Here is a 349,730-nt window from a genome sequence, read left to right as displayed (position 1 = left end):
GGAGGGGACGTGGCTGAGGATCGACCGCCGGGAGGCAGGGACGACACCCGCGTCGAGCGGCGTGCGGGCCTCCCGGGAGAGGAAGCGATCAGCATGGTCATATCACGTCGTGGCCGCGACACGAGACAGGAGAGACGCGGGGCGCAACAACGTGTCGGCCGCCGCCGGGCGAGGTGTCGGGGTCGAATCTGCGGGGCATGAGGTGCCTTACTGGGGCGATCGGCCGCGACGGATCGGGGCGGGGGTGTCCTCGGGTTCGGGAGGGGCGGCGCGGGTGAGCTGGTCGAGGTCGACGAGGAGGATGCGGGGGAGCAGTTGGCGGCGCTCGTCGGGGGTGAGCCGGCTGGTCGGATGGCCACCGGTTTCGACGGCGAGGGTGGGGGCGCGGCGGGCGGCGCCGAGGTTCGTGACGTGGGTGAGCGGCCGGCCGGTCTCGGGGTCGGGGGCCCACCAGGGTCCCTCGATCGTGTCGCCGTCGATCTTGAGGCACATGGCGCGGGATTCCTGGCCAACCGCGGCCTTCATGCAGACATAGGTGCCGGAACCGGCCACGTACTGGATCCCGGGTTCGTTCAGGATGGCATTGACCCGATGGCGGGCCAGGATGGATCGGGCTCCGAGGTCGATGAGGAACAGTTGGTCGTCACGATTCATCAGGAGGGCACGGTCGTCGGCCAGCATGGCCACGAAGTAGGCCTGGTTGGGCGGGATCTCCGCGGGATCGTACGAGAAGGCGGCTCGCTGCTGGCCCGAGAAACTCCAGAGGATCAGGCCTTCCTGGTAATGGGCCAGCAAGGACTGATCGTCGAGGCTCGGGGAGAGCCGGCCCGCCGAGTTGGAGAACCGGCTCGGGACCTTGTTGATGAAGTCCAGCCGGACCGATTCCGGCCCGCGACCGGACAGGTTGACCAGGCGAAGGTTCGAGTCGATGAAGGACGCGCCGTTGCCGAGGACGATCCGGTCGAGGGGGCTGGTCCAGCGGTCCAGGGGAGATCGGATCGAGAGCGATTGCCTGGGGGCCTTGGGGGCTCGCAGGTCGATGTCGCCGATCCGGTGGCCGGAACGCTCGGCCGCGACCAGCCGGAGCGTGTGGGGGGCCCCGAAGAAGGAGGTGGTGAGTTCGGGGATGGTCCCGCGGACCTCGGCCGGGAATCGGACGACGACCCCGGGCGGGGCGTCGTAGAGGATCGATTCGAAGGCCGGCAGCTCCTTGTTGAAGGGGCTCTCATCCTGGCGAGTGCTCTGCAACTGGCTCACGACCGCCACGATCGAGCCGTCGCGGGTCTGCTGGACCACCTGCATCGTCGCCGCGGGCCAGGTGGTGCCGGAAATCCCGTCGCCTTCGAACGGTTGCCCGTCGAGCTGGATCTCGGCCTGGCTGTTCCGGATCACTTGCCTGGCCGTGTGACTGATATAGAGCCCATCCTCGGAGATCTCCCGGAGGATGGGGATGTTCCGGTTGAAGACGGACGCACGATAGAGTTCACGCGAGGGGCCGTCTTGCGCCACCGCCGCCAGCGACGACGCAACGAACCAGGAACATACCACCAGGCACGCACATCTCATCGTCGAGAATCCTCCGCATCGAAGGGGGGGAACGCGGCAGCCCATCGCCCGAAGCGATCGGAATACGAGCGAATCATCATCGGATCAGACAGGTGATCGGGATGAGTGGGACGTGGTCGCTCTTCGCGGCGCCTTCAGGGGGCCGGGACGGATGGATCGTATCGCGGTGCATGAATGCCTGTCAACAACGTGGCGATCCGACCGTTGTTTCACGCGAACACATCAATGCCGAGACGATTGAAATGCGTGTCGTGCCCGGAGATCGCCTCCTGAAGGCCGATGTCGTCAAGGGAGTCCCGCGCGCTTGCGGAGGAGCCATTCGGCGGTGAGGAGGGAGAAGAAGGCGAGGAGGCCGAGGGGGGTGTCCCAGAGGGGGGTCTCGGCAGTGAGGGTGCGGGAGAGGGTCTGGGAGCGGAGGAGGGAGGGGAGCTGGCCGGCGGAGGAGTCGGGGAGGAGCCGGCCGCCGGTGCGGGAGGCGAGGGTGGAGAGGAGGGAGGGGTCGGAGGCGAGGTCGATCAGCTCGGTGGTGGGCTCGGGGGAGACGGTGAAGGTGGACTCGGGGGCGGGGAGGCCGGAGGAGGCGAAGAACAGGGAGAGGGAGGGGGCGTCGAGCAGGGCGCGGTAGCGGCCGGGGGGCAAGGAGGGGGTGAGGGCCTCGAAGGTGCCGGGGCGGTCGGGTGAGGGATGGAGCGGGATGAGGGCGAGGGGGTCGGTCGGGGGGGAGGAGTCGGGGTCGGGAGGGGTGGCGTCGGGGTCGGGGTCGGCGTTGTAGAGGCGGACGGCGGCGAGGAGGTCGGGGCCGACGCCGGGGACGTCGCTGGAGAAGCGGGCGATGAGGGGGACCGGGGCGCCGGAGGGGACGGCGGGGCGGTCGGGGCCGAAGCGGACGAGGCGGTTGCCGCTGGGGGGGCTGGCCTCGGCGGCCCAGCGGATCAATTGGCCCCAGAAGCGGTGGTGGTAGGCGTCGCCGACCCGGAGCCGCCAGCGCCAGGTGCCGTCGGTGCCGATCCAGACAACCTTGCCCAGGCCGTACGGATGCGCAGCGGCCACGGCACGCGTCGATGGGTTCGCTTCGGGTTGATTGGGCACGAGCAAGGGGGTGGCCCCCGGCTTGGGCTGGCCGGCGAGGACCCAGGGCAAGGGGGCGAGCCCTTCCCAGGCGGCGCGGTTCGCGGGCGGGTCGGCGGCGAACTGGAGCATCGGCCAGGCGCCCGGCTGGGCGGCGGCCTCGTCGGCGGGGACGACGGGGATGCCGGGGGGCAGGGTGGCGCGCCCGGGGTCGACGGCGGCGGGGTCGATGGGCAGGAGGGTCGGATCGAGCACGGGCAGGAGCGCCCTGGCCAGGTCGTCCCCTTGCCAGGAGGACGGCCAGGAGCGGGGGCCGGAGGTGAGGATGAGGGTGCCGCCGTGATCGGAGACATAGGCATGTAGGCGATTCCAGAGATCCTCGGATGCGAGCGCGGGGGGGAGGTCGCCGAGGAGGATCACGTCGAAATCGGTGAGCGGGTCGGGATCGTCGGAGCCCTCGGCGGGGGCGGGGGGAAGGGCGTCGGCGAAGGTCGGGGCCGATGCGCCGGAAGGGGGCGGCGGGGCGAGGAGGACGGGGGAGAGTTCGACCCGGCGGTCGCGATCGAGGGCGGCGCGGAGGTAGCGGAACTCCCAGCGGGCCTCGGCATCGACGAGCAGGACGCGAGCGGGTTCGTCGCTGACGACGAGGGGAGCGGTGCGGCGGTCGTTCTCGGGGCGTTCGTCGGGGCCGTCGGGGGGTTCGACGGTGGCGACGAGTTCGAGCGCGCCGGGGTCTTCGAGCGTCAGGCGGAACGAGGCCACGGCGCGGGAGCCGTCGGGGCCGGCGGGGATGACCTCGCGGAGGGGCTCGAGGCCGGGGACGTCGAGGGTGACGGGGATCTCGGTGCCGGGGTCGAATCCATCGGCCTTGACCTCGACGTCGATGGAGAGGGAGTCGCCGGAGAAGGTGGATTCGGGGGCCCGGACGGCGGTGATCGCGGCGTCTCGGGGGGGAATCGTCGAGCCGATCAGGACGGGGAAGACGGGGATGCCGGCGCGGGCGAGTGCGTCGGCGGGGTCGGCGGATCGAGAATCATCGGGGGGGAAATTGCGGAGGCCATCGGTCAGGAGGACGACGCCGAGGACGGGTGCGGATTCATCACCGGCGAGGGCGCGTTCGAGGACGGTCCCCCAGTCGGTCGCGAGGGGGTCGGTCGGGTCGTCGGTGAGGGGTTCGCGATGATCGAGGGCGCGGGCCAGGGTGTCGAGGTCGGCGGGGGTGGTGGGGCGGGCGAAGCCGAACGCTTCGAGGGCGAACAGGCGATCCAGCTCGGCCAGGGCGTCGCCGCGGAGGATGCGGGAGGCGGTGGCGAGGCGGGTGGGGGGAGTTGAGGCGTCGTCGGCCGGGGGGGCGAGGCCGGGGGCATTGCGGAGGCGGGCGGCCTCGTCGGGGGGTCGTCGGGCGTCGGCCGTTTCCATACTTGCAGAGAGATCGACACCGATGAGCAGGCGTCCTTCGACCCGTTCGGTCCAGGAGCGCGCGGCGATCGGTTCGAGGAGGGCGACGACCAGGGCGAGGGCGGCCGCGATCCGCAGGGCCAGCAGGAGCCGGCCTGTTTTCCGGGGGATGAGGCGGCGCTCGTACCGCGAGAGGAGCAGCAGCATCGCGATCGCGACCGCCCCGGCCGCGATCCAGAGGCCGCCGTCCCTGCCGACGGCCAGGACCAGCCGCCACCCATTGCCGAGGTCGAGCGTCACGCCCGTGTCCCTCCCGTTCGAATGCGTTCGATCGTGTTCGAGATGAGGGACCGGGGCACGCGCCGCGATCCCGGGGTGACGATCAGCCGTCGCCGCCGCCGTCGCCGCCCCCATCGCCGCCGTCGCCTTCGCCTTCGGAATCGCCGTCGTCGTCGTCGCGGTGGTGGAAATCGTAGGCGGGAGAGTCGGTGTCGTTGGGGTCGGGCAGGGTGAGCGGGTCGCGGCCGAACCGGGCACGGAGGGCCTCGGCGAGATCGATGAATTCGGCGACGTTCATGGCCTCGGCGCGGACGTCGCCGGTCAGGTCGATCGATTCGAGCAGGGCGTCGACCTCGGGCTTGCCGGTCCAGTTCGGTTTCCAGAGGCTGTAGAGGACGCCCCGGAGGTTCTTGCGTCGGAGGGTGAAGACGCGGCGGACGACCTCGTGGAACCAGGGGAGGTCGGGGATGGCCGCGCGTTTCTCGGCGTCGGGCACGATCTTGATGATGGCCGACTCGACCCTCGGCTGCGGCCAGAAGACCTTGGGCGAGAGGATGCGGACGATCTCGACGTCGGCCAGGGCCTGGACCATGACCGAGAGCGAGCCGTACATCTCGGTGTTCGGCCCGGCGAGCATGCGGTCGGCCAGCTCGCGCTGGATGGTGACGACCATCAAGGCCGGGCAGAGATCGGGATGGACGAGCAGGTTGCTGATGATGGGCGTGGCCACGTTGTAGGGCAGGTTGGCCACGAGCTTCAGGCGGCGATCGGGGGCGACGGCCAGGCCGGCCTGGACGTTGTCGAGGACCTCGGGGTTGATCTCGGATTTCTTCGCGAGGGCGTCGAGTTGCAGGACCCGGACATTCGGCAGGCCGGAGACGGCCTCGCGCGTGAGCAGGGCCATGGCGGGGTCGATCTCGACCGTGACGACGGCCGAGACCTTCGGGGCCATGAGGGTGGTCAGGGCACCGGCGCCGGGTCCGACCTCGAGGATCACGTCCTCGGGGGCAAGCTCGGCAGTGCGGGCGATCAGGTCATGCGTGTTCAGGTCGATGAGGAAATTCTGGCCATACCGCCGGTTGGGGGCGATGCCGCGGTGGCCGAAGAGGTGGCGGAGGTAGGTGAGGGTTTGGCGGGGGGTGGACATGGGGAGGGGACCTCGCGCAGAGACGCAGAGACGGGGAGAAGAGGGGGAAAGAGGAGGAAGAGTAAGAGGTTAGTGGAGACCGTAGACGACGCGGGTGATGCCGTCCTTGATCAAGGCGACGTTGAAATTGAGAAGGAGACCGAGGCGAAGTCCGGTGAGGCGGAGGTAGGTGAGCAGTTGCATGCGATGGACAGGAGCAACCTGATCGATCGATTTCAGTTCGACGAGCACCAATCGATCGACGATCAGATCGGCACGGGAGCCGAGATCAAGTTTCACGTCTTCATACACTACCGGAATCCCTTGCTGGGTCTCGACTGCCAACCCTCTTCGTTTCAGTTCGTACACCATCGTCGCCTCATACACCGACTCCAGCAACCCCGTATGAATCTTGTATGCTGCATCCACAATCATCCCCGAAATCTCGTTCTCTCTCATTGTACTTCCCCCTTCATTTCTCTCCTCTTTGGCCTCTCTCCCCTCTCCTCTGACCTCTCATCTTCTCTGCGTCTCCGCGACTCTGCGTCCGATCTTCTGCTCCCCGCTTCATTCCTTCCCCAGCAATTTCCTCACATGCTTGGCCAGCATATCCGCCTCGATGTTGACGCGATCGCCGGGGGTGAGGGTGCCGAGGGTGGTGACGGCCAGGGTGTGGGGGATGAGCATGACGGAGAAGTCGTCGTCGCCGACGGTGACGAGGGTCAGGCTGACGCCGTCGACGGCGATCGAGCCTTTCTCGACCAGGAGCGGGGTCCAGCGGGGGTCGAGGCGGAAGCGGAGGAAGTCCCACTCGCCTTCGGGCCGGCGTTCGACGAGTTCGGCGGTGGTATCGACGTGCCCCTGCACGAAGTGCCCGCCCAGGCGGTCGCCGACGCGGAGCGAACGCTCCAGGTTGACCGGGTCGCCCTCGCGACGGCGGCCCAGGGTGGTCCGCGCGAGGGTCTCCGGCCCGGCCTGGACCTCGAAGACCTCGCCGTCGTGCGAGACGACCGTCAGGCAGCAGCCGTTGACGGCGATGCTCTCGCCGAGGCTGAAGGGGGAATCGGGGCTGAGGTCGGGCCAGCGGATCAGGAGGCGGCGGCCGTTGGCTTCCTCGACCACGCGATCGATGCGACCGAGGACTTCGACCAATCCTGTGAACATCGCGTCACTCTCACTCACTCGGGCGCACCGCGGCGGGAAGGGAGGGATTCGGGGGCTGCTCGGCGATCGGGCCGGGGCGTGCTGTCCACTGTATCCGGAGGAGAGGCCCATCGGCCACGGCCCGACGGGCCGATGGGCCGCCCATCGACTCTGGCGAACCGGCCGATCGGGTCGATAGAATACACGATCGACGCGCCGGCTGGCGAAACGGGATCCGCCCGACCGCGGGCGGATCCCGCAGCCGGGCGTGTTCGGGCCGGTCGGGCCGGGAGTCGTGCCTGCCGACCGGGGAGGAATGGGGCCGGGGAGGTGACGCCGTTCCCAGCTCATTCACATCGTCTCGTCTCGTTTTGCTCGTTTGATACCGGAGGCCAGGGCCATGATGTCGCCGATCCACCGCCGAGGGTTTCTCGCCGGGACCGCCGCAGCCGGGGCCGCCGTCGCCCTGGCGAACACCAGCCACGCCTCGGGAATGGCCCGACCCTTGAACCGGGTGCCCGACGGCCCGACCGACACCGTCACCCTGGGCAACACCGGCATCGAGGTGTCGCTGATCGGCATGGGGACCGGCAGCAACGGCGTGAACCAGTCGAGCAACCAGACGAAGCTCGGCGTGAAGGAATGCTCGCGGGTGATCCGCCACGCCTTCGACTCCGGCATCCGATTCTTCGACGTGGCCGACCAGTACGGCAGCCACCATTATCTGCGCGAGGCCCTCAAGGGGATCCCCCGCAACCAGTACGTCATCCAGACGAAGACCCACGCGAACGACTACCGGGAGGCCAAGAGCCACCTGGAACGCTTCCGCATGGAACTGGATGTCGAGTATGTCGATACGCTCCTGCTCCACTGCATGCAGACGGCCGACTGGACCGACAAGAAGGCCGGCGCGATGGAATACATCAGCGAGGCCAAGGAGGCCGGCCTCGTCCGGGCCCACGGCGTGAGCTGCCACGGCATGGACCCGCTGCGGGTCGCGGCGCAGCACCCGTGGGTCGAGGTCGACCTGGCCCGCGTCAACCCCGAAGCGGTGGCGATGGACAGCGCCGACCCGAGCGAGGTGACCGATCAGCTCCGGATCATGCACAATGCCGGCAAGGGGGTGATCGGCATGAAGATCTGCGGCAACGGCCAGTTCAAGGAGCCGGAGCGGCGCGACGCCTCGCTGCGGTTCGTCTTCGGGCTGGGCGTCGTGGACATGATCGTCGTCGGCCTGGAATCGACCGAGCAGGTGGACGACCTGATGAGCCGGGCGCAGCGCGCCCTCGACTTCGTCCGCAGCGAACGGGCCTGAGCGTCCTGATCCGATTGGCGTTTCTGCGAGCGGTCCCGCCCCGAAAAGAGGGCGGGATTGCTCGCGGAGTCGCGGAGAGAGAGGGCCACGGGACACCAATCGCGAACCAATGATCGGCGGTACTCCTTCGGGACCTCCTCGGCGACTTTGCTCCTCTGCGAGCGGTTTCGCCTCCCCCGCCCTCGTCCACCCGTGCGCAGCCTTCCCCTTGCCGAGTCCGTCTCATGAATGAGCGTATTTTCCGATGGTTCCGCAAGGCCGAGGCCGAGACGGGGGTCGCCCCCCCGGCCGAGCCGATCGTGCCCGAGGTCTACGTCGGCAACGACCAGGAGAAGAACGAGCAGTACGTCCGCGACGGGTTCGCGGCCAAGGCCCGCACGTTCCTGACGAAGCTGCCGATGGCCGAGGACGTGGCCGCCGCCTACTTCTGCATGCTCGACCCGAGCACGCCGAAGTGGGTCAAGGGGGTGGCCGCCGCGGCATTGGCCTACTTCGTGCTGCCGATCGACGCCATCGTCGACGCCATCCCGGTTGTCGGCCTGATGGACGACGTGACCGTGCTGACCGGGGCGTTGACGGCGATTTCCGCCTTCGTCACCGCCGAGCACCGCGACAAGGCCCGCCGCTGGATGTCGAACGAGCAGATCGTGCCGCCGACCGAGGCGAACGTGACGCCCCCCCCGGCCTGAGTGCGGGGCGATCGAGGCCCCCGGCGATGCGTTGCCTTGCGACCCGGATCGATCGGCCGTAACATGAGAACGCATTGAATCGGGACGAGGCCTCCCGGGCCCGCCCTTGCCCTGCACTGCCCTTCGCCCCGACCCTCAATCCAACGGAGGGGACGATGCTTCGGCTCACTTCCCGGCCCCGTCGCCCGGGCCTCGGACCGACCCGTCGAGACGTGCTGCGGATCGGCGCGGGGACGCTCGGGGGCCTGACCTTGCCGAATCTGATCCGGGCGGCCGACCCGGCGGGGGGGAAGGCGAAGTCCTTGATCTTCTTCTTCCTCGAAGGCGGCCCGGCGCATCAGGACCTCTGGGACATGAAGCCCGAGGCGCCGGAGAACGTCCGGGGCGATTTCCGGCCGATCGACACCTCGCTGCCGGGCTTGCAGGTCTGCGAGCACCTGCCGATGACGAGCAGGATTGCCCATCATCTGACGCTCGTGCGCTCGGTCCATCACGCGATCGTCGACCACAACGCCGGGGCCTATTTCGCCCTGACGGGCAAACCGCCGGTCTCGGGAGGGAGCCTGATCGTCGGCCCGAGGCCCGAGAACTTCCCCCCCTTCGGCGCGGTGCTGGCGAAGCTCCGGCCGACGGGCCGCCCCCTGCCCGACTTCGTGCACGTGCCCGACTGGATGAGCAACCTCGGCCAGTTCTTGCCGGGTCAGGATGCCGGATTCCTGGGGGCCGAGTGCCAGCCGTTCGTCTCGGGAGACCCGAGCCTGCCCGAGTATCAGGTGCCGGGCCTGACCCTGCCGGCCGAGGTGCCGCTCGACCGGCTGGAGGCGAGGCGGTCGCTGCTCGACGCCGTCGATCGCTCGATCGACCATGCCTGGCCGGTGATCGATGGGATGGACGCCCATTATCGGAAGGCGTATGAACTGGTCTCCAGCCGTCAGGCACGCCGGGCGTTCGACCTGTCGGAGGAGCCGGAATCGGTCCGCGAGCGTTACGGCCTCGACCCCGACAACCCCCGCGAGAAGGAGGCGAGGCAGTTCGGCGGCCTGCCGCACCTGGGCCAGTGTGCCCTGCTCGCTCGCCGCCTGATCGAGTCGGGGGTCCGCACCGTCACCCTCTGCACCGGGGCGCGGTACGACCAGACCTGGGACACGCACCGCCAGCATTTCCCCCTGTTGAGGCGGTCGATCCTGCCGATGTTCGATCGCGCCTTCTCGGCCTTGATTGAAGATTTGCACGATCGTCGCTTGCTCGATGAGACGCTGGTGGTCGCCCTGGGGGAGTTCGGCCGGACCCCTCGCGTGGGGCAGATCACCTCCGACGCCGGGGCCGACGCCAACGGCCGCGACCACTGGCCGCACTGCTACACCGCCCTGTTCGCCGGCGGCGGCCTGCCCGCCGGGGCCATCTTCGGCGCCAGCGACCAGTTCGCCGCCTACCCCGCCCTCGATCCGGTCACCCCGCAGGACATCACCGCCACGATCTATGAATTGATGGGCATCCCCCACCAGACGATCGTGCGCGACCCGCTCGACCGCCCCCACCTCCTGACCGACGGCCGACCGATCCGGGCCTTGCTGGGCTGATCGGCCGGCGATCGTCGGCCGGGGCGCCGATCCGAGGATGACTGACACTCCGGCCGAAGCGCCCCGGTTGCTCGACGCCATCGGCCGCGGTGATCCCCGCGCCGCGAGCGAATTGCTGCCGATCGTTCACGACGAGCCGCGGCGGCCCTGTCCCCTCCGGCATCCGAGCCAGGACGGGATCCCGATGACGAACGCTCCCCGAAAAAAAATACGCGATATCCGCTTTTTTAATTCTCTCGTCTTGTTTATAATGGCGCGGCCGCGAGATGCCCATCCCAGGGACGGGGGGCCGGGCACTCGGGCAGTCACCCGGACGCAGGGTTGCGTCGACACACGATTGCGAGTCCATTTCCAGAGGCACCGGCGCCTCCCCCGGGGACGTTGAGCCCCTCTGCGACGCCCCCATCGACGATGAGGCGACGCGCCGATCGGGGACGCTCCCACGGTCCGCCGTCCGTCATCCCTCACCCACTCCCCACCCCCGGCGGCCCCGCCGAAGGCCGCCGTGCGAGCCACTCCCGACCCCGGAGACCCGACCCATGCGCCGATCGAAGTGCGGATTGGCCGATCTCGCCCGCGCCCTCGTCCCGCTCGCCGTCGCGGTGCTGCTGACGAACACGTATCTCCCCCCGGCCGGGGCCCAGTCCACCTCCAGGGTCAGGGCGCTCGTCCCGGCCTACTTCTACCCCACCTGGTGGCAAGGGTCCCCCTGGGATGACCTCAATCAGGCGGCCTCGCAGATCCCGATCGAGGCCATCATGAACCCGGCCAGCGGCCCCGGCCACGTGCAGAACCCCGACTACGTGCGGGCCGTCACCGACCTCCGGGCGGCGGGGGGCAAGGTCATCGGCTACGTCTCCACGGGCTTCGGCTCCCGACCGATGCGGGACGTGGTCGCCGAGATCCGGGCCTATCTCTCCTGGTATGACGTCGACGGCATCTTCCTCGACGAGATGGGCAACCAGGCCGGGCCCCTGGACTACGAGTCCCTGTATTGCTACATCAAGCTCAGCCAGTTCGTCGTCGGCCGAGAGCTCCGCGTCGTCGGCAATGTCGGGATCCCGTTCGCCCCGGCCCAGGGCTATCTCCGATCGGCCGACACGCTGGTCATCTTCGAGGGGCCGCAGGCCAGCCCGGGGCTCGTGATCGACTTCGAGGAGATCCTGGTCCCGCCGGGCGGCGCCTTCTACCCGGGCATCTATCAGGATCCGAGCCAGGAGTTCCAGCTGACCGCGATCGCCCCCCCGGACGGCTTCCTCTCCTCCTTCTACGCCCCCGGGACGGATGCGTTCGGGTTCTACGCGGGGTCGAATGCCATCGGAGCGAGCACGGAGGCGACGATCACGCTCACCCGCCGCGACCTGCAGCCCTTCACGATGCGGTCAATCGACGTGGCCCGCTACTTCCTCTTCAACGCGGCCAACGACCCGGTCACGCTGACCTTCACCGGGCAGCAGGTCGGCGGCGGGACGGTCCAGCAGTCCTTCACCGTCCAGTCTCCCGTCGGCGTGCCGGAGTTCGACACGTTCACCTTCTCCGGCTTCTCGAACCTCGTCTCGGTCTCCTGGCAGCAGGAATTCGGCCCGGCCGGGGTCAAGCATCAGTTCGACAACATCAGCCTCGAGCCCGAGCCGTTGGGCGCCAACTTCGACGCCTACCCCGCCGAGCGGCCCTACGACGGCCTGATCCCCTGGTTCCTGCAGTATCGGCCCAGGCGCATCGCGAACCTCGTCTACGACGTGCCGACCGCCGACGCCATGGAAGCCGCGCTCGAGAAGGCCATCCGGAACAACGCCGGCTACGTCTACCTGACCGATGACGTCCTCTCCAACCCCTGGGACACCCTGCCGGCCTACTGGGAGGAGCAGGTCGAGGCGATCCGGGCGTTCAACGCGTCGCCGTGACGGGCCCTCGCCCCCGCCGAGCGTCGAGGGCCCGTCGCCTCCGGGCCCCGACCGGCTCCCGGCCCCGGTCGTCCCGTCCGCCCTCCCCCTCGACATGCCCCGGGGCGTCGGTCGTCATCCCGGGCCACGCGCGGCGTCGCGGGGCAGCCGGCCCCGGCCCGTTCGATCCGTGGGACGCGTCCGGTTCTATCTGATAAACTGTGACATCGGGCGGCGGGATGGGCACCCACCGGCCGGCAGGACTTTGGGGGGACGATCGCGATGATTTCGATGACCTGTACCTGCAAGAGCGAGTTCTGGGTGCGGGACCGGCTCTCGGGGACGGCGACCCCCTGCCCGTCGTGCGGCGTGGCCCTGGAGGTCCCCTCGATCGAGGCGGTCCGCACGAGCATGTCCCCCGCGGCCTGCAGCTGCGGGGAGGTCTTCTGGTCCTCGGCCTGGCAGCCCGGGAAGCTGTCCAGGTGCCCGGTCTGCGGAGACGTCGTCGGCCCCGGGAGGACCGAGGAGGAGACCACCGTGATCATCCCGCCCGGCCCGGCCGACGTGCCCGGCCCGGCCCTCAGGACGCAGGGCGAGCCGGGTCAGCCGGCCTACCCGCCGACGCCGACCGCCCCCCGGGCCGACGCGGCGAGGAGGTCGCCCGCGACGACGGAGGTGGAGCCGACCGTCGACAGGCCGTCGGCCCGGCGCCGAGCGATCGCCGTGGCGGCCGGCGCGGCCCTCTTGCTGGCGGCCGGCCTCTTCCTCGGGTCCCGTTTGCCCGGCTCCCCCGGCGGGGACCCGGACCCGCCCTCTGCTCCCCCCGCCTCCTCGGGCGGGGGGGGTGACACGTCCCCCGGGGGCGACGTCGTGACGCCCCGGCCCCCGACCGATCGGGGGCCGTCGGCCCTGAAAATCCTGGTCCCCGCCTACTTCTACCCGGGCGGATCGGGGCTGGACGACTGGAAACGCCTGATCGCCTCGGCGGCTCGGGCCCCGATCGTGGCGGTCGTCAACCCCGCGAGCGGCCCCGGGGATGCCCCCAACCAGGACTACGCGAACGTCATCCGCGGGGGCGCCGCCATTCCCGGGCTCACGATGATCGGCTATGTGAACACCGAGTTCGGGGCCCGCCCCCGCCCGGCGATCGAGGCCGATATCGACCGATGGGCCCGCTTCTATCCCGAGATCCGGGGCATCTTCCTGGATGCCCAATCCGTCGACGCCGAGGACGTGGGGCTCTATGTCGAACTGCACGACTCCGCGAGGAATGCGATCGGCGACGCGCTGGTCGTCACCAACCCGGGCATCATCTGCGCCGAGGATTATTTCGAGCGGGGGGCCACCGACCTCGCCGTCGTGTTCGAGAACTCCCGAGGGTTCGATGAGTTCGACATGCCCCTCTGGAGGCTCCGCTATCGCCCCGAGCGATTCGCCGCGCTGCCGCATGGCGTCGCGTCGGCGGACGCGATGGAGGCGGCCGTCCGACAGGCCGGCGCGAAGGGGATCGGCTCCATCTTCGTCACCGACGGCACCATGCCCAACCCGTGGGGCGGCTTGCCCCCCTACTGGGATGAGATGGTGCGGGTCGTCGGGGAGATGAATTCGGCCCTCCCGACGGAGGGCCTGTGATCGAGCGGGATTTCCGCCATAATTGGGGACCGGCCTCAGATCTGCAGCGGATTCCCCGCCGCGTCGCCGTCGGTGACCGGTCGGGACCGCTCCCCGACGGATGACCCCGGATCGGGCGACATCCCCACTCGAATCCCGTTTCGGTCAGGACGCGTCCCCATGGTGGTCAATCCGGAGCTCTCGAAGTTCTGGCAGACGGCGATCCGGAGCGGGTTGATCGACCCCGAGGCGCTCACCTCCTGCCTCGAGGGGATTGACCCGGAACGGCTCACCCCCAGGGCCCTGGATCGTCGCCTCGCCCGCCAGGCGGTCGCGCGTGGGAAGCTCACGGCCTGGCAGGCCCAGCAACTGCTGCTCGGCCGGCTGAAGATCCTGAGGATCGGCAAGTACGAGCTGCTCAGGCCGATCGGACGCGGGGGGATGGGGAAGGTCTACCTGGCCCGCGACACGACGCTGGGCCGCCAGGTCGCGATGAAGCTGCTCTCCGGCGAGCAGGGGAAGAACCCCCGGGCGGTGGCCCGCTTCGGCCGAGAGGCGAGGATCGCCGGGCAGCTCCAGGACGAGCACCTGATCCGGGTCTTCGACTTCGGGGAGACCTCCTCGGCCCGCTACCTCGTCATGGAGTACATCGGGGGCAAGAGCGCCGCCCGGCTGATCGAGGAGCACGGGGCGCTCCCCCCGGCGATCGCGGCCGAGGTGGGCCGGCAGGTCGCCCTCGGCCTGGAGTACCTGCACCTCAAGGGCCTGCTGCACCGGGACGTGACCCCCTCGAACATGCTCGTCGACCGGGTCGGCGTCGTCAAGCTCGCGGACCTCGGCCTGGCGATCGACCTGGAGGACGCCGAACGCCTCACCCGGGAGGGCTCGACCGTCGGCACCTTCGACTACCTCTCGCCGGAGCAGGCCAGCAACTCGCGGGCGATCGGCATCCAGAGCGACATTTACTCGCTCGGCTGCAGCCTCTATCACATGATCGCCGGCCGGGTGCCGTTCCCCGCCCCCACGCTGCCCGAGAAGCTGGTCGCCCACCGCATCGCCGAGGCCGAGTCCCTCGAGGCCCTGGCGTTGTCCTGCCCGCCGGGGCTCGACGCGGTCATCCGCCGGATGATGATGAAGGACCCCGGGGGGCGGTATGCCGTGCCCACGGAGGTCGCCGCGGCCCTCGAGCCGTTCGCCTCCGGGACGGTCCCCCTGGGCCGGGTGGTGTCGATGGGAGGGGCCTCGGAGTCCTCACACGAGGCCGGCGAGGCCTTCATCATCCAGTGGCTCGAGTCCGACCCGGAGGCCGACCTCGTCGAGGACTCCGACGTCGGCTTCCCACCCCTGCCGAGCTCGCAGGACGTCTTCCCGGTGGTCTACGTGGACGAGAGGCCGCCGACCCCGGCCGGGGCGCCGACGGACCGGGCCCCCCTCGCGAGGCTCCCGGCGTCCGTGTCGCAGGCCGCCCGGCGGGTCATCGTGGGGTCGGCCTGGCTCCTCCGGAGGGGACGCTAGCTAGGGCGGCCCTGCGTTGATCGGCGGGCCGTCCGGAAGGGGACTGGCCCCACGGCGAGGCGGCGGGCTCGCCCCCGCGGCCGGGGGCCGCCCGACGGGTCGAGCCTCCTCACGGCCCGGCCCCCCCCCGCCCGCGGACGTGCCGAGCCGCCGGCCCGGCAGTCCGGGCGACCCGCCGGACCGCCTCCTCCAGCGTCCGGAGGTCCAGGGGCTTGGTCAGGTGCTCGGCGAAGCCCGCCGCGAGGCTCTGCCTCACGTCGTCGTCCGAGCCGTAGCCGCTCATGGCGAGCCCCGCCGTGGTGCCGGCCGCGATCGCCTCGCGCATCAGCTCCAGCCCCGTGCCGTCGGCCAGCTCGATGTCGCTCAGCAGCAGGTCGAACCGCGACCGCCCCATCGCCTCCCTCGCCTCCGCCACGCTGCCCGCCTCGACCACGTCGATCTCCCTCCGCCTCAGGGCCATCGCCAGGAAGCGGCGGGTATCCCGGTTGTCCTCCACGACGAGGATCCTCAACTTCGCCCCCCCGGGGTCCGGCCGGGGGGCCTCCGACGGCCCCCCCCCGGCCTCGGCGGGCGAGGGGGTCGTGGAGAGCCCCAGCCGGAAGGTCGTGCCGGATCCGCGGCCTTCGCTCCGGGCCGCGAGGGAACCCCCGTGGGCATCGACGATCGCCCGGCTGATGGCCAGCCCGAGCCCCATCCCGGCGGCCCGCCCGCGCAGGCCCGGGTTCCCCTGCTCGAAGGGCTCGAAGATCCGCTCCAGCGAGGCCGGCTCGATCCCGGGGCCCGTGTCCCGGAACTCGACGACGAGCTCGCCGGCGGGCCGGCCCGCCCCGCCCGGCGGCCCGTCGCTCGTGCGGATCGTCAGCGTCCCCCCGGGGGGCGTGAACTTGGTCGCGTTGCAGATCAGGTTCCAGGCGACCTGGAGCAGCCTCGTGGGGTCGGCCCGGACGTGGTGCGAGGCGGCACCCAGGTCCAGCTCGACGGCTATCCCCGCCGCCTTGACCTCCTCACGGCAGATCTCCACGGCCCTCCCCAGCACGTCGTGCACGTCGACCACCTGCATCTTGAGATCCAGCTCGCCCCGGCCGATGCGGACGACGTCCAGCAGGTCGTCGATGAGCCGCACCTCCAGCTCCACGTTCCGCCGGATCATCTCCAGCGTCGACCGGGTCGGGACCTCGTCCCCCTCCAGCATCGCCGAGGCCGCCAGCAGGATGGGCGTCAGCGGCGTGCGGAGCTCGTGCGAGAGGACCGCCAGGAAGCGGTCCTTCGCCCGGCTGGCCGCCTCGGCCTCCTGGTACAGCCGTGCGTTGTCGACCGCCAGCGCCACCCGCCTTGCCATCACCTCGGCGGCCAGCCGGTCGTCCGCCCCGAGGGGCCGGCGGCCTTCCGAGCAGGCGAGCGAGATGACGCCCAGGGTCCGGCCGCCGGCGACCAGCGGCACGGACAGCCAGGAGCCGACCCCCAGCCGCCGCAGCAGCGCCAGGTGCTCGGCGTCCCTCGCCATCGCCCCGAGCCCCCCGGCCTCGGCCTCGCCCCCGGCCACCCCCCGGCCGGTCTGCAGGGCGAGGGCCGCGGGGTCGGCGCCGGCAGGGTCGGGCGGGTAGCGCCGCAGCAGCTCCTCCGCCAGTTGCTGCTTGTCCCGATCGGCGTGCACCGCCGTCACCCCGCGGATCTCCCCCCCTCGCCCGACCAGGCCCACCAGGCAGAGGTCGGCCAGCCGGGGCACCGCCAGCTCGGCCACATCCGGGAGGATCTCCCCGACGTCGAGCGAGGCCCCCAGGCAGTCCGCCACCTCGGCCAGGAATGCCAACCGCCGGCGCTCCTCGTGCGATCGCTCCAGCAACCGGGCGTTGTTCACCGCCAGGGCGACCTGGCCGGCCACCGCCACCAGCAGGTCGAGGTCGTCGCCGGCGAAGCACGCGTTCCCCGAGCTGGTGTCGAGCTGCAGGATGCCGAACGGGCGCCGATCGGGGTCACGCAGGGGGGCGCACATCACCGTCCGGATGTGTGCCTCCTCCGCGCTCTTGCTCTCGGCGAATCGGTCGTCGGTCGCCACGTCCACGCTGAGGATCGCGCGCCCCTTGGACAGCACGTACTCCATGATCGTCCGGCTCACCGCCGGCGCGACCTGCGGGCCGCCCCGGGTCTTGAACGCCGTCGGGGAGAGCCCCCCGCTCGCCTCCCCCTTGAGCACGACCAGGCCGCGCTCCGCGCCGGGGAACACGGAGAAGAGGGCGTCCAGGGCCTTCTCGAGCACGCCCGCCAGGTCGAGCGCACCGGCGATCCCCCGCGAGATCTCCAGGATCGCCGCCAGCTTCTGCTCGGGCCGCACGCCGATGAGGGCCATCTCGCCGGTCTCGGAGGTCTCCCGCTCGCTCAGGATGGCCGGGGTGCCCGGGGGCCAGGCGTCCGGAACGACCCGCGGGCCGGAGAACCCGAGGAGGCAGCTGCCGATGCCGATCCGGTCGCCGTCGCTCAGCAGGACCACGCCGCGAACGGGCCGGCCGTTGAGGAGGGTGCCGCCGCTGCTCCGCAGATCCTCCAGCGTGTACCCGCCGCCCCGGAGCTCGATCCGGGCATGCCGCCGCGAGACGGAGGTGACGGGCAGGACGAGGTCGCAACTCGGCCCCCGCCCCACGACGGCCGAGGGCCGCTCGAGCCCGAACCGGAGGCCGACCATCGGCCCCTCCAGGATCGTCAACGAAGGTCCGGTCCGGAGGAGTTGGGACATGGGAACAAGCCCTCACTCGCGGAGGCGAGGTCGGCGATGGTCGGGGGACTTCGGTGGGGCCGGGGGCGCCGGGACACACGCCGGGCGGACAGTCGGGCCGTTCAGCCGGTGACCAATGGTCAGGAGAGATCCGAGCTCAAGCTCGTCACGCCAGCCCATTCCGGTATCAATAATGCATCTCCAACATGGTTTTGTCTCGATCAAAGTTTCTATTAAAGAGGTTTCGGCCTGAAGCCTCGGAGAACCATGGGCGTTCGCGCATCCGAAAAGGGGCATAGCGGCCTGCTCGGTCTCCGAGGGACCGATTGCAGGCCCCGGAAAGGGTGCCCCGCCTCGGCCATCCTACGCCCGCTGCAGCACCTCGATCGGTGAGGGAGTCCTCGTCACCCCGAATCCCCGGCCGGACCTGCGAGCCGCCGCGGGTCGGCGGGCCGCCTCGCCGGCCTGGCCTCTCGTTCGGATGGCGGCCCGAGTCAATTATAGTCGAATGGCCCCCGCGAGTGAGCGCACGATCAGGGCCCTGGCGGCCGCCGGACGGCCCGAATGCGTGGGGATCGACCTGGCGGGCGTGGATCGCAGGGAGACCGGGGTGGCGACGGACCTTGCTCCGTCGCATGCCCGTCCCGTCTCCCCGGCCGCCACGCGGGCGGGTCGGGGCGCTCGGGGACGGTTCTCGGTCCGCCCCCTTCCGCGTTCTCGATCCGGTCACCCCGCAGGACATCACCGCCACGATCGATGACGAAAGGGCCTTCCTCACCCAACGTCCGTGCACAGCCCGCTCGGCCGTCCTCACCCCCCGACCGAAGGCGCACCGATCCGAGCCCTGCTCGGGTGGGGCGCCGGGCCGTCGTGAGCACATCGGCATCGGCCCGACGGAAACGGCATCGAGACCGGCCCGACGGCCCGATCGTCACGCCCCCCCGCGCGAGGCGGTCGCCGGCTACGGGACCGATCAGTAGGTCCGGCCCAGGACATCGACGATCGCCCGCTTGACCTCCAGCGGGTCGATGGCGCCGGTGTGGCGATACAGGACCTCGCCGCCGGGGGCGATGAGCAGGGTGTACGGCACGGGGCCGGGCCACTCGGGGTCGAGTGCCTCGGCGAAGGCGTCGCGGTCGGCGGCGTCGAGCAGGTAGTTGGTCGCCGAGACGTGGTGCTCGGTCAGGACTTCGAGCGCCTTGGATTGCGCGTCGGAGTCGTCGAGGCTGATGGTGATCAGCTTGAAGTCGCGGCCGCGATACATCCGGTTCATCTCGACGAACTCGGGCAGCTCGGCCACGCAGGGGCCGCACCAGGTGGCCCAGAGGTTGACGAGCAGGAGGTCGTCGGAGTCGTTCTTCGCCAGCTCGGCCACGCCGTCGAGGTCGATCGTCTCGAGGGAGACCGGCTCGGCGTCCCAGCGTTCGAGGGACTTGCGGGCGTCGTCGCGCTTGTCGGCCCACTTGGTCGAGCAGCCGAAGACGCGGGTCATGGGGACGGGGACCTCCTCGCCCGCGAGCAGGGCCTCGACGGCGTTGATCGCATCGTGCGAGGTGACTTCCTTCACCTCGGCGTCGTCGAATCGGCCCTGATAGCGCAGCCTGCGATCGCGGTCGAAGACGTAGACATGGGGGGTCGCCAGCACGCCGAAGGCGCGCGAGACCTCCTGGGTGTCGCCGTCGTAGAGGTAGGGGTAATTGAAGTTGTGATCCTTTGCCCGGAGTTTCATCTCCTCGAACGAGTCGTTCAGGTCGCTGTAGCCCAGCTCGTCGAGTCGGACGGCCTTCGGGTCGTTCGGCGAGATGGCGACGAGGGCAACCCCCTTGTCCTCGTAGGTCTCGACGAATCGGGCGACGCGGTCCTCGTACGCCTGGGCGGTGGGGCAGTGGTTGCAGGTGAAGTAGACCACCAGGATGTCGGCATCGCCGAAGTCGAAGAGCGTGTAGGTCTTCCCATCGACGCCCGGCAGGCGGAATTCGGGAGCGGGCTCGCCAAGTGCCAGGGGAGTCGCCGGCTGCGCGCACGCAGGATCGGGATCGAGTGGGACGACCAAGGCGGTGGCGGCCACGACGAGCAAGATTCGCAAGGGCATGGGCAGATGACTCCCTGAGCGTACGGACCGAGGCACGGCAAGGTCGGTGTGTCCTGGCGTCACACGTCGAACGAATCGGGCACCCCGGGGCCGGCGGCCCCGGGGCCGATGCCACGAACGTCTCGGCATCAGATCACGTACGGCTGCCGCTCGGGACGCGAGCGGAGGCCGTTGGCCTCGGCGTCGTCGACGAACTCCTCGCGATCGGGATCGAGCGTGAGGGTGCGGCCGAGGACCCAGGCCAGGGCGGCGGCGTGGCAGGCGATGTGCGAGTGTCGCATGATCCGGGAGTTGGCGTTGGTGGTGCCTCGGGACCGGATCGCGTCGAAGAAGTCTTGCGCGTGGGCGCCGACATCGAGCCCGACCTGGGGCGCGGCGGAGACGTCGGGAAGCTCGGCGCGGAGGGATTCGGGCTCGACGACGATGCCGCCGTTGTCGCCGGTCTCGACCCAGCCGTCCTCGCCGACGAACCGCACGGGGCAGGTGCCCAGCTCGGTGATCCAGCCCTCGCGCTCGCCGAAGGGGGTCTCGAGGAAGTCGAGGATGATGGGGACGCCGTCGGCGTAGCGGGCGATGATCGCCTTCTCAGCCGGCTCGTACGAGACGGGCATCGTGTCGTCGGCCCCCTTGGCCTGCTGGCAGAGGTCGAGCGTGTGGGCGGCCCAGTCGAGCAGGCGGGCGCCGGAGTCGAAGTCCCACTGGCCTCGCCATCGGCCCTGCACGTAGTTCTCGTTGTAAGGCCGCCAGGGGGCGGGGCCGAGCCAGCGGTCCCAGTCGACCACGTCGACCGGCGGGGTCGGCTGGCCGGGGAGCCAGGTGTTGTCGAGCGTCGGGGTGTAGACCGACGCATGAAGCTCCTTGAGTTTGCCGAGCTTCCCGCCCCGGGCCAGGGCGACGGCGGCCTGGAAGTTGGCGACGCTCCGGCGCTGGGTGCCGGCCTGGAAGACGCGGCCGGTCTCGCGGATGGTGTCGTCGAGCTTCTGGGCGACCTCGATGGTCAGGGCGCAGGGCTTCTCGCTGTAGACGTCCTTGCCGGCCTTCGCGGCGAGGATCGAGGCCGGGCCGTGCCAGCGGTCGCCGGTGGCGATGAGCATCGCGTCGATGTCGTCGCGGGCGAGCAGTTCCTCGAATTCCCGGGTCGTGGTGCAATCGGTGTTGCCGTAATGTTCATCCACGAGCGCCTTGCCGGCCTCGCGTCGGTTTTTCTGCACGTCGCAGATGGCCACGAAGTGCGGGTCGGCCATCGGCAGCATGGCCTTCATCACATACGTGCAGCGCGGGCCGAAGCCGATCACGCCGAGGGTGATCCGCTCCGACGCCGCCTTCGTGCCCTCCTGCCGCCCCAGGGCCGAGGCGGGGACGATCCAGGGCATCGCCACCGCGCCCCCGGCAACGGCCACGGACGTCTTGATCCAATCACGGCGGGTCGGGTTGCCTGGTCGAGGTCCCATGAGATTCGATGCTCCGCAAGCAAAGGTCGGGACGGCCCGGCCCGCCCGGGATCGCTCCCGGCGGGCCGACTCCCGATTGACTCGATGATCGGGCGGAAGCCCGGCGCCTCGTGACCGCCCCGGGGCCCGGCCCTGGATTCGCGACCGAGATCCCCGGATGGATCGGCGGATTCGGGCGCTTCGGGCCCGTGCCGCCGACCGACCTCCCCCTCATCTTGGCCCCGGACGGGTCGGGATCGCAACGACCCTCCCTCGAAAATCGTCGTTAAGGGAGGGGGGAGGAGCGTCACATATCCGAATGACCGGACTCGGCTGTGCCTGTAGGAACCCGCGGACTATGATGGTGTACGCCGCAGAAAGACGCATCCCATTGGCCGCGCGCATCGATTGAGGATTGCCGCATGAGTACCGTCGAGGAGATCGAACGGGCGGTCGCCAATCTCCCGCCCGAGCAACTCGCAGCGTTTCGATCGTGGTTCGTCGCATTTGATGCCGAGGCGTGGGACCGCGAGTTTGAAGAAGATGTGCACGCCGGCCGCCTGGATGAACTGGCGGACGAAGCGCTTCGCGACCTGGATGAGGGGCGTTGCACGGATCTGTGAATCACCGCGCCTCGCCCCGCTTCTGGTCCCTCTACCACCGGTTGCCTGAACCGATCCAGCAACTGCCGAACTCGTCATTTGCCCTGCTTCTGGCCGACCCGAGGCATCCGTCGTTGCACTTTCGGCGGGTCGGTCGCTTCTGGTCGGCCCGTGTCGGATTGCACTATTGAGCGTTGGCGGTCCAGCGAGATCACGATTTCGTCTGGTTCTGGATCGGCTCGCACGCCGAGTATGATCAACTCGTCGGCCGTTGAACCGATCCCATCGGTGCTGTCGACCTCATCAGGCGATGTCGCCCCCCCCTCCCGGTGTCCCGGCAATGAGCGTCGTCGTGCCGGCCTGTTTCACCCGCCGTCCGGCGATGACCAGGGCCAGCTGAGCCGCCACAATCGCGACCACAAAGACCACGACATCCGCCACGATCACCCACGCCTCGGACCCTTGCCGGCCGTCGAGCGAGACCGTCAGGAACAGGTGCAGGGACACGGCGAACAGGAACGCCAGCAGGATGTAGCCGAGCAAGGAGTCGGTCAGCTTCAGGGGGCGGAACGGGTCGTCGTTCGGGTAGAGGTGCAGCGAATTGTGGCCGATGGCCAGCCGCACCCGCACGTAGACGAGCAGGCCGATCAGGCAGGTCAGCAGCAGGAGCGCCGTGAATAAGGCCGGCCCGAAGGCCCCGGCCAGCTCGGGGGGGATGTCCACGGCCGCGTCCTCGGCGATCTGGCCGAACGAGGAGAGGACCTCGAAGGTCGAGAACATCATCAGGCCGACGAATGAGACGGTGCCGATGAGATCCTGATTGCACCCCTTGAGCGTCGCGTGGACGTGGGCCTCCCACTGGTCGCGGCCGACTTCCTCGAAGGAGTCCTCGGCGATCCGGGCGCGGGCGTAGGCGACGGCCTGGCGGTGGAACCGGCCGTCGATCAGGAGCCAGGCGCCCAGGGTCGTGAACCCGACGACCGCCGCGACGACCGGCGGTGCATGCAGGGCCAGGGCGAGCACCGCGGCCGAGAAGCCGGCGATCACGTCGGCGAGGAGGAATTGCAAATATGAGACGCCGAAGAAGTTGCGACGGCCCGCCGCCTCGGGGTCGCTCGGGCCCGCGAAGCCGCGCCCCTGCATCAACCGGGCATAGAGCATGCCGTTGAGCGTCAGCCCGCCGTGCAGCCGCCCCATCCGGAGCGAGAGCACGAGCGACGGCACCAGCACCAGGATGGCATAGAATGCGAACAGATGATCCTGCACCCGCGAGAGGCTCCCGGGCAGTCCCCCCTGGAGCGCGTTCTGGAGGAAGATCCCGAGCGCGGCGAAGACCGAGCCGAGGAACGTGTACAGCTCCCGCCGGCGGTCGATGATACCGTGAATCTCGCGGGAGACGGTTTCGAAGTCGGTCATCATCCTCTCCTCGCCGGTCCCCCGAGCGGTTCGGCCCTGGGATCTGCCGCTGGTTGACTTCGATCGAACAGGCCGAGCGGCCGGGAAACCCGGGTGGCACGAATCCGACCCCGGATTCGTGCCACTCCAGGGCATCATACATCAACGATCATCATTCCGAGACGCGAGGGTCGGGCGGCAGGACCAGGTCCTCTTCCGTCACGTCGACCGGGGCTCCGGTGTCGGGGACCTCGAGGCCGGCGGTCCAGAGGATGCCGTTGACGACCGACCGGCGGAAGGCGGGGATGCGGAAGCAGTCGTGGAAGTGCCCGCAGACGTAGCCGAACGACCGGCCGCCCTCGGGGCGCTCGTAGATCCAGCCGACCGGGTAATCGGTGCCGTTGACCTCGGTCATGACGACGGGCGTCGCGGCATCGAGGTACTTAAGCTTGATGTAGTATTCATCCTTCATGGGCGTCTCTTCCCAGCCGCGGGCGATGGGGTGGTCGGGGGCGACGGGGCGGATCGACGACTCGACGACCGGGATCTCGGAGAAGGACGGGTTGAACCAGCCGCCCATGATCTCCATCCAGCGCGGGCCGTTCTCCACGTTCGCGGCGGTCGACCAGTGCAGGGCCACCAGGCCGACGCCGTCGGCCAGCAGTCGCTCGGCCTGCTCGCGGCGGGCCGGGTCGAGGAAGATGTCGCCGGCGTTGGCGGTGCAGAAGACGATCGACTCGACGCCCTCGAAGGCGTCGGCGTCGGTCGGCCAGCCGTCGGAGACGGCGGTCGTCACGCCGGGGGTCTGCTCCAGGCACTTGGCGAGCAAGGCACATTCGGCCATGTATTCATGGGTTTCCGGGGCGTGGTCGCGGTCCTTGCCGATCAGGAGGATCCGGGTCGTCTCGTCCTGCGCGGCGGCGGCGGCGGTCGAGGTGATCGCGGCGGCGAGGGCCAGGGCGATCATCGAGGCGCGTCGGGTCATCGGTCGTCACTCCGTGGCGGTCGATCGTGGTGGCTGGGCGTCTGAGGGGCCGAGGGTCGGATCGGCTCGGCTCGCATCGCGGCAATCCGGATCGGGGCCCCTCCCCCGGTCCGGATTGTGACCCGTCGCCGGGGACGACGCAATCCGCTTCGGGGGCAATCGCAGCTCAATCGAGGCCGGCGACGGCCGCCGGGCCTCGGCGACGGGCCAGGCGACGGGTGAGCCAGACTTCCAGGCAGAGCCCCGCCAGGGCGGCCAGCACGAGCGCCCGCCAGAGGGGCCGCGGCGATCGGCCCGGGCCGCCCGCGGGGCGCGATCCGAGCCGGTCGTCGGCGGCGAAGGCGAGGGGCCAGCCCTCGGCGATCGCCTCCGCATCGCCGGCCGAGAGGGGTTCGCGGGGCGGCTCGGCCTGCTCGGCGGCGACCAGGCGGTAGAGGCTGCCGCCGGGCAGGTCGAAGCGATACAGGCCGGCCTCGTCGGTGTCGGTCAGGCGGGCGATCACCCCGTCGTCGGTGCGGTCGAGCTCGGCCTCGGCCGAGCGGCCGGAGGGGGTCCGCACCGCAATCGCCTCCCGGCCCGCGAGGGAGGAAGGGCCGACCGGGACGACCAGCGGGGCGCCGGGTCGGGTGGCGGGGGCGTCGGCCTCGGGATCGGCCAGCCGGAACATGACTTCATGAACAAAGGGGACGAAGTCGGGGTTGGCGGGCAACGTGCCCCCTTCCGCGTCGAGCGACCCGGCGAGGATGGCGGCGCGGCCCGACCCGACGGGGCGATCGACGAGCCAGGGGCCCCCCGAGTCGAGCCGGGCCAGGACCTCGGCGGCCGGCTCTCGTTCCGCCGGGATCAGCTCATATGCGGCGAAGAGCGCGGCCGATCCCAGGGCAGACGGCGCGCCGTCCCGGTCGATCGCGCCGAAGACGGGGGCGGCGAAGCTCGTCGGCAACGGGCGGGCGATCGGCGATCGGTCGTCGAACCGGCCCCGGAGCGATCCGATCCGAGCCGGGAGCCAGCCGTCCCCCTCGCGGAAGGCGGCCTGATTCCAGGCGTCCGCGTCGGTCCGGTCGCCGGGGACGACCAGCACGCCCCCCCCCTGCCCGGCCCACGACGCCACGGCGGCCGCGGCCTCCGGGCCGAGGGATGGGACGTTCGCGAGCACGAGCAACCGTTGACCCTCAAGGGCCTCCGCGTTCAGGGCCTCCGGCGGCAGGGCCGAGACGCGGAACTGAGGGGCCTCGTCCCCGAGGGGCATGAGGGCGACCCGGAGGAAATCGGCCGCGCCGGTCATCGGCCGATCGCCCGGCTCGCCGTCGACGAGCAGCACGGGCATGGCCTCGGCCACCTCGACGACGAGGGCCGAGGCGTCATTGACCGGCAAGGGGTCGTCGGTCCCCCCGGGGGCGAGGCGGACGCCGACGGCATGCGAGCCGATCGCGTCGAGGGCCGTCCGGAATTCGACCACCACCTCCCCCCCCGCCGCCAGCGGCCCGACGGCCCGCGACGACCCCGGCACCGAGGCCCCATCGACCACCAGCTCGGCCGACCGTTCCAGGGTGCCCGGCCCGAGGTTCCGCACGGTCGCGCCGACCCGGATCGTCCCCCCCGGTACGATGAAACGACGCGAGGCGAGCGCATCGATCACCGCCCCGTCGGCGGCCTCGGGATCGACCGACACGTCGAACGATTCGACGGCGATCGCCGGGGGGACCGGCAGGCGATCGTGCAGGGCGCGGAGCAATCGCCAGCGCCCCGGCTCGTCGAGCCGCCAGGGGTTGCGGTCGCCGTCGGTCAGGACCACGACCTCGGCGGCCGGGTGGCGGCCCGATTGTTCGAGGACGCGGAAGGCCTCGCCGAGCGCCGCGGGCAGGTCGGCCGAACCTCCCGGGGGCGGCAGGGCATCGAGGGCGCCCCGGATGCGCGACCGATCGACGCCCGGCGGGTCGAGCACCGCCCTGGCCCGATCGCCGGCTCGGACGACGGCCGCCGCGTCGCCCGGCCCCAGTTGCTCGACGATCGCATCGGCCCGCGCCCTCGCCTCGGACCAGGGGGACGAGCCGCCCCCCCGGCGGGCCATGCCGCCCGACGCATCAATGACAATCACCACGTCCTTCGGCGCCTCGCCGCCGAGGGCCGGGCCGAGGCCGCTCGACCAGATCGGCCGCGCCGCGGCCAGGGCGACGAGGGCCAGGATGAGCATCCGGGCGGCGAGCAGGAGCCACTCGGCCAGGCGCATCCGGGTCCGCGACCGGGGGCCGAGGTCGAGGAACTGCATCGCCCCCCAGGCGATCGTCGGCACCCGGCGACGGTTCCACAGGTGGATGAGCACCGGGATCGCCACCCCGAGCATCCCCAGCAGCATCGCGGCGTTGGCGAAGCTCACGCGGAGGCCCTCGCGCGGGGATCGCCGGGAATCGGGGCGGGGGATCGTGCGGAGACGTTGGCGAGCATGGGGCGGGGCGTTCGGCTCGGCTGTCGGGAGGACTCGAATCTGCTACGATGGTCCTCGATATCCTACGGGGGGCGCTCCCCGCCCCGCAAGCAAAGGGCGGCCGGCACTCGACGCGCCGGCCCAGCCAGGCCATCGGCGTTCCCGAGGGAGGATCGATCGTGTCCGACGCCCCACGCGGCCGAACCGCCAGGAGTCCCCGGCCGGGCGGAATCGCCCTGGCGGCGGTGCTCGCCCTGAGCCTGCCGATCACGCTCGCCTCGGCCCAGGAGGAACTCGTCGCGCCGATCGTCGGGCAGGACGCGGGGGAGGCTCCCGTGGCCCCCGATGCCGGCGACGGGACCGTGGCCGAGGCCGAGGGGCCGATCGCGATCGAGCAGGCGGTGACCGACGAGCAGATCGAGGAGAAGCTCCGGGGGCTCTTGCCGCGGTATCCGGGGGTCCGGGGCATCGGGGTCGAGGTCGACCGGGGGGTGGTCACGCTCACCGGGCACGTGGAAGACGCCGAGGTGCAGGACCGCGTCCGCGATTTCGTCCGGCGGGTCGAGGGGGTGACGCTCGTGCTCAACCGGACCCGGACCGATGCCCAGGTCCTGACGGCCGGTCAACTCCTGGCCAAGCGGCTCGGCCGGTTCTGGAACTTGGTGGCCCAGACCTGGCTGGCGTTCCTGGCGGCCGTGGCGGTCCTGATCGGCTCGATCCTGGCGGCGAAGCTGTTCTCGGGGTCGGCCGATCGCGTGCTCGCGCCCTTGTTCGAGAGCGTCTTGCTGCGATCGGTCGTCGCGTCGGTCCTCGCCCTCGGGATCGTCCTGATCGGGTTCTACGCGGCGCTCGAGGTCATGGGGGTGGCCCGGGCGGTGCTCTCGGTCGTCGGCCTGGCGGGGGCGGTGGCCCTGGCCATCAGCTTCGCCTTCCGCGACTTCGCCGAGAACTTCATCGCGTCGCTCCTGCTCGGCGTCCGGCAGCCGTTCCGGGTGGGAGACTTCGTCGAGGTGACCGGCCATGCGGGGGTCGTCCGGGCCTTGACGACCCGGGCCACGATCCTCGTGACCCTCGACGGCCATCAGGTCCGCATCCCGAACTCGATGGTCTTCAAGAATGTGATCATCAACCGGACCGCCTCCGACGCCGTGCGGCAGAGCTTCGACGTGGTGGTCGGCTACGACGCCTCGGCGGTCGAGGCGCAGCGGGCCATCGCCTCCAGCCTGCGCGAGCACGGCGGAATCCTCGACGACCCGCGCCCGAGGACCCTCGTCGAGGCCCTCGAGCCCGGCGGGGTCCGCCTGCGATCGACCTTCTGGCTGCCCGTCCGGGGGGTCGATGGCGACAAGATCCTGAGCGATGCCCGCCTGAAGGCCAAGGTCGCCTTGCTGCAGGCCGGGATCACGCCGACGCCGCCGCCGACGGCCGTCAGCCTCAGCCTCAGCCTGGCCGACCGGATCGACGTCGCCCCGGCCCCGGCCGACGGCCCGACCGAGTCGGACGCCCTCCCCCACCCCCGGGCGGCCACCGTGCCCCCCGACCGCGCCCGATCGAACCTGCAGCTCGATTCCGAGGTGGCCCGGTCCTCCAGCTCGCTCGAAGACGCCCAGCCCGACGCCATCGACCAGGCGCTGCACGTCGCGCAGGATGTCGTCGGCGACGAGCAGGACAACATCCTGTCCCGGGACCGCCGCCCGCAGAAGGCCGCCGACCAGGCCGGGGCGCCGGGCCGCCCGCCTCAAGGCGACCGGGCCTCCTGAGCCCCTCGCGTCCCCTTCGCGGGGATACACCAGCATTTTCTCGCACCCAGATGGAATGAGGTCCTCGATGCCCGGCTGCTGCCTCCTCCTGATCGTGCTGGCCGTCCCCGAGCAAGACGCGATGGACCTGGCGGCCCGGATCGTCGCCCGGGCCGAGGCCAAGCTGGGGGAGCGCGTCGGCGACGGGTCTTGCTCCGGGTTGGTGTCCGAGGCGCTCCGGGAGGCCGGGGCGCGGCTGGGAGCCGGGGACTCGGATCAACCGTGGGGGCGGGCGGTGGACCCCTCGGAGCAGCTCCGACCGGGAGACGTCCTGGTCTTCCGCGATGCGGCCTTCGTGCATCGCGAACGCCAGCGCAACGGGGCCGTGCGGACGACGACGGCCCGGATGGAACGTCACGTGGCCCTCGTTTCAGCCGTCGATCGCCAGGCCGGCGCCATGCGGATCACGCTCCTGCATCAGAACGCCGGCCGGCCCGGGGCGAACGATGATCGGCGCCAGGTCGTCCAGCGCTGGGTCATCGACCCGAGCGAGATGACCGAGGGGACCGTCACCGCCTATCGCCCTTTGCCGGGGGACAGCACGCAGTAGGAAGGCGGCGGGAATCGGCAGGCCGCCGGAAGATGGCGGGAAGCCCTTCGTTCGCGCGGACGGGGGTTGAACCTCCCCCCTCTCCCCGCGGGCGGGGAGAGGGCCGGGGTGGGGGGTCACCGGCCGGCTCGCAAGCCGTGGCGTCCGGGCAGAGTGCCCGCTCACCCGGCCTTCGGCCACCCTCTCCCCTGCGATCAGGGGGCGCGGGTCCAGATGGCTCGCGGGAATCGGGTCGGCGTGTGCTCAACCGGCCGGGGGCGCAGGGGCCGGCGGCGTCGTCGCCTGGGTGGCGATCCGGATCACCCAGATCGAAAACGCGATGGCCAGGACGTTGAGCACGGTGCCCAGGATCGCCGAGGCGACCGAGAGGGTCGGGTCGGGGGCGGCCGGCTGGCGGCTCCAGGACGAGGGGAGCGTGGGGTCGGGGGCCTCGGGCACGCCGGTCGCGGCGGCCAGGGCCTGCACCTCGTCGGGATCGAGCGGCAACCCGGCGACGGTCAACGCGGCGGCCGGGCCGCTGTTGGCGGTCAGGGAGACGGCCCGTCGGCTGGGGCCGGCCAGCACGACCTGGACCCCGAGCGTCTCGACCGGCTCGGGCTGGCCCACATAACTGCCGGCCGCGATCCGGGCCGGGCGGAGGAACGGGGCCCGCAAGGCCCGTGACGGCGAGAGCCACCCGCCGAGCGATCGCAGCTCCAGCGCCTCGGCAGCCCCCTCGGGGAACTCCAGGTCGCCGACCGGGAGCACCAAAATCGCCGCGTCGAGCCGGCCGTTGCGCACCGCGTCGAGCAAGGTGGCCGGGTCGCCCGAGGCGTCGGGCCGGCGGTCGTCGCCGAGCAGGCTTTGCGCGATGAGGGCCGCCCCGCTGCCGAGGGGCGGCACCCCGACGCGGCCCGAGAGGGGATCGGAGGCCGCGTCATCTCCGGCCCCCTCGTCGCCGTCCGACCGGCGGCGGACGACGTGGACCATCCGCGTCCCGACCACGGCGGCGGCCTCGATCCGCGTGTCGCGATCGGGCGGCGCGTCGCCGTCGCCGTCGCCCCGGGCCGAGAAGAAGCGCTCGGCCCCCAGCAGGGCCAGCCGGGCCTCCCCCCGGGCGACGGCCTCGGCCGGATTCCCGACCCGATCCTCGATCACGGCGCGGTCGGGGAAGGTCTCCCGGATGGCGACCACCGCCCGGGCCTGGAGCTCGTAGAAGTCGTCGTCCTCGGCCACGGCCAGCGCCAACTGGGCTCGGGTCGGGAGCTGCCCGATGCGGGGCGACTCGGCGATGAGCCGCCGTTCGAGCAGGAACTCGCGGGCGACGCCGGCCGGGCGACGCCCCTTGATCTCGACCTCGGCGTTCAGGCGCCGCATGGTCGGCTCGTCGAGCAGGCCCGCCAGGCCGTCGAGGGCCTCGCGGAGCCCCGGCCAGCGTTCGGTCGCCTCGTGGCGGACGACGAAGGCGGCCTCGTACGACGGGAAGAAGCCCCGCGAGTCGTCGAGCATGCGGAGGCCGAGCGACGGGATCACGCCGTCGGTCGAGAAGCCGATCGCCACGTCCACCTGGCGCGTCTCCAACGCCCGCATCCGATCGAGCACGTCCTCCAGAACCAGGGGGGGGGCGGCCAGCGAGAAGCCGTAGGCCTCGCTCAGCGCGCCGAGGCCGTCGCCGGGCCTGCGCAGGTACTCCGGGGGGCAGGCGATCCGCACGCCTTCGGGGAACCGGGCGGGGTCGGCCAGGTCGTCGATGCTCCGCAATCCCATCGCGGCGGCCCGGACCGAGGGGACAAGTAAGGCATAGCCGTTGTCGAAGCCGAGCGGGTCGAGCCAGTCGAGGCCGATCGGCGCGTATCGCCTGCGGGCCTGGGCGATCGACGAGTCCCCCGAGACGTCCAGCTCTCCCAGGAAGTTCAGGGCCGTGCCGGAGTAGTCGACCATCAGGTCCACCGTCCCCTCGCGCAGGAACGCCTGCGCCTGGTAGCTGTCGGGCACCGCCTGCACCCGGGAGACGGGCACGTCGGCCTCGCGGAGCAGCTCGGCGGCCATCTCGGCCAGGATCGCCTGCTCGGCGAAGTCCTTGCAGAGGATCGTCACCGAGTCGTCGGATCGGGAGCAGCCGAGGCCCAGCGCCGCCGCCAGGCCGAGAACGCCGCCGAGGGTCGTCCGGGAACGGCTCATCCGTTCGCCTCCTTCGTCGAGGTCAACGCGGCAGGGGCAGGAATCGCGGCCGCCGGCGGATTCGACCGGATCATCCGGATCAGAGCGGCGGCCTGGAGCAGCAGGATCAGGGTCAACGGCAGGGCGAAGCTGATCGCCCCGGCCCGGACCACCTCGATGTTCCGGGTCATCACCAGGGCCGCCCCGAGCGTCGCCAGCGTGATCCCCCAGGCGAACTTGCGGAACCGAGGCGGGTCCATCGCCCCCTGGCTGCTGAGCATCCCGAGCACATACGTCGCGCTGTCCACGCTCGTCACGATGAAGACGAAGAGCAGCAGCAGGGCCACCGCCGTCAGCAGGACCGAGCCCGGCAGGCGGTCGAGCAGGGCGAACAAGGCGGTCGTCACGTCCTCCTTGACGATCGACCCGATGCCGCCGGCCCCCTGCAACTCCTCGAACATCCCCATGCCGCCGAAGACCGAGAACCAGATGAGCGAGAAGGCCGTCGGCGCCAGCAGGACCCCGGCGACGAACTCCTGGATCGTCCGCCCCTTGCTGATCCTCGCGATGAAGATCCCGACGAACGGCGCCCAGGCGATCCACCAGATGAAGTAGGTCAGCGTCCACGAGCCGACCCACGCGCTCAGGTCCTGATGCGGGTAGAGCCGGAACGACAGCGCGGGCAGGGCCGACAGGTAATCGCCGAGTCCCGTGAACATGATCCGCAGGAGGAACGGCGTCGGCCCGGCCAGCAGGACGAAGAGCATCAAAAGAATCGCCAGCACCATGTTCGTGTTGCTGAGGATCTTGATCCCCTTGTCGAGCGAGGTCGCCGCCGAGGTCATGAAGGCCGCGAACAGCAAGCCCAGCAGGAGCAGGGCGAACCAGAGCGCCTTCGGCGGCGTCCCCAGCACGATGTTCAGGCCCGTCTGGAGCTGGAAGACCCCCATCGCCAGCGACCCGGCCACCCCGAGCGCGACGGCCAAGACGGCGAACAGGTCGGCCAAGGTGGCCACCGGCTCGACCCAACGTCCCCGGAAGGCCGCGCGGATCGGCGCCCCGGCCAGGAAGTTCGTCCCGACCCGGTAGTGGAAGTAGGCCAGCACCAACGCCCCGACGCTGTACACGGCCCAGGCGTGGAAGCCCCAGTGCAGCATCGTCAGGATCATCGCCTGCCGCGCCGACTCGGCCGAATACGCCTCGCCGATCGGCGGCGAGGCGAAGTGCGTCATCGGCTCGGCCACCCCCCAGAAGAGGAGCCCGACCCCCATCCCGGCCGCGAACAGCATCGCCAGCCACGACCCGGTCGAGAACTCCGGCTCGTCGCCCGGCGCCCCCAGCTTGATCGACCCGTAACGCCCCAGGGCCAGCCAGGCGGCCAGGACCAGGAACCCCGTCACCGACCCCATGAAGAACCAGTCCACGCTGTCGAAGAAGGCCTGCGTCACGTCCGACACCGTGCCCGCGAACGTCGCCGGCCAGACGATGCCGATCAGGGACACCGCAATGCAAAGCGGCAAGGCCACGTGAAACAGCCCCAGACGCCCCCGGTTCGTCCGCATCGGTTCGCTCATCGACACCCACAATTCGAATAAAGAATCACCACAAATCACTCACAGAAAACGACTTGAGCCGAATTCGCCGCCGCCCCGGATTCCCGGGCATGCTGCCGACCCTAACACGTTTGATTCCCCGATCAACCCTCGACCCCCGGCGCGTTCCCGAGTCAAACCGCGGCAAACGCTGCCGATCCCGGGGGCCGCACGGGACTCCCCGCGAGGCGATCGTTCGACCTCGGCCCTGGATTTGCACTCTTGAACCGCGACTGCCCGATCGATTACAACAGAACGTGACGGAATCCCCCCGCGTCCGCGGCCTTCGTGCCCGCCCGATGGACGGAGGGGGAGTCGAGCAGCGCAGCGAGACGATGGCGATTGCTCGCGTCCCGTCACTTGCTATTGCATTGAGAGTCCCCCCCCTACCCCCGCTTGAATCAAGCCCGCCGCCTGGCCTTCGATTTCGAACCGTTGACCGCCTCGCCGCGTCGCTCGGCGGGGCGCCCAACCTGCCGGGAGGCCGTTCCCGCCCCGTTTCCCCGCTCGGTGCGCGTCGCCCCGCGATCGACACCGAAGCCCCCCGCCCCGGAGGGTCCGTTTCCGATGAAGACGTTGTTCGAGAACCGACCAGACGCCGGCCGGTCCCTCGCCCTCGGGGTGCTGGTGGCGGTCGGAGTGTTGGCCTTGCCGATCGGATCGGCCGCCGCCGCCCAGGACGACCCGGCCCAGGCCCTCGGCCTGAAGGTCTACCAGCAGTCGTGCGCCGAGTGCCACGGCGACGACGGCGAAGGCAGCGAGATCGACTACCCCCACCCCCTGCACGGCGACAAGACCCTCGACGGCCTGACGACCTACATCGACGAAAAAATGCCCCCCGGCTTCGAGCACGAGGTGACGGGCGAGGACGCCGAGGCCGTCGCCCGCTACGTCTACGACGCCTTCTATTCCGAGATCGCCCGGGCCCGCAACGCACCGGCCCGGATCGAGCTGGCCCGCCTGACCGTCGACCAGTACCGCAACAGCGTCTCCGACCTGATCGCCGGCTTCCGCGGCCGAGGCCAGTGGGGCGACGAGCGCGGCCTGAAGGGGGAATACTACACCGACCGCGGGTTCCGGCGCGACCGGAAGAAGATCGAGCGGATCGACCCGGAACTGAATTTCGACTTCGGCATCGGCGTGCCCGACGGCGACACCGAGAACTTCGACAAGCGCAACCAGTTCTCCGCCCGCTGGGAAGGCTCGCTCATGCCCCCCGAGTCGGGCACCTACGAGTTCGTCGTCTGGACCGAGCACGCCGTCCGGCTCTACGTCAACGACGATCGGAACCCCCTCATCGACGGCTGGGTGCAGTCGGGCGACGACCTGGAGCGCCGGGCGTCGATCCCCCTGCTCGCCGGCCGCCCCTACCGGATCCGCCTGGAGTTCTCGAAGGCGTACCAGGGGGTCCGCAAGGACGACGACGAGCCGGAGATCCCGGCCTCGATCCGCCTCTCCTGGGTCCCCCCGCGCCGGGCCGAGGAGGTGATCCCGAGCCGCCACCTCTCGCCCGAGTGGGCACCCCCGGTCTTCGTCGTCACCACCCCCTTCCCGCCCGACGACCGCAGCGTCGGCTACGAGCGCGGCACCACCATCTCCGCCGCCTGGGCCCAGGCCTCGACCGACGCGGCCATCGAGACGGCCGCCTACGTCGTCGACCACCTGGACGACCTGGCGAAGGTCAAGGACGACGACCCCGAGCGCGAGATCAAGCTGCGCGACTTCGCCGCCTCCTTCGTCGAACGCGCCTTCCGCCGCCCGCTCGACCCCGAGCAGCGCGACCTCTACGTCGATCGCCAGTTCGACACCTCCCCCGACGCCGAGACGGCCATCAAGCGCGTCGTCTTACTGGCCCTCAAGTCCCCGAGGTTCCTCTACCACGAGATCGACCCGGAGCTCGACCCATACGCCGTCGCCTCCCGCGTCTCGTACGCCCTCTGGGACAGCCTGCCCGACGAGCCGTTGCTGAAGGCCGCCGCCGAGGCCCGCCTCGAAACCCGGGAGCAGGTCGCCGAGCAGGCCCGGCGGATGCTCGACGACCCCCGGGCCCGCGCCAAGGTGCTCGACTTCTTCCGCAAGTGGCTCAAGGTCGACGCCATCCCCGACCTGGCCAAGGACCCCGAGCATTACGACGACTTCACCCCCGAGGTCGTCTCCGACCTGCGGACCTCGCTCGAACTGTTCCTCGAAGGCGTGATCTGGGACAGCGATTCGGCCGACTTCCGCCGCCTCCTGCTCGACGAGCCGCTCCTGCTCAACGGCCGCCTCGCCGCCTTCTACGGCGCCGACCTGCCCGAGGATTCGCCGTTCGCCCCGGTCGTCGAAGGCGTCGGCGAGCGTGCCGGCCTGCTCTCGCACCCCTACCTGATGGCGAACTTCGCCTACACGAACGACTCGTCGCCGATCTTCCGGGGGGTCTTCCTCGCCCGGAACGTCCTGGGCACCCGCCTCCGGCCGCCCCAGGAGGCCTTCACCCCCCTCGCGCCCGACCTGCACCCGGACCTGACCACCCGCGAGCGCACGGCCCTGCAGACCAGCCCCGAGTCGTGCATGGCGTGCCACTCGCTCATCAACCCGCTCGGCTTCGCCCTGGAGCATTACGACGCCGTCGGCCGCTTCCGGGCCGAGGACAACGGCAAGCCGATCGACGCCTCGGGCCTCTACAAGACCCGCGACGGCGAGACCGCCACCTTCGAGGGGGTCCGCGAGCTGGCCGAATTCCTCGCCGAGAGCGACGAGGTGGCCGACGCCTTCGTCGAACGCCTCTTCCAGCACCAGATCAAGCAGCCGATCCGCGCCTTCGGCGTCGAGACGCTCCCCGAACTGCGGGACGCCTTCGTGTCGAACGACTACAACATCCAGACCCTGCTCGTCGAGATCGTCGCCGAGTCGGCCCTGACCCCCCGCCAGAGCGCCGACCTGGCCTCGACCGGCGAGTGACGCCGGCCTCCATCACCGGTGGCTCAATTGGAGTTTTGTTGAACATTCCCTTGACCTTCGTGCCCCGGTCCGTTCCAATAGAAGGGTTCGGCCGGGGCGACGATTGACCCAGCGTCCCGGGGTGCCGAACGGCCCCCGAGACCGTCTTCCCGAACCACGATCACCGAGCCCGGCGACCGGCGTCGTTCATCCCAGCCGCCCCGCCCGGCGAATCCGAAGAGAGGGAGCGTGCCACCATGGCCCGGACCACCACCCGACGCGACTTCGTCCGCAAGCTTGGCATCGGCGGGGCGGCCTTGCCGTTCATCCTGAACCTGCCGAGCCTCGGCTTCGCGAACCAGGGGGGGCGCAAGCAGCGCCTGGTCGTCGTCTTCAGCCCCAACGGCGTCGTCCAGAAGAACTTCTGGGCCGACGAGCCCGGCCCGCTCTCCTCCTTCAAGCCGAGCCTCGAACCGCTCGAACCGTTCCGCGACCGCACCCTGTTGCTCAAGGGGGTCTGCAACAAGATCAAGGGGGACGGCGACGGCCACATGCGCGGCATCGGCTGCCTGCTCACGGGCGTCGAGCTGTTCCCGGGCAACATCCAGGGCGGCTCCGACACCCCCGCCGGCTGGGCCAGCGGCCTGTCGATCGACCAGGAGATCGCCAACTTCCTCCAGGCGGACGAGGCCACCCGCACCCGCTTCGGCTCGCTCGAATTCGGCGTGATGGTCCCGAACCACGCCGACACCTGGACCCGCATGTCGTACGCCGGCCCGAACAAGCCGCTCGCGCCGATCGACGACCCCTACCAGATGTTCAACAAGCTCTACGGCCGCCTGAAGGACCAGGAGAGCCTCAAGAGCATCCTCGACGACCTGCAGAACGACCTGAAGAAGGTCCGCTCGCACGTCAGCGCCGACGACCGCCGCCTGCTCGACGAGCACGCCCAGTTCGTCCGCGAGATGGAGCTCCAGCTCTCCCAGAGCAAGGGCATCGAGGAGGTCGGCCACGCCGTCCCCGAGCTCGACCCCGGCCTCGACGAGTCGCAGAACGACCAGATGCCGGAGATCTCGAAGGCCCAGATCGACCTGATGGTCAACAGCTTCGCCGCCGACTTCAACCGCGTGGCCACCCTGCAGTACACCAACTCGGTCGGCCAGGCCAAGATGCGCTGGATCGGCGTCGGCGAGGGGCACCACGAGCTCTCCCACGAGCCGAACAGTAACGACGAGGCCCAGGAGAAGCTCACCAAGATCAACCACTGGTTCGCCGAGCAGATCGCCTACATGGCCAAGCGGCTCGACGAGACCCCCGAGCCGGGCGGCGACGGCACCCTGCTCGACAACACCACGATCGTCTGGACCAACGAGCTCGGCGCCGGCAACTCCCACACCCGCAACGACATCCCCTTCGTCCTCGTCGGCGGCGGCCTCGACTACCGCATGGGCCGCGCCGTCCACTACGACCGCGTCAACCACAACCGCCTCCTCATGTCCCTCGCCCACGGCTTCGGCCACCGCATCGACCGCTTCGGCAACCCCGACTACTGCGGCGAAGGCACCCTGCCGGACCTGACCTGAGCATGAACCTCAGTTGATCCGGCCTCTCGCCGATCTTCCCTTCCGGCCGCCGCGTCCCCCTCGGACCCGGCGGCCGGTTCGCGTTTCGGGCCTTCGATTCTCCAGGATTTCGCTTGCAACTCGATAGCAAAGCCGAGAGGATGAATTCACTCAATGCGCTTGCACGGACGAACAGAAATGTTCGAACACGGAATTTCGTCCGACAACTTTAGGTGAGGTTTTAGAGGAAAAGCCGATGGTAATAGTACCGCACTTTGATGCCGTAAAGTGGATCGAAGTCAACATGCAAGGTGGGCAAGACTTGACACCTGAGGCCATCGAGGCAGTCACCAATTTTACCCTTATGTGGAATCTGTTCGAGGGCCTAGTTTGTGACAATCGAGCGAATGTAGGGACATTTGAAGCATTTGCTGGTCGAGTTGACTTCACAAGACCTCCATTGAATCGCTTCGAACAATTTGATAAATGTTTATCTTTCTGGAAATCTCGTTACTGTACACCCGCTGGGTTCAATGATCGGTTTCAGGGATTGAACCTCCGAGATAATGATCGCCCAAAGCTTGTCAAAGAAGTTCTTGAGGATAAAAATGTGGACGAAAAATCAAAATTACTAGCATGCATGATTATTGTCTATCGGCTTAGAAATAACCTCTTTCACGGCATCAAGACGCTGATGATGCTGAACGACCAAGTCTCGAATTTAAACACTGCAAGCCAATGCATTGGTTCTATTCTCAAACTAACGAGGTCTGACTTGGTCCGGCGGGCTGGCTAGTTTCGTAGGGTCCGCTGTGCAAACCTCCGGTCAGGCGATGCATCCGCAGATCCGCATAACTCTACTGCTTCACCTCTCGCAAACTGTCCCAAAATCAGCGAAAAAGCCCGAAAATCCTGCAGAATCAACGGGACATTCACTGAGAGGGGGAGCACTATGGGACTTGTTCAGGACAACGTTTGAGGGCTAAGAAAATGAAGCGATAAATTCTTGAAGTCTATCTCCCAGACAATCCTGGGTGCGATGTAGCGTGCACAATCGAATCAAACGAACCGTTCCTACCAATCCAACGGGGCGACATCATCAATCCACGAACCTGGTCTTCAAACTATTCAGGTAACCTTCAGGCTTATGTACCAGATCGAGAGTATGGTGTTGTCCTACGCGTGACAGGGATTGAGCATTTTGTGACACAAACAAAAGACGGTTTTAGTCACCATAAGATTGGAGTCTTTACTCAAGCAATCGATGATATTTCAAATTCTCGGCCATAATGTCATGGATGCAATTCTCGAAGCAGCAGTTTAGGAGAATTTCAGTGAAGATTGACATAAGAACAAGAATCATTAGTCTCCGAAAGAAAGCTGCCAAGACAAGACAGGAGTTTAGCGGCTATCACGCATCTGACTTCTGGTCTAATAGTGAAGAGGAAGAAATTTGGGACTTGCATGAAAGATTGGTCAACGGGCTTGAGGATCTGGCTAATTTTCCCGACCCGCCGGATATCATTGGCGTCTTGCCTGTTAGATATGCTCAGAAGTACTGGCTATCTGGAATCCGCGGAATCGATCGATCTGTAACTGCTATAGACTTATCTGAAGATATCGCCCGAGAGGTGAGAGTCATTCGCAAGGCGATTAAACGTGCAGACATGCAAGATGACCCATGGTCACTGTTACTTAAACGACTCTCGAAAAAATTCAATATATTACGATTGTAATTCTACAGGCGGGCGGGTGGCGGGGTGGCATGGCCACGTCTTCGTGGCCATGTTCGAGCGGGGGGCAACCCCGTTCATGCCCACGCGGCGGGTGGCCGGGGCAAAGCCGAAGGCGTGCCCCGGGATCAGTCGCTTTGCCACCGGGGCATGCCTTCGGCTTTGCCCCGGCCACCCGTCGTAATCCGGGCGGAGTTCATCGTCCGACGGTGCCCTGTCCTGATCCTTCCGCATCAAGCCTCCCCTCCCGATGCAGAGCCAACCGGGCACTTGATGATGCTCGTGCTCACTTCGTGATCAACATGTGCGAGCACGAGCAGTCACTTCGATCAAACGCCCCAAGGTCAGCACCCATCCCGCCCGGTCAAATCCCGTGGAGCAGGCGAGCGGTCGAGCCCAGGAGCTGGCGGAACGCGGTGAGCGAACCCTGGGGCAATTGCGTCGCCTCCAGGACGTGCGTCGTCCGCATCAGGTGTCGCAACTGCATCCGGGCGCCGGGGAGGTTCCCCTCGGCGATGGCGGTGTTGAGGACCTGGACCTCCCCCAGCAGCGACGAGGCGACGGGGACCGGGAATCCGGCGAAGGCGAGGACCTGGAGCTCGCTCTCGAACCCGGTCCCGGGCAGGAAGCCGCCCCCTTGCGGCGGGTCGGCCGAGGGGGAGGCAATCAAGGGCGGTTGCAATTGATCGAGCGGCAGGCCCGTGCCGAGCGTCGGCGCGACCACGGTCTGATAGAACCGGGTGATCCCGGTGTGCGAGGGGACCACCGGCGTCAGGTCGTAGTAGGCCACGTCGCCGACCGCCGAACCGGCCGGGATGGTGACCGGCACCTCCCCCCAACTGTGGACGAACCGCTCGTCTCCCGCCACCAGCGGGCTGGGATCGGCCACGGTGGCCGCCTGGTGGAAGACCTCCAACTGGTCGACGCCCGGGGCCAGCACCACCGGCCGATCGTTCGCGGCCTCCTGGAAGGCCAGGAAGTTCAGCCGGGCAAGCTGCCCGATCGGCCCCGCCGAGGCGCTGTAAAGGGGCACCTCGGACGCGTTCCGGGCCGGATGGGGGTCGAGCATCGTCAGCTTGACCAGCCCCCCGGCCAGCGGCCCGCGGCCATTTGGCAGGGCGGCCGCGGCCAGGTTGATCACCCCCCCGCCCCGACTGTGGCCGATCAGGTGGAGATCCACGACGTCCTGACGCTGGAATCCATGCGCCACCAGGCGATGACTCATCGCGGCCACCTGATGGGCCAACCTCCGGGCGACCAGCTCGGGGATCCCGGGGCGTGGCAGGTTGCTCAGGCGGGCCCAGTCGAACGGCAAGACGGCGTCATAACCCTGCTGGCGGAGGGTCGCGGCCGTCGAGGTCACCCAGCTGGGCATCCGCCCGCTCGGTTCGAACCCGTGCGTCACCGCGCCGATGGTCCACTTCCGGAACGAGGCGACATTATCGGCGTCGTCCGCGTCGCCACCGGCGACCACCAGCACATAAGGGGCCTCGGGCACAATCCCGAGCGGTTCGCTCAGCACGATCCGGGCCGATTGATTCCGACCGGGCATCACATCCAGCACCGTCGAGACCAGTGCCCGATCCCCCGCGTCCACCCCGGGATCGGCCGACCGGTAGACGGTCAGGTTGATCTCGGCCGGGGAGGCCTCGGCCAGGTCATCCTGATGAAAGCGAATCTCAATCGTCCGGGGATCGAGCGCAGTGGCCCCCAGCAAGGCGAAGTTCCCGGTCGTGCTCAGCACGGTGCGCTCCTCAAGCGCCTCCAGGGCCGGCGTCCGTGAATGCCTCCTCCGTGCGCGGAGCGTCTGCGACGATCGAGCACCCGAGCACGACGATGCGACAACGCGACGGTTTCGGAACATGGGCGCACACCTCTCCCCTCAGGATGCAGGAAACCGAGAGCCGGGCAGACGGAATCTTCACAACGAGCTTCACGACCAGGAGGACAACCCCTCGGCCTCAACTGTACCCCATCCGTCTCGACGCACAAGGCAGTGCCGATCCGGGCCCCGGGCGCCCGCCTCTCGATCCCGGGTCGGCACGCATCATCCCATCACAATCGCGCACAAACGCATCAATGACTTCGTAACGCCGACGACCCCGCCCCCTCGCCGGCCCCAGGCCCGGCCCGCCGGTGTCGCCCCACTCGACCCGGGCCGAAATCCACGATGCCGCGTGGCGTGATCCCCTGTGCACTGGCCGGGGTCATCCTCACCCCGATCAGATGGCGACAGGTTCACTCGGCCAACGGAGTCCGATTCGGCTCCAACGCCGTCTCGTTCCAAGAGCCCTGGCAACCGGGGCCGAGACGACACCGGCCAATCCATCGACTTCAACCGATCATTCCTCGGCGTCGATCCCGATCGCCCGGGGCAGATCGTCGTCCTCCGCCGGCGCGGTGAGCGAGAGCAGGAAGGCGCCGAGCTGCTCCTTCCGCGGGCCGGAGAGCTGGGCGAAGCGTCGGGCGGCGGCCTCCCCCTGGCCGTCGTGCAGGAGGATCGCCTCGGAGATCGTCGCGGCCCGACCGTCGTGGAGATACGGGCCCGAGTCGGCCAGGCCCCAGAGCGGCGGCGTGCGCCACTCGTGGTCGCCCGCGGGCGAGGCGGCATCAATGACCGGGGCCGGGGCGGCGGACGGCCGGGCGCCGAAGGCGATGTACGAGCCGGTGTCGACCAGCCGGGGCCCCATGTCATGCAAGAGCAAGTCGCTGTAGATTCCTTCGATCGGCCCCAGGTCGGGGACGTGGCACGAGGTGCAGCCGATCGACCGGAAGGTGCTCGCACCCGCCTCGACCCGGCCGGCAAGGCCCTCGTCCACCCGCGTGGCCGGCCTCGGCAGGGCTCGGACGAAGGCGACCAGGGCGTCGAGGTCACCCTGATCCAGGTCGGGCCCCGGGGCGCCGATGCCCGGCAATCGCGGATCCAACGCCTGGCGATGCCCGGGGACGTCCAGGCCCAGCTCCCCCGCGGCGGCCGACCGGACGAACTCATCGAGCGTCGCGATCTGCCCCTTCCAGCCGAACCGGCCGATCCGGCCGTCGGGCGCCTGGGCCAGCCGGCCCCGGGTCGCCTTCGACCGCCGGGAGCGTCGGGCGGCGTCCTCCAGCACCGCGTCGGGCAGGTCGTCGATCAGCCCGACGCCGAACAGGGCCGTCGGGTTGCGCTGGGTGACGCGGACCGCGATCGGGCCGTGTTGGCCGGGGACCTCGGCCCGCCAGTCGCCATACTCGGGGTCGGTCCCGAAGCGGTGCAGGACCACGCTCGGCGACTCCCGGAATCCGGGGTGGATCGCCTCCAGCGCCGCCAGGTTCGCCGGCGGGGCGGCGGCGGCCCCTCGCCGGTTCGCGTCCGCCACGGCGGCGGGAGGCGTCCCGATCCGGTACTCGAACCGATTCGGGCCCATGTTCATGCTGAACGCGTAGAAGAATCCCGTTCCCGCCCCGCGTCCTTGCCCCGAGACCGAGGCGATGTCGATGTTCCTCGCCGAGTGCCCCGCGCCCCCCGTCCCGCCCCGGTCGTGGCAGTCGAGGCACGACTGGGCGTTGAAGACCGGCCCCAGCCCGTCGCCCGCCCGGCTCCTCGGGTCGCCCGGCATCCAGCGGTGGGTGAACAGGTCTCGGCCGAGTTCGAGCACCTCGGGGGCGGGGGTCGATTCGCCCCCCCTCGCCTGGAGGTGGACCGGGACCGCCAGCATCATCAGCACCCGACCGACGATGCCCGAAACGCTCGTTGCGCAGGCCTGGCTCATGCGACCGTTCCTCCCTGGCGATTGGCCCCATCCCCTTCGACGGCTCGCGACCGAGCCCGGACGCGGAGAACCCGCGAAACCATGAGCACCCATTACACCCCGAACCCGCCGCGGAAGTCCAACCGATTCGAACGATTCTTCCCTGCCGATCCGATCCGAGCCCCGGGGCTTGCCGATGGCCTAAAACCTGCATAAGGATCGAGGTCAAAGTCCCGATCCATCCTCGCATCATCCCCCTTTTCCCCCGAACGGAACCGCCACCGATGAGCAGCCCCCACCACATCACCATCGAGCCGATCGCCGGACGGGTCCTGGTCACCAAGGGGGAGAAGACCCTCGCCGAATCCCGCCGGGCGCTCGCCCTGAAGGAGGGGAGCATGGCGCCGATCATCTACATCCCCCGAGACGACATCGTGATGACGGCCTTCCAGCGCACCGAACGCTCCAGCCACTGCCCCTTCAAGGGTGACGCCAGCTACTTCCGCCTGACGATCGGCGACCAGGTCACCGACGACGTCGCCTGGAGCTACGAAGACCCCAAGACCGACGTCGCCGCCATCAAGGACCACCTCGCCTTCTATCCCGGCAAGGTCGACGCGATCGTCGTGCAGTGAGCCGCATCGGGCCATCACGCCGCCGCGCCCGGCCCGTCGTCGAAATCGGTCAGGTGGCGGGGCGGAAACGCCACCCGCAACGCATTGACGACCGCAAACACGTCGATCACTTCCTGGAAGATCGCCCCGGCCACGGGGGGCAGGTAGCCGAAGGCGGCGATGACCATGCCGACGACGCTCAAGGCCATCCCGCCGACGGCGCTCTGGAGCACGATCCGACGCAGTCGCTTGCTGATGTGAAAGAACTCGTCGACCTTCGACAGGGACGTGTCGAGGATCACCGCGCCGGCCGCCTCGGCCGTGATGTCGCTGTTCTGGCCGAAGGCGATCCCCACGGTCGCCTCGGCCAGGGCGGGGGCGTCGTTGATGCCGTCGCCCAGGAAGACGGTCGGCGCCTTCGAGGCCTCGTCGCGGACGATCGCCACCTTCTGCTCGGGGGTCTGCGAGGCGAACACCTCGCCGATGCCGACCCGATCGGCCAGGTAGCGCACCTCCGACTCCCGGTCGCCCGAGACGATCAAGACGCGGTCGAACCGGTGTTTCGGCCCCAGGTGCCCGATGAACGAGGCCCCCTCGCGCCTCGGCTCGTCCCGGAATCGGAAGACGGCGGCGAAGCGGTCGTCGATCGCGGCCACGCACTCCATGCCGCCGGCCACCGGGGGGAGGTGGGGCCCGGCCCCGGGATCACGGGCCAGCAATTGCTTGCGGCTGCAAATCCGCACCGAATGACCGTCGACCGACCCGAGCAACCCCTGCCCCGGCCGCTCCTCCACCTGCGACGCATCCGCGAGATCGAGCCGCCGACGCCTCGCCTCGTTCAGGATCGCGCCCGAGAGCGGGTGCTTCGAGTAGCGCTCCAGGCTGGCGACGAGGCGGAGGATCGCGTCCTCACTCAGATCAGCAACCGAGGAAACGTCGATCGCCGTCAACCGGGGCGAACCGTACGTCAGGGTCCCCGTCTTGTCGAAAATGGCCGTGCGGCACGTATCGATCGTCTCCAGCACGGCCGGATCCTTGATGATGATCCCGCGCCTCGCCGACAGCGAGATCGCCCCGATGATCCCCACCGGGATCCCGATCAACAGCGGGCACGGCGTCGCCACCACCAGGACCGCCAGGAACCGCACCGCCTCGCCGCTCGCCATCCAGGCCACCAGCGCGATCGCCACGGCCAAAGGCGTGTACAGCCCCCCCAAGGTGTCCCCCAGGCGCCGGATGCGCGGCCGTCGCTGCTCGGAGGCCCGCATCACCTCCATGATCTTCGCATATCGTGAATCGATCGCCAGTTTCCCGGCCCGGATCGTCAGGGCCGACTCGCCATTGATCGCCCCGGAGATGACCGTCGAGCCGGGGGCCTTCGACATCAGGTACGGCTCGCCGGTCAGGAACGACTCGTCCATCGTCCCGTGGCCGGCGATCACCTCGCCGTCGACCGGGCAAATCTCGTGCGGGAAGACGACCAGCTCGTCGCCGATCCCCACCCCATCGAGCGGCACGTCGGCCACGGTTCCGCCCTCGGTCTTCCGGTGGGCCACCGACGGCATCCGCCTCGCCAGCGCCTCCAAGACCGACGAGGCGCTCCGCACCGCGTACGCCTCGATCGCCTCCCCCCCCGAGAGCATCAACACCACCAACGCCCCGGCGAGGTACTCCCCCAGCAAGACCGCCGTCACGATCGAGATGCCCGCCAGCAAATCCGCACCGAACTCGCGCCGGAGCATCTTCGCCAGCAGCTCCAGCACCAGGGGGACGCCGCCGAACAGCAAGGCCGCCAGCAACGGCCAGCGCTCGACCGGGATCCCTCGAACGGTTGCACTCGCGTCGATCCCGAACCGCAAGGCCAGATGCACCGCGATCATCGCCACGGTGAACACGGCGATCACCGCCGAGGAGCGGCTCACGCGATCGGCGACAGGCTCAATCGACTCGGGGTCTGACATGGGCGTGGCTCAGGCGATGCCATGTTTGCTGATGTGCTCAATTGCAGGGATCACCGACGTCACCCGCCCGACGGGAAGCCGAGCAGGGCCCGCCCCGCCGCGATCGACCGGGCCTCCGGCGCCCTCGGGTCATCATCGACACTCAGTTCCCAGCAACAATGAAGCGCGTAGATGTCTTCCGGGCTCATGCTCGGCGTCGTCTCGCCGAACAGGGAGAAGGTGATCGACCCGACCATCCCCACCCCCTCCGTTTCCGCCTGATCGGGCCCGGCCGAGGCATACCGATAGCGGAAGAGCCAGAGGCGCCTCATGTCGTTCGCCGGAGGCCAGAGCAGCTCCCTCGTGTCGAGCAGCGCAATCTCATCCGGAGCCCGGCCGAACTCCATCGGGTGCCCGAGCCAGTCGACCATCTTGGCCATCGCCTCGAAGTTCGGCTCGTGGGCCCTCGGCGGCACCGCCTCGTGCCGGTCCAGTTCCTGCAGGTAAAGCCTCGCCTGGAGGCTGTGGTTCACGTCCAGGCAGAGCCGCCCCAGGAAGCGGATCCCCGCCTCGCTGCCCAGCTTCGCCGCCGCCCAGGCCCCCTCCATCTGCACACTCGTCGCAGGGTGATCCATCGCCAGGGCCATCAAGGGCTGTCGAGCGCTCGGATCGAGAAACGGCAAGGCCGCCGCGGCGCTCTGGGCCTTCGAGAACGACCCGGGGTCCGAATCCCTCAGCAACCCGACCAGCCGCTCGACCCCCTCGGTGTTGTCAAACGGATGGTCATCGATGAACCCTTCCCGGGCCAGCGTGTTGGCGAAGTCGAGGTAGGTGATCCCGGCGAACCCCTTCGGCAACGGGTCGCGCAGGCGGTCGCAGAGCGGCAACCGCAGCGGGTGCTGCGCATCGAAGGTCCGGAAGATCACCTCCCAGAGGTACGCCTCATCCACGCCCGGACACCGGGCCGCCTCGGCAATCGGCCCGATCGCCTCGGGCACGCGATACAGGCCGAGTACCTTCAGGGCGAAGGCGATCACCTCCCGCCTCGACGGCGTCGCCGCCTCGGGCGACCGCAAGTGCTCCGTCACCACCGCCGCCAGCCGGGGGATCCCCCGCTCGGCGACCACCTCATACGCCTCCCGCGTCTCGATCGCCTGCAAGATCCCCAGGACCGCGTGCAAGGGCGACCGGGTCGCCTGGTCGTCCGGCTCGGGCTCGGCCGGCAGGCGTTCGAGCGCCTCGCAGACGGCCTCCGCGTCCTCGGCGGTGCGCAGGGGATAATCCCCCAGCTCGTGGATGGCGGCGGCGAGGTCGGCCCCGGGCTCAAGCCCCCGGGCGATGGCGTCGCGGAGCGGTGAAGACATCGGTCGAATCGATTCGTCAAAAAAAGCCAAGGAAATGAACACCCATCAAAGCGCGAACGACAGCTTCCGGCGATACTCGGTCGCGATCGGGTCGTCCGGCGGCAGCAGGTTGAAGACCGCGAGCATCGTCTGCCTCGCCTGCTCGCCGACCCCGCGGCGGTCGCGCTCCACCAGGTCCAGGCACACGCCCAGCGCCTCCTCATGCTGGCCCGACGCGGCCAGCGCCTCGGCCAGGCGGAAGCGGGCGTGCAGGTCGTCCGGGTTCGCCTCGGCCTCGGCCCGGGCCGAGGCCAGGTCGCCCGCGTCGGCCGCGGCGGCATCCAGCGCCAGTCGGGCCTTCACGGCCTCGGCCTCCGGCTCCAGGTAGCCCCGCCCTTCCAGCTCGGCGATCAAGCTCGCGGCCTCGTCGGTCTTTCCCTGCGCCTCCAGCACGCGGGCCAGGCCGATCTTCGCCTTCACCTCGCGCGGGTCCAGCCCCAGCGCCTCCCGATACTTCGCCTCGGCCGAGGCCGGCTCCGATCCCTCCAGCGCCGCGGCCTCGGCGGCGATCGCCTGCGCCGGCGTCGGCAGCAATCGGCCGATGAAGTCCCGGATCACGCCCTCCGACTGCAGCCCGACGAACCCGTCGACGATCTGCCCGTCCCTCAGGCCGAAGACCGCCGGGATCCCCTGCACGCCGAAGGCCGAGGCGATGTCCCCCAGCTGCTCCGTATCCGCCTTCACCAGGATGAACTTCCCCTCATATTCGTGCGCCAGCTTCTCCAGCAACGGGCCGAGCCTCCGGCACGGCCCGCACCACTCGGCCCAGAAGTCGACCACCACCGGCACCGACTTCGACCGCTCGATCACCTCCTGCTCGAAGCCCTCCCGGGTGGCGTCGATCACGAACTCAAGGCCCGGGGTGTCGCTCTGCTGCTGCGGAGTGCTCATGGTCGTAGGACCCGATGCGAAAGGTTCGTCCGGTCACCGTCAATTCCCCTCGCAATCCCGAAGGCTCGGGGCCTGGCTTGCCTTCCCCTTTCCCCTCGCGATCCGAAGCCGTCGAGCCTCCCATTGTACCACCTCCCCGCCCATTCCGGATCACCCGAGGCTCCCACTTCGAGGTCCCCCCCGGGACCCCGGCCAGGTCAGACCACGACCCATCCTCGGCGTGCTCACGACGCCAGCGGCCGGGACAGCCATCAGGCATCGCCTTCCGGCAACGCATAGGAAACCTTCTCCTCGTGGATGCCGATGACGCCACGCCGCTGCAACTCGCCGATCAATCCGGCAAGCTCCTGTTCCTCCAGTTGCTTCCGGAAGACGGCGGCCGCGGTGCTCGTCAGCGTCTTGACCGTTTTCGGCCTGGCCGCGCCTCGCTTCTTCAGGTCGGCGACCAGGACCGCGACCCGATCGGGAAGGGTCTTCGAGTTCGCCACCTTCACCAGCGTGATGTCCTCAATCGCGTCCGAACGAACGACGAACACCTTGTTGCCCTTGAGATGCCGGACCAGCGGATCGAATCCCGTGTCCTTCGAGATGATGTGGAAGAACGCCGTGGGATCATTGGCCGCAAGATACCCGATGTAGAACGCGATGTGGAAATCCAGCGCGTTCGACCCATTGCCCGCCATCTTGACGTACTGGGCGCGTGACCCGAGCCGCTGCATCCCCTCGGCGATCTCGTACGACACCTTCGTCTGAGCGGCCCCCACGAACAGGAGCACCCTGAAGTGTTCGGCGTCGAGCCCGTTCAACGACTCGGGCTGAACATTCTCGTAGTCAATCAGCACGTAGTTTCTGCGCACAGCGATGCCCCAGGCCGACGCTTGCGATCCCTCAAGACCTCAAGGCCGCCGTGGGCCCGCCCCAAGGCAGCACTCGAACTCCCCTGGCACCGCCCTCGACCGCCCCTATGACGACTCTAGTCCACGGCCGATCGGGGCGCACCGGCGACCTCCCCCGTGCTCGGCGGCGGGTGGCCGGTGCAAAGTCTTCGTGCCCCGGTCCGCGACCGCTGCCCACACCGCGGCACGCTCGAAGCCTCGCTCTGCCCCGGCCACCCGCCGCAGACTACCCGAGAAGTTCTGCGTGCGCCCCACCGAGATCGGGCCCATTGAGCGACGTGACGACGACGCTGTGGCCCCAGAACATCCCCTCGTCATCGTAGAAGAAGTCCAACACCCTTCCGCCGGTGACATTGACGGCGTTCAGCGACAACTTCGCCTCGAATTCGGCTTCGGAGAGCTGCGGATTCGAGACTGCCCCCAGGGAGCCGTCTTCCCGCACCTCATCGTACTCGTTCCAGCCATTGTTGTAGGTCTCGCGAAGGTCGGCGACAGCGATCCCCTTGGCGATCTTGTCGAGTTCCGGGAGGCGGCGGACGACTTCCGCGGCGAGTTCGAGAGTCACCTCGAACGGCTGATCGTCGCGATCCATCCGAATGCTGATGGCGCGTCGGCCGTGCCGGATGGTTGCCGCGCCGTCGAAGCCATCGCCGCCGGGTCGTCGGATCTCGCCGAGGATGTCGTGCGTCATCGGTGCGTCAACCTGCCGCCTCACCCGGAGTCGACGAACCATTCGTCGTACTCGTGAACGAAACGCCGCGCCGGGTGGCCATGCTACCCCGCCGCGGCCCGTCAACGGTCAGCAGAGGCCATGAGAGCCGTCAGGCCGACGAATCCTTCGCCCCGGGTCGTCGATGGGCGGCGATCCTCATGGCAATCGAAGAGACGGCCATCTCGGCGACCGCGCCGGCGATGAAGGACGCGGGGTAGAAGAGCCAGGCCCGCACGATGAGTTCCATCCCGCCGGGTGCCCCAGGGCTCGGGCCTTGACCACGTCCCAGGGGATGCCCGCATCGGGATTGCGGTCCAGTTCCTCGACCCGTCGATCAAGCTCGGCCTTCATCTCCTCGGTCAGTTCCAGCTCGTGGCCTTGATCGCCGAGCCGCTCCCAGACGTCCTGAACCAGCCGGATGCGATCATCGATCGGCAATGACTCGACCGCCCTGAGCACGGATTGATAGTCCATCAGTCGCCCGCCTCGCCGGGGATTACGTCACGTCCACGCGGGCTGCTCCCGCTTCCATCCATCGTACCCCGCCCGCCCGACCAGGCCCAGAGCACCGGGCGGGTGGCCGGGGCAAAGTCTTCGTGCCCCGGTCCGCAACCGCTGCGCTCACCGGGGCACGCTCGAAGACTCGCTCTGCCCCGGCCACCCGCCGCGACAGACAGGCTATCAGAGGAGCCAAACATCGTGAGAACCCGAACCGTTGAATAGCCAAGCTCAGCGGACCGGCTCGCCGAGAGAACGCCTGATGTTACCCGAAACCGCCGCGGTCGTGTGGCACTGATAACCGTACAAGTGCGTTGCCTGGTACCATGCCCACGGGGAGGTGGGCATAGCCCGGCTCGCCTGGCCGCCCGGCCATGGCGACGAAGCCGTGGCCATGCCACCCCGCCTCTCCGCCGCTCAGCGGTGCGCCGCTTGCAGCGCCGGGTGCCCCGGGTTCCGCGCAGCGGACCCCGGGCGCGGGATCGGCAGACCCATGCGGCTCTGCCCGGGGTCCGCTGCGCGGAACCCGGGGCACCCGGCGGTTAGGCGGAGTCGTCGGACGCCTCGCGGAGCAGGTCCATCGCCACAGCGAATTGCAAGCGCTCCGACCGCGAGCCCCTGGCGACCGCCTCGCTGTAGTCGGCGAGGGGAATCGCATCGACCTCGGTTGGCTCGCTGGAATCGCCCCTAGCCAACTCGATGGTGAGCACCTGCCGGGTGCCGTCGAGGACAGTGTAGATGTCCTCGGCCTGCTCGGGGATCCAGTGGAGCACGAAGGCGGTTCTGAGGTCGACGCCGCAGGAGAGCAGCGCCGCCCGAAGTAATGGGTTGTTCCCGGCACGGAGAGCGGCATTGGAGGCGGACAGCCGCCGCCGGATGTCGTCTTCGGTGAGGCTGCCGAGGAGACGCATGGGGAACACCGCCTAACCTGAGGTCGGTCGGGTGGCCGGGGCAACGTCTTCGTGCCCCGGTCCGCGACCGCTGCCCACACCGGGGCACGCTCGAAGACTCGCTCTGCCCCGGCCACCCGCCGAGCGGGTGCCCGCGAGGTGCGTTCTTGGCAACAGAGGCCATGAGAGCAGTTAGGCGTCGACCGAGTTCAGATCGGGATCGGGCGGTTTCCCTTCGACCACAAGGCTTCCTCTCTTGAGAGACAATCCCACGAAGATCGCAATGATCGGCGGCAAAAATGTGAAAATTAAAGTCATAACGATGTCGTAGTCTTGAAAGTCGTACCGTATGGCCTCCGATAGGCCGCCCAACAGCGATAGCATGCCCACGGCGATCAGAAACCATCCAGCAAGTCGCTTTTTAAGAGTTGCTCGCTCGAATCGGACCTTCGTGGGATCGAATTGCCGCTCGCAACCATCGCACGTCGCAGGAGCCGTTTGCGACTCAACTGTCAACATGCGACTGCAATATGGACATACCACCTTCGCCACCGAACTCACTCCGTATCTACGACTCGACCAGACCCCTCACCAGAATCGACGAATCTATTCCCCATCATCGTCCTCGAACCCGATCGAAACGTCTTGGAACATCACGACGGAACACCCACCTCACCCCATCGGCCTGATTTTCCCGCATTCGTTGCGTTGATGCAAGCACAATCGAGACTTCGGCGAACGGGCGCGGCCGAAGTCGCCTCCTTCCCCGTCGCACCGCCCCGCGAGAACTCCTCGAAGAACGAGGATCGCACCCCCTCAATTCACCCCCATCACACAATCGCCCCAGAAAAACGCAATTAAGCCTCCCCGATTTCCTGATCTTATCAGACAGGAAGGGTCCGGCCCCGCTCGGGGGATCGGACCGAACGGAGGCGCCGGCGACCGGGCGACAGGGCTCGAAGGCCGGAGGGACGCGAAGGGAGTCGGAGCCATCCCACCACCTCGATCGAACGCACCACGAGCAACACGAAGGCATCTTCACATGACACGCCCCCTGAGCCTGAAGCAGACCCTGGCCAACCGCCTCAACGCCCTGCGATCGACCGGCCCGAGGTCGAGCGGGGGGAAACAACGATCCAGCCAGAACGCCCGGACGCACGGCTTGTCGAAGGTCGGCACGCACCCGACCGCCGAGATGGCCGAGGCGATCGAGCGGCGCACGACCACCTGGAAGGCGGACTACCGCCCCGAGGGGGAGGCGCAGATCTGGGCCTTTGCGCAGCTCGTGGCCGAGTCGGTGCGGCTCGATGCCTGCAACGCCCGCATCCTCGCCGCGAGGGAGGAGCACGCCCTCCGCGCCTCGGAACTCTGGGACGACGACCGCGCCGCCGAGGCCGCCCAAGTCGCCGCGACGCTGGCCCGGCAGCCGGACCGGATCCAGCCGATCCTGCTCCAAACCAAGCACGGCGTGCGATGGCTCCTCGACCGCTGGGCCGAGGTGGCCGATTCGCTGACGACCCGCCAGGGGTGGACGCCCGCCGCCTGGTCGACCATGCTCGACCTGCTCGGCCTGCCGATCGACGCCCGAGACGGCCTCGGACCCTGGGATCTCGCCCCCGACGACTCCGGCCCCGGGCCCGGCCTGGCCCTGGTCGCCGAGGCGGTCGCCGCCCTCCGCGATCGCCTGGAAACCGTCCTCGACACCCGAGACGACCGCGCCCGGCTCGACGCCGAGCTCGGCCTCAACGCCGAGGACCCCGCCCCCATCCGCCTCCTCGAACGCTACGCCGCCGACGCCCGCCGACGCTTCTCCTCGTTCCTCAACGAGTTGCGCCGCCTGCAGTCCCTCCCCGCCGCCGCACCCGCCCCCTCCTCCCCTCCCGGCCCCCGACCCTGCCGCCCCCCCTTGCGAAACGAACCCATCGCCCCCGAACCGGCCGCGCGAAACGAACCCATCGGGGGCGGGGGCAACGCGCAGCGTCCCCCGGAGGGCAAGGCCCACTCGCCCGGGGCACGCTACGCTTTTGCCCCGGCCACCCACGCGCACCCCGATTCAGAGGAACCCATCGGCCCCGAATCGGCCGCGCGAAACGAACCCATCGGCCCCGAATCGGCCCCGCGATCGCCTCACATCACACCGGCCGCCCCGCCCGTGCGCAACATCCCGGCCGCGGCTGCTCCCGTCCCGATCACCAACCGCCGCGCACGTCGGGCCCGGGCCGCGGCGGCACGGAGGAAGTGAGCGGATGTGAGCCACGGATGAAATACGGATGAAACACGGATCAAAGAGGAGGTGAGCAACCTTCCGAGCCCGCAAATGCCTCCCGGCCGAGCGATTCCGTCCCCCCCTCCCCGCCCGCGGGGAGAGGGCCGGGGTGAGGGGTCTCCGGCCGGCTCGCAAGCCGTGGCGTCCGGGCAGGGTGCCCCCTCACCCGGCCTTCGGCCACCCTCTCCCCCGCGAGCGGGGGCGAGGGTCGGAGTCGTTCCGTCGCTCGCCTGTCGTCGTGTTCCAACGACCCTGACCCTCGTCATCCGACCCAGGCGCGAACCGACCTCTCATCCGTGTTTCATCCGTGTTCCATCCGTGGCTCCAAACCTCACCCGCCCCTGCCCCTCCGTGGCCCGAATCCGCGTTCCGGTTTCTGGCGGCGGGCCGCGGGATCAGTCTCCTTCGGGCAGGCCCACCGCCCCGGTCGATTCGAAGCGCTTGACCAGCGTCACCTCGTTCCCCTTGTCGTTGTAGCGGAACTCGTCGACGAGCCCCCGGGCGAGCATGATGCCGAAGCCCCCCTCGCGGATGCCCAGCTCGTTGCGCACGTCGAGGTGGGCGATCGGGTCGTCGGCCTGGGCGGCGTGGGGGACGTCGCGGGGGTCGAACCCGGGCCCTTGGTCGAGGATGATCAGCGTCACGTGATCGGGCTCGATCCGGTAGGTGATCCGGAGCATCAGCTCGGCGTCTTTCCTGTGGCCCCACTCGATCGCGTTGGAGCCCATCTCCATGACGGCCTGCTTCAGGTCCTTGATCTGCCGCTCGGTCAATGGGGTATGCTCGTACAGGTCGGTGAGCATATCATTCAGCTCGGCCAGGTAATCCGTCTCGCTCCGGATGTCGAAGTGGATCTCTCCGGCAGTGCCGAGGGTCTTGTGCCGCTCCCGCCAGGCGAGGGCGCGGTCCATCGTCTCGAACAACTGCGTGGGGGTGAAGGGCTTCGTCAGGTACTCATTCGCACCCACCCGCACCCCCCTGACGCGGTTATTCTCGGTCTGGAGCGCCGTGACCATGATGATCGGGATCAGGTTCGTCGCCCGCCGGCGTTTGAGCCGGGCACAGATCTCGTACCCGTCGACGTCGGGCAGCATCACGTCGAGCAGGATCAGGTCCGGGTCGTGCTCGTCGACGGCGTCGAGCACCGAGGCCCCGTCGAGGACCTGGACCGGCCGATCGTTGCGGGCGCGCACGAGCTCGGCCATCAGGTCGTTGGCGTCCCGCTCGTCTTCGACAATCAATACGGTGCGCGGCGACATGGGCACGCGGTCCCCGACGTCCTTCGGGTGTGGATGACGGTCTGGCAGCAGATGGGAAGTCATTGTGGCGCGCATCTCGGCTCGAAGCAAGGCGTCGTCCGCCGGGGTCTTGCGACTCTGCACGCTCGGATGAACAATACATCGCCGGCTCGACCGCGCGAGCCCCCCCGAATCGACCGACGAATTCCCGTCCGGCACGTTCCAATCCGGACCGCCCCCCGATCCGACCCGACCCCATCGTCCCGCGCCGAGCCGTCCGACCACCCGAGGCTGTGCATGCTCGACATCTCGCTGCTCTTGAAGCTCATCGGTTACTCGATCTACGTGGCCCAGGCCCTGCTCGCGGTCTGGGGCACGTACAACGCGGTCATGGTCTACCGGGGCATCGGCAAGCGGACCTTGCCCGATGATCGGGCCAACCAGCTGCTCGAACAGGTCGGCACCCTCGTCGCCAGGACCGGCGAGACGAAGGAGGCCATCGACGTCTGCAACCGCCCCCCGTTCTGGCACACGACCCTGGCCCAATTGGTCGCCGTCGGCCTCCAGAATCTCCACAAGGGGCTGGCGAAGATCAAGTTGCTCCTGGTCATGGAATTCCACACCCAGATCATCTCGTCGATGGAGAACCGCCTGGCCTCGGTCGTCACGGCTGCAAAGCTCGCGCCGCTGCTCGGCCTGCTGGGCACGGTCATCGGCATGATCGGCGCCTTCGGCAACGTCGGGACGGGCGAGCGCGCCACCGACCCCGGCAGCCAGCTGGCCGCCTCGATCGCCCTCGGCCTCTGGACCACCGCCGTCGGCCTGATCATCGCCTCGCCGCTGATGCTCCTGGCCAACGACCTCCAGGGCCGCCTGCGGAAGCTCCGCGACCGGACCGAGCGGCAGCTCCAGGGCTTCCTCGAATTCGCCGAGGCCGAGGACGCCCGGCGTGCCGCCGACCGCCGTCCCGCCGCCCCCGGCTCCGCCTCGTCCTCGGCCGGCCAGCGCCCCGGTTCCGGCTCCGTCCGGGCCACCACCCCGCGTTGAGTCCGCGTTGATCTGAAGCAACACCGACTCCTCGAACGACCCCCGACGCTCGCCCGAAGGGCCGCCAACCGCCATGCTCTTGCAACGCCAGGTCCGTTCCCCGCTCGAAAGCGCCGTCGACCTGACCCCGATGGTCGACGTCGTCTTCCAGCTCCTCATCTTCCTGATGCTCACCTACCGGGCCTCGGCCCAGGCCGAGATCGAGCTGCCGCCGGCCGTCTACGGCACGGGGGTCGAGGAGACCGAGGCCACCACCCTGACCCTGCTCCCCCTGGCCGACGGGGCCGTCGCCGTCTTCGACGGCATGTCCACCGACCCAAACGACCGGCTCGACTCCCCCGACGCCATCCGCGAGGCCGTCGCCGAGGGGGTCCGCCAGGGCCGCCGCCGCGTCGTCCTCCAGGCCGACGGCGCCGTCCCCCACGGCGAGGTCCTCCGCGTCGGCTCCACCGTCGCCGAGGTCGAGGGCATCGTCCTCCACCTCGGCGTCGAGGACGCGGAGCGGTAGGCAGTCGGGAGTCGGAGGCCGGAAGACATACCCCTGTCCACTCCCGGTTCCGCCGCCCGACTGCCGCTGCCCGACTGCCCGCTGTCTCCCGTCTTCATCCTGACTGCCTACCGTCTCCTGCCGACTCGAATCCAATGGCCAACTGGGACATCTTCCACACCGATCGCCTCGAAGCCGAGCGGAGCCTCAGCACCGAGGCCGTGCGCGCGGCGGTCGCCTCGGGGGCGATCCGGGCCGATGACCTGGTCCGGCCGGCCGGGTCGAGCGTCTCGTGGGCCCGGATCGGCGACACGCCCGAGCTGCTGCCCTCGTACGGCCAGGAGGGACAGCCCTCAACCCGCCCCGAGCCCCCGAAGACGAACACGAAGACGACCGCCCGGCCCGCCCCCGCCGGGCCGGCCAAGCCTCCCGCGACCCCGCCCCGGCCGCCGTCGTCGGCTCCGCCGCGCCCCGAACGGCCCTCCCGGCCCGAATCGCCCCTTCCACCGCCGCCGCCGCCAGGCGACTCCGAGCCGATCCTCGACGCCTCCGTGGTCGAGGACGACGAGGACGACGAGGTCGTGGAACTGGCCGAGGTCGCCGACGACCCCGGACCCTCCCCGATCGACATTGACCACGGAGACGCGGACCCGGACGCCGGCCCCGACTCCGACTTCGACGACTCGATCCCCGCCCCCCCGCTCGGCAAGGCCCCCGAGGAGGATCGGACCGTCGAACTCCCCCCCCGATCCGCGAAGCCTCCCCGCCCCTCGGCCCCGGCCCCTCCCCCGGCCCCCGTCCCCTCCCCCGGCCCCCCGGCTCCCCCCCCGGACGCCGATGCCGTCGCCCATGCCGGGGACGAGGACGATACCGACGCCGAGGTCGAGCTTGAGCTCGAGGTCGATTCCGCGTTCGACGTCGAGGCGATCCCCTCGCCCGGCCTCTCCGACCGCCATTCCGCCCCGATCGTCGAGACCTCGTCCGAGGCCCTCACCGGCGCCGAGCTGTTCGGCCTGTTCGACCCTGCCGACGAGGACGAGGAGGCCGCCGCCTTCACCCTCGCCGCCGAGCCCCGCGACGAGCCCGAGGAGATCGACCTGACGGCCATGGTCGACGTCGCCTTCCAGCTCGTCCTGTTCTTCCTCGTCACCGCCACCACGCTCTACTTCAAGACCCTCGAGATCCCGACCCCCGACCCCGAAGACCCCGACGCCGTCGCCCAGCAGATGCGGACGCTCGACGACTTGCTCGACGAGTACATCCTCGTCGAGATCGACCCCCAGGGCCGCATCTCCGTCGACCGCGAGCCGATCGACCTGGCCGACCTGACCGGCCGCCTCCGCCAGGCCCGCGCCGACACCCTCCGCTCCGGCATGCTCCTGATGGCCGACTTCACCACCCCCCACCGCAACGCCGTCAGTGCCATCGACTCCGCCAACGCGCTCGGCCTCCAGATCGCCATCGCCAAGCCCACCGCCCCCCCCGATTGACCCTCGACACCTCCTGCGAGAGATCGCGCTTCTTCGATGGGAGACCCCGTGCCGTCCGACCGCTGGGAAGACATCGACGCCTTCTACGAGGAGCTGATCGAGGACCACGGCTGGCGCCAGGAGCCGATGCGGGCCTTCGCCTCCCGGCTCGCGTCCGGCCCTCACGGCGAGGTCCTCGTGCCGAGCACCTCGCACGAGGCCCTCGGCCTGTCCACCGCCTCCGGCTTCGACGACCGGCTCGATCGGCCGATGGTCTTCGTCCTCTACGACGGCCACCGCCGGCGCTTCCTCGTCCGCTACCTCGGCCCCGACCTCCGGGAACTCCGCCGCGAATCGGCCGACGCCCCCGACGCCCCCGAGGTCCTCGCCCGCATCCTCGACTGGCTCGGCCTGCCCCGGTGAGGCGCCGGTCGATCCCGAAGGAGGCCCCCGTGCCGCTCCGAGAACTCTGGCTGGTCCACCCGGACGACGCGACGTGCGAGGCGTTCCGATCGCGCTTCGAGGGCTTGCCCGGCGTCCGGGTCATCGCGGGACGGTTCGAGGATCTGGGGCCGCACGACGCCTTCGTCACCGCGGGCAACGCCTTCGGCATCATGACCGCGGGGATCGACGCGGCGGTCGTCCGCCGGCTCGGCGAAGGATTGATGATCCGGGTCCAGCAGCGGATCCTGGACGAATACCACGGCGAGCAGCCGGTCGGCACCGCCTTCGTCGAGCCGACCGGCTCGCCCGAGATCCCGTTCCTCGTCCACGCCCCGACCATGCGGGTGCCGGGCAGCATCGAGGGGACCGACAAGGTCTACTGCGCCTCCTGGGCGGCCTTGCTGGCGATCCAGGCCCACAACCGATCGGGATCTCCGCCGATCGAGGTCGCCGCCTTCCCGGCCCTGGGGACCGGCTTCGGCGGCGTCCCGGCCTCCGAGGCCGCCCGGCAGATGGCCGCGGCCTATCGCCACCTCCTCGAACCGCCGCACCGGCTCGACTGGGAGTTCGTGGCCGATCGCCAGCGTGCGATCTGTTACGACGGCCGCCGCCAGGTCGCGCGGTAATCCCCCCGGGCCGCCTTCAGACCCGGAGCGTCACCACCGCGTCCGGCCCCGGCAATCCGTCCTGGTTGCCGTCGAGCGCATTGCCGGCCAGGTCGGTAATCGCGTTCGGGCCGAGGCCGGGGACGACCAATCGCCAGCCGGGGGCCGGCACGACGCCCGAGCGGAGCCGCAGGCGGAGCCGGAGTCGGCTCACGTCGAAGGTGGCCGAGGTGAACGGCGAGGCGACCGGCACGAAGTCGGCCCCCTGGGGCCGGAGCAGGGCGTATCGCGAGGCGTCGCGCGCCCCGACCAGGTCGATCCCCTCGTCGAACTCGACCGAGAGCACCAGGTTGCCGCCCCCGAGCGAGGCGATCCGGGCGTCTCGAATCCGGGGCGGCCTCGCGTCGGGGGGCAAGGGCGGCACGAACACCCGGTAGCCGTAGGCGTCGGCCAGCAGTTGCAGGTTCAAGGCCGTCGGATAGGCCCGGGTGCCGAGGAAGGCGTCGGCCGTCAGCAGGTCGTAGGCGTGCTCGACCGGGTCGAGGTGGTCGGCCGCGTCGTTGAAGACGGCGCGGACGCCGGTCGGCCCCCGGTAGATGAGGCCGCCGCCGGGCCGGGGGGCCAGCCCGGCCGCCAGGCGGTTGTCGAAGTCGATGCCGAAGCCGAGCGCATGGCCGATCTCGTGGACGACCGTCGAGAGCAGGTCGAACTGCTCCGGAGGCCCGCCGACGTGGAACGTCGGCGTGGCGGCGGCTGCGAATTCGAGGTCGTCGGCCGGGCTCGGGTCGACGTACCAGCCCCGGCCGCCGCCGTCGGCGTCGAGCTGGATCGTCGCCTCGAACGGCCCGCGGGCGTCGTAGCGGACGGTCGCCAGGCCGAGGGTGCCTCCCATGTCGAGCCCGGAGAAGGCCCCCCCCTGGAACCGGACCCGGATCGTGTTGTCGGGCCGCCCGATGTCGAGGATCAGGCCTTCCCAGATCTCGATCGCGCGGTCGATCACCCGACGCTCGGCGGCCGAGAACTGGTCGCTCGCCGTCCCCCGGTCGACCCAGTCAATCCGGAAGGTCGGCCGGCCTGGTGCCGGCCCCGTCCCCGGGCCCGGGCTCGGTGCGACGGCCGGGGGGGGCATCGGGATGCTCGCCGCCGTGCCGATCGGCACCGCGAACGCCCCCGAGCCGCCCGACGGCAGGACCGCGAACCGGCTGACCCCCTCGGCCGGGCTGAACCCGTAGACGGCCAGGTCGGTCACGCCGTCGCCGTCGCCGTCCAGCGGCACCGGCCGGTCGCCGAGGCCGCCGAACGGGATCGAACGGCCCGGCGAACCCTCGGACGGCGCGATCGCGAACCGGCGGAACCCCTCGACCGGGCTGAACCCGGCGACGGCCAGGTCGGCCCGGCCGTCGCCCGTGTAGTCGCCGATCGCCGGCAGGTCGCCGAGGCCGCCGAACGGCTGCACGATCAGGCCGGTCGGATGCTCGGCGCTCGGGCCGCCCGACAGGACGACCCGGAACCGGCTGAACCCGTCGTTGCCGCTCGGCCCGTACACGCCGAGGTCGTCCCGGCCGTCGCCGTCGAAGTCGCCCACGACCGGCACGTCGGCCGCTTCTCCGATCGGCAGCATGATCACGCCGTTCGGGTGCTGCGTGCTCGGGCCGGCCGATAGCAGGACGGCGAAGCGATGGGCACCGTCGGCGGGGCTGAAGCCATACACGGCGAAATCGGCCTGGCCGTCGCCGTCGAAATCCCCGGTTACCGGCCGGTCGTCGAGCCCGCCGAACCCCTGGAGGAACGCCGACCCGCCCCCCGACGGCACGATCGCGAAGCGGCTGAACCCGTCGACCGGGCTGAATCCGAAGACCCCCAGGTCGGCACGGCCGTCGCCGTCGTAATCCCCCACGACCGGCCGATCCGCCGCCCCCCCGAACGGGATCTGCACCCGCCCGCCGCCCGATCGCTCGACCGTGAACGTCCCGAACGGCCGCCCCGGGTCGACGCCGTAGACGGCGTAATCCGACCGCCCGTCGCCGTCCAGATCGACCGGCACCATGGCCGACATCGCCACCCGATCTTCCAGGCCCTCGACGCCCAGCCGCAACCGGGCACCCCCCGTCCGTCTCCGGGGTGCCCGAGCCCGTCGCGCAGGGGGAATCAACATCAGTACCAATCTCCCGGAAATGCTCCTTCAAAGTCTCGACCATTCTTCCCCCCCGTCAACCTTCCCCGCAACCCCTGTTGCCGAATCGCCTCGCCCGATCGGCACAACCGACCCAATCCTCGAAACTTAGCTCGCCTTGAGGCCGGTTAAGTTCTTTGGTATCATCGGGTTCTTCGGAATCCCTCCCTTTCCGTTGGGGAATGGCGTCGCGCCGATGCGGGTCGCATCCCCAGATGGGGGTTTGAGGGGTCGCTCGAAGCCGAGCCGCGCGGAAGCGGCCGGGACATCGGACCCGAGGTCCAGGGCGGGGCGTCTCCATGAAATTGCTGTGCGACCGCGAGCAGTTGCTCGCCGCGTTCGGGGCCGTCGGCGGCGTGGTGCCGGCCCGGAGCCCCAAGCCGATCCTCCAGAACCTGAAGCTCGACGCCTCGCCGAACCAGGGGTCGACCCTGATGGCGACCGACCTGGAAGTCGGCATCCGCTTGAAGGTCCTGGGCGTGAAGGTCGATCAGCCCGGCTCGGTCATCCTCCCCCTGCAGAAGATGGGGCAGATCCTCCGCGCCAGCACGGGAGACGACGAGCTGGCCCTCGAAGTCGAGGGGGAGACCCTCGTCGTCCGCGGCCACCGCTCCGAGTTCAAGCTGCCGGCCGAGGACCCGAGCCTCTTCCCCGACCCGCCCGACTTCCACGCCGAGACCGGCTTCCGGATCTCCCCGACCGACCTCCGCCGCGCCGTCCGACGCACGAGCTTCGCCACCGACCCCGACAGCACCCGATACGCCCTGGCCGGCGTCCTGATGGAGCCGGGGCCCGAGTCGATCACCATGGTCGGCACCGACGGCCGCCGGATGGCCCGCCAGATCATCCCCTGCGAGCCGGAGGGCGAGGCCGAGGCCCCGAGCCAGGCCCCGGTCGTGCCGGTCAAGGCCCTCCGCCTGATCGAGCGCAACCTCGACGACGACGAGCCGGCCCGGATCGCCGTGCAGGACGGCACCGCCGTGCTCGTCCGCACCGGCCGCGCGGTCATTTATAGCCGACTCGTCGAAGGGCGATTCCCGAACTACAAGGCCGTGATGCCCAGCAGCTACGAGTGCCGGATCCCCTTCACCGAGGTCGACCCCCTGCTCTCGGCCGTCGAGCAGGCGGCCATCGTCACCAGCAAGGAGAGCCGGGGGGTCGACTTCCAGTTCGGCGACGGCCTCTTGAAACTCGCCAGCCAGACGGCCGACATCGGCGAGTCGCACGTCGAGCTGCCGATCACCTACGACGGCAAGGACGTGGCCATCACCTTCGACGCCACCTACCTGATCGAGGCCCTCAAGACCCTCGACCCGGCGCAGCCGATCGCCGCCGAGCTGATCGACCACAAGAGCGCCGCCGTGTTCAAGACCGAAGACCAGTATACCTATGTCGTCATGCCCCTGAACCGAGACCGCTGACGATCGGCATTCCGGGGCCGGGACGAGGCGGGCGGCGCGTGCCCCATCCGCTTGCCAAATGGGGGGTTGAGGCGTTATAATGAAGAAGCGTACACATCGGGGCAACCCTCGGGGGGGCGGAGGTCCGACCCCCCTGGCCGAGACGCTCGGCTCCCTCTTCGCCGCCCGGGGGTATGCCCGGACCCGGGCCCTGGGCGAGCTGGAAGCCGCCTGGGAATCGGCCGTCGGGCCCGACCTCGTCGCCCGGACCCGCCTCGGAGGCGTCCGCCACGGGGTTTTGAGCGTCACGGTCGCCCACCCGACGCTCCTGGAGGAACTGTCCGCGTTCCGCAAGCCCTCGATCCTCGCCACCTTGCGGCGCGAGGCGCCCGGCACCCCGGTCCTCGACATCCGCTTCCGGGTCGGTCCCGTCGAATCGTGACCGCTCGCCCGCGTGACCGTCGATCCGCTTCGACCGGCGCCGCTCTCGACCCGAATCGAATCGACCCGAACCCGCCTTGCCTGTTGCTTGCTCGCTCGCTCTTCAGCCTTTTTGAGGTTTGGTGATGGCCCTCAACTCCGACGGCTCGATCGAGACTCCCGAGGCCCCGACCACCCCCCCGGGGCCCGGCGGCGACGGCTCCCAGGCGCTCGGCTATACCGAGGAGAACATCCGGGTCCTCGAGGGGATCGAGGCCATCCGCAAGCGTCCCGGCATGTACATCGGCGACACGACCACCCGGGGGCTGCACCACCTGATCTACGAGGTCGTCGACAACTCGATCGACGAGGCGATGGCCGGCCACTGCCGCGCCATCGACGTGACGATCCACGCCGACGGCTCGGCCTCGATCGCCGACGACGGCCGCGGCATCCCGGTCAAGGAGCACCCGAACTACCCCGGCGTCAGCACGCTCGAAATCGTGTTGACCAAGCCCCACGCCGGCGGCAAGTTCGACCACCAGACCTACAAGGTCTCCGGCGGTTTGCACGGCGTCGGCATCACCGTCGTCAACGCCCTGAGCGAGCACCTCGAGGCCGAGGTCCACCGCGACGGCAAGATCTGGCGGCACGAGTACAACCGGGGAGAGGCCCAGGGGCCCATCCGGCCCACCGGCGCCACCAAGCGCACCGGGACCCGCATCCAGTTCCTGCCCGACGCCGAGATCTTCCCCGACATCGAGTTCGACTACGACACGCTCGAGAAACGCTTCCGGGAGCTCTCGTTCCTCAACCCCGGCGTCCGCATCCGCCTGCGAGACGAGCGGGGCGACGAGCCGAAGCAGGACGAGTTCTACAGCGAGGGGGGCCTGGCCGAGTTCGTCGCCCACCTCAACCGCGCCCAGAACCCCCTGCACGAGCCGGCCGTCCTGACCGGCCGCGACGACGAGCGCGCCGTCGAGGTCGAGGTCGCGCTCCAGTACAACGACAGCTTCTCCGAGACCGTCGTCACCTACTGCAACAACATCCACACGATCGAGGGCGGCACCCACCTGACCGGCTTCCGCGCCGCCTTGACCCGGACGATGAACTCGTACCTGAAGGCCAACGCTCCCGCCAGCCAGAAGGGCCGGAAGGACCTGAGCATCTCCGGCGACGACTTCCGCGAGGGGCTGACCGCCGTCGTCTCCGTCCGCGTGCCCGACCCGCAGTTCGAGGGGCAGACCAAGACGAAGCTCGGCAACGGCGAGGTCGAGGGGATCGTCGCCAAGGCCGTCAACGACTCGCTGGCCGCCTACCTCGAACAGAACCCGGGGGCCGCCAAGAAGCTCGTCGCCAAGGCCGTCCTCGCCGCCGAGGCCCGGGAGGCCACCCGCAAGGCCCGCGAGCTGGTCCGCAACCGCAAGGGGGTGCTCACCGGCGGCGGCCTGCCCGGCAAGCTGATGGACTGCACCAGCCACGACCGCGACCACTCCGAGCTGTTCCTCGTCGAGGGCGACAGTGCCGGCGGCACCGCCGAGGGGGGGCGCGACCGCCAGTTCCAGGCCATCCTCCCCCTGCGCGGCAAGATCCTCAACGTCGAACGCGCCCGGCTCGACAAGGTCCTCGGCAACGAGGAGGTCCGCAACATCATCACCGCCGTCGGCGGCGGGATCGGCGAGGAAGAGGCGACCGACAAGCGACGCTACGGCAAGATCGTCATGATGTCCGACGCCGACGTCGACGGCTCGCACATCCGGACCCTCCTGATGACCTTCTTCTACCGCCAGATGCCCCGCCTGGTGGCCGAGGGGCACCTGTACGTCGCGCAGCCGCCGCTTTACTTGATCACCTCCCGGAAGGAGCGGCGCTACGTGCAGACCGAGGCCGAGATGCACGCCATCCTCATGGGCAACGGCCTGCACGACGCCACCCTCCGCCGGGTCGGCCCCGGCTCCGACGCCGCCCCGCTGGCCGCCGACGGCGAGAAGCTGCGCACCCTGGTCGAGATCGCCGCCGGGCTGGATAACGCCCTCCGCGCCTTCGGCCGCCGCAACCTCCCGATCGGCGAATTCCTGGGCCGCGCCCACCCCGAGACCGGCCTGCTCCCCCTCTTCCTCGTCCGGCAGCTCGAGGCCGACGACGTCTACCTCTCCTCGGCCGAGGAGCTGGAACGCTTCACCCGGGAGCACGCCCCCGAGTCGCTCGACGCCGCACCCGTCGTCGACACCGATATCCCCTCCGCCGACGCCGACGCCGACGCGGCCGAAGCGTCCCCTGAGACTGAGTCTGACGCCGAGGCCAGTGCCGAGACCCCCTCCTCCGCCGATCAGGTCCCCTTCCGGATCATCGAGCTGAGCGAGGTCCGCTCGTTGAACAAGTGGATCGCCCGGCTCCGCGACGAGTTCGCGCTGGGGACCGACGTCCTCCTGCCCGTCGAGGTCACCGGCGACGAGCCCCCACCGCGCTTCATCCTCGACCGCGAGGGGGACGAGCACCCCTTGCTCGACCTCCGCGAGCTGGTCCCGACCGTCCGCAAGCTGGGCGAGCGCGGCCTGAAGATCACCCGCTTCAAGGGGCTCGGCGAGATGGACGCCGAGCAGCTCTGGGAGACCACCATGGACCCGAGCCGCCGCACCCTGCTCCAGGTCCGCCTCGACGACGCCGCCGCCGCCAACGACCTGTTCACCACCCTCATGGGCGACGACGTCGAACCCCGCCGCGACTTCATCGAGAAGCACGCGCTCGAGGTCAAGAACCTCGACGTCTGACGCGACCCGGCCCCCAATCGCCTCCGCCCCGCGCCCCTGTCCGGTGCCCTGGCCACGCGCAATTGGCCAGGGAGCGGTGGTCGTTGGCCCCGCCCGCAGGAACCGGGCGGCGCGGGAGCGTGAACGGCCCGCCCGCGAAGGCGTGGGCGGGCCACCCGGCACCCGACCATCGTTCAAGTGGTTGTCGATCCGATGCCGTGGGCCGATCGGAGCCACACCAGGCCGATCAGGCCGATCAGGCCCAGGCCACTCAGGACCAGCGACGAGGGCTCGGGCACGATGACGAGGGAGGCCGAGGCCGAGCTCCCCAGTCGGAAGTCGACGTCGGTGCCCTCCAGGGAACTGTCCACCGGCGCCGCGAAGGAGACCCCGATGTTGCTCACGTCCAGACCCGTGAGGATCGCGCGACGGATGAAAGACGGTTCAACTGTCGAGTAGACGAATGTCCAAAGGCTCGTGTCGGCGAAGTCGCCGGTCCCGGTGAAGACGCCGTCCGTCAGCGAGGCCGTCCCCTCGAGCGACGAGGAGGCCCAATCGACCAATGTCCTCGCGAAGAAGTTCGCACTCGCCGGCTCGAATGGGTCGTCGAAGAGTTCGAGCACCAAGGAGTCCGAGGCGTCCATCGTGACATTGGCCCCGGGGGAAAAATCGAAACCGAACTCGAAGAAATCCGTCTCGGGGAGGATCACCGTGCCGGCTTCGTCGGCGATGCTGAGCGATAAGGGGTCCAGGTAGACCCCCTTCTTCTTCAGCGCACCGATCGCGGGGCCGATGCGATTCCGCACGACCGCTTGGCCATCAACGGTTAAGCCCGTGACCGTCTGTTTTCCATTGAGATTGATCCTCCCCCTGCCCTGTGCGCTGCCCCCTTTCCCCTCCGCGGGCGCCTCCAGATCGATCTGGATTTTCCCGTCGACGGAGATATCGCCGTTGGGCTGGACCGTCGCCGGTCCGACCCCGATTTCGACCTCAGCCTTGGCCGCCCCGGCCGTGGCCGTGGCCCTCTTCGTCGGCGCAAGCGATGGGCCGGTGAGGCTGAGGGCAAACGCCTGGCTCTCCTCAGGCTTGGTATCGAGCGCGGGGAGGTTGTTGTCCCGGGCCGTATTCTGGCCCCATGTCGCGGAGCCCAGGCCCGGGACGGCCTGATCCGACGGAGTCCAGGTGAACCGGACGTCCTTGACGACCGACAACGACTCTGCCGTCGCCGACGTCGCCGCCATGAGAGCAAGAGTGATGGACAACAACGCGTTTTTCACAAGTCTAGACTCCTGAAACGACTCACACCTTGAGACCCCTTCCCTTGGAATCGCCCGGAGCGAATCAGCCACCAGAGAACTGAGTCCCGATGGGTGCCGGCCTGCCCCGTCGAGTCTTAGCACCGCAGAAAGGGAAAAGTCAACCAAATAATCACAGATTCTTTTGAATCGGCCCGCGGGGGCCGGGCACGGCCCGCATCGACTCGCCCTGGCGCATCCGACAGCGGCCCCCCCCTTGCAGACGTGACGACCCCGGCGTGTCCCCGATCGTGGCCGATGGCTCGGCCTCCCTCGGGAGTCTCGCCCGGGCCGGCTCTCCTCGCCGGGAGCCGTCGAGCGGGGGCCCCGAGCCGCGTCTCACCGGGCCCGGGGAACGTCGCCAGGCCCCTCCAGCCGGTCGAGCAACCGCTCCAGGAGCGGCCCGTACAGCTCCTTCCCCCGGAGCGCCTGCCGCCACCGGTCGGGGATCGCCCCGATCCCGTCCCGCAAGCCCGCCAGCCCTCCGGCCACGCACGCGGTCGTATCGGTGTCGTGCCCGAGGGCGATGGCGGATTTGACCACGCCTTCATACGTGGGTTCTTCCATCGCCAGGCGGCCCGACCGCAGGCAATCGACCACGTACCCGGTCCCCTTGCCCGAGGGGGGCTCGTCGGGCCGGATCGCCCCTTCGAGCTCGATCATCAGGATCGACTGGTAATCGCAGAGCGTCCGCATGGTCCGCACGGCCTCGCGCCAGGGGTCGGCCGCGCCGTCGAGGATCCGCCGCGCCCAGAGGCAATACAAGGCGCAGCACGCCTGCGACCGCGCGTGGCCGTGCGTCAGCTTCGACTGCAAGCATGCCAGGTCGATCAAATCCACATCCGTCCCCCGGTGCCAGAGCGCCAGCGGCAGGACGCGCATCAGGGCCCCGTTGCCGTTATCCCGCTCGTCATGGGGCCCGGCCATCATCGCCGGGATCCCCTCCCGCAGGTTCCGCAGGGCCCGGGTCGTGGTGATCCCGACGTCGAACACTTTGCCATCGACGGCCATGAAGCCCCGATCATACCAATCGATCAGCCTGCGTCCCAGGTCCTCCAGGTCCAACCGGCCGCAGTCGAGCAGCGACGCCAGCAGGCACAGCGCCTGCGCCCCGTCGTCCGACCACGTCCCCGCCGGCACCCCCGCGTGCGCCCTCCCGAACCCCTCCGGCGGCTCCATCTCGATCCGCTCGATCGGCGGCAATTCGCCCGGCTCGTGGAACTCATACGGCACGCCCAGCGCATCCCCCACCAGGAGGCCGACCAGCCCCCCTTCGATCCGATCGCGCCGGCTCGCGGGCGTTCCGGTTCCCATGGCAGTCCCCATCCGATCGAACTCAAGGTTTCCCGATGACACTCCCCCGGGGAGCTTACCCGATTCGCTCCGCGCGGAAAATGACGACGCCCCGCCGCCGGCACGCCGGAGACGGGGCATCGAGCCGCATCGGTTTGCGCCTGGGGCAGAATCGGTCGATCAGGCCGCGGTGTTCAACGACCTGCGACGCCGCCGGATCACCCGAGCCACGCCGATCGTCGCCACGCAGCCCAGGGCCATCACCAGGGTCGATGGCTCGGGGACCGGGTTGACCCCCTCGGAGCCCTCGTCGTCATTGCCCGGTGGCGTCTGGAGGGTTCCGAAGAAGCTCGGCTCCGAGAGCGAGGTCCCGTACTGGAATTTCACGCTCTGGATGTGGTCCAGGCGGAACTCGCTGCCCACCGTGATCGTGAACGACAGGGTATCCCGGACCAGCGGAGTACTGTTCACGGGCTTGTTCCCATCGCCTGGATTGTACCCGGCGTTGATGAGACCGAAGTTATAACCTCCCTTGCCCTCTCCCGTGTTGACGATGTTGCCGTTAAAAATCCCGAACCCCGCGGTCCCGAGGCCGTCGGACGGCTTGAGCTGCCAGCCCCCGAGCGTCCCCACCGGGTCCTTCTTCGAGCCGCTCACCGCCAGGTTCGGGTTCGCCGGCCCCGAGTAATTCACCAGCCCCGAGGCATACGCCGTCAGTAGGTTGAAGGAGGTCGGCACCGGATTGATGTCAACCAGCAGTGCTGTCAGGACACTACTCGGCACTGTCTGATTCGTCCCATAAGTCTGGGGCGACGTGTTCTTCAGAATAATTGAGAGCATTGAACCGTTCAGCGAGAACTCGGCCGAGGCGGCCAGTTGATGATTCGCCGATGTATTCATGCCCGAGCCCAGATACAGGCCCGCCTGACACGGCTCGGAAGCCACTGCCACTGCCAGCACCACCAGGACACCCCACAGGGCACCTTGTCCGCGCACACTCATCAAAGAGACCCCTCAAAATGGAGCCGTCACCGTGCATTATCGCAATGGCCGCCGTCGTGGCGACCTCGCGCGTGTTCCTGTCAGCCCGAAGCGAATCTCCGGCCAACCATCGGACGACGCAAGCCCTTACGTCCGTCCGATTACGTACCGCAACAGAGCCTCGACGCTCTGCTCAGCCTCCCGCGACCTCACCCAGTCCCCCAACACCTCCGAGCCCGTCGAGCACGAGTCCGAGCACGAATGCATTTCCCGCCCCCGTCATTCTGGTTGTTCCCCCCTCGGAGATGCAAGAGCACCGCCCCCGGAGTTCTCGGGACGTTGTCGGGACGCAACACTCCTGTCTCGTTCTCGCATCATCCCGCGCACGGAAGCGGCCCGGCCCAATCCTCCGTTGATGAGGTCGGGCCGGGCCGGGATGGTTGACGAGGGCTGGCACGCGCTCGGTTGAGATCGCCATCATGCCGGCGATCGGGCGTGGTTGTTTGTCGTGTGTGCAACTGCACCGTTCAGGGCCGTCGTCGGCTCCTGATGCTCACGCCGCGGCCTTCCGCTCCCTCAGGCGCTTCCTCCCCAACATCCCCAGGCCAATCAGCCCACCAAACGCGGCCATCGCCAGGGTCGAGGGCTCGGGAATGGCCTGGAGGCTCCCATCGGGGAGCACGAAGATCTGGTCCTGGTTGATCGGCGTCTGAGCCCCGTTGAGGATCGGGGGATAATTCACAAAGCCGATCACGGCCGTCTTGACGCCGCGAGCGACGAGGATTGCATTGGCAACAGTGGCCACGTCCGCGTTGATACTCGTGAATTCGAGATCGCCGGTAGATACATCGGTCGAGTTGCTATCGTAAGCCGCCTTCCAGATCGCGACCTGGATCGCAGCCTCGGCCCGCGCATCGGACCAGTTATTGCCGTCGTTCAGACTCGCTGATGTTAAATTGAGGTCGTTTAGCAAACCGCTGGCAGTCGCCCCTACAGTCTCTCCATAGACCCCATAGTTCGACAGCACCCAGCCCGCCGCGCCGATGTTGCGGGCGACACTATTCGCGTCATTCAGGCTGGCGACATTGGTCTGCGAGACCTCGGCAGGAGTCACTGTCCCCGAACTGAGGTTGATGGAAAGATCAACGCAGTAGGTCTCGAGCGCTGTCCCCGCAGGGAGCCAGGCGACAGACGACGTCTGAATCGTCGTCGTGAAGGCCCCCGCATAGACGGTTCTTGGCGCGGCCCCATTCAAGCTGTAGGTCACCGTGGGCGCGTTGTTACCGAGCGTCAACACGGACGACGCAGTCACCTGCCCCGCCTGGGCCGGCTGGGCCGCGAGCGACGCCGCGACCAGGGCCGCCAGGCCGACGAAGCCGAGCCATCGGGACGAACCCCGGGTCTCGGGCATGGTGGATCGAGTGTGGATCATAAGAAAAAGAAGTCTCCGTAGATCCAACCGCGTCGGGGGGGCAACCCGGCAAAGCCCAACCGAAGGTCAGTTCCCCTCGGTCGGCCGCCACCAGGTGCCTCCTCGGGCGGGGGATCAAGGCGTAGCCGACCGCCGCCGGGCAGCCATCAGATCAGATACCGGCCCTCGATGGAGGGTCGAGCCATCGAGGGCGTCCGCGAGCCCCGCCCCATGACCAGAACGAGATGGGCCACGTCCTGTCATGATGTCGGCGGCCTGTCTCCCAACACTTCCGCGTGCGAGGTGACCGCCCGCCTTCCTTCGGAGCCGCAAACCACGGCCATCACGGCCGATCATCCGGATTCTGGGCACGCCGACCCGCCCGATTCAAGACATGATCCACCCTCCGATGAGATTCAGGCCGCACGCGTGCATACCCTGGCTGAGATCATCCTTCAGCCCGGCTTGAAATAGCTGAAGCTCGCACCCGAGCGTTTCATCAAATCAGCGCGAACGGCCCGGGCAGATGCACCCTGGCAACGGGCTCGGATCAATACGCGCGCCCTCGGGCGGCCTGCCAGGTGGCGAACAGGGCGAGACAGTCGTCGCGGAGGGGGCCGGGCTCGACGAGGAGAGGGCTGCCGCCCTGGCGGGCGAGCGAGGCGGCGGGGATGCTCAGCTCGGAGAAGCCGGCGGCGTCGGCATCGGCGATCGAGGCGCCGAAGATCACCCGGTCGACCCGGGCCCAGTGCGAGGCGGCCAGGCACATCGGGCAGGGCTCGCAGGTCGTGTACAGGGTCGATCCGCTCAGGTCGATGCGATCGAGGCCCCGGCAGGCGACCCGGATCGCGTTGACCTCGGCGTGGGCCGTCGGGTCGGTGTCCTGCCAGACGGTGTTGTGCGCCTCGGCCACGACCCGGCCGTCCCGGACGATCACCGATCCGAAGGGTGACTGCCCGGCGGCGATCCCCTTGCGGCAGATCTCCACCGCCCGGCGCATGAAGGCCTCGTGGTCCATCGTCCTCCATCCCTCCTGGCGTCCCTCAGACGCCCCAGTTCCTCACCGCACGGGGCAACCCCGCCGATCTCCCGACCCCGGTCGAGGATCACCATACCGGAAGCCTCCCGCATCGGTCCAGGACGCCATCCCCGCCGCCGCCCGGCACTCCCGGCGACGGGACGGCCTGCGATCCCTTTCCCTCGATGCCCCGCTCCTGTCCCTTCCCCCCCTGGCCCATTTACGCAAAGCAGAAGGTGTTTCCGCTTGCTTCCGTTTCCTTCCGTTCTGAGAACGTAAATGAGGGTGAAGAAATCATCGTCTTCTCCGGAGAGCAGCCCACCGCGTGTTCACCGTCCCGCCTGACCGATACGAACCCCTTTTATCGGAACGGGTTACGACTCCGATTCCGGCACCCTGGCCGGGGGAAAACCCGTCAGCCGATCTGTCGCGCCATCCGGCATGGCCCGGGGTCCTCGCGTACCGGGCCGAACAGGGCGAATCCTCCGGTGTTCACCCCCCGGGCGCCATCTTCGAGGGCGCGACGCGCCATCGACGGGTTTTCCCCCGGCATGTGTTGACGGTTTCCAGGGGACGTTTGACCACGCTCGCCGAGGAATCCCGGCCGCGATCACCAGGGCCTGGCATTGGCTTTGCGTGATGACCCTGGAGAAGTCGATGTCCCGGCCGAGGCCGTGCGTGTCGCTCCTGAAGCTGCGACCGAGCCCCGCGCGGTCCCCACGCGCGCGTCGAGGCCGCCGCCGCCGGAAACGGTCTGACCGGGACAGACACCCGTTGCATCCGATCAACACGAGGGACGAATCATGAGTTTGCTCTGGTGGGCCTTGATTGCCGCCGTGGTCGCGATTATTTCCGGTGGCCTCGGTTTCACGGGGGTGGCCTCGGGCGCGGCGACCATCGCCCGGGTCCTGTTCGGGATCTTCCTGATCCTGGCCCTGATCCTGCTCGTCATGGCACTGCTCACCGGGGCAGCGGTGGCCGCGGTCTAGGGAGTTGCGTGCGTGCATGTGTTTTCGTATGCAAGAACGGGGGACGGACTCCGCAAAGGCGTCCGCCCCCTGTTCCGTTCGCGTGCGAGGTCGCGCCAGGCCCAGGCTCCCGGGTCCGAATCGCCTCGACGCCGATGCGGCTGCCCCCTCTCCCCCCGGGGTGGCCTTCCCGGGTCCGAGGCACTCGGGACCATGCATATCGCTTCCGCCTGTTACGCCCGTTTCGGGGCGTAAGCCGCGTAGAGCAGGATGATTCCCCTCGCCTTCCCGAGATCGCCCGGCTGGCGTATGATCCCGGCCGCAATGGGGCTCGGGCCTCGAAGTCGAATCGAATCGGCTCGGATCGCGGGAGGCGACTGGCGATGGCACCCTCGAACCCATCGGGCCGGACAGACCGGACGGTCGGCTGGCTCGGGCTCCTCCTGGCCGTGCTCGTGCTGGGGGTGGCGCTCGGCGATGCGCGGCGCCTGACCTACCACGAGGCGATCGTCGCGCAGGGGGCCCGCGAGCTGCTCGCGTCCGACGCGGCGGCCGGCTGGCTCGTGCCGACCCTCGGCGGCCTGCCCTGGCTGGAGAAGCCCCCCCTGGCCCACTGGCTGGTGGCGCTGGCCTCCTGGGCCTCGGGAGGAGTGGGCGAGGCGTCGAGCCGCATCCCCTCGGCCCTGGCCGCCGCGAGCCTCGCCGGATTGGTCGCCCGGCTGGCGGCCCGCCACTTCGGCGTAACCGTCGGCCTCCTCGCCGGGTGCGTCCAGCTCACCGCCGCCTGGTCCATCCAGCGCGGGCGGCTGGCCGATGCCGACATGCTCCTGGCCCTGCTCGTCGCCGCCACCCTCGCCGCGGCCGACCGCCTGAGGACCGCTCCCGATCCCGCCGACCCCGACCCATCACCCTCCCGCGCCTGGCAATGGGCCTTCTTCGCCCTGCTGGGCGGCACGAGCCTGGTCAAGGGGATCGGCTTCGGCGCGGTCCTGGCGATGGGATCCCTCGGAGTCGTGCTCCTCTGGGATCGCGACCGCCGCGCCCTGCTCCGCCTCTGCCGGCCGACCGGCTGGTGCCTGGCCGCTTTGATCGCCCTGGCCTGGCCCCTGGCGGTCGCGGGCCGGCACCCGGAGGCCGTCTCCCTCTGGCTCGGGCACGTCACCGACCGCCTCGCCGCCGAGCCCCGCCGGTTCGCCGGGCAGCCGATCGGCGAGTTCTTGCTGACGCCGATCCTCCAGACCTTACCGTGGACCCCCTTCGCGATCGTCGGCGCCTGGCACTCCTTCGGCCGCGCCCGACGAGAACCAGGAGGCCCCGACCGCCTGCTCTGGGCCTGGGCCGTTTTGCCGACGCTCCTGCTCTCGATGGCCTCGGTCCGCAACGGGCATTATCTCATCCACGCCCTGCCCCCGTGGTCGATCTGGGGGGCGCTCGGCCTGGTCCGCCTCGGCGATCGCCTCCAGGCTCGCCGCGGCTGGTCGCCCGATCGCCTCCGACGCGCCTCGATCGCCCTGTTCGGCACCATCGGCGTGATCGTGGCCGTCATCCACGCCGTCGTCCTCCCGCGCGTCGATCACCGGGGGCGCGAGTGGTCCTGGTACGCCGAGGCCGCCCGACGGGCCGGGCCTGACGACCCGATCGTCCTGCTCTACGACTGGGACGGCCCCGACCCCTGGGACCGGCTCCCCTACCCGACCCCGTTCGGGCCGATCCCCCACGACCTGGCCGTCCGGCTCTTCTATCTCGATCGCCCCGCGCAATGGCTCTCCGGCCCCGATCGCCTCGCGGCCGACCCCCCTTGCACCGGCCCCTTCACCGTCATCGCCCGGGATCGCGACCTGCCCGCGCTCGCCCCCCTCGGCCCCATTGCCGAACTCGACCGCAGCCCCGACCACCGTTGGGACCGCTCCTACGCCCTCTTCAGGGTTGATCCTTCGCGATCCGCCCTCGAAAATCGATCGAAAGATGGAACGATCGGCCGCGCTCGGGGGATTCTCTCTCGGTAAACGTCGGGGAGTTTCCGGGGGAAGGGTGGTTTCGATCAGGCGAAGCAGCGATACGTCGAGGAGCCAGGGAGTGCTCGGCTCTCCCGACGAGTCCGATGAGCCGACCGACGCTCAATTACTTGAGCGGTTCTCGACCGGCCGGGACGAGCAGGCCGATCGGGCGTTCGCCCGCGTCGTCGACCGTCACGGGCCGATGGTCCTCCGGACGTGCCGGGCCGTCCTTCGGAACGAGCACGACACGCACGACGCCTATCAGGCGACCTTCCTCGTCCTGGCGGAGAAGGCCCGATCGCTCCGGGTCCGGGATTCGGTCGGTCCTTGGCTGCACTCGGTGGCCTTCCGAGTGAGCTGCCGGGTCAGGTCGGCCAATGCCCGGCGCGCCAGGCATGAACGGGCCGCCGCCGGTACCGAAGTGGCGCGGGGCCCCGCAGATGGTACCGACGCCGAGGAGCGTTCGGCGATCCTCCACGGAGAAATCGAAGGGCTGCCGGATCGATTCCGCACCCCGATCGTCCTGTGTGACCTCGAAGGCCGCTCGCACGAGGAGGCCGCCCGCCGGATCGGATGCCCGGTCGGAACGGTCAAGAGCCGGCTCTCGCGGGGGCGCGCCCGGCTCCGCGCCCGGCTCGAACGGCTCGGCCTTCCGGGATTGCCCGCGTCGGCAGCCGCGATCGGGGCGGAATCACCCCTGATCATGGCCGATCCCGATGCTCCGGGGCCGATCCCGACGCCTACGCTGGGCACGCCGATCGCCGAGTCCGTCCATCACCTCTCGCAGGAGACGATCCGCATGATGATGCTCACAAAACTGAAGATCACCGGGGCGATCGCGGTGTCGGCGGCGGCCCTCGTTCTCGGCTCGGCCGGCCTGGCCATCCAGATCCCCGGGGAACGGGGAGCGGCGGCCGAGGACGAACAACTCAGGAAGGATCGGGTCGCCCACAGCCGGCTCGAGCAAGCCGAGTTGAACACGCTCCTCGGGACGTGGACGCGGGTCTCCCTGGAGGTCGACGGCAGGCGCCCGGCCGTCTCCGACGCGCCAGTCACGAAGACCTTCCTCGATGGATATCGACTCGAAATCCGTCCCCCGCGCGAGGGCTCCGATGGGCCGGCGGAGAACGGACCGGTCCAGCCTCTGCGCTTCTCGATCAATCCCGCGAAGGCCCCCGCCGAGCTGACCTATTTCGGCGACCGAGGAGGATTATACCAATGTGTCTATCGAATCGACGGGGACAGGCTTGTCATCGCCTTCTACGGCCGTTCGGAGGTGGACCGCCCGCAAGGCTTCTCGAAAGAGAACGCCGGGCCCGCCCCCTGGCCCCTCGTCGTGGAGACGCTCGAACGCGCCGACGAAGACGAATCCATCGATCCTTGACCAGGGCGGCATGAGGAGACGCGACCGGCCGGGATCGCTCGGGACGGCCGTGCGAAGGATCGGCCGGCCGGGCACCGACCCCCGAGAGACGAAGCCTCACGCCGGCTTGACCTCAAAAAAACCGAACACTTTCCGCATGCTCGTTCGCATCATGGCGCCCGAGCAGTTCGGCGAGGCGCTCGTGCAGCGCCGTGTCGCCCGGCGCGGCGGCGGGCGCGGGAGTGCAAGCAGCCGGGATCGGCGAGGGGGAGGCCGCACGCCTGGGGTTCGGGTACGGGAGAGAGGCAGGCGGCTTGGTTCTCGACCTTCGCATACGGGTTCAGGTTGGCCCCGGTGTCCACGACTTCAACGGTCGAGAAGCGGGCGTCGAGGAGCATCTCCCGGCATGTTTCGGTGGGAAGAGCCCCCGCGATGCCGCCGACGTAGGCCATCAGGTCCCCGGCGAGCTGCTTCTTCATGGCGATGCTGCTGACAGCCCAGGCACTGATGGCCCTCAGTGGCCGGACAGTGCCCCCGCCCACCGACTGCTCGACGGCCGCCCCGACGGTGGGGTGGCCCGGGATCACGCGTGCCCGGCTCACCCCCGGAACCTCGGCGGCATGGCCCTGGGGAGCAGGCCGGCGGCCCGGAACTGATTGAGGACGATCTGGGTCCGGGCCGGGAAGTAGCCCCGCAGGACCCGGTCGGTGGCGTTCCGCCAGTCCCAGTAGGTCAGCGGGGCCCGGGGACGCTGGGCGTCTCCCCATCGGGCCGACTCGCCGAGGATCGCCCGGTCGATCTCGTCCATCCGGGCCCGGAACCGGGCGACGGAGGCGCGGGGGGTGAACACGCCGTCGCCGGAGAACTGCTGAGTGATCCGGTCGGCGAACCGCTGGCGATACTCGGGGTTCGCCAAGAGCTGGTCGTGCAGGAAGTGCGGGTTGAAGGTGGCGAAGTCCGAGCCGATCGGGAACGGCCCGACGGCGTTCTCATTGCGGTTGAGCAGCGAGAACTCGGCGTCCCTCATGATAAATCGGAAGCCCTCGTCGCCGGTCCGGTCGCGGATCACGTAGAAGTTGTTCACCGCATACTGGCCGTTGAACCGGCTGACCGGCCCGTCGAGGTTGCCGATATAAATGGTCGTCAGCATGTAGTCGATCAGGCTGTCGACGTCGAGCAGGTTCTCATAGGCGGGGTTCCGGGAGCCGTCGGGGTTCCTCCCCTGCACCCGCTGATAGGCCTCGGCCGAGGCGAAGCCGCCGGGGGCAACCGCCGCCTGCCAGAGGCGTTGCCAGGCGTCGAGGTCGCCGTCGGTCGCGCCGACGAGGAAGCCGTGCTCGGGCCGGATGACGTCGAAGTCGTCCGGGTCGCCGCCGAAGTAGGTCGCGCCGAAGTTCGCGTCGGGCCGCTCCTCCGACTGGTAGAGCCCCCAGTACTGGCCGTTCAGGTAGAGGTGGTAAAAGCGGCTCCGGGTGTACGGCTGGCCGAGCGCCCGCATCGTGTCGCGGGCGAAGACCTCGGTGACGAAAGTCGAGCCGCGTTCCCCCTTGAAGGCCCACGACCGGCTCTGGTCGGTCCGGAGGTCGACCCGGGCGAACGAAGCGGGCCCCTCCTCCCCGAACAGGGGGTACTCGAGCCGATCGGCCCCGTACTCGGACCGGAAGTAGAGCCGGAGCGAGTGCTTCGGGTTCGTCAGGGCGGCGCTGGAGGACCCCCGGATCCGGATCCCGGCATTGATCTGGAAGCCGGGGGTGCCGTCGGGGTTGATCAGCTCGACCGAGGCCGGGCGCTCCCACTCCCGCCCCTCTTGCGGGGAGTTGGCATAGATCCCGGTGCTCGGGTCGAACAGGTGGGTCAGGTCGGTCGTCACGGAGATCGTCGGGATCGCCCGGAGCGCCGCCTTGAGCCGCTCGCCGCCGAATCGGCGGTGGTTGACGAGCCTCGGGTCCATCCCGTAATCGACGACGTGGGCGCCCCAGGTCGCCGGCCAGCCGATCGGCGTCTCCCCCCTCGGCGATTGGCGGATGACGTCGTCGAGGTAGAGGTACGTCCAGGCCCCCGGCGGCTGCGCGAGGTCCCCCTCCTTGAAGGCGGCCGCGCGGAGGATCGTCGAGTGCGTCACCGCCAGCGGGGCGACGTAGACGAAGCCGTGGTCGGCCGTCGGCTCGCTGCCGTCGAGGGTGAAGCGGATCTCCGCCCCCTCGGTCGCCGTCGAGAGGGCGACCCACATCGGCGTGTCGTAGAACCCGCGAGGGACGCTCGCGACGACCGGGGCGACGACCCTCGGCGCCTGCCGGTCGACGTTCGCGGCACCCGGGGTCGGCGAGGCGAACGCGACCCGCGAGCCGAGGACCGGCGTCCCGTCCGCCGGGTCGAAGGCGACCCCGAACGAGCGGTCCGACTCCTGGCCCGGGTAGCTCGGCGCGAATGCGTCGGCCGCCGTCCCGTCGGGCCGGATCAAGGCCAGGTACTCCCCGTCGGCCCCGAGCCGGAAGTTCGTGTGCAGCTCGGCCCCCGGATCCGTCCGGTTTTTGTCGGAGGCGAAGACGACGAGGAATTCGCCGGGCGCCAGCGAGACCGCCGGGAACTGCCACGTGTCCGGGCTCCCGGCGTCGTCGGTCAGGGACCAGCCCGCCAGGTCCACCGCCGTCCCGGTCGGGTTGTGCAGCTCGATCCAGTCGGAACGGTCGCCGTCGGCGTCCCGCAGGCCGTTCGCATTCGAGGCGAGGAATTCGCTGATGATCGGGCCGGGCAGGCCGCTCATCAGCGACCGCGCCTCCAGCGCCTCGGGCCTCGACAGCAGCAGCCGGCCGCGATTGCGATTGCGATTGCGGGGGGCGTGTCGCCGCCGGGCGGATCGGCCTCGGTCGAAGAACCAGGATGCTCGCATCGGGATGATCCCCGGGGCCGGGAGGGCCTGCGCCCCCGAGCCCGTTGGGGATCGAGAGCATGACATCAATTGAGAATGGGCCAGTAAGAACCCAGATTCCCCAAGCATGCCACGCTCACACCGAAACGGCAACTCCCTCAGATCTCCTCATCCGAGCAATTCGGCATCCCTGCCCGGCTTCAGGGCGAAGACGCGGACGCTCGCCGCGTAGTCGTTCACGTCGTACCGGCGCAGAAGCTCGGCCAGCCGATCGTGGAAGGCCGCGTCGTCCGGGGCCTCGGCGGGGGCCGGCGAGCAGCAGCCGGCCTCGGATGGGGCCGGGGTGCAGCAGCCGGCCTCGGCGATCGGCAAGGCCCCTGCAGTCGTCGAGGCGGCCGGCACCGAGGCCGGCGGCGGGCAGCAGGCGGCCTGGTTCTCGACCTTGGCGTAGGCGTTCAGGTCGGCCCCGGTATCCACCACCTCGACGGTCGAGAAGCCGGCGTCGAGCAACATTTGCCGATATTCGGGGATGAGCACCGCCCCGGCGATGCAGCCGACGTAGGCCATCAGGTCGGTGGCGAGCGCCTCGGGGAGCCCTTGCTTCAGGGCGATGTCGCTGACGGCCAGCCGGCCGCCGGGCTTCAAGACGCGGGCGATCTCGCGGAAGACGGCCGACTTATCGGGGGCGAGGTTGATCACGCAATTGCTGATGACGCAATCGACCGATGCGTCGGGCAGGGGCAGGTTGTCGATCGAGGCCAGGTGGAACTCGGTATTGGTCGCACCGGCCTTCGCCGCGTTCCGCCCGGCCAGGGCGATCATCTCGGGGGTCATGTCGATCCCGATCGCCCTGCCCGACGGCCCCACCTTCTTCGCCGCCAGCAGCACGTCGAGCCCCCCCCCGGAGCCGAGGTCGACCACCACCTCCCCGTCTCGCAGGTTGGCCGTCGCCGTCGGGTTGCCGCACGAGAGGCCCATGTTCGCCTCGCCCGGGATCGAGGCCAGCTCCTCCGCCGAGTAGCCGAACGCCTCGGCCACCGCTCGCACCCCCTGCTGGTCGCTCGACAGGCCGAAGCCCGCCACCGACCCGTACTTCGCCTTCACGGCCTGGGTGATGGATTCAGACATGATCAGTCCTTTCACGAGAAAAGGGTCGTGGACGTGTGGGACATCGTCACCGGGCTCGGCTCAAGGCATGGAGCATCCATCGGCCGAGGTCGTCGCGCCGCCCGGCGTAGCGGGCCGACTCCTCGGGGGTGCCGTCGGCCTCCTTCGGGTCGGCGAACGGAATCGCCAGCCGGATCGAGGCGCCGGGCACCACCGGGCAACCGGCGTCCGCCTCGTCGCAGACCAACAGGGCCGCGAAGCCCGATCGGGGGTTGCTCGCGTCATCATAACGCTTCGAGAACTCGATCGCCTCCGTCTCCGGATCGCCGGGCACGGCCCCCCACCGGACCCGGTAGACCGGGTTCGGCTCGGCGGAAGGGCCCGGCGGGGCCAGGTCGCCGGTCGGCGTGACGACCACGCCGATCGCCTCCAAGGCGGCGACGGTCCGGGGGTTGAAGGCACTCGGCTCGGTCCCCCCGCTGAAGAACCGGACCTCGGGCCGCCCCAGGTACGCGGCGACGACGTTCCCCATCGTCGCGCCGAGGATGCTCCGCCGGCTGTTCCCGGTGCAGACCACGATCACCGACAACCCCTTATCCGGTTCGCGATGCGTTGCAATCCAGGAGCCCAGCGCCTCGGCCATCTCCGGGTGGGCGATCCGATCGACCCCTGGCCCCTCGCCCAATCGTTCAAGGTGCCGGACAATCCGCGCATCAAGCCTCCGTCGGCTGTCGGGAACGTCGCTCATCGGCCTGATTCCTCTGGAGGGACGAGGTTCGATGCGTTGACGAGACGCTCGGTGTCGGCATCGGCATCGGCATCGGCACTGGATTCGAGGTCGTGATCCGCCTCGGCCGGGAACAGCCGGCGCCGGAAGAACAGCGAGACGTTGACCAGCGCGATCAGCGCAGGGACCTCCACCAGCGGCCCGACCACCGCCGCGAAGGCCGCCCCGCTGCCGATCCCGAAGACCGCGATCGCCACGGCGATGGCCAGCTCGAAGTTGTTCCCCGAGGCCGTGAACGAGAGGGTCGCCGTCTTCGGGTAGTCTGCCCCCAACGCCCTGGCGATCGCAAACGAGGCGAGGAACATGACCACGAAATAGATCAGGAGCGGGACGGCGATCCTCGCCACGTCGAGCGGGATCCGGACGATCGTCTCCCCCTGGAAGGAGAACATCACCACGATCGTAAACAAGAGGGCGACGAGCGTCACCGGGCTGATCGCGGGGATGAACCGCCCCTCGTACCACTCCCTCCCCTTCGCCCGGACCAGGGTGAACCGCGTGATCATGCCCGCGAAGAAGGGGATGCCCAGGTAGATCAGGACGCTCTCGGCAATCGCGGCGATCGAGATCTTCGACAGATCCACGTCGCCGAATTCATGACCGAACAGCGGCGGGATCACCTTGATGAACACGTAGGCGTACGCCGAGTAGAAGAACACCTGGAAGACGCTGTTGAACGCCACCAGGCCGGCGGCGTACTGGGTATCCCCCCTCGCCAGGTCGTTCCAGACGATCACCATGGCGATGCAGCGCGCCAGGCCGATCAGGATCAGGCCGATCGCATATTCCGGCCGATCGCTCAGGAACGCCAGCGCCAGGCCGAACATCAGAATCGGGCCGACAATCCAGTTGAGGAGCAGCGAAATCCCGAGGATCTTCACATCCCGGAACACCCTCGGCAACTCTTCGTAGCGAACTTTCGCCAGGGGCGGATACATCATCAGGATCAGTCCAATGGCAATCGGGATCGAGGTCGACCCGACCGACCACGCCGTGATCCCCTTGACCAACCCCGGCATCAGGTTACCCAGCAGCACCCCAAGGCCCATCGCCAGCGCGATCCAGAGCGTCAGGTACCGGTCCAGCAACGCCAGGCGCCCCCTCGGACGGGTTTTGCAGTTCGCCGACGAAGACGACGCGTTCATGACCAGCGGCCTTTCCCAACCATGGTAAATGCGTATTTCCGAATATACTCGGAGAAAAAAAGTCGAGGAACTCGTCCCGCCCCTCACGTCCCGCAACAGCCGATGAGCCGATCGAGCCTCCTGCGGTCCTCGCGCAGCAGCTCGATCGGGCCGAGGCACGGGCCGAGGCTCTCGATCAACGTCCGGTGCAGGCCCGACCTCGGCTTCGCCAGGCGGTAATGCACCCAGAGCCCGTCCTTGCGGCCGACCACCAGGCCGAGCGTGCGCAGGGCGGCCAGGTGCCGCGAGACCGTCGGTTGCGGCAGGGCGAGCGCCTCGTGCAGGTGGCAGACGCAGACCTCCCGATCGCCGACGAGCAGGTTCAACAGCCGCAGGCGCACCGGGTCGGCGAACGCCTTGAACAGCGCCGTCGATTCCGCCAGGGTCGGCGCGGTGTCGGCCGTCGTCGGGTTCATCGGTCCGTCACGTCCCAGGAGATCGGATTGCACTCAATTCGTCTTTCCGAATATAGGCGCGCGGTCCATGAATGGTCAAGGGGGATCGGCTTCGGTCCGCGTCGACCGACCCGATCCCCCTTGCATGGTCTCCGTCGTCGGGGTCATTGCCCGCCGAGGCCGCCCGCCCGAACGCGGGTCAGGCCGACGCCGTCGGTGCCTTGCTGGCGAGCAGCGCCGTCTGGAAGCCCCGGACGACCGCGGCGATGCGGACGGCGTCGTGCACCTTCTCCTCGCCGGCCCCTTCCTTGATCAACGCCTCTTCATGTGCCTTGATGCACGCCTCGCAGCCCGCCAGGGCCGCGCAGGCGATCGAGGCCAGCTCGAACGTCTCCTTGTCGGTCGCCGGCCGGGCCATGCGGCCCATCCGGAGCCCGGCCGGGCGCTGCTGATAAGCCTCCTTGCCGACCATGTGGCGGAACCGGTAATACGTCGTGTTCATCGCCATCAGGGCGGCCGCGGCCTTCGCGTCGGCGATCGCGGCGTCGTCGAGCGCCTCGCGGCCGTCGTCGGCGATCGCCCCGGCCAGCTCGGCATCATTGAGGAACAGGGCCGAGGTCAGCGCCACCGTGTATCGCTGCCTCGGGTCGAGGCTCCCGCCCCCGAGCACCGAGCCCAGATTCAGGCGCAGATCCTTCGTATCATCACCAAGCGATTCTTTCAAGGGATCAAGCAACGACATGGGCAAGCGTCTCCCGAGGTGAGCGGTAGGCGGTAGGCGGCAAAGTGTCGGAGGTCGGCGGGAGGCAGTGCTCCCCTTGACCGGGGGGCGTGTTCGAGTCTGCCCGCCTTTCCCCGAGTCGGGTGAGAGGGGCGGTTCCGGGACGCAGGGCCTTGCGCGCCCAACGCGGGCCCCCTCACCCGGCCTTGCGGCCACCCTCTCCCCCGGCGGGGGCGAGGGTTGAATCTGTCTCCCTCTCCCCGCGGGCGGGGAGAGGGCCGGGGTGAGGGGTCCCCGGCCAGATCGCCGCGCCCGGCGTGCCGTCCCCGCCCCTCCTCCGTCTTCCGAGCGTTCGCGTTCCGGCGAGTGGTCCGGCAAATTGGGCCGCGCCGATCACCCGAATCAGACCTTGAGCGTCTCCTCGCCCTTCTTCCAGTTGCACGGGCAGAGCTCGCCCGACTGCAGGGCGTCGAGCACCCGGATGACCTCGTCCACGTTCCGGCCGACCGACAGGCCGTTGGCCGTGGCGAACTGGATCGTCCCCTCGGGGTCGACGATGAAGGTCGCCCGCAGGCAGACCCCTTCCTCGGGGTGCAAAATGCCCAGGTCGCCCGCCAGCTTCTGGGCGGCGATCAGCGGGTACTTCAGCCCCTTCAGGTCCTCGTGCGACTGGCACCAGGCCAGGTGGCTGAACTCGTTGTCGGTGCTGCCGCCCACCACCATCGCGTCGCGGTCCTTGAACTCGCCGAGCCGCTTGTTGAACTCGGCGATCTCCGTCGGGCAGACGAACGTGAAGTCCTTCGGATAGAAGAAATAGACGACCCACTGCCCCGAGAACGACCGGTTATCGAAGCTCGTCAGGCTGTCCTTCGAGGCCCCCACGCAACCATGGGCCTGAAACTTCGGGAAGCTCTGTCCAACGGTCAGCACGGCGCTCTTCCTCCGCAATTGGCAAAATTCTCCCGTCGGCCGGCTTGGTCCCCCGGCCCCGACGCCCCTCATGGCGCGTCGCTCTTGAAGGAGTTATAGAGGATTCAGTTCAATAAGTCGAATGGATTTTCCCGATCAGTTTGATAAACTTTGCTTATGGACATCGTGCAACTCCGCTCGTTCCTGAAGATCGCCGACCTGGGCAGCTTCACCAGGGCTGCCGAGGAGCTGGGGGTGTCTCAGCCGGCGCTCAGCCAGCAGATGGCCCGGCTCGAGGCCGAGCTGGGCCGGCCGGTTTTGGAGCGGGCCGGCCGGTCGGTCCGCGTCACCGAGGCCGGCCGCCTGCTCCTGCCCCGGGCCGAGCGCATCCTCGCCCTGGCCGACGACACCCGCCGCGAGCTGATCGACGACGGCCGGGCCGGCCGGGTGGTCGTGGCGGCGATCCCGACGATCGCCCCGTTTTTGCTCCCCCCCGTCCTCCGCGAGTACCGCCGGGCGCACCCGGGGGCCTCGGTCCAGGTCGATGAGGAGGTGACCGAAACCCTGCTCCGCCGCTGCCAGCGCGGCGAGATCGACGTCGGCGTCTTCGCCCTCCCGGCCGAGGCCCCGGCTTCCCTCGAAGTCGAGCCGCTCTTCGAGGAGGAGCTGGTCCTCGCCCTGCCGGCCGACCACCCCCTCGCCCGGCTCGACGCCGTGCCGATCGACGCCGTCCGGGGCGAGCCGTTCGTCCTGCTCGGCGAGGGGCATTGCCTCTCCGACCACATCCGCAGCTTCTGCCAGCAACGCGCCGTCCAGCCGATCAGCACGGGCAAGACCGGCCAACTCGCGACCGTCCAGGAACTCGTCGCCCTCGGCCACGGCGTCTCGTTCGTCCCCGAGATGGCCCGCCGCGTCGACGCCAGCCCCCACCGCGCGTACCGCTCGATGCTCGGCGACCGCCCCCGCCGCACCGTCGCCGCCTGCTGGAACCCCGACCGCTACCAGACCCGGCTCGCCCGCGCCTTCCTCGAACGCCTCCTCGCCTACCGCCCGGGATAATCCCTTCGAGGGATGATCAATGGTGTAGGGTGTGTCGAGTCCGCGAGAATCTCGGAGCGGTCGGTCAGGCATTCAGCCCGGGAAGCCATCGAAGCGCGTTCTCGCGGAAAATCTTCCGGAGGACCGACTCGGGGAGCCCGAGGCCCAGGGTCGGGCGTCCTTCGTACTCCATCGGCCCCTCGCTCGCGAAGAATGCCCAGTCGAGTTCGTGACGGGCGTTCATGGAGCGGGCGGCGGCCTGCTCGTCCCCCCCCCGGAACGTGAAATCGGTGCCGTAGAGGATCCGATCCTGGTGGCGCGTCACGAACGCGATCACCCGGTCACGATCCCCCCGGGCGAAGTACCGCACGCGCGCCGCGGTATCGACCGCGAGCCGGGGGAAGGCGTCGAGCCGCTCCGAGAGCGCATCGAGGTCGTCCTCATTGCTGCCGAGATGACAGCCGACGACGCGAAGATCCGGGAATCGCGACAGGACGCGGTCCCTCGCGGCCAGGATCTCCTCCTTCGACGGGGCCCCGGCCTTCCCGAGCATGTGCCACTGCGGATTCCTGGAATAGTAAGAGTACTCCGGGTTGTCCTCATCCAGGGGGAGCCAGGCCCCATCGGGCTCGGCCAGGTGGGCGAGGAGGGTCCGGTCGGCGTCCCGGATCGCCTCGTAGACCGGCATCAGCCTGGGATCGTCGGGCAGCAGGTAGGCCCCGGATTCCGACCGGATCGCCATGCCGATCGTCTTCCAGATCTTGACCCCGATCGCGCCTTCGTCGAACGTCCGCCGGAGGTGGGCGACGGTCCGCTCGACGAACCCCGGGTCCTCGAAGCCGCGGGCGTCGAAGGTCGAGGCCCAGGCGAGCGTCCCTCCACCCTGCCGCGCAACCTCCCGAGTCGCGGCCAGCTTCGCGTCGAGGTCGAACGCCTCGTCACCCACCGCCGGGCAGACGACGATGTCGAGCCCCCGCCACCCCGTCGCCTCCAGGGCCCCGAGCAGCGCCGGCGCCTCCTGATGGATGTGAATGTGCGTGTCGATTCGGGTGAACTCCGACGCCGTCGCCCCCCGGCCGGTCGCCTGGAGCAGCACCGAGGCCGGCAGGAGTCGGAGCAGATCTCTGCGATTGAGCATGGGAAACTCATCCTTCAGATATTTCGAATCTTCGATTCCCGCCTACGGGTTTCGAAGGTCGGAGGGATGTCGACATCGCGGGGGAACATCGTTTCGGCGACCTGCACACGATGGAGATCGGGCCCATCACCCATCTCCTGCCGGGTGTTCATCCAGAGATTCGACCTTTTGATCATGTATTTCGAATCATTCGTCGCCGCATTTTCCGCGGACGATCGGCGGAGGCGTCGCGGACGATCGATCCCGGATGAGCCTCCACTATCCCGGCGATCGGCCCGTCCCGCAACCGGGTGGGGATCGTCGCCGGGCACCGCGCCCCCCCGGTCCGCCCGGCCTTGACGATTGACCGGCCCCTTGCGAGCCGTTCCAATCGTGAAACGGGCCTCTCGTCGCCCGAACCCCATCATCACGCCGCCCGGCCACCCCGGGCCCGGCCGGAGGGTCTGCCATGCTCACCTTCTTCGATCGCGACCCGGCGGGAAGCCGGCGCGAATTCTTGCGAGTCGGGGGTTCGGTCGCGATCGGGGCGGCGGGATTGACCCTCGGGCAGCTCGCGGCGCTCCGGTCGCACGCCGCGGCCGAGACGCTGCCCGGCCTGCTCACGGGGAAGTCCGTCATCTTCCTGTTCCTGCACGGCGGGCCGAGCCAGTTCGAGACCTTCGACCCGAAGATGGACCGACCCGAGGGCATCCGGAGCGCGACGGGGGAACTCAGCACGAGCCTCCCGGGCGTGACCTTCGGCGGCTCGTTCCCGAAGCTCGCCGAACGCGCGCATCGCATGAACATCATCCGTTCATTCGTCCCCGGCGACGCCAACCACAACCTCAAGCCCCTCGTGGGTCGAGACACGTTCGAGACCAACCTCGGATGCGTCTACGCCCGGGTCGCCGGCGCGAACCACCCGGAGTCGGGGCTCCCGACCAACGTCGTGCTCTTCCCCCGGGCGGTCGACGATTCCACGCGCCCGGGCACGTCGTCCTTCGGGCGGTTCCACGCGACCGGCCCCCTCTCGTCGGCCGATGCCCCGTTCGACCCAGCCGAGGCGGCCCCCGGGACCGGCGAGTTCGCCATGGCCATCCCTCGTGAGCGGCTGGGCGATCGCCGCCGGTTGCTCGGCCAGCTCGACGGGCTCGCCAGGGGGCTCGACCGGGCCCCGGCGACCGAAGGCGTGGACCGGATGCGCGAGCAGGCCTACCGCTTGATCGACGGCGGCCTGGCCGAGGCGTTCGACCTGGACGGCGAAGACCCCCGCGTCGTCGAGCGATACGACACCGCCCCCCTGGTCCGCGCCGAGTCGATCCGCACCGTCTGGAACAACCACGAGAATTACCTCGACAATGCGAAATCGCTGGGCAAGCTCCTCCTGCTGGCCCGCCGACTCTGCGAACGCGGGGCCGGCTTCGTCACGGTGACCACCAATTTCGTCTGGGACATGCACGCCGACGTCAACAACGCGACGATGGTCGAGGGGATGGACTACATGGGCCCGCCGCTCGATCACGCCCTCTCCGCCTTCGTCGACGACCTGTACGCGCGGGGGCTCGACGAGAAGATCCTCCTCGTCGCCTGCGGCGAGATGGGGCGGACCCCCCGGATCAATGCCAAGGGTGGCCGCGACCACTGGGGATCGCTCGGCCCCCTCCTGCTGGTCGGCGGCGGGCTCCCCGCAGGCCGGGTGATCGGCCAATCGAGCCGCGACGGCGCCGAGCCCCAGACCGAGCCGATCACCGGCCAACACCTCTCATCCACCATTCTGCACACGCTTTTCGACGTCGGCCAACTCCGACTGATCCCCGAACTTCCCCGGGAGTTCTCCCAAACCATGGCAAGCTGGCCGCCCATCCCCGGACTCTGAGCCGGAATCCCGACCGGCCCCGATGGGTGGCCGGGGCGGAGCTCTCCCCCCTCATCCTGAGCGACCCTCTCGCCGCACACGATTCAACCACCTATGGCCGGGGCGAGCTTGATCGACCCCGTGGCCGCGCGAGAATCAACCACGTGTGGCCGGGGCAACGCGCAGCGTGCCCCGGCGGGGTCCGCCTCGCTCACCTACGACGATTTTCGACTTCGGACTCGCCCCCCGCGAGCCAGTGGTCGGGAAGTCAGGAAGATACCAACCCGACGAGGTTCTGTCAGAGCGAATTACGATTCCGCCTCGGGTTCCGCCCCCGCGTCCGGCTCGACGATCGGCCCCGGGGGGCGGGCATCGACGGCGATCCCGGTGCTCGTCCCGCCCGGCTCGACGGTGACGATCGCGGCCCCCTGCCAGGGCTCGGCCGGCTTATTCCAGAGCGTCGGGTCGGGGTTCTCGCGGTCGATGACGGGGACGTGAGGATCCCTCGACCCGTCGTGCCCGGCCTTCAGGCCATAACGGCCGGGGGGCAGGCGATCGAACCGGAACGAGCCATCGAGGTTCGCCAGGACCTCCCTGCGCACCACCCCGTCATCGAAGAGGACGACCCAGATCTGGCCGGCCATCGCCTCGGGGACGTGCTCGACGGTCCCAGCGATCGACCCTTGCTCAAACACGGGGATCTCGACCTCGATTTCCCGATCGTCCCGGCCGATCTCCAGCGGCCCGACGGTCGCCGAGGCCCCGCCCGGCTCGTCGAACACGAAGAACCAGGGGCGGTCTCTCGATCTCGGGTGGATCGCCAGATCCTCGATGACGAACGACCCGTCGGACTCGACCGGCACCCACCTCCATTCGAAGCCGGACGAGGGCACCGTCCGGCCTCGTCGGAGATTCGCGTTGACCCGGTCATTCTCGGCCCGGCGCTTCTGCCAGGCGCCGACGCGGCCTCCGTCGGCGATCGGCGTGCCGTCTCGGGTGACGACGCCGACGACCCGGGTCGTCTGCTCCTTCGCCGCCTCGCTCTCGGCGCGGGTCATCTCGATGACGATGCCGGAGCGATTCTGATTCGCCTCAATCGCGCCGAGGAAGATCTCCCCGTCCAGGTATCCTTCGGCCGTGACGCCGATGTGGTATTCGTCCGCCTTGCCTTCGTAGGTGATGCCGAACCGCCCGGGCTCGGACTGCGAGAACTCGCTCAGTCACCCGTAGAGGGAATACGTCCCGTCCGGGTGCCGCTCGACCGTGCAGAGCGTCGCCGTGTCGATCTCGACCGGCTCTCCCGTCTCGGCATCGACGACGTTCCCTTCGATCAAAAACGCCCGCGTCACGACGATCCGCAGATCCTCGCGCGCCGGGCCGAGTTCCACCGGCTCGGGGGCGAAGTAGTCGTTCGCGAAGAGCTGCAATTGCTTCGCGTCCTCGCCCGCGCCAGTGACGACGAACCGGCCGTCGTCATCGCTGATCGCCGCATTGTCATAGTCATAATCGAGGATGACCTGGACGCCCGGGGCCGGCTCGCCGTCCTGATCGACCACGACCCCCCGGATGGGGACCTCGTCGGCCATCGTCACGTCGCCGAGGTCAAGCTCGGGGAGCCCCGGTTCCGCCGACTCGTAGGCGAAGGTCCGCGCCTTTCCCGGCGCGGCCAGCGCGAAGTTCGCCCGGCCGGCCGGCAAAGGCGGGGTGACGAACCGCCCTTCGGCGTCGGCCTCGATCGTCCATTCGGTCTGATGCGAGCTGATCGTGTGGCCGAGGACGTGGCGGTAGAGCTTCAGGTCGATGCTCGCCCCGGCGATCGGCCGCCCCTCCGCGTCGACCGCCCGGCCGGTCATCGTCGTGCCGGGGAGCAGGGGGAACGGCTCGATCTCGTGATCGACCCCGGCGAAGACGAGGACCCCCTGGCGCTGCTCCCGGGCCAGTCCGGGGCCCTCGGCCCAGAGTTCCAGCGGCTCTCCCGCTTCGATCGGCCCGAGCCGGAACCGCCCCTGGTCGTCGGCCAGGGTCTCGCCGACCTCCTCCCGGAGCCGGATCGCCCAGGCCCAGACCCTCGCCCCGGCCACCGGGTCGCCCAGATGGTCGACCACCCGGCCCGAGATTGTCCCCGGCGCCGAGGCCCCCCCCTCCCCGTCACCCCCGCCGATCGGCGCGGCGACGAGCAGCATCAACGCGATTCCCAGATGTCCCGACATGGCAATCCGTCCTCCCCCTGGTGGGAACGAAGGGACCGGCGACCCCTCTACCTCGCGGACCATCATCGACACCTGTCAGACCACACGTCAAGAACCCGCCGCGGGGTGGCCCGGACGACGGCACGTCGTCCGGGTCGCGAAGCGACGGGTGGCCGGGGCGAGATCCACCCCCAGGCCTGAGCGACCTCGTGGCTGTGCAAGCATCAATCACGTGTGGCCGGGGCAACGCGCAGCGTGCCCCGGGTCGCAAGCCCCTGACCTCGGGGCACGCTGCGCGTTGCCCCGGCCACACGGTCGAGTCTTCGAAGACGCACCGATCCGCGGGGTGGTCCGGACGACGTACCATCGTCCGGGTCGCGAAGCGATACGAGGTGTTCAGATCAAGCGTGGCTTGAATGACCGTCGAGGCATCCGCTTCGACCTCGTGCGGCCCCGCCGCACGGCGAGCAGGCAGAGGAGTCGGCTTGAGGGCCACCGGCCTTTCGAAGGGCCTCCCCCCGGGAATGTTGGGGGAGGCCCTTCGGGGGGAGGGGGCGGGAGGGGAACTGGCACGATCAGTAGGAATCGGCGCTGATGATCTCGCCGCCTCGGGTCGTCCCGAGGGAATTCCAGGTGATCAGGTTGACCGTATTCTTCATGAACCGGACGCTCCCGTCGCACATCAGGACGTTGACCCCGCCGGGGTGCCGGCTGCGGACGGCGTTCGTGATCAGCGTCAGGTCGCCGCCGGGGACGCCGATGCAGGGGGGATTCGAGGGGTCGGTGAGGTTGCAGTAGGAGGGGGACTCCATCTGATCGGGCAGGGTGCTGTTGGGGGCGAGCAGGGTCTCGAAGCCCGCGCCCCCGTACCACCAGCCGAAGCCCCGGAGGTCGTACGGGCCGGGTTGCTGGCCTTGCCCCTGGACTACCTCGCCGGCCATCAGGGTGTTGCTCAGCCCGTCGCGGATGCCGGCGAAATTCACGGCATTGAACCGGCTGGTGTCGCCGTCGAGGTAGTAGTAGGCCGGGATCGACGTGTGGGGGGAGCCGATGTCGCCGAACGGGGCGCCCCCGAAGCGGATCCCCTGGAACTCCCGCTCCTGGAAGCGGTGCAGGTTCCCGAAATTCACCGCATAGTTGTGCGAGGTCACCCCGGAGGTGAACGGCACGCTGGGGCTGTCGGAGGGGCAGGTGTAGGCGCTGATCCGGCTGGTCGTCACCGTGCGGTTGAAGACGCTCCCGTAGGAGATCCCGCTGGTGACCCCCATCATGGCCGTGGAATTGTTCCCGAACGTGTTCCAGGAATTGTACAGATTCTGCTGCTCGACATAGGGGAGGATGAAGACCTGCCAGGTCCCCCAGATGCTCCCCTTCATCCCCGGCGGCAGGGCGCCGTAGGTCGACTCGTAATTATGCATGCCCAGGCCGATCTGCTTCAGGTTGTTCGTGCACTGGGCGCGGCGGGCCGCCTCGCGGGCCGACTGCACCGCCGGCAGCAGCAGGGCGATCAGCACGCCGATGATGGCGATGACCACGAGGAGCTCGATGAGCGTGAATCCGGGTCGTCGACGAGCCATGAGGGCCTCCTTCGATCGGAGAACGGGGAAGGAAACGCGAAGGGAAGGCGGCGGGCCGACGGGCCGCTCGCCAGGGCGGGGACGGGCGAGACGCCGCCCGCGCCCGGTGGGAAGGGAGAGGAGGTCGGGATCGGGGTGGGTCACGGTTCGAGGTCGAACGTGTAGGTGTTGGCCTCGTCGGCCTTCACCTGGGCGAGCAGCTCCGTCTTGGCGTTATAACGGGCGGGGATCCCCCGCCGGGGCATCGACCTCGGGTCCGGGACGCGCAGTTCGCCCGGCATCGCGTCGTCCGCCGGGTCCGGGGCGTCGTCTCCGGCCTCGTCGGCCGACGGATCCTCGCCGGGGGCGGGCGGGAAGACGGGGCCCTCGTCGTCGAGCGAATAGATCAGGACCTTGTAGGACCCGGGCACCGGCCCCTCGTGGCGAGGGACGTTGAAGCGCCCGTCGACGATCATGCCCCCGGCCGCCATGCCCTCGGCCTGCGAGACGGGGTGGAACTGGATCGTCCCCGACCTGATCGGCTCGCCGTCGAAGGTGACCGATCCGGAGATCGCCTCCCTCGGCAAGTCGTCCCCGCCCGGCCCGCATCCGACGGGCGCGAGCACGATCAACGCGAGCAGGGCCGGCAAACCGCCTTTGCACAACGATGAACCCATCATCAATCATGACCTCTCGGATTGGACGGGAGAATCCCGATCGAGCAACCCAGGCGCATCACAGCCGGAGCCTGCGTGAGAGAGGTCCTGTTGTCTTGACGGTCAACGGCCGATTCTCGTCGGGTCGCCATGCATAAAAAGACCACGACCCGCAACCGAAGGCAAGTTAATAAATTAGGACTGTTAAAATTTTCTTGATCGCGATCGGCCGGATCTCCCCGCACCGCCTCCCCGATCCAATGCGTTGTTCCCGTCCGGGTGGCCGGGGCGAGATCACCCCCCAGTTTGAGCGCCCCTGTCGCCGCGCAAGAATCAACCACGTGTGGCCGGGGCAACGCGAAGCGTGCCCCGGAGTCGGACGCCCCCCTCTGGAGCCCGGGGCACGCTACGCTTCGCCCCGACCACCCTGTCGGTTGTGTTTCTCGCAAAGTTCAAGGTGTCGTCGTAGGCCTCTATTCTTCGGGCTGAAATCTCTCAAGCAACTCGGCCAAATTGGCGAACAAGATTTGAATCTCAGTACTTGCTTCACCTGACGTCCAGTTTTTTCCTTGCTCTACGTCTTTCGCAACAGTTTGGAAAGCTCGTCGTAGTCGTATCGCAAGTTCTGAATCTTCTTCGTACAAGACGTCCAATGAAACTCCATTCATAGCTTTGGCCAGTTCCACTTGGGAAATAACTTCTTCATCATCTGAGAACCGAGTGGTGACGAGCCTGGCAAACGCGCTGAAAACGGCATTCTGAGCCATCCATACGTCTTCCGGTGAACCTGATAGGCTTATCGTTACTGCCATCGCTAAAATCCGGTTGGAATAACCCCGTCAAAGAAATTTCAGAATGTATAAAATGCATATTATTGCATATGTATCGGGAAGTCGCTCAAGCCAATTACCGTGAAATCGGCGGGGTGGCTGGGGCCATCCTGGCCCCAGCGGACGGTTGGAAGGGTGTTCGAATGACCGACTGGCCTCAGGATGCCCCCAGCCACCCCGAAGGCCGGACCTGATACCCTTTGCGGAAATGCACGACGCTCGCGGTCAGTCGGCCGCGTCTCCCGACGGGTCGCGCGGGGCATACCGGGCGCGGTCGGCGTCGGTGGCGGGGACGAACTCGAAGATGCCGATGCACATCTCGTCGTTCGTCTGGTCGCCCCAGCGGACAAGCACGGGGGGGTGGCTCGGGTTGTTCGGGTTCTCGGCCGAGTTGTCGAAGTGCGCCACCATCTCGAACCAGGTCCCCTCGGGCAGGAAGACCGGCTCGGCCAGGGCGTAGGTCCCCTGCCAGTTGAAGTCCCAGCGGTCGATCCGGATGATCGGCACGCGGGTCTCGTCGGGCAGGACGGCGGTCATGGTGAAGTCCTTGCCCAGCCAGTGCATGTGCGGCATGACGGCCGTCAAGAGGATGTCGCGGCCGAGCGGACGACCCATCACCCCCCCCTGGCGCGTCGATCCGTTCACCCGATAGTTCGCCTCGCCGGGAGGGATCGAGATCACCTCGCGCATGAACTCGTTCAGGCCAGGACGGCCCCCTTTCTCCTGCATCGCCGCGCGGGCCTTCATCGCCTGGAACATCGAGACGTCCGGGAAGACGAACCCCGTCCGCACCTCCCGGCCGAGCGGCTCGTCCGAGAAATAGAGGCCGATCGCCGTCGCGTCCTCCTCCTCCTTGCCGCTCTTGTGGTAGTGCACCTGGATCAACACGTCGGCCCCCTTCGGCAAGAGGTAGCCGGAATCCTCGGGCGCCTCGCGAGGGGTGCTGCCCGGCACCCAGATCGGCAGGAACGACCGGATCGGCACCCCGTCGCCGAACCCGCCGACGGCCGAGTAGCCGGGCGTCTCGTCCTGCGCGTCCAGCTCCCGGGCGCGGCCCGAGGCGTCCGTCCCGGCGATCACGTGATGCACCACCCGGCGGTTGCCCGGCTTGAAGTCGACGCCCTGGATCCAGCGGTCCTCGGGCAGGTCGGTCGGCAGGACGAAGACGCGGAACTCGTCCTCCCCCTCGGCCCCGAGCGTGTACGGCTCGGCCATCGTCAGGATCAGGTCCGGCTCCCCCATCGGCCAGTCGCCGGCGAAGGTCAGGGGCTCGGGGGCGTCGCTCGGGTCCCCCTCGGGGGTGTCGGCGTCGAGCCAGCGCCGGAGGGTGTCGATCTCCTCGTCCGACAAAATCCGCGCGTCCCGGAACGGCCCGCCGAACTCCGGAGAGGCCGGCCAGGGGGGCATCCGCCGCTCCTCGACCACCAGCAACAGGTCCGACGCCCGCCTCCTGGCGTGGTCGTACTCCAGCAGCGCGAACGGCGCGACCTGGCCCGGCCGATGGCAGTCCTGGCAGTGCCGCTGCAAGATCGGCGCGATATCCCGATGATAGGTCGGCACCTCGTCCGCCCCGAAGGCCGACGCCCGTCCCGACCCCAGGCCGACCAGCAGCCCGGCCGCCAGCGTCCCCGCGATTGCGATCCGAATCATCCTGCGTGATCCCCCGTCGAGGCCCGTTCGGAATCAACCCGATCCGAAGGAACGATCGATCGATCGAATGAAGAATGAGGGTGTCCAATGGCCCAATCGCCAATCCTCAGACATACTCCATCCTGCCCCCTCCGGTTTCATCGGCAAGGGCCGAATCACCCCGATTTCGAGAGAATCCCCCGAAATCCCAAAAGGCCCCCCGCCTCGACTGGTCAAGCTTGAGGGAATCCAGTACCATCCGCCTCGATTTCGGGCCCAATGCCGCCCGAAGGCCGGACTGCGCCGCTTTTTGTTTCTCAAAACAATGGGCGACGCCCCGGCCGAACCCGATCGACCCGATCCCGGAGGGACGCGGAATGCGATGGATCGCCCCCCTGATCGTCGGCCTCCTCGCCGCGCTCGGCCCGACGGCCGCGGCCAAGGGCCAGGCGACCCCCCCGACCTCGAACCCCGGCCAGGCCCCCGGCCCCCGAGCCGGAGCCGCCGCGGGACAGACGCCCCCCGCCCCGGCCATCCCCGGCCCGGCCCGCGACGCCACCTATGACCCCTCGGTCCAGCGCGCCTCGGCCCCGGGCCCGGCACCCGCCCCGGCCCAGGACCAGGATCCCGCCGCCGAGCAATCGCCGAGCGACCCCGAGCTCGACGCCGTCCTCGGCCGCTGGGAGCAGACGAGCGGCAAGATCGAGACCCTCTACGCCACCTTCGAGCAGGTCGACGAGATGACCATCGTCGGCGACCGCAAGGTCTACAAGGGGGCCGCCTACCTCCGCCGGCCGAACCTCGTCGTCCTGCAGCTGGAGAAGCAGACCGGCGACGAGGGCGAGGAGAAATTCGTCTTCGACCGCCGCATCCTCGCCAACGGCGGCGAGGTCGTCGAGTTCGACGGCGCGCTCCGCCAGATCACCATCTTCCCCCTGCCCAAGGACGCCCAGCAGCGCGCCCTCGAAGAAGGCCCCCTGCCCTTCCTCTTCCGCATGAACATCGAGGACTTCAAGCGCCGCTACCGCGCCAACCTCATGCCGCCGAACCAGGAAGGCACCCACCGGATCGCCATCTACCCGAAGATCGCCGCCGACCGCGACGCCTTCTCCGTCGCCGTCCTGATCCTCGACGCCAAGACCCTCCAGCCGAAGAGCATCCACACCCTCGCCCCCAACGGCAAGGACAAGCAGAACTACTACATCAAGGAGCTCAAGGCCAACGTCGCCATCAAGCCCGAGCTCTTCGTCTGGGACTCCGCCAAGGCCCAGCAGGCCCAGAACGACGGCTGGCGGATCGTCCGCAACCCCGACCAGCCCGGCGTCCAGCCCCCCCCCGACGCGATCGGCCGCCCCGACGCCCTCGAACCCATCCCCCGCTGAGCCAATCCCCCACCCCCCTCTCCCCGCCCTCGGGGAGAGGGCCGGGGTGAGGGGTCCTCGCCTTCGCCACCCAGCCCCGCGCCCCGCTCACCCCACCTCCCGCACCGCCCCCTCCCGCCTCAAATCCGCCCGGCCCATCAGCGACCCGTCGGCCCCGACCATCACCAGCTTCACCCCGCCGAAATACATGTCCGGGTGATCAAACGAGCGCACCTCGAAGAACGGTTCCAGCGACGACGTGTCGAACCCCGGCTCGCTCCGGGCGATCGGCCGGCCCCCCTCGGCCGGCGGCTCGACGTGCAACCGGGGCGCCGCCACCGCGTCCCCCGGGTCCAAGCCTTCGAACGCCAGCCACGCCCACGTCTGCGCCATCGCCGTCGTGATCCGAGCCGCCCCCGGCGTGCCGAACGCCAGCCTTCTGCCGTCGTCGGCCAACGCCACCGTCGGCGCCATGTTCGAGATGATCCGGGCCCCGGGCGGCAGCGTCATGAACCCCCCCGGGTTCAGCTCCGGCTCCCCCAGCGCGTTGTTGCAGAGGATCCCGGTCCCCGGGATGACGACCCCCGCGTCGTAGCCGTTGCTCATGGCCATCGACACCAAACTCCCGTCCCCCGTCGCCACGCTCAGTTGCGTCGTCCCGGGGCTGGAGAGCCTCGGGAGCCACGGCAAGAGCCCCGTCTCCTCCAGCAGCGACCGCGCCATCGCGTCATCGAAATCCCCCGATTCGATCACATCCGCACGCAACTCCAGCAAGGTCCGCTGCGCCCTGGCGATCACCAAGGCCCGCTCCCCCGGCGACGGCTCCCCCGGCCAGGCCCGATCGAGCCAGCCGATCAACACCCCGAGCGCCGCCCCCCCCACGCTCGGCGGCGGATTCAAATCGAGCGTCCACCCGCGCGACCGCAGCCGCAACGGCCTCCGCACCTCCGCCCGGTACGCTTGCAGGTCCCGCCGCGAGATCAACCCCCCGTGCTCCCTCATCTCGTTCGCGATCGCCCCGGCCAGCTCCCCCTCATACACCGACCGCGCCCCCTCCCGGGCGATCGCCTCCATCGTCCGATCCATCCCCGGCAGCCGGAACGGGGCCCCCGGGGCCGCCGGGTTCCGGCCGTCCGGGAAGTAGGCCCGCAGGCATTCCTCCTGCCTCGCGTACGACCCCGGCCCGACCCTCGCCAGATAGTCGCTCATCGTCTTGCTCGCCGGCCAGCCCGACCGCGCCAGCTCGACGCTCGGCGCCACCACCTCGGCCCACGGCAAGCGCCCGTGCCGCTCCCACAGCGTCTCCAGCATCGCCGGCGCCCCCGGCACCGCCACCGTCCCCCGGCCGATCCTGACCCGGACCCCGCTCCCATACGGCAGCAGGTGCTCGACCACGTCCAGCCCCCCGGCCCCTCGATCCCGCCCCCGATCCCGATCCAGCCCCGGCACCGTGTGCGCCCCGTCGATCAGCTCCGCGTCCTCGCCCCCCATGGCGACCATCGCGAAGCCCGACCCGCAGAGCGAACACATCAACGCCTCGGTCATCGTCGCCACCAACCCCGCCGCCACGGCGATGTCGGCGGCGTTCCCCCCCTCCTCCGCGATCCTCGCCCCCGCCTCCGCCGTCGTGGGCGAATCCGTCGCAATCACCGCTCGCGTCTTGACTGGCATGTCCGCCTGCCCGGGCCTTTTATGTCCTCACATCCCCCGCCGACCCCCTCCCCTCCGGGCCCGGGCCGACCCCCTCGCCCCCCATTCTATCCCAATCCCCTCCCCCCGACCGCTCCTCGTCCCGCGTTCGCCGGCCGCTCTGGACTCGCACGGTTCGACAGGCGATGCTGGAGAGAGACGGGTTGGCACACGTCCGAAGCAATCCGAACCCCGTTCCATGCAGCAGGTCGCCCATGGACTTCCAAACGATCCTCACCACGCTCGACACCTGGCCCCCGGAAGACCGCCTGCGCCTGATCGAGGCCGTCTGGGATCGCCTCGCCCACGTCCCCGACGCCGACCGGCTGACCGAGGCCCAGCGCCTCGACCTCCGCCGCCGCCTCGACGCCTACCGCGACGATCCCCGCGCGGGTTCCCCGTGGCAGGAGGTCAAGGCCCGGCTCCAGAGCCGCTCCTGATGTCCTGGCCCCTGATCATCAATCCCGAGGCCGAAGCGGACCTGGCCGACACCCGAGCCTGGTACGAAGCCCAGCGCCCGGGCCTGGGAGACGAATTCCTGGAATGCGTCGAGGAGGTCTTCAACCACCTCGAACGGACCCCCACCTTGTTCGGCAAGGTCCATGAGGAGTTACGCCTGGTCCGGGTCCGTCGCTTCCCCTACCTGGTCGTCTACCGCTTCGATGAGGACCAGGAGACGGTCCTCGCCGTTTACCACAGTCATCGTGACCCCCGCGGTTGGCAGAACCGGGCCTGAATCCCGCGTCGACCCAGGCTCCCGCCCTCCCCAGCCTCGTAGAGTCCGCCTGCCCGAGTGCCATACCCACGTCCGCGTGGGGATGGGCGGGTTCGCCTGCCGCTCGGCCATGGTCACGAATGTGTCCATACTGCCCTTCGATCAATTTTGTGTGAACATCAAATCTTGGGTATTGACCTTGATGAATCAGGTCATTACAACTCGACCCGCGTGCAATCCATCAAGCATTCAGGAGGACCCGCGATGCGTGATTTCGCCGCAATGCGAACTGCTGCGAGGATCCGGTTGCCTGACTCGAAATGGGCGGCTCTTCTCTTGTCGGTCATGGTCCTGGGATGCGGTTCTAGAACAACGCCAGAAGCTGTGACGAATTCTCCTCTGACCATCGAACTGGTCACGCCAGTCCCCGACAGCGAATTCGAGCCGAAAGGCGAGGTGCGGTGCCTTCTTCGAGTTGTCGGGCCACCGGACGAACCACTCAACGTCCTGGTCACGACGGGCATCTGGAAAAGCGACACGCAAAGCATCACGACATTCGGACAGGTCATCGATGCGGTCGACCCGGATGGCGTTCACGAAGCGGAAGCGATCCTGGTCGCACCCCAGGAGCCGGGGCGTTACACGGTGAAGGCCACGGTCGCCTCCCGGAATGAGGCCGGGGAAATCACGAACGTCGAATCGGAGCCCGTCTCGGTCTCCGTGACGAGAGGGGGCTAGCGATGCCGGCGCGATTCGCCTCCAATCGACGTGCGAGACGAGCATTGACCATCATCGAACTCCTCGTCGTCGTCCTGGTGATCGGCCTGCTCGCCGCGCTCTTGCTCCCGGCAGTCCAGGGTGCCCGGGAAGCCGCGAGGAGGGCTCACTGCGCCAATAATCTCAAGCAGATCGGCGTCGCGATCCATTCGTACGCGGCGGCCCACGACGTCTTGCCTCCGGGAAATTCGGGGCGGGGCTACTCGCTGCACGCGTCGCTCCTGCCGCATCTGGGGCAGCGTCCCCTCTACGACTCGATCAACTTCGAAGGCCCGGCGACCGACACCTCTCCTGATTCTCCGATCGCAACGGCCTCGGCGGCAATGCTCGACGTGTTCCTCTGCCCCTCCGATCTGCCGGGCGCCGGCGCCTTCGGGTGGACGAACTATGCCGGGAATCGTGGGACCGGGCGGCGTCCCTTCGACTATGACGGTCCCTTCGCCATCGACCCGATCGGGCTCCACGGGATTACGGATGGGACGTCGAGCACTCTTGCCATCTCCGAATGGATTCGCAGCACTCCCGACTTGAAATCGGTCGGACGGCTCCGTTCGATTTTCCGGACGAGCCGTGCTTACTTCGACCCCGGGGCATTCGAACAGTTCGCCGAGGTTTGCCGAGCGTTGCGCGATGTGGATTCGGGCATCATGAATGAGAAGGGCAGAGGATGGATCCGAGGCGAATACATCAACACGCTCTATAACCACACCTTGAATCTCAACATGCCGAGTTGCACGAACGCCGGCTCGGTCCAGAACGGAGCCTACTCGGCCGGGAGTCGCCACCCCCGCGGGGCGCATGCGTTATTCTGCGACGGCCACGCGGCGTTCCTTCGAGAGTCCGTCAGCCTTGATGTCTGGCGTGCCCTGGGCACGCGTCACGGAAATGAAGTCCTCGACCAGGATGCGTATTGACGAAGCTTGGCGCTCCTCACACATCATGAATTGAGTAGGGTCCGTTGAATTCGCGAAAACGCCGGGTGGCCCAGACACCGACCGCGGTGTCTGGGCGGCGCAGCCGCACGAGGCGTCGGATCACGCCCGGCCCCCCTGCGGGCTCGCACCCCGTCAGAAGCCCTCCGATCGCCTCAGGTCCCCAGGCTCCAAGGGCTCGTCAGAGTCGTCGCACATCACTTCGCAGCACTGGCGGCAAAAAAACTCCGATCCCCCGCCGAATTATTCCCGGATTTCCACAATTAAGCCTCCCGATTTTCCTGATGTTATCAATGAGCCGCGCGGCCCTCGCCTGCGCACCAGGCCGCCCGCCCCGCCTTGGGCGCACCACCTTGTGTTTACCCCCATCGAGAAAGCATCCCCCCATGTCCCGCACCACCACCCTGAAGCAGACGATCGCCAACCGCCTGAACGCCCTGCTCTCGACCGGCCCGAAGACGAGCGAGGGAAAACAGCGATCGAGCCGCAACGCCCGGACGCACGGATTGTCGACGATCGGCGCCCACCCGACGACCGAGATGCTCGAAACAATCGAAACGCGCAAATCCGAGTGGCGCAACGACTACCGGCCCGAAGGCTCGGCCCAGGAGTGGATCTTCGGCCGCCTCGTGGCCGAGTCCGTCCGCCTCGATTGCTGCGAGGCCCGCATCTCCGCCGCCCGGGCCGAGCACGCCGACCGCGCCCTCGAAAGCTGGGACGACGACCGCGCCGCCGAGGTCGCCGCCCTCGCCGCCCGCCTCGCGTCGCACCCCGATCGCATCCAGGCCCAGTTGCTCCAGAGCAAGCACGGCGTCCTCTGGCTCCTGGAGCGCTGGGACGAGGTCGCGGCGTCGCTCACCCACCACGCGGGCTGGACCTTCGAGGCCTGGACCCTGGCCCTCGACCTGCTCGGCGTGCCGCCCTCGGCCCGCGACGGCTCCGGCCCCTGGGACCTCGACCCCGACGACAAAACCGAGGCCCCCGGCCTTTCCCTCGTCGCCCAGTCGACCGCCGCCCTCCGCTCTCGCCTCGACGCCTATTTGAACGCCCGCGACGCCCGCGCCCAGGCCGACACCGCGCTCGGCCTCGACGCCTCCGACCCGCCCACGCTGCGCCTCCTGGAACGCTACGCCTCCGACGCCCGCCGCCAGTTCTCCCGCAACCTCAACGAGTTGCGTCGGTTGCAATCCCTCGCTCCCCGCGCCGCCGCGACCCCCGCCCCTTCCCTCTCCGCCACCCCTCCCGGCCCCCGGCCCGACCGCACCGCCTCCCGCACCCACCCTTCCGCCGCCTCCGCTCCTCTCCCCTCCGAGCCGCCTCCCACTGCCGCACCGACCGCCTCACCCACCCCCTTGCGAAACGAACCCATCGCCCCGGCCACCCCCTTGCGAAACGAACCCATCACTCTGTCCTCGACCGCTCGCCCCTCGCTTCGCCCGACCCTCTCCGCCCCCTCCGCCCCCTTGAACCGCCGCGCCCGCCGCGCCCAGGCCGCCGCCGCCCGCCGCTCCTGACCCCCGTTCCCACCCCTCGCCGACGGCCCTCCTCCCCGATCGAGTGCCCCCCCCGCGCCTCGCACGCCAACCACAGAGGTCTTGAGCCACGGATGAAACACGGATCAGAGAATGGGTCAGAAGGCGTCGGAGCCCACCGTCCCCCGTTGCGTCCGCCTCGATCGAATCCCCCGACCCGTTCGATCCGTCGCCTCGCATGCGTCCCCTGACCTCCCTCTCCATCCCCTTTCCCCTTCCCATCCGTGTTCCATCCGTGTTCCATCCGTGGCTCCAAACCTCCCCCGTTCCCGATACCAACCGTCTCGCGTGACCCTCATGCCCCTTCCATCCTTCTCCAACACTCGGGCGATTCATCGGTTGATTCTTGCAACCACGTTCATGGCTGTGTATAGGTCTGAGGCGGTCCACATTCTGCTCAATCTGGCACACGTTGGGAGGGTCCGGGGATGGTGACGGACGACGAGTACGACGACCTGGAGAACCCCTATCGCGCCCCGGTGGGGCGGCACGACGAGATCGTCACCAAGCGCGAGGTGCCGGGGCTGGGGCCGGACCCGAACCCGTGGAAGACCATCTGGAGGCGGCCACGGGCGACGATCCGCTACCTGGTCGCGACCGACCCGACCCGCTCCGTCATGCTCCTGGCCGGGCTCAACGGCATCAACAGCTCGCTGAGCCGGGCCGTCGAGCGGAACGCCGGCGACGTCTTGCCCCTGGCCGCGATCCTCGGCATCGCCCTCCTGCTCGGGCCGATCGGCGGCATCATCTGGCTCTACCTCGGCGGCGCCCTGCTCCGCTGGGTGTCCGGCTGGTTCGGCGGCCGGCGTCAGGCCGAGCCGATCCGCACGGTCCTGGCCTGGTCGCTCGTGCCGCTCCTCACGACCATGGTCTTCTGGATCCCCCAGTTGCTCCTCTTCGGCCAGGAGATGTTCCAGTCCGAGATGCCCCGGGTCGAGTCCGACCCCGCCCTGCTCAACACCATGGTCGCCCTCGGCGGCGTGGAGGTCGTCGCCATCCTCGTCCTGGGCATCTGGTCGCTCGTGATCTACCTGCACGGGCTGGGAGAGGTCGAGGGCTACTCCGCCTGGAAGGCGCTCGGGGTTACGATCCTCTCGGGGTTCGTGTTCGTCCTGATCGCCCTGGGCATCGTCCTCATCATCGTCTTGCTGATCGGCGGGGCGATCGCCGGATTTCGAGGATAATAAGTTATATGAAATTGATGACATGAAAAAATTTCGATGAGACAGTCGGGGGTCGCGCCGCAACCCGGACCGGCTCCCTACCGTTGACGGGGCGGATCAGGAGGGGCGTCCGGGGCCGTTCGCGTTGTGCCCGGCCTCGGCCTCGGCGGGGTCCTGGGGCCGGCGCGGCGGGGGAGCGGGAGCAGGAGCGGCGTTGGCCTCACCCTCGGCCTGATTCTCAAGGTTCGTCACGCGGACATTGGTATACACGACCGGGTCGAGGTTGTAGCGCGGCTCCCACTCATCGGCCCGGACCTTGACGGTGTTGTCGAGGAACTCGATCAAGGGGGTCGTGGCCCCCGGCGCGAAGCGGAGGAGGTTGGTGGCGGGCAAGCGGGTCTCGGTCAGGGTCACCCGGCTCAGGCGCTGGCGTTCGACGGTCGGCCGCAGGGTATCGAGCAGGGCCGAGCCCTCGGCGTCGCCGGCGCCGGCCTGCAGCAGGATCGGCAACCGGGGGGCGAGGGCGGTGACGGCCGGCTCGATCGGCCGGTCGTTCAGGGTCGGCCTCGGCGAGACGAGCACCAGCGCGGCCAGGTCGCTGGTCCGCCCCTCGATCGACACCCCTCCCCCCGGGGCCGAGGCCCACTGGGCCGCCAGGTTGCCCCCGTGCCCCAGGGCGACGACGGCGAACTTCGCCAGGTTCAGCTCGCGGCGGTTGTGCCGGTCGAGCAGGAACCGGTAGGCCGCCTGCAGGTCGCCGACCCACCTCGGCAAGGGGTTCTCGGCCGCCCCCCGCGACCGGACCGGGCTCTGCCCGTGGCCCCTCAGGTCGACGGCGAGCACGGCGTAGTCGAGCTTCTGCAGGTGGGAGGCGATCCCCTGGTCCTCCAGGTCGGCGACGGCGGCGTCGAAGTCCTGGATCGACCGGCCGGGTCCCAGGTCGTGCACGAGCAGGACCACCGGGGCCGCCGCCCCGAGCTGCGACGGGTAGTAGCGCACGGCCAGCGGGGCCCCGTCGAAGCTGGCGATCGTCAGCTCATAGCGGAAGGGCCACTCGGGGACGATCGGCATGTTCGGGTCGGCCGGCCGGGCCGCGGGCGGGCGGGCGGCGTCGGCCGGCATGGCGGCGGGCCCGAGCGGGTCGGCCGCCGGCCCCTCGGCGATCTCCCCCGGCGGGTCCTCGGGGGGCAGCCGAAGCCCCCCCGGCCGGTCATCCGCCGCCTCCCCCCTCGGCTCCCCCTCGGCCCCCCTGAGCCGGGGCACGCCCCGGGGCCTCCCGGCGGGGGCGGGAGGCGTCTCCTGCTGCTGAACCTGTTCCTGTTCCTGTTCCTGTTCCTGTTCCTGTTCCTGGGGTGGATTCGCGTCCTGCGCCATCGGGACGCCGGCGAGGGTCAGATGCGCGACGCCGAGCAGCATGGCGATGCGGGCCATCGGCTCGATCGGGGATCGTCGATCGATTCTCATCGCGTGGTCCTCTCCTCTGTCGGGGCCTGGGCGGCGGGGCATCACCTCATCGAAGTCTATCGTATCCCCGGCCCGAAGGCGCAATCCAGGCAGAAGCCCCGGGCCCTCCCATCGGCCTCATCGAGTCGAGCCGAGAAGGCCGGCCCGGCCGGTCGGGTCGTGCCCGACGGCGACCGGGCCGAGGCGATGCCCGGGGTCGATCAATGCCGACGATCAGGGGCGGTGGGCGTCGTGGCAGGCCTTGCAATTGGCCGCCCCTTTGAGCAGGCCGGGGGCCTCGGCCTCGCCCTTCACCGCACCCTCGGCGGCGAGGACGAGCGCGGCGGTCTTGGCCTTCCAGCTTTCCAGGTCACCCTGCGGGGGCTCGTTGGCGGCCAGCCCCTTGTAGAGGACGAGCAGCCGATCCTTCTCGTCGGCCGACGCCGAGCCCTCGGCGACCTTCTTGTTCAGGCCCCCCTTCATGGCCTCTTTCATGACCTCGGAGATGGTGATCGGCTCGTCTTCGGCGACGAACCGGGCCGATCCGGTCAGGAAGGCCGTCGTGAACAGGAAGGCACTGGCCAGCATGATCCATTTCTTCGTCATGGAGAACCGACTCCCGAGACTTGGGACCAATCAGTCGAGACACCGCGGTCTCACGCTCCGGGCCCGCATGGCAAGGCGTCGCCCGGCGAGGCATACGATAATCCGATCGTGGTGTCCCTGCCATCGGTTACCGGGCCGATTCCGGGCGAAGGGGCGGCGGTCCTGAGCTCGGTCTTGGCCTCGGCCTCAACGGTCCGGCAGCGAGGGGCCGGGCCGCTCGAGGCGATGGGTCGGGTCGTCCCGGGTGAACCGGAGCGAGACGCGGTCGCTCGCCCGGCCGAAGACCATGGTGTTGACCTGGTCCTTCTCGATCTCGAAGAGCAGGGTGTTGGTGACGCTGGCCCCCTCGGGTCCGCCGGGCAGCTCGGCCTCGACGTAGAGCCAGGTCGTCTTGACGCTCACCTCCTTGCCGACCCACCGCAAGGGGGCCGGCTTCCCCCCGGCGGGGGTGATGACGAGGCGGTCGCGGAGGTAGTCGAGGATCATCTCATCGACGTCCTCGGTCCGCTCCAGGTCGACCCGCTCCCCCTCGCGGAGGCCGAGGGCCTGCTCCAGGTCGCCGGGGTTGTAGATGCGGATGGCCATCTCCAGCGTGCCGGCCTCGGCGTTGAACTCCGCCTCGGCGATCGTCACGTGGAACGGGTGGGCCGCGCCCGCCGTCGAGGCCGGGGCCAGCGCCGTCATCAAGGCCATCGCAAGTGCCGGGGTCTTCATGGGGCATGCTCCGCGGGGGACGTGTCCAGACGAATACGGGTCGGGCGGCAAGCGACCAGGACTACTGTACGACGCGGGGGGCGGAATCGCCAACCGATCCGGGCGCTGGAGGTTTGCGACGAGGCAGCCGGCGTGATAGTGTCGGTCCCGCGTCGTCGCCCCGCCCGACCGATCGGTGGCGGGTCGAGGCGTGATCTCGGGGTCATCGAAGGCGAATCACGATCGGGCCGACGGGGGCAGTCGGTGGGCCGATCCGGCGGGGAGCGGGACGCTCCCCGGCCGGTCGCGGCCACCACCTCGGGCGGCCCGACACGGACCGAACCGGCGGAGGCACAGGGCGTCGATGTCGATGGAGATTCACCCGTTGATCATCCTGGCCGTCGGCATCGCGACGGTCGTGGGGATGATCCTCGTCTTGCGGCTCAATGCCTTCCTGGCCCTCATCACCGCGGCGATCCTGGTGAGCCTGATGGCCCCGGGGCCGATCGCCGAGAAGATCAGCCGGGTCGCCCTGGCCTTCGGCGCGTCGGCCGGGACGATCGGCATCGTCATCGCCCTGGCGGCCATCATCGGCACCTGCCTGATGGAGAGCGGCGCGGCCGACCGGATCGTCCGCTTCTTCCTCCGCGTCCTGGGGGAGAAGCGGGCCTCGACCGCCCTGATGGGCAGCGGCTTCGTCCTGGCCGTGCCGGTCTTCTTCGACACGGTCTTCTACCTGCTCGTGCCCCTGGGCCGGTCGCTCTTCCGGCGGACGGGGACGCACTATCTCAAATATGTTCTTGCGATTGCTTGCGGCGGGGCGATCACGCACACCCTCGTGCCGCCGACGCCGGGGCCGCTCCTGATGGCGGCGAACCTGGGGATCGACCTGGGGGTGATGATCCTGATCGGCATCGCCGTGGCCCTGCCGGCGGCGGTGGCCGGCCTGGCGTTCGCGGGCTGGGCCGACCGGCGGATGCCCGTGCCGATGCGGGCGATCGGCGGGATCACCGAGCCGAAGCCGCCCCGGGACGACATGCTGCCGCCGCTCGGCCTGGCGATCCTGCCGGTCGCCCTGCCGGTCTTGCTGATCACGGCCAACACCATCCTGAAGACGATGGCCGACAGCGAGCACGCCGCCCGGGTCGTGGCCGAGGACGTGGTGGACGCCGGCGGATTCCTCGGGCCGATCGGCGCCGACGACCTCCCGCCCGACTCCCCGCTGGCCCTGCTCAACGCCCTGCTGACCGACGCCGGGCTGGACCGCGACGCCCCCTCGGCCGAGGCGATTGCCGTCGCAATGAATGAACATGTTTTGGGAAATCGAGGTGCGGATCGGGCGCTGAGCGCCTCGAACCTCTCCCGGATGTCGGATGCCGAGGTGGAGCGGGCCAACCGGCTCGTCCTGGAGGAGCTTTACCCCGAGACGGTCCTGCGGCGGCACGAGTGGGAGACGCCGCTCCGGCGGACCTCGAACCTGGCGGCGCTCGTGGGGGACGCGAACTTCGCGCTCTTGCTCTCGGCCGCGGTGAGCATGCTGCTGCTGGTCCGCCAGCGGAGGCACGGGCGCGAGGAGATCGCGAAGCTGGTGGAACAGTCGCTCATGAGTGCGGGCGTGATCATCCTGATCACCGCGGCGGGCGGGGCCTTCGGGGCGATGCTCCAGCAGGCCCAGATCGGCGAGGTGCTGGAAGACGCGTTCGGCTCGGGGGACGCCCCCGGGGCGGCGGGGCGACCGGGCCTGATCCTGCTGTTCGTCGGGTTCGGCGTCTCGGCGGTCCTGAAGGTCGCGCAGGGGTCGAGCACCGTGGCGATGATCACGGCGTCGGGGATCATCACGGCCCTGATCCCGACGGCGGGGGTCGAGGCGCTCGGCTATCACCCGGCGTACCTGGCCACGGCGATCGGCAGCGGCTCCTTGATCGGCTCGTGGATGAACGACAGCGGCTTCTGGGTCTTCGCCAAGATGAGCGGCCTGACCGAGGCCGAGGCGCTCAAGAGCTGGACCCCCCTGCTGCTGGTGCTCGGCACGGTCGGCCTGATCGTCAGCCTGATCCTGGCCGTCGCCCTGCCGCTGACGGGCCTGGCCTGATGTGATCGCCTTGCCGCGTCGGAGCGGAGCGTCGGGAGCGTCCCCGGGAGTGTCGTCTCATGCACCCTGTCGCGACCCTGGGCCTGGCCATCGCCCTGGTCCTGTTCGGCATCCTGGCCCTGCGCCTGCACGCGTTCCTGGCCCTGCTGCTGGCGGCCTTCGTCGTGGCGAGCTTGACGCCGGCCGAGACGCTCCGCTCGATCGCCGACGCGAGGCTCGCCGCCGGGGACTGGACGGCCAAACGGGCCGACGCCTTCGCCGCGTCGACCCCGGCGGCCCGGGTGGCCGAGGGGTTCGGCGACACGGCCGCGAGCATCGGCATCCTGATCGCGATGGCGGCGATCATCGGCAAGTGCCTGCTCGACAGCGGCGCGGCCGACCGGGTGGTGCGGTCGGCCGTCAACCTCGTGGGGCAGTCCCGGGCCTCGCTCGCCTTCCTGGGCAGCGGCTTCGTGCTGGGGATCCCGGTCTTTTTCGACACGGTCTTTTATTTGATCATGCCTTTGGGTAAGGCGATGTGGTTGCGGAGCCGCCGCGATTACCTGCTGTATGTGCTCTCGATCGTGGCCGGGGCGACGATGGCGCACTCGCTGGTGCCGCCGACGCCGGGGCCGTTGCTGGTGGCCGGGGAACTCGGCGTGGACCTTGTGACGATGGGGGTGGCGGGGATGATCATCGGGTCGATCGCGGCCCTGGGGGGCTATGGGTTCGCCCGGATCTTGAATCGCCGGATGGACATCCCCTTGCGCGAATCGGCCGACCTGTCGATCGAGGACCTGGAGGCGGTGATCCGCAAGCCCGACGCCGAGTTGCCGCCGCTCTGGCTGGCCCTGACGCCGATCGTCCTGCCGTTCCTCTTGATCGCCTCGGACGTGACATTGAGCACGTACCTGGAGCGGCTCGACGGGGCCGGGCCGGCCGCTTGGGTGGAGGCGGTGACCCCGTTGGTGCGGACGATCGGGGACAAGAACGTGGCGCTGACGATCGCCGCGGGGGTGGCCATGAGCATGCTGATCGCCCGGCCGGGGGTCGATCGGAAGTCCCTGGCCGAGGCGGTGCGGGCGTCGCTGGCCGGGGGGGGAGTCATCATCCTGATCACCTCGTCGGGCGGTGCCTTCGGCGCGGCGATCCGGCAAGGAGGGGTCGCGCAGTCGATCGAGGCGATGGCGGGGGGCGGCTCGGCCGCGCTCGTCTTGCCGGTCGCGTTCCTGGTGACGGCCCTGGTGCGCACGGCCCAGGGCTCGGCCACGGTGGCGATGATCACGGCCGTCGGCGTGCTCGCCCCCCTGGCCGAGTCGGGGGCGCTCGGCTGCCACCCCGTCTACCTCGCCATGGCGATCGGCTGCGGCTCGAAGCCCGTCGCCTGGATGGCCGACAGCGGCTTCTGGGTCATCTTGCAGATGTCCGGCCTGACCGAGGCCGAAGGCCTGAAGACCGTCACCCCGATGACCGGCATCATGGGCCTCATCGGCCTGGGGGCCACCATGCTCGGCGCCTGGCTCTGGCCGATGGTTTGAGCGGGACGATCCGGGGCGGGGCCGCGGGGCTTTGGCATCCTGGCGGTGTCGGCCCCGCCCTTCCGATTCCCAGGTCCTTGCCGATGTGAGCCGGCCGAGGTCACGGGGCCTCGTCCGTCTCGGGGCCGGTCGGCGGCTCCTCTCCCAAGGGGCCAGGCATCGCCAGGGCGACGCGGACGATGGCACGGTCACGGAGTTCGGGGTCGTCGATGCTCTGGATCACGCCGCGGGCCGCGTCGAGTTTCCCGTCCTCGGCCAGAAGGCCCGCCAGGTCGGGGAGGAACTCGGCCCTGGCTTCCTCCGGCAGTTGCGCGGCCGTCTCAATCGCGGCCCGAGGCCCGTCGAGCTTCAGGCGAATCCGGGCGAGGTTTGTGGCAGCCTGGACGACCGGGGTGGTTGTGAAGAGCAACGGGTCCCAACCGTCCGGGCGATCAGGCTTGGAAGACTCTCGGATGATGATCGTCCTGAGCTCGGCCTCAGCACGTTCGAGCCCGTTTTGCAAGGCGGCCCGTCCCCCCTGATCATCGCCTGACGCTCGCCTGGCCTTATGGAGTCTGAGCCAATCGTTGCTTTCGGCGTCTCCTCGCTCGACGAGTTCCGCCGCGAGCGCTTCTGCTGCCTCGATCTCGCCGAGCCTGAGGTACTCTTCGGCGGCCACCCGGATCGGGAAGCTCCTCAACTCATGCCCCTCGATCGACTCGATGGCCTCCCTGGCCTCCTCCAACGTTTCGCGGGCTCCCTCCCGATCACCACGATCAAGTTGGGCCTGCGCAATCAACTCAATCAAGAATGCACTCATATTTTTGTAATTCTCGGTCATGTTCGATGGTCCGCTCATCTCGATCCGCCGAATGGTCTCAAAGGCGTCGTCGAACCGGCCATGGCGGGCAAGGACCTGCGCAAGGGAGCTCAAATCTCCATTGCGACGCCAGGTTTCTTGCTCAACCCGTTCCTGCCGCAGTTCGCCCTCGGCTCTGATCATGGTCTCGATGGCGTCGTCGAACCGGCCATGGCGGGCAAGGACCTGCGCAAGAGTGTGGAAATCAATATTATTGATGTAAGCCTCTTGCTCGGTGCGTTCCTGCCGCAGTTCGCCCTCGGCCCTGATCGTCGTGTCGATTTCGGCCAGGATCTCGGTGAGGAATTCATCGTCCTCAGGCAACAGACTCTCGGCGATCGCCAGGAGGGCTCGGCGCCGATCAGGAGCACCCTCGGGGAATTGAAGGTGTGCTGCGGCCTTCACGTCTCGGATCGCCCGCGCAACCTCGCCGGAACGGGTCAGGATTCCCACTCGGATCAAGGTCGCCTCGGGCTCACCGAGTCCCGAACGTTCGACGAATGCGAGATACGGGTCGGCGACGGCCCGAATTCCTTCCCGGCCCATCCATTTCCCCCACATGGCAATGAGGATCTGCCACTCTCTTCGCTGCCGATCATCGTCCATTGCCTCGATGATCGGGATCGCCGCGCGGAAGGACTTCAGCGCCGCCTCGCGATCCCCTGCCTTGGCCTGGGCACTGGCGATCCGGGTCATCGGGTATGTGAACCCGCGCAGGGCCTCCGCAGGGATTCTCTCCGCCGAGGCACGGGCCAGGCTCAAGGCTTCGAGGGCCTCGGCGGACTGCCCGCGTTGGCTCCGCGCCTGGCCGAGGCGCAGGAGGACCTCCGCCCGTCGCTCGGGGTCATCCAGCGATGCGGCAATCGCCTCGGCCCGTTGGTCGATCGCCTCGGCAGAGAGGGCGGGTGCCTGGCGATTCGGGACGGGTGAGGGCTCCCGGGAAGTCGATCCCGGAGGGTTCCCCGGATTTGACCCTTGAGCCACGACCACCGCTGCGGCACCGGCCGCGCAGAGGCCGGTGCCGAGGACGAGGGCGGCGGCGGTGGTCTTCAGCTTGGCAAGGAACATGGCGTGGATGACTCCTCGGGCGAGGGCCGCGACGGTGGGGGAGAGGGAGGCGACGCCGGCCCCGGTGGCGGCGCGGCCGAGCAAGAGGGAGACGGCGGAGCGGACGGTCCGCTCCGCCAGGGCGTTCGGGACGATGCCCGCGAGGGCCGCAGGCGCGGGGAGGGTGGGGGAAGCACCCCGGGCCGCAAGGCGGGAGCGGAGCAAGGCGCGGCCGCGGTTCAGGCGCGCCTTGATCGTGCCGACGGGGCAGCCGAGCCGGGCGGCGACCTCCTCGTAGGAGCAGCCGCCGAGGTCGTGCAGGGCGATCGGCCCGCGGTAGTGGGCGGGCAGGCGGTCGACTTCGCGGAGCAGGGCCTCCAGGTCGCCGGGGGCGTCGGCGAGGGGGGGGACGGCGACGGCCTCGGGGCGGGCGGCGCGGTACTCGGAGTCGCGGCGGTGTCGGGCGTCGGCGAGGGAGCGGAGGGAGATCCGCCGGGCGACGCCGTAGAGCCAGCTCGCGACCGACTCGCGGCGGCGGATCGAGGCGGCCCGCTCGGCCAGGACGAGGAAGGTGGCCTGGTAGGCGTCCTCGGCCGCGTGCCGGTCGGAGAGCACCCCCCGGCAGACGCGCCAGACCATCGGCCCGTGGCGGCGGACGAGGGTCTCAAACGCCGCGTCGCCGCCGTCGTCCGGCTGGTGGAGGAACCGGTCGAGCAGCCGGCCGTCGGGCCAGTCGCCCATCGTCCCCAGGAGGAACAGGGTCCGCCAGTCGCCGCCCGCCATCTTCGACCGATTCCCCGCCATGGGCCAGGGTCCTCCTCACCCTTTTTGTGTGCGCCGATTGCCGGTGTCCTCTCCATAGTGCATCGGGGAGGGGAGATTGTTGCACGAATTTGCCGGGGGGCGATCCCCCTTGCGGGCGATCGCCGCGCCCGGGAGGCCGAACAATTCGAGCTTGTCTGATGCGTTGAACGTTCCGAAGCGTCCGGACGGTTCGCAAGGGGCGCACAGTTCGGAGGGGACAGAATACGCTCAGATATGGAAATCTCGGCGGACGACGCTATGATCCCAGGGGACGGGGGAGGCTCGCCGACGGTATCAGGAGGCGGTCCTCGCCCGGCCCGCGTCACCGGCGGATTGGTGTGATCGCCGCCCGCCACGAGTCCTTCCTCGACGGAGCCGAGTTGCCGTGGATGTCTTGCTGCTGTCTCGGTTGCAGTTCGCGTTCACCATCATGTTTCATTACCTGTTCCCGCCGTTGACGATCGGGATCAGCATCGTGCTGGTGCATCTGGGGTTCATGAGGCTGATCCGGCCGAAGGATCGGATTTACGAGCAGGCGGCGAAGTTCTGGACGAAGATTTTCGGCCTGAACTTCGCGCTGGGGGTGGTGACGGGGATCGTGATGGAGTTCGAGTTCGGCACGAACTGGGCGGCGTATTCGAGGTATGTGGGGGACGTGTTCGGGTCGGCCTTGGCGGCGGAGGGGATCTTCGCGTTCTTTTTGGAGTCGGGGTTCCTGGCGGTCTTGCTGTTCGGCTGGGAGCGGGTGGGGGTGAAGACGCACTTCTTCGCGACGGTGATGGTGGCGATCGGGGGGATCTTCTCGTCGGTCTGGATCGTGATCGCCAATAGCTGGCAGCAGACGCCGACCGGCTTCGAGATCAGGGAATACGAGATCCACGGGCAGACCTTCACCCGGGCCGAGATCACGGACTTCTGGGGGATGGTGTTCAACCCGTCGACCGTCGACAGCCTGGTGCACGTCTGGCTCGGGGCCTTCATCCTGGGGGCCTTCTTCGTGATGAGTATTTCGGCGTGGTACCTGTTAAAGAATCGGCATGTGGAATTCGCGAAGCGGTCGTTCACGGGGGCGTTGATCCTGGCGACGGTGTCGTCGCTGTTGCAACTGGTCTCGGGGCACTCGCAGGCGACATTGGTGGCGGAGCATCAGCCGGCGAAGCTGGCGGCGATGGAGGGCTTGTACGAGACGCAAGCCCGGGCGCCGCTGTCGCTGTTCGGCTGGCCCGACGGCGAGGAACGGCGGACGAAGTTCGCGGTCGAGGTGCCGGGGATGCTCAGCGTCCTCCTGCACGGCGACCCCGAGGCCGAGGTGCGCGGGCTGGATGAGCTGGAAGCGGACTATGGAAAACCGCCGGTCTGGATGACGTTCCAGGCGTATCACCTGATGGTCGGCATCGGGATGCTGTTCATCGCCTCGACGGTGCTGGCGTCGTATTATCGGATGCGGGGGACCTTGTATGAGAAGCGCTGGCTGTTGTGGTTTTTCGTGTTCGCGGTGTTCCCGGCGTTCGTGGCGAACGAGGCGGGCTGGGTGACGGCCGAGGTGGGCCGGCAGCCGTGGGTCGTCTATCCGACGATGGTGGACGGCGCGTTGCAAGGGGGTCTGCGGACGAGCGACGGCTTGTCGGAGGTGGTGACGGCCGAGCAGGTGCTGGGGTCGATCGTCATGTTTGCTTTGATTTACGCGTTGCTGTTCGTGCTCTGGATCGTGATCCTGAACGGCAAGATCCAGCACGGGCCGGAGCCGATCGCGGGGGCGCCGCCCGATCCGGGCGATCATCTGCTCGAGGCGGCGTCGGCGCGGGTCGATCATGCCGGGTCGCTGACCGAGGCCAAGGTCGGCGACGAGGCCGACCGATGATCCCGGCGTCTCCCTCCGGGTGCGGCTCAGGCCGCGGCGATCGCCAGGGCCAGCCCGCCGACGCCCAGCAGGGCGAGGACCGCCCCCCTCGCCCTCCTCGGCACGCCCACCGGCGACGCCAGCATGAAGACCATCGCCACCGACCCGGCGAGGACCGTCAGCAGCATCGGCCCGGACATGCGGTCGGAGACCCCGTCCCTCATCCGATCCGGGCTGAATCCCAGGACCCCGGCGAAGGCCCAGAGCGTGGCCGAGGCGACGAACAGGTCCGGGACGGGGGAGCCCCGCCGGCTCCCGCCAACCGGGCCGAGGCGGCCGAGGACGTAATCCGGCACGGCCAGGATCAGGCCGACGACCAACGCCACCACGCCGACCACCTTGCCCCAGGAGCGGGCGGGCAGCTCGTCGGGGATCCCCACCTCGATGAGCCGGTCCCCGGCCTCGACGGCCACCGGGCCCGCGTACACCAGCACCAGCAGCGCCAGGGCGGCCCCGCCCACCCACTTCGCCAGCGCTCCCGGCCCGGCACCGGCCCCGGGCAGCTCGTCGGCCTTCTCCCCCTCGTCCGCGCTCGCCTTCTCGGGCGCCGGGGGGCGGCCCATGAGGTGCAGGCCGAACAGGTAGACCGCGACCACGACCGCCCCGCCGATCGCCCTCGGGACAACCGTGTCTTCCCGGCCGACGGCGATCATCACCGCGACCGAGACGACCGCCATCAGCAGCAGGAAGGCCGCCGCCGTCAGCTCCCGGTTCGGCACCGAGGGGGATCGGCCCTCCTCCCCCGGATCGGGCCGCCGCACCAGCTCCAGCAGCCCGGCGGCCAGGATGTTCGACGCGGCCGACCCCCAGATGACCGCTGTTGCCAGGATCGAGAGCCTCAGCGACATGGCCCCGGCCCCGAGGACCATTTCCGGCAGGACCCAGGAGACCGCCAGCAGGGCGCGGCCGTCGAGCCGATGGCCCAGCCCCGACGTCGCCAGGCTCCGTTCCAGGCAGCGCACGAGGGCCACGCCCGCCGCCCCCATCACCGCCAACCACCCGACCATCGCCAGCACGCCGACCACGGACATCGTACCCTCCTCACCCTTGCCTCGGGATTGCCCCGGGATCGAGCCATGATAGCATGGGCTCGCCCCGGGCGCGAATGCGGAGATCAACGCTCATGGATCTCAACCTGCTCTGGTTCATCCTGCTCGGCGTCTTCCTGGCCGGGTACGCGATCCTGGACGGCTTCGACCTGGGGGTCGGCATTTTGCACCTGACGGCGAGGGGGGACACCGAGCGCCGGGTGATGATCAACGCAATCGGGCCGATCTGGGACGGCAACGAGGTCTGGCTGGTGACCTTCGGCGGGGCGATGTTCGCGGCCTTCCCGGAGGCGTATGCGACGGTGTTCTCGGGGTTCTACGTCGCGTTCATGATGGTCCTGTTCGCGTTGATCTTCCGCGCGGTGTCGATCGAGTTCCGGGGCAAGAGCCATTCGAAGACCTGGCGGCGGGTGTTCGACGTCGCCTTCTTCGGGTCGAGCCTGCTGGCGACCTTGCTGTTCGGGGTGGCGGTGGGGGCGGCGATGGCGGGGGTGCCGCTGGATGGGCGGGGCCTGTACGCGGGAGGGTTCCTCGATCTGATTTCGGTGTATACGTTGATAGTCGGCCTGCTGGCGGTGGCCCTGTTCGCGATGCACGGGGCGATTTATCTGTTGTTGAAGACCGAGGGGGACCTGCGCGAGCGGGTCTACCGGCACGCCTGGACCGGGTTCGGGTTCTTCCTGGTGACGTACTTGATGGTGACGATCCTGACCCTGGTGACGATCCCCCGGGCGACGAGCAATTTCGAGGAGCACCCGTGGGCCTGGCTGGTGGTCTTCGCCAACGTCCTGGCGATCGCGAACATCCCGCGCGGCCTGTTCCTGCACCGGCCGGCGCAGGCGTTCGCCTCCAGTTGCGGGTCGATCGCGGCGTTCGTCTTGCTGCTGGGGATCGCGCTGTTCCCGAACGTCGTGACCAGCTCGATCGCCCCCGACGAGCGGAGCCTGACGATCTACAACGCGGCCAGCTCGCCGCAGACGCTCTGGAACATGGCGATCGTCGCGGCGATCGGCTCTCCGCTGGTTGTGACCTATACTGGGATCGTCTACTGGACCTTCCGGGGGGCGGTCCGGCTGGATTCGCACAGTTATTGAGCGCGAAAAGGCCCGAGGGAATCGGGCCGCGCCGGGATCCCGGAAATCGACCGGGTGGCGCATTGCAGAGGGATTTGCGCGGGGGTAAAGTGTCGGTCAGATCGCGAAGTTTCGATCAAGCCAGGGCAGTCGCCTCTCATGCTCACACCCGTCCTGATCTTCTATCTCGTGATCAAGGGGGCCTTCCTGGCCGGGATCATCAAGGCGTTCTCGTCGAATGATTCCCTGATGGCCAGGCCGATCATGATGGCGGCGCTCTACACGCTGGGCGTGGCGGGGCTGAGCTATGTGTATCTGAACCCGTCGATGCTCCGCGAGATGGGGATCGTCTGGGAAGACCGCAGGGTCTGGCTGGGATCGACGTTCGTGCTGGCGGTCGTCTACTTCTGGTTGCTTGCGAAGTTTGAGGAGGCCGGGGCGCTCTGGTGGGCGATCTTGCTCCTGGGCCTGGGGCTGGTGATCTACTGAAATCCCCCGGGTGAACGACCGAGCCGACCGGGACGATGCGGTGCCGACGGCGGGAGCCCCGGGCGTCGGGCGGGTGCGGGTGCGGGCGGCGGCCTGATCGAGATTCCGACGATCGACGAGATCGAAGCGGGGGCGAAGCGATGACCATCGAGTTCGCGTGTCCGAGGTGCGGCGCGCAGTTCACCGTCGCCGCCACATTGGCGGGCAAGAGCGGCCGGTGCAAGAAGTGCCGGCACGAGATGACCATCCCCTCCCCCGGGCCCAGGCCGGCGGCGGCGGCGCAGGTGGCCGCCAGCGGTCTGTTCCGGTTGTCGGCCGCGGGCACGGCCGGGGTCGGCGGCACGCGGCGAGCCGCCGCGAGCAACGGCGACGGGGGGGGGGTGGGCCTGAACTCCGACGTCGGGCTCGCGCCGTTGACCGAAGAGGTGCGGCCGGTCTTCGGCAAGGGGGCGCCCCGGTTGCAGAAGCAGTACAGCTTCAACCCGGATTTGCTGCTGGAGAACTCGGCCCCGGGCTCGTCGTACAAGCTGGTGGCCTCGCACAAGGTCTTGCCGACGGTCGGGGGCAAGGCGGGTGCTCGCACGCCGGGGGCGCTGGAGCGGTTCTGGCGCAGTCAGGCGAGGGGCGTCCTCCGCCTGGTCCGGCAACTGAGCGACCTGGTCTACCTGCTGACGGTCCCCTGCGTGATCCTGATCCTGGTGGCGATCGTGCTCGACCGGCGCGACCTGGCCGTGCTCGGGGCGGCGGGGGTGATCGCGCTGAGCCTGCTCAGGCTGGCGCTGGAGGGGTTCGCCCTGGTGGCCGGGCCGTTCAAGGAGAACCCGATCCAGGGGATCCTGTTCCTGATCCCGCCGTTCACGTTCATCTATCTGTCGAAGTACCCGAAGCGGACGAAGAAGGCGCTGGGCCGGGTGCTGGCGCCGATGGGCTGGATCCTCGGGGTGATCGCGGCGTTCGCGTTCGTGCCGCAACTCTCGAGCGGCGAGGGGGGCGAGGGCGGGTCGACCCTCGACCGGGCCCGGGGCGAGGTGAAGGCCCTGAAGGGGGACATGGCCGGCGAGCTGGAGGGCCAGGGTGTCCCGCTCGACGCGGTGCGGGACTCCGAGACCGGCCGGCGCGCCGGCGAGGCGATCGGCGAGCTGAAGTCGCGCGCCCGGGACGGTTTCGACCGGGCCAAGCAGGCGATCCCCGGGCAGGACGCCCCGGCCCCCGGGCCGAACCCCTGACCTATTGTCCGGACGGCCGAAGGCTGCCGTATCCCACCGACCCGAACCGAACCGACCCGAATCGATCCGACCCGAGGCGTTGCGATGTCTGCGAAACCCAAGGCCGATGGCGATGAGATCATCGAGCTGACCCCGACCGTCGAGATCGCCTTCCACCGGGGCACCGCCGGCGGCGACGACCCGACGTTCGACTTCGCCCTCGGCGGCGCCCCGGAGGGGGGAGGCCACGTCGAGCTGGTGGCCGGGGCGGCCCGGACGATCGGGACCGAGACGACCTCGCTGCTCCACTCGCGCCTGAGGACGGTCAGCTTCGTGATGCTGGTGATCTTCTCGATGACCTTGGTGTGGTCGATCGTCAACGAGGCGGCGTTCGACACCGGGGCCCTTCGGCTGATCACGGGGGTCAACATCGCGCGGATCGCCCTGCTCGGGGGGATCCTGGGGGTGCTCTGGAGCCGCCCGCACTTCTCGAATCGCTTCCTGAGGGGGCTTGAGTATGCGCTCTTCGGCGGCCTGATCGTCTCGTGGATGGCGGTGCGTTACCAGTCGATCCTGAGCAACGCCCGGGACGGGGTGATGGTCGACCTGGTCCTCGAGGCGCAGCTCCAGATGTTCGCCCTGTTCGTGTACATGATCCTGCACGGCCTGTTCATCCCCCACCGCTGGACCGGCACGGCCCGGGTGGTCGGCACGATGGCGCTGGCGCCGGTCGTGACCCTGGCGGCCCTGAAGCTGGTGCACCCGGAGCTGGTCGAGCGGATCGCCCCGATCACCAGCGAGCGGACCCTGAGCACGGACCTCCTGATCGTGGCCGTCGGCGTCTTCCTGGCGACCTACGGCGCGGCGATGTTCGACCGGATGCGGGCCCAGGTGCACGAGGCGAAGAAGTTCGGCCAGTACCAACTGGTGCGGAAGATCGGCGCCGGGGGGATGGGGGAGGTCCACCTGGCCGAGCACGCCCTCCTGAAACGCCCGTGCGCCCTGAAGCTGATCCGGACCGACGCGGCGGGCGACCCGACCGCCCTGGCCCGATTCGAACGGGAGGTGCAGACGACCGCGCGGCTGACCCACCCGAACACGATCGAGATCTTCGACTACGGCCACACCGACGACGGGACGTTCTACTACGTGATGGAATTCCTGCCGGGCATGAGCTCGGCCGAGCTGGTCGAGCAGCACGGCCCCCTGCCCCCCGGCCGGGTCGTCTACCTGCTCCGGCAGGCCTGCAGCGCCCTGGCCGAGGCGCACGCCGAGGGGCTGATCCACCGCGACCTGAAGCCGGCGAACGTGTACATTTCCGAGCGCGGCGGGCTGTGCGACTTCGTCAAGATCCTCGACTTCGGCCTGGTCAAGCTGACCCACGAGCCCGATGCCGCCCAGTTGACGGCCGACATGACCGTCAGCGGGACCCCGCTCTACATGTCTCCCGAGCAGGCGACCGGCGAGCGCGGGCTCGACCCCCGGAGCGACCTCTACGCCCTGGGGGCGATCGCCTACACCTGGCTCACCGGGCGCCCGCCGTTCGAGGGGAGCACCCCGGTGCAGGTGATGATCGCCCACGCGAGGGACCCGGTCACCCCCCCCTCGACGCACCGCCCCGAGGTCCCGCAGGACCTGGAGCAGGTGATCCTCCGCTGCCTGGCCAAGGCCCCGGCGGATCGCTTCGCCGACGCCTCGGAGATGGAACAGGCGCTGGCCTCGTGCGCGGTCGCCGCCGACTGGGACCACCGCCAGGCCGCCCTCTGGTGGCACGAGGTGATGCTCGGCCAGCCCGCGCCCGCCGACGCCTGATCGCCCCGCTCGGCCCGGGAGTCGGCGAGGTCGCCGGGCCGCCGGCGGATGCGGCCCGCATCAGGTCCACTCCGGCTCAGGCTCGACGTCGCCTTCCTGCTGCTGCGCGAGGAGATGAGTGGCCAGGTCCAACCGGGCCCATCGCTCGAACCGTGCAGAGGGGATGTCGGGGTCGGGGAGCATCATCATGCCGATGACGTTGCGGAGCATCTGGACGGGAGTCCCGAGCATCCCCCAGGGCACCCCCCACCATCCGAGCAGGCCCGAGCCGAACACCGCCCGCACCCTGGCCTTCATGCCGCACGATCGGCAACAGATGTGTATGCGGTTCTGGCACGACGAGATGAACACCAGCGACCAGATGTGGTGCGTGACATGGACGTCGACCGGCCCCGGCCCCCCGCACACCGGGCAGTCACTCCGGTGGGCCTGCTCGACATGCTTCCGCACCTCCTCCTCGGGGAACAGCCCCGCCATCCGGTACAGGACGGCGTCCTCCCGACACTTGTCGTTGCAAAACGTCAGGCCATCCTCCTCGATCGCCCCGAAGAGGATGATCGTGTTGCACAAGTCGCATCGAGGCATGAGTCGTTGCCCCTGAAGACCTTGGCGACGGGATGGGGACGGCGCGAGCATCGCTCGACCTCATGATCCGGCCCTCTGCCTCCCCCTGTCCACAACCAAATTCCTCCTCGGAAACGAATTCAACCAAAAACAGGATATGTGTGTCTTGAAGTCCGCTCTATGGTCCGATACAGTGATCCGGAGTGGTCATGATCGCTCGTCCTGAGGGCCGGGACGGGCAAGAGGCCAGGAGGTTGGTGAGACGGCGTTGGTGTGCGGGGCGCGTGGTCGGCGTCCCGGCGTCTCTCTCCTGGGATCGATCGAAGGATTGCCACGACGATGTTCTGCAACCAGTGCGAGCAGACGGCCCACGGGATCGGTTGCACGACGAGCCTCGGGGTCTGCGGCAAGGATGCCGACGTGCAGGCGGTGCAGGAGCTGATCCTCTACGGCCTGAAGGGGATGGCGGCCTACGCCAATCATGCCCGGCGGCTGGGCAAGAGCGACGAGTCGGTCAGCGCCTTCATCGAAGAGGCGCTGTTCTCGACGATGACCAACGTGAATTTCGACCTGGAGGGCCTGTTCGGGATCGCGATGGAGCTGGGCCGGAAGAACCTCCGCGTCATGGAGCTGCTCGATGCCGGCCACGTCGAGACGTTCGGCAGGCCGTCCCCGGCGATCGTGCAGGCGGGGACTCGGCCGGCGCCGGGCATCCTGGTGACCGGGCACGACCTGGTCGATCTCTGGAACCTGCTCCAGCAGGTCGAGGGGACCGAGGTCAAGGTCTACACGCATGGCGAGATGCTGCCCGCGCACATGTATCCGAGGCTCCGGGAGCACCCGAACCTGGCCGGGCATTACGGCGGCCCCTGGCAGAAGCAGAAGCAGGAGTTCCCGAGGTTCGGCGGGCCGGTCGTGGCCACGACCAATTGCATCCTGATCCCGAAGGACGACTACGCCGACCGCATCTTCACCACCCGGTTCACGGCCGTGCCGGGCGGCACCCGGCTGGTCGGCGACGATTACGGCCCGGTGATCGCCAAGGCGAGGGAGTGCGGGCCTTTGCAGGAGGTCCGGCAGGGGACCTTCCAGGTCGGCTATCACCGGACGGTCCTGCTCGACGCCGCGCCGACGATCGTCGAGGCGGTGAAGGCGGGGCAGATCAGCCGGTTCTTCGTGATCGGCGGCTGCGACGGGGCCGAGCCGGGGCGGAACTACTTCTCCGACTACGCGGCGAACACCCCCCCGGACTCGTTCATCCTGACGCTCGGCTGCGGCAAGTACCGGATCCTCGACCGCGACCACGGCACGCACCTCGGCCTGCCGAGATTGATGGACATGGGCCAGTGCAACGACGCCTACGGGGCGATCCAGGTGGCGCTGGCGCTGGCCGATGCGTTCGGCTGCGGGGTGAACGACCTGCCGTTGACCCTGGTCGTGAGCTGGTTCGAGCAGAAGGCGGTGGCCGTCTTGCTGACCCTGCTGTCGCTGGACGTGAAGGGGATCACGATCGGCCCGAATGCCCCGGCGTTCATCACGCCGAAGGTCTTCCGGAGCCTCCAGGAGCGGTTCGACCTGCGGCTGACCGGGCCAGATGCCCTGGTCGACCTCAAGCTGGCCATCTCCTGAGGCTCGCGGGGGCCCGCGGATCGGTCCGCCCCGATCTCCCCGCGCCGCCCCGGCTTGGGCTGGACGGTGCCGGGGGGATCGGCTAGGGTCCGGAGTCCGGCTCGTTCAGGGACGAAGGAGCGAGGATTCATGGATGTCATCTGTTGCGGGATGTATCGGGCCTGCTCGACCTGGCAGTACGAGGTCATCGGGCACCTGATCGAATGGCGGCGCAAGGGGGTCCGGCTCGGCTACGTCGAGGGGTCGGCCTACGACCCGGCGCCGGGCCGGGGGCGGTTCCGGGTTTTGAAGTGCCACGACCAGCACCCGAACTTCGCCGAGGCCGTGGCCGAGGGGGACGCCCTGGCCGTCTACTCGTACCGCGACCTGCGCGACGTGGTCGATTCGATGCGGCACAAGATGGGCCAATCGTTCGATGCCTTGATGCGAGAGGGCCTGGTGCATCGGATCCTGAGCAATGATCGGTTCTGGATGAGCCGGCCGGGAGTGCTCGTGCAGCGGTATGAGGATCTGGTGGCCGACCCGGCCGCCGGGGTGCTGGAGATCGCCCGGTTCCTCGGGATCGCGCTGACGATCGACGAGGCGGAGGAGATCGCCGAGGCCCACTCGCCCGAGGCGACCCGCCGCCGGGTCGAGGTCGTCCGCCGCGAGGCCGAGGCCCTGGGGATCGACCCCGACGACCCGTCTCAGACCGTCCGCCACGACGCGAAGACGCTCTTTCACGGCAATCATCTGCGGCTGAGTCGGGTCGGCGACTGGCGAGAGGCGCTTGCAGCCGAGGAGAAGGCCGTGCTGGCGATGCTGGCCGGGTCCTGGCTGATCGCCCGGGGGTACGAGGCCGACCTGTCGTGGGCGCCCCAGGAGCTGGGGGCGGGGATCGCCGGCCGGATTGCCCGATCGCGCTGGCATTGCTGGGTCTACTTCACGGCGAGGCGCTACCCGAAGGCCGCGGCGATCGCGCGCCGCTGGCTCGGGTGGCGACGGCCCGGGGGGGCGGGCCCGTCGGGCGCCCCCGGCCGTCGCGATCGGGTCCGGCACGATTGAACGGAGAATCAGCGTTTTTGTACGTGCTGACTTCTGGTTGCGATCTTCCGCGCGGGGTCGAGGCCGGGCGATCGCGGGCGGGCGGGCCGATCGGGCCGCCCGCCCGCCGCGTCGGATCCCGGGCATCTGCCGAGGGGGACGACCCGGCCGGCCGACGATCGAACACCCGGCGAGGCGAGATCGTACCTGGAGGGGACGCGCGGGCGGGAGGCACGCGGACAACATCCCGGGCGAGAGGATTGTCGGCGGGGACTTGATCTTTTCCCCGAGGCGTGCCAGAGTAAGAGATGAGCACGGTGAGGCCACCGGGCTCGAACCGCGTGTGAGACGTGAGACGGGCGCCGGATGGGATTGCCGCCGATCGGCAATGGCCGGCCTCGCCGAGGCGGGAAAAAAAGAAAAAAAAGAGACCTGAGGATTGCATTCCGGCCAGGCGGCCTCGTTTCGCGATGCCAACGCCAGAGGCGCTCCCCCCGCTTGCACGGGACCCCGGGATGACGCCTTGAGGATCGAAACGGGGTTGCCTGCGAATCTCGACCTCGCCGGTCGTAACGCGACCGATCGGCGTCGGGAACTGGCCTTGTCAGAAGGCCCGAGATGAGCACAATCCGCCGCGTGAGCGTTCCGGGTGGACCGGCGATTTCGTTCGCCGGTCCACAACGCGGGATGCCTGGTCGGTGGATCAATCGTCGTGGTCGTGGTCCTTCAACGACGACGGCGGGCATTTCGGGTCGGGTCGCACTGCCAGGTGCGGCGCCCGTGCGAGCGACCGCAGTTCTTTGCCGTCGCGACGGTCTTGCGCCTGCGGATTCGCGCGACGGGTGACGTGTCGGCCTGCCCCGCAAGGCCTGCGCCGCGCGGGATCAGTGGTCCGAGGTGGGATCGGGATTCAGGTCGCCTGGAGCCTCGGCTCCCGGCGGTTCGGGTCCCCGGGGACGAGGCCGGGCCAGGCGTGGCGCCGGTCGTTGAGCTTCGATTGCATCGAGGTTTCGGAACGCGAGTTGCACTACGAACTTCTTCCAACGACGCTGGAGAACGCCCCCCTCCTCCGAGGCCTCGGAGCGGCGGTCGCCGCCCGCCGGTCGGTTCCAGCGGGCGTCCGTCGGCCGGCACGGGCGGGATCAGGCCAACACTCTTCCGGGGCGATCGCGAGTGCGAGCGTCGGGGCGTCCGGATCGGTTTTCCGCCACGATCAGAATTCCGCTGTCGTCGCGGTTTCGATGGGACCGATTCCCATGTCGGCGGGTCTCGCCGAATTCGGCCCCGGGCGAAGCCTGGCGATGCTCGACCGCCATCGCCCTTCCCGAGGGGGCGAGCACGGGGCCGGACCCCCCTGCATGCCTGCGGGCCGGGCCCGGTCGGGCGACGAGGCGGGCGTGTTTGTCGCCGAGAGGGCCGGCGCGGCCCTGGTCCCGGGCCTCGCGGCGCGTCGGACGGCCACTCCCGACGCGGAGACGATGACGATTGCCGGGTGGCCGGACGCCGGCCCTTCCGCCGGGCAGGAGGGCCGCGTCGGGCTGTCGCCCTGAGGGCCCTGGCCGGCTGCTCGATCGACGCCCCCGACTGCTTCGACGGTGTTGGCCGACGGCTGCTCCCCTCCCCCCCACTTTGATCTTACTTTATTGCCTCTTCGGCCCCGCCCATCGCCTGAAATCACCACGACCTGACGACCGACCCCGACGCGACCAACCGACATCGACCCCGAGACGAACGACGGCGAGTCTGACTGAATCGAACCGGATTGAAGCGATCGATCGTCGAACGCTGACCGAACCGAAGTCGAGAACCGAGACCCCGAGGGGGAAGCTCCTCGGGAGCGACCAGGCCCAGAGCGAACGAATTCGAAGCGGGCCGGATCGACGTTTTTGAGGACGAATGAACGACCAGACCAAGGACATGCGCCCCGGCGCCGAGGTCCTCCCGCTTGGGCCGATCGCCGATCGGCCCGGGAGCCTTCCCCGGCCGTCCGAGGCGCAGGCGTCCCGAGGGCCGATCGGCCCGGACCGTGACCTCCTGCCGCATCAGCATGCGCCCGGGAGGAACGGCCCCGGATCGATCCCCGATTTCCGACGCCAGGAGAGCAGCGTGGAACCGAGACGAAAGGCGCCGACGGGGATCGCCCAGAAAGTCGCCCGCGACTTCGCCGAGGGGGTCCGGGCCCGGGGCCGGGCCTACTTCGCCAAGGGGCGGGTGCTGGTCCGCGTGGATGGACCGGGCGAGATCGCCGCGAAGGTACGCGGCACGACGAGCTACCGCGTGCGGCTCTGGCTGCGCGGCGATCGCCTGCTCGCCTCGTGTACTTGCCCGTACTTCGGCCCGGAAGGAGCCGGGGCGCCGTGCAAGCACATCTGGGCCACGGTGCTGGCGACCGACGCGCGCGGCCTGCTCGAAAGCGCCGAAGGCCGGCCGCTCCGCCTGCTCCCGGTCGGACCCCCGCGACGCCAGCCGCCGACCGGGTCGGCCCCGCCGGCGTTCGAGCCGCCGCCGAACGGCCGGGTCAACGGGCATGGTCATGGGCCGGGCTCGGGTCATGGGCCGGGGTCGGGGTCGGGATCGGGCCATGGTCATGGGCCTGGACCCGGCTCGGGACTTGGGCCGGGGCCGAAGCAAGGCTACGCGCCGCATGGTCCGTCGGGGCATCGCCCGGGACCCGGAGGGGGAAACCAGGGACGCCCGCAGCAACATCCGAAGGGGCCTCACCGGAAATCGGGCCAGGGGCCGCTGCCGGCGGGCCCGGGGCCGGGGCCCGGCTCGGGCGGCGGGCCCGGGGCGAAGGGGTACGTGCCCCGGGCGGGCGTGCCGTTCGCCAAGGGGGGCAAGCCCCTGCCGAAGGGGCAGCACGGCCCGGGCGGCAAGGGCCAGGCCCCCGCGGTCCAGAACAAGCCGAAGAAGACCAAGCGGCGGCTCTACTACATCGTCGACGTGCCGGCGACCCAGGCGCAGGGGCGCCTGGTGATCGACCTCGCCCGCCGCGAGCGCAAGCCCGACGGCACCCGGGGGCCGCTGCGCCCCTGGTGGCACACGCCGGCCACGGCGGCGCAAAAGGTCGATGTCGAGGACCTTCAGATCCTCGAACTGCTCCAGCAGGCGAGGGACCTGGGGGCCTCGGCCGGTGGGGGGTCGGGAGCCGGCGGTGCTCCGGGAGGAGGATCGAGCGGGGGCGTCTCTCGCGGGCCGGTGAAGCTGCCGGGGGCGATCCGGCGCTTCGTGCTGGCCCCGGGCCGACAGGTCGAGATCATCGAGAAACTCTGCCGGACGGGCCGCTGCCGCCTGCGACGGACCGACGGCGAGGACGATCCCCCGGGGCTGCGTTGGGACGACGGCCCCCCCTGGCAGTTCTGGCTCGACGTGAAGCAGGACTCGGCCGGCAAGCGCTGGACCTGGCGAGGGGCCCTGCACCGCAAGCACGGCCGGATCGACCTGGCCGAGCCGCTGGCGATCTTGCCCGGCCTGCTGGTCCTCGGCACCGGGCGGGCCGCCCGGTTCGACGACGCGGGGGTGCCGCAGTGGGTCTCCCGGCTCCGCGAGGAGAAAGAGCTGATCTTCCTCGACATCGAGAAGCAGGACACCATGCTCGCCTCGATCCTGGAAGAGGCGAAGCTGGGGCCCGGCGACCTGATCGAGGACCTGCCGCTGGAGACGATCCGGTCGGCCCCCCGGCCCCGCCTGGTCGCCCGGAGTCCGAGGCGGAACTACGGCGTCGAGGCCGACCGGGTGCTCGGCCAGCTCGAATACGTGTACAACGGCGTCGCCGTGCCGGCGCAGACGACCGGCAACCTGTTCGTCAGCACGACCCAGGGCGTCGTCATCCACCGCGACGTCCCGGCCGAGCAGGCGGCGGCGATCCGCCTGTTCGAGGTCGGCTTCCGGGAGTCGAAGGACCACCTGGTCGACCCCGGCACCCTCGAATTGCCGGCCAAGCGGCTCGGCCTGGTCGTCCGCGAGCTGGTGGCCGAGGGCTGGCAGGTCGAGGCCGAGGGGGAGGTCATCCAGCCGGTCGGCGAGTTCAAGCTCTCGGTCACGAGCGGCATCGACTGGTTCGAGTTGGACGGCGCGGTCGATTTCGGCGGGCAGTCGGTCCCCTTGCCCGAGGTCCTGGCCGCCGCCCGCCGGGGCGAGGACCGGATCACCCTGGCCGACGGCTCGGTCGGCGTCCTGCCCGAAGACTGGATGAAGAAGTACGGGATGCTCGTCGACCTCGGCACCGAGAAGGACGGCATCCTCCGCTTCGGCTTCGCGCAGGCGAGCCTGCTCGACGCCCTGCTGGCCAGCCAGCCGAACGTGAAGGTGGACGAGGGCTTCCGCCGCGCCCGCAAGCAGCTGCACGAGTTCGAGGGGGTGCGCGCGCTCGACGCCCCCGAGGGGTTCGAAGGGGAGCTTCGGCCGTATCAGCGCGAGGGGCTCGGGTGGCTCGACTACCTGGAGCGCTTCGGCTTCGGCGGCATCCTGGCCGACGACATGGGCCTGGGCAAGACGATCCAGGTGCTGGCCCTCTTGCAGCACCGGAAGGTCTCGGAGAAGGCCGAGGGGCCGGCCCTGGCGGTCGTCCCCCGGTCGCTCGTCTTCAACTGGCTGGAGGAGGCGGCGAAGTTCACCCCCGAGCTCCGCGTGCTCGACTACACCGGCCGCGGCCGCCCGCAGATGCGGGAGACGTTCGACGACTACGACCTGATCGTCACCACCTACGGCACGGTTCGCACCGACGCGGCCGAGCTGTCGAAGATCGAGTTCGACTTCGTCATCCTCGACGAGGCCCAGTCGATCAAGAACGCGACGAGCCAGGCCGCCAAGGCGTGCCGATTGCTCAAGGGGAAGCACAAGCTCGCCATGAGCGGCACGCCGATCGAGAACCACCTGGGAGAACTCTGGTCGATCATCGAGTTCCTCAACCCGGGGATGCTCGGCAGCGCCACCGCCTTCAAGGGGCTCACCGGGGCCTCGGCCGGGCAAGACGAAGGGGCGCGGGCCGGCCTGGCCAAGGCGCTCAAGCCGTTCATCCTGCGGCGGACGAAGGCCCAGGTCGTCAAGGACTTGCCCGAGAAGACCGAGCAGACCCTCTACTGCACGATGGAGCCCGCCCAGCGCCGGATCTACGAGGAGCTGAAGGCCCACTACCGGCACGCCCTCTTGCGCAAGGGATCGACCGACCTGAACAAGTCGAAGATCGAGGTGCTCGAGGCCCTCTTGCGGCTCCGCCAGGCGGCCTGCCACCCGGCCCTGATCAATGCCGAGCAGTACGCCGAGGAGCCGTCGGCGAAGCTCGACATGCTCTTGCCGCAACTGGCCGAGGTGGTGGACGAGGGGCACAAGGCGCTCGTCTTCTCGCAGTTCACCACCTTCCTGGGGCTGGTCAAGGACATGCTCGATCAGGAAGGGCTCAACTACGAATACCTCGACGGCCGGACCCGCAACCGGGCCCAGCGCGTCGAGCGGTTCCAGAATGACCCCGACTGCCCGATCTTCCTGATCAGCCTGAAGGCCGGCGGCCTGGGCCTGAACCTGACGGCGGCCGAGTACGTCTACCTGCTCGACCCCTGGTGGAACCCCGCCGTCGAGGCCCAGGCGATCGACCGCTCGCACCGGATCGGCCAGACGCAAAATGTCTTCGCCTACCGCCTGATCTGCCGCGACACGGTTGAGCAGAAAATCGTCGACCTCCAGCAGCAGAAACGCGAGCTGGCCGACGCGATCCTCAACGCCGACAACCGCTCGATCATCAAGAGCCTCTCGCGCGACGACCTGGAGTTCCTGCTCTCCTGAGGCCCGGGGGCCTATTCCCGTTTCCCAAGGCCCCTTTGCCCTCCCCTCGCTCCGGACACCTCGCCATGTTCCTCCGCGAGATCACCCTGCGCAACCTCCTCTCCTTCGGCCCCGAGACGCCGCCCTTCGCCCTGCGCAATTTGAACGTCCTGATCGGCCCGAACGGCTCGGGGAAGTCGAACTTCATCGAGGCGATCGGGTTACTCCGGTCGGCGCCTCGCGACCTCACCGCCCCGATCCGCGAGGGCGGCGGAATCAATGAATGGCTCTGGAAAGGATTGCCGGATCAGACCGCCACGATTGCGGCCGTCTTCGAAGCCGATGAGATGACCGGAGGCCTTCGCCACGCCATCGGCATACAGAGGGCCGAGGATCGATTACATGCCCTCGTGACCGACCTGATCGGCGAGGCCGGTGCGGGGCTCGTCGATGGGACGAGGTGGTTCGCCTCGTCGAAGTGGGGCTCCGCATTCGTCTATGACAAGGATAATACTCCAAGGGCGCTCCCCAACGATCCGGATGCGTTCGATCGGTCGGTCCTCGAACGCTACAACGAGCCGTTGGGTTACCCCGAACTCGACACGCTCTCGAACTATTACAAAAAAGTAAAGTTGTATCAAAATTGGGTGTTCGGAAAGGATTCCCCGCTCCGAGAACCGCAGACTTCCGACGGGCGGGGCGATTTCCTTTCGGAGCGACTGGACAACCTCGGGCTGGTCCTAAAGCGATTGAAGCGGCAGCCCGGCGTCAAGAACGCGATCCTCGGCAGTCTTGAGGGCCTCTATCCCTCAATTACAGATTTCGATGTCGATATTTTCGGAACTCGGGTCATTCCCTACCTGGAGGAGGGGACTTACTCGATTCCGGCGATCCGTCTCTCCGATGGCACGCTCCGCTACCTCTGCCTGCTGGCAATTCTCTGTCATCCGGATCCACCACCGTTGATCTGCATTGAAGAACCGGAATTTGGGATGCACCCGGATGCCCTGCTGACGATCTGCAAGCTCATCGAGGAGGCATCCGAACGAACACAACTCATCATCACGACGCACTCTACGTTTTTGCTGGACTACTTCACGCATGATCCTGAGGCGATCGTGGTCTGCGAGAAGGGGGAGCAAGGGACGACGATGACTCGTCTCGATCAGAAAGAACTGGAGATCTGGCTCAAGGAGTATTCGCTTGGGAACCTCTGGACCAGCGGGCAGATTGGGGGGAATCGCTGGTGAAGGTCACGATCTACGTCGAAGGGGGCGGCGATCACGAGAATCTGAGGACAAGTTGCCGGAAGGGATTCCGATTGTTCTTGGAGAAGGCTGGTTTCCGCGGAAAGATGCCCGCAATCATGGCCTGCGGCAGTCGGCATGAGGCACTCAGCAAATTCAGTCTTGCTTTGCTGAGTGCTGATTCCAATCAATTCCCGATCCTCCTCGTCGATAGCGAAGGGCCCGTCCGGGCGGAGCATCGGGAGTCGCCCTGGGATCACCTGGGAGCGATCGTAGGGCCCGATCGCCTGGCAAGGCCCGACGGCGCCCTCAACGATCAGGCCTACCTGATGGTTCAGTGCATGGAGAGTTGGTTCCTGGCCGATCGAGACAGTCTGGGTGAGTTCTTCGGCCGGCAACAGTTCCGGGCCGAATCGCTCCCGCATGGAGATGATGTCGAGGCCATCGCTCGGCAGCGGGTCATCGACGGCCTTGTCCATGCAACGCGAACATGTAAGAAGGGCAAGTACGACAAGGGCAAGCACTCCTTCGAAATTCTCGCCGGATTGAGGGCCGATCGGGTCGAAGCGGCATCGGTTCAAGTAAAGAGACTGTTCGATGAACTCAGGGCGAGACTCGGGCTGCGAACAGAAGGCCCGAATCGATGAGTCGTCGCGGGCTGGACCGGGCCATGCTCTCGGTCGTCGTGCCGGTGTACGACGAGGAGGAGGCGCTGCCGGAGCTGGAGAAGAGGCTGGCGGGGGCGGTGGAAGGGCTTGGGTTTGAGCGGCTGGAGTTTCTTCTGGTGTCGGACGGGAGCGGGGACGGCTCGGAGGAGATCATCCGAGCGATGGTGGCGCGGGACCCGAGGTACAGGGGGGTCTTCCTGTCGAGGAATTTCGGGCATCAGGCGGCGATCGCGACGGGGCTGGGCATGGCGAAGGGCTCGGTCGTCGCGATCATCGACGGGGATTTGCAGGACCCCCCCGAGGCGATCGCGGCCCTGGTCGAGACGCTCGATCGGGGGGCCGACGTGGCGTACGGTGTCCGGACGAGGCGCAAGGAATCGCTCCCGGCCCGCATGGCGTATGCAACCTTTTATCGATTGCTCCGCGCCGTCTCGGCGATCGAGATCCCCCTGGACTCGGGCGACTTCTGCTGCTTGAGGAGGCCGGTCGTCGACGCCATGCTCGCCCTGCCCGAGCAGCGGCGGTTCCTGAGGGGCTTGCGGGCCTGGGTCGGCTTCCGTCAGGTGGGCGTCCCCTACGAGCGGGCGGCGCGGCACGCCGGGGCGCCGAAGTACACCCTGCGGAAATTGATCGCGCTGGCGTATGACGGCCTGTTCTCGTTCTCAAGCCTGCCGATCCGGGTGATGCAGCTCGCCGGGTTCGTGCTGTCGGCCCTGGCGATCGGCATTGCAATCTTCTACATCATCTGGTCGTTCCTGGCCCCCGAGCGGTTCCCGAGCGGGTTCGCCAGCCTGATCGTCTCGATCTGGTTCTTCGCCGGCGTGCAGTTGCTCTGCCTCGGGATCGTCGGCGAGTATGTCGTGCGCACCTGCGACGAGGCGAGGGGGCGGCCGCAGGCGATCGTCCGCGAGGTGGTGGCCCGATCGGCGGGAGAAGGCGAGCGGGACGATCCGGAGTCCATCACCTCGGCTCGGACGGATCATCATGCGTGAATCGTATGGCGCGGTCTACGCCCGGCTCTACCGCGAGCACTGGTGGTGGCGGGCCCGGGAGGCGATCGTCTTGCGGACGATCCGGCGGATGGGGATGGAACCGGGCGGCGATCGCGCGATCCTCGATGTCGGCTGTGGCGACGGGTTGTCGTTCCCGGCGCTCTCGGCGTTCGGCCGCGTGCGGGGGATCGAGGTGGACGAGCGGTTGCTCGACCCGGTCGGACCCTACCGCGATCGCATTTTCACCGAACCCCTGGGCGATCCCCGCTACGACGATCCGTCGTGGCGGTTCGACCTGATCACGGCGCTCGACGTCCTGGAACACATCGACGACGATCGCGCCGCGGCCGAGGCCATGGTCCGGATGCTCCGGCCCGGCGGCCTGCTGGTCGTGACTGTCCCTGCGTTCGAAATGCTCTGGGACGAGCACGACGAGATCAATCATCATTATCGCCGCTATACGATCGCTCGGCTCCGCGGCGTGCTCCGGGGAATCGGCCTGGAACGGGTCCGGCTGCGTTACGTCTTCCGGGGGCTCTTCGCGCCCAAGCTGGCCGTCCGCCTGGCCAACCTGGCTCGACGGCGGAAGGTGGCGCAGCACGAGATTCCCTCGCCTCGCGTCAATGCGATGATGCGGCGGCTCTGCGAGGCGGAAGACCGGGTCCTCGCTCCCTTGCCGGTCCCGTTCGGCACGTCGGTGCTGGCGGTGGCGCGCCGGGAACTCGTGAGGGGCGATGAGGCCTCGATCGCACACGATCCCGGATGCCCTTGAAGGAAGGGGAAGGGGTGTCCTAGACTTGATCGGGCCGAGCGGCCCATGCAGATCTGCACGCGGGTCGGCGTCGGAGGAGTTTGGTGTCAGGATTCCGAATGGTGATGCAGCCTCAATCCGCCGACGCCCCGGTGCGTCCCCATCCCGGCGCGGGGCCCGACCGCTCGACGGCGCGGGTCGGTTGCCCGGTCCTGGTGGTGATCGTCAACTACAAGTCGGCACCGCTCGCGGTCGATTGCCTGGCCTCGCTCGAGGAGGAACTCGCCGGCATCCCCGGGGCCCGCGTGGCCCTGGTCGAGAACGCCTCGGGGGAGGCCGGCGAGCTGGCCCGGGCGCTCGACGACCGGGGCTGGCACGGCTGGGTCGACCTGATCGAGGCCGATCGGAACGGCGGCTTCGCCTACGGGAACAACCGGGCGATCGGCCCGGCCCTGGCCGGCGACGACCCGCCGCGATACCTCCTGCTCCTGAATCCGGATACCTACATCCATCCCGGAGCGGTGCGCGAGCTGGTCGCGTTCATGGACACGCACCCCCGGGCCGGGATCGCCGGGAGCCGCCTGGAGAACCCGGACGGCTCGGCGCGGCGGTCGGCCTTCCGGTTCCCGTCGCTCGCCAGCGAGCTGGAATCGACGATCGCGATGGGGCCGGTCTCGAAGGTGCTGAAGCCCTGGGTCGTCGCCCCCCCGGTGCCCGAAGGGGCGGAGCCGACGCCGACCGACTGGCTCTCCGGCGCGAGCATGATCGTCCGCCGCGAGGTGTTCGCCGACATCGGCCTGATGGATGAAACCTATTTCATGTACTTCGAGGAAGTGGATTTCTGCCGGAGGGCGGCCCGATCGGGCTGGGGACGCTGGTACGTGCCGAGGTCTCGGGTGGTGCACCTGGTCGGGCAGAGTTCCGGGGTGACCGACCCCAAGAAACGCAGGAATCGGCGGCCGCGGTACTGGTTCGCCTCGCGTCGGCATTATTTCAAGACGCACCTGGGTCCGGCGGGGGTGGTGGTGGCCGACCTGCTCTGGGCCTCGGGCTACGGCCTGAAACGCCTGCGAGACCTGGCGACCGGCCGCGGCAACGAGGACCCCGAGCACTTCCTGGGAGACTTCCTCCGCTACAACTTCTCGTTCCGACGGGGCCGAGGAGCATGAGCATCGACGCCCCGACCCCGACGACTCCCGAGGCCCCCCCCGAGGTCAACCGGGGGGACCGGAACCTGAACCCGCCGGGCCTCTCGCTCTGGGAGCTGCTGCGCGAGGACCTGCGGACGCACGACGGCGACTGGACCGAGCCGGGGTTCCTGGCCGTGGCGGTCCATCGGTTCGGCAACTGGCGGATGGGGCTGCGGCCGAAGCCGCTCCGCGCCCCGATGACCTTGCTCTACAAGATCCTGGCCCGTCGGGTCCGGATCGGTTACGGGATCAAGCTCGACTACACGGTGAGGCTCGGGCGCCGGGTCCGGATCTGGCACCACGGGGGCATGGTGCTCGGGGCGCGATCGATCGGCGATGATGTGCACATCCGTCAGAATACGACCTTCGGCGTCGCGCGGCGGGGGGATTCCCCGGCGCTCAAGCCGGTGATCGGCGATCGGGTCGACATCGGCTGCGGGGTCTGCATCCTGGGGCACGTGACGATCGGCGACGGCAGCGCGATCGGCGCCAACGCGGTCGTGCTGGCCGACGTGCCGCCGAGGTCCTTGGCCGTGGGCATCCCGGCCCGGGTCGTCAAGCAGCTCGATGCCGCCATCAAGGGCGAGGCCGAGGCCGAGGGCCGATCCTGACGGCAGGGCCGGCGCCCGCTCCCGGTGCGGCCTTTGACGACCCGGGTCGGCTCGGCAACAATTGGAGGGAGACGGCCGGGACAACCCGGCCCGAATCCCCTCCCCTGCCCTTTGCCCGTTCGAGCCGGCCGGGTCGCCCGCCGACCGGCCGTCGAGGACGCAACCGGAGCGACCCGAACCGATGGCCGAGTCCGAGTTCCGGCATGACGTCTGTGTGGTGGGGGGCTGCGGCCACGTGGGCCTGCCGCTGGCGATCACCTTCGCCTCGCACGGGTTGAGGGTCAGCGTCTCGGACATCAACGCCCGGGCGGTCGAGACCGTGCGATCGGGGCGGATGCCGTTCCTCGAAGCCGGGGCCGAGGAGGCGCTCCGCGCCGTCATCGGCCGGACGCTGGAGGTGGGCACCGAGCCGGGACTCGTCTCGGAGGCGAGGCACGTGGTGGTGGTCATCGGCACCCCGGTCGATGAACATCTCAATCCCACTTTTCACACGATGAGGCGCTTCTTCCAGGGGCTGATCCCGCACCTGAGGGACGGGCAGACGGTGATCCTCCGCAGCACGGTCTTCCCCGGCACGACGGAGAAGATCCGGGCTTTGCTCGACCGGTCGGGCCTCCGGGTCCGCGTGGCGTTCTGCCCCGAGCGCGTGGCCGAGGGGAAGGCGATGGAGGAACTGGTCGTCCTGCCGCAAATCGTGTCGGGGTGCGACGAGCGGGCGGTCGAGGCGGCCTCGGAGCTGTTCGGGACGATCGCGAAGTCGTTGATCGTGCTCTCCCCCTTGGAGGCGGAGCTGACGAAGATCTTCGCCAACGTCTGGCGCTACATCCAGTTCGCCACCGCCAATCAGTTCTTCATGATTGCCGCCGATCATGGGCTCGATTTCTACAAGCTGCACGACGCCCTGACGCACGACTATCCCCGCATGGCCGGCCTGCCCCGGGGCGGGTTCGCGGCGGGGCCGTGCCTGTTCAAGGACACGATGCAGCTCTCGGCCGCCTATGACAACAACTTCGCCCTCGGCCATGCGGCGATGCTCGTGAATGAAGGGTTGCCGAATTTCCTGGTCAAGCACGCGAAAGGGCGTTTCGATCTGGCGACGATGACCGTCGGCCTGCTCGGCATGGCCTTCAAGGCCGAGAGCGACGACCCCCGGGAATCGCTCTCGTACAAGCTCCGCAAGCTGCTCGAGGCGGAGGCCGAGACGGTGCTCTGCACCGACGAGTACATCCGCGACCCCAACTTCCTGCCGGTCGAGGAAGTGCTGGCGCGGTCGGATCTCCTGTTCATCGGCGCGCCGCACCGGAGGTATCGCGAACTGTCGCTTCCCAGCGATCTGCCGGTGGTCGACGTCTGGAACCTCTACGGCCGGGGGACGTTCCCGGGATGACCCGGAGGGCGCCGGGAGGGTGCCTTGAACGATCGGGCCATTCCTGGGACGATACTGCACCAGGGGCTTGCGATCCCATCCCCCTTTCTGCCCCGCGTTGCACCCCGCCGCCGCACCGGCCCGAGTTGATCGAACGAAGGATGCCGCATCGATGAAGATCCTGGTCACCGGAGCCGCCGGGTTCATTGCCGGATACCTGGTCGAGGAGTTGCTGGAGGCCGGGCACGAGGTCGTCGGCCTCGACAATTACTCGAAGTACGGGCCGATCGAGCACGCCTACGACCACCACCCGCGCTTCCGGTTGGTGCGGGGGGACGCCAAGGACGTGCCCTTGCTGACCGACTTGCTCCGGGGGTGCGATCACTTCGTGGCCGGGGCGGCCATCATCGGCGGCATCTCACTCTTTCATGAGAAGGCGTACGACCTGATCGCCGAGAACGAGCGGATCACGGCGGCGGCCTTCGACGCGGCGATCGCCAACTTCGATGGCGGCAAGGGGACGCTGCGGAAGATCACGGTGGTCAGCTCGTCGATGGTCTTCGAGAGCTGCGACGAGTTCCCGACCCCCGAAGGGGCCGAGCGCCGATGCCCGCCGCCGGCCTCGACCTACGGCTTCCAGAAGCTGGCGACCGAGTACTTCGCCAAGGGGGCCTGGGAGCAGTACACGCTGCCGTACACGATCGTCCGGCCGTTCAACTGCGTCGGGATCGGCGAGAAGCGGGCGCTGGGCGATCACGAGGTCATGTCGGGCAATGTCAAGCTCGCCATGAGTCACGTCGTGCCCGACCTCGTGCAGAAGGTCCTCAAGGGGCAGGACCCGCTGCACCTGCTGGGAGACGGGCGGCAGGTCCGGCATTACACCTACGGCGGCGACCTGGCCCGGGGGATTCGCCTGGCGGTCGAGCATCCCGACGCGACCAATGAAGACTTCAACCTGTCCACCGACGTCTCGACGAGCGTGCTGGAGCTGGCCGAGCTGATCTGGACCAAGGTCCGCGGGAAGGATGTCGCGTTTCGCTATGTCAGCGACCCCCCCTTCCCCCATGACGTGCAACGCCGCGTGCCGGACGTGAGCAAGGCCAGGCGCGTGCTTGGCTTCGAAGCGACGACGTCGTTGTCGGAATCCCTCGACGAGATCATTCCGTGGATCGACCAGCAGATCAAGGCGGGGGGCATCTGACCGCCCCGGCCGCACCGGCGGGGGCGCTCGACGCCGAGCTTGATCGGCTCTACGCCCACCGCTTCAGCGACCGGGATCGTCAGGAAAAGGCGAGGCTCTGGCAGGTCCTCTGCCGGTCGTTCTTCGACCGTCACGTGCCCGGCGACGGGGCCGTGCTCGACGTCGGGGCCGGTTACTGCGACTTCATCAATCGGGTGAGGGCGCGTCGTCGGATCGCGGTCGACCTGAACCCCGACACCGCGACCGCCGCCGACCCGGGGGTCGAGGTCTTCACCCATCCCCTGGAACGGCTCGACGAGGTGATCGAGGCCGGGTCGATCGACCTGGCCTTCGCCAGCAACGTGTTCGAACATCTGAGGGGCCCCGATGCCCTGCTCCGGGTGCTCGGCGCCCTGCGCAGGGTGCTCCGGCCGGGCGGTCGGTTGATCATCATGCAGCCGAACGCCCGGGTGGTGGGCGGTGCCTTCTGGGACTTCTTCGACCACACCTTGCCCCTGAGCGAGAAGGGGATGGCCGAGGCGCTCGGGATCGCCGGGTATGAGGTGATCGAGGCCCGGGCGAAGTTCCTGCCTTATACGACCAAGAGCCGCTTGCCGCGCTGGCCGATCCTGGTCCGCCTCTACCTGGCCTTCCCCCCGGCCCACTGGCTGTTCGGCGGGCAAATGCTGGTGATCGCGCGCAAGCCGGGCGGAGGGGCGTCATGAAGCCCGAGGCCCCCGGCGACGGCAACGCCGCCGCGATCGACTTCGTCATGCCCGTCTACAACGAGGGGGCGAACATCGCCCGGGCGTTGGCCGAACTCGATGAACAGGTGCGGATCCCCAAACGCGTCCTCGTCGTCTACGATTTCGACGAGGACGACACCCTGCCCGAGCTTCGCCGGCTGGCCCCGGCCTATCCCTGGGTCGAGACGGTCAAGAACACCCTGGGCAAGGGGGTCCTGAACGCGATCCGGGCGGGGATCGCCGCGACTTCGGCCGAGGTGGTCATCATCACCATGGCCGACCTGTCCGACGACCTGACGGTCGTGCCGGCGATGGTCCGGATGATCGAGCGAGACGGCTTCGACATCGTCGCCGCCTCGCGCTACATGAAGGGCGGGCGGCAGATCGGCGGCCCCTTGCTCAAGAAGACGATGTCGCGGGTCGCCGGCGTCAGCCTCTACTGGCTCGGCGCCCTGCCGATCCACGACGCCACCAACGCCTTCCGCGCCTATCGCCGGCAGGTCCTGCTCGACTTCCCGATCGAGAGCCGGGGGGGGTTCGCCTATTCCCTGGAGATCACGGCGAAGGCCCACGCCGCCGGACGCACGATCGGCGAGGTCCCCTCGACCTGGCGCGACCGCTCGGCCGGCGACTCCCGCTTCAATCTCCGCGCCTGGCTGCCCCACTATTTGAAGTGGTACGGCTACGCGATCACCCATCGGCCGAAGTGAGCGAGCGGATCGGCCCTCGGGGAGCGGCAGTGACGCGACGCCCAGCCGGTCCCCGTTGACCGAATTCCATTCGACCGCTCAGCGGACGATCCGGGCCTCGGGCTTGGCTTCCTGGAGCTTGGCGACGGCCTCGTCCGAGACCTCGGTGCCGATCAGGTAGAGCGTGCGCAGCTCGGGCAACTCGGCGAGGGTGGCCAGGCCGGCGTCGGTGACCTTGGTCTTGCTCAGGGAGAGCTCCTTCAGCTCGGGAAGGTCCTTGAGGTGTGACAAACCCTCGTCGCCGATCTCGGTGCCGGTCAGGAAGAGCATGCCGAGCGACGGCAGTTCCTTCAGGTGTTCCAGGGCCGCGCCGGTCAGGGCCGGGGACATGATGGTCAAGGCGGTGATCCCCTTGATCTCCTTCAGCTTGGCCGCGGCCTCGTCGTTGAATTCGGGGTTGTCCACGTAGACGACGGTGACCGAGGGCAGTCCCTTCAGGGCGTCGAGGGCGGCGGCGTCGCCCCGCCAGAGCTTCGGCAGGGTGACCCGGGTGGTCTTCGGCCCGTCGTCGGGGCCTTCGACGGCGACCCCCGCGCCCAGGGCTTCCAGATCCTTGATCGCGAGCGTCAGCTCCAGCTCGGCGACCTTCTTCTCCAGCTCGGCGACCCGGGCCTTGAGGACTTCGGGATCGTTCGGGTCGGCCTCCTCGGCGGGCTTCTCCTCGGCCGGCTTCTCCTCGGCGGGCTTCTCCTCGTCCTGGGCGAAGGCGGCCGACGCGCCGATCGGGGACAGGATCAGGGCGAAGCTCAAGGGCACGAGGGCCAGCCACCAGGGGGCGGATGAGGAGGCGGAAGCGGATCGGGTCGAGGTGCGGCGAATCATGGGCGTCGGGCTCCCTTTCAGGGGTTCGGGCGTGGGAATCGCATCGAGTCGAATCGGGTCGGCCCCGAATCAGAACGCGGGGGCGGGATTCGTCGGGGTTCCTGGGTGGGATCGTGCGGTTCCCGAGGTCCGGGCAATCCGCGTCGACGTTCAGGCTACTGGCCCGACGGCTCCTCCGCAACGGCCGGCCCGGTGCCGGGCGGCCCCGAAAGGTCGACGATCCAGGCCCCCGGCACGGCGCGTTCGACGACCAGGCGGGCCATCGGGGACCAATCGGCACAGCGGTCGAGCACCACCGAATCGGCCGACGCCACGACGGCCTCGGCCGGCCCGGCGATCAGCTCGGCGTCGGGGTTGAAGGGCAAGGCCACCTCCCAGGCCCAGCCGCGACCCGAGGCCATCTCGCGCAGGATCGCCGCCAGCCGCCCGCTGTTCGAGACCGGCCGGTCGAGCAGCCAGAGGCACGGCCCGACCTTCCAATCGGCCAGCGCCTCGCCGATCAGGGCGATCGCCGGCCGGGTCTCCTCGACCCGCCGATACGTGCCGTGGACCCCCGCCAGGTCTCGGAGCGCCCCGTCCCTGCCGAGCAGCAAGGGCGCCCCGCCCAGCGCCGCCTCGATCGTTGTCAGGACGTTGAAGCCGTCGATCCGCACGGCCCGGCCGGCGAGGGCGTCGGGATCGAGCCGCCGGGCCAGGCGGTCGGCCCGCTGGGCGTCGGTGCAGGTCGATCGCAAGACGGCCTGGCGCGGGCGATCGGGCAGGCGGTAGCGATCGCCGACGAGCTTCAGGCTCGACGCCTCGGCGTACCCTCGGCCGAGCAACCACGCCAGATCCGCCACCGCCTCCCGGAGCGCCGGGATCGCCTCGGGGGCGAACAGCGAGGCGTCGCGCGGGTCGGCCCCTCGGTGCGATCGGCGGTCGGGCATCGCGGCGATCCTCCCTCACCAGGGTGGCCGGTTCTTTGGGTTCGTAAGGATAAAGCCCCCCGAAAAAAAGGATCCCCCTTCGGCTTGAAGCCGGTCAAGCCCCTTCGGGCCGCCCGGTGCGGGCAACCTCCAACCGAAATAGACCGACGGCACCGGACTTGCCTTTCGCCCACCATCGCAACCAAGAGGCAACCGAGCCATCCGCCCTGGATCAAAGGCCCCTTCGGGAGCGGGGAGCATCTTGAATCGAATGGACGACGAGACCGATGAGCCGATTCCCGAATACCAGGACGCGCTTGCCGCGTTTCATCAGGCGTTCGGCGACGAGTTGCGGGAACTGATCCGGGCCCTGCCGATCGCCCAGGGAAACCGGGTGATCGACCTGGCCTGCGGCGACGGCCGCTACGCCGCCTGGCTGGCCGACCGGGTCGGGCCGAGGGGCGAGGCGGTGGCGGTGGATCTGAGCGGTTCGTACCTGGACCTGGCCCGCCGGGTCGTCCGCGATCACGGTGCAGGAGGGCGGGTCAGCTTCGTCGAGGCCGACGCCCTCCGGGTCCCGTTCCCCGACGGGGCGTTCGACCTGGCCTGGTGTGCCCGGAGCCTGCGGAGCCTGCCCGATGCGGCCGAGGTCCTGCGCGAGATGGCCCGCCTGGTCCGGCCGGGGGGGGCGGTCGCCGTGCTCGAAGAAGACGCCCTGCACCACCTGATCCTCCCCTGGCCGGAAGACCTGGAGCTGGCCCTGCGTCAGGCCGAGCTGGAGACGCTTGCCGAGCAGCTCGGCCAACCGAGGAGCTACTACGCTGGCCGCCGATTGCCGCAACTGGCCCGAGAGGCCGGCCTGGATCGCGTCACCGTCTCGACCCGGGCCATCGACCGCTGGGCCCCGCTCGCGAAGCCCGAGCGGGCCTTCATCGACCTGGAGCTGGCCGCCCTGCGCGACCGGGTCGTCAGCCACATCGATCCCGAGATGCGCGCGATCTTCGATCGCCTCGTCGACCCCGGGTCCGACGCCTACCTGCCGGCCCGACCCGACTTCACCATGACCTGCATCGAGCGGGTGGTCGTGGGGCATCGGCCCGGTTCGTGAGCGGACGTCGCCCGGCGTCATCACCGGCAAGGGGAATCGAGACGCTCGGGCGGAGGCGCGGCCGGCGGGACCGGGTAGAATCGACCGCACGCAGCGGTTGATTCCAGAGCATTCGATGCATGGGATCACCCGCGATGCACGTCTCGCAGCCGCGCAATTCTTCCCGCGTGGCTGCCTCGATTCCGTCGATTGTGTTCGCGAGCCGTCCGATCCGCTCCCCGACGCCGAGGTGTCGGGCCCCCAAATGGAGTTTCGATGATGCGCGGTCGCTTTCCGTGCGGTGGGATGCAACGTCGTCAGTTCTTGGCGGGGGCGGCCGCGGCCGCCTCGGCATTCGGGGCGTTGCCGACCTTCGCCTCGGCGCAGCAGGGTCCAGGGAGGCGCAATGGGGGCGGCGGCGAGGCGGTCGCCGAGCCGGGCGGGACGCTCGGCGTGCCGGGGCCGTATCCGGGGCGGGTGATCGAGGCCCGCAACCCGGCGATGATCCGCGGCGGCGCCAAGGACCGCGAGGCGATCCGCGCGACCCTCGGCCGCGCCCTGACCGAGCTGACCGGCGCCGATCACCCGGTCGAGGCCTGGCGGACCTTCGTCGAGCCGGGCGACGTGGTCGGCATCAAGGTCGTGCCCAACGGCCACCCGCAGCACCCGACCTCTCCCGAGCTGATCCTGGAAGTGATCGACGGCCTGCGATCGGCCGGGGTGAAGCTGACCGACGTGGTCGTCTTCGACCGCTACGAGTCCGAATTCCTCGCCGCCGGCTACCAGAACATCCTGCCCGACGGCGTCACCTTCGGCGGCCTGACCCCGAAGGAAGGGGACGGCACCCAGTTGAAGCTCGACTTCGAGGGTGCCAGGGGCTTCTCCGGCTACGACCGCGACGAGTTCGTCGAGATGAACCTCGTCAGCTCCGGCCACGACCCGAAGGACGACCGCGCCTATCGCTCGCACCTCGGCCTCTTGGTCACGAAGCGCCTGAACAAGATCATCAGCCTGCCTTGCCTGAAGGACCACGGCGCCTCGGGCGTGACCGGCTGCCTGAAGAACATGAGCCACGGCCTGGTGAACAACGTCGAGCGGTCGCACTCGACCCCGGCGGCCAACGCCACGAACACGTTCATCCCGTCGATCGTCCAGCACCCGATCATCCGGGCCAAGTGCGTCCTGCAGATCATGGACGGCATCCGCGGCATCTGGCAAGGGGGGCCGTTCGGCAACAACCCCGAGTGGGCCTGGGACTACAACGCCCTGCTCGTCGGCACCGACCCGGTGGCGATCGACCACGTCGAGTGGGACATCATCGACGCCAAGCGCAAGGAGATGGGCGTGCCCGGCGTCGGCGCCGTCGGCAAGCTCGCGGCCGACCCCTTCAACCGCGAAGGCTTCGACATCCGCCAGCCACAGCACATCGCCCTGGCCGGCAACCTCGGGCTCGGCTACTTCGACTACCGATCGCCGCTCGGGCGGCGGAAGTCGATCAACCACCGGGTGATCCAGGTTGGCTAGCGAGACGTCCGCTTCCTCGTCGCGGAGCGCTCTGGCCGCAGCTCTCTCACTCGGCCTTCGGCCACCCTCGCCCCCGTTCGCGGGGGTGAGGGTTGAATCCTGGCTCCCTCCGCCTCGATGCGGCAAGATGATTGCTCGACGCCGCAACGTGTTGAGGGAGCATGATGCGATTACGCTTGCTCATTGCCGCTCAACTGGCCTGGGTGTGCCTCGCCGGGGCCCTCTGCCGAGGGCTCTTCCCCGAGGCGATCGCCGAATGGGTTGCATGGATCGTGGCCCCGCCGTACCCGTTCGTCCTGTTCGGGTTCCCGGTCCTGGTCCTCCTCGCGGTGCGTCGGGAGCGTTGGCCGGCATGGCGGTTCTGGCTGGTCGGCGCAATGCAGGCGGCGCTGACGTTCGCCACCATGCTCGCCGTCTTGCCGGCCTTCCAGTGACGACGAATCGGGGCAGGACACAACGGATGGCTCCTCCCGGGGTCCCTCACCCTTCGAGCCGGGGCTTCCATCGTCTCGGGAAGACGTCGAAGGCCGCCTGGTACGTCTCTTCGAGGGGGACTTCGACGCACCCCCGGGGCAGGAGGAACAGGGGCATGTCGGTCAGGCGGTCCCCCACGGCGGCCGGCACGACGAAGGCCCGGATCGTCTCGTCGGTCTCATAGCTGGCGAGCGTCAGCGGGCGTTCCTGCTTCGGGAGCGGGCGACCGTCGATCGCCTCCCAGATCAAGGCATGCAGGCCGTTCGGGTCGCGGGGGCCGGGCGGCAGCAGGTCGAGGATCATCAGGTGGATCTTCTGGTCGAGCAGGAAGGCGGCCTTGCGGACGAACTGCTCGATCGCCATCTGGCTGTGCTTGTTGCCGGGCGAGACGACCTCGACGATCGCCACCACCCGGTCATCGCTCACGTGCCGGACCGTGACGCTCGCCGCCTTGCGCCGGTAGAACTCCATGTCGGTCTCGCCCGACGGGGCCAGCTTCGGCTCGGCCAGGGCGAGGCCCCCCGCCCCCGGATTCGGCCCGAGGGCCGACCAGGAGCCGTTCGGGCCGCCGTGCTCGTCGCCCGGCGCGGCACCCTGGAGCGTCAAGACATCGGGGCCGAATCCGCCGGTCACCTGCTCGGCCATCGCGTAGTAATCCGGCGGCAGGACTCTGGCGTTCAAGGCGCGCTGGAGTTCCTCGATCCACGAGTGATGGAAGTGATGGAACAGCCCAGGCTCGACGCGGGTCCAGTCGTGAATCGGCATGAGATACCTCCGTTCCACTCAAATCATACCAACACCAGGCAGAGGGGCGGCAAGGGACGCCGTCGGGTGCCCCTGATCATGTCGCCGGAACCTGGAGTGGAATCGGCAACGGCAGGCTCGCTCGCATCGCGAACCCTCGTCACGCCGGGCTGCGCGGGCCGTACCCATCCAAGGGCCCTCAACCTCCCGGAAGCTCCGGAGAGAAACCGAGATGCGGGGCGTTGCCACGTTGCCTCGATCATGCATGATGTCGTAAAATGAACCGAACCCGCACATCGGCGCGATCGAATCACCATCAGGCGACGTGAGAGAATAAGGGTCTCCAACGCATCCGACGCGAGGACGGAGGGAGGAGCCTTGATGACAGGTCTGGCGGGCAGGATGCGGCAGTGGGCGGCCGAGCAATGGGCCGCCCTGCGCGAGGCCCGGTCGTCGATCGTGGCCACGGCGTACGGCGTCAGCCTCCTGGTCCACCTGGCGATCCTCGGCATGCTGACGGTCGCCGGGGTCCTGATGGGCCGCGAGGTCGCCCGGACGATCGAGGCGTCGATCGTCGACACCGCCCTGCCCGACCTCGAGCGGCTCGACGCCACCGAGCTGCTCGAGACCGACCTGGAGGCGACCCTCGACCCGGTCCTCTCGAAGACCGCCCCCCGCTTCTCCCCCCGGATCGTCGAGGACATCGCCGAGCCCGACCCCGAGCTCCAGATCGACCCGCTCTCGGTCGCCCCGTCGATGCTCCTGCCCTCGGCCACCACCCTGAGCACCCGCGTGCAACTCCGCGGCGACGGGGCCGAGCACGTCGACGGCGTCGAGGGGGCCGTCGATCGCCTCGCCCTGGAGATCCTCCGCCAGCTCGACAAGGGGCGCGTCCTGGTCGTCTGGATGTTCGACGCCTCGGGCAGCCTCCACGCCGAGCGCGAGCGGCTGGCCGAGCACATCGGCAAGGTCTATGAGAACGTCCTGGCCCGGCCCGAAGGCTCCCTGGCACACGAGGGGGGGCTGTTGACCATGGTCGTCGCCTTCGGCTCGGGCCGCAAGGTGATGACCGACGAGCCGACCGACGACACGGCCGCGATCATTGAGGCCATCCAGGCCGTGCCGCTCGACGAGACGGGCGAGGAGACGACCTTCCAGACCGTCCTCGACGTCGCCCGACGCTGGGGGTCGTTCAAGCTGGACAGGCAGCCGTACCGGACCATGGCGATCCTCGTGACCGACGAGGTCGGCGACGACGAGGAGAAGCTCGAACCGGCCATCGCCGCGGCGCAGAAGGCCGACATGCCGGTCTTCGTGCTCGGCAACTCGGCCCTGTTCGGCCGCGCCGAAGGCTACACGGACTACACCGACCCGAAGACCGGCCAGTTCTACCGCCGCCTGCCGGTCCGCCAGGGGCCCGAGAGCGTCGCCCTCGAGCAGATCCGCCTGCCCTTCTGGTACGACGGCCCGCAGCACGCCGAGCTCGACGCCGGCTTCGGCCCGCACGCCCTGAGCCGCCTGGCCGCGACCACCGGGGGCATCTACTTCGTCACCCGGATGGGCAGCAGCCGGCCCAGCTTCGACCCCGGCGGCATGCGCGAATACCGGCCCGACTGGGTTTCCGCCGGCCAGTACCGCGCCGCCGCCTCCCGCAGCCCCCTGCGGTCGGCCGTGCTGGCCGCGGCCCAGATCACCCAGCAGAGCCTGCCGGGCCAGCCCTCCCTCGTCTTCCCGACCGCCGGCACCCCGCAGTTCAAGGAGGCGATGGAACGCAACCAGACCCTCGCCGCCCGGGTCATGTACACGGTCGAGGAGGCCCTCGAGCCGATCCAGGCGGCCTCGCCCTATCGCGACCGAGAGACCTCCCGACGCTGGCAGGCGCACTATGATCTGATCAAGGCCCGGCTCCTGGCCGTCAAGATCCGCTGCTTCGAGTACGACTGGGCCTGCGCCCAGATGAAGGTCAACCCCCGCACCTTCACCGACGAGAAGTCCAACGCCTGGCGACTGGAACCGGATACCGAGATCCACTACAGCCCCACGGCCCAGCGCGCCGGGGAGGAGGCACGAGCGCTGCTCGAACGGGTCATCACCGAGCATCGCGGCACCCCCTGGGCCGTCCTCGCCCAGCGCGAGCTGCGCGACCCGCTCGGCTTCAAGTGGGTCGAGACCTACGTGCCCCCCCCTCCTCCCCCCTCGGACGACGGCGGAGCGGCCCGCAAGAAGAACCGGCCGAACGCCAACGCCCCCGCCGCCCCCGTGCCCAAGTTGTAAGGAGCCCCCCGGTCCGGTAAACTCTTGCTCGCGAATGAGTGCGTGTGCCCCCTTCGCCGTCAGTCCGGCGGGCCCGGCCGATGCGACTCGATCCTGCTCATCCAGCCTCGAAGGTTCGCTCCCGTTCGTTGCCGTCCGATCATTGACGTGTCTTGTCGTCGATCCCCGTTTGCCAATCCCCCGGCTCTCGTCGTGGCCGGGGGATGATCGAGCCAGGAAAGACCCCCCGCGATTGAGATTCTGCCTTGGGCTCCGGGCCCCGAAGCGGCCCGGAGCGGGCCCGCAATCGGGTCGCACCGGTCGCCTGGCCGCGATCGCCGACGCCGATCCGAATCGCCCCCAAGGTCACCGCCCCGGGAGGACCGCATGAGCACCCAGATCTCCCGCCCCGACGCCGACCTGCTTGGCACCGCCGGTCCTCCGGCATCCACGCCCCCCGGCGCGGTCGAGGCCATCGCCACCACCGAGTCCCCCTCGAGATCGGCCGGCGCCGCCCCCCCGGGCGACGACGCCCCGGACCCCGCTGCCGAACCGGCCGAGGCCACCGAGGCCACCGAGGCCACGCCCGCCAGGCCGCCGAAGAAGCCGCGCAGGAGGCGGAGGGCCCCGGTCTGGAAGTGGGACGCGCCGAGCTGGGGCGTCTCGCTCATGGTCCACGTCGCCGTGCTCATGGCCCTGGCCCTGATGGCCGTCGGCGGCCAGATCGAGCAGCTCGCCGGCCCGATCGACGCCGGGACCTCGGACACCAGCCTGGCCGAGGAGGACCTGACCGTCATCGACGCCAATGATTCGGCCGAAGAGGCCGAGCTGGCCGTGGGAGACCCGACCAGCATCCTCGAGCCCGGCGCCCCGTCGGCCACCCCGACCATCCGGGCCGCCATGGCCGAGGTGAGCGAAACGAAGACCCTCGCCGGCACGATCGATGTGGTCGTGCCGCCGGTCAGCACATCGATCACTCCTGCGACCGGCACCCTGACCAGCGACCTGAGCGGCGGCTCGCTGGTCAGCGGCGAGACGGCCCGGCCGACCAACGGCTACGACGAGGCCCTCGACCAGCTCGCCCGCGAGATCCTCGCCCACCTGGCCACCAGCCGCGTCACCGTCCTCTGGATGTTCGACGAGTCGGGCAGCATGAAGGACGACCAGCGGACGATCCGAGACAAGTTCGACCGGGTCATCAACGAGCTGCGCATCCAGGTCCCCGGCGATCGCCGGGCGACCGGCGACCTGGAGCACGCCATCATCGGCTTCGGCGAGAAGCCGCATTACGAGGGCGTCCGCCCCCGGGCCGACCTGGAGGACATCCGCCGGGCCATCGACGGCCTCCGGGTCGACGAGTCGGGCCTCGAGCACACGATGCGGGCCGTCTTCGAGGCCCTGGCCAACTACAGCCGGGTCATCGAGAAGGACCGCAAGATCCTGATGGTCCTGATCACCGACGAGTCGGGAGACGACGGCGACCTCGTCGAGCAGGCCCGCCTGGCCCTGGTCAACCGGGGGGTGACCGCCTACGTCCTCGGCCGCCAGTCGATGTTCGGCTACGACACGGTCCGGCTCCGCTACCAGGACCCGGTGACCGGCGACACCTACTGGCCACCCATCAAGCGAGGGCCCGAGACCGCCGGCCTGGAGACCCTCCAGTGGGACGGCCTCTGGAAGGACCGCCGCGACGAGCAGCCCTCGGGCTTCGCCCCGTACGAGCTGGCCCGCCTGGTCAAGGATACCGGCGGCATCTTCTTCATCCTGCCCAACGAGGAAGAGCTCCGCGACCGGCCGAGCGGCGAGAAGGCGTACCCCTTCGAGACCCTCCGCGAATACTCGCCCGACTACGACCCCCGGGCCGACTATCTCTCTCGGGTCGCCCAGAGCGACCTGCGAAAGACGATGAACGAGATCATCCAGCTCACCCGGAAGGACTTCGGCTTCGAGCGGCACTTCCCGGTCAACCCGCCCGAGCTGGGCCAGAAGATCGCCCAGGAGCTGCCCAAGGTCGAGATCCAGCTCCGCGCCCTCCGGGAGATCGAGACCCGGCTCCGCGCCATGGAACCGGCCCGAGACAAGGAGGTCAACCGCCGCTGGCAGGCCAATTACGACCTGATGCTCGCCCAGGTCGTCGCCTTCCAGATCAAGGCGTATGAATACCGGGCCTGCCTGGCTGAGATGGTCAGCCTGGCCAATCAGGGGAAGCTCAAGCCCCAGAACCCGCCGATCCCCAACCAGCGCCGGACCGACTGGGTCATCAACCACTCGGCCAAGAAGAAGGCCCCGGCCGCGGAGACCGAGAAGCGCTACGCCGAGGCCACCCAACTGCTCAACGAGGTGATCGAACTCCACCCCGACACCCCCTGGGCCGACCTGGCGCAACTGACCCTCTCCCGCGGCCTCGGCTGCGACTGGGACGAGTGGAACGTCCACGCCGACTTTGACAAGCGGGCCGCCCTGGTGCCGAAGTACTGACTCGATCGGGCCTCGGCCCCGACCCCCGCCCGATCGTCAGCGGCCCGGTCCCCCGTCCGCACCAGGCGTCGGGGGGCGGGGCCCTCTCCTGCAAGAATCCGCGCAGGAGGGGGCCCCGCCCCCCGATCGGGACTCCTCCATCGAACGCCGAAGGGGCACGCCGGCCCGTCGCGCCGGCGTGCCCCTGCCGTTCGGGTCGGGTTCGGCCCGCGGGCCGAGACTCAGAGCTTGTCGGCCGAGATGATCTCGCCGCCGGCACGGGTCATCAGCGCGGCGAAGGTGGCCGCGTCGATCGTCTCCTTGACGAAGCGGACCGAGCCGTCGGCCATGCCCAGGTGGGCGCCGCCCGGGTGGAAGCCGTAGACGGCGAAGCGGTTCGAGCAGTTGACCATGCACGAGCCCTTGGCCGACCCGTTGCCGTCGTAGCCCCAGGCGACGAAGACGTTCCCCTCGGCCCAGCCGCAGATCAAGACGCTGGTCGACGTCGTCGTGCCGGCGTTCGGCACCGGCAGGCGCCCGCGGTACATCAAGGGCCGGCCCGCGCTCTCGAGGAACATGGCCGTGTTCGAGGTGCCGTCGCGGATCTCCTGGATCTTGCGGCGCCCGCTGTTGGCATTGCCCTGGAAGACGCCGTCGGTGTTCGGCCTCGGCCCGGGCAGGACCGCCGGGGCCGTCCAGAGGTTCGAGTTGATCCCGGCCCCGGCGGCATAGTCGGCCGCCGCGGCCGGCCAGGGGTCGAGGGTGCCCCGCAATTCGGCCGGGATGGTCGCCGGGAAGAACGGATTCATCAACGGAGACTCGGGAGTGCTCGGGCAGAGGAAGACCGACAGCGGGGTCTGCACCGCCGTGCTGTTGGCCATCACCCGGAAGTGGTCCTCGTGGTTGTAGACGTCGAACAGGTTCCCCTGCTCGAAGTAGGGCAGGAGCTGGGCCCCCCAGTAGCGGATCGGGCTGTTCTCGTTCGTCGGGAACGAGTCGAAGGCGGTGTAGAAGTTGTGGGCCGCCAGGCCGAGCTGCCGGAGGTTGTTGGCGCACTGGGCGCGGCGGGCGGCCTCCCGGGCCGCCTGCACGGCCGGCAGCAAGAGCGCGATCAACACGCCGATGATGGCGATGACAACAAGCAGCTCGATCAGCGTGAAACCTCGGCGATGGGCCGCGGGCATGGATTGGGTCTCCGGCGGGATGGGATGAAGGATCAAGGGAGGGCGATCGGGCAACGCTCGCGAGGGACCGTCGCGGGGGCGTCGCGCGTGGGCGGTCGGGTCAGGGGCCGGCCGATCGGTCGTGCAGGCCGGGCAAGGTCGGCGGCCGGACGCGGGTCTTCGGCTCGGTCAGGGATTCGAGGAAGGCCCGCAGGTCGTCGCGGTCCTGGGCGTTCAGGCCGAGCGGCCTGAGCAAGGGGGATTTCGTCGGGAAGAGCGGGTCGTCCTGCTGATCCTCCCGAGGCCGCAGGGTGGCCATGCCGGCGTCGTACATGCGGAGGACGCCGTCCAGCTCGAACAGGCCGTTGTGCATGTAAGGGGCGGTCGACGCGATGTTCCGCAGGCTCGGCGTGCGGAAGCGGCCGACGTCCTCGGGGGCCTCGGTGACCCGGTAGCGGCCGAGATCCTCGAACAACCGGCCGTAGTAGCTCAGGCCGAGGTCGTGGAACCGGCCGTCGCTGAGGTTCGGCCCGTGGTGGCAGTTGAGGCAGCGGGCCTCGCGGCGGAACAGGTCGAGCCCGGAGATCGCGGCGTCGGACAGGGCCTCGCGGTTCCCCTTGAGGAAGGCGTCGAACCGGCTCCGGCCGCCGACGAGCGTCCGCTCATACGTGGCGATCGCCTGCGAGGCCCGTTCCAGCGTGATCCCCTCGGACTCGAACGCCTCGGCGAAGGCCCCTTGATACGCGGGGATCTCGACCAGGCGGGCGATGATCGCCTCGTCGGAGTGCATCTCCTGCGGGTTCCGCAGGACGGCCTCGGCCTGCTCCTCCAGCGACCCGGCGCGGCCGTCCCAGAAGAGGGCCGGGAAGAAGGCGGTGTTCTGGACCGTCGGGGCGTTACGCTTCAGCAGCTCCCGGTCGTGGCCGAACGAGGTCGTCCGGCCGTCGGCCCAGCCAAGGTCCGGGTCGTGGCACGAGGCGCAGGCGATCTGACCCGAGCCGGAGAGCCTCGGGTCGAAGAAGAGCATCTTGCCCAGCTCGGCCTTGGCTTCGGAGTACGGGTTCTCGGGCGGGTGGGGCGGCTCGGGCAGGAAGCCGAGTTCGACCCACTCGACCCCCTCGTCCACGTGGGGCGCCGGCCAATCGGCCGGGGGCCCCGCGTAGATGTCCCGGAGCATGGCGATCCGGGCCCGACGGGCATCGGGGTCCTCCATCGGCCGGGGGGGCGGCCGGTCGGGCCTCTCCTGCGCGTGGGACCGGCCGGGGCCGATCGCCACCAGGGCCAGGGTCGCCAGCATGAGGAACAAAGGCCGCGATCTCCCGGGGGAGGCGGGCCGGTCGGGTGCGACTGCGACGGCGGGCACGGCAGGAGTCTCGATCGGGCGGCGGGGCGGTCGAAGGGGGGTGGGAGTGAGACTCAGTCTCAGAGCGTTCGATGGTACTGCGGTCCGATCGGGGGTGTCAAGCACATCGGTTCGGTGTTTGAGGCGATTGCGGGACGCGGTCAGAGGACCCTGGCCAGGGCTCGGAGCAGTTGCAGGCCGAGCAGGACGGCGGCGGCCAGGACCGCGGCGGCGACGCTGAGGGTGAGGATCGTGGCCGCGATCTCGCCGCTCGCGCGTTCGAGGGGCGAGGGCTCCTCGTCCCCCCGGCCGACCCGGCGTACCCGGGCGATCAGGTAGCCGAGCGACGGCCCGACGATCAGGGCCAAGCCGACGGCCATCCCCGCCCTGCCCTGCCCGACCGCCAGGAAGACCGCGACCACGGCGACGCCGATCATGGTCGTCCCCAGGGTGATCCGGGGCCGGAGCCACGTCCCCCGGGGCGGCTGCGGGGCGATCGGCTCCGGTGGCTCGGCCTTCGGTCCGGCCGGGGGGGCGGCGGCGGCGGTTGCCGTCGCCGTCGCCGTCGCGGGCAGGTCGGCCCCGCAGAGCCAGCAGTTCGAGGCGCCGAGCAGGTTGGCCGACTTGCAGTTCGGGCAGCTGGGCGGCTCGGGCCAGGAGTCGGGGGCGGTCGGGCGGTCGGTGGTCATGAGGGAGTCGGGGTTTGATCGGGGGGCTCGATCGCGGGATCCAGGGCCGCAGGCCCGTCGATGATGACCGATGGGGGCCGGGGAGTGCCACGGTCGGGCGGCCGGGGCGGGTTCGGGCGATTGACGGCGGGCCTCGGCGGCCGGTACGATCCAACGCCTTGGAACGGGGCGAAGGGATGCAACGGGTTCGGGACCGGATTCCGGACGCCGGGCGAGGGATCGGCCCCCTGCCCCTCGTGATTCGAAGGTCTCCCGACCCGGGTGGTTTGACCGTGCGCATCTTGCTGACGAACGACGACGGGGTCTACGCCGCCGGCCTGCGGGCCCTGCACAAGGAACTGGCCAAGCTCGGCGAGGTGACGGTGATCGCCCCGGCGTTGGAGCAGAGCGGCGTCGGCCACGCGATCACCCTGCTCGACCCCTTGATCGTCTCGTCGATCGACGACGTGGACGGCTCTCAGTTGGGGCTGGCCGTCGAGGGGAGCCCGGCCGACTGCGTGAAGCTGGCGATCTATGAGCTGATGGATCGCCCGCCGGATCTGATCGTCTCGGGGATCAACCACGGGGCGAACGCGGGGATCAACGTGCTTTACTCGGGCACGGTGGCGGCGGCGATCGAGGGGGCCTTCTTCGAGATCACGAGCATCGCCGTCTCGCTCGAATACAGCGAGCACTTCGACTTCCCCTATGCCGCCCGCCACGCGAGGCGGGTGATCGAGACGATCCTGGCCAACGACCCGCCGGCCGGGTCGTTGTTCAACGTGAACATCCCGTCGCACAACCGGGGGGAGCCGAAGGGGATCAAGGTGGTGCCGATGGGCGTCGGCCGCCACGGCGAGGGGTTCGAGCGGCGCCGCGACCCGAGGGGCCGCACCTACTACTGGATGACCTACGCTCCGCCCTTCCGCCTCGAAGGGGAGGAGAGCGACGTCATCGCCCTGGCCGGCGGGAACATCACCGTCACCCCCTTGCAGTTCGACATGACCCGCCAGGCCCAGCTTGAGCAGGTCCGCGGCTGGACCTGGCCGGGGCCGGAATCCGCCTGAGCCGATCCGCCCCCCTCGCCCCTTCGACCGCCCTTTGATTCACGCCCGGTGCGCCCCCCGAGACGAGGCGGTGCGCCCCGGGCGTTTGTCGTAAGTTGGGGCGAAACAGCCAGAACGGGCGAATTCGAGCGTTCGTTTCGGGACGTCGGCCGGGGAAATGGGTTCGTTTCGTCATGCTCGGCCGCGACGTTCGGACGCAGGGCCCGGCGGGGGAATGGGTTCGTTTCGTCAGGGGCGGTGGATCGGGTCGACGGACCGCGATGGGAGGCTCGGTGGGCCGGGTCAAGGGAGCTTGGTGCACTGAGAGATCGTGATGGAACTGATTATTCTGTCGGGAGATCTGGCGAAACGCTCGGTTCGTTTCGGGAATTCGCCCACCACGATCGCCCCGCGGTTTGACCTCACGCGCGATCGGCGACCTTATGGTCGAGGGTCGGGGGCAGGGTGGTAACGGTCTCGCCTCGAGGGACGCGGGCAAGCGAAGCACGAGTCGGCCAAGCAATCGTGAGATCATGGGTGTGTGATGGTGTTCCGCAAGTGATTGGCCGGAGCCTTCCGGGAACGAGAGGGGAGCCTCCCCTAGATATGATCGAGATGGGAGGGGGCTTCAGTCACTATTGGGGGCGGATTTTTCGGCAAGGGTCGGCCATCGCTCCGGTCCGCGTGCGCGTCGTGTGTATGGGGAGTGGGAGCGCACGGGATCACGACTCCGATGAGGCGTCGGAAAGACGGGATCACGAGTCCTCGGTTCAGCGTCTGTTCGGTGAGTGTGCAGGGTAGGTCCCAGCTCGACCTCACCTTGCCATGCGAGCGAGGGTTCGGTCTGCTCCCTATCGTGACGATCATCCTCCTGAATTCGGAATCACACCCATGAAGCGTCTCCTCGTCACCGTTGCCGTAGTGATGGGTCTGGGAAGTCAGCCGGCGCTGGCACAACAGTCGAAAGAACCGTCGTTCGGTGATCGGTTTATGGCGTATGCTGCGGACCTCGTTTACGAAGGTAGTCTCGGGATCGCTCAGGGCGTGGGGAGTGTTGCAGGGGAAGCACTCGGAACTGGGATCAAAAACTACTTAATCCCTTCGAACTCGGATGGTACGGTTGATACACGGGTCTTGCAGGATGTTTTGAAGCGAGTGGAAGCAAGCGATGCGGAACGGCGCGAGGAGATCGCAGCTCTGCGAGAGCAGCTCCGCGACACGATGACGCATGCCGAAGTGCATACGATGCTGATGAACTATCTCTCCAGCGTGAATGAGGAGCTGGCGGAGATTACACGACAGGTGCAGGAACAGCGGCGGGTCCAGGAGGTTCATGCCTCGATCCTGGCAAATCAGAGTAAGGACATGCTCGGGCTCTTGCAAGGACAGGAGGGGCTGTCCCGGGAATTGCTCGATCTCCGGGGCGCTGTGGAGGAGGACTTTGAGCGTCAGAGCCAGCGTTTGAACAGTGTCGAGGAGGAGATGAAAAGCCTGAGGCGCGATTATCCTCGCTACCGGGCGAACGAACAGGGAGAAGTTCTGGCCGTGGGGGCCGTCCGGTTGCTGGAGAAGGGAGATTATCGTGAGGCACTCCGGTCGTTCCGGTATGCCCATGCGTACGACCTCACCGAACCCTGCTACCTCTACGGCATGGCCCTGGCGTATCGGGGGCTTGGCGAGCAGGGAGAGGCGGAGGTTTATGCGGCCCGAGGCATCGCGGCCGATCGGAAGCGCTCGCTGGTCTACAGTCGGGTCTGGCAGAACATGTCGTACCGGATCCAGGGGCCTGGCCGACGTTGGCTGGAAGGCCTCCGGGAGGATCCGGTCTATGGGGTCAAGGTGCCGGGGATGGTTAGCCTACCCGCGACACTACTTGATTGATTGAGCTTCGTCGGGCATACGACGTGGACCGATCGCCTGATCGCTCGGCGCGACTGGTCCACGCCTTGGACATCACGGAGCGTGGTCGAGGGCCTGGTGGGCGAGGTGGCGGATCAGCTCGTTGAGGCTGAGGGACTGGGACTCGGCGAGCAGGGCGAGTTGGCGGTGGAGGTCGGGGCCGAGGCGGACCTGGAAGTTGCCGGAGTAAGGGCGCTCGGGGCGCTCGCCGCGCGATTGGCAGAATTCGAGGTAGTCGTCGATCGAGTCGCGGAAGGCCTGCTCGGCGTCGTCGACGGTGGAGCCTTCGAAGGTGATCACGTCGCGGAGGCCGACGACCCGGCCGTGGATGCGCCGGGCCTCGGTATCGACCTCCATCCGACCCAGATCGCCCTAGTCGGTAATCATGGGGATTCCTCGGCACGAATCAGGAATTCGCGAACGGATTTGGCGGCTTGGGGCCAGTCTTGATGGTTCCGGACCCGCGATGTGCAGGCGGGTCGGTCGGGCCGAGGCCCTCCTCACCCGGCCTTCGGCCACCCTCGCCCCCAAAAGGGGGCGAGGGTTGGGAGTCCGGTAGGGTGCCGTCGAGTCTTCGAAGACGCACCGATCCGGGACGGGATCGGAAGCCGGAGGTGCGTCTTCGAAGACTCGACGGCACCCTACACAAAACGCCGCAGCACCGGAAACAGAAAGCCCCCCTCGCCCGGCCTGGCGGCCACCCTCTTCGCCGAGGGGGGGCGAGGGTTGGGATTGAGCGATCGCGGCCGACATGTGGGCCAGGCGCTCGAGGACTGATACCGAATCGCCTGGATCAGTCTTCGCTCGTAGGGTCCGCTGTGCGGACCGATCCCTCGAAACTGTCAGGAGATCGGTCCGCACAGCGGACCCTACAAAGGCTCAATCGGGCCATGGGTCCCTCACGCCTGCCAAGCAATGGTACCACCGTGTGATACCATTCTCCATCCTACGAGAGGGACGTGTGAAGGACAAGGGTTTCGAACCGTTGCCGGGGCCGAGGCCCACCCGTCTGGGGGTGGCGTGATTCCGGCCACCCAGGGGGCCCCACACGATTCGATTCCGTGCGGTGAAACTAGCCCATGTTCCCGGTGAAGCTGGCGCGGCCGACGATGAGGGGGTCGGGCGGGCCGACCTTGCTGGGGTCCTTGCCGGTGTAATCGAGCGAGCGGAGGACGTGGCGCATGGCGTTGAGCCGGGCGCGCTTCTTGCAGTCGGACTTGACGACGATCCAGGGGCATTCGGAATGGTCGGTGTGGAAGAACATGGCTTCCTTGGCGGTGGTGTAGTCGTCCCACTTGTCGAGCGAGGCCTGGTCGATGGGGCTGAGCTTCCACTGCTTGAGGGGGTGGATCTCGCGCTCGCGGAAGCGGCGGCGCTGCTCCTTGCGGCTGACCGAGAACCAGAACTTGATCAGGTGGATGCCGCTGTTGACCAGGTGGCGCTCGATCTCGGGGGCCTGGTGCATGAAGGCGGCGTAGTCCTCGTTCGAGCAGAAGCCCATCACCCGCTCGACCCCGGCGCGGTTGTACCAGGAGCGGTCGAAGAGGACGATCTCGCCGTGGGTGGGCATGTGCTTGAGGTAGCGCTGGAAGTACCACTGCCCCTGTTCTTCGGAGGTCGGCTTCTCGAGGGCGACCACGCGGGCGCCGCGGGGGTTCAGGTGCTCCATGAACCGCTTGATGGTGCCCCCCTTGCCGGCGGCGTCGCGGCCCTCGAAGAAGATGACGATGCGCTGGCCGGTCTCCTTGACCCAGGCCTGGAGCTTGAGCAGCTCGACCTGGAGCTGGTATTTCTGGCGCTCGTAGCTCTTGCGCGAGAGGCGGTGCTTGTACGGGTAGACGGCGCTGCGCCAGTCGTCGACCAGCTCGTCGTCGGGGCTGGTCGGCACCCGGGCCTCGAAGGTCTGCCAGCGGGCGAGGGCCGCCTTGAGGGCCTCGGCGTCGTCGGGGGAGGCCCCTTCCAGGATGGCTTCCAGGGTCTTCAGGGCCGCCTGGTAGTTTTCCGGCCTGGGGGTGGTGCGGTCGAGCACGTCCTCGGCGGCGCTGGCCTGCGCGTCCTGGGCCTCCAGGTGCTGCTGGAGGGCGGTGAAGGCCTCGACGCTGCTCCTGGCCAGCGCGTCGCCGTTCTCCGGGGGGAGGTCCCTGTCCTGGGGGTGCTGGGTCATGTTCTTGTTCCCCTCCGCCGCTTGTGATCCAACGGGTGAGACACGCTCGGGGAGGCCCTCGATCCTGCGGGATCCGGGCGCCGGTTGCCGCAGAATGGGAACCAATCACGGCCGCTCTCCGGCCGAGCGAGACATGAACGAAGTCGGCGGACGTTCGACGGCCGTCCGCGGAGCACGCCCGATGAACCAAACGGCTCCACGCATCTCTTCCATGTTAATCCGGCGGCGCGAGGAATTCCAGGACCGGATTCCCGGGCATCCTCGCCCCCGCGAGCGCCGGGTTCGGCTCTCCGCGCCGCTGCCGGGCCGGTCTCCGGACCGCGGGCCGTTCGGGGGTGGCCGGGGGCCGGTCCGATGGCCTGAGGAAATCGAATTGGCATCTGTCAATGCGTCGAGGCGGCCGCCTTCGCGTGCCAGACCCGGAGCCGGGCGTTGCCCTCGGCGGACGGGCTGGAGGCGGCGAGGGCGGAGCCGTCGGCCGAGAAGCAGAGCCGCGAGATGGGCGGCCCGCCGGGCTCGACCAGGCGGAGCAGCTCTCGCCGGGAGGCAACGTCCCAGAGCAGGACGGCGCCGCCCAGTCCGCCGGTCGCCAGGGTGCGGCCGTCGGGGCTGAAGGCGGCCGAGAGGACGGCGCCGCGGTGTCCGGAGAGGGTTGCCAGCAGGCGGAGCGACCGGGCGTCCCAGAGCGTCACCGTCGGCGACCTGCCCAGGGCGACGAGATGCCGGCCGTCGGCCGAGGCGACCAGGGCGTCGATCCAGGCCGTGTGCGTCCCTCCGGCCGGTGCGGTCCGCCCCGGCCCCGGGACCTCCAGCCGGTGCGGCTCGTAGCCGGTCGAGGCCAGCAGCGAGGACCCATCGGCTGCTGCCCAGAGGCCCGAGATGTCCGGGCCGCGGGCGGCGGGATCGACCCGGCCCAGTTCGGCCCCGGTCGCGACCTCGATGATCCGGGCGGCCGACTCCCCTCCGGACCAGGCGACCAGCGATCGGCCGTCCCGGGAGAACCCGAGCCTCCAGGCCGGCCCGGGGGCCAGGGGGATCGATCGGCCCGGGAGGCCGTTCGTCGGGGTGATGGTCAGCGTCCCATCGGTCGAGAGGGTGGTTGAAGTCCGGCCGTCGGGAGCAAGGGCGGCCAACCCGCCGGCCCCGGCGGGGGGGGATTCCGGGCGTGGCAGGGAGGCCCCCGAGTGCGGGTCGATCGCCCCGATCCGGCCGTCCGGGCCCAGCACCAGCAGCGACTCCCCATCCGGCCCGAAGGCGATCGCCCGGGGGGAATCGACCGCCAGGCGACCCTCGACGGGGCCGATCCGGCTCGGGTCCCAGAGCCGGACGGCACCGTCTCGGCCGGCGCTGGCGAGGATCCGGCCGTCGGGGCTGAAGGCGACGCACCAGACCCGGTCGGTATGCCCGGCCAGGGCCGCGATCGAGCGGCGTCGGTCCACGTCCCAGAGCCAGACCGCGTGGTCGTCGGTCGCCCCGGCCAGGGTGCGGCCGTCGGGGCTGAAGGCGACCGACTGGATCGAGCCGCCGACGGCGACGAGCCTCCCGACCGCCCGGGGGGCCTCGGGGTCGAACAGGTCGACGATGCCCCCCCGGCCGGCGGCCGCCAGGGTGCGGCCGTCCGGGGCGAAGGCGGCCCCGAAATAGCTCTGCGAGCGGCGGTCGGCCGGGACGAAGTCCGCGGGCCCGGGCCGCCTCGTCAGCGAGACTTCCCGGCCGCTCCCCGGCTTCAGGTCGAACAGGTTGAGCATCGAACCGTAGCCGACGACGGCCATCCCCCGGCCGTCTGGCGAGACGGCGAACCCCTCGCACTGGTCGAGCCCGATCGGCCAGCGTCCCAGGGGCTGGCCGTCGCGCGAGTCGAAGGCCAGGACCGCACCGGCCCGGTCGAGGGTCAGGAGGGATCGGCCATCCGGAGAGAATTCGGCGCCGAAGACCCAGTCGTCGTGCCCGTCGAGGACCAGGCGGGGGGCGTGTCCCCTGGCGTCGAGGTCGAAGACGCGGGCGGTGCCGTCGTCGCTGGTGGTGACGATCGAGCGGGCGTCGGGGCTGAACCGGACGCCGTTGACCTCGTCGTCGTGGGCCTGGATCGTTCGAAGCAAGGCCCCCGACCTCGGGTCCCAGAGGCGGGCGGTCCCGTCCTTGCCCGCGGAGGCGAGGATCCGGCCGTCGGGGCTGAAGCGGACGTGGTAGACGTCTTCCCGGTGCCCCAGCAGCGGGGGGCGATGCCCCCCGGCCTGGGCGTCGAGCAGCCGCCAGGCGAAGTCGGGGCCGGGGGACGCCCCGGGCTCGGGCCGGTGGCGATCGAGCGCCCTGCGGGCCTCCCGGGCGTTGCCCCGGTGGAGGGCCCTCCTGGCGGCGACCAGATCGCCGGGGTACGCCCACCGGTCCGGCTCGGTCGGCGGGGCGGCCTCGTGCGGGGCGGGTTTGGGCACGGGCGCGGGCGCGGGCCTCGCGGCGACCTCCGAGACGGATCGGGCCCCGTCCGGCGGCGGTCGATCATCCGGTTGATTCTGAGCGGCCAGCAGGGCGATGGTGCCGGCAGTGATCGCCGAGAACGCCGAGGCGATCGTCGCCGGCCTCCTCGCCAGGTTCCGGGCCTTTCGGAGGAGCGAGCCGTTGCGGACAGCCAAGGGCGAGGAGCCGTCGAGCCATCGGCGGAGGTCGTCGGCCAGGGCGTCGGCGTCGGGGTAGCGGTCGGCGGATCGGGGGGCGAGGGCCCTCAGGCAGATGGCCTGCAGCGCCGACGGGACGTCGGGCCGGAGCCGCCCCGGCGGCGTCGGCCGCGATCGGGCGGCGTTGGCCAGGGTTTCCAGGGTGTTCCCGCCCGGATGCGGGGCGCGTCCGCAGAGGATCGCATAGAGGATCGCACCGAGCCCATAGACGTCGGCCTGTGTGCCGATGCGGCCGAGTGACGGGTCGGCCTGCTCGGGGGCCATGTAGGGGGCCGAGCCGAGGGGGGCGAGGCTGTTGCTGCCGCCGCCCGGCTCGTCGAGGAGCTTGGCCAGCCCGAAGTCCAGGACGCGAGGGACGAACGGCAGGGTGTCGGCCTCGGGGCGGTCGAGCCGGTGGAGCAGCACGTTGCTCGGCTTCAGGTCGCGGTGCAGCACCCCCCGGCGGTGAGCATGGGCCACGCCCGTGGCCAGCATCAACGCGATCCGGGCGGCCTCGGCGGGGTCGACCGGCCCGGGGCGATCGGCGAGCCATTCGGCCAGCGTCGGCCCGTCGCAGAAGGGAGAGACGAGGTAGACGATCGACGACTCCTCGCCGACCTCCAGCAACGGGACGACGTTGGGGTGGTCGAGCATCGCCGCGGCCTGGGCCTCGCGGAGGAAGCGACGGCGGACCTCGTCGTCGGGCAGGAACTGCGGCCTGGGGAGCTTCAGGGCCACCCGGCGCCCGGCGTGAGGGTCGACGGCCCGGTAGACGACGCCGAAGCTTCCCCGGCCCAGCTCGCCCTCGATCGCGAACCGGCCGAACCGCCCTGGATGCCCGTCGAGCCCCGGCCATCCCCGGCCCCTCGGCCAGACGCGCTCCATCAGGCGGAGCACATCCATCTCTCCGAGGAGGGGCGGGGATGCGTCGTTGCCCGGCTCCGGTTCCGACTCGGCGGGCATTCTCCCCGAGGCGAGCCGCTCGTCGAACCGGGCGAGCCGATCGGCCAGCCGACCGTCGTCGGTGCCGGCCGGGCCGTCGGGGCCGTCGTCCCTCGGCTCGGGATCGGGGATCATCCCTCGAGCCCCTCCCCGGCCAGTTCGCCGCGGAGTCGGCGGATCGCGCGGAGCCAGCGATTCCGCGCCGCGACGTTGGAGCAGCCGAGCCGACGCCCGAGTTCCTCGAAGGAGCACTCCTCGATGTGCCTCCAGAGGACCAGGCGCGCGTCCTGATCGTCGAGCCGGCCGATCGCCTCGCGAAGCGCCCGCTCCTCGTCCCGGTGTACGGCCTTCGTGCCGGGAGACGGCGAGTCGATCGCCAGCGCCCGCAGCCTATCCGGCTCGGTGTGGATCGGCACCTCCCGATCCACGGAGCGCTTCTCGGTCCCCCGGAACTTGCGGACGGCGTGGGCGATCTGGTGTTCCAGGATCCTCCGGAGCCAGGCGAGCAGGTCTTCCGGCGACCTGCCTTCGAAATGGTCGAACCGCTGGACGGCGACCATCATCGCCTCCTGCACCACGTCCGAGGCCCCTTCCTTGGCTCGGACGGCCCTGCCCATGGTCCTCCTCGCCTCGGCCAGCAGGGCCGGCCGATGGTCCTCGATCGCCATGACCCCGGCCCTGCCCTTCGGGGCGCCCCGGCGGGCCTCTCCGTCTCGTCCCGGCGTGTTGGCAAGGCTCATGGGTCGTCCCGGATCGTCGATGCCATCGGAACTCGTTTCGCCACCGGACATTTTGGCGGCCGGACGCCGGACGATCCACCGGAATCTCGCGCCGATCGGGCCGCGATGTCGAGAATTCTCGACGCGAAGGTTCAGGAATGCCGGCCGACGGGACTCTCTCCAACGTGGGCACTCCGACGCCGGAGATCGGGCGGACGGGGACCGTGCCCACGCGGCTCGATGCTCGGTCTCTGGAGGCCTCCGGTTCGAGGCCTCGGCGTCTCCCCCCAGGAAGCCTTTCCAACCCACGGAGATACACCATGATCCGCCGCGTCCTTTGGGTCGTTTCCCTGGCCGGGTTCGTCCTGTCCGACGCTCCAAGCGTGCTGGCCCAGTCGGAGGACACCTTCGAGGTGATGCTGGTCAAGGGGGTCGCCGTCGACCTGGAGGAGGACAGCGACGAGATCTTCTTCAAGGTCGACGGAGAACATCGCCGCGGCCAGCCGGACGGGGACGGCGACTACATCCGGTTCGGGGGCAGCCACCCGACGACCCGAGCGATCAATCAGACGCTCTTCACGGACAAGGCGGCGGGCTACAGCACGACGTTCGAACTCTGGGAGCAGGATCGCGAGCCCGTCGATCCGCATGAACACCTCGGCACGTGCAAGATCACGATCAACGCCGCCGGCCGGATGGTGATCGAGCCGATCAAGGGAGTCGTGGTCAAGCCCGAACCGGAGGACAACATGCTCGTCGTGACCTTCAACAACACGGACGGGTGCATTTATCAATTGTATTTCAGGAAAATCCGGATCGAGGCGCCGTGACGACGCCTCATCGCCCTCGAGGCGTCCTCCGTCGAGGGAGGAAGGGGCCGAGGCAATGCGCCCCGCCGTGCTTCACTTCGGCCGCGAAACGCAGGATGCCGTTCCCTGCGGCACAGCTTCCAGGTCACCAAGAACAGATCGAGAAATATGATGAGCAATCTTCTGATTCGATTCCGAGTCCTCGGCTTTGCCTCGGTCCTGTGGATCCTGGGCGGATCTGTCGCCGAGGCCGGGCTGCTGATGGCGGGGGGAATCCTGACGAACGAATTCGACGGGACGGACCGGTTCCTCCGCCGCTACTCGTTCGACGGCCAGATGACCGATGAACTTCAATTGACGTTCGACGATGTCTACGGCCCCGGATTCTCGATGGCGGTCGTGGGCTCTCGCGTGTTCGTGGCCACGGGCGGGTTCGGCGGACTCAACGGCGGGCGGAACATCCTGGAGGTCGACACCAATTCGGGGCTCGCGTCCTTCGCATTCGCCCACGGCGGGGCGCTGGACCCGACCCCGAGACTCACGGCGATCGGGTCGAACCTGCTGATCTCCACGAAGCAATCCGGCACCGCCAACCTGCAGGAGTACACCGCGGCGGGAGCCTTCGTCGGATTCTACGCCGTCCCGGACGTGTTCCCCTACAGGAACGCGGAGGACGTCGCGTACGCCAACGGCGAGATCTCGCTCTGGGGCAACGCCAACACGGGCGCCGACCCCATCGGGTTCTTCGAAGCGAAGCAGGATCTGGAACTCGATCGTTCCTTCACCCCACCGATCTCCGCCTCGCTCTTCGATATCGACGAAATGAGCGGGGATCTCTGGATCATGCAAGGTCGGCGGAACTTCCTTCGAGGTCGCGAAGGAGAAGGGTTCGAGGGACGGTTTCTTTCCAGGAGCAACGTGCAGGGGTTCGCCGTCCTGACGACGGCCGTCCCGGAACCGGGCACGTTCACCCTGCTGCTCTCCGGGCTGCCGTTCGTCGCGGTCGTCCTCTGGCGGCGGTCGGCTCGAAGGGCCTGACGCCCGGTTGCCCCGGCCGGGACTCGAGCGTGGGGGGCCCCGATTTCCTTGCTGGGCGATCGGGGCCGACCGGCCCGAGCTCGCGGTCGATCGGGCACCCGATGGAGGAGGACGGGCGGAAGGCGGGGCGAGCGCCCCTTCAGTCGGCCCGGCCGGTGAGGCGCTTGATGTAGGAGACTTCCTCGGGGCGGTAGGGGGTGCCGTCGGGGCGGAAGATGTCGTGGAACCAGACGGGGGGCTCGGACTCGTAGGGGTCTTGCCAGGAGTCCCAGGGGTAGATGGTGTTCGACTTGCCGGCGACGAAGCCCCAGCAGTAGGCGCCGACGTCCTGGTCCTTGAAGTAGCCGAGGACGGGGTCGAAGGTGCTGCCCTGGGGGCGGGCCATGAACTCGGTGCAGAGGAGGGGCCGGCCGTAGCGGCGGAGGTTCTCGACGCACTGGGCGGCGCGGTCGACCGGGTCGTAGGTGTGGAAGGTGATGACGTCGGACTGCTCGATCTGGACGCGCTCGGTGGGGGAGAGGCGGTCGGGGTCGGACCACTGGCCGATCCAGACGCCGGAGGTGAGCGGCTGGCTCGGGTTGGCCGAGCGGGCCCAGGTGAAGCAGCGTTCGAGCAGTTCGAGCGTGCGCTCGCGCTTGCCCTCGGGCTCGCGGTCGAGGTTGTTGCGGCCGTAGCTGTTGTCGTTGGTGTTGTCCGGCTCGTTCCAGAGGTCCCAGGCGTGGACGCGGGGGTCGTCCTTGAAGCGGGAGATGACGCCGACGGTGTAGTGGACGAGCAGGGGTTCGCGCTCGGGCGACATCAGGTCGTCGGCGCCGGGGGACTGGACCCAGCCGGAGTTGTGCAGGCCGGGGGCCGGGTCGCGCTGGGGGCCGAGCCTCGGGTGGGGATCCCAGACGCTGTCAAACAGGACGAACATGACGCCGATGCCGTGGCGGTCGGCGATGTCGAGGAACTGGTCGAGGCGTTCGAGGAACCCCTCGGCGTCCTGCTCCCAGAGCAGGTGATGCAGATAGACGCGGACGCTGGTGAAGCCGAGATCCTCGGCCCAGCCGAGCTCTCGGTCGATGGTCTCGGGGTCGAAGGTGTCGGCCTGCCACATCTCGAGCTGGTTGATGGCGGTGCTCGGGTTGAAGTTGCAGCCGACGAGCCAGGGGAGGCCGTCGTACCAGGCGTTCGCCTGCTCGGGGGTCCAGCGTTCGCGGCCCGGGGCCCGGTCCTGGTCCTGGTCCTGGGCCCATGCCTGCGGGGTGGGCGAGCCGGCCAGGGGGATGGCGAGCGAAATCAGGATCAGGACCAGGACGCTGAGGGGGCGGGAGCAGCGGGTGCTCATGGGACCTCCGATCGGTCGCCGGCCGGTGGCGGGCCGGGGCGGGGCGGGCTCCGGGGAGCCGTTGGGGGGCGTTCGATCCCCTCGGGCGAGGGCGGCCCGGGGGCGAGCACGCCCGGGAATCGGCCAATGCTCGGCTCAGGGTATCAGCATCCGGTCAGCCGATCAACGCGCGAGCGGCGCCCGCCCGGGACCGGGAGGGGCGCCCCGCTCCCGGTCGCCGGCCGTTGCCCGATCGAGGGGCACCCCCCGGGGCGATGGGCCTGAGGCCGGGGGCGGCGGAGCGGGGAGTCGTCGGGCGGGACGGACGGGGGGGAGTGCGAGATTGGTGTGAACGGGTGTACATAGAATTTGCTGAATAAATATTTTACTTCCTTCTTGACGGCAATTGCCCGGATTCTTTATTTAGAAGGGGGCGACGATCGTCGTGAGGTCGTCCCCGATTTTTTTCCGAGTCGACTCTTCTGAAAATCAAAAAGGTTTCGAGAACACCCTCGTGACGAGACTGATGTTCGGGCGCGTTACGCGTGGATTGGTGACGGTCGGATCTCTTGCGGTCGGTTCGGTGTTGGCGGGATGCGGGACCTCGGAGCCTGCTCGCGAATACACGGTGCCCGAGGGAGCGACGGCCGAGGAGACCAGCCCCGGCGAGCCGATCACCCCCCCCAGCTACCAGGAGTCTTCCGGGCTTCCTGGCCCCCCTCCCGGCCCTCCGGTCGTCGAGTAATCGGCGGCGGGGACGGGCCAACGTGGTTCTTCCTCTCCCAACGTCCTGCGGTTGCGGCCGCCGATCCCGGGCCTCGGGGCCGATCGGGCGGGGGCCGCCGCGCCACTCCATCTCCCTTCTCATGGACTCGCGGAGGAATCCTCAAAATGACGACGAGACGTCGCGCCTTCACCTTGATCGAATTGCTGGTGGTCATCGCCATCATCGGTGTCCTGATCGCGTTGCTCCTGCCCGCGGTGCAATCGGCCCGAGAGGCGGCCAGGCGGGCCCAGTGCACGAACAACCTGAAGCAGATTGCGCTGGCCACGCATAATTATCATGACGTGAACAACACGGTGCCGTCCGGGAGCCTCTGGCCCTGCCCCGGGGCGGACGGGTGCTGGGGCTGGGGGGCCGCGCCGCTGCTCGGCGTGCTGCAATACATCGAGCAGGGGACGCTCTTCAACGCGTATAACGCGTCGCTCGGGGTGATGGGCAACACGACGGCGGCGCCGAACCTGTGGCTGGGCAACTCGACGGTGTTCAACACGTCGATCGCGTCGTTCATGTGCCCTTCGGACACCCCGGAGGTGACCTCGCCGGTGACGAACTACCTGGGGAACCTGGGCGGCCCCTTCTCGCTCGGCGGCTACAGCGGGACGATCATCCCGAGCCGCCATTCGCCCTGGGACTATCCGGCCGAGGAGTCGGACCTGCTGAGCACGGCGCGGCCCGTCGGGTTCGCGGCGATGCGAGACGGGACCAGCAACACGGCCCTCTGGAGCGAGGGGATTACCGGGACGACCGGCAGCGTGACGACCGGGATGGGCCAGGGAGAGCTTCGGGGGGTCTTCACCTCGAACTTCAACAACCGGACCCGGTCGCCGGCGACGGTGATCGCGCTGCTCGGGGCCTGCGACGCCCTCCCGCCCGGCACCGCCTCGATCCGGAACGACCGCGGCGTGGGATGGCAGTACACCTATCCCGGATACGTGAACAACCTTTACAACCACGTCGGCCCGCCCAACAGCCGGCGGTGCACGAACGCCCCGCCGAACACCTGGTCGCTCGACCTCTGGGGCACCGAGCCGCCGTCGAGCTTCCATCCGGGGGGCGTGAACCTGGCGATGGCCGACGGCTCGGTCCGCTTCGTCAAGGAGACGGTGGGCCTGGAAGCCTGGTGGGCGCTCGGCACGAAGGCGGGCGGCGAGGTGATCAGCGCCGATGCGCTCTGATCGCGGGTCGTCTTGCCGGGCGGCATGGCCGTGACCAGGGGCGTAGACGCCCCGCGAGATCACGTGGACGTGGCCATTCCATCCGGCCGGGACGTGATTGACGGAGGTCGTGGATCGGAGTCGAGGGGCTGGAGGAGACTCGCTCAACGGTGGGCGGCTCCCGGCCCCTCCTCACCTCCTCGGCGGTCGTCGCCGGGAGGGACGGGGCCGGGTTGACCATCCGGGGCTCAATCCTCGAACACGTTCGCCCCGGTGGGGGCGGTGTTCCCGAGGATCAGGCTCAGCGAGAGCAGCAGGTTGCCGCGGTTGAAGACGCCCCCTCCGCGCTCGCCCGCACGGTTGCGGAGCACCTGGCTCTGGGTCAGGGTCGTCGTGCCGGCGTTGTAGATGCCGCCGCCGTCGGCCGTCGCGACGTTGAAGCGGAACCGGCTCCGCGAGGCGTTCAGGACGCTGTCGCTGGCGTTGTAGATGCCGCCCCCTTCGAGGGCGCGATTCTCCTCGATCGCGCTGTCGATGACCGTCAAGCGGCCGGGCATGCCGGCCGATTCGCGTTGGTTGTGGATCCCTCCGCCAGATTGGGCGGTGTTGTCCCGGATCTGGCTGCCCCTGATCGTCGCGGTGCCGCGGTTGGAGAGGCCTCCCCCCTCTGGGGCATCGTTGCCGCGGATCTCGACGCCGGTGATCGTGGCCGTGCCGCTGTTGAAGAGGCCGCCGCCGGTGCCATCCCACGCCGAGTTGAAGATGAAGTGGGAGCCGGAGATGGTCGCGGTGCCGTCGTTATAAAGGCCGCCGCCGTCGTGGCCCGCCGAGTTGAAGATGAAGTGGGAGCCGGAGATGGTGACGGTGCCATAATTATACAGGCCACCGCCCCGGCCCTCATACCGCCAGTCGTTGATGGCCGAGTTTCCGCGGAAGGTGGAGCCGGAGATGGTGGCGGTGCCATCGTTATCGAGGCCGCCGCCCATGCCCCCCTCCGCCAGGTTGTCGGTGAAGGTGGAGTTGGAGATGATCACCGTGCCGTCGTTATGCAGGCCGCCGCCCCGGCCCTCAAACCGCCACTCGCTTCTGGACCAGTTTCCGCTGAAGGTGGAGTCGGAGATGGTCGCGGTGCCGGAGTTTGAAAGGCCGCCACCGCTGCCATCCCGCGCCAAGTTGTCGCGGAAGGTGGAGCCGGAGATGGTCGCGGTGCCGCTGTTGTCGAGTCCGCCGCCCCTCGCCGCCTCGTTGTCGCGGAAGTGGGAGTCGGAGATGGTGACGGTGCCGAAGTTTGAAAGGCCGCCGCCCCCCCCCGCTGAGTTTCCGCTGAAGGTGGAGTCGGAGATGGTGGCGGTGCCGCCGTTGTCGAGCCCGCCGCCCGACCCCGCCGAGTTGTCGCTGAAGGTGGAGCCGGAGATGGTGGCGGTGCCACTACTAGAAAGACCGCCGCCCTCCCACGCATCGTTGTCGCTGAAGGTGGAGCCGGCGATGGTGGCGGTGCCGCCGTTATACAGGCCGCCGCCGCGGTATCCCGTCGAGTTGAAGGTGAAGGTGGAGCCGGCGATGGTGGCGGTGCCATCGTTATACAGGCCGCCACCGTCGCCATCGCCCGCCTCCACCGAGTTGTCGCTGAAGGTGGATCCGGAGATGGTCGCGGTGCCGTCGTTATACAGTCCGCCACCGCTGCCATCCCACGCTGTGTTGTCGCTGAAGGTGGAGTCGGAGATGGTCGCGGTGCCGTCGTTGGCGAGTCCGCCCCCGGACGCGGCCGAGTTGAAGGTGAAGTGGGAGTCGGAGATGGTCGCGGTGCCGCGGCTAAAAAGCCCGCCGCCCATCGCCGCCGAGTTCCCGCTGAAGGTGGATCCGGAGATGGTCGCGGTGCCGCTGGTATAAAGGCCGCCGCCTTTGCCCTCCCACGCGGTGTTGTTGCTGAAGTGGGAGTCGGAGATGGTCGCGGTGCCGTGGTTAGAAAGCCCGCCGCCGCTGCCCCGATCCGTCCGGAAGTCGCTGTCGCCTCCCCTGCCCTCCCACGCTGTGTTGTCGCTAAAGGTGGAGTTGGAGATCGCTGCCGTACCGCTGTTAAACAGGCCGCCGCCGCCGGTTGAGGTGGCCGTGTTGCCGGAGACGATGACGTCGGTGAGGGCCAGTGATCCCTCATTGAAGATTCCGCCGCCGCTTGCGGACTGACCGCCGGTGATCGTCAGGCCGGAGAGGGTGATCTTGGCGCCGGCCGAGACGACGAAGACGGAGAAGTCGGGCGTGCCCTCGGCGGTGCTGCGGGCGACGGTCAAGATCTCGGCGCCGGGGCCGGTGATCGTCAGTTCGCCCGTCAAGGCGGGGAGGGCCGTGGTCAGCTCGATGGTGCCGGCCAGGTCGTCGGCGAAGACGATGTCGTCGGCGCGGTCGGGGGCGGCGTTGGCCTGCACGATCGCCCAGCGGAGCGAGCCCTCGCCGTCGGGGTCGAGGTTCATCACCTCGAAGGTCGACAGCAGCGTCCGGTCCTCCAGGATCTCCAGCCGGATGCCGGATCGGCGGCGTCGTGCCCCGGTCCCGCGATGCAGGGATCGGGGTCGGAGATCGCCGGGGCGTGGTGAGTCTGAGGTGTTGCCAATGCGTCGATGAATGGCGTCGGTCGCTTCCCTGAAGAGTCTCATCGGTGCTCCCTCGCGATTGATGCGCGGACGTTCCCCGTCGGCCTCGCGTCACGCGACGCGAGTCCGTGTCGTCTGCACTGCCTTCGGCGTCCGTGTTCAAACCGTTCCACTGTCGCGTCCGCCCGGAGCGACCCCGGGCCGCACGGGATCCGGAGGGTCGGCTCCGGGGGCCGGGCTCAGGAGGTCATTGCCCGGCGGCGACGACGTTTCCAGAGCAGACCCAGGCCCGCCACGGCACCCGTTGCCGTCAGCGCCAGGCTGGATGGCTCGGGGATGGGGTACAGGCGGATCTGGAACGAATCGCCGGAAGCGAGGCCATTGAGGGCGATCCTCCAGTCCAGGATCGGATCGATCGGCCCGCCCGCGTCGCCGAGGACCAGGGCGTCGAAGGGTTCGATCGTCGGATTGAAGGACACGAGCGCCCTTGTGGGCGAGAACGACCTCAGCGAAAGGCCGCCGGTGGCGCCCGGGATGATCTGCCAGTTGTCTGGGTCGCCCAGCTCCCAGGTCGCGGCGCCTTCGAGTGCGACGATGAAGCCGGACCAGGGGAGCCCGGTCAGGTTGAGGTGGAAGCCGCTGAAGGAGAGCGTCGGGTCCGTATCATCCGGCCCCAGCAGGACATCCAGGAGGACCGGCTGCATGGCGTACCAGTCAACATCGATGTCGAGCTTGTTGGGGCTGGAGAAGTCGTAGACGACGTTGCCGTTGTCCTCGAGGACGGTGATCGTGGCCGCTTCCAGAGCTCGGCCGTCAAAACCAGCCGTCAGCCAGATCAATGCCGCAATGACGACAGCGACACCGCTCCTCTGCATCGCAAATTTACTCTTGGCGCTTCGATATTCCATCGGATGTCCCTCACGCTTCACTCTTCAAAAGACCCTACCGCACTGCCGGGAGGCCCCAGCCAGAGATGGGGGCAAAAAGAAAAAGGCCTCGCGAAGCGCATCAAGCAGCTCCGTGAGGCCTTCATGACCGTCCCCGCCGACCAACTTGGTTCGTGAGGAGTGAGTATCGGTATAATCCAGATGGTTGGCCCAGGTCAACAGGACTGCGCATGCTGTTGTCGAGAACCGTGTTGTGTTGTGCAATGTCAACATGTTTAATAAGGGAAGTTTTTGGTTTCTTTGACGGGATTGCGTGTCTGCTCGACCTCGGCGATGTGGCAAGGGCACTGCCCCCCTTGTCCGCAAGACCCTTCGGTTGCCATACTTAATCCGCAGGGGACAGGACGTGCCGTCCTCGGGAAGGGATGTGGGCTACCCTTTGGCTCCGCGACATTGAGGAACTCCCCGTGATGCGCGATTTCTGGTTTTCCGGTTCCCGTCTGGTGCTTGGCGCGGCCCTGATGGCGATGGCCGGGTGCAACGGGGGGGGCTCGGACGGCTCGTCGACGGCCTCGGGGGTGGGGGCGGGAGGCAGTGCGCCGCCGCCGCCGCCGATCATCGACCCGAATGCGCCGCCGCCCCCCCCGGCGGCGGGGGACGCTCCGGGCGGGCAGCCGGTGCAGCTCCGCAGGACGATCGGCCAGACGACCGACGACGTGCGCGACTTCGACGCCGAGATGCAGAGCGGTCAGAATATCCAGGTCTCGACCGGCAAGATCACGGCGAAGGACCCGATCACGCTGCAGGGCAACGCCTATGTGTCGATCATCGGCCAGGCGGCCGTCCTGCAGATCCAGCACGCCGTGAATCTGTACCAGGCGCTGAACGACCGCTATCCGGCCGACTTCGAGGAGTTCAAGCGCGAGATCCTCGACGCCAACGGCATCCGGCTGCCCCAGCTCCCGGCCTATCAGGAGTATGCCTACAAGGCCGACACGCACGAGCTCGTGGTCCTGGAATATCCGGATCGGATGGAGACGCTCCGCGAGCAGGTCCGCGGGGGGGCCCCTTGAGCGCGAGCCCCCGGCCGTGATCCCGAGCGTGTCGGCCCCCCTCCGCCCGTCCCCGGTTCCGGGCCCCCCTGCCCCCCCGGGATCGCGGGCGAGGGCCGGGGGCGCGAGGGGCTCGCCGATCCGATGCTCGGGCGCTATCGGGCCCGGGAGAAGCGGGCCATGTAGCCGGCGACGTTCTCGGGGGAGCCGCCGGCGGGGACGCTGGTGACGTCGATCCGGGTGACCTTCCAGGTCTGGGGGTCGACCTCTCGGAAGCCGATGGAGAAGCCGATGCCGGGCAAAGGGGTGGCGTTGTAGTCGGTGCCGAGGCCGGAGGAGCGCTCCTCCCACTGGGCCTGGGCGAGGAAGTCGGCCTTGCCCATGCGGGTGGCCCGGCCGGCCTGGACCTCGAGCTGGGCGATCCGGACGAACTCGAACTCGACGTTGGCGAGCGTGCCGCGCAGGAGGGCCTTGGAGAGCATGCCGATCTGCTTCTCGAACTCTGGGGCCAGGTGCGACTCGAAGCGCTCGAAGTCGCTCGCCTTGACGGCGTCGGCCATGTCGTAGATGGCCAGCTCGATGCGCTCGCGGTCGGTCACCCAGAGCTGCTCGATCACCAGCACCGTCCCCGCCAGCCCGAGCATGGCCGCCGCCCAGGCGAGATGCCTGCCCTGCTGCGAGAACCGCACGCGGATCAGGAAGCCGACGGCCAGCAGGGCAAACAGACCGGCCAGGGGCCACGGGTCTTCGGCGAGCCAGGTCCAGGTCATGGGTCGGGTCCTCTGTCGGGGCGTTTCGGCTGCGATGGCGGCCGCAACTGCGGTCGCGATGGCGAGGGCGGTCGCCTTGCATTCCGTCGCGGAGCGGTTGGACTCGGCCGGGGGAAACCGAGGCGAACCCCGCGGACTCAAGGCGGTTTCGGCACCGGGGAGACATGGCCGGGGGGAATCGCCTCCCGACACTTGTACGATAGGCGCGCGCGGTCGCCAAGGCCAGCCCTCGGCGTCCGAGAAACGGTCGAGGCGGGGCGGTCTCTCCCGGGACGGGCGAAGGGGGGGCGGGGCCGCCGGTCGCTCGCCGGCCGGGCGGACCGCCCCGAGGTCGGCGCGCGCGAAACCGGCGCGGTGCCGGGCGGTGGGCCGGGCAACGCGCCGGAATGTTCGGATCGAATGGGATCGGTCGATGAGCCGGTCGATCCGACGGTCGGCCCGTCGGTCCGGCCGGCTCGGGCTCGCTCAGCGCTGGCGGACGAGCAGGCCGAGGGTCACGCCGACGAGGACGCCGATGCCGAAGGCCGTGCCGACGGACTGCATGGGGTTGCTTCGGACGAGGTCTTCGGCCTCGCCGTACTGGTCGTAGAACGAGGACCGGGCGTTCTCGTAGCCGCTGCGGAGGTGCTCGCCGGCGTAGTGGGTGGCGTGCTGGAAGCGCTCGGCGGCGGCGGAGAGGCCGGCGGCCCCCTGGTTGATCAGGGTGTCGAGGTGCTTCTCGATCGACTCGCGCGACTCGCCGGTCTTGCGCTGGATGTTGCCGATCAGTTGATCGACGTTCCCCTCGGCGAATTCGAGGTCCTGGTCGCTGAGCTGACCCCACTTCTGCTTGAGCTGTCCTTTGATCTCGTTCCAGTGGCCCTGAAGCGTCTGGGCATTCATGGTCGTGTCTCCTTCTCTGACAATCACGGGTGCGACGGGTTGGCGGGCGCCGTTGGTTGAGGTGCCCGGTCGGATCGGGGCCCGGGATGATCGATCCCTGGGATCGAACCGCCCGGGCGGGGCGATCCGGGGGCACGCGCTCGGCCTTCGGATCGGACCATCAATCCCGGGCGGCAGACCCGACCGGGCATGGCCGCCGGGCTTACCTGCGGGGATCATGCAGCAACTGGAATGCCGAACCTCCGGCGATGCGATGATTGCGGAGTCGGCATCCGAGTTGCAAGAAGGGTACTCATGTTTCGCTTCGACCCGGCTGTCGGCGATGTCCAGGGGTCAAGGGGGCCGATCGGGCCCTCGGCCGCGAGCGAGCCGCCGGATCGGGAGTTGCGAGGGGAATATGACGCATCCGATCCTGCCTTGCTTGCAACACGGCAACCGGGAGAGAGGAAGACCATCATGGCGACCCGCAAGAAAGGCTCGTCGAGCAATGGGCGGAACGTCCAGCAGCGAGCCCGGAACGAGAAGGAACAACTGGCCGAGCGGCTCTCGGAGCGGTCCGCCGAGTTGGCCGAACACGCCGAGTCCCTCGCCCAGCACGCCCAGGAGATGGCCATGCACGCCGATCAACGCTTCCGCCGAGTGGTCGACCGCCGACCGATGACTTCCGTCTGGACGAGCTTCGGCCTGGGAGTGGGCCTCGGCCTGGCGCTGGTGGCGTTGGTGCCGGCCCGATCGCGACACGGCGGGGCCGGTGGCTGGTCGCTGGATGACCTGTCTGGTTCACTGGAGGGCCTGGGCCGGCGCGCCGAGCGGTTGGGCCGGTCGGCCGCGCATCAGGCGTCGGACTATGCCCACGACCTGGGGCACTCGGTGTCTCGGCGGGCCCGGAAGGCGGCCGATTCGCTGGGCTTCTAATGACGCGTCGGACCGACCGAGCGAGCGAGAGAGAGAGGAAGGCCGACCGTGGCATCATCCCACCCCACACGACCGGACCAGGCCGAGGTCGAGCAACTGCGTCGCGAGATGGCGCGGATCCGCCGCGAGATCCACGCCGACGTCAACGTCGCGGCCGAGCACCTGGAAGCCACCTTGAACTGGCGAGGCTACGTGCGCAACGCCCCCTGGCCGGCCGCCGGGGCGGCCTTCGGCGTCGGGTTCCTGGCCGCCTGGCTGCTGGTCCCTCGCCGCCGGATCCGGGTGGTCGAGCGCGATCGAGGCCGGTCGTCGCGCCGCCCGCCGCGTTATGAAGAGCAGAAGGAGCAGGAGAAGGAGGTCCAGCGCAAGGGGGTGGTCTCCATGGCGCTGGGGTTCCTGGCGCCGATCGCCCTGCGGGCCGCCCAGAATTACGCGATCCAATTCGTCGAAGACCGGCTGCTGGCCCCGTCCGCGGGGATGGGGTCGACGCCGGAGGAGGAAGCGCGCCGTGTTCAACCGGATCACCCAGCACCTGGGCGTCCCTTCTGACGCCCCGACCGCCGAGCAGGCCCGAGAGGCCGCCGCGGAACTGTCGGCCAGGGCCCAGGAGGGCTACAGCCAGGCCCGCGAGGGCCTGGAATCGGCCCTGGCCACGACCCGAGAACAGATCGTCCGCCACCCGGCCCGGTCGCTGGCCGCGGCCATGGCCATGGGAGTCCTGATCGGATGGTTCATCAAAAGACGTTGACATTCTTCGGCGTTGAGGTCCCGGACAGCCTGCAGGGCAGCCTGACCGAGCTGGGGCACGACATGCTCACGCTGGCCGACCTGCAGGTCCGGCTGGCGAAGACCGACCTCAACGCCACGGTCCGGGAGGCCCGGGGGCCGGCCATCGGCCTGGTCGTCGGCCTGGTCGTGCTGCTGGCCTGCGTGCCGATCGGCCTGGTCGGCCTGGCCGAGCTGATCGTCTGGGCCGAATGGCTCCCCCGGTTCGGCGCCTATCTGGCCGTCGCCGGCGGGGCCGCCCTGCTCGCCGCCCTGCTCTCCTGGCTCTGCGTCCGATCCCTCTCCCGGAGCGGCAGCTCCTTCGAACGCTCGAGGCAGGAGCTTCGGCGCAACGCCAACTGGATCGTCCGGGTCGTCAGCGAAGGCGGCAGCTTCCGCCTCCGCCAGCCGTCGTACTGGAGCCGGTATCGCTGAGAGCGCGAGGCGGAGGTCCGCACGGCGAATCCCACGGAAATGATGAAGGGGAGGTCCGCACAGCGGACCCTACGAAGCGTGTAGGGTCCGCTGTGCGGACCTCCGCGAACTCGCCATGGAGGCCATTGACGCAAGGGGTGTTGACAATCAAGATCCTGGTGCTTCAATCGGTCGCGTATGCCGATCTGCAAGATTCTTGCCTTCGAATTTGAGAGCACGAGGGTTGCCCCATTACAGGCGATTCTTCGTCCCCGGTGGGACCTATTTCTTCACCGTCGTCACCGAGCGTCGCATCCCATTGCTTTGCATCGAGGCCGCGCGTCGGCACCTCCGCCAGGCCATGAGCGACTGCCGACGACGGTGGCCGTTCCGGATCGAAGCGATCGTGCTGCTACCGGATCACCTCCATACCGTCTGGTCGTTGCCTCCGAACGATGCGGATTACTCAACCCGCTGGGCCTGGATCAAGAAAGAGTTCACCATCGCCTGGCTCGACGAGGGTGGCTCGGAATGCGAGGTGAGCGACTCGAAGCGACGCCATCGCCGTCGAGGTGTCTGGCAGCGCCGATTCTGGGAACATTGCATCGACGACGAGGATGATCTGGCCAGGCACGTCGATTACATTCATTTCAATCCGGTCAAGCACGGTCTGGTTCGCTGTGCTCGCGATTGGCCCTATTCGACCTTCCACCGTTTTGCCCAACGCGGTGCCTATCCCTTGGACTGGGGTTGTGCGACTGAGCCTCCCCCCACCGTGAAATCTCTCGACAGTACGGCGATGGAGTAACCTGGGGTTTCCATCACTATGTGCCTAATCCCCATGAAAAAAGCGTTGATGAAATGGGGAGGTCCGCACAGCGGACCCTACGGGACTGGGGGAGGCGGAGGGCACACCGGGCACTTTCGAGGGTTTATGGAGCGATCGAACGGGGAGAGCCGGGGGACGACGGATCGAGGTGGACGTGGGTCGAGCCGTTGCTGCCGAGGGGGGAGCGGAGCTCGATGACGCGGTCGGCGCGGCCCTGGGTGAGGAAGGCGGTCAGGTCGACGCCGAGGTCGCGGAGCGAGGCGAGGTGGTCGCGGCGGTGGGCGTCGTCGAGGGCGAGGGCGGAGCGATTTTGTTCGGCGTCGAGCCGGGCGGCCTCTCGGTGGGCGGCGCGGCGGGCGTCGTCGGCCTTGAGCGCGGCGTCGAGGCGCCGGGCGTCGAGTTCGAGCTCGTGGGAGACCTCGGCGGCCTGCTCGACGCGGCGCTTGCCGGCTCGGGCGAGCTGGCTGTCGAGCTTGAAGTTCTCGAGGTCCTGTTCCTGCTGCTCGGTGGCCCGGTCGAGCTGCAATCGGGTGCGGGCCTCGATGGCCTGGTCGTGCATCTGCTGGAGCCGGTCGGCGGCGCCATAGCCCCGGTAGACGACCTTGTTGATCCGGTAGCCGCACTGCGCGGCCCGGCCGGTGAGCTGCCGGTAGGCGTCCAGCTCGTTGAGGCGTTCGGTGTTGCGCTTGAAGGATTCGAAGTCGTGGCGGCCGGTGAAGTCGACGACGTCGCTGGAGGCGGCGTTGACGAAGTCGCCGATCGGGTCGTGGGTGGCGTCGAGCATCCGGTCGATGTCGATGAGCTCGAAGAAGATCATCAGGCGGATGCGCAGGACGGCGTCGTCGGACGTGCGGACGTCGGAGACGTCGTGGTACATCTGGTCGGGCATCAGCCAGAGCTTCTGGAAGACGAGGCCGTTGGGGATCTTGACGACCCCCTCGGAGCCGCCTTTCGAGGCGTGCCAGGAGAAGGTGTGCAGCCACTCGCCGGGTCGGGGCATGAACAGGGCCGGGCCGTACTCGATCCGGCGCTGGACGTTGCCGGTGCCTTCCTTCTGGCTGTAGACGACGACGGCCTCCTTGGCGGCGATCTGGAGGGCCTCGCGGACCTCGACCGATTCGTGCGACCGGGGGTCGAACCAGACCTCGGCGGGGCCGGGCAGGTGCTCCTGGCGGCCGTCCCGGAAGCGGACGATGAGGTAGTCGCCGGGGTGGGCGACGTGGTGGATCATGGCCCGGAACTGGTTGCGCCCCCGCCAGACGCGCCTCGGGCCGACGACGACGTCCATCGTGCCGTTCGGCCGTCGCATCAAGACACGCTGGCCTTCTTCAACGACGAAGGTGAACATGCCGGTCGATCCTCCCGAATTGCCGTTCGAATCCGCCGAGCCGGGGTCGGAGAACGAGGTGAAGTAGGGGCTGGGGGCGTGGCGGGCCATCATCGGGGGTGCGGGGCGCTCTCGCACCGTCACCGGGTGGATCGCCGTGTCGCCCGGGAACTCCTGGAGCATGGAATCGACGAAGTCGTCGTCGAAGTCGCCCGCGGACGCCGGGGCGGCGGCGACGGCAGCGGAGGATTTGCGAGCCCTGATGGAACCGGACGAATAAACGATTGACTGGAGCCGGGCGAGGGATTGGCGGTCGAGTTGCTTCAGCCGGACCGGCCGGGCGAGGATGGACGAGAGCCGATCGGCCTTGGCGATGTTCTCCGGGTCGAGGGCGCCGAGGACGATCGTCTCCCCGTCCTGGGTGAGGGGGACCACCTCGTGTCGGAAGGCGACCTCCGAGGGGACGAGCACGGCCAGGGTGTTCGGGTCGTTGCGGGCGAGGTGCGAGACGGTCTGCGCGCCCGAGGCATTCCGCTTCGGGGGGGGCGAGGCCGACCGGGAAGGGGACGGGGCCGGCCGGGGCGGTGGCGGTGGGGCCGGCCCCCGCCCTCGGCCCGGCGATTCGCCGAGGGAGCCCCGGGTGGCGAGGTACTCATACTGCATCGCGCGGGTCCCCCGTCGGGCCGCCCTTCGAACGACCAAGGGCGAGAAGGTGGTCGCGACCCCGTCTCGGCGGGGTGTCGTCGACGGCACCATGATCCTACGCCAACGATCCGCGCATGCCACCATCAAACGGCCCGGCGCGTGTTGACCTGGACACATCTTCCGCGCCGGAGGTTCGGGGATCAACCCTCTGCCGGGGGAGGCTCGGCGGGGTTGTCAGATCGGATCAGGGCATCGGCCCATGCCTGGTCGTCGCTTGAGAGAGGAGGGACGCAGGGGCGATCGTAGGGGATGCGATCGCGGTAGGACCCGGCGTCGTAGGTGTGTTCCAGGACCGGCTGGAGCGGGACGCGGAGGTCGTCATCGCCCCTGGCGAGCGGGACGGAGATGGTCGGCAAGGGGCGGCGGAGCGACCGGGGGTAGAGCTCGTATTCGTCTCGGGGGCGTTTGGCGCGGTTGACGCAGATGAGGTAGTCGTAAGGGCCCCGAGGCTCCGCGAGGCCCCTCGGCACGGCGACCGTGTGCCGGCCGGTGCGGAGCAGGTCGATCTCGACGAGGTGAACGTCGCTGCGGAGCAGGTCGCGCTGCTTGCTCCGATAGAGTTTCCGGCCGGGGCCCCCCTGCTTGTTCGAAGGGCTGAGCAGCTCGATCACGGTCACGACCTTCTGCCCGGAGGAACGATCGAGGATCGTCAGATACGATTCGGAGACCTCGGCCGGGGACGCCTGGACGATGACCGGGGCGTCCTCCTCGGCGACGGCGAAGCCGGGGCGTTGTACCGGTGCCGATGTTGAAGACGGGGTTCGGTGGACGAGGACATCGGGGATCGACTCCCGATCGGCTCCTTCAATGTAGAGGCGAGCCTCGACCGCCGCGACGTAGCGGGGGCGGAGCCGGGGCTGCATCGCCTCGGCCAGGGCGATGATGAACCAATTGTGGAAGCCCGGCCAGAGGCCCGGGTGCTCCAGGTAGGGGTCCATGCCGGGGAAGATCATGGCCATGATGGGGGGCTCGTCGATCGGGTGATCGGTCGCTCGGCGATTCCTGAGCAGTCATTGTAACGGCCGAAAGCGGGCCGGGTCATCTCTACCGGCGTTGTGCAACGGATGTTAAGCTGACGGCAGCGAGTCCCCGATTGGCCTGGTCCCGAAGGGGCGGGGGTCGAGGCGGGGGGTCGACCGAACCTGACACTCCGACCGGCCCGAGGGAGCCTCCCGATGCGCAAAGGCAAGACGTCCAACCGCAGAATCTTCCTGATGAACTCGGCCGCCGCGGGGGCGGCATCGACGGTCAGCCTGACCAACGTGGCCCACGCCGCGGGGAGCGACACGATCCGGGTGGGCGTCGTCGGCTGCGGCGGCCGGGGCACGGGGGCAGCCGAGCAGACCCTGACGGCCGACGAGGGGTGCCGCCTGGTCGCCATGGCCGAGCTGTTCGACGATCGCCTGGAATCGAGCCTGCAGACCTTGAAGGTCTCTCGCGTGGGAGACCGCGTGGACGTGACCGACGACTCGAAGTTCGTCGGCTTCGACGCCTACAAGCAGGTGATCGACTCCTCGGACGTCGTGTTGCTGACCACCACGCCGCACTTCCGGCCGATCCACGCGGCCTACGCCGTCGAGAAGAACAAGCACGTCTTCGTCGAGAAGCCGATGGCCGTCGACGGCCCGGGCCTGCGGATGTATCTGCAGGCCGTGCGCGACGCCGCCGAGAAGGGCCTGTCGATGGTCCACGGCTTCTGCTGGCGCTACCACTACCCCCGACGCGCCACCATGGAGCAGGTCTTCAACGGCGCGATCGGCGACATCCGGACCATCGAGACGACCTACAACAGCCAGGGGGTCTGGGACCCGCGCAAGACCCGCGAGGAATGCGGCAGCGACATGGAGTACCAGCAGCGCAACTGGTACTACTACACCTGGCTCTCGGGCGACCACATCGTCGAGCAGGCCGTGCACGGCATCGACACGATGAACTGGGCCATGCGCAACATGCCCCCCGAGCGCGCCTGGGCCGTCGGCGGGCGGCAGGTCCGCACCGCCGAGCGCTATGGGAATATCTACGACCACTTCTCGGTCGTCTACGAGTACCCCGAGAACGTCCGCGGCTACCACCACTGCCGCCACTGGCCGAACACGGCGAACCAGGTGAAGGACTACATCCTCGGCTCGGCCGGCACCTGCGACGTCTTCGCCAACCGGATCGAAGGCGCGACCCGCTGGCGATACCGCGGGGAAAGCAACAACATGTACCAGACCGAGCACGACGAGATGTACGAGGCCCTTCGCGCCGGCCGGCCGATCAACAACGGCGAGGAGGCCGCCACCTCGACCCTGCTGGCGATCATGGGCCGCATGGCCGCCTACACGGGCAAGGTCATCACCCCGGACGAGGTGCTGAACAGCAAGGAACGCCTCGGCCCCGAGTCGTACGAGTGGGGCGAGGCCCCGAACTACCCGATCCCGATCCCGGGCGTGACCGACATCGCCTGATTCGGTCGGGGTGGCCCACCGTCCGGGAGCGGAAGGAACCGCTCCCGGTTGCCTTCGACGGATGCAAGCGCAGGCTGTGCGCGATGCGAATGGTTCTCAGAAGGATTGCGACGAGGCGATCGTGAGCACACAACTCGCGCGCCGGGCCGGCCGGGTGACGGGGCGATGGCGCCGGGCCGTGTCGCGGAGGCCGTTGTTGCTGGTCCCCCTGGCGCTGGCAATCATGCTGGCGGGGATGCTGGGGCCGGACCTGTTCTTGATGATCCCGTGGGCGATCCGGCACGCGGCGGGGATGGTCGTGTTCGTCGGGGTGGTGGGGCTGGGGATCGCCCGGCTGCTGTGGGTCGGGCCGGGAGATCGCTGGGTGTCGGCCCGGGTGGCGGACGCCTCGGCCGGAGGGTTGGAGCCGATCTTGCCCTGGGCATTGGCGGCGGCGACGGCGAGCCTGGCCTGGCCGATGCTCGACCGGGAGGGGCTCGGATACGGCGACTGGGACTTTTATTTGCAGACGTATGAGGCGGTCCGCAAGACCGTGCTCGATTACGGACAGTTCCCCTGGTGGAACCCCTGGAACCGGGGAGGGTTCCCGCTGGCGGCCGATCCGCAGTGCAGCCTCGTGCCCCTGGCGACGCCATTGGTCCTGCTGCTGGGGACCGGGGCGGGGTTGCGGCTGGCGGCGGTCGTCTGCCTGATGATCGCGGTGGAGGGGGCGAGGCGGCTGGCGCGGCTCTGGATCGGCGACCCCTGGGCGTCCTGCGCGGCGGGCCTGGTGTTCGGGTTGCACGGCGGGATGATCGTGTACACGGTTGCCGGCCTGTACATCCCGATGACCTTTTGCGCGATGCCCTGGATGATCCTCCACACCTGCCGACTGGCCGAGCGGCCGAGCGAGGGGCTGGCGCTGGGGGCCTGGTCGGCGTTCAACGTGCTGAGCGGGATCTCGTATCCGACGATCTATGCGTTCCTGATCGTGGGGGCGTTCGCATTGCGGGGGCTTCGGGTGGAATCGGGGGAGCGTCGGGTGCGATTCCTCCGGCATGGGCTGATGGCCGTCGGCCTGATGTTGCTGCTGGCCGGCTGGCGGCTGGGGCCGATGGTCGCGGTGCTCGGTGATTTCCCGAGGACCGGCGGCATGATGATCGACCTCCGGCTCCTGGCGTACCTGGAGGAGATGCTCCGGCGGCCGTCGGTCGAGGCTCTGAGCACGGTGTCGTTCCCGATCTTCTGGGAGTCGAACTGTTATGTCGGCATCCTCGGCGTCTTCCTGCTCGGCGCGAGCCTGGTCGGCAACTGGCGATGGTGGCACTGGCTGGCGCTGGTCGCGTTCGCCCTGGGCCTGGGGTCCGTCCAGATCCTTCAGCCGAGCTACTGGCTGGCCGACTGGCCGATCTTCAAGACGATGCACGTGGTCACGCGATGGCGCATCGCCGCGATGCTCGGGGTGGGCCTGGCGGTGGCCGACGGAGTGGCCCGGTTGCGCGCCGACAGACGGCGGTGGCCGGAACTGGTGGCGGCGGCGATGGTCGTGCTGATGGGGGCCGACCTGATCGCGTACGGCCATCGGGCGCTGCCCGTCGGCCTGGGGCCGGTGCCCGAGGAATCGCGGTTCCCCGGCCCGCCGATCGCGCGGCCGATCAATGTGCAGGACAGGCCGGCCTTCCCGAACACGCTGCGGGGGTATGGGACCATCCGGGGGATTCAGCCCATCATGGGGTACGACACCAACGGATCGACCGCCCGCCGCTGGCGGGGGCACCCCGAGTATGAAGGCGAGTTCACGTCGGCAGGTAACTCGATCGAGCCGACGTTCTGGAGTCCGAACCGGATCGGGTTTCGGGTCGAGCCGCATCAGGAAATCGAGATCAATCAGAATCCCGGGTCGTGGTGGTGGGTCAACGGGCGACAGGCGTTTCCCGACTGGCGATGCGCCGAGTGGGAACGTCCGTTCGTGGTCCGGGCCGATGCTGAGGGAACGCTTGAGCTTCAGATCGTCCCGGTCGGCCTGGACCGCGGTTTCATGATGCAAGGCGTGGGTGCCGTGCTGCTGGGGTCGGCATGGGGCCTTCGGCGACGTTCCAACCAGGGGTTACGAGACGGTCAGCCCGAAGCGTTTGATCGGCAAACGCGCGGACGGGGATCGAGTGAAGGATTGCCGTAATGAGTGATTCGCAACGGACGATCGTGATTGTCGGCGGCGTGGCGGGAGGCGCCTCGGCGGCGGCCAGGGCCAGGCGGATCGACGAGCATGCCCGGATCATCCTGTTCGAGAAGGATGAGCATGTTTCGTTCGCCAACTGCGGCTTGCCCTACTACATCGGCGGCGAGATCGCCGAGCGGAAGAAGCTGCTGGTCGCCCCCCGCGAGATGCTCGCCGCGCGGTTCAATCTCGACGTGAGGACCCGGCAGGAAGTCATCCGGATCGACCGCGAGGCGAAGACGGTCTCGGTGCGCGACCTGAATGCGGGGAGCGAGTACGAGCAATCGTATGATGCCCTGATCCTCGCCCCGGGCGCCGCCCCGCTGGTGCCGCCGATCGACGGGGCGACCGCGCCGGGCGTCTTCACCCTGCGGAACCTGGATGATACCGACCGGATCAAGGCGGCGGTCGACGCGTCGGGCCAGGAGCGGGCGGTGGTGGTCGGGGCCGGGTACATCGGCCTGGAGATGGTCGAGCAACTGGTGCATCGGGGGTTCCAGGTCGCCCTGGCCGAGCTGCAGCCGCAGATCCTGCCGCTGTTCGACCCGGAGATGGTCCAGCCGATCGAACAGGACCTGCGCAAGCGAGGGGTGGCCCTGCACCTGGGAGACGGGATCGAGGCGATCCTGACCGGCCCGGACGGCCAGGCCCGCGGCATCCGGCTCAAGAGCGGCACGGAGCTGGAGGCCGGGGTGGTGATCCTCGGCATCGGCGTAAGGCCCTTGCTCGACCTGGCCCGGGGGGCGGGGATCGAGGTCGGGCCGGGCGGCGGGATCGGCACGGATGAATTCATGAGGACGAATGACCCGTCGATCTATGCCGTCGGCGACGCGGCCGAGTACCGCTACGGCCCGACCGGCGCTCCCATGCGGATCGCCCTGGCCGGGCCGGCGAATCGCTCGGGGCGGATCGCGGGGGAGCATGCCGCCTCGGGCAGGAGCCGGCCGATGGCCGACGTCCTCGGCACGGCGATCGTCCGGGTCTTCGACCGGGTCGCCGCCATGACCGGCCTGACGATGACGCTCGCCCGGCGGCTTGGCCGACCGGCCCGGAGCGTCGTCGTCGTGGCCAACAACCACGCCGGATACTATCCCGGGGCCGAGCCGATCACCCTGAAGCTCGTGTACGAGCCGGAGACGGGGCGGGTCCTCGGGGCGCAGGCGATGGGGGGCGAGGGGGTGGACAAGCGGATCGACGTGATCGCCACGGCCATGCACTTCGGCGGCTCGGTGGCCGACCTGGCCGGGCTCGACCTGGCCTACGCCCCCCCCTTCGGCGCGGCCAAGGACCCGGTGCACATGGCCGCGTTTGCCGCCTGCAACCAGCTCGACGGCCTGACCGACTTCGTCGAGCCGGACGCCGACCTGTCGGGCACGCCCCAGTTCGTCGATGTCCGGACGGCGCGGGAGGTGGCCGACCTGCCGTTCCCGGGGGTGAAGAACGCGATCAACATCCCGCTCGACGAGCTGCGTCAGCGGGCCGGGGAGCTGGACCCGACGGCCGAGACGGTCGTCTCGTGCCGCACCGGGGTGCGGTCGCACGTGGCGCTGCGGATGCTCCGGCAGCTCGGGTTCGAGCGGGTCAAGGCCACCTCGGGAGGCGTCTTGATCCGACAGCGGGCCTGGCGCGAGCAACCTTGAGCTGGTCGCCGATTGGTCCGCCTGTGATCGCCCCCTTGGGTTTCGGTCGACCCGGCCGGGCGATCGGGGCGGGACCGGTTCAGGAGCCGGCCTCGGACGGTTGGCGGCCGGGGGCGAAGCGTTCCAGGCGATCGCAGAGCGCGTTGAAGTCGATGGGCTTGGGCAGGTGCTCGTCGAAACCGGCCTGGAGGGCCCGGTCGCGGTCGTCGGGGCGGGCGTAGCCGGTCATGGCGATCAGGATGGCCGATGAGGTCGCCGGGTCGGCCCGCAAGGCCCTGGCCAGGTCGTAGCCGTCGACCGAGCCGGGCAGGCCGATGTCGGAGAGGATGACCTGCGGCCGTTCCTGCCGGGCGATCTCCAGGGCCTGCGCGGCGTCGGTGGCCACCGAGACGTGATGCCCCTGGTTGCTCAGCAGCCGGCGGAGCATGTGGGCCATGTCCCTGCGGTCATCGACCACCAGGAGGCGGAGCCTCGACGGCGAGGGTGGTTCGGGCGCGGTGCCGACCATCTCTGAGGACTCCTCGGTTCCCTGCCCTTGAATCTCCCGAAGCGGCAAGGAGAGGCGGAAGGTGCTCCCCTGCCCCTCGCCCGCGCTGGCCGCCTCGACCCGCCCGCCTTGCAGCTCGATCAGGTTCTTGACCAGGGCCAGGCCCAGGCCGAGCCCCCCGTGGCCCTGTTTCCGGCCGGTGTCGGCCTGCCAGTAGGCGTGAAAGAGCGTGGGGAGCACGTCGGGAGCGATGCCGATGCCGGTGTCGGCCACCTCGACGAACGCCGAGGTGTCGTCGCGGCCGACGCGGACCGTCACCAGGCCGCCCGGCTCGGTGAATTTCGAGGCGTTGTGCAGCAGGTTGCTGACGCACTGGGCCATCCGGGTCGGGTCGGCCTCGATCGGCAGGGCCGCCCCGGGCAGATCGACGCGAAGATCCAGGCGCCGATCGCGGAACGAATCGGCGACGGTCTCGACCGTGTGCGCGACCAGCTCGGCCAGGTCCAGCGGCTCGGGCCGCACGAGCACCTTGCCGTGACTGATCCGGGAAATGTCGAGCAGGTCCTCGATCAGGCGGGTCATGTGTCGGGCCTGCCGCTCGATGATCGCCGACAGGTTCTTGTCGGGGCCGTCGGCGCCGGCGTTCAGGGCCTGGGCCGCGGCGAGGATCGGCGAGAGCGGGTTGCGCAGCTCGTGGGCGAGGACCGCGAGGAACTCGGTCTTCATCCGGTCGGCCTCGCGCAGCGCCTGCTCGGAACGCCGGCGGTCGGACATGTCGACCGTCGAGCCGACGACCCGGACCAGGCGTCCGCGATCGTCCCGGAGGCAGATGCCCTTGTCCCAGATGTCGAGGTCGTGGCCGTCCCGGTGGCGGACGCGGTACTCGAGGCTGTAATGCCGCCGGTCTGGATCGGCCCTCAGCCGCTCCATTTCGGAAATGGCCCGATCGCGGTCGTCGGGATGGATGCGATCGCGCCACCAGTGGTTGGTCGGTTCGGCCTCTTCGGGGGCGAAGCCGAGCAGGGTGAATAAACCCGGCGAGCGTTGCACCCGGCCGGTTTCCACCCGCCAGTCGTAGATCAGGCCGTCCACGGCCTCGGAGGTGAGCCGGTACAGCTCCTCGGCCTCCATCAGGACGAGGTGGCGGGCCCGCTCCTCGGTCACGTCCCGGACGAGCAGGCCGAGGCCCCGATCGACGGGGGCGGCCCGCACTTCCAGCCGGCGATCGGCCGCCTTAGGGGAGGCGACCTCGAACCGGACGGCCTGGCCCTCGTCCCGGGCGCGGCGGAGCGCGGCCTCGGCCGGGGCGTCGGCCAATTCGGGGATCAAGGCGGTGATCGGCTGGCCGAGCACCGAGGCGTGGGGACGGCCCAGCAGCGGCTCGCTCGGGGCATTGAGCCACGAGCAACGGCCCCGCGGGTCGACGAGGAGGCAGAGATCGCCCAGGCCGTCGAGGAGCTTGACCGGCGCGGGAGGCTCGGGGGTCGACGGGGTCGGTGTGGAATCGACCATCGGCGCTCCTCGACGAGGTGGCTCGGCCGGGCCGCCGGCCTCGGTGTGGTCCGATTCCACGGCCTCGAGCACCCCGAAGATCCGGTCCGGGTCGCCCATGGATTCGGTCAAGGCGGTCAGCACGCGGTCCCGGACGAGGAGGCTCGAGCCGTCGGGACGGAGCAATCGGTAGACGAGGCTCTCGGGAATCCCCCGGGCTCGTCGCTCGTAGCCGTCGGCCACGGCGGTGCGGTCGTCGGCGTGGGCCAGGTCGGGCCAGGAGCAGGGGCGGCCGGTCAGCTCGGCGACCGATCGGCCGAGCAGGCGGTCGCTCGACGGGCTGACCGAGGTGAGCCGGCGTTCCGTGACCGACGCGATCCAGAAGATCGCGAAGTCCTCGTCTCGGCCATCCCCTTCGGGCGGCTCGGGGCGAGCGGGGCTCGGCGACGCGCCCGAGACGTCCCCCCCGGGCGCGGCGGGGTCGGGCAGGGCCAGGCCGTGCCAGGCGATCGGGCGGCCGGTGTCGTCCGGGGCCGGCTCGGCGCGGGCGATGACCGGGCGGACCCGGCCGTCGAGCCCCGGTCCGACCCGGAATCGCGCCGAGAAGGGGCGGCCCGACGCGATGGCCGTTTGCCAGTCCGATCGGACCCGGGCGGCATCGTCCGGATGCAGGACGTCGAGCCAGCCGAGGCCCGGCGCCTCGGCCGGGCTTTGACCGGTCCAGGCGAGCCATCGGCCGCCGACCGTCTCCACCAGCCCGTCGGGGCGGGCGGTCCAGCAGAGCCCCGGGAGATGGTCCGCGGGCTCGCTCCGTTCGGGACCGTGTGTCCGGGCCGAGGGCCGGGACTGCTGCTCCAGGGGGAATGTCATGGTCAGGTCGCAATTTCGTGATCGTGCGAGTCGACAACCGCGCGACGAGCCGTCGCGGGCCATCACCAGAGCATGATGAACTGGTTGGTCGTCCTGATTGAGACTCGGAGCGGAACGACGCACCAACGGGGGCCGTGTCGTGTGGCAGGCCCGGCACTCAAGCATCAAGGCGAAGGGAAGATCGTTCTCGAGGAAACCATCCTGAATCGAGACGCTCACACGACGATCCTATAGAACTCCGCCATCACCTCGCAAGGGAAACTCGCGTGAATTCAAAAGGAATCCGGGGATCGGTGGTCCAAAGACCGGTCAGAATGTCATGCGCTGAGTCCACTTCCGGGTCGAGACGGACGATCTCAGGCGGGTCGGACCATGTCCAGGTGCACGATGCCGTCGAACAGGTACGGTGGGGACACCACCCGGAAGCCGAAGCTCTCATAAAAGCGGCGCAGATAGGATTGGGCGTGGATGCGAATGGGGCTCCCGGGGGCGAGCCGGCGGCAGCGCCCGATGGCCTCGGCCATCAACAGGCGGCCGACCCCCCTGCCCCGCACCGGACGATCGACCGCGACCCGGCCGATCGAGGCGTCGGCGTCGGACCCGGGATGGCGCTCAAAGACGCGGGCCGTGGCCACGAGCCGACCCCCGGCCGGCCCGGCCTGCCGGCCCAGCAGGTGCCAGGCGGCCGGGTCGAGCCCATCGGCGTCGACGTACGGGCAGGACTGTTCCAGGACGAACACGCGCTGACGCAGCGCCATGACCTCGTACAGATCCGCGACCGAGAGCCCGGCAAAGGGGGACCACTGCCAGTCGATCGCCGCGTCGTTCATGATCGGGGACTCCGCGGGGGGAAAGGGCGGCCGGGGCCGGGGCGTGTCGTTGCTCCGGCCGGTTGAGGCCCGTAAGATGGCCACCGTGCGAGGTCTATTGAACAGGCAATTCGGAACCGATGCCGGCCGATTGCCGCGCGACGCCCGTTTTTTTCTTCCGACCGACGGGGAGCCCCCGACCCGATGGCGACCACCAGCTATTATCTGGCCCTCGACCTCGGCGCCGAGAGCGGCCGAGGATTGCTCGGACGCTTCGATGGCCGACACCTGACCCTGGAGGAGATCCACCGCTTCCCGAACGGCCCGGTCCGGATGCTCAACACCCTGCACTGGGATTTGCCCCGTCAGTTCGACGAGATCAAGGTCGCCCTGCGCAAGGCGGCCTCGGGCGGCGCGAAGCCCGAGGGGATCGGCCTCGACACCTGGGGCGTCGACTTCGGCCTGATCGGCCGCGGGGACACGATCCTCGGCAACCCGGTCCACTACCGGGACCCCCGGACCGAAGGGATGATCGACCTGGCCTGCTCGCTGATCCCCCGCGAGCGGATTTATGAGATCACCGGCCTGCAATTCCTGCCGATCAACACGGCCTACCAACTGCTGGCGATGAAGCAGGCGAATTCCCCCCTGCTCGACGCGGCCGAGACGATGCTGATGATGCCCGACCTGCTCGGCTGGCTCTTGACCGGCCGCCGCGCGGGGGAGTTCACCGACGCCTCGACCACCCAGCTGCTCGACGCGAAGGCCGGGGCCTGGTCGGACGAGCTGTGCAACGCGCTGGGCCTGCCGCGGTCGATCTTGCCCGAGCTGATCGCGCCGGGCAGCGTGCTGGGGACCGTCCGCCGCGACGTGGCCGACGAGACCGGCCTGGCCCCCGACACCTCGGTCATCGTCCCCGCGACGCACGACACCGGCAGCGCCGTCGTGGCCGTGCCCGCCGCCGGCAAGGGGCCGGGGTCGCCGCCCGACTGGTGCTACCTCAGCTCGGGGACCTGGTCGTTGATGGGGGTCGAGGTCGCCCGGCCGATCATCACCGAGGAGACGTATCGGTACAATTTCACCAACGAGGGGGGCGTCGACGGCACCTCTCGCTTGCTGAAGAACATCATGGGCCTCTGGCTCGTGCAGGAATGCCGGCGGACCTGGGCGCGATCGGGCCGCGAATACTCGTATGAGGACCTGATCCCTCAGGCCGAGGCCGCGCCGGCGTTCCGGTCCCTGGTGAACCCGGACCACCCGTCGTTCCTGCCTCCGGGGGACATGCCGGCGCGGATCGCCGCCTTCTGCCGGGACACGGGCCAGCCGGTCCCCGAGGACGAGGGGGCGTTCGTCCGATGCGCCCTGGAGAGCCTGGCGTTGACGTATCGCTGGGTGGTCGAGCGGCTGGAGGAGATCACCGGCACGCCGATCAGGACGATCCACATCGTCGGCGGCGGCGCCCGCAACGCCCTGCTCAACCAGTTCACGGCCGACGCCACCGGGAGGCCCGTGCTGGCCGGCCCGGTCGAGGCGACGGCCATCGGCAACCTGCTCATGCAGGCCCGGGCCCGGGGGCGGATCGGCTCGCTGGCCGAGCTGCGCGAGGTCGTCGCCGGGTCGTTCCCCGTGACCACCTACGAGCCGAGCGACTCGGCCGCCTGGGCCGACGCCATCGGCCGGTTCGGCGAGTTGCGGGCCCGGTCCTGAGCCGATATCCCGCGTGATCGCCGATCGTTCAGATGTGTTCAATTATTTGAAAGGGTGTTCATGCTCAGGGCATGGACGCCCAGCGGTCGGCGGTCAGGCGGTAGAGGACGTGGGGCAGGTCGGCGTACTCGGTGTCGCATTCGAAGGCGAACCCGGCCTTCTCCATCACCCGGCGCGAGGCGAGGTTCGTCGGCTGGGTGAAGCAGACGAGCGACGGCAGGCCGAGCGTCTCGAAGCCGAGGCGGACGCAGCGTCGGGCCAGCTCGGTGGCCAGGCCGCGGCCCCAGCAAGGGTGGAGGAAGGCGTAGCCGATCTCGACCTCGTCGAGCCCGGCGATGACGACGTGCCTCAGCCCCCCCCGGCCGACGAATCGGCCCGAGCCCCGATCGCGGACCGTGTACCAGCCGAAGCCGAAGCGGGCCCAGTGGTCCATCAGGCGCCCGAAGATGTCCTCGGTTTCCTCGCGCGATCGTATGCCCTTGAGGGTGGCCATGACCACCGGGTCGGCATTCATACGCGCATAATCATTCAAGTCGGCCCAGGAGGGGCGGTCGAGGCGGAGCCGGGGGGTGAGGGTCGGGGCGATGGCCGGATCCGTCATGGCGGGCCTCGCTCGGGGTTGGGGCGTGGGACGCGAGCGGAGCCTCCTTGACGACGGTGACCGCGTCAAGGAGGCTCCGAACGGATCAGACAACCCAAATGGGAGGGCGGGTCACGGGTTCGCGTCGGCCGCCACGCGGTCGAAGGTCAGGCCGGGGTCGTCGGGCGGGGCGCCGATCGGCCGGAAGGAGAAGCGGTCGGGGCCCCCGGAGACGGCCCGGCCGACGAGGTCGCCTTGCTCCTCGCTGCGGAGGATCAGGGTGTCCCCCTCGATGCCGTACGGGCCGGTCAGGGTGGTGGCCTCCCCTTCCTTCGGCGTCACGACCCAGGTGAAATTCCCCTCCTCGTCGATGGTCAGCTCGAAGCGGACCTGATCGTTCGGCTCGGCCCGCCAGCGGCCGACGAGGTCGGTGGTCGGGGCGTCGGCGTCGGCGTCGGCCTCGGCCTCGTTTTCGGCGTCGTCCTCGGCCTCCGGGGCTTCGGCAACCTGGGCCTGGTCGGCCGGTTCGGCCGGGGCGGGCTCGGTCGCCGGTGTGGGAGCGGCGGCCGAGGCCGCTGCGGGCGTGGTCGGGCTGCCCGCCGGAGGCTCGGGGGGGCCGGTCAGGGCCTGGAGCATCCGGGAGGCGACCACGTCGTCCGGCTGCTGGGTGGTCACGACCTCGAGGGCCCGGGCCGCCGACTCGTCGTGCCCGAGGATGAGGTAGTGATAGGCCAGGACGAAGTGCGCGGCCGGGTCGTCGGGGTTCTGGCGGCAGGCCGACTCCAGGTTGCGGAGCTGGTCGGTGTAGTGCGACACGTTGCCGTAGAGGCTGCTCATGGTCGTCCAGTCCCAGCCGGGGGCGACGGCGAGCAAGGCGTTCAGGACGGCGGCGGCGTTGCGGTAGTCGCCCAGGGCGAACAGGCAGAGGGCGCGGAACTCGTGCATGATCGGGTCGCCGGGGGTCAGCCGGAGGGCCTCTTCGATCAGGCCCAGGGCTCGGCCGTTGTCGTTGTTGGCGAAGGCGGCGCGGGCCTGGTCGAAGAGCTGAAAGGCCTGCTGCTGCTCGGGAGTGAGGGCCGGTTCGGCCGGGGCGGCGGCGGCAGCGTCGGCCGGGGCCTGGGCCGCGTCGGCCGTGACGTAGGTCTGCACGACGATCGGCTGGGAGTAGTCGTAGACCGGGACCGTGGCGACCGGGGTGACGTAATACGGGTTCAGGTACGAGGCGCTGTAGTAGCCGGAGGTCCACAGGGCCAGGCTGTTCAGGCCCCAGCTCGTCGAGCCGAAGAGCAGCGGCACCGACCAGGCATTCGCCCACGAGTTGTTCCAGCAGCCGTTGTACCAGCCGTGGTAGACCGGCGGCACGTAGCGGTCGTACCAGACGCCGGCCCACTGGTTCCCCCCCCATCCCCAACCGGGGCTCCCCCAGCCGCCGTTGTTCCAACCCCAGCCGGGGCTCCCCCAGCCGCCGCCTCCCCACCCCCAACCGGGGCGGTTGATGTTGATGGAGTTGTTATTCCAGTTGATGTTGTTCTGGGTGAGCCAGTTCTGGTTGTTGTTGATGATGTTGGTGATATTGCCCGAGTCGAAGATCGGCCGGCCGCCTCCGCCGCCGCCTCCGATGATGGGCCGGTCGCCCCCGCCCGGTCGCCAGGGGCGATTGCCGCCGAGGATCGGCCGGTCGCCCTCTCCGGGCCGTCCGGGTCGCCCCGGTCGGCCGCCGTCGCCGATGAACTCGGGCAAGGTGGTGATCCCGCCTCCCGGTCGTCCCGGTCGGTTTCCTCCGCCGATGATGGGCCGGTCGCCGCCGCCCGGACGCCCGGGGCGCCCGGGGCGATCACCGCCGATGATGGGCCGGTCGCCGCCTCCCGGTCGTCCCGGGCGTCCGGGACGATCGCCATTACCGATGAATTCCGGCAGGGTGGTGATGCCGCCCGGCAGCCCCGGGCGATCGCCGCCACCGGGGCGGCCGGGGATCGAGGGGCGGTTGCCCCCTTCGCCGCCGCCGCCGGGGCGACCGGGCAAGGTGGTGATCCCCCCGCCGGGCCGCCCGGGAACGCTGGGACGCTCCCCCCCGCCGAGGATCGGGCGGTCGCCGCCTCCCGGTCGGCCGGGCAGGGTCGTGGGCCGATCGCCGCCCCCGGGCCGGCCCGGCAAGGTGATGGGCCGGTCGCCGCCCCCGGGCCGGCCCGGCAGGGTGGTGATGCCGCCACCAGGGCGTTCCGGCCGCCCCGGGAGGGGCCGGGTGATGCCGATGCCCGAGCCGGGGCGGTCGCCGCCGCCGCCGGGACGCCCGGGGAGGGTCGTGATCCCCCCGGGACGGCCGGGGATCGAGGGCCGGTCCCCCCCCTCGGCGCCGGGGCGACCGGGCAAGGTGGTGATCCCCCCTCCCGGACGGCCGGGCAGCGTGACGGGCCGGTCGCCGCCGCCGGGACGCCCGGGGAGGGAAGGCCGGTTGATGGCCCCGCCGCCGCCGAGGTTCGGGCGATCGCCGCCGGTCAGGCCGGGGATCGACGGGCGAGCGGGGCCGCCGGGGCGTCCCGGTAAGGTGGACGGCGGGGTCGACCCCCCGAGGCCGGGCCGATTACCGAAACTGGGCCGATCGCCTCCCCCCGGAACATTCGGGAGCGAGGGCCGAGGGGTTGCTCCCCCCGCTCCGGGATTGCCGGGCCGGATCTGGTTCGGCAGCGAAGGGCGGCCGGTGATGCTTCCCGCTCCCGGGGTCCCGGGGCGGCCCTGATTCGGCAGCGACGGCCGGGTGAAGTTCGGCGCCGAGGGACGCGACGCTCCCATCCCGCTACCGGGCCGGTTCAGGTTCGGCGCCGACGGTCGGGACTGAGTCAGGCCGGGCCGCATGGCGGACATGTCCGGGCGGTTCATCGGCCGCGCGGCGGAGAAGTTCGGCCGCTCGCCGCCGCCGAAGTTGGGCCGGGCGCCGCCGCCGCCGAAGTTGGGCCGGGCGCCGCCGCCGCCACCGAAATTCGGCCGGGCGCCGCCGGAAGGCCGACCGGCGCCCATCGAGGGGCGTCCGCCACCGCGGTCGCGCTGGGCGAAGGCGACGGAGTCGGGCCAGGAGGCCGAGAACGTGGCGAGGATGGCGAGGGCCACGGCCGCCGGGAACCGTCGTGGTTGGGTCGTCATGGGGGTGTCATCCGGAGAACCTGGGGCCGTGGGGGAGGTCAAGGTTGGCTGCGCTGCGGGGGCGTCGGTCAGTCCTTCGGGGCGGGAGGCTTGCGGACAATGGTCACCTCGACCGCCGGCTGCACGACCCCGCCGATCACGCGGTCGATCGAATTCCAGAGGAAGCGGTCCTGATCGACGGGGGTGAGGTAGAAGGTGGCCGAGCCGGTCACGCCTTCGGGCAAGACGATCTCGCTCTTGACGAGCCAGGCCGAGCCGTCGGTCGACCAGCACGCCTCGGAGAAGCCGCCGTCGGAGTCGAAGTTCCAGGAGCGGATGATCCCGTGCGCGGCGTCCCAGCCGATCCGCTGATCGGTCTTGATCAGGATCTCGTCGTCTTGCTCGATGGTGTAGCCGCCGATCAGGAAGTTGCCGTCGTCGGACCACCGGAACGAGACCGAGACCCGCCGGTCGTCCCCCTCGCTGACCCAGTCGCCGACGAGCCAGGCGATCGGCTCCAGGAAGTCGCGGGCCGTCGGCGGGGGTTCCTCGGCCGCGTGCCTCATGCAGGCGATCTGCCAGCCGTCGCCGGACTTGACCAGCACGGCCAGGTAGCGATTGCGGGCGCTGGCCCGGTCGTCGGCGGTGGTGGTGGTCGTGATGCCGTCCTCGATCGCCAGCGACGGGCCGACGAGGCGCGATTCCTCGATCTCGCGGACCAGCTCGGCCTCGGGGAACTGCTCGAAGAAGCGGCCGAGGACCTCGGCGATGGCCTCACGGCCTCGGTACAGGTTGCCGGCCTCGTCGACCAGCTCGGCGTCGGGCGCGAACAGGGCGGTGATGGCCTGGACGTCCGCCTCGTTGAAGGCCGCGTCGAACCGCGCCGCGACCCCCCTCGGATCGTCGCCATCGACCTCGACCGAGGCGGAGGCCGAGGCCGCCGCGGCGGCCGCCCTCGTCCCCTCGGCGTCCTCCTGGGGGGCACCGGACGGGGCAAGGATCAGGCCCAGCAAAGCCATCGTCGCGACGTGGGTCATCATGGTTGGCTGCCTCGTGAAGCAAGATTCGAAGGGAAACGCGGGAAAGGGCCCCGGCGAGGGATGCCCGGCGACCGGGGGCCTGAAGGGTCGCAAGGCTCGGCCATGCGCCCCCGGTCGAATTCGCACTCCCTTGAATCTAAGTCACAAGGGTTTGGGTCGGGAAGAAGGGATGTCTGCGATTTTCTCGTGAAGATCTCTGCCGATCACCGCCGGGCGGCGGGCGATCGGCTCGATTCACCCAGGATGCAGAAATCGCAGTTCGTGTGCCATTGCTCACCGCGGTCGCAGTGATTTTGTCCGAGGAACCGCCGCCTGCTCGGCACGCCCCCATGACGGCGAAGCCCGCAATCGACCGCGGCCGGCCGGCGCTCGACGCCGACCGCCGGAACCGCTTCCTCGCGGCAAACCCCAGTGAGGCAAGGGATTGCGAGGCGCCGTTCGATTGCGTTCCGACGAGCGATCGGCAGTTGAAGGCGGAGTGCAACCGTGGCCAAACGACCTCGGCGCCGCCGGGGCAGCCGCCTCGGCCTCAACTCAATCCGGCATGCGCGATCAGACCCGAGGGAACCAGAAACCTCACCATACTTCGATCAAAAAGACGGGAGAGGGGCCAGACTTCTCCCCTCTCCCGTTCGATGCTGTGCAAGTCCGCAAGTGCCCCTCGGCATCCTCAACGAGCCGGCCGAGGCGGAGACCGCGCGAGGAAACGAACTCAGGCCGTGTCGGCGCGGAAGGTCAGGGTCATCTGGCCGCTGGTTCCCATGGTCCGCAACTGGGGCCGGAGGTTCATGTCCATGACGCCCGACCCCTGGGCCCCGGCCAGGGCGCCGGTGGCGTCGACGACCTGGTAGCGGAGCCGGGCGGTCGAGGCGTCGGGGTCGACGTCGCCCGGGGCGCGGCCGGCCTGCAGGGTCATCGTGCCGCGGCGGGTGGTGACGGTGAGCGTCAGGTTCTCGGGCGACGACGAGGCGTTGGCCACGTAGTCGGCGTTGATCCGGGCGGGGCCGAGCCCGCGGACCTGGCCGATCCCCTGCATCTGGAACGACCCGCTGGAGCCGTCCGGGGCGATCTGGAGGCGGTAGTTGCCCCGCATGGTGCTCGACAGGTCGAGATTGTCCAGGTCGATCGCCGGGCCGGCGAACGGCCGGGCATTCGGGGCCGCGAACGGCCGGGCGATCGGCCCGCTCTCGCCCGGGGCGACCGGCCGGGCCAGTTGCGGGGCGACCGGTCGGGCCGAATTCCCGACCCCCGGACGCCCCTGCAAGGCCCACGCCGGGCCGCCCTGCGCGGCCGGGTTATTGGTGCCGGTGACGGTCTGGGGCGGTGCCTCGGTGGTGGTCACCATCCCGCTCTGCGCGGCCGGGTCGACGCTGCCGGTCACGGTTTGCGGCGGCGCCTCGGCGGCGGTGGTGGTGACCATCCCGCTCTGGGCGGACACATCGGCCGCCGTCGAGGTGGGCAGGGTCACCGACAGAAAGACCAAGGACTCCAGTCCCTCGACCTTCGGGCTCATCGACTTTGATCGACGCATGGTTCCTCCGTGCGATCGCTCGCCGTCCTCATGGCTCCGGGGCGTGGGTAAGTACGATGGGGCGCGTGTGAACGCTCGGGAACGAGGCCCCGGACCTCCGATCCCACGCTCACCGAACCGACCGACCAAAGGCCCCCGCCTCGCCCTCCTGGCTGGGGAGACCATCGTGGGGCGGACTCTACCGACGCCCGCCTGTCGTGTCAACGTAAGTCTTTTGAGGGAAAGCCTCTCGGTAAAATCGGCCTGAAACTTGAGCGAAAGTCGCGGGCAAGAATGCCCCGCGACGCCGTTTTTCGAGAAGAATGCGGAACCGGGGGGCCCTGTCGTCGCATTCCTTGACGACGGTGACACGGCGGCAGAAGGGAGAGGTCGTGCCGATGGCGATTGAGCGTCATGCCGGGATCTTGCAGTCGTTCCGCACCCTGTTCGGCCCGGGGACCCTGGGCGGGCGCTCCGATGGGGAGTTGCTCGATCGGGCGTCTCGGCGAGGAGACCCGGCGGCGGAACAGGCGTTCGCGGCCCTGGTCGAGCGGCACGGACCGATGGTCCTGCGCGTCTGCCGGTCGCGGCTGATCGACCCGAACGACGCCGACGACGCCTTCCAGCGCGTCTTCTGCCTGCTCGCCCGGCGATCGCGGACGCTCTGGGTGCGGGACTCGCTGGCCCCCTGGCTCTTCCAGGTGGCCTTGCGCGTCTCGGCCGGGGTCCGGGCCGAGGTGTCTCGCCGCCGCGACGTCGAACGCCGATACGCCGAGCACGCCCCCCGAATCGCCCCCGCCCGAGAGCCGGACGACCTCGCCCCCCTGCTCCTCGACGAGGTCGGCCGATTGCCCGAGCGGTATCGATCGGCCATCGTCCTCTGCGATCTACAGGGGTTGACCCACGAGGAGGCCGCCCGCCGCCTCGGCTGGCCGATCGGCACCGTCAAGAGCCGCCAGGCCCGCGCCCGGGCCCGCCTCCGCCGCCGCCTGATCGGCCGCGGCCTCGCCCCGACCGCCCTCGTCGCGATCGCCTCCCGATCGGCCCCCGCCGCCATCCCCCGCGCCCTCGCCGAACGGGCTGTCCCCCTCGCCCTCCAGTCCGCCGCCTCCTCGATGGGCTTCGCCACCGGGGCGGTTTCCCTCGTCACCGGAGCTTTGACGATGCTGACGTCTCACCCGATCGCCACCCTCGCCGGCGGACTCCTCCTGACCGGCGCCGCCGTCGTCGGCGCGGGGGCCCTCGCGAGGCAGGACGATCAGGCCCCTCGGCAGACGTTCCCGGTCGCCGCGCCGAGGGTGAAGGCCGTGCAACTCCCCCGGGTTGATGAGTACGAGGAGCCCGAGTTCCTGAACGTCGGCTACGCCAGGACTCCGGATCCGGAGGCCGCGAAGGACTGGCAGGCTCCCCCGGTGCCCGAGTCGATCCCCGTGACCGTCTCCGGCACCGCGATCAACACGGCGAATCGTCCCGTCTCGGGGGCGACCGTGATGCTGATGAGCTGGCTCGACGCCCAGGTCCTCGCCCGGGCGACCACCGACGAGAACGGGGCGTATCGGTTCGATGACGTCGAGGTCCCCGTTGATGAACTGCACGGCACCTCTCGAAGACCGGAGGCGTCGCCCTATACGGTGTTCGTGATCGTCGCCACCTGCCCGGGATACGGGATCGCCTGGTCGTCTCAGCAGCAAATGTACGCAATCGACCCGCCCCACCCGCTCGACATCCAGCGCCGTCTTCCGCTCGGCGAGCCGGTGACCGTCGACCTGACCTTCCGCCCGGCCGACGTGCTTCGGGGGACGGTCGTCGACGAGAGGGATCGTCCCCGAGAAGGGATCGAGGTCTCGATCCTCAACGCCGACCTGCTCGACGCCGACGGCCTGGAGACGAGCCGGACCCTCGACGGCGTCTGGAAAGGGCTGCCCGACGGCCTGGGGCGGGCCACGACCGGTCCGGACGGGCGATTCCTGCTCGACGGCCTCCCCTCCGAGACGTGCTTCTGGGTCCGGGTCCAGGACCCGGAGTTCGAGACGACGGGTTTGACCTTCTACGCGGCGACGACCGGGGACCCCGTTTCGCGCCATCCCGAACCGCAACGGCACAGCGGCCGGGGCCCGCACGACGCCTACGGGGGCGACATGCTCGTCACCTGGCCGACGCTCCTGCCTGTCCCCGTCCGCGTCGTCGGCGACGACTCGGGCGAGCCGATCGCCAATGCCCGCGTCAGGCTCCAGACGGAATTCCTGGCCATCGGGCTGCACTCCGGGGGCTCGACCGACGCCGACGGACTGGTGACGCTCGCCCTCCCCCCGGGGGACTCCCGCGGGTTCTCCGCCGATCCGCCCATCGAAACGCATTACATTCGCACCTATGGCGAACCGTTGACCATCGCCCCCGAGCCCATCGATGCGCCGCTCGAACTTCGGATGCAGGCCGGGTTCGAACTCGTGATCGACGCGATCGAGGCCGAGACCGGCGATCCCCTGCCGGACGCCCTGTTCTGGCTCGTGCCGACCGACGATCCTTACGAGACGGAGCAGATCCAGCCGTCCACGTCCAGTGTCGTCCGCCCCTGGACGGACGCCGAGGGCCGCCTCCGCGCCGTCCTCTTTCCCAGGCCGGGCCAGGAGTATCGCGTCCGGTTCGCCGGGATGCGTCTGCCGAACCACACCGCGTACCACTTCCCCGACCCTTCGGCCCGGCCCCGGTTCGAGGTCGATCCCCCCCTGAGCGAGCCGTTCGAGCTGATCGCGGGCGAGACGATCCGGCTCCGGTTCACGCTGCGGCCGGTCGGCCCCAGGGCCGAACCCTCCGAGCCCTCGCCTGCTGATCCGGCCGCCGACCCCCCTCCCCCCGCCGTCCCGGACGACGGCCCGGACCGGGATGAAGCAGCCGTTCCCGAGACGATCCCGGTCACCGTCTCCGGCCGGGCGAGGGACACCGCAGGGAAGCCGGTGGCGGGTGCGACCATTCTCCTGCTCGGTGGCGCCGCGGTGGTGCCTTCGCAGATCCTCGCCCAGACCGAGACCGACGAGGAGGGGGCCTACCGGTTCGAGGAGGTCGAGGCGCCCGTGAGCGAGCCGTCGGCCAGCCCATTTCGCCAGTCCTGGGACGGGCCCTTCGCGTCGTTGCAGGTCGTCGGGACTGCCCCCGGATTCGGCCTCGCGTGGAAGGAGCCGGTGGCGGTCGATGCGATCGACGTTCCTGATGCCCCGGAGCTTCCCGGCCGGGTCCGGTTCGGCGAGGAGATGACGATGGACATGGTCTTCCGCCCCGCGGAATCCCTCGGAGGCACGATCATCGACGAGCGGGGGAGGTCGACCGAGGGGATGGAGTTGAAGGTCGTCGGCCTGACGCTGCTCGATCCGTACCCGGGTGAGCCGAAGCAGATCGGGCCGCTTCGCAGTCCCCCCTTCGGGGAGGACTTCGGCCGGGCCTCGACCGGGCCGGGTGGGCGGTTCCGGATCGCCGGCCTTCCCTCGGGCGCCCTCTGCCGGATCACCCTACGGCAGCCCGGCTTCGACGGGGCCGGCGCGTCGTTCTCCGCTGTGACGATCCCGCCTGCTCAGGGCGGTGCCGGATCGACAGGGCACGTCGAGGAACTGCACGGCCGAGCGATGAGCGGCGACTTCATCTTGACCGTGCCGAGGCTGGTGCCGGTGCGGGTCCGGATTGTCGAGGAGAGTTCGGGCGTGCCGGTCCCGGGTGTCATCGTCTCTGCGATCGTGAGGTCCACGAGGCAGCCTTGGCAGCCGATCTCCTCCATGGGGGCGAGCGACAGGGACGGATTCCTGACGCTCGGCCTCCCGGCCAGACGAGAGTTCGTCCTGATCGCCAAGCCCCCGGCCGATTCGATCTTCCCGCAGCCGATCTTGGGAGACCCCATGCCCGAGGCACGCCGGATCGTCGTCCCCGCCGATCCGAACGATGACGTGCTCGAGATCCGCCTCCGTCGCGGCTGCGAGCTGATCGTCGAGACGACCGACGCCGAAACCGGCGAACCGCTGGCCGAGGCGCTCTACTGGCTGGTCCCCGAGGACGACCCGGACGAACCCCGGCCGATCGGCCATTCGCGGCTCATACCTGACGTCGACCGACTGGAGCAATCCGGCGGCCGGCTCCGCGTCGTGCTCCGGTCCGAGCCCGGTCGCACCTTCCGCGCCCGGTTCGCCGGGTTCCTCGGCCAGCGTCCGCCCGCGTTCTCGCCCGAAGCACGCGAGCTACCCCCGAGGTTCGAGGCCGATCCCCCCGAGAGCGAGCCGTTCGAACTGATCGCGGGCGAGACGGTCCGGCTCCGCTTCGCGGTCCGCCCGGCTGACGAATGAGGTGAAAATTCGCCGAAGGGTTGATGACGCGGCCCCGCCCGGCCCGGGATCGGGAATCGATGACAGGATGCGGGGTCAGGACATCGGGCCGTCTCCCCGGGCGATGGGGCCGGGGGTGCGGATGCCGCGGCGGGTGCCCCGGCGCTCGGCCTGGAGGTCGATGGCGTTGAGGTAGGTGTCGGCCACGTGGTTGGGCAGGAGGTCGCCGAACTGGGCGAGGAAGGTCCAGGGCTCGCCGACGTGGGAGAATCCCTCCGCCATCTTCGAGGACGGGAGCAGGGGGACCGTGTCGGCCAGGTTGGCGACGCGGTAGGCATTGGGCACGAACCGGGCGAAGGACTCGGCGAAGGCCGCATCGCCCACCCGGGGGCTGGCGTAGGTGTAGAGCCGGAGCCAGTCGGCCGGGCGGTCGACCCGGGTGGCCACGTCGAGCGCCGTCAGGATCGCCAGGGCGGCGCCGAGGCTGTGCCCGGTGATGTAGCAAGGTTTGGATGGGTCGAGCTCGGCGGCGACCTCGGCGGGGGTCCGGATCGGGCCGCCGTCCCCGGCCCAGGTCCGGAGGTTCTGGCCGGCGATGGCGGAGAAGCCGAAGTGCACCCGGCCCAGGTCGGCGCCGGTGCGGGGGTGCCGGGCCTCGGCCTGGGAGCTGCGGAGGTTGCTGATCCACTCGGCCTGGGTCTGGGTGCCCCGGAAGACCATGATGTGATCGCGCTCCGACGTGAGCACGAACCCGAAGAAGACCCGCCGTCGGAATTCGCGGCGGATGATGCGGGGGACCGTCTCCCGGAGGGTCCGCCGGACGGGCCGGAGGACCCGCTCCAGGGGGCTCTCCAGGGCGAACGAGGCCTCGGCAGGCTCGGCCACTTCGAGGTAACGCTCCAGGTGTTCCTCCTCGGCCTCGAAGGTGGCGACCTTCGAGTAGCCGGGGAAGAAGCGCCGGAAGCCGTCGAGTTCGGAGAGATCGCCGTCGAAGCTCGGCACCTCCAGCGCGGTCCGGTACTGGGTGACGGCCAGCTTGCAGGCCCGGATCAATCGGGCCGAGGCGTCGCGGTCGTACGGGATGGGCGGGGACTCGGCCTCGGCCTCGGTCGAGTCGAGCAGGCGGCCCAGCTCCTCTTGCCAGGCGGCCTCGGAGGCATAGGCGGCCTCGACCACGTCGGCATAGTCGGCCAGGGCATCCTGGGCGTCCGGGTCGGCCCTGGCCCGGCGATAGCGGTACGACTCGATCCCCCCGGTGATCCCCAGCCCGGCCCCCAGGCCGGCGAGCAAGGCCCGGCGTCGGCTCCACGTCGTCATCTCCGCTCCTCCTGGGGCTGCGGTTGCGCCTGCCGCTCGTCGCCCGGGGCCTGGGCGTGCCGACGCTTCGACCGCCGTCGCCGACGCATGGCCAGGTGGATCCGCCTCGGGTCGATCCGCCGCGCGCTCAGGTAGAAATCGTTCGCCGTGCGGCCGATGCCGAAGGTCAGGGCGAATCCGCCGGCCGCCTTCGCCCAGCCGAGCATGAACGGGACGTACAGGCTGGCCGTATAAACGAGCAGATAGGCGAAGACCATCGAGAGGATCGCCCCGAAGATCCCGAGCACCAGGAAGGCCCTCGCCAAGGGCCCCTGCCCCCTCGGGAATCCCCAGCGCCGGCCGATCGACCGGACCATGACCAGGTTGAGCACCACCACCGCCCCCAGTTGCGCCTCCTGCAACCAGGGCATGGTCGGCGGCAACGAGACGATGGCCACGATCAGGGCGTAGTCCATGATCGTCTGGTGGACCCGCTCGTTCATCCGGAGGGCCGACTCGACCACCTCCCGGACCGATCCCATGCTCGGCGGCCGGTCGCCGACCGCCGTCGTTCCCTCGGCCTCATGCTCCGACGATCGAGGGGCTTGATCCTTCACGAGGGCACCTCCGGGTTGACCTCGGCGGCGGCGTGAATGGGGCCTCGGGGGCCCCGGGCGGTCGGGTGGCACACTCCCTCTGTCGTTGTTGGGATCGACACAACCCCGGTGAAGCCTTAATGAATCGGGGCGGCGAGGCGTGGCGAACGCCCCGGGGGCGGGGGGCCGGGTCGACGCGGGCGCTCGCGCATCGAATCGGGCCGAAGGACGTGTTCACCTCATGGTTTTGGATCGGACGAGCTGCTCGTAGAGCGTCGCGAAACGGTCGATCATCGCATCGGCACGAAAGCGGGCCTCGACCCGATCGCGCCCGGCCCGGCCGAGGCGTTGCCGCAGATCCGGCTCATCGACGATCCGCAGCAAGGCGCGTGCCAGGCCGGTCGCATCGCCGACGGGGACGAGCAGGCCGGTCTCTCCGTCCGCCACCACCTCGGTCGTGCCCGGCGCGGCGGTGGCGACCACCGGCTTGCGAAACCGCATGGCCTCCAGCACGACGTTGGGCAACCCCTCGAAGCTGCTCGGCAGGACGAGCGCATCGGCCGCCAGCAACAGCCTGGGCACGTCGTCGCGGTGGCCGAGGAAGCGGACCCGCCCGGTCGATTGCAGCTCGAAGGCGTCGGCCACCCCTTCCAGCTCCCCTCGGAGCGGGCCGTCCCCGGCGATGACCGTCGTCAGGTTCGGCCGGACGTGCTGCAAGAGGTCGGCCGCCTTGAGCAGGTCGATCACCCCTTTCTGCGGGTACAGCCGCCCGGCGAACAGGAGCATCGGCGCCTCGGCGGCGATCCCCAAGTCGGCCTTCACGGCGGCCGGGTCGACGCCCGGCGGCTCCTCGTCGGCGATCCCCGAGGGGATCAATGCCAGGCGATCGGCCGGAATGCCGACCGTGTCCCGGTAGAAATCGACCACCGCCTGCGAGTTGCCGACGACCCGATCGGTCCGGCGGGCCAGGCGGCGATCGATCCAGAAGTGTGCCCGCGTCTTCCAGAGGTCGGCCGCCATCTCGGCCGTGATGATCACCGGCACCCCGGCCCGTTGCGCGGCGATCCGGCCGTAGACGTTGGCGGCGAAGATCCAGGTCTGCACCACGTCGAACCGCCCGAGTTTCATGAACCGGGTCAAGCGGTCGAGCGCCCCCGGGTCGACCTTGTGCCGCTTCTCGATCGCATGGACGGGAATCCCCGCGTCGCGCAGGTCGGTTTCCAGGGGGCCGAGCCGCGTCAGGGCCGCCACCTCCACCCGGAAGCGGTCGCGGGGCAAACCGGCGGCCAGGAGCACCATCTGCTTCTCGGCGCCCGAGCGGTCGAGCGTCGGGATCACCTGTAAGACGTTGAGCACAGCGGCAATTGTCCGGTCGAACTGCGAGGGAGGTCGGGGAGCAAACGTCGGGCGATTGTGGCCGATCGGCCCCCTCCGGCTCAAGACCGGCCTGAGGGACGACGGCCCCTTGCCCGTTCGATGGTCGACCCGACAGGGCCCGCGCTCACGGACGTTGGCGGATGGCGTCCAGGGCCTGGCGGGCCTGGAGCTGGACGAGGTTGTTCGAGTCCCTCATCGCCTGTTGGAGCGGGGCGACGCTGGCTCGACTGCCGATCGCGCCGAGCATGCGGCAGGCCTCGACCCGGACGTCCCACTCCGAGTGGCCGAGCATCCGGATGGCGGCCGGCTCGGCCGGAGGGCCGATCGCCTCGAGAGCCCGAGCGACGTTGGCGGCGTCGGAGTCGAGGGCAGCCAGCGTGGCCTCGGCCGCCTCGGCGGTGCCCAGGTTTCCCAGGGCCTTGAGGGCCTCCCAACGGACGACGAAGTGCTCGTCGACGAGCATCTGCCGGAGGGCCGGCAACTGCTCGGGGCCGACCCAGGCCACCAGGGATCGGGCGGCGGCATCTCGGATCGCTTGATCGGCGGAAGTGGTCGCCAGCGAGGCCAGGGCCGAGGCGATGTCTCCCCGACGCTCCGCCGGCCATTCGGAGGGGGTCCTCAGGCGACTCGTGGCCCGGCGGATCGTGGAAGCTTCCCCCGAGGTGAGATCGGTCAGCAGCTCGTCGATCGTCCCGCCAGACCTCCTCGGACCCTGTCCCGGCGGCCCGGCATTCGGCGACGGGGCGGCGGGAGCCCCGCCCCGGAAGCTTGCGCCGGGAGGCGGGGGGAAGCTCGGCGGCGCGGGCATGTCGGCCGGAGGATCGAACAGGCCGGGCGGAAGCCCCTCGGGGACGACCGGCTGAGGCACCTCGAACCCCGGACCGGGGCCGGGGACCCCCGGCGCCGGTGCCGAGGGAGGCTGAGGGACCTGGGCCACCCGATTCCCCCCGCGTTGGCTCGCGATGGCCGGCAAGATGATCGCCAGGACGATCACTAGGCCGATCAGGCCGAGGACCCCGAGGCAGCCGAAGGCTACCACCTTGCCCAGGAGGGCGAAGCCGGAACCCTCGGACGGGGAACGGCGGCCCTTCGACCGCCCCATCATCAGGCTGATCGCGAGCAGCAGCCCGCCGAGGACGGCGAAGCCGATGCCGAACGGCACCTGGTCCCCGGGCGAGAGATTCTTCATCCTTCGGAATTGCAGGCCGAACATGGGCAGGATGATCACCCCGGCCCCGAGCATGAGGAAGCCAATGCCTATCCTCCGCACTTGCTCGGGGGTGGTAAACGGCTCCTTGCCCCCCGGTTTCGACGATGAGCCCGACGCCTGCACCTTGCCCGGCCTCCTGGGAGGAGGCATCGGCTCGTCCTGGGCGGCTGACGATGACGAAGACGACGGCCCGGGCAGGTCGTCGAAGGCCGACACCGGAGCCAGGCCGATCTCCCCCCCCTCGTCCTCCTCCCAGTTCGCCCTGGGAATGCGCATCGTCGCACCGCACTGCTTGCAGCGAGTCGTCTTGCCTCCGTGTTCGTCCTTGACCGTGTACGATCGATTACACGAGGCACACCTGAACGAGATCATGACCGACCAGCTCCTCATCCCGGATCGATCGGAGGATCCTGCCTTCGTCTCCTCCGGCCTGGATGGCCTGCGGTTCGGACCGCTCCGGCGCGGACCATGATCTCCGAGGATCCTTGGGCCCGGAAGATCACGTCCAAATATTGAAGGAACCGCCACCATCTCTGCAAGCGTGCAGTGAGGATTTTCAACCGGCCGAGGCCGGTCCCCTTGCCCTTGCTCGCAAGCCTCCGAGGATTACCCGGACGGGCCGCCGTGGCGGTCGTCGATCAAGGACCGGAACAGCTCCAGGTGTTGCCGGGCGACGACCGTGACCGAGTATGATCCCTCGACCTTCTTCCTGGCCGATCGGGTCATGTGGAAGGCGCGATCGAACTGGGTCCACTGCTCGACGATCACGCGGGCCAGCCCTTCCGGGTCGTCGACCGGGGCGAGGCGGCCGTCCTTGAAGTCGGAGATGAGCTTGCGATTGCCGGGGATCGACGAGGCGACCAGCGGGATCCCCAGCGCCATGGCCTCGAGCAAGGCGATGCTCATCCCTTCCTCCCGCGAGGGCAGGACGAACAAATCGGCCTCGCGCAACGCGGCGGTCGGGTCGCCCGTCGGGCCGGGCAGGTCGATGGCGTCCCCCTGGCCGAGCTTGCCGATCCCGGCCCAGAGCGACGGGCCTTCGGGGCCGTCGCCGTGCAGGACGAGCTCGGCCCTCGGGAACGCCTTGCGGACGATCGGCCAGGCCTCGATCAGCGTATCGAGCCCCTTTTCCGGGGCCAGGCGGCCGACGTAGGCGGCCCTCGGGGCGTTTCGCCAGTCGTCACGACGCCGCCAGGGGGCCTCGGGCACGGGGACGCCGTTGGGGAGGCGGTGGATCTTCGCCGGATTGTAGCCGGCGCGGCGCAGCTCGTCCTCGATCGGCTTCGAGATGGCGACGACGGCGTCGGCCTGCTTCGTCCGCTCGCCGATCGTCCGGCCGAAGTTCCCCCACGATTGCCAGGCCAGGTCGCCCGTCGCCCCGGCCCCTTCGGGACGCAGGACGACCGGGAACCCGAGCCGACGGCCGGCCTCGACGGCGACGTAGGCATCGTGCTTGAGCATCGACACATACGCCAGCTCGGGCGGGTTCTCGTTCAGCCACCGCTGCAAATTCTTCATGTAACGCCAGGTGCCGACGAACCGCAGGCGAGAGGTCGGCAGGCGTCGGACCGTGCACGATCCCCGATGCGTCGGCACCTCCTCGGCCTCGGGCAATCCCGAGCCGGGCGGCAGGCTGGTCAGGACCGTCACCTCGTTCCCCTGCTCGGCCAGGGCGGGGGCGAGGTAGCTGAGCACTTTCTCGGCCCCGCCGATCAACGGGGGGAAGCGTCGGGAGATCAGGGCGATGCGCACGGTGGGGGCTCGGGTCGCGGCCGTCGGAAATTACTCGCCGGATCGAGGGGGCGCCTCGGGGGCGTCCGGGTCGAGCACGGCGATGTAGGGCAGGTGCCGGTAGTCGTCATCATAGTCGAGCCCGTAGCCGATGACGAACGCATCAGGAATGGCAAAGCCGACGTAGTCGGGCTCCATCGCCACTTCCTGCCTGCCTTCCTTGCGCAGCAAGACGGCCGTGCGGACGTCGAGCGCCCCCCGCTCGCGGAGCCTCGGCACGAGCGTCGCCAGGGTGTGCCCGGTGTCGAAGATGTCGTCGAGCAAGAGGACGTGACGCCCCTCGACCTCCGGGGCGAAGGCGTCGTTGATCGTCAAGGACCCGCGATCGGTGACGGCCCCCTTGTAGCTGCTCGCCTGCAAGAGCGCGACCCGCAAGGGGATCTGGACCTGCCGGATCAGGTCGGCCAGCAGGATGACGCTGCCGGTCAGGATGCCGACGATCGTCAGCGGCTTGCCCTGGTAATCGTGCTCGATCTGACGGCCAAGCTCGGCCACCCGATCCCGGATGCGGTCCTCACTGATCAGGATCTCCACGCCGGGGGGCCCTCTCGTGACGGGGCGAGCGATGCGATGGACGGGACCGGCCGCGCTGGGAGTGCTGCCGATCGGCCCCGAGGCCGACGGCCCTCGTCGGATCGTCAGTCTACTCGTAGACCCGGGCCGCCGACAGGGCACAGGCGAACAGTTCCCACGACGGCCGGTTGGGGTCGATCCGCCCCTCCTTGAGCGTCGCCGCCGATTCGCAGTCGGTCAGCCAGGCGGCCAGGGCTTCCAGGAAGTCGCCGAGGGCCGAGTTTTCCCATTCGGCCTCGTTGGCGTCGAGGTCGTCAAGCAGGCGCCGGATGTGCTCGATCAGGTCCGCTCGCGACTGGGCCGACTCCGGGAGATTCATGCGAACTCCTCCTCTGCCCGCACCCGGCCGGGACGGGATGCCTCGGGACGAAACAACCGGAGCGACGCTCGCAACGATCGTCTGACTCGCTCCGATCCATCGTACCGTCATCGGGCAATGGGGCCGAGGGGGATGGCCTTGCAAAGCGAACCGGGGAACGGAACCGCTTGCTCCCCCGATCGGTGGGAGAAAGAGGCTTCGTCCCCCGACAATTGCCCTGCGCCCGGACGTGTTCGCGGGCGAGGGTCCTCCGATTTTGACTCAGCTCAGCCCACAGCCAGGCGTCGGCGACGGCTGCGTCGGGCGAAGCCGAAGGCCCCGATGCCGAAGACAGACCAGAGGATCACGGCCGAAGGCTCGGGAATCGGGGTGCCGACGGTCCCCGGGTCGGGGCTGCCGGGGTCGGTCGGCTCGGGATCGGGGTCGGGAGACGGGAGATCGAGCACCGAGAGGCTCAGGCCCTCGACGGCCGACTTCAGGAGCCAGCCGACGGCGTCTTGCGCCAGGTTCAGCTCGAAGTCGAACATCCCGCCGGGCGCGAGCTGGCCGACCCGGTTCCCGTCGCCGTCGAGCAGGGGGCGGAACGGCACGGCGGCCGAGGGGTCGGTCTCCGGCTCGTAGCCGAAGAGCAGGAACATCCGCTCCATGTCCTCGTCGCCCGGGTCGCTGGTCAGCAGGACGTACGAGGTCGAGACGTCGATGCCGGTCGAGCTGGACAGCGCCGTCATGGGGCTGCCCTCGATGATCCCGCCCTCCTCGTCGGTGCCGATGACCGGGGGGATGATCGTGTCCCGGGGCACCAGCTCGAAGTACATCTCCGAGACGGGCGAGTCGGTGGTGTTCGTCAGGCGAAAGGTCATCGGCCGCGTGGGAGACGCCGTTGCGGGCCGGTCGGCCAGGGCGATCAGGACGCCGAAGGCTGCCAGGAATCCGAGCAGGCGGTGAGACATGGGCGCGGTCCCTCCTTGGGTACGCGATGGTGTTTGGACCGATCCGAACAAAAGGGCCGCATCACCAGCCGTCCGGCACGGCACGGAGACGATCCGAGGCCCTCGCGTCTTCCGAATCGAGCGAGGGCGGTCCGCGGCACTCCCCGGCCCGAGGGCCGGAGGAGGCACCAGTTCCAGAGGAGTGGGATTCCAGATGAGGGCGTCGCTGGACCGGGGATCGAATCGAGCTGTACGCGGATGGATGGGTCCGACCGGGTGCACGTCCGGGGGCGGATCGGGTTCCGCTCTCGGGCGGGCGTACTATGGAATTGATCGCCGGGACGGTCAAGGGCAATTGCCGATCCGATCGTCTCGTCCGGCGAGCCGCCCGCGGTCGAGCCTCCCCGCCCGCGCTGCCGATCGAATAAGCTGGGACGAGGGGCGTCGAATCCGGCGTAAGGACCACCCGCACCATGCCCGATCCGCAGAGCGGCGTCGTCGAGGCGCCCGACGAAGCCCTGGTCGAACTGGCCCGCGCCGGCGATGCCGACGCCCGCGAGGAACTCTTCCGTCGCGGGCGAGAGGTCGCCTACCGCGTCGCCTTCCGGCTGCTCGGCAACGCCGAGGACGCCATGGACGCCGTCCAGGACGGCTTCATCAAGGCCTTCCGCAACCTCGACGCCTTCGACGGCCGCAGCGCCTTCCGGACCTGGCTCCTGCGGATCGTCACCAACGCCGCCCACGACCTCGGCCGCCGCAAGCGCCGACGCCCGGCCCTCCGCCTGGCCGACCTCGACGCCGATTCCGGCGGCTCATCCGGCGGCATGCCCGGCTCGTCGGTCGCCGAGCCGAGCGTCGACGACGACCCCAGCCGGGGGCTCCACCGCGACGACCTCCGCCGCGCCCTCGACGAGGCCCTCTCCCGGCTCAGCCCGACCATCCGCGAGACCTTCGTCCTGTTCGCCGAGGCCGAGCTCAGCTACAAGGAGATCGCCGACGCGCAGCAGGTCCCCATCGGCACGGTCATGAGCCGCCTCTATTACGCCCGGCAGAAGCTCCAGGCCGCGCTGGAGGAAATCGAGGAACACCCGTAAACTTCGAATAAGTCGCGTGGGCCGGGCGTCGAGCAGGTAGGCCGATCGTCCCGCCGGACCCGTTTCGACCGGGGCGGCCGGACGATCGCTTGAACCCGAACCGAAGGCCCTGGAAGGGCTTCTGTCACGATCGCGGCCCGTGTTCTCGCCGCCCGTTTGAACCGGAGGTTCGCAAACCTACGATGCGTTGCCGAGACGTTTCCCGAGCCATCGCCGCCCGATCGGGCGCGGTGACCGAGTCGGAGATTCAGGCCCATCTGGCCGCGTGCCCCCGCTGCGCACGGATGGCCGAAGGGGTCCGACGCCTCGATCGGCTCTGGGACGCGACCCGGCCCGAGCCCCCCCCGGCGGCCTCCTGGGATTCGGCCCGGGCCCGGATCGAGCGCGAGCTGGCGGCGTCCCCGCAGCCGGTGCCCGGCGACGCCCCGGCGGGCCGGTCCCTCCCGATGACGGCCCGAGCGCCGGCCGCCCGCCTGGCGATCGGCCTGGCCCTGGTCGCCGCGGCGGTCCTGCTGGCGATGAACCTGCCCCGGCCCGCGCCCCAGTTCGCCGACAACGGCAACGGCCGGCGCCCCGAGCCGGTCTACGGAACGCTCGACGTGCCGGTCGGCCACACGGTCCTCTACCACGTCGATTCGGACGAGCATCGGGTCGTCCAGGTCAGCGAGCCGACGGCCCCGGCGGGGGATGACCTGACCTTCTTCCGCCAGTCCGAGCTGGGGCTCGATTCGGTCGACTACTTCGCCCTCTTCGGCTGGTTCGAGGCCATGCCCGCGTTGACGGCGTCGGCCCCTCCCGGAGAGACTGCCAGCCCCTTCGACTCCCGGCCCTGAATCCCATGAATCACGCCAATGACGCCCGAGGCCCGTCCTGGTCGGCCCGCCGGCTCGCCCGGATCATCCCGAGGCGGGCGAGGTGGCATCTGCTGGCATTGCTCGGCGTGGTCGTCGCGATCGGCCCGGCCTTGCTCGCCGATCGCAGCCTCGGCCAGCCGGGAGACGAGCCGCGCCCCGAACGGGACGTGACCCTCTTCGGCCTCCGGGCCGATCCCGGCAAGGACCGGATCGACCCGATGCTCTCCCCCTACGCCGCCCCTCTGCGCAAGCTCGTGCCCGACCACGGCCTGACCCTCCTCGACGCCGCCAGCCAGCGGCTCTCGTCGAACCAATCCGTCTCGTGCGACCTGGGCGACGGCCAGACCCTGAAGGCCGTCCTGCTCGAACCGGTCGGCCCCGACGGCAAGGTGCACCTCCGCGTCCAGTTGCTCGACGACTCCCGGACCCGGCCCGTCTTCGTCACCGACGTCCGCACGCCCCCCGACCAGCTCGTCTTCCTCGACAAGTCGCTGGAAGGCTCCGACGCCCTGCTCCTCATCGGCGTCGGCGCCCGCTGAATCACGCCGGCTCCCTCCGGTAGGGTGCCGTCGAGTCCTCGACGACGCACCCCTCCTCCGCCGTCGAACCCCGACGGTGCGTCTTCGAGGACTCGACGGCACCCTACTACTGCTTCCAGTCTTCATCGGTGGGTTCTCGGTGTTTCGGTGGGTGCCCCGGGTTCCGCGGAGCGGACCCCGGGCGGAGCCGCATAGGCCGGCCGCCCCCCGGCCCGGGGTCCGCTCCGCGGAACCCGGGGCACCCGAATCCCACCACCTTCGACTGGAAGCGGTACGACCAACGGGACGGCACGCGGCCCAAAGGGCGCCCCAATCGCCTCCCGGCGGATTGCCGAGCGCTTGAGCCGATCGCGCCTGACCCGTAATAATAGAACGGTATGCCCGGAGGCCCCTTGCTGGGGGGTGATCGGACGTCGAACGAACGACGGACTGCGGCTTTTCTATCCGGCGGAGGTGCCTTGTGAGTGACTGGAACGACCCGGAACTGGCCGCGATGCGAGATCGCTTGATCGCGACCCTCCGCGGTTACGGGAAGGTCGCGGTCGCCTTCTCGGGGGGGATCGACAGCACGGTCGTCGCCCAGGCGGCGCACCTGGCCATCGGGGCCGACGCGATCGCCGTGACCGCCGTCTCCGACAGCCTGGCCGAGGGGGAGCGCGAGGAGGCCGAGTCCCTCGCCCGCCAGATCGGCATCCGCCATCGGGTCATCCACACGTCCGAGTTCGAGGACCCGAACTACCTCCGCAACAATCCCGACCGCTGCTACTTCTGCAAGAGCGAGCTGTACGGCCGCCTCGCCCTGATCCGGGCCGAGCTGGGGGTCGACGCCGTCGCCTCGGGGGCGAACCTCGACGACGCCGGCGACCACCGCCCCGGCATGAAGGCCGCGAGCGAGAACGGCGTCGTCCACCCCCTGCTCGACTCCGAGCTGACCAAGGACGACGTCCGAAAACTGGCCAAGGCCTGGGGCCTGCCGACCTGGGACAAGCCGGCCACCCCCTGCCTGTCGAGCCGGATCGCCTACGGCGAGGAAGTCACCCCCGAGCGCACCCGGATGATCGACCAGGCCGAGCGCTGGCTCCGCGCCCGGGGGCTCCGGATCGTCCGCGTCCGCTACCACAAGGGGGACATGGCCCGCGTCGAGGTCCCGCTCGACGAGCTGCCGGCGATCGCCTCGGCCGAGGTCCGCACCGAGATGGTCCGGGCCTTCAAGGATCTCGGCTTCAAGTTCGTCACGCTCGACCTCGAAGGGTTCCGCTCCGGGAGCAACAACCTGGTCATCCCCTCCGAGAACCTCATGAAAGGGCTGGTCGTCCCGGCTTCGGCCCCGGCCGCCGGCCGCTGACCGATGGCGATGACCTGGTCGGGGCAAGTGATCCCGGATTGCGTGGATCACTTGCCTTCGGGTGGCCGGGGTCTCGTCCGCGAGACCCCGGGCGTGATGGCCCCGAGCCGGGGTCTCGCGGACGAGCCCCCGGCCACCCGAGGACTCCAAACGCAGCGTTTCCAGGCAATCCGGTATGAGTGGTGATCGACCCCCGCCCCGATCGTTCGCCGTCCATCGCACCGGTTTCAACCCGCCGATGGCCCCGGGCGGCCCCTTCGAAGAGGACCGCGTTGACATGGCGAAGGCGACCTGCCGATGCGGCCAACCCCTGACCGTGCGCGATGATCGCGAGGGCCGGGTCGTCTGCCCGAAGTGCGGGGCGAAGGTCCGGATTCGCCCGGGTCGGGGCCCGGATTCGACCCCGGGCGACGGGTTCCTCCGCTTCAATTGCACCTGCGGCCGTCGCCTGAAGGTGCCCGCCGCCTCGCCGCCGTCGCACGGCAAGTGCCCCGACTGCGGGCGGATCGTGCCGGTGCCGGGCGTCGGCAGCGGGCCGGACCAGCGCACCGACGAGCTCCTGCCCGAGGAAACCCGCTTCCTGGAGCAGTGGTCGGCCGAGCACCGCGATCGCGGCAGCCGGAAGCCGGAGAACGTCCCCTCCGGCCCGAACGCGCCGCCGTCGAACCATCCCCAGTCGCCGGCCGAGAAGGTCGAGGCCGGCCTGCGGCTCTGCCCGACGTGCGGCCGCCCGGTCCATCTCGGCTCCGACGTCTGCCGCCACTGCGGCACCTCCGTCCCCCGCCGCTGACTTGACCGAGGCCAAGCCGACCGACGGCGGGGGGCACGCGGGGGGCGATTATTCCGCCGGGTCGTTGCCGGCCTTCGGGGCGGCGGCGAACTCCTCTGGGGACATCTTGACGACGCGGCGGTCGCGGAGCAGGACAAACCCGCCGGATTCAGGGACTTGGGTCTCGTAGGCGAGGACTTCTTCGGAGCGGGTCGTGCCGGGCATCTCACCCAGGTCGGTCAGCTCGGTCCCCCAGAAGACGACACTGTTCTCCTCGCCGATTCCCGCGAGTCCGCCGGGCATGCCCGCTTCGATGGCGCGGAGTTCTTCGAATGAGTTTGGGGGCCTGTTATTCGATTGCTGGAAGAATCGATAGAGCTCCGAGAGGTTGTGCAGTCCGGTGGCCTGGTCGGACTCCAGGATGTTGGTGACCTCCTGGGAGGGGCCGCAGCCGACGAGGGTCAGGGGGGCGATGAGGGCGGCCAGCAGGACCCATCGGTCTGCCGATCGGGCGGGGTCGCAATTCATGGGGTGCCTTTCGGGATGGGCGGGAACGGAACGAGGGGCGGCCGGGCCGCCCCTCGATTCGAATCGGGTTGAAGAAATGGATCCGGGAGTCGGCCTGAGACGTGTCCCGATCAGAGCTGGTCGGCCGAGATCACCTCGCCGCCGTTCATCGTGCCGACGGCTCGCCAGGTGTTGGGGTTGACCGTATCCTTGATGAAGCGGACCGATCCGTCGGCGAAGACCGTATTGACCCCGCCGGGGTGATAGCTGCGGGCGGCGATGTGCCAGCGCTGGTCAATGTTGCTGGTGGCGCAGTCGTAGCGCTTGCTATTCGGCGTCATCGTATGCGAGTAGTACCCGGTCGCGCCGAGGGCCCGGTAGTACTGCTGGCCGCGGTAGCGGATCCGGCTGCCGCTGGGGTTGACGACGCATTCCGGGGCGGGCTCGTAGTTATTGAAGCTCGCCGCCGGAATCAGCCAGATGCCCAGGTACGAGTTCAGGGGCATTTCGGAAGCGACGTTTGCGACGGAGTTGGCGCGTGTGATCTCAGAGAACAAGGCGGTATTGCTAGTGCCGTCGCGAATCTGGGAAATCTTCGTCGCGCTAGCCTTGCGGTATTCAGGGTTCGGCTGCTCGCGGGCAGCGTCCAGGAACGCGGGGGCACTCCGGCCGCTCAGGTTATAGTTGAACACGCCGATCAGATTCGTCTGGCGTTCCTGGTGAGCGTACTCGGCGCCATATTCCATGGCCGCGGTGGCGCCAATGCTGCTGAAGTAATTATTGTAGCCGAGCCCTGGGTTGAGCTTCTCGCTACCGCTGTCCGAAGGACAGACGAAGGCGGAGACGACCTGACGCATCGCCGTGAAGTTGGCGCTGCCGCCCCCCGTCGCGGAGAAGGTATTGATATTCAATTCCAGGTTGAAGGCCCCGTAGGCGGCTGACTGCTCCAGGAAGGGCAGGATCTGAGCCTGGGGGTTCGTCCGGCCGCCGGTCCGGCTACCCTTGACCCAGGTCGAGCCGGACCAGTCGTAGATCGGCACCGGGCCGTGTCCGGAGGGGAAGTGGCCGTAGGTGCTCTCGAAGTTCAGCGTCGCCAGGGCCATCTGCTTCAGATTGTTGGTGCACTGGGCGCGGCGGGCGGCTTCGCGGGCCGACTGCACGGCGGGCAGCAACAGGGCGATCAGGACGCCGATGATGGCGATGACGACGAGCAGTTCGATCAGGGTGAACGCACGGCGAACGTCAGACGCCCGACGCGAGGAAGAAGCGCGAGTCATAATTGGCGAGGGTCCTTCGGGAATGGCGTTGCGATCAGATCTTGGGGAAATAAGGAGGGGGGCAAGCTCTCGGATGTGAGGACGTGTTCCCGGAACGAGAACCGCAGCGGCCCGCCATCGTCGGTCGAGCCGCCGGTCGGAGGGGATGAAGGACAGCGAAAAGGTGACTGCCCCCGGCCTCTCTCAGTCAGATCGTGATCCAGAGTCGTAACGGCGGAAAACGAGCAAGGGGGGATCACCGCCCGCGAGGCCGACAGGTCCATCGGCCTCGCGGGTGGGTGCGGTATTGTAGGAGGGGTGCCGTCGGAATTTCCAGTGCAAGCGCGCGATTTTGTCGGTTGTGTTGCCTGGAAGCTTCGCGCGTCCGCGGGGCGGCCGTCATGCAGGCCGCCCGGCCCGAGGCCCGCTCAGGGGGCAAACCGTTCCAGGTCTTCACCCTTGGGGATGACGGTGATCCCCCCCTCGGTCACCGTGAAGCCCCGCGAGCGGTCCCGCTCCGGGTCGTCACCGATCGAGAATCCGGCGGGCACGCGGACGTGCTTGTCGAGGATCGCCCGCCGGACCCGGGCGTGGCGGCCCACCTCGACCCCCTCGAACAGGATTGCATCCTCGACGATTGCAAAGCTGTTGATCCGCACATTCGGCGAGAGCAGGCTCCGGTGCGCCCGGCCCCCCGAGAGGATCGACCCGTTGCAGACGATCGAGTCGTAGGCCGCCCCGACCCGGTGGTCGACCGCGTGCACGAACTTCGGCGGGGGCAACGACGGCTGGAACGTGTGGATCGGCCACGACGGATCATAGAGGTTCAGGCTGGGATCGACCTGGATCAGGTCCATGTTCGCCTGGTAGTAGGCGTCGAGCGTCCCCACGTCCTTCCAGTAGGCCGCGGCCTTGCGGTTCTCGTCGCGGAACGAGTAGGCGACGACCGCGTGCGAGTCGAGGATCCGGGGGATGATGTTGTGCCCGAAGTCGTGCCGGCTGCCCGAATGCTTCGCGTCCTCGAACAGCAGCTCGAACATCGTCCGGGTCTTGAACACGTAGATCCCCATCGAGGCCAGGGCGATCCCCGGCTGGCCGGGCATCGGCTCCGGCTCGGCCGGCTTCTCGGCGAAGCCGATCACCCGGTCCTGCTCGTCCACGTGCATCACGCCGAAGTCCCGCGCCTCGAGCCGGGGCACCGGCAGGCAGGCGATCGTCAGGTCGGCGTCGCGCCGCCGATGCTCGGCGATCATGTCCGCATAATTCATCTTGTAGATGTGATCGCCGGCCAGGATCAACGTGTCGCGCGTCTGCTCGCGCTCGATCCGGAAGATGTTCTGGTAGATGGCGTCGGCCGTGCCGGCGTACCAGCTCTCGGCGATCCGCTGCTCGGGCGGCAAGACCTCGACGAACTCCCCCAGGCTCGGCGCCAGGAACTTCCACGACTTGTCGATGTGCCGGTTCAGGCTGAACGCCTTGTACTGCGGCAGGACCAGGAGCTTGCGGATGCCCGAGTTGATGCAGTTCGACAGCGTGAAGTCGATGATCCGGTACACCCCGCCGAACGGCACCGCGGGCTTGGCCCGGTCGCGGGTCAGGGGGTCCAGTCGCGTGCCCTTGCCGCCGGCGAGCACGATGGCGATGACATCCTTCATATCAGCATCTACGGCCAAGCCGATTCGATTGCCGAGGCCCTCGGGCGCGGCACCGCGGCCTCGCGAGCGTCTGGCAGACCATTCTGCGCAAGGAGCCGCCGGGAACCAAGGGCTTCGCCCCGCCGCCTCGCCGCCGATCCGGGCCCCGGACGCCCCCCGGGACATCGGGCCCGTCTAGAGAATTTCGCAATGACCAGCGACGGACCGGCCGATGGATCCCCCGGAGGCCCGTCCCGGGATTCTCACAATCGGCATAGGCAAACGAACCCATCCGGACTACAGTACCGCGGTCTCCCCAGACGGATTGGACGATTCCGCGACCTCGACCCGACCCTGCGACGGGAGCGCGACGGACCATGACCGCGCCACCGCCGATACCCCCCGACCGTGCCCGATGGCTCGGCCTGATCGTGCTCGCCGTGCTCGCGCTGGCCGCGCGGCGGACCGAGGGCCCCGAGGCCTTCGCCAGCGCCAACGCGGCCCATCCCCACGCCGGCGACGCCCGGGAGGGGCGTCACCTCGGCTCGATCGAGGTCGCCGGCCATGCCTGGACCTTCGCCCTGCACGTCCCGGCCGGTTACGACGACGACCCCCGGCGGCGGTGGCCCCTGGTCCTGGCCCTCCACGGCGCCTCCGGGTCCGGCCCCGCCTTCCTCGACGAGGCCCACTGGGACGACCTCGCCGACCGCGAAGGGGTGATCGTCGCGGCCCCCTCGGGCCTCCCCCTGCGCCCGCTCGTCAACCCGAGCCGGGCCTTCAACCCGAGGCTCTGGAACAGCGGCCAGCACCCCCCCGATCGCCCCCGGAGCCGGGTCGACGACCTGGCCTTCTTCGACGCCCTGCTCGCCGAGATCGCCCGGCGCTGGCGGATCGACCCCGATCGCATCTACGCCGCCGGCCACTCCAACGGCGGGGCCATGGCGCTCCGCCTCGCGGCCGAGCGCTCCGAGGTCTTCGCCGCCGTCGCCTCGGTGGCCGGCCTGCGCTACGTCGAGCCCCCCGAGGACGCCCAAGGGGTCTCCATCCTCACCATCTTCGGCGGGGCCGACCCCCTCCTGCCGACCGAGGGGGGGCTGTCCGTCCTCCCCTGGGAAGTGCGCCGGACCCCCGAGATCCTCCCCGAACTGAGACGCTACGCCGCCCAGATCGGCTGTCCCGAGACGTCCACGGTCATCGAGCACGACGGCCTGTTGCACTCCTTCTGCTACCCCCCCGGCCCCGACGGCGCGACGCTCAAGTTCATCCTGATCGACCGCCACGGCCACGCCTGGCCGGGCGGGCGCGCCCACCTGGCCGAGCCGATCCTGATCGGCCCCCGCAACGACCTGATCGACGCCACGACCGTCATCTGGAAGTTCTTCGCCCACCGCCGCCGCCGGCCCGACGGATCGACCTGAAGGACCCGCCCTGCCCCGCCTTCTCCCGCCCGATCCGGCCCTCCCGACGGCCGATTGCATCAAGAGCGTGCTTGATCGGGATGCTCCCATCCGTCAAGCTTGATGGCCTTTGCGGCCGTCCGCGACCGGGGACCCCGGCCGCTCGGCCTTGCCTGCCCGCTTGCCGGGGGAGCCTTCCTGTCATGGCGATCGACAACCCGTACGACAATCCTTACGAAGCCCCTCAGGCCGAACTGGGCGCATCGTCGCCGTCGATGGCCGTCGGGAAGACCTACGGCGGTATCGGCCGCGGCCTCTATTTCGGCCTCGGCGTCCTGATCTGGCTCGCCTCGGTCGTCTTCCTGGTCATCCTGTCGCTCGTCCGGCCCGAGGCGTACCTGCAAGGCTCGATGTTCGCCATGCTCGCCCAGATCGCCGCGATGATCTACGTCAGCGGCCTGCGCATCAGGAACATGGGGCAGAGCGCCTGGTGGGGCCTGGCCCTGGTCGTCCCCGTCTACGGCCTGATCGTTTTGATCCGCTGCCTCGCCTACCCCGAAGGCTGGTCCGACCACCGCACGCTCGACCCCGCCGGCAAGGTCATCGGCGGCCTCATCGCCGCGGCCATCATCATCCCGCTCGCCCTGATGATCGCGGTGACGGTCATCGGCGTGTCGGCCCCCTGAAGCGGTTCCCGGAGGCCCCGGGCGTATGATACCCTCAACGCTGCCCGGGTCCCGGCCCTCGGCCTCCGGATCGACCCGTCGATTGGTCGGACCGAGGCCGGGCAACGTCCGCGACTGAGTGAGTGTCCATCCCCTGGAGTGACTGCCCGATGAGCCCCGCCCCGCGACGATCCCCCCTCCCCGCCGCCCTCCTCGCGCTCGGATGTTCGGCCGCCATGGCCGCTGCCGTCGCCGCCCCCGCGCCGACCCGAGACGACGCCGACCCCCTCAAGACCCTCCAGGCCGAGCAGATCGCCTCGAAGGACGAACCACGCGAACGACCCTACCACTTCGGCTCCCAGGGCCAGGGCGGGGAGTTCTCCAACCACACGAGCCACACCAACCGCCTCGTGCCGGTCTTCACCCTGGGCAAGACGGTCGACCTCGCGAGCATCACCGGCGCCAACAGCTCCTACCGCGACGCCGATCGCCTGGAGGAGCTTTACGGCCACCTCCCCGAGCACACCCTCGACCCCGAGGCCGAGTACGGCGACCAGGCCGATCTCTACCGATTGCAAAAAGAGGCCGTCGGCCGCGGGGCCAAACAGCTCTTCGTCGTCCTGTTCGACGGCCTCGACTGGGACACTCTGAACGCCGCGGCCATCGTCAAGTCGGGCGACCCGAACGCCAGGGACGCCCTGCTCGCCGGGGAACTCGGGCCGGCCTACCGGGCCGACGATTCGCTCGCCGTCGGCGCGGTCGTCACCAGCCCGACGCACAGCAACGCCCGCACCGACGTCGATGACCAGTCGGTCTCCTTCCCCGACGACGTGCTCCGGGGCGGCTACGACCCCCGGTTCGCCGGCCGGGGCCCGTTGCAGGATCCCCAGCTCGACGCCCCTGGATACCTCCGGGGCCAGGCGGCCACCCCGAGCGAACTGGCCCAGCTCCACGACCACGGCGGCGTCCCCCACGCCTACACCGACAGCTCCTGCAGCGCCGCCGAGATCGCCGCCGGCGTCAAGAGCTACAACGGCAGCGTCAACGTCGGCCCCGACGGCGCCTTCGTGACCCCCCTCTTCCACGACCTCCAGCGCGACGGCTGGAAGGTCGGCACCGTGACCAGCGTGCCCATCAGCCACGCCTCCCCCGCCGCCTTCTACGCCCGCAACGTCGACCGCGACGACTACCAGGACCTGACCCGCGACATGCTCGGCCTGCCGAGCATCGCCACCGAGCGCGGCGCCCCCGAACTGCCCGGCCTCGACGTGGTCATCGGCACCGGATTCGGCCAGACGGGCAACCTCCAGGCCCTGCAGCGCCGCCAGGGGGCGAACGCCGTCGCCGGCAACGTCTACCTGACCGAGGACGACCTGGCCGCCATCGACGCCGAGCAGGGCGGCCCCTATGTCGTCGCCCAACGCACCGAAGGGGCCAACGGCAACGAGGTGCTCGGCGCCGCCGCCGAGCGGGCCGCGGCCGGCGGCCATCGCCTCTTCGGCTTCTTCGGCACCGAATACGGCCACCTGCCCTACCAGACCGCCAACGGCGGCTACGACCCCGCCCCGGGCATTTCCGGAGAGGCCGAGGAGTACTCCCCTGCCGACATCGCCGAGAACCCGACCCTCACCGAGATGACCCAGGCCGCCCTGACCGTCCTCGGCCAGGACCCCGACCGGCCCTTCGCCCTCTTCGTCGAGGCCGGCGACGTCGACTGGGCCTTGCACGACAACAACCTCGACGCCGCCGTCGGCGCCGTCTTCTCCGGCGAGGAGGCCATCCGGGCCATCGTCGACTGGGTCGGGCAGCACAGCTCCTGGGACGACGCCGCCTTGATCATCACGGCCGATCACGGCCACTACCTCGTCATCAACGACCCCGAGGCCCTGGTCAACCCCTCCCGCTGATCGAAACCGGACCGGACCGGAGGCATGCGCCACCTCGCCGACCCCGATTTCGGCAACCCGTTCGAAGCTCCCTCGGCCCCCTCGCGCGGCCGGGGGAGTGACCGGGACGGTTCGGACACGCGATCGAGACGCTTCTTCAGAAGCAGGGAGTTGGCCCTGCTCGCCGGGCTCCATCCCGTGCTGGTGGCCGGGGGAGTGTATGGATCCTGGTTGCTCGCCTGGAGGATGCTGGGCCATCCCCCCCGCCCTTCGCTCGACGATCCGCTGGGCATCGCCCCGTCGGTGAGTCTCCTGTACTGGGTGACGGTCGTCATCATCGCGACCAGCCCGGCCGCCCTCATCGCGAGCGCGACGGCCTGGGTGGTGATGCTCTGGGGCGAGGTCCTGCACGGTCAGCGACGGGTGCTCCGGGTCCTGCTGCCGCCGCTGGCCTGGATCGCCGCGATCAAGGTGAGCCGGCACGACCCCGGTCGCGTCTTCGAGTGGTTCATCGATTAGCGCCGCGCGCCCCGTGTCGTCAAAATCCCCCGGAGCGTTGCGGCGCCCTGATCGCCGCGATACCGTAAGGGCCGGCGTCAATCGACGCGTCCTCATCTCGTTGACTCGATCACGTCCCGGAGGCCCCATGTCGACTCCGACCGATTCGCCCGAATCGACTCCAACCGCGCCGTCACCGTCGCCGTCGCCGTCCACCCCCCCCGTTGCGCCCGCCCCCGAGGCAGCGGCCGGATCGAGTAAGACCAGGGCGAAGGTCTCGCCCGCGCGCAACGCCATCTCGATGGTCCTGCTCATCGTGCTTTTGATCGTCGGCGGGCTGGAGCTGAACGCCCTCTTCCAGTTCAACAGCGCCGTCGATCGCCTCGACCAGGCGCTCGAAGCCAATGAAGACGACCTGCTGCCCCGGGATCGGGTCGAGGAGATCCTCGGCAAGCAGGCCGACGGCCCCTTGCAGCAAGACCAGCCCGGCATTCAGGCCACGACGTACACCTGGAACGGCGCCATCCGATCGCACGTCCTGACCGGGTACTACTCGTACGGCGAGGCCCCCGGCATGGTCAAGTACGAGATCGGATCGGCCGAGGCGACCGACCCGGGCGGCGATTGATCGCGCCCCGCTCGCCTCGCCGTCCCCAAGATGGCCCGCGCGGGACCCTCGGGCGGCCAGGGGTCGGTCGTTGCCGACCCCTGGCGCCCCTCGGACGGGGCCTCACTCACTGCGTCAGCTCGTCCTCGGAGGGCGAGGGCGGCGGCGCGGGGATCGAGCGGGAGGAGGCCGGCGGCATCTCCTCGGGAGTCACCGAGGCGTGCGACTCGCGGTACGCCGCGGCGGGCCGAGGCCGGGGCCGCGTCCGCCGCCGTTCAAATTGCTCGGGGTCCTCGGGCTTGAGCAGCCGAGGCGGATCGGTCGTCAATAACTGGTCGAGCGCGACGTATTCCTTGACCAGCGTGTCGATCCTCGGGTCGCGCCACGCGCCGAAGGTTACGAGCGAGGCGGCGACCAGCAGCCCGGCGGCCAGCCCGCCGGCCAGGGGCAAGGCCCAGGCCCGATGCGGCTCGAAGCCCCAGGCCGTCCGGGCCCGGGGGCGCCGGGCCTGGCGGAGCCGCCTCGACAGGTCGGGCCAGAGCGAGGGGGCGTCGGCGGCGATCGGGTCGTCGATCGCCTCGGACGCCAGCACGCGCTGGCTGGCGCGGAGCGATTCCAGGCGGTGCCGGCACTCGGGGCATCGCACCAGGTGACGGTCGACCACCCAGCGGTCCAGGCCGAGGCTGTCGCCCCCGGCCAGGAGCGGGAGGCGGGCCCGGACCCATGCACAGGTTTTAATCGGCATGAGGGGCCTCGGGGGAATAGGCGTTCAAGGGGTCGGTCCCTCCCTGGTCCTGCTGGAGCATCCGGCGTTCCCAGAGCCGGCGGAACTGGTCGCGGGCCTTGGCCAATCGCCATCGGACCGTGGCCTCGCGGCGGCCGACGATCGCGGCCACCTCGGCCGACGAGAATCCTTCCAGGTCCCGCAAGACGAGAATCGTCCGGTCCTTGACCGGGAGTTGTTCCAAAACGAAGCGGACTTCCTGGGCCAGTTCCTCCCGGGGGCGGGGGTCGGGGTCCGACACGTCGAGCGCCGACGCCTGGCCCGGGTCGTCCTCCTCGCGTCGGCGGTCGACCGGCAGCGAGGTCGTCGGCGGGCCCGACCGCCGGCGCAACTGATCGACCCCCAAATTCACGGCCACCCGGAACAACCACGGGCCGAATCGCCGACTCGTATCGAAGCGATCGAGCCGATGATAGACCCGCCAGAGCGTCTCCTGCGCCAGGTCCCGGGCCAGTTCGTGGTCGTGGACCAGGCGCGTCAAGACGCGGAGCAGCTTGCGCTCGTAGCGGCGGACGAGCGTGGCGAACGCCTCCTCGTCCCCTTCCCGGGCGCGTTCCACCAGCCGGGCGTCGCCGGCGTCCTCGGCCAGGCCGGTCGCCCCGCCCAGTCGGCCCGAGGCCGAAGACGAGGCCGCGTCCGGGTCCGAAGCCGACTCGGGCCGGATTCCGAAGGATTCAGGGGGCATTTGCGTCGTCGGGTCGGGTTTGGGTCGCATATGATAAGTATACGGAGGGATGGCCCGCTCATGTTGGAGGAATCGACTCCTTCCCCCCACGATTCGGCCCCGAAGGCCCGTCCCGACCCCCTCGCGGCGGCTCGGGCGCTCGGGATCGGTCCGTGCCCGCCCGACGAGCGGGCCGAGGCCCTGGCCGTCCTCTACCACCGCCTCTCGGCCTCGACCCGGGAGTACATGATCGTCGAGCTGCTCCGCCAGGAATCGGCCGGGCAGCTCGACCTCTCCGGGCTCTGGGTCGCCTACCGCAGGCGGCGGATCATCGGCGCGATGCTGAGCCAAACCCTCGCCGGGCGAGCCGTCGCGATCTGGCCCCCGGTCATCGGCCGGTCCTGGCGGACCGCCTCGCTCGCCTCGTCCATGGTCCGGGCCGTCCTGCGATTCTCCGAGTCCAGGGGCATCCGGCTCGCCCAGGCCCTCGTCGATCACGACCAGCCGAAGCAGGCCGGCCTCGACCTGACCCGGGGCGGCCTCCCTCACGTCACCGACCTGCTCTACCTCGGCCGCCCAACCCTGAACGAACTGCCCGTCCCCCCCGAAACCCCCATGCTGGAGTGGCAGCCGTATGCCCCCGAGCGGCACGAGCACTTCGACCGAATTCTCGATCGCTCGTACGAGGGGAGCCTCGACATGCCCGAGCTGGCCGGCATCCGCTGCCTCGACGACGTGATGCGGGGGCACCTCGCGCGAGGGCCGTTCGACCCCGAACGCTGGCGCCTGGGCAGGCTCAAGGGGCAGTCCGAGCCGGTGGCCGTCCTGCTCCTGCTGGCGAGCTCCGAATCGACCTGGGAGGTCTCCTACCTCGGACTGGCCCCCGAGGTCCGCGGCCGAGGGCTCGGCCGTCGCATCCTCGCCCACGCCCTGGAACGGGCCCGACCCCACGCCGATCGGCTCGAACTGGCCGTCGACGTGCGCAACCTCCCCGCCGATCGGCTCTACCAGCGCTGCGGGTTCCACGCCTTCGAGCGCCGTCGGGTCCACCTGGCCGTGCTGGGTAGCCCCGAGCCGCTCGAAGACAACGGCGACCGCCCCTTCAAGACGGCTCGCTGATCGGCTGCGGGTCGTCCCGGCGTAGGATCGTGCCTTCCTTGACGTAAACGACCGTTTCGGCGAGATTTGTGGCGTGGTCGGCGATCCGTTCCAGGTTCCGGGCGATGTTGATCAGGTGCAGCCAGATGGTCACCTGCCCCGGGTCCTGCCGGATCGACTTCTTCAGATCCTTCAGGATCATCTGGCGCCGACGGTCGATCTCGCGGTCCCCCTTGATGACCTGCCGGGCGATGTCCGTATCCCCCCGGGTCAGGGCGTCGAGCGCATCGTGGACCTGCCCCAGGGCCTCGACCCCGAGGTACTCCATCTGCGGCGGCAGCGGCACCGGCTCGTCGCGCCGGGCCAGCTTGCGGGCCCGCTTGGCGATGTGGGCCGCCAGGTCCCCCATCCGCTCCAGCTCGTAGCTGATCTTCAGGGCCGAGGTCACCAGCCGGAGATCCGACGCCACCGGCTGGTGGAGCGCCAGGATCCGCAGGCAATCCTGCTCGATCCGGACCTGCCAGTGGTCGATCGTCGGCTCGTCGGCCTTCACCTCGTTGGCCAGCTCGATCTTCCCCGAGCAGAGCGCCTGCACGCTCGACCGCAACGAGGTCTCCACGACCGCCGCGAGCTTCAGGACCTCGCTCCAGAGCTCCTCCAGGTCGCGCACCAGGTGACGATTCAGGTACGAATGCGGCCGATCACCAGCGGTTCCCGCCCTGCTCTCTGATTCCATCATCATTGCTGCGACTCATCTGCACTGGCGTTCGGGCCCTGGGAGACCGGCATCAACCGCATTGAGACGCGAAGGGACGCAACTCCCATACCGACCACCACTCTACGCGATCCGCGCCGAGTCATCAATCCGGGTTCGGTCTGGTTTGGCGAAGTCTCTTCAGACGCTCACACCGCCTTCATCACATCGTCACGGCAGGAGGCAAGAAGGGCGCTTCCCGGCCCGTGACCCCGGAAGAAGCGATGCCGTCGATCATACACGAACGTCTCGATTTCTCCAAACGATCCCGCCCGATTTCTCGAAAGCCAGGGCGTCCGGCCCCCCACGGTGGCCTGCTCCCCGACGCCCGGAGGCCCGAAAGGCCGGCGAACTGGTCGCCGATCCTCCGGGCCTTCATCATCCGGACGCGGGGCACGCCGGGGCGCCGGGAGACGCCCCAACCGCTCAGTATCGCTTGCCTTGCAGCGGCGGGCCGACCCCGTGCAGCGGGGCGTAGATCAGGTCGGGCGGCACCAGGTCGCCCGGCCGGTAATAGCCCAGGTCGTACTCGGCCTCGCTCGGGGTGTCCATGAGTGCTTTATATGGCCAGGTGACGATCTGCGCCGCCATCAGGCCGGCCGAGAAGAAGGGCTGGGCGAGCTGGTTCCGCTGCTGGCTCTGCTTCGGGTCGTCCAGCGGGTACGAGAGGAAGCGGCCGACCGGCCCGAGCTTCTGCTCGACGCTCTGCCCGTAACGCTCCAGCACCGGGTCCTGGAAGTAGAGCGGCAGGTGGCAGGTGGCCGCGGCCGACCAGTACTTGCGGCTCGGCGCGAACCGTCGAGCGGGCATCTCGACGTAGTCCTCGGCCACCGGGATCGACTGGATCGGCCGGATCTCCGAGGGGCTCGGCGGCCGGGGCAGTTCGATCGCCAGGCTCGACAGCTCGTCCTCCTCGTACATCGGCGCCAGCGGGTCGTCCGGCAGCGGGGCCGGCTCGAACCCCTGCCGCTCGGCCTCCTCCTGGCGGCGGACGATCATCATGACCTCCTCCCGCTGCTCGGGAGAGAGCAGATCGCGCGGCGCCCCGCCGCCCCGACGCGCCGGGCCGTTCAGATCCATCGAGCCCCGCGACCCATCCCCCGCCTCGCGGGCCGACAGGCTCGTCGGCGTCGGCGTCGGCGGCGCCGATCGGGCCGGGGCGGGCGAGCCGGAGGTCGGTGCTCCCTGGGCCGGGGCCGCCATCGGGGTCGGGGGCGCGGCCCCTCGCTGGCCCAGCTCCATCAGCTCCTCGGCCGACGGCGGCAAGGCCGGCAGCTCATCCGGGGGGCTCGGCGGGTTCGAGGCCGCCGGCAAGGGCTCGGGCGTCGCCGCCCCCAGCAAGGCCGAGGGCGTCTCGATCGCCGGAAGTCCCGTCTCCTCGGGCAGTTGGGGCAAACCGTACGGCGCCGACCCCGCGGCCGGCGCGGCGACCGCCGCCGGGGCCGAGGCCTCGGTCGGCAAGGCGGGCAGGTCGTTCGACGCGGCCGAGGCGATCGGCGGCAGTTCCATCCCTGCCGGGGACGGTGCCCCGCCGCTCGCCGGCGCCGACTGGGCCGCCGACGGGAGCACGCGGGGGTCGATGCTGATCGGCTCGGGCGGGATCGGCGGCACCAGATCCGAGGGGACCGGGGGGGCCGGAATCCCCGGGCCCGCGGCCGGCCGCTCGCCGCCGGTCAAAACCACGCCGTCGGTCGAGCCGGGCAAGGCGTCCGCCGGCCGGGGCGGCTCGGCCAGCGCGATCGCGCCGGGCATGGCCCCGGTCCGCGACCGGCTCGGGCCCCGTCGGGCCGTCACCGTGCCCGAATCGCCGCCCGATGCCTCGGGAGAGCGCATCCCCTGCCGGGCGTCCTCGATCGCCTGGCGCAGTTCCCGTTGTTCGGCGTCGGCGAGTTCCCCGATCCTCGCCTCCGCCTCCCGGAAGAGGGTCAGGGCGCGGAGGTACTCGCCGTACTTCAGATAATCCTGCCCGTTCCGCAGCAGGTGGCGCGGCGACCGGGCCGAGGCCATCGGGTCGCTCGACCCGAGGGCCGCCGGCGCCTCGGGGGCCGAGGGGCTCGCCCCCGGCCGGCCCGCCGGACGGCTGCCGTCCTGCGCGAGACTGCTGGACGAAATGCTGGCCGCCGCGGCGGCCGTCAGCAGGGCTGTGGTCAGGGTCACGACCGGATAGAGACGACGCACACCGAGCCTCCTTGCTTGCCCTGAGCGGGGCCTTCCCCGCGCCGCGGCCGGGTCGGATTCCGGAGCACGAAGGGCCCGATCGCCCCCGGCTCCATCCGATCCCCGATTGCTTCCGTTAATTCAGACGACCAACCGGCCGAAGTTCCCGATCCGATCCGATCGAATCCCCCCGCGCCGATCTCGCCCCGGATTTGGCCCGTTTGCGATCGGGCCTGGCCGGGGCTTTTGCTGTGCTCGCTGGGGTCATCCCGACCCCACCTCAAGGCCGACCGGAACAAAACAAAACGGGCCTCAACTCCCCCGAGTTTGGGGTGGCTGGGGTCATCCTGACCCCGTCCGGAGGCCGCCCCGATCGCATCAGACCGAATTGCGACTCGATTCCCCCTCGAACGCCGGGCTGGTGTAATTGGGGGCCTCCTGGGTAATCACCACGTCGTGCGGGTGGCCTTCGGACACCGAGGCCCCGGTGACCTGGATGAACCGGGTCTTGGTCCGCAGCTCCTCGATCGTCTGGGTCCCGCAGTAGCCCATGCCGGCCCTCAGGCCGCCGATGAGCTGATACACGTAATCGGCCAGCGGCCCCTTGTAGGGCACGCGGCCCTCGACTCCCTCGGGCACGTACTTCTGCGAGGCCGTCGGCTTGCCGTCCGGCCCCTTCTGCACGTCCTGCCGGTAGCGGTCGGCCGACCCCTTGGCCATGGCGCCGATCGACCCCATCCCCCGGTACTGCTTGAAGCTCCGCCCCCGGTAGATGATCGTCTCCCCCGGGCTCTCGGCCAGCCCCGCGAACAGGCCGCCGATCATCACGCAGTGCGCCCCGGCGGCCAGGGCCTTGGCCACGTCCCCGGAATACCGGATCCCGCCGTCGGCGATGATCGGCACCCGCCCCTCGGCGGCCTTGGAGCAGTGATAGACGGCCGTGATCTGCGGCACGCCCACCCCGCTCACCACCCGAGTCGTGCAGATCGACCCCGGCCCGATGCCCACCTTCACCGCGTCGGCCCCGGCGTCGATCAGGGCCCGGGTCCCGTCGGCCGTCGCCACGTTGCCGGCGACGACCTCGATCTGGAAGTCGCGCTTCACCTGCCGGACCGTCTCGATCACGTTCTTGCTGTGCCCGTGGGCCGAGTCGACCACGATCAGGTCCACGTCCGCCTCGATCAGCGACGCGACCCGCTCGAAGTCGTACACCCCCACCGCCGCCCCGACCCGCAACCGCCCCCGGGCGTCCTTGCAGGCGAGCGGGTACTTGTGCAGCTTGTCGATGTCCTTGATCGTGATCAGCCCCTTGAGCGTCGCGTCTTCATCGACCAGCAAGAGCTTCTCGACCTTGTTCTTCGTCAGGATCCGGTCGGCCTCGTCCAGGCTCGTGTTCTCGGGGGCCGTCACGAGGTTGGTCTTGGTCATGACCTCCTCGACCGGCAGGTCGTCCCGCTCCAGGAACCTCAGGTCGCGCCTCGTGAGGATCCCGCGCAGCTTCCGCCCCTCGACGACGATCGGCACGCCCGAGATGTTGTGGTCGCTCATCAGCTCCCGCGCCTCGGCCACGGTGGCCGTCGGCGGCAGGGTGACGGGATCGACGATGATGCCGTTCTCCGACCGCTTCACCTTGTCGACCTCGATCGTCTGGTCCTCGATCGACAGGTTTTTGTGGATGATCCCCAGCCCCCCCTCCTGCGCCAGGGCGATGGCCAGCTCGGCCTCCGTCACCGTGTCCATCGGGGCCGAGAGGATCGGGATGTTCAGGTCGATCGAGGCGGTCAGACGGGTCCTCGTCTCGACCTCCCTCGGGAGCAGTTCCGACAGCGCCGGCTCCAGCAGCACGTCGTCAAAGGTCATCCCTTGGTAGGCGATGCGGTCTTGCATAATCGGGAAATGCCTCCGAACCGACTCCCCGAGCGTGCCGAGCGAGCGGTCAATCCTTCGGTGCCTTTCCCATCATATTAGAACGCCCCGGCAACCCACCGGCAACGCCAACCGCCCAGCAGACCGACCCGGGAATCGCGATCCCGCACAATCCCCTGTCCCTCTCATCGGCCGATCCCCGTTCCGCCTCCACCTTTTTACCCGATTCTGCCGGTCGACGCGGTCACGCGGCTTGCCCTCGGGTGGCATGGGTGACTCCACCCGTGTCCGCCGCTTGCCGGCGTTTCCAGTCCCGGAGTTGACGCGGGGTGGCCCCGGCGGCTCGCCAACCGGGGTCGCGCAGCGACGAGATGGCGCAGGGCGGCCAGCAGGAGGCGCTTGCGGCTGCCCCGGCCGATCGGATCGCCCGCGAGCGCGATCCCCATACGGTCCTGGGCGGCCAGCTGGAGACTCGTGCGGCTGCGCCGCCCCGGTTGGCGAGCCACCGGGGCCACCCAAGACGTATCAATTGAGATGGAAGCAGGAGGAGGTTTCCAACACGGTTCCCCCCCGCCTTCGTCCATATTCTTTGGTTCGAGTGACTACCGCTCCCCCTTTTCACGATGATGTCGTTGAGGACCATGCGCGCACAGAACCCTCGGATGGCCCCCGCTGCCTCCCCTGGCCTCCCCCGCATCAACGCTTCATGAACCTGCGATATTTCAGATTCAACGATCACCCATGTGCGATTGCAAGAAGTCTCTCCGCTCCTCCGACGCTCCGATGACCCAGGGAGATCCCCTCCCGCATCGTCCTCCCCTGCGCGAAACGAACCCATTTCCGCCCCGAGAACTCCCGAAACGAACGACGCCAACCGCCGATCACGCCCACCGAAACGAATCGAGGGCTTTTGACAGAACTCGTTTCCAGGGAACAACAACGATCTCTTGCCCTGGAGTGTTTCCAGGCGCACCGGTCTTGCGCAGTGAGGCGCACCAAACCGGCGCACCGGGCGGTTCCACCGGGGCGCACCAGCCGCCGAGCCTTGGCCCCGAGGGGTGCTCCCCTGCCCCCTCCACCCTCCGCGCGAAACGAACCCAGTTGCGGCCCGAGGATTCCCGAAACGAACCGTCGACCGCTCACGACGCCCTGCACCGAAACGAAATGGGGTCAATCGGCGCAAATCCCTCCCCAGGAACGAAAAGCAGTCATTGCTCCCGGGCGCACCGAGGCGCACCCGGGCCGCGCACGGAGGCGCACGGCTCGAGCGCACCGGGGCGCACCGGCCGGGCGCACCGAGGCGCACCCGGCCGGCTCATCCCGCTCGCCGGCCCCTCACGAGGACGACCGGCGGTTCCCCCCCGCCAGGGCCGAGAGGCCGACGCCGGCCAGCAGGCCGAGGCCGACGCCGGCCAGCAGGCGGGCCATCGGGTGCGGCACGTCGGGGGGGACGAACGAGACCCCCCGGTCGTCGGCCATGGCCGACCGGCCGACGTAGCGGCCGTGCTCGGGGATGGCCAGCTCGCCGAAGCGACGCGCCAGCAGGTGCAGCCCCGACCGCAACCCTTCGCCCGACATCGGCAACCCGTGGCCGGTCAGGGCCAGTTCCGGCTCCAGCGCGGCCAGCGTCCGGACCGATTCCCAGGCCGTCGGCCAGTCGGGGGTGAAGTACATCGGGGGGCCGTGGATCTCCGGCTCCTGGGTCAGCACCGCCAGGGCCGACTCCTGCTTCGTCGTGATGAAGGCGTCGCCGGCGATCAACGCCCGGTCGGCGTCCCGGAAGAAGGAGACGTGCCCGAACGTGTGCCCCGGCGTGTGGACCCATCGCCAGCCGTCCATCCCCGGCACCGACCCGTCGGTGGGCAGGGCCTTCACCCGGCCGCCCAGGTCGATCGGCGCCTTCGGATAGAGCCACGAGAGCGAGGCCATCAGGCCGCCTCCGACGGTCGGGTCGGGCGGCGGGTAGTTCGACCGGCCGGTCAGGTAGGGCAGCTCCATCAGGTGGGCGAAGACCGGCACGTCCCACCGGTCGGCCAGCTCGCGCAACGCCCCGACGTGGTCGAAGTGGCCGTGCGTCAAGACGATCGCCGACGGCCTCGACTCGGGGCCGAAGCGCCTCGCCGCGGCCTTCAGGATCGTCGAGGCCGACCCGACGATCCCCGCGTCCACCAGCACCCAGCCCCGGTCCCCGGCCCCTTCCGGACCGAAGAAAAGCAGGTTGACGATCCCGGTGCGGACGTAGGCCAGGTCGTCGGCCAGCGGCTCCGGCCACTCCCCCGAGCCCAGCCCCAGGCCGTTGCGAGCAGTCTCCAGCAGCGTCGTCGTCGTCATCGGAAGGCTCCCTGTCGTGATCTCGGTCGTCCCGAAGGGCCTGGAGCGTGCGGGGTCCGACGCGATCGCCGGATCAATCCCGGCCGGCTCGTGGTGCAGCCCCGGAAGGACGCGGCCCTTCCCCTCCCGAGAGCCGGCAAAGCCCGCGCCATCGGCCTCGGGAATCAGCTGACCGATCCCGCAGCCCCGGCCAGACTCCCCGCACCGGCCGAGGCGGCCGGAACCTCGCCCCGACTTCGACTTAGGGACGATCCCCGGCCGGGCTTCGACGTTGTGGACGGCGAGGATTTCGGGTACAATGGGCCTTCACTCTTGTTCACCACGCCAGGGCTCCAGATCGCTGGCCCCGGATCGCCCCGACGGGTTGAGGGATCGTACCAACCGTGAGCACCGCATCGCCGACCGAAGGGCACCTGCCGACCCCGCCGCTGAACATCGAGGACGAGCTCAAGGAGAGCTACCTCAACTACGCGATGTCGGTCATCGTCAGCCGGGCCTTGCCCGACGTCCGCGACGGCCTGAAGCCCTCGCAGCGCCGGATCCTGGTGGCGATGAGGGACCTCGGCCTCTCCCCCGGAGGCGGCACGAGCAAGTGCGCGGGGATCGTCGGCGAGACGATGAAGCGCTACCACCCGCACGGCGACAACTCGATCTATCCCACCCTGGCCCGCATGGCCCAGTGGTGGAACATGAGGCACCTGCTCGTGACCGGGCAGGGGAACTTCGGCTCGATCCACGGCCTGCCCCCGGCCGCCATGCGGTACACCGAGGCGAAGCTCAGCCCCGTCGCCGCCGAGATGCTCGAAGACATCCAGCTCGACACGGTCGACTTCCAGCCGAACTACGACGAGAAGTTCTCCGAGCCCCGGGTCCTCCCCTCGAAGTTCCCGAACCTCCTGGTCAACGGCTCGGGCGGCATCGCCGTCGGCATGGCCACGAGCATCCCGCCCCACAACCTGGGCGAGGTCTGTGACGCCCTCGTGGCGATGATCGACGACCCCGAGATCGACCTCGCCGGCCTCATGGAGCACATGCCCGGCCCCGACTTCCCGACCGGCGGCACCATCTGCGGCCGCTGGGGGAACATGGAGGCGTATCGGACCGGCCGGGGACGCATCACCCTGCGGGCCAAGTACGAGATCGAGGAACTCCGCGACGGCCGCAGCCAGATCATCTTCACCGAGATCCCCTACCAGCTCACCAAGGAAATGCTCCTGAAGAAGCTGGCCGACCTGGTCAACAACGCCCGGATCACCGGCGTCTCCGGCGTCGACGACCACAGCGACCGCAAGCAGCCGGTCCGCGTCGTCGTCACCGTCAAGCGCGGCGAAGACCCGAACGTCGTCCTCAACCAGCTCTTCCGCTACTCGCCGCTCCAGGACACCTTCAGCGTCATCATGCTGGCCCTGGTCGACGGCCGGCCCCGGACGTTGCCGCTGAAGGAGATGCTCCGGCTGTTCCTCGAACACCGGGTCGTCGTCATCCGCCGCCGGACCCAGTTTCAGCTCCGCCAGGCCCGGCAGCGGGCGCACGTCGTCGAAGGCCTGCTCATCGCCCTCCATTATATTGACGAGGTGATCCGGGTCATCCGCTCGTCGGCCAACCCGAGCGAGGCCCGGGCCCGCCTGATGGGCCTGGAGGTCTCCGACCAGATCCTCCGCCGGGCCCTCGACAACCCCGACGCCCAGGCCACCGGCCCGCTGACCCGCAACCAGGCCGACGCCATCCTCGCCATGCGGCTCCAGCAGCTCACCGGCCTCGAGGCCGACAAGCTGGCCGACGAGTACAAGAAGCTCCGCGAGGACATCAACCGCTACGAGGCCATCCTCGCCGACGATCGCCTGATCTACGACCTCATCCGCGCCGACCTCCGCGAGCTCAAGCAGAAGTACGCCAACGCCCGCCGCTCGGAACTCTCGAGCGAGGAACTCGGGGACTTCGACAAGGAAGCCCTGATCCGCGAAGAGTACATGGTGGTGACCATCACCAACGCCGGCTACATCAAACGCCTGCCCCCCAGCACCTATCGGGCGCAGGGCCGCGGCGGCCGGGGGATCTCGGCCACGAGCACCCGCGAAGGGGACTTCCTCGAACACATGTTCGTGGCCCTGACCCACGACTACATCCTCTTCTTCACCGACCAGGGGAAGGTCTACTGGCTGAAGGTCTACGACGTGCCCGAGGTCAGCCGGACGGCCGCCGGCCGCGCCGTGGTCAACCTCCTGCAGCTCGACGAGGGGGAACGCATCACCGGATTCCTCCCCGTCCGCGAGTTCGCCGAGGACGAATACCTGATGATGTGCACCCGCCGGGGGACGGTGAAGAAGACCCCGTTGACGGCCTACAAGCGTCCGCTCGGGCGCGGCATCATCGCCCTCGGCCTCGACGAGGGGGACGAGCTGATCGCCGTCGGCCGGGTGAAGGCGGGCGACCACGTCCTGATCTCCACGAAGGACGGCATGGCGATTCGCTTCGACGAGTCCGACGCCCGGAGCATGGGCCGCACCGCCCACGGCGTCCGCGGGATCAAGCTCGAAGGGGACGACGAGGTCGTCAGCATGATCGTCGCCAACGGCCAGGACGACCCGGCCAGCCTCTTGACCGTCTGCAACAACGGCTACGGCAAGCGCACGGCGCTGACCGAGTACCGCTCGCAGAACCGCGGCGGCAAGGGGCTCATCGACATCAAGACCACCGAGCGCAACGGCCCGGTCGTCGCCATCGCCAAGGTCACCGACGACGACGAGGTGATGATGACCACCGTCGGCGGCAACATCATCCGCACCCGGGTGGCCGACATCAGCACGATCGGCCGCAACACGCAGGGGGTCCGCCTCATCCGGATCGAGGACGGGGACTCGGTCGGCTCGCTCGCCAAGCTGCCCGAGGAGGAGCTCAACGGCACCAACGGGGACGAGATCCTCGATGAGGCCGTGGCCGAGGCCGCCCGCGATGCCGATGCCGATGCCGATGCGGACGCCGACGGCACCGACTCCGATCCCGACTCCGATTCCGACCGGCCCTCCCCCCGGGAAGATCACCTGCTGAACGACGGCGTCGGCCCGGCCGAGGCGAGCGATCACATCGACGACCTCGACGGCGACGGCGAGCCGGACCGGGAGTAAAGGCCATCGCCGATCGAAGGCTGGGGGCGGGGCCTTGCCGCCCCTCGACCTTCGTGGCTTGTCCGGTTCGACCGAGACGATTACCCTTTGGCAACGGCTCGTCGGGAGCGGGGTGGTTCGAAGGGAGTCGAGGGGGAGGACCGGCCATGCGGGCGCTCATCACCGGCATCACCGGCTTCGTCGGCGGCCATCTGGCCGAGCACTTGCTCGAGCAAGGGGACGTGGTGGCCGGCCTGTCGGCCTCGGGACGATGGCCCGACGCGACGGCCCACCTGGCCGAGGCCGTCCGGCTGGAGACGTTCGACCTGCTGGCCGACTCGGTCGGCTCGCTCGCCCGGATGCTCTCCCGCAAGCGTCCGGAGGCCATCTACCACCTGGCCGCGCAGGCCAATCCGCACGCCAGCTTCGACGACCCGAGGGCGACCTGGGACCTGAACCTCGGCGGCACGCTCACCCTGCTCGAAGCCGTCCGCGCCGCCGAGCTGGACGCGAAGCCGCGGGTCGTCCTGGTCGGGTCGGGCGTCTCCTACGGCAACCCGGGCCCCGAGGACCTCCCCGTCACCGAGCGCTGCCCCCTGCGGCCGAACAACCCGTATGCCGCGAGCAAGGCGGCGGCCGACCTGCTCGGCATCCAGCACTGGCTCTCGCACGGCACGCCGGTGGTCATCGCCCGGCCGTTCAACCACGCCGGGCCGAGGCAAGAAGACCGCTACGTCCTGAGCAGCTTCGCCCGCCAGGTGGCCGAGGTCGAGCGGGGCGACCGCCCCCGGATCGAGGTCGGCAACCTCCAGGTCGTCCGCGACTTCACCGACGTCCGCGACATCGTCCGCGCCTATCGCCTGCTGGCCGAATCGGGCAAGCCGGGCGAGGTCTACAACGTCGGCACCGGCCGCGACGAGTCGCTCGCCCGGCTGCTCGACCTCCTCCGGGGGCTGGCCGAGTGCCCGGTCGAGGTGGTGGTCGACCCTGCCCGCGTCCGCCCGGTCGACCAGCCCTTGCTCCTGGCCGACGCCTCGAAGCTCCGCGCCGATACCGGCTGGGAGCCGCTCCGGACGAGCGAGCAAACCCTCGCCGACATGCTCACCTTCTGGCGATCCCACCTCCTCGCCGCGGCCTGACCCTCCCTGCGATGGCTCGCCCCGGTCACACCCCCCTCGACCTCGGAAAAAAAAGGGTGCAAGAATCTCCCGGATCGGGCGAATAAGCATGCCTGGACATCAATGGTCGCACCGCCTTGATGGCGGTGGCGTGCTCGATCCGGAGGGAGGCCGATTGCGATGAAGCCCGACTTGTCCGCCGATGACGATGTGATGGGCCAGAAGCCGGGGGCCCTGGGCATGGGCCCTGCGCGGTCGTTCCCCCTCGGGCTGGCGCTGGGCCTGGCGATCGGGGGGCTTTGCACCTGGTTCGTCCTCCGGGCACCTCAGGAATCCTCGGCCATTGTGGTTGCCCCGGTCGAGCGTCCGGATTCCCCCGTGAACCGCGAGACCTATGCGAAGATCACCCCCGGGATGACCTCGTGGGACGTCCACGACCTGCTCGGCTCGGGCGAGGTGATCGCCGAACAGGGGATGGTCGTCGACGAGAAGGGTCAGTACCGCAAGTGGGAGAATCTCGGCCATCGCGTGTCCAACTCCTCGGGGAGCGTGCCCGATCACGACGGCCAGCCGAGGGAAGACGTGCGCAGGACCGTCCAATGGTCGAACGGAAATCGCATGATCACGGTCGTCTTCCACAACGACGAGGTCGTGGAGAAGATGGAGGAGAACCTCTACTGATCCGCGTCTCCGCCTGGCCGAGGTGGTCGAGGGGGAGCACGTCCGGGCGGTTTGCTCGGGTCCGCGTTCGTTCTGTCCCGTTCCTGGGGATCGCTCCCCGGCCGAGTCCGCAGATGATCCTCAATCCGCTCCGACGACAACCGCTTCGCTTCCGACGCTCGGTCGGCCTGGTCGGCCTCTTCTACAGCGGCAAGACGGTCTTGCTGACCTCCTTGATTGCGCACCTGCGCAATCATGACCCCGATCGCTTACCCCTCGGTTCCGGCCCCGATGCGCCGGAGATCACCCACCTGGGAGAACTCCCCCCGAGCCTCTGCTCCGAGCGGTTCGACGTGGACGACCACTACAACCGCCTGATCGTGGCCGACTGGCCCGCCAAGACCGACCGCCTGAACGAGTACCGGGCCGAGCTGGTCGTCGGCCGGGGGACCTGGTGGACGACCGACCTGTCGCTCGTCGACTTGCCGGGCGAACGCCTGGCCGACATGGTGATCGCCTCGCACCCGACGTTCGACGGCTGGAGCGACGCCGTGCTCGGCATCCTCCGCAACGAGGCCGAGTTTGCCCGGGTCGCCCGCCCGTACCTGGACCTGGCCGCGCGACCGGGGGCGACCGCGGCCGACATCCTGGCCGCCTACCGGACCGTGCTGGCGACCCTGCACACGAGGTTCATGCCGTTCATCTCGCCGTCGAGCTTCGTGCTCGACCCCGAGGGGGTGTCGCTCGACGCGAAGCTCGGCACCGAGCGCCCGGCGACCGAGGCCGATTGGATTGCGTTGAAGGCCGATCGCGGCGTCTGTGGCCGGTCGCGGGGCGAGCAGTTCGCCCCCCTGCCCCGGGAAGCTCGGGAGCGATCGCCTGCGTTGGCTTCGGCCTTCGCCGAGCGATACGCCCGGTACCGCGAGGCGGTCGTCTTGCCCTTCGCCAAAGCACTGAGCCGGTGCGATGACCTGGTGGTCCTGGTGGATGTGACGGTCCTGCTCGAAGGCGGGCACGGGATGGTCAACGCCTATCGGGCGTTCCTGGAACAGGTGCTCGCCTCGGTCGATCCGGGGTTCACCCCCGCGCAGCAGGTGGCGGACTGGGGATTGTGGACCCTCTCGCTGTTCCAGGCGAAGTATGCTCATGTGCGTCGGGTCGTGTTCGTCGCCACCAAGGCCGATCGCGTCGTCCGGGACGACCGCGACCGCCTGCTCGACCTCCTGATGCAACTGACCCGGCCGATCATCCGGCCGCACCAGGCGAGGAAGCATCTGACGGTGGAGCATCTGATCGTCGCCGCCGTCCACTCGACCTGGGCCGAGCCGGGCGACCCGGTCGATACGCTCCGCTACAATTCGCCGAAGGGGGAGGTGCAGGCGACCGTGTCCCGCCTGCCCGACCAGTGGCCCGACCACTTCGAGCCCGGCCGCTTCCGCTTCCCCCGGCCCGAGCCCTCGTTGCCCCGGGCCCGGGTGCGGGTTCCGCCTCAGATCAATCTCGATCGGCTGACCCGGTTCCTGCTCGACCTGAAGTAGGCCGGGCAGGACGAAGGCGACGTGCTTCCGGTCGGGATCTTCGGATCTTGTAGGGTGCTGTCGAGTCTTCGAAGACGCACCTGTATGAAATCATGAATGGCGACGCGGGTTGAGGTGGCCGTCGAGGATGGGGCGTGTCTGTTGCGAACCTGGGAGGTGCGTCTTCGAAGACTCGACAGCACCCTACAAATCAGCATCCCGCAAAGAAAACGATAAACTGACGTGAACGGTCTTTGTTGAGAAGGAGCCTGCCATGAGTCAGCCCTCGGGCTACGGCCCATTCTCCGGGATTCCTGGCGGCGACGAGGGGGCGCACGAACCCGGTCCCGCATCCGAGGCCCGATCCGAGCCGACGCCCGCCCCGATGCCCGAGCCGCCCCCCGAACGCCGCTCGCGACCGATCGACTCGGGTATTCCCGTCTCGGTGCTCGATGAGGCGAAGGTCGGCCCGACTCGGAGGTTCGTCGAGGATCTGCCGCCAATCGACGACGACAACGAGCCGATGCTTGAGGACCGCGATCGCCCCTGGGTCGATCGGGGGACCGGGGCCTTGCTGGTCTTGCTGGCGACGACGGTGCTCGTGCTGTTCGTGGCCTCGCAGGCGGCGGGATTCCTGGCGGCGCTGGCACTCTGGCCGCCGGTGGTGCAGGCGATCGGCTACGGGGTGATCGCGGTGCTGGGGGGGATGTTCGCGATCGCCATGGTCGGGCTCGTCTGGAAATATGTCACGCTGCCGATCTCTCCGGGGGTCCGCGTCGACCGGGCCGATTCCTTGAGCCATCGCCGGTCGGTCCAGATCGAGGCGAGGCGCAACCGGGCGATCGCCAAGCGTCGGCTGATCGAATTCCTCGATCGCTACCCGACCGACCCGCGTCATCGCCGCTTCCTGGCGTCGATCGCCGGTCCCGAGGCGGCCGCCCGGCTGTTCGAGCAGCGCGACCGGCTCCGGTCGCACGATGCCGCGACCGATGACGACTGGGTCCGCGAATTCGAGGCCCGTTTCCTCGGACCGCTCGACGAGGCGGCCCGATCGCTCGTGAAACGCCACTCCGTGGCCGTCGGCGTAAAGACGGCGATCGTGCCGAGCGGGTTCCTGGATGGCCTGATCGTCGTCGCCAACGCCTATCAACTGATCGGCAGCCTTTGCCGCCTGTACCACCTGCGGGCCGACAACTGGTCGACGGTCAAGATCACCGCACATGTCTTCGGCAACACGTTTGTCGCCGCCCGCCTGGAGGAGTTCACCGACCAGGCCGCCGATGCCTCGTTCGACCAGATGCACGACCTGATCCACAGCCAGATCGCCCGGGGCGTGCTCTCCCGGCTCTCGTCCGGCGTGACTCAGGGGACGGTCAACGGCCTGCTCCTGCGCCGCTTCGGCCGCTACGCGATCCGGGCCTTGCGGCCGATCCGGGGGTGAGCGGTGCGGGATGATTCCCTCGCGTTTGGCCGTGAACGCGTCATCCCGATACAATGAATCGACGGTCGAATTCGGTTTGTGCGACGAGGGCAGACGGATGGCACACGTGACGACGATCCCGGGGACCTATCGCGACGGTGTGATCGAGCTGTCGGAACGTCCGGCCGGAGTCTCTGCAGGGGCTCGGGTGCTGGTGACGTTCCTGGACGAGGCCGAGCCCCCGGCCATCGATCCAAGGCAAGCGTCCTCTGAACGCTTGCTCGCCAGGATGAAAGCGGGTATTCCCTTCGGAGGCGCTCCCTACCCGTCGCGAGAGGAGGATGCTCCGATCGGACCCGAGCCGCGTGAAGCGCTTCGCCGGGAGGCCATCTCCGAGATGAGGCGAGGGATCGACCTGGGTGGGCCACCGTACCCGACCCGGGAGGAGTCGAATGAGCGAAGCCGATGATGGCTTCCCGGCGATGGCCGACACGAAGGTGGGCGTGTATGCGTATAACGTGAGCGACCTCGAATGGGGGCCTTCGAAATCGGTTGGGTGCGGGTGGCCGGGGCAAAGCGCAGCGTGCCCCGGGCGCGAGGCCCCTGCCTCCCGGGGCACGCTGCGCTTTGCCCCGGCCACCCTCCGTTTTCATCGGTCCGGGTGCACCATTCGAGGGGCATCGCTGTTCGGATCGCCAACCCATTCGAGGCGTCCCCGGCTTGATCTCGGGGCGTGCCGGGTCAGGGGGCCGGCTCGGTCGCGTGATCGGCCTCGGGGGGAGAGTGATCGCCTTCCTCGTCGAGCAAGGCGTTCAGAAGCTCCTGGGAATCGATGGTGGTCCAGGCGCCGGTCTCGCCGCGGAAGGTGTGGATGCGGTTGCCTTCCCGGACCGTAATGGCGTCGGCCTCCAGCTCCGGGACGGCGGAGGTGCCTTCGGGGAGTTCCAGGGTCGCCCAGCGGTTCGACTGGACGCTGAAGGCGTAGACGTGGCGGCCGAGGTGATAGACGGCCGTGGCGGGATTGACGATCGGCGAGGCCTTGTCGGCGACCGGCTCGCACAGGTCGAGCGGATACCAGCGGCCGTTGTTCGTGTTCAGCACGGCGACGCGACGGATCTCAGGCCCTTCCAGGTGCAGCGCGGTCAGATACGCGTTGGTGATGGGAGTGATGACCAGCGGGGAATCGTCCGAGGCGGGCAGGTCGAGCCTTGCCGTCTTGCCCGAGTTCGAATTCCGGACGGCGACCCGATCGCCCGAGGGGGAAATGGCCCAGAGGAGTTCGTTGATTTTCATGAGCTGAGGCGCGTTCCGCCGGACGTCCGATTCCGGCCCGGTCGCGGCCGAGTCCGAGTCCGAAGGCGGTTCCGGTTCCGCGTCGTCGTCCTCGTCTTCCTCGTCGTCGTCCTCGTCCTCCTCGGCGTCCTTGTCTTCCTCATCCTCGGGGGCATCCGGCAGGAAGGTGATGGACCGGAGCTTGAAGGGGTCGAGGGTCAAGGGGCCGAGGTCGGTGGTCATCTTCAGGGGGGCGTACAGGTTGAGCGAGCCGGCCAGCTCCTCGCCCGAGGCGGCGACGACCGCGCCGGGGACGGTCATGGTCCAGACGCCGTTGGCGATCATCACGTTCATGGGAGGATGCCCCTCCGGGATGTCGAAGCGGAGGGACTGGAGCTTCTCCGGGGGGATCTCGTAGCGGCCGAAGTCGCTGTCGATGGCGATGGGGGCGAGCCGGAGCGGGCCGGACACGCGCTTGCCGGTCGACGATTCGACCTCGACCCTCCGCTCCGAGAATTCCGGGGCCTCCCCGCCCATCATCATGCCGCCGCCCATCCCACCACCGCCCATGCCGCCGAACTGGGCCGAGGCGGCCCCGGGGATCAGGACCAGGGCGGTCATCGCGCAGGCCAGGGACCGCAATCGGGTTGGAATCATCGGGGCATCCTCGAGGGGACGGGAGGATCGGACGATCGACGTGAACGGCGCGAGGCCGAGCACTCACTCTACCGAGGGGCTTGAGCCTGCATCAATTCATTTCTGCTCGTCTCGATGACGGGACACGAGCGGGACGAAGGGCCGACCGGACGGGCCCTGTTCGGAAAAATGGGCGCAATCCGGAGAATCGCTCAATTCGAGCGAGCCGACGGGCCGAAGATCCGAAGTGAGCCGGACCGGTTGCCGGGCGTTCCGGGGTCTGTGCGTCGGGAGTCGATTCCGATGGTCAGGGCCGTTCGCGAGACGACGCCGGCAAGCAGGGTTGGGAAGGGCTCGGGGCACGGATAACGCCGGGAGCGGGGTGCTTCGGATGACTGCGATCGGGTGGAAGCGAAGCGGGGCGGGTGCCGGTCGTCCGGGCAAGGCGAAGGCGGCTCGTCGGAAGGCCACGCTGGCCGGGGCGGTCGAGGCGCTCGAACCCCGGGTCGTGATGGCCACGTTCCTGGTCACGAGCGCCGCCGATGCCGGGCCGGGCACGCTCCGGGACGCGATCGAGCAGGCCAACCGCGTGCCCCGCGAGGCGCACGTCATCAGCATCGCGCCGGAGGTCTCGGGGCCGATCGTGCTGGACAAGGCCCTGCCGACGCTGATCGGCGAGGTCGAGCTGGCCGGCCCGGAGGGGAACCCGGTGCCGGTCGTCCGCAGCGGTGCCCCAGACACCCCCGATTTCCGGCTTCTGACCGTCGGCGAGACGGCCAAGGTGACGGTCAAGAGCCTGGCCCTCTCGGGCGGCCGGGCCCAGTTCGGCGGAGCGATCCTGAACGACGGGCAGTTGAACCTGCTGTTCAGCGAGGTCTCGGGCAACGTGGCCGGGGCCAAGGGGGGGGGGATCTACAACACGGGGGTCCTCTCGGTCGGCGCCTCGTCGATCCGGGACAACCTGGCCGCGGGGGATCGGCCGATCGGCCTCGGCCCGGCGGGGATCGGCCGCGGCGGGGCGATCTTCAACGCCAACAGCCTGACCCTCTCGACCAGCTCCGTGACCGGCAACGCCGCCAACCGAGAGGGCGGGGCGATCTGGAATTCCGGCTGGACGAGCATCAACACGAGCCTCCTGGCCGACAACTCGGCCGAGGCGTTCGTGCTGGCCCCCGGCCGGGTGCCGATCGGCCGCGGCGGGGCGGTGTACAACACCTCCATCCTCCACGTCAACGGCAGCACCCTGACCGACAACCTCGCCAACCAGCAGGGCGGGGCCGTCTACAGCAACGTGACGCGCCCGAGGATCGAGCCGTCGTCGATCACCTCGTCGATCGTCGCCGAGAACCTCGTCGACGACGTGTTCGTCCGCTTCGGTCCGTTCGAGTTCAAGGGGCCGAACCTCGTCGGCGCGGTCTCGGGGAAGACGACGGGCGCGGTGACGATGCCCGGGGCCGATCCGATGCTCGGGCCGCTCGGCCTCTACGGCGGGTCGCTGCTGGTCCGGCCCCCCTTGCCGGGCAGCCCGGCCGTCGGCGCCGGCCTGTACAACGCGGCGTTCCAGACCGACGTGCGCGGGGCCCTCCGCTCGAACGGGGCGACCGACCTGGGGGCTGTCCAGGCGATTCCCTTCACCCTGACCGTCGAGGCCGGGGGCGGCCAGGAGGCGATGCCGGGCGCGCCGTTCGCCTCGCCGCTGGTCGTGCGGCTGGAGTCGGTGGGCGAGGGGTCGCTCGAAGGGGGCCAGGTGATCTTCCGGGCCCCCGCCGAGGGGGCGTCGGCGGTGCTGGTCGGCAACCCGGCGCGGGTCAACGCCCAGGGGATCGCCCAGGTGCAGGCCGTGGCCAACGGCATCCCGGGGAGCTATGAGGTGATCGTCGAGTCGGCCGGGGCGCAGGAGCCCGTGACGATCGCCCTCACGAACCTCGACCCCGACCCCGAGCCCGACCTCGGCGACCCGGTGCCGGCCGCGTCGTCGGCCCAGCGGGCGCTCGGCGGTGCCGCCCGGCGGGCCGTGGACGAGGTGAGGGGGGGCGTGCCGAGGCCGTCTCGGGTGGCCCCGATCGTGCAGGATCGGGCGGCGGCGCTCTCGCGGGCGCTGCGCCAGGCGATCGACTCGGCGGAGGAGTCGGGGCGGGCCTTGCATCCGGCCCTGGCCCGGGTGCTCGATCAGATCCGGGAGCGGAACGGGTCGAGCAAGAGTCCGGGGACGCCGATCTCGACGACCTGAACGGTCCCGGTCCAGTCGGCGGCCCCCGGCGCGTCGAAGCCGCGCTTGCGGGCCACGAAGCTGGTCGTCAACCGGGCTCGGATGGCCACCCCGAGCGGTTGGCCGGTGTCGCAGTCGAGCCCCGAGGGCAGGTCGAGCGCGAGCACCGGTTTTCCCGAGGCGTTGACGGCCTCGATCACGGCGCGGAGCGAGCCCTCGACTTCCCGGGTCAGGCCGGTGCCGAGCAAGCCGTCGACGACCCAGTCGGCCCAGGAGAGCGACGCGGCGAGGTCGTCCGCATCGGCCAGGGGGCGTTGATCGAACCCGGACCGGTCGAGGATGGTGTGCTGGGCGGCGGGGTCGCCCCTGAGCCGGTCGGCGGGAACGGTCCATCGGACCTGGACGGGCCATCTCCAGGCGTCGAGATGCCGGGCGACGACCGCGCCGTCGCCGCCGTTGTTGCCCGGGCCGCAGAGGATGAGCACGCGCCTCGCGTCGGGGCCGGCGGCGACTCGGAGGCACTCGGCGGCCCCCCGGCCGGCGTTCTCCATCAGGACGAGGGTGGGCAAGCCTAATTCATCGGCGGCCCGGGCGTCGATGCCGCGGACCTCGTCGCGCGAGAGGGGGCGGAGGGGAGTCATGGCGTCGTCTCCTCGGGCCGGAAGCGGGCGGAAGCCGACGGCGCGGGGCCCCGCGTTGACGGCCCGGCGACGTCGGCCCCTATAATACTGACATGCCCGCCGATCGGACGACCGGCCCGGTTCAGATCGGAACGGAATGGATCGGATCGGATCGGATCGGATCGAGCGGGCCGGTGGTGCGATCGACGCAGACCCTCACCCATCAACGATGCCTCTCCCGGAGCCTCCGACGACCATGCCGTTGTACGAATACCACTGCGATGCCTGCGATCGAGACTTCGAGGCCCTCGTCCGGTCGGCGGGCGACACGCCCCGGTGCCCGTCGTGCGGCGCCTCGGAATTGACGAAGCAGTTCAGCGTGCCGGCGTCGGCCCGATCGAACGGCTCGGCCTCCGCGTCGCTCCCCGTCTGCGACGCCCCGATGCCGGCCGGCGGCTGCGGGTCGATGGGCTGCGGCGGCGGGTTCTGCGCGATGGATAACTGATCGGGAATCGCGAGGAACAGCGGCCCCTACGACTGCTTGCCGAGTCATTCGGAGCGTTCACGGTGTTCAGCGGGTGCCCCGGGTTCCGCGCCGCGGACCCCGGGCGGAGTCGCATGGGCCTGCCACCCCCCGGCCCGGGGTCCGCGGCGCGGAACCCGGGACACCCGGCGGTTTCCGATTGAACTGTGGAGTCCCGATCGGGGGACGGAGCCCCCCGACGCTCCATTGCGCCGACCGGGTCATCGGTCGGAGGACGGGCCGGCGTCCCTCTGTTCGTCCTGGAATAATCCCGGGTGACGGATGGCGGCTCGCGTCCTAGGGTTGATTCGAGTCAACACAAAAGGCGCGATGCGGCAATGCCCGGATCGATGATGATGCAAGACTCCGCCGGCGATCGAGGCCGGGGGGGCCGGGATCGTTGACCGTCCGCCCGTTCGGAGCGTCGAGCGCTCCGAGAAGGGAGGTCCTCCGATGGCCCGTTGGTTGGGATGGCTCCTGGACGTCCGATTGCACCTGACCCTGCTCGCCTTGATCCTCTTCGCGGCGCTCGTGAGCGATCGCGCAACGAAGGCGCCGGCATGGTTCTCAAGGCAAGACGCCCTGGCGGAGCGGCCGGAGTCGTTCCTGCAGTCGCTGGCCCTGATGGTCTATGACGAGCCGTGACGCCGAATGGCTCAACTCGGCGCCGGGCCCGGCCGACCGGCCGCCTGGGCGCCCGGATCGCGCCAGCCGGACCGCATCGGGGCTCGTGCCGTAACTCCGCGCGAGCGCTCGACTTCCCATCCGCGCCAGGTGGCGCCAGCGCCCCGCGAAGCCGATTGACTTCGGGCGGATCGGGGCGCATATCCCCCTGGGTTCGTCGTGCCGTCCTGAAGATCGGGCGGGCCGATGGCGATCATTGGTTCGTGATCGCCGCGATTCGGCCGGTCGGTCGTCCCGGGACGTTCCGGCGCGTGATGCACTCAGCTCAGCGGATGAGGGGGGAGAGGTCGATCATGGTCGATCGGCGGTTCGAGCATGAGCCGGCCCTGCGGGCGGCGGTGGCCGAGCGGGTGGGCGAGTCCCGCTTCGGGCTCTGGTTCGGCGACGAGGTCCGGCTCGGCGTCGAGGGCGACTGCCTGACCGTCGGCGTCCCGAATCGGTTCTTCCGGGACTGGATCCGGGGCAAGTATGCCCGGGAGCTGTCGGCGGTGGGCGAGCAGGTCGCCGGCCGTCGCCTGGAGCTGGCCTTCGAGGTGGCCGACGAGCTGGAGCCGGGCGTCGACGAGGTCGCCCCGTCGCCCCCCGATCGGTCCAAGCCGGACGACCGCAGGCGGGGGCCGTCGGTGCCGCTGCCGATGCCCGGGTCGTCCCCGTCGGCCCCGGTCGATCAACCGGCGCCGAGGCCCCCGGTCGATCATCCGAGGTCGCGGCGGGCGAGGCCCGCGCGGCGGCTCGACCAGTTCGTGCCCGGCCCCGGCAGCCGCCTGGCGCTGGCCGCCTGCATCGAGATGGCCGAGTCGCCCGGCCTGGCGTTCAACCCGCTCGTCATCCACGGCGGCATCGGCCTGGGCAAGACGCACCTGCTCGAAGGCCTGGCCGAGGCGATTTCGCGGCGACACCCCGGGATGAGGGTGATCCACCAGACGGCCGAGGCGTTCACCAACAGCTTCCTCGAGGCGATGCGCGCCGGGACGCTCAACGCCTTCCGCTCGCGATACCGCAGCGCCGAGCTCTTGATCCTCGATGATGTGCACTTCCTGACCTCGAAGCGGGCCACGCAGGACGAGTTCCAGCACACGTTCGACGCCCTGATCGCCTCCGGGGCCGTCGTGGTCCTGGCCAGCGACCAGCACCCGAGGCTCATCCCGAAGCTCTCCGACGAGCTGGCCACCCGCCTGCTCGGCGGCATGGTGGTGAAGCTCGACGCCCCCGACCCGACCACCCGACGCGGGATCCTGAAGGCGAAGGCCGCCGCCCGGGGGGTCGAGCTGCCCGAGGCGGTCGCCTCGTATGTTGCCGAGCACCTGCGGACGAGCGTCCGGGAGCTGGAAGGGGCCCTGCACAGCGTGCTCGCCCACGCCACCCTGACCGGCAAGCGGCTCGACCTGAACCTGGCCAAGTCGGCCCTGCGCGACACGATCCGCCACACGGCGCAGGCCGTCGCCCTGCGCGACATCGAGAAGGCCGTGGCCTCCTTGTTCGACCTGCCGCCCGACGCCTTGAAGTCCGACGGCCGGTCCCGGGCCGTGACCCACCCGCGGATGCTCGCCATGTATCTGGCCCGCAAGCACACCGGGGCCGCCTACAGCGAGATCGGCCGCTACTTCGGCGGCCGGAATCACTCGACGGTCATCTCGGCCGAGAAGAAGGTCCGCGCCTGGCTCCAGGACGAGCAGCGCCAGTCGTTGCTGGCCGGCTTCGAGACGATGGGCGACATCCTCTCGGCCGTCGAGCGGACGCTGGGGACCTGACCGGGCGGGGGTGGCCATCCGGGGCGGGAGCGGGCGCGTCGAGGTCCCGCGGATCGGCCCGTCGATCGGCCTGAGATCGCGATGTCATCGGGAAAACATTGGACGCCGTTTCGGCCGCCCGGCGCTGCATCGCCATAAAAGCGCCGGGGAGGCGTCGGGACGCTCGATTGGAGTTGCCCCTGCCTGGGACTCGAAGTATAGTCCGCCGTCGCCTCACTCGATTGGGCCGGTGTGTTCCGTAATGAGACACGGCCGGCAGAGCCGAGGGCGACGTGCTCAAGGAGGAGCCGGACTATGGGAGCGTTGGCAGCGGCGCAGATCGGCCGTGAACAGCCGGTTCGCGTGCATCGTCCTGAGGACAGTTCCCCTCCTCTGCCGGCGATTGCGGCGACCACCGCCGAGGCGATCGCCCTCTGGACCGAGTTGCTCGACGCGTTCTTTGACCGGCAGGCCGCGGTTCGACTGGAACGCGAGACCAACCAGCGGGCGCATCATCGCTGGAGGCCGAAGCTCGCCCTGGTCCTCCCCCCCGAGTTCTCCGTCGATCGCCCGGCGCACCGGGCCGACCTGGCCGTCGCGCTCGAAGTGCTGGCGGCGACCGTCGAGCAGTACAATCTCGAGGTCATCAGCGACAGCCCCCAGGCGGCCCGCCTCTTCGCCGACGTCCGCCCCTACTCGGCCGAGGCCGTGGCCGCGTGCGTCGGCGCCCTGGTGCTCGGCTCTCAATCGCTGAACGACGAGGTCGCGGCCATCCGGCCGAGCCGCCGGGTCGCGGCCGACCCCTGCGCCTTCCGGGCCGAGGGCCGTCGGATCGTCTTCGAGCAAGGTCGGCTCGACCTCCCCTTCGAGCCGGCGGACGATCGCGAGGTCGTCGGGGCGCTTCGGCAGGGCATCTCGGCCTTCGTGGATGAGAACGACGAGGCCCCGGCGTTCCTCGACGCCCTCCGGCGACTCGCCTCTGCCGCCCCGGGCCAGGACGTGCGGGTCACGCTCTCGTCACGAGCCGACGACACCTTCGCCGCCCTCGTCCGGGCGACCCTGGCCGGCGTGCCCCTGGTCGAGGTGATGCCGGCCCCGGAACCGGCCCCGAAGGCGGACATCCGCACCGACGCCGGGCCGGGCGGGTTCGTGCTCAGCAACGAGCCGATCGCGCTCCTGACCCGGCGAGACCCGAGCCTCCCGGCCTTCCTCTTCCGGGGCGGGGAGTGGTCGTGGGTCGACGCCGAGGGGCTTTCCCGGGCCTCGCTCTACCTGCATCGCGGCGAGGAACAGAACCGGGGCACCCTGCTCGGGAACTGGCTCGAACCGAAGGTCGAGCAGCTCAAGGCCCGCTTCGGCCCGAAGGCGCCGCAGACGATCGCCGAGCCGCTGGTCAGCATCGTCGTCCCGGTGTACGACCGGACGACCGAGCTGATCCGCCTGGCCTCGTCGATCTTCAACCAGTCGTATCCGTGGATCGAGGTGGTCTTCGTCAGCAACGGCAGCCCCCCGGAGACGCTCGAGGCGCTCCGGCTGGCCGAGGGGCACCTGATGAAGCACCGCTTCCGGGTCCGGATCATCGAGATCCCCCGGCCGTGCGGGTCGGCGACGATCCCGAGGGACGTCGGCATCCGCTCGGCCGGCGGCGAGATGATCTGCGTGCTCGACTCCGACGACTGGCTCGAGGCCGGCTTCTTCGACTTCGTGATCGTCAACGACCACTCGTGCCGGGGCGACACGATCTACTACCCGAAGAAGGTCTTCCGCAACTTCGGCCGGGCGATGCGCGACGACTTCCCGTGGGATACGCCCCTGTCCGGCCCGTTGGCGGTCGAGGCCGACGCCCTGCCCTCGACCCTGAAGCGGCTGGGCAACTTCTTCTGCAACTCGGGGGTCTGCTTCCCGAAGGCGATGTTCGAGCGGGCCGGGGGGATCGACCTCCGCCTGCATTACGGAGAGGACCTGTATCTCTGGTGGCGGCTGGCCCTGGTCGGCTGCCGGGCCCAGATGCACGACGGCCTGGTGAACATCGCCCTGCATCCGGGGAACAACGAGCTGGCCGTCGGGGACGACTCGCGGGTGACGGAAGCCGTGGCGCTCGCATGCGACCGGGGGAGGGGCCAATGGCTGTGAAGCGGATCGGAATCGCCTTGCCGATGCTCGGGATCTCCGGCGGCATCAACATCATCCTGAACTGGGGGGTGATCCTCGCCAGGGCCGGCTACGAGGTCGAGATCATCCTGCCCCCGCAGGAGATGGACCGCGACTTCCCGTTCCTCGGCGAGCAGGACAGCCGACTCCTGCGCAAGGTCTCGCTGCCCGAGGCCCGGGGCCGTCGCTACCACACGGCCATCGCCACCTGGTGGGCCTGCCTCCCCTGGCTGGCCGACCTGGAGGCCGAGCACTACGTCTGGTTCATGCAGGCGTTCGAGGCCCAGTTCTTCTCGCCCCACGCCGAGGAGCAGGCGAAGTTCGACGAGCTGGTGTCGAGCCAGATGAACGTCATCGCCATCGCCCCCTGGCTGCAACGGCTGGCCGAACGGCACTATAACCTGGAGCCGAAGCGGACCTTCTGCGTCCTGAACCCGCTGGACAAGTCCCTCTGGCGGCCGATGGCGCGTGTGCCGCTCAAAAGGGGGCGGCGGCCCGTCCGCTTCCTGGTCGAGGGGCCGTCGACCGACCCGCGCAAGAACATCGTCCCGACGGTCAAGCTGCTCGAACGCCTGAAGGTGCCCTATAGCTGGGTCGGCGCCATCGTCGACCGCTCGGCGACCGGCCCGCACTGCCGATGGGTCGAGGAGCAGGTCCCGTATCGCCGGATGCCCTCGATCTACGGCGACAGCGACGTGCTGGTCAAGGCCTCGAACGCCGAAGGCATGTTCGGCCCCCCGCTGGAGATGTTCGCCACCGGCGGCACGGCCGTCTGCTGGGACGTGCAAGGGGCCGAGGAGTACATGGCCGACCGGTACAACTGCCGGCTGACGCCGATGAACTCGTGGACCAGGTTGTCCGAGGCCATCCTCGAACTGGCCGAGAACCCGGACCAGGTCCGGACGCTCCAGGAGAACGCCCTGGCCACCGCCGAGGCCTGGCCGACCTGGGACGACCAGGCCGACCAGATCCTGGCGACGATCGAGGCCCTCGTGCCGTTCGACCGCTCGTCCCTGATCCGCCAGATTTCCCGGGTCGAGTTCCGGGGCAACACCCCCCGGGCCGACCTGTCCGACCAGTTCCAGGAACGCCAGCGGTACATCATCTGGCTCGAGTCGGAGGTCGCCAAGCGCGATCGCCGGATCGGCAACCTCTGGGCCGAGGCCCATGCCCGGGGCCAGACCATCGACGCCCTGCGGGCCGAGATGTCGGCCGGGGCCTTCCACCGGGCCGTCCGCAAGGTCGGCCGGACCGGCCGGGCGATGGCTCACCTGTCCCGAAAGCTGGTCGGTCGGCAGGCCCGGGCGCTGGCCGACTCGACGCTCCGCCGATCGTTCCGGACTGATCCGCCCGCCCTGAACGCGCCGAACACGCCGCCGCCCTCGTCGTCGTCGTCATCGTCGCCCCCGTCGACCGCCGCCCGAGGCGAGTCGACCGTCACCGCCTCGGCGGCCCCGACGACCGAGGCCGCCCGGCGAGACGCCGCCTGAGGCCGTTCGGGCCGGACGATCGTCGACCCTCGGCGTCACTCCCGTGCGGGGGGATTGCCGAGGGGGACGTAGCCGGGGCACGAGACGACCGGCTGCATCGGGTACTTCGGATAGCCCGGGTCGGTCCTCGACCGCTCGCAGAGCAGGAACCGCGAGCCCTTGCCCGTCACCACGTCTCGCTTCGAGGCGCACGACCGGCAGAGGCTCGCGGCCGTTTGTGGGGGGCGGTCGTTCATTTGAGAATGGGTTCTGTTGGTGCGGTGCTGCTTCGTGTCGCCCGCTCCCGACGGGGACGCCGGGGGGCGTGACGGTGTGACTCCTCGGATTGTACCGGCCCGGGAAGGGTGCGGGCGTGTCTCCCCTGGGCGGGACGGGCCGTGGTCGGCTATCCTGGGAGTCCTCTCCCTGAGAGCGGTTGCCTGTGCAAGCACGCCGTTTGGCCTGCCGTTGCTCCTTCGCATCCGCCGACGGCATCGCATCGCATTGCCTCGCCCCGCTTCGCATCGCTCTGCATCGCATCGCCTTGCCCCGAAGGACGGCCCATCATGGACAGCGACGGACAACCAAGCCCCCTGGCCTCGATCCGCAACATCGGCATCGTCGCCCACATCGACGCCGGCAAGACGACCACCACCGAACGCATCCTCTATTACACCGGCGAGATCCACCGGATGGGGGACGTGGACAAGGGGAGCACGACGACCGACTACCTGCAGGAAGAACGCGAGCGAGGCATCACGATCGTCGCCGCCGCCATCTCCTGCAAGTGGAAGGACGCGCAGGGCGATCCGATCACGGTCAACATCATCGACACGCCCGGGCACGTCGACTTCACGGCCGAGGTCGAGCGCTCGCTCCGCGTGCTCGACGGCGCCGTGGTCGTCTTCTCGGCCGTCGAGGGGGTCGAGGCCCAGAGCGAGACCGTCTGGCGGCAGGCCGACAAGTACCACGTCCCCCGCATCTGCTTCATCAACAAGATGGACCGGATCGGGGCCGAGTTCGAGCGCGTCTACGACGAGATCCGCGAGCGCCTGGCCGGGCACCCGATCCCGGTGATGATCCCGATCGGCTCCGGGCCCGAGGGGAACCCCGACCAGTTCCAGGGGCTCATCGACCTGATCGAGCAGAAGGCCCTCTACTACCAGACCGAGGACCTCGGCTCGACGATCACCGAGCAAGCGATCCCCGACGAGCTGCGCGACACGTTCGACCACTGGCGCGAGACGATGCTCGACCAGCTCAGCGAGTTCGACGAGACCTTCGCCGAGCACTACATGATGGCGCTCGAAGGCGAGCCGCTGACCCCCGACATGATCCGCGCCGGCCTCCGCCGCGCCACGCTGACCGGCAAGGCCCAGCCGGTCCTCTGCGGGTCGAGCTTCAAGTACGTCGGCGTTCAGCGCCTGCTCGACGCGGTCGTCTCGTACCTGCCGAGCCCCCTGGAAGTCCCCGCGGTCAAGGGGGAGCACCCCAAGAGCGGCGACGAGCTCGAGCGTCCGCCCGACCCGAAGGCCCCCTTCTCCGGCCTCGTCTTCAAGATCACGCACGATGCGCACGGCGACCTGTCGTTCGTCCGCGTCTACTCGGGCATCCTCAAGTCGAACACCCGGCCGCTCAACCCCGGCCGCAATAAAAAGGAGAACTGCTCAAGGCTCTACCACATCCGCGCCGACGACCGCGAGCAGATCGACCAGGCCCTGGCCGGCGACATCGTCGGCGTGGTCGGCCTGAAGGAGTCGGTCACGGGGGACACGCTCTGCGACCAGCAGCACCCGATCTTGCTGGAGCGGATCGAGTTCCCCGAGACGGTCATCAGCATGGCGATCGAGCCGGTCAGCTCGGCCGACAAGAACAAGCTGGCCGAGGCGCTCGTGGCCCTCGCCCGCGAGGACCCGACGTTCACCTACAAGTTCGACGAGGAGACGGGCGAGACCCTGATCTCGGGCATGGGCGAATTGCACCTGGAGATCATCAAGAACAAGATGCTCCGCGACCTGAAGTTGAAGGTCCGCATCGGCAAGCCCCGCGTCAGCTACCGCGAGACGATCCAGCACGCCGTCAAGGGGATCCACGGCCAGTGCATCCGCCAGACGGGCGGCTCGGGCCTCTATGCGAAGGTCACGATCGACCTGGAGCCGGAGACCCAGCCCAAGGGGGGGCCGGTCGTCCGGTTCGTCAACAAGGCCAAGCCGAACGACGTGCCCACCGAGTTCGTCCGGGCCGTCGAGGCCGCCATCCGCGAGGACGCCAAGTCGGGCGGCATCACCGGCTACCCGCTCGTCGACCTGAAGGTCACCCTGACCGACGGCGACACCCACGAGGTCGACAGCAACGAGCTTGCCTTCGGCTTCGCCGCGACCGACGCCCTGAGCAAGGCGCTCGAGAAGGCCGGGGCCGTCCTGCTCGAACCGATCATGAAGGTCGAGGTCGTCACCCCCGAGGACTTCCTCGGCAACGTCACCGGCGACCTCTCCAGCCGCCGCGCCCTGATCGACAAGACCTACCAGCGCGGCAAGCTCTGGGTCGTCGAGGCCCGCGCCCCGCTCGAACAGATGTTCGGCTACTCGACCGACGTCCGCAGCCTCAGCCAGGGCCGCGCCAGCTACAGCATGGAACCGTTCGACTACGCCCCCGCCCCCGAGGCGATGCTCCGCAAGCTCTCCGGCATGGACGACGAGGACTGATCGCCGCCCGCTCGCCCGCTCGCCTTGACACGCGCTCCCCTGCCCGCCCGCTCGCCCGTTCGAGGAGGACGATCGACGATGGCCACCGCGACCCGCCCCGATCCGACGACGATCCCCGACGACGCGATCGGCACGCCTTCGCCTTCGGTCCCTACGCCGGCCCCGGTCGTCGAGTCCGACGCCCCGGCCGACGACTTCGTGCCGCCGTCGTCGAGCGACATGCTGTTCGAGGTGATTGATGGTGTCGTGGTGGAGTGCCCGCTGATGGGGAACCGAGGACAGGATCTGGCGAACGTGCTGGCCCAAGAGATGATGCTGCACGTCGCGCCGAGGGCCCTCGGCCGCGTGTTCGTCGAGATGCTCTTCCGGCTCCGGAAGGAGAGCCGCAATCGTCGTCGGCCGGATATCGCCTTCGTGTCGGCGGCGAAGTGGCCGGTGGGCAAGCGAGTCCCCGACGGAAACGCCTGGGAGATGGCCCCCGACCTGGCGGTCGAGGTCGTCAGCCCCTCCGACCTGGCCGAGGCGCTCGACCGCAAGCTCCTCGAATACTTCGAGGCCGGCGTCTCGCTCGTCTGGGTGATTTATCCGGAGACGCGCCGGGTGTTCGTCTTTGCGTCGGCGACGGAGGTCCGCATCCTCTCCGCCTCCGACGAGCTGGACGGCGGCGCGATGATCCCCGGCTTCCGGCTCCCCTTGACGCGGCTCTTCGACGGCGACCCGGGCCCCGGACCGGCCGCGCAATCCTGAACCCTCTCCCCCGTTCCGGAGTCCCCGAACGATGACCCTGTTTGCCCCCCTTGCCCTGCTCGCCTTGCTGGCCCCGAGCGACGAGCCGAAGCCCGACCTCTCGAAGGTCCCCGGCGTGGTGATCGATTACAGCCCGGCCTCGTCGCGGCAGTACATCGGCTCGCCGAGCCTCGCCGTGCTGCCCGACGGCACCTACGTCGCCTCGCACGACTTCTTCGGGCCGGGAAGCTCAAAGGACGTGACGACCGTCTTCGCCTCGAAGGACCGGGGGGAATCGTGGGAGCAGATCGCCACGATCAAGGGGCAATGGTGGTCCACCCTGTTCACCCACCGCGACGCCCTCTACCTGATGGGGACCAGCCGGGAGTACGGCGAAGGCGTCATCCGGCGCTCGACCGACGGCGGCCGATCCTGGACCGAGCCGGTCGATTCCTCCTCCGGCCTTCTTTTGCCCGGCAAGAAGTACCACTGCGCCCCGGTGCCCGTCGTCGAGCACGACGGCCGCCTCTGGCGGGCGATGGAAGACGCCGAAGGCCCCGGCGGCTGGGGCGTCCACTTCCGCGCCTTCATGATGTCGGCCCCGGTCGACGCCGACCTCCTCGACGCCGAGAGCTGGACTTCGAGCAACCGGCTCGGCTCGGATCTCGCGTGGCTCGCCCCGGTCGCCTTCGGCGGCTGGCTCGAAGGCAACGCGGTGGCGACCCCCGAGGGGGAGATGGTGGACATCCTCCGCGTCGACTCGAAGCCCGACCCCGGCTTTGCCGCCGTCGTCCGGATCGGCGAGGACGGCAAGACCGCCTCGTTCGACCCCGAAACCGACTTCATCCGCTTCCCCGGCGGCGCCAAGAAGTTCACGATCCGCTTCGACCCGGAGACGCGGGCGTACTGGTCCCTCACGAACTGGGTTCCTCCCCGGTATGACCTCGGCCAGCCCGGCCGGACCCGCAACACGCTGGCATTGATCGCCTCGACCGACCTCCGCGACTGGCAGGTCCGCGCCGTCGTCCTCCATCACCCTGACGTGACGAAGCACGCCTTTCAGTATGTTGACTGGCTGTTCGAGGGGGACGACCTGATTGTCGTCTCCCGGACCGCCTTCGACGACGGGCTTGGCGGTGCCCACAATGCGCACGACGCCAATGTCATGACCTTCCACCGCATCGAAGGCTTCCGGACCCTCGACGGCATCCCCGACGACCTTGGCGACGATTGAGCGATCGGCCTCCCGGTCACTCCTGGCCGTCCCACAGGTCGGCCGCGGCGAGCAAGGGGGCAAGCACCAGGTCGAACCCCGGGAGTAACGGCGTCCGGTACGTGCCCGACTCGGGGACGATCTGATCCTCCTGGCCCGACCGGCAGACGGTCAGGGTCCTCCGGAACCGATCGACGATCCAGTATTCCCGGACGCCGAGCGCCAGGTATTCGCCTCGCTTCTCGACGTAATCCCGCTGCCGGTTCCGCTTCCCGGCCGAGACGAACTCGACGACGATCGTCGGCACGTCTGCCTTGACCTTCGGCAGCCTCCCCAGGCCGGCCCAGATGAGCCGGTCGGCCCGCCTCCGGCTGTCGAGCGTCCGGACGTATTGCTCCATCAAGGAGTAGTCGAGCGTCCCGCCCTGGGGATGCTGTTCCCGATAGTTCAGCAACCAGTGCCCCAGCAACTCGTTGGGGCCGGTCTCTTGCGGCAGGGGGACGGGTGTCACGACGAGAATCCCGTGAATCAGTTCGTATTTGTAGTCCTCGTCCCACTCCTCGACGGCATCGAATTCCTCGGGGGTCATTCGGGTGCCGGCCAGGGCGAGGCTCAGGACGGGAGGGGACTCGGTCGCCAGGCTCATCGGCGGGGCTCCGCAAGGACGGGTTCGTCAGATGCCTGTATGATCGGGGACCCCTGCCCGGTCGTCAATCGTTCGGGCGAGGCGGGTGACGCGTCGACCCGGCCGCGCATGCCATCGCCCGACCGGCCCGGGGGAGTGCCAGTCGGGTTTGTCCCAGCCGGCGTTTGAGCCGGATCCGATGGGCCGCTACAACGTCTCAATCCCCAACCAGGCCGCGAGCGAGAGTCAGAGCGCGATTCCATGCGAGGAGCGTTCGGGCAATTCCGAATGGCTCCCCGCCGCCTCCTGCCGATGATCGTCCCGAAGCGAGTCGCATCACCGTCCCACGCCGATTCCCAAGGTGACCCCGTCGTCCCGAGAGACACGTCATGGAGCCTTCCGAACTGCCCGCCGGCGGCCCGACCCTGATCCAGCCCTCGGAACGGATCGAGGAATTTCTCGTCATCGAGCGGAAATTCTCGGAGTACGACCACTTCCTCTCGATCGGCCTGGCGAACATCGCCGCCGTCGTGCCGGGCATCGAGCAGAACAAGGACAAGATCGCCCGGGCCTGCGCCATCTTCAAGGAGCGGGGGGTCAACGTCGCCATCTTCCCCGAATTCTCGCTCTCCGGCTACGTCTGGGACGACGAGCGGTCGTGCCGGCCGTACATCGAACAGTCACGCATGGAAAACCACGTTGACTGGGTCGAACAGGTGATCCGCCCGTTGTTCGACGAGACCTTCATGGCGGTGATCCTCAACGGCTTCCGCCAGGGGTCGAGGGGCGGCCTGCTCAATTCGACCTTCGTGATCGACCGCGCGAGCGACTGGTTCGGCGGCAACAACCGCTACGACAAGATCTTCCTGCCGCCGATCGAGCGTCGCTACACGAAGACGGGCGAGCAGGACCGGCTCGACCTGCAGACGCAATGGGGCCTGTTCGGCTTCACCACCTGCTACGACATCATGTTCTCGCAACTGACCCAGGAATACGCCGTCCTCGATCAGGTCGACGCGATCATCGAGATCGCCTCCTGGCGCTCCTACGCCCGGCGCGACTACCCCTTGATGAACGTCGGCACCGATACCTACTACGGCGACCTCTGGGACATGGTGCTCGCCGCCAAGGCCGGCATCCACCAGATCTGGATGATTGCCTGCAACGCCGTCGGGGTCCACGGCGTCAGCAATGCGAAGTTCTGGGGAGGCTCGGGGCTCTGGGCGCCTTCGGGGTTGAAGCTGATCCAGGCGTCGCGCTTCAACGAGGAACTGCTCGTGATCCACAACATCGACATCAAGGGGCAGCGCCAGTTGGAGATCGACGACTTCAACTACGCCATGGATTTCGACGCCATCTACCAGCCGATCCACGGCAAACGCGCCTTCACGCGGATCCGAGGCGGCGAGTGATCGGCCGGGTCCCATCGCCGGGGGCCCCGGGGCGGGTCTCACGCACCGCCGATCCCCGATCAGACAGGCGATCCGGCCCGCAGGATCGCGGAAATCCGACGCCGATCCGTAAAATTCGGCGCAACCTGATTGACGGGCGGTCTTGAGGACGATACCATCTGACTTTCCCCGTGGTTGAGTTGCACAAACAGATCCGATCAGCCGGACGAGCGAGCGTCGGCGATTCGTAGCGCGTGAAGGATAACGACCCGTGGCGGGCATGAGCAACGAACGTATCCGGATCCGGATGGAAGCGTACGATCACACCATCTTGGATCAATCGGCCAAGGACATCGTCGAAACCGCCAAGCGGACCGAGGCGATCGTCCACGGACCGATCCCGCTGCCGACGCGTATCGAACGATACACCGTGTTGCGCAGTCCGCACATCGACAAGAAGTCGCGAGAGCAGTTCGAGATTCGCACGCACAAGCGGCTGATCGACATCGTGCAACCCACCAACAAGACGATCGACGCCCTGAACAAGCTCAGCTTGCCGGCGGGCGTTGATATCAAGATCAAGGCCGGGCCCTCCGGGTCCTGAGCCGGGTCGCATTCGCGGCGACGTCTCGCCAGGCGACGAGGGTGGGCCTCTCCGGCCCCCTCCTCAGTGCCGATGGGTCGAGGCCGCCGGCACCACGGGGGCACGGGTCGCCCGAAAGGCAGCTCGTGCCCGTTCGCGTGTTGACCGGGCCGCGGGCCGAGGGGGGCCCGTCGGTGCCGCGAGTGGGCTCGTTTGATCCACTGAATTCGAGACGGAGCAAGACCAGAGATGAATGTCGGGTTGCTGGGTCGCAAGGTCGGGATGACCCAGATCTTTGAAGACGACGGCACGGTTGTGCCCGTGACCGTCATCGAGTGCGGCCCTTGCACCGTGTTGCAAGTGCGCACCGCCGAACGCGACGGCTACCACGCCCTTCAGCTTGGTTTTGCCGACAAGAAGCGCAAGAACGCCTCGCAGGCCGAGCGGGGCCATGCCCGCAAGGTCGACGCCGAGCCGAAGCGGTTCATCCGCGAGATTCGGCAGGAGGACGCGGTCGACGTCACCGAGGGGACCACCCTGAACGTCGACCTGTTCGCCGAGATTCCCAGCGTCGACGTGATCGGCACGAGCAAGGGGCGCGGCTACTCGGGCGTCATGAAGCGGCACGGCTTCCGCGGGCTCCGCGCCACGCACGGCGTGCAGCGGATGCACCGGCACCCCGGCTCCTCCGGTGCCTCGGCCGACCCCTCCCGCGTCTTCAAGGGGGTCAAGAAGCCCGGCCAGTTCGGGAACGCCCGCGTCACCGTGCGGAACCTGAAGGTCGTGCGAGTCGACTCCGAGAACAACCTCTTGCTGGTCCGGGGCGCCGTCCCCGGCTACAACGGTGCCTTTGTGGTCGTTCGCCAGACGAACGCCGTGTGATCGATCGCTCGGACAGGCGGCCGTCCGACGTTTTCGTCGGCTAATCGCACCGAACGCGGTGTCGCGACCCAAGGAGCGTGGCTCAGTACCAGCTCACCTCCTTTCACGGGAACCGCCTGAAACCGGCCGACTCGATCCTATCCTGCCTTCCGTTTCAGCTCGGCGCCTGGCTCGCCGGGCCTTCGCAGTCTGCACAAGCCTCCGACCCTGGGATTCGATGGGCTGCTGTTCGCTTCGGAACCTCGGACACAGGCCCCACGGTCCCGGTCACGCGTTTCTTTTTCGATTGGTTTGACTTCTTCGTTTCGTTTTCGGATCGAACTTCGAGGCCCGGGGCCTTCCCGCTCGGATTCGACTCGCCCCGCCGGCCGCCGGGCCGCTGTTCCCCGGTCGAGTCGATGGGCGGGTCAGGCCGGCGAACCGGACCGCCTTGCATTGGATCAATGACGATGCTGACCGTCCCCATCTACAACACGTCCGGCGAGCAGGTGGGCGAAGAGTCCATCGATCCGGCCGACTTCGGTGGCAAGATCAACAAGCAACTCTTGCACGACGTCGTCCTGATGCACCTGGCCAACCGCCGGGTCGGCACCGTCAACACCCGGGGCCGCTCCGACGTCGCCGGCTCGACCAAGAAGATGTACCGCCAGAAGGGCACCGGCAACGCCCGGATGGGTGCCAAGCGGACCAACAAGCGGGTCGGCGGCGGCTCCGCTTTTGCCCGGCGGAACCGAGACTACTCGTACCGCCTGCCCAAGAAGGCCGTCCGCCTGGCCATCCGCATGGCCGTGCTCTCGAAGTTCCAGGACGGCCAGGTGCTCGTCCTCTCGGGCCTCGACCTCGGTCAGACCCCGAAGACCAAGGACGTCGCCCGCATCCTCCGGTCGATCCGGCGCCCCGACCTGCCCGCCGAGGCCCAGCCGGTCGACGGCGAGTCGAAGCGCGACGCCCTTCGCCGGACCCTCGACGGCCGCAAGATCCTCATCGGCACCGCCGAGTACGACCCCTTGCTCTACCGGGGGGCCCGGAACCTCCCCGGCGTCAAGGTCGCCCCGGTGGCCGAGTTCAACACCTACGACGTCCTCCGCCAGCGCTACCTGGTGCTGACGCCCGAGGCGCTGGCCTCCCTCAAGGAGCGGGCCAAGGAGAAGATCCGTCGCCGCCCCGAATCGGAGCTCGTCACCGCCTCCGCGGCCGGCTGACGCGTTTCGCCCGGTCGCTTTTTGAACCAAATCGTGAACTGAATCGCCGAACGCCCCGAGGTCTCGCAGGACAATGGTCACCCTCCGCCGCCCCCCCCAGTACGAGCGGCCCGGCCCGAAGCTGGAGCCCTATCAGGTCATCCTGCGGCCCTTGATCACCGAGAAGGCCACCCAGGTCGCCGAGCGTCACAACGCCTACGCGTTCGAAGTGCACCAGATGGCCACCAAGACCGAGATCAAGCAGGCCGTCGAGACCCTCTTCAACGTCCAGGTCGAGAACGTCCGGACCCAGAACCGCAAGTCGGTCACCCGGCGCTATCGCCTGAAGCTCGGCCGCACCAAGAGCTGGAAGAAGGCTGTCGTCACGCTCAAGGACGATTATCGGATCGATTTCTTCTGATCCTTGGCCTGCGATCCGCCTTCGGCCCTCGGGCCATCGCCCAACCCCCCGCACACGCAACGAGCACAACGGAATCGGTTTCCCCGCCGCCGGCGGCCTGAAGGGAAAGAAACGAGATTGTCATGGGCATCCGCGTCTACAAGCCGACCAGCCCCGGGCGCCGCAACGCCTCGGTCAGCGACTTCTCCGAGCTGACCGACAAGAAGAAGAAGCCCGAGAAGCGCCTGACCGAACCGCTGCCGAAGACCGGCGGCCGGAACAACCAGGGCAAGATCACCGTCCGGCACCGCGGCGGCGGCCACAAGCGTCTCTATCGGATCATCGACTGGAAGCGGAACGATCGCGACGGCCAGCCGGCCCAGGTCACTCACATCGAGTACGACCCGAACCGCTCGGCCCGGATCGCCCTGATCCAGTTCGAGGACGGCACGAAGCGTTACATCATCGCCCCCGAGGGGCTGACCGCCGGCATGACCGTCGTCACCGGCCCGGACGCCGAGCCGAAGGTCGGCAACTGCCTCCCCTTGGCCAAGATCCCGACCGGCATGGTCATCCACAACATCGAGATGCAGCCCGGCGGCGGCGCCAAGATGTGCCGGTCGGCCGGCACCAGCGCCACCCTGACCGCCCGGGAATCGACCTGGGCCCAGCTGACCCTCCCCTCCGGCGAGGTCCGCCGCGTGCCGGTCATGTGCCGGGCGACGATCGGCCCGGTCGGCAACTCCGATCACATGAACATCACCCTGGGCAAGGCCGGCCGCAAGCGATGGCTCGGCCGCCGGCCCCACGTCCGGGGCACGGCCATGAACCCGATCGACCACCCGATGGGCGGCGGCGAGGGGCGCACCTCCGGCGGCCGCCACCCGTGCTCGCCGACCGGCCTGCCGGCCAAGGGCGGCAAGACCCGCAAGCGCCGCAAGCCGTCGAACTCGGCCATCATCCGCCGCCGCAAGAGTGTCCGATACGGTCAGTTGAAGATCTGATTGGCAGTCGGCAGGAGGCGCTCGGCAGCCCGGGACCGGACTGCGGCCTCCTGTCTTGTTCCGGTTTCTTTCCTGCCTGCTGCCTACCGCCTCCTGCTTACTGACGAGAGAAAAAGGTCATGGGACGTTCGCTCAAAAAAGGCCCCTACGTCGACGAGCGGCTGCTGGAGAAGGTCGAAAAGGCCGAAACCAGCGGCGCCCGGGCACCGATCCGGACCTGGTCGCGTGCCTGCACCATCGTGCCCGAGTTCATCGGCAAGAACTTCGAGGTGCACAACGGCAAGGTCTTCACCAAGGTTTACATCACCGAGGACATGGTCGGGCACAAGCTCGGCGAGTTCTCCCCGACCCGCACCTTCCGGGGCCACGGCGGCAAGTCGAAGGGCAAGCGTTAAGTTCTCCCAACACGTGAGATCGCGAGCGACCGCCTCGCGGCACGGAGCGTAGCGTAGGGCCGGTTCAACCGGCCGCCACTCACAACAGCTGATGGCCGGCCCCCCGGCCCTACGGGAATCGATCGACGATGAAGACCCAGAGCCCCTACCCCTACAAGGCCTCCCACCGGTTCGCCCGGATGTCGGTCCTGAAGATCCGCAAGATCCTCGACCTGATCCGGGGCAAGTACGCCGACGAGGCGCTGCAGATCCTCAAGTACCTCCCCCACCGAGGGGCCCGGTACACCGAGAAGGTGCTCAAGAGCGCCATGGCCAACGCCGAGGACCAGGGGGTCCGCAACCCCGGCGACCTGATCGTCGCCGACGCCCGGGGCGACGGCGCCGCGATGTTCAAGCGACTCATGCCCCGGGCCCGGGGCATGGCCCACTTGATCCGCCGCCGGAGCTGCCACATCACCATCGGCCTGGCCGACCTCGAGACCGCCCTCGCCGGGCCCGAGGCCGCCCGCCAGCCCGCCGAAGACGCCGCCGAGTGACCCCGGACCCCATCCCCTTTGGCCATCCTTTTCGTAGGACCGGACCTTTCCCATGGGACAGAAGATTCATCCGACCGGCTTCCGCATCGGCGTCATGGAAGACTGGCGCAGTCGCTGGTACGCCGGCAAGGCCGAGTTCAAGGACCTCCTCGTCGAGGATTTCAAGGTCCGGAAATACATCAAGAAGAAGTACAGCTACGCCGGCATCCCCAAGATCGAGATCGAGCGCACCCGAGACGCCGTCGTCGTCTTGCTGCACACCGCCCGCCCGGGCGTGATCATCGGCCGCAAGGGGGCCGAGGTCGAGAAGCTCCAGGAGGAGCTGCAGAACCTCACCGGCCGCCGCATTGAGATCAAGATCGTCGAGGTCAACCGCCCCGAGATCGACGCCCAGCTCGTCGCCGAGGACATCGCCGAGCAGCTGGGCAAGCGGGCCAGCTTCCGCCGCACCATGAAGCGGACGCTGGACAACACGATGGACGCCGGCGCCAAGGGGGTCAAGATCCGCCTCTCGGGCCGCCTCGGCGGGGCCGAGATGTCCCGGACCGAGAAGGCCGCCGCCGGCTCGATCCCGCTGTCGACCTTGCGGGCCAAAGTCGATTACGGATTCGCCGAAGCCCGCACGCCCCAGGGGCACATCGGCGTCAAGGTATGGGTCCACCAGGGCGACTATCTGAAGATGGAGGCTGGCACCGATGGCCATGATGCCCAAGCGGGTCAAGTATCGAAAAAGCCAAAAAGGTCGCGTAAAAGGTAATGCGACCCGGGGCAACTACGTTGCCTTCGGCGAGTACGGCCTGCAAACCCTCGAGCCCGGCCGCGTCAGCGCCGAGGTGCTCGAAGCCAGCCGGATGGTCCTCTCCCGGGCCGTCCGGGGCAGCGGCGGCAAGCTCTACATCCGGGTCTTCCCGCACAAGAGCATCACCTCGATCCCGGCCGAGACCCGCATGGGTAAAGGCAAGGGCGAAGTCGATTTCTGGGCCGCGATCGTCAAGCCCGGCACCGTCCTGTTCGAGGTCGCCGGCATCTCCGAATCCCGGGCCCGGGCCGCCTTCGCCCGAGTGGCCTACAAGCTGCCCGTGACCTGCCGGTTCGTCTCCCGCCGGCCGACGCTCTGAGCCAACGCCCACAGGACCCGCGAACCATGCCCAAGACCAAAGCCGCCGACCTGCACGACAAAGACGACGAGCAGTTGACCCTGATGCTCAAGGAGACGCAGGAGCAGATCTTCCGGCTCCGCGTCCAGAGCTCGACCGAACGGCTCGAGGCCCCGAGCGAACTGCTCAAGGCCCGGCGAGACATCGCTCGGATCAAGACCATCCTCCGGCTCCGAGAGCTGAAGGCCGAGACCCAGGCCTCGTCCTCCTGAGCGGACCCCCCGTTTTCTCCTCCGTCTGCCAGTGCACCCGACTTCGTCTCCTCTTTTTTGGAAATGACAATCAGCCGATGAGCGATCCGACGACGACTCCCCCGACCCAGACCCCGCGGCCCCGCGGTCGGCGCAAGGTCGAGATCGGGACGGTCACCTCCGACAAGATGGACAAGACCCGACGCGTCGAGGTCTCTCGCCTCGTCCCGCATCCGAAGTACGGCAAGTACCAGAAGCACCGGACCGTCTGCTACGTCCACGACGAGCAGAACGAGACCCGCGTGGGCGACCTCGTCGAGATCATCGAGACCCGGCCGCTCTCGAAGTCCAAGCGCTGGCGCCTGCTCCGGATCGTCCGCAAGGCGCCCGCCCACGAAGAGGCCGACGCCCGCAAGGCCGTGCTCGACGCCCAGGCCAACGCCGAGGCCGAATCGGCCCCGGGACAGGCCGACGCCTGACCCGAGGCCCCGGCCGCCGATCAATCCCCCCGATGCGGGCCGATGGGCCTCCCCAGGCCCGTCCGGCCCCCGCATCGTTTCCGTTTCCTCGTGTGCTTACTTGCGTGACCGTTCCCGCTGACCCGATCGTTCGGAGACTCGTGGGCCGCCGGCGTTCGCTGGGGACCGCGGCCGCGACCGTGACTGGGGTTCTCGACCGATGATCCAGATGCAAACCCGGCTCGACGTGGCCGACAACTCCGGTGCCAAGGAAGTCATGTGCTTCAAGGTGCTCGGCGGCTCCGCGTCGCGCTACAAACGACGCACCGCCGGCCTGGCCGATGTCTTCATCGGCAGCGTCAAGAAGGCGACCCCCGGCGGCGACGTCAAGGCCGGCGACGTCGTCCGCTGCGTCGTCGTCCGCACCCGATTCAAGACCCGGCGGCCCGACGGCTCCTACGTCCGGTTCGACCGCAACGCCTGCGTCCTGATCAACAAGGACAACGAGCCCCGCGGCACCCGGATCTTCGGCGCCATCGCCCGAGAGCTGCGCGACAAGCAGTTCATGAAGATCGTCAGCCTGGCCTCCGAGGTCGTCTGACCCGTCCCTCTCGGGTCGCCCGGTCGGCCCGGGTCGTCCGGCCCTCGCCTCGATGTGTATTCCCGATTGACCACCACCCTCCCGGTCATTGATCAGTTCCGAGACGCGGCCCAGACGGGCCGGAGAAGCGAGTCATGAAGGTCCGCAGAGATGACGAAGTCGTGGTCATGACCGGCGACGACAAGGGCACCCGCGCCAAGGTGCTCCGCGTCCTCCCCGAGAAGGGGAAGATCATCGTCGAAGGGGTCAACCTCGTCTACAAGCACGTCAAGCCCAGCCAGCGCAACCCCCAGGGGGGCCGGCTCTCCAAGGAGATGCCGATCGACGCCTCGAACGTCCTGCCCTACTGCCCCTCCTGCAATGCCGCCAGCCGCATCGGCTACCGGATCCTCGACAACGGCCAGAAGGAACGCTTCTGCAAGCGATGCTCCGGCGGCCTCGGGACCCTCGGCCCCCCGAAGCCCTCGCGGGCCAAGGCCCAGTCCTGATCGCTGACCCCTGACCGGACCCGGTCCCCCTCCTCCCTCGGCCCGCTGGACCGATCCGAAGGGCGTGCCGGGGAATCGACGGTCGGTCTCGATTGACGGTTTTCATTCGTTTCGACTCATCATCTCATCGCCCCCCGCCGGCATACGGGAACCGACCGACCCCGATCCCGCGCCGACGGTCAGAGGATCGCCCCCGATGGCTCGCCTGTTTGACGAATACCAGAACACCATCGCCAAGGCGATGGCCGAGAAGTTCGGCATCACCAATGTCATGGCGATCCCGAAGATCGAGAAGGTCGTGCTGAACATGGGCGTCGGCCGAGCGACCCAGGATAAAGGCATCCTGGACGTCGCCGTCGACACCATGGGCCGGATCGCCGGGCAGAAGCCGGTCGTCACCAAGGCCAAGCAGTCGATCGCCGGCTTCCGGCTCCGGGAAGGCAACGAGATCGGCTGCAAGGTCACCCTGCGTGGCCCGCGGATGTACGAGTTCCTCGACCGCCTGATCAACCTCGTGCTCCCCCGCATCCGCGACTTCCGGGGCGTGAACCCGAACAGCTTCGACGGCAACGGCAACTACACCCTCGGCCTGACCGAGCAGGTGGTCTTCCCCGAGATCGAGGCCGACAAGATCTCCCACACGCTCGGCATGGACATCACCATCGTCACCACGACGCGCAACGACGACCAGGCCCGCGAGCTGCTCCGGGCCTTCGGCATGCCCTTCCGCAAGCCCGGCCAGCAGCGGGCCGGCTGATCGGTCGGATTCGCTTCCGCTTCCCGTACCTTCTTGATCGCGTTTTACTGGACCCCCGCCTCGCCGACCCGCCGGACCTCCCTGCCCCCCGCGTCACCTGCAGGTCCGGCCGAGTTACCCGAGGCGGTTTCGAGGATCGCCCCCGCCATGATGACCGACCCGATCGCCGACATGCTCACCCGCATCCGCAACGCCGTGCGGATCGAGCGCTCCCACGTCGACATGCCCCACTCGAACGAGAAGCGGGGCATCGCCGCCGCCCTGAAGGACGAGGGCTACATCTGGGACTTCGAGGAGATCGACACCGTCCCGGCCAAGACCCTCCGCTTGAACCTGAAGTACGGCCCGAACGGCGAGAAGGTCATCACCAAGATCGACCGCGTGAGCAAGCCCGGCCGCCGGGTCTACTGCGGCTACCGAGACCTGAAGCCGGTGCAGGGCGGCATGGGCGTCCACATCGTCAGCACGCCCAAGGGAATTCTGAGCGACCGCCGCGCCCGGGCCGAGAAGGTCGGCGGCGAGGTGCTGGCCCAGGTCTATTGATCCCCACCCGAGCCCGCGCCCAGCCCTCACCACCCCCTTCGATCACCGTCCCGGAGCCCAGCCATGTCCCGAATCGGTCGCCAACCGATCCCCGTCCCCGACGCCGTCAAGATCAACCTGGCCGGCTCGACCATCGAGGTCGAGGGCCCCAAGGGGAAGCTCTCGTTCACCTTCCGCGAGGAGATGAGCGTCCGCCACGACGCCGACGCCAGGCAGATCACCGTCGAGCGCCCGAACGACGAGCGCCCGGTCAAGGCCCTGCACGGCCTGACGCGCACCCTGATCGCCAACATGATCAAGGGCGTGACCGAAGGCTACACCAAGCGGCTTGAGGTCGTCGGCGTCGGCTACCAGGCCCAGCTCAAGGGGCCGAACACGGTCAACCTCGTCGTCGGCTACGCCAACCAGATCCAGATGCAGGCCCCCGAAGGCGTCACCGTCACCGTCCCCGACGCGACCCACATCCAGATCGCCGGCGCCGACAAGCAGGCCGTGGGCGAGTTCGCCGCCCGCGTCCGACGGGTCCGGCCCCCCGAGCCCTACAAGGGCAAGGGCATCCGCTACGAAGGCGAACAGGTCCGCCGCAAGGCCGGCAAGGCGTTCGGCAAGTAATCTCCCGGGGGTGAGCAAGGCCGACCCGGCGGCACCGCGACCGCGCCCGGCCAGGCGGAATCGGGGACACCGAGCAATGGTCCCCGAGGTCTCCGGCCGGTGGCCCCTTGTCCGTGGCGCCCGCCCCGTTTCGCCCTGCCTCACCCCGCCCCGCTCCGCTCGCATCGCAACCGATTCACACAGAACTCACGAGGGTCGGGTGGCCGGTCGTCATCGGCCGCCCCGAGGGCCCAGGAGGATGATTGGCCGTGAAGGGTAAGAACCACCGACTGCACGTTCAGGGGCAACGGCTCCGCCGCCAGCGGCACGTCCGCAAGAAGCTCTTCGGCTCGACCGAACGCCCTCGCCTGGCGATCTTCCGAAGCTCGAAGCACATCTACGCGCAAATCATCAACGATGACGAGGGCAAGACCCTCGTCTCGGCCGGCACCCTCGAATCGGCGGTCCGGCAGGAGGCCAGCTACGGCGGCAACAAGGCCGCCGCGGCCGTCGTCGGCCGCCTCGTGGCCGAGCGGGCCAAGGCCGCCGGTATTGACAAGGTCTGCTTCGACCGCCGAAGCTACAAGTATCACGGGCGGGTCCAGGCCCTGGCCGACGCCGCCCGAGAGGCCGGCTTGCAGTTCTAATCCCCTTTCGCGAACATCGGGAGCGAGTCGGCAGTAGGCAGTCGGCAGTCGGCAAGATCGACCGGACCCCGTTGCCCCCGGGCAATCGTCGTCCGGTGTCCTGCTCCGAGCCTCGACTGGGCCTTTTCCCCGTATCCGATCCATCCGTCCGTCCCCCTACTGCCGTTTGCCCGTCTACTGCCTACTGCCTACGTTCTTCCGGAGGATCATCCGTGTCCAGCGACAGTCGAGATCGCGGTGAGTGGAGCGAGAGCGTCGTGTCCATCCGCCGCTGCGCCGCCGTGGTCAAAGGGGGACGCCGTTTCAGCTTCAACGCCCTGGTCGTCGTCGGCAATGGCCGAGGCCAGGTCTCCTGGGGCTACGGCAAGGCCAACGAAGTGCCCCCGGCCGTCGAGAAGGGGGTCAAGGACGCCCACAAGCGCATGACCCGCGTCCAGATGCGACGCGGCACCATCCCCCACCCGGTCGTCGGCCGCTTCGGCGCCGCGAAGGTCATCATGCTGCCGGCCAGCCCCGGTACCGGCGTGATCGCCGGCGGGGCCGTCCGCGCCGTCGTGCAGGCCGCCGGCATCACCGACATTTTGACCAAGAGCATCGGTTCTCCCAACAAACTGAACCTGGTCAAGGCCGCCATCGACGGGCTGCAGCAGCTCCGCACGAAGGACGAAGTGGCCCGACTCCGGGGCGTGGAGCTGTGAGGTAAGCCAATCATGCAAATTCACGACGTTCACGAAGGCATCCAGAAGCACAAGAAGCGCAAGCGCGTCGGCCGAGGGCCCGGCTCGGGGCACGGCAAGACCAGCACCAAGGGCCACAAGGGCCACTCCTCGCGCCAGGGCTTCAAGATCCGGCCCCTCTCCGAGGGCGGCCAGATGCCCTTGATCCGCCGCGTCCCCATCCGGGGGTTCGCCAACGGCCGGTTCAAGAAGGATTTCGCCATCCTCAACCTCGAGCTGATCGAGGCCTTCTTCGAGTCGGGCGCGGTGGTCGACGAGGCGATCCTCCGGGCCAAGGGGCTCGTCAAGGGGCGCCACGACGACGGCCTGAAGATCCTCGGCGACGGCAAGCTGACGAAGGCCCTGACCGTCAAGGCCCAGAAGTTCAGCAAGACGGCCGTCGAGAAGATCTCCGCCGCCGGCGGCTCGGTCGAAGTGATCGGCTAATCCCCCTTGATCCCAGTCGAACCCGACCGGGCCGCGACGAGATCCGGCCCGGTCGGTGTCCGTTAGCCTCCGATGGCCTCGGCCTCACCAGGACGTTCCGTCACCGGATGTCGGACCCCGAGCGACGCGACCGCCAACGCCCCCGGGCCTCCTCGTCTGCCAACGTCTTTTTGCCGTGTTGTTGATTCCCCGACCGACCGCCCGACCCAACGTTGTCTCGCAGGCCCCGGCCTGTCGATTCGCCCGAGTTGGCCCCGGACGGCAGGCCCCGGCCTGCCCGACCCAGCCCACGTCGCCCTTGGGGAACCGCCGAGATCCCGCCGCCCCCTCCCCGACGTGCATAGGAGCCGTCCTGCCGTGCAGAAGCTGATCACGATCTTCTTCAAGGTCCCCGAGCTGCAGCGCAAGATCCTCATGACGGCCATGTTCCTGGCCATCTATCGGATCGGCTTCTACATCCCCCTGCCGATCGTCGACCAGTCGGCCCTGGCCGACTGGCAAGAACAGATCCGGCAGCAGGCCTTCGGCAAGGTCCTCGGCATGGCCGCCATGTTCGGCGGCACCCAGATCGGCATGAGCACGATCTTCGGCCTCGGCATCATGCCCTACATCTCCGCCTCGATCATCTTCCAGTTGCTCGGCTCGGTCGTCCCCCAGCTCGAAGCCCTCATGAAGGAAGGCGAGAGCGGCCGCAAGAAGATCAACGAATACACCCGATACGCCACCGTCGCCATCTGCCTCGTCCAGAGCGCGATGTGGATCCGGTTCGTCCAGACGCTCGATTACATCCCCGGCCAATATAAAGACTTCTTCCCGTACGGGTTCATCTGCGTTCTCATCATGACGACCGGGACGGTCTTCCTGATGTGGATCGGCGAGCAGATCGACGAGTACGGCATCGGCAACGGCATCAGCCTGCTCATCATGGCCGGCATCCTCGCCAGCGCCGACGACGCCATCTTCCTGCTCGCCTCCGGCTTCACCCCCCGCCTGACCGGCGACGCCGAGAAGCCGTACTCGCTGATCGTCACCGCCTTGCTCCTGGCCCTGTTCATCGCCGTGATCGTCGGCGTGATCGCCATCACCGAGAGCCAAAGACGCATCCCGACCCAGTCGGCCAAGCACGTCCGCGGCCGGCGGGTCTACGGCGGGACCCGGCAGTACCTCCCCCTGAAGGTCAACCAGGCCGGCGTCATGCCGATCATCTTCGCCTCCAGCCTCCTGATGTTCCCCTTCTTCATCTTCAAGGGGCTCGCATCCAGCACGGCCAGCTGGCTCGTGGCCGACCCCGGCGAGGTCTCCGGCTTCCAGGTCGCCCTGGCCCGCTTCTTCGAGACCGGGCTCGACGCCTTCCAGAGCCAGGCTTACATCTACACGATCTTCTACATCGCCCTGATCTACTTCTTCTGCTACTTCTGGACCGCCATCACCTTCAACCCGAAGGACATGGCCGATAACCTGAAGGACTACGGCAGCTTCATCCCCGGCTACCGGCCGGGGCGTCGCACGGCCGAGTACCTGGAGAAGGTCATGCTGCGGATCACCTTCGTCGGGGCCGCCTTCCTCAGCCTCGTCGCGGTCATCCCGTCGATCGTCCAGGGGGCGCTGGCCCAGACCGGCACGAGCGTCGAGCCGGTGATCACCTCCTTCCTCGGCGGCACCGGCCTGCTCATCGTCGTCTCGGTCTGCCTCGACCTCGTCCAGAAGATTGACAGCCACCTGATCATGCGGAACTACACCGGCCTGATGAATCGCCGCTGATCGCGACCGCCTCGCCGATCGTCAGCCAAGCGAACAGACAGGCCCGCGCTCCCGGAGGGCTCTCCCCCATGCTCCGCCCCAGCCGATCGACCATCAAGCTCAAGAGCCCCCGAGAGATCGGCCTGATGCGGGAGGCCGGCAAGGTCGTCGCCGAGGCCCTGGCCCGCGTCCGGGAGCTGGCCGTGCCCGGCGGCACCACCGCCGAGATGAACGAGGCGGTCGCGGCGATCTTCCAGCGCCACAACGCGACCCCCCTGTTCCTCAACTACCCGAGCCCCACCAAGGGGGTCCGCCCCTTCCCCGCCGTCATCTGCGCCAGCGTCAACGACGCCGTCGTCCACGGCATCCCCACCCGACGCCCCCTCGAAGACGGCGACGTCATCTCCATCGACACCGGCTGCCGGATCAACGGCTGGTGCGGCGACTCGGCCGTCACCCTGGCCATCGGCCAGATCTCCGAGGAGAACCAGAAGCTCCTCCAGGTGACACAGGAGACCCTCGACCTCAGCATCCGCGCTATGGAACGCTGCGAGACCTGGGCCGAGGTCGCCGGCCTGATGGAACGCTACGTCAAGTCGCAGCACATGCACGTCATCGAGAAGTTCGTCGGCCACGGCATCGGCCGTGACATGCACGAGGAACCCCAGGTCCCGAACTTCGTCAGCAAGGCTTTGCGCCGCAACGACTTCAAGCTCGAACCCGGCATCGTGCTGGCCATCGAGCCGATGGTCGCCCTCGGCACGAAGCACGTCAAGGCCCTCTCCGACGGCTGGACGATCGTCACCAAGGACGGCCTCTCCGCCGCCCACTTCGAACACACCGTCGCCATGACCCCCGACGGCCCGAAGGTCCTTACCCTGCCCGAGGGGCTCGACTGACGTCGCTGGCTCCTTCCTGCTCCATCGGGACCGACTCGACACCATTACAAACCCAACAGCACGATGCATCCGACCCACCCGTTGTGCATCGCGGTCGAGCAGGAAGACGACGGGCGTTGGATCGCCGAGATCGCCGAACTGCCTGGCGCCTTGGCCTACGGATCGACCCGTTCCGAGGCGATTGCCCGGGTCGAGGCATTGGCGCTCCGAGTGCTTGCCGATCGGCTCGACCACGGCGAACCTGTCCCGGAACTGGCTCTTCTCTTCGCGTTATCTCCATGAGTCGGTCGCCTTCGACGAACGCAAAGCGCGTCCTGGCCGCGTTGCGTCGCATCGGCTGGTCTGTGAAGCGTCGGGTCGGAGGTTCACACCGCGTCCTTGAGCGCAACGGTTGGCCGGATTACGTCTTCTCGTTTCACGACGGCGAAGAGATCGGGCCTCGCATGCTGGCCCGGATCGCCAAACAAACGGGACTCACCACAGACGATCTTTGAACCCATTCCCTTGCCAAGCTCCGGGGGCTCCGGTCAATCATCCAGCTCTGTCGCCCGATGCCACCCGATCGCCCCGAATTCCGATTGTTTTGGTCGCAACGGACTTGCAAGAGAACAATCGTCTCGATACAGTAGTCGAATTCCCCCCGGTCTGCGGCGCGCGCCGGTCGGCCGGCATACCCTCGCGCCAACATGCCCTCCGGGGCATGCTTGCGAAGCGATTGTTCTGAAGAAAGACGGGACTGGAGCGATGAAGGTCCGATCAAGCGTCAGGCGGATTTGCGAGAGCTGCATCATCGTGCGGCGCCGGGGCAAAGTGTACGTCATTTGCAAGAGCAACCCCAAGCACAAGCAGCGGCAAGGCTGAGCCGGCTCCTCCCCTCGATCGTGTGATCACGGTGGAAGTGGAGCCCCTGCCCTCCCGGAGGAACAGGACGGATGCCTCGTATCCTGGGCGTCGACATCCCCAACGACAAGAAGATCCGGATCTCGCTGCGATACCTCTACGGCATCGGCCCGTTCCTGGCCGATCAGCTCTGCGAGCGCACCGAGATCGACCCCGAGAAGCGGGCCCGCGACCTGTCCGACGATGAGCTGGCCAAGCTCATCGCGCTCCTGGACAACGAATACACGGTCGAAGGCCAGTTGCAGCGGGTCGTGCAGCAAAACATCGCTCGACTGCGAGACATCAACTGCTACCGAGGCTTCCGGCACCGCCGCGGCCTCCCGGTCCGCGGCCAGCGGACCCAGACCAATGCCCGCACCCGCAAAGGTCCCCGGAAGACCGTCGCCGGGAAGAAGGGCGTCAAGGACATGCGCTGAGCCGAGTTTTTGTCCGCGCCTTGCGGGCCGCATCCCCCCCGGATCGGCTCGCCGTGGTTTGAACCCGTGCTCTCCTGGGCCCCGAAGTCCTTCGCTTCGGAGCCGCTCGCCCGGCACCGGCCGGGCGCGTTCGTTCCATCGGGACGGGACGGACCTCGCCAGACATCTTTGCGATCGGTCGGAATCGATCAGCGTTTCCCCAGGACCTTCAAGAGCGGAGCAGCCCAGCGGTGGCCAAGGCCAAGAAGCGGAAGACGCGCCGCAACGTCAGTCGCGCGGTCGTGCATATCAAGGCGACGTTCAACAACACACTGGTGACGGTCACCGACCCCAACGGCGATACCCTCTGCTGGGCCTCCAGCGGCACGGTCGGCTTCAAGGGGAGCCGCAAGAGCACCCCGTTCGCCGCCCAGCGGGCCGCCGAGGTCTCGGCCTCGGCCGCCACGAAGTTCGGCGTCAAGGAGGTCGAGGTCCGCGTCAAGGGGCCCGGCTCGGGCCGCGAGAGTGCGATCACCGCGCTCCAGGCCGCCGGGCTCTCGATCAAGGCGATCGAAGACGTCACCCCCCTGCCCCACAACGGCTGCCGACCGCCCAAGAAACGACGGGTCTGATCGGTCGGCCGCCCGCTCACCCTCCTCGCTCGGATCGGCCCCGGTCGCCCGATCGCCTCGGACCACCGCCCCCCCCGATCCGTCCCGACGTCAACCTCATCGGACGACTCACGAACGCATCAGCATCAGCCCGGCTCGTACATTTATATTGGTTTGAGAATCGAGGATCATGGGACGCCACATCGGACCCGTCTGCCGGCTCTGCCGCCGCGAGGGGATCAAGCTGTTCCTCAAGGGCACCCGCTGCGACTCGCCCAAGTGCGCCGTGGAGCGCCGCGATGGCCCTCCCGGCCAGCAGCAGTACCGCCGCGGTAAGCCGAGCGAGTACTCCATCCGCCTGCGAGAGAAGCAGAAGGTCAAGCGCTACTACGGCGTCTTCGAGCGCCAGTTCCGCCGCTATTACGAGATGGCCAGCCGTCGCCCCGGCAACACCGGCGACGTCCTGATGGCCCTGCTCGAACGCCGGCTCGACAACGTCGTCACCCTGCTGGGCTTCGCGGTCAGCCGCCCCTCGGCCCGCCAGCTCGTCCGCCACGGCCACATCCTGGTCAACGGCCGCAAGACCGACATCCCGAGCTACCTGGTCAAGCCGGGCGACATCATCAAGGTCAAGGAACGCGAGGAGTCGCAGAACCTCGTCACCGCGGCCCTGAACATGGAAGGCCTGCCGCCGGTGCCCGACTGGCTCGACCGCGCCGGCTCCGAGGCGGGCGAGGCCCGTGTCAACCGCCTGCCCTCGATCCAGGACGTCTCCTTGCCGGTCACCCCTCAGCTGATCGTCGAGCTCCTGAGCCGCTGACGGCAACGCCCGGCCAACCGACCCGGTCGCCCCCCTTCGCTTCACGCCGGGGCGATCGGGTCCCTTTTGACGTTGACTCGCTCGCTCGCTCGCTCTTGCTTGCACGTGCCGTTGAAAACGAATTCGGGACGGGGATTCACCGCGGAGAACGCAGAGGACGCCGAGGCAGACCCCCGGGGATCTCCCCACGGCGGCGCCCCCCCGCCGCCGTTTCTTTTGTCCCCGAGAACCCCACTGCGTCCTCTGCGGTGAATTTGGGAGCCTGATTCAGCCATGCGCATCCGTTGGCGAGGCCTGGAACTGCCCAGCCGGGTCACCTGCAACCGCGAGTCCCTCACGGACACCTTCGGCGAATTCCACGTCGAACCGTTCGAACGCGGCTTCGGGCACACCGTCGGCAACAGTCTCCGACGCATCCTGCTGTCGAGCCTCGAAGGCAGCGCCGTCACCACGATCAAGATCCAGGGCGTGCAGCACGAGTTCTCCACCATCCCCGGGATGGTCGAGGACATCACCGACCTGGTCCTGAACCTCAAGGGCTTGGTCGTCAAGAACCACTCCGACCAGCCCCGGACGATCCGCATCGAGCGCGATCGCCGCGGCGTCGTCACCGCCGCCGACATCCTGCACGACGAGTCGGTCGGCGTCTTCAACCCCGACCACATCCTCTGCACGCTCACCGACGACGTCCCGCTGAACATCCAGATGACCGTCGAGAACGGCCGCGGCTACCGCCCCGCCGCCGAGGGCCACACCGACGACCTCGAAGTCGGCGCCATCCCGATCGACGCCATCTTCAGCCCCGTCACCCGCGTCGAGTACCGCGTGCACGACACCCGGGTCGGCCAGCGGACCAACTACGACCAGCTCTCGATGCGGATCTGGACGACCGGCACCCTGAAGCCCGAGATGGCCCTGGTCGAGGCCGCCAAGATCCTCCGCAAGCACCTCAACCCCTTCGTCCAGTACTACGAGCCCGGCCCCGGCCTGCCCTCCGACGGCACCGGCGGCTTCGACGGCAGCAGCTACAGCGGCGGCGTCGACATGGAGACCGAGCGCAAGCTCAACATGTCCCTCGCCGAGCTCGAGCTCTCGGTCCGGGCCACCAACTGCCTCGAAAGCGAGGGGATCACCACGGTCCGCGACCTCGTCAGCCGATCCGAGGACCAACTGCTCGGCGTCCGCAACTTCGGCGAGACGACCCTCAAGGAAGTCCGCATCAAGCTCCAGGAAATCGGCCTCGACCTCGGTATGGCCGACGCCCGTCGTTAAGTGTCTCGGCGAGTAGGCAGGAGGCGGTAGGCAGTCGGCAGGATCAAACCCAGGCGATCCGATCCGGACCGCTGCCCTGTTGTGCCTCTGCTCGGTGTCCCGTTCTGCCTACTGCCTACTGCCTACTGCCTACTGGAACCCAAGCCATGCGTCACCGGAAAGCCGGACGGAAATTCAAGCGAACCCCCGAGCATCGGCGGATGCTCCTGCGCAACCTGGCCACCTCGCTGTTCGAGCACGAGCGGATCGAGACGACGCAGGCCAAGGCCAAGGACCTCCAGCCGTACGCCGAGAAGCTCATCACGCTGGCCGTCCGCGGCCTGCGCCGCCAGAAGGCCCTCGGCGGCGAGGCGGCCGACAAGATGCCCCTGGCCGAGTTCCGCCGCAGCCTCGCCGTCCTGACCCGCAAGGACATCGCCTACAAGCTCTTCCAGGACATCGCCCCGCGCTACCTGGAACGCCCCGGCGGCTACTCCCGCATCTTCAAGCTCGCGCACCGTCGCCAGGGCGATTGCTCCCCCATGGCCATCATCGAGCTGATCCCCGCCGACGAGCCGATCCGCTCGCGGAGCGTCCAGCCCGAGGTCGTCGGCTCCAACGCCTGACCGCCTCCCGGCCGGTCCGACCCGCGACCCTGATCGCAGATCCCCGAGAGAGTTGCGGGCAGACCCTTTCGGGGTGTTCTGCCCGCAACTCTCTCTGCGTTTGGGTCGCATCCTCCCTTCACCTCGCCTCGTTCCCTTCTCCCGACCCCCGGCCGTTCGAGGAGTCTCGCACCCATGGCCTACGACCCTCAGAACATCTTCGCCAGGATCCTCCGCGGCGAGATCCCGGCCGCGAAGGTCCTCGAGACCGATCACGCCCTGGCCTTCCTCGACGTCGGCCCGGTCAACAAGGGGCACCTCCTGGTCATCCCGAAGGCCGAGGCCGCCACCCTCTCCGACCTCCCCGACGAGGCCGCCGCGCACGTCGGCGCGCTCCTCCCCCGCCTCTGCCGGGCCGTCAGGGCCGCCACCGGGGCCGACGCCCTGAACATCGTCGTCAACCACGGCGAGGCCGCCGGCCAGACCGTCCACCACGTCCACTGGCACATCATCCCCCGCTTCCCCGGCGACGCCGTCCGCTGGCCCTGGCCGCACCAGTCCTACGCCGACGACGAGATGGAGCAGATGCGCTCCCGGATCGCCCGGGCCCTCGACGCCCCCGAATCGTCTTCCTGAGCCAATTCTTCGCCGTCTCTCGCCCGCCCGCCCGCCCGCCGAGCGGACGATCTCACGCCGAAGTCATCTCCCCCCAGACGCAAGACTCTCCTCGACCGGACCGCTCGCGACCCCAACCACCTTCCGCCCTCCGCCGAGGAGTCTCGGGCGATGTTCATCCTCATCCGCCGACCCCGTCTGAGCATTGCTGGGCTGATGATCGTGGTCGCCGTGGCCGCCCTGGTGGCCTTCTGGCTCCGGCCGATGACGGGGCGGGAGGCTGTCCGTGAGGCGATCGCGGCGGTGCATGGAGCAGGCCCCCTCACGCTCGTCGGCGACCCGATGGCGCCTCCGTCCTGGCGGGTCGGAGAGGTCTCCCGGGACGCCCGCGGGTACGTCGTCCGTTTGGAGACGGAAGGGGAAAGCTCGGATGGCTATTTCTACCGGGCGACCATCTGGATCGATGCGAAGACCCGCCGCCCCCACCGGATGAGGCATGACCGGGAGCACCCGATCGGTCGCGCCCGCCGGCTCGACCGAACCGGCCCGATTCAGACACCAACCGGACACTGATCAGCCCGGGGCCGACCAGCGGCCTCCCCAGCCGTCGTAAAGGTCTTGAAGCAGTGTTTCCCACTGCTCGCGGGTCCGGGTCTTCGGGAACGGCTCCGGGCGGATCGGCTCTCCCGAGCTGTTGACTAGGTGGAACTGCCCCTGCTCGTCGAGCCGGGCGATCCTCGACGTCTTCCAGAGGTGCTGCGAATCCGGGTCGACCCTCACCCGGTCCCCGGGGGCATCCAGCCCCACGGAGCCCAGCGCAGACCGCACGGACGAGACGTCCGTCGAGCCGGCCGCCTGCACCGCCCCGGCCCAGAGGAAGACGCCGACATAGGCCGACTCGATCGGGTCGCTCGTCACCCGCTGCGGGCCGTAGCGGTCGCGGAATCGTTCGATGAAGGCGCGGTTCTCGGGCCGATCGACGCTCATGAAGTAGGTCCAGGCCGCGTAGTCGCCGGCCATCTCGTCGAGGCCGAGGCGGCGGATCTCCGGCTCGGCGATGCTGAACGAGACGGTCGGGATCTCCTGCGACGTGATCCCGGCGTTCCTCAGGTCGCGGAAGAAGGCGACGTTGCCGTCGCCGTTGATCGTGTTCAAAATCACGCTCGGCCGCTCGGCCTCGATCCGGTCGACGATCGCCACGAAGTCGACGCTCGTCAAGGGCTGGAACGCCTCGCCGACCAGCTCGCCGCCGAGCGCCTCGACCTGGTCCCGGATCACCGCGCCGGCGGCCCTGGGGAAGATGTAGTCGCTGCCGACGTGGAAGAACCGCCGCCCCAGCTCCACGAACGCCCACTTCACCGCGGGGATGATCTGCTGGTTCGGCGTCGCGCCCAGGTAGACGATGTTCGGCGACTCCTCCAGCCCCTCGTACTGGACCGGGTAGAACAGCAGGCTCCCCAGCCGCTCGACCACCGGCCGCACCGCCTTGCGGGCCGCCGAGGTCCAGCACCCGAAGATCGCCTCGACCCCCTCCTCCTCGATCAGGCGCCCGGCCTGCGTCGCGAAGACCTCCGGGCTCGACCGCCCGTCGGCCACCACCGGCTCGATCGGCCGGCCGAGCACCCCGCCCGCCGCGTTCAGCTCGTTGATCGCCAGCAAGGTGCCGTCGACCACCCCCGAGGCGCTGTCGGCCATCACCCCCGAGAGCGAGTGCAAGACCCCCACCCGGATCGGCGGCCCCGACGCCACCGCCGCCGGCCCCCCCGTCGCCGAATTGTCCCCCGCCCCCGGCATCCCCTCGTTCTTGCCCGTCGGCCCTCGGCCCGATCCCGATGAGCCGGACCAGAACCGATGCACGCCGAATCCGGCCGCCATCGCCAGGACGACCCCGGCCCCAACCGCCCCCCGGCGGGTCCACCGGCCCTTCGCGGCCGATTCCGTGGTCATCGTCGTTGTGATCGTCTGAGGGCCGCTCATCACCGGGCCGGCGCCCGATGGAGCCGGGCCGATCGCCTCGATCCCCGGCTCGGTCGGGCTGCTCGGCACGCGGAAGACCGACTCGGCGCTCAGGGTCGGCGGCAGCTCCGGGGCCGGCCGGGCATCGGCCAGCAGGGCGAGCAGATCCGACCGCATCGCCTCGGCTCCGGAGTAGCGATCGGCCGGGGCCTTGGCCATCGCCCTGGCGATGATCGCCGCGCAGCCCTCGGGCAGATCGGGCACGACCTCCCTCGGGTCGGGGGCCGGCCTGTAGCAGTGGGCGAACATCACCTTCGGGGCCGAGGTCGAGTCGGCATACGGCCCCCGGCCGGTGAGCAGGCCGTAATAGGTCGCCCCGAGCGAGTATAGGTCGGTCCTCGCGTCGATCGCCTCCGACTGGCATTGCTCGGGGCTCATGTACGCCGGGGTCCCCACGACCCGGCCGGTGCGGGTCAGGTGATGGGCCCCCAGGTCGTCGGCGAGCTTGGCCAGGCCGAAGTCGGTGATCTTGACCGCGCCGTCGCGGTTCAACAGCAGATTGGCGGGCTTGATGTCGCGGTGGATCAGGCCGGCCCGGTGCGCCGCCTCCAGGCCGAGGCAGGCCTGGGCGACCAGCGCCGTGGCCTCTCGCCAGGGCATCGGCCCGGCCTCCATCGCCTCGGCGAGGCTCCGGCCGTTGACCTGCTCCATCACCAGGAACGGCTTGCCCTCGTGCCGGCCGATCTCGAAGATCGCCACCACGTTCGGGTGGTGCAGCCGTGCCGCGGCCCGGGCCTCCTGCAGGAACCGATCGGCCGCGACGGGGTCGGTCGCCAGCCCTTCGGGCAGGAGCTTCACCGCCGTCGGCCGGCCGAGCTGCGTGTCCTCGGCGTCGTAGACGACCCCCATCCCGCCCCGGCCGAGCACGCCGACGATCCGGTGATTGCCCAGCGTCGTCCCCGCCGGCAAGTCCTGGGGCGCCCAGCCCGGCAACTCGCTGCCGACGGTCTCCTCCAGCGACCCGGACCCCGACCCCGCCCGGGGCAGCCGCCGGGTCGGGTCGTCCGGGTTCACGCTCTGCGAATCGCTCACGGTCGGGCCTCGATCGAGTGCCGGCAGGCCCGCTTGCCCGGTCGCCTTCGCATGCATCACCGGGCCGGGGACCTCGCCTGGAGGAAGTCTAGGCCCCATAATGGCCTGCACGCAATCGCTTTCCTGCCCGATTGTCCCCGCCCTCGGATTTTCTCGACGCGAGGCGGATCCCCCACCGCCCCGCGATCCGACGGCCGCGACGCCGCGCGAGGGGGGCCGAGTCCGGCTCGCAAGGTCGATGTGACCCGGCATCGACCCCATCAACGGCCCGGCGTGCCGCGGCCCGTCGCGGCCCGCCCGGCCCGGCGCCTCACGCCCTCGGGCCGGAGTCCGACCGGGCCGACGCCAGCGCGAGCAACGCATAGGCGGTCACGAGGTTCGGGTCCCCTTCCATCCAGCGATCGGCCGGGTTGACCCACTCGCCCCGGGGCCCCTGGCGATCGGCCAGGGCCGCGACCAGGTCGGCTCGCCAGTCGTGCTCCCGGCCTTCGGCGTCGGTCAGGGTCGGGTCGCCGAGCGCCGCCAGGGCCTTGGAGAAGGTCTGGTAGTAATAGAAGAGGCCCTGCTGGCCCATCCCCGGGTTCTCGTCGAGCGAGTAATTCTGACGGATGAACTCATACGCCGCCTTCACCCGCGGGTCGTCCATCGTCAGGCCGGCGTAGACCATGCTCTTGAGCCCGGCGTACGTCATGCTGGCATACGACCGCAGGCCGCCGCCGGGGGCGTCGCCGGCCTGGCTCTCGCCGCCGTTGGCCGGGGTGTAGATGAACCCGCCGTCGTTCACCTTGCCGGCGAACGGCTGGTCGTTGAACTCGCTGTCGAGGTTCTGCGACCGCGAGACGAACAGCAAGGCCTTCTGCAAGGCCGGGTCGTCCTCGGGCAGGCCCGTCTCCCGGAGCGCCTCGATCATGAACGACGTGTTCGACATGTCCGGCCGGCTCTTGCTGCCGTAGCCGGCCCCGCCGTAGAACGGGTCGGCCGGGGTTTTGCCTTCCCCCTCGTCCCACTGCAGGCCGATCAAGGCCGACTGCCCCCCGGCGATCGTCGCGTCGTAACGGTCGCCGGCCCCTTTCTTCTTCGCCTCGTTCAGCGCCATGATGCCGATGGCCGTCAGGTAGTTGGCGTGCGGCCCCTCGGCCTCCGATCCGTCCCGGCCGATCGTCTGCTCGATCAGCGCCAGCCCCTTCTCGACCGCCGGGTCGAACGGCGTGACCCCCGTCCGCAGCAGGGCCGTCACCACCAGGCCCGTGATCCCCGGGCTGATCTCCGACGACCATCCCCCCGCGTCTTCCTGCCGGCCCTTCAAAAAGGCCACCCCCCGGGCCGTCAGCGCCTCGCCGCTCGCCCCCCCCTGCCCCTGCCCCTGCTCCTGCCCGATTGCCGACGACCGGCCCCCGATCGCCCACAACCCGATCACCCCGGCTCCCGCCCCTTGGAGAAATCGCCGACGGTCTTGACTCTGGTGCAACACGATCTGCCTCCGGTGTAGTGACCGTTCCGGTCCGCTTCAACCAGCACGAGCCGAGCGGGACCTCCTCCGACGCTCGTCAACGCGTTCTCATTATAGCGACGGTCAACGCCATTGTGGCCCCTCGCCTCTCGACTCCTGGCAGAGGGACGCTACCCCCACCCTGCCCGATCTCCCTTGACCTATGCTTGCGGCAACCGGGGCCGCCGTCGTCCCCATCCGTCCCAAACGGGGAAGTGCAGCAATGGTCGCCCCAGAGACAGAGAGCAAGGTTCCCGGGGCCCGCCGCCGACGCCGGGCGGCCGTGTCCGATTTCTTCCAGCGCACGCTCGATTCGCTCCTCTCGCACGTGGCGGTGCTCCGGCGAGACGGCACCATCGTCGCCGTCAACGCCGCCTGGAACGCCTACGCCACCCGGAACGGCCTGGTCGAGAGCCGCTGCGGGCCCGGCGTCAACTACCTCGGGGTCTGCGACGGGGCCTCCGGCTCGTGCGCCGAGCAGGCCCAACTGATCGCCCGGGCCATCCGAGACGTCGGCGCCGGGCGCATCCCGGCCTTCCAGCTCGAATACCCCTGCCACTCGCCCGCGATCCTCCAGTGGTTCACGATCCGGATCACCCGGTTCGCGGTCGGCGCGCAGGTCTTCATCGTCGTCACGCACGACGACATCACCCAGCAGAAGCTCGCCGAGCTGAGGCTCCGGGAGGCCAATCGCCGGCTGGAGGCCCAGGCCACCACCGACGGCCTGACCGGCCTGGCCAATCGCCGCCACTTCGACGCCACGCTGGCCCTCGAATGGAGGCGGCACGCCCGGTCGGCGACGCCCCTCGCGCTCCTGCTGATCGACATCGACCACTTCAAATCATACAACGACTTCCACGGGCACCTCGCCGGCGATGACTGCCTCCGGGCCGTCGCCGACGTGCTCCGCGACGCGATCTGCCGGCCCGGCGACCTCGTCGCCCGCTACGGGGGCGAGGAATTCGCCGCCATCCTGCCCGAGACCGACCGCGACGGCGCCCACTCCCTGGCAATCAAGGCGGCCGACCGCCTCCGCCGCCAGGCCCTCCCCCACGCCGCCCCCGGCGCCGGGCCGATCATCACGCTCAGCATCGGCTCCGCCGCGGTCGTCCCCCCCGGCGACGACCCCCGCGACGACCCCAACCCCGCCGACCTCCTCATCGAGCAGGCCGACCGCGCCCTCTACGCCGCCAAGGCCGCCGGCCGCGACCGCGCGATCCGTGCCGATCTCCTCGACCCCCCCCCTCCCTCTCCCTGCCGCTAACCCCGCCTGTCCTCTCCCCCCCCTTCGCACTGACTCGGCTTCCATCCTCCCCCCTCTCCCCCGCCCCGGGGGAGAGGGCCGGGGTGGAGTGGGCCTCTGACGGGTCCCATCGCCCCGGCGAGCCGGCCTCATCCCGAATCGCCTTCGGGCGCCCGTCCTCGAATCCGCTCGCCGGCCGCCGCCGGTTCGCCCCCGAACCGGCGACGCCGATCGGGACGACCCGGCATCACTCCCCGGAGGACGAGAACACCCGCAACGCGTGGCTGGCGCTCCGGTTGTACCACGAGTCCTCGCGGAACGGGCGGAGGCGGACGCCGCACGGGATCAGCTCCCCGTTGCTGTCGCGCGTGTCCTCGCCGTGGCTGTCGAGCACCAGCGGCTCGCCGTCGGGCGACCGGCCGATCGGCCCGACCCAGAGCACGACGTGGCTGATCGACCCGGCCCGATTGCGGACGAACAGCAGGTCGCCCGTCCGAAGCGCCGCGAGCCGATCCCCATACGAACCCGGCAGCTCGACCCGCTCCAGCGGCGTCCGAGCCCTCCCCGGCCCCTCGGCGAACCGCAGGCCGGCCTGCCGCGTCACGTCGGTATTCAGCCGGATCCCGAACCCCTGGTTGTACACGAACCCGGTGAAGTTGCTGCAATCGACCCCCGGCCCGTTCGCGCCGGCGCAGGTCGACTTCCACCGCCAGCCGGGCGGCGGGTCCCAGTCGGGGATGTGGTGATGCTGATACGCGTACCCCTCGAACCGCAAGGCGACGGCGATCACCCGCTCCCTCAGCCGGTCGACCGGCCACCCCTCGACCCCCGGCGCCGGCGGATACGCCCTCGCCCTCGGTCCCCACGAGCCGAACCGCTCGAAGACCCCCCGCGAATACCACTCCGAGAACGGCACCGACCCCTCCCGCCTCGGGTCCCCCCGCTCGGTCCCCTCCAGGTCCGCCACCAGCCCCGCCGCCGGCACCGAGAACGCCACCCGATACGGCGACCGATACCCCTCTCCCTGCTCCTTCCCCACCTCGGGCACCCCGGCCCCACTCCCGACCATCCCGCCCGAGGCCACCATCCCCACGATCAGCAGCACGAGCAGCAGCACACCCTTCGGCATCCGTCTCATCGCGATTCCCCTTTCCGTCGACCGCCCCCCCTCCGAATCCGGGCGCCACGCCGCGCCTCCCCCACCCGACTCTAGTACCGGATCCCGTCTCAATCGGCGGGTTCACGGCGTTTCGCCGGGTGCCCCGGGTTCCGCGCCGCGGACCCCGGGCGGAGTTGCATGGACCTGCCGCCCCCCGGCCCGGGGTCCGCGGCGCGGAACCCGGGGCACCCGAATCCCACCGGGTTCGACGGGAAGCGGGAGTCGGCCGTCGCGTCTCTCGAAGACGCACCAATCCATCAGGTAAACTCCAGGGATCACGGGGGCCGAACCGCCGTGAGCGACCCCTTCCACCCCAGGCCGGAATCCCCAGGAGGCCGACCGCGATGCTGCTGATGGCCGTCGAGCAGGACGACCGGATCATCTGGGTCGTCGTCGAGCAGCACCGGCCCAAACGCCGCATCCGCAGCCGGATCGTGCTCCACCTCGGCCAGTATCGCGGGCGAGACGAGGCCGAGGCCGCCTTCCTCGATCGCCTGCAAACCAACCCCACGCTCCGCGCCGTCGCCGAGCGCTGGGCGGCGAACGCCGAGGACGTGCTCACCGACCGCAAGGCGCGGGCCCGCTTCCTCCTCCACGGCGTCGGCACCGGCGGGATCGCCCCCTTCGCCGACGACCTCCTGCTCCGGCGCGAGGAGCGGGAGCGGCAGGCCCGGGAGCGTGCCCGGGCCGCCTCCTGGCCCTCCGGGATCCCCTCCGTCGCCTTCGCCACCCTCGGCCTCCCGACCGCCGCCTCCCTCGCCGAGATCAAGGCCGCCTACCGCCGCCGCGCCCTCCTCCTCCACCCCGACCGGGGCGGCGACCCCGCCGCGATGGTCGCCCTGAACGCCGCCTACGAGGACGCGAGCTGGTACGCCGAGTGGCGCGGCTGATCCCGCATCGCCCCGAACCGTGCCGCCCCGTGCCCGACGAGTGGCCGGGGCCAGGCGTATCATGCCCCGGCTGAGTCAGGTTCCCGCCCTCGGGGCCAGGCGCATCGTGCCCCGTCCGGGTCCGGACGTGTGGCCGGGGCAAAGCGCAGCGTGCCCCGTCCGAGTCAGGCTCCCGACCCCGGGGCACGCTGCGCTTTGCCCCGGCCACACGTCGCGGGTCACGACGCCCGGATGCAGTCGTCGGTCACGAGCCGATCGGCGGGTGGCCCGGACACCGGCCACGGTGTCTGGGTGCCGCAGGCACACGAGGCGTCGGGCTCCGCCCGGCGTCGCTGCATGCGGCTTCGTCGTCCGGGTCAAAGCCGAGGCAACCGTCGGGCCGCATGAACGACCGCCACCACGTCAATCCGCTCGTCATCGACGATCCGATCAACGTGATCGCTCGGCGCCATCACCGAGGGAAGAAGGACGGGAGATCGCGTGCCCCGTGAAGGATACGGATGATCTCGATGCCATCGGCGGTCGGTCGGTAGAAGATGACGTAATTCCAGACGATAAAGTGACGCAGGTTCGGCGCGAACTCTTCGGCGGAAGCCCCCATCAAGGGATGGTTCCCGTAGCGCTCGCATGCTTCGTCAAGCATCTCGGCGAAGCGATCCGCGAGCTGCGAACCTTGCGTGTCCAGGAAATCAAAGATGCTCTCCAGGTCTTCCTGAGCCTGTCGAGTGCGGATGACCCGGGGCATCAGCCCAGGTCCTTGCCGTCCCGCCGACGGCGGCGAACCGTCGCGAGCGTGCCTCGAACATCCAGCGGCGCCACCTCGCCCCGGTCGGCCTGGTCGATGCCGATCTGGATCTCCTTGCGCAAGTCTTCACGCCTCATGTCACGGATCCGGTCCCTCTCCTCCAGCAGGCGAAGGGCCTCCCCCACCACCTCGCTCACCGACGGATACATCCCGCTCTCGACCTTGTCCTGGATGAGCTTCTCCAGCTCCGGCGTCAGGGAAACGTCCATCAAACCGGCTCCATGGGGATCGCGGTGGCCACCTCCCATCACGATACTCCTCGATGACGCACCCTGTCAAAGTTCGCCATCCCCCTGCCGCGGTGGCCTGAGGGTATCCCAGACACCGGCCCCGGTGTTTGCGCGGGTGGCCCGGACACCGGCCACGGTGTCCGGGTGCCGCAGGCAACGAGGCGTCGGTGTCCGCCCCGCGTCCTCATCGGCGAAGGCATCCCCCGCTCGCCGCTCGCAATCGAGGCGAGTCCCCCCTTCACCGGGTCGAGGCCGGCCGGGGGATGGGCATCCGGGGCGGCGCCGTGTCCCACATCAACCGCACCTCCTCGGGCGTCAGGCCGTACGCCTCGTTCACCAGGTCGTGCAACCGCTCCTCCAGCCGCAGCGCCTCGGCCGCCCGCTCCCGCGCCGGCTCGATCGTCCTCGCGTACTCCTCCCGCAACCCCTTCAGCCCCGCCGAGGTCAACCCCTTGCTCTTGCCCCGCAACTTCTGCACCTCGGTCACGAAGTCGTCGGAACTCAGGCCGATCGGGTTCTTCAGCTTCGTGCTGGGCGTGGCGATGTCGTACTGGACGCGGAGCCAGTCGAGCAGGTCACGATTGGACTCTTGAGACTCTGCCGAAATGGCCATGAGCTTGTCAACGCATTCACAAATCAAATCTTTTGATTTTTTTGCGAGCTTTGGGATCGGCAATTTTTCGACCAGATATGCAACCGGCGACAGCGCTTCATCCTTCATGTGAGGCAAATACCGCCAGTTATGCCACCACATCGTTGGGCTATTCAAGATGCCCAGGAGATAGCGGGCCTCAACAGGGATGAAGAATGTTTTGTTGTTACCAAGCATGCCGGTCGAATCGAACGAGTATGAAGGATGAAATTGAATTTCCTGATAGATGATTTTCGGCTTCTCAAAGTGATCCCAGTATGCACACGAACGCAATTCCCACCAATACCGCCCTTTGTCCTGCCGTTGGATGAGGGCCGGTTCAAACGGCTTGAGATGGGCGTAAATCCCCGGGTAGGTCTCCGCGAAGCATGCTTCCGCCTCGGCTCCCAGGTCGGCCCAGGGCCAGGGATGATCTCCGCTCGACTTCAGGGCGATCATCCAAAGCCCGGCCCATTCCGGATGCCACCGGGCGATGTCCTGGCCCCTCAAATACGGCCGAATCAATCCGGCCGATCCCGGGTCCTCGGCGAGAATTCGTTCCCTGGTCGATGAGTCGATCAAAAAGGCTTCGTTGTAACCCGTTTTGATTCCCATAAGCGGTTGGGCGTTGGCGACCTGAGAGAGAGATTGGCCCGCACCCTGAACTTTCGAGAGCAAATCATGGACAGCGATCGGTTCGAGTGACCAGGAGTCAGAACTAAATCGATCAAGCTCAACCGCGATTCGTTCCGTGATTATTTGATTGCTCAACTCGTCCAGCCGGACCGTTTCCCTCGGGATGATGCACACCCGCGCCGTTTCCGGCCGTGGTTCGTCATCCGGCTTCCTCACCACCAGGAAACACGGGAACACATCCGCATCCTTGAAAAACTGCTTCGCGTGCCCGAAGTCCACCACCGACTCGACCCACGTCTGTTCGGCGAAGAACGTCCGCAGCGGCTCCCCGTAACCGGCCTTCATCCACTTGTTCGTCACCACATAGGCGAGCCGGCCGCCGGGCCGGAGCAGGTTGGCGCCCAGCTCGTAGAAGTAGACGTACAGGTCCGCCATGCCGTGATACGCCCGGAACCGCCCCTTGAAGTGCTCCTTGAACGGCCCGAGCCGTTCCTGCCGCACGTACGGCGGGTTGCCGATCACCGCGTCGAACCCCCCGCCCTCCACAATCGCCGGGAACTCGGCCGTCCAGTCGAACGCGCGGGGGTCGAGCGCCGGGTCATCGACCACGCTGTTCCCCACCCGGACATTGTCCGACAAGTCGGTCAGGCGACGCCCCGGCCGGGCCGTCCGGATCCAGAGCGAGAGCCGGGCGATCTCGACCGACTCGGGCGACAGGTCCACCCCGTACAGGTTCCGCCGCAGGATCACGTCGGCCGATCGCGCCTTCCAATCCTCCCGGTCCCCCTTGCACTCGGGCGCGTCGGGATCGGCCCGGCGCAGGTCGTCGAGCAGCTCGCAACGCCTCCCCTCGAACCAGTCGTACGCGGCGATCAAAAACGCCCCCGACCCGCACGCCGGGTCGCACACCGTCAGCCCGTCCAGCCAGTCGAGCATCCCCCGGGCGTACGAGGCCAGCGCCCCGGCCGGCGGCTCGCCCGCCCCCTCCTCCTCCTCGCCCAGCCCGGCCGCCGCCATCCGATCGGCCCGAGCCGCCTCCCACGCCGGGTCGAGCGCGGCCGAGACGAGGTACTCGGTGATGAACGCATCGGTGTAGTACACCCCGTGCCGCTTCCGCTGCCCGTTCCGCTTGCGGCGCTCGGCCGCCAGCGCCTGCTCGTGCTGCTCAAGCCCCTCGTCCCTGATCGCCTCGATGTCCGTGATCGACCGCTCGAAGATCCGCCCCAGCACGTCGACGCTCACCTCGTCCCGGAAGTCGTAGCCGCCGATCGCCCGGAAGACATTCGCCCACGACTCGCTCAGCGCCAGGCCCCGGTCGTCCAGGATCGGGTCGGGCTTGAACAGGCTGCCGTTGTAGCCGGGGATCCCCATCCCCTCGTCACCGGTGTCGATCGCCCGGAAGAGGAACTGGAAGGCGTTCCAGGTGGTGATCCCCGGATACCGGGTCGCCGCGGTCTGCTCCAGTTGCCGGCGGTTGCGGATCAACCCCCGGTCCTCGGCGAAGGCGACGAACAGGACCCGGTCGAGCAGCTTCTGCGCGGCCGCGATCGCCGCGTCGAGGTCGTCCACCCCCTTGTCCCGCAACTCCCGGATCAACTCCACCCGCCTCTCGGCGTACTCGGCATAGAGCTTGTCGCTGACCTCCTCCTGCTCCTCGCTCGTCTCGCGCAGGAGCCGGGCGGCCAGCGGCTCGACCTCGCCCGACCCCAGCAGGCCGACCCGGCTGAACACCGCCCAGAACTCGGCGAACGCCTGGCGGTCGTCGAGGCCGGTGAGCATCACCCGGTGGACGTGCTTGCTCGTCTTCTCCCGGCTGTAGAGCCGGATCTCGGTGTAGTTCGACACGATCCCCCAGCGGGCCGACTCGGTCGCGTTCAGGTACCGCCAGAGCTGCTGCACGGGCGACTCCCTGCGCGAGCCTTTCGCGTCGAGGTCCGTCCCCGCCCCCTTGATCTCGACCAGGACGGTCGGCTCCCCCGCCACCTTGCCCGAGTCGTCCACGCCGAACCGGCCGATGGCCGCATCGACCGCCCCCTCCCCCGCGATCGGCCACTTCGGCTGGAGGCTCCACGACTGGTCGGCCGTCGGGTTCGTCACGTTCGTATAGCCGAGCGCCACCATCAGGCCGGAATAGAACTCGTGCTCGACCTGCGTCTCGGTCAGCTTGCCGATCCCCCCCGAGACCAATCGGTTGATCCAGTTCCGGAAGACCTCATGGGCGGCGTCTCGTTGCTCCCGGTTCACATCGCGCAGGCTCTCGGCCGCCTGGCGGACCAGCTTCGGCAAGAGCAAGACCCGGATGCCCGGCGGCAGGGGGCGGATCTCGGCCCCGGCCGCCTCGATCGGGAAGCCCTCCAACAACGGCGCCTCGGCCTTCTTCTTCGCCATCGCCCCAACGCTCCTGGCCGAACCGATCACTCTGCCACCGCGCACCCCTCCGGACACGGAGGTATACCATTGTTCCTGCCCCGGGGCCAGTTCCCCCCCGTCCCGCCCTTCTGGCCGCGCTTTCCCGGATTTGGTGACTGCCCCTGCCGATTTTCTCGATCTTATGGTCGTGGGGTCGGCCCCCGATCCCTCCTCCGGCCCGCCCTCGTCTTCGCCTCCGGCTCCTTCGTACTCTCGGCCATGATGCGCGCCCGCAATCACGCAATGATTTCCCTCCTTGCCCGGTCGGGGCCGTCTCTCGCCCCTCCCGACCCGGACGCCTCGCCGCGCCCTCGCCCCTCCTCCGACCCGAGCGAACCGCCCCACCCCTTCCGTCACGAAACGAACCCATTCGCGCCGGATCGCCCTCGCCGAACGAAGCCATTGCCTCCGCCTCCTCCCTCACCAGGCGAACCCGTCGGGACCAAGTCGCCCGCGCGAAACGAACCCATCGGGGCGGGATGGCCCGGGCGAATCGAACCCAATGGGGCCGGATGGCCCACGCGAAACGAACCCATTGCCCCGGCGCCCGCTTCCCGAAACGATCCGAGCGCCCTCGGCGCAACCCCTTTGCCCTCCAACATGATCGCCCCGTCCCCGCCGCCGATTCCGGGCGCACCATGCCCCCTCCCGACCGCGCACCAGGCCCCGCCCTCCCCTCCCGATCCCCTGCCCCCTCATCCGTGTTCCATCCGTGTTCGATCCGTGGCCAAAACCCCGTTGTCCCCCGCGCCAAACGAACCCAATGCCCCGGCGCCCGGTCCCCGAAACGATCCGGACGCCTTCGCCCTAACCTCTTTCCCCGCAAGCCAGATCGTCGGATTTCGGTTGCCGCATTCGGGCGCACCGGGCCGGTTTCCGACCCGCGCACCGGGGGCCGGTTTCCGCCCCGGCCGCTCGGGGTTGACCCTCGATCGGCCCGCTCCGGATAATCCGATGCCTGAGCCGTGGTCCTGGCCGTTGCCGCTCCCGCAGGCCGGACCGGTTGCCCCGGAGCTTGCACGCAGGAAAGGACTCGCCCGAGATGGAGGATCCCATCCCCCGGCAGACCCCCGCCGAGACCGACCCCCGGATCATCCTGGCCGCCGAGCGGACCCTGCTCTCCTGGATGAGGACCGGCCTGGCCCTGATGGGCTTCGGCTTCGTCGTCGCCCGGTTCGGCTGGTTCCTCCGCGAGATGGCCAACCTCGGCGGCGAACTCGCCCCCGACCCGAGCGGCTCGCGGGCCTCGCTCTGGATGGGGACCATCCTGGTCGCGCTGGGCATCTGGGTGCTGGTCGGATCGACCCTCCGCTACCGCCACTACCTCCGCGCCCTGCATCGCGGCGACCTGAAGCTGCCCGGCGCGGGCATGGGGACCGCCGTCGCCCTCGTCCTCGCCCTGCTCGGCCTGGTCATGCTCGCCTCGTTCGTCAGCATGGGCCTGCTCGGCGATCCGATCGTCCCGAACCCGAACTGACATCCCAACTTACCCATTTTGAGTCCGCCGAGCCGTCACCCCGCGCTTGGGCTTGCGTCGCCGAGCCAAATGCGGAATGATGCCGGGGTTACGCCCCGAGGGCTCCCGTCCGACCGCCGGCCGCCCTCGACCACCGATCGACCGACCGACACCAACCAGGCATCCATCCCCACGGACGGCGCCGGCCCCGCGACCACGGCCCGGCCGCTCCGCGAGACGAGCAAGGAGGCGAGCGGGCTCATGCGATACCCCTTCGGATTCACCCTGGCCCAGGCCAAGCACCGCAGCCGCATGGAACGCGCCGGGGTCGACCGCTACCCGACCGTCCTGATGCTCGAACCGCTCTACACCTGCAACCTCTCCTGCATCGGCTGCTCGACCGAACGCTACACCGGCAAGCTGAAGGACCGCATGACCGTCGAGCAGTGCCTCAAGGCCGTCGACGACTGCGGCGCCCCGATCGTCAACATCTGCGGCGGCGAGCCGACCCTCTACCCCGAGCTGAAAGAGCTGATCGACGAGCTGATCGCCCGCAAGAAGTACATCATCATCTGCACCAACGCCCTCCGCCTGCACGACAAGTTCTACGGCGTCATCCCGCCCAGCGACCACCTGTTCCTGATGATCCACCTCGACGGCATGCGCGAGACCCACGATTACATCACCAAGCGCGCCGGCGTCTTCGACACCGCCATCGACGCCATCCGACAGGGCAAGGATCTGGGGTATACGCTTTACTTGAACACCACCGTCTACAAGCAGACCGACGTGGCCGAGGTCGAGCAGCTCTGCAAGCTCGTCGACGAGCTGAAGGCCAAGGGGATCTTGATCTCCCCCGGTTACGAATACGAGAGCGTCGACGCCGACGTCTTTTTGACGAAAGAGCAGATTCACGAGAAGTTCCAGGCCATCCGCGCGTTCTCGAAGAAATACAAGGTGAGCGCCACGCCCGCCTTCCTCGAATTCGCCGCCGGCCTCCGCGAACTGCCCTGTGCCCCCTGGTCGACCGTCAACTACACCCCCAAAGGCTGGAAAGCCCCCTGCTACCTGATCGAAGGCGAAGGCTACTACCCCGACTGGTCCGAATTCTGGCAAACCACCGACTGGGCCTACTGGGAGAGCCGCCAGGATCGCCGCTGCCAGAACTGCAAGATGCACTCCGGCTTCGAGCACAGCGCCGTGACCGAGGCCATGAAGACCATCAAGGGGACCGTCCAGCTCGCCGCCTGGTCCCTCGGCGGCTGAGTCTGCAGATTGAATGTGGATGTGTTGATGCGATTTCGGGGCCCCGGACGCCGCTCAGTTCCGCAGGCCCCGCTCGCGGAGCAAGGTGTCGACCCACTCGGCGTCGGCCCTGGTGAGGGGGGGGACCGGGTCCTTCCCGTAGTCGATCCGGCGGGCATAGGCCCCGAGGTCGTAGCAGCGGTCGAGCATCGGCTGCAGGTCGAGCACCAGGTCGGGGTCGTCGCCCAGCAAGGGGACGGCGACCCGGGGGAGCCGATCACGGATCGTCCTGGCCCAGACCTCGAACCGAATCCGCCGGGTGGCCCGGTTCAGGCTCACCAGGTAGTCGTAGATCCCCCGTCGGGCCAGCGCATCCCGGGGGGCCGCCACGGTATGCTGGCCCGACCGCAGCAGGTCGATCTCGATCAGGTGGGCCGGGCTCCTCAGGACCTCGTCCTGCTTGGCCAGGTACGCCTCGCGGCCGGTCGTCCCGCTCGCCTTGTTCGACGGGCTGAGCAGCTCGATCACCGTCACGACCCGATCCGGATCCCTGGCCGGCAGGATCTCGACGAACCCCTCCCGGATCGGCTCCGACGGCGTTTCCAGCACCCACGGTTCGTCCAGGACCGCGACCCCGGCCTCCGCCGACGCCCCCGGGTTGCCCCAGCCCCTGCCCCCCGGCGATGATCGTTCGTGGATCGCCGCGTCCGGGATGATCGACCGATTCGGCTCGTCGATGTACAGCCGCTCATTCAAGTTGGCCACGTACCGCTCCGGCAGCAGCTCGTTGAGCGTCCCCCAGACGAACGTCATGAACGCCTGATGGACCCCCGGCCAGAGGGCCTTCTCTTCCAGGTACGGGTCCATTCCAGGAAACGGGCCAGGCATCAGGCGATCCTCCGGTTCGAATCCCCGGGCGGTGCGCGACCTCGGCCACCCACCCCTCGTCCATTCTACCCAAACGATCGGTGAACGCGATGTGCGGCATCTGCGGAGCAGCCTGGACGACCTCGGGAGCCGGGCCGACGGATGGGCAGCTCGGCGCGATGATCGCCCGCCTCGAACACCGGGGTCCGGACGACCTGGGGACCTTCCGCGACGCTCACGCCGCCCTCGGGTTCCGCCGCCTCTCGATCCTCGACCTGCCCGGCGGCCGCCAGCCGATGGGCAACGAGGACGGCACGATCCATGTCGCGTTCAATGGAGAGATCTACAACTTCCCCGAGCTTCGCAACCGCCTCGAAGCTCGCGGCCACACCCTCCGATCGGCAGGCGACACCGAGGTCATCAGCCACCTCTACGAGGACGAGGGCCCCGGCTTCCCCCGATTGCTCCGCGGCATGTTCGCCATCGCCGTCTGGGACGCCCCCCGCCGGCGGCTCGTCCTGGCCCGCGACCGCCTCGGCCAGAAACCGCTCGTCTACCGGGTCCAGGCCGACCGCATCCTCTTCGCCAGCGAGCTGAAGGCCCTGCTCACCCTGCCCGAGGCGGACCTGCCGCGTCGGGTCGACCCGCTCGCGCTCGATCGTTATCTGACCTATGGATACGTCCCGCATCCCCGGACGATCCTCGAAGGAGTGTATAAGCTTCCTCCGGCCCACACGCTCGTCTGGCACGACGGTCACCTGAGCTTGCAACGCTACTGGGAACCCGACTGGGACCGCGAGATCGAGCGGCCCGTCGAGCAGGATGTCGAAGACCTCCGCGCCACCCTCTCCGACGCCGTCCGCGAGCAGATGGCCGCCGACGTGCCCCTCGGCGCCTTCCTCTCCGGCGGGATCGACTCGACGATCATCGTCGGACTCATGCAGCAGCACGCACGACATCGCGTGAAGACGTTCTCCATCGGCTTTGATGATCCTGCGTTTGACGAATCGTCGTATGCCCGGATGGCCGCCGAGTTCCTGGGGACCGAGCACCACGCCTTCCTCGTCAAGCCGGAGGCCTGGGAGACCCTGCCGGGGCTGGCCTGGCACTTCGACGAGCCGTTCGCCGACAGCTCGGCCCTGCCCACCTGGCACGTCTCGCGGATGACCCGCGAGCATGTGACCGTCGCCCTGACCGGGGACGCTGGCGACGAGCTGTTCGGCGGTTACGACCGCTACCGGGGAATCGCCCTGGCCGAGTTCGTGGCCAAGCTTCCCGGCGGGATCGGCCCGTGGCTCGGCGGCCCGGTCGCCCGGGCTTTGCCGGCCTCGGCCCGGGCCAAGACGAGGCTCCGGGCCGCGAAACGCTGGCTCGAGGCCGTCGGCCTCTCCCGGACCGATCGCTATCTGCGTTGGATGACCAGTTTCGACGAGGAGACGCGGGCCGGCCTCTACGCCGATGCGTTTCTCGACGAACTCTCCCAGGCCGCCGCGCGAGAGCCGGACGAGGCCGACCCCGCCCTCGTGCTCGACCGGGCGCTCGGCGTCGCCTCGGGGCGCGACCCGGTCACGCAGGCCATGGTCGCGGACTTGCTCACGTACTTGCCCGGCGACCTGCTGACGAAGGTGGACATGGCCAGCATGGCCCACGGCCTCGAATGCCGGGGGCCGTTCCTCGATCACCGGGTCGTCGAGCTGGCCCTGGCCATGCCGCTCGACCGCAAGCTCCGGCTCCGCAGGGGGCGATCGAAGGTCATCCTCAAGCGGGCGTTCGCCGACCTGATCCCGCCGCCGATCCGGACCCGATCCAAGATGGGATTCGGCGTGCCGATCGACCGCTGGTTCCGCGGCGACCTCCGCGACGAACTCCGCGCGGTCCTGCTCGACCCGGTCAGCCTCGGCCGCGGCCTCTTCCGCCCCGAGGCCGTCGAGCGGATGATCGCCGAGCATGCCGAGGGCCGACGCGACCACGCCTACCGCCTCTGGGCCCTGCTCATGCTCGAACTCTGGTTCCGGCACCATCTCGACCCCTCGCCGGGAGGCCGGAACGGCCCCATCCCTCTGGGAACATTGGTCCGAAGTTGAGCATTTGAAAGCATTCTGTCATTTGAAGAAAAAAGGAATCATTCGTCATGCCTGCCTCCGTCGCGATTCCCTGGGGAGACGGGCCGCCCCTGGACCTGAGCCTCCCGGACGGCTGGCCCGATCCGGACGTGATGGAGCCGGCGCTCGACGGGCCGATCGCCGAGTATCGGGCCGCCCTGACCGCAGCCCTGGACCACCCCCTCGGGGGCCTATCCCCCATCGAGGCGATGGTGACGCCGGGATCGACCGTCGCGATCGTGGTCGATGACCCCTCGCGCTGGACTCCAGTGCGGGAAGCCTTGCCGGTCGTCCTGGGGCGCCTGAAGTCGCGGGGGGTTCTGGATCGGGACATCAGCATCAGTATCGGGGTCGGCCGGCATCACGCGGTCGACGCCGAGGCCATGGCTCGGCGGGTCGGGGAGGAGGTGGCCGCCTCGTACCGTTGTTTCAGCCCGCCGGTCGATGACCTGGCGCAGTACGAGGATCGCGGGACCTCGGCCGACGGCATCCCGGTCCGGGTCTTCCGGCCGGTGGCGCAGGCGGATCTGCGAATCCTCATCGGTTCTGTCCTGCCGCACCTCCAGGCCGGGTTCGGGGGGGGATACAAGCTGATCTTCCCGGGGACGAGCCATCGCTCGACGCTGGGGGCGATCCACCGGGTCGGCCTGGGGGGGGACGCCGGGGCCCTGCTCGGCTCGACGGCCGATGCCAACCCCATGCGCCGGGCGATCCGGGGGGCGGCGGGCTTGCTCGGGCCGTGCGTGTCGATCAGCCACGTGCTCGGGCCGCCGGGCCAGGTCTTCCGGGTGGCGAGCGGGCATCCCGACGCCGTGCAGGACGAACTCGCCGCCGAGGTCGCGAGGCGCTACCGGGCCCCCGACGCCGAACTCGCCGACGTGGTGATCGCCGGCAACGCCCCCTGGCCGGGCGACCCGATGCAGAGCTTCAAGGTGTTGCTCAACCACCGATCCGCCTGCCGGAGCGGCGGGGCGCTCGTCGGCCTCTTCTGGACCGACCCGGGTGAGATCGACCGCTCGTTCCCGATGCCCGCCATGCGGGCCATCGCCGCGACGGGGGCGCCCGGCGGGGTCGTCATGCGTCGCGGCCTGGCGATGGCCGACCGCGTGGCCGCGGCCTCGGGCAGCGCCGCCTCGTTCATGGTCCGATGGGCCCGGGAGCTGGTCGTCGACCGAGAGGTCCTGGTGTATGCCCCCCCCTTGCGCGACCGGATCGGCCCCCGGCTCGGGCCGATCCGACTCTACTCCGACCTGGCGGAACTGCGGCAACGCCTGGCGTTGCTCGCCGGGTCGGCCGGGGAGTCATCACCCCGCGTTCGAATCTTCCCGAGCGGCGGACTGACCTACTGCCCGGCATCGTCGGTCGCCGTCCGTCGCGGGGCCGGCCAGGAACACAGGGAAAATCGCAGATAAACTCGCTTGTTTTTTCGAAAAACCTGTGCGATGCTCGATGTTCGAAATCGCTCGGCATCGGTGCGGGGCGATTCGGATCAGCGGGAGGAACACCCATGCGAGTCCCGAATCGACGATGGCTCCGGCTGGCCTCGGTCGCCCTGGCGGGCGGCGTGGCCATCGGCTGCGGGTCGGGGAAGCCGCCGGTCGAGACCTCGACGACCGAGGCGACGGTCACCGGCACGATCACGATCCACGGCAAGGCGCCCAAGCAAGGGCGGATCGTCTTCGACGCGTCCAATCATCTGAGGAAGGACGCGCCGCAACGCGACGCGCCGATCGGTCCGGACGGCTCCTACACGATCACGACGCTGATCGGCGGCAACCGCATCCGGGTCGAGTCGCCCGAGACGATGAGCGATCGCGAGCTTTCCGACACCGAGGATTATCTCGAGGTCCAGCCCGGCGAGAACCGGAAGGACATCAGCCTGCCGATGTGAACACGGCCCGCCGCCCTCCCGGCCGTTGCCGGGAGGGCGGCGGGGCGATTCGAGCCGACGCCGATCCGAACCGTGGCGGTACGCCGAGATCGGATCGGCCTCGGGTCCGATCAGAACTGGTCGGCGGAGACGACCTCGCCGCCGTTGCGGGTGCCGATGGCCCACCAGACCTCGATGTTGACCGTGTTCTTGACGGCGCGGACCGTGCCGTCGCCGAAGAGGACGTTGACGATGCCCGGGTGGCGGCTGCTGGCGGTCTGGGCGCCGTTGCCGTTGTTGCCGCCGGCGTCGGTGCATGACCAGGTGTTCGGCGCCATCACGTGGTTGTATCGGCTGGACTGCGGGTTGCCCATGTGCCAGTGCGATCCGACCGGCCGGCCGCTGCCCAGCGTGATGCCGGGAAGCCTCGGGTCGGACGCCCGGCAGAGTTCCCAGTAGGGGCCGGGCACGTCCATCCGATCGGCGCTGGCGACCCGGGCGATCGTGGCCGTCGGGGTGGTGGAGTCGATCATCTGATTGTTCCCGGTGCCGATGCCCATCACGCGCTCGCTGTGGAACGCGGTGTTGCTGGTGCCGTCGCGGATGTCGGCCATGCGGATGACCTTCATCTCGGGGACCGCGCCGAAGGGGCCGTTGGGCCGGGCGGTGTTCCAGGAGTAGAGGACGGGGGTCGAGCCGGCATTCGCGTGGTAGCTGTTGGGGCCGGCGGGCCAGGTCAGCCGGCTCTCGTCCGACGGGCAGAGCACGGTGTTGAGCCGCGTGAAGGTCGCCGTCGTGTTGGCGGGGTGGCCGGTGCAGCCCCAGCTCCAGGTGAAGTTGATGGCGTTGAAGACCTGCACCTGCTCCATGTAGGGGAGCATGAACGTGATGTGGTTCCAGTCGTTGCAGCCGAGCGGCCCCTGGCCCCACGGGAAGGCGCCGACGGTGTCGTGGTAGTTGTGTAGGGCGATCCCGATTTGCTTGAGGTTGTTGACGCACTGGGCGCGGCGGGCCGCCTCCCGGGCACTCTGGACCGCCGGCAGCAGCAGGGCGATCAGGACGCCGATGATCGCGATGACGACGAGCAATTCGATCAAGGTGAAGCCGGATCGATGACGTGACAGGCGCATGGAAACCTCGTGATTCGACGAAGAGACGAGATCATGATGCACGGAAGCGCGAATCCGCCGAGCGCACCGCCCCCTCTCCCGGATCGGGAGCCGAACGTTCCCGGGCCCGGGAAGGGCGTGGGGCGATCGTCTCCCTCGCGGGTTCAGGGTCCCGGAGGGTACGGAATCGGATCGCGGGCCGGGCCAACTTCGGGCCCAGGACGCTGAAACGCACGAATCCCGACAGCATTCCCGGCCGATGGGTCAAGAACTTGACGGATCGGCCGATCAAAGTGATGCGAAGTCTGCAATGGAGGAGTATGATCGGTGGCTCATGTGAACGCAACGGGAAAGTCGGAAAAATATGCCATCTCAGGCCGATTTTCCCGAATTCAGGATCCCCTTGGCGCCCCGATGGCGTCAAATGCGGGGATTGGGTGGGATTTCGTCATGGGAGTTCGATCGCATGATGACTCAAGGACGCGAAGGTTTCGGGGGGGGCCGGCCGCGATGGTTCGCCAGGAGCCTCGCCGGTACGCTGCTCTTGCTGCCGATACTGCCAGGATGCGTGCCGTCGGATCCGACCTCGAAGGGGATCGGGGGGTTGTCGACCGGCAATCCCGAGTCGAGGAGGGAGGCCGCCGCCTCGATGGGCACCTGGGACGATCCGAGCGAGGCGGCGAGGGCCGTTGGGCCGCTGACCGCGGCGCTGGCCGGTGACGAGGATGCGGGGGTCCGCGCCGCGTCGGCCCGGTCGCTCGGGCAGTTGATCCGGCGGCACGGACTGACCTTCGACGAGGAAACCGTCGGGGCCCTGGCCGAGGGCATGAGCGACCCGGATCCGGAGGTCCGGCACGCCTCGGCCGTGGCCATGTTCGGGATCGGGGAGCGTCCGGAGGGGATCGCCTCGGCCCTCGTCGCCGCCCTGCGAAGCGGGAGCATGTCGGTCCGCGACGACGCCGACGTGGCGCTGTCGGAGCTTCCGATCGACGGTCCCGAGCATCTCGATGCGATGCTCGATGGGCTCGACGACGACGCGGAGGTCGTCCGGCGAGCCTCGCGGATGGGCCTGACCATGGCGCCGCTGGAGCTCGATCCCGAATCCGGGGCCGAGGCGGTGGCCGGGGCAATGGACCGGGACGACGATGCCGAGGATCGCGCCCTGCTGGCCATGGTGCTCGGCCGGTTCCCGACCGCGACCTCGGCGGCACGCGACCGGCTGATCGCGGCCCTCTCGGACGCCCCGGAGGTCGAGGTCCGGGTCGCCGCCGCGACGGCGCTGCGTCCCTTCGCCGCCGACGACCCGGGAGCCGCCGAGGCCCTCCGGGCCGCGACGGCCGAGGACGACGCGGAGGAGGTCCGCGTCGCGTCGGCCGCGGCGCTGGCCGACCCGTCCCGATCGGCCGAGGAGGCGGGCCGGGCCCTGATCGACGCGATCAGGGAAGGCGTTTCCGACGAGGACGCGGGCGCCGAGCTGGCCGGGGCGATCGAGGCGGGTGCGGCCGAGGGGGCAACCCTCCTGGTCGAGAGGCTCTCATCCGACGATCCCAGGCTTCGGGCCTTCGCGGCCCGGGGGCTCGGCGTCGTCTCGCCGAGGACCGACGGCGCCCGGGAGGTGATCGCGGCCCTGATCGACGCGCTCGACGACCCCGAAGCCGAGGTCCGCATCGCCTCGGCCGACGCCCTGAGCCGGTTCGGCCCGGCGGCGGTGTCGGCCTCGTCGGCCCTGGCCCGGCTGGCGGAGGACGATCCCGACTCCCGCGTCTCGGCTCACGCCGCCGCGGCGGTGCCGGTCGTCGACCCGCCGCCGACCCGATGAACGGACCGGGCCGGGGATGCCCCTCGGCTCCCCGGCTCCGTTGATCGCGATGCGGGCAGGGGTGCCGGCCCCTGTTGAGCCTTGCCGAGCCCGGCCCTCGGCCCGTCCCGTTCAGAAGATCGAAGACGCGGCCGGAGAGGGGATGCATGGGCACGCCGCGATTCCTTCGACCCTCGCCGGTGTCCCATCCAAGACGGAAAAGGACGATCCTGCGATCGGTGCGTCGGGAACGGCCCCGAAGGTCGCGATTGACAGGATGCGGCATGTTGCCTAGAGTCCGCCATCGCGAGACGCCAAAGGGGGATGGACCGGGCGTCTCGGGCGGAGTGGATGGGCTGATCCGTCCGCCGTTTGCCAGAGACACCGAGCGGAAAGGACTCCGCCGATGGACCGCAACCTGTGGGCCCTGGCCTGTTCCACAATCGCCGCGCTGACGATGGCCGTCGGCTGTTCCCTGATCAAGCCGCCGGCCGAGGCGGAGCGCTCGGGCGTGTCGCTCGGCGGCATGGGCAACGACCAACTGGTCGACCTGCTCGCCCCCCGTCGGATCGCCTTGAAGGTGATGATCGCCACCCGGCCGATCGACGACCCGGAGCTGCGCGAGATCGTCTGGACGGCCGCCGACGAGCACGTCCTGCCCCCCGAGCAGCGGCAGCGGCTCGAGGCCAACGGCCTGCGGGTGGCGGTGGTCGACACCGTCTTCCCGCCCGAGGTCGAGGAGCTGCTCAGCCCCGAGGCCCCGGTCGGCCAGCGGATCGACCCGACCATCGTCGCCGTGCCCGACGGGCACGCCACGCCGATCATGCTCGGGCCGGACGAGGCGGCCGCGCACAAGACGCTCTTCCTGAGCCTCGGCGGCGGCGCGGTCGGTCGGGACTATGAGCATGTCCGGGGGGCCGTGCGGGTCTCGGCCTCGCAGGCCGACGGCGGCATGGCGATGCGGGTGGTGCCGGAGATCCACCACGGCTCGGACCAGCTCCGCTACGCCCCGGCCGAGAACGTCGGCCCGTTCGAGCCCGAGCAGTTCGTGATGCGGGAGGGGAAGCTCGAAGAGAGCTTCCGCGACCTGACGGCGCGGCTCACGCTGGGGCCGGAGCAGGTGCTCATCCTCGGCTGCTGGCCCGATCGGCCGGGGAGCCTCGGGCACTTCCTCTTCACCAAGGCCGAGCCCAAGAGCGACCGCCTCCTGCAGACGGTCGTCTTCATCTGGGCGACCCCGACCGGGGCGACCGAGATCCCGTGGGTCGAGCCGGTCACCCCGCCCAGCAGCCTCCTCCGCGTCGACCCGAGCGAGCTGGGCGTCGGCCCGGAGGCGTCCGGAGGGCCGGAAGGCCGGCAGTGACCGGCGCCCGGGCCTCGGCTCGGTTCGGCTCGCCCGAACGGCCCGGCCCGGCCCTCCCCGTTCCAGAAATCCCCGCGGCGCGGCACTCGGGTTGCGAACCGGAAGACCAGGGAGCGCATCGAAATGGAATGGACGCCGACCCCGACCGGGGATGACGATGCGAGGATCGGGCCGGCCCGGCGCTGGCGGTCGCACGCCGGCCACGGCCCCTCCTTCGGGCCGCATCGCCTGTCGGCGGGCCGAGGGAGCGGCTCGGCCTCGGCCTCGGCCTCTCCCCCGTTCCCGAGATTCGCCCCGATGGACGACGACACCGACGACAACCGCCCGACCCCCGTGCCGGGGCCCGCCGCCGACTTCCCGGTCCGAACTTCCTCGAACCGCCTGGTCGAGCTCGACGGCGCCGACGGGGAAGGGGGCGGGCAGATCCTGCGGACCGCATTGACCCTGGCGATGCTCACCGGCCGGCCGTTCCGGATCTCCCGGATCCGGGCCAACCGCGACCGCCCGGGCTTGCGCCCGCAGCACCGATCGGCCGTGATGGCCGCCGCGAGGCTCTCGGGGGCGACCGTCCAGGGGGCGACCGTCGGTTCGCAGGCCCTGACCTTCCGCCCGAGGCCGTTCGAGCCGACCGACCTGGACATCGACATCGGCACGGCCGGGTCGACCGGCCTCGTCCTGCAGACCCTCGCGCTGCCGATCGCCCTGCGGGCCGGGCACGGGGTCCGGGTGTCGTTGACCGGCGGCACGTTCAACACGAAGGCGCCGTCCTATCCGTTCCTCGACCGGACCTGGCGCGCCTACCTGGATCGGATGGGGCTCCCGCTGGCCCTGGCGATGCCCGAGGCGGGGTTCTACCCCCAGGGGGGCGGTCGGCTCGACGCCTGGATCGAGCCGGGCAGGCCCCGGCCGTGGGTCGCCGAGCGTCGAGGAGCCCTCACGCGGATCTCGGGCGTCGCCGGCACCTGCAAGCTGGACCGGCGCCAGGTGGCCGAGCGGATGCGCGACCGCGCCGTCGCCCTGCTGGGCGAGGCGGGGATCGATGCCGAGGTCGCCATCGACCTGGCCCAGTGGCCCGGCCCGTCCCCGGGGGCGGCCATCGCGTTGGTGCTCGAGCACGACGGCGAGGCCCCGCCGAGCACGTTCGTCGGCCTCGGGGCCCGCGGGAAACCGGCCGAGGAGGTGGCCGCCGAGGCCGTGGCCGAGCTGCTCGACCACCTGCACGCGCCGGGCCTGGGGGCGGTGGACCCCCATAGCGCCGATCAACTCGTGTTGCCGCTCGCCCTGGCCGAGGGGCGGAGCCTCTTCACCGTCTCTCGCGTCACCGAGCATCTGCGGACCAACATCCGCACGATCGCCGCGTTCCTCGATCGCCGGATCGTCCTGGAGGAGCCGGACGACGGCCCCGGCCGGGTGATCGTCGGCTGATCGAGAGGGCGGGCCGGGACCGGATCGGCCCGACTCGGGGGCGTCGCGGCGCGTCTCGTCGCGGTACGCCCCCGTCATCTCGCAGGCGGCGCCTCCCGAGGTCGTGACCGATGCGATCGTCGTGGCCGTCAGAAGGGCAGGCCGATGCGGCGGAGCAAGGCCCGGAGCTGGTAACTGGAGGTCTGGGCCTCGGCGAGCTGGGCGTCGAGCGTCTTGATCCGCTCCTGGGCCGAGGTCAGCTCCTCGCGGAGCCTGCTGCGGGCCTCGGCGAGGTCGGCGATCTCGCTGCGGAGTGACTCGGATCGGCCGTTCTCGGCTTCGAGGGCGCGGGCGGCCTCGGCCAGGGCGTGCTCGTGAGAGCTCGCGGCCTGCTCGGCGTCTTGCTGGGCCCGGGCCAGTTTCCGCTGCGTGGCCTCGCGATCGGCGGCGATCGCGTCGCGGTCCGATTGGAGCGTGCGCAACTGGTCGGCCAGGGAGTCGCGGTCGGATTGAACCGTGTGTAATTGTTTGGTGAGTCGGTCGCGGTCGGATTGAAGGGCCTCACGCTGCTTGGCGAGGGCGTCGCGGTCGGATTGGAGGGCCTCGAAGCGATCGGCGAGGGAATCGAGCTCGGATTGACGCTGCGAGAGCTGGTCGCTGATCGCCTGGTGGTCCGATTGGAGCTGTTCGAGCTGCGAGGCAAGAGCGTTGCCGCGATCGGCGGCCGAGGCGCCGGAGCGGAGGGCGTCGTCCCGTTCGACGGTCAGGCGATCGATGGCGGTCGAGGCCTGGTCCCGGGCCTCGGCGAGCTGACGGTGCAGGTCCTCGACCGACGCCTCAGCCTGCCGGAGTCGATCGTTGACGGTGGCAAGCTCGGTCCGCAGGGCGTTGCGCTCGCGATCGGCCGTTTCGGCCTCGGCCTGGGCGGCGTCTCGTTCGGCCGTTCGCTCGGCCAGTCGACGATCGGCCTCGGCCCGGGCGGCTTCGAGGTCGGAGGTCAGGCGAGCCCGATCGGCCTCGGCCTCGGATCGGGTCGAGGCGAGCGCTTCGCTCAGGCGAGCTTGTTCGGCCTCGGCCCCGGATCGCAGGGCGTCCAGGGCGTCGGCGGCCCGGCCGGCCTCGGCCCGAAGGTGTTCGGCCTGTTCGAGCAGGGTGTCTCGCTCGGCCCGCAGGGCGTCGCGATCGCTCAGCAGGGCGTCGCGCTCGGCGGCGATCGCGTCGCGGTCGGCGGCCAGGCGGTCGCGAAGCTGATCGGCTTCCTGTTGTCGCGCGTCGTGATCGGTGGCGAGGCGATCGCGATCGGATTCGAGGCCGGCGCGAAGCTCGTCGAGGGCGCGATCGTGCCGGGCGATCAGGGCGTCGCGCTCGGCGGCGCGCTCGGCCTCGACCGCGTCGAGCCGCGATTGCAGGGCGTCGCGCTCGGCGACCAGGGCGTCACGCTCGGCGATCAAGGCGTCCTGGTTCGGGGCGGACGCGGCGGGATTCGCCTGGGAAGACGCGGTGTGGTTGCCGTCGCCTTCGGGGGCAAGCCGCTCGTGATCCGAGGGGGCGTCGGCCTGAGGGGCGGGAGTGGGGGGATCCTCGGCCAGCGTGAGGCTCGCGTCGCAGTACTTGCATTGGGCCCGCCGGCCGAGGTGCTCGCGATGGACCCGGAGGACTCGGGCACACCCGGGGCAGGTCACGTGGGCTTTGGTGGTCGTCGACATTTGGCTCTGGCCCTTCGATCCGACTCGAATCGGGCCAGTCCCTGCCCTTTTGATTCTCTTAATTGAGCGAATCACACCCGGTCGGCGCGTCCGCGCCCCTCGATCGGACCCGGGGGGACCGGGTCCGATCGGGCGACGGCCCGGGACTCGCCCGCGCCGGGGCGTCGCGGTCGCGAAGCAAACGGGGGAATCGACCTCGTTGGGGGACGGCGGCCCGCGAGGCGCGTCCCGGAGGAGACGCGCGGTCGTTGTGTAGCCTAACCCGCCGGCCCGGGGCTGTCAAAACGCCGGCGAGGGGCGTGCCCGGATCGGGCAGAAGGGGGCGATGACGGGCCCGAGCCTCAACGGCCCTCCCGGGGGTCGTTCGGCGCGTCGGCGGCCGAGGAGCGAGGGCGAGGGCCGACCGGGGGCACGGGGACCCGCACCAGGTGGCCGTCGACGTCCTGGGCCTTGCGGTACATCAGGTGATTCTGATGCCGCTGGCCCGCCCGCCGCTCCCGCTCCTCGCGCCAGGCGGTCATCCGGGCCATCAGGTCGGGCTCGGAGCCCAGGGGTTCCTCGATCGCCCGGGCCTCGGCGAAGGTCTGATGGGGGACGGGGAGGAGCTGGCCGACGGCGTCTCCCCGGGCGAAGGTGACCTCTCCCGGCTCGATGAGCTTCCAGTTGAGGGTGAAGGTGTAGGGGAGCCACCACGTCTCGATGATCCCTTCCAGCGGCACGCAATTGCGCCTCCAGGTGTTCACCGGCCCCTTGGCCCAGAGGTCCCAGCCGGGAGGGGTCCGGAACATCCAGGGGGGGGAGAACGTGACGATCCCCTGGCCGAACTGGCTCGTGATGGCCGCCCGGTGCTCGGGGTGCAGTTCGACGGTGAGGCCCGCCGGCTCGGGCGAGCCGTCCCAGACGACCCTGACATCCACGGGACAGTGAATCTGCCACCCCCACTGGTTCGCCACCACGAGGGGCAGGCAGTGGTACGCATGCGGATGCCCGTCCATCCAGGGGCGCCGGGGGGGGGCCGGGCGGAGTTCCCAGCCGGCCCCCCAGCCGGCATCGGTGATGCGCAGGGCCCGCAGCTCGAACGGGGGCAAGGCCTCGGTCGTCGGCGGGCCGGACGGCGGGGCGGGCGACGGCGACGGCGTTGGGGAGGGCCCGGAGTCGGCCCGGGCCGGCGGGAGATCGACGATCGCCGGGCCGACCCGGGAGGCGTCGGCCGTGACGACGAACGAGGTGCCGAGATCCGGCGCGGGGCGCGATCGCGACGGGCGATCGGGGCCGTCGTCGGGGCGGTCGGCGGGAGGTGTCGGGGTCGGTTTCATGGTGCGGTCGAGCCTACCGCGTCCGGCCGGTTCTGGCCACGGCCTTTTTCCGTGGAAGCGGTGGGAAGAACAAACGCTTCCATCCACATCCGTGCAAAATCTCGTGATTTTTCGCGATGGCCGGCGCGCGGTTCGCAGGGTTGAAGGGGGATGAACTCGGGCCCTGCCCCGTCGCTCCCCGGTTGCTGGACCAGCACGAGACGGGGAGACCGCGGGTGGCGCCGCCGCTGAGCCGACGCAATTCGCCCGAGCGATTTCCCGAGTGCGAGTCGGTCCAGCGATCGAACCCGGCCGGGGGGATCCCTCGATGCGATCGCCCGGCCCTTCCCCCGGACGAGGAGACATCCATGAATTTCAGGATCACCACCTCCGCCTCGGCAATGGTCGGAGGAGCCGCGCTGGCCCTGGCCGTCGCGGCGAGCACGCCCGTTTCCGCCCAGATCGTGACCGGCCTGCCGACGGGCGGCAATTACTCGCCTTATGACACCTTCGCCGAGCGCTGGTACGACCCCGGCGACTGGTTCGGCGTGCGGAGCCGGCTCGGTCGGCAGGGTGAGATGGGCGGCACGGCGCTCGGCCGGGCCCGCGACCCGCTGCAGAGCGGCATCACCGGCGACCCGAGGGGCCTGGGGATCGAGCTGCCGCCGAGCGGGCGGGGCATGGGGCCCGGCTTCTCCGGTGAACTCGGCCGAGCGGCGCCTCCGGCCCGGCCGGCCCTGGGCGGCTCCCCGTACTTCCAGCAGAGTTTCTCGCCGTATTACGGCTGGGGATACAGCGACCGCTCCCGCGATTTTTACGACCCGACGCACGGCGGCTATCCCGCCCGTGACCGGGAGCCGGCCGGCATGGATTTCGGCCCGAGCGGCGAGGAGTTCGGCCCCGGCACGACCGAGGGCGTCCCCCGCACCGATCCCGCCGCCGATCCCTCGGCGCGACGCCCGGAAGGTGAGACGGCCGGGACCGGCCTGGGGACGAGCGGCGAGGTGAGCGTCTCCGGCGAGCGGGGCACCGTCCCCCGGTCGGGCCGAATCGACCGCGACTCGGCGATCTACAGCCGACTCGGCCGCTACAACTTCGTCGAACAGGGCGCGCTGCCGAGCCCGTCGTACGGGATCGGCCCTCGCTATCGAGGCTACTACACCTCGGACTGGTACAGCGACTCGGCCGCCTTCGACGACTGGTACGACAACGCTCCCGCCGAAGGCCCGTCCGGTGAGGGGGCCGGGGCGCTCGACGCCCCCGGTGCCCTGGACTCCCCCGAGCCGCTCGACGCCCCCGGCGGGCTCGAACGGCCGGCCGCCCCCGTCGAGCCGGGTTCGCCCGGATCCCTCCGAGAGCCGGGCAGTCCCGAGCCGAGGCCGTGATTCGACGGCGATGACCGCGGCCCGGTTGTGCCGCCAGAACGTGTATAGAACCTCTGAAATTCGGGATCTCCTCAAGCGATCACTCGCCTTGGGGAGATTCTGTTCCCTCCTTACTTCCAATCGAAGCATCCCAATCAAAGGAGACCCCCCACGATGCGACGCTCCAGGCTTTTGGCCGTCGTGCTCGGCGGATCGCCGCTGCTTGCCCTGTTGATGCCCCCGATCGCGACGGCCCAGCAGCCCGACCCGCCGCCCCCCCGCCCCATCACCGTGCCCCCGTCGCCGGCCCCGGCCCCGGCTCCCGCGCCCGGCCAGGTGGGCCAACCGGCCCCGACCGTGGCCCCAGAGACCCCCGCCGAGCAGGAGCGGGAAGACCGCCAGCTCGCCGACTCGATCCGGACCGAGACGGTCACCGACCCCGACTCGACCCGAGTGGCCATCCCGAGCGGGTGGGTCCGCGTCGCCGTCGACCTGGATGGTGACGGGACGTTCGACACCATCGAAACCCTCCACCTCGACGACCTGAGCCGGGCCCGCATGGCCGGCGCGGACCGCCAGCGCCGGATGAGCGGCGGCGAGGCCGGCGGCCAGCAATCCCCTCAAATCGACCCGAGCCGGGCCGACCGGCGCCCCCGGGACGACGCCATCACGCTGTCGGGCACGGTCCGGGAGATCCAGGAATTCCCGCTCTCCGGCGCGGCGAGCCCGCACCGGATCGCCCGCGTTGCGACCGACCAGGGGACGGCCAAGGTCGATTTCGGCCCGGCCGACGCCCTGCACGCGCTCGAGATCGCCGAGGGAGACGAGGTCACGGTCATCGGCCACCGCGGCATGATCAACGATCGGCCGGTGCTGATGGCCCGATCCGTGTCGAAGGGAGACAACGACGTCGAGGTGGAAAGCCCCGACGACGGCATGATCAAGCGCGTCCGCGGGGAGGTCGTCAGCACCCGCACCGTGATCTTCCGGGGCCACGACGAGGACCACCTGATCACCGAGATCGAGCTGCGGGGCGGCAACCGCGCCGAGGTGATCCTCGGGCCGAAGTCGAAGCTCGACGGCCTGGAGCTGAAGGAAGGGGACGCCGTCGCCCTGCTCGTGCGCCCGGCCATGCTCAACGGCGGGCCGGCCATGGCCGCCGAGCAGATCCGATTCGGTGACGAGGTCATCGCCGTCAGCGACCCGGTCGAGCAGCCGGTTCGCACGGAGACCGACCCGCTTGCCTCCGACTCCGAGTCCAGCTCTGACTCCGACTCCGGTTCCGAGGCCCCCTCTGATGCTCCTCGGCTGGACGCTCCCAGCCTGAGCGACGATCCCGGCAAGTGATCCCCGGATGGCTCGGGAAGCGTTGCATTGCGAACCGCTGGCCCGGCTTGGCGATCGACTGAGGAGCCGAGCCGGGCATGCCGAGTGCGTCTCGTTTACGCGATGAGCACCCGGATCATCCGGACGTTGCGGAATGCGACACCGCGCAGGGTGACCACCTGCGAGGCGATCGTCTGGAAGCCTCGCCGCTCGAAGAAGGATAATGCCGTCAGGCTGACGTCTGCGTCGAGCCGAGGCAGGCCGAGACGCATCGCCTCGGCCTCGATCGCGTCGAGCAGGGCTCGGCCGATTCCCAGCCCTTGATGGTCGGCCGAGACGAAGAAGCGGTCGATCCGGCCGGTCGGCTCCAGCTCGGCGAAGCCGGCGATCCTCCCATCCGCCTCGGCCACGACCACAAATCGGCCGAGGAACCGCGAGGCCCAGGCGGCCTCGTCGATCTCGTCCGAGGCCCAGGCTGTGACCTGCTCGGGCGAGTAATCGCGGCTGTTGACCCGGCGAATCGTGTCGCGGAAGAGGGCGAGCAAGGCCGGGGCATCAGCATTCTGAAACGGTCGGATCGTGACGGGCACGGCTCGACGGAGCCTCAAAGGGGCGATCACCGGCCATCAATCCAGTGTCAATGGAAAACGGGACTCCCCCCTGTAGCGATGCGGAGGAGTCCCGAAGTCCGTTCGAATCGAAATCCGACGAGGCCCGGCCGAGATTACCTTTACCAGGCGAAGTGGGCGAACGCCTTGTTGGCGTCGGCCATGCGGTGGACGTTCTCGCGGCGGCTCATGGCGGCGCCTTCGCGGTTGAAGGCGGCGATCAGCTCGTCGGCGAGCTTGACGTGGGTCGGTCGCCCCTTCTTCTCGCGGGCGGCCATGAGGATCCAGCGGATCGCCAGGGTCTGCTGGCGGTTCTTCTTGACCTGCATCGGCACCTGATAGGTGGCACCGCCGACGCGCTTCGAGCGGACCTCGATGACCGGCATGACGTTCTCGACCGCCCGGACGAAGACTTCCAGGGGGTCGATGTCCGGCAGGCGCTTCTGGATCAGGTCGGTGGCATCGTAGAAGACGCGCTGGGCGACGCTCTTCTTGCCGTCGTACATCAGGCAGTTGATGAACTTGCTGGCCAGCTTCGAGCCAAACCTCGGGTCGGGGCGGAGCTGCGCCTTGCTGGCGGTGAACTTGCGGGCCATGGTCGGATCGGTTCCGTAATGCGAGGGGCCAGAAAAGTCCGGGTTGAGTCGAGTCGATCGGCGTTCGAAATCAAGGCCGGGGCGGGGATCATCTCAATACCGCGAGGATCAAGGGGCGCTGTCGAGGCAGGTCGTGGGGAGGAATCGGCCCCCCGCGTCGGCCCTCAATCACGACAAACGGCAAGGCCGGGCACGGTGAGGAGCATCGGTCCGTCCCGGCGTTCCAAGGCACCCCCTCGATGCGGCCCGATCGCCCCCGGTCAAGGAGAGCAAGGCCCGAGGCTTCGGTCGGTCGGCCCCGAGAAGCCAGATGCCCCGACGCTCCCCTTGGGTCGTGAAGCACACCGAACGGGGAGGCGACGGGCGAGCGAAACGGAGCGGCCTTTGAAGCCCGAAGGCCCGGCGATTACTTCTTGCGGGCGCCCTTGGCGGCCGGTGCGGCCTTGGCCTTGGCACCGTACTTCGAGCGGGCCTGCTTGCGGTCGGCCACGCCGAGCGAGTCGAGCACGCCGCGGACGATGTGATAGCGCACGCCCGGCAGGTCGCGGACCCGGCCGCCGCGGACGAGCACGATCGAGTGCTCCTGCAGGTTGTGGCCTTCGCCGCCGATGTACGCCGTGATCTCCTTGCCGTTGGACAATCGCACGCGGGCGACCTTCCGCAGGGCCGAGTTCGGCTTCTTCGGCGTCATCGTCTTGACTTGCAGGCAGACCCCCCGCTTGAACGGGTTGGCGTCCAGCACCGGCGACTTCGTCTTCGTGTACTGCTGCTTCCGCGGCTTGCGGACGAGCTGATTGATCGTGGGCATAGGTCTTCGGTCGTCCTGGCGATCCTCGGGCGTCCCCGATCCCTCCAAGGCCGACAGACACATCGGCCCTCCGGGCATGCTCCTCGGGATGATCCATGTCCACATCGAGATCCCAGGCGCACGAATCGATGCGTTCCCGGATCGGTACGATGCGGCAAAACGTCCAGTTTACCCGCAGAATCCCCCATGTCAAGCGGCCGGAATCGTTCCCAGGCCCCGGATCGGCCATCCGGCAACCCGAACGCCGCCGGTTGGGATCGAGCTGAGACAATCCCAACCGACCGGCCTGGGGGTGGTCGGGCGTCCGATCAGGACCGCTCGCGGCGTCCTCGCCGTTGCGATTCCTCGTAGGGGCGTCCCTGATATTCGGGATTATCCAGCCCTTCGAGCGGCCCGGTGCTGTCGGCGAAGCGGGGGACCGGGGCGCCGACGCGGTCGAGCATCGAGACGTACAGATTGCAAAGCGGCGTGTCGGGGCCGTAGATCAGGTGTCGGCCGGGCGACAGGGTGCCGCCGGCGCGGCCGGCGAGGACCGTCGGCAGGTTGTGGGGGTCGTGGCGGTTGCCGTCGCGCAGGGCCGAGCCGATCAGGACCATCGAGTTGTCGAGCAGGGTCCCCTCCCCTTCGGGGATCTCCCGCATCCGGTCGAGCAACCGGGCGCACTGCTCCATGTGCCAGGTGGTGATGACCTGATACTCGGCCAGCTTCGCCTCGTCGTTCTCGTGGTGCGAGAGCTGGTGGTGCCCCCCCGAAACGCCATCGAGGAACGAGAAGTTCTTGTTGCTCACCGAGTTGCCGAACATGAACGTGGCGATCCGGGTCGAGTCGGTCCGCAGGGCGAGCAGCAGGATTTCGAGCATCAAGGCCACGTGCTCGGAGTGGTCCATCGACCGCTCTCGGACGCGGCCGGGGTCGTGGCTGTAGGTGTCGACCCGGCCGCCGAGGGCCTCGATGTCGGCCCTGGCCTCGGGGTCGTCGCGATACCGGGCGCGGCGGTCGCTGGCCTCGAAGGCGATCCGCGTCTCGACGGCCCGGACCGAGTCGAGGTACTCGTCCAGCTTGCGGCGGTCTTCGTGGCCGACCCGGTCGCGGAGGGCCTTCGCGTCCTCGGCCACCAGGTCCAAAACGCTCCGGTCGTCGTCCTGGGCCCCTCGGCTGCCGGCCTCGGAGCGGAAGAGGCGGTCGAAGGCGAGGCGGGGGTTGATCTCTCGGGCGACCGGCGTGGTCGGCGTCGACCAGGAGATGTGCGAGCCGTAGAGCCGGGTGTAGCCGACGTTCGTGTCGACGCCCGTCGTCACCGGCTCGACGCCCAGTTCCAGCGACGGCAAGGGGGTCAGGAGGCCGATCCGCTGCGCCGCGAGCTGGTCGATCGAGATGCCGCCGGAGTTCAAATCCGCGCCGGTCGTCCGGTGGATGGTCGTGCCGGTCAGCCAGGCGGCGTCCTTCACGTAGTGGCCGTCGCCGGTGAACGTCCCCTGGTTGCTCAGGTGGGTCAGCACGAGGATCTCGTCCCTGTGCCTTGCCATCGGCTGGAGGATGGGCGAGAGGGTGAAGTCCCGGCCGTGGCCTTCGGGGGTCCAGGTGTGGGGGTTGCAGCCGTTCGGCCAGAAGAGGCAGGCCATGCGGACCGGCGGGCGGTCGTCGGCGTTCCCGTCGACACCGAAGGCCCGGGCGGCCGGGGTCATGGCGTCGAGCAAGGGCAGGCCGACCATCGCTCCCACCCCTCGCAGGACGGTCCGACGGCTGATCGGGTGGTTCTTGCGGCTCATGGCCGGTCCTCCGGGGTTTCGTTCCGACGATGCTGGAAGGGGAAGCTGCGGACGACCGCGGCGATCAATGCCGCCCCTCGGTAGTCCTCGGCCTCCAGGTCCTCGATCACGCGGTTCACGGCGGGGGTGTCGTAATATTCGACCCCCCGACACAGGGCATAGCTGAGCATCCGTTCGGAGAGGTTCCGCACGAACAGGTCGCGCTTCGTCTCGGCGAGGATCGCCTTGAGGGCCGCCGGGCCGGTGAACTCCTCGCCCGTCGTGAGGATGCCCGAGGCGTCGACCGGCTCCTCGCTGATCTCCTCGCGCCATCGGCCGAGCACGTCGAAGTTCTCCAGGCCGAAGCCGAGCGGGTCGAGCCGGGCGTGGCACGAGGCGCAGTTCGGGTCCTCGCGGTGCTGTTCCAAACGTTGGCGGAAGGTCAGGCCGTCCCGAATCCGGTCGTCGGCCGGCAGGGCCCGGACCATTGGCGGCGGCGGGGGCGGCGGCGTGCTGAGCAATTCCTCGAGCACCCACTTGCCCCGCAAGACCGGGCTGGTGCGCCTCGGGTACGAGGTGAGGGTCAGGACCGAGGCCATGCCGAGCACCCCGCCCCGGTTGCGGTCCTCCAGGGCGACCCGGCGGAACTCAGGCCCTTCAACCCCGTCGATGCCGTAGTGCTCGGCCAGCATCTCGTTCAGGTAGGTGTAGTCGGAGTCGATCAGCTCCAGCACCGAGCGGTCGTCCCGGAAGATGGCGTGGACGTAGGCGATCGATTCCTCGACCATCGCCTCGCGGAGCGTGTCGGTGAACTCGGGGAACATCCGGCGATCGACGTCGGCCAGGTCCTCCAGGTTGCCGACGCGGAGCCACTGGCCGGCGAAGTCCTCGGCCATCGCCCGGGCCTTCGGGTCGTCGAGCATCCGCCGGACCTGCGCGTCGAGCACCTCGGGGTCGCTCAAGGTGCCGGACTCGGCCAGGGCGAACAGCTCGTCGTCCGGCATCGAGGCCCAGAGGAAGTACGAGAGCCGGCAGGCCAGCTCGTGGTCCGAGATCCGGTAGGAGCGATCATCCGCCTCCGGCCGGTCCTGCTCGACCAGGTAGAGGAAGTTCGGCGAGACGAGCACCGCCCGCAGCGCCAGCCGCACGGCCTCCTCGAAGTCGTCGCCGCGATCGTCGGCCAGGCGGTAGAGCCGCATCAGGCGATCGACCTCCTCGTCCCCGACCGGCCTGCGGAAGGCCCGGCGTGCGAAGGCGGCGATCGAGGCCCGGGCGGCCTCCTCGGCGGTCAGGTCGCCCCCGGGCCGGGCGACGAGGAACCGATCGGGGTCGGCCTGGTCGAGGACCTCTCCGGCGGCGGCGAGGTACTTCTCCATCAGGATCGGCGGGATGAACAGGGTCGAGGCATTGTTGTCGAACCCGCCGCCGCCACCACCGTCGGCCGGGAAGTTGCGGGCCGGGTCGGAATCGACGCCGAGCAGGTCGCGGATCGTGTTGTTGTACTGGCGTCTCGTCAGGCGCTGGATGACGCTCGGGCCGGGATCATCGACCCCTTCGATCGCGTCGAGCACGGCCTTGATCGAGGTCGCCGCCCGCTGCCGGTCGTCCTCGTTCGGCCCCGCCCTGCGGCCCGGCGGCGGCATCGTCCGCTCGACCAGCGCGTCGATGACCATGAGCCACGTCTCCGGGTCCTCCCGGAGCGCCTCCTCGTCCTCGAACTGCGCCAGGTCGATGCCCCCCCTCGGCTTCTCCCCCCCGTGGCAGTTCAGGCAGTGCTTCTGCAGGAGCGGCCTGACGTTCAGGTCGAAGCCATCCCCCCGGGCCGGCGGGCTGACGGCGAGGCAACCGACCACGATCAAGGCCGGAATCCACCGGATCATCTGGGATCGCATCATCATCAAACCAATTGCTCCCGGGCGAGGCGGGTTACTCAAACAAAAAGCCAGGTGCGGCGGATCGAGGTCGATCCTCTGATTCTCCATTGTTCGTCCTGAATGGAGCGATCGTTGGAGAAATATTGTGCGCAAAACCCGGGCGTATGTCAGCCGTTCTCACTTCCAGGCCAGGATGATGGCAACACCCCCCTCGTAGGGTGCTGTCGAGTCTTCGAAGACGCACCACCGGGCTTCGGGAAGGGATCGGTGCGTCTTCGAAGACTCGACAGCACCCTACAAAATGGCCGACGCCAGGGCGTTGCAAGCGCCCTGATGTCGAGGCCGTTCAAAAGAAGGTCAGAGATACCCCAGGTCGGCCAGGCGTTGCTTGACGGCCTCGTCGTCCTCCTCGTGGAGGCCGGCGGGGGGCTGGCCGTCGCCGTCGGAGGAAGCGGGAGGAGCGGGGGCAAGCTGGGCGGCCGGGTCGGGCTGGAAGGAGGGGTCGAGCACCTCGGTGAGGGGGCGGCCGTCGAGGTCGTCGGGCTTGGGGACGCCGAGCAGGTGGAGGACGGTCGGGGCGATGTCGAGCAGGGTGGCGGAGTCGCCCAGCGTCGCGCCGGCCTGGATGCCGGGGCCGTTGGCGATGAAGACCCCTTCCATCCGGTGGTCGCCGGTCGGGCCGAAGGCGGGGGAGATGACCTTGTGGGTCGTGAAGTCGTGCAGGCCGATCGTCCGGTAGCGCCAGTCGCCCAGCACGACGGTCAGATCCGGGGCGAGGTGGCTCATCGGGCCGTCGTACAGCTCGTCGGCCTCGTAGACGCGCTCGACCAGGGGGGCGCCCGTCTCGGGGTGGGTCAGGGTGCTCAGCTCGGCCTTCAGGTCGTCGAGGATCGGGCGGACGTCGGCCTCGCTCACGCAGCCGACCGGCTGGCGGCCGACCCGGTTCAGGAAGATCTGGCCGAAGTTCCCCTGGGCATATGCCTTCGTCGTCGACCAGTCGATGTGACGGCGCGAGAGGAAGGCCGACTCGGCCAGGCGATCGAGCACGTTGTCCTGGCCGCCCCCGAACCGGCTGACCCGGTGCTTCGCCTGGCCGAAGCGGGCCATGACGTTATAGATCCACTCCGGCGTCACCCCTCGCCTGTAGAACCAGTGCTTCTGCCTCACGTAAGGGCTGTCGATCAGCTGGATGAACCCCTTCTCCAGCAGCCAGACGTTGAAGTTGACGAAGTGCTCGACCGGGCCGAAGCCGTGGTCGCTCATCAAAACCAGGGTCGTGTCGGCCGGCAGGGCGGCCTCGATCTCGCCGATCCCCGCGTCCAGCTTCGACCAGAAGGCGATGAACCCCTCGCGGACCTTCGCCAGGTCGCGCCGCCCCTTGGCCAGGCGGTGGGACGGATCCCAGGCGTGCCAGAGCTCGTGCTGGATGCGGTCGGTGGCCATCAGGTCGTAGACGAACAGGTCCCAGGGGCGGGCGTCCATCAGGAACCGGACGGCGCGGAGGTGGTGGTCGAGGAAGTCGGTCAGCGAGGCGAGCGCCTGGGCCTCATTGCCGCCGTCGTGGACGGAGGTGTCCCACGGGCGGTACGGCTCGCCGAGGGCCTCCTCCAGCTCGGCGAAGAGGGCGGGGTCGGTCGAGAAGTCCTTCGCGTTCGGCGGGCTGAGGAAGTCGCCGAGGAAGAAACCGTCGGGACTCGGCCGGGGCGGGTAGCTCATCGGCACGGCCCCGGCGATCGCCCGCTTGCCGAAGCGGCCGGCGACCTCCCAGAGCAGCTCGGCCCGGATCGACCGCGACGTGTTCACCCGGCCGCCGAGCGGGTCGTGCTCGAATTCGAGGAACTCGAAGACGCCGTGCTTCCCCGAGTTCTTGCCGGTCATCACCCCGGTCCAGGCGACCGGGCTGAGCGGGGGGAAGATCGACCGCAGGGTGCCCGATGCCCCCTGTTTCCGCAGCCTCGCCAGGTTCGGCAGCGCGCCGGCGTCGGCCAGCGGCCCGAGAATGTCCCAGGTCGCCCCGTCGAGCCCGAGCACGAAGACCTTGGTCGTCATCGGCCGTATCCACCCTCACCGCGTTCGGTTGCGTTGATGATCGTTGCGCCCCGCCCCTCGCTGAACTGTCCGACATTCTAGCGACCGCCGGCCGGGCAATCGACCCGGATCGGCGTCGGCTCGTCGCGGCTCTGTCGATCAGGCAAGCACGGCCGCCGAAGAATCGGGCAGGAGGATGAAGGTTCGGTCTCTCTTCGTAAATTTTTCTCATGGTGTAACCGTTTTTATCCTAAAGAGATGTGTCGAATGTTCCTGCCGAGAATTCCGGGAATCGGACCTGCCTGGCATCCGGGGTGCTTTGCTCACTCCCGCTCGCCTCTGACCGCGTCCCTTCGGGCAATCGGGTCTCGGCCCACTGTTCGATCCAAAGCCGACGAAGTCACGAGCAAGCGTCGTTCTCCCTGGCTATGCCCGGTCCCCTCGGGGGGGACCGGGCGTTTTTTATTTGCGCCGGGCACCGGTCAGGCCGCGGGCATCGGACGGGCCCCGGGCCTTCAGGTCGCTGGGGTCCGATGGCCGTCAGGGCGTAAAATTTCCCAAATTGCTCATATTCCCCAAATTAACCCCTTGAGTTGGCGCGGAATTTGGACTAAACCGGAAAGGTGCAGCAGTCGGGAAAAGGCAGGCGCCTGGGCGATCGGGAGCGGTTGCGTCGGGTCGGCCTGGGCGTCGGTGAACTACAGTCGATGAGCACCTTCCGGGAGCGCGAAGTCATGAGGCGGATGAAGCGGGGCGGCCTGGTCGCGGCGGCGGCCGCGGCGATGGTCCTGGCGGGGTCGGGCACGGCGTCGGCCTGTTTCCGGTGCGGGGTCGGGAGCCCGGGCCTTTCGTGTCTGTCGGTGGAGCCGGTCGGGCTGCCCTGCGGCCCGACGATGGTCCCCCAGACCGTGACGACCATGAAGACGATCACCGAGACGGTCTACGACACCGTCCCGGAGACGGTCATGCAGACGAGGTATCGGACCGAGTACAAGACCGAGCAGGTCCCGGTCACCCGGTACGTCGCCGAGAAGGTCCCGGTCCAGACGACCCGGACCGAGTACCGGACCGAGTACGTCACGCAGCAGGTCCCCGTCCAGCGCTGCGTGACCGAGCAGGTGCCGGTGCAGACGACCCAGACGAAGTACCGGACCGAGTACCGGACCGAGCAGGTCCCGGTCACGCGGACCGTCTACGAGACGGTCACCGTCCCCCGGCAATACGTGGTGAACATCCCGAAGTATGAGACGGTCCAGCAGCAGGTGACCCGGACCGTCTGCGAGCCGGTGACCACGACCCGGACGATCCAGCAGCGGCACACGGTGCTCGACCAGGTGGTCGAGACGGTCATGCAGTCGCAGCCGTACACGGTGATGGTCCCCCAGCAGCGGACGAGCTTCGTCACCCGGACGGTCGCCGAGCAGGTGCCGGTGACCCGGACGCGGGAGGTCTGCGTCGACCAGGGGGGCTATCAGACGGTGACGGTGCCGGTCGGCGGCCATCACGGCAAGGGGCTCTCGTGCCTCGGCCTCGGCCATGGGGGCGGCTGCGGCAGCTCGTGTGCCCCGAGCTACGCGACCCAGACGGTGTATGTGCCCAACCCGGTCCGGCATCAGATTCAGGAGACCTCCTATGTGACCCGCCAGCGCTGCGAGTCGGTCCCGGTGCAGACGACCGTGCAGGTGCCGGAGGTCCGCCACCAGCAGGTCCCGGTCCAGGTGACCCGCACGGTCCCCCGGGTCGAGGTCCGCGACGTCCAGGTGCCGGTGACGCAGATGGTCCCCCGGCAGGTCACCGAGACCGTCCCGACGACCCGCGTCACCATGACCCAGGAGACCCGGACCGACAACGTCCAGACCCTCCGGCCCCGGCAGGTCACCGAGACGATCACCCGGCAGGTCCCGGTGACGATCCCGGAACAGGTGCAGGTGACCGTCATGACCACCCGGACCCGGATGGTGACCGAGACGATCACCCGCCAGGTCCCCGTGACCCGCGCCGTCCAGGTGCCGGTGACGGTCTATACGACCAAGATGGTCCCCGTGCAGGAGACGATCACCCGGCAGGTCCCGGTGACGATCCCGGAGCAGGTGCCCGTGACCGTCACCCGGTGCGTCCCCCGCCAGGTCACCCGCGAGATCCCGGTGACGACGACGGTGATGGTGCCGGTCGAGTCCGTCATGCCCAGTGCCCAGGCCCAGGAGGTCGCGCCGACCGGGCAGACGGCCTCGCCGCAGTCGTGAGCCGGGGGCGAGGGGAGCTGGTGATCCCCCGCTGACCGGGTTCGAGTCGAATCGAGACGCCTTTCCGGCGGGAAATCCCTCCGCCGGGGGGGCGTCTCGTCGCCTTTCCAAGGAGGCTGGGGGGCTGGGCGAGGACAGGCGGAGGGACTACCATCGCTGTTCCCCGAAGCGACAGGGTACCGGCCGGTTGGGTCGAGCGTTCGGGATTCCAAAGAGCGGCAAGGCATCAAGCAACGCGGAAAGGATGACGAGGGTGATGATCGACTGGGGCAAGGTGTTCGGCGAGGCGTTGGGGTATCAGGACTTCCTGGCCAAGTACGGGTCGGAGGCGGAACGGGCGAAGTGGGGGGCGGTTCATGACCGGGTCAAGCTGACCGAGGCCCAGCGGGGGGTGGTCGGCGGGTTCGTCCGGACGATGCCGGTGCTCTGCCTGGCGGGGACCTGGTGCGGCGACTGCGTGTATCAGTGCCCGATCCTCGACCACATCGCCGCGGCCAACCCCTCGACAATCGACCTCCGCTACCTCGACCGCGACGCCCTGCCCGAGGTCTCCGACAGCCTCCGGATCAACGACGGCCGCCGGGTGCCGACGGTCGTCTTCCTGAGCGAGGACTTCTTCGAGGTCGCCCGGTTCGGCGACCGGACCCTCTCGCGCTACCGGAAGATCGCCGCCGACCAGCTCGGACCGAGCTGCCCGACGGGCCTCGTCCCCCCCGCCGACGACGAGCTGGCCACCGTCTCGGCCGAGTGGGTCGAGCAGTTCGAGCGGGCCCACCTGATCCTCCGCCTCTCCGGCCGCCTCCGCGAGAAGCACGGCGACTGAGCCCCGACCTCGCCCCGGTGCGCCCCGGTGCGCCGGGAGCGAGGGGCCAATGATGATGGCCTGTCAGGGGGTTACGTCGCGACACTCCGGTTCGTTTCGGGAATCGACCCGGCCGGGGCTTGGGTTCGTTTTGCGCGGGGAAGAGAGGGTATGAGCCACGGATGAAACACGGATGGGAAGGACGAGGGGAGGGAGTCGGCCCGGGGCGTTTGGGGCGCGGGGATGCGGGCATGGTGCGCCCGGGAGGGGCAGCGGGAATGGGAGTTTTCTCCTGGTAGATAAGGAGTTGTGCCGACGGCGTTCGGATCGTTTCGGGGATCGGGCGCCGGGGAAATGGGTTCGTTTCGCGCGGGAGGATGCGGGCGAAATGGGTTCGTTTCGCGCCATGGTGGATGAGCAACGGGTTGGCGCCGGGCTGGTCGGGAAATCCGGCAGGCGGGGAGGCGGATTCAGGGCACGCCGGCGCGGGGATGGGGGGGACCTGATCGGATTGTCAAAGAGAGGGGAGGCCGACCGCGTCGAGCGAGGCCGGGGTGATCGGGCGGGAGGAGCCGTCGACGGGAGATGGCCCTCGCCTTATAGTATCGGGGAAAACGGCCGGGGCAGTCACCGACCTTGAGGAGTTCTCGGCCGGGAGGCCGGGAGCCTTGGTGATCCGGCGAGCTCGCGGCGTCCGGACTGTCCGACGGTCGCGGCGATACGCGGCCCTCGGACGAAGGAGCGCATGGCGCCGCTCGGTTGGAGATCGTGGTGTCCGTTGATCCGGCCCGGCTGCGATCCCCGGGGGAACTGCCCTCGGAAGACGACCGACCGGACATCCAACCCGTGGGGACTACCGGCCGGCCAGGACCTCCCAGATCAGGCGGGCGACGAACACATAGGCGTTGTCCCAGGCGCCGGGCCGGAAGAACTGGACCGGCTCTCCCGGGGCACCGATGAACGGTCGCAGGAGCCAGCCCATCTGAATCCCGACGAAGCCATAGATCAGCAGCCAGGCACCCAGCAGCCGGCGATGCACCGGGTTGCGGGCGATCAGGGGGCGATAGGCCCGGCGCAGCATCCACTGCGCCCCGACGCTGGCCACGGCGAACATCGCGGCGTTGAACAGGATCGCCGTCCGGTAGTCGGTCGTCGAGGCGTACCAGAACGCCGTCACGGGGGCCAGCGAGGCCAGGATGATCGTCAGCCCCGCCTGCGAGACGACCACCGCCCGCATCGCCTTGCCGAAATCCGACCGCACCCCCAGCAGCGTGTTCAGGACGAAGAAGCTCGGCAGGCCCAGGAGCGTCGTCGTCGCCAGCAAGAGCGGCACCTTCGACGCCGAGTAGACCGCCTGGCCCGGGCGCCCGCCGAACGAGCCCATCACGGCGCCGTAGAAGACGCCGCAGAGCAAGGCCAGCCACCAGGCCCGGGCGGCCGCGGCGGGGCGGCCCCGGAGCAGGTCGTCGATCGGCCGCAGCGCGGACTTCACGAGAAGAGGCTCGCGAAGGCATGCCAGACGGCCTCGAAGAAGTTCGAGTCCCGCTCGCGGAACCAGGAGAAGGGGCGATCGGGCGTGCCGACGAACGGCCGCAACACCCAGCCCATCTGGGCGCCGACCAGGGCGAACAGGACGATCCAGCAGCGGAAGATGAGCTTCACCTGGCGGCTCGGCGGCCCGTCCCCGGCGTGCTCCAGCGCCCCGGGCGAGGGTCCGGCGGGCTCCTCCCCCTTCTGCTCGCCCACCTGCTCGATGGCCGTGCTCGGCGTCGGCTCCGGCTCCGGCTCCGGCTCGGGGGGGATCAGGCTCAGGCGGTGCAGGGTCTGCAACAGGAAGGCCATGCCCAGCGTGCCGGAGGCGGCGAAGACCAGGACGTTGAGCAGGAGCATGAACGGGTAGCTGGTCGTGCTGACCGAGAAGAAGGCGACGATCGGCCCGAGCGAGGCGAGGACCGCCACCGTGACCCCCAGCGCGGCCAGCAGCAGCCGCAGGAGCGACCCCATCGAGAGCCGGGAGCCGACCAGCGCGTTGAAGACGTAGAGCGAGGGGAAGGTGACGACCAGGGTCAGCAGGAACAGGGCGGGCAGCTTGACGGCGCTGGCCACCAGTTGCATCACGGAAGGCCCGCCCTCCTTGAACAGGGCGAAGCAGCCCATGCAGGCCCCGTAGACCATGCCCAGGGCCACGAGCAAGGCGGTCAGGCCCCCGGGCCTCACATCGACGGAGCCCCGGCCCAGGGCCCTCGATCGGGTCGCCTCGCCGCGCAGGATGCGGTCGAGGTCGCGGAACCAATGGGTCATGCCCCTGCCCCTGTCGATGGATGAATGGAGTGCCGTCCTCGGGCCTCGACTCTGCGGCATGAGATCCTTCGCGTCAAGAGGGGCGAGCGGTCGAGGTCGTGAGCGCGGCCGCGGGCGTCCGCGAGGGGGCGGCCGGCGAGGGCGGATCGAAGTCGAGGTCGGGCCTCACCGACCCGGGATTCCCTGCGGGGTGGCATGGCCACGTCCGCGTGGCCATGGTCGCCGGGCGGGCGGGGCTCGAACTCATGCCCACGAGGACGAGGGCATGGCACCCCGCACCCGGCAATTCGGTCTGAGGCGTGACGCCATTCCCGCGAAAACCGAGGGCATGGCGCCGGATCACGCGGAACCCGGGAGGTTACGAGGAGGGGGCGGGGTCGAGCGTCTCGGCGAGGCGGGATTCGAGGTCGCGGCCGTAGGGGTCGACGGCGAGGACCTGCCCGTCGGGGCCGATCAGGACGAAGCCGGGCAGGAGGCTTCCGGGGCCGAGCGGGGTGTCCTCGACGCCGAAGGCGTTGGCGGTGGGATTGGGGAGCGGGCCGAGAAGTACCTGGGGCCACGGTTGCCCCTTGGCGGCGATGAAGGAGCGGGCGTCGGCGTCGTCGGGGGCGATGACGAGGCTGAGGAAGGCGACGCGGTCATCGGTGCCGAAGCGCTCGTACAGGCCGTTGACGCGGGCGATCTGGAGGCGGGACTGGTCGTTGGCGGGGGTGCCGAAGTCGAGGATGAGGTGGCGGCCCCGGAAGTCGTCGGGGATCGTGAGGCGGTCGCCGTCGAGGGTGGTGACGGCAACCTTCGGGGCGGGGTCGCCGGGTTCGAGGGTCGTCCGCGGGCGGAGGCGGAGGGTCCCGAAGTCGATCGGCGTGTCGGATCGGCCGCCGGGGACCTCGGGGACGGTGAAGGACCGGGAGATCCGGGCGAAGGGGCCGTCCCCCTGGCCGACCTCGGCGGGGCCGACGAACACGATGAGCCGGTAATCGCCGGGGGGGACGTCGTCGATCCGGAACGAGCCGTCGGGGGCCAGCGCAACGCTCACGCGACGGGTTTGGTCGGCGAAGGTGCGGCCCTCGGGGGAGGTCCGCCAGGATTCGGACCATCCCGGCCAATCGACCTCGTTCAGGGTCGTCTTGCCGCGGAACAACTCCGGCGGATAGGGGATGGTCGACCGATCGCTCACGACCCAGGCGGTTGATCGGCGGGTGAAGTCGATCGGCTCCGCAAGGCCCTCGGGAGGGGCGACGCGGCCGATGACGGGGCGGCCGACGCCGCCGATCGTGATCCGTGCCGTCTCGCCGGGTTTGACGCGGACGGGCTGGCCGAGGGACCAGACGCGGCCGGGGGCGTCTTCCGGATCGTCCCGGGCGACGACGAGACCCTCGGAGGGGATGACCCGCTCGAAGGTGAACCGGCCGTCGGCGTCGGTGGTCGCCTCGTGCGTGTTGCGGACCGAGATCAAGGGGGCCGGGGGATCGTCGGCCTCTCCGCGGAGCGTGATCGTGAGGCCCACGCCGGGCCGGTCGCCGATGAGGTAGCGGCCCTCGACGCGGGCGAAGGGCTGGGCGTTAATCACGCGCGACTCGGCGAGTTCGGCGTCGGGGATGATCGCATAGGCGTCGTCGCCGACGACGACCGCGACGAAGGGGGGATCATGCCGGGGGATCGGGAAGGTGCCGTCGGGGCCGGTCCGGAGCGTCTGGCCGCGATTGAGGTTGGCGTAACGGTCATCCGGCCGGCCGTCTCGGAGGGAGACCCCCTGCTGGCGATGGCCGATGAGGACGGGGGCGTCGGCCAAAGGAGAACCGTCGGGACGCAGGACGGTGGCGACGGGGTTGCCGGGCTCGGGGGGCTGGAGGGAGACGTTGACGTCGGTCACGCGGCCCTCGGCCTTGCGGAAGATCCGAGAGATGAAGGGGGCGTAGCCGGGGGCCGTGATCCGGAGGCGGTAGGCGTCGGCCTCGGCGGGGATCGCGACGTAAAGCTGGCCGTCATCGACCCACCACTGGTAATCGATGTCGCCGGGCCGGGACTGCCACTGGGAAACCTCGCCGGTCTCGGGGTCGACCGCGCCCACCTCGACCTCGGCGCGGTCGATCGGGGCGTCCGTCTCGGCGTCTCGGACCCGGCCGGAGATCGAGAGCCCCGGGAGGAGGGTGAAGACGATCTCCTCGTCGGAGGGTTCCACCGGGGCCTGGATTCTCCCGAAGTAGCCGTCGGCGCTGATGTTGAGCCGGATCGGGTCGTCAGGGGCGGCATCCCAGGAGGCCCGGCCGTCGGCGTCGGTCCATCGGAAGATGCCGAGGAGTCGATAGCGGCCCCAGTTCCCGACGTTGACGAAGGCGCCGGCGATCGGCTCACCTTCGGGGGCGATCAGCCGGAGTCGGAGCGGCCGGGGACGCCCGAGGCGGAGTTCGACGCTCGGGATCGCGGTGCCGATCTCCAGCTCGCTGGCCACCGGGGCTCCCGAGGGGGACCAGGCGACGAGGTGCCAGGTGCCGGGGGCGAGCTGGCCGGTGCGGAAGCGGCCGTCGGCATCGGTGACGGCGACGAAGTCGCGGACCGAGGTGAACAGGGTGTCGGGTTGCTGGGTCGAGGCGACGAGCGCCCCGGCGGCGGGGTTGCCGTCGGGGTCGAGCACGCGACCCTCGACATAGGCTCCCTTCTTCAGGATCGATACGGCAGTGCCGGCGCGGAGGTCTTCGATCGGCGGCTTCACTCGGCCGGCGACATATTCGCGATCGCTGACGTAATCGGGATGAGTGATGTAGAAGCCGAGGAGATCGCCGGTCGTCTCGGGGGCGCCTCCGGTCCGCCAGCGGCCATCGGGGCCGGTGGTGGCGCGGAGGTCGTAGAGGAGTTCCTCGGGGGCGTTGCGGGTGTAGTTGTGGCTCCAGAGGAAGACGGTGGCGCCGGCGACGGGGCGGCCCTGCTCGTCCTGGACGAGGCCGCCGAGGGACTCGCCGGGATGGAGGGGGATGGTGGCCTCGTCGGGGATGGTTTCGTCGGGCTGCTGGCCGAAGGAGTGGCGTTGCATAGCGAAGCCGTCGGCCCAGGCGTCGAGGGCGAACCACGTATCGGCGGGGCCGGTGGAGTGGGTGACGGCGATCCGACCGTCGGCGTCGGCGGTACGCCATTCGTCGGCGAACGCCTTCCAGACGCGGACGGCGGCGTTCGGGATCGGCTGGCCGGTGGCGGCGGAGACGACCTGGACGGTGGTGGTGCGGCCGGGTCTGGTGTGGGGGATGTCGGTGGCCCAGTCGGGCAAAGGGGGGCGGTCGAGGCCGCCGGGGATGGGATTGTCGGGGACCCGGGAGAAGGCGGAGGGAGGTTCCGGTTCGTCGTCTTGATGCGGGGGGATCGAGGCGGCGACGGGGGGAGCGGGGTCGTCGCTTCCCGGGAGGGGGAGCCCGAGGGCGATCGGGACGGCGGCGAGGGCGAAGGCGCCGGTGAGCACCAAGGCGGCGGTGCCGGCGGCGGTGAGCTTGGAGACGAGCATGGTGCGGAGGACCTCCTGGGCCAGGGTGACGGCGGTGGCGGAGGATGAGCCGAGCAGCGCGTTGCCGCCCGAGGCGAAGGTGAGGGCCGATCGGACCGTCCGCTCGGCCAGGAGGATCGGGAACGCGGGGGGGCGGGCCAGGTCGGGCAAGGTGGCGACCAGGGAGACCGCGCCGGGGGTCGAGGAGGAGGCGACGGGGGCGGATTCGGCCTCGGAGCGGGCGAGGAGGCGATCGCGGAGGCGGTCGCGCGCCCGGGCCAGGCGGCGGCGGAGGGTCCGGAGGGAGAGGCCGAGGCGGTCGGCGGCCTGCTCGTGGGTCTGACCTTCGAGGTAGCAGAGGACGATCGGGGCGCGGAGCGATTCGGGGAGGCGGTCGAGCTCGGCGTAGAGGTCGGCCCAGGGGGATTCGGCCGAGGGCTCGGCGGCGGCGAGCGGGCGGGTCCGGGCGGCGTGCTCGGCGAACTCGCGATGCGCGAGGCGCCGGTGATTGGCCCGGAATCGGGCCTTGTGCGCGACCCGGAGCGTCACGCCGAAGAGCCAGGAGGCGACGGAGTCGCGCTTGCGGATGGCCCCGGCGCGTCGGGCGAGCAGGAGGAAGGCGGCCTGGGCGGCGTCGTCGGCGTCGTTCGGGTCGGGGAGCAGGCGGCGGCTGACGCGCAGGACCATCGGCCCGTGCCGCTCGACCAGGGTGGCGAAGGCGGCCTCGGCGGTCGGATCCGGGTCGTCGAGGAAGCGGTCGAGCAAGGCGCCGTCCGACTCTCCGCCGAGGACCCCCACGCGGAAGAGCGTGCCGAGGTGCTGGGAAACGCCTTTGAGCTGCCGGTCGGCCATCCGGGCATTGCCTCGTGCTGGGAAGCGGGGGCGATCTGAACCAAGGCAGTCGCATTGGCTCGCGACTCACAGTGATGGTGCCGGGAGGCGGGCGAAGGATGCCAACAATTTCGGGGTTCGGCGGAGGAATCATGGCGTGGCGGCGGATCGCACGCAGAGACGCGAAGACGCGGAGGAGAGAGGGGGAGGAGGCTTTGGCCAACTCCAGACCCTCCCTGGCCCGTGTTTCTGCGTCTTTGCGTCTCTGCACGCGGTCCCTCCCCCCTTCGGCTGGCTGCCCCGGCGCAACCGATTGGGAGCAACGGGGAGGGGCAGGCTCAGTTGACGGGATGGGCCGGGTTGGCCTACGATCACGGCCCGAACGCACCGGGAGGTGGCAGCGAGCGGCAGGGAGGGGCGATGGGGGCCGAGTCGGCGTCGATGGCGATGGCCTGGGTGTACGACCTGAACAGTTGCCGGGGGCCGACCGGGGTGACCCGGCACGCCCTGGCGCAGCTCGATCGGTTGATCGCGAGGCCGGAGATCGAGTTGACGGTCGTCTCGGGGAGGATCGCCGAGCCGGACGGGCTGGCGTACTGGGAGACCCTGGGCGATCGGGAGCACGCGCCGAGGCGGAAAGAGCTGCCGATCGGCACGCGCAACGCCTTGCGGGCCTGGAGGTTCCTGCCCTGGCCGCCGCTGGAGATCTGGACGGGGCGGCTCGACTGGATCTACTGCCCGGCCGAGTATTACGTGCCGACGCATCGGGCCAGGCGGGCGGTGACGAGCCACGACGTCTTGCAGGATGTGCGGTACGGCGGGAACAGCCGGCGCGACCTGCTGGGGCATGCGTTCGGGTCGGCCGATCGGGTGTTGTCGGTCTCGACGTTCAACACCGAGCAGTTGCTGGAGCGGTTCCCGGAGTGCGAGGGGAAGGTCCGGGTCGTGCCGAACGCGGCCGATGACCTGTTCTTCGCCGGGCCGACCGGGGGGGAGCGGGCCCGGGTGCGCGGCCAGGTGGGATTGAGGCCCGATCAGCCGTTCCTGCTCTCGGTGGCCAACTTCCAGCCGAGGAAGAACCTGCCGAGGCTCGTCCGGGCCGCCGGACGATTGCCGGAAGTGGCCTCGGGGGAGCTGGCGTTGGTGCTCGTGGGAGAGGGGGAGCCGGGCCCGGCCGAGGCGATCCGCCGGGAAGTGGCCGCGCTCGGCCCGAAGGCGAAGGTGGTGATGCCGGGGTATCTGCAGGGGACGGCCCTGCGTGCCCTGTATGCCGAGGCCGAGGCGCTGGCGTTCCCGTCGACGTGCGAGAGCTTCGGCATCCCGGCGGTCGAGGCGATGGCGCAGGGGTGCCCGGTGGCGCTGGCCGATTCGACCGCCCTGCCCGAGATCGCCGGCGAGGCCGGCTGGTACTTCGATCCCGAGCAGGAAGAGGCGATCACGGCGACCCTGCGCCGGGTGCTCGATGACGAGGCCGGGCGGTCGCGGCGGGTGGAAGTCGGTCGTTCGGTCGCCGCCGCGTTCCGCTGGGATCGCGCGCACGAGGCGTTGATGGCGGCACTGGGGGACGAGTGATTCAGTGGGTCCCGGAGTCGAGCAGAGTCAATGGGGACTGAGTGCAGAGGAATGGGCCACGGATGAAACACGGATGGAACACGGATAGGGACAGGGGACAGGAGATCGAGAGGGAGCGCGTGCAGGTGGCAGTGGATGCTTGGCGCAGGGGGGGTTAAAGCCGATTGAGCAGGGCCATCGGCGTGGACCTTCAGGGATGTGAGCGCCGGGAGGACCGGGGCGAGGGGGGAGCCTCCCGGCGGTATCTCGGACGGACGGTGAGGGCGCGTCAGTCGGCCTGGACCTTCACGTGGAAGCCGGCGGCGTTGAGGGCCTCGACGGCGGCGAGGGGGATGACCTTGCCGGAGAGGGTGACGGTGGTGGCGCGGGGCTCGGCCTTGACGGTCTCGACGCCTTCGACCGCGCCGAGGGCCTCCTCGACGGCGACGGCGCAGCCGCGGCAGCAGTTGTGCAGGCCGGTCAGGGTGAGGGACTCGACCGGCTTGTCGGTCGCGCCGCTGTCGTCCTTGACGATGACGAGGTCGGAGTCGGGGGTGCCGTGGTAGCCGGCGTCGGTGATGGCGTCGAGGGTGGTCTGGAGGATCTTCACGTCCTTGGAGACCAGGGCCACGGTGCCGAGGTCGCGGTCGCAGGTGACGGCGACGCCCTCGATCGGCTTGGCCGCCTCGTCGATGGCGCGGACGCAGGCGTTGCAGCAGAGGTGGACGCCTTCGAGGGTGATCGTCTTCTCCTCGGCCGGCCGGTCGATGGTGGCGACGGCGACGGCGGGGACGATGAGGGCGGCCGCGGCGAGAAGTGCGAGGGTGCGGAGGGAATTCATGGGAAATTTGCCTTGGTGTTGAAGTGTGCAGGAGTTGGGGTGATGCGAACAAGGGTGAAGGAGGACCCCCTCACCCGGCCTTCGGCCGCCCTCTCCCCCGCAGGCGGGGGCGAGGGGAATGAACGAGCGCGTTTCCGAGTTCAGGGCGCGGGAGGTTGGGTCCTGTGCATGGAGGACATGGGAGTCATTGTTCAACATGCGGGCCGGCGCCTCAAGCCCCAGGAGCGGCTCCCCCCTGCCCTTCGTCGGCGGCTGCTCTGGCGAACAGGTCGGCGACCGGGACGCGGAAGCCGGGGAGGACGAGCCCCTCGGCGGTCTGGGTCTCGGTGAAGGGGCGTTCGACCCAGGAGTCGCCGTTGCGGATCAGGACGGTGATCCGGCGCTCGAGGGGGTCGACGATCCAGTACTCCTGGAGGCCGTAGGCGAGGTACTCCTCGCGCTTGGTGCGGTAGTCGCGCTCGCGGGCCTCGGCTCCGGAGGAGACGACCTCGAAGGCGAGGGAGGCGGGTCGTCGGCCATCGGCTCCCTTCGCGGTCCCCGAGATGACGACGGCGGCGTCGGGGTTGCGGCCCGAGACCATCGTCGGCAGCCAGAGGCGGAACTCCGAGGCGCCGCCGTAACGAAGGATGCGGCCGGGGTGTTCGACGTCGTGCCGGGCAATGGCCCTGTAGATGTTGCAGACGATCTGGCCGTGATCGTCGTTCGGCACCTCGACCACTTCGACGACTCCTCGCGCGAGTTCATAGCGATATCCGGGAGTTTCCTCGGCATCGAGGAATTCTTCCAATGTCATCCGTCGGCCGTGGTCGAGCGGGCCGAGGCGGATCGTTTCGGTGGTCGAGGCCATCAGGGCGATCCTCCGAGGGGATGACCGGCGAGGAAGCGAGGACCGTTATTGTACGCGATCACCAAGGCGCGATCCCAGGCCGGGCCGAAACGGCGGACGCTGGGAGGCTGAGCCCGACGGTGAGCGAGGGAGGGAAGGCCCAAACCAATGGGTCTTCCCTACCCCTATCCCTGGAACCTTTCACCCATGTTGAGGGTAGGTCGACGGCAGGACCCCGCTCGGTCGTTCGAGGGCGGATCGTTGGTCGACCAGCCGCAGGATCAGGAGGCTGAGCGCCATCGCGACGAGCCAGGCCGTCAGTTCGAAGAGTTCAGGCCCGGCGAGGTCCAGGAGCTTCGTGAGGATGGGATGAGGCGCCATCAGCGTTGAGGTTCGAGCCCGGGACGGATTGGGGAGGATGACGGAGATGGCCTGGCAGGTCCACGCCAGGGCGAGCAGCAGCCAGGAGAGCATCGCGGCCCATTCGGTGATTCGATGCCCCGGTCGAGCCGGTCGAGGCCGGGCGAAGTCCCGGATCGCCGAGACAACGGCGAGGGCATAGAGTTGCCCGACTGCCAGTCGGTCGAGGTGGAATCGGGCGGTCCAATCCCCGACCGTCCATCGGGCCCAGTCAGCAACGGCCGGCAAGGGTCCCCAGAGGACCGCCGCGAAGAGCACCGCGACCAGCGGCGCTCGCAGATGCGATCGCCCGCGGCCCTCGGCCCGTTGCAGGGCGATCAGGCATGTCAGGGTGACCACCATGCCTACCGTCGCGGACGAGAAGGCGGGGAGAATCACTCCGGCCATCTCGACCCAGCCTCCCGTCACCCGGACCATGGCCCGGCCGGCCGCGTCGCCGGCCCTGGCGTTGGCCTCGACTCCGGCGAAAACCGCCAGAGCCACCGCAAGCCACTCCACCCGGCTCGGGGGCGCTCCGCCTCGCAGGCCCCTCCCGATCACCACCAATCCGGCCATCGCTCCGACGAGTGCGAGTCGTTCGGCCCGGTACGATGCCCACATGAGGAAGTGCGACCATTGGACCGTCCAGGGGGAGCCGGGGAGGCCCGAGGGACCGGTCAGGGGAAGCTGGACCGTCAGGATCGCTGCGGCGAACAGGACCGCTCCCATGACTTCCGCAATGGAGAATCGGAACGAATGCAAGCGACCTGGCCGATCAGAGCCTGCCATCTGGACCGACCTCCTTCGATCGAAAGGGAGCGCCCTCGGGACCGCTCAGACGGGGCCTTCGTCGGGATGGTCAGTCTCTCACATGCTCGCCCACCAATCAACCGCCGAAGGAGCCCCGGCGATGACGACCGTGGGGGAGCCTCCTCGTGCCCGTCGTCGACCGGCAGGGCGAGCAGTTCTGCCACGGCAACGCGGAAGCCGGGCAGGATGAGCCCTTCGGCGGTTTGGGTGTCCGAGTTTTGTAGGGTGCGTCCCCGAGACGCACCGTCTTCGGTCCAAGGCGGTTGGTGCGTCCTGGGGGACGCACCCGACACGATCCCGAAGGCAGACGGAACGGAAACAGCCCGCCCGGCTCATCGGGGGGATGAGCAGGGCGGGCCGTGGGGTGGTCAAGGGGGCCGGGATCGGCCGGGGGTTAGTCGGCCGAGGGGGCGGGGGCCTCGTCGCGGTAGCGGGCGTAGGAGGGGCCCTTCTCGGCGAGGGCTTCGAGGGCCTCGGGGCGGATGCGGACCTCGGCCTCCTGGTGGGCCTTGAAGCCGGTGCCGGCGGGGACGAGGTGGCCGAGGATGACGTTCTCCTTCAGGCCGACGAGGTAGTCGACCTTGCCGGCCAGGGCGGCCTCGGTGAGGACCTTGGTCGTCTCCTGGAAGCTGGCGGCGGAGATGAAGCTCTCGGACTGCACGGCGGCCTTGGTGATGCCGAGCAGCTGGGTGCTGGCGGCGGCGGGCTTGGGGCGGACCCACTCGGCCTTGGCGCCGCCGTTCTCCTCGACGCGGTTGTTCTCGGCCTCGAAGGTGTCGCGGGGGACGATGTCGCCGGTGCGGAAGTCGGTGTCGCCGGGGTCCTTGACCTTGACGCAGCCGAGCATCTCCTGGTTGGTCCGGCGGAACTCGAACTTGTCGACGATCGAGCCGGGCAGCAGGTTCGTGTCGCCGACGGACTCGATCTTCACCTTGCGGAGCATCTGGGAGACGGTGATCTCCAGGTGCTTGTCGTCGATCTCGACGCGCTGGGCCCGGTAGACGTTCTGGATCTCGCGGAGCAGGTAGCGCTGGACGGCTTCCTCGCCGGAGATCCGGAGGATGTCGTGCGGGACGAGCGGGCCCTCGACGAGCGGCTCGCCGGCCCGGACGCGGCTGCCGGTGTGGACCTTCATGTACTTGCCGTGGGGCACCTGGTGCTCGCGCTCGACGCCCGACTCGTTGCGGACGATGATGACGCGCTTGCCCCGGCGCTTCTCCTCGAGGATCTCGACCTTGCCGTCGACCTCGGCGATGACGGCCGGCTCCTTCGGGCGACGGGCCTCGAAGAGCTCGGTGATCCGGGGGAGGCCGCCGGTGATGTCCATCGTCCGGCGGGCCTCGCGGGGGGTCTTGGCCAGGACGGTGCCGGCCTTGATGAGCTGGCCTTCCTGGACCTCGATGCCGGCCCGCTCGGGGATGTAGTAGAAGTCGAGGATCTTGCCCTCGCCGTCCTCGAGGATGATCTGCGGGTGCAGGTCGCCCTTGTGCTCCATGATGGCCGATCGGTTGTGGCCGGTGCGGGGGTCCTGCTCGATGCGGAGGGTCTCGCCCTCGATGATGTCCTCGAAGCGGACCTTGCCGCCGACCTCGGCGAGGATGGGGATGTTGTGCGGGTCCCACTCGCAGAGGGTCGAGCCCCGGGTCACTTCCTGGCCGTCCTGGACCTTCATGATCGAGCCGTCGGGCACGTCGTACTTCTCGAGCTCGCGGCCCTTGACGTCGAGGATCTGGATCTCGCCGTTGCGGGCCAGGGCGATCTGGTCCCCCTCGTCGTTGATGACGACGTTGATGCCGACGAGCTTGATGATGCCGTCGCGCTTGGCCTTGAGCTCCTTCTCCTCGATGCCGGTGGTGGCGGTCCCGCCGATGTGGAAGGTCCGCATGGTGAGCTGGGTGCCCGGCTCGCCGATCGACTGGGCGGCGATGATGCCGACGGCCATCCCCTGCTCGACCAGGCGGCCGGTGGCCAGGTCCATGCCGTAGCAGTTCTGGCAGACGCCGAGCGGGGCCTCGCAGGTGAGGGGCGATCGGACCTGGATCTTCTCGACCTGCATCTCCTCGAGCTTCTTGGCCGCCGCGACGGTGATCATCTCGTTCTCGCGGACGACCACCTCGTCGGTGATCGGGTTGACGATGTTGACCCGGCTGACGCGGCCGCGGACCATCTGGGAGATGGCGACCTCGACCTTCTCGGAGCTCCCCTTGTAGACGGTCCCCTTGGTGATCCCCTGGGTCGTGCCGCAGTCTCGCATGGTGATGACGACGTTCTGGGCGACGTCGGCGAGCTTGCGGGTCAGGTAGCCCGAGTCGGCCGTCTTCAAGGCCGTGTCGGCCAGGCCCTTCCGGGCACCGTGGGTGGAGGAGAAGTACTCCAGCACCGACAAGCCCTCGCGGAAGTTGGCCTTGATCGGCGTCTCGATGATCTTGCCGGAGGGCTTGGCCATGAGGCCTCGCATGCCGGCGAGCTGGCGGATCTGCTCGACGCCGCCGCGGGCGCCGGAGTCGGCCATCAGGTAGATCGGGTTGAGGTAGACCTCGCCGCCGCGGACGTCGCTCTTGAGGTCGGCCATCATCTGCTGGGTGATGAGCTCTCGGGCGTGGGTCCAGGCGTCGAGCACCTTGTTGTAGCGCTCGAGCTCGGTGATGATGCCGCGCTGGTAGAGCTTGTTGTTCTTGACGACTTCCTTCTCGGCGTCGTCGAGGATCTTCTGCTTGTTGTCGGGGGTCTTCAGGTCGTCGGTGGCGAAGGAGAGGCCCGAGCGGGTCGACTCGCGGAAGCCGATGTCCTTCATGTTGTCGAGCAGGTGGATCGTCTCGCGGCGGCCGAGCAGCAGGTAGCAGTCGGCGATGATCATCTGGAGCTGCTTCTGCCCGAGTGCCATGTTGTAGTAGGGCATCCGGGGCGGGAGCATGTCGTTGAAGATCACGCGGCCGACGGTGGTGTTGATCACCATGCCGGGGGTGAACTCTTTTTCGCCGTCGCCGCGGAGCGACTTGTGCGCCGGCAGGCGGAGCTTGATCATGGCGTGCTTTCCGACCTTCTTCTGGCTGAAGGCCTGGAAGACTTCCATGGGGGAGGCGAAGACGCCGAACTCGCGGCCGTCTTCCTTGCGGTACTCGCCGAACTCGCCGGGGCGCTGGACGGTGAGGTAGTAGCAGCCCATGACGATGTCTTGCGACGGGCTGATGATCGGGCTGCCGTTGGCCGGGCTGAAGATGTTGTTGGTGGACATCATCAGGGTCATGGCCTCGACCTGCGCCTCGATCGAGAGGGGCAGGTGGACGGCCATCTGGTCGCCGTCGAAGTCGGCGTTGAAGCCGCGGCAGACGAGCGGGTGGATGCGGATGGCGTTGCCTTCGACGAGGACCGGCTCGAAGGCCTGGATGCCCATGCGGTGCAAGGTCGGGGCGCGATTGAGCAGGACCGGGTGGTTCTGGATCACCTCTTCGAGGATGTCCCAGACCTCTTCGGTCCGCCGTTCGAGCATCTTCTTGGCAGACTTGATGGTGTCGGCGTGGCCGAGCTCCTTGAGCCGCCGGATGATGAACGGCTGGAACAGCTCCAGGGCGATCTTCTTCGGCAGGCCGCACTGGTGCAGCTTCAGCTCGGGGCCGACGACGATGACCGATCGGGCCGAGTAGTCGACGCGCTTGCCGAGCAGGTTCTCGCGGAAGCGCCCCTGCTTGCCCTTGATCATGTCGGTGAGCGACTTGAGCGGTCGGTTCGACGAGCCGAGCACCGGGCGCTTGCAGCGGTTGTTGTCGAAGAGGGCGTCGACGGCCTGCTGGAGCATCCGCTTCTCGTTGCGGATGATGACCTCGGGGGCGTTGAGGTCGACCAGCTTCTTGAGCCGGTTGTTGCGGTTGATGATCCGGCGGTAGAGGTCGTTCAGGTCGCTCGTGGCGAAGTTGCCGCTGTCGAGCAGGACGAGCGGGCGCAGGTCGGGCGGGATGACGGGGATGGCCTCGAGGACCATCCACTCGGCCCGATTGTCGGAGTCTCGGAGGCTCTCGACGACCTTCAGGCGCTTGGTGATGTCCTTGATCTTCTGGCGGCTGTTGGTCTCGGTCAGCTCCTGGCGGAGCTGCTTGGAGAGTTCGACGAGGTCGAGCCGCAGGAGGAGCTTGCGGATGGCCTCGGCCCCCATGTCGGCCTCGAAGGTGTCGCCGTAGTCGGCGCGATACTTCCGGAACTCTTCCTCGGTCAGGAGCTGGCGCTCCTTCAGGGGGGTGTCGCCGGGGTCGACGACGACGTAGTCCTGGAAGTAGATGATGCGTTCGAGGCTGGTGGTCCGCATGTCAAGGAGCGTGCCCAGGCGGCTGGGCATGGCCTTGAAGAACCAGATGTGGACGACCGGCGCGGCCAGCTCGATGTGCCCCATGCGCTTGCGGCGGACGCGGGAGTGGGTGACCTTCACGCCGCAGCGGTCGCAGATCATCCCCTTGTACTTCATGCCCCGGTACTTGCCGCAGGCGCATTCCCAGTCCTTCTCGGGGCCGAAGATGCGCTCGCAGAAGAGGCCGTCTTTCTCGGGGCGGTAGGTCCGGTAGTTGATCGTCTCGGGCTTCTTGACCTCGCCGAACGACCAGCTCCGGATGTCGTAGGGGGAGGCGAGGCCAATCTTGACGGCCCCGTAGTCGTTGATACGATCGTAGGCACTCTCGCCCATGCTCACGGGAATCGCTCCTCTGCACGCCTGGCGGGTGCAATCGCGGGTGGGGTGTCACGCTGCGATCCGGGGGGGACGGGGACGTCGGTCGCCTTCGGTTCGCGGCTCGCCGGGTTGCGAGGCAGCCGAGCGGCCATCGGCAGGCGGTTGGCCGGCCGATGCCTCGAAGCGGGCCGAGGGTGGTGGCGTCACGTTTCCCGGTCGCGGTCGATCAGGTCAAGTTCGGGTCTGGTCGGTTCGGTTCGGGTCGGGTCAGTTCGGATCAAGGACAAGGACAACACGAGGCTCTGGCCGAAGGGCCGGCGGGAGGGTGGACGATTCCGCCGCCGACACGAGGGGGCTTCGGCAAGGGAGCCCGGGCAGCGGGGCGGCACCATCGAGAGGCCGGCCGTGGAGGGTGATTCGATTCGATCCGGGGTCTGGGTCCGATCGGGTCATCAGGGGCGAGGCGGTCCGTTCCCGAGTCGGGTCCTGGGCCATGGGGATGCCCCGGGGGCGTTCCCGGCTCGCGTTGTGTGTGATGGAGGGGCCATCGGGCACGCTCGCGAACGACAACCAGGCCGTCATCCCGATCTCTGGTCGAGGCCAAAGACGCGGGCGCGGCCTTCAGGGCGATGCCGACCGCCGGGCGGGCCTGGCATCCGGGCCGGGCGGGGAGACTCATCTGGGGCGGTTTGGGTCATCGGCGGCGGATTGTGGTGGCGTTGCTGCATCGGCGCGCAAGGGGCCGAGGCTCGTCGTCGGGCGACGTCCTCGGCACAATCGAGCGGAAATCGTCTGGGCACTGGCGGCTCCGGCGGTCCTGCCCTTGGAGTCGGCATTCGGGTATTCTAGTCCAGGTCTCCAGGAATTCCAAGCGAAATTCTCTTGACAGCTTCGATTTCCTGGACGAGGGGGCTTGGGGGGCGAGGTTCGCCCCCATTCTGCCCGGGGCGGGTTGACGAGAGGGGACACGCGAGGGGCCTCGCGGCCAGGAGGATTGCGGCCGGTTTCGCCCGTGGCATACGATTGGAGTCTTGCCCGGTCGTAAACGAACGACGAGACGCCCCAGGATGACCAGTCATGCCGACCTCTGCTCCCGCCCCGACCGATGTTCGAGACACGTTGAGGGAGCTGCGCGGGGCGGACTTCGCGTATTTCATGGGGACGGGCAATGCCGGCGATGCCCTGATCAACGTGGCGGCCATGCAGCTCTTCTCGACGCTCGGGCTGAGGCCCAGGTTCCTGAATTACCGGTCGGCCGGCGTCCCCGAGGGGGGAGTCCTCGTCTGCAGTGGCGGCGGCAATTTCGTCTCCATGTACCACAACCTGGCGAATTTCGTCCGGAAGCATCATCGGTCGGCGAAGCGGCTGATCGTCCTGCCCCACAGTTACAGCGGCCACGAGGCGTTGTTGCGGGAGCTGGGGCCGAATGTCCTGCTCATGTGCCGGGAGCCGAGGTCGTTCGACTATCTCAACGGGCTCGGGCTGCGGGCCGAGGTCGAGCTGTCGGAAGACGTGGCGCTGAACCTCGACCCGGCGACGGTCTTGCGAGGCCAGCCGCTGGCCCCCGAGGATCGGGGATCGGTCTGGCGCCGGGAAGCCTGGCGAGACCGCCTCAAATACGCGGTCCGATCGGCGGCTTATCTGCGCACGAGCCCGCGAGACCCGGAGACCGGGCGCCGATCGTTGCTGGCCTATCGGGACGACGCCGAGCGGACCGAAGCCCCCTTGCCGTCGAACAACTGCGACGCCTCGGTCGTCTTCTCGTCCCGGGACGGGTATTACCTGCCCGACTCGGCCTTGCGGTCGACGCGGGCCCTCCTCGGTTTTCTGAACCACTTCGACGACATCTTCACCAACCGGCTCCACGTGGCCATCGCCGCGCTGCTGCTCGGCAAGGACGTGCACATCGCCCCGAACAATTATCACAAGCTGGAATCGATCTACCGGTTCTCGCTGAAGCATCGGTTCCCGAAGGCGCACTGGGAGGCGGCCGATGACGCCCGTCCCGATTGAGGGGGCCGGGGCGAATCGGGAGGGCTCGCGTGCCCCGGGGGTGAGGTCCCCCGCGGCCATCGCCGCGGAGTGGTCGAACGTCTGACTCCGGCTCGCCTCGACTCGTGTCCCCCGGGGGCCGCGGGTCCGGGGGCGAAGCCGCGGCACCCGACGACGGGCGTCGCTGTGACGGGGGCGGCCGCCTCCGTCGCCCGCTAGACCGGCCCGTCTTCGCCGCGGTGACGACCGCCCTGGTAGGATCGCCGGACCGATCGGGCCATGTTGGCCAGGTCGCGGAGGACGGGGACCCGGTCGAAGAACTTGCCGGCGGCGATGTCGCTGCGCGAGTCGCGTTGCACCCCGAGTTCGGGAAGGGCGATCAGGGTGGTGACGTCGGGATTCTGCCTGCGGAAGGTGTTGAAGGCGCCATCGACGTGCATGGGGCCGCCTTCGGGGTGCCCGGGAGGGCGGTTCCGGATCTGGTCGAGGACCGCGACGAGGCGGCTGATGAGGGGGCCGTCGATCGCGTAGAAATGGGTCTGGTCGATGCGGCCCGCGTAGGGGACGAACGTCGCCCCCCGGGGCGGGCTCGCGCCGGGGGGGGGATCGAAGATCCGGTAACCCAGGTAGGCGAGGTCCCATGAGCACGCGCGGAGCGGGGCAATCGCGGCGTCCTGGTCGGCCAGAAGCCGGGGGGTGAAGGAGAGGTCGTCTTCGATGACCAGGAGGTTGGCGAGGCGGTCGTCTCGGGCCTGCGAGAGCAGCGTCTGGTGGCTGAGGAAGCAGCCGCGGGCCCCGATGCTGGGGAAGCCGGCGGCGGATTCGGGCCGGATGGCGTCGAAGAATTCGACCCGGCCCGGTTGGAGAGGGATTCCGGCGCGTTTGAGTTGCGCGCCCATGTCCCGTCGCCGGTCCGTGCGGGACGGGAGGCTGACGATGACGATTCGTTCAAACAGGTCGGCGAGAGACATGGGGGCGGTCCAGCTCCTTGAAGTTCGAGGCGGCGACGACCGGCATCGGGCGGTCGTGCCGAGGCTGTCCGGGTCGCTGCGTCTTCGCAAGTCCTCCGGGCAATTCTAGGCCACGGGCCTGCAGTCGGATCGCCCAGGGAGGGCTCGGCTCCCGGACGCGAAGCGCCGCGCCTGGCAGCGATCCGGCGCCGGGAGGTGCCGGCTCCCGGGCGCGGAGCGGTCCGGGATCGCCGCGCCCCTTGGCCCGAGACGACTCGGCTCGGGGGGCCGGGGCGTTCGAAACGCGATTGTGAAATTTTTTTGAAGATTGTTAAGATGGAATGAAGTCAAATGATGTCCTGAAGCCGATGGGTCTTCCCCGCGTGTCGGCTGTCCGATTCGTCGAAGTGTTCTTACGTGTTTTGATGGCCTGTGCGGCATGTTCGCGGCGATCGCTCGGGTTGAGAGGGGATTCGGCGGGGCCGTTGGTCCGGGCGCGGCCGATCGCCCGTGTGGGGCGCTCGGCACGATCAGTGTAGGAGTCGATCGGAGACGAAGGGAATGCTGCGGGAAATCGCTGTTGAGCCGTGGGTGGTGGTCAGGAGGGGTTCCTGGATCGGTACCGGGGGGCCGTTGCTCCTGGCAAGCGTGTATGGCCCGGCGCTGGTGGTGCTGGCGATGCTCGTGGCGTTCGTGGAGTTGGTCTGGGGGGGAGCTGGCTATGGGCTTCTCACGAGAGATCCGCTGTCGGTCGTGGCCGACCCGGCGTTGAGGCCGGACCCGGTCCGGTTTTACGTCGGCTTCCTCTCGAATCTCGGCGTGTTGCTCTGGGCCATCACGGCCGGGGGCACGCTGCTGGCCTTCGCGGTGCTCAGGGACGAGGGCGATGTCCGGCTGGCTCGCTTCTTCGGGTTCGCCGGGCTGTTCACCACCTTCCTGATGATCGACGACGTGTACATGCTGCACGAGATCAACGGGACGAACTCGGGAGGCCGTGTCAGGGAGATCCTCCAGCGTTTCCCGCCCAGTGCCGTGTTCAAGGCGGCGTATGCCGTGGGGATGGTGGTGCTGCTCTGGGGATGGCGGAAGGTGATTCTCGGGCAGACGCGTTGGAGCCTGTTGCTGGTCTCCCTGGGCATGTTCGCGCTGTCGATGGGGTGGGATGAGTTGGTCGACCAGAGATTGGCCCCCGGGACACTCCTGTCCGTGAAAATCACGGTGGATCGGTCGTTTTTCCTCGAAGACGCGACCAAGTTCCTCGGGATCGCCGGCTGGCTCGGCTACTTCGGCCTGAGTTCGTTCGAGGCGCTTCGAAGGCGTTGACACCGGCCGAGGCCCTCGAAAGGTGCCGCCTCATGCCGCGGCGATCGCGGCCCACCGGGCGGGACGGTCCGCGCCGCTCCAGGTGAAGTGAAGGAAGGGAGAGAGGGGGGCGTGTCCCGATCGGGGAACCGGGTTTCCCGGGCTCCCAGGGCCCAGAGCACCATCTCCGCCCAACCGGTGGCCGCCGAATCCGGCCTTACCGCCGAGCGGCAGCTGGGTGATGAGACTCCACTCGACGGCGAGGCCCGGCCGGAGCCTCCCCGTTGCGTCCCTCGGGGCTCCCCGCACGACGACGGCGACGCCGGTATGCCGGCCCGACCGGATCCCGAGGATCTCATGGCCGACCCGACCGAATCTCGGGGATCTCATCGCGGACCTCGCTGCCGTGGCCGATCCTGAGAATCCATGTCCCGATTCTTCCGCTTGATCTTTAGGAAGTCGAGGACCCGCTGGGCGTACTCTCGGACCTCGGGGTCGGCATCCTCCGTCGCGGCCTCCACCGCGTCAATCACCTCCGGAGACGGATTCTCGCTGAGGAACAGCCCCTGCAATGCCCCGCGTCGGACGTGAGGGCTTGGGTCCTTCAAAGCCTGATTCAACAGGGGGCCGACTCCTGGGTCACTCCTTCCGATCGATCCGAGGGTCTGCGCGACACATCCTTTGACTTGCCCGCTCGTCTCGTCCAGGAGTCGGATCAAGGGGGCCATGGTCTCGACATCCGAGACGAGGGCGTTATTGCCGATGAAGGTGCAGGCCGTGCAAGCGATCTCGGGCGGGGCGGAGCGGACCTGCTCGAAGAGCCTGGGCAGCAGGTCCGCGCCGAACATCGGCTCGCTGACCATGGAAGCCAGGGCCATCACGGCGAGGCCGGTCCTCTCATCCACTTCCCTCGCGTCATCGTAGCGATGGAAGAAACCGAGGATCGCCGGGAGTGAGTCGATCGCGTCCGGGCCGATGTGGGCGAGCCGGATCACGGCCGACCTGCCGGCTTCGAAATCATCCCCCGCGACGGCCGCCACCAGCTCGGGGACGAACCGCCTGGCCGGGGAGGGACGGGGCAAGGCCCCTTCGTCGATCCCGCGCAGGGCGATGTGGGCCGTGATGGCCGTGTCGGGGTCGGGGCTCCGGAGGTGCTCCAGCAACGCCGGGATGGCCGGCCGGGCCGGCCCGCCGATGAAGCCCAGGAGCCGAGCGGCGAGGGCCCGCGTGCGCGGCCGATCGGACTTCAGCACGTCGGTCAGGTCGTCGACCGCCGGCGCCGCCGCTTCGCCCAGGCCGGCGACGATCCTGGAGATCTGATACCAGTGACCGGAATCGAAGATGGCCTCGAGGCGGACGAACCGCACGAGCTGTGGCAGGACGGCCTGCGGCTTCTCGCCGACGTGTCGGAGGCCGTAAAGGGCCTTGCCCCAGACCTCCGGGTCCGGCTGCTCCAAGGCCTCCTCGAAGATCGCGACCGCGCGGCTCAACTCGGCATCCTGGGCCGCCTCATCGGGCGGCTGATGCCAGTGTTCGCTGTTCATCGCGACCACATTCGCCGCCACCAGGCGCACGCCGAAATCCGGATCTTCCATCGATCGGAGAAAGATCGGTCGGAGGCGGCGAATGTGATGATTGATCGCTCCCGAGAACGTCCCGAGGAGCCGACGGCGGCCCGCGGCGTCGGCCGCCTCGAGCATCGCGACCCACTCGTCAAGGGGGCGGGCCTGCAATCGCTCGCGTTCGGCGATCTGTTCCTGGATCTCCTGTTGCAGGCGTTCGGGCTCGCTGAATCCAGGACGTGAGGACTCGGACGGCGTCCGTCGTGTCTCCGGAGCATCGACGAAGACGCAGCAGAGAGAGGCCACGAGGACGCTCAGGTAAGCCATCGGGCTCATCTCCGGTGTGCGTGGGGAATGAGGGAAGAACACAACGGCGGCCCGGCCCTTTGGGGTCGGGCCGCCGGATCGCCTCCTGCTCAGATCCGCTTCTTCTCGAGCTGCATGTTCAGGCCGAGGCCGCGGATCTCGTTGGTGAGCACGTCGAAGCTGGCGGGGGTGCCGGCCTCGAGGGTGTTCTCGCCCTTGACCATCGACTCGTAGATCTTGGTCCGGCCCTCGACGTCGTCGGACTTGACGGTCAGAAGCTCCTGGAGGATGTAGGCGGCGCCGTAGGCTTCCAGGGCCCAGACTTCCATCTCGCCGAACCGCTGGCCGCCGAAGCGGGCCTTGCCGCCGAGCGGCTGCTGGGTGATGAGGCTGTAGGGTCCGGTGGCCCGGGCGTGGATCTTGTCGTCGACGAGGTGGTGGAGCTTGAGCATGTAGAGATAGCCGACGGTGACGCGCTGGTCGAAGGCGTCGCCCGTGCGGCCGTCGTAGAGGACGGCCTTGCCGTTCTCGGGCAGGCCGGCGTCGAGCAGGCACTGCCGGATCGTGGATTCGTCGGCTCCGTCGAAGACGGGGCAGACGGCCTGGAAGCCGAGCTTGCTGGCGGCCCAGCCGAGGTGGGTCTCCAGGATCTGGCCGACGTTCATGCGGCTGGGCACGCCGAGCGGGTTGAGCAGGATGTCGACCGCCGTGCCGTCGGCGAGGAAGGGCATGTCCTCGACCGGGAGGATCTTGGCGATGACGCCCTTGTTCCCGTGGCGGCCGGCCATCTTGTCGCCGACGGAGATGACCCGCTTGGTGGCGACGTAGACCTTGACCATCTGGAGGACGCCCGAGGGCAGCTCGTCGCCGCGCTTCATGCTGTTGAGCTTGCGCTCCTTCTCGTCGCGGAGGGCCTCGATCTTCGGCTGGTGGACGCGGAAGATCTTGCGGACCTCGCGGGCGACGTCGGGGCTGCGGAGGTCGAGCTTCTCGATGTTCAGCCGCTGGCTCTCCTCGTCGAGCTTGATCGGGTCCTTCTCGCGGCCGAGGGGCTTGCCGGTCTCGGGGTCGGGGATCGGGCCGCCGATGGCCTCTTCCATGGCCGAGATCATGGCCTTGTATTCGTCGGCGATCCGCTGGCCTTCGCCCGTCTCGACGTCCTTCAGCTCCTTCTCGAAGGCCTTGCGCTCGTCCTCGGAGAGGCTCATCCGGCGGCTGAACCGCTGGGTGCTGATGACGATCCCCTCGACGCCCGAGGGGACGTCGAGCGAGTCGTTCTTCACGTCCTCGCCGGCGCGGCCGAAGATGGCGTGGAGGAGCTTCTCCTCGGGGGTCAGCTCGCTCTTGGACTTCGGCGCGACCTTGCCGACGAGGATGTCGCCGGGCTTGACGTAGGTGCCGATCCGGACGATGCCGTTGTCGTCGAGGTTGCGCAGGGCCTTCTCGGAGACGTTCGGGATGTCCCGGGTGAACTCCTCGCGGCCGAGCTTCGTCTCGCGGATCTCGATCTCGAACTCCTCGATGTGGATCGACGTGTAGACGTCGTCCTTCACGAGGCGTTCGGAGATGATGATCGCGTCCTCGAAGTTGTAGCCGTCCCACGACATGAAGCCGACGAGGACGTTGCGGCCGAGGGCCAGCTCGCCGAGGTAGGTGGCGGCGCCGTCGGCCAGGACGGTGCCGGGCTTGACCTTCTGACCGACCTCGACGATCGGCTTCTGGTTCAGGCAGGTCCGCTCGTTCAGGCCGACGTACTTGCGGAGCTTGTAGACGTGGGTGTCGTCGATGACGACCTTGGTGGCGTCGACGAAGGTGACGGTCCCTTCCTGCTCGGCCTTGATGAGCATGCCGGAGTTCTGCGCGACGGCGTGTTCGAGGCCGGTGGCGACGATCGGCGGCTCGGAGACGAGCAAGGGGACGGCCTGCCGCTGCATGTTCGAGCCCATGAGGGCCCGGTTGGCGTCGTCGTGCTCGAGGAACGGGATGAGGCCGGCCGAGACGCCGACCATCTGCTTCGGGCTGATGTCGACGTACTGGACCGTCTCCGGCTTGACCACGACGAAGTCGCCCTGGAAGCGGGAGATGACGTTGCCTTCGAGGCGGCCGGCGTCGTCGGTGCCGGCGTCGGACGGGGCGATGTAGACCTCCGACTCCTCGTCGGCCCGCATCAGGACGACGTCCTTGGTCCGTCGCCCGTCGTCGATCTTCAGGTAGGGGCTGACGAGGAAGCCGTACTCGTCGACGCCGCCGAAGATGCCGAGCGAGCTGATCAGGCCGATGTTCGTGCCTTCGGGGGTCTCGATCGGGCAGATGCGGCCGTAGTGCGAGATGTGGACGTCGCGGACCTCGAAGCCGGCCCGCTTGCGGTTCAGGCCGCCGGGGCCGAGGGCCGAGAGGCGGCGTTCGTGGGTGAGCTGGGCCAGCGGGTTGGTCTGGTCGACGACCTGCGACAGCTCGCCGCGGCCGAAGAAGTACTCGATGGCGGCGCTGATCGACTTCGGGTTGATCAGGGAGCGAGGGGTCATGTCCTCGGCATCCTTGAGGTTCATGCGCTCCTGGACGGTGCGGCGGAGCTTGAGGAACCCCTTGCGAAGCTCGTCGGAGGCGAGCTCGTCGATGGTCCGGAGGCGGCGGTTGCCGAGGTGGTCGATGTCGTCGACGTGCCCCTTGCCGCGGCGGAGGTTGAGGATGTAGCGGATCGAGTTCAGGTAGTCGGTCGCGTCGAGGATCATCTGATCCTCGGGGACATCCTGATTGAACTTGCGGTTGATCCGGAAGCGGCCGACCTTGCCGAGGCGGTAGCGATTGGTGTCGAAGAACTTCTCGTTGAACAGCTCGCGGGCCTTCTCGAGCTGCGGCGGGTTGCCGGGCCGGAGCCGCTGATAGATGCGCAGGAGGGCCGACTCGTGGTCGGTCGTCGGGTCTTCCTGGAGCGACTGGAGGATGAGCGGGTCGCGGGCGTCCTTGAGGACCTCGATGTCGCCGAGCTCGTTGTCGACGAGGATCTGGGCGAGGGCCTTGGAGATGGTCGAGCCGCTGTCGGCCAGGACCTCGCCGGTGTTCGGGTCGACGACGTCGCCGCAGGCGATCCGGCCTTCGAGGCTCTGGGCGGCGACCTTGTCGGTCGTCGAGATCGTCTCGGACTCGTAGAAGGCCGAGAGGATGGCCTCGTCGGACGAGAAGCGGGGGTCCATGGCCCGCAGCAGGGTCATGGCCGAGAACTTCCCGGACTGGTCGATCCGGACGCCGAGGGTGTCCTTCTTGGTGACCTGGAGCTCGATCCAGCTGCCGCGCTCGGGGATGATCCGGCAGGCGTGCAGGCGCTTCTCGCTGGCCTCGATCTCGACGACGAAGTCGACGCCGGGGGAGCGGTGGAGCTGGCTGACGACGACGCGCTCGGCGCCGTTGATGATGAACTCGCCGCCGCCGATCATGATCGGCATGTCGCCGAGGTAGACCGACTCCTCGACGGCCGTCTCACCCTTGTTCAGGCGGAGCCAGACGTGAAGGGGGCGGCCGAAGGTCAGGCGGAGCTGCCGGCACTCGTCCGGGTCGTAGCGGGGCTTGCCGAGGTCGTAGCGGATGTATTCGAGCTTGAGCTGCTTGTCGTAGCTTTCGATGGGGAAGATTTCGCGGAAGACGCCTTCGAGGCCCGAGTCGGTTCGCTTGTCGGCGGCGGTGTCGGCCTGCAGGAAGCGGGCGTAGCTGACCGTCTGGATCTGGGTCAGATCGGGGATGGGGTATTCGTCCTCGATCCGGCCGAAGTTCTTGGGGGGCAGTGGGGTGATCCGCTGGGCACTGCTGGCGTAGGGCATCGGGTCGCGCTCCTCGAGGGGAGATGAAGGGCGGGCGCGGTCGCGGGCGACTCGGCGTCGGGTCGGCCGTTCCGGGCTCGGTCGGGGCCGCGGTCACGCTGGAGGCGTTGACGAGCTCGGCGGGCCTTGGGTCCGGGCCTTATGGTGGAGGCGGGGACGCGGGCGGTTGCGGCTCGGGAGATGGTCCTGGGGGAGTCGACATCCTGGCGGCTCCGGAGAAACGAGTTCCCGGCGCGCCGGCCGGCCCCGGTCGGTCGAATCGGCGCCCGGGGTTGCCGGGGGGCGTCGATCGGTCGGGCCGGGGCGGGTCAGGAGAGACAAGACGGTTGGATTCGGGGGTGGCTTGCCGATCGGGCCTCGAACGCAGGATTCGGGGCGTCGATCGGCCGCCGGGGTGACGAGCCGACGGTCGGCCCCGGCGGGGGTGCCGGGGCCGGCGTCGGGCGGGGTCACTTGATGCTGACGGTGCCGCCGGCGTCTTCGAGTTCCTTCTTGAGCTTCTCGGCGTCTTCCTTGGAGATGCCGGTCTTGATCGCCTTCGGGGCGCCGTCGACCAGTTCCTTGGCCTCCTTGAGGCCCAGGGCGGTGGCGGCCCGGACGACCTTGATGACCTGGATCTTCTGGGCGCCGGAGTTCTCCAGCACGACGTCGAACTCGGTCTTCTCGGCGGCGGCGGGGCCGGCCTCGGCGGCGGCGGCCGGGGCGGCGGCGACGGCCGCGGCGGCGGCCTTGATGCCGTGGACCTCTTCGAGGTAGTCGCCCAGGGCCTTGGCCTCGAGGACGGTCAGCTTGACGATCTCTTCGCCGAGGTTCTTGATGTTGTCGGCGAATTCGCGGGCGGGGGCATCGGCAGTGGCCATCGTTCGGCGATCCTTTCGTTCGGAGCGATCCGGTTGGTGCTCGACGCGGCGGGTCTCGTCGCCGGTCGGGCGGGATCGGTCGGAATTCAGATGAGATGAAGGAGGGTGGAGCTGGGCGGTCGGTTCGCCCGGCCCCGGTCAACGCAACGAATCAGGTCGGGGACGACGGCCGGGGGGCCGTCGACGGGTTGGATCGGGTTCAGCCTTCGGCGGGGGCCTCGGCGTCGGCCGGGGCATCGCCCGAACCTTCGGCGTCGGCAATGGCCTTGAGCTGTCCGGCGAGGCCGGCGGCCGGGGCATTGGCCAGGCTGACGACGCGTTGAACGGGGGCCAGGGCGAGGGCCACGGCCCGGCCGATCAGTTCTTCGCGGCTCGGCAGCTTGGTGATGTCGGCGACCTGGTCGGGCGAGATGATCACGCCGTCGACGGCGCCGCCCTTGATCTTCGGCTTCTCGAGTTTCTTGACCTGGGCCGAGATCTCCTTGGCCAGCTCGGCGACCCCTTCCCCGCCCCAGGCGGCCACGCTGGGGCCGCTGAGGTACTGGCGAAGGCCGCCGAGGCCGAGCTCGTCGAAGATCCGACCGGCCAGGGTGTTCTTGAGCACCTTGATGCGGATCGACTTCTTGCGGAGGTCGTTCCGGAGCTGGGTTTCGCTGATGGCGTCCAGGCCGCCGAGATCCAGCAGCAGGACCGATCGCGTCCCGTCGAGGTCGCGACGGAGCTGGTCCATCATCAGCTCTTTGACGTACTTGCTCATCGCTTTGGTCGTCGGCCGGGGGCCGCCTCCTGGTGGGTGCCGGCTCGGGTTATGCGACGACCCGGATACCCGGGCTCATCGTGGCCGAGATGGTGACCGACCGGATGTACTGGCCCTTGGCGGCGGCCGGTTTGAGAGTCTTCAGGTGGGTCAAGAACGCCTGGATGTTCTCGATCAGCCGCTGATCGTCGAAGCTCAGCTTGCCGACCGGGGCGGCCACGTTCCCGCCCTTGTCGTTGCGAAACTCGATCTTGCCGGCCTTGAACTCGCGGACGGCCGAGGCGATGTCGGTCGTCACGGTGCCGGAGCGGGGCGAGGGCATCATGCCCCGGGGGCCGAGCACGCGGCCCAGCGGGCCGACGATCCCCATGACATCCGGCGTGGCCAGGGCCACGTCGAAGTCCATGACCCCGTTCTTGATCTGCTGGGCCAGGTCGTCGGCCCCGACAATGTCGGCGCCGGCCTCCCGGGCCTTCTCGGCGTTATCGCCCTGGGCAAAGACGGCCACGCGCACGGTCTTGCCGATGCCGTGCGGCAGGGCGACCGAGCCGCGGACGTTCTGGTCGCTCTGGCGGGGGTCGATGCCCAGGTTGGTCGAGACCTCGACCGACTGGTCGAACTTCGTGGTGCCGAACGTCTTCAGCGCCTGGACGGCCTCTTCCAGCGAGATCGGCCCCGGGGGGGTTTGCTGCAAGAGGGCGCGGAAGCGCTTCGAATGCTTGGGCACTGTCGCTCTCCGTAAGGTGCGGAAAAGCTGCCGCCCCACGGTCGTCATCGGTCGCGAGCGACGGACGACGCCGGGACACCCGTGGCCCCCCGAGGGCCGTCTCCGGCGGGCGGTCGCGCCGGACGCGGGTGGGCCGAGCACTCATTTCGGGCAGTGCTCGGCCGGTGGATTCTTCGAGCATGGGCCTCATCCGACCGGATCGGGCCGGGCTCGCCGGCGCCGGGGCCCCGAGGGCGTCGGGATCGGTGGCGAGACCGCCCCGCGATCGGGGGTGAAGCCGGTCGGGATCGGACCGCGGTCGATCGGGCGGAGGCCGATCGACCGGGTCAGCCCTTGACCTCGACCCCCATGCTGCGGGCCGTGCCGGCGATGAGCCGCATGGCGTGGTCGATGTCTCGCGCGTTCATGTCCTGGAACTTCGTCTCGGCGATCTTGCGGACCTGATCGGCGGAGACGGTGCCGACCTTGGTCTTGTGGGGCTCGGCCGACCCGGAGGCGATGCCGGCGGCCTGCTTGAGCAGGACGGCGGCGGGGGGGCTCTTGGTGATGAACTCGAACGATCGGTCGTTGTAGACGGTGATCTCGACGGGGATGGTGGTCCCCTTCATCTCCTTGGTCCGGTCGTTGAACTGGGTGACGAACTGCCCGATGTTCACGCCGTGCTGGCCGAGGGCCGGGCCGACCGGGGGGGCCGGGGTGGCCTGCCCACCCGGGCATTGCAGCTTGATTTTTGCCGTGACTGTCTTCGCCATCGCTCTCTCGTACTCCGGGCAGTAGGCAGTAGGGGGTAGGTAGCAGGCAGAGATGAAGAGGGAAACGACCAGGGGGAAGCGTGCGCGATCGGCAGTGGTTCGCTGTCGCCAAGGCCTCTGCTTACCGCCTGCTGCCTGCTGCCGACTCCGTCAGAGATTCAGACTCGCTCGACTTGCCAGTACTCGAGGTCCACGGGGGTCGGCCGGTTGAAGATGATGATCATCACCTTGACCAGACCGCGGGCCTCGATGACCTCTTCGACCGTCCCTTCGAAGTTCTCGAAGGAGCCTTCCTTGATCTTCACGCGGTCGCCGCGTTCGAGGTCGATCTTGGGGACGGCCTTGGTTTCGCCGGGTTCCTCGGGCTTGAGGATCTTATCGATCTCGGACTGGCTCATCGGCGTCGGGGTGCCGTGGGCGCCGACGAAGTCGCCGACACCGGGGGTCTCCCGGACCACGAACCAGGTTTTCTCGTTGAGCTCCATGTGGACCATGATGTAGCCCGGGTAGCTCTTGCGCTCGACGGTGCGTTTCTTGTTGTTCCGGATCTCGGTCACTTTTTCCTTCGGGACGACGATCTGGCCGAAGTAGTTCCCGAGATCCTGGATCTTGACGCGGCGTTCGAGGGCGTCCCGGATCGTATCCTCGCGGCCGCTCTGGACCTTCAGGACGTACCAGACCAGCTCGGGAGGAGGCTCGTCGTCATCGAGGTCGGCGGGCGTCTCGACCTCTTCGGTGTCGACGTGATCGTCGGCTTCGGGATCGTCGGGGCCGTCGTCATCGGTGGCCTCGGCCAGTTGCCTGGCCTCGACCGCGGCGGGGGCGGGCTCGTCGGGCAGGGCCGATTCGGGCTCAGCCTCGGCATCGGCCTCGTCGGCGGGGGAGGCCGGCTCGGGGGTCTCGCCGGCCGGGGTGCCGCCGTCGGGCGCCGATTCCTCGACTTCGAAAAGGTTCGATGGGCCGACGGCTGAGCCGCGATCCGTCTCGGTCGGCTCCGACGGCGGGCCTGACTCGGGCTCGAGGGGCGGCTCGTCGTGTTCGTCGGGCGTCGTGCTCATCCGGCAGTCGGGGGTGGGAGTTCGGTTCGGAGCGAGTGGTGCAAGCAGAACAAGAGGGCAACGCGAACGAGGGGCGGCCAGGGAGGAAGGAGGCCGCCCGCCCGGCCGATTGCGCGGGTGTCCGCGGCGTCAGCCGGCGGAGCCGATCGCCTGGCCGGTCCCGGCCGAGACGTCGAGCACGCCGATCTGGTTGAGCAGGACCATCCAGACGTTGTCGATCGCGAACAGGTAGAACGAGATGACCAGCACGGTGACCAGGACGACGCCGGTGGCCCGCTTCAGGTCGTTCCGGCTGATCCAGGAGACCTTGTTCATCTCGGCCTGGGTGGCGATCAGGAAGTCGGCGAACGGCGGATAGTGGATCATCCGGAAGCTCAGCCAGGCGAACGCCGCAGCCAGGACGCCACAGATCCCGAACTGGACATAGATCTCGGTGCCATCAAGCGTGGCGAAGAGCCGGGTCACGCCGATGAGCAGGACGGCCGCCATGGCGATGCCGGTCCAGAGCCGGGCATGCCAGCCCTGCATCGGCTTGTAGAGCCCGGAGCTCAGGAGGGTGGCAAAAAACTGATTCTTGCCGCTGCGACGGGCAGACTTCTCCGAGGGCTTCGATGCACGGGTCTCGGTTGCATCATCCTTCACCTTGCCCATTCGCCCGACCCTCCCGAGGACGCGATCACGCCGCTCTTGACAGTGACTGCAGACGGAAACCCACGCTATCGAGTTCGCTTCGCAACGGCCCGATCGCTTCCCCCGGCGAGGTGACGGGCCTGCAAGGCCGGCCCCTGTTTGCGTCGCAGGACCGGGCCGCAGGCCCGACTCGTCGACACCGCCTCGATGGCCGCCGGAGGAAGACCCCGGGGGCCGCGGGCCTGCCGTTGAGGGAAGAGATCGACACGAAACACGAGCGGAGGGAATCGAACCCCCAACCCCCGGTTTTGGAGACCGGTGCTCTACCAGTTGAGCTACGCTCGTACGGAAAACCGGGCCGAAGGGTTCATTCGTCCCGGGAAGGTCGCGGCCAGGCGACGGGAAGTCGCCGTTCCTTGATCCATCGGACATCCCGGCCGACGCGAATCGCCCGGGAAAGGCGAGGCGTCGGCCGGGATGAGTGGGTCGTCGGGTATCAGCGCACCGAAGGCGCGGCGATCGGCGTGGGTGGCGTCACTCGATGATCTTGGTGACGACGCCGGCGCCGACGGTCTTGCCGCCTTCGCGGATGGCGAAGCGGAGGTTCTCCTCCATGGCGATCGGGGCGATCAGCTCGACGGTCATCTTGATGTTGTCGCCCGGCATGCACATCTCGGCCTCGCTGCCGTCCTCGGACAGCAGGTTGACGATGGTGCCGGTGACGTCGGTGGTCCGGAAGTAGAACTGCGGCCGGTAGTTCTTGAAGAACGGGGTGTGGCGGCCCCCCTCGTCCTTCGAGAGGACGTAGACCTCGGCCTCGAACTTCGTGTGCGGGGTGATCGAGTTCGGCTTGCAGATGACCTGGCCGCGCTCGAGCTGTTCCTTCTCGATGCCCCGCACGAGCAAGCCGACGTTGTCGCCGGCCCGGCCTTCGTCGAGGGTCTTCTGGAACATCTCGACGCCGGTGACGGTCGTGTCCATGTTGGCGCCGAAGCCGATGATCTGGACCTTGTCGCCGACCTTGACGATGCCGCGGTCGATCTTCCCGGTGCCGACGGTGCCGCGGCCCTTGATCGAGAAGACGTCTTCGACCGGCATCAGGAACGGCTTGTCGATGTCGCGGACCGGCTCGGGGATGTAGCTGTCCATCGCCGCGACCAGCTCGAGGATCGGCTTGGCGGCGGTGTCGTCCGACGGGTTGTCGTACGCCGGCTTGGCCGACCCGCGGACGATCGGGATCTCGTCGCCGGGGAACTTGTAGTGGGTCAGCAGGTCGCGCAGCTCGAACTCGACGAGCTCGAGCAGTTCCTCGTCGTCGACCAGGTCGACCTTGTTGAGGAAGACGACCAGGGCGGGCACACCGACCTGACGGGCCAGCAGGATGTGCTCTCGGGTCTGGGGCATCGGGCCGTCGGCGGCGGAGACCACCAGGATCGCGCCGTCCATCTGGGCGGCACCGGTGATCATGTTCTTGATGTAGTCGGCGTGGCCCGGGCAGTCGATGTGGGCGTAGTGCCGGGTCTCGCTCTCGTACTCGACGTGGGAGACGGCAATGGTGACCGTCTTGCTGGCGTCGCGGACGGTGCCACCCTTGGCGATGTCGGCATAGGACTTGGACTGCGCACCGCCACGGGCGCCGAGGACGGCCAGGAGGGCGGCCGTCAGCGTGGTCTTGCCGTGGTCAATGTGCCCAATGGTGCCGACGTTGACGTGCGGCTTCGTGCGAACAAAGGTTTCCTTGGCCATCGGTGCTTCCCGTCGTCTCCTGGTTCTGGAAAGCGAGGTGGGGGGTATTAGCCCGTCGCCCCGCGAGGTCCGGCGGTAGTCGGCCGCGTCCCGAACCGGGGTCGGGTTCCGCCGGGCGTCGGTCGGCGCGGTCCAAAAAAGGGATCGATTCGCCGACCAATCGGACGGGAACCGATCCGGGTCATCATGCTTCGTACAGGGAAAGCTGCCGGTGGGATTCGAACCCACGACCTCGTCCTTACCAAGGACGCGCTCTACCAACTGAGCCACGGCAGCAAAGGGGGGCGTGAACGAGGGTCTTCTCGCGTCAACGCCGTGTTCGGTGTGAGTGTCTCGTGAAGCAAACCTCGTCGTCTTCGATCCGTTTCAGTCGTGGTTCGGGCGTCTGATCTCGATCCGGATGGCCCGCCTTCCCGGCCCGCGTCTGTCATCCGATCCGACCCGAGGCTGAAGGCCAGGCCCCGGGGCATTGGCCTCGCAGGGAGGGGCGAACACTCAGGGCAAGGGCCGGCAAATCGGGAGAGCGGGTGATGGGAATCGAACCCACACAGCCTGCTTGGAAGGCAGGGGCTCTACCATTGAGCTACACCCGCAATGGGGCCAGCAGATGCCGAGGTCCGCGCCAGTCGGTTCGAACCGGCGAATGCGAGAGTCGGTCGGTCAGGCGAGCGAATCCTCCTTCAATCCCTTCTGTTCGGCTCTGCGGCGGGCCCGTCTCTGGGGACCATGGCCGGGACGGAAGCGGGCCGTTCGATCGTGAGTAGTCGAAGTGGGTGGTGCAGGATTCGAACCTGCGAAGGCTG

At 69.2% G+C, this 349,730-nt stretch carries 279 protein-coding genes, 4 tRNA genes and 2 pseudogenes (1 of these 285 only partly in view); 152 read left to right on the top strand and 133 right to left on the bottom strand.

Annotation, left to right across the window (positions count from 1 at the left end):
- Positions 1 to 207 precede the first annotated feature (207 nt).
- The 5 genes from AB1L88_RS04105 to AB1L88_RS04085 all read right to left on the bottom strand — a co-directional run bounded on the left by AB1L88_RS04105 (position 208) and on the right by AB1L88_RS04085 (position 6,601).
- Entirely contained in the window at positions 208 to 1,566 is a 1,359-nt protein-coding gene (locus AB1L88_RS04105) for a hypothetical protein (protein ID WP_367095357.1), read from the bottom strand.
- A gap of 285 nt (positions 1,567 to 1,851) precedes the next feature.
- The gene (locus tag AB1L88_RS04100; RefSeq protein WP_367095356.1) at positions 1,852 to 4,332 is read right to left on the bottom strand and encodes a hypothetical protein; all 2,481 of its coding nucleotides are present in this window, start codon (positions 4,330 to 4,332) and stop codon (positions 1,852 to 1,854) included.
- An 82-nt stretch (positions 4,333 to 4,414) separates the two neighbouring features.
- A complete protein-coding gene (gene rsmA, locus AB1L88_RS04095; RefSeq protein WP_367095355.1) occupies positions 4,415 to 5,458 on the bottom strand; it encodes a 16S rRNA (adenine(1518)-N(6)/adenine(1519)-N(6))-dimethyltransferase RsmA in 1,044 nt (347 codons plus the stop codon).
- Positions 5,459 to 5,527: 69 nt separating this feature from the next.
- Entirely contained in the window at positions 5,528 to 5,896 is a 369-nt protein-coding gene (locus AB1L88_RS04090; RefSeq protein ID WP_367095354.1) for a GxxExxY protein, read from the bottom strand.
- A 108-nt stretch (positions 5,897 to 6,004) separates the two neighbouring features.
- A complete protein-coding gene (locus AB1L88_RS04085; RefSeq protein ID WP_367095353.1) occupies positions 6,005 to 6,601 on the bottom strand; it encodes a riboflavin synthase in 597 nt (198 codons plus the stop codon).
- Positions 6,602 to 6,980: 379 nt separating this feature from the next.
- On the opposite strand from AB1L88_RS04085, the gene AB1L88_RS04080 reads away from it, so the two are divergent.
- The 6 genes from AB1L88_RS04080 to AB1L88_RS04055 all read left to right on the top strand — a co-directional run bounded on the left by AB1L88_RS04080 (position 6,981) and on the right by AB1L88_RS04055 (position 15,173).
- Positions 6,981 to 7,895, top strand: a complete 915-nt coding sequence (locus tag AB1L88_RS04080; protein ID WP_367095352.1) for an aldo/keto reductase — start codon at positions 6,981 to 6,983, stop codon at positions 7,893 to 7,895.
- Positions 7,896 to 8,119: 224 nt separating this feature from the next.
- Positions 8,120 to 8,584, top strand: coding sequence for a YkvA family protein (locus AB1L88_RS04075; RefSeq protein ID WP_367095351.1), 465 nt, complete (start codon positions 8,120 to 8,122; stop codon positions 8,582 to 8,584).
- A gap of 155 nt (positions 8,585 to 8,739) precedes the next feature.
- On the top strand, positions 8,740 to 10,164 hold the full coding sequence (locus tag AB1L88_RS04070) for a DUF1501 domain-containing protein (protein ID WP_367095350.1): 1,425 nt from the start codon (positions 8,740 to 8,742) through the stop codon (positions 10,162 to 10,164).
- Between the two features lie 539 nt (positions 10,165 to 10,703).
- Entirely contained in the window at positions 10,704 to 12,068 is a 1,365-nt protein-coding gene (locus AB1L88_RS04065) for a spherulation-specific family 4 protein (protein WP_367095349.1), read from the top strand.
- Positions 12,069 to 12,338: 270 nt separating this feature from the next.
- Positions 12,339 to 13,679: a spherulation-specific family 4 protein gene (locus AB1L88_RS04060; protein WP_367095348.1), complete on the top strand. Its 1,341-nt coding sequence runs from the start codon at positions 12,339 to 12,341 to the stop codon at positions 13,677 to 13,679.
- Positions 13,680 to 13,838: 159 nt separating this feature from the next.
- Positions 13,839 to 15,173, top strand: a complete 1,335-nt coding sequence (locus AB1L88_RS04055; RefSeq protein ID WP_367095347.1) for a serine/threonine-protein kinase — start codon at positions 13,839 to 13,841, stop codon at positions 15,171 to 15,173.
- Positions 15,174 to 15,282: 109 nt separating this feature from the next.
- On the opposite strand, the gene AB1L88_RS04050 is transcribed toward AB1L88_RS04055, so the two are convergent.
- From AB1L88_RS04050 to AB1L88_RS04040, 3 genes are all read right to left on the bottom strand, one after another.
- Positions 15,283 to 17,904: an ATP-binding protein gene (locus tag AB1L88_RS04050; RefSeq protein WP_367095346.1), complete on the bottom strand. Its 2,622-nt coding sequence runs from the start codon at positions 17,902 to 17,904 to the stop codon at positions 15,283 to 15,285.
- 952 nt (positions 17,905 to 18,856) lie between these two features.
- A complete protein-coding gene (locus AB1L88_RS04045) occupies positions 18,857 to 19,975 on the bottom strand; it encodes a redoxin domain-containing protein (protein ID WP_367095345.1) in 1,119 nt (372 codons plus the stop codon).
- Positions 19,976 to 20,103: 128 nt separating this feature from the next.
- The gene (locus AB1L88_RS04040; RefSeq protein ID WP_367095344.1) at positions 20,104 to 21,426 is read right to left on the bottom strand and encodes a Gfo/Idh/MocA family oxidoreductase; all 1,323 of its coding nucleotides are present in this window, start codon (positions 21,424 to 21,426) and stop codon (positions 20,104 to 20,106) included.
- Between the two features lie 401 nt (positions 21,427 to 21,827).
- Between AB1L88_RS04040 and AB1L88_RS04035 the strand changes: the two genes are divergently transcribed.
- Together AB1L88_RS04035 and AB1L88_RS04030 are read left to right on the top strand one after the other, a co-directional pair.
- Complete coding sequence (locus AB1L88_RS04035; protein ID WP_367095343.1) at positions 21,828 to 22,028, top strand: hypothetical protein; 201 nt, start codon at positions 21,828 to 21,830, stop codon at positions 22,026 to 22,028.
- A pseudogene (locus AB1L88_RS04030) lies at positions 22,025 to 22,282 on the top strand (hypothetical protein). Before AB1L88_RS04035 ends, AB1L88_RS04030 begins: the two are co-directional and overlap by 4 nt.
- A gap of 28 nt (positions 22,283 to 22,310) precedes the next feature.
- On the opposite strand, the gene AB1L88_RS04025 reads toward AB1L88_RS04030, so the two are convergent.
- The 3 genes from AB1L88_RS04025 to AB1L88_RS04015 all read right to left on the bottom strand — a co-directional run bounded on the left by AB1L88_RS04025 (position 22,311) and on the right by AB1L88_RS04015 (position 26,764).
- Positions 22,311 to 23,426, bottom strand: a complete 1,116-nt coding sequence (locus AB1L88_RS04025; RefSeq protein WP_367095342.1) for a hypothetical protein — start codon at positions 23,424 to 23,426, stop codon at positions 22,311 to 22,313.
- Between the two features lie 148 nt (positions 23,427 to 23,574).
- Positions 23,575 to 24,387: a ThuA domain-containing protein gene (locus AB1L88_RS04020; protein ID WP_367095341.1), complete on the bottom strand. Its 813-nt coding sequence runs from the start codon at positions 24,385 to 24,387 to the stop codon at positions 23,575 to 23,577.
- A 166-nt stretch (positions 24,388 to 24,553) separates the two neighbouring features.
- Complete coding sequence (locus AB1L88_RS04015; protein ID WP_367095340.1) at positions 24,554 to 26,764, bottom strand: BatA domain-containing protein; 2,211 nt, start codon at positions 26,762 to 26,764, stop codon at positions 24,554 to 24,556.
- 227 nt (positions 26,765 to 26,991) lie between these two features.
- On the opposite strand from AB1L88_RS04015, the gene AB1L88_RS04010 reads away from it, so the two are divergent.
- Positions 26,992 to 28,572, top strand: coding sequence for a mechanosensitive ion channel family protein (locus AB1L88_RS04010; RefSeq protein ID WP_367095339.1), 1,581 nt, complete (start codon positions 26,992 to 26,994; stop codon positions 28,570 to 28,572).
- Positions 28,573 to 28,639: 67 nt separating this feature from the next.
- On the top strand, positions 28,640 to 29,161 hold the full coding sequence (locus tag AB1L88_RS04005) for a hypothetical protein (protein ID WP_367095338.1): 522 nt from the start codon (positions 28,640 to 28,642) through the stop codon (positions 29,159 to 29,161).
- Positions 29,162 to 29,404: 243 nt separating this feature from the next.
- Here AB1L88_RS04005 and AB1L88_RS04000 read toward each other — a convergent pair whose 3' ends face one another.
- On the bottom strand, positions 29,405 to 31,321 hold the full coding sequence (locus AB1L88_RS04000) for a glycine betaine ABC transporter substrate-binding protein (RefSeq protein WP_367095337.1): 1,917 nt from the start codon (positions 31,319 to 31,321) through the stop codon (positions 29,405 to 29,407).
- Complete coding sequence (locus AB1L88_RS03995; protein ID WP_367095336.1) at positions 31,318 to 32,874, bottom strand: BCCT family transporter; 1,557 nt, start codon at positions 32,872 to 32,874, stop codon at positions 31,318 to 31,320. Before AB1L88_RS03995 ends, AB1L88_RS04000 begins: the two co-directional genes overlap by 4 nt.
- 585 nt (positions 32,875 to 33,459) lie before the next feature.
- On the opposite strand from AB1L88_RS03995, the gene AB1L88_RS03990 reads away from it, so the two are divergent.
- The 4 genes from AB1L88_RS03990 (at position 33,460) to AB1L88_RS03975 (ending at position 39,109) form a co-directional block, all read left to right on the top strand.
- A complete protein-coding gene (locus AB1L88_RS03990) occupies positions 33,460 to 35,832 on the top strand; it encodes a DUF1592 domain-containing protein (RefSeq protein WP_367095335.1) in 2,373 nt (790 codons plus the stop codon).
- A gap of 236 nt (positions 35,833 to 36,068) precedes the next feature.
- Complete coding sequence (locus AB1L88_RS03985) at positions 36,069 to 37,394, top strand: DUF1552 domain-containing protein (protein WP_367095334.1); 1,326 nt, start codon at positions 36,069 to 36,071, stop codon at positions 37,392 to 37,394.
- Positions 37,395 to 37,629: 235 nt separating this feature from the next.
- Entirely contained in the window at positions 37,630 to 38,169 is a 540-nt protein-coding gene (locus AB1L88_RS03980) for a hypothetical protein (RefSeq protein ID WP_367095333.1), read from the top strand.
- A gap of 538 nt (positions 38,170 to 38,707) precedes the next feature.
- Entirely contained in the window at positions 38,708 to 39,109 is a 402-nt protein-coding gene (locus tag AB1L88_RS03975) for a hypothetical protein (RefSeq protein WP_367095332.1), read from the top strand.
- A 361-nt stretch (positions 39,110 to 39,470) separates the two neighbouring features.
- Here the strand turns inward: AB1L88_RS03975 and AB1L88_RS03970 are convergent, their stop codons facing one another.
- The gene (locus tag AB1L88_RS03970) at positions 39,471 to 40,850 is read right to left on the bottom strand and encodes a hypothetical protein (RefSeq protein ID WP_367095331.1); all 1,380 of its coding nucleotides are present in this window, start codon (positions 40,848 to 40,850) and stop codon (positions 39,471 to 39,473) included.
- A 598-nt stretch (positions 40,851 to 41,448) separates the two neighbouring features.
- Entirely contained in the window at positions 41,449 to 42,855 is a 1,407-nt protein-coding gene (locus AB1L88_RS03965) for a di-heme oxidoredictase family protein (protein ID WP_367095330.1), read from the bottom strand.
- Positions 42,856 to 43,118: 263 nt separating this feature from the next.
- Here AB1L88_RS03965 and AB1L88_RS03960 point away from each other — a divergent pair, with 263 nt between their 5' ends.
- Positions 43,119 to 43,469 (top strand): DUF427 domain-containing protein, encoded by a 351-nt coding sequence (locus AB1L88_RS03960; protein ID WP_367095329.1) that lies wholly within the window; start codon positions 43,119 to 43,121, stop codon positions 43,467 to 43,469.
- A gap of 14 nt (positions 43,470 to 43,483) precedes the next feature.
- On the opposite strand, the gene AB1L88_RS03955 is transcribed toward AB1L88_RS03960, so the two are convergent.
- The 8 genes and pseudogenes from AB1L88_RS03955 to AB1L88_RS03920 all read right to left on the bottom strand — a co-directional run bounded on the left by AB1L88_RS03955 (position 43,484) and on the right by AB1L88_RS03920 (position 50,699).
- A complete protein-coding gene (locus tag AB1L88_RS03955; RefSeq protein ID WP_367095328.1) occupies positions 43,484 to 45,409 on the bottom strand; it encodes a heavy metal translocating P-type ATPase in 1,926 nt (641 codons plus the stop codon).
- A 59-nt stretch (positions 45,410 to 45,468) separates the two neighbouring features.
- Positions 45,469 to 46,752, bottom strand: a complete 1,284-nt coding sequence (locus AB1L88_RS03950; RefSeq protein WP_367095327.1) for a hypothetical protein — start codon at positions 46,750 to 46,752, stop codon at positions 45,469 to 45,471.
- Between the two features lie 45 nt (positions 46,753 to 46,797).
- The gene (locus tag AB1L88_RS03945) at positions 46,798 to 47,682 is read right to left on the bottom strand and encodes a tetratricopeptide repeat protein (protein ID WP_367095326.1); all 885 of its coding nucleotides are present in this window, start codon (positions 47,680 to 47,682) and stop codon (positions 46,798 to 46,800) included.
- Positions 47,683 to 47,933: 251 nt separating this feature from the next.
- Positions 47,934 to 48,524, bottom strand: coding sequence for a PIN domain-containing protein (locus tag AB1L88_RS03940; protein WP_367095325.1), 591 nt, complete (start codon positions 48,522 to 48,524; stop codon positions 47,934 to 47,936).
- A gap of 280 nt (positions 48,525 to 48,804) precedes the next feature.
- Positions 48,805 to 49,269 (bottom strand): DUF2262 domain-containing protein, encoded by a 465-nt coding sequence (locus tag AB1L88_RS03935; RefSeq protein ID WP_367095324.1) that lies wholly within the window; start codon positions 49,267 to 49,269, stop codon positions 48,805 to 48,807.
- A 130-nt stretch (positions 49,270 to 49,399) separates the two neighbouring features.
- Entirely contained in the window at positions 49,400 to 49,537 is a 138-nt protein-coding gene (locus AB1L88_RS03930; protein WP_367095361.1) for a hypothetical protein, read from the bottom strand.
- 77 nt (positions 49,538 to 49,614) lie between these two features.
- Positions 49,615 to 49,764 (bottom strand): annotated as a pseudogene (locus tag AB1L88_RS03925) (addiction module protein); the annotation flags it as partial.
- A gap of 566 nt (positions 49,765 to 50,330) precedes the next feature.
- Positions 50,331 to 50,699: a hypothetical protein gene (locus AB1L88_RS03920; protein ID WP_367095323.1), complete on the bottom strand. Its 369-nt coding sequence runs from the start codon at positions 50,697 to 50,699 to the stop codon at positions 50,331 to 50,333.
- 1,021 nt (positions 50,700 to 51,720) lie between these two features.
- Between AB1L88_RS03920 and AB1L88_RS03915 the strand changes: the two genes are divergently transcribed.
- Entirely contained in the window at positions 51,721 to 52,920 is a 1,200-nt protein-coding gene (locus AB1L88_RS03915; protein WP_367095322.1) for a hypothetical protein, read from the top strand.
- 419 nt (positions 52,921 to 53,339) lie between these two features.
- Here the strand turns inward: AB1L88_RS03915 and AB1L88_RS03910 are convergent, their stop codons facing one another.
- Positions 53,340 to 54,203, bottom strand: coding sequence for a response regulator (locus AB1L88_RS03910; protein WP_367095321.1), 864 nt, complete (start codon positions 54,201 to 54,203; stop codon positions 53,340 to 53,342).
- Positions 54,204 to 54,479: 276 nt separating this feature from the next.
- On the opposite strand from AB1L88_RS03910, the gene AB1L88_RS03905 reads away from it, so the two are divergent.
- The 5 genes from AB1L88_RS03905 to AB1L88_RS03885 all read left to right on the top strand — a co-directional run bounded on the left by AB1L88_RS03905 (position 54,480) and on the right by AB1L88_RS03885 (position 58,255).
- Positions 54,480 to 55,229: a MotA/TolQ/ExbB proton channel family protein gene (locus tag AB1L88_RS03905; protein ID WP_367095320.1), complete on the top strand. Its 750-nt coding sequence runs from the start codon at positions 54,480 to 54,482 to the stop codon at positions 55,227 to 55,229.
- 73 nt (positions 55,230 to 55,302) lie between these two features.
- Positions 55,303 to 55,737, top strand: coding sequence for a biopolymer transporter ExbD (locus tag AB1L88_RS03900; protein WP_367095319.1), 435 nt, complete (start codon positions 55,303 to 55,305; stop codon positions 55,735 to 55,737).
- A gap of 134 nt (positions 55,738 to 55,871) precedes the next feature.
- Entirely contained in the window at positions 55,872 to 57,206 is a 1,335-nt protein-coding gene (locus AB1L88_RS03895) for a biopolymer transporter ExbD (protein ID WP_367095318.1), read from the top strand.
- Positions 57,207 to 57,242: 36 nt separating this feature from the next.
- On the top strand, positions 57,243 to 57,608 hold the full coding sequence (locus AB1L88_RS03890) for a hypothetical protein (protein ID WP_367095317.1): 366 nt from the start codon (positions 57,243 to 57,245) through the stop codon (positions 57,606 to 57,608).
- Between the two features lie 29 nt (positions 57,609 to 57,637).
- The gene (locus AB1L88_RS03885; RefSeq protein WP_367095316.1) at positions 57,638 to 58,255 is read left to right on the top strand and encodes a macro domain-containing protein; all 618 of its coding nucleotides are present in this window, start codon (positions 57,638 to 57,640) and stop codon (positions 58,253 to 58,255) included.
- A 16-nt stretch (positions 58,256 to 58,271) separates the two neighbouring features.
- Here the strand turns inward: AB1L88_RS03885 and AB1L88_RS03880 are convergent, their stop codons facing one another.
- Positions 58,272 to 60,329, bottom strand: a complete 2,058-nt coding sequence (locus AB1L88_RS03880) for an FG-GAP-like repeat-containing protein (protein WP_367095315.1) — start codon at positions 60,327 to 60,329, stop codon at positions 58,272 to 58,274.
- 377 nt (positions 60,330 to 60,706) lie between these two features.
- On the opposite strand from AB1L88_RS03880, the gene dnaN reads away from it, so the two are divergent.
- The 3 genes from dnaN to gyrB all read left to right on the top strand — a co-directional run bounded on the left by dnaN (position 60,707) and on the right by gyrB (position 64,998).
- Complete coding sequence (gene dnaN / locus AB1L88_RS03875; protein WP_367095314.1) at positions 60,707 to 61,828, top strand: DNA polymerase III subunit beta; 1,122 nt, start codon at positions 60,707 to 60,709, stop codon at positions 61,826 to 61,828.
- Positions 61,829 to 61,907: 79 nt separating this feature from the next.
- Positions 61,908 to 62,249 (top strand): DUF721 domain-containing protein, encoded by a 342-nt coding sequence (locus tag AB1L88_RS03870; RefSeq protein WP_367095313.1) that lies wholly within the window; start codon positions 61,908 to 61,910, stop codon positions 62,247 to 62,249.
- Between the two features lie 124 nt (positions 62,250 to 62,373).
- On the top strand, positions 62,374 to 64,998 hold the full coding sequence (gene gyrB / locus AB1L88_RS03865) for a DNA topoisomerase (ATP-hydrolyzing) subunit B (RefSeq protein ID WP_367095312.1): 2,625 nt from the start codon (positions 62,374 to 62,376) through the stop codon (positions 64,996 to 64,998).
- A gap of 173 nt (positions 64,999 to 65,171) precedes the next feature.
- Here the strand turns inward: gyrB and AB1L88_RS03860 are convergent, their stop codons facing one another.
- The 5 genes from AB1L88_RS03860 to AB1L88_RS03840 all read right to left on the bottom strand — a co-directional run bounded on the left by AB1L88_RS03860 (position 65,172) and on the right by AB1L88_RS03840 (position 70,975).
- Positions 65,172 to 66,326, bottom strand: a complete 1,155-nt coding sequence (locus AB1L88_RS03860) for a PEP-CTERM sorting domain-containing protein (protein ID WP_367095311.1) — start codon at positions 66,324 to 66,326, stop codon at positions 65,172 to 65,174.
- Positions 66,327 to 66,611: 285 nt separating this feature from the next.
- Positions 66,612 to 67,586 carry an ADP-ribosylglycohydrolase family protein gene (locus tag AB1L88_RS03855; protein WP_367095310.1) on the bottom strand — a complete coding sequence of 325 codons (975 nt, stop codon included), beginning with the start codon at positions 67,584 to 67,586 and terminating at the stop codon, positions 66,612 to 66,614.
- A gap of 159 nt (positions 67,587 to 67,745) precedes the next feature.
- Positions 67,746 to 68,567 (bottom strand): XDD4 family exosortase-dependent surface protein, encoded by an 822-nt coding sequence (locus AB1L88_RS03850; protein WP_367095309.1) that lies wholly within the window; start codon positions 68,565 to 68,567, stop codon positions 67,746 to 67,748.
- Between the two features lie 532 nt (positions 68,568 to 69,099).
- Complete coding sequence (locus AB1L88_RS03845) at positions 69,100 to 69,957, bottom strand: thioester domain-containing protein (protein ID WP_367095308.1); 858 nt, start codon at positions 69,955 to 69,957, stop codon at positions 69,100 to 69,102.
- Between the two features lie 550 nt (positions 69,958 to 70,507).
- Positions 70,508 to 70,975, bottom strand: a complete 468-nt coding sequence (locus tag AB1L88_RS03840; protein WP_367095307.1) for a nucleoside deaminase — start codon at positions 70,973 to 70,975, stop codon at positions 70,508 to 70,510.
- Positions 70,976 to 71,784: 809 nt separating this feature from the next.
- On the opposite strand from AB1L88_RS03840, the gene AB1L88_RS03835 reads away from it, so the two are divergent.
- The 3 genes from AB1L88_RS03835 to AB1L88_RS03825 all read left to right on the top strand — a co-directional run bounded on the left by AB1L88_RS03835 (position 71,785) and on the right by AB1L88_RS03825 (position 75,324).
- Positions 71,785 to 71,964, top strand: a complete 180-nt coding sequence (locus tag AB1L88_RS03835; RefSeq protein ID WP_367095360.1) for a DUF1328 domain-containing protein — start codon at positions 71,785 to 71,787, stop codon at positions 71,962 to 71,964.
- A gap of 362 nt (positions 71,965 to 72,326) precedes the next feature.
- Positions 72,327 to 73,949: a glycosyltransferase family 39 protein gene (locus tag AB1L88_RS03830; RefSeq protein ID WP_367095306.1), complete on the top strand. Its 1,623-nt coding sequence runs from the start codon at positions 72,327 to 72,329 to the stop codon at positions 73,947 to 73,949.
- Between the two features lie 70 nt (positions 73,950 to 74,019).
- Positions 74,020 to 75,324, top strand: coding sequence for a sigma-70 family RNA polymerase sigma factor (locus AB1L88_RS03825; RefSeq protein WP_367095305.1), 1,305 nt, complete (start codon positions 74,020 to 74,022; stop codon positions 75,322 to 75,324).
- A gap of 149 nt (positions 75,325 to 75,473) precedes the next feature.
- On the opposite strand, the gene AB1L88_RS03820 is transcribed toward AB1L88_RS03825, so the two are convergent.
- From AB1L88_RS03820 to AB1L88_RS03785, 8 genes are all read right to left on the bottom strand, one after another.
- Entirely contained in the window at positions 75,474 to 75,905 is a 432-nt protein-coding gene (locus tag AB1L88_RS03820; protein WP_367095304.1) for a hypothetical protein, read from the bottom strand.
- Positions 75,902 to 78,193, bottom strand: coding sequence for a CotH kinase family protein (locus tag AB1L88_RS03815; protein WP_367095303.1), 2,292 nt, complete (start codon positions 78,191 to 78,193; stop codon positions 75,902 to 75,904). Before AB1L88_RS03815 ends, AB1L88_RS03820 begins: the two co-directional genes overlap by 4 nt.
- A 147-nt stretch (positions 78,194 to 78,340) precedes the next feature.
- The gene (arsM, locus tag AB1L88_RS03810) at positions 78,341 to 79,300 is read right to left on the bottom strand and encodes an arsenite methyltransferase (RefSeq protein WP_367095302.1); all 960 of its coding nucleotides are present in this window, start codon (positions 79,298 to 79,300) and stop codon (positions 78,341 to 78,343) included.
- Positions 79,301 to 79,346: 46 nt separating this feature from the next.
- A complete protein-coding gene (locus AB1L88_RS03805; protein WP_367095301.1) occupies positions 79,347 to 80,027 on the bottom strand; it encodes a protein-tyrosine-phosphatase in 681 nt (226 codons plus the stop codon).
- Positions 80,024 to 81,211, bottom strand: a complete 1,188-nt coding sequence (arsB, locus tag AB1L88_RS03800; RefSeq protein WP_367095300.1) for an ACR3 family arsenite efflux transporter — start codon at positions 81,209 to 81,211, stop codon at positions 80,024 to 80,026. The genes AB1L88_RS03805 and arsB overlap by 4 nt, the downstream gene beginning before the upstream one ends.
- 83 nt (positions 81,212 to 81,294) lie before the next feature.
- Positions 81,295 to 81,666 (bottom strand): metalloregulator ArsR/SmtB family transcription factor, encoded by a 372-nt coding sequence (locus AB1L88_RS03795; RefSeq protein ID WP_367095299.1) that lies wholly within the window; start codon positions 81,664 to 81,666, stop codon positions 81,295 to 81,297.
- A gap of 178 nt (positions 81,667 to 81,844) precedes the next feature.
- Positions 81,845 to 82,387: a carboxymuconolactone decarboxylase family protein gene (locus tag AB1L88_RS03790; RefSeq protein ID WP_367095298.1), complete on the bottom strand. Its 543-nt coding sequence runs from the start codon at positions 82,385 to 82,387 to the stop codon at positions 81,845 to 81,847.
- Between the two features lie 381 nt (positions 82,388 to 82,768).
- The gene (locus AB1L88_RS03785; RefSeq protein WP_367095297.1) at positions 82,769 to 83,296 is read right to left on the bottom strand and encodes a peroxiredoxin; all 528 of its coding nucleotides are present in this window, start codon (positions 83,294 to 83,296) and stop codon (positions 82,769 to 82,771) included.
- Between the two features lie 156 nt (positions 83,297 to 83,452).
- Between AB1L88_RS03785 and AB1L88_RS03780 the strand changes: the two genes are divergently transcribed.
- Positions 83,453 to 84,334 carry a LysR family transcriptional regulator gene (locus AB1L88_RS03780; RefSeq protein ID WP_367095296.1) on the top strand — a complete coding sequence of 294 codons (882 nt, stop codon included), beginning with the start codon at positions 83,453 to 83,455 and terminating at the stop codon, positions 84,332 to 84,334.
- A gap of 64 nt (positions 84,335 to 84,398) precedes the next feature.
- Here the strand turns inward: AB1L88_RS03780 and AB1L88_RS03775 are convergent, their stop codons facing one another.
- The gene (locus AB1L88_RS03775) at positions 84,399 to 85,451 is read right to left on the bottom strand and encodes an amidohydrolase family protein (RefSeq protein WP_367095295.1); all 1,053 of its coding nucleotides are present in this window, start codon (positions 85,449 to 85,451) and stop codon (positions 84,399 to 84,401) included.
- A gap of 448 nt (positions 85,452 to 85,899) precedes the next feature.
- Between AB1L88_RS03775 and AB1L88_RS03770 the strand changes: the two genes are divergently transcribed.
- Positions 85,900 to 87,306, top strand: coding sequence for a DUF1501 domain-containing protein (locus AB1L88_RS03770; RefSeq protein ID WP_367095294.1), 1,407 nt, complete (start codon positions 85,900 to 85,902; stop codon positions 87,304 to 87,306).
- Between the two features lie 287 nt (positions 87,307 to 87,593).
- Here AB1L88_RS03770 and AB1L88_RS03765 read toward each other — a convergent pair whose 3' ends face one another.
- From AB1L88_RS03765 to AB1L88_RS03740, 6 genes are all read right to left on the bottom strand, one after another.
- Positions 87,594 to 88,343, bottom strand: coding sequence for a carboxypeptidase-like regulatory domain-containing protein (locus AB1L88_RS03765; protein WP_367095293.1), 750 nt, complete (start codon positions 88,341 to 88,343; stop codon positions 87,594 to 87,596).
- A 162-nt stretch (positions 88,344 to 88,505) separates the two neighbouring features.
- Entirely contained in the window at positions 88,506 to 89,495 is a 990-nt protein-coding gene (locus AB1L88_RS03760; RefSeq protein ID WP_367095292.1) for a hypothetical protein, read from the bottom strand.
- Positions 89,496 to 90,049: 554 nt separating this feature from the next.
- Entirely contained in the window at positions 90,050 to 91,051 is a 1,002-nt protein-coding gene (locus AB1L88_RS03755; protein WP_367095291.1) for a DUF1559 domain-containing protein, read from the bottom strand.
- Positions 91,052 to 91,191: 140 nt separating this feature from the next.
- Positions 91,192 to 91,710 (bottom strand): hypothetical protein, encoded by a 519-nt coding sequence (locus AB1L88_RS03750; protein WP_367095290.1) that lies wholly within the window; start codon positions 91,708 to 91,710, stop codon positions 91,192 to 91,194.
- A gap of 449 nt (positions 91,711 to 92,159) precedes the next feature.
- Positions 92,160 to 92,498: a hypothetical protein gene (locus AB1L88_RS03745; RefSeq protein ID WP_367095289.1), complete on the bottom strand. Its 339-nt coding sequence runs from the start codon at positions 92,496 to 92,498 to the stop codon at positions 92,160 to 92,162.
- A 243-nt stretch (positions 92,499 to 92,741) separates the two neighbouring features.
- Entirely contained in the window at positions 92,742 to 94,166 is a 1,425-nt protein-coding gene (locus tag AB1L88_RS03740; RefSeq protein WP_367095288.1) for an ascorbate-dependent monooxygenase, read from the bottom strand.
- Between the two features lie 356 nt (positions 94,167 to 94,522).
- On the opposite strand from AB1L88_RS03740, the gene AB1L88_RS03735 reads away from it, so the two are divergent.
- A complete protein-coding gene (locus tag AB1L88_RS03735; protein ID WP_367095287.1) occupies positions 94,523 to 95,527 on the top strand; it encodes a TIGR03009 domain-containing protein in 1,005 nt (334 codons plus the stop codon).
- An 87-nt stretch (positions 95,528 to 95,614) separates the two neighbouring features.
- Here AB1L88_RS03735 and AB1L88_RS03730 read toward each other — a convergent pair whose 3' ends face one another.
- A complete protein-coding gene (locus AB1L88_RS03730; protein ID WP_367095286.1) occupies positions 95,615 to 97,177 on the bottom strand; it encodes a gamma-glutamyltransferase in 1,563 nt (520 codons plus the stop codon).
- 233 nt (positions 97,178 to 97,410) lie between these two features.
- Between AB1L88_RS03730 and AB1L88_RS03725 the strand changes: the two genes are divergently transcribed.
- From AB1L88_RS03725 to AB1L88_RS03700, 6 genes are all read left to right on the top strand, one after another.
- The gene (locus tag AB1L88_RS03725; RefSeq protein ID WP_367095285.1) at positions 97,411 to 97,635 is read left to right on the top strand and encodes an addiction module protein; all 225 of its coding nucleotides are present in this window, start codon (positions 97,411 to 97,413) and stop codon (positions 97,633 to 97,635) included.
- Positions 97,635 to 97,931, top strand: a complete 297-nt coding sequence (locus AB1L88_RS03720) for a type II toxin-antitoxin system RelE/ParE family toxin (protein WP_367095284.1) — start codon at positions 97,635 to 97,637, stop codon at positions 97,929 to 97,931. The genes AB1L88_RS03725 and AB1L88_RS03720 overlap by 1 nt, the downstream gene beginning before the upstream one ends.
- 243 nt (positions 97,932 to 98,174) lie before the next feature.
- Complete coding sequence (locus AB1L88_RS03715; RefSeq protein WP_367095283.1) at positions 98,175 to 98,648, top strand: hypothetical protein; 474 nt, start codon at positions 98,175 to 98,177, stop codon at positions 98,646 to 98,648.
- Positions 98,649 to 98,692: 44 nt separating this feature from the next.
- Positions 98,693 to 99,601, top strand: a complete 909-nt coding sequence (locus tag AB1L88_RS03710; protein ID WP_367095282.1) for a DUF1559 domain-containing protein — start codon at positions 98,693 to 98,695, stop codon at positions 99,599 to 99,601.
- A gap of 404 nt (positions 99,602 to 100,005) precedes the next feature.
- Positions 100,006 to 101,133 (top strand): hypothetical protein, encoded by a 1,128-nt coding sequence (locus tag AB1L88_RS03705; RefSeq protein WP_367095281.1) that lies wholly within the window; start codon positions 100,006 to 100,008, stop codon positions 101,131 to 101,133.
- Between the two features lie 446 nt (positions 101,134 to 101,579).
- A complete protein-coding gene (locus AB1L88_RS03700) occupies positions 101,580 to 102,335 on the top strand; it encodes a Yip1 family protein (protein WP_367095280.1) in 756 nt (251 codons plus the stop codon).
- A gap of 96 nt (positions 102,336 to 102,431) precedes the next feature.
- Here AB1L88_RS03700 and AB1L88_RS03695 read toward each other — a convergent pair whose 3' ends face one another.
- From AB1L88_RS03695 to AB1L88_RS03685, 3 genes are all read right to left on the bottom strand, one after another.
- Positions 102,432 to 103,778: an alpha/beta fold hydrolase gene (locus tag AB1L88_RS03695; RefSeq protein WP_367095279.1), complete on the bottom strand. Its 1,347-nt coding sequence runs from the start codon at positions 103,776 to 103,778 to the stop codon at positions 102,432 to 102,434.
- Positions 103,779 to 103,991: 213 nt separating this feature from the next.
- Entirely contained in the window at positions 103,992 to 104,363 is a 372-nt protein-coding gene (locus AB1L88_RS03690) for a hypothetical protein (protein ID WP_367095278.1), read from the bottom strand.
- A 186-nt stretch (positions 104,364 to 104,549) separates the two neighbouring features.
- Positions 104,550 to 105,077: a DUF6702 family protein gene (locus AB1L88_RS03685; protein ID WP_367095277.1), complete on the bottom strand. Its 528-nt coding sequence runs from the start codon at positions 105,075 to 105,077 to the stop codon at positions 104,550 to 104,552.
- A 343-nt stretch (positions 105,078 to 105,420) separates the two neighbouring features.
- Between AB1L88_RS03685 and AB1L88_RS03680 the strand changes: the two genes are divergently transcribed.
- Both AB1L88_RS03680 and AB1L88_RS03675 read left to right on the top strand, forming a co-directional pair.
- Complete coding sequence (locus AB1L88_RS03680; RefSeq protein ID WP_367095276.1) at positions 105,421 to 107,148, top strand: SLC13 family permease; 1,728 nt, start codon at positions 105,421 to 105,423, stop codon at positions 107,146 to 107,148.
- A 59-nt stretch (positions 107,149 to 107,207) separates the two neighbouring features.
- A complete protein-coding gene (locus AB1L88_RS03675) occupies positions 107,208 to 108,665 on the top strand; it encodes a GntP family permease (RefSeq protein WP_367095275.1) in 1,458 nt (485 codons plus the stop codon).
- 100 nt (positions 108,666 to 108,765) lie between these two features.
- On the opposite strand, the gene AB1L88_RS03670 is transcribed toward AB1L88_RS03675, so the two are convergent.
- A complete protein-coding gene (locus AB1L88_RS03670) occupies positions 108,766 to 111,354 on the bottom strand; it encodes a sigma-70 family RNA polymerase sigma factor (RefSeq protein ID WP_367095274.1) in 2,589 nt (862 codons plus the stop codon).
- Between the two features lie 385 nt (positions 111,355 to 111,739).
- Here AB1L88_RS03670 and AB1L88_RS03665 point away from each other — a divergent pair, with 385 nt between their 5' ends.
- Positions 111,740 to 113,215 carry a cytochrome ubiquinol oxidase subunit I gene (locus tag AB1L88_RS03665; protein WP_367095273.1) on the top strand — a complete coding sequence of 492 codons (1,476 nt, stop codon included), beginning with the start codon at positions 111,740 to 111,742 and terminating at the stop codon, positions 113,213 to 113,215.
- Positions 113,216 to 113,241: 26 nt separating this feature from the next.
- Here AB1L88_RS03665 and AB1L88_RS03660 read toward each other — a convergent pair whose 3' ends face one another.
- Complete coding sequence (locus AB1L88_RS03660) at positions 113,242 to 114,285, bottom strand: hypothetical protein (protein WP_367095272.1); 1,044 nt, start codon at positions 114,283 to 114,285, stop codon at positions 113,242 to 113,244.
- 92 nt (positions 114,286 to 114,377) lie between these two features.
- On the opposite strand from AB1L88_RS03660, the gene cydB reads away from it, so the two are divergent.
- The 4 genes from cydB to AB1L88_RS03640 all read left to right on the top strand — a co-directional run bounded on the left by cydB (position 114,378) and on the right by AB1L88_RS03640 (position 118,882).
- Complete coding sequence (gene cydB, locus AB1L88_RS03655; protein ID WP_367095271.1) at positions 114,378 to 115,397, top strand: cytochrome d ubiquinol oxidase subunit II; 1,020 nt, start codon at positions 114,378 to 114,380, stop codon at positions 115,395 to 115,397.
- 138 nt (positions 115,398 to 115,535) lie between these two features.
- Entirely contained in the window at positions 115,536 to 115,865 is a 330-nt protein-coding gene (locus AB1L88_RS03650; RefSeq protein ID WP_367095270.1) for a hypothetical protein, read from the top strand.
- A gap of 140 nt (positions 115,866 to 116,005) precedes the next feature.
- Entirely contained in the window at positions 116,006 to 117,091 is a 1,086-nt protein-coding gene (locus AB1L88_RS03645) for a hypothetical protein (RefSeq protein WP_367095269.1), read from the top strand.
- An 84-nt stretch (positions 117,092 to 117,175) separates the two neighbouring features.
- Entirely contained in the window at positions 117,176 to 118,882 is a 1,707-nt protein-coding gene (locus AB1L88_RS03640) for a serine/threonine-protein kinase (protein WP_367095268.1), read from the top strand.
- A gap of 60 nt (positions 118,883 to 118,942) precedes the next feature.
- Here the strand turns inward: AB1L88_RS03640 and AB1L88_RS03635 are convergent, their stop codons facing one another.
- A complete protein-coding gene (locus tag AB1L88_RS03635; RefSeq protein WP_367095267.1) occupies positions 118,943 to 119,467 on the bottom strand; it encodes a hypothetical protein in 525 nt (174 codons plus the stop codon).
- A 318-nt stretch (positions 119,468 to 119,785) separates the two neighbouring features.
- Between AB1L88_RS03635 and hcp the strand changes: the two genes are divergently transcribed.
- From hcp to AB1L88_RS03565, 14 genes are all read left to right on the top strand, one after another.
- Positions 119,786 to 121,075, top strand: coding sequence for a hydroxylamine reductase (gene hcp / locus AB1L88_RS03630; protein WP_367095266.1), 1,290 nt, complete (start codon positions 119,786 to 119,788; stop codon positions 121,073 to 121,075).
- A gap of 129 nt (positions 121,076 to 121,204) precedes the next feature.
- Positions 121,205 to 122,119 carry a sulfotransferase domain-containing protein gene (locus AB1L88_RS03625; protein WP_367095265.1) on the top strand — a complete coding sequence of 305 codons (915 nt, stop codon included), beginning with the start codon at positions 121,205 to 121,207 and terminating at the stop codon, positions 122,117 to 122,119.
- A 1,337-nt stretch (positions 122,120 to 123,456) separates the two neighbouring features.
- On the top strand, positions 123,457 to 123,648 hold the full coding sequence (locus tag AB1L88_RS03620; RefSeq protein WP_367095264.1) for a hypothetical protein: 192 nt from the start codon (positions 123,457 to 123,459) through the stop codon (positions 123,646 to 123,648).
- Between the two features lie 556 nt (positions 123,649 to 124,204).
- Entirely contained in the window at positions 124,205 to 127,879 is a 3,675-nt protein-coding gene (locus AB1L88_RS03615) for a DEAD/DEAH box helicase (RefSeq protein WP_367095263.1), read from the top strand.
- Positions 127,880 to 127,944: 65 nt separating this feature from the next.
- Positions 127,945 to 129,108 carry an AAA family ATPase gene (locus AB1L88_RS03610; protein ID WP_367095262.1) on the top strand — a complete coding sequence of 388 codons (1,164 nt, stop codon included), beginning with the start codon at positions 127,945 to 127,947 and terminating at the stop codon, positions 129,106 to 129,108.
- Positions 129,105 to 129,752 carry a DUF4276 family protein gene (locus AB1L88_RS03605; RefSeq protein ID WP_367095261.1) on the top strand — a complete coding sequence of 216 codons (648 nt, stop codon included), beginning with the start codon at positions 129,105 to 129,107 and terminating at the stop codon, positions 129,750 to 129,752. Before AB1L88_RS03610 ends, AB1L88_RS03605 begins: the two co-directional genes overlap by 4 nt.
- Positions 129,749 to 130,765 carry a glycosyltransferase family 2 protein gene (locus AB1L88_RS03600; protein WP_367095260.1) on the top strand — a complete coding sequence of 339 codons (1,017 nt, stop codon included), beginning with the start codon at positions 129,749 to 129,751 and terminating at the stop codon, positions 130,763 to 130,765. Before AB1L88_RS03605 ends, AB1L88_RS03600 begins: the two co-directional genes overlap by 4 nt.
- Positions 130,758 to 131,537 (top strand): class I SAM-dependent methyltransferase, encoded by a 780-nt coding sequence (locus AB1L88_RS03595; RefSeq protein ID WP_367095259.1) that lies wholly within the window; start codon positions 130,758 to 130,760, stop codon positions 131,535 to 131,537. The genes AB1L88_RS03600 and AB1L88_RS03595 overlap by 8 nt, the downstream gene beginning before the upstream one ends.
- Positions 131,538 to 131,641: 104 nt before the next feature.
- Positions 131,642 to 132,685 (top strand): glycosyltransferase family 2 protein, encoded by a 1,044-nt coding sequence (locus tag AB1L88_RS03590; RefSeq protein WP_367095258.1) that lies wholly within the window; start codon positions 131,642 to 131,644, stop codon positions 132,683 to 132,685.
- Complete coding sequence (locus tag AB1L88_RS03585; RefSeq protein ID WP_367095257.1) at positions 132,682 to 133,317, top strand: hypothetical protein; 636 nt, start codon at positions 132,682 to 132,684, stop codon at positions 133,315 to 133,317. The genes AB1L88_RS03590 and AB1L88_RS03585 overlap by 4 nt, the downstream gene beginning before the upstream one ends.
- A gap of 181 nt (positions 133,318 to 133,498) precedes the next feature.
- Entirely contained in the window at positions 133,499 to 134,704 is a 1,206-nt protein-coding gene (locus AB1L88_RS03580) for a nucleotide sugar dehydrogenase (RefSeq protein WP_367095256.1), read from the top strand.
- 151 nt (positions 134,705 to 134,855) lie between these two features.
- Entirely contained in the window at positions 134,856 to 135,884 is a 1,029-nt protein-coding gene (locus AB1L88_RS03575; protein WP_367095255.1) for an NAD-dependent epimerase/dehydratase family protein, read from the top strand.
- A complete protein-coding gene (locus AB1L88_RS03570) occupies positions 135,848 to 136,588 on the top strand; it encodes a class I SAM-dependent methyltransferase (RefSeq protein ID WP_367095254.1) in 741 nt (246 codons plus the stop codon). The genes AB1L88_RS03575 and AB1L88_RS03570 overlap by 37 nt, the downstream gene beginning before the upstream one ends.
- Positions 136,585 to 137,319, top strand: a complete 735-nt coding sequence (locus AB1L88_RS03565; RefSeq protein WP_367095253.1) for a glycosyltransferase — start codon at positions 136,585 to 136,587, stop codon at positions 137,317 to 137,319. The genes AB1L88_RS03570 and AB1L88_RS03565 overlap by 4 nt, the downstream gene beginning before the upstream one ends.
- Positions 137,320 to 137,397: 78 nt before the next feature.
- Here the strand turns inward: AB1L88_RS03565 and AB1L88_RS03560 are convergent, their stop codons facing one another.
- Entirely contained in the window at positions 137,398 to 138,180 is a 783-nt protein-coding gene (locus AB1L88_RS03560; protein WP_367095252.1) for a hypothetical protein, read from the bottom strand.
- A 155-nt stretch (positions 138,181 to 138,335) separates the two neighbouring features.
- A complete protein-coding gene (locus AB1L88_RS03555) occupies positions 138,336 to 139,106 on the bottom strand; it encodes a DUF434 domain-containing protein (protein WP_367095251.1) in 771 nt (256 codons plus the stop codon).
- Positions 139,107 to 139,356: 250 nt separating this feature from the next.
- On the opposite strand from AB1L88_RS03555, the gene AB1L88_RS03550 reads away from it, so the two are divergent.
- The 3 genes from AB1L88_RS03550 (at position 139,357) to AB1L88_RS03540 (ending at position 142,130) form a co-directional block, all read left to right on the top strand.
- A complete protein-coding gene (locus AB1L88_RS03550; protein ID WP_367095250.1) occupies positions 139,357 to 140,193 on the top strand; it encodes a methyltransferase domain-containing protein in 837 nt (278 codons plus the stop codon).
- Between the two features lie 285 nt (positions 140,194 to 140,478).
- Positions 140,479 to 141,696, top strand: coding sequence for a DUF362 domain-containing protein (locus tag AB1L88_RS03545; protein WP_367095249.1), 1,218 nt, complete (start codon positions 140,479 to 140,481; stop codon positions 141,694 to 141,696).
- A gap of 161 nt (positions 141,697 to 141,857) precedes the next feature.
- The gene (locus AB1L88_RS03540) at positions 141,858 to 142,130 is read left to right on the top strand and encodes a hypothetical protein (RefSeq protein WP_367095248.1); all 273 of its coding nucleotides are present in this window, start codon (positions 141,858 to 141,860) and stop codon (positions 142,128 to 142,130) included.
- A 46-nt stretch (positions 142,131 to 142,176) separates the two neighbouring features.
- Here the strand turns inward: AB1L88_RS03540 and AB1L88_RS03535 are convergent, their stop codons facing one another.
- Positions 142,177 to 142,935 (bottom strand): DUF4058 family protein, encoded by a 759-nt coding sequence (locus AB1L88_RS03535; RefSeq protein ID WP_367095247.1) that lies wholly within the window; start codon positions 142,933 to 142,935, stop codon positions 142,177 to 142,179.
- A 360-nt stretch (positions 142,936 to 143,295) separates the two neighbouring features.
- Between AB1L88_RS03535 and AB1L88_RS03530 the strand changes: the two genes are divergently transcribed.
- Entirely contained in the window at positions 143,296 to 145,188 is a 1,893-nt protein-coding gene (locus tag AB1L88_RS03530) for a vWA domain-containing protein (RefSeq protein ID WP_367095246.1), read from the top strand.
- A gap of 366 nt (positions 145,189 to 145,554) precedes the next feature.
- Positions 145,555 to 147,645 (top strand): vWA domain-containing protein, encoded by a 2,091-nt coding sequence (locus AB1L88_RS03525; protein ID WP_367095245.1) that lies wholly within the window; start codon positions 145,555 to 145,557, stop codon positions 147,643 to 147,645.
- A 221-nt stretch (positions 147,646 to 147,866) separates the two neighbouring features.
- On the opposite strand, the gene AB1L88_RS03520 is transcribed toward AB1L88_RS03525, so the two are convergent.
- The 3 genes from AB1L88_RS03520 to AB1L88_RS03510 all read right to left on the bottom strand — a co-directional run bounded on the left by AB1L88_RS03520 (position 147,867) and on the right by AB1L88_RS03510 (position 150,818).
- Entirely contained in the window at positions 147,867 to 148,808 is a 942-nt protein-coding gene (locus AB1L88_RS03520; RefSeq protein ID WP_367095244.1) for a DUF1559 domain-containing protein, read from the bottom strand.
- Between the two features lie 100 nt (positions 148,809 to 148,908).
- Positions 148,909 to 150,084: a cytochrome c peroxidase gene (locus AB1L88_RS03515; RefSeq protein ID WP_367095359.1), complete on the bottom strand. Its 1,176-nt coding sequence runs from the start codon at positions 150,082 to 150,084 to the stop codon at positions 148,909 to 148,911.
- Positions 150,085 to 150,290: 206 nt separating this feature from the next.
- Positions 150,291 to 150,818 carry a hypothetical protein gene (locus AB1L88_RS03510; protein ID WP_367095243.1) on the bottom strand — a complete coding sequence of 176 codons (528 nt, stop codon included), beginning with the start codon at positions 150,816 to 150,818 and terminating at the stop codon, positions 150,291 to 150,293.
- Positions 150,819 to 151,090: 272 nt separating this feature from the next.
- On the opposite strand from AB1L88_RS03510, the gene surE reads away from it, so the two are divergent.
- Together surE and AB1L88_RS03500 are read left to right on the top strand one after the other, a co-directional pair.
- Positions 151,091 to 151,864, top strand: a complete 774-nt coding sequence (gene surE / locus AB1L88_RS03505; protein ID WP_367095242.1) for a 5'/3'-nucleotidase SurE — start codon at positions 151,091 to 151,093, stop codon at positions 151,862 to 151,864.
- Positions 151,865 to 152,734: 870 nt separating this feature from the next.
- Positions 152,735 to 153,724, top strand: coding sequence for a hypothetical protein (locus AB1L88_RS03500; protein ID WP_367095241.1), 990 nt, complete (start codon positions 152,735 to 152,737; stop codon positions 153,722 to 153,724).
- Between the two features lie 72 nt (positions 153,725 to 153,796).
- On the opposite strand, the gene AB1L88_RS03495 is transcribed toward AB1L88_RS03500, so the two are convergent.
- The 4 genes from AB1L88_RS03495 to AB1L88_RS03480 all read right to left on the bottom strand — a co-directional run bounded on the left by AB1L88_RS03495 (position 153,797) and on the right by AB1L88_RS03480 (position 160,239).
- The gene (locus AB1L88_RS03495) at positions 153,797 to 154,099 is read right to left on the bottom strand and encodes a type II toxin-antitoxin system HicB family antitoxin (protein ID WP_367095240.1); all 303 of its coding nucleotides are present in this window, start codon (positions 154,097 to 154,099) and stop codon (positions 153,797 to 153,799) included.
- Positions 154,100 to 154,814: 715 nt separating this feature from the next.
- On the bottom strand, positions 154,815 to 155,906 hold the full coding sequence (ppk2, locus tag AB1L88_RS03490; RefSeq protein WP_367095239.1) for a polyphosphate kinase 2: 1,092 nt from the start codon (positions 155,904 to 155,906) through the stop codon (positions 154,815 to 154,817).
- Between the two features lie 383 nt (positions 155,907 to 156,289).
- Entirely contained in the window at positions 156,290 to 159,634 is a 3,345-nt protein-coding gene (locus AB1L88_RS03485) for a serine/threonine-protein kinase (protein ID WP_367095238.1), read from the bottom strand.
- Positions 159,631 to 160,239 carry a sigma-70 family RNA polymerase sigma factor gene (locus AB1L88_RS03480; RefSeq protein ID WP_367095237.1) on the bottom strand — a complete coding sequence of 203 codons (609 nt, stop codon included), beginning with the start codon at positions 160,237 to 160,239 and terminating at the stop codon, positions 159,631 to 159,633. Before AB1L88_RS03480 ends, AB1L88_RS03485 begins: the two co-directional genes overlap by 4 nt.
- 299 nt (positions 160,240 to 160,538) lie before the next feature.
- On the opposite strand from AB1L88_RS03480, the gene AB1L88_RS03475 reads away from it, so the two are divergent.
- Positions 160,539 to 161,048 carry a hypothetical protein gene (locus AB1L88_RS03475; RefSeq protein WP_367095236.1) on the top strand — a complete coding sequence of 170 codons (510 nt, stop codon included), beginning with the start codon at positions 160,539 to 160,541 and terminating at the stop codon, positions 161,046 to 161,048.
- Between the two features lie 147 nt (positions 161,049 to 161,195).
- Complete coding sequence (locus AB1L88_RS03470; RefSeq protein ID WP_367095235.1) at positions 161,196 to 162,065, top strand: hypothetical protein; 870 nt, start codon at positions 161,196 to 161,198, stop codon at positions 162,063 to 162,065.
- A gap of 139 nt (positions 162,066 to 162,204) precedes the next feature.
- Here the strand turns inward: AB1L88_RS03470 and AB1L88_RS03465 are convergent, their stop codons facing one another.
- Positions 162,205 to 163,395: a cellulase family glycosylhydrolase gene (locus AB1L88_RS03465; RefSeq protein ID WP_367095234.1), complete on the bottom strand. Its 1,191-nt coding sequence runs from the start codon at positions 163,393 to 163,395 to the stop codon at positions 162,205 to 162,207.
- Positions 163,396 to 164,265: 870 nt separating this feature from the next.
- Between AB1L88_RS03465 and AB1L88_RS03460 the strand changes: the two genes are divergently transcribed.
- Complete coding sequence (locus tag AB1L88_RS03460) at positions 164,266 to 165,333, top strand: DUF1559 domain-containing protein (RefSeq protein ID WP_367095233.1); 1,068 nt, start codon at positions 164,266 to 164,268, stop codon at positions 165,331 to 165,333.
- A 227-nt stretch (positions 165,334 to 165,560) separates the two neighbouring features.
- Here AB1L88_RS03460 and AB1L88_RS03455 read toward each other — a convergent pair whose 3' ends face one another.
- Positions 165,561 to 167,963, bottom strand: a complete 2,403-nt coding sequence (locus AB1L88_RS03455) for a right-handed parallel beta-helix repeat-containing protein (RefSeq protein WP_367095232.1) — start codon at positions 167,961 to 167,963, stop codon at positions 165,561 to 165,563.
- Between the two features lie 176 nt (positions 167,964 to 168,139).
- Positions 168,140 to 168,808 carry a PEP-CTERM sorting domain-containing protein gene (locus AB1L88_RS03450; RefSeq protein ID WP_367095231.1) on the bottom strand — a complete coding sequence of 223 codons (669 nt, stop codon included), beginning with the start codon at positions 168,806 to 168,808 and terminating at the stop codon, positions 168,140 to 168,142.
- 449 nt (positions 168,809 to 169,257) lie between these two features.
- Between AB1L88_RS03450 and AB1L88_RS03445 the strand changes: the two genes are divergently transcribed.
- Positions 169,258 to 169,860, top strand: a complete 603-nt coding sequence (locus AB1L88_RS03445) for a hypothetical protein (RefSeq protein WP_367095230.1) — start codon at positions 169,258 to 169,260, stop codon at positions 169,858 to 169,860.
- A gap of 134 nt (positions 169,861 to 169,994) precedes the next feature.
- Here AB1L88_RS03445 and AB1L88_RS03440 read toward each other — a convergent pair whose 3' ends face one another.
- On the bottom strand, positions 169,995 to 170,609 hold the full coding sequence (locus tag AB1L88_RS03440) for a hypothetical protein (protein WP_367095229.1): 615 nt from the start codon (positions 170,607 to 170,609) through the stop codon (positions 169,995 to 169,997).
- 465 nt (positions 170,610 to 171,074) lie between these two features.
- On the bottom strand, positions 171,075 to 171,491 hold the full coding sequence (locus AB1L88_RS03435) for a CsbD family protein (RefSeq protein ID WP_367095228.1): 417 nt from the start codon (positions 171,489 to 171,491) through the stop codon (positions 171,075 to 171,077).
- A 456-nt stretch (positions 171,492 to 171,947) separates the two neighbouring features.
- Between AB1L88_RS03435 and AB1L88_RS03430 the strand changes: the two genes are divergently transcribed.
- The 5 genes from AB1L88_RS03430 to AB1L88_RS03410 all read left to right on the top strand — a co-directional run bounded on the left by AB1L88_RS03430 (position 171,948) and on the right by AB1L88_RS03410 (position 174,393).
- Positions 171,948 to 172,406, top strand: a complete 459-nt coding sequence (locus AB1L88_RS03430) for a hypothetical protein (RefSeq protein ID WP_367095227.1) — start codon at positions 171,948 to 171,950, stop codon at positions 172,404 to 172,406.
- 48 nt (positions 172,407 to 172,454) lie between these two features.
- Positions 172,455 to 172,955, top strand: coding sequence for a hypothetical protein (locus AB1L88_RS03425; protein WP_367095226.1), 501 nt, complete (start codon positions 172,455 to 172,457; stop codon positions 172,953 to 172,955).
- Positions 172,915 to 173,154, top strand: coding sequence for a hypothetical protein (locus tag AB1L88_RS03420; RefSeq protein ID WP_367095225.1), 240 nt, complete (start codon positions 172,915 to 172,917; stop codon positions 173,152 to 173,154). The genes AB1L88_RS03425 and AB1L88_RS03420 overlap by 41 nt, the downstream gene beginning before the upstream one ends.
- Entirely contained in the window at positions 173,133 to 173,606 is a 474-nt protein-coding gene (locus AB1L88_RS03415) for a phage holin family protein (RefSeq protein WP_367095224.1), read from the top strand. Before AB1L88_RS03420 ends, AB1L88_RS03415 begins: the two co-directional genes overlap by 22 nt.
- 223 nt (positions 173,607 to 173,829) lie before the next feature.
- Positions 173,830 to 174,393: a transposase gene (locus tag AB1L88_RS03410; RefSeq protein ID WP_367095223.1), complete on the top strand. Its 564-nt coding sequence runs from the start codon at positions 173,830 to 173,832 to the stop codon at positions 174,391 to 174,393.
- Positions 174,394 to 174,517: 124 nt separating this feature from the next.
- Here AB1L88_RS03410 and AB1L88_RS03405 read toward each other — a convergent pair whose 3' ends face one another.
- Complete coding sequence (locus AB1L88_RS03405; RefSeq protein WP_367095222.1) at positions 174,518 to 176,404, bottom strand: hypothetical protein; 1,887 nt, start codon at positions 176,402 to 176,404, stop codon at positions 174,518 to 174,520.
- A 182-nt stretch (positions 176,405 to 176,586) separates the two neighbouring features.
- The gene (locus AB1L88_RS03400) at positions 176,587 to 177,405 is read right to left on the bottom strand and encodes a DUF4058 family protein (protein WP_367095221.1); all 819 of its coding nucleotides are present in this window, start codon (positions 177,403 to 177,405) and stop codon (positions 176,587 to 176,589) included.
- Between the two features lie 216 nt (positions 177,406 to 177,621).
- On the opposite strand from AB1L88_RS03400, the gene AB1L88_RS03395 reads away from it, so the two are divergent.
- From AB1L88_RS03395 to AB1L88_RS03385, 3 genes are all read left to right on the top strand, one after another.
- Positions 177,622 to 178,896: a Gfo/Idh/MocA family oxidoreductase gene (locus AB1L88_RS03395; RefSeq protein ID WP_367095220.1), complete on the top strand. Its 1,275-nt coding sequence runs from the start codon at positions 177,622 to 177,624 to the stop codon at positions 178,894 to 178,896.
- A 121-nt stretch (positions 178,897 to 179,017) separates the two neighbouring features.
- Positions 179,018 to 181,054, top strand: coding sequence for a hypothetical protein (locus tag AB1L88_RS03390; RefSeq protein WP_367095219.1), 2,037 nt, complete (start codon positions 179,018 to 179,020; stop codon positions 181,052 to 181,054).
- On the top strand, positions 181,054 to 182,733 hold the full coding sequence (locus tag AB1L88_RS03385) for an FAD-dependent oxidoreductase (protein WP_367095218.1): 1,680 nt from the start codon (positions 181,054 to 181,056) through the stop codon (positions 182,731 to 182,733). The genes AB1L88_RS03390 and AB1L88_RS03385 overlap by 1 nt, the downstream gene beginning before the upstream one ends.
- A 79-nt stretch (positions 182,734 to 182,812) precedes the next feature.
- Here the strand turns inward: AB1L88_RS03385 and AB1L88_RS03380 are convergent, their stop codons facing one another.
- Both AB1L88_RS03380 and AB1L88_RS03375 read right to left on the bottom strand, forming a co-directional pair.
- A complete protein-coding gene (locus AB1L88_RS03380; protein WP_367095217.1) occupies positions 182,813 to 185,581 on the bottom strand; it encodes a PAS domain-containing protein in 2,769 nt (922 codons plus the stop codon).
- A gap of 356 nt (positions 185,582 to 185,937) precedes the next feature.
- Positions 185,938 to 186,411 carry a GNAT family N-acetyltransferase gene (locus AB1L88_RS03375; protein WP_367095216.1) on the bottom strand — a complete coding sequence of 158 codons (474 nt, stop codon included), beginning with the start codon at positions 186,409 to 186,411 and terminating at the stop codon, positions 185,938 to 185,940.
- Between the two features lie 183 nt (positions 186,412 to 186,594).
- On the opposite strand from AB1L88_RS03375, the gene AB1L88_RS03370 reads away from it, so the two are divergent.
- Positions 186,595 to 188,097 carry a rhamnulokinase family protein gene (locus AB1L88_RS03370; protein ID WP_367095215.1) on the top strand — a complete coding sequence of 501 codons (1,503 nt, stop codon included), beginning with the start codon at positions 186,595 to 186,597 and terminating at the stop codon, positions 188,095 to 188,097.
- Between the two features lie 64 nt (positions 188,098 to 188,161).
- Here AB1L88_RS03370 and AB1L88_RS03365 read toward each other — a convergent pair whose 3' ends face one another.
- The 4 genes from AB1L88_RS03365 to AB1L88_RS03350 all read right to left on the bottom strand — a co-directional run bounded on the left by AB1L88_RS03365 (position 188,162) and on the right by AB1L88_RS03350 (position 194,365).
- Positions 188,162 to 188,698 (bottom strand): GNAT family N-acetyltransferase, encoded by a 537-nt coding sequence (locus AB1L88_RS03365; RefSeq protein WP_367095214.1) that lies wholly within the window; start codon positions 188,696 to 188,698, stop codon positions 188,162 to 188,164.
- Between the two features lie 111 nt (positions 188,699 to 188,809).
- Complete coding sequence (locus tag AB1L88_RS03360; protein ID WP_367095213.1) at positions 188,810 to 191,815, bottom strand: tetratricopeptide repeat protein; 3,006 nt, start codon at positions 191,813 to 191,815, stop codon at positions 188,810 to 188,812.
- Positions 191,816 to 191,883: 68 nt separating this feature from the next.
- Entirely contained in the window at positions 191,884 to 192,834 is a 951-nt protein-coding gene (locus AB1L88_RS03355; protein WP_367095212.1) for an SgcJ/EcaC family oxidoreductase, read from the bottom strand.
- A gap of 712 nt (positions 192,835 to 193,546) precedes the next feature.
- Positions 193,547 to 194,365 carry a hypothetical protein gene (locus AB1L88_RS03350; RefSeq protein ID WP_367095211.1) on the bottom strand — a complete coding sequence of 273 codons (819 nt, stop codon included), beginning with the start codon at positions 194,363 to 194,365 and terminating at the stop codon, positions 193,547 to 193,549.
- Positions 194,366 to 194,742: 377 nt separating this feature from the next.
- Between AB1L88_RS03350 and AB1L88_RS03345 the strand changes: the two genes are divergently transcribed.
- Positions 194,743 to 198,669 carry a sigma-70 family RNA polymerase sigma factor gene (locus AB1L88_RS03345; protein ID WP_367095210.1) on the top strand — a complete coding sequence of 1,309 codons (3,927 nt, stop codon included), beginning with the start codon at positions 194,743 to 194,745 and terminating at the stop codon, positions 198,667 to 198,669.
- 75 nt (positions 198,670 to 198,744) lie between these two features.
- Here AB1L88_RS03345 and AB1L88_RS03340 read toward each other — a convergent pair whose 3' ends face one another.
- The 8 genes from AB1L88_RS03340 to AB1L88_RS03305 all read right to left on the bottom strand — a co-directional run bounded on the left by AB1L88_RS03340 (position 198,745) and on the right by AB1L88_RS03305 (position 206,760).
- A complete protein-coding gene (locus AB1L88_RS03340) occupies positions 198,745 to 199,965 on the bottom strand; it encodes a lipase family protein (RefSeq protein WP_367095209.1) in 1,221 nt (406 codons plus the stop codon).
- Positions 199,962 to 200,561, bottom strand: a complete 600-nt coding sequence (locus tag AB1L88_RS03335; protein ID WP_367095208.1) for a hypothetical protein — start codon at positions 200,559 to 200,561, stop codon at positions 199,962 to 199,964. The genes AB1L88_RS03340 and AB1L88_RS03335 overlap by 4 nt, the downstream gene beginning before the upstream one ends.
- Before the next feature lie 213 nt (positions 200,562 to 200,774).
- Entirely contained in the window at positions 200,775 to 201,896 is a 1,122-nt protein-coding gene (locus AB1L88_RS03330) for a glycosyltransferase (protein WP_367095207.1), read from the bottom strand.
- A gap of 145 nt (positions 201,897 to 202,041) precedes the next feature.
- Complete coding sequence (locus AB1L88_RS03325) at positions 202,042 to 203,499, bottom strand: HEAT repeat domain-containing protein (RefSeq protein ID WP_367095206.1); 1,458 nt, start codon at positions 203,497 to 203,499, stop codon at positions 202,042 to 202,044.
- 234 nt (positions 203,500 to 203,733) lie between these two features.
- On the bottom strand, positions 203,734 to 204,879 hold the full coding sequence (locus AB1L88_RS03320) for a glycosyltransferase family 4 protein (RefSeq protein ID WP_367095205.1): 1,146 nt from the start codon (positions 204,877 to 204,879) through the stop codon (positions 203,734 to 203,736).
- Between the two features lie 30 nt (positions 204,880 to 204,909).
- Positions 204,910 to 205,452, bottom strand: coding sequence for a hypoxanthine phosphoribosyltransferase (gene hpt / locus AB1L88_RS03315; RefSeq protein ID WP_367095204.1), 543 nt, complete (start codon positions 205,450 to 205,452; stop codon positions 204,910 to 204,912).
- A gap of 109 nt (positions 205,453 to 205,561) precedes the next feature.
- The gene (locus AB1L88_RS03310) at positions 205,562 to 205,810 is read right to left on the bottom strand and encodes a hypothetical protein (RefSeq protein WP_367095203.1); all 249 of its coding nucleotides are present in this window, start codon (positions 205,808 to 205,810) and stop codon (positions 205,562 to 205,564) included.
- A 266-nt stretch (positions 205,811 to 206,076) separates the two neighbouring features.
- Positions 206,077 to 206,760, bottom strand: coding sequence for a hypothetical protein (locus tag AB1L88_RS03305; RefSeq protein WP_367095202.1), 684 nt, complete (start codon positions 206,758 to 206,760; stop codon positions 206,077 to 206,079).
- Between the two features lie 452 nt (positions 206,761 to 207,212).
- Here AB1L88_RS03305 and AB1L88_RS03300 point away from each other — a divergent pair, with 452 nt between their 5' ends.
- The 5 genes from AB1L88_RS03300 (at position 207,213) to AB1L88_RS03280 (ending at position 211,361) form a co-directional block, all read left to right on the top strand.
- Entirely contained in the window at positions 207,213 to 207,833 is a 621-nt protein-coding gene (locus AB1L88_RS03300) for a sigma-70 family RNA polymerase sigma factor (protein WP_367095201.1), read from the top strand.
- Between the two features lie 182 nt (positions 207,834 to 208,015).
- On the top strand, positions 208,016 to 208,666 hold the full coding sequence (locus AB1L88_RS03295) for a hypothetical protein (protein WP_367095200.1): 651 nt from the start codon (positions 208,016 to 208,018) through the stop codon (positions 208,664 to 208,666).
- A gap of 5 nt (positions 208,667 to 208,671) precedes the next feature.
- Positions 208,672 to 209,226 carry a hypothetical protein gene (locus tag AB1L88_RS03290; protein WP_367095199.1) on the top strand — a complete coding sequence of 185 codons (555 nt, stop codon included), beginning with the start codon at positions 208,672 to 208,674 and terminating at the stop codon, positions 209,224 to 209,226.
- A 460-nt stretch (positions 209,227 to 209,686) separates the two neighbouring features.
- The gene (larE, locus tag AB1L88_RS03285; protein ID WP_367095198.1) at positions 209,687 to 210,571 is read left to right on the top strand and encodes an ATP-dependent sacrificial sulfur transferase LarE; all 885 of its coding nucleotides are present in this window, start codon (positions 209,687 to 209,689) and stop codon (positions 210,569 to 210,571) included.
- Between the two features lie 277 nt (positions 210,572 to 210,848).
- Positions 210,849 to 211,361 carry a hypothetical protein gene (locus tag AB1L88_RS03280; RefSeq protein WP_367095197.1) on the top strand — a complete coding sequence of 171 codons (513 nt, stop codon included), beginning with the start codon at positions 210,849 to 210,851 and terminating at the stop codon, positions 211,359 to 211,361.
- A gap of 48 nt (positions 211,362 to 211,409) precedes the next feature.
- On the opposite strand, the gene AB1L88_RS03275 is transcribed toward AB1L88_RS03280, so the two are convergent.
- From AB1L88_RS03275 to glgC, 3 genes are all read right to left on the bottom strand, one after another.
- Complete coding sequence (locus AB1L88_RS03275) at positions 211,410 to 211,868, bottom strand: hypothetical protein (protein ID WP_367095196.1); 459 nt, start codon at positions 211,866 to 211,868, stop codon at positions 211,410 to 211,412.
- 110 nt (positions 211,869 to 211,978) lie between these two features.
- Positions 211,979 to 213,124 (bottom strand): DUF1559 domain-containing protein, encoded by a 1,146-nt coding sequence (locus tag AB1L88_RS03270; protein WP_367095195.1) that lies wholly within the window; start codon positions 213,122 to 213,124, stop codon positions 211,979 to 211,981.
- 407 nt (positions 213,125 to 213,531) lie between these two features.
- A complete protein-coding gene (gene glgC / locus AB1L88_RS03265) occupies positions 213,532 to 214,758 on the bottom strand; it encodes a glucose-1-phosphate adenylyltransferase (protein ID WP_367095194.1) in 1,227 nt (408 codons plus the stop codon).
- Between the two features lie 356 nt (positions 214,759 to 215,114).
- Here glgC and AB1L88_RS03260 point away from each other — a divergent pair, with 356 nt between their 5' ends.
- The 5 genes from AB1L88_RS03260 to AB1L88_RS03240 all read left to right on the top strand — a co-directional run bounded on the left by AB1L88_RS03260 (position 215,115) and on the right by AB1L88_RS03240 (position 219,811).
- Positions 215,115 to 216,155, top strand: a complete 1,041-nt coding sequence (locus tag AB1L88_RS03260; protein ID WP_367095193.1) for a PHB depolymerase family esterase — start codon at positions 215,115 to 215,117, stop codon at positions 216,153 to 216,155.
- 182 nt (positions 216,156 to 216,337) lie between these two features.
- Complete coding sequence (locus tag AB1L88_RS03255; protein WP_367095192.1) at positions 216,338 to 216,820, top strand: hypothetical protein; 483 nt, start codon at positions 216,338 to 216,340, stop codon at positions 216,818 to 216,820.
- 215 nt (positions 216,821 to 217,035) lie between these two features.
- Complete coding sequence (locus AB1L88_RS03250) at positions 217,036 to 218,706, top strand: alkaline phosphatase (RefSeq protein ID WP_367095191.1); 1,671 nt, start codon at positions 217,036 to 217,038, stop codon at positions 218,704 to 218,706.
- Positions 218,707 to 218,730: 24 nt separating this feature from the next.
- The gene (locus tag AB1L88_RS03245) at positions 218,731 to 219,204 is read left to right on the top strand and encodes a hypothetical protein (protein WP_367095190.1); all 474 of its coding nucleotides are present in this window, start codon (positions 218,731 to 218,733) and stop codon (positions 219,202 to 219,204) included.
- A gap of 280 nt (positions 219,205 to 219,484) precedes the next feature.
- Positions 219,485 to 219,811, top strand: coding sequence for a hypothetical protein (locus AB1L88_RS03240; protein ID WP_367095189.1), 327 nt, complete (start codon positions 219,485 to 219,487; stop codon positions 219,809 to 219,811).
- Positions 219,812 to 219,917: 106 nt separating this feature from the next.
- On the opposite strand, the gene AB1L88_RS03235 is transcribed toward AB1L88_RS03240, so the two are convergent.
- The gene (locus AB1L88_RS03235; protein WP_367095188.1) at positions 219,918 to 220,535 is read right to left on the bottom strand and encodes a zf-HC2 domain-containing protein; all 618 of its coding nucleotides are present in this window, start codon (positions 220,533 to 220,535) and stop codon (positions 219,918 to 219,920) included.
- Positions 220,525 to 221,259, bottom strand: coding sequence for a sigma-70 family RNA polymerase sigma factor (locus AB1L88_RS03230; RefSeq protein ID WP_367095187.1), 735 nt, complete (start codon positions 221,257 to 221,259; stop codon positions 220,525 to 220,527). Before AB1L88_RS03230 ends, AB1L88_RS03235 begins: the two co-directional genes overlap by 11 nt.
- Before the next feature lie 60 nt (positions 221,260 to 221,319).
- Here AB1L88_RS03230 and AB1L88_RS03225 point away from each other — a divergent pair, with 60 nt between their 5' ends.
- Complete coding sequence (locus tag AB1L88_RS03225; RefSeq protein WP_367095186.1) at positions 221,320 to 222,357, top strand: GNAT family N-acetyltransferase; 1,038 nt, start codon at positions 221,320 to 221,322, stop codon at positions 222,355 to 222,357.
- Here AB1L88_RS03225 and phoU read toward each other — a convergent pair.
- The 4 genes from phoU to AB1L88_RS03205 form a co-directional block, all read right to left on the bottom strand.
- Positions 222,341 to 223,078: a phosphate signaling complex protein PhoU gene (phoU, locus tag AB1L88_RS03220; RefSeq protein WP_367095185.1), complete on the bottom strand. Its 738-nt coding sequence runs from the start codon at positions 223,076 to 223,078 to the stop codon at positions 222,341 to 222,343. The two genes, AB1L88_RS03225 and phoU, sit on opposite strands and share 17 nt — an antisense overlap.
- A gap of 438 nt (positions 223,079 to 223,516) precedes the next feature.
- Positions 223,517 to 225,268 (bottom strand): hypothetical protein, encoded by a 1,752-nt coding sequence (locus AB1L88_RS03215; protein ID WP_367095184.1) that lies wholly within the window; start codon positions 225,266 to 225,268, stop codon positions 223,517 to 223,519.
- A 357-nt stretch (positions 225,269 to 225,625) separates the two neighbouring features.
- Positions 225,626 to 227,134 (bottom strand): IMP dehydrogenase, encoded by a 1,509-nt coding sequence (gene guaB, locus AB1L88_RS03210; protein ID WP_367095183.1) that lies wholly within the window; start codon positions 227,132 to 227,134, stop codon positions 225,626 to 225,628.
- Positions 227,135 to 228,448: 1,314 nt separating this feature from the next.
- Entirely contained in the window at positions 228,449 to 229,444 is a 996-nt protein-coding gene (locus AB1L88_RS03205) for an MBL fold metallo-hydrolase (RefSeq protein WP_367095182.1), read from the bottom strand.
- A 383-nt stretch (positions 229,445 to 229,827) separates the two neighbouring features.
- Here AB1L88_RS03205 and gyrA point away from each other — a divergent pair, with 383 nt between their 5' ends.
- From gyrA to AB1L88_RS03180, 5 genes are all read left to right on the top strand, one after another.
- A complete protein-coding gene (gyrA, locus tag AB1L88_RS03200) occupies positions 229,828 to 232,569 on the top strand; it encodes a DNA gyrase subunit A (RefSeq protein WP_367095181.1) in 2,742 nt (913 codons plus the stop codon).
- Between the two features lie 146 nt (positions 232,570 to 232,715).
- On the top strand, positions 232,716 to 233,687 hold the full coding sequence (locus tag AB1L88_RS03195) for a GDP-mannose 4,6-dehydratase (protein ID WP_367095180.1): 972 nt from the start codon (positions 232,716 to 232,718) through the stop codon (positions 233,685 to 233,687).
- Between the two features lie 159 nt (positions 233,688 to 233,846).
- Positions 233,847 to 234,347, top strand: a complete 501-nt coding sequence (locus AB1L88_RS03190) for a hypothetical protein (protein WP_367095179.1) — start codon at positions 233,847 to 233,849, stop codon at positions 234,345 to 234,347.
- Positions 234,348 to 234,460: 113 nt separating this feature from the next.
- Positions 234,461 to 235,864 (top strand): YcjX family protein, encoded by a 1,404-nt coding sequence (locus AB1L88_RS03185; RefSeq protein WP_367095178.1) that lies wholly within the window; start codon positions 234,461 to 234,463, stop codon positions 235,862 to 235,864.
- 253 nt (positions 235,865 to 236,117) lie between these two features.
- Positions 236,118 to 237,284, top strand: a complete 1,167-nt coding sequence (locus AB1L88_RS03180) for a YcjF family protein (RefSeq protein WP_367095177.1) — start codon at positions 236,118 to 236,120, stop codon at positions 237,282 to 237,284.
- A gap of 720 nt (positions 237,285 to 238,004) precedes the next feature.
- On the opposite strand, the gene AB1L88_RS03175 is transcribed toward AB1L88_RS03180, so the two are convergent.
- The gene (locus tag AB1L88_RS03175) at positions 238,005 to 239,192 is read right to left on the bottom strand and encodes a hypothetical protein (protein WP_367095176.1); all 1,188 of its coding nucleotides are present in this window, start codon (positions 239,190 to 239,192) and stop codon (positions 238,005 to 238,007) included.
- A 370-nt stretch (positions 239,193 to 239,562) separates the two neighbouring features.
- Between AB1L88_RS03175 and AB1L88_RS03170 the strand changes: the two genes are divergently transcribed.
- Entirely contained in the window at positions 239,563 to 241,401 is a 1,839-nt protein-coding gene (locus tag AB1L88_RS03170; RefSeq protein ID WP_367095175.1) for a choice-of-anchor Q domain-containing protein, read from the top strand.
- On the opposite strand, the gene AB1L88_RS03165 is transcribed toward AB1L88_RS03170, so the two are convergent.
- Positions 241,341 to 242,021 (bottom strand): NAD(P)H-hydrate epimerase, encoded by a 681-nt coding sequence (locus tag AB1L88_RS03165; RefSeq protein WP_367095174.1) that lies wholly within the window; start codon positions 242,019 to 242,021, stop codon positions 241,341 to 241,343. The genes AB1L88_RS03170 and AB1L88_RS03165 overlap by 61 nt on opposite strands.
- Positions 242,022 to 242,256: 235 nt before the next feature.
- On the opposite strand from AB1L88_RS03165, the gene AB1L88_RS03160 reads away from it, so the two are divergent.
- The 5 genes from AB1L88_RS03160 (at position 242,257) to AB1L88_RS03140 (ending at position 248,578) form a co-directional block, all read left to right on the top strand.
- Entirely contained in the window at positions 242,257 to 242,505 is a 249-nt protein-coding gene (locus AB1L88_RS03160) for a zinc ribbon domain-containing protein (protein WP_367095173.1), read from the top strand.
- 471 nt (positions 242,506 to 242,976) lie between these two features.
- A complete protein-coding gene (locus AB1L88_RS03155) occupies positions 242,977 to 243,168 on the top strand; it encodes a hypothetical protein (RefSeq protein WP_367095172.1) in 192 nt (63 codons plus the stop codon).
- A 332-nt stretch (positions 243,169 to 243,500) separates the two neighbouring features.
- On the top strand, positions 243,501 to 244,958 hold the full coding sequence (gene dnaA, locus AB1L88_RS03150; RefSeq protein ID WP_367095171.1) for a chromosomal replication initiator protein DnaA: 1,458 nt from the start codon (positions 243,501 to 243,503) through the stop codon (positions 244,956 to 244,958).
- 294 nt (positions 244,959 to 245,252) lie between these two features.
- Positions 245,253 to 247,070, top strand: coding sequence for a glycosyltransferase family A protein (locus AB1L88_RS03145; protein WP_367095170.1), 1,818 nt, complete (start codon positions 245,253 to 245,255; stop codon positions 247,068 to 247,070).
- Positions 247,061 to 248,578: a glycosyltransferase family 4 protein gene (locus tag AB1L88_RS03140; RefSeq protein ID WP_367095169.1), complete on the top strand. Its 1,518-nt coding sequence runs from the start codon at positions 247,061 to 247,063 to the stop codon at positions 248,576 to 248,578. Before AB1L88_RS03145 ends, AB1L88_RS03140 begins: the two co-directional genes overlap by 10 nt.
- Positions 248,579 to 248,613: 35 nt before the next feature.
- Here the strand turns inward: AB1L88_RS03140 and AB1L88_RS03135 are convergent, their stop codons facing one another.
- Positions 248,614 to 248,814, bottom strand: coding sequence for a hypothetical protein (locus tag AB1L88_RS03135; RefSeq protein ID WP_367095168.1), 201 nt, complete (start codon positions 248,812 to 248,814; stop codon positions 248,614 to 248,616).
- A 309-nt stretch (positions 248,815 to 249,123) separates the two neighbouring features.
- On the opposite strand from AB1L88_RS03135, the gene fusA reads away from it, so the two are divergent.
- The 3 genes from fusA to AB1L88_RS03120 all read left to right on the top strand — a co-directional run bounded on the left by fusA (position 249,124) and on the right by AB1L88_RS03120 (position 253,222).
- Positions 249,124 to 251,262 carry an elongation factor G gene (gene fusA, locus AB1L88_RS03130; protein WP_367095167.1) on the top strand — a complete coding sequence of 713 codons (2,139 nt, stop codon included), beginning with the start codon at positions 249,124 to 249,126 and terminating at the stop codon, positions 251,260 to 251,262.
- A gap of 78 nt (positions 251,263 to 251,340) precedes the next feature.
- Complete coding sequence (locus AB1L88_RS03125) at positions 251,341 to 252,009, top strand: Uma2 family endonuclease (RefSeq protein ID WP_367095166.1); 669 nt, start codon at positions 251,341 to 251,343, stop codon at positions 252,007 to 252,009.
- A gap of 31 nt (positions 252,010 to 252,040) precedes the next feature.
- Positions 252,041 to 253,222 (top strand): sialidase family protein, encoded by a 1,182-nt coding sequence (locus AB1L88_RS03120; RefSeq protein WP_367095165.1) that lies wholly within the window; start codon positions 252,041 to 252,043, stop codon positions 253,220 to 253,222.
- Positions 253,223 to 253,238: 16 nt separating this feature from the next.
- Here the strand turns inward: AB1L88_RS03120 and AB1L88_RS03115 are convergent, their stop codons facing one another.
- Complete coding sequence (locus AB1L88_RS03115) at positions 253,239 to 253,847, bottom strand: Uma2 family endonuclease (RefSeq protein ID WP_367095164.1); 609 nt, start codon at positions 253,845 to 253,847, stop codon at positions 253,239 to 253,241.
- Between the two features lie 368 nt (positions 253,848 to 254,215).
- On the opposite strand from AB1L88_RS03115, the gene AB1L88_RS03110 reads away from it, so the two are divergent.
- The 32 genes from AB1L88_RS03110 (at position 254,216) to AB1L88_RS02955 (ending at position 275,203) form a co-directional block, all read left to right on the top strand.
- Entirely contained in the window at positions 254,216 to 255,238 is a 1,023-nt protein-coding gene (locus AB1L88_RS03110; protein ID WP_367095163.1) for a carbon-nitrogen hydrolase family protein, read from the top strand.
- A gap of 250 nt (positions 255,239 to 255,488) precedes the next feature.
- On the top strand, positions 255,489 to 255,821 hold the full coding sequence (gene rpsJ / locus AB1L88_RS03105) for a 30S ribosomal protein S10 (RefSeq protein ID WP_367095162.1): 333 nt from the start codon (positions 255,489 to 255,491) through the stop codon (positions 255,819 to 255,821).
- 228 nt (positions 255,822 to 256,049) lie between these two features.
- Positions 256,050 to 256,682 (top strand): 50S ribosomal protein L3, encoded by a 633-nt coding sequence (gene rplC / locus AB1L88_RS03100; RefSeq protein WP_367095161.1) that lies wholly within the window; start codon positions 256,050 to 256,052, stop codon positions 256,680 to 256,682.
- Positions 256,683 to 257,131: 449 nt separating this feature from the next.
- Positions 257,132 to 257,884, top strand: a complete 753-nt coding sequence (rplD, locus tag AB1L88_RS03095) for a 50S ribosomal protein L4 (RefSeq protein WP_367095160.1) — start codon at positions 257,132 to 257,134, stop codon at positions 257,882 to 257,884.
- A gap of 73 nt (positions 257,885 to 257,957) precedes the next feature.
- Positions 257,958 to 258,284: a 50S ribosomal protein L23 gene (gene rplW, locus AB1L88_RS03090; RefSeq protein ID WP_367095159.1), complete on the top strand. Its 327-nt coding sequence runs from the start codon at positions 257,958 to 257,960 to the stop codon at positions 258,282 to 258,284.
- Between the two features lie 122 nt (positions 258,285 to 258,406).
- Complete coding sequence (gene rplB / locus AB1L88_RS03085) at positions 258,407 to 259,267, top strand: 50S ribosomal protein L2 (protein WP_367095158.1); 861 nt, start codon at positions 258,407 to 258,409, stop codon at positions 259,265 to 259,267.
- A 119-nt stretch (positions 259,268 to 259,386) separates the two neighbouring features.
- Complete coding sequence (gene rpsS / locus AB1L88_RS03080) at positions 259,387 to 259,662, top strand: 30S ribosomal protein S19 (protein WP_152052680.1); 276 nt, start codon at positions 259,387 to 259,389, stop codon at positions 259,660 to 259,662.
- Positions 259,663 to 259,790: 128 nt separating this feature from the next.
- Positions 259,791 to 260,198 (top strand): 50S ribosomal protein L22, encoded by a 408-nt coding sequence (gene rplV, locus AB1L88_RS03075; RefSeq protein WP_367095157.1) that lies wholly within the window; start codon positions 259,791 to 259,793, stop codon positions 260,196 to 260,198.
- Between the two features lie 52 nt (positions 260,199 to 260,250).
- On the top strand, positions 260,251 to 260,955 hold the full coding sequence (gene rpsC / locus AB1L88_RS03070; RefSeq protein WP_367095156.1) for a 30S ribosomal protein S3: 705 nt from the start codon (positions 260,251 to 260,253) through the stop codon (positions 260,953 to 260,955).
- A complete protein-coding gene (gene rplP / locus AB1L88_RS03065; RefSeq protein WP_367095155.1) occupies positions 260,894 to 261,316 on the top strand; it encodes a 50S ribosomal protein L16 in 423 nt (140 codons plus the stop codon). The genes rpsC and rplP overlap by 62 nt, the downstream gene beginning before the upstream one ends.
- A gap of 26 nt (positions 261,317 to 261,342) precedes the next feature.
- Positions 261,343 to 261,567: a 50S ribosomal protein L29 gene (gene rpmC / locus AB1L88_RS03060; RefSeq protein WP_367095154.1), complete on the top strand. Its 225-nt coding sequence runs from the start codon at positions 261,343 to 261,345 to the stop codon at positions 261,565 to 261,567.
- A gap of 77 nt (positions 261,568 to 261,644) precedes the next feature.
- Positions 261,645 to 262,025, top strand: coding sequence for a 30S ribosomal protein S17 (gene rpsQ, locus AB1L88_RS03055; RefSeq protein WP_367095153.1), 381 nt, complete (start codon positions 261,645 to 261,647; stop codon positions 262,023 to 262,025).
- 199 nt (positions 262,026 to 262,224) lie between these two features.
- Positions 262,225 to 262,605 (top strand): 50S ribosomal protein L14, encoded by a 381-nt coding sequence (rplN, locus tag AB1L88_RS03050; protein ID WP_152052686.1) that lies wholly within the window; start codon positions 262,225 to 262,227, stop codon positions 262,603 to 262,605.
- Between the two features lie 134 nt (positions 262,606 to 262,739).
- The gene (gene rplX, locus AB1L88_RS03045; RefSeq protein WP_367095152.1) at positions 262,740 to 263,093 is read left to right on the top strand and encodes a 50S ribosomal protein L24; all 354 of its coding nucleotides are present in this window, start codon (positions 262,740 to 262,742) and stop codon (positions 263,091 to 263,093) included.
- Between the two features lie 196 nt (positions 263,094 to 263,289).
- Entirely contained in the window at positions 263,290 to 263,850 is a 561-nt protein-coding gene (gene rplE, locus AB1L88_RS03040) for a 50S ribosomal protein L5 (RefSeq protein WP_367095151.1), read from the top strand.
- A 147-nt stretch (positions 263,851 to 263,997) separates the two neighbouring features.
- On the top strand, positions 263,998 to 264,393 hold the full coding sequence (rpsH, locus tag AB1L88_RS03035; protein WP_367095150.1) for a 30S ribosomal protein S8: 396 nt from the start codon (positions 263,998 to 264,000) through the stop codon (positions 264,391 to 264,393).
- Between the two features lie 63 nt (positions 264,394 to 264,456).
- On the top strand, positions 264,457 to 265,005 hold the full coding sequence (gene rplF / locus AB1L88_RS03030; RefSeq protein ID WP_367095149.1) for a 50S ribosomal protein L6: 549 nt from the start codon (positions 264,457 to 264,459) through the stop codon (positions 265,003 to 265,005).
- 248 nt (positions 265,006 to 265,253) lie between these two features.
- The gene (gene rplR, locus AB1L88_RS03025; RefSeq protein WP_367095148.1) at positions 265,254 to 265,631 is read left to right on the top strand and encodes a 50S ribosomal protein L18; all 378 of its coding nucleotides are present in this window, start codon (positions 265,254 to 265,256) and stop codon (positions 265,629 to 265,631) included.
- 212 nt (positions 265,632 to 265,843) lie between these two features.
- Complete coding sequence (rpsE, locus tag AB1L88_RS03020; protein WP_367095147.1) at positions 265,844 to 266,329, top strand: 30S ribosomal protein S5; 486 nt, start codon at positions 265,844 to 265,846, stop codon at positions 266,327 to 266,329.
- Between the two features lie 12 nt (positions 266,330 to 266,341).
- Entirely contained in the window at positions 266,342 to 266,794 is a 453-nt protein-coding gene (gene rplO / locus AB1L88_RS03015; protein ID WP_367095146.1) for a 50S ribosomal protein L15, read from the top strand.
- Positions 266,795 to 267,151: 357 nt separating this feature from the next.
- Positions 267,152 to 268,555, top strand: coding sequence for a preprotein translocase subunit SecY (gene secY, locus AB1L88_RS03010; RefSeq protein ID WP_367095145.1), 1,404 nt, complete (start codon positions 267,152 to 267,154; stop codon positions 268,553 to 268,555).
- A 68-nt stretch (positions 268,556 to 268,623) separates the two neighbouring features.
- On the top strand, positions 268,624 to 269,433 hold the full coding sequence (gene map, locus AB1L88_RS03005; protein ID WP_367095144.1) for a type I methionyl aminopeptidase: 810 nt from the start codon (positions 268,624 to 268,626) through the stop codon (positions 269,431 to 269,433).
- 63 nt (positions 269,434 to 269,496) lie between these two features.
- Positions 269,497 to 269,715, top strand: coding sequence for a type II toxin-antitoxin system HicB family antitoxin (locus AB1L88_RS03000; protein WP_367095143.1), 219 nt, complete (start codon positions 269,497 to 269,499; stop codon positions 269,713 to 269,715).
- Entirely contained in the window at positions 269,712 to 269,927 is a 216-nt protein-coding gene (locus tag AB1L88_RS02995) for a type II toxin-antitoxin system HicA family toxin (protein WP_367095142.1), read from the top strand. Before AB1L88_RS03000 ends, AB1L88_RS02995 begins: the two co-directional genes overlap by 4 nt.
- A gap of 250 nt (positions 269,928 to 270,177) precedes the next feature.
- Positions 270,178 to 270,294: a 50S ribosomal protein L36 gene (gene rpmJ / locus AB1L88_RS02990; RefSeq protein WP_152052695.1), complete on the top strand. Its 117-nt coding sequence runs from the start codon at positions 270,178 to 270,180 to the stop codon at positions 270,292 to 270,294.
- 71 nt (positions 270,295 to 270,365) lie between these two features.
- A complete protein-coding gene (gene rpsM / locus AB1L88_RS02985) occupies positions 270,366 to 270,749 on the top strand; it encodes a 30S ribosomal protein S13 (RefSeq protein WP_367095141.1) in 384 nt (127 codons plus the stop codon).
- Positions 270,750 to 270,979: 230 nt separating this feature from the next.
- Positions 270,980 to 271,360 carry a 30S ribosomal protein S11 gene (rpsK, locus tag AB1L88_RS02980; RefSeq protein ID WP_152052697.1) on the top strand — a complete coding sequence of 127 codons (381 nt, stop codon included), beginning with the start codon at positions 270,980 to 270,982 and terminating at the stop codon, positions 271,358 to 271,360.
- Between the two features lie 169 nt (positions 271,361 to 271,529).
- Positions 271,530 to 272,159 carry a 30S ribosomal protein S4 gene (gene rpsD / locus AB1L88_RS02975; protein WP_367095140.1) on the top strand — a complete coding sequence of 210 codons (630 nt, stop codon included), beginning with the start codon at positions 271,530 to 271,532 and terminating at the stop codon, positions 272,157 to 272,159.
- Between the two features lie 273 nt (positions 272,160 to 272,432).
- Positions 272,433 to 273,431: a DNA-directed RNA polymerase subunit alpha gene (locus AB1L88_RS02970; protein ID WP_367095139.1), complete on the top strand. Its 999-nt coding sequence runs from the start codon at positions 272,433 to 272,435 to the stop codon at positions 273,429 to 273,431.
- Between the two features lie 146 nt (positions 273,432 to 273,577).
- A complete protein-coding gene (rplQ, locus tag AB1L88_RS02965; protein WP_367095138.1) occupies positions 273,578 to 274,036 on the top strand; it encodes a 50S ribosomal protein L17 in 459 nt (152 codons plus the stop codon).
- Positions 274,037 to 274,210: 174 nt separating this feature from the next.
- Positions 274,211 to 274,651 carry an HIT family protein gene (locus AB1L88_RS02960; RefSeq protein ID WP_367095137.1) on the top strand — a complete coding sequence of 147 codons (441 nt, stop codon included), beginning with the start codon at positions 274,211 to 274,213 and terminating at the stop codon, positions 274,649 to 274,651.
- 150 nt (positions 274,652 to 274,801) lie between these two features.
- Positions 274,802 to 275,203, top strand: a complete 402-nt coding sequence (locus AB1L88_RS02955) for a hypothetical protein (protein ID WP_367095136.1) — start codon at positions 274,802 to 274,804, stop codon at positions 275,201 to 275,203.
- Here AB1L88_RS02955 and AB1L88_RS02950 read toward each other — a convergent pair whose 3' ends face one another.
- Positions 275,204 to 277,678: a transporter substrate-binding protein gene (locus AB1L88_RS02950; RefSeq protein WP_367095135.1), complete on the bottom strand. Its 2,475-nt coding sequence runs from the start codon at positions 277,676 to 277,678 to the stop codon at positions 275,204 to 275,206.
- 310 nt (positions 277,679 to 277,988) lie between these two features.
- Positions 277,989 to 279,095 (bottom strand): prenyltransferase/squalene oxidase repeat-containing protein, encoded by a 1,107-nt coding sequence (locus tag AB1L88_RS02945; RefSeq protein ID WP_367095134.1) that lies wholly within the window; start codon positions 279,093 to 279,095, stop codon positions 277,989 to 277,991.
- A 355-nt stretch (positions 279,096 to 279,450) separates the two neighbouring features.
- Here AB1L88_RS02945 and AB1L88_RS02940 point away from each other — a divergent pair, with 355 nt between their 5' ends.
- Positions 279,451 to 280,431, top strand: coding sequence for a diguanylate cyclase (locus tag AB1L88_RS02940; protein WP_367095133.1), 981 nt, complete (start codon positions 279,451 to 279,453; stop codon positions 280,429 to 280,431).
- Between the two features lie 226 nt (positions 280,432 to 280,657).
- Here AB1L88_RS02940 and AB1L88_RS02935 read toward each other — a convergent pair whose 3' ends face one another.
- The gene (locus tag AB1L88_RS02935) at positions 280,658 to 281,548 is read right to left on the bottom strand and encodes an NlpC/P60 family protein (protein ID WP_367095132.1); all 891 of its coding nucleotides are present in this window, start codon (positions 281,546 to 281,548) and stop codon (positions 280,658 to 280,660) included.
- 365 nt (positions 281,549 to 281,913) lie between these two features.
- On the opposite strand from AB1L88_RS02935, the gene AB1L88_RS02930 reads away from it, so the two are divergent.
- A complete protein-coding gene (locus tag AB1L88_RS02930) occupies positions 281,914 to 282,459 on the top strand; it encodes a J domain-containing protein (RefSeq protein ID WP_367095131.1) in 546 nt (181 codons plus the stop codon).
- A gap of 451 nt (positions 282,460 to 282,910) precedes the next feature.
- Here AB1L88_RS02930 and AB1L88_RS02925 read toward each other — a convergent pair whose 3' ends face one another.
- From AB1L88_RS02925 to AB1L88_RS02915, 3 genes are all read right to left on the bottom strand, one after another.
- The gene (locus AB1L88_RS02925; RefSeq protein WP_367095130.1) at positions 282,911 to 283,204 is read right to left on the bottom strand and encodes a type II toxin-antitoxin system RelE/ParE family toxin; all 294 of its coding nucleotides are present in this window, start codon (positions 283,202 to 283,204) and stop codon (positions 282,911 to 282,913) included.
- Positions 283,204 to 283,473: a type II toxin-antitoxin system ParD family antitoxin gene (locus tag AB1L88_RS02920; RefSeq protein ID WP_367095129.1), complete on the bottom strand. Its 270-nt coding sequence runs from the start codon at positions 283,471 to 283,473 to the stop codon at positions 283,204 to 283,206. Before AB1L88_RS02920 ends, AB1L88_RS02925 begins: the two co-directional genes overlap by 1 nt.
- A 259-nt stretch (positions 283,474 to 283,732) precedes the next feature.
- Positions 283,733 to 287,149 carry a DNA methyltransferase gene (locus AB1L88_RS02915; RefSeq protein ID WP_367095128.1) on the bottom strand — a complete coding sequence of 1,139 codons (3,417 nt, stop codon included), beginning with the start codon at positions 287,147 to 287,149 and terminating at the stop codon, positions 283,733 to 283,735.
- A 1,063-nt stretch (positions 287,150 to 288,212) separates the two neighbouring features.
- Here AB1L88_RS02915 and AB1L88_RS02910 point away from each other — a divergent pair.
- Together AB1L88_RS02910 and hpnH are read left to right on the top strand one after the other, a co-directional pair.
- Positions 288,213 to 288,647, top strand: coding sequence for a DUF202 domain-containing protein (locus tag AB1L88_RS02910; RefSeq protein ID WP_367095127.1), 435 nt, complete (start codon positions 288,213 to 288,215; stop codon positions 288,645 to 288,647).
- A gap of 240 nt (positions 288,648 to 288,887) precedes the next feature.
- Positions 288,888 to 289,892: an adenosyl-hopene transferase HpnH gene (gene hpnH / locus AB1L88_RS02905; RefSeq protein ID WP_367095126.1), complete on the top strand. Its 1,005-nt coding sequence runs from the start codon at positions 288,888 to 288,890 to the stop codon at positions 289,890 to 289,892.
- A gap of 54 nt (positions 289,893 to 289,946) precedes the next feature.
- Here the strand turns inward: hpnH and AB1L88_RS02900 are convergent, their stop codons facing one another.
- A complete protein-coding gene (locus tag AB1L88_RS02900) occupies positions 289,947 to 290,759 on the bottom strand; it encodes a DUF4058 family protein (RefSeq protein WP_367095125.1) in 813 nt (270 codons plus the stop codon).
- An 89-nt stretch (positions 290,760 to 290,848) separates the two neighbouring features.
- Between AB1L88_RS02900 and asnB the strand changes: the two genes are divergently transcribed.
- From asnB to AB1L88_RS02885, 3 genes are all read left to right on the top strand, one after another.
- A complete protein-coding gene (gene asnB, locus AB1L88_RS02895; protein ID WP_367095124.1) occupies positions 290,849 to 292,822 on the top strand; it encodes an asparagine synthase (glutamine-hydrolyzing) in 1,974 nt (657 codons plus the stop codon).
- Between the two features lie 47 nt (positions 292,823 to 292,869).
- Positions 292,870 to 294,252 carry a lactate racemase domain-containing protein gene (locus AB1L88_RS02890; protein WP_367095123.1) on the top strand — a complete coding sequence of 461 codons (1,383 nt, stop codon included), beginning with the start codon at positions 292,870 to 292,872 and terminating at the stop codon, positions 294,250 to 294,252.
- Positions 294,253 to 294,347: 95 nt separating this feature from the next.
- Complete coding sequence (locus tag AB1L88_RS02885) at positions 294,348 to 294,731, top strand: hypothetical protein (RefSeq protein WP_367095122.1); 384 nt, start codon at positions 294,348 to 294,350, stop codon at positions 294,729 to 294,731.
- A gap of 110 nt (positions 294,732 to 294,841) precedes the next feature.
- On the opposite strand, the gene AB1L88_RS02880 is transcribed toward AB1L88_RS02885, so the two are convergent.
- Complete coding sequence (locus AB1L88_RS02880) at positions 294,842 to 295,840, bottom strand: DUF1559 domain-containing protein (RefSeq protein WP_367095121.1); 999 nt, start codon at positions 295,838 to 295,840, stop codon at positions 294,842 to 294,844.
- A 445-nt stretch (positions 295,841 to 296,285) separates the two neighbouring features.
- Here AB1L88_RS02880 and AB1L88_RS02875 point away from each other — a divergent pair, with 445 nt between their 5' ends.
- The 3 genes from AB1L88_RS02875 to rtcA all read left to right on the top strand — a co-directional run bounded on the left by AB1L88_RS02875 (position 296,286) and on the right by rtcA (position 300,405).
- Complete coding sequence (locus AB1L88_RS02875; RefSeq protein ID WP_367095120.1) at positions 296,286 to 297,638, top strand: HEAT repeat domain-containing protein; 1,353 nt, start codon at positions 296,286 to 296,288, stop codon at positions 297,636 to 297,638.
- Positions 297,639 to 298,023: 385 nt separating this feature from the next.
- Positions 298,024 to 298,980: a hypothetical protein gene (locus AB1L88_RS02870; protein ID WP_367095119.1), complete on the top strand. Its 957-nt coding sequence runs from the start codon at positions 298,024 to 298,026 to the stop codon at positions 298,978 to 298,980.
- 123 nt (positions 298,981 to 299,103) lie between these two features.
- Positions 299,104 to 300,405: an RNA 3'-terminal phosphate cyclase gene (gene rtcA, locus AB1L88_RS02865; RefSeq protein ID WP_367095118.1), complete on the top strand. Its 1,302-nt coding sequence runs from the start codon at positions 299,104 to 299,106 to the stop codon at positions 300,403 to 300,405.
- A gap of 128 nt (positions 300,406 to 300,533) precedes the next feature.
- Here rtcA and AB1L88_RS02860 read toward each other — a convergent pair whose 3' ends face one another.
- Complete coding sequence (locus AB1L88_RS02860) at positions 300,534 to 302,090, bottom strand: hypothetical protein (RefSeq protein ID WP_367095117.1); 1,557 nt, start codon at positions 302,088 to 302,090, stop codon at positions 300,534 to 300,536.
- A gap of 341 nt (positions 302,091 to 302,431) precedes the next feature.
- Positions 302,432 to 303,406 carry a DUF6065 family protein gene (locus AB1L88_RS02855; RefSeq protein ID WP_367095116.1) on the bottom strand — a complete coding sequence of 325 codons (975 nt, stop codon included), beginning with the start codon at positions 303,404 to 303,406 and terminating at the stop codon, positions 302,432 to 302,434.
- A gap of 347 nt (positions 303,407 to 303,753) precedes the next feature.
- On the opposite strand from AB1L88_RS02855, the gene AB1L88_RS02850 reads away from it, so the two are divergent.
- Positions 303,754 to 304,770: a hypothetical protein gene (locus AB1L88_RS02850; protein ID WP_367095115.1), complete on the top strand. Its 1,017-nt coding sequence runs from the start codon at positions 303,754 to 303,756 to the stop codon at positions 304,768 to 304,770.
- A 153-nt stretch (positions 304,771 to 304,923) separates the two neighbouring features.
- Positions 304,924 to 306,096, top strand: coding sequence for a hypothetical protein (locus AB1L88_RS02845; RefSeq protein WP_367095114.1), 1,173 nt, complete (start codon positions 304,924 to 304,926; stop codon positions 306,094 to 306,096).
- A gap of 95 nt (positions 306,097 to 306,191) precedes the next feature.
- Here the strand turns inward: AB1L88_RS02845 and AB1L88_RS02840 are convergent, their stop codons facing one another.
- The 6 genes from AB1L88_RS02840 to AB1L88_RS02815 form a co-directional block, all read right to left on the bottom strand.
- On the bottom strand, positions 306,192 to 306,695 hold the full coding sequence (locus tag AB1L88_RS02840) for a GNAT family N-acetyltransferase (RefSeq protein ID WP_367095113.1): 504 nt from the start codon (positions 306,693 to 306,695) through the stop codon (positions 306,192 to 306,194).
- Between the two features lie 110 nt (positions 306,696 to 306,805).
- Positions 306,806 to 307,279, bottom strand: coding sequence for a 30S ribosomal protein S7 (gene rpsG / locus AB1L88_RS02835; protein WP_152052713.1), 474 nt, complete (start codon positions 307,277 to 307,279; stop codon positions 306,806 to 306,808).
- A gap of 406 nt (positions 307,280 to 307,685) precedes the next feature.
- Positions 307,686 to 308,087 (bottom strand): 30S ribosomal protein S12, encoded by a 402-nt coding sequence (gene rpsL / locus AB1L88_RS02830; RefSeq protein WP_152052712.1) that lies wholly within the window; start codon positions 308,085 to 308,087, stop codon positions 307,686 to 307,688.
- A 308-nt stretch (positions 308,088 to 308,395) separates the two neighbouring features.
- Positions 308,396 to 309,856, bottom strand: coding sequence for a DUF1552 domain-containing protein (locus tag AB1L88_RS02825; RefSeq protein WP_367095112.1), 1,461 nt, complete (start codon positions 309,854 to 309,856; stop codon positions 308,396 to 308,398).
- Entirely contained in the window at positions 309,853 to 311,733 is a 1,881-nt protein-coding gene (locus AB1L88_RS02820; RefSeq protein ID WP_367095111.1) for a DUF1592 domain-containing protein, read from the bottom strand. Before AB1L88_RS02820 ends, AB1L88_RS02825 begins: the two co-directional genes overlap by 4 nt.
- Positions 311,734 to 312,066: 333 nt before the next feature.
- Positions 312,067 to 313,758: an alkaline phosphatase family protein gene (locus AB1L88_RS02815; protein ID WP_367095110.1), complete on the bottom strand. Its 1,692-nt coding sequence runs from the start codon at positions 313,756 to 313,758 to the stop codon at positions 312,067 to 312,069.
- A 686-nt stretch (positions 313,759 to 314,444) separates the two neighbouring features.
- Between AB1L88_RS02815 and AB1L88_RS02810 the strand changes: the two genes are divergently transcribed.
- Together AB1L88_RS02810 and AB1L88_RS02805 are read left to right on the top strand one after the other, a co-directional pair.
- Positions 314,445 to 315,980: a hypothetical protein gene (locus AB1L88_RS02810; RefSeq protein WP_367095109.1), complete on the top strand. Its 1,536-nt coding sequence runs from the start codon at positions 314,445 to 314,447 to the stop codon at positions 315,978 to 315,980.
- 256 nt (positions 315,981 to 316,236) lie between these two features.
- On the top strand, positions 316,237 to 316,803 hold the full coding sequence (locus AB1L88_RS02805) for a thioredoxin family protein (protein WP_367095358.1): 567 nt from the start codon (positions 316,237 to 316,239) through the stop codon (positions 316,801 to 316,803).
- Between the two features lie 832 nt (positions 316,804 to 317,635).
- On the opposite strand, the gene AB1L88_RS02800 is transcribed toward AB1L88_RS02805, so the two are convergent.
- The 3 genes from AB1L88_RS02800 to AB1L88_RS02790 form a co-directional block, all read right to left on the bottom strand.
- Positions 317,636 to 318,274, bottom strand: coding sequence for a hypothetical protein (locus AB1L88_RS02800; RefSeq protein ID WP_367095108.1), 639 nt, complete (start codon positions 318,272 to 318,274; stop codon positions 317,636 to 317,638).
- Positions 318,271 to 319,083, bottom strand: coding sequence for a hypothetical protein (locus tag AB1L88_RS02795; RefSeq protein ID WP_367095107.1), 813 nt, complete (start codon positions 319,081 to 319,083; stop codon positions 318,271 to 318,273). The genes AB1L88_RS02800 and AB1L88_RS02795 overlap by 4 nt, the downstream gene beginning before the upstream one ends.
- Before the next feature lie 358 nt (positions 319,084 to 319,441).
- Entirely contained in the window at positions 319,442 to 323,407 is a 3,966-nt protein-coding gene (locus AB1L88_RS02790; RefSeq protein ID WP_367095106.1) for a sigma-70 family RNA polymerase sigma factor, read from the bottom strand.
- Positions 323,408 to 323,746: 339 nt separating this feature from the next.
- Here AB1L88_RS02790 and AB1L88_RS02785 point away from each other — a divergent pair, with 339 nt between their 5' ends.
- Positions 323,747 to 324,958 carry a glycosyltransferase family 1 protein gene (locus AB1L88_RS02785; RefSeq protein ID WP_367095105.1) on the top strand — a complete coding sequence of 404 codons (1,212 nt, stop codon included), beginning with the start codon at positions 323,747 to 323,749 and terminating at the stop codon, positions 324,956 to 324,958.
- A gap of 268 nt (positions 324,959 to 325,226) precedes the next feature.
- On the opposite strand, the gene AB1L88_RS02780 is transcribed toward AB1L88_RS02785, so the two are convergent.
- The 4 genes from AB1L88_RS02780 to rpoC form a co-directional block, all read right to left on the bottom strand.
- Positions 325,227 to 325,778: a cation transporter gene (locus AB1L88_RS02780; protein WP_367095104.1), complete on the bottom strand. Its 552-nt coding sequence runs from the start codon at positions 325,776 to 325,778 to the stop codon at positions 325,227 to 325,229.
- 211 nt (positions 325,779 to 325,989) lie between these two features.
- Positions 325,990 to 326,625 (bottom strand): Uma2 family endonuclease, encoded by a 636-nt coding sequence (locus AB1L88_RS02775; protein WP_367095103.1) that lies wholly within the window; start codon positions 326,623 to 326,625, stop codon positions 325,990 to 325,992.
- A gap of 180 nt (positions 326,626 to 326,805) precedes the next feature.
- Entirely contained in the window at positions 326,806 to 327,792 is a 987-nt protein-coding gene (locus tag AB1L88_RS02770; protein ID WP_367095102.1) for a hypothetical protein, read from the bottom strand.
- 415 nt (positions 327,793 to 328,207) lie between these two features.
- A complete protein-coding gene (rpoC, locus tag AB1L88_RS02765) occupies positions 328,208 to 332,491 on the bottom strand; it encodes a DNA-directed RNA polymerase subunit beta' (RefSeq protein WP_367095101.1) in 4,284 nt (1,427 codons plus the stop codon).
- Between the two features lie 1,056 nt (positions 332,492 to 333,547).
- On the opposite strand from rpoC, the gene AB1L88_RS02760 reads away from it, so the two are divergent.
- Positions 333,548 to 334,483, top strand: coding sequence for a polysaccharide pyruvyl transferase family protein (locus tag AB1L88_RS02760; protein WP_367095100.1), 936 nt, complete (start codon positions 333,548 to 333,550; stop codon positions 334,481 to 334,483).
- A gap of 194 nt (positions 334,484 to 334,677) precedes the next feature.
- On the opposite strand, the gene AB1L88_RS02755 is transcribed toward AB1L88_RS02760, so the two are convergent.
- A complete protein-coding gene (locus AB1L88_RS02755; RefSeq protein WP_367095099.1) occupies positions 334,678 to 335,433 on the bottom strand; it encodes a glycosyltransferase family 25 protein in 756 nt (251 codons plus the stop codon).
- A gap of 540 nt (positions 335,434 to 335,973) precedes the next feature.
- Here AB1L88_RS02755 and AB1L88_RS02750 point away from each other — a divergent pair.
- Positions 335,974 to 336,735, top strand: a complete 762-nt coding sequence (locus AB1L88_RS02750; protein ID WP_367095098.1) for a hypothetical protein — start codon at positions 335,974 to 335,976, stop codon at positions 336,733 to 336,735.
- 365 nt (positions 336,736 to 337,100) lie between these two features.
- Here the strand turns inward: AB1L88_RS02750 and AB1L88_RS02745 are convergent, their stop codons facing one another.
- From AB1L88_RS02745 to AB1L88_RS02685, 13 genes are all read right to left on the bottom strand, one after another.
- On the bottom strand, positions 337,101 to 338,603 hold the full coding sequence (locus AB1L88_RS02745; protein WP_367095097.1) for a HEAT repeat domain-containing protein: 1,503 nt from the start codon (positions 338,601 to 338,603) through the stop codon (positions 337,101 to 337,103).
- A gap of 89 nt (positions 338,604 to 338,692) precedes the next feature.
- The gene (rpoB, locus tag AB1L88_RS02740) at positions 338,693 to 342,397 is read right to left on the bottom strand and encodes a DNA-directed RNA polymerase subunit beta (protein WP_367095096.1); all 3,705 of its coding nucleotides are present in this window, start codon (positions 342,395 to 342,397) and stop codon (positions 338,693 to 338,695) included.
- Between the two features lie 449 nt (positions 342,398 to 342,846).
- Positions 342,847 to 343,257, bottom strand: coding sequence for a 50S ribosomal protein L7/L12 (rplL, locus tag AB1L88_RS02735; RefSeq protein ID WP_367095095.1), 411 nt, complete (start codon positions 343,255 to 343,257; stop codon positions 342,847 to 342,849).
- A gap of 199 nt (positions 343,258 to 343,456) precedes the next feature.
- The gene (gene rplJ / locus AB1L88_RS02730) at positions 343,457 to 344,014 is read right to left on the bottom strand and encodes a 50S ribosomal protein L10 (protein ID WP_152052736.1); all 558 of its coding nucleotides are present in this window, start codon (positions 344,012 to 344,014) and stop codon (positions 343,457 to 343,459) included.
- Positions 344,015 to 344,063: 49 nt separating this feature from the next.
- Positions 344,064 to 344,741: a 50S ribosomal protein L1 gene (gene rplA, locus AB1L88_RS02725; protein WP_367095094.1), complete on the bottom strand. Its 678-nt coding sequence runs from the start codon at positions 344,739 to 344,741 to the stop codon at positions 344,064 to 344,066.
- A 326-nt stretch (positions 344,742 to 345,067) separates the two neighbouring features.
- On the bottom strand, positions 345,068 to 345,493 hold the full coding sequence (gene rplK, locus AB1L88_RS02720) for a 50S ribosomal protein L11 (RefSeq protein WP_367095093.1): 426 nt from the start codon (positions 345,491 to 345,493) through the stop codon (positions 345,068 to 345,070).
- A gap of 158 nt (positions 345,494 to 345,651) precedes the next feature.
- Entirely contained in the window at positions 345,652 to 346,551 is a 900-nt protein-coding gene (gene nusG / locus AB1L88_RS02715; RefSeq protein ID WP_367095092.1) for a transcription termination/antitermination protein NusG, read from the bottom strand.
- A gap of 129 nt (positions 346,552 to 346,680) precedes the next feature.
- Positions 346,681 to 347,202, bottom strand: a complete 522-nt coding sequence (secE, locus tag AB1L88_RS02710) for a preprotein translocase subunit SecE (RefSeq protein WP_367095091.1) — start codon at positions 347,200 to 347,202, stop codon at positions 346,681 to 346,683.
- Positions 347,203 to 347,453: 251 nt separating this feature from the next.
- Positions 347,454 to 347,526: transfer RNA gene (locus AB1L88_RS02705), tRNA-Trp, on the bottom strand.
- 189 nt (positions 347,527 to 347,715) lie between these two features.
- Positions 347,716 to 348,927, bottom strand: a complete 1,212-nt coding sequence (gene tuf, locus AB1L88_RS02700) for an elongation factor Tu (protein WP_367095090.1) — start codon at positions 348,925 to 348,927, stop codon at positions 347,716 to 347,718.
- Positions 348,928 to 349,130: 203 nt separating this feature from the next.
- Positions 349,131 to 349,203 (bottom strand) — tRNA-Thr (locus tag AB1L88_RS02695).
- A 246-nt stretch (positions 349,204 to 349,449) separates the two neighbouring features.
- Positions 349,450 to 349,520: transfer RNA gene (locus tag AB1L88_RS02690), tRNA-Gly, on the bottom strand.
- A 177-nt stretch (positions 349,521 to 349,697) separates the two neighbouring features.
- Positions 349,698 to 349,730: transfer RNA gene (locus tag AB1L88_RS02685), tRNA-Tyr, on the bottom strand; it runs 49 nt beyond the window's last position.

Source organism: Tautonia sp. JC769, from assembly GCF_040717455.1.
GTDB lineage: Bacteria > Planctomycetota > Planctomycetia > Isosphaerales > Isosphaeraceae > Tautonia.
This window is presented reverse-complemented; position numbering and strand designations above follow the sequence as displayed.

Excerpts from the sequence above, each read along its gene's own strand:
- rplN (WP_152052686.1), top strand. The coding sequence starts at position 262,225 with ATGATCCAGATGCAAACCCGGCTCGACGTGGCCGACAACTCCGGTGCC.
- AB1L88_RS04000 (WP_367095337.1), bottom strand. The coding sequence starts at position 31,321 with ATGAGCCGTTCCCGGACGACCCTCGGCGGCGTTCTCGGCCTGGCGGCG.
- AB1L88_RS03775 (WP_367095295.1), bottom strand. The coding sequence starts at position 85,451 with ATGCTCAATCGCAGAGATCTGCTCCGACTCCTGCCGGCCTCGGTGCTG.
- rplD (WP_367095160.1), top strand. The coding sequence starts at position 257,132 with ATGCTGACCGTCCCCATCTACAACACGTCCGGCGAGCAGGTGGGCGAA.
- AB1L88_RS03225 (WP_367095186.1), top strand. The coding sequence starts at position 221,320 with ATGTTGGAGGAATCGACTCCTTCCCCCCACGATTCGGCCCCGAAGGCC.
- AB1L88_RS03705 (WP_367095281.1), top strand. The coding sequence starts at position 100,006 with ATGTCCCGCACCACCACCCTGAAGCAGACGATCGCCAACCGCCTGAAC.
- AB1L88_RS03965 (WP_367095330.1), bottom strand. The coding sequence starts at position 42,855 with ATGAGCCAGGCCTGCGCAACGAGCGTTTCGGGCATCGTCGGTCGGGTG.
- AB1L88_RS03770 (WP_367095294.1), top strand. The coding sequence starts at position 85,900 with ATGCTCACCTTCTTCGATCGCGACCCGGCGGGAAGCCGGCGCGAATTC.
- AB1L88_RS03850 (WP_367095309.1), bottom strand. The coding sequence starts at position 68,567 with ATGAGTGTGCGCGGACAAGGTGCCCTGTGGGGTGTCCTGGTGGTGCTG.
- AB1L88_RS03125 (WP_367095166.1), top strand. The coding sequence starts at position 251,341 with ATGGCCACCGCGACCCGCCCCGATCCGACGACGATCCCCGACGACGCG.
- AB1L88_RS02775 (WP_367095103.1), bottom strand. The coding sequence starts at position 326,625 with ATGGCCTCGACCACCGAAACGATCCGCCTCGGCCCGCTCGACCACGGC.
- hcp (WP_367095266.1), top strand. The coding sequence starts at position 119,786 with ATGTTCTGCAACCAGTGCGAGCAGACGGCCCACGGGATCGGTTGCACG.
- AB1L88_RS04055 (WP_367095347.1), top strand. The coding sequence starts at position 13,839 with ATGGTGGTCAATCCGGAGCTCTCGAAGTTCTGGCAGACGGCGATCCGG.
- AB1L88_RS03455 (WP_367095232.1), bottom strand. The coding sequence starts at position 167,963 with ATGAGACTCTTCAGGGAAGCGACCGACGCCATTCATCGACGCATTGGC.
- AB1L88_RS03670 (WP_367095274.1), bottom strand. The coding sequence starts at position 111,354 with ATGGCGGGGAATCGGTCGAAGATGGCGGGCGGCGACTGGCGGACCCTG.
- AB1L88_RS02805 (WP_367095358.1), top strand. The coding sequence starts at position 316,237 with ATGATCGACTGGGGCAAGGTGTTCGGCGAGGCGTTGGGGTATCAGGAC.
- AB1L88_RS02885 (WP_367095122.1), top strand. The coding sequence starts at position 294,348 with ATGCGAGTCCCGAATCGACGATGGCTCCGGCTGGCCTCGGTCGCCCTG.
- AB1L88_RS03960 (WP_367095329.1), top strand. The coding sequence starts at position 43,119 with ATGAGCAGCCCCCACCACATCACCATCGAGCCGATCGCCGGACGGGTC.
- AB1L88_RS02760 (WP_367095100.1), top strand. The coding sequence starts at position 333,548 with ATGCCGACCTCTGCTCCCGCCCCGACCGATGTTCGAGACACGTTGAGG.
- AB1L88_RS03870 (WP_367095313.1), top strand. The coding sequence starts at position 61,908 with ATGAAGAAGCGTACACATCGGGGCAACCCTCGGGGGGGCGGAGGTCCG.
- AB1L88_RS03415 (WP_367095224.1), top strand. The coding sequence starts at position 173,133 with ATGGTTCATCAAAAGACGTTGACATTCTTCGGCGTTGAGGTCCCGGAC.
- AB1L88_RS03690 (WP_367095278.1), bottom strand. The coding sequence starts at position 104,363 with ATGACGAAGAAATGGATCATGCTGGCCAGTGCCTTCCTGTTCACGACG.
- AB1L88_RS03995 (WP_367095336.1), bottom strand. The coding sequence starts at position 32,874 with ATGAGCGAACCGATGCGGACGAACCGGGGGCGTCTGGGGCTGTTTCAC.
- rpsG (WP_152052713.1), bottom strand. The coding sequence starts at position 307,279 with ATGGCCCGCAAGTTCACCGCCAGCAAGGCGCAGCTCCGCCCCGACCCG.
- AB1L88_RS03900 (WP_367095319.1), top strand. The coding sequence starts at position 55,303 with ATGCTCTTGCAACGCCAGGTCCGTTCCCCGCTCGAAAGCGCCGTCGAC.
- AB1L88_RS03625 (WP_367095265.1), top strand. The coding sequence starts at position 121,205 with ATGGATGTCATCTGTTGCGGGATGTATCGGGCCTGCTCGACCTGGCAG.
- AB1L88_RS03385 (WP_367095218.1), top strand. The coding sequence starts at position 181,054 with ATGAGTGATTCGCAACGGACGATCGTGATTGTCGGCGGCGTGGCGGGA.
- AB1L88_RS03395 (WP_367095220.1), top strand. The coding sequence starts at position 177,622 with ATGCGCAAAGGCAAGACGTCCAACCGCAGAATCTTCCTGATGAACTCG.
- AB1L88_RS03985 (WP_367095334.1), top strand. The coding sequence starts at position 36,069 with ATGGCCCGGACCACCACCCGACGCGACTTCGTCCGCAAGCTTGGCATC.
- AB1L88_RS03000 (WP_367095143.1), top strand. The coding sequence starts at position 269,497 with ATGCATCCGACCCACCCGTTGTGCATCGCGGTCGAGCAGGAAGACGAC.
- AB1L88_RS03280 (WP_367095197.1), top strand. The coding sequence starts at position 210,849 with ATGGCGAAGGCGACCTGCCGATGCGGCCAACCCCTGACCGTGCGCGAT.
- AB1L88_RS03145 (WP_367095170.1), top strand. The coding sequence starts at position 245,253 with ATGGGAGCGTTGGCAGCGGCGCAGATCGGCCGTGAACAGCCGGTTCGC.
- rpsL (WP_152052712.1), bottom strand. The coding sequence starts at position 308,087 with ATGCCCACGATCAATCAGCTCGTCCGCAAGCCGCGGAAGCAGCAGTAC.
- cydB (WP_367095271.1), top strand. The coding sequence starts at position 114,378 with ATGGATCTCAACCTGCTCTGGTTCATCCTGCTCGGCGTCTTCCTGGCC.
- AB1L88_RS03255 (WP_367095192.1), top strand. The coding sequence starts at position 216,338 with ATGGCGATCGACAACCCGTACGACAATCCTTACGAAGCCCCTCAGGCC.
- AB1L88_RS03600 (WP_367095260.1), top strand. The coding sequence starts at position 129,749 with ATGAGTCGTCGCGGGCTGGACCGGGCCATGCTCTCGGTCGTCGTGCCG.
- dnaA (WP_367095171.1), top strand. The coding sequence starts at position 243,501 with ATGGTCGATCGGCGGTTCGAGCATGAGCCGGCCCTGCGGGCGGCGGTG.
- AB1L88_RS03110 (WP_367095163.1), top strand. The coding sequence starts at position 254,216 with ATGGAGCCTTCCGAACTGCCCGCCGGCGGCCCGACCCTGATCCAGCCC.
- AB1L88_RS03530 (WP_367095246.1), top strand. The coding sequence starts at position 143,296 with ATGACAGGTCTGGCGGGCAGGATGCGGCAGTGGGCGGCCGAGCAATGG.
- AB1L88_RS03990 (WP_367095335.1), top strand. The coding sequence starts at position 33,460 with ATGAAGACGTTGTTCGAGAACCGACCAGACGCCGGCCGGTCCCTCGCC.
- AB1L88_RS03550 (WP_367095250.1), top strand. The coding sequence starts at position 139,357 with ATGGACGACGAGACCGATGAGCCGATTCCCGAATACCAGGACGCGCTT.
- gyrB (WP_367095312.1), top strand. The coding sequence starts at position 62,374 with ATGGCCCTCAACTCCGACGGCTCGATCGAGACTCCCGAGGCCCCGACC.
- AB1L88_RS03675 (WP_367095275.1), top strand. The coding sequence starts at position 107,208 with ATGCACCCTGTCGCGACCCTGGGCCTGGCCATCGCCCTGGTCCTGTTC.
- AB1L88_RS03325 (WP_367095206.1), bottom strand. The coding sequence starts at position 203,499 with ATGATCTCGTTCAGGTGTGCCTCGTGTAATCGATCGTACACGGTCAAG.
- AB1L88_RS03575 (WP_367095255.1), top strand. The coding sequence starts at position 134,856 with ATGAAGATCCTGGTCACCGGAGCCGCCGGGTTCATTGCCGGATACCTG.
- AB1L88_RS03140 (WP_367095169.1), top strand. The coding sequence starts at position 247,061 with ATGGCTGTGAAGCGGATCGGAATCGCCTTGCCGATGCTCGGGATCTCC.
- AB1L88_RS03230 (WP_367095187.1), bottom strand. The coding sequence starts at position 221,259 with ATGCCCCCTGAATCCTTCGGAATCCGGCCCGAGTCGGCTTCGGACCCG.
- AB1L88_RS03270 (WP_367095195.1), bottom strand. The coding sequence starts at position 213,124 with ATGACTCGCGCTTCTTCCTCGCGTCGGGCGTCTGACGTTCGCCGTGCG.
- rplV (WP_367095157.1), top strand. The coding sequence starts at position 259,791 with ATGAAGACCCAGAGCCCCTACCCCTACAAGGCCTCCCACCGGTTCGCC.
- AB1L88_RS04035 (WP_367095343.1), top strand. The coding sequence starts at position 21,828 with ATGAGTACCGTCGAGGAGATCGAACGGGCGGTCGCCAATCTCCCGCCC.
- AB1L88_RS03635 (WP_367095267.1), bottom strand. The coding sequence starts at position 119,467 with ATGCCTCGATGCGACTTGTGCAACACGATCATCCTCTTCGGGGCGATC.
- AB1L88_RS03345 (WP_367095210.1), top strand. The coding sequence starts at position 194,743 with ATGGCGATTGAGCGTCATGCCGGGATCTTGCAGTCGTTCCGCACCCTG.
- AB1L88_RS04045 (WP_367095345.1), bottom strand. The coding sequence starts at position 19,975 with ATGCCCTTGCGAATCTTGCTCGTCGTGGCCGCCACCGCCTTGGTCGTC.
- AB1L88_RS03935 (WP_367095324.1), bottom strand. The coding sequence starts at position 49,269 with ATGACGCACGACATCCTCGGCGAGATCCGACGACCCGGCGGCGATGGC.
- AB1L88_RS03295 (WP_367095200.1), top strand. The coding sequence starts at position 208,016 with ATGCGTTGCCGAGACGTTTCCCGAGCCATCGCCGCCCGATCGGGCGCG.
- AB1L88_RS03245 (WP_367095190.1), top strand. The coding sequence starts at position 218,731 with ATGCGCCACCTCGCCGACCCCGATTTCGGCAACCCGTTCGAAGCTCCC.
- AB1L88_RS03135 (WP_367095168.1), bottom strand. The coding sequence starts at position 248,814 with ATGAACGACCGCCCCCCACAAACGGCCGCGAGCCTCTGCCGGTCGTGC.
- AB1L88_RS02755 (WP_367095099.1), bottom strand. The coding sequence starts at position 335,433 with ATGTCTCTCGCCGACCTGTTTGAACGAATCGTCATCGTCAGCCTCCCG.
- nusG (WP_367095092.1), bottom strand. The coding sequence starts at position 346,551 with ATGAGCACGACGCCCGACGAACACGACGAGCCGCCCCTCGAGCCCGAG.
- AB1L88_RS03175 (WP_367095176.1), bottom strand. The coding sequence starts at position 239,192 with ATGATTCCAACCCGATTGCGGTCCCTGGCCTGCGCGATGACCGCCCTG.
- AB1L88_RS02790 (WP_367095106.1), bottom strand. The coding sequence starts at position 323,407 with ATGGCCGACCGGCAGCTCAAAGGCGTTTCCCAGCACCTCGGCACGCTC.
- secE (WP_367095091.1), bottom strand. The coding sequence starts at position 347,202 with ATGGGCAAGGTGAAGGATGATGCAACCGAGACCCGTGCATCGAAGCCC.
- phoU (WP_367095185.1), bottom strand. The coding sequence starts at position 223,078 with ATGATGATGGAATCAGAGAGCAGGGCGGGAACCGCTGGTGATCGGCCG.
- AB1L88_RS04070 (WP_367095350.1), top strand. The coding sequence starts at position 8,740 with ATGCTTCGGCTCACTTCCCGGCCCCGTCGCCCGGGCCTCGGACCGACC.
- AB1L88_RS03735 (WP_367095287.1), top strand. The coding sequence starts at position 94,523 with ATGCGATGGATCGCCCCCCTGATCGTCGGCCTCCTCGCCGCGCTCGGC.
- rtcA (WP_367095118.1), top strand. The coding sequence starts at position 299,104 with ATGGAATGGACGCCGACCCCGACCGGGGATGACGATGCGAGGATCGGG.
- AB1L88_RS04005 (WP_367095338.1), top strand. The coding sequence starts at position 28,640 with ATGCCCGGCTGCTGCCTCCTCCTGATCGTGCTGGCCGTCCCCGAGCAA.
- AB1L88_RS03595 (WP_367095259.1), top strand. The coding sequence starts at position 130,758 with ATGCGTGAATCGTATGGCGCGGTCTACGCCCGGCTCTACCGCGAGCAC.
- AB1L88_RS03565 (WP_367095253.1), top strand. The coding sequence starts at position 136,585 with ATGAAGCCCGAGGCCCCCGGCGACGGCAACGCCGCCGCGATCGACTTC.
- AB1L88_RS03930 (WP_367095361.1), bottom strand. The coding sequence starts at position 49,537 with ATGGAACTCATCGTGCGGGCCTGGCTCTTCTACCCCGCGTCCTTCATC.
- AB1L88_RS03115 (WP_367095164.1), bottom strand. The coding sequence starts at position 253,847 with ATGAGCCTGGCGACCGAGTCCCCTCCCGTCCTGAGCCTCGCCCTGGCC.
- rpsH (WP_367095150.1), top strand. The coding sequence starts at position 263,998 with ATGATGACCGACCCGATCGCCGACATGCTCACCCGCATCCGCAACGCC.
- AB1L88_RS03160 (WP_367095173.1), top strand. The coding sequence starts at position 242,257 with ATGCCGTTGTACGAATACCACTGCGATGCCTGCGATCGAGACTTCGAG.
- rpoB (WP_367095096.1), bottom strand. The coding sequence starts at position 342,397 with ATGCCCTACGCCAGCAGTGCCCAGCGGATCACCCCACTGCCCCCCAAG.
- AB1L88_RS03915 (WP_367095322.1), top strand. The coding sequence starts at position 51,721 with ATGACACGCCCCCTGAGCCTGAAGCAGACCCTGGCCAACCGCCTCAAC.
- AB1L88_RS03155 (WP_367095172.1), top strand. The coding sequence starts at position 242,977 with ATGGCCCGTTGGTTGGGATGGCTCCTGGACGTCCGATTGCACCTGACC.
- map (WP_367095144.1), top strand. The coding sequence starts at position 268,624 with ATGCTCCGCCCCAGCCGATCGACCATCAAGCTCAAGAGCCCCCGAGAG.
- rplJ (WP_152052736.1), bottom strand. The coding sequence starts at position 344,014 with ATGAGCAAGTACGTCAAAGAGCTGATGATGGACCAGCTCCGTCGCGAC.
- AB1L88_RS02750 (WP_367095098.1), top strand. The coding sequence starts at position 335,974 with ATGCTGCGGGAAATCGCTGTTGAGCCGTGGGTGGTGGTCAGGAGGGGT.
- AB1L88_RS03310 (WP_367095203.1), bottom strand. The coding sequence starts at position 205,810 with ATGAATCTCCCGGAGTCGGCCCAGTCGCGAGCGGACCTGATCGAGCAC.
- AB1L88_RS02930 (WP_367095131.1), top strand. The coding sequence starts at position 281,914 with ATGCTGCTGATGGCCGTCGAGCAGGACGACCGGATCATCTGGGTCGTC.
- AB1L88_RS03620 (WP_367095264.1), top strand. The coding sequence starts at position 123,457 with ATGCCTGCGGGCCGGGCCCGGTCGGGCGACGAGGCGGGCGTGTTTGTC.
- AB1L88_RS02920 (WP_367095129.1), bottom strand. The coding sequence starts at position 283,473 with ATGGACGTTTCCCTGACGCCGGAGCTGGAGAAGCTCATCCAGGACAAG.
- rplK (WP_367095093.1), bottom strand. The coding sequence starts at position 345,493 with ATGGCGAAGACAGTCACGGCAAAAATCAAGCTGCAATGCCCGGGTGGG.
- AB1L88_RS03845 (WP_367095308.1), bottom strand. The coding sequence starts at position 69,957 with ATGCCCGAGACCCGGGGTTCGTCCCGATGGCTCGGCTTCGTCGGCCTG.
- AB1L88_RS03290 (WP_367095199.1), top strand. The coding sequence starts at position 208,672 with ATGAATCACGCCAATGACGCCCGAGGCCCGTCCTGGTCGGCCCGCCGG.
- asnB (WP_367095124.1), top strand. The coding sequence starts at position 290,849 with ATGTGCGGCATCTGCGGAGCAGCCTGGACGACCTCGGGAGCCGGGCCG.
- AB1L88_RS03445 (WP_367095230.1), top strand. The coding sequence starts at position 169,258 with ATGCGCGATTTCTGGTTTTCCGGTTCCCGTCTGGTGCTTGGCGCGGCC.
- rpsS (WP_152052680.1), top strand. The coding sequence starts at position 259,387 with ATGGGACGTTCGCTCAAAAAAGGCCCCTACGTCGACGAGCGGCTGCTG.
- AB1L88_RS03855 (WP_367095310.1), bottom strand. The coding sequence starts at position 67,586 with ATGGGAACCGGAACGCCCGCGAGCCGGCGCGATCGGATCGAAGGGGGG.
- AB1L88_RS03515 (WP_367095359.1), bottom strand. The coding sequence starts at position 150,084 with ATGCTGGCGACCCTGGCCCTGGTGGCGATCGGCCCCGGCCGGTCCCAC.
- AB1L88_RS04075 (WP_367095351.1), top strand. The coding sequence starts at position 8,120 with ATGAATGAGCGTATTTTCCGATGGTTCCGCAAGGCCGAGGCCGAGACG.
- AB1L88_RS02795 (WP_367095107.1), bottom strand. The coding sequence starts at position 319,083 with ATGACCCATTGGTTCCGCGACCTCGACCGCATCCTGCGCGGCGAGGCG.
- AB1L88_RS03500 (WP_367095241.1), top strand. The coding sequence starts at position 152,735 with ATGAAGCGTCTCCTCGTCACCGTTGCCGTAGTGATGGGTCTGGGAAGT.
- AB1L88_RS03405 (WP_367095222.1), bottom strand. The coding sequence starts at position 176,404 with ATGCAGTATGAGTACCTCGCCACCCGGGGCTCCCTCGGCGAATCGCCG.
- rpsM (WP_367095141.1), top strand. The coding sequence starts at position 270,366 with ATGCCTCGTATCCTGGGCGTCGACATCCCCAACGACAAGAAGATCCGG.
- rpsD (WP_367095140.1), top strand. The coding sequence starts at position 271,530 with ATGGGACGCCACATCGGACCCGTCTGCCGGCTCTGCCGCCGCGAGGGG.
- AB1L88_RS03275 (WP_367095196.1), bottom strand. The coding sequence starts at position 211,868 with ATGAATTGCGACCCCGCCCGATCGGCAGACCGATGGGTCCTGCTGGCC.
- rsmA (WP_367095355.1), bottom strand. The coding sequence starts at position 5,458 with ATGTCCACCCCCCGCCAAACCCTCACCTACCTCCGCCACCTCTTCGGC.
- AB1L88_RS03745 (WP_367095289.1), bottom strand. The coding sequence starts at position 92,498 with ATGGCAGTAACGATAAGCCTATCAGGTTCACCGGAAGACGTATGGATG.
- AB1L88_RS03795 (WP_367095299.1), bottom strand. The coding sequence starts at position 81,666 with ATGAACCCGACGACGGCCGACACCGCGCCGACCCTGGCGGAATCGACG.
- AB1L88_RS04025 (WP_367095342.1), bottom strand. The coding sequence starts at position 23,426 with ATGATGACCGACTTCGAAACCGTCTCCCGCGAGATTCACGGTATCATC.
- AB1L88_RS03610 (WP_367095262.1), top strand. The coding sequence starts at position 127,945 with ATGTTCCTCCGCGAGATCACCCTGCGCAACCTCCTCTCCTTCGGCCCC.
- tuf (WP_367095090.1), bottom strand. The coding sequence starts at position 348,927 with ATGGCCAAGGAAACCTTTGTTCGCACGAAGCCGCACGTCAACGTCGGC.
- AB1L88_RS03180 (WP_367095177.1), top strand. The coding sequence starts at position 236,118 with ATGAGTCAGCCCTCGGGCTACGGCCCATTCTCCGGGATTCCTGGCGGC.
- AB1L88_RS03430 (WP_367095227.1), top strand. The coding sequence starts at position 171,948 with ATGGCGACCCGCAAGAAAGGCTCGTCGAGCAATGGGCGGAACGTCCAG.
- AB1L88_RS03750 (WP_367095290.1), bottom strand. The coding sequence starts at position 91,710 with ATGATGGGTTCATCGTTGTGCAAAGGCGGTTTGCCGGCCCTGCTCGCG.
- AB1L88_RS03895 (WP_367095318.1), top strand. The coding sequence starts at position 55,872 with ATGGCCAACTGGGACATCTTCCACACCGATCGCCTCGAAGCCGAGCGG.
- AB1L88_RS03520 (WP_367095244.1), bottom strand. The coding sequence starts at position 148,808 with ATGCCCGCGGCCCATCGCCGAGGTTTCACGCTGATCGAGCTGCTTGTT.
- rplE (WP_367095151.1), top strand. The coding sequence starts at position 263,290 with ATGGCTCGCCTGTTTGACGAATACCAGAACACCATCGCCAAGGCGATG.
- AB1L88_RS03495 (WP_367095240.1), bottom strand. The coding sequence starts at position 154,099 with ATGGAGGTCGATACCGAGGCCCGGCGCATCCACGGCCGGGTCGTCGGC.
- AB1L88_RS02780 (WP_367095104.1), bottom strand. The coding sequence starts at position 325,778 with ATGAATTCCCTCCGCACCCTCGCACTTCTCGCCGCGGCCGCCCTCATC.
- AB1L88_RS03450 (WP_367095231.1), bottom strand. The coding sequence starts at position 168,808 with ATGGAATATCGAAGCGCCAAGAGTAAATTTGCGATGCAGAGGAGCGGT.
- AB1L88_RS03590 (WP_367095258.1), top strand. The coding sequence starts at position 131,642 with ATGCAGCCTCAATCCGCCGACGCCCCGGTGCGTCCCCATCCCGGCGCG.
- AB1L88_RS03465 (WP_367095234.1), bottom strand. The coding sequence starts at position 163,395 with ATGAGCACCCGCTGCTCCCGCCCCCTCAGCGTCCTGGTCCTGATCCTG.
- guaB (WP_367095183.1), bottom strand. The coding sequence starts at position 227,134 with ATGCAAGACCGCATCGCCTACCAAGGGATGACCTTTGACGACGTGCTG.
- rplB (WP_367095158.1), top strand. The coding sequence starts at position 258,407 with ATGGGCATCCGCGTCTACAAGCCGACCAGCCCCGGGCGCCGCAACGCC.
- AB1L88_RS02890 (WP_367095123.1), top strand. The coding sequence starts at position 292,870 with ATGCCTGCCTCCGTCGCGATTCCCTGGGGAGACGGGCCGCCCCTGGAC.
- AB1L88_RS03720 (WP_367095284.1), top strand. The coding sequence starts at position 97,635 with ATGTCCTGGCCCCTGATCATCAATCCCGAGGCCGAAGCGGACCTGGCC.
- AB1L88_RS03920 (WP_367095323.1), bottom strand. The coding sequence starts at position 50,699 with ATGCGTCTCCTCGGCAGCCTCACCGAAGACGACATCCGGCGGCGGCTG.
- AB1L88_RS03910 (WP_367095321.1), bottom strand. The coding sequence starts at position 54,203 with ATGTCGCCGCGCACCGTATTGATTGTCGAAGACGAGCGGGACGCCAAC.
- AB1L88_RS03305 (WP_367095202.1), bottom strand. The coding sequence starts at position 206,760 with ATGTCTCACCGCCTGCTCGGATTCCTGGCAGCCTTCGGCGTCCTGATC.
- AB1L88_RS02875 (WP_367095120.1), top strand. The coding sequence starts at position 296,286 with ATGATGACTCAAGGACGCGAAGGTTTCGGGGGGGGCCGGCCGCGATGG.
- AB1L88_RS02955 (WP_367095136.1), top strand. The coding sequence starts at position 274,802 with ATGTTCATCCTCATCCGCCGACCCCGTCTGAGCATTGCTGGGCTGATG.
- rpmJ (WP_152052695.1), top strand. The coding sequence starts at position 270,178 with ATGAAGGTCCGATCAAGCGTCAGGCGGATTTGCGAGAGCTGCATCATC.
- AB1L88_RS02870 (WP_367095119.1), top strand. The coding sequence starts at position 298,024 with ATGGACCGCAACCTGTGGGCCCTGGCCTGTTCCACAATCGCCGCGCTG.
- AB1L88_RS03170 (WP_367095175.1), top strand. The coding sequence starts at position 239,563 with ATGACTGCGATCGGGTGGAAGCGAAGCGGGGCGGGTGCCGGTCGTCCG.
- rplW (WP_367095159.1), top strand. The coding sequence starts at position 257,958 with ATGGTCACCCTCCGCCGCCCCCCCCAGTACGAGCGGCCCGGCCCGAAG.
- AB1L88_RS03760 (WP_367095292.1), bottom strand. The coding sequence starts at position 89,495 with ATGTCGGGACATCTGGGAATCGCGTTGATGCTGCTCGTCGCCGCGCCG.
- dnaN (WP_367095314.1), top strand. The coding sequence starts at position 60,707 with ATGAAATTGCTGTGCGACCGCGAGCAGTTGCTCGCCGCGTTCGGGGCC.
- AB1L88_RS03695 (WP_367095279.1), bottom strand. The coding sequence starts at position 103,778 with ATGAGAATCGATCGACGATCCCCGATCGAGCCGATGGCCCGCATCGCC.
- AB1L88_RS03830 (WP_367095306.1), top strand. The coding sequence starts at position 72,327 with ATGGCACCCTCGAACCCATCGGGCCGGACAGACCGGACGGTCGGCTGG.
- AB1L88_RS03580 (WP_367095256.1), top strand. The coding sequence starts at position 133,499 with ATGGCCGAGTCCGAGTTCCGGCATGACGTCTGTGTGGTGGGGGGCTGC.
- AB1L88_RS04020 (WP_367095341.1), bottom strand. The coding sequence starts at position 24,387 with ATGACCCGACGCGCCTCGATGATCGCCCTGGCCCTCGCCGCCGCGATC.
- rplC (WP_367095161.1), top strand. The coding sequence starts at position 256,050 with ATGAATGTCGGGTTGCTGGGTCGCAAGGTCGGGATGACCCAGATCTTT.
- AB1L88_RS03780 (WP_367095296.1), top strand. The coding sequence starts at position 83,453 with ATGGACATCGTGCAACTCCGCTCGTTCCTGAAGATCGCCGACCTGGGC.
- AB1L88_RS03545 (WP_367095249.1), top strand. The coding sequence starts at position 140,479 with ATGCAACGTCGTCAGTTCTTGGCGGGGGCGGCCGCGGCCGCCTCGGCA.
- AB1L88_RS02860 (WP_367095117.1), bottom strand. The coding sequence starts at position 302,090 with ATGTCGACGACCACCAAAGCCCACGTGACCTGCCCCGGGTGTGCCCGA.
- AB1L88_RS04065 (WP_367095349.1), top strand. The coding sequence starts at position 10,704 with ATGCGCCGATCGAAGTGCGGATTGGCCGATCTCGCCCGCGCCCTCGTC.
- AB1L88_RS03350 (WP_367095211.1), bottom strand. The coding sequence starts at position 194,365 with ATGCGTCGATCAAAGTCGATGAGCCCGAAGGTCGAGGGACTGGAGTCC.
- AB1L88_RS03120 (WP_367095165.1), top strand. The coding sequence starts at position 252,041 with ATGACCCTGTTTGCCCCCCTTGCCCTGCTCGCCTTGCTGGCCCCGAGC.
- AB1L88_RS03480 (WP_367095237.1), bottom strand. The coding sequence starts at position 160,239 with ATGAGCCTTGCCAACACGCCGGGACGAGACGGAGAGGCCCGCCGGGGC.
- rpsC (WP_367095156.1), top strand. The coding sequence starts at position 260,251 with ATGGGACAGAAGATTCATCCGACCGGCTTCCGCATCGGCGTCATGGAA.
- AB1L88_RS04080 (WP_367095352.1), top strand. The coding sequence starts at position 6,981 with ATGATGTCGCCGATCCACCGCCGAGGGTTTCTCGCCGGGACCGCCGCA.
- AB1L88_RS03235 (WP_367095188.1), bottom strand. The coding sequence starts at position 220,535 with ATGCCGATTAAAACCTGTGCATGGGTCCGGGCCCGCCTCCCGCTCCTG.
- AB1L88_RS03475 (WP_367095236.1), top strand. The coding sequence starts at position 160,539 with ATGATCCGCCGCGTCCTTTGGGTCGTTTCCCTGGCCGGGTTCGTCCTG.
- AB1L88_RS03905 (WP_367095320.1), top strand. The coding sequence starts at position 54,480 with ATGCTCGACATCTCGCTGCTCTTGAAGCTCATCGGTTACTCGATCTAC.
- AB1L88_RS03555 (WP_367095251.1), bottom strand. The coding sequence starts at position 139,106 with ATGCCCGACCGCCGATCGCACCGAGGGGCCGACCCGCGCGACGCCTCG.
- AB1L88_RS02815 (WP_367095110.1), bottom strand. The coding sequence starts at position 313,758 with ATGACGACCAAGGTCTTCGTGCTCGGGCTCGACGGGGCGACCTGGGAC.
- AB1L88_RS03725 (WP_367095285.1), top strand. The coding sequence starts at position 97,411 with ATGGACTTCCAAACGATCCTCACCACGCTCGACACCTGGCCCCCGGAA.
- AB1L88_RS04105 (WP_367095357.1), bottom strand. The coding sequence starts at position 1,566 with ATGAGATGTGCGTGCCTGGTGGTATGTTCCTGGTTCGTTGCGTCGTCG.
- AB1L88_RS02855 (WP_367095116.1), bottom strand. The coding sequence starts at position 303,406 with ATGAAACCGACCCCGACACCTCCCGCCGACCGCCCCGACGACGGCCCC.
- AB1L88_RS03185 (WP_367095178.1), top strand. The coding sequence starts at position 234,461 with ATGATCCTCAATCCGCTCCGACGACAACCGCTTCGCTTCCGACGCTCG.
- AB1L88_RS03485 (WP_367095238.1), bottom strand. The coding sequence starts at position 159,634 with ATGATCCCCGATCCCGAGCCGAGGGACGACGGCCCCGACGGCCCGGCC.
- AB1L88_RS03585 (WP_367095257.1), top strand. The coding sequence starts at position 132,682 with ATGAGCATCGACGCCCCGACCCCGACGACTCCCGAGGCCCCCCCCGAG.
- rplQ (WP_367095138.1), top strand. The coding sequence starts at position 273,578 with ATGCGTCACCGGAAAGCCGGACGGAAATTCAAGCGAACCCCCGAGCAT.
- AB1L88_RS04090 (WP_367095354.1), bottom strand. The coding sequence starts at position 5,896 with ATGAGAGAGAACGAGATTTCGGGGATGATTGTGGATGCAGCATACAAG.
- AB1L88_RS03435 (WP_367095228.1), bottom strand. The coding sequence starts at position 171,491 with ATGAATGCCCAGACGCTTCAGGGCCACTGGAACGAGATCAAAGGACAG.
- AB1L88_RS03440 (WP_367095229.1), bottom strand. The coding sequence starts at position 170,609 with ATGACCTGGACCTGGCTCGCCGAAGACCCGTGGCCCCTGGCCGGTCTG.
- AB1L88_RS03890 (WP_367095317.1), top strand. The coding sequence starts at position 57,243 with ATGGGAGACCCCGTGCCGTCCGACCGCTGGGAAGACATCGACGCCTTC.
- AB1L88_RS04060 (WP_367095348.1), top strand. The coding sequence starts at position 12,339 with ATGACCTGTACCTGCAAGAGCGAGTTCTGGGTGCGGGACCGGCTCTCG.
- AB1L88_RS03190 (WP_367095179.1), top strand. The coding sequence starts at position 233,847 with ATGAAGCCCGACTTGTCCGCCGATGACGATGTGATGGGCCAGAAGCCG.
- AB1L88_RS03680 (WP_367095276.1), top strand. The coding sequence starts at position 105,421 with ATGTCGATGGAGATTCACCCGTTGATCATCCTGGCCGTCGGCATCGCG.
- AB1L88_RS03815 (WP_367095303.1), bottom strand. The coding sequence starts at position 78,193 with ATGCGAGCATCCTGGTTCTTCGACCGAGGCCGATCCGCCCGGCGGCGA.
- AB1L88_RS02820 (WP_367095111.1), bottom strand. The coding sequence starts at position 311,733 with ATGATGATGCGATCCCAGATGATCCGGTGGATTCCGGCCTTGATCGTG.
- AB1L88_RS03240 (WP_367095189.1), top strand. The coding sequence starts at position 219,485 with ATGGTCCTGCTCATCGTGCTTTTGATCGTCGGCGGGCTGGAGCTGAAC.
- rplF (WP_367095149.1), top strand. The coding sequence starts at position 264,457 with ATGTCCCGAATCGGTCGCCAACCGATCCCCGTCCCCGACGCCGTCAAG.
- AB1L88_RS02960 (WP_367095137.1), top strand. The coding sequence starts at position 274,211 with ATGGCCTACGACCCTCAGAACATCTTCGCCAGGATCCTCCGCGGCGAG.
- fusA (WP_367095167.1), top strand. The coding sequence starts at position 249,124 with ATGGACAGCGACGGACAACCAAGCCCCCTGGCCTCGATCCGCAACATC.
- AB1L88_RS03740 (WP_367095288.1), bottom strand. The coding sequence starts at position 94,166 with ATGATTCGGATCGCAATCGCGGGGACGCTGGCGGCCGGGCTGCTGGTC.
- AB1L88_RS03950 (WP_367095327.1), bottom strand. The coding sequence starts at position 46,752 with ATGTCTTCACCGCTCCGCGACGCCATCGCCCGGGGGCTTGAGCCCGGG.
- AB1L88_RS03840 (WP_367095307.1), bottom strand. The coding sequence starts at position 70,975 with ATGGACCACGAGGCCTTCATGCGCCGGGCGGTGGAGATCTGCCGCAAG.
- AB1L88_RS03300 (WP_367095201.1), top strand. The coding sequence starts at position 207,213 with ATGCCCGATCCGCAGAGCGGCGTCGTCGAGGCGCCCGACGAAGCCCTG.
- AB1L88_RS03660 (WP_367095272.1), bottom strand. The coding sequence starts at position 114,285 with ATGTCCGTGGTCGGCGTGCTGGCGATGGTCGGGTGGTTGGCGGTGATG.
- AB1L88_RS03380 (WP_367095217.1), bottom strand. The coding sequence starts at position 185,581 with ATGACATTCCCCCTGGAGCAGCAGTCCCGGCCCTCGGCCCGGACACAC.
- AB1L88_RS03805 (WP_367095301.1), bottom strand. The coding sequence starts at position 80,027 with ATGAGCGACGTTCCCGACAGCCGACGGAGGCTTGATGCGCGGATTGTC.
- AB1L88_RS03560 (WP_367095252.1), bottom strand. The coding sequence starts at position 138,180 with ATGATTCGCCGCACCTCGACCCGATCCGCTTCCGCCTCCTCATCCGCC.
- AB1L88_RS04040 (WP_367095344.1), bottom strand. The coding sequence starts at position 21,426 with ATGGGACCTCGACCAGGCAACCCGACCCGCCGTGATTGGATCAAGACG.
- AB1L88_RS03340 (WP_367095209.1), bottom strand. The coding sequence starts at position 199,965 with ATGACGACGTGGAGCCGACGCCGGGCCTTGCTCGCCGGCCTGGGGGCC.
- AB1L88_RS02935 (WP_367095132.1), bottom strand. The coding sequence starts at position 281,548 with ATGAGACGGATGCCGAAGGGTGTGCTGCTGCTCGTGCTGCTGATCGTG.
- rplX (WP_367095152.1), top strand. The coding sequence starts at position 262,740 with ATGAAGGTCCGCAGAGATGACGAAGTCGTGGTCATGACCGGCGACGAC.
- AB1L88_RS03645 (WP_367095269.1), top strand. The coding sequence starts at position 116,006 with ATGACCATCGAGTTCGCGTGTCCGAGGTGCGGCGCGCAGTTCACCGTC.
- rplO (WP_367095146.1), top strand. The coding sequence starts at position 266,342 with ATGCAAATTCACGACGTTCACGAAGGCATCCAGAAGCACAAGAAGCGC.
- AB1L88_RS03980 (WP_367095333.1), top strand. The coding sequence starts at position 37,630 with ATGGTAATAGTACCGCACTTTGATGCCGTAAAGTGGATCGAAGTCAAC.
- AB1L88_RS02915 (WP_367095128.1), bottom strand. The coding sequence starts at position 287,149 with ATGGCGAAGAAGAAGGCCGAGGCGCCGTTGTTGGAGGGCTTCCCGATC.
- AB1L88_RS03205 (WP_367095182.1), bottom strand. The coding sequence starts at position 229,444 with ATGACGACGACGACGCTGCTGGAGACTGCTCGCAACGGCCTGGGGCTG.
- AB1L88_RS03400 (WP_367095221.1), bottom strand. The coding sequence starts at position 177,405 with ATGGCCATGATCTTCCCCGGCATGGACCCCTACCTGGAGCACCCGGGC.
- rplL (WP_367095095.1), bottom strand. The coding sequence starts at position 343,257 with ATGGCCACTGCCGATGCCCCCGCCCGCGAATTCGCCGACAACATCAAG.
- AB1L88_RS03375 (WP_367095216.1), bottom strand. The coding sequence starts at position 186,411 with ATGAACGACGCGGCGATCGACTGGCAGTGGTCCCCCTTTGCCGGGCTC.
- rpmC (WP_367095154.1), top strand. The coding sequence starts at position 261,343 with ATGCCCAAGACCAAAGCCGCCGACCTGCACGACAAAGACGACGAGCAG.
- AB1L88_RS03685 (WP_367095277.1), bottom strand. The coding sequence starts at position 105,077 with ATGAAGACCCCGGCACTTGCGATGGCCTTGATGACGGCGCTGGCCCCG.
- AB1L88_RS03165 (WP_367095174.1), bottom strand. The coding sequence starts at position 242,021 with ATGACTCCCCTCCGCCCCCTCTCGCGCGACGAGGTCCGCGGCATCGAC.
- AB1L88_RS03460 (WP_367095233.1), top strand. The coding sequence starts at position 164,266 with ATGACGACGAGACGTCGCGCCTTCACCTTGATCGAATTGCTGGTGGTC.
- ppk2 (WP_367095239.1), bottom strand. The coding sequence starts at position 155,906 with ATGACCCAGCACCCCCAGGACAGGGACCTCCCCCCGGAGAACGGCGAC.
- AB1L88_RS03730 (WP_367095286.1), bottom strand. The coding sequence starts at position 97,177 with ATGCCAGTCAAGACGCGAGCGGTGATTGCGACGGATTCGCCCACGACG.
- AB1L88_RS03790 (WP_367095298.1), bottom strand. The coding sequence starts at position 82,387 with ATGTCGTTGCTTGATCCCTTGAAAGAATCGCTTGGTGATGATACGAAG.
- AB1L88_RS03945 (WP_367095326.1), bottom strand. The coding sequence starts at position 47,682 with ATGAGCACTCCGCAGCAGCAGAGCGACACCCCGGGCCTTGAGTTCGTG.
- AB1L88_RS03650 (WP_367095270.1), top strand. The coding sequence starts at position 115,536 with ATGCTCACACCCGTCCTGATCTTCTATCTCGTGATCAAGGGGGCCTTC.
- AB1L88_RS03715 (WP_367095283.1), top strand. The coding sequence starts at position 98,175 with ATGCGTGATTTCGCCGCAATGCGAACTGCTGCGAGGATCCGGTTGCCT.
- AB1L88_RS04085 (WP_367095353.1), bottom strand. The coding sequence starts at position 6,601 with ATGTTCACAGGATTGGTCGAAGTCCTCGGTCGCATCGATCGCGTGGTC.
- rplP (WP_367095155.1), top strand. The coding sequence starts at position 260,894 with ATGGCCATGATGCCCAAGCGGGTCAAGTATCGAAAAAGCCAAAAAGGT.
- glgC (WP_367095194.1), bottom strand. The coding sequence starts at position 214,758 with ATGAAGGATGTCATCGCCATCGTGCTCGCCGGCGGCAAGGGCACGCGA.
- AB1L88_RS02770 (WP_367095102.1), bottom strand. The coding sequence starts at position 327,792 with ATGGCAGGCTCTGATCGGCCAGGTCGCTTGCATTCGTTCCGATTCTCC.
- AB1L88_RS02845 (WP_367095114.1), top strand. The coding sequence starts at position 304,924 with ATGCGACGCTCCAGGCTTTTGGCCGTCGTGCTCGGCGGATCGCCGCTG.
- AB1L88_RS03260 (WP_367095193.1), top strand. The coding sequence starts at position 215,115 with ATGACCGCGCCACCGCCGATACCCCCCGACCGTGCCCGATGGCTCGGC.
- AB1L88_RS03355 (WP_367095212.1), bottom strand. The coding sequence starts at position 192,834 with ATGATGACCCACGTCGCGACGATGGCTTTGCTGGGCCTGATCCTTGCC.
- AB1L88_RS03525 (WP_367095245.1), top strand. The coding sequence starts at position 145,555 with ATGAGCACCCAGATCTCCCGCCCCGACGCCGACCTGCTTGGCACCGCC.
- arsB (WP_367095300.1), bottom strand. The coding sequence starts at position 81,211 with ATGAACGCGTCGTCTTCGTCGGCGAACTGCAAAACCCGTCCGAGGGGG.
- AB1L88_RS03955 (WP_367095328.1), bottom strand. The coding sequence starts at position 45,409 with ATGTCAGACCCCGAGTCGATTGAGCCTGTCGCCGATCGCGTGAGCCGC.
- AB1L88_RS02825 (WP_367095112.1), bottom strand. The coding sequence starts at position 309,856 with ATGAGCCGCAAGAACCACCCGATCAGCCGTCGGACCGTCCTGCGAGGG.
- AB1L88_RS02925 (WP_367095130.1), bottom strand. The coding sequence starts at position 283,204 with ATGCCCCGGGTCATCCGCACTCGACAGGCTCAGGAAGACCTGGAGAGC.
- AB1L88_RS03540 (WP_367095248.1), top strand. The coding sequence starts at position 141,858 with ATGATGCGATTACGCTTGCTCATTGCCGCTCAACTGGCCTGGGTGTGC.
- AB1L88_RS03365 (WP_367095214.1), bottom strand. The coding sequence starts at position 188,698 with ATGACGGATCCGGCCATCGCCCCGACCCTCACCCCCCGGCTCCGCCTC.
- AB1L88_RS02970 (WP_367095139.1), top strand. The coding sequence starts at position 272,433 with ATGCGCATCCGTTGGCGAGGCCTGGAACTGCCCAGCCGGGTCACCTGC.
- AB1L88_RS03195 (WP_367095180.1), top strand. The coding sequence starts at position 232,716 with ATGCGGGCGCTCATCACCGGCATCACCGGCTTCGTCGGCGGCCATCTG.
- AB1L88_RS03755 (WP_367095291.1), bottom strand. The coding sequence starts at position 91,051 with ATGGCTCGTCGACGACCCGGATTCACGCTCATCGAGCTCCTCGTGGTC.
- AB1L88_RS03470 (WP_367095235.1), top strand. The coding sequence starts at position 161,196 with ATGATGAGCAATCTTCTGATTCGATTCCGAGTCCTCGGCTTTGCCTCG.
- AB1L88_RS03765 (WP_367095293.1), bottom strand. The coding sequence starts at position 88,343 with ATGACCCGCGCCGAGAGCGAGGCGGCGAAGGAGCAGACGACCCGGGTC.
- rpsQ (WP_367095153.1), top strand. The coding sequence starts at position 261,645 with ATGAGCGATCCGACGACGACTCCCCCGACCCAGACCCCGCGGCCCCGC.
- AB1L88_RS03510 (WP_367095243.1), bottom strand. The coding sequence starts at position 150,818 with ATGACCACCGACCGCCCGACCGCCCCCGACTCCTGGCCCGAGCCGCCC.
- AB1L88_RS04050 (WP_367095346.1), bottom strand. The coding sequence starts at position 17,904 with ATGTCCCAACTCCTCCGGACCGGACCTTCGTTGACGATCCTGGAGGGG.
- AB1L88_RS02810 (WP_367095109.1), top strand. The coding sequence starts at position 314,445 with ATGAGCACCTTCCGGGAGCGCGAAGTCATGAGGCGGATGAAGCGGGGC.
- hpnH (WP_367095126.1), top strand. The coding sequence starts at position 288,888 with ATGCGATACCCCTTCGGATTCACCCTGGCCCAGGCCAAGCACCGCAGC.
- AB1L88_RS02850 (WP_367095115.1), top strand. The coding sequence starts at position 303,754 with ATGAATTTCAGGATCACCACCTCCGCCTCGGCAATGGTCGGAGGAGCC.
- AB1L88_RS02995 (WP_367095142.1), top strand. The coding sequence starts at position 269,712 with ATGAGTCGGTCGCCTTCGACGAACGCAAAGCGCGTCCTGGCCGCGTTG.
- AB1L88_RS03250 (WP_367095191.1), top strand. The coding sequence starts at position 217,036 with ATGGCCGCTGCCGTCGCCGCCCCCGCGCCGACCCGAGACGACGCCGAC.
- AB1L88_RS02745 (WP_367095097.1), bottom strand. The coding sequence starts at position 338,603 with ATGGCTTACCTGAGCGTCCTCGTGGCCTCTCTCTGCTGCGTCTTCGTC.
- arsM (WP_367095302.1), bottom strand. The coding sequence starts at position 79,300 with ATGTCTGAATCCATCACCCAGGCCGTGAAGGCGAAGTACGGGTCGGTG.
- AB1L88_RS02880 (WP_367095121.1), bottom strand. The coding sequence starts at position 295,840 with ATGCGCCTGTCACGTCATCGATCCGGCTTCACCTTGATCGAATTGCTC.
- AB1L88_RS03370 (WP_367095215.1), top strand. The coding sequence starts at position 186,595 with ATGGCGACCACCAGCTATTATCTGGCCCTCGACCTCGGCGCCGAGAGC.
- AB1L88_RS03360 (WP_367095213.1), bottom strand. The coding sequence starts at position 191,815 with ATGACGACCCAACCACGACGGTTCCCGGCGGCCGTGGCCCTCGCCATC.
- AB1L88_RS02900 (WP_367095125.1), bottom strand. The coding sequence starts at position 290,759 with ATGCCTGGCCCGTTTCCTGGAATGGACCCGTACCTGGAAGAGAAGGCC.
- AB1L88_RS03700 (WP_367095280.1), top strand. The coding sequence starts at position 101,580 with ATGGTGACGGACGACGAGTACGACGACCTGGAGAACCCCTATCGCGCC.
- AB1L88_RS02910 (WP_367095127.1), top strand. The coding sequence starts at position 288,213 with ATGGAGGATCCCATCCCCCGGCAGACCCCCGCCGAGACCGACCCCCGG.
- AB1L88_RS03640 (WP_367095268.1), top strand. The coding sequence starts at position 117,176 with ATGTCTGCGAAACCCAAGGCCGATGGCGATGAGATCATCGAGCTGACC.
- AB1L88_RS03535 (WP_367095247.1), bottom strand. The coding sequence starts at position 142,935 with ATGCCGATTCACGACTGGACCCGCGTCGAGCCTGGGCTGTTCCATCAC.